Origin of the sequence: Alcanivorax sp. IL2 (genome assembly GCF_047495475.1) — a bacterium.
In the GTDB taxonomy this organism is placed as follows: Bacteria; Pseudomonadota; Gammaproteobacteria; order Pseudomonadales; family Alcanivoracaceae; genus Alcanivorax.
Genome location: NZ_CP179932.1, coordinates 7,501 through 461,567, shown reverse-complemented (window position 1 = coordinate 461,567; position 454,067 = coordinate 7,501). Strand labels below are relative to the sequence as shown.

Annotated in this window: 412 protein-coding genes, 2 tRNA genes, 2 other RNA genes and 1 riboswitch (2 of these 417 only partly in view); of the genes, 220 read left to right on the top strand and 196 right to left on the bottom strand. The window is 59.5% G+C overall.

Annotated features, from left to right (window positions below):
• The 3 genes from ACMG4N_RS02110 to mmsB all read left to right on the top strand — a co-directional run.
• A protein-coding gene (locus tag ACMG4N_RS02110; protein WP_349380101.1) for a CoA-acylating methylmalonate-semialdehyde dehydrogenase crosses the window boundary here: on the top strand, window positions 1-84 show its 3' end. Its footprint begins 1,416 nt before the window's first position; the window shows 84 of its 1,500 coding nt (coding positions 1,417-1,500); its start codon lies off the left edge, out of view; it ends in the stop codon at window positions 82-84.
• A gap of 215 nt (window positions 85-299) precedes the next feature.
• Window positions 300-1,451, top strand: coding sequence for an acyl-CoA dehydrogenase family protein (locus ACMG4N_RS02105; RefSeq protein ID WP_414432770.1), 1,152 nt, complete (start codon window positions 300-302; stop codon window positions 1,449-1,451).
• A 173-nt stretch (window positions 1,452-1,624) separates the two neighbouring features.
• Complete coding sequence (gene mmsB / locus ACMG4N_RS02100) at window positions 1,625-2,512, top strand: 3-hydroxyisobutyrate dehydrogenase (RefSeq protein WP_414432768.1); 888 nt, start codon at window positions 1,625-1,627, stop codon at window positions 2,510-2,512.
• A gap of 128 nt (window positions 2,513-2,640) precedes the next feature.
• Here mmsB and thpD read toward each other — a convergent pair whose 3' ends face one another.
• The 3 genes from thpD to ACMG4N_RS02085 all read right to left on the bottom strand — a co-directional run bounded on the left by thpD (window position 2,641) and on the right by ACMG4N_RS02085 (window position 6,129).
• Entirely contained in the window at window positions 2,641-3,573 is a 933-nt protein-coding gene (thpD, locus tag ACMG4N_RS02095) for an ectoine hydroxylase (protein ID WP_414432766.1), read from the bottom strand.
• Window positions 3,574-3,888: 315 nt separating this feature from the next.
• On the bottom strand, window positions 3,889-5,037 hold the full coding sequence (locus tag ACMG4N_RS02090; RefSeq protein ID WP_414432764.1) for an alkane 1-monooxygenase: 1,149 nt from the start codon (window positions 5,035-5,037) through the stop codon (window positions 3,889-3,891).
• A 66-nt stretch (window positions 5,038-5,103) separates the two neighbouring features.
• Entirely contained in the window at window positions 5,104-6,129 is a 1,026-nt protein-coding gene (locus tag ACMG4N_RS02085) for a putative solute-binding protein (RefSeq protein WP_414432762.1), read from the bottom strand.
• A 192-nt stretch (window positions 6,130-6,321) separates the two neighbouring features.
• Here ACMG4N_RS02085 and ACMG4N_RS02080 point away from each other — a divergent pair, with 192 nt between their 5' ends.
• Entirely contained in the window at window positions 6,322-7,338 is a 1,017-nt protein-coding gene (locus ACMG4N_RS02080) for an AraC family transcriptional regulator (protein ID WP_414432760.1), read from the top strand.
• A 182-nt stretch (window positions 7,339-7,520) separates the two neighbouring features.
• Here the strand turns inward: ACMG4N_RS02080 and ACMG4N_RS02075 are convergent, their stop codons facing one another.
• Together ACMG4N_RS02075 and ACMG4N_RS02070 are read right to left on the bottom strand one after the other, a co-directional pair.
• Window positions 7,521-7,829 (bottom strand): putative quinol monooxygenase, encoded by a 309-nt coding sequence (locus tag ACMG4N_RS02075; RefSeq protein ID WP_414432758.1) that lies wholly within the window; start codon window positions 7,827-7,829, stop codon window positions 7,521-7,523.
• A gap of 29 nt (window positions 7,830-7,858) precedes the next feature.
• Window positions 7,859-8,560, bottom strand: a complete 702-nt coding sequence (locus tag ACMG4N_RS02070; RefSeq protein ID WP_414432756.1) for a lysophospholipid acyltransferase family protein — start codon at window positions 8,558-8,560, stop codon at window positions 7,859-7,861.
• A 177-nt stretch (window positions 8,561-8,737) separates the two neighbouring features.
• Here ACMG4N_RS02070 and rlmF point away from each other — a divergent pair, with 177 nt between their 5' ends.
• Window positions 8,738-9,676 (top strand): 23S rRNA (adenine(1618)-N(6))-methyltransferase RlmF, encoded by a 939-nt coding sequence (rlmF, locus tag ACMG4N_RS02065; protein WP_414432754.1) that lies wholly within the window; start codon window positions 8,738-8,740, stop codon window positions 9,674-9,676.
• Window positions 9,677-9,822: 146 nt separating this feature from the next.
• On the opposite strand, the gene ACMG4N_RS02060 is transcribed toward rlmF, so the two are convergent.
• The 3 genes from ACMG4N_RS02060 to ACMG4N_RS02050 form a co-directional block, all read right to left on the bottom strand.
• Entirely contained in the window at window positions 9,823-10,962 is a 1,140-nt protein-coding gene (locus tag ACMG4N_RS02060) for a DUF3800 domain-containing protein (RefSeq protein WP_297766130.1), read from the bottom strand.
• 106 nt (window positions 10,963-11,068) lie between these two features.
• Window positions 11,069-11,584 carry a hypothetical protein gene (locus ACMG4N_RS02055; RefSeq protein ID WP_297765308.1) on the bottom strand — a complete coding sequence of 172 codons (516 nt, stop codon included), beginning with the start codon at window positions 11,582-11,584 and terminating at the stop codon, window positions 11,069-11,071.
• A 335-nt stretch (window positions 11,585-11,919) separates the two neighbouring features.
• A complete protein-coding gene (locus tag ACMG4N_RS02050; RefSeq protein ID WP_297765310.1) occupies window positions 11,920-12,990 on the bottom strand; it encodes a fatty acid desaturase in 1,071 nt (356 codons plus the stop codon).
• Between the two features lie 92 nt (window positions 12,991-13,082).
• Here ACMG4N_RS02050 and ACMG4N_RS02045 point away from each other — a divergent pair, with 92 nt between their 5' ends.
• Complete coding sequence (locus ACMG4N_RS02045; protein WP_297765313.1) at window positions 13,083-14,075, top strand: AraC family transcriptional regulator; 993 nt, start codon at window positions 13,083-13,085, stop codon at window positions 14,073-14,075.
• A gap of 86 nt (window positions 14,076-14,161) precedes the next feature.
• On the opposite strand, the gene ACMG4N_RS02040 is transcribed toward ACMG4N_RS02045, so the two are convergent.
• The 4 genes from ACMG4N_RS02040 to ACMG4N_RS02025 all read right to left on the bottom strand — a co-directional run bounded on the left by ACMG4N_RS02040 (window position 14,162) and on the right by ACMG4N_RS02025 (window position 18,086).
• Entirely contained in the window at window positions 14,162-14,431 is a 270-nt protein-coding gene (locus tag ACMG4N_RS02040) for a YdeI/OmpD-associated family protein (protein ID WP_297765316.1), read from the bottom strand.
• Between the two features lie 66 nt (window positions 14,432-14,497).
• The gene (locus ACMG4N_RS02035; protein ID WP_297765319.1) at window positions 14,498-15,346 is read right to left on the bottom strand and encodes an SDR family oxidoreductase; all 849 of its coding nucleotides are present in this window, start codon (window positions 15,344-15,346) and stop codon (window positions 14,498-14,500) included.
• A 115-nt stretch (window positions 15,347-15,461) separates the two neighbouring features.
• Window positions 15,462-16,877, bottom strand: a complete 1,416-nt coding sequence (locus ACMG4N_RS02030) for an amidase (protein WP_414432750.1) — start codon at window positions 16,875-16,877, stop codon at window positions 15,462-15,464.
• Between the two features lie 381 nt (window positions 16,878-17,258).
• On the bottom strand, window positions 17,259-18,086 hold the full coding sequence (locus tag ACMG4N_RS02025) for an HAD family hydrolase (protein WP_297765326.1): 828 nt from the start codon (window positions 18,084-18,086) through the stop codon (window positions 17,259-17,261).
• A gap of 413 nt (window positions 18,087-18,499) precedes the next feature.
• Here ACMG4N_RS02025 and glsA point away from each other — a divergent pair, with 413 nt between their 5' ends.
• Window positions 18,500-19,534: a glutaminase A gene (gene glsA, locus ACMG4N_RS02020; protein WP_297765328.1), complete on the top strand. Its 1,035-nt coding sequence runs from the start codon at window positions 18,500-18,502 to the stop codon at window positions 19,532-19,534.
• Window positions 19,535-19,667: 133 nt separating this feature from the next.
• On the opposite strand, the gene ACMG4N_RS02015 is transcribed toward glsA, so the two are convergent.
• Together ACMG4N_RS02015 and ACMG4N_RS02010 are read right to left on the bottom strand one after the other, a co-directional pair.
• Entirely contained in the window at window positions 19,668-20,141 is a 474-nt protein-coding gene (locus ACMG4N_RS02015) for a peroxiredoxin (protein ID WP_414432748.1), read from the bottom strand.
• Between the two features lie 125 nt (window positions 20,142-20,266).
• Window positions 20,267-22,144 carry a hypothetical protein gene (locus tag ACMG4N_RS02010; RefSeq protein ID WP_414432746.1) on the bottom strand — a complete coding sequence of 626 codons (1,878 nt, stop codon included), beginning with the start codon at window positions 22,142-22,144 and terminating at the stop codon, window positions 20,267-20,269.
• Between the two features lie 218 nt (window positions 22,145-22,362).
• On the opposite strand from ACMG4N_RS02010, the gene ACMG4N_RS02005 reads away from it, so the two are divergent.
• Window positions 22,363-23,028: an SDR family oxidoreductase gene (locus tag ACMG4N_RS02005; protein WP_297765337.1), complete on the top strand. Its 666-nt coding sequence runs from the start codon at window positions 22,363-22,365 to the stop codon at window positions 23,026-23,028.
• A 201-nt stretch (window positions 23,029-23,229) separates the two neighbouring features.
• Here ACMG4N_RS02005 and tmpT read toward each other — a convergent pair whose 3' ends face one another.
• On the bottom strand, window positions 23,230-23,877 hold the full coding sequence (tmpT, locus tag ACMG4N_RS02000; RefSeq protein WP_297765340.1) for a thiopurine S-methyltransferase: 648 nt from the start codon (window positions 23,875-23,877) through the stop codon (window positions 23,230-23,232).
• Window positions 23,878-23,977: 100 nt separating this feature from the next.
• Between tmpT and ACMG4N_RS01995 the strand changes: the two genes are divergently transcribed.
• Complete coding sequence (locus ACMG4N_RS01995; RefSeq protein ID WP_297765343.1) at window positions 23,978-24,574, top strand: hypothetical protein; 597 nt, start codon at window positions 23,978-23,980, stop codon at window positions 24,572-24,574.
• Between the two features lie 213 nt (window positions 24,575-24,787).
• Here ACMG4N_RS01995 and ACMG4N_RS01990 read toward each other — a convergent pair whose 3' ends face one another.
• Window positions 24,788-26,872 (bottom strand): VIT and vWA domain-containing protein, encoded by a 2,085-nt coding sequence (locus ACMG4N_RS01990; RefSeq protein ID WP_414432743.1) that lies wholly within the window; start codon window positions 26,870-26,872, stop codon window positions 24,788-24,790.
• 374 nt (window positions 26,873-27,246) lie between these two features.
• On the opposite strand from ACMG4N_RS01990, the gene ACMG4N_RS01985 reads away from it, so the two are divergent.
• Window positions 27,247-28,389, top strand: a complete 1,143-nt coding sequence (locus ACMG4N_RS01985; protein WP_297765347.1) for a choice-of-anchor P family protein — start codon at window positions 27,247-27,249, stop codon at window positions 28,387-28,389.
• Window positions 28,390-28,424: 35 nt separating this feature from the next.
• On the opposite strand, the gene ACMG4N_RS01980 is transcribed toward ACMG4N_RS01985, so the two are convergent.
• The 3 genes from ACMG4N_RS01980 to ACMG4N_RS01970 form a co-directional block, all read right to left on the bottom strand.
• A complete protein-coding gene (locus ACMG4N_RS01980; RefSeq protein WP_297765350.1) occupies window positions 28,425-28,808 on the bottom strand; it encodes a hypothetical protein in 384 nt (127 codons plus the stop codon).
• Between the two features lie 742 nt (window positions 28,809-29,550).
• The gene (locus ACMG4N_RS01975; RefSeq protein ID WP_297765353.1) at window positions 29,551-30,039 is read right to left on the bottom strand and encodes a hypothetical protein; all 489 of its coding nucleotides are present in this window, start codon (window positions 30,037-30,039) and stop codon (window positions 29,551-29,553) included.
• 131 nt (window positions 30,040-30,170) lie between these two features.
• Complete coding sequence (locus ACMG4N_RS01970; protein WP_272961937.1) at window positions 30,171-30,656, bottom strand: YajQ family cyclic di-GMP-binding protein; 486 nt, start codon at window positions 30,654-30,656, stop codon at window positions 30,171-30,173.
• Between the two features lie 141 nt (window positions 30,657-30,797).
• Here ACMG4N_RS01970 and ACMG4N_RS01965 point away from each other — a divergent pair, with 141 nt between their 5' ends.
• The 5 genes from ACMG4N_RS01965 (at window position 30,798) to ACMG4N_RS01945 (ending at window position 35,919) form a co-directional block, all read left to right on the top strand.
• Window positions 30,798-31,466 (top strand): hypothetical protein, encoded by a 669-nt coding sequence (locus ACMG4N_RS01965; protein ID WP_297765362.1) that lies wholly within the window; start codon window positions 30,798-30,800, stop codon window positions 31,464-31,466.
• Window positions 31,467-31,583: 117 nt separating this feature from the next.
• Window positions 31,584-32,543, top strand: a complete 960-nt coding sequence (locus ACMG4N_RS01960; protein ID WP_297765365.1) for a hypothetical protein — start codon at window positions 31,584-31,586, stop codon at window positions 32,541-32,543.
• Window positions 32,544-32,557: 14 nt separating this feature from the next.
• Complete coding sequence (locus ACMG4N_RS01955; protein ID WP_035245957.1) at window positions 32,558-32,824, top strand: hypothetical protein; 267 nt, start codon at window positions 32,558-32,560, stop codon at window positions 32,822-32,824.
• A 115-nt stretch (window positions 32,825-32,939) separates the two neighbouring features.
• Window positions 32,940-34,223, top strand: coding sequence for a pyridoxal phosphate-dependent aminotransferase (locus ACMG4N_RS01950; RefSeq protein ID WP_297765370.1), 1,284 nt, complete (start codon window positions 32,940-32,942; stop codon window positions 34,221-34,223).
• 286 nt (window positions 34,224-34,509) lie between these two features.
• Complete coding sequence (locus tag ACMG4N_RS01945) at window positions 34,510-35,919, top strand: aldehyde dehydrogenase (protein WP_297765373.1); 1,410 nt, start codon at window positions 34,510-34,512, stop codon at window positions 35,917-35,919.
• Between the two features lie 53 nt (window positions 35,920-35,972).
• Here the strand turns inward: ACMG4N_RS01945 and ACMG4N_RS01940 are convergent, their stop codons facing one another.
• A complete protein-coding gene (locus ACMG4N_RS01940) occupies window positions 35,973-37,244 on the bottom strand; it encodes an ABC1 kinase family protein (RefSeq protein ID WP_297765376.1) in 1,272 nt (423 codons plus the stop codon).
• A gap of 142 nt (window positions 37,245-37,386) precedes the next feature.
• A complete protein-coding gene (locus tag ACMG4N_RS01935) occupies window positions 37,387-38,154 on the bottom strand; it encodes an outer membrane protein (RefSeq protein WP_414432739.1) in 768 nt (255 codons plus the stop codon).
• 246 nt (window positions 38,155-38,400) lie between these two features.
• Between ACMG4N_RS01935 and katG (ACMG4N_RS01930) the strand changes: the two genes are divergently transcribed.
• Both katG (ACMG4N_RS01930) and ACMG4N_RS01925 read left to right on the top strand, forming a co-directional pair.
• Window positions 38,401-40,569, top strand: coding sequence for a catalase/peroxidase HPI (gene katG, locus ACMG4N_RS01930; RefSeq protein WP_414432738.1), 2,169 nt, complete (start codon window positions 38,401-38,403; stop codon window positions 40,567-40,569).
• Between the two features lie 370 nt (window positions 40,570-40,939).
• Window positions 40,940-41,515, top strand: a complete 576-nt coding sequence (locus ACMG4N_RS01925) for an NUDIX hydrolase (protein WP_414432736.1) — start codon at window positions 40,940-40,942, stop codon at window positions 41,513-41,515.
• Between the two features lie 85 nt (window positions 41,516-41,600).
• Here the strand turns inward: ACMG4N_RS01925 and katG (ACMG4N_RS01920) are convergent, their stop codons facing one another.
• The gene (katG, locus tag ACMG4N_RS01920; protein ID WP_414432734.1) at window positions 41,601-43,847 is read right to left on the bottom strand and encodes a catalase/peroxidase HPI; all 2,247 of its coding nucleotides are present in this window, start codon (window positions 43,845-43,847) and stop codon (window positions 41,601-41,603) included.
• A gap of 269 nt (window positions 43,848-44,116) precedes the next feature.
• A complete protein-coding gene (locus ACMG4N_RS01915; RefSeq protein WP_035245969.1) occupies window positions 44,117-44,323 on the bottom strand; it encodes a cold-shock protein in 207 nt (68 codons plus the stop codon).
• Window positions 44,324-44,604: 281 nt separating this feature from the next.
• Between ACMG4N_RS01915 and ACMG4N_RS01910 the strand changes: the two genes are divergently transcribed.
• Complete coding sequence (locus ACMG4N_RS01910) at window positions 44,605-45,207, top strand: lysophospholipid acyltransferase family protein (RefSeq protein WP_414432733.1); 603 nt, start codon at window positions 44,605-44,607, stop codon at window positions 45,205-45,207.
• A 140-nt stretch (window positions 45,208-45,347) separates the two neighbouring features.
• Here the strand turns inward: ACMG4N_RS01910 and ACMG4N_RS01905 are convergent, their stop codons facing one another.
• Together ACMG4N_RS01905 and ACMG4N_RS01900 are read right to left on the bottom strand one after the other, a co-directional pair.
• Entirely contained in the window at window positions 45,348-45,779 is a 432-nt protein-coding gene (locus ACMG4N_RS01905) for a pilus assembly protein PilP (protein ID WP_414432731.1), read from the bottom strand.
• Window positions 45,776-47,329 (bottom strand): leucine-rich repeat domain-containing protein, encoded by a 1,554-nt coding sequence (locus ACMG4N_RS01900; protein WP_414432729.1) that lies wholly within the window; start codon window positions 47,327-47,329, stop codon window positions 45,776-45,778. The genes ACMG4N_RS01905 and ACMG4N_RS01900 overlap by 4 nt, the downstream gene beginning before the upstream one ends.
• A gap of 261 nt (window positions 47,330-47,590) precedes the next feature.
• On the opposite strand from ACMG4N_RS01900, the gene ACMG4N_RS01895 reads away from it, so the two are divergent.
• Window positions 47,591-48,025 (top strand): tetratricopeptide repeat protein, encoded by a 435-nt coding sequence (locus ACMG4N_RS01895; protein ID WP_414432727.1) that lies wholly within the window; start codon window positions 47,591-47,593, stop codon window positions 48,023-48,025.
• A 42-nt stretch (window positions 48,026-48,067) separates the two neighbouring features.
• On the opposite strand, the gene ACMG4N_RS01890 is transcribed toward ACMG4N_RS01895, so the two are convergent.
• The 12 genes from ACMG4N_RS01890 to ACMG4N_RS01835 form a co-directional block, all read right to left on the bottom strand.
• Window positions 48,068-48,559, bottom strand: a complete 492-nt coding sequence (locus ACMG4N_RS01890) for a hypothetical protein (protein ID WP_414432725.1) — start codon at window positions 48,557-48,559, stop codon at window positions 48,068-48,070.
• A gap of 151 nt (window positions 48,560-48,710) precedes the next feature.
• The gene (locus tag ACMG4N_RS01885) at window positions 48,711-49,340 is read right to left on the bottom strand and encodes a hypothetical protein (protein ID WP_414432723.1); all 630 of its coding nucleotides are present in this window, start codon (window positions 49,338-49,340) and stop codon (window positions 48,711-48,713) included.
• A 3-nt stretch (window positions 49,341-49,343) separates the two neighbouring features.
• Window positions 49,344-49,664 (bottom strand): hypothetical protein, encoded by a 321-nt coding sequence (locus tag ACMG4N_RS01880; protein WP_414432721.1) that lies wholly within the window; start codon window positions 49,662-49,664, stop codon window positions 49,344-49,346.
• Window positions 49,665-49,970: 306 nt separating this feature from the next.
• Window positions 49,971-50,996: a hypothetical protein gene (locus ACMG4N_RS01875; RefSeq protein ID WP_414432719.1), complete on the bottom strand. Its 1,026-nt coding sequence runs from the start codon at window positions 50,994-50,996 to the stop codon at window positions 49,971-49,973.
• 10 nt (window positions 50,997-51,006) lie between these two features.
• The gene (gene polA, locus ACMG4N_RS01870; protein WP_414432717.1) at window positions 51,007-53,775 is read right to left on the bottom strand and encodes a DNA polymerase I; all 2,769 of its coding nucleotides are present in this window, start codon (window positions 53,773-53,775) and stop codon (window positions 51,007-51,009) included.
• Between the two features lie 334 nt (window positions 53,776-54,109).
• Window positions 54,110-54,484, bottom strand: a complete 375-nt coding sequence (mnhG, locus tag ACMG4N_RS01865) for a monovalent cation/H(+) antiporter subunit G (protein WP_414432715.1) — start codon at window positions 54,482-54,484, stop codon at window positions 54,110-54,112.
• Entirely contained in the window at window positions 54,474-54,749 is a 276-nt protein-coding gene (locus ACMG4N_RS01860) for a cation:proton antiporter (RefSeq protein WP_035245977.1), read from the bottom strand. The genes mnhG and ACMG4N_RS01860 overlap by 11 nt, the downstream gene beginning before the upstream one ends.
• 144 nt (window positions 54,750-54,893) lie before the next feature.
• Window positions 54,894-55,367, bottom strand: a complete 474-nt coding sequence (locus ACMG4N_RS01855; RefSeq protein ID WP_414432714.1) for a Na+/H+ antiporter subunit E — start codon at window positions 55,365-55,367, stop codon at window positions 54,894-54,896.
• On the bottom strand, window positions 55,364-56,857 hold the full coding sequence (locus ACMG4N_RS01850) for a Na+/H+ antiporter subunit D (protein ID WP_414432712.1): 1,494 nt from the start codon (window positions 56,855-56,857) through the stop codon (window positions 55,364-55,366). The genes ACMG4N_RS01855 and ACMG4N_RS01850 overlap by 4 nt, the downstream gene beginning before the upstream one ends.
• Entirely contained in the window at window positions 56,854-57,201 is a 348-nt protein-coding gene (locus ACMG4N_RS01845) for a Na+/H+ antiporter subunit C (RefSeq protein ID WP_062815256.1), read from the bottom strand. Before ACMG4N_RS01845 ends, ACMG4N_RS01850 begins: the two co-directional genes overlap by 4 nt.
• Complete coding sequence (locus ACMG4N_RS01840; RefSeq protein ID WP_414432710.1) at window positions 57,198-57,665, bottom strand: Na+/H+ antiporter subunit B; 468 nt, start codon at window positions 57,663-57,665, stop codon at window positions 57,198-57,200. Before ACMG4N_RS01840 ends, ACMG4N_RS01845 begins: the two co-directional genes overlap by 4 nt.
• A complete protein-coding gene (locus ACMG4N_RS01835; protein ID WP_414432708.1) occupies window positions 57,658-59,985 on the bottom strand; it encodes a putative monovalent cation/H+ antiporter subunit A in 2,328 nt (775 codons plus the stop codon). The genes ACMG4N_RS01840 and ACMG4N_RS01835 overlap by 8 nt, the downstream gene beginning before the upstream one ends.
• Before the next feature lie 375 nt (window positions 59,986-60,360).
• Between ACMG4N_RS01835 and ACMG4N_RS01830 the strand changes: the two genes are divergently transcribed.
• From ACMG4N_RS01830 to ACMG4N_RS01805, 6 genes are read left to right on the top strand one after another with little or no spacing between them, the layout of a single operon-like run.
• Complete coding sequence (locus ACMG4N_RS01830) at window positions 60,361-63,153, top strand: monovalent cation/H+ antiporter subunit A (RefSeq protein WP_414432706.1); 2,793 nt, start codon at window positions 60,361-60,363, stop codon at window positions 63,151-63,153.
• Entirely contained in the window at window positions 63,153-63,488 is a 336-nt protein-coding gene (locus ACMG4N_RS01825; RefSeq protein ID WP_035245987.1) for a Na+/H+ antiporter subunit C, read from the top strand. Before ACMG4N_RS01830 ends, ACMG4N_RS01825 begins: the two co-directional genes overlap by 1 nt.
• On the top strand, window positions 63,485-64,966 hold the full coding sequence (locus ACMG4N_RS01820; protein WP_414432705.1) for a monovalent cation/H+ antiporter subunit D: 1,482 nt from the start codon (window positions 63,485-63,487) through the stop codon (window positions 64,964-64,966). The genes ACMG4N_RS01825 and ACMG4N_RS01820 overlap by 4 nt, the downstream gene beginning before the upstream one ends.
• Entirely contained in the window at window positions 64,963-65,448 is a 486-nt protein-coding gene (locus tag ACMG4N_RS01815) for a Na+/H+ antiporter subunit E (protein ID WP_035245989.1), read from the top strand. The genes ACMG4N_RS01820 and ACMG4N_RS01815 overlap by 4 nt, the downstream gene beginning before the upstream one ends.
• The gene (locus tag ACMG4N_RS01810; protein ID WP_035245990.1) at window positions 65,442-65,711 is read left to right on the top strand and encodes a K+/H+ antiporter subunit F; all 270 of its coding nucleotides are present in this window, start codon (window positions 65,442-65,444) and stop codon (window positions 65,709-65,711) included. The genes ACMG4N_RS01815 and ACMG4N_RS01810 overlap by 7 nt, the downstream gene beginning before the upstream one ends.
• Window positions 65,712-65,746: 35 nt before the next feature.
• Window positions 65,747-66,079 (top strand): Na+/H+ antiporter subunit G, encoded by a 333-nt coding sequence (locus tag ACMG4N_RS01805; RefSeq protein WP_297765455.1) that lies wholly within the window; start codon window positions 65,747-65,749, stop codon window positions 66,077-66,079.
• An 877-nt stretch (window positions 66,080-66,956) separates the two neighbouring features.
• Here the strand turns inward: ACMG4N_RS01805 and yihA are convergent.
• A complete protein-coding gene (gene yihA / locus ACMG4N_RS01800; protein ID WP_297765457.1) occupies window positions 66,957-67,601 on the bottom strand; it encodes a ribosome biogenesis GTP-binding protein YihA/YsxC in 645 nt (214 codons plus the stop codon).
• Window positions 67,602-67,770: 169 nt separating this feature from the next.
• Here yihA and ACMG4N_RS01795 point away from each other — a divergent pair, with 169 nt between their 5' ends.
• From ACMG4N_RS01795 to ACMG4N_RS01770, 6 genes are all read left to right on the top strand, one after another.
• Window positions 67,771-68,064 carry a c-type cytochrome gene (locus ACMG4N_RS01795; RefSeq protein ID WP_297765459.1) on the top strand — a complete coding sequence of 98 codons (294 nt, stop codon included), beginning with the start codon at window positions 67,771-67,773 and terminating at the stop codon, window positions 68,062-68,064.
• A 23-nt stretch (window positions 68,065-68,087) separates the two neighbouring features.
• On the top strand, window positions 68,088-68,729 hold the full coding sequence (locus tag ACMG4N_RS01790) for a c-type cytochrome (RefSeq protein ID WP_297765462.1): 642 nt from the start codon (window positions 68,088-68,090) through the stop codon (window positions 68,727-68,729).
• A gap of 173 nt (window positions 68,730-68,902) precedes the next feature.
• The gene (locus tag ACMG4N_RS01785) at window positions 68,903-69,538 is read left to right on the top strand and encodes a thiol:disulfide interchange protein DsbA/DsbL (protein WP_297765465.1); all 636 of its coding nucleotides are present in this window, start codon (window positions 68,903-68,905) and stop codon (window positions 69,536-69,538) included.
• Between the two features lie 10 nt (window positions 69,539-69,548).
• Window positions 69,549-70,451 carry an endonuclease/exonuclease/phosphatase family protein gene (locus ACMG4N_RS01780; RefSeq protein ID WP_414432703.1) on the top strand — a complete coding sequence of 301 codons (903 nt, stop codon included), beginning with the start codon at window positions 69,549-69,551 and terminating at the stop codon, window positions 70,449-70,451.
• Between the two features lie 172 nt (window positions 70,452-70,623).
• On the top strand, window positions 70,624-71,121 hold the full coding sequence (locus tag ACMG4N_RS01775) for an NUDIX hydrolase (RefSeq protein ID WP_414432702.1): 498 nt from the start codon (window positions 70,624-70,626) through the stop codon (window positions 71,119-71,121).
• 157 nt (window positions 71,122-71,278) lie between these two features.
• Window positions 71,279-72,973, top strand: a complete 1,695-nt coding sequence (locus ACMG4N_RS01770) for an alpha/beta fold hydrolase (protein ID WP_414432701.1) — start codon at window positions 71,279-71,281, stop codon at window positions 72,971-72,973.
• Window positions 72,974-72,984: 11 nt separating this feature from the next.
• Here ACMG4N_RS01770 and ACMG4N_RS01765 read toward each other — a convergent pair whose 3' ends face one another.
• The 7 genes from ACMG4N_RS01765 to ACMG4N_RS01735 all read right to left on the bottom strand — a co-directional run bounded on the left by ACMG4N_RS01765 (window position 72,985) and on the right by ACMG4N_RS01735 (window position 80,794).
• Window positions 72,985-74,667, bottom strand: a complete 1,683-nt coding sequence (locus ACMG4N_RS01765) for an alpha/beta fold hydrolase (protein ID WP_414432699.1) — start codon at window positions 74,665-74,667, stop codon at window positions 72,985-72,987.
• Between the two features lie 192 nt (window positions 74,668-74,859).
• Window positions 74,860-76,323 carry a hypothetical protein gene (locus ACMG4N_RS01760; RefSeq protein ID WP_414432697.1) on the bottom strand — a complete coding sequence of 488 codons (1,464 nt, stop codon included), beginning with the start codon at window positions 76,321-76,323 and terminating at the stop codon, window positions 74,860-74,862.
• Between the two features lie 18 nt (window positions 76,324-76,341).
• Window positions 76,342-77,502: a PDZ domain-containing protein gene (locus ACMG4N_RS01755; protein WP_414432696.1), complete on the bottom strand. Its 1,161-nt coding sequence runs from the start codon at window positions 77,500-77,502 to the stop codon at window positions 76,342-76,344.
• Between the two features lie 70 nt (window positions 77,503-77,572).
• Window positions 77,573-78,205: a CsgG/HfaB family protein gene (locus ACMG4N_RS01750; protein ID WP_297765484.1), complete on the bottom strand. Its 633-nt coding sequence runs from the start codon at window positions 78,203-78,205 to the stop codon at window positions 77,573-77,575.
• A gap of 38 nt (window positions 78,206-78,243) precedes the next feature.
• Window positions 78,244-79,077, bottom strand: a complete 834-nt coding sequence (locus tag ACMG4N_RS01745; protein ID WP_414432694.1) for a hypothetical protein — start codon at window positions 79,075-79,077, stop codon at window positions 78,244-78,246.
• Window positions 79,074-79,520, bottom strand: a complete 447-nt coding sequence (locus tag ACMG4N_RS01740; protein WP_303761905.1) for a hypothetical protein — start codon at window positions 79,518-79,520, stop codon at window positions 79,074-79,076. The genes ACMG4N_RS01745 and ACMG4N_RS01740 overlap by 4 nt, the downstream gene beginning before the upstream one ends.
• Before the next feature lie 20 nt (window positions 79,521-79,540).
• Window positions 79,541-80,794, bottom strand: coding sequence for a hypothetical protein (locus ACMG4N_RS01735; RefSeq protein WP_297765492.1), 1,254 nt, complete (start codon window positions 80,792-80,794; stop codon window positions 79,541-79,543).
• A 278-nt stretch (window positions 80,795-81,072) separates the two neighbouring features.
• Here ACMG4N_RS01735 and ACMG4N_RS01730 point away from each other — a divergent pair, with 278 nt between their 5' ends.
• Complete coding sequence (locus tag ACMG4N_RS01730; protein ID WP_414432692.1) at window positions 81,073-83,058, top strand: thrombospondin type 3 repeat-containing protein; 1,986 nt, start codon at window positions 81,073-81,075, stop codon at window positions 83,056-83,058.
• A gap of 41 nt (window positions 83,059-83,099) precedes the next feature.
• Window positions 83,100-83,750 (top strand): hypothetical protein, encoded by a 651-nt coding sequence (locus tag ACMG4N_RS01725; RefSeq protein ID WP_297765498.1) that lies wholly within the window; start codon window positions 83,100-83,102, stop codon window positions 83,748-83,750.
• A gap of 40 nt (window positions 83,751-83,790) precedes the next feature.
• On the opposite strand, the gene ACMG4N_RS01720 is transcribed toward ACMG4N_RS01725, so the two are convergent.
• Window positions 83,791-85,152 carry a deoxyguanosinetriphosphate triphosphohydrolase gene (locus tag ACMG4N_RS01720; RefSeq protein ID WP_414432690.1) on the bottom strand — a complete coding sequence of 454 codons (1,362 nt, stop codon included), beginning with the start codon at window positions 85,150-85,152 and terminating at the stop codon, window positions 83,791-83,793.
• 136 nt (window positions 85,153-85,288) lie between these two features.
• Here ACMG4N_RS01720 and ACMG4N_RS01715 point away from each other — a divergent pair, with 136 nt between their 5' ends.
• Both ACMG4N_RS01715 and ACMG4N_RS01710 read left to right on the top strand, forming a co-directional pair.
• On the top strand, window positions 85,289-85,963 hold the full coding sequence (locus ACMG4N_RS01715) for a type 1 glutamine amidotransferase domain-containing protein (RefSeq protein ID WP_297765501.1): 675 nt from the start codon (window positions 85,289-85,291) through the stop codon (window positions 85,961-85,963).
• Between the two features lie 248 nt (window positions 85,964-86,211).
• Window positions 86,212-86,688 (top strand): glutathione peroxidase, encoded by a 477-nt coding sequence (locus tag ACMG4N_RS01710; RefSeq protein ID WP_414432689.1) that lies wholly within the window; start codon window positions 86,212-86,214, stop codon window positions 86,686-86,688.
• Window positions 86,689-86,854: 166 nt separating this feature from the next.
• Here ACMG4N_RS01710 and ACMG4N_RS01705 read toward each other — a convergent pair whose 3' ends face one another.
• The 4 genes from ACMG4N_RS01705 to trhA all read right to left on the bottom strand — a co-directional run bounded on the left by ACMG4N_RS01705 (window position 86,855) and on the right by trhA (window position 88,775).
• Entirely contained in the window at window positions 86,855-87,280 is a 426-nt protein-coding gene (locus tag ACMG4N_RS01705; RefSeq protein WP_414432687.1) for a DUF6691 family protein, read from the bottom strand.
• Entirely contained in the window at window positions 87,277-87,717 is a 441-nt protein-coding gene (locus tag ACMG4N_RS01700) for a YeeE/YedE family protein (protein WP_297765510.1), read from the bottom strand. Before ACMG4N_RS01700 ends, ACMG4N_RS01705 begins: the two co-directional genes overlap by 4 nt.
• Window positions 87,714-88,025: an ArsR/SmtB family transcription factor gene (locus ACMG4N_RS01695; protein WP_414432685.1), complete on the bottom strand. Its 312-nt coding sequence runs from the start codon at window positions 88,023-88,025 to the stop codon at window positions 87,714-87,716. The genes ACMG4N_RS01700 and ACMG4N_RS01695 overlap by 4 nt, the downstream gene beginning before the upstream one ends.
• A 90-nt stretch (window positions 88,026-88,115) precedes the next feature.
• Window positions 88,116-88,775: a PAQR family membrane homeostasis protein TrhA gene (gene trhA / locus ACMG4N_RS01690; protein WP_414432683.1), complete on the bottom strand. Its 660-nt coding sequence runs from the start codon at window positions 88,773-88,775 to the stop codon at window positions 88,116-88,118.
• A 259-nt stretch (window positions 88,776-89,034) separates the two neighbouring features.
• On the opposite strand from trhA, the gene ACMG4N_RS01685 reads away from it, so the two are divergent.
• From ACMG4N_RS01685 to ACMG4N_RS01650, 8 genes are all read left to right on the top strand, one after another.
• A complete protein-coding gene (locus ACMG4N_RS01685; RefSeq protein WP_035246021.1) occupies window positions 89,035-89,481 on the top strand; it encodes a Dps family protein in 447 nt (148 codons plus the stop codon).
• Window positions 89,482-89,596: 115 nt separating this feature from the next.
• Complete coding sequence (locus ACMG4N_RS01680; protein WP_414432681.1) at window positions 89,597-90,331, top strand: glutathione peroxidase; 735 nt, start codon at window positions 89,597-89,599, stop codon at window positions 90,329-90,331.
• Window positions 90,332-90,804: 473 nt separating this feature from the next.
• Window positions 90,805-91,875: an efflux RND transporter periplasmic adaptor subunit gene (locus ACMG4N_RS01675; protein ID WP_414432680.1), complete on the top strand. Its 1,071-nt coding sequence runs from the start codon at window positions 90,805-90,807 to the stop codon at window positions 91,873-91,875.
• Window positions 91,875-94,943, top strand: a complete 3,069-nt coding sequence (locus tag ACMG4N_RS01670; RefSeq protein ID WP_414432678.1) for an efflux RND transporter permease subunit — start codon at window positions 91,875-91,877, stop codon at window positions 94,941-94,943. Before ACMG4N_RS01675 ends, ACMG4N_RS01670 begins: the two co-directional genes overlap by 1 nt.
• A gap of 206 nt (window positions 94,944-95,149) precedes the next feature.
• Window positions 95,150-96,130 carry a calcium/sodium antiporter gene (locus tag ACMG4N_RS01665; protein WP_414432676.1) on the top strand — a complete coding sequence of 327 codons (981 nt, stop codon included), beginning with the start codon at window positions 95,150-95,152 and terminating at the stop codon, window positions 96,128-96,130.
• Window positions 96,131-96,167: 37 nt separating this feature from the next.
• Entirely contained in the window at window positions 96,168-97,292 is a 1,125-nt protein-coding gene (locus tag ACMG4N_RS01660; protein WP_414433295.1) for an AI-2E family transporter, read from the top strand.
• Window positions 97,289-98,035, top strand: a complete 747-nt coding sequence (locus ACMG4N_RS01655) for a hypothetical protein (RefSeq protein ID WP_414432675.1) — start codon at window positions 97,289-97,291, stop codon at window positions 98,033-98,035. Before ACMG4N_RS01660 ends, ACMG4N_RS01655 begins: the two co-directional genes overlap by 4 nt.
• A gap of 108 nt (window positions 98,036-98,143) precedes the next feature.
• Window positions 98,144-98,857: a DUF4397 domain-containing protein gene (locus ACMG4N_RS01650; protein ID WP_414432674.1), complete on the top strand. Its 714-nt coding sequence runs from the start codon at window positions 98,144-98,146 to the stop codon at window positions 98,855-98,857.
• A 91-nt stretch (window positions 98,858-98,948) separates the two neighbouring features.
• Here ACMG4N_RS01650 and ACMG4N_RS01645 read toward each other — a convergent pair whose 3' ends face one another.
• The gene (locus ACMG4N_RS01645) at window positions 98,949-99,896 is read right to left on the bottom strand and encodes a pirin family protein (protein WP_414432673.1); all 948 of its coding nucleotides are present in this window, start codon (window positions 99,894-99,896) and stop codon (window positions 98,949-98,951) included.
• A 77-nt stretch (window positions 99,897-99,973) separates the two neighbouring features.
• Here ACMG4N_RS01645 and ACMG4N_RS01640 point away from each other — a divergent pair, with 77 nt between their 5' ends.
• From ACMG4N_RS01640 to ACMG4N_RS01620, 5 genes are all read left to right on the top strand, one after another.
• Window positions 99,974-100,360 carry an OsmC family protein gene (locus ACMG4N_RS01640; RefSeq protein WP_414432672.1) on the top strand — a complete coding sequence of 129 codons (387 nt, stop codon included), beginning with the start codon at window positions 99,974-99,976 and terminating at the stop codon, window positions 100,358-100,360.
• 62 nt (window positions 100,361-100,422) lie between these two features.
• Window positions 100,423-100,707: a pyrimidine/purine nucleoside phosphorylase gene (locus ACMG4N_RS01635; protein WP_063510004.1), complete on the top strand. Its 285-nt coding sequence runs from the start codon at window positions 100,423-100,425 to the stop codon at window positions 100,705-100,707.
• Between the two features lie 25 nt (window positions 100,708-100,732).
• Window positions 100,733-101,635, top strand: a complete 903-nt coding sequence (locus ACMG4N_RS01630) for an alpha/beta fold hydrolase (protein WP_414432671.1) — start codon at window positions 100,733-100,735, stop codon at window positions 101,633-101,635.
• A 173-nt stretch (window positions 101,636-101,808) separates the two neighbouring features.
• Entirely contained in the window at window positions 101,809-102,891 is a 1,083-nt protein-coding gene (locus ACMG4N_RS01625; RefSeq protein WP_297765554.1) for a patatin-like phospholipase family protein, read from the top strand.
• A gap of 280 nt (window positions 102,892-103,171) precedes the next feature.
• Window positions 103,172-104,446 (top strand): MATE family efflux transporter, encoded by a 1,275-nt coding sequence (locus ACMG4N_RS01620; protein WP_414433294.1) that lies wholly within the window; start codon window positions 103,172-103,174, stop codon window positions 104,444-104,446.
• A gap of 136 nt (window positions 104,447-104,582) precedes the next feature.
• On the opposite strand, the gene ACMG4N_RS01615 is transcribed toward ACMG4N_RS01620, so the two are convergent.
• Window positions 104,583-105,509, bottom strand: coding sequence for a sterol desaturase family protein (locus ACMG4N_RS01615; RefSeq protein ID WP_414432669.1), 927 nt, complete (start codon window positions 105,507-105,509; stop codon window positions 104,583-104,585).
• Window positions 105,510-105,631: 122 nt separating this feature from the next.
• Here ACMG4N_RS01615 and ACMG4N_RS01610 point away from each other — a divergent pair, with 122 nt between their 5' ends.
• The 4 genes from ACMG4N_RS01610 to ACMG4N_RS01595 all read left to right on the top strand — a co-directional run bounded on the left by ACMG4N_RS01610 (window position 105,632) and on the right by ACMG4N_RS01595 (window position 109,181).
• Entirely contained in the window at window positions 105,632-106,654 is a 1,023-nt protein-coding gene (locus tag ACMG4N_RS01610; RefSeq protein ID WP_297765560.1) for a helix-turn-helix domain-containing protein, read from the top strand.
• A gap of 217 nt (window positions 106,655-106,871) precedes the next feature.
• Window positions 106,872-107,852, top strand: coding sequence for an NAD(P)H-dependent flavin oxidoreductase (locus ACMG4N_RS01605; protein ID WP_297765563.1), 981 nt, complete (start codon window positions 106,872-106,874; stop codon window positions 107,850-107,852).
• A 247-nt stretch (window positions 107,853-108,099) separates the two neighbouring features.
• Window positions 108,100-108,549 carry a glutaredoxin family protein gene (locus tag ACMG4N_RS01600; protein ID WP_297765566.1) on the top strand — a complete coding sequence of 150 codons (450 nt, stop codon included), beginning with the start codon at window positions 108,100-108,102 and terminating at the stop codon, window positions 108,547-108,549.
• A gap of 29 nt (window positions 108,550-108,578) precedes the next feature.
• Entirely contained in the window at window positions 108,579-109,181 is a 603-nt protein-coding gene (locus tag ACMG4N_RS01595) for a glutathione S-transferase family protein (protein WP_297765570.1), read from the top strand.
• Window positions 109,182-109,338: 157 nt separating this feature from the next.
• Here ACMG4N_RS01595 and fghA read toward each other — a convergent pair whose 3' ends face one another.
• Together fghA and ACMG4N_RS01585 are read right to left on the bottom strand one after the other, a co-directional pair.
• Window positions 109,339-110,184: an S-formylglutathione hydrolase gene (gene fghA, locus ACMG4N_RS01590; protein ID WP_414432666.1), complete on the bottom strand. Its 846-nt coding sequence runs from the start codon at window positions 110,182-110,184 to the stop codon at window positions 109,339-109,341.
• A 125-nt stretch (window positions 110,185-110,309) separates the two neighbouring features.
• Window positions 110,310-111,419: an S-(hydroxymethyl)glutathione dehydrogenase/class III alcohol dehydrogenase gene (locus ACMG4N_RS01585; protein WP_297765577.1), complete on the bottom strand. Its 1,110-nt coding sequence runs from the start codon at window positions 111,417-111,419 to the stop codon at window positions 110,310-110,312.
• 137 nt (window positions 111,420-111,556) lie between these two features.
• Here ACMG4N_RS01585 and ACMG4N_RS01580 point away from each other — a divergent pair, with 137 nt between their 5' ends.
• Both ACMG4N_RS01580 and ACMG4N_RS01575 read left to right on the top strand, forming a co-directional pair.
• Window positions 111,557-112,429 (top strand): LysR family transcriptional regulator, encoded by an 873-nt coding sequence (locus ACMG4N_RS01580; protein ID WP_414432664.1) that lies wholly within the window; start codon window positions 111,557-111,559, stop codon window positions 112,427-112,429.
• A 54-nt stretch (window positions 112,430-112,483) separates the two neighbouring features.
• Entirely contained in the window at window positions 112,484-112,882 is a 399-nt protein-coding gene (locus ACMG4N_RS01575) for a GFA family protein (RefSeq protein ID WP_297765583.1), read from the top strand.
• A 32-nt stretch (window positions 112,883-112,914) separates the two neighbouring features.
• On the opposite strand, the gene ACMG4N_RS01570 is transcribed toward ACMG4N_RS01575, so the two are convergent.
• From ACMG4N_RS01570 to ACMG4N_RS01530, 9 genes are all read right to left on the bottom strand, one after another.
• Window positions 112,915-114,069, bottom strand: a complete 1,155-nt coding sequence (locus ACMG4N_RS01570) for a hypothetical protein (protein WP_297765586.1) — start codon at window positions 114,067-114,069, stop codon at window positions 112,915-112,917.
• Window positions 114,070-114,079: 10 nt separating this feature from the next.
• Window positions 114,080-114,298, bottom strand: coding sequence for a hypothetical protein (locus tag ACMG4N_RS01565; protein ID WP_297765589.1), 219 nt, complete (start codon window positions 114,296-114,298; stop codon window positions 114,080-114,082).
• A gap of 228 nt (window positions 114,299-114,526) precedes the next feature.
• Window positions 114,527-115,468, bottom strand: a complete 942-nt coding sequence (locus tag ACMG4N_RS01560; RefSeq protein ID WP_297765592.1) for a DegV family protein — start codon at window positions 115,466-115,468, stop codon at window positions 114,527-114,529.
• A gap of 119 nt (window positions 115,469-115,587) precedes the next feature.
• Entirely contained in the window at window positions 115,588-117,057 is a 1,470-nt protein-coding gene (gene pyk, locus ACMG4N_RS01555) for a pyruvate kinase (protein ID WP_414433293.1), read from the bottom strand.
• A gap of 130 nt (window positions 117,058-117,187) precedes the next feature.
• Entirely contained in the window at window positions 117,188-117,655 is a 468-nt protein-coding gene (locus ACMG4N_RS01550; protein WP_335626186.1) for a YbaK/EbsC family protein, read from the bottom strand.
• 278 nt (window positions 117,656-117,933) lie between these two features.
• Complete coding sequence (gene metF / locus ACMG4N_RS01545; RefSeq protein ID WP_297765601.1) at window positions 117,934-118,764, bottom strand: methylenetetrahydrofolate reductase [NAD(P)H]; 831 nt, start codon at window positions 118,762-118,764, stop codon at window positions 117,934-117,936.
• 134 nt (window positions 118,765-118,898) lie between these two features.
• The gene (gene ahcY / locus ACMG4N_RS01540) at window positions 118,899-120,287 is read right to left on the bottom strand and encodes an adenosylhomocysteinase (protein WP_297765604.1); all 1,389 of its coding nucleotides are present in this window, start codon (window positions 120,285-120,287) and stop codon (window positions 118,899-118,901) included.
• Between the two features lie 20 nt (window positions 120,288-120,307).
• Window positions 120,308-120,385, bottom strand: a riboswitch (S-adenosyl-L-homocysteine riboswitch).
• A 61-nt stretch (window positions 120,386-120,446) separates the two neighbouring features.
• Window positions 120,447-121,595 (bottom strand): methionine adenosyltransferase, encoded by a 1,149-nt coding sequence (gene metK / locus ACMG4N_RS01535; RefSeq protein WP_272962534.1) that lies wholly within the window; start codon window positions 121,593-121,595, stop codon window positions 120,447-120,449.
• Between the two features lie 62 nt (window positions 121,596-121,657).
• Window positions 121,658-122,638, bottom strand: a complete 981-nt coding sequence (locus tag ACMG4N_RS01530; RefSeq protein ID WP_297765609.1) for an ArsR/SmtB family transcription factor — start codon at window positions 122,636-122,638, stop codon at window positions 121,658-121,660.
• A 234-nt stretch (window positions 122,639-122,872) separates the two neighbouring features.
• Between ACMG4N_RS01530 and tkt the strand changes: the two genes are divergently transcribed.
• From tkt to fba, 4 genes are all read left to right on the top strand, one after another.
• A complete protein-coding gene (tkt, locus tag ACMG4N_RS01525; protein ID WP_414432661.1) occupies window positions 122,873-124,873 on the top strand; it encodes a transketolase in 2,001 nt (666 codons plus the stop codon).
• Window positions 124,874-125,890 carry a type I glyceraldehyde-3-phosphate dehydrogenase gene (locus ACMG4N_RS01520; RefSeq protein ID WP_414432660.1) on the top strand — a complete coding sequence of 339 codons (1,017 nt, stop codon included), beginning with the start codon at window positions 124,874-124,876 and terminating at the stop codon, window positions 125,888-125,890.
• Window positions 125,891-125,938: 48 nt separating this feature from the next.
• The gene (locus ACMG4N_RS01515; RefSeq protein WP_335626192.1) at window positions 125,939-127,102 is read left to right on the top strand and encodes a phosphoglycerate kinase; all 1,164 of its coding nucleotides are present in this window, start codon (window positions 125,939-125,941) and stop codon (window positions 127,100-127,102) included.
• Between the two features lie 83 nt (window positions 127,103-127,185).
• A complete protein-coding gene (fba, locus tag ACMG4N_RS01510) occupies window positions 127,186-128,250 on the top strand; it encodes a class II fructose-bisphosphate aldolase (RefSeq protein WP_277672658.1) in 1,065 nt (354 codons plus the stop codon).
• Window positions 128,251-128,322: 72 nt separating this feature from the next.
• Here the strand turns inward: fba and ACMG4N_RS01505 are convergent, their stop codons facing one another.
• Together ACMG4N_RS01505 and ACMG4N_RS01500 are read right to left on the bottom strand one after the other, a co-directional pair.
• Window positions 128,323-128,751, bottom strand: coding sequence for an META domain-containing protein (locus ACMG4N_RS01505; RefSeq protein ID WP_414432659.1), 429 nt, complete (start codon window positions 128,749-128,751; stop codon window positions 128,323-128,325).
• 76 nt (window positions 128,752-128,827) lie between these two features.
• On the bottom strand, window positions 128,828-129,487 hold the full coding sequence (locus ACMG4N_RS01500) for a flavin reductase family protein (RefSeq protein ID WP_335626195.1): 660 nt from the start codon (window positions 129,485-129,487) through the stop codon (window positions 128,828-128,830).
• 70 nt (window positions 129,488-129,557) lie between these two features.
• Between ACMG4N_RS01500 and ACMG4N_RS01495 the strand changes: the two genes are divergently transcribed.
• On the top strand, window positions 129,558-130,508 hold the full coding sequence (locus ACMG4N_RS01495) for an alpha/beta hydrolase (protein WP_414432657.1): 951 nt from the start codon (window positions 129,558-129,560) through the stop codon (window positions 130,506-130,508).
• Between the two features lie 105 nt (window positions 130,509-130,613).
• On the top strand, window positions 130,614-131,129 hold the full coding sequence (locus tag ACMG4N_RS01490; RefSeq protein ID WP_335626197.1) for a hypothetical protein: 516 nt from the start codon (window positions 130,614-130,616) through the stop codon (window positions 131,127-131,129).
• A gap of 66 nt (window positions 131,130-131,195) precedes the next feature.
• Here the strand turns inward: ACMG4N_RS01490 and rpiA are convergent, their stop codons facing one another.
• On the bottom strand, window positions 131,196-131,849 hold the full coding sequence (rpiA, locus tag ACMG4N_RS01485; RefSeq protein ID WP_414432656.1) for a ribose-5-phosphate isomerase RpiA: 654 nt from the start codon (window positions 131,847-131,849) through the stop codon (window positions 131,196-131,198).
• 157 nt (window positions 131,850-132,006) lie between these two features.
• Between rpiA and ilvA the strand changes: the two genes are divergently transcribed.
• Together ilvA and ACMG4N_RS01475 are read left to right on the top strand one after the other, a co-directional pair.
• Window positions 132,007-133,524: a threonine ammonia-lyase, biosynthetic gene (gene ilvA, locus ACMG4N_RS01480; RefSeq protein WP_335626199.1), complete on the top strand. Its 1,518-nt coding sequence runs from the start codon at window positions 132,007-132,009 to the stop codon at window positions 133,522-133,524.
• A gap of 297 nt (window positions 133,525-133,821) precedes the next feature.
• Window positions 133,822-133,968: a hypothetical protein gene (locus ACMG4N_RS01475; protein ID WP_156964847.1), complete on the top strand. Its 147-nt coding sequence runs from the start codon at window positions 133,822-133,824 to the stop codon at window positions 133,966-133,968.
• Here the strand turns inward: ACMG4N_RS01475 and ACMG4N_RS01470 are convergent.
• The 4 genes from ACMG4N_RS01470 to ACMG4N_RS01455 all read right to left on the bottom strand — a co-directional run bounded on the left by ACMG4N_RS01470 (window position 133,952) and on the right by ACMG4N_RS01455 (window position 135,686).
• Window positions 133,952-134,533: a 5-formyltetrahydrofolate cyclo-ligase gene (locus tag ACMG4N_RS01470; protein ID WP_414432655.1), complete on the bottom strand. Its 582-nt coding sequence runs from the start codon at window positions 134,531-134,533 to the stop codon at window positions 133,952-133,954. The genes ACMG4N_RS01475 and ACMG4N_RS01470 overlap by 17 nt on opposite strands.
• Before the next feature lie 65 nt (window positions 134,534-134,598).
• A non-coding RNA gene (gene ssrS / locus ACMG4N_RS01465) (6S RNA) lies at window positions 134,599-134,782 on the bottom strand.
• Between the two features lie 328 nt (window positions 134,783-135,110).
• On the bottom strand, window positions 135,111-135,422 hold the full coding sequence (locus ACMG4N_RS01460) for a cell division protein ZapA (protein WP_035246081.1): 312 nt from the start codon (window positions 135,420-135,422) through the stop codon (window positions 135,111-135,113).
• A 51-nt stretch (window positions 135,423-135,473) separates the two neighbouring features.
• The gene (locus ACMG4N_RS01455) at window positions 135,474-135,686 is read right to left on the bottom strand and encodes a TIGR02449 family protein (RefSeq protein WP_335626201.1); all 213 of its coding nucleotides are present in this window, start codon (window positions 135,684-135,686) and stop codon (window positions 135,474-135,476) included.
• Window positions 135,687-135,964: 278 nt separating this feature from the next.
• On the opposite strand from ACMG4N_RS01455, the gene ACMG4N_RS01450 reads away from it, so the two are divergent.
• From ACMG4N_RS01450 to gcvPB, 16 genes are all read left to right on the top strand, one after another.
• Window positions 135,965-136,549: a UPF0149 family protein gene (locus tag ACMG4N_RS01450; RefSeq protein WP_335626202.1), complete on the top strand. Its 585-nt coding sequence runs from the start codon at window positions 135,965-135,967 to the stop codon at window positions 136,547-136,549.
• A 35-nt stretch (window positions 136,550-136,584) separates the two neighbouring features.
• Window positions 136,585-137,910 (top strand): Xaa-Pro aminopeptidase, encoded by a 1,326-nt coding sequence (gene pepP, locus ACMG4N_RS01445; protein ID WP_335626203.1) that lies wholly within the window; start codon window positions 136,585-136,587, stop codon window positions 137,908-137,910.
• Between the two features lie 68 nt (window positions 137,911-137,978).
• On the top strand, window positions 137,979-139,160 hold the full coding sequence (locus tag ACMG4N_RS01440; RefSeq protein ID WP_414432654.1) for an FAD-dependent monooxygenase: 1,182 nt from the start codon (window positions 137,979-137,981) through the stop codon (window positions 139,158-139,160).
• 126 nt (window positions 139,161-139,286) lie between these two features.
• A complete protein-coding gene (locus ACMG4N_RS01435) occupies window positions 139,287-140,534 on the top strand; it encodes an FAD-dependent monooxygenase (RefSeq protein ID WP_414432653.1) in 1,248 nt (415 codons plus the stop codon).
• 102 nt (window positions 140,535-140,636) lie between these two features.
• The gene (locus tag ACMG4N_RS01430; RefSeq protein WP_277672665.1) at window positions 140,637-141,647 is read left to right on the top strand and encodes an extracellular solute-binding protein; all 1,011 of its coding nucleotides are present in this window, start codon (window positions 140,637-140,639) and stop codon (window positions 141,645-141,647) included.
• A gap of 3 nt (window positions 141,648-141,650) precedes the next feature.
• Window positions 141,651-143,249, top strand: a complete 1,599-nt coding sequence (locus ACMG4N_RS01425) for an ABC transporter permease (protein ID WP_297765656.1) — start codon at window positions 141,651-141,653, stop codon at window positions 143,247-143,249.
• Between the two features lie 258 nt (window positions 143,250-143,507).
• On the top strand, window positions 143,508-144,872 hold the full coding sequence (locus ACMG4N_RS01420) for an OmpP1/FadL family transporter (protein ID WP_297765659.1): 1,365 nt from the start codon (window positions 143,508-143,510) through the stop codon (window positions 144,870-144,872).
• A gap of 10 nt (window positions 144,873-144,882) precedes the next feature.
• Entirely contained in the window at window positions 144,883-148,059 is a 3,177-nt protein-coding gene (locus ACMG4N_RS01415) for an Ig-like domain-containing protein (protein ID WP_335626206.1), read from the top strand.
• Window positions 148,060-148,377: 318 nt separating this feature from the next.
• On the top strand, window positions 148,378-149,733 hold the full coding sequence (locus tag ACMG4N_RS01410; RefSeq protein WP_335626207.1) for an outer membrane protein transport protein: 1,356 nt from the start codon (window positions 148,378-148,380) through the stop codon (window positions 149,731-149,733).
• 12 nt (window positions 149,734-149,745) lie between these two features.
• Window positions 149,746-152,964, top strand: a complete 3,219-nt coding sequence (locus tag ACMG4N_RS01405) for an Ig-like domain-containing protein (RefSeq protein ID WP_414432652.1) — start codon at window positions 149,746-149,748, stop codon at window positions 152,962-152,964.
• Between the two features lie 353 nt (window positions 152,965-153,317).
• Entirely contained in the window at window positions 153,318-154,676 is a 1,359-nt protein-coding gene (locus ACMG4N_RS01400; protein WP_414432651.1) for an OmpP1/FadL family transporter, read from the top strand.
• A 14-nt stretch (window positions 154,677-154,690) separates the two neighbouring features.
• On the top strand, window positions 154,691-157,639 hold the full coding sequence (locus tag ACMG4N_RS01395; RefSeq protein WP_414432649.1) for an Ig-like domain-containing protein: 2,949 nt from the start codon (window positions 154,691-154,693) through the stop codon (window positions 157,637-157,639).
• Between the two features lie 183 nt (window positions 157,640-157,822).
• The gene (gene gcvT, locus ACMG4N_RS01390) at window positions 157,823-158,902 is read left to right on the top strand and encodes a glycine cleavage system aminomethyltransferase GcvT (protein ID WP_297765677.1); all 1,080 of its coding nucleotides are present in this window, start codon (window positions 157,823-157,825) and stop codon (window positions 158,900-158,902) included.
• 184 nt (window positions 158,903-159,086) lie between these two features.
• Window positions 159,087-159,473, top strand: coding sequence for a glycine cleavage system protein GcvH (gene gcvH, locus ACMG4N_RS01385; protein WP_290537221.1), 387 nt, complete (start codon window positions 159,087-159,089; stop codon window positions 159,471-159,473).
• A 151-nt stretch (window positions 159,474-159,624) separates the two neighbouring features.
• Window positions 159,625-160,983, top strand: coding sequence for an aminomethyl-transferring glycine dehydrogenase subunit GcvPA (gene gcvPA, locus ACMG4N_RS01380; protein WP_414432648.1), 1,359 nt, complete (start codon window positions 159,625-159,627; stop codon window positions 160,981-160,983).
• The gene (gcvPB, locus tag ACMG4N_RS01375) at window positions 160,980-162,446 is read left to right on the top strand and encodes an aminomethyl-transferring glycine dehydrogenase subunit GcvPB (RefSeq protein WP_414432647.1); all 1,467 of its coding nucleotides are present in this window, start codon (window positions 160,980-160,982) and stop codon (window positions 162,444-162,446) included. Before gcvPA ends, gcvPB begins: the two co-directional genes overlap by 4 nt.
• A gap of 137 nt (window positions 162,447-162,583) precedes the next feature.
• On the opposite strand, the gene ACMG4N_RS01370 is transcribed toward gcvPB, so the two are convergent.
• Window positions 162,584-163,558, bottom strand: a complete 975-nt coding sequence (locus ACMG4N_RS01370) for an integron integrase (RefSeq protein WP_414432646.1) — start codon at window positions 163,556-163,558, stop codon at window positions 162,584-162,586.
• Between the two features lie 529 nt (window positions 163,559-164,087).
• Here ACMG4N_RS01370 and ACMG4N_RS01365 point away from each other — a divergent pair.
• From ACMG4N_RS01365 to ACMG4N_RS01305, 13 genes are all read left to right on the top strand, one after another.
• Window positions 164,088-164,618, top strand: coding sequence for a hypothetical protein (locus ACMG4N_RS01365; RefSeq protein ID WP_414432644.1), 531 nt, complete (start codon window positions 164,088-164,090; stop codon window positions 164,616-164,618).
• Between the two features lie 495 nt (window positions 164,619-165,113).
• The gene (locus tag ACMG4N_RS01360; RefSeq protein ID WP_297764827.1) at window positions 165,114-165,353 is read left to right on the top strand and encodes a hypothetical protein; all 240 of its coding nucleotides are present in this window, start codon (window positions 165,114-165,116) and stop codon (window positions 165,351-165,353) included.
• 59 nt (window positions 165,354-165,412) lie between these two features.
• The gene (locus ACMG4N_RS01355; RefSeq protein WP_414432642.1) at window positions 165,413-165,802 is read left to right on the top strand and encodes a hypothetical protein; all 390 of its coding nucleotides are present in this window, start codon (window positions 165,413-165,415) and stop codon (window positions 165,800-165,802) included.
• 91 nt (window positions 165,803-165,893) lie between these two features.
• On the top strand, window positions 165,894-166,199 hold the full coding sequence (locus ACMG4N_RS01350) for a hypothetical protein (RefSeq protein ID WP_289132829.1): 306 nt from the start codon (window positions 165,894-165,896) through the stop codon (window positions 166,197-166,199).
• A 68-nt stretch (window positions 166,200-166,267) separates the two neighbouring features.
• A complete protein-coding gene (locus ACMG4N_RS01345) occupies window positions 166,268-166,588 on the top strand; it encodes a hypothetical protein (protein WP_414432640.1) in 321 nt (106 codons plus the stop codon).
• A gap of 124 nt (window positions 166,589-166,712) precedes the next feature.
• Complete coding sequence (locus ACMG4N_RS01340) at window positions 166,713-167,024, top strand: hypothetical protein (RefSeq protein WP_414432639.1); 312 nt, start codon at window positions 166,713-166,715, stop codon at window positions 167,022-167,024.
• 64 nt (window positions 167,025-167,088) lie between these two features.
• Window positions 167,089-167,499, top strand: coding sequence for a DUF6896 domain-containing protein (locus tag ACMG4N_RS01335; protein WP_414432637.1), 411 nt, complete (start codon window positions 167,089-167,091; stop codon window positions 167,497-167,499).
• 65 nt (window positions 167,500-167,564) lie between these two features.
• Window positions 167,565-167,915, top strand: a complete 351-nt coding sequence (locus tag ACMG4N_RS01330; RefSeq protein ID WP_414432635.1) for a hypothetical protein — start codon at window positions 167,565-167,567, stop codon at window positions 167,913-167,915.
• A 125-nt stretch (window positions 167,916-168,040) separates the two neighbouring features.
• Window positions 168,041-168,505 carry a DUF3592 domain-containing protein gene (locus tag ACMG4N_RS01325; protein WP_414432633.1) on the top strand — a complete coding sequence of 155 codons (465 nt, stop codon included), beginning with the start codon at window positions 168,041-168,043 and terminating at the stop codon, window positions 168,503-168,505.
• A 328-nt stretch (window positions 168,506-168,833) separates the two neighbouring features.
• Window positions 168,834-170,060 (top strand): carboxylate--amine ligase, encoded by a 1,227-nt coding sequence (locus ACMG4N_RS01320; protein WP_035246113.1) that lies wholly within the window; start codon window positions 168,834-168,836, stop codon window positions 170,058-170,060.
• A 57-nt stretch (window positions 170,061-170,117) separates the two neighbouring features.
• Complete coding sequence (locus ACMG4N_RS01315; RefSeq protein WP_414432632.1) at window positions 170,118-172,148, top strand: hypothetical protein; 2,031 nt, start codon at window positions 170,118-170,120, stop codon at window positions 172,146-172,148.
• A 71-nt stretch (window positions 172,149-172,219) separates the two neighbouring features.
• Window positions 172,220-172,693, top strand: coding sequence for a hypothetical protein (locus ACMG4N_RS01310; protein WP_414432631.1), 474 nt, complete (start codon window positions 172,220-172,222; stop codon window positions 172,691-172,693).
• A 238-nt stretch (window positions 172,694-172,931) separates the two neighbouring features.
• A complete protein-coding gene (locus ACMG4N_RS01305; RefSeq protein ID WP_297765693.1) occupies window positions 172,932-174,983 on the top strand; it encodes a BCCT family transporter in 2,052 nt (683 codons plus the stop codon).
• Between the two features lie 125 nt (window positions 174,984-175,108).
• On the opposite strand, the gene ACMG4N_RS01300 is transcribed toward ACMG4N_RS01305, so the two are convergent.
• Genes ACMG4N_RS01300 through ACMG4N_RS01285 form a run of 4 tightly spaced genes read right to left on the bottom strand, consistent with a single transcriptional unit; the run spans window position 175,109 to window position 179,559 of the window.
• Complete coding sequence (locus ACMG4N_RS01300; protein ID WP_414432629.1) at window positions 175,109-175,858, bottom strand: DUF2894 domain-containing protein; 750 nt, start codon at window positions 175,856-175,858, stop codon at window positions 175,109-175,111.
• Entirely contained in the window at window positions 175,851-176,522 is a 672-nt protein-coding gene (locus ACMG4N_RS01295) for an OmpA family protein (protein WP_272997207.1), read from the bottom strand. Before ACMG4N_RS01295 ends, ACMG4N_RS01300 begins: the two co-directional genes overlap by 8 nt.
• The gene (locus ACMG4N_RS01290) at window positions 176,522-178,786 is read right to left on the bottom strand and encodes a DUF802 domain-containing protein (RefSeq protein WP_414432628.1); all 2,265 of its coding nucleotides are present in this window, start codon (window positions 178,784-178,786) and stop codon (window positions 176,522-176,524) included. Before ACMG4N_RS01290 ends, ACMG4N_RS01295 begins: the two co-directional genes overlap by 1 nt.
• Window positions 178,783-179,559: a DUF3348 family protein gene (locus ACMG4N_RS01285; protein ID WP_414432626.1), complete on the bottom strand. Its 777-nt coding sequence runs from the start codon at window positions 179,557-179,559 to the stop codon at window positions 178,783-178,785. Before ACMG4N_RS01285 ends, ACMG4N_RS01290 begins: the two co-directional genes overlap by 4 nt.
• A 244-nt stretch (window positions 179,560-179,803) precedes the next feature.
• Here ACMG4N_RS01285 and ACMG4N_RS01280 point away from each other — a divergent pair, with 244 nt between their 5' ends.
• Entirely contained in the window at window positions 179,804-179,998 is a 195-nt protein-coding gene (locus ACMG4N_RS01280) for a hypothetical protein (protein ID WP_414433292.1), read from the top strand.
• Window positions 179,999-180,052: 54 nt separating this feature from the next.
• On the opposite strand, the gene ACMG4N_RS01275 is transcribed toward ACMG4N_RS01280, so the two are convergent.
• A complete protein-coding gene (locus tag ACMG4N_RS01275; RefSeq protein WP_414432624.1) occupies window positions 180,053-181,615 on the bottom strand; it encodes a phospholipase D family protein in 1,563 nt (520 codons plus the stop codon).
• Window positions 181,616-181,634: 19 nt separating this feature from the next.
• Entirely contained in the window at window positions 181,635-181,955 is a 321-nt protein-coding gene (locus tag ACMG4N_RS01270; RefSeq protein ID WP_414432623.1) for a hypothetical protein, read from the bottom strand.
• Between the two features lie 193 nt (window positions 181,956-182,148).
• Here ACMG4N_RS01270 and ACMG4N_RS01265 point away from each other — a divergent pair, with 193 nt between their 5' ends.
• Complete coding sequence (locus ACMG4N_RS01265) at window positions 182,149-182,430, top strand: hypothetical protein (protein WP_414432622.1); 282 nt, start codon at window positions 182,149-182,151, stop codon at window positions 182,428-182,430.
• Between the two features lie 313 nt (window positions 182,431-182,743).
• Here ACMG4N_RS01265 and nhaD read toward each other — a convergent pair whose 3' ends face one another.
• Window positions 182,744-183,979: a sodium:proton antiporter NhaD gene (nhaD, locus tag ACMG4N_RS01260; protein ID WP_297765742.1), complete on the bottom strand. Its 1,236-nt coding sequence runs from the start codon at window positions 183,977-183,979 to the stop codon at window positions 182,744-182,746.
• A 264-nt stretch (window positions 183,980-184,243) separates the two neighbouring features.
• Between nhaD and ACMG4N_RS01255 the strand changes: the two genes are divergently transcribed.
• The 4 genes from ACMG4N_RS01255 to ACMG4N_RS01240 all read left to right on the top strand — a co-directional run bounded on the left by ACMG4N_RS01255 (window position 184,244) and on the right by ACMG4N_RS01240 (window position 189,219).
• The gene (locus ACMG4N_RS01255; protein WP_414432621.1) at window positions 184,244-185,524 is read left to right on the top strand and encodes an imelysin family protein; all 1,281 of its coding nucleotides are present in this window, start codon (window positions 184,244-184,246) and stop codon (window positions 185,522-185,524) included.
• A gap of 105 nt (window positions 185,525-185,629) precedes the next feature.
• Complete coding sequence (locus tag ACMG4N_RS01250; protein WP_414432619.1) at window positions 185,630-187,024, top strand: di-heme oxidoredictase family protein; 1,395 nt, start codon at window positions 185,630-185,632, stop codon at window positions 187,022-187,024.
• A 21-nt stretch (window positions 187,025-187,045) separates the two neighbouring features.
• Window positions 187,046-188,068, top strand: a complete 1,023-nt coding sequence (locus ACMG4N_RS01245) for an imelysin family protein (RefSeq protein WP_414432617.1) — start codon at window positions 187,046-187,048, stop codon at window positions 188,066-188,068.
• Between the two features lie 41 nt (window positions 188,069-188,109).
• Window positions 188,110-189,219: a DUF1513 domain-containing protein gene (locus tag ACMG4N_RS01240; protein WP_414432615.1), complete on the top strand. Its 1,110-nt coding sequence runs from the start codon at window positions 188,110-188,112 to the stop codon at window positions 189,217-189,219.
• Between the two features lie 146 nt (window positions 189,220-189,365).
• Here ACMG4N_RS01240 and ACMG4N_RS01235 read toward each other — a convergent pair whose 3' ends face one another.
• Complete coding sequence (locus ACMG4N_RS01235) at window positions 189,366-189,758, bottom strand: hypothetical protein (RefSeq protein ID WP_297765758.1); 393 nt, start codon at window positions 189,756-189,758, stop codon at window positions 189,366-189,368.
• Between the two features lie 126 nt (window positions 189,759-189,884).
• Entirely contained in the window at window positions 189,885-190,295 is a 411-nt protein-coding gene (locus ACMG4N_RS01230) for a MerR family transcriptional regulator (RefSeq protein ID WP_414432613.1), read from the bottom strand.
• A gap of 80 nt (window positions 190,296-190,375) precedes the next feature.
• Here ACMG4N_RS01230 and ACMG4N_RS01225 point away from each other — a divergent pair, with 80 nt between their 5' ends.
• The 7 genes from ACMG4N_RS01225 (at window position 190,376) to ACMG4N_RS01195 (ending at window position 194,300) form a co-directional block, all read left to right on the top strand.
• Window positions 190,376-190,717, top strand: coding sequence for a DUF3703 domain-containing protein (locus ACMG4N_RS01225; RefSeq protein WP_297765764.1), 342 nt, complete (start codon window positions 190,376-190,378; stop codon window positions 190,715-190,717).
• Window positions 190,717-191,349 carry a cation diffusion facilitator family transporter gene (locus tag ACMG4N_RS01220; protein WP_414432612.1) on the top strand — a complete coding sequence of 211 codons (633 nt, stop codon included), beginning with the start codon at window positions 190,717-190,719 and terminating at the stop codon, window positions 191,347-191,349. The genes ACMG4N_RS01225 and ACMG4N_RS01220 overlap by 1 nt, the downstream gene beginning before the upstream one ends.
• Entirely contained in the window at window positions 191,343-191,792 is a 450-nt protein-coding gene (locus ACMG4N_RS01215) for a hypothetical protein (protein WP_414432611.1), read from the top strand. Before ACMG4N_RS01220 ends, ACMG4N_RS01215 begins: the two co-directional genes overlap by 7 nt.
• Window positions 191,793-191,798: 6 nt before the next feature.
• Window positions 191,799-192,023, top strand: a complete 225-nt coding sequence (locus ACMG4N_RS01210; protein ID WP_035246140.1) for a DUF3820 family protein — start codon at window positions 191,799-191,801, stop codon at window positions 192,021-192,023.
• Between the two features lie 53 nt (window positions 192,024-192,076).
• Window positions 192,077-192,757, top strand: coding sequence for a DUF4336 domain-containing protein (locus ACMG4N_RS01205; RefSeq protein ID WP_414432610.1), 681 nt, complete (start codon window positions 192,077-192,079; stop codon window positions 192,755-192,757).
• Window positions 192,758-192,839: 82 nt separating this feature from the next.
• Window positions 192,840-193,748: a histone deacetylase gene (locus ACMG4N_RS01200; RefSeq protein WP_414432608.1), complete on the top strand. Its 909-nt coding sequence runs from the start codon at window positions 192,840-192,842 to the stop codon at window positions 193,746-193,748.
• A 171-nt stretch (window positions 193,749-193,919) separates the two neighbouring features.
• A complete protein-coding gene (locus ACMG4N_RS01195) occupies window positions 193,920-194,300 on the top strand; it encodes a sirohydrochlorin chelatase (RefSeq protein ID WP_297765782.1) in 381 nt (126 codons plus the stop codon).
• A 126-nt stretch (window positions 194,301-194,426) separates the two neighbouring features.
• Here the strand turns inward: ACMG4N_RS01195 and ACMG4N_RS01190 are convergent, their stop codons facing one another.
• A complete protein-coding gene (locus tag ACMG4N_RS01190) occupies window positions 194,427-195,539 on the bottom strand; it encodes a lipid A deacylase LpxR family protein (protein ID WP_414432607.1) in 1,113 nt (370 codons plus the stop codon).
• A gap of 471 nt (window positions 195,540-196,010) precedes the next feature.
• On the opposite strand from ACMG4N_RS01190, the gene ACMG4N_RS01185 reads away from it, so the two are divergent.
• Window positions 196,011-197,177: an acetyl-CoA C-acetyltransferase gene (locus tag ACMG4N_RS01185; RefSeq protein ID WP_414432606.1), complete on the top strand. Its 1,167-nt coding sequence runs from the start codon at window positions 196,011-196,013 to the stop codon at window positions 197,175-197,177.
• A gap of 282 nt (window positions 197,178-197,459) precedes the next feature.
• On the opposite strand, the gene ACMG4N_RS01180 is transcribed toward ACMG4N_RS01185, so the two are convergent.
• From ACMG4N_RS01180 to ACMG4N_RS01165, 4 genes are all read right to left on the bottom strand, one after another.
• A complete protein-coding gene (locus tag ACMG4N_RS01180; RefSeq protein WP_414432605.1) occupies window positions 197,460-198,584 on the bottom strand; it encodes a HupE/UreJ family protein in 1,125 nt (374 codons plus the stop codon).
• Complete coding sequence (locus tag ACMG4N_RS01175; RefSeq protein ID WP_414432603.1) at window positions 198,581-199,630, bottom strand: tetratricopeptide repeat protein; 1,050 nt, start codon at window positions 199,628-199,630, stop codon at window positions 198,581-198,583. The genes ACMG4N_RS01180 and ACMG4N_RS01175 overlap by 4 nt, the downstream gene beginning before the upstream one ends.
• 169 nt (window positions 199,631-199,799) lie before the next feature.
• The gene (locus ACMG4N_RS01170; RefSeq protein WP_297765799.1) at window positions 199,800-200,045 is read right to left on the bottom strand and encodes a hypothetical protein; all 246 of its coding nucleotides are present in this window, start codon (window positions 200,043-200,045) and stop codon (window positions 199,800-199,802) included.
• Window positions 200,046-200,056: 11 nt separating this feature from the next.
• Window positions 200,057-201,577 carry a DUF4331 domain-containing protein gene (locus ACMG4N_RS01165; protein WP_297765802.1) on the bottom strand — a complete coding sequence of 507 codons (1,521 nt, stop codon included), beginning with the start codon at window positions 201,575-201,577 and terminating at the stop codon, window positions 200,057-200,059.
• Between the two features lie 172 nt (window positions 201,578-201,749).
• Between ACMG4N_RS01165 and ACMG4N_RS01160 the strand changes: the two genes are divergently transcribed.
• Window positions 201,750-202,295: a sigma-70 family RNA polymerase sigma factor gene (locus ACMG4N_RS01160; RefSeq protein WP_414432601.1), complete on the top strand. Its 546-nt coding sequence runs from the start codon at window positions 201,750-201,752 to the stop codon at window positions 202,293-202,295.
• Window positions 202,292-202,981: an anti-sigma factor domain-containing protein gene (locus tag ACMG4N_RS01155; protein WP_297765808.1), complete on the top strand. Its 690-nt coding sequence runs from the start codon at window positions 202,292-202,294 to the stop codon at window positions 202,979-202,981. The genes ACMG4N_RS01160 and ACMG4N_RS01155 overlap by 4 nt, the downstream gene beginning before the upstream one ends.
• Window positions 202,982-203,003: 22 nt before the next feature.
• Here ACMG4N_RS01155 and ACMG4N_RS01150 read toward each other — a convergent pair whose 3' ends face one another.
• Window positions 203,004-204,908, bottom strand: a complete 1,905-nt coding sequence (locus ACMG4N_RS01150) for an ATP-binding cassette domain-containing protein (RefSeq protein ID WP_414432599.1) — start codon at window positions 204,906-204,908, stop codon at window positions 203,004-203,006.
• Between the two features lie 62 nt (window positions 204,909-204,970).
• Here ACMG4N_RS01150 and ACMG4N_RS01145 point away from each other — a divergent pair, with 62 nt between their 5' ends.
• Both ACMG4N_RS01145 and bioA read left to right on the top strand, forming a co-directional pair.
• On the top strand, window positions 204,971-205,435 hold the full coding sequence (locus ACMG4N_RS01145) for a TIGR02444 family protein (RefSeq protein WP_414432597.1): 465 nt from the start codon (window positions 204,971-204,973) through the stop codon (window positions 205,433-205,435).
• A 329-nt stretch (window positions 205,436-205,764) separates the two neighbouring features.
• Window positions 205,765-207,039 (top strand): adenosylmethionine--8-amino-7-oxononanoate transaminase, encoded by a 1,275-nt coding sequence (gene bioA, locus ACMG4N_RS01140; protein WP_414432596.1) that lies wholly within the window; start codon window positions 205,765-205,767, stop codon window positions 207,037-207,039.
• A 185-nt stretch (window positions 207,040-207,224) separates the two neighbouring features.
• Here the strand turns inward: bioA and ACMG4N_RS01135 are convergent, their stop codons facing one another.
• Window positions 207,225-207,965 carry a ParA family protein gene (locus ACMG4N_RS01135; protein WP_297765820.1) on the bottom strand — a complete coding sequence of 247 codons (741 nt, stop codon included), beginning with the start codon at window positions 207,963-207,965 and terminating at the stop codon, window positions 207,225-207,227.
• A gap of 203 nt (window positions 207,966-208,168) precedes the next feature.
• Here ACMG4N_RS01135 and ACMG4N_RS01130 point away from each other — a divergent pair, with 203 nt between their 5' ends.
• Together ACMG4N_RS01130 and ACMG4N_RS01125 are read left to right on the top strand one after the other, a co-directional pair.
• A complete protein-coding gene (locus ACMG4N_RS01130; protein WP_272975259.1) occupies window positions 208,169-208,510 on the top strand; it encodes a DUF4124 domain-containing protein in 342 nt (113 codons plus the stop codon).
• A gap of 16 nt (window positions 208,511-208,526) precedes the next feature.
• Complete coding sequence (locus ACMG4N_RS01125; protein ID WP_297765826.1) at window positions 208,527-209,249, top strand: FKBP-type peptidyl-prolyl cis-trans isomerase; 723 nt, start codon at window positions 208,527-208,529, stop codon at window positions 209,247-209,249.
• A gap of 352 nt (window positions 209,250-209,601) precedes the next feature.
• Here the strand turns inward: ACMG4N_RS01125 and rsd are convergent, their stop codons facing one another.
• The 10 genes from rsd to ACMG4N_RS01075 all read right to left on the bottom strand — a co-directional run bounded on the left by rsd (window position 209,602) and on the right by ACMG4N_RS01075 (window position 222,156).
• Window positions 209,602-210,087, bottom strand: coding sequence for a sigma D regulator (gene rsd, locus ACMG4N_RS01120; RefSeq protein WP_297765829.1), 486 nt, complete (start codon window positions 210,085-210,087; stop codon window positions 209,602-209,604).
• 217 nt (window positions 210,088-210,304) lie between these two features.
• Complete coding sequence (locus ACMG4N_RS01115; protein WP_297765833.1) at window positions 210,305-211,030, bottom strand: LrgB family protein; 726 nt, start codon at window positions 211,028-211,030, stop codon at window positions 210,305-210,307.
• On the bottom strand, window positions 211,020-211,391 hold the full coding sequence (locus tag ACMG4N_RS01110; RefSeq protein ID WP_297765836.1) for a CidA/LrgA family protein: 372 nt from the start codon (window positions 211,389-211,391) through the stop codon (window positions 211,020-211,022). Before ACMG4N_RS01110 ends, ACMG4N_RS01115 begins: the two co-directional genes overlap by 11 nt.
• Window positions 211,392-211,398: 7 nt before the next feature.
• Complete coding sequence (locus ACMG4N_RS01105) at window positions 211,399-211,905, bottom strand: disulfide bond formation protein B (protein ID WP_414432593.1); 507 nt, start codon at window positions 211,903-211,905, stop codon at window positions 211,399-211,401.
• 179 nt (window positions 211,906-212,084) lie between these two features.
• Window positions 212,085-212,276 (bottom strand): ribosome modulation factor, encoded by a 192-nt coding sequence (gene rmf, locus ACMG4N_RS01100; RefSeq protein WP_035246175.1) that lies wholly within the window; start codon window positions 212,274-212,276, stop codon window positions 212,085-212,087.
• A gap of 247 nt (window positions 212,277-212,523) precedes the next feature.
• Window positions 212,524-214,083 carry a glutamate--cysteine ligase gene (gene gshA / locus ACMG4N_RS01095; protein ID WP_414432592.1) on the bottom strand — a complete coding sequence of 520 codons (1,560 nt, stop codon included), beginning with the start codon at window positions 214,081-214,083 and terminating at the stop codon, window positions 212,524-212,526.
• Window positions 214,084-214,244: 161 nt separating this feature from the next.
• Window positions 214,245-216,587, bottom strand: a complete 2,343-nt coding sequence (locus ACMG4N_RS01090) for a Tex family protein (protein ID WP_414432590.1) — start codon at window positions 216,585-216,587, stop codon at window positions 214,245-214,247.
• 131 nt (window positions 216,588-216,718) lie between these two features.
• Complete coding sequence (locus tag ACMG4N_RS01085; protein ID WP_035246181.1) at window positions 216,719-217,081, bottom strand: response regulator; 363 nt, start codon at window positions 217,079-217,081, stop codon at window positions 216,719-216,721.
• Window positions 217,082-217,217: 136 nt separating this feature from the next.
• Window positions 217,218-220,829: an efflux RND transporter permease subunit gene (locus tag ACMG4N_RS01080; RefSeq protein ID WP_414432589.1), complete on the bottom strand. Its 3,612-nt coding sequence runs from the start codon at window positions 220,827-220,829 to the stop codon at window positions 217,218-217,220.
• A complete protein-coding gene (locus tag ACMG4N_RS01075) occupies window positions 220,822-222,156 on the bottom strand; it encodes an efflux RND transporter periplasmic adaptor subunit (RefSeq protein ID WP_414432588.1) in 1,335 nt (444 codons plus the stop codon). Before ACMG4N_RS01075 ends, ACMG4N_RS01080 begins: the two co-directional genes overlap by 8 nt.
• A 207-nt stretch (window positions 222,157-222,363) precedes the next feature.
• Here ACMG4N_RS01075 and ompR point away from each other — a divergent pair, with 207 nt between their 5' ends.
• The 3 genes from ompR (at window position 222,364) to ACMG4N_RS01060 (ending at window position 225,481) form a co-directional block, all read left to right on the top strand.
• Window positions 222,364-223,074, top strand: a complete 711-nt coding sequence (gene ompR, locus ACMG4N_RS01070) for a two-component system response regulator OmpR (protein WP_272962591.1) — start codon at window positions 222,364-222,366, stop codon at window positions 223,072-223,074.
• 73 nt (window positions 223,075-223,147) lie between these two features.
• Window positions 223,148-224,464 carry an ATP-binding protein gene (locus ACMG4N_RS01065; RefSeq protein ID WP_272962592.1) on the top strand — a complete coding sequence of 439 codons (1,317 nt, stop codon included), beginning with the start codon at window positions 223,148-223,150 and terminating at the stop codon, window positions 224,462-224,464.
• A 462-nt stretch (window positions 224,465-224,926) separates the two neighbouring features.
• Window positions 224,927-225,481, top strand: coding sequence for an outer membrane beta-barrel protein (locus ACMG4N_RS01060; RefSeq protein WP_272962593.1), 555 nt, complete (start codon window positions 224,927-224,929; stop codon window positions 225,479-225,481).
• On the opposite strand, the gene ACMG4N_RS01055 is transcribed toward ACMG4N_RS01060, so the two are convergent.
• Entirely contained in the window at window positions 225,478-226,674 is a 1,197-nt protein-coding gene (locus ACMG4N_RS01055; protein WP_414432585.1) for an MFS transporter, read from the bottom strand. The genes ACMG4N_RS01060 and ACMG4N_RS01055 overlap by 4 nt on opposite strands.
• Window positions 226,675-226,843: 169 nt before the next feature.
• Here ACMG4N_RS01055 and ACMG4N_RS01050 point away from each other — a divergent pair, with 169 nt between their 5' ends.
• Window positions 226,844-227,194 carry a VOC family protein gene (locus ACMG4N_RS01050; protein ID WP_414432583.1) on the top strand — a complete coding sequence of 117 codons (351 nt, stop codon included), beginning with the start codon at window positions 226,844-226,846 and terminating at the stop codon, window positions 227,192-227,194.
• A 38-nt stretch (window positions 227,195-227,232) separates the two neighbouring features.
• On the opposite strand, the gene ACMG4N_RS01045 is transcribed toward ACMG4N_RS01050, so the two are convergent.
• From ACMG4N_RS01045 to ACMG4N_RS01030, 4 genes are all read right to left on the bottom strand, one after another.
• On the bottom strand, window positions 227,233-229,209 hold the full coding sequence (locus tag ACMG4N_RS01045; protein ID WP_414432581.1) for a CocE/NonD family hydrolase: 1,977 nt from the start codon (window positions 229,207-229,209) through the stop codon (window positions 227,233-227,235).
• Window positions 229,210-229,360: 151 nt separating this feature from the next.
• Entirely contained in the window at window positions 229,361-230,482 is a 1,122-nt protein-coding gene (locus ACMG4N_RS01040) for a PQQ-dependent sugar dehydrogenase (RefSeq protein ID WP_414432579.1), read from the bottom strand.
• A 66-nt stretch (window positions 230,483-230,548) separates the two neighbouring features.
• Window positions 230,549-230,806 carry a hypothetical protein gene (locus ACMG4N_RS01035; protein WP_272962598.1) on the bottom strand — a complete coding sequence of 86 codons (258 nt, stop codon included), beginning with the start codon at window positions 230,804-230,806 and terminating at the stop codon, window positions 230,549-230,551.
• A gap of 54 nt (window positions 230,807-230,860) precedes the next feature.
• The gene (locus ACMG4N_RS01030; RefSeq protein WP_272962599.1) at window positions 230,861-231,616 is read right to left on the bottom strand and encodes an SDR family oxidoreductase; all 756 of its coding nucleotides are present in this window, start codon (window positions 231,614-231,616) and stop codon (window positions 230,861-230,863) included.
• Between the two features lie 110 nt (window positions 231,617-231,726).
• Between ACMG4N_RS01030 and ACMG4N_RS01025 the strand changes: the two genes are divergently transcribed.
• Window positions 231,727-232,638, top strand: a complete 912-nt coding sequence (locus ACMG4N_RS01025) for a LysR family transcriptional regulator (protein ID WP_272962600.1) — start codon at window positions 231,727-231,729, stop codon at window positions 232,636-232,638.
• A 44-nt stretch (window positions 232,639-232,682) separates the two neighbouring features.
• Here ACMG4N_RS01025 and ACMG4N_RS01020 read toward each other — a convergent pair whose 3' ends face one another.
• The 8 genes from ACMG4N_RS01020 to yrfG form a co-directional block, all read right to left on the bottom strand.
• Complete coding sequence (locus ACMG4N_RS01020) at window positions 232,683-233,873, bottom strand: lytic murein transglycosylase (protein WP_272962601.1); 1,191 nt, start codon at window positions 233,871-233,873, stop codon at window positions 232,683-232,685.
• A gap of 96 nt (window positions 233,874-233,969) precedes the next feature.
• The gene (locus ACMG4N_RS01015) at window positions 233,970-234,374 is read right to left on the bottom strand and encodes a 3D domain-containing protein (protein ID WP_414432577.1); all 405 of its coding nucleotides are present in this window, start codon (window positions 234,372-234,374) and stop codon (window positions 233,970-233,972) included.
• Between the two features lie 77 nt (window positions 234,375-234,451).
• Window positions 234,452-235,360, bottom strand: a complete 909-nt coding sequence (locus ACMG4N_RS01010; RefSeq protein ID WP_414432576.1) for a YihY/virulence factor BrkB family protein — start codon at window positions 235,358-235,360, stop codon at window positions 234,452-234,454.
• A 245-nt stretch (window positions 235,361-235,605) separates the two neighbouring features.
• Window positions 235,606-236,898 carry an NAD(P)/FAD-dependent oxidoreductase gene (locus ACMG4N_RS01005; RefSeq protein WP_414432574.1) on the bottom strand — a complete coding sequence of 431 codons (1,293 nt, stop codon included), beginning with the start codon at window positions 236,896-236,898 and terminating at the stop codon, window positions 235,606-235,608.
• A gap of 308 nt (window positions 236,899-237,206) precedes the next feature.
• Window positions 237,207-238,751, bottom strand: coding sequence for a phosphoenolpyruvate carboxykinase (locus tag ACMG4N_RS01000; RefSeq protein WP_297765900.1), 1,545 nt, complete (start codon window positions 238,749-238,751; stop codon window positions 237,207-237,209).
• 393 nt (window positions 238,752-239,144) lie between these two features.
• A complete protein-coding gene (gene hslO, locus ACMG4N_RS00995; RefSeq protein WP_414432573.1) occupies window positions 239,145-239,999 on the bottom strand; it encodes an Hsp33 family molecular chaperone HslO in 855 nt (284 codons plus the stop codon).
• Between the two features lie 72 nt (window positions 240,000-240,071).
• Window positions 240,072-240,461: an RNA-binding S4 domain-containing protein gene (locus ACMG4N_RS00990; protein ID WP_297765906.1), complete on the bottom strand. Its 390-nt coding sequence runs from the start codon at window positions 240,459-240,461 to the stop codon at window positions 240,072-240,074.
• A 10-nt stretch (window positions 240,462-240,471) separates the two neighbouring features.
• A complete protein-coding gene (gene yrfG, locus ACMG4N_RS00985; RefSeq protein ID WP_414432571.1) occupies window positions 240,472-241,125 on the bottom strand; it encodes a GMP/IMP nucleotidase in 654 nt (217 codons plus the stop codon).
• A gap of 65 nt (window positions 241,126-241,190) precedes the next feature.
• Here yrfG and nudE point away from each other — a divergent pair, with 65 nt between their 5' ends.
• From nudE to ACMG4N_RS00970, 3 genes are all read left to right on the top strand, one after another.
• Window positions 241,191-241,736, top strand: coding sequence for an ADP compounds hydrolase NudE (gene nudE, locus ACMG4N_RS00980; protein ID WP_297765912.1), 546 nt, complete (start codon window positions 241,191-241,193; stop codon window positions 241,734-241,736).
• A 62-nt stretch (window positions 241,737-241,798) separates the two neighbouring features.
• Window positions 241,799-242,614, top strand: a complete 816-nt coding sequence (gene cysQ / locus ACMG4N_RS00975) for a 3'(2'),5'-bisphosphate nucleotidase CysQ (protein WP_414432570.1) — start codon at window positions 241,799-241,801, stop codon at window positions 242,612-242,614.
• A gap of 94 nt (window positions 242,615-242,708) precedes the next feature.
• On the top strand, window positions 242,709-243,593 hold the full coding sequence (locus ACMG4N_RS00970) for an alpha/beta hydrolase (RefSeq protein WP_414432569.1): 885 nt from the start codon (window positions 242,709-242,711) through the stop codon (window positions 243,591-243,593).
• Window positions 243,594-243,745: 152 nt separating this feature from the next.
• Here ACMG4N_RS00970 and ACMG4N_RS00965 read toward each other — a convergent pair whose 3' ends face one another.
• Entirely contained in the window at window positions 243,746-243,988 is a 243-nt protein-coding gene (locus ACMG4N_RS00965; RefSeq protein ID WP_297765920.1) for a hypothetical protein, read from the bottom strand.
• A 437-nt stretch (window positions 243,989-244,425) separates the two neighbouring features.
• On the opposite strand from ACMG4N_RS00965, the gene ACMG4N_RS00960 reads away from it, so the two are divergent.
• Entirely contained in the window at window positions 244,426-245,934 is a 1,509-nt protein-coding gene (locus tag ACMG4N_RS00960; RefSeq protein ID WP_297765923.1) for a flavin-containing monooxygenase, read from the top strand.
• A 126-nt stretch (window positions 245,935-246,060) separates the two neighbouring features.
• Here the strand turns inward: ACMG4N_RS00960 and ACMG4N_RS00955 are convergent, their stop codons facing one another.
• Both ACMG4N_RS00955 and ACMG4N_RS00950 read right to left on the bottom strand, forming a co-directional pair.
• Complete coding sequence (locus tag ACMG4N_RS00955; RefSeq protein WP_035246212.1) at window positions 246,061-247,026, bottom strand: NAD(P)H-dependent flavin oxidoreductase; 966 nt, start codon at window positions 247,024-247,026, stop codon at window positions 246,061-246,063.
• A 115-nt stretch (window positions 247,027-247,141) separates the two neighbouring features.
• Window positions 247,142-247,633, bottom strand: a complete 492-nt coding sequence (locus ACMG4N_RS00950) for a DUF4282 domain-containing protein (RefSeq protein ID WP_414432567.1) — start codon at window positions 247,631-247,633, stop codon at window positions 247,142-247,144.
• A 494-nt stretch (window positions 247,634-248,127) separates the two neighbouring features.
• On the opposite strand from ACMG4N_RS00950, the gene ACMG4N_RS00945 reads away from it, so the two are divergent.
• The 3 genes from ACMG4N_RS00945 to ACMG4N_RS00935 are packed head-to-tail and all read left to right on the top strand — an operon-like array spanning window position 248,128 to window position 251,462.
• Window positions 248,128-249,057, top strand: coding sequence for a metal-dependent hydrolase (locus ACMG4N_RS00945; RefSeq protein WP_035246213.1), 930 nt, complete (start codon window positions 248,128-248,130; stop codon window positions 249,055-249,057).
• A gap of 38 nt (window positions 249,058-249,095) precedes the next feature.
• On the top strand, window positions 249,096-249,935 hold the full coding sequence (locus tag ACMG4N_RS00940; RefSeq protein ID WP_414432566.1) for an SDR family NAD(P)-dependent oxidoreductase: 840 nt from the start codon (window positions 249,096-249,098) through the stop codon (window positions 249,933-249,935).
• Between the two features lie 15 nt (window positions 249,936-249,950).
• On the top strand, window positions 249,951-251,462 hold the full coding sequence (locus tag ACMG4N_RS00935) for a flavin-containing monooxygenase (RefSeq protein WP_297765933.1): 1,512 nt from the start codon (window positions 249,951-249,953) through the stop codon (window positions 251,460-251,462).
• A 94-nt stretch (window positions 251,463-251,556) separates the two neighbouring features.
• On the opposite strand, the gene ACMG4N_RS00930 is transcribed toward ACMG4N_RS00935, so the two are convergent.
• The gene (locus ACMG4N_RS00930; protein WP_035246220.1) at window positions 251,557-252,168 is read right to left on the bottom strand and encodes a TetR/AcrR family transcriptional regulator; all 612 of its coding nucleotides are present in this window, start codon (window positions 252,166-252,168) and stop codon (window positions 251,557-251,559) included.
• A gap of 146 nt (window positions 252,169-252,314) precedes the next feature.
• On the opposite strand from ACMG4N_RS00930, the gene ACMG4N_RS00925 reads away from it, so the two are divergent.
• The 3 genes from ACMG4N_RS00925 (at window position 252,315) to ACMG4N_RS00915 (ending at window position 256,980) form a co-directional block, all read left to right on the top strand.
• Entirely contained in the window at window positions 252,315-253,241 is a 927-nt protein-coding gene (locus ACMG4N_RS00925; RefSeq protein ID WP_297765941.1) for a ferritin-like domain-containing protein, read from the top strand.
• Between the two features lie 70 nt (window positions 253,242-253,311).
• On the top strand, window positions 253,312-254,865 hold the full coding sequence (locus ACMG4N_RS00920) for a flavin-containing monooxygenase (RefSeq protein ID WP_297765944.1): 1,554 nt from the start codon (window positions 253,312-253,314) through the stop codon (window positions 254,863-254,865).
• A gap of 186 nt (window positions 254,866-255,051) precedes the next feature.
• Window positions 255,052-256,980, top strand: a complete 1,929-nt coding sequence (locus ACMG4N_RS00915; protein WP_297765947.1) for a choice-of-anchor I family protein — start codon at window positions 255,052-255,054, stop codon at window positions 256,978-256,980.
• Window positions 256,981-257,158: 178 nt separating this feature from the next.
• Here the strand turns inward: ACMG4N_RS00915 and ACMG4N_RS00910 are convergent, their stop codons facing one another.
• Window positions 257,159-257,461, bottom strand: a complete 303-nt coding sequence (locus tag ACMG4N_RS00910; RefSeq protein ID WP_297765950.1) for a DUF1244 domain-containing protein — start codon at window positions 257,459-257,461, stop codon at window positions 257,159-257,161.
• A 130-nt stretch (window positions 257,462-257,591) separates the two neighbouring features.
• Here ACMG4N_RS00910 and ACMG4N_RS00905 point away from each other — a divergent pair, with 130 nt between their 5' ends.
• The 3 genes from ACMG4N_RS00905 to hemH all read left to right on the top strand — a co-directional run bounded on the left by ACMG4N_RS00905 (window position 257,592) and on the right by hemH (window position 260,068).
• On the top strand, window positions 257,592-258,362 hold the full coding sequence (locus ACMG4N_RS00905) for a hypothetical protein (RefSeq protein ID WP_414432564.1): 771 nt from the start codon (window positions 257,592-257,594) through the stop codon (window positions 258,360-258,362).
• 98 nt (window positions 258,363-258,460) lie between these two features.
• Complete coding sequence (locus tag ACMG4N_RS00900; RefSeq protein WP_297765956.1) at window positions 258,461-258,868, top strand: acyl-CoA thioesterase; 408 nt, start codon at window positions 258,461-258,463, stop codon at window positions 258,866-258,868.
• Between the two features lie 108 nt (window positions 258,869-258,976).
• A complete protein-coding gene (gene hemH / locus ACMG4N_RS00895; RefSeq protein ID WP_297765960.1) occupies window positions 258,977-260,068 on the top strand; it encodes a ferrochelatase in 1,092 nt (363 codons plus the stop codon).
• Between the two features lie 100 nt (window positions 260,069-260,168).
• Here the strand turns inward: hemH and ACMG4N_RS00890 are convergent, their stop codons facing one another.
• Together ACMG4N_RS00890 and soxR are read right to left on the bottom strand one after the other, a co-directional pair.
• The gene (locus ACMG4N_RS00890) at window positions 260,169-261,188 is read right to left on the bottom strand and encodes an isocitrate dehydrogenase (RefSeq protein WP_297765962.1); all 1,020 of its coding nucleotides are present in this window, start codon (window positions 261,186-261,188) and stop codon (window positions 260,169-260,171) included.
• Between the two features lie 123 nt (window positions 261,189-261,311).
• Complete coding sequence (gene soxR, locus ACMG4N_RS00885; RefSeq protein ID WP_297765964.1) at window positions 261,312-261,761, bottom strand: redox-sensitive transcriptional activator SoxR; 450 nt, start codon at window positions 261,759-261,761, stop codon at window positions 261,312-261,314.
• Window positions 261,762-261,903: 142 nt separating this feature from the next.
• Between soxR and ACMG4N_RS00880 the strand changes: the two genes are divergently transcribed.
• Both ACMG4N_RS00880 and ACMG4N_RS00875 read left to right on the top strand, forming a co-directional pair.
• Complete coding sequence (locus tag ACMG4N_RS00880; protein WP_297765969.1) at window positions 261,904-262,866, top strand: ABC transporter ATP-binding protein; 963 nt, start codon at window positions 261,904-261,906, stop codon at window positions 262,864-262,866.
• 5 nt (window positions 262,867-262,871) lie between these two features.
• Window positions 262,872-263,633, top strand: coding sequence for an ABC transporter permease (locus ACMG4N_RS00875; protein WP_297766145.1), 762 nt, complete (start codon window positions 262,872-262,874; stop codon window positions 263,631-263,633).
• Between the two features lie 193 nt (window positions 263,634-263,826).
• On the opposite strand, the gene ACMG4N_RS00870 is transcribed toward ACMG4N_RS00875, so the two are convergent.
• The gene (locus ACMG4N_RS00870; protein ID WP_297765972.1) at window positions 263,827-265,056 is read right to left on the bottom strand and encodes a saccharopine dehydrogenase family protein; all 1,230 of its coding nucleotides are present in this window, start codon (window positions 265,054-265,056) and stop codon (window positions 263,827-263,829) included.
• Between the two features lie 315 nt (window positions 265,057-265,371).
• The gene (locus ACMG4N_RS00865) at window positions 265,372-266,553 is read right to left on the bottom strand and encodes an alkane 1-monooxygenase (RefSeq protein ID WP_297765974.1); all 1,182 of its coding nucleotides are present in this window, start codon (window positions 266,551-266,553) and stop codon (window positions 265,372-265,374) included.
• A 165-nt stretch (window positions 266,554-266,718) separates the two neighbouring features.
• Between ACMG4N_RS00865 and ACMG4N_RS00860 the strand changes: the two genes are divergently transcribed.
• Window positions 266,719-267,747: an AraC family transcriptional regulator gene (locus ACMG4N_RS00860; protein WP_297765977.1), complete on the top strand. Its 1,029-nt coding sequence runs from the start codon at window positions 266,719-266,721 to the stop codon at window positions 267,745-267,747.
• A gap of 50 nt (window positions 267,748-267,797) precedes the next feature.
• Here the strand turns inward: ACMG4N_RS00860 and ACMG4N_RS00855 are convergent, their stop codons facing one another.
• Window positions 267,798-269,219, bottom strand: a complete 1,422-nt coding sequence (locus ACMG4N_RS00855; protein WP_366516908.1) for a fatty acid desaturase — start codon at window positions 269,217-269,219, stop codon at window positions 267,798-267,800.
• Between the two features lie 325 nt (window positions 269,220-269,544).
• On the opposite strand from ACMG4N_RS00855, the gene ACMG4N_RS00850 reads away from it, so the two are divergent.
• On the top strand, window positions 269,545-271,011 hold the full coding sequence (locus tag ACMG4N_RS00850) for a flavin-containing monooxygenase (RefSeq protein ID WP_297765980.1): 1,467 nt from the start codon (window positions 269,545-269,547) through the stop codon (window positions 271,009-271,011).
• Window positions 271,012-271,186: 175 nt separating this feature from the next.
• Here the strand turns inward: ACMG4N_RS00850 and ACMG4N_RS00845 are convergent, their stop codons facing one another.
• Together ACMG4N_RS00845 and ACMG4N_RS00840 are read right to left on the bottom strand one after the other, a co-directional pair.
• Entirely contained in the window at window positions 271,187-271,627 is a 441-nt protein-coding gene (locus ACMG4N_RS00845) for a YchJ family protein (RefSeq protein WP_297765982.1), read from the bottom strand.
• Window positions 271,624-272,208 (bottom strand): TetR/AcrR family transcriptional regulator, encoded by a 585-nt coding sequence (locus ACMG4N_RS00840; RefSeq protein ID WP_297765984.1) that lies wholly within the window; start codon window positions 272,206-272,208, stop codon window positions 271,624-271,626. Before ACMG4N_RS00840 ends, ACMG4N_RS00845 begins: the two co-directional genes overlap by 4 nt.
• 93 nt (window positions 272,209-272,301) lie before the next feature.
• Here ACMG4N_RS00840 and ACMG4N_RS00835 point away from each other — a divergent pair, with 93 nt between their 5' ends.
• Entirely contained in the window at window positions 272,302-272,718 is a 417-nt protein-coding gene (locus ACMG4N_RS00835; protein WP_272961611.1) for a VOC family protein, read from the top strand.
• Between the two features lie 99 nt (window positions 272,719-272,817).
• Here ACMG4N_RS00835 and ACMG4N_RS00830 read toward each other — a convergent pair whose 3' ends face one another.
• Window positions 272,818-273,375 carry a gamma-glutamylcyclotransferase gene (locus ACMG4N_RS00830; RefSeq protein ID WP_297765993.1) on the bottom strand — a complete coding sequence of 186 codons (558 nt, stop codon included), beginning with the start codon at window positions 273,373-273,375 and terminating at the stop codon, window positions 272,818-272,820.
• Between the two features lie 77 nt (window positions 273,376-273,452).
• Here ACMG4N_RS00830 and pdxH point away from each other — a divergent pair, with 77 nt between their 5' ends.
• Both pdxH and ACMG4N_RS00820 read left to right on the top strand, forming a co-directional pair.
• On the top strand, window positions 273,453-274,082 hold the full coding sequence (gene pdxH / locus ACMG4N_RS00825; RefSeq protein ID WP_035250448.1) for a pyridoxamine 5'-phosphate oxidase: 630 nt from the start codon (window positions 273,453-273,455) through the stop codon (window positions 274,080-274,082).
• Window positions 274,083-274,220: 138 nt separating this feature from the next.
• The gene (locus ACMG4N_RS00820) at window positions 274,221-274,832 is read left to right on the top strand and encodes a response regulator transcription factor (RefSeq protein WP_297765998.1); all 612 of its coding nucleotides are present in this window, start codon (window positions 274,221-274,223) and stop codon (window positions 274,830-274,832) included.
• Here ACMG4N_RS00820 and ACMG4N_RS00815 read toward each other — a convergent pair.
• Window positions 274,829-276,568, bottom strand: a complete 1,740-nt coding sequence (locus tag ACMG4N_RS00815; protein WP_297766001.1) for a hybrid sensor histidine kinase/response regulator — start codon at window positions 276,566-276,568, stop codon at window positions 274,829-274,831. The two genes, ACMG4N_RS00820 and ACMG4N_RS00815, sit on opposite strands and share 4 nt — an antisense overlap.
• A 161-nt stretch (window positions 276,569-276,729) precedes the next feature.
• Between ACMG4N_RS00815 and ACMG4N_RS00810 the strand changes: the two genes are divergently transcribed.
• The gene (locus ACMG4N_RS00810; protein WP_297766005.1) at window positions 276,730-278,274 is read left to right on the top strand and encodes a hyalin; all 1,545 of its coding nucleotides are present in this window, start codon (window positions 276,730-276,732) and stop codon (window positions 278,272-278,274) included.
• A gap of 87 nt (window positions 278,275-278,361) precedes the next feature.
• Here ACMG4N_RS00810 and ACMG4N_RS00805 read toward each other — a convergent pair whose 3' ends face one another.
• The 3 genes from ACMG4N_RS00805 to atzF form a co-directional block, all read right to left on the bottom strand.
• Window positions 278,362-279,297 (bottom strand): bile acid:sodium symporter family protein, encoded by a 936-nt coding sequence (locus tag ACMG4N_RS00805; RefSeq protein WP_297766008.1) that lies wholly within the window; start codon window positions 279,295-279,297, stop codon window positions 278,362-278,364.
• Window positions 279,298-279,381: 84 nt separating this feature from the next.
• Window positions 279,382-280,230 (bottom strand): GntR family transcriptional regulator, encoded by an 849-nt coding sequence (locus ACMG4N_RS00800; protein ID WP_297766011.1) that lies wholly within the window; start codon window positions 280,228-280,230, stop codon window positions 279,382-279,384.
• Window positions 280,199-281,989 carry an allophanate hydrolase gene (atzF, locus tag ACMG4N_RS00795; RefSeq protein ID WP_297766014.1) on the bottom strand — a complete coding sequence of 597 codons (1,791 nt, stop codon included), beginning with the start codon at window positions 281,987-281,989 and terminating at the stop codon, window positions 280,199-280,201. Before atzF ends, ACMG4N_RS00800 begins: the two co-directional genes overlap by 32 nt.
• Window positions 281,990-282,298: 309 nt before the next feature.
• On the opposite strand from atzF, the gene ACMG4N_RS00790 reads away from it, so the two are divergent.
• Entirely contained in the window at window positions 282,299-283,147 is an 849-nt protein-coding gene (locus tag ACMG4N_RS00790; protein ID WP_414432561.1) for a patatin-like phospholipase family protein, read from the top strand.
• A 117-nt stretch (window positions 283,148-283,264) separates the two neighbouring features.
• Here ACMG4N_RS00790 and ACMG4N_RS00785 read toward each other — a convergent pair whose 3' ends face one another.
• The 3 genes from ACMG4N_RS00785 to ACMG4N_RS00775 all read right to left on the bottom strand — a co-directional run bounded on the left by ACMG4N_RS00785 (window position 283,265) and on the right by ACMG4N_RS00775 (window position 285,716).
• On the bottom strand, window positions 283,265-283,606 hold the full coding sequence (locus ACMG4N_RS00785; RefSeq protein ID WP_414432560.1) for a hypothetical protein: 342 nt from the start codon (window positions 283,604-283,606) through the stop codon (window positions 283,265-283,267).
• Window positions 283,607-283,623: 17 nt separating this feature from the next.
• Window positions 283,624-284,412, bottom strand: coding sequence for an aldo/keto reductase (locus tag ACMG4N_RS00780; RefSeq protein ID WP_272961596.1), 789 nt, complete (start codon window positions 284,410-284,412; stop codon window positions 283,624-283,626).
• A 110-nt stretch (window positions 284,413-284,522) separates the two neighbouring features.
• Window positions 284,523-285,716, bottom strand: a complete 1,194-nt coding sequence (locus ACMG4N_RS00775) for an FAD-dependent oxidoreductase (RefSeq protein ID WP_414432558.1) — start codon at window positions 285,714-285,716, stop codon at window positions 284,523-284,525.
• Between the two features lie 136 nt (window positions 285,717-285,852).
• Between ACMG4N_RS00775 and waaA the strand changes: the two genes are divergently transcribed.
• Complete coding sequence (gene waaA / locus ACMG4N_RS00770; RefSeq protein WP_414432556.1) at window positions 285,853-287,124, top strand: lipid IV(A) 3-deoxy-D-manno-octulosonic acid transferase; 1,272 nt, start codon at window positions 285,853-285,855, stop codon at window positions 287,122-287,124.
• Between the two features lie 139 nt (window positions 287,125-287,263).
• Here the strand turns inward: waaA and ACMG4N_RS00765 are convergent, their stop codons facing one another.
• Entirely contained in the window at window positions 287,264-288,670 is a 1,407-nt protein-coding gene (locus ACMG4N_RS00765) for a TolC family outer membrane protein (RefSeq protein ID WP_414432554.1), read from the bottom strand.
• A gap of 162 nt (window positions 288,671-288,832) precedes the next feature.
• Here ACMG4N_RS00765 and thiC point away from each other — a divergent pair, with 162 nt between their 5' ends.
• From thiC to ACMG4N_RS00725, 8 genes are all read left to right on the top strand, one after another.
• Window positions 288,833-290,716: a phosphomethylpyrimidine synthase ThiC gene (thiC, locus tag ACMG4N_RS00760; protein ID WP_297766031.1), complete on the top strand. Its 1,884-nt coding sequence runs from the start codon at window positions 288,833-288,835 to the stop codon at window positions 290,714-290,716.
• The gene (locus ACMG4N_RS00755) at window positions 290,709-291,338 is read left to right on the top strand and encodes an NUDIX domain-containing protein (protein ID WP_414432553.1); all 630 of its coding nucleotides are present in this window, start codon (window positions 290,709-290,711) and stop codon (window positions 291,336-291,338) included. The genes thiC and ACMG4N_RS00755 overlap by 8 nt, the downstream gene beginning before the upstream one ends.
• Window positions 291,335-291,802, top strand: a complete 468-nt coding sequence (locus ACMG4N_RS00750) for a DUF1249 domain-containing protein (RefSeq protein ID WP_272961445.1) — start codon at window positions 291,335-291,337, stop codon at window positions 291,800-291,802. Before ACMG4N_RS00755 ends, ACMG4N_RS00750 begins: the two co-directional genes overlap by 4 nt.
• Window positions 291,803-291,961: 159 nt before the next feature.
• Window positions 291,962-292,768 carry a 3',5'-cyclic-AMP phosphodiesterase gene (cpdA, locus tag ACMG4N_RS00745; RefSeq protein WP_272975323.1) on the top strand — a complete coding sequence of 269 codons (807 nt, stop codon included), beginning with the start codon at window positions 291,962-291,964 and terminating at the stop codon, window positions 292,766-292,768.
• 181 nt (window positions 292,769-292,949) lie between these two features.
• The gene (locus ACMG4N_RS00740) at window positions 292,950-293,537 is read left to right on the top strand and encodes a YqiA/YcfP family alpha/beta fold hydrolase (protein WP_297766042.1); all 588 of its coding nucleotides are present in this window, start codon (window positions 292,950-292,952) and stop codon (window positions 293,535-293,537) included.
• A gap of 82 nt (window positions 293,538-293,619) precedes the next feature.
• Window positions 293,620-295,506, top strand: coding sequence for a DNA topoisomerase IV subunit B (gene parE, locus ACMG4N_RS00735; RefSeq protein ID WP_335626299.1), 1,887 nt, complete (start codon window positions 293,620-293,622; stop codon window positions 295,504-295,506).
• A 234-nt stretch (window positions 295,507-295,740) separates the two neighbouring features.
• Window positions 295,741-297,981: a DNA topoisomerase IV subunit A gene (parC, locus tag ACMG4N_RS00730; RefSeq protein ID WP_414432551.1), complete on the top strand. Its 2,241-nt coding sequence runs from the start codon at window positions 295,741-295,743 to the stop codon at window positions 297,979-297,981.
• Window positions 297,982-298,159: 178 nt separating this feature from the next.
• Window positions 298,160-299,089: an acyltransferase gene (locus tag ACMG4N_RS00725; RefSeq protein WP_414432549.1), complete on the top strand. Its 930-nt coding sequence runs from the start codon at window positions 298,160-298,162 to the stop codon at window positions 299,087-299,089.
• 74 nt (window positions 299,090-299,163) lie between these two features.
• Here the strand turns inward: ACMG4N_RS00725 and ACMG4N_RS00720 are convergent, their stop codons facing one another.
• Entirely contained in the window at window positions 299,164-299,904 is a 741-nt protein-coding gene (locus ACMG4N_RS00720; RefSeq protein WP_272963156.1) for a TIGR04219 family outer membrane beta-barrel protein, read from the bottom strand.
• A gap of 150 nt (window positions 299,905-300,054) precedes the next feature.
• Here ACMG4N_RS00720 and ACMG4N_RS00715 point away from each other — a divergent pair, with 150 nt between their 5' ends.
• The 3 genes from ACMG4N_RS00715 to ACMG4N_RS00705 all read left to right on the top strand — a co-directional run bounded on the left by ACMG4N_RS00715 (window position 300,055) and on the right by ACMG4N_RS00705 (window position 302,206).
• Window positions 300,055-300,585: a DUF4262 domain-containing protein gene (locus ACMG4N_RS00715; protein ID WP_297766053.1), complete on the top strand. Its 531-nt coding sequence runs from the start codon at window positions 300,055-300,057 to the stop codon at window positions 300,583-300,585.
• A gap of 14 nt (window positions 300,586-300,599) precedes the next feature.
• Window positions 300,600-301,139, top strand: a complete 540-nt coding sequence (locus tag ACMG4N_RS00710) for a DUF2058 domain-containing protein (RefSeq protein WP_297766057.1) — start codon at window positions 300,600-300,602, stop codon at window positions 301,137-301,139.
• Window positions 301,140-301,360: 221 nt separating this feature from the next.
• The gene (locus tag ACMG4N_RS00705) at window positions 301,361-302,206 is read left to right on the top strand and encodes a S1 RNA-binding domain-containing protein (protein WP_414432547.1); all 846 of its coding nucleotides are present in this window, start codon (window positions 301,361-301,363) and stop codon (window positions 302,204-302,206) included.
• 214 nt (window positions 302,207-302,420) lie between these two features.
• Here the strand turns inward: ACMG4N_RS00705 and ACMG4N_RS00700 are convergent, their stop codons facing one another.
• Window positions 302,421-304,625 (bottom strand): TonB-dependent siderophore receptor, encoded by a 2,205-nt coding sequence (locus ACMG4N_RS00700; protein ID WP_414432546.1) that lies wholly within the window; start codon window positions 304,623-304,625, stop codon window positions 302,421-302,423.
• A 159-nt stretch (window positions 304,626-304,784) separates the two neighbouring features.
• Between ACMG4N_RS00700 and ACMG4N_RS00695 the strand changes: the two genes are divergently transcribed.
• Window positions 304,785-305,399, top strand: a complete 615-nt coding sequence (locus ACMG4N_RS00695) for a trimeric intracellular cation channel family protein (RefSeq protein WP_297766067.1) — start codon at window positions 304,785-304,787, stop codon at window positions 305,397-305,399.
• Window positions 305,400-305,404: 5 nt separating this feature from the next.
• Here the strand turns inward: ACMG4N_RS00695 and ACMG4N_RS00690 are convergent, their stop codons facing one another.
• Window positions 305,405-305,680 (bottom strand): DUF2218 domain-containing protein, encoded by a 276-nt coding sequence (locus tag ACMG4N_RS00690; protein WP_297766072.1) that lies wholly within the window; start codon window positions 305,678-305,680, stop codon window positions 305,405-305,407.
• Window positions 305,681-305,762: 82 nt separating this feature from the next.
• Here ACMG4N_RS00690 and ACMG4N_RS00685 point away from each other — a divergent pair, with 82 nt between their 5' ends.
• From ACMG4N_RS00685 to ACMG4N_RS00675, 3 genes are all read left to right on the top strand, one after another.
• The gene (locus ACMG4N_RS00685) at window positions 305,763-306,194 is read left to right on the top strand and encodes a MarR family winged helix-turn-helix transcriptional regulator (RefSeq protein WP_297766075.1); all 432 of its coding nucleotides are present in this window, start codon (window positions 305,763-305,765) and stop codon (window positions 306,192-306,194) included.
• Window positions 306,195-306,287: 93 nt separating this feature from the next.
• A complete protein-coding gene (locus ACMG4N_RS00680) occupies window positions 306,288-306,893 on the top strand; it encodes a DUF2780 domain-containing protein (RefSeq protein WP_414432543.1) in 606 nt (201 codons plus the stop codon).
• Between the two features lie 71 nt (window positions 306,894-306,964).
• Entirely contained in the window at window positions 306,965-308,008 is a 1,044-nt protein-coding gene (locus ACMG4N_RS00675; protein WP_414432541.1) for a metal-dependent hydrolase, read from the top strand.
• 195 nt (window positions 308,009-308,203) lie between these two features.
• On the opposite strand, the gene ACMG4N_RS00670 is transcribed toward ACMG4N_RS00675, so the two are convergent.
• Window positions 308,204-309,220 carry a zinc-binding alcohol dehydrogenase family protein gene (locus ACMG4N_RS00670; RefSeq protein ID WP_414432539.1) on the bottom strand — a complete coding sequence of 339 codons (1,017 nt, stop codon included), beginning with the start codon at window positions 309,218-309,220 and terminating at the stop codon, window positions 308,204-308,206.
• Window positions 309,221-309,345: 125 nt separating this feature from the next.
• Between ACMG4N_RS00670 and ACMG4N_RS00665 the strand changes: the two genes are divergently transcribed.
• Entirely contained in the window at window positions 309,346-310,827 is a 1,482-nt protein-coding gene (locus tag ACMG4N_RS00665) for an amidase (protein ID WP_414432537.1), read from the top strand.
• 124 nt (window positions 310,828-310,951) lie between these two features.
• On the opposite strand, the gene ACMG4N_RS00660 is transcribed toward ACMG4N_RS00665, so the two are convergent.
• Both ACMG4N_RS00660 and ACMG4N_RS00655 read right to left on the bottom strand, forming a co-directional pair.
• Window positions 310,952-311,869 carry a metal-dependent hydrolase gene (locus tag ACMG4N_RS00660; RefSeq protein ID WP_297766090.1) on the bottom strand — a complete coding sequence of 306 codons (918 nt, stop codon included), beginning with the start codon at window positions 311,867-311,869 and terminating at the stop codon, window positions 310,952-310,954.
• Between the two features lie 41 nt (window positions 311,870-311,910).
• Window positions 311,911-313,662, bottom strand: a complete 1,752-nt coding sequence (locus tag ACMG4N_RS00655; protein WP_297766093.1) for an SDR family oxidoreductase — start codon at window positions 313,660-313,662, stop codon at window positions 311,911-311,913.
• A gap of 304 nt (window positions 313,663-313,966) precedes the next feature.
• Between ACMG4N_RS00655 and ACMG4N_RS00650 the strand changes: the two genes are divergently transcribed.
• Window positions 313,967-316,240, top strand: a complete 2,274-nt coding sequence (locus ACMG4N_RS00650; RefSeq protein WP_414432536.1) for a TonB-dependent receptor domain-containing protein — start codon at window positions 313,967-313,969, stop codon at window positions 316,238-316,240.
• Window positions 316,241-316,512: 272 nt separating this feature from the next.
• Here ACMG4N_RS00650 and ACMG4N_RS00645 read toward each other — a convergent pair whose 3' ends face one another.
• From ACMG4N_RS00645 to trxA, 5 genes are all read right to left on the bottom strand, one after another.
• The gene (locus tag ACMG4N_RS00645) at window positions 316,513-317,787 is read right to left on the bottom strand and encodes an alanine racemase (protein ID WP_414432534.1); all 1,275 of its coding nucleotides are present in this window, start codon (window positions 317,785-317,787) and stop codon (window positions 316,513-316,515) included.
• Window positions 317,784-319,151, bottom strand: a complete 1,368-nt coding sequence (locus ACMG4N_RS00640) for a D-arabinono-1,4-lactone oxidase (RefSeq protein ID WP_414432533.1) — start codon at window positions 319,149-319,151, stop codon at window positions 317,784-317,786. The genes ACMG4N_RS00645 and ACMG4N_RS00640 overlap by 4 nt, the downstream gene beginning before the upstream one ends.
• A gap of 232 nt (window positions 319,152-319,383) precedes the next feature.
• Window positions 319,384-320,856, bottom strand: a complete 1,473-nt coding sequence (gene ubiD / locus ACMG4N_RS00635) for a 4-hydroxy-3-polyprenylbenzoate decarboxylase (protein ID WP_414432532.1) — start codon at window positions 320,854-320,856, stop codon at window positions 319,384-319,386.
• 223 nt (window positions 320,857-321,079) lie between these two features.
• Window positions 321,080-322,339, bottom strand: a complete 1,260-nt coding sequence (gene rho, locus ACMG4N_RS00630; RefSeq protein ID WP_035248298.1) for a transcription termination factor Rho — start codon at window positions 322,337-322,339, stop codon at window positions 321,080-321,082.
• A 287-nt stretch (window positions 322,340-322,626) separates the two neighbouring features.
• Window positions 322,627-322,953 (bottom strand): thioredoxin TrxA, encoded by a 327-nt coding sequence (gene trxA / locus ACMG4N_RS00625; protein WP_035248300.1) that lies wholly within the window; start codon window positions 322,951-322,953, stop codon window positions 322,627-322,629.
• 234 nt (window positions 322,954-323,187) lie between these two features.
• Between trxA and ppx the strand changes: the two genes are divergently transcribed.
• Complete coding sequence (gene ppx / locus ACMG4N_RS00620) at window positions 323,188-324,687, top strand: exopolyphosphatase (protein WP_297766111.1); 1,500 nt, start codon at window positions 323,188-323,190, stop codon at window positions 324,685-324,687.
• 110 nt (window positions 324,688-324,797) lie between these two features.
• Here ppx and ppk1 read toward each other — a convergent pair whose 3' ends face one another.
• From ppk1 to hemB, 3 genes are all read right to left on the bottom strand, one after another.
• Window positions 324,798-326,885, bottom strand: coding sequence for a polyphosphate kinase 1 (ppk1, locus tag ACMG4N_RS00615; protein WP_297766114.1), 2,088 nt, complete (start codon window positions 326,883-326,885; stop codon window positions 324,798-324,800).
• A gap of 193 nt (window positions 326,886-327,078) precedes the next feature.
• Window positions 327,079-327,207, bottom strand: a complete 129-nt coding sequence (locus ACMG4N_RS00610; protein ID WP_297766117.1) for a hypothetical protein — start codon at window positions 327,205-327,207, stop codon at window positions 327,079-327,081.
• A gap of 141 nt (window positions 327,208-327,348) precedes the next feature.
• The gene (hemB, locus tag ACMG4N_RS00605) at window positions 327,349-328,359 is read right to left on the bottom strand and encodes a porphobilinogen synthase (RefSeq protein WP_297766120.1); all 1,011 of its coding nucleotides are present in this window, start codon (window positions 328,357-328,359) and stop codon (window positions 327,349-327,351) included.
• Between the two features lie 85 nt (window positions 328,360-328,444).
• On the opposite strand from hemB, the gene ACMG4N_RS00600 reads away from it, so the two are divergent.
• From ACMG4N_RS00600 to ACMG4N_RS00590, 3 genes are all read left to right on the top strand, one after another.
• Entirely contained in the window at window positions 328,445-328,867 is a 423-nt protein-coding gene (locus ACMG4N_RS00600) for a VOC family protein (protein WP_035248308.1), read from the top strand.
• 5 nt (window positions 328,868-328,872) lie between these two features.
• Window positions 328,873-329,385 (top strand): transcription elongation factor GreB, encoded by a 513-nt coding sequence (gene greB / locus ACMG4N_RS00595; protein WP_297766124.1) that lies wholly within the window; start codon window positions 328,873-328,875, stop codon window positions 329,383-329,385.
• 106 nt (window positions 329,386-329,491) lie between these two features.
• Window positions 329,492-330,118, top strand: coding sequence for a DUF502 domain-containing protein (locus ACMG4N_RS00590; RefSeq protein ID WP_297766127.1), 627 nt, complete (start codon window positions 329,492-329,494; stop codon window positions 330,116-330,118).
• Between the two features lie 159 nt (window positions 330,119-330,277).
• On the opposite strand, the gene ACMG4N_RS00585 is transcribed toward ACMG4N_RS00590, so the two are convergent.
• The 6 genes from ACMG4N_RS00585 to fadI all read right to left on the bottom strand — a co-directional run bounded on the left by ACMG4N_RS00585 (window position 330,278) and on the right by fadI (window position 339,753).
• Window positions 330,278-331,507 carry an alpha/beta hydrolase family protein gene (locus ACMG4N_RS00585; RefSeq protein WP_414432529.1) on the bottom strand — a complete coding sequence of 410 codons (1,230 nt, stop codon included), beginning with the start codon at window positions 331,505-331,507 and terminating at the stop codon, window positions 330,278-330,280.
• Between the two features lie 70 nt (window positions 331,508-331,577).
• Complete coding sequence (locus tag ACMG4N_RS00580) at window positions 331,578-332,468, bottom strand: alpha/beta hydrolase (RefSeq protein ID WP_297767007.1); 891 nt, start codon at window positions 332,466-332,468, stop codon at window positions 331,578-331,580.
• Window positions 332,469-332,559: 91 nt separating this feature from the next.
• Window positions 332,560-333,762: a CaiB/BaiF CoA transferase family protein gene (locus ACMG4N_RS00575; RefSeq protein ID WP_035248317.1), complete on the bottom strand. Its 1,203-nt coding sequence runs from the start codon at window positions 333,760-333,762 to the stop codon at window positions 332,560-332,562.
• A 121-nt stretch (window positions 333,763-333,883) separates the two neighbouring features.
• Window positions 333,884-336,187, bottom strand: coding sequence for an acyl-CoA dehydrogenase (locus ACMG4N_RS00570; protein ID WP_297767006.1), 2,304 nt, complete (start codon window positions 336,185-336,187; stop codon window positions 333,884-333,886).
• A 79-nt stretch (window positions 336,188-336,266) separates the two neighbouring features.
• Window positions 336,267-338,426, bottom strand: a complete 2,160-nt coding sequence (fadJ, locus tag ACMG4N_RS00565; RefSeq protein WP_414432528.1) for a fatty acid oxidation complex subunit alpha FadJ — start codon at window positions 338,424-338,426, stop codon at window positions 336,267-336,269.
• A 22-nt stretch (window positions 338,427-338,448) separates the two neighbouring features.
• Entirely contained in the window at window positions 338,449-339,753 is a 1,305-nt protein-coding gene (fadI, locus tag ACMG4N_RS00560; RefSeq protein WP_414432526.1) for an acetyl-CoA C-acyltransferase FadI, read from the bottom strand.
• A gap of 174 nt (window positions 339,754-339,927) precedes the next feature.
• On the opposite strand from fadI, the gene ACMG4N_RS00555 reads away from it, so the two are divergent.
• The gene (locus ACMG4N_RS00555; RefSeq protein WP_297767001.1) at window positions 339,928-340,533 is read left to right on the top strand and encodes a TetR/AcrR family transcriptional regulator; all 606 of its coding nucleotides are present in this window, start codon (window positions 339,928-339,930) and stop codon (window positions 340,531-340,533) included.
• Window positions 340,534-340,629: 96 nt separating this feature from the next.
• Window positions 340,630-341,547, top strand: a complete 918-nt coding sequence (locus tag ACMG4N_RS00550; protein ID WP_297767000.1) for an alpha/beta fold hydrolase — start codon at window positions 340,630-340,632, stop codon at window positions 341,545-341,547.
• Between the two features lie 149 nt (window positions 341,548-341,696).
• Here ACMG4N_RS00550 and ACMG4N_RS00545 read toward each other — a convergent pair whose 3' ends face one another.
• The 3 genes from ACMG4N_RS00545 to efp all read right to left on the bottom strand — a co-directional run bounded on the left by ACMG4N_RS00545 (window position 341,697) and on the right by efp (window position 345,215).
• Entirely contained in the window at window positions 341,697-343,400 is a 1,704-nt protein-coding gene (locus ACMG4N_RS00545; protein WP_414432525.1) for a BCCT family transporter, read from the bottom strand.
• Between the two features lie 307 nt (window positions 343,401-343,707).
• On the bottom strand, window positions 343,708-344,643 hold the full coding sequence (gene epmA / locus ACMG4N_RS00540; protein ID WP_414432523.1) for an EF-P lysine aminoacylase EpmA: 936 nt from the start codon (window positions 344,641-344,643) through the stop codon (window positions 343,708-343,710).
• A gap of 2 nt (window positions 344,644-344,645) precedes the next feature.
• Window positions 344,646-345,215, bottom strand: a complete 570-nt coding sequence (efp, locus tag ACMG4N_RS00535) for an elongation factor P (protein WP_297766995.1) — start codon at window positions 345,213-345,215, stop codon at window positions 344,646-344,648.
• A 45-nt stretch (window positions 345,216-345,260) separates the two neighbouring features.
• Between efp and epmB the strand changes: the two genes are divergently transcribed.
• The 3 genes from epmB to ACMG4N_RS00520 all read left to right on the top strand — a co-directional run bounded on the left by epmB (window position 345,261) and on the right by ACMG4N_RS00520 (window position 350,567).
• Window positions 345,261-346,268: an EF-P beta-lysylation protein EpmB gene (gene epmB / locus ACMG4N_RS00530; protein WP_414432521.1), complete on the top strand. Its 1,008-nt coding sequence runs from the start codon at window positions 345,261-345,263 to the stop codon at window positions 346,266-346,268.
• Window positions 346,269-346,490: 222 nt separating this feature from the next.
• Window positions 346,491-348,257, top strand: coding sequence for a hypothetical protein (locus ACMG4N_RS00525; protein ID WP_414432519.1), 1,767 nt, complete (start codon window positions 346,491-346,493; stop codon window positions 348,255-348,257).
• A gap of 222 nt (window positions 348,258-348,479) precedes the next feature.
• Window positions 348,480-350,567: an EAL domain-containing protein gene (locus ACMG4N_RS00520; RefSeq protein ID WP_297766993.1), complete on the top strand. Its 2,088-nt coding sequence runs from the start codon at window positions 348,480-348,482 to the stop codon at window positions 350,565-350,567.
• 149 nt (window positions 350,568-350,716) lie between these two features.
• Here the strand turns inward: ACMG4N_RS00520 and serB are convergent, their stop codons facing one another.
• A complete protein-coding gene (gene serB, locus ACMG4N_RS00515) occupies window positions 350,717-351,952 on the bottom strand; it encodes a phosphoserine phosphatase SerB (RefSeq protein ID WP_414432518.1) in 1,236 nt (411 codons plus the stop codon).
• 240 nt (window positions 351,953-352,192) lie between these two features.
• On the opposite strand from serB, the gene ACMG4N_RS00510 reads away from it, so the two are divergent.
• Window positions 352,193-353,386, top strand: a complete 1,194-nt coding sequence (locus tag ACMG4N_RS00510) for a hypothetical protein (protein WP_414432516.1) — start codon at window positions 352,193-352,195, stop codon at window positions 353,384-353,386.
• Here ACMG4N_RS00510 and ACMG4N_RS00505 read toward each other — a convergent pair.
• Window positions 353,329-354,126, bottom strand: a complete 798-nt coding sequence (locus ACMG4N_RS00505) for an ATP-grasp domain-containing protein (protein ID WP_297766991.1) — start codon at window positions 354,124-354,126, stop codon at window positions 353,329-353,331. The two genes, ACMG4N_RS00510 and ACMG4N_RS00505, sit on opposite strands and share 58 nt — an antisense overlap.
• 137 nt (window positions 354,127-354,263) lie before the next feature.
• Here ACMG4N_RS00505 and ACMG4N_RS00500 point away from each other — a divergent pair, with 137 nt between their 5' ends.
• Entirely contained in the window at window positions 354,264-355,031 is a 768-nt protein-coding gene (locus ACMG4N_RS00500; RefSeq protein WP_297766990.1) for an enoyl-CoA hydratase-related protein, read from the top strand.
• Window positions 355,032-355,186: 155 nt separating this feature from the next.
• On the opposite strand, the gene ACMG4N_RS00495 is transcribed toward ACMG4N_RS00500, so the two are convergent.
• Together ACMG4N_RS00495 and ACMG4N_RS00490 are read right to left on the bottom strand one after the other, a co-directional pair.
• Complete coding sequence (locus ACMG4N_RS00495; protein ID WP_300470601.1) at window positions 355,187-355,648, bottom strand: flavodoxin family protein; 462 nt, start codon at window positions 355,646-355,648, stop codon at window positions 355,187-355,189.
• Between the two features lie 135 nt (window positions 355,649-355,783).
• Window positions 355,784-356,278 (bottom strand): Lrp/AsnC family transcriptional regulator, encoded by a 495-nt coding sequence (locus tag ACMG4N_RS00490; RefSeq protein ID WP_300470604.1) that lies wholly within the window; start codon window positions 356,276-356,278, stop codon window positions 355,784-355,786.
• Between the two features lie 302 nt (window positions 356,279-356,580).
• On the opposite strand from ACMG4N_RS00490, the gene ACMG4N_RS00485 reads away from it, so the two are divergent.
• Window positions 356,581-358,260 carry a 2-isopropylmalate synthase gene (locus ACMG4N_RS00485; protein ID WP_297766984.1) on the top strand — a complete coding sequence of 560 codons (1,680 nt, stop codon included), beginning with the start codon at window positions 356,581-356,583 and terminating at the stop codon, window positions 358,258-358,260.
• Between the two features lie 101 nt (window positions 358,261-358,361).
• Here the strand turns inward: ACMG4N_RS00485 and ACMG4N_RS00480 are convergent, their stop codons facing one another.
• Genes ACMG4N_RS00480 through mtgA form a run of 3 tightly spaced genes read right to left on the bottom strand, consistent with a single transcriptional unit; the run spans window position 358,362 to window position 361,143 of the window.
• A complete protein-coding gene (locus ACMG4N_RS00480) occupies window positions 358,362-359,051 on the bottom strand; it encodes a type 1 glutamine amidotransferase (protein WP_297766982.1) in 690 nt (229 codons plus the stop codon).
• 29 nt (window positions 359,052-359,080) lie between these two features.
• The gene (locus tag ACMG4N_RS00475) at window positions 359,081-360,412 is read right to left on the bottom strand and encodes an META domain-containing protein (RefSeq protein WP_297766981.1); all 1,332 of its coding nucleotides are present in this window, start codon (window positions 360,410-360,412) and stop codon (window positions 359,081-359,083) included.
• The gene (gene mtgA, locus ACMG4N_RS00470) at window positions 360,409-361,143 is read right to left on the bottom strand and encodes a monofunctional biosynthetic peptidoglycan transglycosylase (RefSeq protein ID WP_414432513.1); all 735 of its coding nucleotides are present in this window, start codon (window positions 361,141-361,143) and stop codon (window positions 360,409-360,411) included. The genes ACMG4N_RS00475 and mtgA overlap by 4 nt, the downstream gene beginning before the upstream one ends.
• Before the next feature lie 208 nt (window positions 361,144-361,351).
• On the opposite strand from mtgA, the gene ACMG4N_RS00465 reads away from it, so the two are divergent.
• The 7 genes from ACMG4N_RS00465 (at window position 361,352) to ahpF (ending at window position 371,115) form a co-directional block, all read left to right on the top strand.
• The gene (locus ACMG4N_RS00465; RefSeq protein WP_414432510.1) at window positions 361,352-363,934 is read left to right on the top strand and encodes an EAL domain-containing protein; all 2,583 of its coding nucleotides are present in this window, start codon (window positions 361,352-361,354) and stop codon (window positions 363,932-363,934) included.
• Window positions 363,935-364,071: 137 nt separating this feature from the next.
• Window positions 364,072-365,592, top strand: coding sequence for a cryptochrome/photolyase family protein (locus tag ACMG4N_RS00460; RefSeq protein WP_414432508.1), 1,521 nt, complete (start codon window positions 364,072-364,074; stop codon window positions 365,590-365,592).
• Window positions 365,589-365,744, top strand: coding sequence for a DUF2256 domain-containing protein (locus ACMG4N_RS00455; RefSeq protein ID WP_335627413.1), 156 nt, complete (start codon window positions 365,589-365,591; stop codon window positions 365,742-365,744). The genes ACMG4N_RS00460 and ACMG4N_RS00455 overlap by 4 nt, the downstream gene beginning before the upstream one ends.
• Window positions 365,741-367,165: a DASH family cryptochrome gene (locus tag ACMG4N_RS00450; protein WP_414432507.1), complete on the top strand. Its 1,425-nt coding sequence runs from the start codon at window positions 365,741-365,743 to the stop codon at window positions 367,163-367,165. The genes ACMG4N_RS00455 and ACMG4N_RS00450 overlap by 4 nt, the downstream gene beginning before the upstream one ends.
• On the top strand, window positions 367,162-368,667 hold the full coding sequence (locus ACMG4N_RS00445; RefSeq protein WP_414432505.1) for an FAD-binding domain-containing protein: 1,506 nt from the start codon (window positions 367,162-367,164) through the stop codon (window positions 368,665-368,667). Before ACMG4N_RS00450 ends, ACMG4N_RS00445 begins: the two co-directional genes overlap by 4 nt.
• Window positions 368,668-368,798: 131 nt before the next feature.
• The gene (gene ahpC / locus ACMG4N_RS00440) at window positions 368,799-369,362 is read left to right on the top strand and encodes an alkyl hydroperoxide reductase subunit C (protein WP_335627410.1); all 564 of its coding nucleotides are present in this window, start codon (window positions 368,799-368,801) and stop codon (window positions 369,360-369,362) included.
• Between the two features lie 130 nt (window positions 369,363-369,492).
• The gene (gene ahpF, locus ACMG4N_RS00435) at window positions 369,493-371,115 is read left to right on the top strand and encodes an alkyl hydroperoxide reductase subunit F (protein WP_414432504.1); all 1,623 of its coding nucleotides are present in this window, start codon (window positions 369,493-369,495) and stop codon (window positions 371,113-371,115) included.
• 74 nt (window positions 371,116-371,189) lie between these two features.
• Here the strand turns inward: ahpF and ACMG4N_RS00430 are convergent, their stop codons facing one another.
• From ACMG4N_RS00430 to ssrA, 5 genes are all read right to left on the bottom strand, one after another.
• Window positions 371,190-373,010: a S8 family serine peptidase gene (locus ACMG4N_RS00430; RefSeq protein ID WP_414432502.1), complete on the bottom strand. Its 1,821-nt coding sequence runs from the start codon at window positions 373,008-373,010 to the stop codon at window positions 371,190-371,192.
• A gap of 171 nt (window positions 373,011-373,181) precedes the next feature.
• Window positions 373,182-373,538, bottom strand: a complete 357-nt coding sequence (locus tag ACMG4N_RS00425; RefSeq protein WP_414432500.1) for a roadblock/LC7 domain-containing protein — start codon at window positions 373,536-373,538, stop codon at window positions 373,182-373,184.
• A gap of 161 nt (window positions 373,539-373,699) precedes the next feature.
• A complete protein-coding gene (locus ACMG4N_RS00420) occupies window positions 373,700-374,674 on the bottom strand; it encodes a calcium/sodium antiporter (RefSeq protein WP_335627407.1) in 975 nt (324 codons plus the stop codon).
• A 253-nt stretch (window positions 374,675-374,927) separates the two neighbouring features.
• Window positions 374,928-375,860 (bottom strand): HNH endonuclease, encoded by a 933-nt coding sequence (locus ACMG4N_RS00415; RefSeq protein WP_414432498.1) that lies wholly within the window; start codon window positions 375,858-375,860, stop codon window positions 374,928-374,930.
• 143 nt (window positions 375,861-376,003) lie between these two features.
• Window positions 376,004-376,360, bottom strand: a transfer-messenger RNA (tmRNA) gene (gene ssrA / locus ACMG4N_RS00410).
• Window positions 376,361-376,761: 401 nt separating this feature from the next.
• Here ssrA and ACMG4N_RS00405 point away from each other — a divergent pair.
• Complete coding sequence (locus ACMG4N_RS00405; RefSeq protein WP_035248390.1) at window positions 376,762-377,043, top strand: hypothetical protein; 282 nt, start codon at window positions 376,762-376,764, stop codon at window positions 377,041-377,043.
• A 61-nt stretch (window positions 377,044-377,104) separates the two neighbouring features.
• Here ACMG4N_RS00405 and smpB read toward each other — a convergent pair whose 3' ends face one another.
• On the bottom strand, window positions 377,105-377,587 hold the full coding sequence (smpB, locus tag ACMG4N_RS00400) for an SsrA-binding protein SmpB (protein WP_297767015.1): 483 nt from the start codon (window positions 377,585-377,587) through the stop codon (window positions 377,105-377,107).
• A gap of 141 nt (window positions 377,588-377,728) precedes the next feature.
• Here smpB and ACMG4N_RS00395 point away from each other — a divergent pair, with 141 nt between their 5' ends.
• Complete coding sequence (locus ACMG4N_RS00395; RefSeq protein ID WP_414432497.1) at window positions 377,729-379,267, top strand: sodium-dependent transporter; 1,539 nt, start codon at window positions 377,729-377,731, stop codon at window positions 379,265-379,267.
• The gene (locus tag ACMG4N_RS00390; protein ID WP_297766962.1) at window positions 379,267-379,566 is read left to right on the top strand and encodes an RnfH family protein; all 300 of its coding nucleotides are present in this window, start codon (window positions 379,267-379,269) and stop codon (window positions 379,564-379,566) included. Before ACMG4N_RS00395 ends, ACMG4N_RS00390 begins: the two co-directional genes overlap by 1 nt.
• A gap of 9 nt (window positions 379,567-379,575) precedes the next feature.
• On the opposite strand, the gene bamE is transcribed toward ACMG4N_RS00390, so the two are convergent.
• Window positions 379,576-380,073, bottom strand: a complete 498-nt coding sequence (bamE, locus tag ACMG4N_RS00385; protein ID WP_297766960.1) for an outer membrane protein assembly factor BamE — start codon at window positions 380,071-380,073, stop codon at window positions 379,576-379,578.
• 276 nt (window positions 380,074-380,349) lie between these two features.
• On the opposite strand from bamE, the gene fur reads away from it, so the two are divergent.
• Window positions 380,350-380,751 carry a ferric iron uptake transcriptional regulator gene (gene fur, locus ACMG4N_RS00380; RefSeq protein WP_035248394.1) on the top strand — a complete coding sequence of 134 codons (402 nt, stop codon included), beginning with the start codon at window positions 380,350-380,352 and terminating at the stop codon, window positions 380,749-380,751.
• A 229-nt stretch (window positions 380,752-380,980) separates the two neighbouring features.
• On the opposite strand, the gene recN is transcribed toward fur, so the two are convergent.
• A complete protein-coding gene (gene recN, locus ACMG4N_RS00375) occupies window positions 380,981-382,648 on the bottom strand; it encodes a DNA repair protein RecN (RefSeq protein WP_297766956.1) in 1,668 nt (555 codons plus the stop codon).
• A 35-nt stretch (window positions 382,649-382,683) separates the two neighbouring features.
• Window positions 382,684-383,202, bottom strand: a complete 519-nt coding sequence (locus tag ACMG4N_RS00370; protein WP_297766954.1) for an RDD family protein — start codon at window positions 383,200-383,202, stop codon at window positions 382,684-382,686.
• 142 nt (window positions 383,203-383,344) lie between these two features.
• On the opposite strand from ACMG4N_RS00370, the gene hrcA reads away from it, so the two are divergent.
• The 12 genes from hrcA (at window position 383,345) to greA (ending at window position 398,745) form a co-directional block, all read left to right on the top strand.
• A complete protein-coding gene (hrcA, locus tag ACMG4N_RS00365; RefSeq protein ID WP_035248397.1) occupies window positions 383,345-384,394 on the top strand; it encodes a heat-inducible transcriptional repressor HrcA in 1,050 nt (349 codons plus the stop codon).
• Window positions 384,395-384,634: 240 nt separating this feature from the next.
• A complete protein-coding gene (grpE, locus tag ACMG4N_RS00360) occupies window positions 384,635-385,234 on the top strand; it encodes a nucleotide exchange factor GrpE (protein ID WP_297766952.1) in 600 nt (199 codons plus the stop codon).
• A gap of 121 nt (window positions 385,235-385,355) precedes the next feature.
• The gene (dnaK, locus tag ACMG4N_RS00355) at window positions 385,356-387,287 is read left to right on the top strand and encodes a molecular chaperone DnaK (RefSeq protein ID WP_035248399.1); all 1,932 of its coding nucleotides are present in this window, start codon (window positions 385,356-385,358) and stop codon (window positions 387,285-387,287) included.
• A gap of 119 nt (window positions 387,288-387,406) precedes the next feature.
• A complete protein-coding gene (gene dnaJ, locus ACMG4N_RS00350) occupies window positions 387,407-388,534 on the top strand; it encodes a molecular chaperone DnaJ (protein WP_297766949.1) in 1,128 nt (375 codons plus the stop codon).
• A gap of 202 nt (window positions 388,535-388,736) precedes the next feature.
• A complete protein-coding gene (locus ACMG4N_RS00345; RefSeq protein ID WP_297766947.1) occupies window positions 388,737-389,165 on the top strand; it encodes a hypothetical protein in 429 nt (142 codons plus the stop codon).
• A 5-nt stretch (window positions 389,166-389,170) separates the two neighbouring features.
• Window positions 389,171-390,232: a hypothetical protein gene (locus ACMG4N_RS00340; RefSeq protein WP_414432495.1), complete on the top strand. Its 1,062-nt coding sequence runs from the start codon at window positions 389,171-389,173 to the stop codon at window positions 390,230-390,232.
• Window positions 390,225-391,262 (top strand): DUF2169 domain-containing protein, encoded by a 1,038-nt coding sequence (locus ACMG4N_RS00335; RefSeq protein WP_297766943.1) that lies wholly within the window; start codon window positions 390,225-390,227, stop codon window positions 391,260-391,262. The genes ACMG4N_RS00340 and ACMG4N_RS00335 overlap by 8 nt, the downstream gene beginning before the upstream one ends.
• Window positions 391,263-391,588: 326 nt before the next feature.
• On the top strand, window positions 391,589-392,674 hold the full coding sequence (locus tag ACMG4N_RS00330) for a hypothetical protein (protein ID WP_297766942.1): 1,086 nt from the start codon (window positions 391,589-391,591) through the stop codon (window positions 392,672-392,674).
• A 71-nt stretch (window positions 392,675-392,745) separates the two neighbouring features.
• Window positions 392,746-393,573: a 4-hydroxy-tetrahydrodipicolinate reductase gene (dapB, locus tag ACMG4N_RS00325; protein ID WP_272974757.1), complete on the top strand. Its 828-nt coding sequence runs from the start codon at window positions 392,746-392,748 to the stop codon at window positions 393,571-393,573.
• A gap of 210 nt (window positions 393,574-393,783) precedes the next feature.
• Window positions 393,784-394,917: a glutamine-hydrolyzing carbamoyl-phosphate synthase small subunit gene (gene carA / locus ACMG4N_RS00320; protein ID WP_272974758.1), complete on the top strand. Its 1,134-nt coding sequence runs from the start codon at window positions 393,784-393,786 to the stop codon at window positions 394,915-394,917.
• 66 nt (window positions 394,918-394,983) lie between these two features.
• Window positions 394,984-398,202: a carbamoyl-phosphate synthase large subunit gene (gene carB, locus ACMG4N_RS00315; protein WP_414432494.1), complete on the top strand. Its 3,219-nt coding sequence runs from the start codon at window positions 394,984-394,986 to the stop codon at window positions 398,200-398,202.
• Between the two features lie 66 nt (window positions 398,203-398,268).
• Complete coding sequence (greA, locus tag ACMG4N_RS00310; RefSeq protein WP_297766936.1) at window positions 398,269-398,745, top strand: transcription elongation factor GreA; 477 nt, start codon at window positions 398,269-398,271, stop codon at window positions 398,743-398,745.
• Between the two features lie 76 nt (window positions 398,746-398,821).
• Here greA and ACMG4N_RS00305 read toward each other — a convergent pair whose 3' ends face one another.
• Window positions 398,822-399,136 carry a YhbY family RNA-binding protein gene (locus ACMG4N_RS00305; protein ID WP_290539492.1) on the bottom strand — a complete coding sequence of 105 codons (315 nt, stop codon included), beginning with the start codon at window positions 399,134-399,136 and terminating at the stop codon, window positions 398,822-398,824.
• A 157-nt stretch (window positions 399,137-399,293) separates the two neighbouring features.
• Here ACMG4N_RS00305 and rlmE point away from each other — a divergent pair, with 157 nt between their 5' ends.
• From rlmE to ACMG4N_RS00225, 16 genes are all read left to right on the top strand, one after another.
• Window positions 399,294-399,920 carry a 23S rRNA (uridine(2552)-2'-O)-methyltransferase RlmE gene (rlmE, locus tag ACMG4N_RS00300; RefSeq protein ID WP_414432492.1) on the top strand — a complete coding sequence of 209 codons (627 nt, stop codon included), beginning with the start codon at window positions 399,294-399,296 and terminating at the stop codon, window positions 399,918-399,920.
• A gap of 136 nt (window positions 399,921-400,056) precedes the next feature.
• Complete coding sequence (gene ftsH, locus ACMG4N_RS00295; RefSeq protein ID WP_297766930.1) at window positions 400,057-401,964, top strand: ATP-dependent zinc metalloprotease FtsH; 1,908 nt, start codon at window positions 400,057-400,059, stop codon at window positions 401,962-401,964.
• Window positions 401,965-401,976: 12 nt separating this feature from the next.
• Window positions 401,977-402,831: a dihydropteroate synthase gene (gene folP / locus ACMG4N_RS00290; RefSeq protein ID WP_414432491.1), complete on the top strand. Its 855-nt coding sequence runs from the start codon at window positions 401,977-401,979 to the stop codon at window positions 402,829-402,831.
• Between the two features lie 17 nt (window positions 402,832-402,848).
• Window positions 402,849-404,183, top strand: coding sequence for a phosphoglucosamine mutase (gene glmM / locus ACMG4N_RS00285; RefSeq protein WP_414432490.1), 1,335 nt, complete (start codon window positions 402,849-402,851; stop codon window positions 404,181-404,183).
• Window positions 404,184-404,270: 87 nt separating this feature from the next.
• Complete coding sequence (tpiA, locus tag ACMG4N_RS00280) at window positions 404,271-405,017, top strand: triose-phosphate isomerase (RefSeq protein WP_414432489.1); 747 nt, start codon at window positions 404,271-404,273, stop codon at window positions 405,015-405,017.
• Window positions 405,018-405,027: 10 nt separating this feature from the next.
• On the top strand, window positions 405,028-405,474 hold the full coding sequence (gene secG / locus ACMG4N_RS00275; RefSeq protein WP_297766923.1) for a preprotein translocase subunit SecG: 447 nt from the start codon (window positions 405,028-405,030) through the stop codon (window positions 405,472-405,474).
• Between the two features lie 14 nt (window positions 405,475-405,488).
• Window positions 405,489-405,574: transfer RNA gene (locus ACMG4N_RS00270), tRNA-Leu, on the top strand.
• A 426-nt stretch (window positions 405,575-406,000) separates the two neighbouring features.
• Window positions 406,001-406,077 (top strand) — tRNA-Met (locus tag ACMG4N_RS00265).
• 173 nt (window positions 406,078-406,250) lie between these two features.
• Window positions 406,251-406,706, top strand: a complete 456-nt coding sequence (gene rimP / locus ACMG4N_RS00260; RefSeq protein WP_297766921.1) for a ribosome maturation factor RimP — start codon at window positions 406,251-406,253, stop codon at window positions 406,704-406,706.
• 39 nt (window positions 406,707-406,745) lie between these two features.
• Window positions 406,746-408,254, top strand: coding sequence for a transcription termination factor NusA (nusA, locus tag ACMG4N_RS00255; RefSeq protein ID WP_335627389.1), 1,509 nt, complete (start codon window positions 406,746-406,748; stop codon window positions 408,252-408,254).
• A gap of 218 nt (window positions 408,255-408,472) precedes the next feature.
• Window positions 408,473-411,163: a translation initiation factor IF-2 gene (gene infB, locus ACMG4N_RS00250; RefSeq protein ID WP_335627388.1), complete on the top strand. Its 2,691-nt coding sequence runs from the start codon at window positions 408,473-408,475 to the stop codon at window positions 411,161-411,163.
• Between the two features lie 19 nt (window positions 411,164-411,182).
• Window positions 411,183-411,593, top strand: a complete 411-nt coding sequence (gene rbfA, locus ACMG4N_RS00245; RefSeq protein WP_290509610.1) for a 30S ribosome-binding factor RbfA — start codon at window positions 411,183-411,185, stop codon at window positions 411,591-411,593.
• 17 nt (window positions 411,594-411,610) lie between these two features.
• Entirely contained in the window at window positions 411,611-412,528 is a 918-nt protein-coding gene (gene truB, locus ACMG4N_RS00240) for a tRNA pseudouridine(55) synthase TruB (protein WP_297766914.1), read from the top strand.
• Window positions 412,529-412,603: 75 nt separating this feature from the next.
• Window positions 412,604-412,873 (top strand): 30S ribosomal protein S15, encoded by a 270-nt coding sequence (gene rpsO, locus ACMG4N_RS00235; protein ID WP_035248417.1) that lies wholly within the window; start codon window positions 412,604-412,606, stop codon window positions 412,871-412,873.
• Window positions 412,874-413,118: 245 nt separating this feature from the next.
• Window positions 413,119-415,212: a polyribonucleotide nucleotidyltransferase gene (pnp, locus tag ACMG4N_RS00230; protein ID WP_414432486.1), complete on the top strand. Its 2,094-nt coding sequence runs from the start codon at window positions 413,119-413,121 to the stop codon at window positions 415,210-415,212.
• Window positions 415,213-415,305: 93 nt separating this feature from the next.
• Window positions 415,306-415,869, top strand: a complete 564-nt coding sequence (locus ACMG4N_RS00225) for a hypothetical protein (protein ID WP_297766911.1) — start codon at window positions 415,306-415,308, stop codon at window positions 415,867-415,869.
• A 78-nt stretch (window positions 415,870-415,947) separates the two neighbouring features.
• Here ACMG4N_RS00225 and ACMG4N_RS00220 read toward each other — a convergent pair whose 3' ends face one another.
• The 14 genes from ACMG4N_RS00220 to dksA all read right to left on the bottom strand — a co-directional run bounded on the left by ACMG4N_RS00220 (window position 415,948) and on the right by dksA (window position 430,539).
• On the bottom strand, window positions 415,948-416,259 hold the full coding sequence (locus tag ACMG4N_RS00220; RefSeq protein ID WP_414432484.1) for a TRL-like family protein: 312 nt from the start codon (window positions 416,257-416,259) through the stop codon (window positions 415,948-415,950).
• A gap of 231 nt (window positions 416,260-416,490) precedes the next feature.
• Entirely contained in the window at window positions 416,491-418,428 is a 1,938-nt protein-coding gene (gene acs, locus ACMG4N_RS00215; protein WP_414432483.1) for an acetate--CoA ligase, read from the bottom strand.
• A gap of 343 nt (window positions 418,429-418,771) precedes the next feature.
• A complete protein-coding gene (panD, locus tag ACMG4N_RS00210) occupies window positions 418,772-419,152 on the bottom strand; it encodes an aspartate 1-decarboxylase (RefSeq protein WP_035248421.1) in 381 nt (126 codons plus the stop codon).
• Between the two features lie 88 nt (window positions 419,153-419,240).
• Window positions 419,241-420,098: a pantoate--beta-alanine ligase gene (panC, locus tag ACMG4N_RS00205; protein WP_414432481.1), complete on the bottom strand. Its 858-nt coding sequence runs from the start codon at window positions 420,096-420,098 to the stop codon at window positions 419,241-419,243.
• Window positions 420,099-420,268: 170 nt separating this feature from the next.
• Window positions 420,269-421,057: a 3-methyl-2-oxobutanoate hydroxymethyltransferase gene (panB, locus tag ACMG4N_RS00200; RefSeq protein WP_414432479.1), complete on the bottom strand. Its 789-nt coding sequence runs from the start codon at window positions 421,055-421,057 to the stop codon at window positions 420,269-420,271.
• 66 nt (window positions 421,058-421,123) lie between these two features.
• Window positions 421,124-421,825 carry a deoxynucleoside kinase gene (locus ACMG4N_RS00195; RefSeq protein WP_156964889.1) on the bottom strand — a complete coding sequence of 234 codons (702 nt, stop codon included), beginning with the start codon at window positions 421,823-421,825 and terminating at the stop codon, window positions 421,124-421,126.
• Window positions 421,809-422,312, bottom strand: a complete 504-nt coding sequence (gene folK / locus ACMG4N_RS00190; protein ID WP_414432477.1) for a 2-amino-4-hydroxy-6-hydroxymethyldihydropteridine diphosphokinase — start codon at window positions 422,310-422,312, stop codon at window positions 421,809-421,811. Before folK ends, ACMG4N_RS00195 begins: the two co-directional genes overlap by 17 nt.
• A 110-nt stretch (window positions 422,313-422,422) precedes the next feature.
• On the bottom strand, window positions 422,423-423,778 hold the full coding sequence (gene pcnB / locus ACMG4N_RS00185) for a polynucleotide adenylyltransferase PcnB (RefSeq protein WP_297766899.1): 1,356 nt from the start codon (window positions 423,776-423,778) through the stop codon (window positions 422,423-422,425).
• On the bottom strand, window positions 423,762-424,013 hold the full coding sequence (locus ACMG4N_RS00180) for a hypothetical protein (RefSeq protein WP_156964890.1): 252 nt from the start codon (window positions 424,011-424,013) through the stop codon (window positions 423,762-423,764). Before ACMG4N_RS00180 ends, pcnB begins: the two co-directional genes overlap by 17 nt.
• Window positions 424,014-424,375: 362 nt before the next feature.
• On the bottom strand, window positions 424,376-425,704 hold the full coding sequence (locus ACMG4N_RS00175; RefSeq protein WP_414432474.1) for a sigma-54-dependent transcriptional regulator: 1,329 nt from the start codon (window positions 425,702-425,704) through the stop codon (window positions 424,376-424,378).
• A gap of 44 nt (window positions 425,705-425,748) precedes the next feature.
• Window positions 425,749-428,700, bottom strand: a complete 2,952-nt coding sequence (locus ACMG4N_RS00170; protein ID WP_414433291.1) for a sensor histidine kinase — start codon at window positions 428,698-428,700, stop codon at window positions 425,749-425,751.
• Window positions 428,690-428,866 carry a hypothetical protein gene (locus ACMG4N_RS00165; RefSeq protein ID WP_007149317.1) on the bottom strand — a complete coding sequence of 59 codons (177 nt, stop codon included), beginning with the start codon at window positions 428,864-428,866 and terminating at the stop codon, window positions 428,690-428,692. The genes ACMG4N_RS00170 and ACMG4N_RS00165 overlap by 11 nt, the downstream gene beginning before the upstream one ends.
• A 206-nt stretch (window positions 428,867-429,072) precedes the next feature.
• On the bottom strand, window positions 429,073-429,960 hold the full coding sequence (gene gluQRS / locus ACMG4N_RS00160; RefSeq protein ID WP_297766895.1) for a tRNA glutamyl-Q(34) synthetase GluQRS: 888 nt from the start codon (window positions 429,958-429,960) through the stop codon (window positions 429,073-429,075).
• A 171-nt stretch (window positions 429,961-430,131) separates the two neighbouring features.
• Window positions 430,132-430,539: an RNA polymerase-binding protein DksA gene (gene dksA, locus ACMG4N_RS00155; RefSeq protein ID WP_052042879.1), complete on the bottom strand. Its 408-nt coding sequence runs from the start codon at window positions 430,537-430,539 to the stop codon at window positions 430,132-430,134.
• 64 nt (window positions 430,540-430,603) lie between these two features.
• Between dksA and ACMG4N_RS00150 the strand changes: the two genes are divergently transcribed.
• The 4 genes from ACMG4N_RS00150 (at window position 430,604) to sfsA (ending at window position 433,385) form a co-directional block, all read left to right on the top strand.
• On the top strand, window positions 430,604-430,819 hold the full coding sequence (locus ACMG4N_RS00150) for a hypothetical protein (protein WP_297766893.1): 216 nt from the start codon (window positions 430,604-430,606) through the stop codon (window positions 430,817-430,819).
• 3 nt (window positions 430,820-430,822) lie between these two features.
• Window positions 430,823-431,380: a hypothetical protein gene (locus ACMG4N_RS00145; protein WP_297766891.1), complete on the top strand. Its 558-nt coding sequence runs from the start codon at window positions 430,823-430,825 to the stop codon at window positions 431,378-431,380.
• Between the two features lie 122 nt (window positions 431,381-431,502).
• Window positions 431,503-432,669 carry an aminotransferase class I/II-fold pyridoxal phosphate-dependent enzyme gene (locus ACMG4N_RS00140; protein WP_297766889.1) on the top strand — a complete coding sequence of 389 codons (1,167 nt, stop codon included), beginning with the start codon at window positions 431,503-431,505 and terminating at the stop codon, window positions 432,667-432,669.
• Window positions 432,666-433,385, top strand: coding sequence for a DNA/RNA nuclease SfsA (sfsA, locus tag ACMG4N_RS00135; RefSeq protein WP_297766887.1), 720 nt, complete (start codon window positions 432,666-432,668; stop codon window positions 433,383-433,385). Before ACMG4N_RS00140 ends, sfsA begins: the two co-directional genes overlap by 4 nt.
• Before the next feature lie 288 nt (window positions 433,386-433,673).
• Here the strand turns inward: sfsA and ACMG4N_RS00130 are convergent, their stop codons facing one another.
• The 3 genes from ACMG4N_RS00130 to ACMG4N_RS00120 all read right to left on the bottom strand — a co-directional run bounded on the left by ACMG4N_RS00130 (window position 433,674) and on the right by ACMG4N_RS00120 (window position 436,072).
• Complete coding sequence (locus tag ACMG4N_RS00130; RefSeq protein ID WP_297766885.1) at window positions 433,674-434,633, bottom strand: serine/threonine protein kinase; 960 nt, start codon at window positions 434,631-434,633, stop codon at window positions 433,674-433,676.
• The gene (locus tag ACMG4N_RS00125) at window positions 434,630-434,962 is read right to left on the bottom strand and encodes a Rieske (2Fe-2S) protein (protein ID WP_297766883.1); all 333 of its coding nucleotides are present in this window, start codon (window positions 434,960-434,962) and stop codon (window positions 434,630-434,632) included. Before ACMG4N_RS00125 ends, ACMG4N_RS00130 begins: the two co-directional genes overlap by 4 nt.
• Before the next feature lie 105 nt (window positions 434,963-435,067).
• Complete coding sequence (locus ACMG4N_RS00120; protein ID WP_297766882.1) at window positions 435,068-436,072, bottom strand: adenosine kinase; 1,005 nt, start codon at window positions 436,070-436,072, stop codon at window positions 435,068-435,070.
• A gap of 252 nt (window positions 436,073-436,324) precedes the next feature.
• On the opposite strand from ACMG4N_RS00120, the gene mrcB reads away from it, so the two are divergent.
• From mrcB to ybaK, 3 genes are all read left to right on the top strand, one after another.
• Window positions 436,325-438,562: a penicillin-binding protein 1B gene (gene mrcB / locus ACMG4N_RS00115; RefSeq protein WP_232222087.1), complete on the top strand. Its 2,238-nt coding sequence runs from the start codon at window positions 436,325-436,327 to the stop codon at window positions 438,560-438,562.
• 121 nt (window positions 438,563-438,683) lie between these two features.
• Window positions 438,684-439,145: a tetratricopeptide repeat protein gene (locus ACMG4N_RS00110; RefSeq protein ID WP_297766879.1), complete on the top strand. Its 462-nt coding sequence runs from the start codon at window positions 438,684-438,686 to the stop codon at window positions 439,143-439,145.
• Window positions 439,142-439,609, top strand: coding sequence for a Cys-tRNA(Pro) deacylase (ybaK, locus tag ACMG4N_RS00105; RefSeq protein ID WP_297766877.1), 468 nt, complete (start codon window positions 439,142-439,144; stop codon window positions 439,607-439,609). Before ACMG4N_RS00110 ends, ybaK begins: the two co-directional genes overlap by 4 nt.
• A 166-nt stretch (window positions 439,610-439,775) precedes the next feature.
• Here ybaK and hemL read toward each other — a convergent pair whose 3' ends face one another.
• From hemL to hemJ, 6 genes are all read right to left on the bottom strand, one after another.
• Window positions 439,776-441,056, bottom strand: a complete 1,281-nt coding sequence (gene hemL, locus ACMG4N_RS00100; protein ID WP_297766875.1) for a glutamate-1-semialdehyde 2,1-aminomutase — start codon at window positions 441,054-441,056, stop codon at window positions 439,776-439,778.
• A gap of 369 nt (window positions 441,057-441,425) precedes the next feature.
• On the bottom strand, window positions 441,426-441,875 hold the full coding sequence (locus ACMG4N_RS00095) for a DUF6174 domain-containing protein (RefSeq protein ID WP_297766873.1): 450 nt from the start codon (window positions 441,873-441,875) through the stop codon (window positions 441,426-441,428).
• Entirely contained in the window at window positions 441,869-444,667 is a 2,799-nt protein-coding gene (locus ACMG4N_RS00090) for a fibronectin type III domain-containing protein (protein WP_414432470.1), read from the bottom strand. Before ACMG4N_RS00090 ends, ACMG4N_RS00095 begins: the two co-directional genes overlap by 7 nt.
• Window positions 444,668-444,830: 163 nt before the next feature.
• Window positions 444,831-445,463, bottom strand: a complete 633-nt coding sequence (thiE, locus tag ACMG4N_RS00085; RefSeq protein ID WP_414432469.1) for a thiamine phosphate synthase — start codon at window positions 445,461-445,463, stop codon at window positions 444,831-444,833.
• On the bottom strand, window positions 445,460-446,218 hold the full coding sequence (gene thiD / locus ACMG4N_RS00080; RefSeq protein ID WP_414432468.1) for a bifunctional hydroxymethylpyrimidine kinase/phosphomethylpyrimidine kinase: 759 nt from the start codon (window positions 446,216-446,218) through the stop codon (window positions 445,460-445,462). Before thiD ends, thiE begins: the two co-directional genes overlap by 4 nt.
• A 72-nt stretch (window positions 446,219-446,290) precedes the next feature.
• The gene (hemJ, locus tag ACMG4N_RS00075; RefSeq protein ID WP_414433290.1) at window positions 446,291-446,734 is read right to left on the bottom strand and encodes a protoporphyrinogen oxidase HemJ; all 444 of its coding nucleotides are present in this window, start codon (window positions 446,732-446,734) and stop codon (window positions 446,291-446,293) included.
• 115 nt (window positions 446,735-446,849) lie between these two features.
• Here hemJ and ACMG4N_RS00070 point away from each other — a divergent pair, with 115 nt between their 5' ends.
• The 6 genes from ACMG4N_RS00070 to ACMG4N_RS00045 all read left to right on the top strand — a co-directional run bounded on the left by ACMG4N_RS00070 (window position 446,850) and on the right by ACMG4N_RS00045 (window position 451,765).
• On the top strand, window positions 446,850-448,268 hold the full coding sequence (locus ACMG4N_RS00070) for a chloride channel protein (RefSeq protein WP_297766866.1): 1,419 nt from the start codon (window positions 446,850-446,852) through the stop codon (window positions 448,266-448,268).
• An 81-nt stretch (window positions 448,269-448,349) separates the two neighbouring features.
• A complete protein-coding gene (gene argC, locus ACMG4N_RS00065) occupies window positions 448,350-449,399 on the top strand; it encodes an N-acetyl-gamma-glutamyl-phosphate reductase (RefSeq protein WP_414432467.1) in 1,050 nt (349 codons plus the stop codon).
• Window position 449,400: 1 nt separating this feature from the next.
• The gene (locus ACMG4N_RS00060) at window positions 449,401-450,126 is read left to right on the top strand and encodes a DUF6776 family protein (RefSeq protein ID WP_297766862.1); all 726 of its coding nucleotides are present in this window, start codon (window positions 449,401-449,403) and stop codon (window positions 450,124-450,126) included.
• 9 nt (window positions 450,127-450,135) lie between these two features.
• Window positions 450,136-450,600, top strand: coding sequence for a bactofilin family protein (locus ACMG4N_RS00055; RefSeq protein ID WP_297766860.1), 465 nt, complete (start codon window positions 450,136-450,138; stop codon window positions 450,598-450,600).
• Between the two features lie 91 nt (window positions 450,601-450,691).
• A complete protein-coding gene (gene erpA, locus ACMG4N_RS00050; protein ID WP_035248468.1) occupies window positions 450,692-451,030 on the top strand; it encodes an iron-sulfur cluster insertion protein ErpA in 339 nt (112 codons plus the stop codon).
• Between the two features lie 201 nt (window positions 451,031-451,231).
• On the top strand, window positions 451,232-451,765 hold the full coding sequence (locus tag ACMG4N_RS00045) for a phosphatase PAP2 family protein (protein WP_414432466.1): 534 nt from the start codon (window positions 451,232-451,234) through the stop codon (window positions 451,763-451,765).
• Window positions 451,766-451,958: 193 nt separating this feature from the next.
• Here the strand turns inward: ACMG4N_RS00045 and ACMG4N_RS00040 are convergent, their stop codons facing one another.
• Both ACMG4N_RS00040 and ACMG4N_RS00035 read right to left on the bottom strand, forming a co-directional pair.
• On the bottom strand, window positions 451,959-453,059 hold the full coding sequence (locus ACMG4N_RS00040) for an anhydro-N-acetylmuramic acid kinase (protein WP_414432464.1): 1,101 nt from the start codon (window positions 453,057-453,059) through the stop codon (window positions 451,959-451,961).
• Window positions 453,049-454,067 carry the 3' portion of an OapA family protein gene (locus ACMG4N_RS00035; RefSeq protein ID WP_297766852.1) on the bottom strand. The gene runs 301 nt beyond the window's last position, so the window shows 1,019 of its 1,320 coding nt (coding positions 302-1,320); its start codon lies beyond the right edge, outside the window; it ends in the stop codon at window positions 453,049-453,051. The genes ACMG4N_RS00040 and ACMG4N_RS00035 overlap by 11 nt, the downstream gene beginning before the upstream one ends.

Here is a 454,067-nt window from a genome sequence, read left to right as displayed (position 1 = left end):
GAAACCAAAACCGTCACCAGCCGTTGGTTCGATTCGGATATCCCGGTTGCCGCTGGGCCGAACATGAGCATTAATTTGAAATAAATTTTCACCACAGAGGGCACTGAGGCACAGAGGGTTTTTGGATTCATGTTTCTTCAGGCGTAGAAGATAACGGTAAACGTTTCCGATTTTCTGAAAGCTATAAAGAAAACATGAAATTATTTTTCTCGGTGAACTCTGTGCCCTCTGTGGTAAAAAAATACTGTAGGAGCCATGCTCGCATGGCGAAGAAATCACGATAAAGGTGACAAAGCGTCGTGGACTTTTCTTTCACAGAAGAACAAATCGCTTTCCGCGAAACGGCTAGACAGTTTTCTGAAAAAGCACTGGCGCCGTTTGCCGCAGAATGGGATGCCAAAAGCCTCTTCCCCAAAGACGCCATTCGTGAAGCCGGCGCGTTGGGGTTCTGTTCCCTGTACTGCGATGAAGAGCACGGGGGCATGGGATTGAGCCGGCTGGATGCGGCGTTGATCTTTGAACAACTCTCCCAGGGTTGCACCTCTACCACCGCCTTCATCACCATCCACAATATGGCCACCTGGATGCTCACCCGTTTCGGCAACGATGCGATACGGGCACGCTGGGCCGCCGACCTGATGAGTGGGGAAAAGCTGGCCTCCTACTGCCTCACCGAACCGGGCGCCGGTTCCGATGCGGCATCGTTAAGTACCACCGCCAAAAAAGACGGCGATGACTATGTGCTGAACGGTGCCAAAGCGTTTATCTCCGGGGCCGGTGATACCGATGTGTTGGTGTTGATGGCGCGTACCGGCGGGCCCGGTGCCGGCGGCATTTCCTGCTTTGCTGTGCCGGCGGATGCTCCTGGCGTCAGCTATGGCCGTAACGAAGCCAAGATGGGCTGGAAGAGCCAGCCCACCCGGGCAGTGATTCTGGAAGACGCCCGCATTCCCGCTGATTGCCTGATCGGTGAAGAAGGGCAGGGCTTTCGCATCGCCATGGCCGGCCTGGATGGCGGGCGTATCAATATTGCCAGCTGCTCTCTGGGCGCCGCCCAAGCGGCCCTGCGCCAGGCTCAGCAATACGTGCAGGAACGCAAACAATTCGGCCAGGCCATCGGTGATTTCCAGACCGTGCAATTCACCCTGGCGGACATGGCCACAGAGCTGGTGGCAGCGCAGCAGATGGTGCGCCTGGCCGCGTGGAAACTGGATCAGAATCACAGCGACAAAAGCATGGTGTGCGCCATGGCAAAACGCCTGGCCACGGACCTGTGTTTCAACGTCTGCAACCAGGCACTGCAACTCCATGGCGGCTATGGCTATATCAGTGAGTATCCACTGGAGCGTTACGTGCGTGATGCGCGGGTGCACCAGATTCTGGAAGGCACCAACGAAATCATGCGCGTGATTATCGCGCGAAATGTGCTGAAAGATTTATCGTTTCTTTAAAACATTTTCACCACAGAGGACACAGAGACACAGAGGGTTAACGGTTTTTTTGTTTTTATGCTGATCAGAAATCGATTCACTTTTTTTCTTCCTGTTATGCTTGAAGGCGAAAAGGAAAAAGCATCCTCAGTACCTCTGTGCTCTCTGTGGTAAAAACAAAAAGGGAGTGCGCTATGAAAATCGGATTCTTCGGTGTCGGTCATATGGGTGGGCCTATGGCGGCCAATCTGGTCAAGGCCGGCCATGAGGTGGTGGCCTTTGATCTGGTGCCGGAACTACTGCAGGCCGCCGTGAAAGACGGCGCCAAGGAAGCTGCCAGTGCCAGCGAAGCGGTGCAGGGCGCCGAAGTGGTTGTCAGCATGCTGCCCTCCGCCGGCGCGGTGCGCGGCCTTTATCTCGGCGAAAACGGTGTCTTGCCACACATTGATAAAAGCGCCCTGATTATCGACTGCTCCACCATCGATGCGGACACCGCCCGCGATGTGGCCGGCACTGCCAAGGAGCAGGGCAGGGTAATGATTGATGCGCCGGTGTCCGGCGGCGTTGGCGGGGCGAAGGCCGGCACGCTCACCTTTATCTGTGGCGGCCACAGCGACGCCATTGATCGGGCCCGACCGGTGCTGGAATGCATGGGCGCCCAGGTGTTCCGTGCCGGGGACAACGGTGCCGGCCAACTGGCAAAAATCTGCAACAACATGCTGCTGGCCATCCACATGATCGGCACCGCCGAAGCCCTGCAGATGGGCGCCGACCACGGCCTGGACCCGGCGGTACTTTCCGAGATCATGAAAGCCAGCTCCGGCGACAACTGGTCCCTGGACAAGTACAACCCCTGGCCCGGCGTCATGGAAAACGTACCGTCATCCAAAGACTACGAAGGTGGCTTTGCGGTGAAGCTGATGAACAAGGATCTGGGGTTGGCGCTACAAGCAGGACTAAGCACCCAATCCGCCACCCCCATGGGTAACCTGGCCAAGTCCTTGTATGCCGCCCATGGTAATCACGGCTATGCGGACAAGGATTTCTCCAGTATCCAGCGCTTCTTTCGTCACAAGGAGTAGGGCAGTTAACAGTTAACAGTGAATAGTTAACAGCGCGCGCGAGAGCGTCACTCAGGCTGAAATGATAAAGGCCGCACCCAAATCGGGGTGCGGCCTTTTTTTCGCTGTTAACTGTTCACTATTCACTGTTAACTATCGTCCGTTTGCCAAAGCCGATCCCGCTCATGGCCAAGAAAACGCGGCCGACGTTTTTTCGCCGCAAAGGGTTCCACGCAGGCGTTGTCGCGCCGGTTGAACACGAAGAACACATTGCTGCGTGGGTCCGGTGACATATTGGCGTTGGAGCCGTGCAGGGTGTTGCAGTCAAACAGCAGCAGGCTGCCCGACGGGCCGGTGGGGGCCTCGATGCCATAGCGGTCTATCATTTGCGTCAGCGCGTGTTCGGAAGGCACACCGATCTGTTGGGTCTTCAGTGACTCTTTGTGATGTTCCTCCGGTGTCGGGCCCACACAAGGGATGAAGTGTTTGTGTGAGCCGGGGATCAGCATCAGGGGGCCGTTGAACAGGTGATTGTCCGTCAGAATGATGGAGGCGCTTACCGCATGCATCTCTGGCATACCGTCTTCTGCATGCCAGGTTTCAAAATCAGAATGCCAGTTGAATCCCTTTCCCTTGAAGCCCGGTTTGTAGTTGATGCGGGACTGATGCACATAGTGGCCACCACCGAGGATCTGCTCCACACGTTGGGTCAATCGCGGATCGCGGGCCAGGTGCTGGAATGCCCGGTGCAGAAAGTGCACGGCAAACACGGAGCGGATCTCCTGGCTACCCGGTTCGGTGATCGTGAAAGGTTTGTCCCGGTAGTCATCCCGGTTGAGCAGATCGTTCATTGCCTCGGTCAGCGTGGCCACCTCGTCAGCCGGCAGAAAACCCGGCTCGAAAAGAAAGCCGTTTTCCTCAAAATGATCAAGCTGATGTTCCGTTAATGGGCCGGGCAGATGGCGGCCTTTGACTGTGTGCTCCCGGCGCTCGAGCCAGGGCTGTTCCGGGTGCTGCTGCAGTCGGGTGGGGTAGGGGTCGGCCTGAATCGGGGCCGGGCAAGTCAGATTCTGCGCTGACATCAAATCACCTCCGCGATCTAATCCACAGTTCAGAAACAGCCTGCAATAAGCCGTCTACGTTACACATCTCCAGTTATGGACCAGACAGACACAAAGCCGCCTTCAGCCCAAGGGGCAGAGCCACTGGCAGTCGGCGTGTCGGGGCGGGTCCGTTATTCAAGTGACCGGCGGAATCGCCGGCGACGGTGAAGATAAGGATTAGGCGTGAATTTTCAAGAGCGGGCGGTGATCTGGTCGGACAGTATCGCGCTATCTATGCCGCACGCCTGCAAAGGCCACCGGTGAGCAGCACATGGCCGCTCACCGGTGTCATGGTCAGGCAATATTGTTGATGCGCGGACCTTCGCGGAACAGCTGGTCCAGCTCGCCCTGATAGTAGGCTTCCACCCGCGGGTTCATCACGCTTTTCCACAGTGGCGGCACCATGGCCAGCAGCATCATGGCGGAATAACCGGCGGGTAGTTGCGGGCTCTCGTCATAGTGGCGCAGCACCTGGTAACGACGTTTGGCGTAGGCGTGATGGTCGCTGTGGCGTTGCAGCTGGAACAGCACCAGATTGGTGATCAGGAAATTCGAGTTCCAGCTATGCGCGGGGGTGACCCGCTCATAGCGACCGGTTTGCAGCTGGCGACGATGCAGGCCGTAGTGCTCGATATAGTTGACGATCTCCAGCGCCAGCGCCGCAAAGAAACTCTGGCCGACAAAGAACAGCACACCCTGCCAACCCCACAGCACACCGAAGGCCACGGCGAACAGCAAGGAGATGCCATACCACCAGATCAGCTCGTTATGGATGCTGATGTTGTTCTTGCCCTTGCGTTCCAGATACTGCTTTTCCAGTTTCCACGCATTCTTGAAATTGCGCACGAACGCCTTGGGCAGAAAATCATACAGGCTCTGGTTGTAGCGGCTGGAAGAGGCATCATCCGGGGTGGATACATGCACATGGTGGCCACGCACATGTTCCACCTTGAAGCCACCATAGGTCACCGACGACAAAAGCAGGCCGCCCATCCAGTTTTCCACCTTCGGGTCCTTGTGAATCAGCTCGTGGCCCAGGTTGATGGCGATCATGCCACCCAGCAGACCGATGGACATGATCCAGCCGAGCATGCCAGCCAAGGAATAGTCATTGCTGACGAACACATGGCCGGCATAGAACAGCAGGCCCAGCCAGGCCACGGCCAGCAGCAGGGGCAGGGCGCGGTAGCTCTTGTCCTGGGACAGTTCGGGGACCTGTTTTTCTTCATCCGGGTTCACCGGGTCCTTGCCGACCAGGTAATCCACCACCGGCACCAGAATGAAAAACACTGCCAGGATCATCCAGGCCCAGAGATTCTGGGTGCCCTGCTCACGTCCCACCAGCGCGGAAAACGGCACCATGGGAAGAAAGAGCATCCAGCAGGCCAGGTAGCCCCACTTTTTCAAACGCAACAAGGTATCGGGATTGAGTTTTTCCAACATGATAATGCCTCTCATAATGCTGTGCAGATCACTGCAAGATGACGTTGAAAGAAAAGAAATAATCGATCAGATCACTCGAACGGGATTGACGCATTCCGCGCGGGACGGATTGCTCTTGCAGCGCACCTTGCGCAGCAGGCTCATCATGTCCTTGTTGTAAACGCCCTGGTTGGCCAGATCGATACGGGCCTGACGAAACATTTCGTCGTAACGGGTGGTTTCTGCATCAGAAATATTGATCCACCACTTTTCATTCACTTCTCCGTCGGCGTTGTTGATGATGCGCATGGCGCGATCAAACTGGCCGGCCAGATACTTGCGGGATTGATCGGCAAAATCTGTGGGGAAAAGATCCTTGCGAAGAATCAGCTGTGCGCTCAACTGGCCGAGCACCAGGTCAATGATGCCGCCGTCCGGCTGCATGCCCTTGTACAGTTCCAGGGCGGAATAACCGAAGATGGGGGCGAAGCAGGTGTCCACGGAACCGTTGTTGAAACGGGTGGAGAAGTTGGTGATATCCGACATCACCGGCGACATGCCCACACGCTTGGCCATGTTCGCCTCGGCCACATCGTATTCCAGCACCGCAATGGATTTGCCCGCCAGTTCTTCCACCGTATCGATGCTGTTGTCCTTCACGAACAGATAGGCTGCGCCCATGGGCACCAGGCCGCCGAACTCATAGGGGCCGGACACCAGGTGTGGATTCACCTTGGGGTTACCGCTGGCCAGGATCGACACCACCATGCGCATGGCATCGTAATCGGGGATGGCACCGATGGAATCCATGCTGCCGGTATAGCTGATGAACTGGCGGCCACGGATGCCGGTAAGCAGGGCACCATCGCATTGCTTCGCCTTCAGATCCTCGGCGGCGATCTTCTCGTCGGTATAGGGCTTCAGCTCAATGTCCACGCCCCAGCCGAGCGCGGCGGTCTTGAAGTCCTTCATGATGCCGTAGAAATCGCCGTTGGCACCGACAAGGTCGAAAACACAAAGCGTGCGTTTGTTGCTGATGCTGGCATGAGCGCTGTTGGCAAGCAGTGCCATGGAAACCACGAGAAAAATAATTAATTTTTTTGCATATCGCATGACGTTCTCCCTGGTGAAAGGCAACCCATCAGTAAGGTTTTTTTGTGCTTTGTTGCCTTCCTGTTCGTTTGTAGTGCTCGGGGTTCGAACCGTGGAGATCGATGCTAGATATGCGTCCGGTGCTGGGGTAGGTTGTCTGTAGACAGATGGGGGTCATTTTTTGACAATGCGAATTTTCGGGTTTTGCCGATCATGAACCAGCCGATGGAATGGGCTCTCTCCATCAACTATCTCCGCCAGGTGGCAGACCAGCTGACCGAGATGGGGATCGATGTTGCCCCCTGGCTGGCGGCCCATGACCTGTCGCTGGCCGATCTTGAACAGGCCGATGCCAGTGTTCCCTGGGAGGTAGTCCGTTCCCTGTTTCTGGAAGCGGAAGCGATCACCGGGGAGCCGGCCCTGGGCCTGATGGTGGGTGAGCGGCTACGCATCAACAATCACGGCATGGTCGGCTATGCGGCCATGAACAGCGGTTCTGTCCGCCAGGTGGTGGAATTGCTGGAGCGTTTTATCCCCCTGCGCATCAACCTGGTCATGGTCAGCCATCAAGTGGATGGGAAATACCTGAACCTGCAGATCCGGGAATTGCTGCCGCTGGGTGAGGTGGGGCCCTTCCTGCTGGGCGCCGTGGTGGTGGCGGTAAAGAACGTGCTCGACTTCATTACCCTGGGCAACTGCCAGGTGGCCCAGGCCAGCTTTACCTTTGCCGAAGCCTTCGACCGGGAACTGGTTCGGTCCCTGTTCCGCTGCCCGGTACGCTACAGCCAGGGCTGGACCGGCCTGTCCCTGCCGCTGGAGGTGGTAGACCAGCCCCTGCGAACCGCGGACCCGGCCGCCTTCGAACATGCGGAAAAACTCTGCGAGCGGGAATTGCAGAACCTGGTATCGGATGCCTCCGTATCAGCACGGGTACGCCGACTGATGCTGGCCAAACAGGTGAACTTCCCCTCACTCACCGTCACCGCCCGCATATTGCACATGACTCCGCGAACCCTGCATCGCCGCTTGCTGGATGAAGGCACCTCGTTCCAGGAAATCCTCGACGAAGTTCGCCACGCCCTGGCCATGGAATACCTGAAAAGCCAGCACATGACCATTCAGGAACTGGCCTACACCCTTGGCTACGGCGACACCGCCAACTTCCGCCGGGCCTTCAAACGCTGGACCGGCGTGGCGCCGTCATTTTTTCGGGAAAACAGTGAGGAATGATGTAAGAGAAAACCTTTCGTGCTGCTGCAATAAAGGCTGCTGTTAGATTTTGTGGGAACGGAGCGCAGCGGAGTAACGCCTGCAAGGCGGGCCGCAGGCTGAGCGAAGCGAATAACCGATGCTCGCATCGCGAATAACGGCGGAGCTACAGCCGCGCAGGCGATCAAGTCCAGGTAACCCGCCTATACCGACCTGGCACCCTGAATATCGTAAGCCGTGAACACCCGCTCCATCAGCCCCAGCTTCTTTGCGGCTTCCCGCCACGGCGCAATATGCGGTGCCACCAGATGCGCATCCAGGGCGCTATTGTCTGGCAATAGCTCGGAAAAGCGAATCAGGCCGGGATCAAACAGATCTTCCGCCACATCATAGGCAATGCAGCCATCCTGGTTGCGCGTGGCATCGACAAAGATCTTGAGGTGCGGCCTGACGGCGTCCATGGATTCGGGAGGGAAGCGGAGAAAGTCGAAAACGGCGACGGTTTCTTTCATGGTTATCCCGGGTTCTGACGTTTAGTCTTTCAGGTGCTCGCATTTTCCGTGAGCATTTGCTGCAGGCGACTTTCCAGCCTGGCATGGAAGGCATCGACGGCTTCCGGATCATCGTCTGTGCCATTGTCAGGCGGTGACATGGGCGCATTCAGGTAGTGAACCAGTTTGGCCGGCTTGGGAATGGGGGTGCCGTATTTGCCAAAAATAACCGGGGCGGCCAGTTTGTAGCGGTTGTACACCCAATCGGTCACCGGGTTCGATACCACGTGATAAATATCATCCGCTGCCGGGCAGGCGGAGAGGATGACTGGGGCGCCGGTACGCATGGCCAGCTTTGCAAACCCCTTTCTGTCGCTGATATCCAGCTGGTATTTCTGACTGCTGGGCCGCAGTGCTTCACGCATGCCGCCCGGTGCTACCAACACCAGCTCGCCATCGCGCAGCAGACTCTCCGCGTTGTGCTGTGAGCCCTCAACGAAACCGTAGGCGGTCGCCATATCGCGTAATACCGGAACCTTGAAGATATAGCGATCACCCAGCAGCCATACATCCCGCCCCAGTTTGGCCTTGATCGCAGCAGCAAGCAGACCGCTGTCATAGGTGGCAAGGGAATGATTCACCACAATCAGGGCCGCTCCGCTGGCCGGGATGTGCTCCAGGCCCTCAACGCGGTGGTCGTGATAGCGGGCAGCGCGGTTCATGACGGTGTCTGCGATATTGATGATGTTCATAGTGATAGGTTGATCCGAGTCTGTTCGTTATTGCACAGAGAACGAGTGGTGCATTGTTTTAATCGCTTCGGGCTTGCCGCAACACCCTGACAGTCGATTATGCCCGAGACACATAAAAACATTATAATCACGGGATAATGCTTATCTACTATAATGCTGATCCCACGCCTCAAGCCTATGACTGTAAAGACCCGCCATCGAAGTCAGAAAAGCCCGTCCAGGCCGGTTAAGGGCCTGCACCCGCGGAATTTACACAATCAGGGCTATGATTTTCCTGCATTGGTAGCAAGTTATCCGGCGTTGGCCCCCCATGTGAAGCCGAACCCTTACGGCGATCTTTCCATCGATTTCGCAAACCCGTTGGCAGTCAAGGCACTCAACGCCGCGTTACTAAACCGATACTACAACATTGCCGATTGGGATATTCCGGACGGTGCACTTTGCCCTCCCATTCCTGGCAGGGCTGACTATATCCATTACATTGCGGATCTGGTTGGGCCTGAAAACCCCGACATTAGGCTGCTTGATATCGGCACTGGCGCAAACGCCATCTACCCGCTGCTGGCCTGCCGGATGTACGGCTGGCTGTGCGTCGGCAGTGATATAAACCCCCAGTCGCTTGCGAATGTGGGCACGATTATCGACAGCAATGTCGATCTCAAAGAACGTTTTACCCTGCGCACCCAAACCGACAAGAACCATATTTTTGAAGGCATCATCCAGCCGGATGAGTATTTCGATGTCAGTGTATGCAACCCGCCTTTCCATGCCTCGCAGGATGAGGCACTGAAAAGTAGCCAACGTAAAGTTTCTAACCTGGCGCGCAATCGCGGCGAGGCAAAGGCGAAAACAAAGGCGTCGAATCTAAACTTTGGTGGGCAGGGCGCTGAGCTTTGGTGCAAGGGCGGCGAACTGTTGTTTCTCAAGAAAATGATAAGAGAAAGTCAGGTGTGTTCATCGCAATGCCGCTGGTTTACCAGCCTGGTATCAAAAGCCGGCAATGTCAGGCCGTTGAAGAAATTGATGCTGAAGGTCGGCGCCGTTGAGGTGCGGGAAATTGAGATGAAGCAGGGGAACAAGGTTGCCCGGGTGCTGGCCTGGACATTTTTCGAGTAGATGACTCGGAAATAGGGGCATTGGGGGTCAGGTTTTGCCTGTTGCTACTTGGGGCACGGGGGAAGACCTGATCCTCGTTACTCAGCGCCAGCGAATAACGCAAAAGGCGCGTAGCATCCGCCGTTAGACTGAAGCGGTTTGTTAAATTATTTGTTGAGTGCATGTAAGAATTCAGCCAACTCAGGATACTCTGGCCCCTTCAGCAAATCGACTTCGCCTTTACTAGCAACTAAATAACTATTCCTGGCCTTGTTAAAGCGCTCTAATAAGGGAAGAACTAGACTATTTACTCGCTCCACAAAGTCATAGAGATCTGAGTAGCTACTGGGTATTTTATACCCATGATTACAGCTAGCTATTAGCACATCTTTATCTCTCAGTTTTGATACAATTTGGGATCTGATGGCTTGCTCTGTAACACTACTAAAGCCACAGCTTTGTAAATGCTCAAGCAATCTTTTGGTCGCTATATATCCATCTTCGGATGAGAGTCGGCTATTGAACACTAGATGACTTAAAACACACACCTGAAGTCTTGTCTCTTCGTCATTATATTCACGGTGCTTTTCAATGTATATTTCAGCCTTGGAAAGCGCATGATAATGAATGAAACGATCATACTCTTTGCTAGTCCTGTCGGGCTCGAAATACGCCTGATGTTTAGTTGGCCATTCTTTTACATCTAATGCCTTTGACTTAATTAATGACCTATAGCTTTCAAGTAGCGCCTGATTGGACTTGTCCTCGTACACCTTCGCAAGCGTACCAACAAGAAAGTCAGCTAGCTGGACAAGTACATTGTCATGACTTGAAACCAAATTTAACTCAGAGTCCCAGAAAAGATCTGGTTTATGATTCTTTTCGATATATCTTTGAAAGCTTAGCTTGAACTCGTCACCACCATGCTCATCGGCAAAAACCGTAATACTTGGGAAGTTTTCAAATAGCTGTTTGTATAGAAGACCATTAATAAACTTTAAAAATGATCTTTTATACTTGAAACCTCCATCACGGCCTAAAGCATCTTTCTCTACAGCTACTGCGTAAAACTTGAAATCTAGTTCTAATATACTGCCAAGTATTTTTATTCTGCGCGCATGACCATCCCTGTCCCTAACACTGCTCGACTTTATCTCCCCTTTTTGGAAGTACTTTGCACGAATAGTTTCAACTTCATGTCTTAATGAGTCAAATTTATCATTATCTATGACTACTGCGCACACGATGAAATACTTAGACACATCCCGCTTGGAAGTATCTAAGTCTGTATTTCCCGATTCATCAATGAACGCTAGTGTTTTGATAATGCTCTGACTCCATGAGGTAATTTAACGCCCGCGTATTAGCCGCGAGATTGCGAGCGTGCCAATTGACACGTTTGTTATGTGATGGCTACAGCACAACTTGACCGTCATCATATGAATTCTTTGACTGATACCTATGAACTGGTCCATAAGCTATTTCTCTAAGATCACCCAAATACAAATTATCGATTGGTCCGTGAACATCAGGCTTGTCTATGGCCACTCTGAACTCTTCTTGGTGGGAGAATATATTTCTTTTTCTAAAAGCACCGACTTCGCCTTCATGTGTTTTTTGGCAAAAATACTGCACATAATCTGCTTTATATCTAATATTAGATTCTTTTAGCTTAATATCTAGACGCTCCATAAAGGCATTAGCATTATGTATGAGTACAAAGTACTCCCCAAACTCATCCCATAGTCGTTCGTCAAACACTTTCCCTTCCATAGATCGTGATATTGACTCTTCGCTAAGTACATAAAAACAGAAAATATGTGAATATTCAGGGGTTCCCTCTCGCATACAAAAAGGTGCTTCTATTTTAAATTTTCTTCCACCAATTTTTACGGATGCGCCCTCGTGTTGATGGTAGCTGCTAGCCATCTCAAATTTATCAAACTGTCCAACGTCCTCATTTTCACAATCTGAAAAAATCCTGTTGTATTGATATACACTCGGCCATTATTAACAAAGTCAATTAAGTGTGATTTTGTTTTTGCGAATTTTATCAAGCAATCACGCATAGGCTTGCCTCATCACATAACAGCGTATTAATTAGAATGCCCCTTTGAATCCCCGAACGGGTATTCCAGACACGATAGAAACAAAATGCTTGATAATCATGAGCTTGTAAAGCCAATCAGGTCCTTGCGCCAGCCTTTCCCCTGAAAACAAAAAAGCCCGCACGCGGCGGGCTTTGTGTTGGTGAGTCGTCATTATCAGGCAGCTTGCGGTTTCTCGTGCATCCGGTTGGCCCGACGGAACGTGCCCAGATCATTGAATCTCACCCCGTTCTCCTTCAACACCACATGGGCCCGCTTGGCGGTCATCTGCCGTACGTAGAAGGGGTCGCGGACCACGAAGTGGTGGATGGCGTGGGTGCTGCCGAAGTTGAAGCAGAAGGCCTGCAGGGGCCACAGCCACCAGACGTTGAGCACCTGGCATTGTTCGGTGATCTTGCCCGGTTCGTTGTCGCCGTAGTAATGCATGTTGGACGAGATGAAGTGCAGGCAGAAGGTGCGCAGCATATTGGGGGCGATCAGCACCACTACCAGCGGGGTGATCCAGCTGAACTGGGCGGTGACCACTTCCGGCCACGGGATGCTGCTGCCGGCCAGCCAGGCGGCGCCGTTGAGCAGGTGGTAGAGCACGAAGAAGTGCCAGACGGCATGGACGATAACGCCCAGCGGGTTGTAGCTGACCAGGCCGATGAGGCGGAAGTTCTTCAGGTCTTTGCGGTCGATCACGCCACGGCGGTACAGCCTTACCGGCTCGGTCAGGTATTTCACCGCACGCAGGTACACGGCCAGCATGTTGTCGCCCACCATGATCAGGCGCTTGAGGCCCCATTTTTCCCCATTGGTGATGCCGCGCTCTTCCAGGTCGGTTTCGCTGCCGGAGTGCTTGTGGTGATGGAAATGCAGGTGGCGGCGTACCCAGGGGTTGATGGTGGTGGGGCGCCACAGGTAGACGCCGAGCATCATCAAGTGATGCACGACCTTGTTCTTCTTGAAGTACATCCAGTGGATCAGGTCGTGCTCCAGTTCGTGGAGCAGGGAGGTCCAGAAGGCGGTGAGGACAATGACCAGCCAGGCCGGCATGATACCTTGCAGGTACAGCACCGCATTGAGGGTGCAGCCGGCAATGGCCACGGCGAAGATGGTGAAGCCGATGGCGTTCTGGTGCTTGAGCCAGCCGTGCCGTTGCCGTATATCATCACTGATCGCGATGATGGCCTGTTGCACTTTTTTGTCGGTGGAGGATTTTCCACGTGGGGGTGTTGTTGCCATGAGAGTGCTCCTTTTCTCGATGGGGACCACTCTAGGGGGCGCTGGCCAGTAAAACTCGCCCTTGCCCGCCAATCGTTTGACCGGGGACGCCAATGAAAGAAGAAAAACAGGCGGTGGCCTTGCTGATGTCGCCATTGCTGCACCTGCTCCACGAGCGGGGCCTGGACGGCGAGGCCATCCTGCGCCGCCACGGGCTGGACCCGCAGATGGTGCGGGATCCGGAGGCCCGGCTGGGGGCGGCGGTGTCCACGGCGCTGCTGGATGACTGCCTGGCCCAGCTGGGTGATCCGGCCATGGGCATCGAGATTGCCCGCCACGCCCAGTACAACACCTTCGGGGCCCTGGGGCTGGCAGTGGCAGCGGGGGGCGACCTGTACAGTGTGCTCAACCGCATTACCCGCTTTCATGGCCTGATCAGCGACCTGGTGCGCACCGAGCTGACCGTGGATGACGCCACTGTGGCCCTGCAGTTTTTCTCCAACACGGATCACCAGCCCCATCCCCAGGCCATCGTGTTTGTCATGGCCACTATCGTGCGCTTGCTACGTATCCGTATTCACCGGGACCACAACCCAGTGGCGGTGTCCGCCCCGGACTGGATAGAGCCGGGCCTGCGCCAGGCCATGGGGCGCTATTTCCGTTGCCCGGTGACGGAGTCGGACCACTATGCACTGGCATTCGACAAGGCCAACGCCCAACACATGCTGGCCGCCAGCGATACCCAGCTCGCCGCCATGCTCGATGCCACCCTGGCCCAGCGCCTGGCGGACTCGGAGCGGGCCTCGCTGGCCAGCAAGCTGACCCTGTGGATCGAGCAACGTTTGCCTGATGGCGAGCCGTCCCTGACGGAGGCGGCGGCGGAATGCTGCATGAGCTCACGCAGCCTGCAGCGGCGGCTGGCCGATGAGGGGTTGAGCTGGAAGCAACTGGTGGAAGACACCCGCAAGATGCTGGTGGAGCGCCACCTGCGCACCCCGGGGATGACGGTGACGCAGATGGCCTTTCTGCTGGGGTTTTCGGAAGTGAGCGCGTTTTCCCGGGCGTTCAAGAAATGGTTCGGGGTGTCGCCGAGTCAGTTTCGGTAGGGCGGATCGTTATCGCCGATTTGCAGGCGCTTGCCGGCAAGCGATAGGCGCCGGATTCGCCATGCAAGCATAGCTCCAACAGACAGTCAGGCCTTGCCGGTGCGTTCACGGTGCGGGCAGCCCGGCCAGCAACAGGGGCGGCGTTTGCCGGCGGTGAGATTTTCCTGGGCACGGGTAATGCGACCCCGTCGGGTGTCGGCTTTTTGGGCGTCTTCTATCCAGCAGATCCATTCGTTGCGCGCCAGTGGGGTGATGTCCTCCCACTGGGTGAGCATGGCTGGATCGGCTTGCAGGGTTTGCCGCAAGTCGTCGGGCAAGGCGTGGACGACGCCACCGCTGATGGTGCTGTTTTTCATGATGGCATCCTCCCTGTTGCCGCCACGGTTACCCGGTTTTCTGGTTTGTTCTACGTCTGCATGTTTTCAGACGTTGGCATAATTGTGTAGATGATGCTCTGAAAAATCCCACAGTTTTTTTGCGACGTCTTTATTGCCTGCTTCGGCCGAGCATCGTGCGGTGCGGCAATGGGAAAAATAGCCGCCAGCGATGTCCTCGGCATTGTCATGGGTGGCAAACAGGACGCTGGTGGCGGCGCCTTGATGCGGTGTTTTGGTAAGGGGGCTGGCCAGTGTGAAGAGCGCCTGGGTCAGCCAGGATTCCCGACCGAATCCGGTGGTGACCAGCGCGCCCGGGTGTACGGCGCAGGCGGTGAGGCCCTGGCTGCCATAGCGCTGCTGGAGTTCCAGTGCCATCAGGGCATTGCACAGCTTGGCCTGGCCATAGGCATTAAAGGCGGTTATGCGGTTTTGTTTTTTGGCCACAAGCAGGTTGTCGAAGTTCAGCCGCAACGGGTACCGGTGCGATTCGCTGGAGACCATGACGATACGCGGGGCTGGCGCTTTGAGGATGGTGTCGAGCAAGCCTTTGGTGAGTATGAAATGACCCAGGTGGCAGACGGCCACGGTTCGCTCTATTCCCTGATCGGTGAGCAGGTATTTGGTCGACATGGACCCGGCATTGCAGATGAGTATGTCCAGTTGGGGGATGTCGTTACGCGTTGACAGGCTTTCCACGCAGGCTGCAATGCTGGCTGGATCGGCAAGGTCCAGAGAGACCAGTTCAACCTGGGCGTTGGGGTGGGCAAGGCGAATCTTCGCCAAGGCCTCCTCGCCCAGTCTGGAATTGCGGCAGCCAAGAATGACATGGGCGCCAGCAGCGGCGAGCGATCTGGCGGTTTCATAGCCAATGCCGCCATTGGCGCCGGTCACCATGGCGATTTTCCCTGACAGGTTCTTTCCTTCCAGCACTTGGTCGGCAGTGCTGTTGCGATTGAATGTGGATGGCAGCGTCATGATGATCCTTTTGTGTATTGGGTTGGCTTGTGTATCAGCGTTGGTCGAGTCGGATGAAGGGCTGCGCGTCTTCCAGTTCGAAGGCCAGGGCCAGTAGTAGCGCCTCTTCGCCGTTAGCGGCGGAGAGTTGCACGCCGATGGGCAAGCCATCGTCTGTCTGGCCCAGGGGCAGGGAGATGCCGGGGCCGCCGGAGGCGTTGTTGGCCGGGGTGAAGGTGGTGTAGCGCAGTAGCCGTTCCAGTTGGGTGTCGAAGGGCAGGTCGGCGCCCAGGTAGCCGATTTGCGGGGTGGTGTGGGCCAGCACCGGGCTGAGGATGACATCGTATTGGTTGAAGGTGTCGGCGTAGCGCTGCCGGGCCAGGCGTAGCTGGCGGAGCATGCCCGGGGTTTTCAGGAAGCGTTGTTTGTAATAGTCAGCCAGGCCATGGGTGAGCGGGTCCAGTTGGTTGGCATCGAACCCTTGTGGAAACAGGGCCTTGCCGCCCTTGCGGACCAGAAAGCCGAGCATGGCCCAGTAGAGCAGAAAGTCTTCCACGAACCGGGCCGGCAGGTCGATGCGGGCCTCTTCCACGGTGTGGCCCAGGCTTTCCAACAGGCGGGCGGTGTCCTGCACGGCGCGGCGGGTCTGTGGGCAGGTGGCGTCGCCGGTGACGGAGTCGATCATCATGCCCACGCGCAGCCGCTGCTTGCCCGGACCGGTGACCTGGCCGATGGGTTTGAGCTTGCGGTTGCGGTAGTAGCGCTCCGCTTCCATGAAGAAGTGGGCGGTGTCGCGGACGCTGCGGGTGAGTACGCCATCGTTGACGATATTCACTGGCAGTACCTTGGCGGCGTCCTGGTCGATCAGGCGCCCGCGGGTGCCTTTCAGGCCCACCAGGCCGCAGCAGGCGGCGGGAATACGGATGGAGCCACCGCCGTCGTTGCCATGGGCGATGGGCACGGCGCCAGCGGCCACCAGGGCGGCGCTGCCCCCGGAGGAGCCGCCGGCGGAGTAGTCGCTGTGCCAGGGGTTGCGGGTAGCGGGCACGCCGGCCTGTTCGGTACTGGCGGTGAAACCAAAGGCGGGCAGGGTGCTTTTGCCCAGCAGGTTGAAGCCCTGGGCCAGGTACTGTTTGGCGATGCCGCTGGTTTTCTTTAGCGGCGCCTGACCCAGGGCGCGGCTGCCGTGGCCGGTGGGCAGGCCGCGCAGGTCCAGGTTGTCCTTTATCAGGCTGGGGACGCCGGCGAAGAAGCCGGTGAAGCGTTTGCTTTCGGCGCGCTGGCGGGCGGCGTCGAAGGTGTCCAGAGTGAGGCCCTGCAGGGTGGGCTCCACCCGCTGCAGTCGGGCAATGGCCGCTTCGGTGACTTCCCGGGTGCTGACCTGGCCCTGGCGCAGCCGCTCGGCCAATGCGGTGGCATCGTCGTGGCTGAGGGCATCATCGCAGTAGGCGTGGAGGTGTTTGCTGGCCATGGGGATCTCCCGGTTAAAAGATGCACGATCGTACCAGTTTGATTGGGTGCGAGTGGGCCAATTGTTGTTTTACGGCGTTTAGCAGAGCCCGTGTTGTACCACGGCAGGCAGGGCAGGCGGAATGGTTCGTGTCGGCGCCTTGCGACCAAGCTTCCAACGGGAACGGGGTTTTTCCCGGTGAGCGGTTTGTCTGTATCTGCCGGGGTGTGGAATCGTGCCGCCAGCGACGTTATTCGCTGCGCTCACCCCTTCGGGGCCGCCCTGCGGGCGTTGCTTCGCTTCGCTGCGCTCCTACGGGAGGGGAGTGTCGCGGGTTAAGATTCTGGTTTTATCCTCAGTGGACTCTTTGCCCTCTGTGGTAAAGCCGCTTTTGAATCCAGGTTAGCGGGCGCGTTCGACGCGCTTGTGCTGGGCCAGCAGGTGGCGGGCCAGGCTGGTGAGTTCGGCGATGCTGCCGACCACCGCATCCGGGCGGTGGGGGTGCTTGACGGTGTTGGGGAAGATCTTGTCGAGCCAGGCCTGATTCCAGCCCGCGCCGTTGTAGAAGATGGAGGTGATGCCCGCTTCCTTGGCGGCGATCACGTCGGTGGTGCTGTCGCCCACGTACCAGCAACTTTCCGATGGCGGGATACCCAGATTTTCCATGGCGAGCAGCAGCATTTCCGGTGACGGTTTTCGTTTGCTCACGTCGCTGCCGCACACCACCACGTCAAACAGATCTTCCCAGCCGGTGCCGTCCACCAGTGCAAGTTCGTGTTCGAGAAAGTCCCGTTTGCGGTTTGAGATCAGACCGACCTTTACGCCAATGGCACGGATGCGTTCCAGTTGTTCGCGGATGTCGTCTTCCAGCGGGAACACTTCGTCCACGTATTTTTTATAGGCCTCATCAAAGGCCTGGTGAGCGCGGCCCTTGGCGTCCTGGTCGCTGCCGAACAGCACTTCGAAGATATCGGTGCGGGAAATCTTGCGTTGCGCAACGATCTTGGGGTGCAAGCGCTTGTTGTCTTTTACATAGATGAGCAGCTTGGCATCTTCGATGGTCTTGGAGTCATCCGGGTCCAGCAGGCGGTCCCACAGGTCGAGCTCTTGCAGGTGGGGCAATACATCATCCACGGCGTGGTACATGGCATCGTGGGTGTCCACCAGGGTGGCGTGCCAATCGATGAGGATGGCCTCGGGTTTCGCATGGGGCAGTTGCAGGATGCTCATGGTGCTCTGTCCTTGCCGTCGACAATTTTATTTAGGGCCTGTTGCCACTGCCGAAATGGCGCCTGCTGAATGCATTTTTTCGCCCAGTAGTGTCAGCCGATGTGCCGTGTAGTTATTCTACATAAACAGCGGATGGCGCTGCTGGGCGGAAAAAGGGGTCAGCCCTGCGGGTTGAGCCCCAAAACCCGCCACTCGTCGTTATTCGTCACTCATTTGGAGCAACCAAACATCACTCCTCATGCCTAGATTGGCGGGTTTTGGGGCTCAACAGGCGCCATTTCGGTAGTGGTAACAGGCCCCAGCACAAAACCTGTGGCGCCGTTGTGAATCCACCGGCAATGGGTGCTGGTCAGATTGCTGTCCGCCCGTATAGCATCTCTATTCAGGGTGCCATTATGCAAGGGAGTAAGAGCATGGGATGTGTGGCAGGGAAGAGAGCGCTGAGCTGGATGGTGTTGGTCGGCGGCCTGTTGTTGTCGGGGCTGTCGCTGGCCAGTGAGTTGCCGTCGGCGGAGGCGATTCGCGCGGCACTGAAGCAGGCCCATGAGCGTTATCAAGGCCTGGATGAAGGGGCCAACGCGGATTACATCCCGGCCCTGGCGGAAGTGGACTCGAACATTTTCGGCATTGTGCTGGTGACGGTGGATGGCCGGGTGTTCAGTGTCGGCGATGTGAAGTCCGAGGTGTCGATCCAGTCCATCTCCAAAGTCTTCACCATGGCGCTGGTGATGGAAGAGAAGGGCGTGGCAGCGTTTCCAGAATCCATGGGGGTGGATGCCACCGGGCAACCGTTCAATTCCATCAACGCCATTGAGCAGTACCGGGGGGCGGAAATGAATCCGCTGGTCAACGCCGGGGCGATTACTGCCACCAGCATGGTGCAGGGGCGCAATGCCGATGCGGTATGGAAAAAAATCCTGGGGTTTTATAACGATTTTGCCGGTCGGGAACTCACCGTGCAGGACGACATCTATGCCTCGGAGGCGGCCACCAATCAGCGTAACCAGGCCATCGCCCATCTGATGTATGCCTACGGCCATCTGCAGGGCGATCCGGTGCAAGCCACGGATATTTATACCCGGCAATGTTCGGTGGGGGTCAATGCCCGGGACCTGGCGGTGATGGCGGCGGGCCTGGCTAACGGCGGGGTGAATCCGGTGACCGGCAAGGCAGTGATGACGGCGGCGAATGTGCCCGAGGTGCTGGCGGTCATGGCCACCGCCGGCTTGTATGACGATGCGGGAAAGTGGCTGTATGCCACCGGCTTGCCCGCCAAGAGTGGGGTGGGCGGCGGCATTATTGCGGTGTCGCCGGGCAAGTTCGGTATCGCGGCCATTTCGCCGCCGCTGGATGCGGCGGGCAACAGTGTGCGCGGGCAGAAAGCCATTGCCGATATTTCCGCGGCGCTGGGTGGTAATCCGTATGAGGTGGTGCCGTATCAGCGGTAGCCGGGTGATGTCGGGAAAGACCGGGCCTGAACGTAGGGTGCACTGAGCCTAAGCGAACTGCACCAGCCCAACGTTTGATGGTGCAGTTCGCTTAGGCTCAGTGCACCCTACGCATTGTCTTGCGTTGTTCGACTCAGAGTTGGCCGAGTACGGTGTCAGCGCTGCTCTTGTCCACGCCTTTTTCATCCACGCCGATGTATTCCACCACGCCATCGTTAGCGATCAGGGCGAAGCGTTTGCTGCGCATACCCATGCCGCCGCCGGTGGCATCCAGCTCCAGGCCCAGGGCTTTGGCGAATTCCGCGTTGCCGTCGGCCAGCATGGTGATGTGCTCGGCGTTCTGGTCTTTCTGCCAGGCATCAATGACGAAGGCGTCGTTGACGGCCATGCAGGCGATAGCGTCAGCCTTTTCCAGAATGGCATCGGCGTTGATCACGAAGCCGGGCATGTGAGTGTTGGAACAACCCGGGGTAAAGGCGCCGGGTACCGCGAACAGGACCACTTTGCGGCCCTTGAAAAAGTCACCGGTGTTCAGGTCTTCGGGGCCTTTGGCGCCGTTGGTCTTGATCGTCAGTGCGGGAAGGGTGTCGCCGACTGCAATGGTCATGATTCGCATCCTTTCTGAAGTGGATGTCCACTGTAACAAAGACGCGGTGACAGGAAAGGGGGAGGCGGGGCAGAAACAAAAAACGCCCCATTAAAGGGGCGTTTTTTGTGGTGCTTGATAACGTATTAGCCGAGCAGACCCAGCAGGCCGCCCAGTACCGGACCGAGTACCGGGATGGTGGTCAGGGCATCGTTGAGCGGAGCCAGCAGGTTGCCAGCTTCGCCTTCACCCAGCAGGGACACCAGCAGGTTGCCGACCAGGTCGCCGACCAGCGGCAGTTCTTCCACCAGCGCGGATACGGTATCCAGCAGGTTGCCGTCCTGATCCATGATGCCGTCGAGCAGACCGGAAGGATCACCGCTCAGCAGGCCGCCCAGCAGGCTGCTCAGCAGGTCGCCAAGAACCGGGATCTGTTCCAGCATGGCCAGGTCCGGGGTGAGGATGTCGCCACCGGCGCCGCCCTGCAGGGTGGTGAGGATCTGGTTGAGCAGATCACCCAGTACCGGGATCTCGTTGAGCATCTCGGTGCCTGGCAGCAGCTCGCCGCCGGTGCCAGCGCCGGTCAGGGCGGCCAGCAGGCCGTTCAGAACGTCACCCAGCACCGGGATCTGTTCCAGCAGGCCGGTGAACTGTTCCAGCTGACCGGCGGAGTCGGTCAGGCAGTCCAGCGGGTTGGCAGCGTCGCAAGACACAGCGCCCAGCAGCTGATTGACCACGTCACCCAGTACCGGCACGTTGGCCAGCAGGTCGGTGACCATTGCCAGTTGCTCGCCTTCCAGGGCACCCATCAGGGTTTCCAGGCTCAGGGCATCGGTGGGCAGGCCACCGCTGTCGCCACCGGCAGCACCGTTGAGGATGTCGCCCAGCACCGGAATTTGTGTCAGCAGGTCAGGGAGGGATTGCAGGTCGCCGAGGGTGCCGAACAGGTCGCCACCGTTACCCAGCAGACCGGCCAGCTGTTCGCCCAGTACCGGAATCTGTTCCAGCATGGCTGGCAGTTCGCTCAGCAGTTCCATGTTGCCGGGCTCGGCAAGACCGGCCAGCAGGTCTTCCAGAATGCTCGGATCCAGCGGGCTTTCACCCAGCAGTTCGCCGATGGGGCCCAGGTTTTCGCCAGCTGCGAGCAGGCAGGTGAACGGGTCAGCGCCTTCCGGGCACAGCTCGCCCAGGCCGCCGGTCAGGTTGAGGATGGAACCCACGCCGCCCAGTACTTCGGTGAAACACTGATCCGGGGCAAATTCATCCGCCTTGGTGGCAATAGGGCACAGAGCCAGAGACAGGCTGTTCACGGTGCCGATCAGGGGCTCGCCCATGGCCAGGTTGTCAGCGACTTGAGTCAGGCACACTTGCGGGTTGAGGGCATCGTCGCAACCCAGGTAACCCAGTACGCCGGCCAGGGTGCTGTCCGGTACGGTGTTGAGGGTTTCCAGCAGGCACTGCACCGGGTTTTCAGAGCTGGGGCACAGCTGCTGGCCGATGGCGCCGCTGTTATCCAGGATGCCGCCCAGCGTGTCCACCAGGTAGGGGACGCTTTCTTCCAGGCAGGTCGGCAGGAAGGTGGGCTCGGTGACGCTGCCAAGCAGGTCGGTATCGGTGGCGGCAACGGTATCGGCGCAGAGCAGGCCGAGGACGTTGTCGTTACCCAGGGAGATGTTGGTCAGCGCTTCGTTCTCGCAGGCCAGTACATCGATCACGCCGCCCAGCTGGGTGCCCAGCAGTGCCTGCGGGCAGACGGAGGCGGTGAAGTGGTTGTTGGTGTCGATCAGAGTCAGAAGCTGTTGCTTCTCTTCATCGGTGAGCGGCGGAGTCTCATCGTCGCCGCCGTCTTCGCCGCCGGTGTCTCCACCGTCAGTATCGCCACCGTCTTCATCACCGGTGTTACCGGTTTCTTCATTGGTGTTGCCGCTATCGTTGGTCGGGTTACTGCCACTGCCGCCGCCACCGCAGGCGGCCAGGGTGACGAGCAGAGAGCTCATCAGCAGGATTCTCAAAAGATGCAACATGGGTACTTCCCCCTTTCTTCCATGAACACAAAAGTGTGTATGACAGGCGTATCAGCGCGATCCACCCATGCGCGCAACTATATAAAATTCATTGCGCTACCAATGTTGGCTAAAAATATCGTTTTGTATCTGATATTGCAGTGTTTTGTAATGCACAGCATAAGTGCTTGAATGGGAGCGCAGCTAAGTCACTGGGATACCAATAGAAAGGAGGCAAAATGGCGCAGACGATTGTAATTACAGGTGCAAACCGGGGCATCGGCCTTGCACTGGCACAGCACTGGAAAGCCCGGGGTGACCGGGTGCTGGCGGTGTGCCGGCAGGCATCCACCGCACTGGTAGACAGTGGCGTGGAGGTTATTGATGGCGTGGACGTAAGCACCGCTGACGGGGTCAGCAACCTGACCAGCGCGCTGGGTGATACGCCCGTGGATATTCTCTACAACAATGCCGGGATCATGCTCAGCGAGACCGTGGGCGACATGGATTTCGAGCAGATTCTGCACCAGTTCAAGGTCAATACCCTGGGCCCGCTGCGTGTCACCATGGCGCTGCTGAACAATCTGCACCCAGGCAGCAAGGTGGGCCTGATGACGTCGCGGATGGGGTCTATTGCCGATAACACCTCAGGGAAGAAGTACGGTTATCGCATCAGCAAGGCCGGCTTGAACGCAGCGGGTAAATCCCTGGCGCTGGACCTGCATGATCGCGGCATTGCCGTGGCCATCTTGCACCCGGGTTGGGTACAGACTGAGATGACCGGTAACAGCGGCAATCTGACAGTGGACGAAGCGGCGTCAAATCTGATTGCGCGGATGGATGCACTCAGTCTGGAAAACAGCGGCACCTTCTGGCATTCCGATGGCAGTGAGCTGCCCTGGTAAATCGCGAATAGGTTGTTAGTGGCCCGATCAGGAAAAGCGTTTCACCACAGAGGGCGCCGAGATTTTGGTTTTCGTTGGAGCTACGCTTGCATGGCGAAGGGTTGCGGATGGTTCGCCATGCGAGCATAGCTCCTACAAGGCGAATTGGTTTGATGGTCTCGGAAATGAATTTTTCTGTGGCCTTTTTCTCTACGGGAAAAATCAGCCCAGAAGAAAAGCATTTTCATAAAGCGCCGTCAGTCCCCGCTGCCGAAAGACCGGCTCGTGGTGGAGAATCATTTTTCTGGAAAGCGACGCTATGGCGTAGTCGGCGCCATACAGGGTTTTTACCTGCGGTTCAGCAACAGAAAATGGCGGGCCATCCATTTCCTGTTGATCATATTCCAATGTGATAAGTAACTGCGGTGCCTTGTTGGTTAGCGTCAGCAGGTGGCGAGCATAACGTGCACGCATGGCCTCGGGCAGGGCGATCAGGGCGGCACGATCGTAGATGGCATCCGGTGCCTCAATATCGATGGCTTGCAGCAGGAAGATGTCACCCTGAAAGACGGTGAGGTCGCCATGCTGGTAACGCTTGCCGCCTTGCCAGTCGGTGATGATCGGCTGGCGATGCAATGAGGCGAACAGGTCGCTGACGGCTTTATCCGACAGCTCGGCACCGATCACCCGATAGCCTTGTTCCAAAAGATAGCCGATATCCAGGGTCTTTCCGCACAGGGGAAGAAAGACGATCTGGCCGGCTTTCAAGGACAGCTCGCCCAGGTAACGTTGCAGCAGAGGATGGACCTGGGGGAGATGAAAGCCCAGTTCCGAGTTGTGCCATTTCTGATGCCAGAATTCCGGGTTCATGGGGCCGCCTGTTGATGAACTTGCGCCTTCCATGATGGGAAGGCTTGTGATCGTTTCCTGCGCTGGTAGGGTAGCGTCTTTTGCTCAGGGAAGGCAGACCATGACTCACGCAACGCGTTTTCAACACCCTCGTTATACCATTCGCCGAAAATTCTTCCGGCTTTTCGGTGATGCCTTTCATCTTTATACGGACACCGGGGAGCTGGCGCTATATTCCAACATGAAGCGCTTCCGCCTCCACGAGGATATCCGCCTGTACGCGGATGATAGCCAGGAGCAGGAATTGCTGCGTATCTCCACCCGCAGCATTTTCGATTTTGCCGGTGCCTATGACGTGCATGATTCACAGAATAATGAGCATGTGGGCACCTTGCGCAGAGCGGGTTTCAAGTCGTCTTTCCTGCGCGACCACTGGACCTTCCTCAATAACGAAGGACAGGAAATCGGCACCCTGGAGGAAGACTCCATGCTCAAGGCGCTGGTGCGTCGTTATGTGGAATTCCTGGCGTTTTTCTTCCCGCAGCACTACCACGCCACTGTGGGCGACAAGCCCGTGGCGGATTATCGCCAGCGATTCAATCCCTTTATTCTGAAACTGGATGTGGATTTCAGTGCCGACGGTGACGGCCGTTTGGACAAGCGCCTGGGGATTGCTGCCGGGGTTCTGTTATCTGCCATCGAAGGGCGCCAGGAGTAAAAAGGTTCATCGCGGCTTAGAGGGAACGGAAGCGCTCAACAACCGCGTAGGGTGCACTGAGCCTAAGGCGAACTGCACCATCTAACGACGAATCGGTGCAGTTCGCCTTAGGCTCAGTGCACCCTACGTTTTAAAAGCCGTGGGGATTTTCGGCCATAAAAAAATCCCGGACAGAGGAGGCTTGCCCGGGATGATTTGTTGTCATCGGTTGAGTCAGTGGCGGCGTCGCAGCCCGCCGCCGACCAGCAGGATCAGGAAGGGCAGCAGTGCGCCGATACCAAAGGCGCCGCCACTACCGCTGCCGCCGCTATAAGACGGCCGGTTGCTGGTGTACATGGGCTGGGCAGTGTCCACGCGGTTGCTGGTGGGCGCGTTGGCTTGGCGTTGTTCCTTGGCCAGTTTTTCGATTTCCCGGCGTTTGGCATTGCGACGTTCGATACCGTATTCCTCGAACACTTCATCGCGCAGTACCACCATGGAGGTGTAGTTGGTGACCAGGCCGTATTCCAGGCCCAGGTCGATAATGCCCTGCTGCAGGTCCTTCTCTTCGCCGAAATAATTTATCTCCCGCTGCATGTCCTGAATGGTGGCGTAGGCCCACAGTCGTTGCAGCTCCGGGTTGTCACCGCCGCTGGCGGGGAAGTCGAAACGGGTCTTGTATTGCTTGTCCTGGCCGGCCACATTGGCGCGCAGGGTGACGTTCGCCGGGCCGTCGCCCCAGTAGTGGCCGAGCAGTACGATCTGGCGACCGTGGTAGATGCTGCCGATGCGCTGCGGTTGCAGGTCGGCGGTGCGTACCCCGTCGATATCGATCTCCACGTCATTCATGGCCTGGTGGGTGAGCTTGGCGGTGGCGTTGAGAATCTGCCCGGCGATGTCATCACTGTTGGACACGCTGATGGCAAAGCCGTTGCTGGCATCGGTCATGGCGGTAAGCATGGGTCGGTTGCTGCTGTTGCCCATGACAAAGGTGAATAAACGAATGTCGTGGCTTTCCAGCAAGTCGATGAAATCTTTCTGCTGGGTCTTGCCCACGTTGGCGACGCCATCGGTGACCAGCACGATGCCGGTGGGACGGTCTGCGTCCAGCGGTTTCAAGGCCAGGCTCAGGCCGCCGAACAAGTTGGTGCCACCGCGGGATTGCAGCTGCATGACTTTCTGCGTGTAGCGGCGAATGCTGTCCGGGGTGGCATCCACAAAGCCATTGGTAAGTTCTTCGGCGCGATCATCAAACAGCACAATACGAAAACGGTCGCCGCCGCGCAGTTTGCCCAGGGCCTGGCTGACGCCGTCGGCCAGCGTGGCCAGCTTGGCATTCATGGAACCGGAAATATCCAGCACGAACACCCAGTCACTGCCGGTGTTGATGGTTGGCAAGTCGTCACCGGGGGTGATGCTAAGCATAAAGGTGCCGCGGTCTTTCCCCGGCGCCTTGTAGGCCACCAGGTCCACGCTGCCGGGCAGGTCCTGCTGGTGGCGCCAGTAGACGACGATGTCCTGATCCAGGGTGAACGCATTGGCCGGATGGCCATTGGCGGCCGGGGGGGCGAAGCTTTCGCTTTCGCTATTTGCTGCTTTTTTGCTGCTGGCGGTTGCCGTGCGGTTATCCAGTGTTACCTGCCATTGCTGCGGGCCCAGTTGCTGGATCTGTGCCTGGGGATGCTTGGGCACACGCAGGGCATCCACCGGGTAGCCGCTGCGCAGGTTCAGGGTAAAACTGAAGTGGTCTTCCACGCTGTCGTTGGCGGTCCAGAACGCCAGCTTCTTCTCGTCCACGCCGCCTTCTTCCAGCGGGTACACATAACGGCCAATGCCGGTGTCGACAGAGGCGGGCTGCATATAGACCAGCCGTACCCGGGTGTCCTGGCCGGCGCGCACCGGGTGCACCAGTACATCAAAGGCCTTGTAGCTGTCCTTCTCGGTGAGCCCGGCCTCGCGGCCGGCGGCTTTTTCCTGTTCGTAGACCTGGCGGGCATGCTGTTTTTCCAGCACTTCGCCAATAACCGGCTTGCCGTCGATCCACACGGTAAATTCGGCCACGGTGCCGCGCTCGGGGACCGGGAAGCGGTAGTAGGCTTCCAGGTCCTGATCATTGGGATTGTGGAAGACCTGCTCCACCTCAGTGATGGCGTAGCCGTCTTCCACATCCACGGTGACATGCTGTTCGCGGATCTGTAGCGGTGGCAGGCTGCTGTTGGCCGGGGTCATCAACCCGGCGGCCAGGGCCGGGGTGATCATGCTGCCCAGCAGCAGGACCAGGCCGGCAAATAAACGGGTGAATCCGTTCCTGAAACCCATGATGGTTCTCCTTGTTATCGATCTCGGGAACACTTGTAGAGCATGGGACATGAATTGTTAAACGCTGTTCATTAACAATTCATGTCCCGGGGTGTTCAATAGGAAATACTGGCCTGTGCCCCGGTATGCCCAGCAACAAGGTGCGGGTTCACAGGCCTGTTTTTCATAGGGTTTTATCGCTTTAAGGGTGTGATTTGCTGCATCGGGTACGAATTTGTTGTGGTTGTGAAAAACCGGGATGCAGGTGGCAGATTTTGCGCGCCTAATAGAGATCTTCAGGACCGCTGGTGCCCTTATCCCTGTGCTCACTCTGGTCCGCTTTGTTCGCGCGTTGCGATCGTCTTGGGAAACTGTCCTGTCCCTGGAGGTGCAACATGCGACGCTTACTATTGCTCTATTACTCCCGACTGTTTCTTCCTGTTATCACGGCCTGCCTGCTATTGGCTCCGCTAGCTGAAGCCAAGGGGCCGCCACCGGGCAAAGGTGGTGGTGGCGATGCGGTCACTACCACCTACAGCGGTGAAGCCACGGCCGTGGATATCACCCTGCAAACGTTTCTGCTCGGGGAGACCCGGGTTGTTCTCAACAATACTGGCATGCTGGATGCCAGTGGCGGTATGCGTGAGAAAGGTATCAGTGCGGTGGCGGAGACTGGCCTGGTCAATGTGGGGGCCGACATCCTTTCCGCGTCAGTGGTCGGTAGTGGTGACATGACACACGCACAATCCACCGTAGTGGGGCTGGATGTGTCAGTGCTTGGGTTGTTGACGGTATCGGCAGCGGTGCTGGAAGCTCAGGCGCAAACGCATTGTACCGATGAGGGCGTGGCGACGTCCGGGTCGTCGCGGCTGGTGGGGTTACGCATCAATGGCTACGACATTCAGGTGTCCGGGCACCCCAATCAGACCGTCGATATTCCCGGGCTGGCCAGGGTGGTGATTAATGAACAGATCATTGATCAGAACACCGTTGTGACCAATGCCCTGCATGTCTCCTTGCTGGATAACCATCTGCTTTACGGTGCCATCAGTGCGGATGTGGTGATCAGCCACGCCCGCGCCGGTATTACTTGCGGCGATACCTTTGTCTGCCCGGTGAAGGATTTTGTCACCGGTGGTGGTCAGCTGGATGTGGCCGGCGGCAGATTGTCGTTCGGTATGGTGGGTGGTTTGAAAGCCAACGGCCTGAGCGGTCATTTCAATGATGTGGACCATCGCAGCGGCGGCCCGCATATTCGTGCTCACGAGTTGAGTGATTATGTGCTGGTGGATGCCCTTACCCGGCGTCTGGATTATGTGTGCGATGGCACGGGTAACAGCCTGTGCCGGGTGACCGTTACCGACGCGGGTGAGCCGGGCAGAGCGGATCACTTTGCCATCATGTCCGGCGGTTATGCGGAGTCGGGGTTGCTGTCACGGGGCAATCTGCAACTGCACAAGCCGGGTCAGTGCACGGCCCAGGATGATGGCGGTGGCAAGGGCGGCGGAAAGGGTGGAGGTAAAGGCAAGAAGAAATGACGGCTGGCACGGTTCCGGCAATCGCCGCAACCGTGCTATTCCGCAATGATCATCAAGGTCACTTCGTCGGCTTTCTGAAGAGCCTGCTTGCCATTGTGTAGCAACAGGGAAGCAGATTCACCGTGACAATCCGGCGTGGCATTGGCGGGGATAAAATCAGCCTGTGCCTGGCTGAGCTGACCATCGCCATCGCGGACTTGCAACGAATAATCCATGCTGCGCGGCCCCCGCAGGCAAAGCTGATCTGCCCGGTATTGTCGTGATTCCGTGGCCTGCATCTGTGACAGGCCCTCTACCTTGAACGACGGCGGAATAATCAGCGTGATTCTGGCCCTGGCCGAGTCACTGACCGAGGCTGCCTGGCTGCTACTCCAGACCACCATCATGGCAGCGATCCATGCTGCCTTTGCCTTAAACATGATTCCTCCCGGAAGGAACTGCGTCACACCTTCCTGTCTATATGGTGGCGCTTTTTTAGCCGCCCGAGCCAGTGAAAAATGGTTTGGCGGCTTCGGAAGAACTTTTATAGAACGGCGTTCAGTCTGTTTTTATAGTGATTTTCAACAATGAAAACAGGCATCTGCGATATCGGTATGAAAGAGCGGCACCGCTTATCGTCCGATTAGTGGTTATAAAAACAGCTCTTCACTAAGGCAGCGATTGTGATTTTGATGGCAATTGCAGTGTTGTCTGTAACTTGCGGGAAGCACTGTGATGCTTGTGTAAAGTCTATGGTGTAATCCATGTCTTACTTTTTCTGGTGTGATTGTCTTACTCGGCTTTGCCGGTATCCTTACGGCATGTTTTTACCAACCTGTTAGATTCCACTTCGCTGATAAATGGACTGACAGGGGAATCAAGGATGGATTGCAGCAGCACGGCAGGGAAGTTTCCATGCGGAAACGAATCAGGGCTTGTACGTACAGCGGGTTGTGGAAGGCGAAGGGTTACTGGGTAGGGAAGACGAGGGTACCGGCGGGCCGTTAATAATGACGGACGATGCGGGCAACCGTCAGTGATGACGCCGGAGCGCAAACGCTGACGATGACACTGAATGACAATGCCCCGAAAGCGTTTACCTACCAGAAAATTGAAAGCCTTATGACACAGCGTTGTGGCGGTTTTTGAAAGCGACGGAACCCGCGCGTTTCCCTGGTCAGCTTAGCGCTGCAATTGCTTTCGGGTTTGCTCAATCAGTGCGGAAAAATTCGGCTTGGCGATGATCGCCAGTATCAAGCTGAAGATGCCGTTCAAAATGGCAAGGTGCGCATCCGCTTGCATCAGGCAGAAGGCAATCACGATCATGGCAACCGCATCGAGAAGCCCCAGCAGTATGAACATGCTGGTCTGAACCTTGATGACGGCCTCCTCATCAGCGTTGGCCGGTGTGGTGCCTTGCAAGGGGCGCTGCACGATGGCTGTCGGTGCCATCAGCAGATTGCGCAGCGGTCTTGCCACCACCAGCATCAGTGCCATGGCACCAAGCGCGCCCATGCGCAGGGTGTCCTCGGGTAGCAAATCCATGGGTGCCTGATATTGGCCGAACCAGATCATCAGAGCGATGGCGATACCGATCATCATGGGAGCGGCGAGCACGGTGAACCAGAGCAGGTTGAGGCGTGGCACCGCCTGATGCGAAGTAGCGGACATGATGTCTCCTTATTGTTGTTATTAATCCTTGGGCTTCCGAGCCTTTTTCCGGCCCTGTAGGAGCTATGCTCGCATGGCGAATTCGGCCCTGGGGATGTTCGCCATGCGAGCATAGCTCCTACAATTGGGTCTCAATCCCGGAAGTTATTGAACTGCAGCGGTGTTTCAATGCTTGATTCGCGCAGCAGTGCCATCACGGCTTGCAGGTCATCACGCTTCTTGCCGTTCACGCGTACCTGGTCGCCTTGAATGGAAGCCTGCACCTTGAGTTTGCTGTCCTTGATCATCTTGACGATCTGCTTGCCGAGGGGCTGCTCAATGCCCTGACGGAAGGTCAGCGTCAGCGAGAAGGTTTTTCCACTGTGTTCAGGCTTTTCCGGGCGGTCGGCGCCGGCGACGCTGATGCCCTGTTTCACTGCCGCCTTGGCAAACAACTCTTCCAGTTGCTGTACCTGAAAGTCCGACTGGGTCTTCAAGGTCACATCCAGACCATTCTGCTCAATGCTGGCCTCGACGCCGCGAAAGTCAAAACGGTTGGCGAGTTCGCGGTTGGCGTTATCCACCGCGTGGCGCAGGGCCACTTCATCAATTTCAGAGACGATATCGAAAGAGGGCATGGTAAGTCCGCAAGCATATTCCGTTGTAAGAAGGTTGCGATTATAGTCTTTTTGGTCTGTGGGTGCCCGTCAGGGTATCGACGGGCTTCATCGTTCAGGAAGAACGGCAAAAAAACACCATAAAGATCGCGAGGGAACGCAATGAGTCAAGCCAATGCAATCGTCGTACTGTGCCCGAAACGCCCGGATTTGGCCGGCCAGCCTTTGCTGGGGCATGTGGGGTGGGGGTTTGAGCTGCCGGATGGGCAGTGGATGGTGGGAGCCGTTGAAGGTGACGGCTGGGCCAACGGCAATGGAATGAACGGCTTCTGGTCACGCAAGGTGCCAGGAGAAAAGCAGGCCACCCAGGTGTTTGCCAATATGGTGCATTACGGGGCTGAGTATAATTATTTCAAATATCTGACCATGACCAGTCAGGTATGGCCCGATCCTGATGCAGCATTGCGTGTCATGGCCTGGGTCAGCGCCCAGCCGTACCAGTTGTTCGGTCGCAACTGCATGAATTCCACCTACGATATTCTGCGTGCCTTCTCCCGTGGTGGGCATTTCAACGGCAAGATCCTGCCCAGCCCCGATTTCAACTGGATTCCCAATGGCTGGTTCAATGCCATTCAGGTGCCGCAGAGTGATTATCACCATCTCCCGCCCGCTTCGCAGCCGGTACAGGCGTTTGCGGCAGCCGAGGCCGATCTGCAGGAAGCGGCGCAATGCCCCGACTGGCGCAAGCCGGAGTCAGAGGACTATTTGCCGCTAGGAGAGGCGCCAGAGGAGCCCGTACCGGCGGTAGAGGTAGTTCCGCCGACGGATTAATCGGGAGTGAGGCGTCCGGCAAATTGGTACGCTTGCTTTATATGCAATAAATGCCTCACTGGTTAGAGTGTGAGCGCACACCGGAGTGTGCGAACTCAACCCTGCCAGGAGGCAAACATGTCACTAAAGGAACGGTTGTCTGCGGACAACCTGCTGGATTCTCTCCCGGTTTCCCGGGATCTTCTCACTCGCCTGGGCGTGCTCGGCGCCCAGGTTTCCCGCAAAATCGCCATCGATCAGGTCAGCGTGCAAGACGGCACGCTCAACAATCTGCGCGTGGAAAAGGTCACCCTGGGCAGTGCCAGCATCGGCAATCTGCACGTGGAAAATACCCAGGCTTCCGTGGATAGCGCCAAAGCGGTGCTCAATCAGGTGCGTACCATCGTCGAGCTGGGCTTTCGGCTGAACTGGAAAATTGACCTGGGCTGGCTCGGCAGCTGGGATGGCAGCGAGGATATGGGCAGCCTGGATATCCCGGTGGATCTGGGCACCATCACGGTGCCGGATCTGGGCAATATCGACCTGCAGATTCCGGCCATTGATATTCCCGGCCTGGTGGCGCAGATGAAGCCCATCGATCAGCTCAACCTGGGAAACCTGGATCTGTCCGGCATTCGCCTGGATAAGCTGGGCCTGCCCAGCGCCGGCTTGTCCGTGTCCGGTATGGGCATCGGTGAGCTGTCGCTCAGTTCCCTGTCGGTGCCGGGTGCCAACGGCGAAGCCCTGCGTGTGAATCGGGCGGCGCCTACCGAACAGCTGGTCCTGCCCGGTGCCAGCCTGGAAAACATCAGCATCCCGTCTGTGACGATGCCGGCGGCTACCAGCCAGGCGTTCAATGTGGACGCCACTGCTTCGGATAAATCCCTGGGCGTGGATCTGGGCATCCTCAAGGTGAGCATTGCGGTCACCCCCACGGTACACCTGAACGTGGGCAGCATGACGCTCAGTGATGCCAAGCTCGGTGCCACCTTGGGCAAGGTGTCGCTCAACGATATCAGCCTGCCGGTGGCCCTGGAAGGCATCAGCGGCGGCGAACTGGGGCTGAATAGCATCAGCGTCAATAAACTCACATTCTGAACAGGGAGGTTGTCATGACATTGAGCCACAAGGAATTCGAGAAACGTTGGGAACAGGCCCACCGCAAACAGCACATCACCCAGAAGAAGTCGTCCATTGCGCCGCTGGTGCATCTGTCGGTACTGACGATACTGGATAACTACATGCACCAGCTGCACAAGGCGGTGGATGGCCATGCGCTCAGCAAGGAAGAGTGCGACGCGGTCTGTGAAAAAATCGCCGAGCTGAAACCGCTGGCGAAAAAGGCGGATGCCAAGGCGGCGAAATACCTGAAGGTCTGACCCGCGGTTTATTTGTTACCGTTGTTCCTGCCGTCACCGGGCCTGCGTACTTTGCAGCCCGGTGACAACCCGGTAGGGTCGAAAGAACGCTGTCTTGTTCAGGGGGATTTCGATCATGCCGTTCCAGCCCGATGTACACCTCAACCTGAATGTCCGAGGCATGGGGGTGTCTGCCACCCTGGCCATCAACGAGCGCAGCAATGCCCTGCGTCAGCAGGGGCGGCAGGTCTACAAGCTGGGGCTGGGTCAGTCACCGTTTCCAGTGCCGCCCTCGGTGGTGGAGGCGTTGCGTGAGTTTGCCGGCGAGAAGGATTATCTGCCGGTCAAAGGATTGCCGGCACTACAGGACGCCATTGCCAGCCATCTGGATCGCGAGCACGATGTAGCCTTCCGGGGCGAAGACATCATGATCGGGCCGGGCTCCAAGGAGCTCATGTTCATCCTGCAGCTGGTCTACTACGGCGACCTGGTGATTCCCACACCGAGCTGGGTGTCCTATGCACCCCAGGCCAGCATCATTGGTCGTCGAGTGCACTGGCTGCCCACCCATCGACACAATAACTGGAAGCTCAGTGCCAAGAGCCTGGATGCCCTGTGTCAGCGTGATCCGGGTCGGCCCCGGCTGGTGATCCTCAACTACCCAGCCAATCCCCATGGTTATACCTTTACCGACGACGAGTTGCGTGACATCGCCGAGGTGGCGCGCTACCACCGGTTGATTCTGCTCAGTGACGAAATCTATGGCCGCACCCGCTACGACGGGCAACACCGCTCCATTGCCCGCTATTATCCGGAAGGCACTATCATTAGCGATGGCCTGAGCAAGTGGTGTGGTGCTGGCGGTTGGCGGTTGGGTGCCTTTGCCTTTCCACCCAATCTCTCCTGGCTGCGCGATGCCATGGCCACCGTGGCCAGTGAAACTTATACCTCGGTGGCGGCGCCGATTCAGCATGCGGCAGTGCGAGCCTTTCAGGGTGGCGCGGACATTGACGACTATCTGTTTCAGTCCCGGCGTATTCTCAAAGGGCTGGCACGTTATCAGGTGGAGGCCTATCAGCAGGCCGGGCTGGATCTTGCCATGCCAGATGGTGCTTTTTACCTGTTTCCGGATTTCAGTCCCCTGGCAGAACGATTGCACCAGCGGGAGATTCATGACAGCACGGCCCTGTGTGAAACCCTGCTGGAAGATACCGGCGTTGCTACCCTGCCCGGGGAGGCCTTCGGGCGCCCGGCCGGGGAGCTGACCTTGCGTCAGGCGTTTGTGGATTTTGAAGGCCAGGCGGCGTTGGCGGGGGCGGCAACGGTGCCGGCGGAGCAATCACTCGGTGATGAGTTCCTGCGGCAGTATTGCGGCAACTGCACCACCGCCATGGACCGCATCGTGGACTGGCTGGCATAGCGTTTTTTCTTTCCGTTGGAGCTATGCTTGCATGGCGAACTCGTTTGCGCTGATCGCCTTCGGCGGTTCGCCATGCATGCATGGCTCCTACAAAAACCATCCGGTATATACGGCAGCGGGACATGTATGTCGCGTTTTTTTAAGTGACAGAAAAAATAGCGGTTTTCGCCACTTTCTGATTGTTTTGGTCAGGCTGATTGCCTGCTTTGTGTAGAGCCTTGGCGCTCCCCATGGAACACTCGTTTTCCCAACCCTTGCGGTTAAGCGAATAACGAGGAGGCGAGTCATGGGTGCGGTATTGGATAGTGAAAACCTGAAGCAGTCACAAAGCTGGGCCGGAGAGGCGGTGGAGCTGCAGCGGCGGTTTTTCGAAACCGGCGCCACCCGCAGCTATGACTTCCGGCTACGGCAGCTCACGAAACTGAAAGACGCCATCGTCCAGTATCAGGAAGAGATTCAGGATGCGCTCAAGGCAGATATTGGCCGCCCGCCATTCGAGGCCTATATCGAGATCAGCACGGCCATCGAGGATCTCAAGCACACCCTGAAACATCTAAAAAGCTGGATGAAGCCGAAAAAAGTCGGTACCTCAATGTGGGCCCAGCCCGGCCGTAGTCGCATCGAGTCCACACCGCAGGGTGTGACCTTTTTGCTCGGCCCGTACAACTATCCTTTCCTGCTGCTGGTTCAGCCTTTGATCGGTTCCATCGCCGCCGGTAACACGGCCATTCTCAAGCCGTCTTCACTGAACCCCACCGTGGCGAATGTGATCGAGAAAATGATGAAGGAATGTTTCAGCGATGAATACGTGGCGGTATTCAAGGGCAGCACGGAAGTGACCAATGCGCTGCTTGAAGAACGCTTCGATCATATCTTCTTTACCGGCAGCCCCCGTGTCGGTCGTATCGTGATGGCGGCCGCTGCGAAACATCTTACCAAGGTGACCCTGGAACTGGGCGGCAAGAGCCCCACCATCGTACACAGGGACGCCAACCTGAAAGTGGCGGCCCGGCGGATTCTGTCCGGCAAGATGCTCAACGTGGGGCAGACCTGTATCGCACCGGATCACGTTCATGTGCATGCAGATATCAGCGATGCTTTTGCAAAGGAAATGGTGGAGACACTGCGCGAGTTTTACGGTGATGAGCCGAGCCAGAACCCGGATCTGGGGCGCATGATCAACGATCGGCATTTCGAACGGGTGGCGGCACTGATCGACAAGACCAAGGTGCTGGTGGGTGGCCAGACCGATGCGGGCCAGCGTTACATCGCGCCGACCCTTCTGAAAAATATCTCCATGGATGATGCGATCATGCAGGAGGAGATCTTCGGCCCGGTGTTACCCATGCTGACCTACTCTACCCTGGAAGAGCTGATCGTCAACCTGAAGAAACTGCCAGAACATCCCCTGGCGTTGTATTTGTTTACCGCCAGCGATCAGGTGGAGCGCCAGGTGCTCGATAACACCCAGTTCGGTGGCGGCTGTATCAACAACACGGTCATGCATGTGGCCAACCCCAACCTCCCTTTCGGCGGCGTGGGTGAAAGCGGCATGGGGGCCTATCACGGCAAGAATTCGTTCGATGCCTTCTCCCACAAGCGCAGCATCCTCAAGGCCACCACCTTGTTCGATATCAAGTTCCGCTACGCCCCTTACAAGGACAAGGTGAACATGCTCAAGAAGATGATCAAGTAACGGCTAGCCTTTACAGCACTGAGCCTTGGGCGGACGGCACCATGGCGCTCGGCTTAGCGAGCGCCAAAACCACCCCAGGAAAACGGAATCTGGTAGCGGGTCATCAGCCCGCCCACGGTGATCAGCACCCGCACCATGGCCACGAAGGAATCCGGCATCACCAGCCGCAGGCGGCGGAATTCATCCAGCAGGGTGCGCAGGTTATCCGCCAGGGTGGCATCGGTATCCTGGCGGGCGGAGACCAGTGCTGCCGACAGTTTTTCCAGTCGCTCCTCTGTGAGCCCGCCAAAACCGGCGGCTTCGAACAGGGGTAGCAGCGGCCCGTCGCCCATGCCGAGCAAGCGCATCAACAATGCGGTGTAGTGTTGGCGGTCCTCGGCGGCCACATATTCCACGGCACCAAAATCCAGTACCGCCAGATCGCCGTCCGGGGTAACGATAAAGTTGCCCGGGTGTGGGTCCGCATGGAACAGACCGAACTCCAGTACCTGCTGCATCATGCTGGCCTGTAAACGCTCCAGCAGCGGTCTGGCCTGCTCTTCGTCCTCGCGTAACAGTGTGGAAAGACTCTTCCCCTCGATCCACTCCGTCACCAGCATCTGCGCACTGCTGAGGGTCGGATAGACTCGCGGTACCTTGATGCCCGGCAGATGTGGAAGTTCGCTGAAATCCCGCATGTGGGTCATTTCCAGGCGGAAATCCAGCTCCCGTTCGGTGGTGGTGATTAGCTGGTTGATGATCTGCTCAACATCCACTTCGCGCAGCAGCGGTTTCAGCGCCTTGGCCAACAACCGAAGCGCGGCAGCATCTTCGGAGAACTCCTGGCTGACCCGGGGTTGCTGCAGTTTGACGGCCACTTCAGCGCCGGATTTCAGGGTGGCGTTATGCACCTGCGCGATGGAGGCAGCGGCCATGGGGATGATATTGAAGGCGCTGAAGGAGTCCGCCCAGTCATGGCCAAGCTGGGCTTTCAGCCAGGGCTGAATGTCATCGAAATGAGCTTTCGGCGCATTCTCCCGGAGGTGAGCAAAGGCGTCGATATAGGGCGCCGGCAACAGGTCCGGGCGGCAACTGAGGAACTGGGCAAACTTGATCCAGGCGCCGCCGTTGTCGCGAAACAGGGTAGCCAGGCTGGTCGCGACATCTTCATGAAGGGGCTGCAGCGCCTGCTCGTCGCCACTGCCGAGCACCTTACGGTGTTTCCACACCACTTTCTGCAGGCTGGCGGCAGTGGCCAGTACCCGCTTGTAGCGGCCACGGGCGTTCCACAGCATGCGCGTGGTTTCACCAAGGGTCTGTGGCTGGTCGGGCGTGCTCGATTCCATGGGGATCCCTGTGCCAATACGATATTGGCAGCATAGCAAAGGTGCTCTGACTATGTGCGAAATCAGGGAAGGCAGAAAAGATGGGCCCCGTCCTGATTGCTGGAGGGGCCCATACCGCTGCTAGAAAGCAGCGAGGAGAGGTTTAGAACTTGTAAGCGGCACCAAGCTCAAGAGTTTGCCGGACGACTTCAATTGACGCGTCAGCCCCGAAACTTGAACCGCTCTGGGCGGGAATAGCAGTGAAGTCGAAATCACCATAATCGGCATAGCGGTACTCTGCTCTAAGCACCAGGTTATCTGACAGGAAATGTTCCGCCCCGATACCCAGCGCCCAGCCGCTCATGCGCTCGTCATCACTGAAACGCTGGAGCCCGTCAGCCGGGTTGCAGACGTTGGTGTCGGCGGGGCAGGTGCTTGTCGTTTCGACTTCAAGCTGGGATACGCCAAGGCTGCTGTACACCATGGTGTTGTCATGCAGCATGTACCCGCCGCGAACGCTAAGGCCCAGCGCCAGGTCGTCAGTCTCGACTTCAGAAAAACTGGTCGGGTTGGAGTTGGGATCGCCCAGCCCGGGGATACGATTGCGGATCTCGTCGCTGGCATCACTCTTCACTGCTGAGAATTCAGCGCCCAGCACCCACTTTCCCTGTCCAACGACCCAGTTATAACCGGTAAAAAGGCCATAGCTGGCATCAGAGTCATCCAGGGATTCGGTGGTATCGGAAAACGGCGCGATGGGATTGCCGTTGGGCTCGAGGGTTCGATCGGTTTTCCAGTCCATATCCGTGGTCTGGTAACCGAGTGTTGCGCCAGCGTAAAAACCGCCAGGGCCGGTCTCAGCCAGGGCAGGTGTTGACAGGGCGGCAATTGAAAGCGCACCGGTCATGGCATGCAGGTGTTGTTTTTTCATTGGTTCCTTTCCCCTTTTTTTGTAGTCCAGCTGTCATTTTAATCTATATGTCACTCTTTGTATAAGTTTTGAATGGCGCATCTAATGCGGGGCGTTAGTCAGGGAAAGCCTGTATTGACGCACTTACGGCCGTTTTTAATAAAAACTATCACCCCATTTGGCAAACTAAACTGGCCAATCCGGCATCAAAAGGACTACAACAGAGTAACAAATACGCCGAACCCACCTACGAGGAAGGAGAGCGCTATGACAGAGAGTAAATGTCCGATTAATCACGCAGCAGGTGGGGGGACGACCAACCAGGATTGGTGGCCCAACCAGCTGCGTCTGGACCTTCTCAATCAGCATTCTTCCAAGTCCAACCCCATGGATGAGGATTTCGATTACGCCAACGCCTTCAGCAGCCTGGATCTTGGTGCAGTGAAAAAAGATCTGGATGCGCTCATGACAGATTCCCAAGACTGGTGGCCGGCAGATTTCGGTCATTATGGTGGCCTGTTTATCCGCATGGCCTGGCACAGTGCCGGTACCTACCGCATCGGCGATGGCCGGGGCGGCGGCGGCCGGGGTCAGCAGCGTTTTGCACCGCTGAACAGCTGGCCGGATAACGTGAACCTGGACAAGGCTCGCCGGCTGCTGTGGCCGATCAAGCAGAAGTACGGCAGCAAAATTTCCTGGGCGGACCTGATGATTCTTGCCGGTAACGTGGCCCTGGAATCCATGGGCTTCAAGACCTTTGGTTTTGCCGGCGGCAGGGAAGATACCTGGGAGCCGGACAACGACGTCTACTGGGGGGCCGAGCAGGGCTGGCTGGATGGCGATAAGCGCTATTCCGGCAAGCGCGACCTGGAAAACCCGCTGGCCGCGGTACAGATGGGCCTGATTTACGTGAACCCGGAAGGCCCGGATGGCAACCCGGACCCGAAGGCCGCGGCGCATGACATCCGCGAAACCTTTGCCCGCATGGCCATGGATGACGAAGAAACCGTGGCGCTGATCGCCGGTGGCCACACCTTTGGTAAGGCTCATGGTGCCGGCGACCCGGAAAAAATCGGCCCCGACCCGGAAGCCGCGAGCCTGGCGGAACAGGGCATGGGCTGGCACAACCCGGTGGGTACCGGCAAGGGCGACGACACCATGGGCGGTGGCCCGGAAGTGACCTGGAGCCAGACGCCTACCCAGTGGAGCAACTACTTCTTCGAAAACCTGTTTGGCTATGAGTGGGAGCTGACCACCAGCCCGGCGGGTGCCAAGCAGTGGGTAGCCAAGGACGCAGATGAGGTTATTCCTTACGCCCAGGACAAGAGCAAAAAGCACAAGCCGATGATGCTGACTACGGACTTGTCGCTGCGTTTTGATCCGGACTACGAAAAGATTTCCCGGCGCTTTTATGAGAACCCGGAGGAATTCGCCGACGTGTTTGCCCGTGCCTGGTTCAAACTGACCCACCGTGACATGGGCCCCCGTGATCGCTACCTGGGTCCGGAAGTGCCCAAGGAAGAGTTGATCTGGCAGGACCCGGTGCCGCCAGTGGATCATGAGCTGGTCAACGACCAGGACATTGCTGCTCTCAAAAGCAAGATCCTGGATTCCGGCCTGTCCGTGGCTGAGCTGGTTTCCACCGCCTGGGCGTCTGCCTCCACCTTCCGGGGTGGCGACAAGCGTGGCGGCGCCAACGGTGCCCGTCTTCGTCTGGCCCCGCAGAAGGACTGGGAGGTAAACCAGCCACAGCAGCTGGCCAAGGTGCTGAAGACCCTGGAAGGCATCCAGAGCGACTTTAATAGCGGCGCCAAGAAAGTGTCGCTGGCGGACCTGATCGTGCTGGCCGGCGGTGTCGGTATCGAAAAGGCGGCCAAGGATGCCGGGCATAGCATCACCGTGCCGTTCTCGCCGGGTCGTACCGATGCCACCGAAGCGCAGACCGACGTGGCCTCCTTCGAGCCCATGGAGCCTGCGGCAGATGGTTTCCGCAACTACCAGAAGGGCAAGTTCAGCATCGGTGCGGAGCATCTGCTGGTGGACCGGGCGCAACTGCTCACCCTCACCGCGCCGGAAATGACGGCACTGGTGGGCGGCCTGCGCGTACTGGGCGCCAACCAGGGCGGCAGCCAGCACGGTGTGTTCACCGACAAGCCGGGCACCCTGAGCAACGACTTCTTCGTCAACCTGTTGGACATGGGCACGGAATGGAAAGCCACTTCCAGTGATGAAGAGGCGTTCGAAGGCCGTGATCGTGACAGTGGCCAGGTGAAGTGGACCGGTACCCGGGTGGACCTGGTGTTTGGTTCCAACTCGGTGCTGCGCGCCCTGGCGGAGGTTTATGCCTGTGCCGATGGTCAGGAGAAACTGGTTAACGATTTCGTGGCCGCCTGGACCAAGGTGATGGAGCTGGATCGGTTCGATCTGAAAAAGTAATCCGTCGCTGTCAGTAAAAACGGTGCGCTGGAAACGGCGCACCGTTTTTTTATGTCTGCTTGTCAGGAGGGTCGGGCCCTCCGTCCAGCGGTTGCATAAAAATCGTCCCAGACTCCCTTGTGCGCCTCGGACAGGAACAACAGGATATAATCTAGAACGTGCTGTTTCGGCTGTGTCTGCGTACGGGGTTTGTGGGAGCGAAGCGCAGCGTAGTAACGCCCGCAGGGCGGCCCCGAAGGGGTGAGCGGAGCGAATAACCGATGCTTGCATCGCGAAGATGTTGGCAGTGCAGTGCCTATTCACGATGCAAGCATCGTTTCCCACAAGACCAGGATCTGCCCATTCACAATCACTGTCGTTGGGAGTCGCCATGCCATCCCTGAGCTGGCTACAGAAATATCGCCCCCACAAGTTACCTTTCCGGCGCCATGTCACCCGGGCGTCGGTGGCGCTGATTTATCGTGGGCCCCGTGAGCGGGATGGTGAACTGTTGTTTATTCAGCGGGCCCGCCGCGATGGCGACCCCTGGTCCGGGGACATGGCCTTTCCTGGCGGGCGTCTGGAAACCAGCGATACCTCCAGTCGTCACACTGCCATGCGCGAAACCCTGGAAGAAACCGGGCTGGATCTGTTTCGTCAGGGGGAGTACCAGGCGCGGCTATCAGATCTGCTCACCCGCCATCACAGTCGCTGGAGCCCCATGGTGGTGACGCCCCACGTGTTCGCCTGGCGGGGTGATAACGCCATGTCGCTGAATCACGAAGCACAAAGAGGCATCTGGATTCCGCTGGACTATCTGGGTAACCCGGCACACCGTTCCACGCTGCAGATCCGCACGCCTGTGGGCAAAATGACCTTTCCCTGTTGCCGTTATCAGGGCTACTGCATCTGGGGGTTGAGCTACAGCATGCTGCAGGAGTTTCTGAGAAAACGCGGGGCGGGATAACAAAAAAACGGCGGCGCTGCTGCGCCGCCGTTTTGTTCAGGTTGCCGGCCCGGCCTTGTGGGCCTGCCGGCGTTGCCGGGCAGGATCAGAAGCGTACGCGGTCCAGGTTCATGACCTTGGTCCAGGCGTCGACAAAGTCTTCCGCGAACACTTCATCGTTGTCGCTGAGCGCGTAGAACTCGGCCACCGCACGCAGTTCCGCATTGGATCCGAAGATCAGATCCACCGGGGTGGCGGTCCACTTCTGTTCACCGCTCTGGCGGTCCAGGCCTTGATACAAGCCTTCGTTCTCCTTGGAAGGCTGCCATTTCGTGGACATGTCCAGCAGGTTGACGAAGAAGTCGTTGCTCAGGGTGCCGGGGTTGTCGGTGAACACACCGTGGTCACTGCCGTCGGCGTTGGCATCCAGGGTGCGCATACCACCCACCAGCACGGCCATCTCCGGCACGCTCAGGGTCAGCAGGTCCGCCTTGTCCACCAGGGCATCGGTGGGAGCCAGGTGGCTGTCCTTGCTGAAGTAGTTGCGGAAGCCATCGGCTTTCGGTTCCAGCACTGCAAAGGAATCCACATCGGTGAGTTCTTGGGTGGTGTCGGCGCGACCCGGAGTGAACGGTACTTCGATGTCGTAACCGGCATCGGCAGCGGCCTTCTCGATGGCGGCGGCGCCGCCCAGCACGATCATGTCCGCCATGGATACCTTGCTGCTGCGGAACAGGCCGCCTTCATTGAAGTCGGCACGGATTTCCTCAAGGGTATCCAGCACCTTGTCCAGCTCGTCCGGGTTGTTCACCGGCCAGTCTTTCTGCGGTGCCAGGGCAATGCGGGCACCGTTGGCGCCTCCACGCATGTCGGAGCCCCGGAAGGTGGACGCGGACGCCCAGGCGGTACGTACCAGCTCCGGTACGGTCAGTCCGGAATCCAGGATCTGCTCTTTCAGGTCCTCGGCCTGGCCGTCGGAGATCAGCTTGTAGTCCACCTCGGGGATCGGGTCCTGCCAGCTGAGGGCTTCAGACGGAACGTCCGGGCCCAGGTAACCCTCGCGGGGGCCCATGTCACGGTGAGTGAGCTTGAACCAGGCGCGGGCGAAGGCGTCCTCGAAGGCTTCCGGGTTTTCATGGAAGCGCTTGGCGATCTTGCGGTAGGCCGGGTCTTCCTTCAGAGCCAGGTCGGTGGTGAACATGATCGGCGCGTGGCGCTTGCCCTCGATGTGCGCGTCAGGCACCAGGTTGCTGGCCTGGCCATCGGCGGGAATCCACTGAACGGCGCCAGCCGGGCTCTTTGTCTGTACCCACTCGAAACCGAACAGGTTGTCCAGGTACTGGTGGGTCCAGGCCACCGGATCCACTGACCAGGCACCCTCAAGGCCGCTGGTAATGGTGTCGGCGCCCTTGCCGGTGCCGCAGTTGTTTTTCCAGCCAAAGCCCTGTTCTTCAATGGCCGCGGCGGCAGGTTCGGCTTCCAGACATTTTTCCGGCTTGTGGGCGCCGTGGGCCTTGCCGAAGGTGTGGCCACCGGCGATCAGTGCCACCACTTCTTCGTCATTCATGGCCATGCGACCGAAGCTCTGGCGAATGTCCTCGGCGGCCAGCAGCGGGTCCGGCTTGCCATTGGGGCCTTCCGGGTTCACATAGATCAGGCCCATCTGAACGGCTGCCAGGGGTTTTTCCAGCTCCCGGTCACCGCTGTGGCGCTCGTCGCCCAGCCACTCGGTTTCCGAGCCCCAGTAGGTGATGTCCGCTTCCCAGTCATCCACGCGGCCACCGGCAAAGCCATAGGTTTCGAAGCCCATGTCTTCCATGGCAATAGTGCCGGCCAGCACCATCAGGTCGGCCCAGGAGATATTGTTGCCGTACTTCTGTTTGATCGGCCACAGCAGGCGGCGGGCCTTGTCCAGGCTCACGTTGTCCGGCCAGCTGTTGAGCGGCTCGAAGCGCTGTTGGGCGCCGCGGGCGCCGCCGCGACCATCATGAATCCGGTAGGTGCCGGCGCTGTGCCAGGCCATGCGGATGAAGAGCGGGCCATAGTGGCCGTAGTCTGCCGGCCACCAGTCCTGGGAATCGGTCATCATCTTGCGCAGATCGGCTTTTACCGCTTCCAGATCCAGCTCGGCAAAGGCGTCGGCGTAGTTGAAGTCGGGGTTCAGCGGGCTGGATTTTTCAGCGTGCTGACGTAGTGGGCGAAGGTCCAGGGTTTCCGGCCACCAATACGGGCTGGCCATGGGGGAGCGGGCGGGACTTTTCTGATATTGGGGATGGCCAATGGGGCTGGCCGTTAGGGTGGATGAGGCGGCAAAGGCAATGGCGGCCGCCAGCGTTGCAGTCCTTATTTTCATGGTGTGCTCTCCTCTTGGTCGTTTTTCGCAAGGCACCAGAAAAATATAGACGTTACTAATTTATGACAGCAATGCTGGTTTCCTATGGCTGAGATAATGAAAGCTGATAGCCGTAGGAGCCATGCTCGCATGGCGAAGCGGTTTCGGCCCATTCACCATGCAGGCATGGCACCGACAGGGTGTCGGCTTGGGGCGGATTAGCGTGAAGAGTACATAAAAAAAGGGCGCTTCCCGAAGGAGGCGCCCTTTTTTGTTACCGGAACGATCGCTTACAGAGCGACGATGTTCTCAGCCTGAGGACCTTTCTGACCTTGAGTCATGGTGAACTCAACTTGCTGGCCTTCGGCCAGGGTCTTGAAGCCAGAGCCGGTGATGGCGCTGAAATGTGCGAACACATCCGGACCACCTTCCTGCTCGATAAAACCAAAACCTTTAGCTTCGTTGAACCACTTAACGGTACCTTTCACTGTAGACATAATACTAATCCTGAAAATAATGATGTAAATCGCCGGTTAGGGCGTGTGTAGCTGAAAAACGGAACTTGGACTTGTGGACTGCAGGACGAGTTATACGAATAAAACAGCGAAATGTAGTACTTGATTCAAGCGTGATTTTTTAGCTATGGGTAACGTTACAGAGGTTGCCAGCCTCTGTCCAGCTAAATATTGCTACCGACAGTCGGCTCGGCCTGGATCACGGCCACCGGAGCAGGGCGGCAATCCGATATACTCCCGCTTTGTCATAGCGGAGCACAGTAATGAGTGAGCAAACGGAAGGCGGTAAACGCCGGGCACCACTGGGCCAACTGATTGCCCGGGCCATGCTGCGCCTCACCGGCTGGCAGGCGGGGCCTTTTCCGGATATCCAGCGGGCAGTGATCGCCGGCGGCCCGCATACCTCCAACTGGGATGGGGTGCTGGCCCTGGTCAGCCGCTCGGCGTTGCAGCAAGACGTGAACGTGATGATCAAGCACAGCTTGTTCAAGGGCCCGCTGGGCTGGCTGCTGCGCAAGCTGGGCGCCATGCCCATCGAACGGGGCAAGGCCGGCGGCATGGTGGAGCAGACCGTGGCGCAATTCCGCCAGCGGGACAAACTGCTGATCGCCGTCACCCCGGAAGGCACCCGCAGCAATGCGGAGCAATGGAAGCTGGGCTTCTACCACATCGCCAAACAGGCCGACGTGCCGATCATCCTGGCCTTGGCGGACTACAAGGCGAAAACCTTCTCCTTCCCGGTGGTGATTTATCCCAGCGACGATATGGAAGCCGACCTGCAGCAGATCTATAGCCACTTCGCCAGCGCCACCCCGAAGCATCCGGGCAAGCTGTCCGGGCCGGTGCGGGAGCGTTACGGGCAGTAGGGGCAGGGGGCGTCCCGGTAGGAGCCAGCCTGCTGGCGATAAGACTTCGCCATATAAGCATCGCTTTCAGGCACGCTCCTACAGTGGGTTTAGGTGTGCCCCCGGGTTATTGGCTTTTAAAGCCTGACGTCAGGCCAGGTTTACTCTGAGGGCATGCGAAACAAGTAGCGTTCAACCGCTTTCCAGTCGCCGATCTCCGGGCCAGGGACCAGCTGGCGCACCACAATGCGCTCGGGCTCGATGGCGATTACCCGGCCCGCATTTTCTCCCACGAAGTCGCCGACGCTAATGGAAAACAGCCGGTCGTGATTGTCCTGCACCTGTGCTACCGGGCTGCCCTCTTTCTTCTGGATCAGGTCCACATAGCGAAGGCATTCCAGCGTCAACGTGTCATGCAGTGCTCCGAAAGCGCCGGGACCATCCGTGTCCGGGGCGGTGCTGGCATCAGCAGCAGGAAAGGGGTCGAGCCGCATGCAGGCGGCCGTCGCGGCGGGCGTGGCGCTGAGCAGGCAGAGGCCAAGTGTCGTTGCCGGGAAGGAGGTGATGAAATGAATGAAAGCCTTCATGTTCATCCCTCGAATCTCCTGGCGCCGAGGCTGATTAACTCTTCGTGGAACGCATCGATTGCACGCGAGACGTGCGGTTCGGTGTCGTGTTGCTGCCAGGCCTCCACGCGATCCAGCAGGGTTTCCGGTACCTTGCGGCCAAGTGGCATCCGCCAGTGGTTTTTCTCGTTGAGCAGGGCCAGCCTCAGACCCTCATCAAGTTCGGCAATCTCTTCGATCATTGTCTTCAGGTCCTGCGAGAGCGTGTGCTCGCTGGCCAGAACGTACAAAGGGGAGTTGCGCATGTCGCCACACTTGACGCGGCTGAGTACCCGGTAGTACGAGGTCAGGCCACCCATTTCGCCTGCCAGATACTTGCGTACCTGGGTGGCTCGGCCTGCCCGAGCCCGATGAGCGGCGCAGATTAACTTCTTTTTGGGGTGTTCGCTGACGGCAGGCACTTCCGCACCCTTAACAGTTAATCCGATCACATTCTGCAGCGGTGACAGATCGGTGACCCTGGTGTTGTTCATCTCGAGTCGGGACAGCCGGGGTAGTGTGGCCAGTGGAGAGATATCTTTCACCGCCGTATCATTAATGGACACGCTAGCGAGCTTTCTGTTCTGGCCAAGGGGTGACAGGTCCACCACTGGCGTGTCGTCCAGAATAAGGCCGTAGAGGATTTCCATATGCGACAGCTGGCTCAGGTCGTCAACGCCGGTGCCGCTGACATCAAGCGACCTCAGTGAATGCCCCTTGAGAAAGCCCAGATCCTCGACATCGTCGTTATCGTTGATCCAGAGAAACGCAATCTGTTGCATTCTTTCCAGTGAATCCACATCCAGTGATGGCAAGGCGCCGGCCCGCAAGGTTTTCAGGTTCTCAAGGCTGAGCAATGGGGTCAGGTCCGTGACCCTGGTGCCGCTGATTGACAGGTCTCTGATGTCGAGCCCGGCGAGAGGAGACAGATCCCTGACCGGAGTGTTGCGCAGAAATAGCAGTTCAAGCGCTGCCATGTTCCTGAGCGGCGACAGGTCGCGTACCCGGGTATGGCTGATGTCCAGCATGCGGATCTGCCGTGACTCTTCCAGCGGGCGAATGCTGGATATGTTGGTCTTCGCCACGTCCACGGTTTCCAGGTGCTGTTTGCCGCGCAGCGGGGCCAGGCTGGAAATGCGCGTTCCGCTGGCATCCAGCTTCTGTAATACCTCCATGTCTTCAAGCGCTGCCAGGCTGGAGACCGGTGTGTCCGTGAGGTTGAGCACCTGGAGCGTGCGCATGCCGCGCAGCAGCGAGATATCTTCTACCTGTGTACCCAGGTCCCCCAGATGCTCGTTGGTCTTGCCCAGATACAGCGCGACAAGCTCCATATCCGCAATCTCCGGCGGCAGGCGGTCCAGGGCTGGCAGGTCACTGAACCCCAGCTTCCCCGAGCCTCTTTCCTGCTTAATCCGCTGCTTGGCGATGCGATAGGCTTCATCCCGTTCTGCCTGTGTGAATGAAGCGGAAAGCGTCGTCGTGGGGATCGACAGGGCAAGAAGGTAGAGGGAGGTAATCAAGAAGGTGGTTGTGCGCATAATGGATACACCGTGCAAGCCTGTTTCTGCCGATCACACCTGAACAAAATGCCGTTGCCTGCTCTTAGGGCTGAGCGGCTGGGTGTCGGTTTGTGGTGTTATTCAAGCTAGGTGACGGGCGCGGGAATTACAATGGGTGAGGGGGCGGTGGCGAATTCGGGTTGCACTGCACAAGTTTGAGCAGGATAGTGCGAGGGGCTTAGGGCGCGCCAGTTCCGGCTCCCATATGTGTCCACTTCCTCGTTGTTTGGTAGAGAGAGAATGATTAACACCAAAATATACAAAGCTGTTTATAGCTTGGCTGAAAAGCTGATGGAAGCCGCCAGAAAAGACGATCAAGCGGAGTTTGATTCCTTTTATGCGCAACTGAAGGCCATTTGTACCGATAACGAAAACACAGATAAAGATCACCCCGAGCAGTGGGAAACGCTGGCGGACTTCACCGAAGACCTGGAGGCCGCGCTGGAGGTCTACGAAAAAGCTATGGGGAAGGCGCTTGCTATCAACGCCAAAGATCATCTCTCATCAATCGGCCTTTCCATGGCCAAGTTGCAGGTAGACCTGGGGCAGAAAGAGGCTGCGATCAAGAGTCTTGAGAGTGCGCAAGTGAGTGCGAACAAGATTGAGGATAAACAGCTTAAAGCGGAAATTGATGGGTTGCTTGAACAGTTGCAGGAAGGGCAGGAAGAGAAATAAGGGGCGCACCGAGAGCTGAACTCGGTTTCCTTTCGGGGTCGCCTAATTACTGCGCGGCCTGTCTTCCCGCCGGGTCTTGGCTCGCGGTCGCCATATCTGTACGCCGCCCGGGACCAGGTATTCAGAAACGGTTCTGAACCAGAGTAGCCCCTTGATATTGCCGTTAAGCCTGATCTTTCCCTGGCGCATGCCGACAAAAAACAGCCGCTGATCGTCCAGTAGCTGGATCAGGGTGGTTGCCCCATAGTCGGCATCCTTGAAGCTCACTGAAATATGGCAACGCTCGCGCAGGCCGGAGCCGCTGCGAACGCGATTGGGACTGAAATGAAACCAGCGAGCGATGCGCCCGTCATGGGTGCGCCACACCATCATGATGTTGCGTCGTTGCAGTTCCTTGCGAAAAGCCGGGTCGCGCCATGCCAGCCAGCGCAAACGCAGGGCGACATATAGCAGGATCAGGCGAAAGGCCAGGCGATGTTTTCTCCTGGCCAGCCATGCACGGGTACGGATGGTGAGTCGCGGGGCTGGTGGCATTCTTGTTCTGTGGGCTTGTTGTGGTGAGCGAACCTTAGCAGCTGGAGTTGGCTGGGAATACGTATGAATTGGGAGTGCTAGCTGGGGGCCGCAAGAGGTTGGTTCCTGCTGAGCTCCACTCTGGTAAGTTATGCGCATCCCCTTTTTTTGGTTAAGACGCTGCTTTCCGGTGATGGCGGGCAATTGTTTCTATCACATGTTTTTGGAATCGGTCAGTAGCGATGATCGCTTCATCTATATGTAGAGTTAAGGCTTCATGGGGAGAAGACTCAGAGCTATGCCTGTCAATGGAGTGAAGTATTTCTATAAGGATGCCGCTGAATTCATCTGCTATTCCAACAACAGTATTAATCATCGGCCCGATTGAAGATTTTCTTTCTATATCAGCGTAGCGAGATAACTTGCTAATTAATGTATCCGTGAGGTCGTTAAGTTTATCTGCCGTAGAGCTATAATCTTTGATGCAGCCTGCCGCCTTTACTTTTCGCCATAACTTTTTGCATTTAATGCAGTAATCATCAATTTCTTTAAGTGCTTCTGGAACGATGATCTTTCTTAACCAGAAATCATCGATATGAGAGTTCCGAAGATCTTTTCTCCTGTTGCGAAGAGAGAGAATAAGCGCGAAGCTATTTAGAATAAGTGTTGAAACTAGGAAAAAATCCCTGAGTGAGAACTCTTGTTGTTCTATATATATCTTGGTGGGAAGGGGGGCGGTGGACGCTATAGTGAAAGTAGATATAGTGACCATAATTATGGCTAGCGCTATTCGTATTTCCATGTATCAAATTATTCCTTTGCGCTCTCTCAAAGCTCTGTCGATGCTTTTATTGATTATGGAATATTCTCTTCCGTGAGTTTCAAAATTAAATTTAGACAAAAACGCAGATTTGCTGCCGCAGCTTCTTATGCTATCTCCAAATAGTCCAAGAAAAAAAGAACTATTAATGTTGAACGTATCTTCGGGTATTTCTATAGTGAAAGACACTTCATTATTCTTGTCCATTTTATCTAGGCCGAGCTTTTTTCGAACAGCCTCGCCGTTGTCTCGTCCAATATATGTCGGCCCGCCAAAGTCAGCTAAGTTTATGCTTTTAGTTTCCATTGTCTTGCTCTGCTGGGGGGTTGTCGACGCTATCTTCGAGAGATTCCTTATTCGATTCTAGCGGGAATCTTATCGCAATTAAAGCCCCTGGGAATGTGGATTGTTTTAATCTTTTTATGTAGTTCCTGTCGGGTTGTTGTTTTAGGTCGTTGTCATTGTTGAATGCGATTACTTCCATTCCGTCTTTCTCTTCAATTCTATATTTTCCATCAAAAAATATTGTGGTCTTTCCACTAATAATCGACATTCTCGAAAGGTTTTCTCCGTTTTTTTCACATTCAATGGCTACGTTTTGAAAGAATTCAATTAAATCAACAGTTCCTCTTCCTCTGTCACTGTTTTGGTCTTTGAGTTTGCTGCTGATGTTTCCTTGCAAGGCGACCAGTGTAAAGAGGTCTTCAACTGTCCATCGACTATTAAAAAACCTTTTTTCTCATGCGCTTTTACATAGGGGTGTGCAACCTTGAAAGAAAAAGACTCTTCATCTAGCTCTGTGAAGGTGTCAGAGAAGGTTTTCCCGAAGTTAAAAATTACAATTTCACAAAAATGAACTTCGGATGTGTCTTCGTCATTATGGTTTCCTTCGTCAAGATATCCATAAACGTACCATCTTGATTCTCCTGAATGGTCTTCGGCATTACCTATCACTTCACCCATATACGTTGTAAGGGATTCCACTGCAGCAGTGGTAAGCTTCTTTCCCATATGTGAGACACAAGCATTGATGTGCTCTACAAATTTTCTTACACACCTGTTTTTCCTATCCTCCGATCCAGATCGATAGACAGTTTCTGGGGCTCCTTCAAAATCAAAAACCTCTAAGCTTTCTTCGCCTGTATCAATTCGGTGGCCATCCAGATCAAGCCGTTTGACGACGCCAAGTGCTTTAATAAGTTGTTTCTTTCTCTCTGATGAGGGGTAGTGGCCAACAATTCTGATTTCCCTATTTCTGTTTGCGGCGGCTAATTTTACTTCGCTTGCGGCAAAACCAAGAAGAAGCTCTGCTCCAAGATCATGGTTTATTACATCTCGATGGTCGAAGTAAATTGTTTTCAGATGGGGAAGAGTTATGGTTTTCGCTACTTGGTTTATGAAAGATAATGTTTCATCTGGATTCTCAATGAGGCTGAAGTTTCTGGGAACTGTAAAGTCTGCTTTTTCCGAATACTTGTCGTTAGCATGACGGTTTGATATAGAGCAGAGATATTTTATCTTTCTATTCTGAAAAGGTAGTTTTTTTTCGGTGTCAGATTTTGCTCTAATTTTTTTTCTTTTTTGGTGCCTTTCGGTTCTTTTCTCAAGAAGAAATATCGGATCTTTTGTTTTTTTCATTGCCTTTATCTCAATGCGCCTCGTCCCAATTCTCCCCAACCCCCGCATCCACAATCAACGGCACCTTCAATTCCGCCGCTGACTCCATGCGCGCCTTTACTTCTGTCACCAGATCATCCACCTGATCCTCAGCCACTTCAAACACCAGTTCATCGTGCACCTGCATGATCATCTTGGCGTCGAAGTCGGTGGTTTCCAGCCAGTCATGCACTTTGATCATGGCCTTTTTGATGATGTCTGCGGCGGTGCCCTGCATGGGGGCGTTGATGGCGGTGCGTTCGGCGGCCTGGCGGCGTTGGCCGTTGCTGCTGTGGATTTCCGGCAGGTAGAGGCGGCGGCCGTAGAGGGTTTCCACGTAGCCCTTGTCCGCCGCCAGTGCGCGGGTGTCTTCCATGTATTTTTTCACGCCCGGGTAGCGCTCGAAGTAGAGCTCGATGTAGTCCTGGGCTTCCTTGCGCGGCAGGCCGAGCTGTTTGGCCAGGCCGAAGGCGCTCATGCCGTAGATCAGGCCGAAGTTGATGGCCTTGGCGTTGCGGCGGTCGTTGTCGCTGACCTCCTCCAGGCTTTTGCCCCACACTTCGGCGGCGGTGGCGCGGTGGATATCCAGGCCTTTTTCGAAGGCGTCGGTGAGGCCCTTGTCGCCGCTCAGATGCGCCATGATGCGCAGTTCGATCTGGGAGTAGTCACAGGCGACGATTTTTCTACCTTTGGGGGCCAGGAAGGCCTGGCGAATCTTGCGGCCTTCCTCAGAACGTACCGGGATGTTCTGCAGGTTCGGGTCGCTGGAGGACAGGCGCCCGGTGGCGGCCACCGCCTGGTGGTAGGAGGTGTGCACGCGGCCGGTACGCTGGTTGATCAGCTCGGGCAGCTTGTCGGTGTAGGTGTTCTTCAGTTTGGCGACGCCACGGTAATCCATGATCACCTGGGGCAGGGGGTATTCCAGGGCCAGTTCCTGCAGTACCGGCTCGGCGGTGGACGGCGCCCCCTTGGGGGTCTTCTTGATCACCGGGATTTCCAGCTTCTGGTAGAGGATTTCACCGAGCTGCTTGGGGCTGCTCAGGTTGAATTCCTGGCCGGCGATCTCGTAGGCCTTTTCCTGCAGCTCCGCCATGCGTTTGGCCAGGAACTGGCTCTGGTGCTTGAGCAGGGTGGCGTCCACGTAGGTGCCGTTGCGTTCGATGCGGCTGAGTACAGTGACCAGGGGCAGTTCGATATCGCGGAACACCTCTGTCAGGCGGCCTTCTTTTTCCAGTTTGGGCCACAGGGTCTGGTGCAGGCGCAGGGTCACGTCCGCATCTTCGGCGGCGTAGCGGCTGGCTTCGTGCAGGCCCACCTGGTTGAAGGTGAGCTGCTTGGCGCCCTTGCCGGCGATTTCTTCAAAGCTGATGGTCTTGCGGCCCAGGTACTTGAGCGACAGGGAATCCATGTCGTGGCGGGTGGCCACGGAATCGAGCACGTAGGATTCCAGCATGGTGTCGTAGGCCACGCCGCGCAGGGTGATGCCCACGTCTTCGGCGAGCACGCTCATGTCGTACTTCAGGTTCTGGCCGATTTTCTTTATCTGCTCGTCTTCGAGCAGGGGTCTGAAGGCGTCCATGACCACCTGCTTGCCGAGCTGGTCCGGGGCGCCGGGATAGTTGTGGCCGAAGGGGATGTAGGCTGCCTTGTCATCCACGGCCACGCAGAAGCCCACCAGTTCGGCGTTCATGTAGTTGAGGTTGGTGGTTTCGGTGTCGAAAGAAAACTCGCCGGCGCTTTTCAGTTTGTCGATCCACTTGTCCAGCTGTGCCTGGGTGTAGACGATGTCGTAGGCGTCTCGGCTGAACGTGGGGGCTGCAGGCGCATCGTCATCCGCGTCCATCTCCACGTTTTTGCCGGCGTCGTCGGCCACCGGGTCCTTGCCGCCCAGCAGTTCCTTGAGCCAGCCCTTGAATTCCAGGGTGCGGTAATACTCGGCCAGTTTCTCCGCGTCCGGGGTTTGCAGTTGCAGGTCGTCCAGGTCTTCGCTGAGTTCACAGTCCAGCTTGATGGTGGCGAGCTGGTAGGAGAGGAAGGCCTGTTCCTTGTGTTCTTCCAGTTTCTTGCCCAGGGTCTTGGCGCCGCGGAAGCTGAGTTCGGCCACCTTGTCCAGATTGGCGTAGATGTTTTCCAGGGAGCCCAGGCCCTGGATCAGGCCCAGGGCGGTCTTCTCGCCCACGCCGGGGACGCCGGGGATGTTGTCCACCTTGTCGCCCATGAGGGCGAGGAAGTCGATGATCAGCTCCGGGCCCACGCCGAATTTCTTGTTCACGCCTTCAATGTCGTAGAGGGCGTCGTTCATGGTGTTGATCAGGGTGACCTGGTCGGTGACCAGCTGGGCCATGTCCTTGTCGCCGGTGGAGATCAGCACGTGCTTGCCCTGTTCGCCGAAGATGCGCGCGAAGGTGCCGATCACGTCGTCCGCTTCCACGCCTTCTTCAATGATCAGCGGCAGGCCCATGGCGCGGATCAGGTCGTGCAGGGGTTGTACCTGTTCGCGCAGGTCGTCGGGCATGGGTGGGCGGTTGGATTTGTATTGTTCGAACAGCTCGTCGCGGAAGGTCTTGCCTTTGGCATCGAAGATCACTGCCATGTATTGCGGGTCGTAGTCCTTGAGCAGTTTGCGCAGCATGGACGCGACCCCGCGTACCGCCCCGGTGGGCTGGCCGCTGGAGGTGGTGAGCGGCGGCAGGGCGTGAAAGGCGCGGTACAGGTAGGAGGAACCATCGACCAGGATGATGGGTTTTTCGGCTGCGGACATGAGGCTCGACTTCTGCTGACTAAAAGATGCAGAGAGTGTAGCGGAAAAGGGCGCTTTCGGCAGGGCAGGCGCGCTCGGGGAGGAAACGCTTTTTTACCACAGAGGACACAGAGGGCACTGAGTTGGAACAGGGTTGGGCTGTAGGGTTGTCGGGGGCAAGGGTCTGGGCGCCGGGTCGTCCTGCGAGCGATGCCGTTCGCTAAGGCTCCGGTTCGCGCCTCAAGCGGCGCTCCTACAGGTGGCGTTGTCGCGAGCAAAATCCCGGGCGCTGACAATGCTGGGAAGTTGATTGGGTTTTTCCCTCAGTGAACTCTGTGTCCTCTGTGGTAAACCATCATGTGTCTTTGTCGTCGTCCGGGTTGCCCAGGATGTGGGTGTCCGGGTCGTAGCGGTCTTTCAGGTCGTCCTTGAGCATTTTGTCCCACAGGGGCACGCCCACGAAGTAGGCGGCGCGGCCGATGGCGTGGGCGGCCACCGGGGCGGTAAGCAGGATGAACAGGATGATGGCCAGGGTGCGGGCGGTGACGCCGGCATCCAGGAAGTGGGTGGCCACGGCCAGCATCACCAGCCCGGCGCCCAGGGTGCCGGCCTTGGTGGTGGCGTGCATGCGCATCAGCAGGTCGGGCATGCGCAGCACGCCGATGCCGGCCAGGAACATGAAGAAGGTACCGGCGACCAGCATCACCGATACCAGCAGGTCATTGATCACCTCGGTGGCCTCCTTTTTCTAGGTAACGGGCAAAGCCCACGGCGGTGAGGAAGGCGGTGAGCGCCAGCACCATGGCCACATCCAGGAAGGCGGTGCGGTCGTTGCTCAGGGCATAGACGCCGATAAAGGCTACAGTGAGCGAGGCCATCAGCTCCAGCGCCACCACCCGGTCGGGCAGGGTGGGGCCGCGCACCAGCCGCACCAGGGCGCAAAGCAGCGCCAGGCTGAGCAGCAGATAGCTGATAAAGAGTGCGCCTTCCAGCATGCCTTTCTCCGTTTTTAATCGCCTGTGTTTCTTTCGTAGGAGCTATGCTTGCATGGCGAACCCGCTGCCTTAGCAATGAAATTCGCCATGCAAGCATAGCTCCTACGGCGGGTTCGTCGTGTTGCCCGCCACCTGCCGCGCGTCCTATTCCAGTAACGCCAGCACCCGGTCTTCCAGTGCGTGGATCTGCCGGCGCAGATCTTCCTCATCGTCCAGGTACATGACGTGCAGATAGAGCACGCTGCGGTCGCTGGACACGTCCAGGCTCAGGGTGCCCGGGGTCAGGGAAATCATGTTGGCCAGGATGGTGATGGCGCCGTCGGTTTTGGCCCGCAGGGGCACGGCTACCACCGCCGGGCGCATGTAGTGGGTGGGGGTGAGTACGTCGTAGGCCACCCGTAAGTTGGATGCCACCAGGTCACGGAGGAAGTGGCCCAGCAGCAGAAACAGCCGGGGCACTTTTTTGCGATAGCGGGCGAAGTCCGGCACGTCGCGCAGGGCGAAGCCGAGAATCAGGTAGCCCAGTACAAAGCCCACCAGCAAGTTGGCGCCGCTGAAGTTGCCGGTGACGGCGGCCCAGATCAGGGCCAGGATCAGGTTCCAGCTCAACGGGCTCATGGCGCCTCCCCGAGTACCGCAGTGATATAGAGGCTCGGGTCCAGCAACTGTTCGGCGGCGGCCTGGGACAGTACCAGCACCGGCTGGGCGCCCAGGCCGATGGCCACGGTGATCAGCGCCAGGCCGGTCACCGTGGCATAGAGCAGGGTGTTGCTGCCGCTGGCGGCGGGGGGCGTGTTTTCCGGGGCGGCTTTCCAGAATACCTCAGCCCAGATCTTGGTCATGGAGTAGAGCGTCAGCAAGCCCACCACCAGGGCGGCGGCGACCAGGGCCCAGGCGCCGGCCTCCACGCCACCGCGAATGACGATGAACTTGCCGAAGAACCCGGACAGCGGCGGCATGCCCGCCAGGGACAAGGCCGGAATCAGGAACAGCAGGGCCAGCCAGGGCTTGTCCCGGTACAGGCCACCCAGCTGCTTGAGTTCGTAGCTGCCGCGCAGGCGGTAGACCAGGCCGCTGACAAAGAACAGGTTCGCCTTCACGATGATGTGGTGAATGATGTAGAAGATGCCGCCGGCCAGGGCCAGCACGCTCACCGAAGCCAGTGCCAGGCCCATCATCATGTAGCCGATCTGGCTGACGATATGGAACGACAGGATGCGGCGGAATTCGAACTGGGCGGCGGCGCCCAGTACCCCAGTGACCATGGTCAGCCCGGCGCCCCACAGCAGCACCTGATGGATCAGCGGGTCATCCATGCCGAAGATCAGGGTGAACACCCGGAACAGGGCATACACGCCCACCTTGGTCAGCAAACCGGCGAACAAGGCGGACACCGCCACCTGGGGGGTGTGGTAGGAGGCGGGCAGCCAGAAGAAGAAGGGGAACGCGGCGGCCTTGATGCCGAAGGCCACCATGAACAGCATGGCGATCACGGTGGTCATGCCGGTATCCACTTCGCCCAGCTTCACGGCAATGTCGGCCATGTTGAGCGTGCCCACCAAACCATAGAGCAGCCCGATGGCGGACAGGAACAGGGCGGAGGACACCAGGTTGAGGGTCACGTACTTGATGGCCCCTTCCATTTGTGCGCGCTCGCCGCCCAGGATCAGCAGGGAGAAGGACGCCACCAGCATCACCTCGAACCATACATACAGGTTGAAGATATCACCGGTGAGGAAGGCGCCGTTGACCCCGGCCAGCAGCAGGTGCATGAGCGGGAAATAACCGGCCTTGCGATGGGCGATGCTGATGCTGCCCAGGGAGTAAAACGCGGTGGCGGCACCGGTGACGGCGCTGAGCAACACCATGATGGCGGCCAGCAGGTCACTGACCAGCACGATGCCGAAGGGGGCGGGCCAGCTGCCCAGCTCGGACACGATATGGCCCTGCTCCCAGGTGGCCAGTAACAGCGCCACGGCACTGATCACCAGGGCGATGCCGCCGATGACCGCCAGGGCGCCCTGCACGCGCTGGGAGTGGCGCCCCAGCAGGGACAGGGCGCCCGCCGCCAGCGGGATCAGAATGGGCAGGATCACCAGAAGATTCATGTGTCGGTATCCCGCATCTGGTTCATGTCGTCCGCTTCCACGACTTCGTAGGCGCGGCGAATCAGTACCACCGCAAAGGCCAGTACCCCGAAGCCAATGACGATGGCGGTGAGAATCAGCGCCTGGGCCAGCGGGTCGGCCACCAGGCCGGCGGGCACCTGGGCGTCATCCGGCACCAGCGGCGGGGCATCCCGGTGCAGGCCGGCGGCGGTGAAGATCAGCAGGTTGGCGGCGTTGGACAGCAGCACCAAGCCGATCACCAGTTTGACGATGGAGCGGCGCAGCATCATGTAAATGGCGGCGGCGTAGAGCACGCCCACCACCAGGGCCATCAGGCTGGTCATGTGTCCTGCTCCGCCAGGTTGATGATGATGGTGCTGGCGGTGCCCAGCACCACCAGAAACACCCCCAGATCGAACAGCAAGGGCGAACCCAGCTTCAGTTCACCGAACACCGGCAGGCTGACGGTGAGCCAGTGGGCAGTGAGAAACGGCTGGCCACTGAACAGGCCGATGACCCCGGCGGCCAGCGCCAGGATCAGCCCCCAGGCGATCAGGTCGCGGGGGTCTACCCGCAGGACTCGGCGGGCGCCGGCTTCGCTCATGGCAAACAGGTGCACGGCGATGGCCGCCGACGCTACCAGCCCGGCGATAAAGCCCCCGCCCGGGGCATTGTGGCCGCGCAGCAGCAGGAACAGGGAGAACAGCAGCAGCAGCGGCAGCAGGAAAAAGCCGGTGGTGCGCAGGATCAGCGACTGGGTGCGCAGGGCGTTGCGGTCCGGCGGCGGAATGCGTCGCTCTCTAGTCATGGGTTTCCTCCGGTTCCGTGGTGTCGCCCTTGCTGCGCAGTTTCAGCATGGCGTAGACCCCGGTGGCGGCCAGCGCCAGCACGAAGATTTCGCCCAGGGTATCCAGGGCGCGGAAGTCCACCAGAATCACGTTGACGATGTTGCGGCCGTAGCCGGCGGGCACGCTCTCGGAAATGAAGTAGTGGGCAATGCTGCCGTGGTAACGACTGCCCAGCACGCTGAGCAACAGCACCGTGACCATGCCGCCCACGGTGATGCCCACCAGGGCGTCCGCCAGCCGGGTGCGGGTACGGGTGAGGCGCAGGAAGCCGGGCAGGCGGAACAGCACCAGCACCAGCATGATCACGGTTAGGGTTTCCACCAGTACCTGGGTGATGCTCAGGTCCGGGGCGCTGAACAGCACATAGAGCAGGGCAATGGAAAAGCCCACCGCGCCCAGGCTGGCCACCGCGCCCAGCCGCGATTGCAGGGTTACTGCTGCCAGGGTGGCGATGACCAGCACGGCGGCGATCACCGCTTCATGGAGCTGGATGTCGGTGAAGTCCGGGCGCAATTTGAGCGCATCCGGGTTCAGCCACAGGGCAGCGACGACCAGGGCCACCAGGGTCAGCAGGGTGCTGATCAGGTAATAGCGCAGGTAGCCGCTTTGCAGCAGGCGGGTCTGGCCATTGGACAGGGCGACCAGGCCATCCATGAGGCGGTGATAGGCCTGTTCCGGGCCGAAGCGGGCAAGGCTGTCCGCCCAGCGGGTGTGATGGCGAAAGCCCTGCCAGTAGCGGAACAACACCAGCCCCACCAGCACCGCGCCGATGCTGATCAGCAGGGCGGTGTTGATGCCGTGCCACAGGGCCAGGGGTTGCGTCACTGTCTCACCCAGACTGGCGCTGGCGGCGGCACTGAGCAGGCTGCGGTCAATCAGCCCGGGAATCAGCCCCAGCAGCAGGCCCAGGCCGGCCAGCAGGGCCGGGCCCAACAGCATGGCCGGCGGCGCTTCGCTGGGGGTGTGGGTGAGTGCGGCGGGCTTGCCGAACCAGGGGCGAATACCGATCACGGCGGCCACGGCCACCCCCAGGGCGGCGGCGACCACGATGGCTGCGCTGAACAGGGGCGCCAGGGCATGGCCGTGGTTGAGGCCGGCTTCCAGTAATTGCTCCTTGGCGATAAAGCCGAACAGGGGCATCACCCCGGCCAGGGACAGAGCGGCCAGGCCGGCGCAGGCACTGGTTACCGGCAGGTAGCGGGCCCAGCCGCCGGTGTCGAGAAAATCCTTGCGGCCGGTCTGATGATCGATGATGCCGGCCACCATGAACAGGGCGCCCTTGTAGAGCGAGTGTGCCAGCAGGTAACTCATGGCGGCGAGCAGGGCGGTGCGGGTGCCCAGGCCGATCAGCATGGTGAGGGTGCCCAGGGCCATCACGGTGGAATAGGCCAGCATGCGCTTGATACCGGTGGCGCGCAGGGCCAGGAACACCCCCAACACCATGGTGATGGCGCCGGCGCCGCCCAGCAGAAGCAGCCATAACTCGGTGCCGCCCATGGCCGGGTGCAGTCTCGCCAGCAGGTAGATGCCGGCTTTCACCATAGTGGCCGAGTGCAGGTAGGCGCTCACTGGGGTGGGCGCGGCCATGGCGTTGGGCAGCCAGAAGTGGAACGGGAACTGGGCGCTCTTGGTAAAGGCGCCGAGCACGATCAGCACCAGTGTCAGCCCGTAAAGCGGGTGGGCGGTGATGGTGTCGCCCCGGGTGATCAGTACCGACAACTCATAGCTGCCGCCGATCTGGCCCAGCAGGATAAAGCCGGTCATCAACGCCAGGCCGCCGCCCACGGTGACGATCAGCCCCTGCAGGGCCTTGGCCCGGGCGTTGGCGTCTTCGTGGTTGAAGCCGATCAGCAGATAGGAGGTGATGCTGGTGAGTTCCCAGAACACGAACAGCACGATCAGGTTGTCGCTGAGCACCACGCCGAGCATGGAGGCCATGAAGCATAGCAGCAGCACATACAACCGGGGCAGGTCCCGGTGGTCTTCCAGGTAGCGACCGGCATAGATGAAGATCAGCGCGCCGATGGCGCAGATCATCAGGGCAAACAATAGCGACAGGCCGTCGAGCATGAAGCTTAGCGGCATGGCCAGCGCAGGAACCCAGTCGATGTGGGTAAGCAGCGGGCCTTGCTGGGTGACGGGTAGCCATTGCAGAAAAAAATACAGCGTCAGCCCGGCGGGGAGCAGGGCGAGAAGCCAGCCGCTGTAACGGGGGAAAAGCCGATGCAGGGCAGGGGCCAGGGGTGCGAGCAAGAATCCAGACAAGATGCCTGTCAGCATGGCGCTCCGTTATCAGTAGCCCGCTTTCGCGGAATATGGTGTCACCGTAAAACGATGATTAGCATGGAATTATGCTACGCATTATGTGAAATCTCAGGCAAGGTAAAGTTCCGTTTTGAGGCGAAAAAAGCGGTCTGTTGCTACTTATTTAAGAGCGTTGATCGGGGCAAAAAAATGCCTATTTTTTTGGTTTTCGCCTGGCGTGTGTAACAAGAAGAAAACAAACGGGGGTGTGTGCCTGTTTCCTGTTGCCCGGTTTGCGCACTGTAATAGCCGCTGCTGTCGGAGGGATTCTTGCAAGGGAAGGGGGGCATGGCATACTTGCCGAGTTTTGCTGCCTGTGGGTAGCACAAGGATTGTTATTCAAGAGAGCACATGATGTTGCCTGCAATTGTTCTGCTTCCTCTTCTGGCGGCGCTACTCCCCATGTTCACCCGCCATCTGGGGCGCCGTTGGTGTGCCCTGCTGGTGGCGCTGCCGGTGGTGGCCGCCCTGGGCTTGTTGGCCCAGGCGTCCCTGCCGATTTGGGAAGGGGGGATGCAGCAGTGGTCCATGGCCTGGCTGCCGTCTCTGGGGTTGAATCTGGCCCTGCGCCTGGATGGCCTGGCGTTGCTGTTCTGCGTATTGATTCTGGGTATCGGGTTGCTGGTGGTGGTGTATGCCCACTATTACCTGCCGGCCAAGGATGACGGCGGTCGCTTCTACACCCTGCTGCTGCTGTTCATGTTCAGCATGCTGGGGGTGGTGACCAGCGACAACCTGCTGTTTCTGGTGTTTTTCTGGGAGCTGACCAGCCTTAGCTCCTTCTTGCTGATCAGCTACAAGCAATACGACAGTGCCGCCCGCAAGGGCGCACGGATGGCGCTGACGGTCACCGGCATGGGCGGCCTGGCGCTGCTGGCCGGGGTGCTGCTGATTGGTCATGTGGTGGGCAGCTTCTCGTTGAGCACGGTGCTGGAGAACGGCGCCCTGGTGCAGCAGCATGCCCTGTACCCGGTGATTCTCTGCCTGGTGTTGCTGGGGGCGTTCACCAAGAGTGCCCAGTTCCCGTTCCATTTCTGGCTGCCCCATGCAATGGCGGCGCCCACGCCGGTGAGTGCCTACCTGCATTCGGCCACCATGGTGAAGGCAGGCATCTTCCTGCTGGCGCGTTTCTATCCGGTGCTGGCGGGGACCGACCTGTGGTTCTATCTGGTCACTACCGCCGGTATGGCCACCCTGCTGTGGGGGGCGGTCTGGGCCCTGTTCCAGCATGACCTGAAAGGCCTGCTGGCGTTTTCCACCATCAGTCACCTGGGCCTGATCACCTTGCTGTTCGGCCTTAATTCGCCGCTGGCGGCGGTGGCCGGGGTGTTCCATATCATCAACCACGCGACCTTCAAGGCAGGCCTGTTCATGGCCGCCGGCATCATCGATCAGCAGACCGGTACCCGCGACATGCGCCGCATCAACGGCCTGTGGAAGTACATGCCCTATACGGCGGTGTTGGCCATGGTGGCGTCGGCGGCCATGGCCGGGGTGCCGCTGCTGAACGGCTTCCTGTCCAAGGAAATGTTCTTTACCGAGACCCTGCAGTCCGACCAGCTGGGCGCCATGAGCTGGCTGCTGCCGCTGGGGGCCACCCTGGGCGGGGTGTTCTCGGTGGCCTACTCGGCGCGCTTTATTCACGATGTGTTCTTCAATGGCGAGCCGGTGAATCTGCCTAAGTTCCCGCCCCAGGAACCGCCCCGTTATATGAAGATTCCGGTGGAAATCCTGGTGGCCCTGTGTGTGGCGGTGGGGGTGTTCCCGGCGATTACTGTGGCGGCACTGCTTGCGGTGGCGGCCACTGCCACCCTGGGCGGTACCCTGCCCGAGTATCATCTGGCGGTATGGCACGGGCTCAACATTCCGCTGTTGATGAGTGTCATCGCCCTGGTCGGGGGGATCGCAGTGTACGCCTGCCGTCGGCGGCTGTTTGCCTGGTATGCGCGCTTGCCGGAGATTGATGCCAAGCGGGTGTTCGAAGGCCGTATCCAGGCGGTGGTGCGACTGGCCGCCGGCGTTACCCGGCGATTGCAGACCGGCTCCCTGCAGGGCTACGTGGCCTGGGTGCTGGCGCTGGTGGCGGCGGTGCTGGTATGGCAGTTGCCCAACCTGGCCAGTGTCACCGGCGAGCGCGCCATGCTGCCGGTGGATGGGGTATCGGTTCTCTGTGCCTTGATGCTGATTGCTGCCGCCCTGCTGACCACGGTGCTGCATCGCCAGCGGATGATGGCGATTATCTGCCTGAGCGTGGTGGGGCTGATCGTGTCGCTGATTTTCGTGCGTTTTTCAGCGCCGGATCTGGCCCTGACCCAGCTTTCTGTGGAAGTGGTCAGCGTGCTGCTGCTGATGCTGGCCATGTACTTTTTGCCGTCGCGGGCCAAGGCCGATTCCAACCCCCTGCGGGTGAGCCGTGATGCGGTGCTGGCGGTGCTGATCGGCACCGGCGTGGCCGTGGTCGCCCTGCTGGTGATGACCACCGACACCGCCACCATCAGCCCGTTCTTCCTGGAGAACAGTGTGCCCGGTGGTGGCGGCACCAATGTAGTTAACGTGATCCTGGTGGACTTCCGTGGCTTTGATACCTTTGGCGAAATTACCGTGCTGGGTATTGCGGCTCTGGGCATCTATGCCCTGCTCAGTGATCTGAAGCTGGCGTCGGCCAAGTACGATCCCTTCGGCCGTCCCTGGGCCCATGACGCCCACCCGCTGGTGCTGGTGACCCTGTCGCGGCCGCTGTTGCCGCTGGCGCTGATGATCGCGGTGTATATCTTCCTGCGCGGCCATAACCTGCCTGGCGGTGGCTTTGTGGCGGGGCTGATCACCTCGGTGGCCTTACTGCTGCAGTACGTGGCATCCGGGGTGACCTGGGTGCACAAGCGCATCCCCGGCGATTACCACCCGCTGGTGGCGCTGGGTGTGTTGCTGGCCGGCCTTACCGGGGTGGGCAGCTGGGTCTTCGGTGCGCCTTTCCTGACCAGCACCTTTACCCATGTGCACCTGCCTCTGATCGGCGACTTCGAGCTGGCCAGTGCCATGCTGTTTGATACCGGCGTGTTCCTCACCGTGGTGGGCGCCACCCTGCTGATACTCGCCAACCTGGGCAAGCTGTCGCTGCTGGATGACAAGAAGGAGACCACCTGATGGAATTGTTAGTGGCGCTGATTATCGGCGTGCTGGTGGCCACCGGCGTATACCTGTGCCTGCGTGCGCGCACCTTTTCGGTGGTGCTGGGGCTGACTCTGCTGGGTTACGGGGTGAATGTGTTCCTGTTCTCCATGGGCGGCCTGAAGATCAACCAGGTGGCAGTAGTGGGCGCCAGTGCCGACCCCACCGACCCGTTGACCCAGGCCCTGGTGCTCACCGCCATCGTGATCGGTTTCGCCATGACCGCCTTCCTGGTGGTGCTGGCCCTGCGTAGCCAGGGGGAGCAGCACAGTGACCATGTGGATGGTCAGGACGGGGAGCAACGTTCATGACGCACTGGATTATTGCGCCCATCCTGATTCCGGCCCTGGCCGGCTTGCTGCTGTTGCTGGAGGTCCGCGAGCGGCAACGGCTGCGGCGAGTGACCGGTCTGCTTTCCTGTATCGCCCTGATACCGGTGGCGCTGGTGTTGTGGCAGCAGGCGGCCCAGGGTGACGTGGGGGTCTACCAGCTGGGTAACTGGCAGGCGCCGTTCGGCATCGTGCTGGTGCTGGACAAGCTCAGTGCCCTGATGCTGCTGCTGACCGCCGTGCTGGCGTTGCCGGCGCTGTTGTATGGCTGCGCCGGTGATGATCGCCGGGGGCCCAACTTCCATTCCCTGTTTCAGTTTCAGTTGATGGGCATCAACGGCGCGTTCCTCACCGGTGACCTGTTCAACCTGTTCGTGTTCTTCGAGGTGTTGTTGATCGCCTCCTACGGCCTGGCGCTGCATGGCCGTGGCCCGGAGCGGGTCAAAGCCGGCCTGCATTATGTGGTGCTGAACCTGGCGGGTTCGGCCCTGTTCCTGATCGCCCTGGGGCTGATCTACGGCACTACCGGCACCCTCAACATGGCCGATTTCGCGGTCAAGGCCCAGGCGCTGGAGGGCAGCGATCAGATCCTGCTGACCGTGGCGGTGCTGTTGCTGTGGGTGGTGTTCGGCCTGAAGGCGGCGCTGTTTCCGCTGTACTTCTGGCTGCCGGCCACCTATGCCAATGCCACCGCGCCGGTGGCGGCGTTGTTTGCCATCATGACCAAGGTGGGCATCTACGCCATCCTGCGCATGCAGGCACTGGCCTTCAGTGACGGGCCGCTGGCCGGGCTGGGGTCCGACCTGCTCTGGTGGCTGGCGCTGGTGACCCTGGCGCTGGCGGCTATCGGTGCTCTGGCGGCGAAACGGTTGGGCGGGCTGGTGGCCTACCTGGTGGTCATGTCCGTGGGCACGCTGGTGGCGGCACTGAGTCTGGGCGACCCGGAGACTGTCGGTCCGGCACTCTATTACCTGATCCATTCCACCCTGATCTGTGGCGCCCTGTTCCTGCTCTGTGATCTGCTGCGCCGCTCCCGGGGCGATAGCGATGACCGGCTGGAGTCCGGCCCGCCACTGGCACATGGCAACTGGCTGGGTGCGGCGTTCTTTGCTGCTGCGGTGGCGGTGGTGGGGTTGCCGCCCCTGTCCGGTTTTGTCGGCAAGGTGGCGCTGTTGCAGGCGGTGCCTAGTGCGCCTTACTGGGCGCTGCTGTTGCTGGGCGGGCTGGCTGGCCTGATGGGCCTGAGCCGCGCCGGTTCCACGCTGTTCTGGCGGGTGCACGGAGAGGTTGTCGGCAAGACACTCGGTAAGCGGCGTGTCTTTGCCATGCTGGCCCTGTTGCTGATGAGCCCGGCGTTGACCCTGGCCGCGGAGCCTCTGCTGCAGCTATGCGCTGGCGTGGCCGATCAGCTGGCGGACCAGACGATTTATATTCGCGCGGTGTTGGGAGGTGCCTCATGAAGCGCTTGCTTCCCTATCCCAGTCTGACCCTGGTGCTGTGGCTGACCTGGCTGCTGCTCAATGGCTTCAGTGTGGGCCATGCCCTGTTGGGGTTGATTCTGGCGGTGGTGTTGCCGCTGGGCACCCGACCCTTCTGGCCACAGGTGCCGCTGGTTCGTGATCGCATGGGCCTGCTGCGTTTCGTGCTGCGGGTAGCCAAGGATATTTTGCTGGCCAACCTGGCGGTGGCCCTGAAGGTGCTGGGGCCGGTGAAGGATTTGCAGCCCGGTTTTGTGGAGGTGCCACTGGACCTGCGCGACAGCTTTGCCATTACCGTGCTTACCAGCACGGTGTCGCTGACCCCGGGGACAGTGTCCGCCGATGTCAGCGAGGATCGCACCCGGTTGCTGGTGCATGCCCTGCACGTGGAAGATCCGCAGGCCCTGGTGGCGGAAATCAAGCAGCGCTACGAAGGGCCTATCAAGGAGATTTTCGAATGCTAGAAAGTGCCATCTCGTTGACGTTTGGCCTGCTTACGGTGGCCTGGGTGTTGAACCTGTATCGGCTGGTGATCGGCCCCTCCCTGCCGGACCGGGTGCTGGCGCTGGATACCATGTATATCAACAGCATCGCCCTGATCGTGGTGTACGGCATCCAGGTGGATAGCAAGCTGTACTTCGAGGCCGCCATGCTGATTGCCCTGATCGGCTTTGTCAGCACCGTGGCGGTGGCCAAGTACATTACCCGCGGCGACATCATTGAATAATGCCTGGCACCCGGTGCCAGGCAAGTGGAGCTTTTATGAACGTCTTGATCGAATGGCTGGTGGCAATTTTTGTGGTGGTGGGCGGCATTTTTGCGCTGATCGGCTCCATCGGCCTGGCGCGGTTGCCGGATTTCTACACCCGCCTGCACGGCCCCACCAAGGCCACGACCCTGGGGGTGGGCGGCACCATCATTGCGTCACTGCTGTTTTTTTCCTGGCAGGAGCGCGGGCTGCAACTCCATGAGGTGCTGATCACCCTGTTCCTGTTTATCACCGCCCCGGTGTCTGCGCACATGCTGGCCAAGGCGGCTATGCATCGGGATCTGAAACGGATGAAGGGTACGCGGGGCGAGCCGTGGAAGCAGTAAGGCAGCGGCGAGCTTCTAGCTGCTAGCTTTGAGTCGCGACATGACGGTGGGGAGGCCTTGAGGCTGTACCCGCGTTTCGGGATGTTTTGGAGTTGGGGTGAATCGCGGTGGAGAGTTTGGAAGTGTGGCGCTTGCCGACAACCGCGTCGAAGCTAGTAGCTCGCAGCTTATCTTGTAAAAAATGTAAAAGGTGAAGCCGGCAGGAACTTTCGGAAAAACGCTACGGTCCTAAAGAATAGCTACGGATTGGCACCCCCCGATCCCCCAGTACCCTCGCTGATCCGTAGCATTTTGGACTCCCCAATCTCTCCCCAGAGGTTGGGGCGGCAAGCCTCCCTGGCAGCACAGTCGTTCCCTTCCCCCAAGATTGCTGCCAGGGATTTTTTTTGCCTGCCGATTGGTGCTGGCAGGCCTCAGCAAACCGTAAAATCTTCTCGTTTTGTCTCAGCGTGCTGATTGCCGTCTAAATATCAAGCAATCGCTGTGCCAGATTTTTCTATGTGGTCATTAGTGCTTTCTGATCAGCAAGATAGGAATTTTTTCCCACGTGAAGCCAGAGGTTTTTGTTGCCCGGAGGTGAGACTGGAGTGCCCTTTAGCGCCAGTTTTGTGACGCACATCGACAGTCGGGCAAAAAAGAAGATGAAGGGCTGGAACTTTTTGCAAAAAACGGCAGTCTCTATAAGTGCGACGGGCCGGCCCCCCGATCCCCCAGTACCCTCACCGGTCCGTCGTGTTTTGCCCCGGCCCTCTTCCCCCAAAGAGACCGGGGTGGCAAGCCTCCCCGGCAGCAAGTCGTTCCCTTCCCCCAAGAATTGCTGCCGGGGATTTTTTTGTCTGTAGAAAAGTCGCCCGGCTGACGCTAACTAAAAGATGGCCTAGTCGCCCGACGTCTCACGGTCTGCGTCTGACCCTATTTCCAGCCATTCCCCCAGTTTTTCCCAGGCGTCGTCGCAGCCGGTACCGTTGGTGGCGGAGAATAATTGCAGTGACAGTGGGGCGGGGTGCCCCTTGAGCTGGCTTTGCACCTTCAGCAGGGTGGATTTGGCGGCACCGAACTTCAGCTTGTCGGCCTTGGTCATCAGGATATGGATGGGCATGTTGGCCTGGGCGGCCCATTCCAGCATCATCAGATCGAAATCCTTGAGCGGATGGCGGATGTCCATCATCAGCACCAGCCCCACCAGCACCTGGCGTTCAGCCAGATAGTGGTCCAGGTGCTCCTGCCACTCGTTGCGTTTGCTTTTGGCGACTTTGGCGTAGCCGTAGCCGGGCAGGTCCACCAGCCGGCGCTCGTCGTCCAGGGAAAAGAAGTTGATCAGCTGGGTGCGGCCGGGGGTTTTGGAGGTCCTTGCCAGGGATCTCTGGCCGGTGAGGCGGTTGATGGCACTGGATTTGCCGGCGTTGGAGCGGCCGGCGAAGGCCACTTCCCGGCCCTCGTCAGGCGGGCACTGGTCCAGGCGCTGGGCGCTTTGCAGGAAGCTGGCCTGGTGGAGCAGGATTTCAGCGGGATGTTGTGGCATAACCTTACCCTTCACATGGAATATGACGGCGCGTGCCAGACTGGTATATAATCCCGTCCGCCTGACCCTCCTGGCGGTTGCCAGGGCGGTCGACGTTCTACAAGGGTTTGACGGGAAAGGCAAATCCACACTTCGCCAGCGGTTGACGCCAGCATAGCAGAGGTAGGATATGAAGGGTTTGGTAGCAGGTATTGCATTGATGATGATGGCAGGAGCGGCCAGCGCCGCCACCGTGGAAGAGCGCTATAACAGTAGCTGCACCTTCTGCCATACTTCCGGCGCCGCCGGTGCCCCCAAGGCCCACGATGAGGCCGCCTGGAAGCCGCTGTTGGCCAAAGGCATGGATACCCTGGTGAAGCACGTGAAGGAAGGGTACAACGCCATGCCGCCTAAAGGCATGTGTAACGACTGTAGCGACGACGAATACCGTGCTCTGATTGAGTACATGTCCAAAAGCAAATAAGACGCTGTACGAAAGGATAGGCCATGAAGTTTTTCAAACTGTTCGTGCTGATGGCGGCTGCCGTAGTAGCCAACCCGACTCTGGCTGCAGGTGATGCTGAAGCCGGTGAAGCAAAAGCCGCTCCCTGTGCCGCTTGTCACGGCCCTGGTGGTAGCAAGCCGATTGCTGGTAACTACCCGAAACTGGCGGGTCAGGGTGAAGCCTACCTGGTCAAGCAGCTTCAGGATTACAAGTCCGGTGCGCGAGACAACGCCATTATGGCTGGCCAGGCTGCGAACCTGAGCGAGCAGGACATGGCGGATCTGGGTGCGTATTACGCTTCCCAGGAAGCGCAAGCCGGCCAAGCCGATCCGGACTGGGTCGAGCAAGGCGCCAAGCTGTACCGCGGCGGTGATATGGCCAACGGCCTGCCGTCCTGCTCCGGTTGTCACGGCCCGGCGGGTCAGGGTGTCGATGGCGCCAAATACCCGCACCTGGCTGGCCAGAACGCCCAGTATGTGGAAGAGCAGCTGAAGGCTTTCCGGGCTGCTGGCCGTAATGACCTGGGTGATAACCTGGTCAAGCGTGCCAATGATCCTGCCGGCATGATGCAGACCGTTGCTGCCAAGATGAGTGACTCCCAGATCAAGGCGGTGGCCAGCTACATTGCTGGTTTGTCCAAATAGAGCTGATTGGTTACGGTTTGTAGAAAAGGCAGCCTGCGGGCTGCCTTTTTCGTTGTTATCATGAAAAGATAAATGGTCCTCCGTGCGCTGATGGTTTTTTTGCCTGGCGACGGGAGAAAATAATGATTCCGGCGGTCCTACCGTGCGGAGACCAACAATAAGGAGAGGAACCAATGCTTCGCTTTGTGACGGCTTTGCTGATGAGTCTGGGCCTGGCAACCGCTGCGGTTGCGGCCGAAGAACATGCCCGTTTTGCTGTGGATACCCACTACAAGATTCTTGATGTGCCCGGCAATGTGAGTGACCCCAGCAAGGTGGAAGTGCGGGAGTTCTTCTCCTATGCCTGCCCCCATTGTTACTCCCTTGAGCCTGCGGTAGATACATGGCTGGAGTCCAAGCCGGACTTCATCGACTACGTACGTACGCCGGTACTGTTCCTGCGTAACGCCGAGCCGCTGGCCCGCGCCTACTATGTGGAAGAAACCCTGGGTCTGACAGAGGAAATCCATGCTCCCCTGTTTGATGCCATTCACAAGCACCGTGAGCCGCTGTTCAATGAGCCGGCACTGGCCAACTTCTTCCGTAAATACGGCGTGGAGCCGGACAAGTTCAACCGTCTGTACAGCTCCTTCGGTGTGTCTACCAAGGTCCGTCAGGCAGAAGCGCTGACCAAGGAATACAGAATTCCCGGGGTGCCCAACTTTGTCGTCAACGGCAAGTACCTGGTGTTGCGCGAGAACCTGAAGACCACCGACGAGCTGTTCGAGGTCATCGAGTATCTGGCCAACAAGGAAAAGACGGGCGGTTAATGTAGACCCTATGCTGCTGGATCGTGCCCGCACCGCCTATCGAGACTGGAAAGCCCGCCCTGCGGGCTTTTCCTTCGCACGGCAAGGGGTGCGGCGCACCCGGCAAACCCGTGAGATCTTCCTTCCGGACACGAGCATCAAGCTGCTCAGCTTCAATATCCAGGCCGGTATCGGCAGCCAGAAGTTTGGCGATTACATCACCGGTAGCTGGAAGCATCTGGTCGCGCACCCGCGCAGCGTAGAAACCATTGAACAGATTGCCGAGGTACTCAGCCACTTCGATGTGGTGGGTCTGCAGGAAGTGGACGGTGGCAGCCTGCGCTCACGTAACATGAATCAGCTGATGCACCTGGCATCGTTGGGCGACTTTGCCTTCTGGCACCAACAGCTCAACCGCAATCTTGGCCGTCTCGGCCAGTTCAGCAACGGCTTTCTCAGCCGCCATCAGCCCTTTGAAGTGAAGGATCATCGGTTGCCCGGCCTGCCGGGGCGTGGCGCCATCATTATCAAGTATGGTCACCCCATCCAGCCTCTGGTGGTGGTGGTTGCCCACCTTGCCCTTGGCGAGAAGGTGCGCAATACCCAGCTCGCCTATCTGACCCGGCTGCTTGAAGGTTACAAGTATGTGGTGATGATGGGGGACTTCAATTGCCGCCTGGAGCACCTGGAGGCGTCGCCGTTGGCAAGCCTGGGCCTGCGGACCGTGGAGGCAGACAGCCTCAACACCTACCCGAGCTGGGCCCCGGACCGGCACATCGACCACATTCTGCTTTCGCCGGCGTTACAAAGCCGCCATACCCGCGTATTGGAAGATTGCCTGCTGTCTGACCACCTGCCCCTGGCCACGGAAATCCTGATACCGGACGAGGTGATCGCGGCGACGCGAGAACATCGGCTGCCGCTGATTAGTTAATAGTGAACAGTTAATAGTTCGCGATTGAGTTGATGGGTTGCTCCAGCTTTTGAGGCCGCGCCAGGTTATGGGTCGCGGCCTCTTGCGTTGGGTAGTAGAAAACGTTGTTCGCGCCGCTGTTCACTCTTTACTGTTAACTATTGAGTCCCATCACCGGCCCATGGGGAAAAACATGAAGCCAATGCTCTGGCTGCTTTGCTTGCTGCTGCCCGGCGTGGCCCTTGCCGATTGTCCCCGGGTGCCCGGCCAGGAAGACGATCGACGCGCCAATGCGGGTTGTCTGATTCTGCATGACGACAAGGTATTGCTGATCACCCATCGCTGGGGCGGCAAATTGGGGGTGCCTGGCGGTACCCGTGAAGCGGATGAGCTGGCGCAGTGTACGGCGCACCGGGAGACCTATGAGGAAACCGGGCTGGATGTGACCGTGGGCCGGCGCCTCAGAGTGATGAAAAACGGGTTCCATCTCTACGACTGCAGGCTGGCGTGCTCACCGGAAAAGCTGGATGTGCCCACTGCCGGCCGCCTGGAAGTGAAGGCGCTCGGCTGGTATCGAGTGGATGAACTGGATCAGGAGAACTGGCGTTTCCCTTATCAGTTCGAGGACTTCAAGGAATTGCTGCGAGAGCAGGTTGGCTCCAGCGTTTCGTCCCAACAGAGCGGATGCTGAGCTGACCGTTTCATCACGGTAGCCGCAATAAACTGTTCCGGGTTGGTTGGCGGTGTTGATCTGGGTGCCAGGTCGGTTTCATTCAAGCAGTGACATCTCGCCTGGTCTTCTGTCATGGTGCAGTTGATTGTAAATTTCGGGGGCGACAGGAGGGGGAATGACGGGGTTTTCCACATCGGATCTGGCCTTGCTGTTGTATCAGGCTGCTCAGGATAAAAATCGTTGGCCGGCGCTGGTGTCGGCATTGCAGGAAACCGCCAACCCCTTTGATGACGATGCCATCTATCAGAACCCTGTGGCCAGACGGGAACTGCTTGATCAACTGCTGCCCCATATCCGCCAGGCGTTGGACATGGCTGACCGGTTCGAGTCCCAGGCGGTGTCGCAGAATTTACTGGATCGCACACTGGAAATGCTGCCAATGGGGGTGGCGTTGCTCGATGACCGGCTCAATATCATCATGCTGAACCAGCAGGCTGATCGCACCTTGGCAGAGCATGAAATGCTGGCCAATCATGATGGCCATTTCAGGATCAATAATCGTGAGCAACATAAACTGCTCCATCACTATATAGCCCAGTCTCTCAACGAAGGCAGCAGCCATGCCTTGATGTTGTCCCCGGGCGATCCTCGCTCCGTCTCCCTGCTGGTTTGCCCGGCTGACCTGGTAAAAGACAGGGACGACAATGACCCCCCGGCGGTCACCCTGTTTTTATCTAACCCTGATTCCCAGTCCTTGATTGATGAGCAAACCCTGATCGACCTGTATCAGTTGTCGGCGGCGGAGGCAGATCTCACCCGGGACCTGATTCATGGCTATGATCTGCGCAGTATTGCCCTGCGCCGTCAGGTCTCGGAGCAGACGGTACGTACCCAGTTGAAATCCGTTTTCCGGAAAACGGAAACGGCCCGGCAGGCAGAGTTGGTGTCGTTGGTATTGTCCGGTCTGGCACCTCTCCGGGGTAGAGAATCGGTAACCGAAAGTGTAGCTGATGAGATCAGTGAAGCGACGGGGTTACGTTATTGCCAAGGCGCCCATGGGCAGCGGCTCTGTTTTGCGGAGTACGGTGATCCGCAGGGGGTGGCGGTGATGTTCTGTCACAGTGTGCGAGGCTCCCGTCTGGAGGTGCCTGGTGGTGACAGTGTGTTGCGGGACATGCACATACGCCTGATTATCGCCGAGCGTCCAGGTTATGGTGAGTCGGAGACGCTGACCGAGCGGACGATGGATGATCTGGCAGAGGACATGCGATGCCTGGCCGATCATCTGAAGCTGTCGCAATTCCATCTGTTGGGTTACTCGCTGGGCGGATTCCTGGCCTTGCATTGCGCAGCCCGGTTGGGAGAACGAGTCAGCCGTCTGGGGTTGGTGTCCAGTCTGGCTCCTCCGGGTGGCGAGGCGGGTAAACCGTTGAAGGGCATGATGCGATTGGCTGTTGCCCTGGCTGACAAGGCGCCGGGATTGGCTGAGACCGTGCTGGACCATATGGCACGCACGATTCTGAAAAACCCTCGGCGCCATTTGGGGTCGTCAGTGGACCGCAAACTGCTTGCCGAACCGGATCATCAGGAACGTTATTTGCTGGCGCTGAGAGAGTCGTGCCGGCAGGGCTCCATGGGATTCGTTCAGGATTTGCAGGCAGTGGCTCGCACGCCACTCCCGGAACCATCATCACTGACGCTGCCGGTGTATCTCTGGCATGGCGAACAGGATGGGCAGGTACCCGTTGATCAGGCAATACAACTTGACCGTTGGTTAACCAACAGCGAATTAACATTGTTGCCGGATGGCGGTCACTTTTTTATCTATTCCCGGTGGCCGCAGATTCTGGCCAGCTTTGTGGCTGAGTAAGGCCGTCGTTATCAGGCGCGCTGCGTGATGGTCTGGGACACTGAGCCCGCCAGGGCCTCGATAAACTGTTGCCAGCACTCAATGACCGGGTAGCGGCCCTGATCTTCCAGCACATAAAACTCGGCGCCGGGGATCGCCTGGGCCATCAGCCTGGCTGGTTCCAGCTGCACGCTGCGATCCAGGGCACCATGCCAGACCGTGGTGGGGATGGTGATGTCCGCCAGCTCGAACCCCCAGGGCCGCAGTACCCGCAGATAGTCATCGATGATCACTCTGGCGCCCTGAAACCAGCGCTGCCGTAATTGCGGCAGGGTGATTGCTTGCACGGCCGGGTCGTTGATCAGGCTGGCGTCCTTGTCATCCAGCACCCGAGAGAAAAAGGAAAAGAATTTTTCCGGTGAGCGGTTCACGCCGCGCAGGGCCAGCTTGCCCAGGGAAATAAAGAGACGGGGGTCCCGGTCCACCATTTTCAGCAGCCGGTTATGCATTGGGTCCAGTTGTCCCGCCTGCATGTATTGCCAGGGTACGATGCTGCCAATGACGCCGACCCGCTCGAACAGTGACGGATACCTGGCCGCGGCGGCCAGGGCGTAGGGGCCGCCAAAACAATAGCCGGCCAGAATGGGTTTTTGCAGATTCAGTCGTTCGCAGAAGTAGCGCAGGTCCTCGGCGAAATCCACGAAATTGCCGTCCGGACAGGGGGTGGAGATGCCAAAGCCGGGGCGTACCACCACCAGCACTCGCAACCCCTGCGAGACATACCATTCATGATGAGGTTCATGACAGGGCAGGTTGCCCGCCTGGTTTTCCATTACCAGCAGGGGCTTGCCTTCCGGGCAGCCATACTCGAACCAGCTCAGTACCCGATTGTCGGGCAGCACCATAAAGCGCTCTTCGCGACCATCATGGGTGGCGAGGGTCGGGGTCGCCAGCAACGCATGGCTCATGGCCCGGCTGACCAGGGCGACCTGACTGCTGATGCCGGTTTTTCCCATGATCGATTTGAGTTGGGTGCGAGCGGTATGCACGCTGACGGAAAGTAGTTCGGCGCTCTGACTGAGGTTTCCCACCTTGCAAAGCAGATGCAGCAAACGGGCTTCTGCCGGTGAGATACCGAACAGGTCCGCCAGTGACCGGACCGAGGGCGCGGCGACGCTGCGGTCGGCAAAGACCCAGACCACGGTGGTAATGCGTGACACGTCATCGGGCGCGTCCGAGCGGAATACCGGCATGCACAGCAGCACCAGTTTCTCCTGCTCGGAGTGCAACAGTTGGCTGTCACGGCCCCGTTGCAGGCGCACTACCTGCTGCAGTTGCTGTTTGAGCTTGGGGTCGCTGAGCATCAGTGCGCCGCCATCGGCCATGCGGAGTGGGCCAGAGGCCATGATGCGGTCTGCTGCCGAGTTGTGTTTTACCACATGCAGCTGGTCATCCAGCATCAGCATGGGCCAGGGCAGACGATTGGTCATGTCATTGAGCAGGTGGTTCTGGTCTTCCTGGGAGTGCATGTGATTGCTGCTGCGCACGGCACGATCAAGATGCCCAAGCAGGGATTCCATGGTGGCCATATCCTGCTGTTGCTGCTGACACCAGTCGACCATGGGTTCCAGCAATTCGCCCCAGTCCCCGGGTGACAGAGCGGTTTCGTAGATGCGGCCGATCAACGCATCCCATTGTTTTTGTTCGATATCCATGTGGGTGTCCCAGTCATCCCTGTTTATTACCTTAGCAAATTTTCACAGCCGGGCTGTAATCGTTACGTTAAGCGGCACTGGCGCGGGATAAAGAGGGCATGGCGGTGCCCGGGAAGCGCTGGGGGGAGGGGGCTGAGAGGGGAGTGCGCCGCACCCCCGGCCGCTGTGCCGGGGCGGGCGCGATGGAGCCTGTTACTCTGAGGACGCGAGGGACTGCATCAACCCGGGGTAGATGGCATCGGCGGCCTTGACGGCATCCTGAAAGTTGCCGTTGTTTGCATGGACGGCTTTCAGGTAGCGGGCCATGTCATCCAGGTTGCGAAAGGACTGATCGGACGTCTCGCGGATGTATTCCATGCCGCCGGAAGCGCTGATGGCGGCTGAGTGGCCGACTTTCTTGCCAACCTTGGAGCCCAGGAAGCCACCAACGAAAGGCACGTTATCCAGCGCTTTCTGCGCCGCATAGGCGCCGGCGGCAGAACCGATGGCGCTACCCATTTTGGCATTGATGGCCTTGTCGACCCACTCTGCCAGCACGCCATCGCTGGTCCAGGGGTTCATGTATTCACCGCTGTTGTCCGGAATAAGCAGGGCGGCCACGTTATCCTGAGGGGAGACAGGGGCCGTGCTGGCAACGCTGGAGACCGGTGCGGACTGCTGTCCGTTGCTGCGGATCATGGCGGCAATCAGGTCGCTGGACAGCCCGCTCTTGCGCAGGCGACGAATCTCCTCGTCACTGAACACTTTATAGGGGCCCTGTGTTTCCACCTGGGCAGCCAGGATTGACTGGCTGGTGCCACCCTTGGCAGCGTCCACCAGATCAATCACCCGCTGGCCATCAGGCCCAACAAACCACAGTGCATCCTCTTCAGACAGGAAGGCCAGGTAGCCCGGGAACAGGGACACGTTTTCCTGGTGCCAGCCCAGGGTGTCACGACGCGGCGTGTGGCTGGCCAGATTGCCGAGAATCTCACCGGCAAACAGGCTGCGAGGATTATCGATCAGCCACTGGCGCTGCTCGAGTATGTCTTTACCTGCGACTTCCTGATCATACTGTTGCTTTTCCGCAGCAACCCATTGTTCCAGCGCTTGTCGATGGCGCCCCATCATGTCGTTGGTCAGTGCCTGGGAAGCAATGGCCGGATCTTTTTTCCCAACGAAAAGAGCGGACGGAGAATAGACTGAGATATAGCTGCGTATGCTGCCGTTGGCCTGGGAAGCGAAGAGCGTTTCGCCCCCTGCTTCCACGGTGAGCTCGCTGTCAAATTGCAGATCAGAACTGCTCGGCAGTGTGAACAGCGAAGCGATATACATCAGGAAATGGCCCCAGTTCATTTTGACGTTGGAATTCTCCATGTGCACAGACAAGTACGGAGACTGACTTGCCGGTGCGTCGGCGGACAACCCTTGTGCCTGCGACGTCATTGAGCTTTCGATGGCAGTGGCTATTTTCTTCCATTCCGGATTATTTTTAGCCATCCGTGGGTTGCCAGTCACAGTGGGAGGCTCAACCTGAAAAGCCACTGGCAATGGGGTGCTATCCATTTCGGCAGGGGTTGCTCCCTCTGTCGGCACATATCGATAGGACATGCAGCCACTAACAAGGAGCAGGCTGGCCATGATCAGGGTGAAGCGGTAAATGCATCGTATGGACATGAATGACAAGCTCCTTGGTTAGCGTGCCGAATTGGCCACGGCGGTTTGCAGACCGGGGTAGATTTTGTCTGCGGCCTTGATCACGTCCACAAAGTTGCTCTTGTTGCGGTGGGTGGTGGCAAGCCAGCGGGCCATGTCATTCATGGAGTTGAAAGACAGGTCCGAGCTGCTGCGAATGAAGTCCCAGCCACCGGAGGCTTCCAGCGCCGTGTTGCCGCCTACAGCCTTGCCGGCCTTGGAGCCGAGAAAGCCGCCCAGCATGCCGCCGAAGGGGACGTTTTCCAGTACCTTGTTGGCCGCGTAGGCGCCGGCAACGCCGCCCACGGCCGACCCGGTGGCCTTGCCCATGGACACGTTGATGGTCTTGTTGACCCATTCGGCGGTAACGCCATCACTGGTATAGGGCGACAGGAATTTGCCGCTGTTGTCTTTGAGCGCCAGGGCATCGATCTGTTGTTGCTGGATGGCGGCCTGCTGTTCGGCTGTCTGTTCGCGGCGTTCCAGAATCACATCGCGGGTGCCTGCGCTGCTGGGTGACATGATGCTCAGGCGTGCAAAAGTGCCGGGCTCGCCACGCATGCGTGCAACCAGCTGTTGCAGGGTCTGGCCACTGGTCGGGATCATTTCCCCGTCCTTGCCTTCACCGATGGCCACGATCAGGTCGCCGCTCTGTAGCTGGCCACTTTCTTCTGCTGCGCTCAACGGCACCAGGCTGTCCACTTTCAGGAAGTGCTTGTCTTCGGTCTGGTGTATGCGAATACCAAGCAGGCCCTTGCCAAGGGGCTCCGCGTTGACGACGGCATCGGACGTGCCGGTGGCGTTCGTATCAAGCAGGGCCCAGACATGTTGGCCACCATTGCTGTAATCCACACAGCGCCAGGCATCGGTACCGTGCTGGGGCTGCACCTGGAAGCTGCCTGCAGGGGCGATAGTGGAGTGGTAGACCATCTTGCCGGACTGTACCTCAGCCTTGACGCAGGCGGTCTGACCGTTTTGGCTCGCCTGAAGTACCTGTGCCTGGTAGGCGCTGGTGTCCGTAGAGGTGGTTACCCGGCCGTTGACGGTGGTCACGGCGGGGCTGCTTGTACTGCCTTGTTGATAATTGGAGGCGCAGGCGCCCAGTAGTGCAGAACCCAGCACGACCGCCCCCAAGCGGATGCAGGTAAAAATACGTTCCATGATGGTGTCTCCTGATAATACCTGTCCCTGCGGGCGGTCGTTCCCGTGGCGCCCGAGGACAGTAAAAGGGTTAGCGGTAAAGAATGTTGTCTTGGGTGGCCTTGCTCATTTCAAAGCCGTCGCCCCACACCAAGGTGCCCAGCTCCATGTCTACCATTTCGAAAGAAATGTAGTGGTAGCGCTGGCGCATCTGGCTTTGCCGATCAATGGCGTCTTGGGAGGTGATGGTGGCGAACATCTGGTAGTCGACCCCGGCGGTGGCCTGGGTCTTGCGGATGGTGCCACCATCCACCAGGCCTTCGCGTTTGATTTCGCGCTCTTTCTGAATTGCCGCCAGGTTCTGGCGATTCACGAACACCATGCGGCCGTTGGCGGCACGGGTGAGCTCGATTTGCAGCCGTTTGGCAAGCATGTTGAGGTTGATCACCGAGGTGCTTTCGTTCTTGAAACCTTCCATATCAATCAATACCCGGGGCGGGGTAGGGCGGTTGGAGACCATGGGATTGGATAGCAGGCTGCGCATCATTTTGTCGGTCATGGCGACCACGTCCTGGGATTCGATACCGACCCCCTGAACCCGTCCGGCACTGCCTACGTCCTGGTATACGGAAGGCTGTCCGGCGGCGTTATCGACCCGCGACGGCGCACAGGCGCTGACCAGCACAGCGGCACCGAGGATGGCGATGGGTTTGAAAGCTTTCATGGTGTTCCCCTCATGGAATTCGTGGATAAATAAGGTGCTTACTGGCTCATCTGGGCCATGGTGTGCAGAGCAATTTCCTTGCCGGTGGCGCTCATGGGCTGCGGGCGATCGCGCTTTTCGAAGCCGCTTTCAGCCACCACCCAGGCATGTTGGTCTTCACTGCCTGGCGGTTTGCCATCGGTGTTGAAAACCGCGAGCACGCTGGCATCTTTCACGGACAGCACGCGCACCTGGTAGAGGCCATCGCGGTCAAATTCGCTGCCTACCACCAGTTCCAGTACATAATCCGCTTGCTGGGACAGAGCGCGCATCTGCAGGCGCAACTGATCCGGCGAGGCGCGTTCGAAGGTGCCGTCTTCCAGGGCGTTATCGGTGATGCGCTGGGCCATGGCTTGATCAATGACGGTGGCGCCGCCTTGCTTGAAGGCGCTGATAAGCCCGCCCTGCAAACCCATGGCAATGGCGTTGCGATCGCTGGTACGTAGCCCGCCGCGGCTTTCCTGTTCCATGGTCAGGGTAGCGCGGCCTTTTTCTTCGCGGGCCTCCTTGCCGGTGACGCTGAGCTGGCCCTTGGCATTGAGACTGCCGCGGTAGTGGCTGTACCAGTCGCTGACGCGGCTGGGGAATTCACGATTCCAGAATACGGCAATACGCGGTTTCCCCTGGTCGGGAAAGGCCTGACGAAAACGGCTGATGACGTCTTGTTCAGGCGGGCGCTGGGACTGATCACGCAGGCTTTCCGCGTAGGCTTCCTCGCTCATGGGGACCTGAGCCGGCGCCATCATCTCGGTGGCGGGGTGATCCTGCTGAGCGAGAACCTGACTGCTTGCCAGCCAGGCAAGGGGTAGGGCGAGAGCAACGAAAGTTTTCATTTTGCCTGCCTCACTTCCACCCGGTATTTCAGTTGCGCGGTGGTGGTGGATTTTTCCAGATAGACACTGGTGGAGTTGGCCGGTACCACCACTCGCTGCCAGCGCGGTTCCACATCGGTGGGAATCTCGGACTGGTCAAAGAACTGGGTGCGCGCTTCGAGGATGCCGTTGTAATCGGTGTGGTTACGCAGGACGACAAAGACTTCCGAGGTGTTGGCCGGTGTGCGGCGAATGCCATGCTTTTCGGCGGTAAAGCGGAACACCTTGTGCGGGCCGGGAATGCCGCCACTGAAATTACGATTCAGGTCGTAATCGGTGAATGTGACGCTGTTGTAGGTAGTCGGCGCGGTGCGTTGTTCATGCTCCAGCTTGCTGCTGCTCTGGCAGCCGACCAGCAAGGAGCCGGCCAGCAGACCGGCGACAAGGGCGAATTTCGCGTGCATGGTGTTCTCCTTAACGTGAGTTAGCGGGCACTGGCGAAAATGACGCCGTTGCCATTCTTGTCGAAGAAAATGCGGGCGGGTTTGCTGCCCGGCGGCTGGGTGATACCGGCCTTGTTGGTGAAGGTGACACTGGCGTTCTGGGTGTCCGGGGAAAGCCGGGCGCTGCCCAAGTGCAGGGTGTCGGGCAGGCTGCTCCAGTAGCGAGTGTCAGCCCGTGTCTTGGCGCGAGCAGACATGCCCTGGGCGGCGACACCAATGGCGGTAATGGTGTTGAAGCCGGCGGCAAGGCCGCCACCGGCGCCGGCGGCGATGCCGGTAATCAGGCTGTTGTCGCTGAGGCTGGTCATGGCGTCGCCCACGTTGCCGGTGGTCTGCTTGAATTGCACCTTGCCTTCGATGATGCGATCCACCGCCCGGCCGCCACGCGTGGAAGCCTGGAAGAACACATCTTCCGCCGGGTAGAGGTTCTGATCGAGGTCATCACCGGAAATCGTTGCGCGGTTCTCGGTAAAGCCCTTGCCGCGACGGTAGACCAGCTCATAGTGACCGACGCCGTCGGCCAGTTTGCGTGGGGAGGTGCCGGTTTCGGCCACGATCAGGGTGTTGTCGCTGTCATCGGGGACCGGGCCGTCGGGGCGGAACTGGCGGTATTCCTCGAAATGCTCGCCGGCGAGACGCTCGTTGCCATCCAGTCGCGCCGCCCAGCCGGCCAGATAGACCAGTGAGGCAAAGTCGGTGGTGTGCTGCTCTTCTTCGGCGAAGGCATCCTGCAGCAGGCCATTGAGGAAGGTGGCGCGGGCATTACCGTAATCGCCATCGATCAGGTAAATCAGGCCGCGATAGTAATAGACCATGGAGCGTTCATAGGGCTCGCCCTTGAATTCCTTTTCCCCTTCTTCGTACCAGAGGCTGCGTGCCTTTCGCGCGGCATCGTTGTCCGCGTAGACGCTTTCGATATTGGCGATGGCCTCATCCAGGATGCGTCGGGCGGTATCCAGATCCCCGGTCTTGAACGCGGTGGCACCGATTTCCATCAGGTTCAGCACTTCATTGCGGCGCCCTTCCTGAAACAGCTTGCGCCAGGCGGGCTGCAGGGCAGCGGGCTGGCTGGCCACGTACTCCTGTTTGGCCGGGTCCAGCGGTGTCACGGCATATTGCTTGGGCCCGGTGGCGCAGGCGCTCAACAGGCCGGCTCCGATCAGTGGTAGCAGGAATTTCTTGCAGGCATGAAGGGGGTGTTCCCCTGAAACAGCAGGCGTAAACGTGTTGACCATCAACTTCCCCGTTGGATGGATGCTTTTTGGTGTCGTGCGGGGCGTCCCCTGACCCTCACCCGCGCGAAGTCGTTAGCTACAAGTATTGAGCAGGCCAAGACAGGCGCGCATCCCCCATATGGGGGATAAAGCCATATTTCCGATAAATATTACCTCAGCTTTCGGTTCTGCCGGGTTAATGCCGATGATTATTTTGATACCCAATTTGGGGGATGCGCGGCTTTCGGTCGACCGCTAGCCTGATATTTCCGTTCTCGGGGAATAAGGGAGAAAAGGCTATGAGGGCATTATTACGGGGCGCCAGCCTGGCGGTAGCGGTTGCTATTACCGGGTGTGGCGGTAGCGACAGCAGCAGTGGTGGGGGAGGAGGCTCATCGGGGCCGCCTGGTGGCGGTACTGCCATGAAGGGCAGCGCTGTCAAAGGGCCGCTGGCCAATGCCGCGGTCACGCTGTACCAGCTGGATGTCAATGCACAGGACGGGGCAGGACCTCAACTTGATACCGGTGCTACCGATGCCAGTGCAGCCTTTACCGGTGTCAGTATTCCTGAGGGAGCCACCGGCGAGGTTCTGGTTGAGGTGCGGGCCGACGGCGACACCGTTGACCTGACCACTGGCCAGGCACCGGTGATTACCCGTTTGTTGTCAGTGACCTCTGCCGAGGCGGTAGCCGCCGGGGAAACCAACTATCCGACGCCGTTGAGTACCCTGGTGGTGAACATGGCGCTGGCCAACGCAGACAGCTCTGCTAATGGTTTTGCCGGTGACGATGATGGCACGGTGACCGCAGATGAATGGGCGGCAGCATTGAAGCTGGCCAAAAGCAAGGTACGCAGCCAGTTCGGCTTTGGCCTGCTGGATGACAGCGTAGATCTGTTGTCTTCCCCGCCTCTGATCACCAGCGATCAGGATGATCAGGAGCAGGTGGTCAAGTTGCGGACTGCGGTGGAAGCGGTGGCGGCACTGATGGCAGATATGGCAGAAACCGCCAGGACAGCGGATCCCAACAGCACCGAAACCGCAGACTCCATGTTTGCGGCCCTGTCGGAGGATCTCAACGACGGCCAGGTAGATGGACAGAGTGGCGGTGAAGCCATCTCGACCTTCTCCAACATCGCCGATGTGGCTGCCGAAGTCACCCAGGATCCTTCCTCGCTGACCATTCCGGGTTCCACTACAACCGTCTCGCAGGTTGCAACGGTGGTTGCCACTGAAACCGAAGATACCGGTGTGGACGCGGATACCACCACGGCACAAAACACCACCACAGTGGTGGAGCCGGCGGAAGTGGAAAGTGATATTGACCAGGACGGTACGCCGGACAGCAGCGATGCGGATATTGATGGCGACGGCTTGATCAACGAGCAGGATGCTGCGCCCTTTGATCCGGACCGCGACGAAGATGGCGTTGTCGATGGTGCGGATGCTTTCCCGGATGATCCTGCGGAAACCACTGATACCGATGAGGACGGCGTCGGTGATAATGCCGATGTGTTCCCTGAAGACCCCACCGAGACTGTCGATACTGATGGTGATGGTGTGGGGGACAACGGTGACGCCTTCCCGGAAGATCCCACCGAGACTGTCGATACTGATGAAGATGGCGTGGGTGATAACGCGGATGCCTTCCCGGAAGATCCCACCGAAACCGTGGACACGGATGAGGATGGCGTAGGGGATAATGCTGATGCCTTCCCGAACGATCCTTCTGAGACCACAGATACGGATGAAGATGGCGTCGGGGACAATGCAGATGATTTCCCTGAAGACCCGGCAGAAACCACGGACTCTGACAGTGACGGTGTGGGGGATAATGGCGACGCCTTCCCCAATGATGCTGGCGAAACCACTGACACCGATAACGATGGTGTGGGGGACAACGCAGATGCTTTCCCCAATGATCCGAATGAAACCACAGACACGGATAACGACGGTGTGGGTGACATTGCGGATGCCTTCCCGGATGACCCCAACGAAACCCAGGACAGCGATTCCGATGGTGTGGGCGACAACGCGGACGCCTTCCCCAATGACTCCACCGAAACCACTGATTCGGACGGTGATGGCGTGGGCGACAACACCGATGCTTTTCCGGAAGACTCTACCGAAAGTGTGGATGCGGATAGTGATGGCTTTGGCGCCAACGTGGCAGATCCGGACGATGCAGACCCCTGTGTTCCGGATGCCAATGCCGCTGCCTGTAACGGTGGCATACCAGATGCAGTCTGGGATCAATTCAATTGGGATCAAGCCAACTGGCAGTGAGGCCGTTGGTTAAAGCACGAAATCTATAGAGGATAATAGAGATGAAAAAATTTATTCTGACTGGCCTCACCGCTGCACTGATGAGTGCGAATGTAATGGCATCGGAAGTGGTTGAGGGTACGGATACAACGGTTTTTACTGCTGATTCACCGGCGGTTGCCAGCGAAGTGAATGGCAATTTCGCTGCGCTTATCGCTGCAATCAATGACAACTCTCAGCGTCTCGATGCGTTGGAATCGGCTGTGGATGATGGCAGTGTTGAGGGTTCCTATACCTTTGTCGAGTTGGCAATTGAATTGGCGGCCAACAGTGGAACGGGGCTGACCGAAGCTTACTCGGAAATTTCCAGTTTCAGCTCCACGGGTAGCTTTACGCTGTCTGCGAACGGTGATTTTTCCGGTACGATCAATGAAAATCGGTCTACCCTGTTTTCGACCGTGAATGGCGATTGTGGTGTGGAGGGATGCCGAGATGCATTTGATCCGGATTTCGGCAACACAGGTTCGGAGCCGCTCAACGGCACCTGGAGCGATGACGGTTCCACCGTCACCCTGACGCTTGGCCCGGACGATACCGTGGTGCTGCAAAAGGCCGGCCCGAAGATGCTGATCTTGAGTCAGAAAGATACGGTGACAACCGATGGTGAGCCAATTTATGACTTCACCAACATTGCCTTTTTGATCAAGCAGTAACTTTCAGAAACCGGGGCTGCATCCGCAGCCCCGGTTTTTTTCAATACCGCGTTTCCGCCATTCCTGAAAACTGCTTGGCCAGATAGGTCGCGTAGTTGTCTGTCATGCCGGCAAGAAAATCCAGTGCCCGCATGATGCACTGATAAATCCTTTCCTGTTCCGGCAGTGTCGCCAGATTCTCCGGAAAACTGTGTCGGCCGATTAGGTCGATGATACGTTCATGGCGATAGTTCCGGGCGCTATCACAGGCATGGGACACCGCCGCTTCAATCAGGCCGTCCAGTAGCGCGCCCATCACTTCGAAGGCGCCGATTTCCAATTCGATTTTTCGTGGATGCTCGAACACTTTCGAGCGTGCCAGTTGCTTGGCGTTTTCCACCACATCGCGCACCGCCGGTTCGCAGTGGCTGATCAGATCACCTTCCATTTTTCCGCTTAGCAGGTTGTCGTGGTTGGCGACAAAAGCTTCCACGCCGGCTTCAATAAAACGCTCGATGATCTTGCCCCGTAACAAGGCGGCCTTGCGGCCGTCGCGCAGGTCGGAATGGATCAGGTCTCGCACCTCGGGGGTATCCGGCAAAGCCGGTTGCAGCAGGGCATAGACTTCGTCCCAGTGCAGCAGGTCCATTTCCAGGCCATCTTCCAGATCGATAATGGCGTAGCAGAAGTCGTCGGCGGCCTCCATCAAATAGGCCAGTGGGTGACGGCAGAAGCGGCCAGAGGAAATTTCCCGCAGGCCGGTGGCAACGGCCACTTCCCGAAAGGCATCGGCCTCCGACACAAAGGCGCTGTACTTACCGGGCTTGCTGCTGGCTCCGTTGCTGTCGGTGGCATCGACGGACAGCCAGGGGTACTTGAGAAAGGTGGCCAGTGTGGCATAGGTCAGGCGCATACCGCCGTCGTACTGGTGATATTCACTCTTGGTGATGATGCGAAAGCCCTGGGCATTGCCTTCAAAAAAGGTCAGATCGCTTTGTTGCTCCGGCGCCAGCATGGCGAGGAAGCGTTGGCCCCGTTCCTGAAACCAGGCGCGGATGGCGCGCTCACCGGTGTGCCCGAACGGCGGGTTGCCAATATCGTGGGCCAGGCAGGCGGATTGAACGATGTCGCCAAAGTCGGTAGCGCTGACCGTGTCCGGCAGCAGCTTCCTTTGTTGCAGCCGTTCGCCCACACGGATGCCCAGGGTGCGGCCCACGCAGGAGACTTCCAGAGAGTGAGTAAGCCTGTTGTGGACATGGTCGTTGGTGGCCAGCGGGTGTACCTGGGTTTTGCGTGCCAGCCGCCGGAAGGCGCCAGAGAAGATGATCTTGTCGTGGTCGCGCAGGAAGGCGGTGCGGCCGCTTTCATCCTTGGCGCTGCGTCCGCCCAGTCGGGCCTTGTTGAGTAACTGGTGCCAGTCCATACAAAAAAATCCGCCTGCGGGCTTGATGAAAAACGCCGTCGCACCCAACGTGAGAAGAATCAATCACAGCATGTTGCCATGGGCCGTGCTGGGATGAACAGAACAGGAACGCAGTTGAACACGAACAGGAGGCGTAATGAATCTGGATAAACCCCTGCTGATGCTGGTTACCAGTGCGGCGCAAATGGGCCAGGGGCAGCAGACCGGCCTGTGGCTGGAAGAGTTCGCGGTGCCCTGGTTGCTGTTCCGGGAGAAGAATATTCCGGTGGTAGTGGCCAGCCCCCGGGGCGGGAAGATCCCGGTGGACCCCAATTCCGTGCCGGATGATGAGCAGAAGGCCGAATGGACCGAAGCCATTGCTGCCCTGCAGGACACCCGGCCCCTGGAAGAGATCTGGGAAGACGGTTTTGCCGGTGTCTTTGTGCCCGGTGGTCACGGCGCCATGTTCGATATGCCCGATCACCCGCTGGTGGCGGCGGTGATGGAGCGTACCTGGGCTCAGGGCGGCTTGCTTGGCGCGGTCTGCCATGGTCCGGCGGCGCTGGTGGGGCTGCGCAATGAAGATGGCACCCCGCTGGTGCAGAACTGCACACTGACCTGCTTTACCAATGAAGAAGAGCGGGAAGTGGGTCTGGATGAGGTGATGCCCTTCCTGCTCGCCACGCGCCTGGAAGAGCTGGGTGCCAAACTGGATCTGGCAGACAAGTTTGTCAGCCATGCGGTGGCGGACGGGCGACTGATCACCGGGCAGAACCCGCAATCGAGCCAGGCCGTGGCTGACGCCCTGGTTGATGCCCTGTACCGGGAATAGGCCGCCCCGGGCATTGCGGCTCGCGGCAAGCGCTTTCGGGAATCCCACACGCCGCCGCGTTGCCGCTGAAAATGACCCCTGGCTCGCAGCGCACCGGCGACAGGGTTCTGATGGGAATGGCTGCACGGTACAGTCGCAAGCACCACCTGGAGACAAAATGCACTCCGGCACGGTTGCGTATAGACTCCGAACAGGCTCTAAGTTACGACATCGCGCCGCTGGGCGTTTGTTTTGTTATGGGAGACACAATGGGGATTTACGATTACACCGCCACTACTCTGAGTGGCGAAGACAAGGCGCTGGCCGACTTTAAAGGCAAGGTGCTGCTGGTTGTGAACACGGCCAGCAAGTGCGGCTTCACGCCCCAGTACAAGGGCCTGGAAGCCCTGTATGACGACCTGCAGGAAAAAGGCCTGGAGATTCTCGGCTTTCCCTGCAACCAGTTCGGTAAGCAGGAGCCCGGCGCGGCGGACGAGATCGGCGCCTTCTGCGAGAAGAACTACGGGGTCAGTTTCACCATGTTCGACAAGATCGACGTGAACGGTGACAACACCCACCCGCTGTACGCCTACCTGAAAAACGAAGCTACCGGTGTGCTGGGTAGCAAGGCGATCAAATGGAACTTCACCAAGTTCCTGATCAACCGCGATGGCAAGGTGATCAAGCGCTACGCACCCACCGACAAGCCGGAAGCGATCCGCAAGGATATTGAAGCCCTGCTGTAGAAAGCCGAGCTACAAGCTACAAGCTTCAAGCTGCAACGAGGTCAAGGTCGGGATATGCGGCAAGTTCGCAGCCCGCGATTTTAGGATCGGGCGCGGGCATGGCCTTTCAGAACCTGAAAGCCATTGCCGCGCCTTGTAGCTTGAGGCTTGTAGCTTGCAGCTGCCTTTACGCGCTCTTGCGCTTTTCCAGCCATTCAAAGGCAGCCATGCCTGCCACCATGGCGGCGACGAAAATCACCGCCTTGAGGCTGCCGGTGCCCAGTGCCACCAGCGCCGGTCCCGGACAAAAGCCCGCCAACCCCCAGCCCACCCCGAAACCCAGTGAGCCGAGTACCAGGCGCCGGTCCAGTTTGCGGTTACCGGGAATCTGGATGGGGTCACCACTCCAGGCCAGGCTGCGGCCCCGGGTCAGGGCAAAGCCTGCCGACGCCACCGCGATGGCGCCCACCATCACCAGCGCCAGGGATGGGTCCCAGTCGCCGGCCAGATCGAGAAAGGCCAGTACCTTGGCCGGGTTGGCCATGCCGGCCAGCAACAAACCGACTCCGAAAATCAGGCCGACGACGAAGGCACTCAGTTGCGAACGGTTCATACCGCACCTCCCAGCAAATGGCGCACCACAAAAACGGTGACAAAGCCGCTGCCCATGAATGCCAGGGTGGCGACCAGGGAGCGTGGAGACAGCCGCGATATGCCGCAGACCCCATGCCCGCTGGTGCAACCGGCGCCATAGCGGGTGCTGATGCCGACGATCAGGCCGGCCGCAATCAGCAGGGGCCAGTCTGCGGCGATGATCAGCGGCGGCAAGGTGGCCACCAGGCTCCACAGCAGCGGAGCGGCAACCATGCCCAATACAAAGGCCAGCCGCCAGGCGCGGTCACCGGCAGCGGGCCGCAACAGCCCGCCGACGATGCCGCTGATGCCGGCAATGCGGCCGTTGGCGTGAATAAAGAGGGCGGCGGCCAGCCCGATCAGGGCGCCACCGGCCAGGGCTGACCAGGGGGTAAAGGCCGTCCAGTCGATCGTCATTGGAGCTCTCCACAAAAAAGGGCGTACAAGGTTTCCAGCACGGCCAGGGCCTTGGGGTCGGCAATGGAATAGTGCATCTGCTTGCCGTCCCGGCGACTGGCTACCAGCCCCTCCCGGCGCAAGACGCCCAGCTGCTGGGACAGGGAGGGTTGGTAAACGCCAACCAACTCTTCCAGCTCGCTGACGCTGCGCTCGCCGTCGGTGAGCTGGCAGAGCAGCAGTAGCCGGTCCGGGTGCGACAGCGCCTTGAGCAGCTGACTGGCTTCTGTGGCGTTATCGCGCAGGGCATCCATATCCAGAGTTCGCATGACACTTCCATAAAATATATTTAAATAAAATATATAATGAATGATCAGAGTCATGCAAGTGATCTGATGTTTTTTCGCAAAGGTCCGGCCCTAGACCGGCAGCACTCCGTAGTAGACGGCGAAGAAATGACAGACACTGCCGCCCATTACGAACAGGTGCCAGATGGCGTGGTTGAAGGGAATGAAGCGGTCGGCCAGGTAGAAAATCACCCCGGCAGTGTAGGTGATACCGCCGGCCAAGATCAGCCAGAAGCCGACCTCGTTCAATTTAGTGGTCAGTTCCCCGGAGGCGAACAGGATCAGCCAGCCCATGGCCAGGTAAATGCCCACCCGCATCAGTTTGAAACGGTGCCCGTACATGGCCTTCAGGCCGATGCCGATGAGCGCCAGTGTCCAGATCACGGCGAACAGGATCCAGCCGGTCTGGCCGCGCAGATTCACCAGCAGGAAGGGCGTGTAGGTGCCGGCGATCAACCCATAGATGGCGCAGTGATCGAGCATCTTGAACACCGCACGCCACTTCGGGTTGCGCAGGCTGTGGTACAGGGCGCTGGCGCTGTAGAGCAGAATCAGGCTGGCACCGAAAATACTGAAACCGACAATTTTCCAGGGATCGCCCTGCAGGCTGGCGGCAACGATCAGTATCACGGTGCCGGCGACACTCAGGGCGGCGCCGATGCCGTGCGTCAAGCCGTTCAACCATTCTTCCAGAAGTGAGTAATCCGTTTCCGGTTGCGGGGTTGCGGTCATTGACGAGGTCTTCTTGCGGTTAGAGGAGACTGCATCATGCCGAGCGCTAAAGGCGCCTGTAAAGCGTGAATTTTGGACAGTCGCGCAGATCAGCGTTTTCTATCGATGTGATGAAAGCAATTTTCTGTTGGTCACGTGGGTGTGGCGTTACAGTAATTCCGACTCGTGGCGGAGCAGGGTTGAAGTTCCTGTTCTGAAAGCCATGTAGAGAAGAGTGGAAACAATCCCTCGTCACATTTGCACAGCAAGGAGCCACGCAATGATTGAACACAACAAGCAGGTTGCCGAGCAGTTGAGCAAGTTACTGGCCGAGAGCTACACGCTTTACCTGAAAACCCACAAGTACCACTGGAACGTGACTGGCCCCATGTTCCACAGCCTGCATCTGTTATTCGAGCAACAGTACACCGAGCTGGCCCTGGCGGTAGACACTATTGCCGAACGCATTCGGGCACTGGGCTGGAAGGCGCCGGGCAGCTATGCAGAGTTTGCCAAGTTGTCCACGGTGAAGGATGCGGTGGGCGACCCGTCTGCCAGTGACATGATTCGTGAGCTGACGGAAGACCACCGTACCGTTGCCGAGCAGGCCAACCGGGTGCTGAAGCTGGCTGGCGAGCACGAGGATGAAGGTTCCTCCACCGTAGCCAGCGACCGTATCGAGATTCACGAGAAGGCGGCCTGGATGCTGTCCGCCCATCTGGACTGATAGATAAAGGCAATCGTAAAGATAGAAGTAATTCGTTTTTCGGATGAATAGAGGGTGACTATTATTGATCGCATATCAAACGAGTCACCCTCTAATTGGCACAAGGAGTGCAAGCATGCTGGAAAATCGCGAAGGGCAACGTGTCCCCCAAGTCACCTTCCGTACCCGTGAAGGGAATGAATGGCAGGACGTGACCACCGATGACCTGTTCCAGGGAAAAACGGTGGTGGTGTTCGCCCTGCCGGGCGCCTTTACCCCGACGTGCTCTTCCACGCACCTGCCCCGCTATAACGAACTGGCGCCGGTGCTGAAAGCCAACGGTGTGGACGACATTGTCTGCCTGTCCGTCAACGACGGCTTTGTGATGAACGCCTGGGCCGGTGACCAGTCTGCCGGCAATATCCGCTTCATTCCGGATGGCAACGGCGAGTTCACCGACAAGATGGGCATGCTGGTGGACAAGCAGGATCTCGGTTTTGGGCCGCGTAGCTGGCGCTATTCCATGCTGGTTAAAGACGGGGTGATCGATCGTATGTTCATCGAGCCGGAAAAGCCCGGCGACCCGTTCGAGGTCTCCGATGCGGACACCATGCTCAATTACATCAATGGCGAAGCGGCCCTGCCCAAGCGGGTAACCGTTTTCACCAAGCCGGGCTGCCCGCACTGCACCCGCGCGAAGAAGGCGCTGGCAGAAAACGGCTACGCGTTTGAAGAAATCGAACTGGGCAGCCGGGGCCTGAGCTACAGCTCCCTGGCCGCGGTAACCGGTGCCGGCACTACGCCGCAGGTGTATATCGAAGGCGAACGCATTGGCGGCGCCGACGAGCTGGACGCCTGGCTCAAGGCCTGATCAGGCCGCAGGCATCACAAAGAGCAACCCCGTGACGCGCTCACCGTCACCGCACGGCGGGCTGGGTGGACCCACCCGCCATGCACCTTCTTCCCCCCCTTGGGCCGACTCCTGTCGGCCCTTTTTTTATGGTAAATCTCCGCCGCTTTGCAAGACGTAGGGTGCACTGAGCCTAAGGCGAACTGCACCGATCCGGCGCTTGATGGTGCAGTTCGCCTTAGGCTCAGTGCACCCTACGCAATCGGCGTTGGTGGTCAGGGATTCAGGGTTATGGTCCCATCATTCGGAAGAAGATCCCCCGGCAACATTGCGGCTGCGTTAAAAGGCTAAAGGTGGCTCGCCGGGGTCCTACACAAAGACACCACAGTTATTTCAGGTCAGAATTCGTTAAGGTCATGAATTGGGTCCACCAACATTCGGCAAGGTATGTGATAATTGGTACTGATAAGTACCATGACACTGGGAGAGCACGCATGGCACGTTTCTGGGCACTGGTTGGCCTGTCTCTGGTGATGGCGGGATGTGGCGATGAGCCGCCGGCGCAGGCGCCTTTACCGCAGCCGGTGAAGCTGTACACGGTGAACGGTGACGGTGCCGGCCAACTGCGCCACTACCCGGGGCGGGTGGTCGCCACGGAAGGCTCGCAGCTGGCGTTCCGGGTGTCCGGGCAGCTGGTCAAGCTGCCGGTGCGTGCCGGTGAACAGGTGAAGAAAGGGCAGTTGCTGGCGGCCCTGGATCCGGCGGATTTCAATAACCAGCTGGCCGATCGCCAGGCCCAGTACGATCTTGCCGAGAGCCAGTATCAGCGGGCGATCAGCTTGCGTGAGCGCGGGGTGATTTCCGAAGCCCAGTTCGACGAGTTGCAGGCCAAACGTCGTCAGGCCCGGGCCGCCCTGAGCATGGCCCGTGACAATGTGGAATACACCCGGCTGAAGGCGCCCTACGCGGGCACCGTGGCGCGCACCGAAGTGGAGAATTACCAGTTTGTGCAGGCCAAGGAGCCGATTCTCTATTTGCAAGGTGATGACAACATCGACATCGAGTTCGCCGTCTCCGAACGCTTCTTTACCAACCTGCGCAAGGGGGAGGACTACCAGCCTACGGTGCGCTTTGAAGGAGCGCCCAACCGCACCTTCAAGGCCAGCTACAAGGAACACGAAGCCAGCGCCGATGCGCGCACCCAGACCTACAACATCACCCTGACCATGGCCAACCCGGAAGGGCAGGTGGTGCTGCCGGGAATGAGCGTGGACGTGGCCATTGATCTTAGCCAGATTCGCAAGGCGGCTGACGAGCGCCTGCAGGTGCCGGTGGAAGCCGTGTTCAAGCAGGATGGCAAAGAGGGCGCCTTTGTCTGGCGTTATCAGCCGCAGGACGATATCGGCACGGTGTCGGCCGTGTCGGTCACCCTGGGGCAGGTCGTCGGTGAAGGCGTGGAAATTCTTGATGGCCTGAGCAGCGGAGACCGGGTGGTGAGTGCCGGCGTCCATCATCTGGAAGAGGGGCAGACGGTACGTGAGCTGGTGAAAGAGCGGGGGCTGTAATGAATATCGCCGCATACAGCATTCGCCACCGGGTGGTGAGCTGGTTATTCACCCTGATTCTGCTGGTGGGCGGGATCGTCAGCTTTTCCCGCCTTGGCCAGCTGGAAGACCCGGAGTTCACCATCAAGACCGCCATGGTGATTACCAGCTACCCGGGCGCGTCGCCGCGTCAGGTGGAAGAAGAAGTCACCTTGCCGGTGGAAATGGCCATCCAGAACTTGCCCTACGTGGATTACGTCACCTCCATTTCCAGCAATGGCTTGTCCCAGGTGCAGGTGGAAATGAAGCCCACCTACCGGGCCAGCCAGCTCAAGCAGATCTGGGACGAGCTGCGACACAAGCTCACTGACCTGCAGCCGGAGCTGCCTCCGGGCGTCGGTACCATTCAGGTGCTGGATGACTTCGGTGATGTCTACGGCATTTTGATGGCGATCACCGGAGACGGTTATCGCTACCAGGAAATGCAGGATTACGCCGACTACCTGACCCGTGAGCTGGTGTTGGTGAAAGGCGTGGGCAAAGTCGTGGTGGGAGGCCAGCGTCAGGAGCAGGTGCTGGTGGAAATTTCCCGCACCCGGCTGGCGTCCCTGGGCATCAGCCCGGAGCGGATCTTTTCCCTGTTGCAGACCCAGAACACGGTGAATCCGGCCGGCAAGGTCAGAGTCGGTGACGAGTACATCCGCATCTACCCCACCGGGGAATTTCCTACCGTACAGGACATGGGCGATCTGTTGATTTCCGATCCGGGCGCCGATGAGCTGGTCTACTTGCGTGATGTGGCCACCATTGAACGGGGCTATGCGGAAGTGCCGGACCACCTTTATCGCTTCAACGGTGACGCCGCCCTGACCCTGGGGATTTCCTTCTCCACGGGGGTCAATGTGGTGGACGTCGGCGCGCGGGTGGAGCAACGCCTGGCGGAGCTGGAATACCAGCGGCCGGCGGGCATGGCACTGGCCACGGTGTACAACCAGCCCGAGGAAGTGGATAGCTCGGTGGGCGCGTTTCTGCTCAATCTGGGCGAAGCCATTGCCATCGTCATTGCCGTGTTGCTGGTGTTCATGGGGGTACGTTCCGGTCTGTTGATGGGCGGGGTGCTGCTGCTGACCATCCTTGGCACCTTTATCGTCATGAAGGTGCTGGCCATTGATCTGCAACGGATTTCCCTGGGGGCACTGATTATCGCCCTGGGGATGCTGGTGGATAATGCCATTGTGGTCACCGAGGGCATCCTGGTGGGCATGAAGCGGGGTATGTCAAAACTGGAGGCGGCGGTGGATATCGTCCGCCAGACCATCTGGCCGCTGCTGGGCGCCACGGTGATCGCCATCATGGCGTTCGCGCCCATCGGCCTGTCCGAGGATGCCACCGGTGAATACACCAATACCCTTTTCTGGGTGCTGCTGATTTCATTGCTGCTCAGCTGGATCACCGCGGTGACCCTGGTGCCGTTCTTCGCGGACCTGTTTTTCTCCGACAAGGATGTAGGTGGCGCGGGTGGGGAGGCCGAAGATCCCTACAAGGGCAAACTGTTCGTGATCTATCGACGCCTGCTGGACCGGGCCATTCATCACCGGGTGCTGACCCTGTCCGGCATGGGCATTCTGCTGGTGGTGGCAGTGGTGGGCTTCGGGGCGGTGAAACAGGCCTTTTTCCCGCCTTCCAATACGCCCATGTTCCTGGTGGACTACTGGCTGCCCCAGGGCAGTGATATCCGCGCCACCCGCGAAGCAGTGGAGCGCCTGGAATCATCGCTACTGGACATGGACGAGGTCACCGGGGTGACCAGCACCATCGGCCGTGGGGCCGAGCGCTTCATGCTGCCCTACAACCCGGAGAAAAGTTACCCCAGCTATGCCCAGCTGATTGTTCAGGTGAGCGAGCGCGAGCAGATTGATGCGGCCCTGTCCGCCACCCGGCAGCTAATCGGTGAGGAGCATTTGCAGGCCTTTGCCAAAGTGAAACGGCTGATGATCGGCCCCAGCCCGCCGGCGTCCATCGAGGCCCGCTTCAGCGGCCCGGACCCACAGACCCTTCGCGAGCTGGGCCTGAAGGCCCAGGCAATCATGCGCGAGGATGGTGGCCTGGAAAGCATTCGCCATGACTGGCGCCAGCAGGAAAAAGTGATTCGTCCCCAGTTCCAGGAGGCACAGGCGCGCCGTGCCGGGATCAGCCGGGAAGATCTGGATAATACCCTGGCGTTGAACTTCAGTGGCCGCAATGTGGGCCTCTATCGTGACGGCAGTCAGTTGCTGCCGATTGTCGCCCGCCCGCCGGAGAAAGAACGACTCAGCGCCGATAATCTTAATGATGTGCAGGTGTGGTCGCCGGTGTACACCACCTATATTCCCATTACCCAGGTCGTGTCCGACTTCCGCACCGAGTGGGAGAATGCGCTGATCCTGCGGCGCGATCGCAAGCGCACCCTGACCGTGCAGGCGGAGCCGGATGTGCTTGGCGATGAAACCGCCGATCAGGTGCTGCGCCGGATTCGCCCGGCCATTGCCGAGCTGGCATTGCCGCCGGGGTATTCACTGGAATGGGGCGGCGAGTACAAGGCATCGAAGGATGCGCAGACGGCAGTATTCGGTAGTTTGCCCATGGGCTATCTGTTCATGTTCATTATCACCATGCTGTTGTTCGACTCCCTGCGTCAGCCGCTGGTGATCTGGGCCACGGTACCGCTGGCCATCATCGGTGTGACCCTGGGCTTGCTGCTGCTTAATGCTCCCTTCGGCTTTATGGCGTTACTGGGCTTTCTCAGCCTGTCCGGCATGCTGGTGAAGAACGGCATCGTGCTGGTGGAACAGATAAAGCTGGAGATGGAAACCCTGGAGCCCTTCGAGGCGGTGATGACGGCTTCCATTTCCCGGGTACGACCCGTGTGCATGGCGGCAGTAACCACCATCCTCGGCATGATCCCGCTGTTGTTCGATGCCTTCTTTGAATCCATGGCGGTGGTGATCATGTTCGGGTTGGGCTTCGCCACGATTCTGACCCTGATTGTGGTGCCGGTTCTCTATACCCTGGCCTATGGCATCAAGCCGGGGAGGGAGAAGCATGGTTAGCTACGAGCTACGAGCTACGAGAGCTAGAAGCTAGAAAAGCCAAGTCCTGTCGTTAATGCGCGGCGTTCATCCTTTACAGGTGGCGCCGTGCAATTTCGCGTCTAGCAGCTAGTAGCTCGAAGCTAGCCGCTCAATGACAGGTGCCAGCCTTCCCGCTCTCTGCCACAATGCCCGCCTGACACGATTCACTACCCCAAGGAGTCCCCATGTTGCTGGCTATTGCCGCCGTGATCGCTGGCCTGATTGTGCTGGTGTGGAGTGCTGACAAGTTCGTGGAAGGCGCGGCCGGTACGGCGGCTCATGCGGGTATGCCGCCGCTGCTGATCGGCATGTTGATCGTCGGTTTCGGCACCTCGGCACCGGAGATGGTGGTGTCGGCCATGGCCGCCCTGGATGGCAACCCCTCGCTGGCACTGGGTAATGCCTATGGCTCCAATATTTCCAACATTGCGCTGATTCTCGGGGTGGTCGCAGTCATGAGCCCCATCGCGCTGAATTCTGCGGTTCTCAAAAAAGAGCTGCCGGTGCTGACGCTGGTGACGTTGCTGGCGGGATATCAGTTGCTGGATGGCAGCATTTCCCGGGTGGATGCCTGGGTGTTGCTTGCCGTGCTGGGGCTGCTGATGGGCTGGTCTATTTATGCTGCCATGAGCGGCAAGGGCGATGTGTTGGCCGGGGAAGTGGAAACCGATCTGGCCGAGCATCCCCTGCCATTGAAAACCGCCCTGTTCTGGTTGGTGGTGGGCCTGGCCCTGCTGGTGGCCAGTTCCCGGCTGCTGGTGTGGGGGGCAGTGGATATTGCCCAGTCGCTGGGGGTCAGTGACCTGGTCATTGGTTTGACCATTGTGGCGATTGGTACCTCGCTGCCAGAGCTGGCCTCAAGCATCGCCGCAGTGCGCAAGGGCGAGCACGATATTGCCTTTGGGAACGTGCTAGGCTCGAACCTGTTCAATACCCTGGCGGTCGTCGGTATCGCCGGTGCCATCCAGCCCATGAGTGTAGAGACGGTGGTGCTGCAGCGTGACTGGAGCCTGATGATGGTGCTGACCCTGGCCCTGTTTGTGATGGGGTTTGGTCTGTGGGGTCGCAAGGGGCAGATTACCCGCGGCAATGGTATCGGTCTGCTGCTGGTGTATGTGGCTTACATGGGCTATCTCGGTAGTGGCGTGCTGATGGCTGCCAGCTAAACCAGCCAGTGAATTTGCAGAAAGGGAAAGGATGGCGATGCAGGATACGGATATATCGGTAAAGCTGGAGCGGGGCACGTTTCTGTTTACGCTGGTGGCGGTCAGCGTGGCGTTCGCGTTGCTGCTGAAACCCTTCTTTGCCCCCATTTTCTGGGCCTGCGCCATTGGCGTGATTTTCTACCCGTTCCAGAAACGCCTGCTCGCCAAGTGGCCCCACCGCCGTAATCTGGTGTCCCTGTGCACCCTGTTTTTGTGTGTGGTGCTGGTGGTGATTCCGGTGCTGGTGGTGGCGTCCTCCTTTGTGACCGAAGGGGTGTCCCTGTTCCAGAAAGTGCAGAGCGGCGAGCTCAATCTGGCCGACTATGTGGATCGCATCAAGCAGGCATTCCCCTGGCTGCAATCCGCTGCCGAGCGTTTCGATATCGATCTGGAGCGGATCAAGTCGCAGACTGTGGAAGCCTTCACCGGCGCCGGCCAGTTCCTGGCCAAGCGCGCCCTGGCGGTGGGCCAGAACACCTTCCAGTTTTTTCTCAATCTGGGCTTGATGCTGTATCTGGCGTTCTTCCTGATTCGCGATGGCGATGCCATGGTCAGTATGCTGATCCGCGCTCTGCCTCTGGGCGACGAACGTGAGAAACTGTTGTTCGCCAAGTTTGCCGAAGTGACCCGCGCCACCATCAAGGGCAACCTGCTGGTCGCGGCTACCCAGGGTGCCCTGGGGGGGCTGATCTTCTGGTGGCTGGGCATCCCCGGTGCCTTGCTGTGGGGGGTGGTGATGGCGGTGCTGTCATTGATTCCCGCGGTGGGGGCGGGTCTGATCTGGCTGCCGGTTTCACTCTACCTCTATGCGGTGGGTGATATATTGAATGCTACCATCCTGGTGCTGTTTGGTATTTTTGTCATCGGGCTGGTGGACAATATCCTGCGTCCGATCCTGGTGGGACGAGACACCAAATTGCCGGACTATGTGGTGCTGTTTTCTACCCTGGGCGGTCTGGCCATGTTCGGCATCACCGGTTTCGCCCTGGGGCCTCTGCTGGCTGCCCTGTTTGTGGCCTTCTGGGGCATTTTCATACGCGAATTCAATGAGGGTGAAAGCCCCGCCGCCCTGCTGGAACAGCAGGGCGGCAGCGAGGAGTCACCCGGGAGTGAGGCATCATGATTTTCCTGCGTCTGGTATTGGCGGCGTCCGTGGCGGGCCTCTCCACCTTTGGCTGTGATGAGGAAGACGACGACGGCCTGTTTTCCGACAACGCCAGAATCTATTTCCATAACCAGCTGACCCAGATGGGTGGCGGCAGCGAAGATGACGTCACCGTGGACCTGTTCGTGGACAACCAGAACAGTCCGGTGCAGGACGATGTGGGCTACACCATTACCGGCAATGTCAGCGCCGAATCCATCGAGCTGGATGACGACAGCGAGTCGCTGTCGTTCGATGCCCGTGGCAGCAGTTCCGGTAGTACCCTGGTCAACGGTCCCCTGAATCGCACCCTGACAGCGGGTGATCGTTATACCGTGGTGCTGATGGGCGACACCACCCTGGACAACCGTCAACTGCGTACCTACCGGCACCAGCAAATGACGGTAACCAGCGGCCAGATCCGGGTGCGCTTCATCAATACCCTGTCGCGCCTTTCCGGCGATGAGCTCAGCGTTGTTACGCCGGGCGCTGCCGGCCAGTCGCTGGTATCCGGTCTGGAGTATGCCGAAGGCAGCAACTATGTGTCGGTCAATGCCAGTGGCACCCTGGAGGTGACGGTCAATAACGAAACCCAGGGCCTGGAGATCGACCAGGTAAGCTGTAGCGTCAGCAGTGGCCGTAGCTACGATGCCATCATTGCCTACCGTCGTTTCGACAGCGACGATGATCAGATCGCCCTGTTCTGCCAGCCGTTCAACTGAACGGCTGGAACTTCCCCCTTTCGAACCCCTCCAAACTGCCAACTGTTACCAAAAAAACACCGCACGCCGTGGTAATTCTGGCGGCGGTAATCTATTCGGGAGAAAACAATGAAAAAGCTGGGTTTGCTGGCTATGGCCGGGGTTGTGGTGTTGTCCGGTTGCGGGGGTGACGATGATGACGTGGAAGATCTGCTGCGTCCCCCTGCCAGCCTGTATTTCCATAACCAGTTGACGGACTTCACTACCCCGGATGCGTCCAGCATTCGTGTGGATGTGGTCACCAACAAATCCTCCGATCCTCTGTTTGAAGATGTGGGCTATTCCACTGACGAGCAAGATGGCATGAATCTGAAGCTGGATGCCGGCACGGAGACTGTCGAGTTTTCCGTGCGTAGAAATGGCAGCGATTTTCATGCCGATAGTGCGAGTTTGAAATCCGGCGACAATTACACCCTGGTTTTCATGGGAGATGTGGTCGGTGGCGAATTGCAGCTGGCATCCTTCCGTCAACAGCTTCCAACGATAACTTCCTCTCAGGTCGGTGTGCGCTTTATACACGCCATGTATGGCGAGGCGGGCACCAGCTTTTCCATTGGCAGCGCTGCGGATCTGGATTACGGCAAAGCCACAGGTTATTTCTCGGATGTGCCTGACGGCAGCAGCCGAATGGAAATTGAAGTCAGGGATGCCGCTGATGACAGCCTCCTGGCTACAGTCTCCTGTGCGGTTCAGGCGGGCAAGACCTATGACGCCATCATTACCCACAAGGGATTTGCCGACCCGGACATGGCCATGTTCTGCCAGCAGGTAGAAGGGTCCTGATCCGGGCTGTGTTTGTGTAGGAGCTATGCTCGCATGGCGAACATGTTGAGCGGTTCGCCATGCGAGCATGGCTCCTACGGGCCAATCTGCATCATTTAAGCCGTACCGACGGGTCCAGGCTGGGTGCCTTCAGGGGCTTGCCCTGATAGGCCTCTACATCGCCGAACCGTTTGTTGGGCCAGTCATTCCAGTCCGCAATGGCTGTTTCCAGGCGCGCCTGATCCCTGCCCACGAAATTCCACCACAGCAGTACCGGCTGCCCCAGGGGCTCGCCGCCCAGCAGCATCACCCGGCTGCCGGCGCTCAGGGTAAGCGTCAGGTGGTCCCGCCCGCACCCCAGGTAATACAGCTCGCCGACCTGCAGGGTTTCCCCATCCACCTCGGCGCTGCCTTCGTTGATACACAGCCCCAGCTCGAAGTCCGCAGACAGCGGCAAGGTAAGGGAGCAGGCGTCTTTCGCCACGATATCGGCCCCGACCAGGGGGGAGAACACCTGGGCGGGGGAGCGGCGGCCATCCAGTTCGCCCACCACCAGGGTGATATCCGCACCATCCTGATGCCATTGCGGCAGATCGGTGTGATGGCTGAAGGCCGGGTCGGTGTCTTCGTGTTCGGCGGGCAGGGCGATCCAGAATTGCAGGCCGTGCATGGCGCCGCTGAAACCGTCAGGGCTCTCCTCGGAGTGACAGATGCCATGCCCGGCGGTCATCAGGTTGAGCTGGCCGGGGCGGATTTCCTGTTCATAGCCCAGGTTGTCTTTATGCAGCAAAGCGCCCTCGAACAGCCAGGTGACGGTCTGCAAGCCGATATGGGGATGTGTTCCCACATCGACGCCATTGTCGGCGGCCAGTGAGGTGGGACCGATATGATCGAGAAAACACCAGGGGCCAATCAAACGTTGATCGCGACTGGGCAGGTGACGAATGATCGGCAGGCCGCTGCCGAGAATGCTTTTGCGTGAAGCTACTGCCTTGAGAGTGGGTTTGCCGGCAAGGTTGGGGCATTCCACCATCTCGCCGCTGGCATTGGTGTTGCTCATGGCCGCCTCCATGGCATAGTCATTGAACAAGGGTTTTCAGTATGAAAGCGGTGGACGATAAAGAAAAGGAGAGCGCAATGGCGCGAGTACAGGTACATAGCGTTGAGAAGTATGTGCAGCAGATTGATGCCCGGCAGCATCGGCTCAGTGCTGATGAAGGGGAAAGCCTGGGCGGCAGTGACAGCGGCCCCAATCCCTATGAATTATTGCTGTCCGGCCTGGGCGCCTGCACCTCCATCACCTTGCGCATGTATGCCGAACGCAAGGGCTGGGAGCTGGGCGAGATCCAGGTGGGGCTACACTTTTATCGGGATGATGCGGGCAAGGAATATATCGAGCGTACCCTGACCTGCAGCGGTGAGCTGAGTGAGGAGCAGCGCCAGCGCTTGCTGGAGATTGCCGGCAAAACCCCGGTCACCAATACCGTTCGCCAGGGCACCCCGATCGCCACGGATTGGAAATAAGCGGCACGGCACCGCGGGTTTTGGCATACTCGCGCCTCCATTGACTCAGCGGAGGCCCTTGCATGTTCAAGGTCAACGAATACTTCGATGCCAAGGTGGCATCCATTGCCTTTCAAGCCGAAACGAAACCAGCCACCGTCGGCGTTATGGCGCCGGGCGATTACGAGTTCGGCACCAGCGAGCACGAGACCATGACGGTGGTAAGCGGCGCGCTGACCGTGAAGCTTCCCGGCGCTGCCGACTGGCAGACATTTGCTGCCGGTGACACCTTTGAAGTGGTGGCAGACAGCCGTTTTCAGGTAAAGGTGGAAGTGGATACCGCCTACCTGTGTCTGTACGGCGAATAACAATACGGAAGAACGGGGGAGCGGGATGCCTTTATTTCCTGCCAGGGACGGCCAGTCGCTGCATGTGAGAATTCTGGGGCGTGGCCAGCCGGTGCTGATGCTGCACGGGCTGGGTATGCAGGGGCGCGACTGGCTTCCCTTTGTGCTGCCATTCCTGCGTCGTTACCAGTTCTACATGCCGGATCTGCGCGGGGCGGGACATTCTGCCTCTGCCCGTTTCAATCAGCCGGATGTCTTCCATAACCACATGCAGGACATGGAAGATCTGGTGGCGCATTTCGGCCTGCAGGATTTCCATCTGGTGGGCTATTCCCTGGGCGCCACCACCAGCCTGCACTGGCATGCCCACGGGGATTTCTCTGCGGTGGGCCGTTATCTGCATATTGATCAGACGCCCTGCATCGCCAATCAGCCGGACTGGGCCCATGGCCTGTTCGGTGACCGTCAGGAACACTTCTTCTCGCAACTGCGGGACTTGTTGGCATTGCTCGAAGGCGCGCCGGATCACGGGCGAATCGCCAATCTGGCCGCCGGGGTCCGCGAGGCAGTGCTGCGTCAGCTGACCCATATTCTCGCCCAGGTGGCCGGTCGCCCCGAGTTGCATTCTGCCTTTCGAGCCACGTCCCGCTGGTCCGGGCTGTGGGCTCGCCTGCTGCCGGTGGCGGAGCTGGCGGATATCCGTGCCTATCTGCAGGCCTACCTGTCTGGCAGCCATGATTATCGGCCCACGGCGGCGGATTTTCCGGTGCCGGCCACGGTGATTACCGGCGCCCGCTCCCCCCTCTATCCCGCCGAAGGTCAGGCGGCCTTTGCCGAATTGATCGGTGCCCACCATGTGGTGCTGCCGCGTTCCGGTCATGTGCCGTTGATGAGCCAGCCGTTGGCGTTTACCCGGGCGTTTGGCGAGTTTCTGGCCGGCAAAGAGTGAGGGTGAGAATGGATGCGGCACAAGCCTTCCTGTTGCCGAGGGGCATTGAGCCCAGGCCAGGCAGCAATCCGTCTGCTTGCGGCCGCGTTCACTAATAGCGGAATGCAATTTCGGAAATCTGCCAATAGCGGGTAGGATGCATAGCTTTCCTGAGCAGGTTTCGGAGAGAACAGGTGGTCGCCATTCACAGCAAAGCCCCGGCCTTGACGTTACGCGCGGGCACCGACGCTATTGCCCATTTGCGCGAATATGGCCTGCGTGCCGAGGATGTGGACATTGTTCCCGGTGCGGCCGGTGGGCCCAAGGCGTTGGGCATCAACGGGCTGGACCGGGCGGTTTTCGGTGACTTTCTGCCCCGGGCGCCTCGCCGTCGTACCCTGATTGGTGCCTCTATCGGTAGCTGGCGCTTTGCCGCCATCGCCATGGGCCAGGATCCGGCCCAGGGGCTGGCGCGGTTGGCGGAGCTCTACACCCGCCAACGTTTTCCCAAAGGCATTACCGCAAAAGAAGTCAGCCATCGCTGTGCGGCCATGCTCTCCGAGCTGCTGCAGGACCGCGACCAGCACATTCTGCATAACCAGGACTACCGGCTGGTGATCGTGGTGATTCGCAGCCGCGGGTTGATGGCTCGCAACGGCGGTCTGGGGCTGGGTCTGGGCCTGGCCGGGCTGATTGGCACCAACTTTTTCAGCCGCCAGGCCACCGGCCTGTTCATGGAGCGCGGGCTGGTCTACCCGGATGGCAGTGACTTGCCGGTGGGGCCGCTCAATGATTTCACCACCCACCATATTTCCCTGCGGGCGGAGAACCTGCGCGCGGCCCTGCTGGCCAGTGCTGCCATTCCCATGGTGCTCGATGGGGTCAGCGAGTTGCCCGGGGCCCCGGACGGGGTCTATCGGGACGGCGGCATGCTCGACTACCACCTGGACCTGCCTTACCAGAGCGCCGGGATTGTCCTCTACCCGCACTTCACCGACCGGGTGATCCCCGGCTGGTTCGACAAGCCCCTGCGCTGGCGCAACGGCGACCCCAAGCGCCTGCGTCGGCTGTTGCTGGTGTCGCCCTCCCGGGAGTACCTGGCCAGCCTGCCCCACGGCAAGCTGCCCGACCGCACCGACTTCAAGCATTACCTGGGTGATGATGCTGGCCGTGAGGCCTACTGGCGCAAGGCGGTGGGTGAGAGCCAGCGGCTGGGCGATGAATTCCTGGAGCTGGTGGAAAGCGGCAAGCTGATGGATCGTATCCAGCCGCTTTGACAGCCAGTGAACAGTTAACAGTGAATAGTGAACAGCGACACAAGGCAGTGTTGCTTCCTTCAACGTATCAGATCGTGCTGAACATCAGGACGCGGCCGCATACGTTTAAATTCAAAGCAGGCCCTGATCGCGCAGCTGTTAACTATTCACTGTTAACTGTTAACCAAACCCCTGCTAGTCTCACCTGACCTGGAATCATCACCAAGGTTGCCCATTGTCCCAGACCGCTCCTCCCTCCACCCTCTCCCTCGTCCGCCAGCTCTGGCAGCAGACCTGGCCCATGGCGCTGGGGGTCATGTCGTTACTCGGGTTCTACCTGGTGGACAGCATCTTTGTGGCGCGGTTGGGGACAGCGCCGCTGGCAGCGCAATCGTTTACCTTTCCACTGGCGTTTCTGGTGATCGGCGTGCAGGTGGGGATCGGCATTGCCATCGCCGCGCTGATCTCCCGGGCCATCGGCGCCGGCCAGCAGGACCAGGCCAACCGGCTCGGTGCCCTGGTGCTTACCGGTGGTGGCCTGATGCTGGGAGCCCTGGTGTTGTTCCTGTGGTTGATTCAGACCCCGGCGTTCACCCTGATCGGTGCCAGTGAGGCCATTCGCGAACTGATTCGCCCCTACTGGGCGATCCAGGTGCTGGCCATGTGGGTGGGCGGAGTACTCTACTTCGGTTACAGCCTGTTCCGGGCCCACGGCAATACCCGCTTTCCGGGCCTGATGATGGTGCTCACCAGCCTGCTCAACCTGATGCTGGACCCGCTGCTGATCTTTGGCGTGGGTGACTGGGACGGCTTCGGCCTGCCGGGTGCGGCGCTGGCCTCCCTGCTGGCCTTTGCCATCGGCCTGGGTATTCTGGTGCTGGCCCTGCGCGGCAAAGGCTGGGTGCAGCGCCATGGCATGCTGGTACAGATGCGGGTGTCTGCCTGGCCGTTCGCGCAGATTGCCGGGCCGGCCATGATCAGCCAGTTGATGCCGCCACTGGCGGCCATGCTGGCCACCGCCCTGGTGGCCCGGGCCGGTGACCAGGCGGTGGCCGCCTGGGGGATGGCCAGCCGCCTGGAAAGTTTTTCCATCGTGCTGGTGCTCGGCATGACCATGGCCCTGCCGCCCTGGCTGGGCCGTTGCTACGGCGGCAACGACTGGGAGACAGTGCGCCGCCTGATGCGCGTGGCGGCGGCCATGGTGATTGGCTGGCAGGTATTGTTGGGACTGGTGATGGCCTTGCTGGCGGCGCCGCTGGCCAGCCTGCTGGTGGAGACGGCGCCGGTGCAGGCCTACCTGGCAGTACTGATCCGCTGGCTGCCACCCAGCTATGGCCTGCTCGGCATCTGCATGCTGGTGGTCTCCGCCAGTAATGCCCTGGGCTGGCCCATGCGCGCCATGCTGATTTCCTTCCTGCGCCTGTTCCTGTGCTACCTGCCCCTGCTGTGGCTGGGCTACCAGCTGGGCGATTTCGGCGGCCTGGCGTTGGGGGCGGCGTTTGGCAATCTGTTGGCGGGGGTGATGGCGTGGGGGTTTTATCAGCAGGCGCTAGCGACGGCAGTTAACAGTGAATAGTTAACAGTGAACAGCGACGCGAGTGGGCGTTGTTTTTTCTGGAACGCATGAGGCCGCGCCCAATGGTTGGGCGCGGCCTCATGCGTTCAAATCCCTGTTGGCGCTATTCGCGCAACTATTAACTGTTCACTATTAACTATTCACTGCTTTCCCTCTCCCACTCCGGCGGCTTCCAAAGATGTTTCAACCGCTGCCCGATAGAGCCGCTTTTTTTCATGTCGCGGAACATGTCCACGTATTCATGACACCAGGCTACCAGCAGGTTATTGCTGTACACCGGGCGGGTGATGCCGTATTCCACCGGCTCTTCGTCCCGTTCCGGGGTGAAGGTGCCGAACAGGCGGTCGAAGACGATGAAGACGCCGCCGTAGTTGGTGTCGATATAGTCCGGGTTGCGGCCGTGGTGGACCCGGTGGTGGCTCGGCGTGTTAAAGACGTACTCGATGGCCGGGTGCAGCCGTTTCACCAGGGTGGTGTGGATAAAGAACTGGTAGACCAGTGACAGGGCGTAGCAGACCCCGATCCACACCGGGTTGAAGCCGACAAAGGCCAGCGGTACATAGAACAGCCAACCGCCATTGAAAATGTTGGTGGCGTTCTGGCGCATGGCGGTGGAAAAGTTCATCCGCTCGGAGGAGTGGTGAGTCACATGGGCGGCCCAGAACCAGCGCACCCGGTGTGAGGTGCGGTGCATCCAGTAGAAGCAGAAATCGGTCAGCACCCACAACAGAGCCCCGGTGAACCAGGTCAGCTCGATATCCAGCAGCCGGTGGTGGTAGGCAAAGGCATACACCGGGAAGGCGATCAGGCCGGCGAACAGCAACTCGGTAGTCTGGTAACCGGCACCCAGCATGAAATTACGAATGGATTCCCGGGTATCCACCAGCTCGGCATTGTGACGGATCTTGAGGAACTCCCACAGGAACACGCCAATAAAAAAGGGCGTGGCCACCATGAAGATCAGTTGCCGTTCGTCCAGGGCCAGCCAGGGAGCCACCGTTTCCCACAGCGGGGCCAGGCCGCTGTTCTGCCACACGCTGTTGAACCAGTCCATCAGAGCCATGGGCACCGTTCCCGTTGTGATTGATGAGGGAATCATTGTGCGATGGAGGGGCGGGTTTGTATTGACGTTCCATGTCGTATTTTTGACAATCTATGCCATCGGACAAACGGCGGGAGAGGATCATGGCCACAGCCATGCGTGTGACCGGAGCCTGGGTGCAGCTGCTCACGGACTGGCTGGACCGGGAAAACCTGCCGGCACCGGCTCTACGCACCGTGCTGGACAGTCGCAGCCCGGCGGACCTGGTGCCCCTGCCGCTGTGGCGTGACCTGTTACAGCAGGCGGTGTCGCTGCGACCGGACCAGGTGGCGCCGGGCCTGGCCATCGGCGCCATGGTGCAGCCCCGCCATGTGGGCATGCTCGGCTACCTGATTCTCACCTGCCGCACCCTGGGCGAGGCCATGCAGGCGTATCAGCGATACGAGACGCTGTTTTACGGCCGGGACATGGTGGAAGTGTTGGGGGCGGGGGAGCAGATCCAGGTGCGCTGGCCCGCGGAAGACTCCGTGGGGCAGCTGGCGGATACCGTGGCCATCGCAGCGCTGATTACCTTTCTGCGCCGGCTGGTCGATGACCCACCCTCACCGACATCGGTGTCCTTCGTGTTTTCATCGCCATCGGAGGAAGCCTGCCAGGCCTATGAGGCGTTCTTTGGTTGCCCGGTGATGTTTTCCCAGTCCCACACCTGCGTCAGTTTCCCGATTCACTTTCTTGCCATGCCGCTGCCGCACAGTGATCCCAGCATGCGTAATCTGCTGGATCGACAGGCCCGCGCCATGTTGTTGGCGCTGCCGGACTCCGACAGTTTCGACCGGGCCCTGCAGCAGGCCATGGTGAGACTGATGCCGGAGGCGACGGTAACCCTGCCGCGCCTGGCTGCAGAGCTGCACATGTCTGTGCGTACCTTGCAACGGCGCCTTGCCGAGCGACAACTGACCTGGCGGGAGCTACTTGATCGCACCCGTGAGCAACTGGCCCGTCATTATCTGGCGGAACCCTCTCTGACCCTGGGTGACATCGCGCTGTTGTTGGGATTTTCCGAGCACAGCGCCTTCAGTCGCGCCTGGCGGCGCTGGACCGGCAGCTCGCCGGGCAAGGCCAGAAAAGCCCTGGCGAGTGCATACAAAAGCGATATTGCTGTCTAATCCATGCGCATTGATGGTTTTCCTTTATGAAAATGGAAAGCGTTATAAAACAGCAGCTTGGTGGCTGATCCAGGGCCAGTGCTATCCAAAATTCCCGAGGGGGTGAACATTCCTGTCATTGCTGCAAAATAGTGGCCTTGAGTACGTTGGCGCCATCCAAACGCCCCGTGGAGCAGGTTCTGTGGGGCAGGTCTGAATTCAGTAAGGAACCCCATCCATGAAGACACGTATCACCGAATTACTGGGCATCCAGTATCCGATTGTGCAGGGCGGCATGCAGAATGTGGGCTATGCCGAACTGGCGGCGGCGGTATCCAACGCTGGCGGCCTGGGTATCATCACTGCCCTGACCCAGCCCACTCCGGAAGATCTGGACAAGGAAATCAAACGCTGCAAGGAAATGACAGACAAGCCCTTCGGCGTCAACCTGACCATCCTGCCCACTATCAAGCCGGTGCCCTACGAGGAATACGCCCGGGTGATCTGTGAAAACAATATCTCCGTGGTGGAAACCGCTGGCCGCAACCCGGAACCCTTCATGCCCCTGTTCGAAGGCGCCGGTGTGAAGGTGGTGCACAAATGCACCTCCGTACGTCACGCGCTGAAGGCAGAAAAAGTGGGTGTGGCGGCGGTCTCCGTGGACGGCTTCGAGTGTGCCGGTCACCCGGGGGAAGACGACATTCCCAATCTGGTGTTGCTGCCGGCGGCGGCCAAAGTGATCAAGATTCCCATGCTGGCATCCGGCGGTATCGGTACCGGTGCACAGATGGCGGCCTGCCTGGCGCTGGGTGCGGACGGCATCAACATGGGCACCCGTTTCCTGGCGTCGAAAGAATCGCCAGTGCATGAAAACATGAAGCGTGCCATTGCCGAAGCGTCCGAGCTGGATACCGCCCTGATCTTCCGTCCGTTGAAAAATACCGCTCGCGTTTTCAAGAATGCGGTTGCCACCCAGGTCAACGAGATTGAGCGGGAAAAGGGGCAGGGCATGAAGTTCGATTACATCCAGGACCTGGTCGCGGGCGTGAAAGGCAAGGCGGCACTGACCTCCGGTGAAATCGATGGCGGCATCTGGACCTCCGGCATGGTTCAGGGGCTGATCGACAGTTATCCCAGCTGTGCGGAAATTATTGATGACATCATCAGCGAGTGCGTGGGCACCATCAATCAGCGCCTTGCGGGTTTTATCAACGACTGATTCTTCCCGGTTTTAGTCTCGCTCTCCCGAGCCATAGCCAGGGCAATGCCCTGGCTTTTTTTTGATGCTCGTGGCCGTAGGGTGGATTAGCCGAAGGCGTAATCCACCAGCCAGCCGCCTCCAATCACCCCACCGCTCAATGGTGGATTACGCCTTCGGCTAATCCACCCTGTGCTATGCCTGTCGCCTGTGCGGGTTTCTCGGTGTGAGATTTGACGGTAAGCTGACCACGCAAAAGGAGGGGGTCATGAAGGGATGCATAGCGTTACTGCTGTTTGCCAGTGCCATGCTGTTGGCAGGACAGGCCTGCGCAGAGATCTATACCTGGACCGATGCGCAGGGGCGTGTCCATTTTGGTGACAAGCCTGCCGACAATGACCGGGCACAGGCCGTCAACGTCCGCATCAATACATTCGAGAGCGTGACCTACGAAAGCCTCGGCAAGGGCGTGCCGGAGCCGGCAGCGCGTGGTGCCAGGGTCATCATGTATGCCACTCAGTGGTGCGGGGTGTGCAAGAAAGCCCGTCGTTACTTCAATGACAATAATATCCCCTTTACCGAATACGATATTGATAACGATCCGAAAGCCCAGGCACGATTTGACGCACTGGAAGGCAAGGGGGTCCCCGTTATTCTGGTGGGCAAGCGACGGATGAACGGTTTCAGTGCCGAAGGGTTTGAAAGGATATACCGGTAATACGTCTCTCTCTATCACAAGGAAAAGTGATGTTTACGCTTTATGAATTTGCCTCGTCCGGCAACTGCTACAAGCTGCGGCTGGCCATGGCCCAGTTGGGAATACCCTTTCGGCGTATCGAAAAGGATATCACCCGCGGTGAAACCCGCACCGCAGAATTTCTCGCCATCAATCCCAATGGTCGTATACCTGTATTGGTGACACCTGATAACAGGGTGCTGCCCGAATCCAGTGCGGCGCTCTGGTATCTGGCCAGAGACAGTAAACTGATGCCCGTGGATGCGTTTCAGCAAGCCCAGATATTGCAATGGATGTTTTTCGAGCAATACAACCACGAGCCCAATATCGCCACCTCGCGCTACTGGATTCATGTGCTGGGAGAAAAGCAAAAATACGCTGAGGCACTGACGGAAAAACAGCAGAAAGGCCATGACGCCCTGAGTGTTATGGAAACCCATTTGTCAGAGCGGGACTTCTTTGTCGGCAGTGATTATTCCATTGCCGATATTGCCTTGTATGCCTACACCCATGTGGCCGGGCAGGGCGGTTTTTCTCTGGCGAATTATCCGGCGATTCGTGCCTGGCTGAAACGGGTTGAACAGCAACCGGGTTACGTTGCCATGGAAGCGTGAGAATCCACAACAGCGGATGACCAAGCGGTAGAACGGTAGGGTGGATTAGCCGAAGGCGTAATCCACCATCGACCTGCGCCGTGGTTTGGCGGTGTCTGGCTGGTGGGTTACGCCTTCGGCTAACCCACCCTACGTGATGGCGCTCTGCTCGAAAGATTTATTGCGTCAGGTGGTGGAAGTGATATTTCAGATGATCGTCAATAAAGCTGGCGATAAAGAAATAGGAATGGTCATAACCGGGCTGCATGCGCAGGGTGATTGGCACGCCGGCTTCCTCGCAGGCGGCGCTGAGAGCTTCTGGTTGTAGTTGACCGTCGGTGTAGAAGTTATCCGCATCGCCCTGGTCCACCATCAAGGCCAGGTCGCTGCCATAGGCCTTGACCAGCTCGCAGGCATCCCAGGCTTTCCAGCTTTCCTGATCATCACCCAGGAAACCGTTTAGGGCTTTTTCACCCCAGGGGCATTGCATTGGGTGGCTGATCGGCGCGAAGGCGGAGACCGAGGTGTAGCGCCCCGGGTTTTTCAGGGCGCAGATCAGGGCGCCATGGCCACCCATGGAATGGCCGCTGATGGCCTCGCGACCATTAAGGGGGAAATGGTCACGCAGCAGTGCCGGCAACTCATCGATCACGTAGTCGTACATGCGGTAGTGCTGGCTCCAGGGGGCGCGGGTGGCGTTCACATAGAAACCGGCACCAGAGCCGAAATCATAGCTGTCGTGCTCACCGGGCAGATCGGTGCCGCGCGGACTGGTGTCCGGGCAGACCATGGCCAGGCCAAGCTCGGCGGCGGTGCGTTGAGCGCCGGCTTTTTGCATGAAGTTTTCATCGGTACAGGTAAGGCCGGACAGCCACCACAGCAGAGGAACGTCGTTTTCATCGGCGGCCGGTGGCAGATAAATGGCGAAGATCATCTCGCAGTTGAGTACCTGACTGCGGTGCTTGTAGCGTTTCAGCCAGCCACCAAAGGATTTGGTGGCAGAAACCAGTTCGATATCAGACATGATTTATCCTTTCTGACGAAGCCGCTGTAGGAGCACCTCTCGAGGTGCGAACCTGGTCTGGCAAGGGCCCTCTCAAGCAGATTCGCACCTCGAGAGGTGCTCCTACAGTCGGAATTCATTGCCTCTTAAAAAAGAATCACCGAACGAATGCTTTTGCCTTCGTGCAGCAGATCAAAGGCGGTATTGATCTCGTCCAGGCCCATGGTGTGAGTGACGAATTCGTCGATCTTGATCTCGCCGTTCATGTAACGATCCACATAACCGGGCAGTTCGGTGCGGCCTTTGACGCCGCCGAAGGCGGAGCCTTTCCAGACCCGACCGGTGACCAGCTGGAACGGGCGTGTGGCAATTTCCTCGCCGGCGCCGGCCACGCCGATAATGATGGATTCGCCCCAGCCCTTGTGGCAGCACTCCAGCGCCGAACGCATCACGTTCACATTGCCGATGCACTCGAAGGAATAATCCACACCGCCGTCGGTGAGTTCGACAATCACTTCCTGGATGGAATTGTTGTAATCCTTCGGGTTGATGAAATCGGTAGCGCCGAACTGTCGGGCCAGGGTTTCCTTGGCCGGGTTGGTATCGATGGCGATGATGCGTTCTGCCTTGGCCATCACCGCGCCCTGAATCACCGACAGACCGATGCCGCCGAGTCCGAACACGGCCACCGTGGACCCGGGCTCCACCTTGGCGGTATTGAGCACCGCGCCGATGCCGGTGGTGACGCCACAGCCAAGCAGGCAGATCTTGTCCAGGGGGGCTTCTTTGCTGACCTTGGCCAGGGAAATTTCCGGCACCACGGTGTATTCAGAAAAGGTGCTGGTGCCCATGTAGTGGTGCAGCAGTTTGCCGTTCAGGGAAAAGCGGCTGGTGCTGTCCGGCATCAGGCCCTGACCCTGGGTGGCGCGCACCGCCTGGCACAGATTGGTTTTGCCGCTCAGGCAGAATTTGCACTGGCGGCACTCGGCGGTATAGAGCGGAATCACGTGGTCACCGGGTTTCAGGCTGGTCACACCTTCGCCCACTTCCTGCACGATACCGGCGCCTTCATGGCCAAGAATGGAAGGAAAGATACCTTCCGGGTCCTTGCCGGACAGGGTGTAGGCATCGGTGTGGCAAACGCCGGTGGCGACGATCTGCACCAGCACTTCCCCGGCCTTGGGGCCGGCCACATCCACTTCTTCGATCTGTAGGGGTTTGCCTGCTTCCCAGGCGATAGCGGCACGGGATTTCATGGTGATTCCTTCTTGACGAGTAAAGGGCGTTAACGCGATTCGCGCTGCAAGCATTGCGAATGATTGATTCACTATACGCAGACACGAATAAGGCTATAAGGCACAATCTGGCAAGAGATTATTGTCAGGTAGCAACAATGCAGCACTGGGATCGTATTGAAGCCTTTGTAGAAGTAGTACGCCGGGGTTCCTTCGCCGATGCCGCCCGGTACTTGGGGGTGTCCAGCTCCCACGTGAGCCGGCTGGTGTCGCGACTGGAGACCCAGTTGGGCACCCAGTTGCTTTACCGCACCACCCGGCGCTTGAAGCTCACCGATGCGGGGGCGGTCTACTTCGACCACTGTGGCCAGTTGTTTGACGGTTTCCAGGAGGCGTTGTCAGCCATCAGTGATTATCAGCAACGGCCCACCGGGGTGCTGAAGCTGACCTGCGCCACCACCTTTGGCGAGCGTTACATCGCGCCGTTGGTGAACGACTTTCTGGCCCGCCATCCGCAACTGTCCATGCAACTGGATTTCACCAACCGGCGGGTGGATATCATTGACGAGGGCTTTGATGTGGCCATCCGCACCGGGGCCCTGCCGGACTCGTCGCTGATCGCCCGCAAGCTTTGCCCGCGTCGCGAATACATTGTCGGTTCCGCCGACTATTTCCAGCGCCATGCCCGCCCCCACACGTTAGGGGAGCTGAGCCAGCACAATTGCCTGCTTGGTTCCGCGGACCAGTGGGCGGTGGATGTGGAGGGCCAGCACCGGCAATGGAAAGTGCAGGGAAGCTGGAAGGGCAACTCCGGCACGGCACTGCTGGATGCAGCCCGCAAGGGCCTGGGATTGGCGCAGCTACCGGATTATTACGTGGAGGATGATCTGGCCGACGGTCGCCTTGTCTCGGTGCTGGATCAGTACGCTTGCACGCACACGGCGGTGTGGGTGGTCTATCCACGCCACCGGCATCTGTCGCCCAAGGTGCGCCAGTTTGTGGATTTTCTGGTGGAGGGTATGGTGCGTTGAAAGACGCTGAAGCCTTTTTGTAGGAGCTCCTACAGCAACTAAAACGGAGTGGATATGTATACGGGAAGCTGTCTTTGCGGCGGCATCACCTTTGAAATCGCCGGTGAGCTGGCGCCGATTCAGGTCTGCCATTGTCAGCAATGTCGCAAGGCCCAGGGCACGGCACTGGTGACCAATATTCCCGTGGCCAGAGGAAAGCTGCATTGGGTCAGGGGTGAAGCGTTATTGAAACGCTATGAATCTTCGCCGGGCAAGCAGCGGGTGTTTTGCCGGGAGTGTGGTTCGCCGATTTACAGCTGCCATGAGAGCAAGCCGGGCGTGGTACGGATTCGGGCGGGGCTGCTGAATGAGCCGCTGGCCACGCGGCCCGCGTTTCATATCTATACGGATTCGGCGTGTAACTGGTGGGCCATCGATGATGGCTTGCCGCAGTATCCCGAAGGCGCGGGATAAAAAAATGCCGGGCGATGGCCCGGCATTTCTTGTTACGCCATTTGCGCTTTCAGTGCCTCGATTTCGTGGGCATCACCGTTGCGTGCCGCGAAGGCTTGCCAGTTATCGGCGGCATGGCTTTTGAGCACCTTGGCCACACGGGGCAGCTCCGCCTCAGGCAGGTGGCCGAACAGGCCCAGCAGCTTGCTGTCGTGGGCCTGCCCCAGCGCCTGGCCCAGTGCCTGCGGCTGGCTACTGGTGAGCACATCCACCGCCGGCGTCAGGTGTTCCTGATCCAGTAGCGGCAACAGGGTGAGCAGCTCATCCCAGCTGTTTTCACTGGCCACGGTGGCAATCAGGCTTTCCATGATGTCTGCTTCGCGCAGCTTGGGCACATTTACCACCATCTGCTGATGCTGGTTGTCCATGGCATTCACGGCTTGTAGCAGGTTGGTCCAGAGGCGCTGTTCACTGGCCACTTCGATGATGTGGCTGATGACGGTTTCGCCCTGTTCGGCCACCAGGTTGCCCATCTGGCCGCGCAGTTCGGTATTCAGGTGCCCGTTCAGGGACAGCACTGCCGGCCACAGTTCATGGTCGGTGGCGGCTTTCAGGGTGGCCCGTTGCTGCGCTTCGCTGAGCAAGGCCAGCACGGTGTCCAGTTTGCTCTTGTCTTCCAGGTAAAGGGCAATCTTCACCATGGCTTCGCCATCATCGATGTTGCTGGTGACGGCTTTCAGGGCAGAGGGCTGAATCACCGCCACAAAGCGGGCCAGGGTGATGTGCTCGCCCATGGTCAGCAGAGTCTTGGCAACGGAGGCGACAATCTTGTCGGGCATGGCGGCCAGCAGTTCCCGGGAGTACCTGGGCTCCAGGTGGATGCATAGCTTGGCCAGGAAGTCTTCGGGCAGCTTGTCAGCCAGCTTGATGGCGCGCTCCGGGGGCAGCTCGGAGGCAATCCCGGCGGCCAGTACCGAGCCGAGCACGGTGGTTGCCAGTTTGGCGCTGGCACCGGTGGGCACCAGTTTGCTGATGCCGGCCAGGCGCTGATAGCTGTCCTGGTGCTGCTCGTAGAAAAAACCGGAGATGGCACTGCGGAACGACGCCAGAGTGTCCAGATTCTGGCCGTCCAGGAAAGCCAGATCGCTTTCCTGGTTTTCCAGCAAGCGGCTGAGTTTGAGCAGTTCGGCCTGAGTTTCAATATGCATGTCTGTCTCCTTAACCGAACAGCATTTTTTTCACCGGGCGGCGGAAGGGCCCGGGCACGACGTTAAGTGCGTTGTTCATCGCTTTTTCGACTCTGGCGTCTTTGGTTTCCAGAGCCGCAAGGACGGCATCGGCCAGTTTGCCGGCCTGATCGGCGGGCAGGGACTCGATAAAGGCCAGCGCGTCAGCTGGCAGCCCCTTGTTCTTCAAGGTACTGATGGAATCAGACATGGTTCCTCCTTCTATGCAGCGCCCCGAAGCAGAATCCGGGGCGCCCTGAATACAGGCTGTCTGGCGCAGCCTGCCTATGGCTGGCGCTACTATGCCAGCAATAGAGGAGGATGGGTGTTGCCGAAAAGCCGTTGCCGGGCGGCGCTCAAGAAAGCACAGCCATCCCTTTTCGGCGGTTTGGCGGGCTGATAGCGCTGCCGACTCCTGAATTCATCCCGCAGGACAGGGTCAGGCGAAATCCATCTGGTCGGTGATGAAGCCCACACTGATGGCGCCGGGGCCGATATTGACGCCCCCGGTAAGCCCCATGTGACTGATCAGCAGGTCCACCTCGTGTTTCTCTGTGGTGGCTTTCAGTTGGCTGAAGCCAGGCATCTGGTAGACCGCATCCGGGTCGCCGGCATAACTGACGCAGACAATGGGGGTTAATAGCCCCTGTTCCACGCAGGCGCAGGCGTGGGTAAACATCTTTGCCACGGCGGTTTCAAAGCCGCGCACCTTGGCCACCGGGAAGGTTTGGTCCTGGCGGGCACAGAGGATGGGTTTGATGTCCAGTGCCGAGCCCATCAGGGCCCCGACGAAACCCACGCTCTTGTCACCTTTCTTGCGGGCGCGCTTGTGGACGTAATAGAGATCCGGCACCACGGCATAGCCTACGGTTTTCGGGGTCAGGTCACTGACGCGCTGGCGGATATCGCCGACTTTCATGCCGTCATTGATCAGCCGCATGGTTTCCGCAGCCAGCACACCCTGGCCGGCAAACAGCGTCTGGCTGTCACTGACGCGGATACGGAACGGTCCTTCCCGGCCAGCCGCTTCCCGGTATTTCTTGTAGTCGGCGAGGATGGCATGGGCGGCGTCGGTGGCGTTCTCGAAAATCGGACTACGGCTTTTCGGCACCGTCTGCACCAGAGCGTAGTCGAATTCCCCTACTGCCTGTTCCAGGAACAGGGTGCGGATCTGATCCACCGTTGGCGGTGCGGTTTCCGCGTCGTGGTTCTTGTCCACTTCGTGGCGGGCGTAAAACTCCCGGGCCCGTTGCGGGTCGCGGTCATCCACGAAAATTTCCTTGCCGATGCGGATGGGCACCGGCATTACCAGGATGTTGTTAGCGTCAATAAAGTCCTTGGGCAGATCACAACCCGAGTCCACAACCAGACCGATTCTCATTGTTATGCTTCCTGTGGGAAGGGTAACAATGAGTCTAGTACCGCCGTTCCGTTACTGACGTCTTTTTGCGTATGGGATTGGTTAGGGGCTGTTACAAGGCGCAAGGTGGCGACGATGCGCTACTGAATATTGCCGCCCACCTGGATCACCTTCAGGGTGTTGGTGCCGCCGTGGGCATCGTTGTAGTTGCCCTTGGTGATCAGTACCCGGTCGCCCTCCTGTACCACCCCCATTTCTTCCAGGATCGCCACTGCACGGCGGTTTACTTCATCGCTGGCAATGGCATGGCTATCAAAGGGGATAGCGCGCACGCCACGCAGGATCGCCACCCGGCGCTGGCTGCTGGGGTAGGGAGTAAAGGCATAGATGGGAATGCCGGAGCGCAGTCTCGACATCAGCCGCGGAGTGTTGCCGCTTTCGGTCATGGCGATGATGGCGGTGACGTTGCTGAGACGGTTGGCAGCCTGCATGGCGGCCATGGCAATGACTTCATCGATGTTGTCGGTATTGTCGTTGATGGGACGGTCCGTGCGCCTTTCCTGCCAGGTACGCTCTGCGCCAAGAATGATGCGGTCCATGGCCTGTACGGTTTCTACCGGATATTCACCTACTGCGGTTTCCGCTGACAGCATTACCGCATCGGTGCCATCCAGTACTGCATTGGCCACATCGGAGACTTCCGCACGGGTGGGTTGTGGGCTATGAATCATGGATTCCATCATCTGTGTGGCGGTGATGACGAAACGGTTCAGTGCTCGTGCCCGGCGAATAATATGTTTCTGCACTCCCACCAGTTCGGCGTCGCCAATCTCCACCGCCAGATCACCGCGCGCCACCATGACGCCGTCGGAGGCCTCGATGATGGCATCCAGAGTGGCGTCGTCTGCCACTGCTTCGGCTCGTTCAATCTTGGCAATAATGCCGCCCTGGCCGCCGGCCTGCTGATAGCGCAGGCGGGCTTCTTCCACATCGTCAGCATCGCGAGGAAAGGAGAGAGCAAGAAAATCCACGTCCATATCGGCGGCGGTGATGATGTCAGCCAGATCCTTGTCGGTCAGCGCCCGGGCGCTGAGCCCGCCCCCCTTGCGGTTCACCCCCTTGTGATCCGACAGCTCGCCGCCCACCAGCACCGTACAGTCCACCCGGGTGCCGTTGATGGCGGTGACTTTCAGCTCCAGCAGGCCGTCGTTAAGCAGCAACACATCGCCGGGTTGGCAATCGTCCGGGAGTGGTGGATAACTCACGCCGACCTGTTGGTCGTTGCCGGCATCGTCTGCCAGGGCGGTATCCAGGGCAAAGGGTTGGCCGGCCTTCAGCAGGATGGGGCCACCGGGAAAGCTGCCGATACGGATTTTCGGACCTTGCAGGTCTGCCAGAATCGCCACGTGCTCGCCACATTGCTCGGCGCAGTGGCGAATGGTTTGCGCGGTTTGCCGGTGAGTGTCGGCGTTGCCGTGGGAAAAGTTCAGGCGGAACACATTGACGCCAGCCCGGATCAGGGCATCGAGTCGAGACTCGGAGGACGATGCAGGGCCAACGGTGGCGACAATCTTGGTACGGCGCAGGGGGGAGCGGGACATTCGAAGCATTTCCATCAGCTGATTTTTGCTCAGCATACCATGGTGATCTGGCGGAGGGATGACAGTGTGTCGGCAGTGAGCAGACAAAAAATACCCCCGCGAAGGCGGGGGTAAGAGGGGATCGTGATGCTGGTGAAAATCAATGCAGCATGGCGAAGGAGCAGGACTGGGCTTCGCTCAGACGGAGAAAATCGCCCATGCCCATCTTGATCACTTCCGTGTGGGTGCCGGCATTAAAGGCCAGCCAGTCTTCGCTGATCATGGTGTCATCCACATACACCTTCATGTTGTAGAGATTGCCGAACGGTGGTTCGCCACCGGGTTCGCAAAGCGGGAAGCGATCCTTGAAATCCTCCTCCTGAGCCAGCCGGACGCTGTTGGCATTCAGCGCCTGGCGCAACCGGTCCGGGTCCAGGTATTGATCCGATGGCAGCACCGCCATGGCCAGTTCGCCATCCACATCCACGATAACCGTTTTGGCCATGTGTCGTCCGGGAATATGGCTGGACTGGGCCACCTCGGAAGCGGTAATGGCTGGCGGGTGGTTATAGCAGTGATAGTTCACATTGTTGTTGTCGAGAAAATCAGCCAGTGCGCGGGCAGGCATGATAGACCTCCTCCCGGAGATGGTAGGCCGGGAATAGCGAGCCGCCGCAGGGACAGTTTGTGACCGGCCCTGGGCCAGCTCTGTGAATGTTCATATTCAAGCTTAGGGAGGAGGGTGCAGGTGGGGAAATACGGTTATACGCTAAGGGAAATAGCGGAATGGCATAATAGTTAACAGTTAATAGCGAAAATCAAGAGCCAAAAAATTGACAAGATAGGCAGCTACACCAGCCTATCTTGTTCACTGTTCACTGTTCACTGTTCACTGTTCACTGCCTGTCACATCCCCAGATTATCCAGAATCCGCAGATTCGGACCGGCCTGGTTCATGGTGTAGAAATGCAGGCCCGGTGCGCCCATGGCCAATAGGCGTTCACACAGCCGGGTGACCACTTCCTCGCCGAAGGCTTTCACTGCCGCGTCATCATCCTTGATGTCGTTGAGCTTGCTGTGCAGCCAGCGGGGGATGTCGGCGCCGCAGGTGCTGGAGAAGCGTACCAGGTTGGCGACGTTGAGGATCGGCATGATGCCCGGATAAACCGGCGCGTCGCAGCCGATTTTCTGCAGCGCATCCAGGTAGTAGCCGTAGGCATCCGCGTTGTAGAAATACTGGGTCAGGCCGCTGTTGGCGCCGGCGTCGATCTTGCGCTTGAAGTGGGCAATATCGTCTTCGAAGCTGCGCGCCTGGGGATGCATTTCCGGGTAGCCGGCCACTTCCAGGGTGAAGTGATCGCCGGTTTCCTCGCGGATCAGTTGCACCAGCTCGTCGGCGTACTTGATTTCGCTCTGGGCATAACCCATGCCGGAGGGCAGGTCGCCGCGCAGGGCGACGATGCGGGTCACGCCGGCATCCTTGTAACCGTTCACCAGTTCAAGGATTTCGTCGCGACTCTGGCCAATGCAGCTCAGGTGCGGAGCCGTATCGCCATGTTGATTGCGCAACTGGTTGACCATGTCGCGGGTGTTGTCACGGGTGGAGCCCCCGGCACCAAAGGTGCAGGAAAAAAACGCAGGGTTCTTGGCCAAGAGTTTCTGCTGGGTAGCCAGCAGCTTTTCTTTTCCCGCATCGGTTTTCGGCGGGAAAAATTCAAAACTGATTCTTTTGCTCATTTGGCTAGTGCCTTTTCGATCAAAAGCCGTTTCACCACAGAGGTCACAGAGCACACAGAGTTAAAACCATCGCCATCAATATACGCATTGTTTTTCCTCGGTGAACTCTGTGCCCGCTGTGGTAAAAACAGCCTTTAGTACTTGTAGTGCTCAGGCTTGTACGGGCCGTTCACGTCCACGCCGATGTAGTCTGCCTGCTCTTTGGTCAGCTTGGTGATCACGCCACCGAAGCCCTGCACCATATAGCGAGCCACTTCTTCGTCCAGGTGCTTGGGCAGCACTTCCACCTTGAGCATTTTTTCCTTCACGGTGTCAGAATGCTTGGCGTAGCCCTGGTCGAACAGGTACATCTGCGCCAGTACCTGGTTGGCGAAGGAGCCATCCATGATGCGGCTGGGGTGGCCGGTGGCGTTGCCCAGGTTCACCAGGCGACCCTCGGAGAGCAGCAGCAGGAAGTCACCGGCGGCCTTGTCGCGCCATACCTTGTGCACCTGCGGCTTCACTTCTTCCCATTCCCAGGTCTTGCGCATGAAGGCGGTGTCCACTTCGTTGTCGAAGTGGCCGATGTTGCAGACCACGGCGCCTTTCTTCAGAGCCTTGAGCATGTTGGCGTCACAGACATTGAAGTTGCCGGTGGTGGTAACCAGAAGGTCGGTGGTGCCCAGCAGTTCGGTGTTGATGGACGCTTCGGTGCCGTCGTTGATGCCATCCTTGAACTGGCTGACCACTTCGTAACCATCCATGCATGCCTGCATGGCACAGATCGGATCCGCTTCGGTGACCTTCACGATCATGCCTTCCTGACGCAGGGACTGGGCAGAGCCCTTGCCCACATCACCATAGCCGATGACCAGCGCTTTCTTGCCGGACAGCAGGTGATCGGTGCCGCGTTTGATGGCGTCATTGAGAGAGTGGCGGCAACCGTACTTGTTGTCGTTCTTGCTCTTGGTGACGGAGTCATTCACGTTCACCGCCGGCACTTTCAGGGTGCCCTTGTTGAGCATCTCGTAAAGACGGTGCACACCGGTGGTGGTCTCTTCGGTGATGCCGTGGATGTTGTCCAGCATCTGCGGATAAGTGTCGTGGATGTAGCCGGTCAGATCGCCGCCGTCATCCAGGATCATGTTGGCGTCCCACAGCTCGCCGTTGCCGTCGCGGCAGGTCTGCTCGATGCACCACATGTACTCTTCTTCGGTTTCTCCTTTCCAGGCGAATACCGGTACGCCGGCGGCAGCGATGGCGGCAGCGGCGTGGTCCTGGGTGGAGAAGATATTGCAGCTTGACCAGCGCACTTCCGCGCCCAGGGCGACCAGGGTTTCGATCAGCACCGCAGTCTGAATGGTCATGTGGATACAGCCGATGATCTTGGCGCCTTTCAGCGGCTGTTCGGCCCGGTACTTTTCGCGGATGGTGATCAGTGCCGGCATTTCGGTTTCGGCAATATGAATCTCGGAGCGACCGTAGGCGGCCTGGGAAATATCTGCCACTTTAAAGTCGGTAAAAGTGTCCGCTTTTGCGTTCATGGTGTTCTCCATTCGTTTTTGACGAATGGGCGCCGTTGCTCTTTCTGTGTCAGCCCTGCGAGCCTCGCGGTCATGCCGCTGCAGCGCCCCTCACTGGGCTGACGTTATCGGGATGTTGCCGGCGCCGTCGCAGAGACGACGCCGGCAGTGATGTCGTTGTTAAAGCGCCTTGGCCAGGTCTGCAGCCTTGTCGGTTTTCTCCCAGCTGAAACCTTCGCGGCCGAAGTGGCCGTAGCTGGCAGTGGGCCGGTAGATCGGCTTGCGCAGGTCGAGCATTTCGATGATGCCCCGCGGGCGAAGATCGAAATGTTCGCGGACCAGATCGACAATCGCGTTGTCGCTGATTTTGCCGGTGCCGAAAGTGTTGACGGAGATGGAAGTGGGCTCGGCCACGCCAATGGCATAGCTCACCTGGATCTCGCACTTGCTGGCCAGGCCAGCGGCAACGATGTTCTTGGCGACATAGCGACCGGCGTAGGCCGCTGAGCGGTCTACCTTGGACGGGTCCTTGCCGGAGAAGGCGCCACCACCATGGCGGGCCATGCCGCCATAGGTATCCACGATGATTTTACGACCGGTCAGGCCGCAGTCACCCATGGGACCGCCGATCACGAAAATCCCGGTGGGGTTCACGTGGTACAGGGTGTCCTTGTGCAGCCACTCCTCTGGCAGCACCGGCTTGATGATTTCTTCCATCACCGCTTCACGCAGGTCCGCCAGCTTGATTTCCGGCGCGTGCTGGGTGGACAGCACCACCGCATCCACGGCCACCGGTTTGCCGTTGTCGTAGCGCAGGGTGACCTGGCTTTTCGCATCCGGGCGTAGCCACGGCAGGGTGCCGTTCTTGCGCAGTTCAGCCTGACGCTCCACCAGACGGTGGGAGTAATAAATCGGCGCCGGCATCAGGGTGTCGGTTTCGTCGGTGGCAAAACCGAACATCAGGCCCTGGTCGCCGGCGCCCATTTCCTTGTCTTCGGCCTCGTCGACACCGATGGCGATATCCGCGGACTGTTTGCCGATGCCGTTGAGTACTGCACAGCTGGCGCCGTCGAAACCCTTGTCGGAGCTGTCATAGCCGATGTCCAGAATGACCTGGCGAACGATGTCCTCCAGTTCCACATAGGTGCTGGTGCGGACTTCACCGGCGACGATGGCCATACCGGTTTTCACCATGGTTTCCACCGCCACCCGTGCATGGGGGTCATCCTTGATGATGGCATCCAGAACGGCGTCCGAGATCTGATCGGCCATTTTATCCGGGTGGCCTTCGGATACAGATTCGGAGGTAAAGATGGAATATTCACTCATTACTGGAGTGCTCCCGTTATTCAAGTGTGCGTTACGTTGCCTTCAACAGGCGCCAAAAACTTTCAACTCTTCCTGAAGGTGCGTACCTGCACCTGAAAACCATTGCGCAGGGCCAGAAATTGGCTTTCCTGCAACTCAAGACCGGCACGGCCGGCCCAGTCCACCAGATCGGCTTCTTCGAAGCCAAGCCAGAAATCACCACAGGCCTCATGGGCCCAGTGCTGATCGTGCCGACACAGGTCGGTGATCAGCAGGGTGCCGCCAGCATTCAATTGCCGGGCCGCCGCACCAATGGCGCTGGCGGGGGCGGGCAAATGATGCAGCACCATGTTCAGCACCACAGCATCGACTGTGGGCAGGGTGGTGGCGCTGGCCGGCCATTCCCCCAGTATCAGTTCCACATTTTGCCGTTTGGCGACAGCCAGGCTCTGGCGGGCCCGTTCCAGCATGGCCTCGGCATTGTCCAGGCCCTGCACGGTATCGAAACGGGCGGCCAGCTCGAGCAGGAACTGGCCATCTCCGGGGCCGATTTCCAGGGCGCTCTTGTTCTCTGGGCCCTCCGGGCAGGCCCGGGTGAGAAGCTCCAGGGCCTGCTCGGCGTACTGGCCGTAGTCGGCAATCAGCTCCTGCTGGTCGTCCAGTTCCGCATGGCGGGCAAAAAAGGCCCGGCTTTGCGCCGCCCGCTGGCTTTGTACCTGCTCCAGTCGCTCGGCAACACCGGCATCCAGGTGGCCATCATCCAGCTCATCCAGCAAGGCGCCGTGAAGTGCACCCTCCACGCTGTCCGCCTGGGGCAGGCGCCGGCGGTAGAAGATCGAGTTGCCTTCCCGCCGTTTCTCTACCAGTCCGCCCTGGGCCAGTACCTTCAGGTGGTGGCTCATGCCGGACTGTTTCATGGCCATGATGTCGCACAGCTCCAGCACCCCGAAGCTGTTCTGGCCCAGCACCTGCAGCACCTGCAAACGTAACGGGTCGCCAGCGGCCTTGAGGAAGCCCGCCAGATGATCGGTGATCTCCGGTGCGTCGGGTGCTTGTGCATTCATAGGGACGGATTCTAGCGTAATGAACAGCTAAATCAAAATAAATTGATATAGGTTTTTGCGGGCACCGGCAAGGCATCGGGCTGGCGGGGGGAGGGATATGTCGCCGATGCCGTCATGGCCGCCTTTCAGTGGTTTGCGGACTGCCTTCTGGCTTGCAGCTTGCGGCTTGTAGCGATTACCCCCATGAGGGACAATAGCGCCCCTTTTCAGCCACCAGCCAGTTTGGAGCCCTGCATGTCCAGTGCCCCCGCCCGCCGTGAACTCGCCAACGCTATCCGTGCCCTGAGTATGGATGCGGTACAGAAAGCCAATTCCGGGCACCCCGGTGCGCCCATGGGAATGGCCGATATCGCCGAGGTACTCTGGCGCGGCTTCCTCAAGCACAACCCGCAGGATCCCACCTGGCCCGACCGGGATCGCTTCGTGCTGTCCAATGGTCACGGCTCCATGCTGCTTTACAGCCTGCTGCATCTGAGCGGCTACGGCGTCAGCCTGGACGACATCAAGAACTTCCGTCAGCTGGGCAGCCCCACTGCCGGCCACCCGGAATACGGCGACGCCCCGGGCATCGAAACCACCACCGGTCCGCTGGGCCAGGGTATTGCCAATGCGGTGGGCATGGCGCTGGCGGAAAAGATGCTGGCGGGTCAGTTCAATCGTGAAGGGCACGCCATCGTCGATCATTACACCTACTGCTTCCTGGGTGATGGCTGCATGATGGAAGGTATCTCCCACGAAGCCTGCTCCCTGGCCGGCACCCTGGGCCTGGGCAAGCTGGTAGCCTTCTATGACGACAACGGCATTTCCATTGATGGTGAGGTGGAAGGCTGGTTCACCGATGACACCGTGGAACGTTTCCGTGCCTACGGCTGGCAGGTGATCCCCAATGTGGATGGCCACAATGCCGAAGAGGTGCAGGTGGCCATCGAGAATGCCCGCGCCAATACCGATCAACCCACCCTGGTCTGCTGCAAGACCGTTATCGGTTTCGGCAGCCCCAACAAGCAGGGCAAGGAAGAATCCCACGGTGCCGCCCTGGGTGAAGATGAAATTGCCCTGACCCGGGAATCGCTGGGCTGGAAGCACGGTCCCTTCGAGATTCCCGCCGAGATCAAGCAGGCCTGGGATGGTAGCGAAAAGGGTGCCTCCGCCCAGAGTGACTGGCAGCAGCGTTTCGATGCCTATAAAGCGGCCTACCCGGAACTGGCGGCGGACTTCCTGCGTCGCCAGGCCGGTGAACTGCCCGCCAACTTCCTGGAGCAGGCGGATGCCTACATCCGCGAGTGCCAGGAGAAAGGTGACAAGGTTGCCACTCGCAAGGCCAGCCAGAACACCCTGGATGCCTTCGGCCCGTTGCTGCCGGAACTGGCCGGCGGCTCCGCCGACCTGGCCGGCTCCAACAACACCATCTGGAAAGGCTGCAAGTCGGTCACCGCCGATGATGCCAGCGGCAACTACATCCATTACGGGGTGCGTGAATTCGCCATGACCGCGATCCAGAATGGTCTGTGTCTGCACGGTGGTCTGCGTCCCTACGGCGGCACCTTCCTGGTGTTCATGGAATACGCCCGCAACGCGGTGCGCATGGCGGCGCTGATGCACCAGCCCAACATTCTGGTCTACACCCATGACTCCATCGGTCTGGGTGAAGACGGCCCGACCCACCAGCCCATCGAACAAATGGCCAACCTGCGCCTGACGCCGAACATGCGTACCTGGCGCCCCTGTGACACGGTGGAATCCGCCGTGGCCTGGAAGAAAGCCATTGTCCGTCAGGACGGTCCCTCCGCGCTGATCTTCTCCCGTCAGGGGCTGCCCTGCATGGAGCGTGGCGACGCGCAGCTGGTCGATGCCGAGAAAGGTGGCTACACCCTGCTGCAGACCGGTGAAGGCACACCGGACGCCATCATTATCGCCACCGGCTCTGAAGTGGAGCTGGCGGTGACGGCGGCCAAAGCACTCACCAGCAAGAATGTGCGCGTGGTGTCCATGCCCTGCGTGGAAGAGTTCCTGGCCCAGGACCGTGAGTACCAGGAAAGCGTGCTGCCCTCCGGTGTGCGTGCCCGGGTAGCGGTGGAAGCGGCCATCGCCGATTACTGGTACCGCTTCGTGGGCCTGGACGGCAAGATCGTGGGCATGAACAGTTTCGGCGCCTCCGCCCCGGCTGGCGATCTGTTCAAGCACTTCAATATCACTGCCGAGGCAGTGCAGCAGGCCGTGGAGAGCCTGCTCTAAGTGAAAGTCGCGATTAACGGCTATGGCCGTATCGGGCGTTCCTTTGTCCGTGCCCTGGCCGAGCGCGAAGGCGCCGGCTGGCAGGCACCGTTTACCCTGGCGGCGATCAATGACAAGGGTCGCCCGGAAGACCTGCTTTACCTGACCCGCTATGACACCACCCATGGTCGTCTGGCGGAGCCGGCGGAGCTGATTGAAGGCATGCTGCGTATCGGTAACCAGGCGCCCCGGCTACTGGAACAGCCGAAGCCGGAGCAGTTGCCCTGGGCCGAGATGGGTGTGGATCTGGTGCTGGAATGCTCTGGCCATTTTCGTAGCCACGCGGGCGCCTCACGGCATCTGACTGCCGGTGCCAAACGGGTCATCATCGGGGCGGTGCCATTTGATCAGGCCGACCAGATCGTGGTGTATGGCGTGAACCATGAGGGTGTGCGCGACGACAGTAAGGTATTGTCGGCGGCCTCCTGTACCACCCATTGCATTGCGCCGCTGCTGACCCGGCTGGATCAGGCCTACGGCATCCGCCAGGTGCTGATGAAGGAGATCCACTCCTACACCTCGGACCAGACCCTGCTGGACCATGTCCATCGGGATCCGCGCCGGGGCCGGGCCGGGGCACAGAACATCGTGCCGACCACCAGTAGTGCGATTGGGGCGGTACAACAGGTGTTGCCGCAACTGGCGGGCAAGATAAGCGGTCATTCCATCCGTGTGCCCACCCTGAATGTGGCCATGGTGGAGCTGACCCTGCTGCTGGAGCGTACCCCGGATAGTGACAGCCTGAACCAGTGGCTGCAGCAGCAATCGAAAGAAGCCGGCGCGCTGATTGGGTACAATGATGCGCCGCTGGTGAGCGTGGATTTCAACCACCGGCCGGAATCTGCCATCGTCGATGCCACCCAGACCCGGGTGCAGGGCGAGATGGTGCAGGTGGTGGCCTGGTACGACAACGAATGGGGCTATGCGAACCGACTGCTCGACTGGGTGGCGACGCTGGCTGAATCACATAAAGCTTGAATGAATGGATGCACCCGAGCGGGTGGCCGTGAATGAGGTAAGTACGACATGAACTTCAAACGCATGACCGACCTGGATCTGGCAGGCAAGCGTGTTCTTATCCGTGAAGACCTGAACGTGCCGGTGAAAGACGGCAAGGTCACCAGCGATGCGCGTATCCGCGCCTCCCTGCCCACCATCGAGCACGCTCTCAAGGCTGGTGCCAGGGTAATGCTCATGTCCCACCTGGGCCGCCCCACCGAAGGCGAGTATGCCGAGGAATTTTCTCTGCAGCCGGTGGCCGATCATCTGGGCAAGCTGCTGGATCGCGACGTGCCGCTGGTAAAAGAGTGGCTGGACGGTGTGGATGTGGCAGAAGGCCAGGTGGTGTTGTGCGAGAACGTGCGCTTTAACAAGGGCGAGAAAAAAGACGACGAGGCACTGTCACAAAAGATGGCTGCCCTGTGTGATATCTATGTCATGGATGCCTTCGGTACGGCGCATCGGGCCCAGGCGTCGACCCATGGTGTGGGCAAGTTTGCTCCGGTAGCCTGTGCCGGGCCGCTGCTGGCCAATGAGCTGGATGCCCTGGGCAAGGCGCTGAATGCACCGGAAAAACCGCTGGTGGCGATTGTTGGCGGCTCCAAGGTATCCACCAAGCTGGAAGTGCTGGAGTCCCTGTCCGATGTGGTCGATCAGTTGGTAGTAGGTGGTGGCATCGCCAATACTTTCCTGGCGGCGGCCGGCCACCCGGTGGGCAAGTCTCTTTATGAGAAAGACCTGATTCCGGCGGCGCAGAAAATTGCCGAGAAGGTGCATATCCCGATCCCGGTGGATGTGGTTACCGCCAAGGAATTTGCCGAATCCGCTGAAGCGACTGCCAAGAAAGTGGCCGATGTGGCCGACGACGACCTGATTCTGGATATCGGCCCGCAGACCGCCCACATCGTCGCGGCGCTGATGAAGGAAGCCAAAACCATTATCTGGAATGGCCCGTTGGGTGTGTTTGAGTTCGACCAGTTCGGCGAAGGCACCAAGGAAATGGCGGAAGCCATTGCCGATTCCGATGCCTTCTCCATTGCCGGCGGCGGTGACACCCTGGCAGCGGTGGACAAGTACGGTATTACCGATCGCATCAGCTATATCTCAACCGGTGGCGGTGCCTTCCTGGAATTTGTGGAAGGCAAGGTGTTGCCGGCGGTAGCCATGCTGGAAGCGCGGGCGAAAGACTGAAGAGAGGTTGCTACGGCGGCCTTTGCAATGACTGAACAGGAAACGGGCAGCATCGCTGCCCACGGAACCGAAGGGGAAACACAATGGCACTCGTAAGCATGCGACAGTTGCTGGATCACGCCGCCGAATATGGCTATGGCGTACCGGCCTTTAACGTCAATAACGTGGAACAGATGCGCGCCATCATGGAAGCCGCGGACCAGACCAATTCCCCGGTGATTGTGCAGGCTTCCGCCGGCGCCCGGAAATATGCCGGCGCCCCTTTCCTGCGTCACCTGATTCTGGCGGCCACCGAAGAGTTTCCGCATATCCCGGTGGTAATGCACCAGGATCACGGCACCAGCCCCTCCGTGTGCCAGCGTTCCATCCAGCTGGGGTTCTCCTCGGTGATGATGGATGGCTCCCTGGGCGAAGATGGCAAGACGCCGATGGATTATGACTACAACGTGCGCGTGACCCAGGACGCGGTGGCCATGGCTCACGCCTGCGGTGTCTCCGTGGAAGGCGAGCTGGGTTGCCTGGGTTCCCTGGAAACCGGCCAGGCCGGTGAAGAAGACGGTATCGGTGCCGAAGGGACCCTGAGCCACGATCAGATGTTGACCGACCCGGAAGAAGCGGCGGACTTCGTCAAGCAAACCAAGGTGGATGCCCTGGCGATCGCCATCGGTACCAGCCATGGTGCGTACAAGTTCACCCGTCCGCCCACCGGCGACATTCTGGCCATCGAACAGATCAAGGCCATTCACAAGCGTATCCCGGATACCCACCTGGTAATGCACGGCTCCTCCTCCGTGCCGCAGGACTGGCTGGCCATCATCAACGAGTATGGCGGCGAGATTGCGGAGACCTACGGGGTGCCGGTGGAAGAGATTCAGGAAGGCATCAAGCACGGCGTGCGCAAGGTGAACATCGATACCGATCTGCGCCTGGCGTCTACCGGTGCGATTCGTCGTTTCCTGGCCCATAACCCGGCTGAATTCGACCCGCGCAAATACCTGAAAGAATCCATCACCGCCATGCGTGATATCTGTATTGACCGTTACGAAGCCTTTGGCACCGCCGGCAATGCGGACAAGATCAAACCGATCAGCCTGGAAAGCATGTTCATGCGCTACGAAGCCGGCGAGCTGGATCCGCGCGTCAAGTAATCCAGTGCGGCAAAACAGCACCGGTATAACAACAAGGCCCCGCAATGCGGGGCCTTGTTGTGTCTGGCGCGGTTATTTCTGACGGGAGGCTTGGATCCTGACATCGTCAGCGCCGCTGAGGATCAGTTGCCCGTCCTCACTGAGATCGGCCTGGTTCACTGCGTCCAGGGCATCCAGAAACTGCTGCTCCAGTTTCATCAGCGGTTGTGGGCAGGCCATCATGGTGACGCCACCGGTCTTCACCGTGAAATTGTCATCCTCCAGCGTATAGCTGGCCATGTAGTTGTTGCAGGCGGCTTTGCCAGCCAGGCGGCCGGGTTCGTGGAAGTTCAGGGTGACCAGTGCGTCGCCCACCTCGGAACCATTGACGGTGTTGACTTGCCAGGCGCTGCCCTGAAGTTGCTCGGTGGTTACCATGGCAGTGGTTCCTGCGGGATGGTTGCTACAGGCGGCCAGAGCCATGGCGGCGCCTGCCAGCAGGGAAAGTTTTAGTGGTTGCATATCGGGTCCTTCTTGATGACGCGGTATTGGGTGCGTAATTAGTCCCCGATAGGGTGCAATAGTTTCCCTTGGTAGGCTAACCCTGATCGTTGACCGGGTTAACCGGCTCAAGGTGAGTCAGGGGCTGGTCCGGTTTAGGGTAGCTCCAGCGTGCCTGACGGTGGGTCAGGTGATAGCTGTCCAGGCCGGAAAGGGCCACAGTCCCTGCCTTCTCGATATCCACATAACCGTCACTGCCCAGGGCATAGCCGGGTAACTGGATATGCTCGATGGCGCCAATCACCATCACGGTGTCGTTGATCTGCAGGGTGTGGGTTTCCAGCAGCACCATGCCCAGGCGGATGCGTGCCTGCTCCACAAACGGCGCCGGGAAATCAGGCAGGTAAGCCGGGGTCAGGCCGGTGGCCGTGAACTCGGACACCTCACGCGGGTAGCGGGCGGCGGTCTGGTGGGCGGCAGGGACCATATCGCCATGCACCTGGTTGAGTGTATAGAAGCCGGTTTCCATCAGGTATTCCAGGCTGTGCCGGTCCACGGAGTGGGGGCGAATGATCATGCCGACCAGGGCCGGGTCGGCGCCCAGATGGAAACAGGAGCTGACCATGGACAGGTTCTCCTGGCCATTGCTGGCACGGGTGCCCAGCAGGTTGGCGCTCTTGAAGCCGGACAGGCTGTTGATCAGGTTGACCCGTTGTTGGCGTGGCAGGTCCTTGAGAGTATCGGCGGTCAGGTGCATGGTGTGCGTCCTCCTGGCGCCGTATTATCAGAAGCTGCCGTGAGTAAACCGTGGAGACCCGTTACCGGCTATGGCAAATCCTTTCGACCGTGAACATATTGTTCAGCAGTGGCAGCCGCTCAACTGGGAAGCCTTTGACCCGCTCAGTGAATCCACCCGGCGCTACGTCGCCTACTATGGCCTGAATTTCGCAGAGCATCTGCCGAACCTGGAGCATGGGTTCGGCTATTTCGAGGCGGCCGGTCACCAGTTGTCGGTGCATGCCTGGCGTCCCAAGGAGCCGCGCGGCACCGTGCTGGTTTGCCACGGTTACTTCGACCATGTGGGGCTGTATCGCCATATCATTGGTCATGTGCTGGAACTGGGCTATGCGGTGCTGGCCTACGATCTGCCCGGCCACGGTCTCAGTTCCGGGCCCCAGGCGGTGATCGATGATTTTCGTACCTACCGGGATGTGCTCGAGCAATGCCTGTCGCTGGCGGATAACCACTTTCCCGGGCCCTGGCATGTGATTGCCCAGAGTACCGGCGGCGCTATCGTGATGGACTATCTGTTAAGCCGCGGTGACGGCGATGCCAACCCCTTTGAGCATGTGATCCTGCTGGCACCACTGGTACGACCGTTCAAATGGTCGTCAGCGCGCTGGTTACATACGTTTATCCGTCCCTTTGCGCGCAGCATCAAACGGGTTTTCACCATCAACTCCAATGACCCGGACTTTCTGGATTTTCTTGAAAATCAGGATCCGCTCCAGGCGCGCCGGATGTCCGCAGTCTGGGTATCCGCATTGAAAAAATGGCTGCCGGGTTTTGAGAAAGCATCACGAATTAAGGTGTCGCCGGTGGTGATACAGGGCGACATGGATGAAACCGTCGACTGGCGTTATAACTTGAAGGTGATTCAGGAAAAATTCCAGGATCCGCATATCCATATGCTGCCAGGAGCGCGCCATCAGCTGGTGAACGAGGATGAGGGGTTTCGCCGGAAAATTTTCGCGATTATCGATCAATATCTCGACTGATTATCGATTTTACGCTTTGTTACTTGAGCTGCGGGGCAAATTTCCCGATGGTAGCGTCACATATTGGCAATATGCCTTTTGAATGTTGTTTCAAGGAGACAAAGCATGGATAAGAAATGGATGCTGGCAATGACCGCCGGTGCTGCAATGATGAGCCAGGTAGCGGTAGCCGACCTGAACGCGGGTATCAACGCTGCTGTTAACGCCGAAGCGGATGCCAAAGCCACTGAGCAGTCTGTCCGTGATCAGCGTGATGCTGGTAAAGCCAAGGCCGAACAAATGAAGGAAGAGGCCAAGGCTCGCAAAGAGGCCATGAAAGAGAAGGCTGAAGCGAAGAAAGAAGAAGCCAAGGCCAAGAAAGAAGCCATGAAGGAAGAGGCTGAAGCGAAGAAAGAAGCGGCCAAAGAGCGTGCAGAAGCAGAGCGCGAAGCCGCAGAAGATCGCATGGAAGCAGAGCGTGAAGCTGCTGAAGATATGAAGGAATCCGCCAAGGCTAACGCTGAAGCTGACGTTAATGCCAGTGCCGAAGTCAATGCCAATGGTGCCAAGGCTGACGCCAATGTGAATGCCAATGCCAAAGAGAACGCCAGCGAAAAAGCCTGGTTCAACTTCTGGGATTAAGTCATTCGCTTTGCGAAAAAAAGGGCCGCAATTTGCGGCCCTTTTTTATTGCGTGAATTACAGCATTTAATACTGATTGACGCTGCCGTTCTCGCCTACCAGAACCACATCCGCAGGGCGTTTGGCAAACAGCCCATTGGTCACTACGCCGACAATATTATTGATCTTCTCTTCCATCTCGATGGGATTGAGAATATCCAGATTGTGCACGTCCAGAATGATGTTGCCGTTGTCGGTAACAAAGTCTTCCCGGTATTCCGGCTGGCCGCCCAGAGCGACCAGCTTGCGCGCCACATGAGAGCGCGCCATGGGAATCACTTCCACCGGTAGCGGGAATTTCCCCAACCGTTTTACCTGTTTGGACCCATCAACAATACAGACGAACTGTCGGGCCACGGCGGCGACAATTTTTTCGCGAGTCAATGCGCCGCCACCGCCCTTGATCATTTCCCGGTGGCCGTTTACTTCATCAGCGCCGTCCACATACACCGGCAGGCTGTCCACGTCATTCAGTGACAGCACCGCAATGCCATGACTCTTGAGTCGGTCTGCGGTGGCATCGGAGCTGGCTACGGCACCCTTGATGCGGTCTTTCAGGGTGGCCAGGCCGTCAATGAAGAAGTTGGCGGTGGAGCCGGTCCCCACGCCGATGACTTCGCCTTCCTGTACAAAGCGGAGCGCCGCCTCGGCGACCTGTTTTTTCAGCGCATCCTGGTCCATGAAATTGTCCTGTCGTGCGGGTGAAAGAAATGTGCGGGAATTATAGGGCAGGCGTGGCAATGACTCGACCCTGGAGAGTCCCTGACCTATCGCATTTATCCCGGCCAGCCCCTAGACTAGTCCCTTCTGCGCACCAAACACCAACCCGGAACTCCCCATGCTGGATAAATACGTCAAACGGATACTGCAATCCCGCGTCTACGACGTGGCGGTGGAAACCCCCATCCATGCGGCGCCGTTGATTTCCAAGCGTATTGGCAACCGGGTGCTGCTCAAGCGGGAAGACCTGCAGCCGGTGTTTTCCTTCAAGCTGCGCGGCGCCTATAACAAGCTTTGTCAGCTCAACGATGAGCAGCTTCAGCGCGGGGTCATCTGTGCCTCCGCCGGCAACCATGCTCAGGGTCTGGCGCTGGCGGCCAGTTCCATGGGTATCAAGGCCACCATTGTGATGCCGCGAACCACACCGGACATCAAGGTGAACTCGGTGCGCAATCATGGTGGCAAGGCGGTGCTCTACGGCGACAGTTTTGATGAGGCGCTCGCTCATGCCCGCAAGCTGGAAGCGCGCGACAACCTGACCTTTGTACACCCCTATGACGACCCGGACGTGATTGCCGGGCAGGGCACGATTGGCATGGAAATCCTCCGTCAGCAAAGCCGTGACCTGGATGCCATTTTTATTCCCGTGGGTGGCGGGGGGCTGGCCGCTGGCGTGGCGGCTTATGTGAAATATGTGCGCCCGGATGTGAAAATCATCGCGGTAGAGCCGGAAGATGCCGCCTGCCTGAAGGTGGCGCTGGAGAAAAATCGCCGTGTCATCCTGCCTGAGGTGGGATTGTTTGCCGATGGCGTGGCGGTGAAACAGATTGGCAAGGAAACCTTCAAGATCCTTCGTCATCACGTGGACGAGGTGATTACCGCCACCACCGACGAAATCTGCGCGGCCATCAAGGATGCCTTTGAGGATACCCGGGCCATCTGTGAGCCGGCCGGCGCCCTGGCGCTGGCCGGCCTGAAGAACTGGGTGGCCAAGCATCAGGTGGAGAACCAGACCCTGGTGGCGATCCAGAGTGGCGCCAATGTGAACTTCGACCGCCTGCGCCATGTGTCCGAGCGGGCGGAGCTGGGTGAACAGCGCGAGGCGATCCTGGCGGTGACCATTCCCGAGCGCCCCGGTGCGTTTCGTGCCTTCTGCCAGGCCCTGGGTCGGCGTGGCATTACCGAGTTCAATTACCGTTACAGCGATGACCGGGATGCCAATATCTTTGTGGGCATCCAGTTGCGACCGGGCGGTGAGGCGCTTCAAGCCTTGATGGCCGAACTGGAAGAGCGTGGTTATCCGGTGGTGGATATGAGCGGCAACGAAATGGCCAAGCTGCATATCCGCCATATGGTTGGGGGGCACGCGCCACGCCAGGACATGCAGGAAAGGCTGTTCCGGGTGGAGTTTCCCGAACGCCCCGGCGCCCTGATGAAGTTTCTCCAGTCCCTGGGGGAGAAGTGGAATATCAGCCTGTTCCACTACCGTAACCATGGCGCCGCCTATGGCCGGGTACTGGTGGGCTTTCAGGTGGAGGCCGGAAAACATTCCCGGTTGCTGGCGGATCTGAAAAAGGTGCCTTATCCCATGGTGGAGGAAAGCGACAACCCGGCCTATCGCCTGTTTCTGGACTAACACTGAACTAAATAGCGGTGGCTCGGTCACTCCATGGCGACTTTACTGAAAGGCTAGAGGTGAAATAGTTGGCACAATCACTATTTGCGGTTAAAGCGGGTGTTTTTAGCCAGTTAATGGGCCTTTTTGTTAAGAAACGTCAGCAAAGCCAGCTAAGTGCTTGACTTTACATTGCGAAATGATCAAATTTTGACCCGGTTGGCATTTTACATTTTGTAATAGGTTTAAGGTGACACTCTTGTTACGACTTCCGGGTCACTTTGAATATTGCTGTACCGCTTTTTGGGGATAGAGAAAATGAAGAAGAAGCCGGACGCCCTGGTGCTACTGGCTGTGATATTCGGGTTGGGCGTGCTGATCAGCAGCCTGACCTACGGCGGCAACGAAAACGATTACCAACGCTACGCAGATAGCGCCGGCGTTGTTGTCAGTCACATCCAGTAGTAACAGTCAGATCTACCGGCTGGTCCCATGGGGCCGCCGGTAGCGTTCCCTCGCCTACCCTCTGAAAATCATAACCCACGGCCACCAGCCTGGGACGCCTTGGTCTGCGCGCCAGCTCGGCCAGCGTGCGGTCGTAATACCCTCCCCCCATACCCAGCCGATAGCCGCGGGCGTCAAACGCCACCGCCGGCAGCAGAATCACATCCAGTGCCCAGAGTGCCCGGCCCCGGTAGTAGTGTGCCGGCTCGGCGATGCCGTAATTGTTGGGGCGCATGGGGTGGTGGCGTTGCCAGAGGCGAAACTGCAGATGGCCACGGCGGATCGGGTCCAGGCGGGGCAGGTAGGTAGTGGCAAGCTGGAAGCGGTTGTGCTCGAGTCCGGGTAGCAGATCGAGCTCGCCGTCGTTAGCCAGATACAGAGCCAGGTGGCGGGCAGGGCGATGGCCCAGTGCCTGGTCCAGCCGACGGCCGAAACGATGGCTGGCCCGGCGGCGTTGCCCGGGCGTCAGTGAACGGCGTTGCTGTCGGAACTGGCGGCGCAGTTGCCGCCGCAAGGCTGCGGTCATGAGCGGGCCAGAATAAGCTTGAGTCGTCCATTCTGAAATCAACGACTCAAGAGAAATAAGAAAGGGTGCTTCCCGGTCCGCCGCTGCGGGTTTGACCCTTGAACCGTAGGTTCAAGGTGGAGGCAGCAGCCCCACCCTCAGGCTTTCCGCTCAATAGGCGGACATGCACACAGGCAGGGCAATGTTTGCCCCCGGGTATTACATTATCGGCTCGGGGACATGACCCTCTGGCGAACGGGCCAGGAAGCACTCGGGTGCAGTATAACAGTGGTGCCGGGGACAGGTCAGGACTTGACAGGAAAGTGATTTCGTTGGCCTTTACTCGGAGTCGCTGTAGGAGTTCCCTTCCAGGGGACGAACCACGCGTCAGCGTGGAAATCGCCCGCAGGGCGATCAGGGATTATCCCGCTCGACAGGTCTTTCAAGAAAGCAATGCGAGCGACCCAGCCCTTACCTTCGCTTGGGCTCGGATTCGCACCTCGAGAGGTGTTATTCGCTTCGCTCACCCTTCGGGCCAGCCTGCGGCTGTTACCTTCGCTACGCTCGGTTCCTACGGCGGCGTTGTAGAGACGGAGAATTAAAGCTTCCGGCGGGCGTCTTCGAAGGCCTGGATTTCGTCTTCCAGGCGAGTGAGCAGGGCCTGGACGCGGGCTTCGCTTTCGGAGTCTTCGGACACCGCCTTGCGGGCGTTGAGCAGTTCGTGGCTCATGTTCAGGGCGGTCATGATGGCGATACGCTCCAGACCGATCACGTTGGCATCGCGAACTTCACGCAATTGCTTGTCCAGATAGCGAGCGGCGGCCAGCAGGTTGTCCTGTTCACCGGCCGGGCAGGCGACGCGATACTCCTTGTCCAGTAGATGAATTACCAGGGAGTTTTCGTTAGACATGGCCGAGGGCACCGCATTGGCTGTGGATCAGTGTCAGGCAGGATGTCACGCTCAGGACTCCTGCTCCAGGGATTTCAGACGCGAAATAATGGCTTCGACTTTGCTACGAGCCACATCGTTTTTTTTCAGCAGTTGGGCCCGTTCTTCCACCAGCTTTGCCTCGCGTTCATGCAAGGACTGGTTTTCCTGACGCAGGCGCGCACTGATGCGCAGCAGGTCATCGACGCGGGCTTCCAGTTGCCGTAGTTGTTGTTCCGTCGTCATGGCAAAATGTACGCTGTTCGCCTAAGGTGTGGACCTTTCTCGGCCCGGCGTTCCCGTAGAGCCTGTTTAATGGCCCTCACCCTGCCGGTATTTTCCGGCAATGGCATTCCCACCCGGATTACAGGTTGTTTCAACTATAGGTGTGGGGTTTGCAAGGGTCAACGAAATTCAATACTGGTAGCCACTTAGCGCACATTATTCACGGGCTGCCTGAGAACCTTTACGGCGTCCGGAAAAGGCCGAGATAACCTTCCAATTCCCGCAAAACGGATCGAGTCATGTCCAACCCGATTGATTTTGAAGTCCTGGCCCAGGGCCTGGCTGCCGCCGGTGTGGCCCATTCCCCCAGTGAACTGCAGGGCCTGATGGCGGGGCTGCTTGCCACTGGCCATGGTGGTCACGATGAAGAAGTGATGGGTGTACTGGCGGCCCATACGGATATTGATGGTGGCTTTGACGGCGCCCTCTCGGAGGCGCTGCTTTCATTGCGTGACCAGCTCCATGAAGGGTTCCAGGGTACCGGTCTCGAGCTGGCGCTGCTGCTGCCCGGCGATGAAGAGGAGCTGGGCCTGCGCGTGGCGGCAGTGGCCCAGTGGTGCGAAGGCTTTCTGGTCGGGTTCGGTACCGGATCGGCCAATACCCATGACAAGGACCTGTCGCCGGGCATCCAGGAAGCCCTGTCCGACCTGGCAGCGATCAGCCAGGTGGCTACGCCGGACGATGACGGGGACGAACAGGAAGACATGTTCGAGCAGGTGGCCGAGCACTGCCGGATGGCGGCCCTGATGATTTACACTGAGCTGGTCATGCGCCATCAGGACAAACCGGCACCCGCGCCGCAGACGCCGCCGACCCGCCACTGATTTCGCTGCGATCGCTTCAGCATTAAGGAGAGCACTTGAGTATCAATCGCCAGGAATTCGCCCGTCGTCGCCAGGAGTTGATGGGCATCATGGGGCCCAACAGCATTGCCATCCTGCCGGCTGCCCCGGAACGCACCCGTAATCGGGATGTGGAATACCCCTACCGGCAGAACAGCGATTTCTGGTACCTCACCGGCTTTGCCGAACCGGAAGCGATTATGGTGCTGTTGCCCGGCCGCGAGCATGGCGAGTATGTGCTGTTCTGCCGCGAGCGCGATCGTGCCATGGAAATCTGGAACGGCTACCGGGCCGGGCCGGATGGTGCCGTGGCAGACTTTGATGCGGACGACGCCTTCCCCATTGGTGATATCGACGAGATCCTGCCGGGTCTGATCGAAGGGCGCGAGCGGGTCTATTACGACCTGGGCCACGATGCGGAATTCGACCGCCGCCTGATGGGCTGGGTCAACAGTATCCGTGAGCGGGTCCGTTCCGGGGCCCAGCCGCCGGGAGAGTTCGTTGCCCTGGCGCATCACCTGCACGATATGCGCCTGTTCAAGAGCGCCGCCGAAATCAAATTGATGCGCCGCGCCGCCAGCATTTCTGCCGGCGCCCATGTGCGCGCCATGCAGTCGGTCAAGCCGGGCATGATGGAATATCAGCTGGAAGCGGAATACATCCACGAATTCATGCGCAACGGCTCACGCAGCCCCGCCTACCCGAGTATCGTCGGCGGCGGTGCCAACAGCTGCATCCTCCACTACATCGAAAACAGCCAGAAACTGAAGGATGGCGACCTGGTGCTGGTGGATGCCGGTTGCGAGCTGGAGCACTACGCTTCGGATATCACTCGCACTTTCCCGGTGAACGGCACATTCAGCAAAGCCCAGCAGGCCCTCTACGAACTGGTGCTGGCCAGTCAGCACGCTGCCATCGACGCCACCCATCCGGACAACCACTGGAACGTGCCCCACGAAAAAGTGGTGCACATCCTCACCCAGGGGCTGCTGGACCTGGGCCTGCTCAAGGGTGAGTTCAACGAGCTGGTGGAAACCGAAGGCTATCGGCGTTTCTTCATGCACCGCACCGGCCACTGGCTGGGGCTGGATGTGCATGATGTGGGCGACTACCGGGTACAGGATCAGTGGCGGCAGCTGGAGCCCGGCATGGCGCTGACCGTGGAGCCGGGGCTCTATGTGGCACCGGACGATGACAGCGTGGACGAGCAGTGGCGCGGCATCGGTATCCGTATCGAGGATGATGTGGTGGTGACCAAAGACGGCTGTGATGTGCTTAGCCATGAGGTGCCCAAGGAAGTGGCGGACATCGAAGCGGTGATGAAAAAAGCAGTTAACAGTTAATAGTGAATAGTTAACAGCGAAAACCGGTACTACAGCTCACCCTCTATAATGGTTTCGGGAAAACCTGGATGACGGAACAGAGGCAAGATTCCATTCTTATTGTCGGCGGTGGCATGGCCGGGGCGCTGCTGGCGTTGTTGTTGCGGCATCACGGTGCCGCTGGGGTGACGCTGGTGGAAAGCCACCCGCTGACCCTGCCCGATGAACCGCCGCTGACGCCCAGTTTTGATGCGCGCAGCACCGCCCTGTCCGCCGGTACCCTGTCGGTACTGGATGAGCTGGGGCTGGGTGACGCCATTCGCGAGCACGCCGCCCATATTGATACCGTGCATGTGTCCCGTCGCTCACGGCTGGGCATTACCCGCCTGCGCGCCAGCGAAGAAGGGGTGCCGGCCCTGGGGGCGGTGGTGGAAAACCGCTGGCTGGGTTTTGTGTTGTTGCGGGCCCTGTACGCGGATGCCGCCATTGAGGTGCTGGCCCCGGAACGGCTCAGCGCCATCCGCCGTCTCGAAGACGGTTATCAGGCCACCCTGGAATCCGGTCGCACCCTGACCACGCCGTTACTGATTGCCGCCGATGGTGCCGGGTCACGCACCCGGGGATGGATGGGAGTGAGCGCCCGGGACAGTGATACCGGCCACGATGCCATGATCGCCAATCTGTCACTGGCCAGTGACCACCAGGGCATTGCCTACGAGCGTTTTCTCAACGATGGGCCGTTGGCGTTGTTGCCACTGCCGGACCGTCGTTTTGCCCTGGTCTGGACTGGCCCCCGTGAGCAGGTGGATGCCTGGATGGCCATGGAAACCGGTGCTTTGCTGGCGCAGTTGCAGCAGCAATGCCCGGCAGAGGCGCCGCGGATTACCGGTATCGGCGAACGCCAGCGTTACCCGCTGGTGCTCACCCATGCCTGTGCCCAGGCGGTGCCCTACGGTGTGGTGGTGGGCAATGCTGCCCACACCCTGCACCCGGTGGCGGGGCAGGGCTTCAACCTGACCGTCCGCGATCTGCTTCAGCTGGCACGCACCGTGGGTGAGGCGTCGGCACCTGGGGCATTATCCCTGTTGCAGCAATACGTGCAGCGCCGGGAGCAGGACCAGGCCCTGATCAGCCAGGCGTCTCGCTGGGTGCCCGAAGTGTTCCGGGTCCAGCAACCGTTGTTTGCTCACAGCCGGCAGCTGGGGCTGGTCGCCATGGATATTCTGCCCGGCCTGCGGCAGGGGTTTGCCCGGCGGGCTATGGGGCTTTGAAAGGGCAGTTAACAGTTAATAGTGAATAGTTAACAGCGAAACCATGCTACGAAGCTGCTGTAGGCACGGAGCGTAGCGGCGTTCCTACATATCAACAGCGAGCATCGACCTTTGAAGAATGCGGCCATGACAGAACAGCCTGATTGCCAACACATCGTCATCGTCGGCGGTGGTATGACCGGGGGTTTGCTGGCGGTGTTGCTGGCGGAGCAGGGGCTGGATGTGACGGTGCTGGACGGGGCGCCCGCACCGGTGATGCCGTCGGGCCCGGCGCAGTTGCGGGTATCCACGCTCACCGAGGCCAGCTACTGGCTGCTGCAGAACAGCGGTGTCTGGGAGCATCTGGACATGAGTCGGGTGCAGCCCTACGACGCCATGCAGGTGTGGGATCAGGATGGCACCGGCGAAGTGCTGTTCCGCGCTGAAGAGGTGGGCGCGCCGTCCCTGGGCTGGCTATTGGAAAACGGTCACCTGGCGGCGGCGCTGTACCGGCGGGCGGCGGACTTTGCCAATCTGGACTGGCGCTGCAATGCAGCGGTGGATAGCGCCCGCCGTGAGCAGGGTGGCTGGCAGGTGCGCGCCGGAGACCAGTGCTGGCAGGCGGATCTGTTGGTGGGGGCCGATGGCGCCCGCTCCCGGGTGCGGGACTGGGCCGGCATCAGTGGCGGAGCCCGTGACAGTGGTCATCATGCCCTGGTGGCCACCATCGCCACGGCCTTGCCCCATGGTGCCTGCGCCCGTCAGGTGTTCATGGAATCCGGGCCGCTGGCGTTGCTGCCGCTTTACAGTGACCCGCAGCAGGGTGAGCAGCGGCAGTGTTCCATTGTCTGGTCCGGCTGGCCGCAGCGAATTGCGGGGCTGCGTGATCAGCCGCCGGCGGAGTTTGCCGCCGAACTGCAAGCGGCCGTTGGCGATGCGCTCGGCGACGTCACCTTGCTCAGCGAGCGGGCGGTCTTTCCCATTCAGGAGCGCCACGCCAGCAGTTATGTGGCGGCGGGCCTGGCGCTGGTGGGCGATGCTGCCCACGTGATTCATCCGTTGGCGGGGCAGGGGGTCAATCTGGGCCTGCTGGACGCGGCGGTGCTGGCGGAAGAGGTGGAGCGAGCTGTTGGCTGCGGGCGTTCCTGTGCGGACAGTACCGCCCTGGCCCGATACCAGCGTCGGCGCCGCGGTGAGAACCTGCTCATGCAGAATGCCATGCGCGGCTTTCAGCACTTGTTTGGCCAGCGCGCCCTGCCGGTGCGCTGGCTGCGCAACACTGGCATGCGCTGGGTCAATCAGGGCGGGCCGCTCAAGCGCCTGTTTGCCAGCCAGGCCATGGGCCGTGGTGCGGATTTGCCGGCGCGCGCACGGCCGCAATCTCAGGGTCTGTAAGGCACGCAAATCAGGCTAGAGCTTGGCATGAAATCCTGCCATACTTGTGCCTCAATTAAGAATCATTCTTGTTTCCTTATGCATTTGATGGAGTCCTCTACTATGCGAGCCGTTGCGTTCCTGGCCGCCGCCGCTGTCATGCTTACCGGGCTGTGGGCTTGTTCCGAACCCGCCGCTGAAGAAGAACTGGTGGTCTATACCTCGCGGAATGACCATCTGATCAAGCCGGTATTCGATGCCTATACCGAATCCACCGGCGTGAAAATCCGCTATATCACCGACAACGCCGCCGCCCTGACCGCCCGTTTGCAGGCGGAAGGTGAGCGCTCTCCGGCGGATATGCTGATCACCGTGGACGCCGGCAACCTGTGGAATGCGGCGGACAAGGATCTGCTGCAACCGCTGGAATCCCCGGTGCTGGCGGCCAATGTGCCGGCGGAACTGACCGACCCGGAGAACCGCTGGTTCGGCCTGACCGTGCGGGCCCGCACCCTGGTCTATTCCACGGACCGGGTGGACCCGGCGGCGCTGTCCAGCTACGAAGCCCTGGCCGAGCCCGAGTGGAAAGGGCGCCTGTGCCTGCGCACCTCCAAGAAGGTCTACAACCAGTCCCTGGTGGCGACCATGATCCAGCGTCTGGGCGAAGAAAAAACCGAGGAAATCGTGCGTGGCTGGGTGGCGAATCTGGCCACCGACGTATTCTCCAACGACACTGCCCTGATGGAAGCCATCGTCGCCGGGCAATGTGATGTGGGCATAGTGAATACCTACTACTTCGGCCGCATGAAGCAGGATAATCCGCAGCTGCCCCTGTCCCTGTTCTGGGCCAACCAGCAAAGCAGCGGTGTGCACGTGAACATCTCCGGTGCCGGCATCACCCGCCATGCGCCGCACCCGCAAAAGGCCCGCGACCTGCTGGAATGGATGAGCCAACCGCAGGCCCAGAAATTGCTGGCCGACCGTAATATGGAATACCCGGTGAATGCCGCCGTGGAGCCCGCCGAAGAGGTGGCTTCCTGGGGTGAATTCACATCGGATGATCTGAACGTCAGTGTGGCCGGCGCCCTGCAGGTGGATGCCGTCAAACTGATGGATCGCGCCGGGTACCGCTAACCGGTGCGAACACGGGGAGCCCTTTCCGCCAGCGGTGCCAGCGTTCTGCTGCTGGCCTTGCTGGTGCTGGTGCCCATTGTGGTACTGCTGGCCGCCTGGCAGCAGGAACAGTGGGCCACCTGGCAGCACCTGCTCGACACGGTGCTGTGGCGGCTGGTGGGCAACACCCTGTTCCTGATGGTGGGGGTGACCGCCGGGGTGCTGCTGCTCGGGGTCTCCCTGGCTTGGTGTGTGGCTACCCTGGAATTCCCCGGGCGGCGCTGGCTGCAATGGGCGCTGTTGTTGCCCATGGCGATGCCCGCCTATGTGCTGGCCTTCGTGATGGTGGACCTGCTGGATTACGCCGGCCCCGTCCAGACCTTCCTGCGCCAGTGGCTGCCGGCCCTGGATTTCAGCGCCCGTCATCCCCTGTGGGTGGTGATCACCCTGTCCCTGGTGCTCTATCCCTATGTCTACATGCTTGCCCGGCTGGCCTTCGAGGCCCAGGGGCGGGCGGTGCTGGAACAGGCCCGTATCCTCGGCGACACGGCCTCTTCCGCCTTCTTCCGGGTGGCCTTGCCGATGGCACGCCCCGGCATCGCGGCGGGTCTGGCGCTGGCACTGATGGAAACCCTGGCCGACTTCGGCGCGGTGAGTATCTTCAACTTCGATACCTTTACCACGGCGATCTATAAGAGCTGGTACGGCCTGTTCAACCTGCAGGCCGCCGCCCAGCTCGCCTCCCTGTTATTGCTATTCGTGGTGGTGGCCCTGTGGCTGGAGCGGCGTGGCCGCAGCCGCGCCCGCTACAGTGAGATCGGCGGCCGCCAGACCTTGCGCAGCCGCCCGCGGCTGGCCTGGGGCGTCACCCTGTTTGCCTTTGCGGTACTGTTTCTGGCCTTCCTGCTGCCGGTCAGTCGCCTGCTGTACTGGGTTATCGACAATGGCTTGATGCAGGTGGATGCCCGTTTCCTCAACCTGATCTGGCGCACCTTCCTGCTCGGCACCATGGCTGCCGTGCTGGTGCTGACACTGGCCGGCTGGTTGGCCTGGGTGAAGCGGCATCAGCCGTCACCCTCGGTCTCCGTGGCCGTGCGATTGGCGACCCTGGGATACGCCTTGCCGGGTTCGGTGCTGGCAGTGGGTATCATGATCAGCTTCAGCGCGGTGGAGGGCTGGCTGGCGGATCTGGGGCTGGGCATCGTACTGGTCAGCACCCTGGCCGCGTTGCTGCTGGCCTACGTGGTGCGCTTTATGGCGGTGGGTTTCGGGCCGGTGGAAAATGCCCTGCAGCAGGTGCGCCCCAGCCTGGTGGAGGCGGCTCGTACCCTGGGGGCATCCTCGGCGGAAGTGGGGCGCCGGGTCTATGTGCCGATGATGCTGCCGGGTCTGCTCACGGCGCTGTTACTGGTGGGCATCGATGTAATGAAGGAAATGCCCGCTACCCTGCTGCTGCGCCCCTTCGGCTGGGACACCCTGGCAGTGCGCATTTACGAGCTGACCGCCGAGGGGGAGTGGCAACGAGCCGCTGCCCCGGCGTTGACCCTGGTACTGCTGGGGCTGATTCCGGTGATGGTACTGACCCGCCGACGTGCCGAACGACTGAACTCGCCCCGGAACTGATTCTCCTCCCCGTCCGCGCTCCCCCTGCAAAAAGCCTAACTCCCCCGAAAAAGCTACGAACATCCTCCTACCTGCTTCGATATCGAAGCGTTTATTTTTGTATATATATGTAAATTTGGTGACGGTTTGGGCATTTGCCGTGATGTATTCGTGAAGGAAAGTTGGTACGTTTATGCCAACTTATTGCGCACATAACTGTGTATGCAATTTGAAAATAAAAACAGCCCCGTTACGGGCGCGTCTTTTTTGGAGAGCTTCATGACAATACGGAAACTGCTGCCAGCCATGTTGGCGGGTGTTGGGGTTGTGTGCATGTCGCCGGCACTGGCCAGCATGGGCAATATCGGTACCACTTACGGGGTGCTGCCCTCTGATCTGGCTTCTGCTCAGGCCCTGTCGTTGTTCAACAGCCAGGTCTCCGCCACCTACTACAACCCGGCCTACCTGGCCCATGACGATCGCGGCGAGCTGACCACCGGCCTGTTGCATGCGGACCATGAGTTGCGTGGGAGCAGCCTGGGTGGTGCTGCGCCGTTACCTCGCAGCAGCGATACGCTGCAGGACTCACCCTCCCAACACACCCTGCTGGGCATGAAGACCGACCTGTCCTCACTGACCCGCTATAACCACCCCATGTACCTGGGGTTCATGCTGGGGGTGGAGAAGTACGGCGAGGAAATGATGGCGTTCAATTCCCAGACTTCCGTTGAAGGTCAGTACTTTGAATTCGGCCGCCAGCCTCTGTTTCTCAACCTGGGCGGTGGCACGAAGATCTGGCGTGGCCTGGATATGGGCTTGTCTGCCCGCATTACCCTGCACTCCGAGGCAGAACTGGTGGCCACCTCGACCCTGGGTGGGGAGACCAGCTACGAGACGCTCAACGTGTCTGCCAAGCCCTCCATTCGTCCGATCTTCGGCATGAACATGGATTGGGGTGAGAGCTTCTGTGGCGAGGGCGATAACTGCTGGTACAACGGTCTGGAAACCGCCTTCAGCTTTCGCGGTTACTCCAACACCAACACCACGGTGGACTCCACCATCACCATCCCCGGCACGGTGCTGGACCCGGGCATCAACCTGGCCATCAGCACCGTGGATTCCTACCAGCCGAACATTTATGCCGCGGGTCTGGCCTACGGTCGTGATCGTTGGCGGGTGGGCCTGACCGTGGAAATGCAGGAATGGTCACGGCTGGAAGAAGAGCTGGAACGCGACACCATCAAGGACCAGGCGGTGAATGCCGCACAGGATGACTATCGCCTTGAGTTCAAGGACATCGTGGTGCCCCGTCTGGGCGGCGAATTCCATCTGGATGACACCTACATGGTCACCGGCGGGGTAGCGTTCAGCGAATCGCCGCTGGATTCCGACGGTTCCCTGGAAGTGAACTATCTGGATACCGACAAATGGATTGTGGGCCTGGGGCTGACGGCCCGCTACAAGTCGGTGCCGGTGCTTGCCTACCCTGTGCGCCTGGATCTGGCCTACCAGTATCAGAAACTGGAGGCGCGCACCTTTGATCTCTACGACCGTCGCTCGCCGTCGTTCCCGCAGCCCTACGAAAGCGTGGAAGCGGACGGGGATGTCCATGTCTTTTCCGGCTCTATCACCCTGAAATTCTAGGAGATCGGCGATGAGAACAAGAAATCTATGGCTGGTCACAGCCGCCGTGACCCTGGCCGCCTGTGGCGGCGATGCCGGAGACACCCCGTCCATTGCCGGTTGGCAGCAGGCCGAGGTCTATTACAGTTACCCCTATGACGGGCAGCAGAATCTGTCCCCGAAAACGCCGCTGGTACTGCGCTTTTCCCACGCCATGGAGGTGGATGCCAGTCACTTCACCCTGCTGCGCTGTGGGCAAGTGGATGATAGCTGCGCGGATACCGGCGACAATCGGCTGGCCTTGAGCGCCCCCCAGGCGCTGGACAGCGGCAAGGGGGTCAGCCTGCAGCCGCTTTCCCCATTGCAGGCGCATACGCACTATCGGCTGGTCATCGATGGCATCGAAACCAGCCAGGGTAGTCCGGTGTTCCCGGACGGCGGCCTGGATTTTGTCACCCGTCTCAGCGAAGACGGCCCCATGTCCAGCCAGATGGCTACACCGGATCTGGCCATCAGTCAGATCATTCCCGATGGTGATGCCCTGCCGTTCATGGATTTTTCCACCCTGCGGCTACGTTTCAACCAGATGCTCGACCCGGCCACGCTGGTGTACGGCGACACTGGCGCGGGTGCCTCCGTGGAGCTGGAGCACCAGGGTGACACCGTGCCTGCGGCGCTGCTGGTCAAGGGCAATGCGGTTACCGTGGACCCGCTGGATGACCTTACCCCGGGCCAGCAGTACACCCTGAAGTTCACCTCGTCGGTACGCGGTGTGGATCAGGCCCAGCTGACCGGTGGCTTCGAGAAGAGTTGGGTCGCCGGTAATTCCATGCCCCGCGCTACCCTGGTACAGGATGTTCTGAGTGCCAGTGATGACCAGGACGACCCCTGCAACGCCTCCGGTGCCCTGGTAGCCAAGCTCACCGGCGCCACCATGAACTGCGTGCCGATTCAGTCCACCCTGCTGGGTGACAAGGACGCCACCATGCAGACCGGTAATGTGTTTGCGGAGCTGGCCCACCTGCCCAACTACCCGAATGTGTCGCCACTGCGCATTCCCCGCAACAGCCTGCTCACCGGCACCAACGTGACCGTCAAGGTGGCCGGGGAAGTGGCCGCCGGCATTGAGACCGGCGCCATCTCGGTGACCTTCCTGTCCGATGCGTCCGGTTACCTGTTGCCCAATCCCTACAGCGATGCCCATCAGGCGCCCAAACAGGTGAAGCTGTACATGGATGTGTCCATGACTGCGGAGAACCCGGAGGCCAATGGCGCTCTCAGCCAGACCCTCATGCATGTGGAGCTCAACGGCATGGCACTGGTGAAAGAGGGCCGCATGGAAATTGATGCGGTGGGTATCGTGGAGCCGAAAGTACTCGGCCAGGAAACCGCCTTTGGCTTGCTCAGCTTCCACATGAAGTCCTACGAGGACCAGGAAAATGCCCCGCAACCGGTGCCGGACATGACCGCACCGGTACGGCAATCCATGGTGCCAGCGGTGGATGCGGAGGGTATGGCGATGAATGCACGCCCCGGCGATGCGGTGATCCTGAATTTCAGTGAGCCACTGGACACCGCCACCCTGCGAGCCGGTGATACCTTCGGCCTGCAACACAATGGCAGCCATGTGACGGTGGACTGGTACCTGGATGGCGCATCGCTGGTCATGCGTCCGGTCACGCCGCTGGCATTTGGTGAAAGCTACACCGCCATGGTCAGCGATCAGGTCACCGACCTGGCCGGTAACCCGGTTATCCCCGTGAGCGACGCATTCAGCTTGCCGGAACGTATCGGTGGCAATGCCGCGCCCATGGTGCTTACCAGTTACCCGGGTTTCCCCTGTGCTGCTGACAAGGAGCACTGGGAAATCGAAGCCGGTAATCATGGCTTCTGTCAGGGTGGTAGCACCGATGACGACCGTAACCCGGTGCCGCATCTACCGGCGGATCGCGCTATCCGGGTGAATTTCTCCCAGGATATCGCGGCAGAGTCCGTGGTGTTCGAAAACACCGATGCCTGCAACGTGGGCAGTTTCCGGGTGGAAAAAGTGGCGTTGGACCCGAGCACCGGTCGCCCGTTGCGCTACGACGAAGGTGGCAAGCGCAAATACAGCTGTGAAACCGGGGTAACGGGGCAACTGAAAGTGGGCACCCGCAGCCTGGTATTCACGCCGGACCAGCCCTGGGAAGCCGGCGCTTATTATCGCTATATCCTGATGAGCGTGAACCAGACCTCTGCCCAGCAGCCCGATGATTGCAGCAGCGGCGAGGCTATCTGCTCCAGCGATGGCAAGCGTCTGCAGACAGCCATGCTGCGAGCGCCGGCGGGCGACATGGGCGGGCCGGACATGCATCTGCATTTCATTGCCAGTGCTCCAGTTGCCAGTGTCTTCCAGCCACTCAAGAATCTGCCCACTGCAGATCTCAATGGTAATGGCCGCTTTGATGTGGGCGAACCGGGGTACCAGGGAGGCGAACCCGGTGCCAACACCACGGCGTTGATCATTGATCAGAGCAAGGGAAACAATGGCAGCGAAGGAGGGGTGACCGACCCTGCGTTGATCTGTGATCAGCCGGAGCAGTGCGGTATCCATGTGGTCGGCGGTCTCAACTCCGAGGTGATCGGCGCTACCGAGCCCTACGATGACCCCTCGACAGCGGACGTGGAAGCCTGGCCGGCGGTAAGGGTAGGGTTGTACCCGACCCTGATCCAGGCGTCGTCGGTCACCCTGAAAGTGAAAATTCTCGGTATTGCAGAAAGTGATACACCCACGGAAACCCAGTTCATGCGCATGCGTTACAGCTGTGTCGCCTGGCCGGAGGATGCCGAGAACTTCTGCGGCAAGCAGAACCCGGATGGCAGTTTTGTCTTCGATGAGTGGGAGCGTCAGGGCCTGATTCCAGGCTGGATCGTGCAAACCCCTGACGGCCCGGAGTTCCGTGCCGATGTGAACCTGTATCTGGATGCCCCTTACATGCACATCCTGCTGGACGGTTCCCACAACCAGCACAGCTACCCGTTGACCATGAACCTGGCCGGGCCGGTGACGTTCCTGCCGGATGGTCGCATGGTGATCGAACAGCTCAACAGCAACGATATCGCTGTGGATGTGAATTTGTCAGTGCTGATCCTGAGCCCGAAGATCTACCTGAAAATCCCGGCTGGCGGAGTCAAACTCCAATACCTGGGTGAGCCCATCAAGCAGTAATCTCTGGATGATGAAACCCTTGCCGGCCTTCGGGCCGGTTTTTTTATGGCCATCTACCCTCCCGTCACATACCCGCCTTTGTGAAGGCAAACCGAAACCGCCCGGTTACATCAGTTAACAATACCGGTGCTCCCACCTACTTTTCTCAACTATTCCCAACTTTTTGCCAACGGCGCTGGCACCGTCGTTTTGTTTGACTTATTGCATATACACAGGGGGGAATAGGCGAGAGGCTGCATAGCTTCACGTGTTGTTCTCCTGTCGCCTGGGAGCTTAACCTGAGGCGAAAACCCTAATAACAAACGCCGGAGAAGCGCTATGACTACCAAGACCCTTACCCGCTGGGGAGCTGCTGTCATTGTCAGCACTGCCCTGTCGAGCCCTGTTTTTGCTGCCATGGGCAACACGGCCAGCACCTATGGCCTGCTTCCCGCTGATGTGGGGACAGCCATGGGCCTTTCCATGTTCAACCCCCAGGCATCGGCGCTTTACTACAATCCGGCCTACTTGACCCGGGATCCCCGCGGTGAGCTGACCGTGGGCCTGTTGCACGGCGATCAGGAACTACGTGCCGTCAGCCAGGGCAACCCCAACGGTGGCGCGCCGTCAGTGATTCGTGATGGTGACGTACTGAATGACACCATGTCTCAGCAGCAGGTCATTGCGCTGAAAACCGATCTCACCGACATGACCAAGTTTGAGCACCCGATCTACTTCGCCATTATCGCCGGGGTGGAGAAATTCGGTGAGGAAATGCTGGCGTTTGATTCCAGAACCAGCCGGGAAGGCCAGTTTTTCAACTACGGCCGACAGCCATTGTTCCTGAATCTCGGTGGCGGCCTCGAACTGGCCAACGGTATTACCACCGGTGCCTCCGCGCACATTTCCCTGCGTTCTGAGGCTACCTTGATCGCCAGCGCCAACCTGGCGGGTGAAACCCAGCGCGAAGAGCTGACCGTTTCTGCCAAGCCGGTGATCCGTCCCGTGCTGTCCATGAACCTGGAATGGGACAAGGTCTTCTGCGGCAAGGAAGATTGCGGCATCTGGACCGGTCTGGAAACCGCGTTTGCATTCCGGGGGCACACCGAGGCCCGCACCGCCGTGGAATCAAAACTGACCATTCCCGGTACCGTGATCGATCCGGGTATTACCGTGCTGATCGATACCATCGATTCCTACCAGCCGGATATCTTCAGCGCCGGCCTGCTCTATCACTTCACAGACAACTTCCGTGCCGCTGTTACCGTAGAGCAGCAGAACTGGAGTGACCTGGAAGACGAACTGGCCCGGGATACGGTCAAGGACCAGGCCTTTGCCGAGTTCAAGGATATTGTGGTGCCGCGTATCGGTGCGGAATGGACCGTGAACGACCATCTGATCCTGTCCGGTGGGGTGGCCTACCAGGAAAGCCCGCTGGAAAGCATCCAGACCCCGGACGTGAACTACCTGGACAGTGATAAATTGATTGTCGGTGTAGGCTCTTCCCTGGTCATCAAGAACCCGCCGATCCTCGCTTATCCGTTGCGCCTTGATTTCGGTTACCAGTTCCAGAAACTGGAAGAGCGGGATTTCGAGTTGACCACCAACCGCCCCGGTGTAGCCAACCCCTATGAAGTAGTGACCGCTGATGGCGATGTCCATGTGTTTTCCGGTGCAGTCACGGTGAAGTTCTAACGGAGGTGTTCCATGAAAAAGAACAATATTGCCCTGACAGCGCTGACCGCCTTGATGGTGGCAGGCTGTGGCGGGGACAAGGACCGGGTGAGCTTCGATACACCCACCTTCAATGCGCGCAACCTGCACTATACCTACCCGCTGGATGACCAGAAACAGGTGGCACCGCGAGCGATTGTGGCATTGCAGTTCAGCCATGCGGTGTCAGCCACGGCCGACAATTTCGTGTTCAAGGACGCCAATGGTGCGGATGTGGCCTTTACCCTGGAATCCGTGGCAGACGGCCGTGGTGTTGTACTGACCCCGGTAGACGCGTTGGCGCCGGCGACGGATTACAAGGTAGTCATGAATGGCGTCACCGTGCTCGGTGAAACCACTACCTTCAAGGATGGCGAACTGAACTTCACTACTCGCGCCGCCCTGGAAGGGCCGCTGGATACTCAGCAGACCGCCGCCAGCTTCGAAGTGGAATCCATCTTCCCGGATGACGACCAGTTCGAAAGCATGGATTTCTCCAGTTTCCGGCTGCGTACCACCAAATCCATTGATGCCTCCACGGCGGTCTATGGTGAAACGGTCAGCCTGATGAGCAATGGCGAGCTGGTACCCGCGCAATTGCTGGTAGGGCGCACCGCCATTACCGTGGACCCCCAGGAAGACATGACCCCCGGTCAGACCTATGAGCTGGGCGTCAGTGGTGTGATGAGCCAGTCCGGTGAAACCATTGCGGCCTTTACCCATTCCACCGTGCCCCAGGACACCACCTCGCCGACTACCGGTGAGCGGGCAGTACTGGTCACCAATGCGCCCCCGGCGGATGATTCCCTGGGGTGTCTGGATGAAGGGGTGATCACCTCTGACCTGACCGGCCAGCCGATCAACTGCGTACCGGTGATCGGCACCCTGCTGCAGGACAAGACCGTGTCCAAGCAGTCCGGTGACGTGTATGCCGAGCTTGCCTTTGCACCCAATTTCCCGGAAGTGACCCCGCTGCGAGTGAAGAAGGGAGGCATTCTTACCGGTGATGCGCTGGAAGTGTTTATCGGTGGTGAAGTGCCGGTGGGCTTTGATTCCGGTGAAGTAACCGTACAGATCATTTCCGATGCTACCGGTTACCTGTTTCCCAATCCCAATGCGGAAAGCGATGACGCACCCAAGCAGCTGCGGCTGATGATGGATGTGGCTACCTCCACCTCCGACGCCCGCGCCAATGGGGCGTTTACCCAGAACCTGATGCATCTGGAGCTGGTGGGCACCGGCCTGATTGAAGATGGCCAGCTCAATACCGATGCCATCACCGTGGTAGAGCCGCGCGTGTTGGGTGTGGAAAACAGCTACGGCGTGCTCAGCTTCCGTATGGAGTCTTATCTGGATCAGGAAAATGCGCCGGTCCAGCCGATCGATTCCGTGAATCCCATCGTTCCCGTTCTGAATGGGGATAACGGCCCGGAATTGTCCTGGCAGCCGGGTAATGTGGCAGACCGCATGGAACCGGGTGAGCCCATTGTTATTCACTTCAGCGAAGCTCTGGAGCCGCAAAGCATCAACGCGGGCACTTCGCTGATGCTCAGCAAAGGTGGCGTTGCCGAGCCCTTCAGTTGGGAACTCAGCGGTAATGCGCTGGTGATTACCCCGGATAGCCCGGTGGAATACGGCGTGGAATATGTGGTGACCACCACACCGGAAATCACCGACCTGGCCGGTAACCCGCTACAGATGCTCGACTCTCTGGAAGGCGACAACTCCCTGGACTTCACCCTGCCGGAATACGTGGTGGATGACGGTGGCGACGATGTTCGCCGTGGGCCGTTCGCGTCCACCGTTTACCCGGGCTTCCCTTGCGCCAGCAGCACTGCCAGCCAGGGCGAAATTGACGCCGGCACTCAAGGCGTGTGTGTGTCTTCCAGTCCGGAAGCGGATCAGGTTGTGATTGACCAGCTGCCCATCGTTGGGTTGCCGGCCAACCGCCCGGTCAAGGTGCGTTTCTCCCAGAACATGGACCCGAGCACCCTGGTGCTTGGCGATACCGTGTTGGTACAAGCGGACGACAACGGCACCTGGGTTGATGTGGAGGGTGAGCTCACAGTAGAAACCCGTGGCTTCACCTTTACACCCAATCAGCCCTGGGATGACACCGGTGACACCCTGTACCGTTATGTGATGGCCGGAAATGGTGGCGGTACCGGTTGTGCCGGCATCTGCTCCGCCGACGGGCTTCCCCTGCAAACGGCTCCGTTGCTCGGTGGCGGTTTGAAAGACGGTGGCCCTGACATGGAGATTCTGTTCCGGGGTGAAACCGCTGTAGATACCATCTTCCAGGAGCTGGGTAACCTGCCCAGTGCTGATGTGAACAACAACTTCCAGATCGACAGCAACGAACCGGTGTTGACCGGGGATACCATTGATCCGGCCAATACACCGGCCAATGCCACCATGATTGTGCCTCGCGGTACCGGTGGGGAAGGGTTGGTGGCTTACGCCAATACCGGTTGCGGTTTTGACAACGTAGCCAGTGGTGAGCCCACCCAGTGTGACGGTGACAAGATCATTTACATCACCGGGTTGCTGAATACGGAAATTCTGGATTTCGATGCCGAAAACCAGGGTGTCCCCGTGGTGATCTATCCTACTGCCGTGGCCTTGACCAACCTGGATGCGACGGCGGTTATTGGTCTGCGACTGACCTCGGATGATGAAACCGGTGGATTGCTCGGTATTATCCCGGTGGTCGGTGACCTGCTTCAGGGTGTTGTGGATGGGCTGCTGGGTGCCACTGGCATCGATAACCTCATTGAGGCGGTCGGGCTGGACAACATCGGCCTGGCACCTGTGCCCACCGCCACCGGCCCCAACATCTTGCGGGTGCGCTACGAGCCGGAAGATCCCAATGATCCGAACAGCCCGCGCACCGTGCCGCCGGTAGGCCTTATCGTGGATACCCCGGATGGCCTGGTGTTCCGTATCCAGTTCGACCTGCTGTTCGATGCCCCGGCACTGAGCCTGCCGCTGGGTCTGGAGCACAATGTGAAGAGCCTGCCCATCGACAATGTACAACTGGAAGGGCCGCTGGACTTCCTGCCCGATGGGCGCCTGTTCATCGGTCTGCAAAACCAGGAAGCCCTGGATGTGGACCTGGAGATCACCCTGGCCGGTTTCGATGGTGGCAAGGTGTTGCTGCAGATTCCGCCGGGCGGCATCAACCTCAGCTACCAGAGCGCATCCATTCAGTGATTTCTCTCCAGTAGTTCCTTGAAATATGCCCCGGCTTGTCCGGGGCTTTTTTTGTTTTCCCTGAAGCAGATATCCTCGACCCGTTGGCGCCTTGCTGGCAAGGCGAAGCCCGGACGACCCCGATATCCTGATCTGTGCCCTGGCCGCTGCCGACTTTTTGGCACATTCGTGCCGGACGTGGCGCCCCTTTCTCCTGCCAAGTGCATCACTGTTTTCAACAATTTTACGTATATCTGTCGCGGATTACGCCGATTACCGCTTTCTTCCTATGTGAATGCCTGTGTACTCCTGACTAGGGTGTCATCCCCCTGTCGCCACCCCCGCGACACAGAAAAAGAAATCAGGAGTGCACAATGTCTGTTTCATTCAAGGGACGCGCTGCCGTCGTTGCCGGCGGTTTGCTGATGCAGTCTGTTGCCATGGGCAGCATGGGTAACATCGGTACCACCTACGGCGTGTTGCCTTTCGATCTGGCCACCGCCCAAGCCCTGAGCCTGTTCAACAGCCAGACCTCAGCCACCTATTACAACCCGGCCTACCTGGCCAAGGACCCGCGCGGCGAACTTACTGCCGGCTTCATGCACGCCGAGCACGAGCTGCGGGCCAACAGCCTGGGCGGTGCCGATGCACCGGTACGCAAGGGCGATGTGATCCAGGACTCCCCCTCCCAGCACGTGCTGATCGGCATGAAAACCGACCTCACCTCGCTGACCAAATACGATCACCCCCTCTACCTGGGCCTGATGCTGGGCGTGGAAAAATACGGTGAGGAAATGCTCGCGTTCGAATCCCAGACCTCGCAACAAGGGCAGTACTTTGAATACGGCCGTGAGCCCCTGTTTCTGAACCTGGGTGGTGCCACCCAGCTGTGGCGTGGTATCGACGTGGGTGCCACGGCCCGTATCACCCTGCACGCGGAAGCGGATCTGGCCGCCACCACTGACCTGGCTGGCAACACCCGCTACGAAAGGCTAGAAGTCTCCGCCAAGCCCGCCATTCGCCCGATCTTCGGCATCAACATGGATTGGGGCGAAACCTTTTGTGCCAAGGGAGATGACTGCTGGTTCAACGGCCTGGAAACGGCCCTGGCCTATCGCGGCTATTCCAATACCAAGACCGAGGTGAACGCCAATGCAGTGATTCCCGGTGTGATTTCCAGCCCGGGCCTGATGCTGGCCATCAACACCCTGGATTCTTACCAGCCCAACATCCTCAGCGGTGGCCTGCATTACCAGTCCGGACGCTGGCGCACCGGGGTGAGCGTAGAATGGCAGGAGTGGTCGGCGCTGGAAGAGGAATTCGAGCGTGACACCATCAAGGATCAGACCGTCAATGGCGATGTGGGCCAGCTGCGTTTCAAGGATGTGGTGATCCCGCGGCTGGGCGCCCAGTACCGCCTCAACGACACCTTTACCTTCAATGGTGGCCTGGCCTTCAGCGAATCACCGCTGGATTCCGACGCCTCCGTGGACGTGAACTATCTGGATAGCGACAAGTGGATCGTTGGCCTGGGAGTGGCCGCCGAGTTCAAGGAACCCTGGCTGCTGGCTTACCCGGTGCGTCTGGATTTCGGTTACCAGTACCAGAAGCTGGAAGCCCGGGAGTTCGATATCTATGACACCCAGTCCGCCGCTTACCCGCAGCCCAGCGAACGGGTGGAAGCGGAAGGTGACGTCCACGTCTTCAGCGGTTCCCTGACCCTGAAATTCTGATTGCGGAGGCAAGCATGATGTTGCGAATACTTTCCCTGATTGCCGCCGCGTCGCTGCTGGTCGCCTGTGGCGGCGGTAGCGAGCAGACGGTGGATTACAGCGCCCGTAAAAAAGGGCAGGTCTATTACAGCTATCCGGCGGATGAACAGACCGGCGTGTCCGTGCATGCGCCGGTGGTGGTGCAGTTTTCCGAGCCGCCAACACTGGCCGATCAGGACGTGAGCCTGGTGGGGCCGGATGGCCCGGTGGATGTGGTGCTATCCCGCGCCGACCAGGACCGGTCCCTGGTGGTGACTCCCCAAGCGCCGCTGGCTTTCCAGAGCGATTACCGGCTGCAGCTGGACGGCATGACGCTGGTCGGTTTCAGTGGGGGCGAGCTGGCCTTCACCACCGGCAGCGCCGGCAAGGGCCCGGCCAGTGAGCAGCAGCAGGCAGATGGCTTCACCGTCAGCCGCTTTTCACCGTCCGCTGACGACACTCGCCCGTTGATGGATTTCTCCACCCTGCACCTGCAGTTCAGCCAGCCGCTGGACCCGGGCACCGTGGAGTACGGCACCACCGTCAGCCTGGAAGATGGCAGCGGCAACCTGGTGGAGGCCAGCGTGCTGGCAGGCAGCAACCGCCTCACGGTAGACCCGGCTGGCGACCTGCAACCGGGGCAGAGCTATACCCTGATGCTCGATAGCGCCCTGAGCAGCCGTTTCGGCACGGCCCTGACCGGCGACAGTGAGTTTGCGGTAAACCCGCAGGACTCTCAGCCCCGTGAAACCCTGGCTCTGGAAGCCATGGCCGCCGACCCGGTGAAAGGCTGTAATGAGGAGGGCGTGACACTGTCTCCGCTGACCGGCGCGCCGATCAACTGTGTGCCGCTGATTGCCCGTTTGCTGGGCAACACCACGGTGTCGAAACTGTCCGGGGATTTGTTTGCCGACCTGGCCTTTATTCCCAACTACCCGGACGCCTCGCCGCTGCGGATTCGCAAGGGTGCGCTGCTGAAAGGTGCGCCGCTGGAAGTCTTGATCGGTGGCCAGTTGCCCGCCGGCTTTGATTCCGGCGAGGTGACGGTGAGCTTTCTCTCCGATGCCACCGGCTACCTGTTGCCGGCCCCCTACAGTGCCCGCCCGGAAGCGCCGCGCCGCATCATGCTGACCCTGGATCTGGCGTTTTCCACTGCCGACTCCCGTGCCAACGGCGCCTTCACCCAGACCCTGTTGCAAGTTGAGCTGGTGGGCCGTGCCATCGTCGAAGAGGGGCGCATGGAGATCGATGCCCTGGGTGTGGTCGAGCCGGAAGTGCTCGGTATCGAAACCGCCTTTGGCGTACTCAGCTTCCATATGGAATCCTACCTGGATCAGGAGAATGCCCCGGCGCCGCCGGTGGATATCACCGGGCCCACCCTGCAAAGCTGGCAGCCCGGTGATTACGCAGATCGTTTCCGCCCGGGGGATCCCATTGTCCTCAATCTCAGTGAAACCCCGGATCAGGACAGCATTGAAGCCGGCGTCAGTGTCACTCTCACCGACCAGGGGGCGGCGGTGCCGTTCAACTGGACCCTGGATGGGGCCTCGCTGATCCTCACCCCGGAGCAGCCGCTGGCATTCGGCACCGAGTATCAGGTCACGCTCACCGACGGTGTGGAAGACCTGCACGGTAACCCGGCTAGCCCGGAAACCCTGCTGTTCAGCATGCCTGCTTACAGCCCGGATGCGCCGCGCACGCCTTACACCACCACTGTGTACCCGGGCTTTCCCTGCGCCGTGGATCCGTCCAGCCGTGACCTTGCCAATGGCATTCAGGGCCAGTGCGCCAGCGCCTTCCAGAATCAGGCCGGTGATCTGCTGCCGGTGGATGCGATGCCAGCCAACCGGCCCATCGAGGTGCAATTCTCCCAGGACATGGATGCCAGCAGCATGGTGCTCGGCCAGGCCTGCGGTGAAGGCAGTGTGCGAGTGGAAAAAATCGACAGTGCGGGTAACTGTCTGGAGGCGGTGCCCGGCTACCTGTCCCGCAACACCCGCTCACTGACGGTGATTCCCGCACAGCCCTGGGAAGAGGGCACCTTGTACCAGTATGTGCTCGGGTCCCATGAAAACACCGGCTGCGGCCAGGACGTGATCTGCTCGGTGGCGGGTATGCCCCTGCAGACCGCCCAGTTGCTGGCGCCGGCTGCGGATGAAGGTGGCCCGGATATGGCCATTGCCTTTACCGGTGCCCCGGCCACCAGCAATGTGTTTCTGCCGCTGCGCAACCTGCCGAAGGCGGATGTGAACGCCAACTTCGAGATGGATGCCGGTGAGCAAAAAGCGGTGGAAGACCCGCCGGGCAGCGGCGACTACCCCACGCCCACCAATGCCGCCTCCCTGTTTGTCACCGGCACCGGCGGTCTGGCCACTGGCGCCAACGTGGGCTGCCCACTGAACCAGGATTGCCCCGGCGAGAAGTTCACCTACCTGAACGGTGGCATCAATGCGGACATCATCGGCTGGAACGAGGACGAGCAGGCGGTGGAAGTGCTGATTTATCCACCGGTGCTGATGACCACCAACAGCAGCGTCTATGCGCAGATTCTCGGCCTGGTGGAGCCGGAAGTGCCCACCGAGCCGCTGGTGATGCGTGCCCGCTATGCGGATGACGGTAACGGCAATCGTACCGAGCCGGTGCGCGGCTTTATCCGTCACGACGGCAATTCGCTGACCTTCGACACCACCCTGGATCTGTTTCTGGATGCCCCGGAAATGGAAGCGCCGCTGGGGCTGCCACACAACCTGCACAGTCTGGAGCTCAATGACCTGCAGTTGAACGGCCCGGTGGAGTTCCTGGCCGATGGTCGCCTGGTGATCGGCCTGCTCAGTCTCAATGAGCAGGCTGTCGATGTCAGTATCGGTGGCGGCGCGGCCACCATCGACCTGCAGATCCCTGCCGGCGGCGTCAACCTGACCTTCCAGAGCGGTTCCATCAAGTAACCGCCAAACGCGAGGCCGCTCCCGTAACCAGCCCTGCGCTGCTTTGTGGGAGCGGTCGTTAGGCCGCGATCTCCACCAACCCCTGCTAAATACCCGGCCAATCCGGCCCTGTCCATGCCGCCAGCCTATGCCCCCCGGCCTCGTCCCGATATAATTGCCGCTCATTTGAATAGTGGTGTTTATATGGGTCATCGCACAGCTCTGTACGACGCGCACCTGGCGGCCGGCGGCAAGATGGTCGACTTTGGCGGCTGGGACATGCCGATCAACTATGGCTCCCAGATCGAGGAGCACCATGCGGTGCGCCAGCACGCCGGCGTATTTGATGTGTCCCACATGACGGTGGTGGATATCGCCGGGGCCGGCGCGCGGGACTTCCTGCGCCACCTGCTGGCCAACGACGTGGATCGCGTCACCCCTGGCCGAGCCCTGTACAGCGGCATGCTCAACGACAGCGGCGGCGTCATCGATGACCTGATCGCCTACAAGCGGGACAATGACTACCGTCTGGTGGTAAATTGCGCCACCCGCGAGACCGACCTGGATTGGATGGAAAAGCACGCCGGCGGTTTCGCCGTGGATATCCGCGAGCGTGCCGACCTGGCCATGCTCGCCATCCAGGGCCCGCAGGCACGCAGCCTGGTGGCCGGCCTGCTCAGCGGGGCCCGCGCCGAGGCGGTGAACACCCTGAAAGTCTTCGGCTTCGCCGAAGAGGGCGACTGGATGATCGCCCGTACCGGCTACACCGGGGAAGATGGCGTGGAAATCATGCTCCCCGGTGCCGATGCGGTGAAGCTGTGGGAGCAATTGCTGGACGCTGGCGTGGCGCCCATCGGTCTGGGTGCCCGCGATACCCTGCGTCTGGAAGCCGGCATGAATCTGTACGGCAACGACATGGACGAAAGCATCACCCCCTGGGAAGCCAACATGGGCTGGACCCTGGTACTCAACGACCGGGATTTTGTCGGTCGCCAGCCGCTGCTCAACCAGCAACAAAATGGCCACGGAGAACTCGTTGGCCTGGTGCTGGAAGGCAAGGGCGTACTGCGCGCCCACCAGCAAGTGTTGTTGCCCAATGGCGAGCAAGGCGAAATTACCAGCGGCACGTTTTCGCCGACGCTGGGCAAGTCCATCGCCCTGGCCCGGCTGCCCGCCGGCGCCACCGGCAAGGTGGACGTGGAAATCCGCAACAAGCGCCAACCCGCCCAGGTGGTCAAGCCGCCTTTCGTGCGTAACGGCAAGGCAGTGTACAAAGAGTTGTAGCATTCGCGATGCAAGCATCGCTTCCCACGGCATCTGAACTGGACCGGGGTTTGTAGGAAGTCATGCTTGCATGACGAAGAAATTGGCACCCAGGCATGGCTTCAACGACAAGCCTGCAGAACATACAGATTTCGGCGTCATGCGTGCAGCATGCCGCGTGAAGCGTTAAACCAAGGAGACAACAATGAGCGAGATTCCAGCCGAGCTGCGTTATGCCGCCAGCCACGAATGGGCCAAGAACGACGACGGTGTGGTGACCGTGGGCATCACCGAACACGCCCAGGATGCCATGGGCGATCTGGTGTATGTGGAGCTGCCGGAAGTGGGCCAGGTGCTGGCCGCCGGTGATGAAGCCGGCGTAGTGGAATCCGTAAAGGCCGCCTCCGATATCTATGCGCCGGTCTCCGGTGAAGTGATCGAGATCAACGAGTCTCTGGAAGATGAGCCGGAACTGGTCAACAACGTTCCCTATGAAGGCGGCTGGCTGTTCAAGATCCAGATGAGCGAAGCCGGTGATCTGGACAACCTGCTCACCGCCGATCAGTACCAGGCGCAGATCGAAAGCGAATAACGCTAGCGATAACACTCCGTAGGAGCGGCGCTCGAGCCGCGAACGTGCTTGCGATGTCTTTCCTCGCACGGATTCGCGGCTCGAGCGCCGCTCCTGCGGTGCTGATGTAGCGCGCTGTATTAGCCAACACCCAACCTATCCAGGTACCCCAATGCCGTATATCCCCCATACCCCCGATGACGTGCGCGCCATGCTCGACGCCATCGGCGCCGACAGCATCGAAGACCTGTTCGATGAAATCCCCGCGCACCTGAAAGCCGCCGGCAAACTCGACGCCCTGCCCGACGGGCTGAGCGAAATGGATGTGACCCGGCTGATGAACGAGCGCGCGGCCATGGACGCCGGGGCGGTGAGCTTTATCGGTGCCGGTGCCTACCAGCACCACATCCCGGCGGCGGTATGGGAGATTGCCACCCGCGGTGAGTTCTACACCGCCTACACGCCTTACCAGGCGGAAGCGAGCCAGGGCACCCTGCAGGTGATCTACGAATTCCAGACCCTGATGACCCGGCTCACCGCCATGGACGTGAGCAACGCCTCGGTCTACGACGGCGCCTCCGGCCTGGCCGAAGCGGTGCTGATGAGCCTGCGCGCCAACCGCAAGAGCAAATCCCGCAAGGTGCTGGTGCCGGCGGCCCTGAACCCGCGTTACGCCAGCGCCACCCAGGCCATCGTGGAAAACCAGGACGTGGCCCTGGAAACCGTGCCCTTCTGTCAGGAAAAAGGGCAGACCCTGATCGATGCCCTCAAGCACCACGAAGGCGAAGACTATGCGGCCCTGGTGATCAGCCAGCCCAACTACTTCGGCAGCCTGGAAGAAGTGGATGCGCTCACCGACTGGGCCCACGCCAACGGCATGCTGGTGATCGCCGTGGTGAACCCCACCGCCATGGCGCTGATTACCCCGCCTGGTGAATGGGGCGAAGACGGTGCCGATATCGTGGTTGGCGAAGGCCAGCCGCTGGGCGTGCCGCTGTCCTCCGGTGGTCCCTACTTCGGCTTCATGTGCTGCAAACAGAAATACGTACGCCAGATGCCGGGCCGTATCATCGGCCGCACCGTGGACATGGAAGGCAAGCAGGGCTTCACCCTCACCCTGCAGGCCCGCGAACAGCACATCCGTCGTTCCAAGGCCACCAGTAACATCTGCACCAACCAGGGCCTGGCCATGACCGCCGCCACCATCTACACCTCCCTGCTGGGGCCGGACGGCCTCACCAACGTGGCCGCCCATAGTCATGCCAATACCCAGGCGCTGGCCGACAAGCTCACCGCAATCGGCGGTGTGGAACGTGCCTTTACTGCACCCACCTTCCACGAAGTGGTACTCATCCTGCCGAAACCGGCCGGTGAGGTGCTGGCGGCCCTGGCCGAGAAAGACGTGCTGGGCGGCGTCAGCCTGGCGAACGATTACGACATGGACAACGCGATCCTGGTGAACGCCACCGAAGTCCATTCCGAGCAGGATTTGCAGCTCTTCGAACAAGCCCTGAAGGAGGTGCTGGCATGAGCGAGACACAACTGATCTTCCAACTGTCTCACCCGGGCCGCAGCGCCACCTCCCAGGCGCCGAAAGCACTGGGCGACGACAAGTTAGGCGCCATTCCCGCGCACCTGCGCCGCAAGCAGAAGCCGGGCCTGCCGGAAGTGTCCGAAATGCAGGTGGTGCGTCACTACACCAACCTGTCCAGCAAGAACTTCGCCATCGACAAGCAGTTCTACCCGCTGGGCTCCTGCACCATGAAGTACAATCCCCGTGGCGCCAACCGTGCCGCCATGCTGCCGGGCTTTCTCAACCGCCACCCGCTGGCGCCGGAAAGCCACAGTCAGGGTTTCCTCAGCTGCATGTTCGAGCTGCAGAACTTCCTCAAGGAAGTCACCGGCATGAAAGGCGTTTCTCTCGCCCCCATGGCCGGCGCCCAGGGCGAATTCGCCGGCGTGGCCATGATCCGCGCCTACCACGACGCCCGTGGTGACGAAGGCCGCACCGAGATCCTCATTCCGGAAGCCGCCCACGGCACCAACCCGGCCACCGCCGTCATGTGTGGCTACAAGGTGCGCGAAGTGCCCGTCGGTAAAGATGGCGACGTGGACCTGGAAGCCCTGAAAGAAGCCTGCGGCCCACAGACCGCTGGCCTGATGATGACCAACCCGAGTACCTGCGGCGTGTTCGAACGGCAGATCGAAGCCATCTCCAAAGCCGTCCACGAAGCCGGCGGCCTGCTCTACTATGATGGCGCCAACCTGAACGCCATCCTCGGCAAGGTGCGCCCCGGTGACATGGGCTTCGACGTGATCCACATGAACCTGCACAAGACCTTTGCTACCCCACACGGTGGTGGCGGGCCTGGTGCCGGCCCGGTGGGTGTGTCCGAGCGCCTGCTGCCCTACCTGCCCACCCCCATGGCGGGCCAGCGTGACGACGGCAGCTACCACTGGGTCGACAGCGATACCCTGGATACCAGCATCGGCCATCTCAGTGCCTTCATGGGCAATGCCGGTGTGCTGCTGCGCGCTTACTTCTACGCCCGTTCCCTGGGCCGTGAAGGCATGATCCGCGTGGGTGAGTTTTCCACCCTGGCGGCCAACTACCTGCTCAAGCGACTGGAAGCCGTGGGCTGCACCGCCGCCTACCCGGATCGCCGCGCCAGCCACGAGTTCATTCTTACCTTCGCCAAAGAAGCGAAAGAGCTGGGTGTCACCGCCATGGATATCGCCAAGCGCCTGCTGGACTACAACCAGCACGCGCCCACCACCTACTTCCCGCTGCTGGTGCCGGAGTGCTTCCTCATCGAGCCCACCGAAACCGAAAGCAAGGAAGCCCTGGACGAGTTCGTGGACGCCATGGCCGCCATCCTGGAAGAAGCGCGCACCGAACCGGATATGGTGAAGGAAGCACCGTTCACCCAGCCGGTGCGTCGCCTGGACGACGTGAAAGCGGCTCGCGAGCTGGACCTTACCTGGACAGATTGATTCCAGACCAGGAAACAACTGTAGGAGTCATGCTCGCATGGCGAACAAAACCCGGCGCAAGCCGGGTTTTTTATGGTTAATCGAGGACAGTCTAGTCAGAGCTTAGACGCTAAACAGACCCCGGCGTTGCCCGCCTCTCATCCCCGTCCCAGCGGACTCACTACCCCCGCGAAACCTTGCCCGAGTACGTGGGTATAGATCTGGGTGGTATTCAGGTCACTATGGCCAAGTAACTCCTGAACCGTGCGAATATCAGTGCCGCTGAGCAGCAACTGTGTGGCAAAGGAATGGCGGAAGGTATGGGAGGTCGCAGGCTTGTTGATCCCCGTATCACGAACGGCCTGGCGAACCGCCTTTTGAACAGCGGATACGTGGATGTGATGCCGTACCCAATTCCCATCTCTGTCCTGGCAAACGTTTGAGGATGGGAATATCCAGTGCCACTGAGAGGAAATATTGGCAAACGGATATTTGCGCGATAGTGCCGAAGGCAGGGAAACCGGTGTTCTCTTATCGGCTGGTGTCTTATTAATTCTGCTTGTTGTTGCTTTGATAATCCTGGTCAGAGCAGGAGCTAGAGGTTCAGGCAGCAGCGTTGTGCGATCCTTTCCTCCCTTGCCGTCGCGGACAGTGATTGTCTTGTTGTTGAAATCAATATCCTTAATGCGCAGCCGGGCAACTTCTGTCACGCGCATACCGGAGCCGTAGATCAGAGAAATAATCAATCGATGGGGTTCCGGCAAGAGTTCAATTACGGATAAAGCCTCAGAATGGGATAACACCACCGGGAGTTTGGCAGGCCGTTTAGCGCGACTGATGTTTTCCACCTCCCCCAGAGGCTGATGAATCACATGTCGATACAAGAAAACCAGGGCATTTAGCGCCTGGTTTTGAGTGGCAGCAGCCACATTTCGGCTTGTTGCCAGCCAGGTCAGGAAGAGAGATACCTCGCGTTCGGCCATCTCGGCAGGATGGCGTAACTTGTGAAAGCGTATGAAATAGCGAATCCAGTACCAGTAGGTTTTCTCGGTACGGTGACTGTAATGGCGCACCCTGATCGCCTCGCGAAATTGATCACGAAGCCTGGGGCGGCCTGCACACTCCTTGTGCATGGGCGGGCTCCTTATTCTGCAAATACTGTCTTTATGATCAGTATTATTGGTTCAGGAAAAAGAAGAAGTCAACATATTGAATAATGCGTAAGTAGCCCGGTTTGTAACTGACTGACTTTTCTGCTTTTATCTTTCAATATGCAAATTTGCAATCTGTGATATGAAGCCGGCACGTTCATTGGATATTCGAGCCGGCTTCCTAATACCTGTTAAGTGAGAAAGATGAAGGCTAAGGAATCGATTAAGAAATGGTGGGAAGGAGAATATGTGCCTGAGCCACCTGGTAGCCCAATGCTCATGGGAACTTATGATCGACACTGGACTTCAAGTGCTCTCCATTCCTTTGTGCAATTCTATTTAAAGCACTGGAAATGGATATGGCCGTTTCTGGTGAGCGTTGTCGGATTGATAATTGTAATAACAAAAGGGTGAGGTTGGTGAAATCACTTAACAAGTGGCGGCAGCAGGACCAAATTTCCGTTCGTTCCTCACTCCAATTTGCCCGCTGCGCCGGGCGTTATGCATCACTATGACTAAGGAAGAATATTTGAGCCTCGTTAGTGGCTTAGAGGGTGAGACATTAGTATCCGTTGAGTACTTCGAAATCGACTACGAAGGCTATCAGACGGAATTCGCTCAAGATTCAGATTTTGACTGTTTGGATTACGGCATCAATTTAAAAATGCGGTCTGGAAAGGTATTTGGCTTTATCTGGGGTAGCGAGTTTGCGCAGTATGGCGTGTCCGTCTTGGAGGAATCATTACAATCTGAAGTGGCAGAGTGTAGAAAGGTTGATGTCACCCACTCATCCAATTGGCGTCAATTGGTCGGTGACGAGATTCAAGTCACTGAGGTAGTTTGGCACTGGGTGAAAGAGGTTGGCATATTTAAAAAGAAAATTTACTACCCTCAAAGCATCGTGATCAAATTTACATCTGGTGGGTTAGTGGTCATTTCAGCACTAGAAATATCTGACAATTCCAATTGGGGTATGGCTGACAACATTGTTGTGTTCTTTGATCAGGCATCGGCGCAGAGCTACGGAGCCTTGAATGCATAACAAGTCGCTGTTGTCGGACAATTTTTCCACCGCTATGCGGCTTCAAAATTGCCGCAAAGCTCTGCGTTATATCGGGTGAGATGAAAAAACTTAGCGAATGGAATGATGTTGGTGGCAAGAAAATTGAGGAAGGCCTTAGGGCTATTTCCGTTTTGCTGGGATATTGGTTCATTGCCAGAGCAATAATTAGGCTTCTGGATAAAGCAGAGCCAGAATGGTGGGCGGAGGTCGTTCTTTCTCTCGTGTACAGAGATTGGGGGTTCGGCGTATATGTAATTTACCGGCTTGTGCCGTCTTTACTGGCGATCGCCGCCTTTTGTATTTGGCGCCCCAATGCGAACTTGCTTCGATGGTTGGCCGCTCCAATTGGGTGGGTTGTATTAGTGGCAGTGAGCTAGAGATATAACAAGCCGCGGCAGACGGATCAAATTTCCGCTCCTTCGTCGCTACAATTTTCCCGCTGCGCGGGGCGTTATAAATTCTAGGGGGAAGTTGATGGATGAAACACAAATTTTTGCTGCTTTAAGCTATTTGGGATTTTCTTTCTTTATTGGCTTGGTTCTGGCTCCTTTGATATATAAGGATGCCAAGTCTCTTCCAAAACTGTTTCTAGGGACGAAACCATGGTTTTGGTCGCTTTGCTGCCTTTTTCAAGGGCCGTTGATTGTGGTTTTCATCTATTGGGCAATTCATCACTCTAGTTTTAGTAATCGGGTAAATGGTGAGAATTTATAACAATGCCATGCATGCGACAAGCGCATGATGGCGGGCGTTATGCGTGAAGGAATCCTTAGGTGAGAATAGATTACGAGTACATAGAGAAAATACTAGAGGTGTTTCTGGATAGCGAAATACCCACCGTTAACTGGCGGGATTTCGACAATTTGCGGGGCGGTAACGATCACAAGTTCGTCTTTCATATTGAGATCATGGTAGATAAGGGGCTTATTGCAAGCACTCTAGAAAACGGCTCCATCGGCATCCGAAGAACGGCCCATGATTACACTATTTCTATAGTGAATTGGCGTTTGACAGCGGAAGGGCACGATTTTGCTAGCGCAATAACAAAGCCAAGTGTGCTGGCACAAATAAAGGAGAGATTCCAGAGAGAAGGTTTGTCGGTAGTCATCGAGCTCTCAAAGAAAATAGTAGAGAAACAAGCAGAGAAAGTGCTTGAGTTGTAGTGCGCATAACAAGCCGCGGCAGGCGGATAAAATTTCCGCTCCTTCGTCGCTACAATTTTCCCGCTGCGCGGGGCGTTATGCGTGAAGAGATATGAGTCAATTTAAAGAGTTGTTTTCTGTTTCTGACCCTTGGTATGTAAAGAGCATCATGCTTGCCAGGGATTTTTGCGGTGGCCAGTTGTCACTAGAGCTTTCATTAAGCGACGATTCATCTGCTCAGGGTGTGCGACTCGAGCGCTTGCGAGATGAGGATGTTGTTCCTGCCTTGCTGTCTGCTGACCAGATTACAATATCGGAAGAGATTGGGTCTCAGTGTGAATATGGGAAGGTTCGGGTTGAATGCTTTGGTGAAAGTTATTTGGAGTTTTGGTGTGACTCGTATGCTCGAATGGCATAACAATGCCATGCATGCGACGAGCGCATGATGGCGGGCGTTATGCCCTTAGTGAGTAGGTGCCCCGAACAATGAAGCCAAGTGCTCCAGTAGAATTGCCGTTTACGCGAGAGTCCGCATTAAAGATGCTTACTTGGGGTGCAAATCCAGAGGTATCGCCATACTCGCACAAGCAGATTGCAGAATGGTGTGATCGGTTCTGGTGTCAGTATCTAGATGTTGATGCTGAACCCGAAATAGAGGGTTTGCTCCCTATCCTCACGGATGTGGAAACACAGTGGGATCTCTTTTTAGCAAATACATATACTCTTGAAGAGCTACGGGATAATGACTTTGAGGCAGAGCAAATGCCCAAGGATTGGTTTAATGACTGGCTCCGACAACTGGCATAACAAGCACAAGCAAGGGACCAAACTACGTTTCGTCAATTTGCGGTTCGCTGCGCTCACTTTACCGCAAATTATCTCCACTACGTTTGGCCCCTGTTGTGGGCGTTATGAGCTCATGGGGTGGTGAGTGGAAAAAATTGAGCCTTTTCTAATGTATTCAGGCCAGGCAGCGATTCTTGTTAGCGCTGTGTGGGTTATGGTGCGTGGCAGAACAATGGCGGGGGCGTTTCTGCTGCTTGGTTTCTTGCTTATCTTTCAATACGGGCATGTGGCACCAAATCTTCCTGAAAGTACGGGGTCTTGTTGGGCCGCAGGAAAGTCATACTATGAGTGCCTGCCGATATGGTATCGCACTTCTGCGCACCTTGGTCAGCTTGGGTTGTTCATTGTTGCATTTGGTGTTTTTCAATTTGGTCGGTCAAGTGCTCATAACAATTAGCTGCACAGGAAAATTTACTCGCAAGCTCGCAATTTTCCTGTGAGCTAGGCGTTATGTGTAAACTATGAAAACTGAGCTTCAAAAAATAATTTCCGAATTTCAAGAAAAGGTCGCGGAGGCTAATGAGATTCTGAAGAAGTATCTTGATACGGATGAGCCCCATAAATGGGGGCCGCCTATTGAACAGGCTGGTATTCTTGGCGGCAAGCACAAATACTTTTTTCATGGAGTGGGTTGTACGGTTCATATCAGTAAAAATGACATAGTCGATTTTGATTATGGTGCTGATGGGCGTATTGATGGTTTCGATGCGTGGAGGTTGTATGGTTTCATCAGTGCTCGAAGGGGGAAGTATCCTCACGTACATGAAAGCGACATTGATGAATGGCTTAAGGATGCAATTCAAGCCAATGAAGTAAAGAAATCAGAATCGCGAGAATATGGCAATTTATACTATCTCGTGAAAAACACATAATAAGGGTCTCCAAGCCGACCTTCGGCGGCGGAGGTAGGAGTTATGCGCAATAGGAAATCAGCATTGTGATAGCTGACATGCTTAAATTATTTCTAGCAGCTACATGCCTTAGTATGTTTTTCTACAGCGGATCGGTTTTTGGTTTTTCTCTTGGCCTTTTTTTGCTGCCTATTGTTTCCTCGTTAATAGTTGCCTCTATTTTCTATAAGCCACTATCTCTTCCTATAAAAAATCTATGCAAAGGTGTAGGTATTCTGTCATTGCTTGGTTTTTTGCTGCTTATGCTTGCCGCCACAATGGGTGGTTCATTTCATCTTTCCCCATCTAACCAAATAATTGCTTTTTTATTAGTGGGTATGGCGCTATTTGGTTTGACAGCATTCTTTTGGTCAGTAAAAAAGGATGTCGGCACATAACAAGCCCCAGCATTCGCAGTCTACGGCTGCCGAACTCGCTACGCTCGCCGTTGTGGGCGGCGTTGAACTCACCCCTCACATCGCTTTTCACAAAACAACCTGACTCTACTCATTGAGCGAAACCAATGAACATACCTCTCCTTGCAGGATCCCTGTTCGCTATCTTCGGCATCTACCTGCTTGGCCGTGCGCTGAGCGACTATAAAAAAGCTGTGGCAAGCCTTGAGTGGCCAGGTGTTGAGGGTCAGTTAACGGACCTGCGCCTTTGGGGTAAGCGAAATATCGATGGGGAAATGCAGGACACGGAAAAACTCATCGTCGCGTATGAGTATGAATTCAAGGGTAGCCAGCACAGTGGCTCCTCTGCGGCATTCTATACACTGGTGTATCCGGAAACGGTTGAATTTGCCAGAAGCCATTCTGTCAACGGTGAGGTGACGGTCTACTGCAATCCGAAGGCGCCGGGTGAGTCTGTGTTGATGCCTGGCCCGAGAAAAGACAAGCCATACAGTGATTGTATTCTGGGTGTGTTAGGGGTGGTTGCCGGCGTGGTGATTGCCGTGTTGGGTTTTCTGGGCGTGATTGGCTGAATAATCACCGCAGGCCAACAACATGAATGCAACCATATCGGCATGTTTTTCCATTTTGTGAATTCTTTGATCAAATTTAACCGGGCTGATTCTTTTTTCTTTTTTGTGCGGTTTCGCTGCTGTCAAGTTTTCCCCGTACCCACCATCGTGCCTGTATCTCCGGTTTTTTATTCGCGGGTGAGTTCATTGTTTGCCTCCCACATTGGCTTCTCTCTAGATGGCTGGTTGCGCAATATTGTCTGACAAAATCAGCTGTTTGGCGGTTGTGAAAGAGGGCGATAAGTGTACGGTAAAGGGCCAATGCCAAATTTTCGACAGGAGGCGCTCAATGAAAAAAGATCCCAACAAAGGCTATATTGCTTTATTAGGATGGAGTTTGAACGCGGTCGAGGCGGCTGAGAAGTTTGATCGTCGGTATGTGGTTGTGGCCCCGGACTGGGCAGAGGCGTATTGCCAGGAGCATGATATTCCCTACGTGCCCTGGAATTTCGAACGCCTGAATGATCGCTCCATGGAGATTGCCCAGACCCTGAAAGACATGGGTGTGGATGTGTCGGTACCGTTGTATGAGGAAACCGTGGAGTGGGCCGGTGCGATTAATTCGGTGCTGCTGGATAATCCTCGTTTGCTGGGCCAGGCCATGCTGATGCGGGATAAGTCCTTGATGAAGCGGCGCGCACAGCTTGGCGGTATCCGGGTGGGTATTTTTGAGGAAGCCCATGACCGGGAGGACGTGATCCGGTTCCTGAAGCGGGTGAACCAGACCCTGCTCAAACTGGATGGTGATCCCAATGACCCGATCCACCTGAAGGCCTTTGACAAGGCCGGTTGTCTGGGTCACCGGGTGATCCGTACTCCGGATGAGGTGGATGCTATTCCTGATGAGGAATTTCCGTCGTTGATGGAGTCGCATCTGGATGGCTGGGAATTTGCGGTGGAGGCCTGGATCCATGATGGCAAGATCTGTTTTCTCAACCTGTCCGAGTATGTGACGCTGGGGTATTCAGTGTATGTCCCTGCTTCGCCGGATCTTGAGCAATACCGGCCGCAAATTACCCAGCAGATCGAGAAGCTGATCAAGACCTTTGATATCGAGTTCGGCATGATTCATCCGGAGTACTTTGTCACCAGCGATGGTGAGATGTACTTTGGTGAAGTGGCTTATCGCCCGCCGGGCTTCAAGGTGTTCGAGTTGCTGGAACGGGTCTATGAGGGTTTCAATGCCTATCAGGCCACCATGCTGGTGTTCGACCCCAAGGCCACCACAGAGGAAGTGAAGGCTTACTTCCCGAAAGAGGTGGTGGATGCCAAGGGCCATGCCGGTTGTTTCGGGGTGTACCCGCGTCGGCGTGTGGTCAGTCAGCTGGAGATCCCGGAGGAGACCGAAGACCATCCCTACTTCGAGTCCCATGAACTGACGGCGCCCATGGAAGAGGTTGTCACCAAGCGCACCGCCTTTGGTACCCATTGGGGGCTGATTTACTTCATGGGTGACGACCCGAAAGAGATGCACCGGTTGCTCAAGCGGCAGGAAGAGCTGGATTTCTATGTGTGAATACGCTGTCACCATGGGGCCCGCCGGGCCCCCACGGATTCGTTAAGGAACTGCCCTGTGTCTACGACCCATTCAGAGACGTCCGCGTCCAGCAATCTGTCTCTGCTACTTGTTCGGCTGGATGATGCCATCACCCAGTTGGCAGAGGCGCCCTCCTTTACCCGGCCGGCCAAGGTGCCACGGGTACTGGATACGGCCCGGCGGGTAATGATGCAGGAGGGCGGTTGTGCGGCCCTGGGCGAACGCATCGAGACGCTGGAAGCGGCCGGGATTTTTGCCGGGACAGATTGGGCGGAGCCGCAGATTCTGGTTCCCGGTTTCACTACCCAGTCCCTGCAAAGTGCCCAGGCTGAGCTGGTGGTGATCGAGGCCCTGAGCGAGCTGCGCATGCTGGCGGTGGCCTGTGGCGATTACCGCCACACCCTGATTTCCGCCGAGCAGGCCCACCATTTTCTCACCCAGGTGCTGGCGCTCAATCTGGCCATGCTGTTTTCGCCGCCTTCCGAGGCGCAGCGTGAAACCCAGGGCCGCCTGGCGGTGCTGCCACAGAATCTGTTGCAGCATCTGGCCGAGCGCATCGGTTATGAGCATATCGTCGACAAGCTGATTGAAGAGATCTGGCGAATTCTCAATCAGCGCCCCATTCAGACCGAGCCGGTCAAGCAGATGGTCACGCAGATCGCCATCTGCCAGGTCAATCCGGATATCGATCTGGGCAGCAGCGGGCAGGGGGCGGACCGCTTGGTGAGCAGCCTGTTCGGCCCGACCCGGGCCTGCCGGGAAGACCCGGGCGTGGCGATCTACCTTGAGCGGCTCGCCAGCATGGATGCCACGGCCTTGCAGGGCGAAGCCACCGGGTTTGCCCGGGCCATGCATGACACCGGGTTGGTGTCGCCGTATCACCCGGTGTTGCTGCGCCATTTGCTGGAGGAGGGTGACCACCTGGTGGCGGAGGCCATGGGCCTGTCGTCAACCGGTCGTGATTGCCTGCTGTGTTACCGGCAGCTGGTGCAGGCGTTGATTGAAGCGGCGGTGCATCCGCAAACTGCCCAGGCCATTTATGGCCTGGCGTTGGTGCTGGAGCGGGGTATTCTCTATCAACCGCCAGTGGCGCCGGCCCTGTGGCGGCAGCTGGGTCTGGTTCTGTCTGACTGGTCGTGCCAGCGCCTGGCACTGGCTTTCGGGGATCAGGTGCCGCCACAGGCGCATCTGATCGAAGGTGTGCTGTGCATGCTGGGGCAGCCACTGGGCGTGGGGCAGGGCAATAATCCCACCTGTCAGTCCGCTCGTGCGCTGTCCATGTGGTCGTACAACGATCCGGATTACCTGCTGCAAATGGTCACCTGGGCGGCCCGTGACGATGAAATCATCATGCATTTCGAGGGCCAGCCAATTTCCTCCAGCAAAAGCGTTGGCGGTGTGGCCAGCAGCCTGCCCATGGACCTGGACCCGGTGTCTCTGCTGGTGGTGCCCCATCTGGACCGGATCTATGCGGAAATGGGCCGTCGCTGTATCGGGCGTGAGGGGGATCCCCACCGTTGGGTGAACCCGGAGTTTCATGGCTGGTGGTCCGGCCGCGGTTTTCGTATCAATGTGGATGTGGAAACCGGCAAGCTGTGGGAGCTGGATGATTTCCTGCGTCATTTCTATGCGGCCTATCATCCCTACTACAACGGCAATCAGCCGCTGATACACCCCCAGCCTGCGGGGGTCGCTGTCACCGACAGTGCTGCCCGTTTTATCGGCTGGCATGCCATCAGTATCTTGCGGGTGGCGCTGGATCCCCAGGATGTCATGCGGGTGTATTTCTATAACCCCAACAACGACAGCGGTCAGGACTGGGGCGATGGCGTGGTGGTCAGCACCGCAGGCCATGGCGAACGTTTTGGCGAGGCGTCACTGCCGTTCGAGCAGTTTGCGTCACGGCTTTATATCTTTCACTTTGATCCCCTGGAGCGGGGTGAGCTGGCGCAGGTTGAGCAGCAGCAACTGGATCAAGTCAGCGGCTATCTGCAGCGCAGCTGGGGCGCGGACAGGCTGCCCGAGGGTGGCCTGCAGGCCAGTGAAGGGGCGACCGGGCCGGGTTGATCAAGGCCTGATCCCGTCGCGCAAGGCCCGGCAACACGATGACGCCCCATGACGCTGCGAAGAACACGCGGATGATGGATGTCCTGTTGTTCCGGCTGGCAATAGTCGCCTGGCTGGTGTGCGCCATTGCTCCCATCGATGGCACCTGGTTTGCCGGTGTCGGGGTGTTCGTTGTGTCGATGATGGGCAGCGTGGTGATGCTCGCCAACCTGACGCCGGATTATGTGGATAGTCTTGGTGAGATGCTGGGTCTTCTTGCTCTTCTGATGCCCGCCTATAACCTGATTTTTTTATGGGGGTTGTGGCGCTTCTCTTCGCTGGGGCCGCATCCCTGGTCAGGATGGAATCTGCTGCTTTACGCCTGCACCCTGCATGCGTGTTTTTATGCCTTCGCGTTTTTTGTTACCCCTTCTGATGTGTCGCTGACTGTTACTGCTACAGGGATTCGCTGGGTGTTTGCGATCTGGTCCGGCTCGCTACTGTTGTTGGCGTTGGCTTTTCTGGTACGTTGTTATCGGTTACGTCGGTTATTGCGTGAAGGATAAATGAACGTTTCCTGCTCCGGTTTAGTATCAAACCTGTGATTCATCATATCGGATCATGGTTCATGCTTGCCGCAGGAGCGCCGCTCCTGCAGTAAAGGCAATGTCATTCCGGATTAATAAATAACAGGATTTAAAAAACCGTTGGGCCCATCTTTGCTAGCATGAGGCCGTTGTCAGTTACGGAGAGTTGCTACCGGCATTCTCCAGTCGCCAACCCTGTCATCATGGATGAAATGCTATGACGGAAAAACGCACCCTCCCCACCTCGACGATTCTGCTACCGGTTTTTATTCCGGCTGTGGTGGTATCGCTTCTGCTGATTATCGGCACCATCAGCGACCCGGAACGGGCTGGCGAAGCCTTTAACACGGCGCAAGCCTGGATCACCTCGAATTTCGGCTGGTTTTACATGCTGTCGGTAGCGCTGTTCCTGATCTTTATTGTCGGTGTGGCGATGACTCGCTGGGGCAATATCAAGTTGGGGCCGGATCATTGCGAGGCGGAATATTCATTCCCGGAATGGTTCGCCATGCTGTTTTCCGCCGGTTATGGCATCGCCTTGCTGTTCTTCGGGGTGGCGGAGCCCGTGCTGCATTATGCGGAGCCCCCGGCCGGGGCGGCAGAAACGGTGGATGCGGCCAAGCAGGCCATGCAGATTGCCTTTTTCCACTGGGGTTTTCATATCTGGGCGATTTACGGCCTGGTGGGTCTGGTGATGGCCTATTTTGCCTTTCGCCATGGTTTGCCGTTGTCCATGCGGTCGGCGTTTTACCCGCTGATTGGTGAACGAATTTACGGGCCGATCGGTCATGCCATCGATGTGTTCGCGATTCTTGGCACCATGTTCGGTATTGCCACCACCCTGGGTTTGTCCGCCGCACAGATCAACGCGGGGCTGAATTATCTGTGGGGTGTGCCGGTGGCCACCTGGGTGCAGATTACCGCCATTGCCATTGTTACCGCTCTGGCCACCGTGTCGGTGGTGGCCGGGATGGACAAGGGTGTGAAGCGCCTGTCGATTCTTAACATGGTGCTGGCCGTGGCGCTGATGGCGTTTGTGTTTGTGGTCGGGCCGACCATTCATATCCTGGAAAGTTTTCTGCAGAACACGGGTAGCTATTTAAGCGGCATTGTCGAACGCACCTTCAATCTGCAGGCCTATACCCACAGCGACTGGATCGGTAACTGGACCCTGTTTATCTTCGGCTGGACCATCGCCTGGGCGCCCTTTGTCGGGCTGTTTATTGCCAAGATCAGCCGTGGCCGTACCATCCGCGAGTTTGTGGTGGGGGTGATGCTGGTGCCGTCCCTGTTCACCTTCCTGTGGTTCTCCGTATTTGGCGATACCGCGCTGAACATGATCATGAATGAGGGGGTGACCACCCTGGTCGGAGATGTGCAGACCGACAAGGCAGTGGCCCTGTTCAAGTTGTTTGATGAACTGCCATTGTCGTCGTTTATTTCCTTTCTGGCGGTGCTGTTGATTATCACCTTCTTTGTGACGTCTTCGGATTCCGGCTCCCTGGTGGTGGACTCGCTGGCTTCCGGCGGGGTGCTGAATACCCCGGCCTGGCAGCGGATTTTCTGGGCGGTGCTGGAGGGGACCATTGCGTCGGTGTTGTTGCTGGCTGGTGGCTTGCAGGCGCTGCAGACCATGACCATTGCCAGCGCCTTGCCCTTTGCCATCATTATTATTCTGGCTGCCGTGGGCATGTGGCGGGCGTTGGTGATTGAGGGGCATCGCGAAACCAGCTTGCAAATGCATATGGCGACGCGCCGTCACCTGACCGGTTCCCAGTGGCGCCATCGTCTGAAAGGCATGATGGACTTCCCTGGCCGCGACAATGTGGAAAGCTTCATTCGCGGTAAAGCCATGCAGAGCATGGAAAAGGTGGTCAAAGAGATGAAGGAGTCCGGCTGGGATGCCAGGGTGGTGTTCGATGAGAGCCTGATCCGTGCTGAACTGCAGGTGGAACGTGAAGGGCATGTGGGCTTTGTCTATGACATCCGCCTGGTCAGCCAGCCGGTGCCCGGCTTCGTAACGGCCGGGGGCGCTTCCACGGTGATGAAAGAGGAAAACTATTACCGGGCGGAAGTGTTCCTGCGTCGCGGTGGCCGTTCCTATGATGTGTTCGGTTATGACGAGGATGACATCATTCGCGATATTCTCGACCAGTTCGAAAACTACCTGCATTTCCTGGATCTCACTCCGGGCAAACTGCCCTGGGAAATGGGTGAGCACGATGACCTGCTGCATCCGCCGGAGGATGAAGGGAAAGAAGATCGGTAAGTCTGATACTGTCGGTAAAGAAGGCCGGCAGTTTTGTAGGGGCTATGCTTGCATGGCGAAAGGTGTTCGGGTTCGCCATGCGAGCATGGCTCCTACGGTGGTTTGAATAGACGCGTGAGCGGCGGTCAGGAGGGACGCCGCTGCTTGGCCAGTTTCTCCAGCCACATCAGGGTATCCACCTGGGTGACCAGGTGATCCAGGTAGGCGGGGGAAAGATCGCGCAGGGTTTCCAGGGCGCTTGTGACCAGACGGTGGGAATTGAGCGGGCCGGCGTCGCTGGGGGTCTGATGGATAGCCTGAGCGATGCGTTGGCGTTTGCGCTGACTTTGCTGTGTGGCGCGGACCTGACGCAGGGCTTTCAGCTCCCGTGGGCCGCTATTGTCTGTCGGCGTTGCCGGAGTAGTGATGCCGTGCCGGGCCAGTACGCTTTGTTCCTGCTGGCGTAGCAGGGCGGTCATCGGGTCTCTGTGGTCGTCGTCTTCCTGGGGTGTCTGGTTGGCATACCAGGCGTGCAGGGCGGCAAACGCAGAAGGGTCTTGCTGCCGTTGACGGGCGCGCAGATGGCGCAGCAGTGCTTTCAGATCCCCTTTCTCCCGCATGGCGGCCACGGGCTCACTCAGCGCCTCCTCGGCCAGTTGCGCATCCACCCGGGCACTCTCGGCCTGAAACGCTTGCTGAAACTCTTCCAGCGCTGTGGCCAGCCGTGTCAGCGGCGTGGGGCTGACACGTGTCAGGGTGCCAAGACGCTCGGCCTGGGCTTCCAGGTAGCGAAAGCGAACCGGGGCAAAGCGGGCTGCGCCCTGATCGCGCAGGCTCGCCAGCTGTTCGGTCATGGCACTGAGCGAGGGAGTGTTGAGGCTAGGAACATCAGCCATTGCCGTCGGCCCCTTCTGCCTGGCTGGCATGCTGGGCGGTACTGACCTTGGCGCCCTGGCGGGGCACGGTGGTCAGTTCTACCCGGCGGTTCTGGGCCCGGGTGGTATCGCTGTCGTTGGGCACCACCGGCTGGTGGGGGCCGAAGGCGGCGGCGAACACCTGGTCGGCGGGCATGCCCTGGTTGATCAGGGTGCGCGTTACGGTGAGCGCCCGCTGGGCAGACAGGCCCCAGTTGTCCTGGTAGCGGCGGTTGCCGCGCTGGATCGGCAGATCATCGGTGAAGCCGCTGACCATCAACAGTTCGTCATGCTGATCCAGAAACACCTGCAGCGGCTTGGCCAGATCGCGCAGCAGTTCCTCGCCCTCCGGCTGTAGCTGGTCCGAGTTGAGCTGGAATAACACGCTGCCGCTGATGCCGATGCGGCCATCGCGGAAGGTGACCCGGCCACTGGCCAGGGGATCGGCCAGCGCCTCTTCCAGGGCCTGGCGGCGCTGCTCTTCGGCCACCCGCCGGGCCTTTTCCTCTTCCAGTGACTGGCTCAGCTCCAGCTGAATGCCGATGACCCACACCAGCACCAGCACCAGAATGCCCACCAGGGCGGCCATCAGATCGGAGAAGATGGCCCAGACGGATGAGCTGTCGCTGTCGTGAAGATCGTCCATCAGTTGACCTCGCTGGCCGGGCGTTCTTCGCTGTGGGCGTCGTTGCCGTTGGCGCCGCTGTTGGCGTTATTGAGCGTACCGAGGGCGTCGATCACTTCCTTCTGCGAGGCCATGCTCAGTTCGATTACCTCGCGGGCCTGTTCCACGTAGTAGTTGAGCTGTTCGTCGGCCCGGGCGGAGGACTGTTCCAGACGACTTTCCACCTGCTGCAGGTTGTCCAGCAGCTTGTCGTTGGCGTCGCTGAACACCTGCACGGCGGTGGCGAAGGCATCGCTGAGGCTGGCCACTTCAGCGGCGCTACCGGACACATCGCCGGCCACCTGGTCGAGCTGCTCGCTCTGGGCGCTGACCTGTTGGGCGAAGGTATCGCTGACCTGGGTCAGGGTGTCGCTGGCGGTGGTGATCAGGGTTTCGATGGCATCCCGTTGGGCGCCAGCCGCATCGCGCTGGCCGCTGAGCAGGGTGTCCAGCTCGGCCATGATGCGGCGGCGTTCTTCCAGCAGTTCGTTGTCCCGTTCGCTGCTGCGGGTCATTTCCTCACGCAGGCGGCTAATCACTTCCGCCGCCGCTTTCGGGGTTTCCGAAGCAGTCTCGATCAGGCGGGTCATGGGCGCTTCCAGGGCGGTGCCCAGTCGGCCCAGGTGCTCGCTGACGGTGCCTTCCAGCTGTGCCAGGCGCTCGCTGGCGGCCTCGCTGCGGCCGGCTTCCGCGTCACGCAGGGCAATCAGTTCCTCGCGCACGGTGGCCACCAGGGTCTCCAGGCCGGTTTTCTGGCCGTCCAGCAGGCCGGTGGCGCTGTCCTGGAACTGGCTGTTGTGCTCGCTCAGGGCGCTGCGCAGTTCGCTGATCAGGGTGGTGCCGGAGGCCTGTTGTGCGTCGATACCGTCGCGCCACTGGGCGGCGGCCTGGTCGCTGACCTCACGGAACTGGCCGGTGACAGCGCTGAGCTGCTCTTCGCTGGTGCGGGCCAGCTGCTGCTGGGTATCGCGCACTTCCTGCAGCAGGCTGTGGCCGGTGTCTTTCTGCTCGGCCAGGCCCTGTTGCCACTGTTGCAGAGCCTGCTCGCTGGCGCTGCGGAATTGCTCGGCGATGGCGGCTAGTTGCTGTTCGCTGGCGTTGCCCAGCTCTGCCTGGGTGCTGCGCATCTGTTCGAGCAGCTGGCTGCTGTTGTCGCGGAACTGATCGTGATGAGCGGCCAGGGAGGTGCTGATATCGCTGACCAGGCGGGCGCTGGTCTGCTGATGCTGCTCAAGCCCCTGCTGCCAGTGTTGGGCAGCGGATTCCGTGGTCTCGCGGAACCGTTCGGTGAGGGTGGCAAGCTGCTTTTCGGTGATGGCGTTGAGCGTTTCGTGGGTGCCCTGCACCTGCTGGCTCAGGTCGGCCAGGGATTGCTTCATGATCGGCTGGATGTTTTCCACCGCCAGGCGGCTGCTGTCCGCCAGGGTTTCCTTCAGCGACTGGCTGACGGAATCCGCCAGGGTGCGGTACTGGTCGGTGAGGGTGTGGTGGAAATCCTGCTGGTTGCGGGTCAGGGACTCGCTGAGCTGTTCGCCCATCTGTTCCATGCGCCCGGTGAGCCCCTGCAGGGCGCTGACCAGCTCCGGGAAGATGCGGGATTGATCCTGCAGGGCGGTGTAGGCGGACTGGCGCTGGTGATCCAGGGAGAAGGCATGCAGTTCCAGGTCCACCCGGTCGTCCAGCTTGCGCGATAGGGTCATGCGGTCGCGGCGGCACAGGGCGGCGCTGAGGCCCAGCATGGCAGAGGCGGCCACACCGGCAATGGAGGTGCCGAAGGCCAGGCTGAGCCCGGCGATGGGGGCGGCCAGGGCGCTGCGGATGGCGGTGAGTTCGCTGCTGCCATCCAGGGCGGTGGCGGCCCCTTGCAGGGTGACGATCATGCCCACGAAGGTGCCCAGCAGGCCCAGCATCACCAGCAGGCCGGTGAGGTAGGGGGTCAGCTGGGGGCCGGGCAGGGGCGCCGGGTGGCCATCGATGCGGCGGTGTACCGCGTGGCGCAGGCTGCCGGGCAGGGCCTTGAGCCAGTGAGTCAGGCCATCGCGGCTTTCCGGCAGGTCATCGAGCTGCCGGTCCAGGGTGGCGGTGGTGCGGCGAAAGCGCAGCAACTCGGCAAAGCCCAGGGTATAGGCGGCGGCGATGATCAGGGTCACGGTCAGGGCCACCGGGTTGCTCAGAAAGGTGGCGGCGATCCAGACCACGGCAATGGCGCCGAGGAGAAAGGGGACAGCAAAAAGAAAGCGTCTCATACGGTCTTGCTTACCTCGTTATGGGTGGACTGGTTGCCCGTCGCATCGGCGACAAGGGCGTCCAGCAGGCCGAGTATGGGTTCCTGGCGGGCGTCCAGCTCGGCAAGTAACAGCAGTTGCAGTTCACGCCGGAACTGGCTCAGCCACCCCTGTGGGGCGAGCCAGTCCTCGACGGTATGAAAGGGATCACGGGTGTCCCAGAGTGTGCGATAGCGTTTTTCCAGAAAACCGGGCAGGGCGCCGAAGCAGTGGCGCACGTAGCCGCTCAGGCTTTGTTCAAATACCGCATCCAGTTCCGCCAGCCGGGCCATGGCCTGGCTGTGGCCGCTGAGGATACGGCGGGCCCGCTGGCGCAGGTTGCTGAGCCCGGCAATCATCTGCCGTTGATGGGCTTGATAGAAGCGTTCGTAGGCACCAAAGGTGGGGCGTTTGTCGGCCTGGGCGTCGTCCTTGAGCGGCGGCAGGGGAATCACCGAGGCGGCTTTTTCCCCGGCGAAGCTGCGGCTCAGGTGGGCCAGCAAGGCGTCGCGGCTTTTCAACAGGTCCGCCTGCAGGCGCTCGGCGGCGTCCGGGGTGGCCTCGAAGGGACCTTTGGGGCGGTATTGATTGGCACCGTCCAGAGCGATGGCATCGGACAGATCAAACAGCCGCCCCAGACGCTCGGCAAAATCACCGTGGCTGGCCCGGGCCGCCTTGCGATCCAGCTGTGTCAGCAGCGCCACCAGGCGGCTGCCGGCGGGGCCGGATTGTGAAGGTGCGTGCGTCCTATGCATTCTCTTGGTTATCCATACTGCAGGGTGTTCTGGAGCGAGCCGGCCATTCTAATCGGGAAAGGGCGGGGATGATAATGCGTCTGTCGGTTGCGCGCTGCTGGCGATGGCAAGGTTGGGGTGGTGAAATGGGTTCAGCTTGGGTGGCGAGCTGCGCCGCTATCGTTGGTGTGCGGGGCGAGTCGCTATCGGAGCCTGTCGGCTGGAGGAGAAACCGGTAATGGAGACAACACGGATAATAACGGTGATGCTGCTTCTCGCGGGCTGCCAGCCCATGCCGGGTAGCGATCGTGACCAATATGGCTGCCTGGGTTCGGCGGGGTATCAGTGGTGTCCGGCCAGCGATTCCTGTGAGCGGCCCTGGGAATTGGCGCAAGAGAAAGGCTTTGAGCGCAGCCTGGCGGCCTTTGATGAATACTGCATTGGCCAGACGCAGCCATGAAAGGTAAGCCGCTCTTTTTTGGCAGCGCGCCAGCCTGTTTTCGGAGCGTACGGTTTAAATCTGCGACTCAATCGGTACCCAGGACAATAGCCAGACCCGAAACCGTTGCCAGCGAGAGGTTTCCGGATCGTTTTCACGGATAACGGCGTCGCCGTTATCCGTTGCCTGCCATTGCAGTTTTTGTTCTTCATTGAGAGAAAGTTGCCAGGCGGAATCGGCGGCGACCCAGCGATCAAACAACTGGCTGAGTTGCTGGTTGAGCGCTTCGCTTTCAATCAGCAGACCGACTTCTGTGTTCTGTATCAACGAACGGCCATCCAGGTTGACCGAGCCGATAAAGCTGCGGTCGTGGTCAATGACAAAGGTCTTGGCGTGCAAGCTGGCGCGGGACTCCCCCTGGAACCAGCGCATGCGTTGACGCTGCCCGGCTTCGGCGCGAAGTTCCCACAGGTCCACGCCACTTTCCAGCAGCGGTTTGCGGTAACGCGAGTAGCCACTATGCACGATGGCCACATCGGTGGTACTCAGGGAATTGGTGAGAATGCTGATGTCCACGCCGGCGGCTTCCTTATCGCGAAACAGGGCGACACCGCGTTTGCCAGGCACAAAATACGCGGAACTGATCTGCAGCCGTTCTTCGGTGCTGTCCAGCATTCTCTTGAGGTCTTCCACCAGGAAGGTGTCCCGCGGTGTGTCGGTATGTGAGAGAGCCTTGCCCGGAGGGTCGGCATAAAGGATTGCCGTACCCCATTCCAGGGGGACTTCCCCGGCCACCAGTTTGCGAGCCAGGCTGGAGCCACGCAGGGCATCGACAAACTCGCTGTCACGCTGTTCGACCAGGAAGGCGCGTAGCGCCTCGCGCGTTTGCGCCAGGGACATGTCCGAATCCTCTGCATCCAGTACCCGATCCACCGGCAGAGAGGCCTCGCTGTTCCAGTAGTCGTCGAAACTTTGCATGCCGGCCTGAACCACCGGCCCAGTGGTCAGCACATCCACATCCTGGAAATCCAGATGCGTATTGGAAAAGTATTCGTCACCCAGGTTGCGACCGCCGGCAATCATCACCAGGGAATCAGCCAGCATCAACTTGTTGTGCATGCGGTGGTTGGTGCGCCCGAAGGTGACGGCCATTTCCATCAGGCGCAGGGGGCCGCCCCGGGCCTTGACCGGATTGAACAGGCGGATCTGGATGTTGGGATGGTCGTGGAGGGTGGCCACCAGAGGGTTGTCCACGCGGGTGCCCAGATCATCCACCAGCACGCGCACTCGTACGCCCCGGTCTGCCGCTTCCAATAGCCGGCTGATAATGATTTGCCCGGTGGTGTCGTTACTGAAGATGTAGTACTGCAGGTCCAGGGATGCGCGGGCGGTTTCAATCAGTGATACCCGGGCAATAAACGCGGAAAGGCCATCATGCAGTAAATAGAAACCGGACTGATTATCTTGCCGGCGATCGCCAAGAGCGGCTTGCGTGGCATCGACCAAGGGCCCCTGTGTCGGGGGAGGGAGGGCGTCGCTGTATAGCCGCTCACCGGGGTGGAAACTGTTGCAGCCGTGGAGAAAGGCGGCAACAACAATCAGCGTCAGACGAACAGAGAGAGTGAGGGTGGGGTTCATTCCTGATCAGCAGGACGAACTAGTCGTCGTCCTGCTCGTCCTTGTTGTCCATATTACGCGAGGCGGTGCGGGCGTCTTCCAGAGCAGCAAACTGTTCCGAAATCAGTGAGCCCACTTCCTGATTGACCTTGCGAATGGTGTCGTACACCAGGCCGATGGTCTTGCGCTGTTTTTCTTTCAGATTGCTGGCCCGTTCTTCAAACAATCCCAGTTTTTCCAGTGCGTCGAAGGGCAGGCTGGCGATATGCTGGTGTACATCTTCCACGGTGGTGGCACCATCGTCGATGGCTTCCTGAATCATGTCCTTGAGCAGTTCTGCCCGTTCAGCGGTTTTTTTCATTACCTGCGTGGCCTGTCAGTGAAATCATTTCCAGCAATGTAACGGAATCCCCGGGATGCAGCCACAATTGTGGTGTCTGCGCTGACCGATTGTCCTACGTAATACACCGTTACAGGGTGCTGTCTTGACCCTGAGGGAGAAATCGGGCCAATCTGGAACCGCATTCATGCAGCGACTTCAAGGAGTCATAATCATGGAAAATGCCAAGCAGATGCTTGCCGACATCAAGGGCAAGCTGGATGAACTGGAAGCGGAACTGGAGCAGCTGGAAGCCCGGGGTGTCGGTGCCAATGGGGATTCCGGCATAGAAGCGGAGCGCCACCAGTTGGCACTGCAGGATGTGCTCACCGATTTGCAGCAGCGTATTGATGAATACCATGAGCTGGCCGACATGGATGCGGATGGCCAGGGCAACTGGCAGCAACTGGATAGCGACCTGAAAGATCTCAATAGTGACCTTTATGGCGCCAACTGATTGTTCGCTATGCAGACCGGGCAGTGTCGCCTTGCCATGAAGAGAACAAGCCCTCCGGTCTCCATTGTCCGGCTCCTGTCATGATGGGGCGGGTTATCCGTGCGCAAACGCCGCCGTCGTGTTTCACCACAGAGTGCACGGAGTAAAAATCATCACTTTTGTCTGTGTGTAGGGTGGATTAGCCGTAGGCGTAATCCACAAGCAACTCGCAATCGGTGGGTTACGCCTACGGCTAACCCACCCTACATTTACCTCGAAGAAACGGGGTTTCCCTCAGTGAACTCTGTGCCCTCTGTGGTAAAAACAGATTCCCCTACATCACCAGCAATTGCCCCAGCCCCAACACGGCCACAAAGCCCACGCTGTAGGCCACCAGCAGATAAAGAAAATAGCGCAGGTAGCTGACGAAGGTCAGGGCTTCCACCTTGCTCATGGCGATCACCCCGGCGGCGGAGCCGATCACCAGCAGGGAGCCCCCCACGCCCACCGAATAAGTCAGTGACAGCCATTCTGGCAAGGTCATGTCGATACCGGAATTGAGCAGGGCTGCGGTCAGGGGCACGTTGTCGAACAGGGCCGAGGCGATTCCCACCAGGAAGTTGGCGGCCACCGGCGGCATCAGATCATACAGCGCCGGGAAGTAGGCCAGCATCCCCAGTTCCTTGAGCATCCCCACCAACAGCAAAACGCCCAGGAAAAACAGCAAGGTGTCGAACTCGATCTTGCGAATATATTCCAGTACCGGTTCGTCCTTGTTGAGGAACTGCACCACCAGGAACATCAGCGACAGGCCGAACAGGAAGCACAGCACCGGCGGAATGCCGAACGCCACGTTGGCGCCAATGGTGCCCACAATGGTGGCGAAGAACAGCACCGCAATGACCTTGTCGCCTCGATCAATGACAGTCTCCTGTTTCTTGATCACTACCTCGCCGCTGAGCCCCAGCGACAGCATGCCGGCCAGTACGGCAACCGCACCGGCGGCAGGCAGGCTGAGCAGAAGCAGGTCGGGAATTTCCACCTTGTCCGCCAGAAAGATCATCAGCGTGGTCACGTCACCGGTGATCAGTGCAGTACCGCCCGCATTCACCGAGAACACCACCAGGACCACATAGCGCAGCAGCTTTTCCGCCGGTAGTTTCAGATTCATCAGCACGGCAATACACACCAGGGTGGCGGTGATGTTGTCTGCCAGGGAGGAGAACAGGAAGGCGAACAGGCCGGTGAGCAGCATCAGCTTGCGTTCGCTGATGCGGGTAGGTAGCAGGCGGTTGACGATGCTGTCGATAATGCCCTTGCCGGACAGGTAGGCGACAAAGGTCATGGCGGCCATCAGGAACAGCCACAGGGTGGCGATATCCAGCAGGTTTTCGTCCAGCCGTTCCATCAGGACGTGGTGGCTCAGGTGGGCCGGCGGGGCAATGAAATACAGCAGCCAGGCCAGGGAGCCGAAGAACAGAGTGGTCTTGGCCTTGTCGATGTGGACCATGTCTTCGACGACGATGGACAGAAAACCCAGTGCGACCAGGATCAGTAAAACGGTGCTCATGACGGGCCTCTCTCACGGCAGGGAGGTGTTGAGGGTGAGGGCGGCGGTATTCTAGGCCCTTTGTGAACCCGGTTCACCACTAATCCCGCTTTTATTTACTGTGAACGCCCCGGGCATGAAAAAAAATCCCCATGAAAGAGCAAATTTGCTGCCTTGCCCCTTTAAATTAATGAGAATAATTCGCATTATTGTGTCCTGACGTTTTTGGGTGCCCCTGTGACTGGCGCCTGTTCACTTGCCGTTACACGATATTCGAGGAATTCCATGCTGTCCCGCGTCTCTACCGGGGGCCTGTTGCTGGCCTCTCTGCTGCTCTCTGCCTGCAGTGATGAACCCGCTGCCACCCCGGCTCCGTCCTACGACGAGGCCCGTGCCCGGCTGGTGATCAACCACTATGCCGATCTGGCGCTGGCTGCCTACAGCGATGCCCTGAGCGAGGCTCGCGAGCTGCGTGGGCAGATTGACGCCTTGCTGGCGCAGCCCAATGAGCAGACCCTGGCGGCGGCTCGTCAGGCCTGGCGCGATGCCCGGGTGCCCTACATGCAGACGGAAGTCTTCCGGTTCGGCAATGCCGTGGTGGATGAATGGGAAGGGCAGGTGAATGCCTGGCCGCTGGATGAAGGCCTGATTGATTACGTGGCCGACGATTATCAGGCGGTGATGGGTAACCCGGGCGCCCGCGCCAATATCATTGCCAGCCAGTCATTGAAGATTGGCGAACAGCAGCTGGATCTGAGTGAGCTGGATGCCGATCTGCTGGCCAGCCTGAACGAGCTGGGCGGGTCCGAGGTGAATGTGGCCACCGGCTATCACGCCATCGAATTTCTGCTCTGGGGGCAGGACCTGAATGGCACCGATGCTGGTGCCGGCGAACGCCCGGCCACGGACTTTGCCACCGGCGACAATGCCACCGGGGGCCACAACGACCGTCGCCGCGACTACCTGACCGTGGTGACCGATCTGTTGATCAGTGATCTGGAAGCCATGGTGGCTGAATGGCAGCCGGACCAGGACAACTATCGCGCCGACCTGGCGGCCGACAGTGTGGAAAACGGCCTGCGCAAGATGCTGTTCGGCATGGGCAGCCTGTCTCTGGGCGAGCTGGCCGGTGAGCGCATGAAGGTGGCCCTGGCCGCCCATTCGCCGGAAGACGAGCATGATTGCTTCAGTGACAACACTCACTTTTCCCATTTCTATAACGGCAAGGGCATCGAGAATGTCTATCTGGGGGAGTACCAGCGGGTAAACGGTGACACCCTCAGCGGCCCGTCCCTCAGTGATCTGGTGGCTGCCAGCGAACCGCAGCTGGACGAGGCGCTGAAAGCCGACCTGAATGCCAGCGAGGCGGCCTTGCAGGCATTGGTCGATAGTGCCGCCAGCGGTGTGCATTTCGATCAACTGATCGCGCCGGGCAATGCCGAGGGTGCTGCTACGGTGAACGGGGCCATTGACGCCCTGGTGGAGCAGACCACCCGCATCGAAAAGGCGGCCCTGGTACTGGATATCCAGGCCCTGAATCCGGATACCGCCAACCATAGTTTCTGAAGCATCGTGTTTCGCAGCGACAGGGCAGAGAAGGGCTGCTGCCCTTCCTGACCCTGGAAGCGTGGCGCCTGCGGCTGCGCATCAAGACAGAAGGATATTCATACCTTGCGTTATCTCCTGCTGACTCTGGCCACCCTGCTCGCCGCCTGCGACCCGGGCCCGAGTTTTACCGAAGCGGAACCCGGCGAGCACCTGTCAGCCGGCGAGGGCACGGTTACCAAGACCGACCAGAACGCCTTTTCCCTGCCGCTGGCCAACCTGTCGCCATCGCGCCGGCTGGACTTCAGTGTCGGTAACAGTTTCTTTCGTAACCCTTGGGTGATTGCCCCGGCATCCACCGATGCCCGGGACGGCCTGGGCCCACTGTTCAACACCAACGCCTGCCAGAACTGTCATATCAAGGATGGTCGTGGCCATCCGCCGGCCCCGGATGCCAAGCAGGCGGTGTCCATGCTGGTACGCCTGTCGGTGCCTGCCAGTGCCACCGACGACCTGAGCCGCAGCGGTCTGGTGCCAGAGCCCAACTACGGCGGCCAATTCCAGGATGCGGCCATCCCCGGGCTATCGCCGGAAGGTCGGGTGCGGGTCAGCTATGAGCCGCAGACGATGACCTTTGCCGATGGCCACCAGGTGGAACTGCGCAAACCGCGTCTGGTGTTTTCCGATCTGGCCTATGGAGACATGCACCCCGCTACCCTGTATTCCGCCCGCGTTGCGCCGCCGATGATCGGCCTGGGCTTTCTGGAAGCGATTCCCGACGCCGATCTGCTGGCCCACGCCGATCCCCATGACGAGGACGGTGATGGTATCAGCGGCCGCGCCAACCGGGTCTGGGATCGTGCCACAGGCACCACGGCTATGGGCCGGTTCGGCTGGAAGGCCGGTCAGCCCAGCCTGCGACAGCAGAATGCGGAAGCCTTTGCCAACGACATGGGGCTCAATAGTCATCTGGTACCCACGGATTCCTGCGCGCCCAGCCAGGCCGATTGCCTGGCCATGCCCAATGGCGGTGAGGTGGAAGTCAGCGACAGCATCATGGACAGCGTGCTGTTCTATACCCGCAATCTGGCGGTCCCGGCCCGCCGCAATGTGGATGACCCGCAGGTACTCAAAGGCAAGTCGTTATTCCACCAGGCCAATTGCCAGGGCTGCCATGTGCCCAGCTTTACCACCGGCGCCGATGCCGCAGAACCGGAGCTGGCCGGCCAGACCATCCGCCCCTATACCGACCTGTTACTGCATGATGTCGGCCCGGGTCTGGCCGACGGCCGTCCGGAGTTTCTGGCTAACGGGCAGGAATGGCGAACGCCGCCGCTGTGGGGCATTGGCCTCACCGAGGCGGTGAACGGGCACACCCAGTTCCTCCACGACGGCCGGGCCCGTAACCTGATGGAAGCCATTCTCTGGCACGGTGGCGAAGCCGCCCGCTCCCGGGACGCGGTGCTTAATTTCGATGCCGAACAGCGCGCCGCCCTGTTGGCTTTCCTGAATTCGCTGTAAGGCTTTCACCCTGAGGTTCCCATGCAACGCCTGATAGTGCTGATTACCACCTTGATGCTGGCCGCTTGCAGCAATCCTCGCCAGGAGGTCACCGTGCAACTGGCCAATCAGGTGCTGCTGCCCGCCCATCAGCAATGGCAAAGCCGCAATGCCGCCTTGCTCGATAGCACCCGGGCCTGGTGCAGCGGCGATCAGGAACTGGCCAGCCTGAAGCAGGCATTCCACCAGAACCAGTCTGCCTGGTCCCGCCTGCAGCCTTTGATGGTTGGGCCGTTGTCCGAGGGTAATCGTAGCTGGCAGGTTCAGTTCTGGCCGGACAAACGCAACATGGTGGCGCGCCAGACCGAGGACTTGCTGAATGAATTTGCCGATCTGACTCAGCCGCAACTGGAGGGTGCCAGTGTGGTGGTGCAGGGGCTTACCGCGTTTGAATATGTGCTCTTCGATGAGCAGGCGGCCCTCACTGACAATCGGGGCCGATATTGCCCCTTGCTGACGGGCATCGCTCGTCACCAGCTGACCTTGTCCAATGAGATTGTTGACCTGTGGCAGCAGCCCGACGGGATGCTGGAGACACTCACGAGCTTCCCCAATGGGCGTTATGCCAATGCGGGTGAGGCGCTGGGTGGCATCCTGCGTGTTCAGGTCACCGGCGTTGATACCCTGAAGAAAAAGCTGGGCACGCCCATGGGTCGGCTCAATAGCGGTGTGCCCCAGCCCTATCAGGCGGAAGCCTGGCGCAGCCGTCATTCCACGGAAAACCTGCTGGCCTCCCTGACGGGCGCCCAGGCGGTGTGGGAGCGGGTCCGTTCCCTGGTGGGGGATGCCAAGCTGGTGGGGGATATCGATGCGGCCTACAAAAGTGTGCGCGACAAGCTGGCTGCCCTGCCTGCCCCGTTGATGAACATGGTGCAGGACAAGGCCAACCAACCACAGCTGCAGTCGCTGTATGCGGATCTGGATGCACTGGAAAACCTGCAACAGACTGACCTGGCCCGGCATCTGGGAATCCAGATCGGCTTCAACGCCAACGATGGGGATTAGATTTCTACAGCGGGATTTAGCTAGGCTTGTGGAGAGACGAGATGTCACTGACACGACGACAATTGCTGGGTGTTGGTGCGGCGGTAGCTGGCGCTGCCACTCTTGGCGGATGGGCTCTCTGGTCCGGGCGCGGCCAGTCCCCGTTGCTGCTTTCCGCCCGTAACGATGACGCCGGCCAGCATTATGCCGTCGGTTATTTTCTCAATGGTCGGCGCGCCTTTGCCACCCCGGTGGCAGAGCGCTGCCACGACGTCTGTCGGCATCCTTTTTTGCCTCTGGCGCTTTTTGTCGGCCGCCGCCCTTCCCGGGAAAGCTATCTGGTTGATCTGCGTGACGGCACCCTGGTGCAGACCCTGCACAGTCAGTCGCAACGGCATTTCTACGGTCACGCTGTCTTCCACCGCAGCGGCCAGTGGCTTTACGCCACGGAAAACGACACCGGTGAGCCGGGGCGTGGGGTGGTGGGTCGATATCGGCTGGACAGTCAACGCCTGCAGCTGATTCATGACGGCGAAGTGTCCAGCCATGGTGTTGGCCCCCATCAGCTTGCCTGGCTGCCGGATGGCGAATCCCTGGTGATCGGCAATGGTGGTATTCGCACCGAAGGCGGGAGCCGTGAGGAAGTGAACCTGGATGCCATGGCACCGAGTCTGGTGGTCATGGATCGCCACGGTGAACGGATCAGCAAGGAAACCCTGCCGCAATCACAGAGCAGCATCCGCCATCTGGCCGTGGCCGCGGATGGCACCGTGATTACCGGGCAGCAATACCACGGCGCCCCCTGGGACAGTGTGCCGCTGTTGGCCATCAAACGCCCTGGCGAAGCGTATCAGCCTTTCCCGGTGGCAACATCTCAGCTGGCGATGATGAAGCAGTACACCGCCAGTATCGCCATTCACAATGAAAAGCGCCTGGTGGCGATGACCGCCCCGCGCGGCAATCGTTTCTTTATCTGGGATCTGGATAGCGCCGCGACCCTGGTGGATGCTGCCATGCCAGACTGTGCCGGTGTCGGCGCTGTGCCTGCCGGCTTCGCGGTGACGTCAGGGCAAGGAAAATGTCGTTACTTCGACTGCACCGGCGGTGCAGTGCAAAGTCACTGGCTGACACTGCCTGATGGCTGGTGGGATAACCATCTCTGGCTAGGGTGATCGGTTTCTTCAGCAAGCCAGAGAGATTGATGGCGGGAGGGGAGTAAAACTCTTCGCTTTGCGAGCAAAGCTCCAACAGCGGGTTTCTGACCAGCATCCGTGGCCCGTTGGATCCTTGCTCACAAGGCGAAGTTCTATCGTCTGTTTCAATCGTGCCAGTTGGATACCTTGCCGGAACAGACCCAGTCTTTAGAGCCTTTTTCTACCCCGATCCAGTTATAGGTATAGCGGCCATTGGCGTTACTGGTGGACCAGCTCTTGGTATTACCCGCTGAAATTCCGGAGGCCCCGCAATCCTCGGAGCCGTTATTGCGCTCATTGCAGAAGCGGGCATAAATACGGTTGTTGCAGGTGTTGCGGAAGGTGACGGTGAAGCGTCCCTCGGTGTACTGGCTCCATTTGGTGTCGTGCACTTCCATGCAGGGGCCGCCGCGGCTGTTACGGCCATCCCAGCAGGTGTCGTCATCAAGGCTGGAATAATAGTCCGCAACAACAAACTGTGAGGCGAGCAGTGTGGCAAGGCCAAAGGTCCATTTCATGATTTTCCCCTTTTCTGTCCATCGGTTTGACCCGGCGAGTCTTCAACCGGGAATCGTCGTTCCAGGTTAATTGTAGAAACTGGACAGAAAAGAGCTTCCCCCATATGGGGTAAACCGAAAAAAACGTCAGTGGTCACCACTGCATTCCTGGTGATCGCTGAGCACCTCAATGACCCGGCATTCCCCCTCGTGTCCCTGTTCGCACTCTTCGATCATCCGGTCCAGCTCATCACGTAATGCCGTCAGCGAGCGGATGCGACTTTGTACGGCGGCCCGGTGGCGGCGGGCAATGCTGTCGGCGTGGCCATGCTGCTCGCTCATGGCGAGCAGTTCGCGAATATCATCCTGCGTAAAACCCAGCTCGCGGCTGTGGCGAATAAACCGCAACCGTTCGCGGTGCTTGCGGTGATAGCGGCGCTGGCCGCCTTCGCTGCGGGCGGGTTCGGGCATCAGGCCGATCTTTTCATAGTAGCGGATGGTTTCCACCTTGCAGCCGGCGGCTTTGCTCAGGGTGCCGATGGAAAAAAGGGTGCTCATGGCGCCTCCGGGGGCTTGAACCTGTAGTCACTATAGCTTTTTTAATGGTGCCATAACGGTAAGGGTTCAAGGAGGCTTTCATGAATGACCGACAGCGACAGGCTTTTACGGCAGCCATGGGAGAGGCGCGGCTGGCTTACCGGCAACGACGCTGGGAGCAGGCGTTTGCGCTGCTGGAGCGGGCCCATGTGCTGGGCCAGAAGCGGGTCGTCCCCCATGTGCAGAGCCACTGGTGGATGCTTAAGGTGGGGCTGCAGCGCCGGGATGCTGGCGAAGTGCGGGGGCAGCTGTTACGTCTGCCGGCGGCCATTTTGATGTCGCGGCTGTGGGTGCCCCTGGGCAATACCGGCGGCGCCAACGTCAGCCCGCTACAACCCATGCCGATTGCCGATGACCTGCGTGAACTGATGGAGATTGACTGATGGGCTGTTGTGATACCGATATCCAGGCCAGTCCGGCACCGGCATATCGCCGGGTGCTGTGGGCGGTGCTGCTAATCAATGCGGTGATGTTTGTGGTGGAGGCGGCCTCCGGGGTGCTGGCGGATTCCCGTGCCCTGCAGGCGGATGCGCTGGATTTCCTCGGCGATACCGCCACCTATGGCTTGACCTTGTGGGCGCTGGGGCAGTCTATGGCCTGGCGGTTGCGTGCCGCCCGGATCAAGGGGTTTTCCCTGCTGATCATGGGCGTGGTGGTGCTGGCCAACAGTATCTGGGCCCTGTGGCAGGGCAGCGCTCCCCAGGGAGAGATGATGATGGGGGTGGCCGGGCTGGCGCTGGTTGCCAATGTGGTCAGTGCCCTGTTGCTGCTGCGTCATCGGCAAGGGGACGCCAATATCCGCTCCGCCTGGTTATGTTCGCGCAATGACGCGCTGGCCAATCTGGCTGTGCTGGTGTCCGGCGGCCTGGTGCTGTGGCTGGGCAGCCGATGGCCGGACCTGCTGGTAGCGCTGGCGATTGCCGGCCTGTTTACCCACAGCGCCCTGTCAATTTTGCGTCAGGTACGAGATGAACAGGGCGGCCAGCAATGCGCGGAGGAAAAGGAGTCATGTTGATCAGACTGGAATTTTCCAGTGCGTTGCCGGTGAGCCGGGCTGCCCTGTGGCAGGACATTACGGCCATGGAAAGGATCAACCACGAAATGCGTCCCTGGCTGACCATGGGGACGCCGTCGGGTATCCGGGTATTGCAGGACATGCCACTGACGCCCGGCAGGCCGTTGTTTCGCAGCCCCATCAAACTGTTTGGCTGGCTGCCGGTAGGGCATTCAGACCTGACGGTGCTGTCCCTCACTCCCGGCGAGGGTTTCGTGGAGGCCTCACCCATGACCGGCATGCGAGAGTGGCGTCATCAAAGACGCTTGGAGGATAGCGACACTGGCTGTAGGCTTCTCGACACCCTGGTGTTCGAGCCGCGGGTATTGCCGACAGTCACGTCGGTGATTATTCGCGCCTTTTTCGGCCATCGTCACCGCCGTCTGCGTCGCCGTTACCGCTGAGTTTCTATGGATTTCAAACAGGAAGATCTGAAAGCCCTGATCGAACGTACTATGCCGTTCGGCAAGTATCAGGGGCGGGTGTTGATCGACCTGCCCGAACCCTATCTGCTGTGGTTTGCCAGCAAGGGCTTCCCCAACGGCGAGCTGGGCCGGCTGATGGCGCTGGCGCTGATGTTGAAAATGGACGGCACTGAAAAGCTGCTGGAGCCGTTACGACAAAGCCATGGATAGCACGGCCTTTCGTCTTTAGTCTTGGTGGTTCAGAGACACGCAAGGATCACACCATGAGCCAGCTTCAATCGCTTACCGACACCATCTGGCACGTCGCCGTCCCTCACGCCTTCATGGGCCTGCATGTGGGGTCCCGCATGACGGTAGTGAAGCTGTCCAGCGGCGGTCTGCTTCTGCATTCGCCAGTACCGGTGAATGAGGACCTGGCGGCGGAGTTGGCGGCACTGGGTGAGGTGAAACATATTGTCTGCCCGAACCTGTTCCACCATGTGTTTGCCGCCGAGGTAAAACAGCGTTACCCGCAGGCGCTTCTGCATGGCCCGGCCAAACTGGCGGGCAAGCGCAAGGATCTGACTCTGGATGCGACCCTGTCGGAAACCCCGCACCCGGATTGGGGGGGCGATTTCGAGCTGGTCTTTATCGAAGGCTCCATGTTGCAAGAGACAGTGTTCTATCATTCCGCCAGCCGTACCCTGATCGCCGCCGACCTGATCGAAAATTTCCGCCAATGTGACCATGGCTTTACCCGCTGGTACCTGAAACTGGGCGGCCTGTGGCAAAAGCCTGGCTGGCATCCGATCCTGCGGCTGGTGTATCTGAACCGCAGAAAGGCGCGCGCCAGCATTACCCGCATCCTGGAATGGCCCTTCGAAAAACTCAGCCTGGCCCACGGCGAAGTGATTACCGAAAACGCCCGCAACCAGGCCCGTCACGGGTTGGAGTGGTTGTTTTAAGGTGCCACAAAGGGCGGAATCATTGCTCCAGGAGCCGGCGCCCGCCACAATGCGGTAACCGTTTTTCAGTTAATGGTCTGCTGTGCTGCCCCTGGTCTATCACCCCGATTACAGCTTTCCCTTTCCCGGCGAACACCGTTTCCCCATGGAAAAGTTCGCTCGTTTGCATGGGTATTTGCGGGGGCTGGGGATAGCCCATGGCGACAACGAATTTCGTCCGGGCCGGGCCAAGGCGGCCCTGTTGGGCCAGGCCCATTGTCCGCAGTATGTCTCGGACATCGTTACCGGCACTCTGAATCAGAAGGCCCAGCGGCGCCTGGGGTTGCCGTGGAGCGAGGGCCTGGTGAAACGCACCTGTATTGCCCCCATGGGAACCCTGCTTACGGCGCAGCTTGCCCTGAAACAGGGCCTGGCCTGCCATCTGGCCGGTGGGACCCATCATGCCCATTACGATTTCGGTTCCGGCTTCTGTATCTTCAATGATCTGGCGTTCGCCGCCAAACAACTGCTGGCCAGCGGCGCCGTGGAGCGGCTGCTGATTTTTGATTGCGATGTGCATCAGGGCGATGGCACCGCTGCCATGCTCGCGGATGAACCGCGGGCTTTTACCTGTTCCATCCATTGCGAAAAAAACTTTCCGGTGCGCAAGCAGAAAAGCGATCTGGATGTGGGCTTGCCATTGGGTATGACTGACCGGGATTATCTGGATACGGTGTTCGAAACCCTGGAAGCCCTGCTTGATACCGTGCGTCCGCAACTGGTGCTATATGATGCCGGTGTGGATATTTTCGAGCATGACCCGCTGGGCCGGCTGTGTATTACCGAGCAGGGCATTGCCGACCGTGACCGGGGCGTGATCGAACGCTGCCGCCGGCGGGGGATAGCGGTGGCCACGGTGATTGGTGGCGGCTACGATGATGACCGGGAAGCGCTGGCGAGGCGGCACGGCATCGTTATAGAGCAGGCATTTGAGTTGCAAGTTGAAAGTTAAAAGTTGAAACGCGGTCTGGGGCGGTAGTGAGTGGAGCCTCTACAGTTCGCGCTGCAAGATCGAAAGTACCAGTGACTTAGGCAATGGCGAATGGCAACCCGGTATGACGCCACGCTTTGTATCCCTTGCAACTTTTAACTTTCAACTTTCAACTGCTCCGAAGGAGCTACAATGTCCAAAGCCCTATTGATCATGGCTCACGGCAGCCGCAGCGACACTGCCAACGACGAGTTTCGCGCGCTGGTGGAAACCGTGGCGCAATCCGCCCATGAGGCGGGTGAAGAATATGTGGCCGTACTGCCCTGTTTCCTTGAGCTGGCGCAGCCCTCACTGGTTGAAGCGATTCAGCAACTGGAGCACCAGCCGGTTAACCGCGTGCAGCTGTATCCGTTGTTTTTCAACAAGGGAAAGCACGTGGGCAAGGATATCCCTGCCCAGGTGGAAGATGCCCGACAACGTTTTCCCGATCTCACCATTGAGTTGCTGGATTATTTTGGTAATGCCAACGGTCTGGCGGGCCTGGTACTCAAACATATCGGGGAACAGGACTAGCGGGAATGGCCATGGACGGCACGACATTCGCCAGAGAGATTGATGCCCTGTTTGCCCGGGAGGGTCTTCTGCGCGGAAGCGTTGAAATCGTAGGCCGCCTTTGGAGCGCGATGCTCTGAATCGGCCCTAAAATGTCTTGGCAAATACCAGTCCGCCCCACAGTACATTGCGATCGCCCACACCGTCTTTCAGTTCGGACGTGTGGCCACGCAGCACATAGCTGAGGCGGTAGCCGTCGTTGAAGGCCCAGGTGTAACCCAGCCAGGCTTCGGCCACGCCATGGTGTAGCTCGTCACTGTCGTAGCTCACTTCACTGCCACGGAACTGGCCTTGCAGAAAGGCGTTGTAGGCCCGGCCGACCAATGCAATGCCGCCCCACAGATAGTGCTCATGGTCCTGGCTCATGGCGGTGGCGTTGTTGCGTTCACCGTAGTGGGCCAGTTCCGGGCTGGTCTGCCACCAGGGACTATGCAAACGTCCGGCACGAAAGCTCAGGCTCCAGCGTGCTTCGGTGAGGTAGCCCAGGGAGCCTTCCACGGTGCTCTTCACTTCCAGATTGTCGGAGGATACGGGCAGGATTTTCTGCCGGGCCACGGCATAGCGAAAGGTGGGTTCGCCGCCGTCGCTGACCTGATGCTCCCAGCCCTCCGCCCGGTCACTGCCAATCACCTTGTGGACCCCGTTCTGTATATCACCAGCCAGATCCAGGCCCAGGGCGCCCACTGTCAGGGAGGTATGCCAGGCTACCTGCCTGGCCGGGTCCACTTGTACCCGGCTGCTGGAGAGATACAGCAGGCTGGCGTAGGGGCGATCGTCGTACAGTGGCGCTTTTGCCTCCTTGTCTTCGGGTGTGAAGCCGAAGATGCCGGCCTCGAAGCTATGGCCTTGGACATTGCTGTTGGTGATGCCTTCTACGCCCGTCAACCTGTCGATCCAGGTCAGCGGCGTATTCAGTGACAGGGCAAAGTCCCGGGCGCGGGTGCCGGTGGCGGCGACACTGATGCCATAGGTGTAGTCCTGGTCCCGGCTGCCGGGAACCAGCAGGTCGTTATCCAGGGTCAGGGACCAGCTGCCGGTTTCCCGTTCCTGTTCCGGGTTGATGCGGGGGCGTCGTGGACGCTGCTCTTCGAATGCCGTGCCGTCGGCCCGGGCCAGCTGCATGGTATCGATGCTGGTGGCCCCGCGGCTGAGGCTGGGTACCGCCAGGTTGGCCAGCAGGGCCACAAGCAGCACGGTCATGGCCTGCCTGCTCGTGGGATGCCTCTGTGAATTGGCTGCACCTGTCTGTCTCTGTGTGTGTGTCATGGCTCCGTGTCCAACTGCGGGGGAGCAGTGCGCCCCCTGTTACGTTTGCTGCGCGTACAGTCGTGCCGGCACGTGCAGTAGCGGTATTGGGTTGCTGGACGGTTATTGCCTGTTTCTGCAGAGAGTTGTCGTTATGCCAGCGTTGACGGTTCAGCGAATGTGAGCGTCAGAATGGTGATGACAAGGATGAGCCGGAACAGTTTGATGAAACAGCGGAACTGGCTGGGCGATTTAATCGATTTTTTCGAACTTTACTTTCTGAATGGCGGCCCCGCTTTGTCGTAGCGGTGACCGAATGGCTGCTTCCTGCGTTGTTTTCTGTCATTGAGCCGTTCCCTGCCTCAAGCGTAGCCTCAAGGTCATTATCGAGTTTTCACCAGTCAACGACGTGTGAGGAGAGGCAAGGTGGCAGAGGCATATATCGTAGCGGCGGTGCGTACCGCCGGAGGCAAGAAGAATGGTCGGCTGAGCAAGGTACATCCGGCGGATATGGGTGGCCGGGTGATTGATGCGGTGGTAGGCCGTATCGGTGTGGCGCCGGAGAAGGTGGACGACGTGATTTTTGGTTGCGTGAGCCAGATCGGGCCGCAGACCTTCAATGTGGCACGTACCTCCATTCTCAGCTCCTGTCTGCCGGAATCCGTACCCGGCGTCACCATCGACCGCCAGTGTGGCTCCTCCCAGCAGGCTATTCATTTCGCTGCCCAGGCGGTGATGAGTGGCACCCAGGATCTGGTCATCGCCGGCGGCGTGGAGTCCATGAGCCAGGTGCCCATCGGTGCGCCGGTAACGGCCGTCAAGGAAATGGGCAACCCGTTCACCGGTGAAATCAGCAAGCGTTATCCCGGTGAAAATTTCAGCCAGTTCATCGGCGCCGAGCGCATGGCGGAGAAGTACGGGGTGAGCAAGGCCGAGCTGGACCAGTTCGCCTACGATTCCCACAAGCGCGGTGCCGCGGCCACGGAAGCGGGCCGCTTCAATGAGGAAATCATCCCGGTGCCGATTACCCTGGAAGATGGTAGCAGCGACGAGCACATCGTCGATGAGGGTATCCGCTGGGAAGCGGAGCTGGATGCCATCAAGGCCCTGCAGCCGTTGCAGGAAGGGGGCCATATCAGCGCCGCCAACGCCAGCCAGATTACCGATGGCGCTTCTGGAGTGATGATTGCCAGCGAAAAGGCGGTGAAGGAATACGGCCTGACGCCTCTCGCGCGTATTCATGCCATGGCGGTGGTGGGATCCGATCCGACCATGGTGCTGGAAGGGCCGATTCCGGCCACCGAGAAAGTCCTCAAGCAGGCGGGTATGACCATTGGTGATATCGATCTGTATGAAGTGAACGAAGCCTTTGGCTCCGTGCCGCTGGCGTGGATGAAGGCGGTGGGTGCCGACTACGAAAAACTCAACGTCAACGGCGGCGCCCAGGCGCTGGGGCATCCGCTGGGTGCCACCGGCACCAAGCTGATGGGAACCCTCGTTTACGAGCTCAAGCGTCGCGGTGGCAAGTACGGTCTGCTGGCCATCTGCGAGGGCCTGGGCACCGCTAACGCGACCATCATCGAAGTGCTGTAAGGCGTAGTTGAAAGTTCAAAGTTGAAAGTTGCAACGCGGGGTTGGCGTGTCGCCAGCGATTAAAAGTCGGGTGCCGTACCGCCGCGTTGTTCGACCCGAAAAAAAGCCGCCCCGGTTTCCCGGGGCGGCTTTTTTATGGTCGAGAGCACTCACAGCTTCCCAGGACGTAGGGTGCACTGAGCCTAGGGCGAACTGCACCATCAAACGCCGGATCGGTGCAGTTCGCCTTAGGCTCAGTGCACCCTACGCAATCCGTGGCAACGGCCCGGCATGTCTGCCTTGTCAGGCGCCGCTGAGCCTTTCTGCCAGCCATACGCCGGCCAGGATCATGATGGCTACCGAGCCGACCGGTACAAAGATCCGTCGATAGGCCACGGTATCGCGGACCAGATAGGCCGCCGGCACAAACAGCAGCACGATGGCCACCTGCCCCAGTTCCACGCCCAGATTGAAGCCCAGCAACGGCAGGAAGATCCCGCTGTCGGTGAGCCCCAGATCGGCCAGTACCGAGGCAAAGCCCAGGCCATGAATCAGCCCGAATACAAAAGCCATCACCCAGCGTTTGGGAAACAGCCGGGGTACCAGGTTGGCCGCTGCACCCAGCGCCACGGTGATGGCGATGGCAGACTCCACCAGCCAGGTGGGTAGCGTGATGATCCCCAGTGTTGCCAGCGCCAGGGTCAGCGAATGGGTGACCGTAAAGGCGGTGACAATCGCCAGGGTCTGAGTGAGCGCGCCAGTGATGGTGGGTGCCGGCTGCCAGCCGCCCCGCTGCCATACCAGCACCGCCGGGAACAACAGCGTCAGCAGGAACAGGATATGGTCATAGCCGATCAGGATGTGGTGCACCCCCTGGCGGATGAACCCCTGGAACGCCTGCCATTGTGACCCGGCATCCGTGGACATCAGCTGGTTGCGGTGCTGGTTGCTGAACACGGCGGTGAGCGTGGTATCCCCCTGTTCCAGCCGTAACAGGCCATGGTGGCTGGGGTCGCGGTCAAACAGGAAGCGGTAGCCCACCGCCAGTTGCTCCGGCGGCCGCTGGCAATCGCCGCGCCAGTGCAGGGCGGCGTAGGTGCCATCCACGTGGTCGATGGCCTGCAGCCGGGTCAGGTTGAGGGCACAGGCGTGTCGCTGCTCGCCATGCAGTGCCTCGATGGTGAGGGCGGGGAGCACGGTGGCGTCCAGGTTGCGCTGCTGGCGGCGCAGTTCACCCCAGGTGATGGTGCCATCACCGTTTTGATCCAGGGGCAGCACCAGCTGCAGGTCGCGCAGGGCGATATCCCAGCGCCCCTCGATCAGGGCGTTGCCGGCATTGCTGTTGATCACCAGATAGCTGTCACTGGGTTTGTGGGCGAACGCCTGCCCGGCCAGCAAGAGCAGGAAAAGCAAACACAGGGATTTCATTCACTGGCTCCCTTGGCAGGTTGAGTGAGTTGGGCATCGTCAACCTGGTATCGGTCTACAAAGGCCTGTAGCTGGTCCAGGGTTGCCTGGTCGTCGGCGGCCACGGCGCTGGCGTGCAGCAGTCGCAGGTCAGCCAGTTCCCGTTGTTGCTGCCAGTTTTCCCGGGCCAGCGTGAGGGCGCCTTGTGGATCGGATTCCACTTCAAGCAGGAAGCGGGCGTGCTCGCGCAGGTGGCGTTGGCGACCGGTGTCCTGGTCGGCGGCCATGCGGGCCCGGTAGTCCTGCCGCCAGGCCTGGGCTTGAGGGTGCTCCAGGCGCTGCCCGGCAATGGCCAGCCTCAGCAAGGCGCCTTCCCTGTCCTGCCAGGTAGAAAGATCGCGGATGACCGCCTCTGCCTGGTCGTTGGCAAGCCACAGGTCACTTTGCAGGTAGCGTAGATAGGGATCATCCGGGGCTTGCTGCAGGGCATCACGCAGGTGTTCGGAGGCCAACTCGAGACGGCCCTGTTGCAGCGCCATTTCGGCGCTCAGGGTGTCCAGCCACTGGGCGGATTTTCCCTGTGGCGGGGCCGGGCTGGATGCCAGGGCCTGCAGGGTGCGATAGGCCTGCTCCCGCTGGCCGGTGATGGCCTGTGCGCTGGCCTGACAGAGCAATACGGTGGTGGGCGGCAGCGTGCTGGCGGCTTCCCGGCAGGCCTGGCGGGCCTCATCAAGACGACCTTGTACCCGATCGATATTGGCCAGCATTAGCCACGCCTGCCCCTGGTTGGGGGACTGTTCCAGCAGTCGCGTCAGGCGATGACGGGCGCGGGCAAATTGATGACGTTGCTGTTCGATGCGCGCCATCAGCAGGTTGGCTGCCGGGGACGACATGTCCTGACTGAACGGCGCCAGCGTGGCCTCGGCGTAACCGAGAAAGCGGGGGTCGCCCTGGGCGCTGGCATAGTCAATCTGAGAGCGAGCCAGCGCCAGGGCCGCCGACAGGTCGAGGGGAGCTGCCGGTGGCGCCAGGGCGCGCTGCGCCTGGGGTAGACGGGCGAGAACCACATGGTCCCCGGCCGGAGTATAGGGAGCGGCATGAAGCAGCGCGCTCGACAGATAAAGAGAGAGGGCCGCCAGGGTACGGACAAACCGCCATTCACTGGCGTGTTGTCGTTTCCCGGGGGCCCTCTCGGAGCGGATAACTCCCGCCGTCGCTAGACGGCGGGAGCGGGTCTCAATTATCCGGTGCCAATACATTGTTATACGCATCCGGATTGGTTTGATCGCGAAAAATGAAGCGGATGTCATTAATCGCAACCGGTTCCCGGGTATCCCCGGTAGTGGCAAGCTGAGCTTTCACAAAGGCGGTGTAGTTGATCGCCACTGGTGCCTGTTGGCGAGGGCGATCATTGTCGTCACCAAAGCACCCGCTCAACACCAGGGCGCCGAGACTGACGGTGGTAGCCAGTAAGTATCGCATGGTGTCCTCCTTCACTCTGCCACGGCGACATTATCGGCGCCAGGCAGCGGGGTGTTCAGGTAGGGGAAACGGGTCAGGTAGTCCGCCGCGTTCGGCAGGGCACCGTCGTTGACGATAGCGCCACCGTTGACCTGCATGTCCTGAGTCCCGCAGGAGCCGATTTCGCCACCAGCGGCTTCACCGTTCACATCAGCGCCACACAGAAAGCCTTCGGCTGCGGTGAGGGCGATGTCTACCACATCATCAATCGGGCGTCGGCCATTGGGGAAGCCGGCAAAGTCGCCACCTGCAACACCCAGATCATTCTGGCCACCTGCCGCCGTGGCCGGGATGCCAGTGTTCAGGCGCAGCATTTCGCTGGCAGTGACGCTGGGCAATTGAGTGACGCCGGGCACACCGGTAAGGAAGACGGTGACCAGGTCATTACGGGGAGTTTCCGGTGCCGGTACACCGAACAGGATTTCTACCAGCGCAGGCAGGCTGGGGTTGGTCACATAGGTGGCGAACTGGCCATCATCTTTCGGTTCGCTGCTGTTGAAACGGTCCTTGTCGGGCAGGCCGATAACCACTTCGTTAACCAGCGGAGAGCCGAGCCGAGATACCTGGGTAAAGGCGCCGCCTTTCACTGCCGGGCCTTTGGCGTTACTGCTGCCGGTGGTCTCGGAACCCTGCGGTGCCGGGTTGATGACCGTGGCCTGGCGGACGCTGGCGGTGGTCCAGCCGCCGATGACGGTGTTCTCACCGGTGAGGCAGTCAGCCGGAACTTCCAGTGCCAGGCTGGTGATGTTCTTGTCGGCAATGATGTTGCTGCGCGAGTCACGTGCACCCAGCGGATTCAGCGCCACCAGGTCGAAGACCTCACCCAGGTTGACGACAAAACCTTCCTGGCGCTGTCCGGCAAATACCCGGCCGGGCATGGGGCAGTCAGGGATGGTCACGTCGTAGATGAAGTTGTCCGCGTAGGTTTCATAGTCAGCAATGGACTTGGTGCCGATGTTGTCCAGCGGTTTGGCAAAGCTGCTGTCACCACTGCCGGCCTTGGTCAGGTTCTGTACGTTGCCGGTACGACGGTCGCCGGTCACCATTTCTACGGTGAAGCTTTCCAGTACATTCTGGGCATCGTTGTTCTGGCCGGTTACCGCGCCGATATTAATCAGTGGTACGGGGACAGAGGTGCCGCCTACATCGACCGCCAGGTCGCGGCGTTCGGTATTGAACTGGAAACGGAAGGTAATGTTTTCTTGCGCGTTGCCATCGTTATCAATGTGGATCTCATAGATGGCGTCGTCATCCAGTGAGAAATAATTGGGACCACCATAAGAATCCTGCAGGGGCAGGTAGTTGGCGATCAGAGTGACATAACCCTCTCGGCCGGATTCATAACTGTTGAACATGTAGAAATCCGTACCGTCGACTTTGGGCATACCGGTAATAAATGGCGCTTCTCGGTGGCTGGATGCCATCGTGCCGGCACTGGCCAGCAGAGTGGCGGCAGCACAGGCCGCGGGAAGCAGGGTAAGGCGGGATAGCATGACGAATCTCCTTTCTTGTCGGTGTGTAGGTAGTACGCGTCAGGAGAGGAACTGGATGCAGAATTTCTTTTTCTTTTTTTTGTGCATCCAAATCGGTTTTTTTCACGTATTAACGACAACGCATCTGTCATTAGTGAGGAACGACTTATGGTAATACAGGGGGTGCCTCGTCATGGCGGAAGCAGACGACGGACTGGTACGCGCGCTGGCTCGAACCGCTCAGGGCGACCGTCAGGCTTTTTCTGGTTTTTATCAGAAAACCCATCGCGCCGTATTTGGCATGTGTGTGCACTTGCTGCGTGATCGTGATGAGGCCTGTGACGTGCTTCAGGAAATCTATATTCAGGTCTGGCACCACGCCGGCGAATACCATTGTGATCGCGGCAGCGTGCAGACCTGGATAATGTCCATAGGCCGTTATCGCTGTCTTGATGCCTTGCGCCGCCGCCGCCACGAAGCGGATTACGATAGCGTCAGTGACCGCCAGGAAAGCAACACACCGGGCCCAATGGATAACGTTGGCAATCAGCTTGATCGTCAACGACTCAATCACTGCCTGAAAGATCTGGATGAACGGTATCGTTCCAGTATCGAGATGGCCTACTTTCGTGGTTTCACTCATCAGGAGCTGGCGGTCGCCATGGGCGAGCCGTTAGGAACCACAAAAAGCTGGATTCGTCGCGGGCTGGATGTATTGCGCCGGTGTCTTGACACATGAAGCCGGATAATTACGAACGTAATCATGCGCTGGCCGCAGAATATGTGGTTGGCACGCTGCAGGGCGCCGCCAGGCGACGTTTCGAGCGCTGGATGATGGTCTCTGCCCGGGTGCGTCGTCAGGTATGGTACTGGGAGCGACGGCTGCAACCTTTCAATGAATCCTTGCCGGAAGAGGCCGCCCCGAAGGCCGTGTGGAATAGCATCGAGCAACGGCTCTTTCCAGGCACGGCACCGGTGGCGTCGCGGTGGTGGCAAACCCTGACCGCCTGGCGTTGGAGTACGGGTATCGCCGTGCTGGCGGTTTTTGCCTTGCTGCTGTGGACGCCATCGCCGCCAGTGGTGACGCATTATGTGGGGGTGGTGCAGAGTCAGCAGGCCGAGCCCCTGTGGCTGGTGAATGCCTCTGCGGATCAGCGCTTGAGCGTGAAGGCCATGCCGCCGGTTCAGCCGGCGGACGGTGGCAGGGATTACCAGTTGTGGTTGCTGCCGGAATCCGGTGCGCCGATATCTCTGGCGTTGCTGCCCACGGGGGGTGCCCGGTTGCAGATGAATCTCAGCGATCAGCAGGTGCGCCAGTTGTTACAATCTCGCTCTCTGGCGATCAGCCTGGAACCGGCGGGTGGTTCACCGACCGGCCAGCCCACCGGTCCGGTGGTGTATCAGACTCGTCTGGTGCAGATGTAACGCGCAAACGGAAGTGGACGCCTCAGTCGGTGAGTTCACTTTCGGCTTGTTCCAGCGACTCCATCGCTTCCAGTAACTGTTCTTCCAGCTCGTCGTGCTGTTTCTTCAGGCGTGCCTGATCGCCGAGTAACCCGTTCATTTCGTTCTTGCGGCTATCGTCCGTATACAGGGCTTCGTTGCCCAGGGCCGTTTCGATATCGGCCAGCATCTGGTCGCACTGACTGAGCTGCTTTTCCAGTTTTTCTACCTGTTTTTTCAGCGGGCGCAGCTGGTGGCGTTGCTGGGCAGCCTGTTGACGGCGGGCCTTGGCATCGAGACCGTCGCCGGGCTTGTCTTCCTTGACGGGTTTACCGTCGCGGCGGTTCTGTTGCAGCCAGCGACCGTAGTCATCCAGGTCGCCATCGAAACGGCTCACCGACCCGTTGGCCACCAGATAGAACTCGTCCACGGTGGTTTCCAGTAAGTGGCGATCGTGAGACACCAGCACCACGGCACCCTCGAAGGATTGCAGTGCCATGGTCAGCGCTTCGCGCATGTCCAGATCCAGATGGTTGGCCGGCTCATCGAGTAGCAGTAGTGCCGGTTTTTCCTGCACGATCATGGCCAGCGCCAGGCGGGCTTTTTCGCCACCGGAGAAACGGCCCACCGGTGCAAACACATCATCGCCGTGGAAACCGAAACGGCCCAGCTCGCTGCGCAGCTGCGATTCACTCCACTTGGGGTAAAAGCGGGACAGCATCTGGTAGGGGGCATCGTCGGCGGCCAACCGGTCCACCTGTTGCTGGTGGAAGTAGCCGATCACCAGGTCGCCGTCTTTTTCGAAGCGTCCGCCCAGAGGCGCCAGTTCACCCACCAGGGTGCGCATCAGGGTGGACTTGCCGGCGCCGTTGGGGCCGAGCAGTCCGATGCGCGATTCCGGGCGCAGGCTCAGGCTGACCTGGTCGAGAATCGGCGCGCCCGGGTAGCCGCACTGCACCGCATCCAGGTTTTCCATGGGGTTGGGCAGTTTGTTCGGGCTGTGAAAATCAAAGCTGAAACCGGAATCCACGTGGGCCGGGCCAATCAGTTGCAGCCGTTCCAGCGCTTTCACTCGACTCTGCGCCTGTTTGGCCTTGGAGGCCTTGGCCTTGAAGCGGGCGATGAACTTCTGCATGTGGGCCACCTGGGCCTGCTGCTTCTCGTGCATCTTCTGTTGCAGGGACAGTTGCTCGGCGCGCTGGCGTTCGAAATCCGAGTAGCCGCCGCTGTAGTGTTTCAGCTGTTTGTGTTCGATATGCAGGATCTGGTTGACGGTGGCATCCAGGAAGGCGCGGTCGTGGGAGATCACCAGCAGGGCTCCCGGTTGCTGTATCAGGTAACTCTGCAACCAGAGGATGGCATCCAGATCCAGGTGGTTGGTGGGCTCATCGAGCAGCAGCAAATCCGCATCACTCATTAATACCTGGGCCAGGTTCAGACGCATGCGCCAGCCACCGGAGAAGCTGGCTACCGGCTGTTGTTGCTGGGTTTCGCTGAAGCCAAGGCCGGCCAGCAAGGTGGCGGCGCGGGCGGGTTGTTGCCAGGCGTGCAGCGCCTCCAGCTCGCCGTGGGCATGGGCGATGGCGTGGTTATCACCGGCGGTTTCCGCGTCGGCCAGGGTTTTCTCTGCCCGGCGCAGGGCACGGTGGCCATCTAGCACATAATCGATGGCTGGCTGTTCCAGTGCCGGTACTTCCTGGGCCATCATGGCCAGGCGCCAGTCCGAGGGCAGGTTCAGGTTGCCGCCGTCGCTCTCCAGTTCGCCCATGATAAGCTTGAACAGCGAGCTCTTGCCGGTGCCGTTGCGGCCCACCAGCCCCACACGCCAGCCCTTGTGCAGGACCACGCTGGCGTCTTCCAGCAACAGGTCGGGGCCGCGGCGAAGGTTGATGTGTTCCAGAGAGAGCATGGGGTAATCCGGGGTTGATGAGAACCGGCGCAGTGTAAGCCAGCAAACGTAGCGGGGGAACCGTGGACAACTCCATAAAGCAGGATCTGTGGCGCTATGCCCTGGGGCGATGGCAGGACAAGGATTTTGAGCGGGCTTGCCTGCACCTGCAGGACGATTACCAGGTGCCGGTGGCCCTGTTGCTGTCTGGCCTGTGGCTGGCAGAGTCAGGCAAGCAACCGGATGCCGGAGTAGGGCGCCGAATGGCGGAGCTGGCCGGGCAATTCGAAGCCGATTACCTGCGCCCGCTGCGGGCCGTGCGCCGCAAGGCCGGCGCCGATGCGCGGCTGCCGGAATTCAAGCGGCAGCTGCAACAGGTGGAGCTGGAAGGGGAACGCTGGTTACTGGCCACCCTGCCGACCCTGTGCGACAACCTGCTGCCTGCCGGCAAGCCGGTGGATGCCATGGGATGGTTGTTGGTGCTGGTGCCGGATGTGGCGCAGTGTGAGGGGTTGCAGGGAGCTCTCAACGAGTTGGTGGCGTTGTAGGCATTGCGACGAAGCCGCTGTAGGAGTACCTCTTGAGGTGCGAATCCGAGCCTTGGCGAGGAAAAGGTATAGCAGCTACTCCCATCCCTTTCTCAGAAAAAACTGTCGAGCCCTGACATTCCTGATCGGCCTTCGGCCGATTCCGCGTTGACACGCGGTTCGCCCCTCAAGAGGTGTATTCGCTACGCTCACCCTGCGGGCCGCACGGAACTACGTGCGTTACTCCGCTACGCTACGTTCCTACGGTGCCACCACCTCGCGCGCTCGCACTTTGAATTTTCAACGCCCCCCTGCCATCCTTTCTCTCCCATGTTCATCTGGATTTCTCCATGACCACCGACCTGGCCTTTGACCGCGACCACCTCTGGCACCCTTACACATCCACCTCAAAACCGCTGCCCACCTTCGCGGTGGCCAGTGCCAAAGGGGTGCGGTTGACGCTGGAAGATGGCCGCGAGCTGGTGGATGGCATGTCGTCCTGGTGGGCGGCGGTGCATGGCTATAACCACCCGGTGCTGAACCAGGCCGCCAAGGACCAGATCGACCGCATGGCCCATGTGATGTTCGGTGGGCTCACCCATGAACCGGCGGTGGAGCTGGGAAAAAAGCTGGTGGCATTGACGCCGGACCCGCTGGAGAAGGTGTTTCTCGCTGACAGCGGCTCAGTGTCGGTGGAAGTGGCGATCAAGATGGCCTTGCAGTACTGGCTCAGCCAGGGGCATACCGGCAAGGATAAATTGCTGGCCCTGCGCAACGGCTATCACGGCGATACGTTCGGGGCCATGGCTGCCTGCGACCCGGTCAATGGTATGCATTCGCTGTTCAGCGGGGTGCTGGCCAAACATTATTTCGCCGAGGCGCCGCAATGCGCGTATGACAGTGATTTTGATACCGATGATCTCAATTCCATCCAGCAGATGCTGGCGGATCATCATCAGGAGATTGCCGCCGTGATTCTGGAGCCGGTGGTACAGGGCGCCGGCGGCATGCGGATGTATCACCCCACCTACCTGAAGGCGGTGCGTGCCCTGTGTGACCAGTACGGGGTGTTGTTGATCTTTGATGAAATCGCCACCGGCTTTGGCCGTACCGGCAAACTGTTCGCGCTGGAGCATGCGAATGTGTGCCCGGATATTCTTTGTCTGGGCAAGGCGATTACCGGCGGCTACATGACCCTGGCAGCCACCCTTTGTACCGACCTGGTAGCCGCGGGTATTTGTGACGGTGAGGCCGGCGTATTGATGCACGGCCCGACTTTCATGGGCAATCCACTGGCCTGTGCGGTCGCCAATGCCAGCATCCAGTTGCTGCTGGATTCCGACTGGCAGGAAAAAGTCGCGGCCATCGAAGCGCAGCTCAAGGCGGAGCTGCTGCCACTGAAGGAACTTTCCCCCGTGGCTGATGCCCGGGTGCTGGGCGCCATTGGTGTCATGGAAATGAAGGAGCCGGTGGCCATGGAGCAGGTGCAGGCACGCTTTGTGGAACAGGGCGTATGGATTCGCCCGTTCGGCAAACTGGTCTACATCATGCCGCCCTTCGTGATTGAGCCGGAGGACCTGAGCAAGCTGACCGGGGCAATGCGGGATCTGGCGGAGGGCAGTTGACGTCAAGCCCCAACTTTAAAGCCGTTGTAGGAGTTCCCTTCCAGGGGACGAACCTCGCGAAGTGGGGCGACAAGAGCTTTCACCTGCCGCACTGCCATGAGTCGACCTGTAGAGCCTGATCGCCCTGCGGGCAATTCCGCGTTTACACGCGGTTCGTCCCCTGGAAGGGAACTCCTACAGGTGGTTTACCGAAACCCCGGCATGGTCTGAATCAGATGCCGCTGCACCTCCAGCCACTCACCAATGCGACGCCAGTGTTGCTGGTCGTCCAGATGGCGGGAGACGGCGGCGTCGAGGACGCCTTCGCCATTACTCATGGCCTGCACATAAAGCTGGGTATCGCGCAGGGTGACCAGGTAGGGAATCTTCAGGCTGGCGAGAAACTGGCGCAGGGATTCGTACATGCGGGTGCGGGTGCGGGAACGATTGGCGATCACTGCCAGCCGCCGTGGACGGCGACGGTAGCTGGGCGCCAGCATGACGGTTTGCAGGAAACGGGTGGTGGCACGAATATCAATAGGGCTGGGCAGTACCGGGACCAGCACTACCTGTGACAGGCGCAGCAGGTGATCCAGATGATGGGTGTCCAGGCCGGCGGGTGAATCGATAATGGTAATCGGGCCGGCCTGATCCAGCTTCTGTTGCAGTCTGCCCAGGGAGACCGGCTCGCCCGCCGGCCAGGCCAGGCCGTGGATCGTGGTATCACGGCGTAGTTTCAGCCATTGCAGCGACGACTGCTGTGGATCCATATCCAGCAGGGATACCTGTCGCCCCATGGCCTCATAGTAGCAGGCCAGGTTAGTGGCAATGGTGGTCTTGCCGCAGCCCCCTTTACTGTTCGCGATCAGAATTACCATGCGGGACGGGCTGGACGAACGCGATTGGGAGCCGATCCCCTTTGCATGGCTGTTCTGTGCGCTATTCATGCCGTGTCTTATTCGTTTTTTTGCGAGGGATTGTACCCGGCGGTTTGGGTGGCGTGATCACTATCAGAAGAAAAGGTGATGCTGCTCACAAAACCAACAGTACCGCAAAATAAGGCGCATTGATGTAATTTGTGATGTTATTTTGCTCTCGCGGGGAACTGAATCCTGTGAAGACGGCTCAGTAAAGGGGGAGAGGAAACATCATGCGTTACCTGTTGATTATCATCGTGTTGCTGGCGGTTGTGCTGGCAGCGCTGTTTACCGTGCCGCTCGGTGGCGGTAAGCCGCTACTGGACTGGCAGCATGTGGAACAGAACTGGCAGCAGCCGGAACGGTTGTTGGACCGGAAGATTTCTCCCTGGATGGAGGAAAACGGGGAAAGCGCAGAGATGTATCGCTGGCGTGACCCCCAGGGAAACTGGCAGTATGGCCAGATTCCGCCGCCCGGTGTGCAGGCGGAACCCTTTACCGTAAAAGCGCCCAATACCATCACTGCCGAAGAAATGCGCGGTGGTAAGGTGCCGGAACAGCAACAACAACAGTAGGCCAATTGGAGGCAGAATGAAGAAATTGGGAATCGTGCTGGCGGGAACTGTCCTGTTGGCAGCGTGTGGTCAGGAAACGGCTGAACTGAAAAGTGATGACCAGAAAGCGTCCTACGCACTGGGCTTCCGCAGTGCGGAGCAGATGCGCAGCCTGGAAAACCTGGATCTGGATGCCATGGTGGCAGGCCTGCGTGATGGCTTTGCCGAAGACGGCAAATCCCAGCTGGGTGACGAGGATCTGGATCAGCTGATTCGTGACTTCCAGGGCCGTATGATTGAAGCCCAGCAGAAGAAGATGGAAGAAGCGGCCGGCAATAACCTGGAAGCCAGCGAAAAATTCCTGGCCGAGAATGCCGAGCGTGATGGCGTTACTGTCACCGACAGCGGCCTGCAGTACGAAGTGCTGGAGTCCGGTGAAGAAGGTGGCGCATCTCCGACCCTGGAAGACACCGTGGAAGTTCACTACCACGGCACCCTGCCGGATGGCACCGTCTTTGACAGCTCCGTAGAGCGCGGCCAGCCAGCCAGCTTCGGTCTGCAGCACATCATTCCTGCCTGGCAGGAAGCGCTGCCGATGATGGCGGAAGGTGACAAGTGGAAAATTGTTGTGCCGCCGTCTCTGGGCTATGGCGAGCAAGGTGCTGGTGGCGATATCGGCCCCAACCAGGCGCTGATTTTCGAGATCGAACTGCTGGACGTGAAAGGCAGCGGTAATGAAGGCGGTGCCGACGAGGAATAAATCCCGTCGTCACACGCTTCAACAAAAAGGGCGCCTTCGGGCGCCCTTTTTGGTTGCTACAAACCCTGCGGTGCGGACTGTGACATCACTACGAAGCCGCTGTAGGAGCACATCTTGAGGTGCGAACCGTGCGTAGCGCGGAAATCGCCCTTAGGGCGATCAGGAATATCCGCACTCGACAGGTTTCATGTAACCGGTTAGGTGGTCGCCACCTCCATTCGCGCCTCATGCTCGCGGAGCACAGAGAGCGGCGCTCCTACAATTAACCTTGAAGCGCGGAACACGGCGGGTGCTGTTGCACGCCATGCATTTCTTCGTGTTGCAGCTTGAAGCTTGTAGCTTGCCGCTGTTTTCAATGCGTCGCCTGCTGCCGTGGCGGTTCTTGCTGGTGAATGCTGAGAATCAGCTGGTCTTCCAGCGCAAACCGTTCTTCCAGCGTCTGCATCAGCAGGGTAATACGTTCCGGTAACTGGTCCCGCTGTGCCAGCCACTGTTCCGGGCGCTCGAAATCCTCGTTGAAGGCCAGGGCTTCGTCGGTGGAGTTGTCCAGTTGCTGGAGAATCTGTCGGGTAAGCGTGGGGTTGTCGCGGTGAAAATGGCGAGCCTCATTGACCAGCTCCCGGTACACCTCGAAGTAGCCGGCGCTGATGTAGTCCATCAATAGCTGGCAGAAATTCTGTACCTGTTTCTGCAATGGCTGGCGGTGATCGGATAAGCCTTTCAGGCCCTGCAGGGTGCAGAGCAGCACAATCAGTTGCTGACGCTCATCCAGCCAGGCCTGCACCAGCGCCTCGATGCGCTGCCATTGGGCCAGAGCTGCAGAATGGGAGCTCGCCATGGTTCCTCCTTGGAGTACCCGTTGACTATTGTCTTGTTGGGCTATCGAGCCTAGGACTGGTGGGGCTGTGCTGGCAATGGGACAAAATCGGCCTGAAGCCGGATCAGGAGGAAAAACCACGCTATCTCAGCGACTTGTCGTTAAAGACAAATTTCTTCTAAAAAGCGGTTTTTTAGCGCCATCCGTGTTGCGTGATGCGTGCCGCCCGCTGCAGCGGTTATAGATACTGCGCTACCCAGGGCCACAGCCAGGGCAGTGCCAGCGCCGTTACCAGCCCGCACAAGCCCAGCGCCAACCCGGCAAAAGCCCCCGCTTTTTCGCCGTATTCGAAGGCTCGGGCGGTGCCGATGGCGTGGGCTACCAGGCCCAGTGCAAAGCCCTTGATGCGGTCGTCGGTGACGCGTAGCAGGCGGAAGATGGGGCCTGCGGCCAGGGCGCCGACAATGCCGGTGATAGCGACGGCGCCGGCAGCCAGGGATACATAGCCGCCGGTGGATTGCACTACCTCTACGGCAATCGGGGTGGTGATGGATTTGGGTGCCAGTGAGCCCACAACTTCGGCGGGAGCGCCCAGCCACCAGGCCAGCCCCACGGCAATGGCGGCAGAAATAAAGGCGCCCAGCACGGTGGCGATCAGTATCGGCGTTAGCACGCTGCGTACCGTATGCAGCTGGCGATAGAGGGGCCAAGCCAGGGCTACCGTTGCCGGGCCCAGCAGAAAGGAGATCAGGGTGGTCTGGTCGCGGTATTCCTCGTAGTCCACGCCCACCAGTGGCAGCACGACAATCACCGGAATCGACGCCACCAGAAAGGGGTGGAACAGGGGCAGGCTGTTACTGCGGCCATAGACCCACAGGGCAAAGCGATAGCTGACCAGTGTCAGCAGGATACCGAACAACGGGGTGTGCACCAGGCCGGCCAGGCTGTCGAGTTTATCGATCATGGCTACCTCCCCGGGATTCGCCATGCTTGCCGCCCAGTAGCTTCTTCAGCATCACGGTGACCAGCACCAGGCTGAGCAGGGTGCCCAGCACCACGGCCACACCCAGGGCCAGGGCATAGTCTTCGTAGCGGTGCCACTGCAGCACGATGCCCACCCCCAGCGGGAAGATCAGCAGGCTGATGTGCTTGATCAGGGCGCCGGCGGCGGGGGCCACGCGCTGGCTGAAGGGCGCATTGAGTAACAGTGCCAGCAACAGCAGCACCATGCCGACCACGGAGGCGGGCAGGGGGATGCCGGTGAGGCGGATCAGCACCTCACCAAGAAACTGGAAAAACAGCAGAATCAGCAGGCCGTCGATCATGGTGCGATCAGCGTGTGGGGAGCGGGCGGAACAGTTGCACCAGCGCCACCAGCAGCAGACCGGAAAACACCACCAGGGACCAGGCTGGCAGGCTCAGCCCCAGGAAGGACCAGTCCATTTCTGCGCATTCCCCGGAGCCCGCCAGCACTTCCTGGATGACGCTTTGCAGGGGGAATACATCCAGCATGTAGTTGAGGCCGGGGCCACAGGCGGGCACCTGATCCGGCGGCAGGTTTTGCAGCCAGATGTGACGGATGGAGACGGCGCCGCCGGCAATCGCGGCCAGCCCGGTGAGTGCACCGTAAATACGTATGCCGGTACGCTGCGGACCATGCAGGGTGGCAATCAGCAGAATCAGGGCGGCGGCTATCACGCCGATGCGTTGAAAGATGCACAACGGGCAGGGTTCCAGGCCATCAACGTGCTGCAGATAAAGGGCACCGGCCATGGCGGCAATACAAGCCAACAGGGCAAGCAGGTTAAGCTGACGGGGTGCTGGGATAAGGGACGACATGGGCCACTCTTTTCGTCGGGGACCGGCGAAGGGTAGGCAAAAGCGGGGTTGGCGGCAAGGGTGGGATTGAACCGTGGGAGCGGTCGTTCGACCGCGATCTTCATGGGGCAGGGCATACGCGGTCGAACGACGGCTCCCACAGGATCGAGGTAGAGGGTGGGGCTGCTGTTCGAATGGTGTCAGGCCTGCCTGGCATCCTGTTCCTGCAGGTTGCGATCATGCCAGGCCTGGATGCCCGCTTCCCATCCCTGAAACCACCATTCTGCCAGGGCATCATCGGCGGAATAAGGACAGCGATTGTTGTCGCCTCCACCCATGCCCCACATACATCCTTGATTGTAGGCTTTTTCGCACTGATCACGATCTGGCATCGCGACGCTCCCTTGCCGGTTTGTCCGAGACTACCACCGCAAGACAGACTGAACAGGGAAGAAGCGCGTCTTTTTGTTGTGAAATTGCACAAAACCCGGATTGGGCCGTGGTGTTGAGACGCGGCGCACAGCGGCTTTGTGACAGCATCAAGACGGAGCGGCCCAATGTAGGCGCTTGCCTGCAAGCGATGCACGCTGTCAGTGCTGGCTTTGCAGCTTGCGGGCAAGCCTCTGCGTGGGAGGGGCTTCAGTCGCGGAAGTAATCCGCCAGGTAATCCTCGAAGCTCTGGGTCTCCGCGTCTTCCCAGTGGCGTTGCTCGGTGAGGCTGTGTTCGGCCAGTTGTTCCAGGCGCTGGTTGGTCTCGTCGCAACGCTGGCGTGACAGGAAGTGATCCCGGTGGGCCAGAGCCTGATCCATGGCGAACTGGAAGAAACTTTGCTGACGGCTTTCCAGCTTGTCGAGAATGCGCGCGGACGGAGTAGTGTCCGGGTTGTCCACTTTTTCCTGTTGGCGGGCGAGGGCATCGCTGTAGTTGCTGCCGCCGTGAGTGCGGTCGAACAGCTCGGCGATGGGCTGCATCTGGGTGAGCTTTTCGCTGGCCCAGTCTTTCAGGGAGACGGACTTGCCCCAGTTGCACAGTTCGATGGCTGTGTTGCGCCCCTCGTAGACCACCTTGCGCAGGTTCTCCTTGCTGGCATGGAGATCGCACTTTTCCAGTTGTGGCGATTCGCGCAACAGGCAGTAGGTGGCGAATAGATCCAGGAAGCGGATTTCCTGCTGGTTAATGCCTACCGGCTCGAAGGGGTTCAGGTCCAGGGCGCGAATTTCGATATATTCCACGCCACGTTTCTGCAGGGCGGTGGTGGGGCGCTCCCCCTTGTTGATGGTGCGCTTGGGGCGGATCGAGGAGTAGTACTCATTCTCGATCTGCAGGATGTTGGCATTGAGCTGACGATAGTCATCGCCCACCTTCACACCGATCTCGTCGTAGGCCGGTTCCGGCGTCTTGATGGCGTGGGTGAGGGTCGCCACGTACTCGTCCAGATTGTTGTAGCTGATGGCCAGGGACGACTGGGCATTGTTCTGGTAGCCCAGGTCACTCATGCGCAGGCTGGTGGCGCTGGGCTTGAACAGGGTGTGGTCAAAGGTGTCCAGCTGGTGTTCGCGGCCTGCCAGGAAGGATTTGCACAGCGCCGGGGAGGCACCGAAAAGATAGACCAACAGCCAGGAATAACGCTGGAAATTACGGGTCAGATCGAAGTAGCGCTTGGAAATGTAGTCCTGCAGCGGACCGCTTTCTCCTTCCAGGACCTGGTTCAGCTTCCAGAACTCTTCCGGATAGGAAAAGTTGTAGTGGATGCCGGCGATGGTCTGCATCTTGCGGCCATAACGGTGACCCAACCCTTCCCGGTAGACGCTCTTCATGCGTCCCACGTTGGAGCTGCCGTATTGTGCCACCGGTACGTCGTCATCGTTGGCGATCATGCAGGGCATGGAATTGACCCACAGCACTTCATCACCGATATGGCTATACACATAACGGTGCAGCTGTTCGAGAAATTCCAGCGGTTTGTGCAGCTCGGTGCTGGGTGGCGTGATGAATTCCAGCAGGGCCTCGGAATAGTCCGTGGTGATATAGGGGTGCGTCAACGCGGAGCCCAGTGCCGCCGGATGTGGCGTCTGCGCCAGGGTGCCATCGGTGGTAATGCGCAGGCTTTCTTTCTCGATGCCGCGGCGAATGCCGGCCAGGGTGGCGGCGGCGTCTGAATCCAGCAGGGCATGGATGCGTTGTTCGAGCTGTGCCATAGCAGGCGGTTCCGTTATCGAACTCCGGGTGACGGAGATGCCATCGGCATTTCCGCCCTACATTGCACGGGGGCGGCATCCTGATTCCCCGGTCCCGCTACCACTGGCGAGAGAGGGGCAGAGGAAGAGGGTGCCGCTGTTTCCGTAAGCCTGAGCCATGACTACAGGCGTTTCTTGCCTTTCTTCTGCTCGTCCTTGGCCTTGGCGAACAGATCCGCAAAGGTGCCGCCGCTGTTCTGGGGCTGGCCGCCGCCACGCTTGTTGCCGCCCTGGCGCTGGCCGCCGCCATTGCCCTTGCGGGCGCTGGCGGGGCGTTGCCCGTCGGCTTTCTCGGCGGGCTTGTCGTCCATGCGCATGGTCAGGCTGATGCGTTTTCGATCCAGGTCCACTTCCAGCACTTTCACCTTGACGATATCGCCGGGTTTGACCACATCGTGGGGATCTTCCACGAATTTGTCGGCCAGGGCCGAGACATGCACCAGGCCATCCTGGTGAACGCCGATATCCACGAAGGCGCCGAAGTTGGTCACGTTGGTGACGGTGCCTTCCAGCATCATGCTTGGCTTGAGATCCTTGAGCGTTTCCACCCCTTCCTTGTACACCGCGGCCTTGAATTCCGGGCGCGGGTCACGGCCGGGTTTTTCCAGCTCGCTGAGGATGTCGGTGACCGTGGGCAGGCCGAAGGTATCATCGGTGAAGTCGGCGGCGTTGACCTTCTTCAGGAAGGGTACGTCAGCGATCAGGTCCTTGAGCGGGCGACCGTGTTTCTCAGCGATCTTTTCCACCAGCGGGTAGGCTTCCGGGTGGACCGAGGAACTGTCCAGCGGGTTGGCGGCGTCCATGATGCGCAGGAAGCCGGCGGCCTGTTCGAAGGTCTTGTCGCCCAGGCGTGGCACCAGCTTCAGGTCGGCCCGGGAGCTAAAGGCACCGTGACTTTCCCGATAAGTGACAATGTTGCCGGCGATAGTGGTGTTGAGGCCGGCGATGCGCGCCAGCAGCGGGGCGCTGGCGGTGTTCACGTCCACGCCCACGGAGTTCACGCAGTCTTCCACCACCGCGTCCAGAGAGCGGGACAGCTTCAGCTGGCTCACATCATGCTGGTACTGGCCCACGCCGATGGCTTTCGGATCGATCTTCACCAGTTCCGCCAGCGGATCCTGCAGGCGGCGGGCGATGGAAACGGCACCCCGGAATGAGACGTCCAGATCCGGGAATTCCCGGGCGGCGGTTTCCGAGGCGGAGTACACCGAGGCGCCGGCCTCGGAGACCATGATCTTCTGGATGTTGCCCTTGCTGGCCTTGACCACTTCCCCGGCCAGCTTGTCGGTCTCGCGGCTGGCGGTGCCGTTGCCGATGGCGATCAATTCCACCTTGTGCTTGAGGCACAGGGCGGCCAGAGCGGACAGGGACTGGTCCCATTGATTTTTCGGCTGGTGGGGGAAGATAGTGCTGTGCTCCAGCAGCTTGCCGGTGGCATCTACCACCACCACCTTCACCCCGGTACGCAGACCCGGATCGAGACCCATGGTGCATTTTGGGCCGGCCGGGGAGGCCATCAGCAGACTCTTCAGGTTACGGGCGAATACCTGAATGGCTTCTTCCTCGCCCAGCTCGCGGACCCGGCCCAGCAGCTCGGTTTCCAGGTGGGTATTGAGCTTGATCTTCCAGGTCCAGCGCATCACTTCCTTGAGCCAGTCATCGGCGGCGCGGCCCTGATGCTGCCAGCCGGTTTCGGCGGTGACCATGGCTTCGCAGGGGTGTGGCTGGGCACTTTCCAGTTCTTCCGGCAGCACCATGGAGACATGCAGGATACCTTCGTTGCGGCCACGGAACAGGGCCAGGGCGCGGTGGCTGGGGATGCCCTTGATGGTTTCGCTGTGGTCGAAGTAGTCGCTGAACTTGGCGCCTTCCTTCTCCTTGCCGTCGACTACCTTGGCCTGGATCTGCGCCTTGTCCCACAGGAAGGTGCGCAGACGGGTGAGCAGATCGGCGTTTTCGGCAAAGCGCTCCATGAGAATCTGCTTGGCACCGTCCAGGGCATCCTTGGCGCTGGCAACCTTGTGTTCTTCGTTCAGGTAGCCAGCGGCCAGTTCTTCCGGGTTCTGACTCGGATCGTCCAGCAGGCCGTCGGCCAGCGGTTCCAGGCCGGCTTCCCGGGCGATCTGGGCGCGGGTGCGGCGCTTGGGCTTGTAGGGCAGGTAGAGATCTTCCAGCCGGGTTTTGGTATCGGCGGCCTTGATCGCCTTTTCCAGTTCCGGGGTCAGTTTTTCCTGCTCGGCAATGCTCTTCAGGATCGCCTCGCGGCGTTCTTCCATTTCGCGCAGGTAGCGCAGCCGTTCTTCCAGGTTACGCAGCTGGGTGTCGTCCAGACCGTCGGTTACCTCCTTGCGGTAACGGGCGATAAAGGGGACGGTGGCACCGTCGTCGAGCAGGCCTACGGCAGCGTGGACCTGGCGTTCCTGACAGCCGATTTCCTCGGCGATAATCTGTTCAATACTGCGCATGACATTTCCTGGCTGCGTGCGGCCTGCAGACGTATTGCGTGCAGGCGTAAAACAAAACGACCGAAATCATAGGCAATGATCCCGGTCGTTAACAGATTGACTTGTCGAAGCGGCTATGTTGCGGGGCTGGACTAGCCCAGCACTTCGTTGATCTTGGCGATCAGCTCGGCTTCCTTGGGCGGCTTGATGATGTAGCCGGCTGCCCCCTGGCGCTGGCCCCAGACCTTGTCGGTCTCCTGATCCTTGGTGGTGACCAGGATCACCGGAATCTGTTCGGTGGCCGGGTCACGGGTGATTTTGCGGGTGGCCTGGAAGCCATTCAGTTCCGGCATCACCACATCCATGAGAATCAGGTCAGGCTTTTCCTCACGGGCTTTTTCGATACCTTCCATACCATTGGTGGCGGTAATGACCTCATGGCCTTCGCCCTGAACGATCTTGACCAGATTGGTCAGTTGAGTCGGCGAGTCGTCCACCACAAGAATTTTGGCCATGTTGCTCTCCTCGCGCCGATCCTGCTGTGCTTCGGCGGTACTTTGTTTTTGTCTGTTTTACTTTCAGACGCGAATAATACCAGTCACTGGTCAAAAGGTAAGCTGTCGAATTATGGCACTGTGATGCCGTTTTCGGTCAGCGTGTCAGGGTATGGGCGCTGCGCCGACTCCATAACAGCAATGGCAGTACGATCACGGCAGTGAAAAGGCTCCAGCCTGCCTGTGACCAGAACGCGCCAGCCAGCAACTCTCCCTGCAGGCCTGCCAGTGGCGCCAGTGCTGCTATCAGCAGACTGCCGAAACCTGTCACCAGCAACCAGTGTACAGCCAGCCTGGTGGCCCGCTGACGGCGGCGGAACAGGTGCCACAGGAAGGCGGCACCCAGCCCCATCATCACCAGCCACAGCAGCGCGGAAGGCGCTATCAGCAGCGGCCCGGCATCGGCTTTCAGTGCCTGCAGCAGCAGCGGTAGTTTGCCCAGTATTGTCAGTAACAGCCAGGGACCGAGAATCATCACCCACCACAGGTGCCCACCCAGCCCCTGGGGACCGGCTTGCTGGCGGTAATGGATCGGGTCGAAACGCCAGGCGCGGCGGGCCAGTTCGCCCCAGTTGGCCGGCGCCAGGTGCGGCCCCAGGCCGCGGAAACGGTCGCGCTGCTCCTCGATCAGCATCAGCATGGCCGGCACCACCAGCAGGATCAGTACGGTGCCGAACAGCAACCCGAAGACAATGCTCACCGCCATGGGCTTGAGAAACTGGGCCTGCAGGGAGCTTTCGAACAGGATCGGAGTAAGGCCGGCGATGGTGGTGATGGAGGTCAGCAGCACCGCCCGCAGTCGCCGCACACAGGCCTCCACGATGGCCTCGAACCGTTCCATGCCTTCGGCCACCAGTTGCTGGTAGAAACTCACCAACACGATGGAATCGTTGACGATAATGCCGGACAGGCCGAACAGCCCCATGGCCGAGAACATGGAGAACTTGATGCCGAACGGTGCGGTGAGGATATGCCCGATCACGGCGCCGGTGAGGCCGAAGAAAATGGCGGTCATGATGGCCAGGGGCCAGGAGTAGGAGCTGAATACCCAGGCCAGTACCACGTAGATCAGCGCCAGGCCGAGCAGGGCGCCGGTGGCCATGTCCTTGAGGTTGTCGGCCTGTTCCTGCAGCTTGCCCTCGTAGCCGACGCCGATGCCGTATTTGGCTTTCAGGTCGGGCAGGGTGCTGTCGTTGAGGCTGGCGATGATTTCGTTGGCGTTGCCCTGCTCCGGGTCCAGATCGGCGTAGACAGTGACGGCCAGTTCGCCATTCACCCGGCGTAGCAAATCCACGCCCTTGCGGGCGTCGAAGTTCACCACGTCACGCAGGGCGATGGCTTCACCCTGGGGGGTAATCACGGGCAGACGCTCCAGAGCGCTGAATTGCCGCCGCTCGTTGTCCGGCAGCATCACCCGCACTTCGATTTCCTCGTCTTCCTCGTTGTAGAGCTGGGCCAGGTTGCCGTCGAAGGCAGCGCGCAACTGGCTGGCCACCTCATTGAGGGTGAGCCCCAGGGCCCGGCCCCGGGCGGTCAGTTCAAAGGTCAGCTGTTCCTTGCCGTAGGGCAGGTCGTCGTCCACGTTGCTGACCCCGGAGAAATCGTTGAGCCGTTCCTGCAAGGCCAGGGAGGCCTGTTTCAGGGTTGGCGCATCGCTGCCGGTGAGCTTCACCTCGATGGGTTTGCCGGGGGGGCCAGCTTCCGGCTGGGAAATGGTGAGCTGGTCCAGGCCGGCGGGCAGGGTCAGTTTGTCCCGCCAACTCTGGATCAGTTCGTCATTGCTGATCTGTCTGTCGGAGCCCACATAGACTTCCACCACCAGGGTGCCGTATTCGTCGCCGTATTTTTCCATCCGCCCGCCGGGGTTGGGGAAGCCGGCGGCGGCGCCATGGTGGCTGATCACGGTTTTGACCAGATGGCCGCCCAGTTCCTCATTGGTCTCGTTCAGGGCGGTTTCCAGTTGCGCCAGGAAGCGGTCCACCTGGTTGCGGTCGGTGCCGGAGGAAAATTCCACCACCGCGCGCAGCTGGTCGCCATCCACCGGCGGGAAGAAGGTGAACTTGAGCCAGCCGGTGGCGATCAGGCTCAGCGCCAGAATGAAAGCGGCCACGGCGGAGACGCTGACCAGATGGCGGTGGCGGATGGCCCAGGCCACCAATGGCCGGAAGCGTTCTTCGCGCAGTCGGTTGAAACCCGCGTCGATGCGTTCGCGTAGCCCAGAGGCCTTGACCTGAATGCCCCGGAAGCTGTGATGCAGATGGCCGGGCAGCACCAGAAAACATTCCAGTAGCGATGCCAGGATCACGCAGATCATCACGAAAGGAATATCAAAGGCGATCTTGCCCATGGCGCCGCTCATCATGCCCAGTGGCAGGAAGGCGGCAATGGTGGTGGTGCTGGAGGCCACCACCGGCCAGAACATGCGTCGGGCACCGCCCAGGGCAGCGCGCTGGGCGGATTCCCCCTGCTGTAAATGGGTGAGGGTGTCCTCGCCCACCACAATGGCATCGTCGACGATGATCCCCAGGGCCAGAATCAGACCGAACAGGCTGATCATGTTGATGGTGCCGCCGAACAGCCACACCAGCCCCAGAGTGGCCATGAAGGACACCGGGATGCCCACGGTGACCCACCAGGCGACCCGGGCATTGAGGAAGAAGTAGAGCGTGGCGATGACCAGCAGCAGACCGGTGATGCCGTTCCACAGCAGGGTGGAAATACGCTCTTGCACCAGCTTCCAGGCCTCGAAATAGAAGGTCATCTGTACGCCTTCCGGGAGGGTGGCGCGGTAGTCGGCCCCCCAGCTGCGCACCTTGTCGGCCAGCTCCAGCATGTCGCCGTCTTCGCCGCGCATCACCTGCAGCTCGATGGCCGGGTTGCCCTGGTAGGTGAGGGTGGGTTGGTCATCCCGGGGGCGCCGTTCGATGATGGCCACGTCGCCCAGGCTCAGCTGCTGGCCGTCGGCGGTGGTGATCAGCGGCAGGTCGGCGAAGGCCCGTTCGTCACGGCGCTGACCGAGGGCGCGCAATTGTTTGGCGGCGTCATCCCGGCCCACGGTGCCGGCGGGAATGTCCTGGCTGAAATTGCGCACCCGATTACCGATCTCGCCAAGGCTCATGCGCAGATCATGGAGGGCAGCGGCGGGCACCTGGATGGCCATTTCCTCTTCCGGCAGGCCGAGGAAGTCCACCTTGCCGGCACCCAGGGCAAGGATCTCGTCCTCCATGTTGCGCACCAACGGGCGCAGCTCCTCCAGGGAGCCGTTTTCCGTGGACACCATGATGGAGGTGACCAGCGAATAGTTGGTGATCTTCTGGATAACCGGTCGTTCTGCGTCCTGGGGCAGGTTGCGGATGGAGTCGATACGCTGGCGCACTTCATCCAGGGCCAGGCCCAGGTCGGTGCCGTCCTCCAGTTCGATAAAGATGGCCGAGGCACCCTGCTGGGAGCGGGCGATCAGTTTCTTGGTGTTGGGCAGGGTCTTGATGGCCTGCTCCACCGGAATGGTGATGGAGCGCTGCACATCCTCGGGGCTGGCGCCGCGCCAGGGGATAGTGACGGTGATGTAGTCAAAATCGAAATTCGGGAACAACTGGGTGTTGAGCCGGTTGAGGCCGAGAAACCCGAGCATCACCATCAGCAGCATCAGCAGGTTGGAAGCAACCTTGTGCTGGGTGAAGCTGGCGATCAGACCCCGTGGCTCACTCACCCTGATCACCCTCTTTTTTACTATTGATAGCAGGCGTAGCCGGCGCGTCTTTCACATCCGCCTTGTCGGTGTCGGCGTTGCTTCCCGGTACCGGTTGCGGGTCCACCGGCAGGCCGACGATAGCCTGGGGGAGCTGGGTGGTCATGATGCGCTCGCCGCCCTGCAGGTCGGGGACCTGCAGCAACAGTTGCGACTGCGTCTGCGTCATGGCTTCGCCGACGATGTCCGCTGCGGTTCTCTGCAGACGGTTGTCGTCATCAATGAGGTAGAGCCGGTTGAGTCCGTGCAGGGCGGTGGCGGGCACGGCGATCAGGTTGTCCCGGGCCGGCAATGTCAGGGTAATGGTCAGCGGGCGGCCCAGGGCCGCCGCGGGCACGCCGTCGACAAATTCGAATAACCCATCAATGCCGCCACGGGCATCGCTGGCTTCGCCGGCCAGCCGTTTCAGATTCAACGCCAGGGTGCGGCCTTCCAGGTCGGTGCTGGCGGCCAGCTCACCCTGGTCGAGACCATCGCGCACGGCGGCCAGGTAACGCTCGGGAATCTGCGCGCGCACTTCCAGCTCGGCGTCGGCGAACAGACTGAGCAAGGGGTCGCCGGGGCGCACCCGTTCCCCGGGCGCCACCGGGATTTGCGTCACGGTGCCATCGAAGGGGGCTTCAACGCGAGTGCGGGTCAGGTCCAGTTCGGCCTGCTGCAGCTGGGCTTCAGCGCTGGCCAGGCGGGCTTCCATGCGGGCCAGCTCATTCTTGAAATCGCTGACACTGAGTTGGCGCTGACCCAGCGACAACTCGGCGCGTGCCTTGGCTTCTTCTGCCTGATCCAGTTGGGTCTGGGACACCAGTTGCTTGCCACGCAGGGATTGCAGCCGTTGCAGATTATCTTCACTCAGTTGCGCCAGCTTTTTTTCCAGCGCCAGGTTTTTCTTGTCGCTCTGGTAGCGCAAGCGGGTGGTCTGCAACTGGGCGGCGGCTTCATCGCGGGTGGCCCTGGCCCTGACTCTGGCCAGGGCGGCTTCGGTGTCGTCCAGCTGGATCAGCAACTGGCCGGCGCTGACCTTGCTGCCGGCCCGCACCGGGATCGTTGCCACGTTAGCGGTGACCACGGCGGTCAGACTGGCGGCACGGGGTGACTGCACCCGACCAAAAAGCTGGATCTGGGGCGAATGGGCGCCGGGGTCGGCCAGTATAAAACGTACCCGGTCGTGACGTTCACTGACATCGCGGGTGGGGGCCGAGGGTTTGAATACGGCCAGCAGCACAATGGCCAGAATCGTCCCCAGGATGACCAGGGCCACGGGCGGAAGCTGTTTCAGGCGGTCTCGCAAGGGAGGAATCCTTTATTGATAGCCATTCTCATTTGTCGCGTACTCTAGCGATTTCTTTTTCTCGTGCCTACTTTGGCGGTGCTTCTGCACCGACCACAATGACCCAGATTCGCAGACTGCAATGTTTTTATACAATCTGCTCAGACCATTATCTTGCACGTTCGGTCCACAACGCGTAAATCAGAGTCTGCGATAAGTGGAGGCACCGTGACAGAACAACAGGACAAGATTCTCGTCGTCGATGATGACGCCCGCCTGCGCAGTCTGCTGCAGCGTTTTCTTGAAGAGGCAGGCTATGCCGTGAAGGCAGTAGGTGATGCGGAACAGATGGATCGGGCCCTGTCCCGGGAGCTCTATTCGTTGATGGTGTTGGACCTGATGCTGCCCGGTGAGGACGGCTTGTCCATCTGCCGCCGGCTCCGGGAGGCAGAAAACCGTATGCCGATCATTATGCTCACCGCCAAGGGCGATGACGCGGAGCGTATTGAAGGGCTGGATGCCGGTGCGGATGACTACCTGCCCAAGCCGTTCAACCCCCGTGAGCTGGATGCGCGCATCCGGGCGGTGTTGCGTCGCCATGTGCGTGAACTGCCGGGGGCGCCGAGCAAGGAAGAAGGCGAGGTGAGCTTCGGGCCGTGGGAGCTGGATCTGGGTAACCGCACCCTGCTCCGCGACGGTGACCCGCAGAACCTGACCACCGGCGAATTCGCCGTGCTCAAGGCGCTGATACAGAATCCCCGTGAGCCGCTGACGCGCGACAAGCTGATGAGCCTGGCCCGGGGTCGCGAATGGTCTGCCATGGAACGCTCCATCGACGTGCAGGTGTCGCGCCTGCGCCGCCTGCTGGAAGACGATCCCTCCAAGCCCCGCTATATCCAGACCGTGTGGGGCGTGGGCTATGTGTTTGTGCCTGATTAAGAGACGCTTCAGGCCGCACGCAGCAGGCATCATGCGCGTGTTGCGTGCGGCGTGGAGCGTGTAAGCTTTGCCGATGAAAATCTATCCTCGCACTGCCTTTGTCCGTTCCGCCATCGTGGTGGGGCTGGTCATCGGTATCAGCCAGGCGCTGACCCTGTGGTTCTTCGCCCGCAATGCCTACCTGCCCGGTATTCGTGAATACGCTCGCCTGACGGTGCTGCAAGCGGAGCTGGCGTTTTCTTCTTCCGGTGAGGAAGACGCCCGCCTGGCCCAGCGACTGGCCGGCGCCACCGGTATTGAAGTGGCCACCCCGGACAACCTGCATCAGGGTACCGTGCTGTTATCCCAGCCGGTGGTCAGTCGGTTTCGGGAAGAGGTGCAGGAACGCCTGCGCGAACCGGTCACGGTAAGGCTGGAGGACAGTCGCCAGCCAGTGCTGTGGGTCAGTGCGCCTTCTTTTCAGAAGCAGTGGTTGCGGGTGCCGATGGAATTCTTCCGCGACTATGACCGCTACTTGCTGCTCGGCTGGGGGGTGACGGTGCCGCTGCTGGCCATTATCGGTGGCTTGCTGATTGCCCGGGGGCTTAACCTGCCGTTGCGGCGGTTGGCCCGGGTCGCCTTGAAAGTGGGGAGAGGTGAAGCGGTGCCGGTATTGAATACCAGTATCGGACCGGAGGAAATTCAGGCGGTGAATGCGGCCTTCAATCGCATGACCAGTGACCTGCAACAGGCCCAGCGGGATCGGGCGCTGTTACTGGCGGGGGTATCCCATGACCTGCGTACGCCGCTGACCCGATTGCGTCTGTCGGCGGAATTCATGCAGGACGAGGAACTGGCCCACGGCATTATCGAAGATATTGAGGACATGGATGCCATTCTTGATCAGTTCATTTCCTTTATCCGCGATGGCGCCGATGAGCAGCCCGACCTGGAAAATCTCAACGAGCTGATACAGGAAGTGGCCGGCAAGTACCCCACGGAGCAGACCCGTTTTGAGCTACAGGATCTGCCGCGCCTGATGCTCAAGCGGCTAACGGTAAAACGGATGCTCGCCAACCTGATCGGCAATGCACTCAAGTACGGCGCGCCACCGGTGGAGGTGCGTACTGCTGTGATGGAAAACGTGGTGTGCCTGACCGTCCGTGATCATGGCAAGGGCGTTCGCGAAGAGGATATTCCCCTGTTGCTGCAGCCGTTCTCGCGGGGTGAGAAAGCCCGCACCCTCAGTGGCAGCGGCCTGGGGCTGGCCATCGTCAAGCGCATCGTCGATATGCACCACGGCGAGATTCGCCTGGCGAACCATGAGCATGGCGGCCTGCTGGTAGAAGTCCGATTCCCAGTGACCGGTAAGTTTGTGCAGCCGGAATCGCTCTCCGCCGGCGTACGTTAAGGAACCTGCTGATAACAAAAAAGCCACATTTTCGGGCCGGGAATGTGCGCTGGCGCAAAGTCTGTTTTTCCCGAGCAGCGCATTCTATTGAGCACGTCACCGAGAGTACTGCTAAAACAAAAAAACGGCAGGAAAAATGAAAGAGATACGCTGTGGTGAAACAATAATACTGCTCCGAAAATATTGCCAAATGGACTTGGGAGAGCCCGCCATGATTTATCCCCCGCACCAGCCTCATGCCGATGTGCTGATAACGTTTTCTACTACCTGATCGCTGATTCCTGACCGGGAAAACCCGTGTTATGAATGCCGATAGCCTGTCGCTGCAGTAGCAGAAACAGGTCGTTGGGCCGCACTGTTGTGCGGCCTTTTTTTGTGTCGGAATAATGTCATAGGACCTATGAAAATAGGGTTTCATAACGATACTCTTGATGTGCGAGAAAAACTGACCAAGGAGAGATCATGAAAAAAACGTTGCTGTTGCCTTTGCTTGTTATTGCTGTCCCTGGCTTTGCCTCTGATGTGTATCAACAGGATGGATATTTCGGCGTGCAGTACAACATGCTGAATCAGGAAACAGGGGGTGATGATCTTGAGCCGTCGGCTCTGCAGGCCCGTTTTGGTTTGCAGTTCAATCCCTTTGTGGGGCTGGAAGGGCGTCTCGGTTATGGCTTTGATGATGATGACATCAGTGATGGTGCTGCCTCGATATCACTGGACCCTGAATGGCTGGTAGGCGCTTATCTAAAGGTGGGTCTGGACCGGAGTCTGCCGGTGGTGCCCTATGTTTTGCTGGGCCACTCCACGGCCACCGCTGAAGTCACCACGGAATTCAGCACCTTGCTCGGAACGGCGCGTAACACAGAAGAGCGTACCGCCAGTGATCCATCTTACGGTGCCGGGGTGGAAGTGAATCTCAGCGAGGAAACGGCGATTACCGCCGAATGGGTGCAGCTTGACGATGATGATGATTTTGATCTGACCACCATCAACATCGGTTTTCTGCAGCGTTTTTAGTCTCTGTCGGAGAGGGCGGGCGCAGCGTGCGAGCTGCGTTTCTCCAGCGCCCGCCCGGACAGAAAGATCAGTAATCCGCCAATAGCCAGTGCTGCGCCTACCAGGCCGGTGCTGGACCAGGCCAGTCCCTGTTTGACGGTGATGCCTGCCAGCCAGGCGCCCAATGCATTGGCCAGGTTGAAGGCGGCATGGTTCATGGAGGCGGCCATGGTCTGGGCGTCTTCAGCCACATCCATCAGGCGGGTCTGCAGAGCCGGCCCAAGGGCCATGCTGGTGCCCACCAGCCCCACGAAAAGGATGCCTGCCACCGTCCAGTTCGCGGCAAAATAGAAGCCCGCCTGGATCAACGCACACCAGATCAGAATCAACGGAATGGCCCGCAGCAGATTGCCGTCGGCAGCGCGGGCACCGGCAAAGTTGCCAATAATGGTGCCAATGCCGAACACCATCAGCACCAACGGCCCCCAGCGCTCCGCCATGCCGGCCTGTTCGGTGAGAGTGGGCATCACATAACTGAATACCGCAAACATGCCGCCGAAACCGATACTGGCCACGCCCAGGGTGAACAGCACTCGTTGCTTGACCAGGGCAGACAGTTCCCGGCGTGGGCTGGCGTTCGGGTCCGGGGCTTGGGCGGGCACCCACAGGCGTATCAGCAGGGCGGTACACAGGGCAATGACGCCGACGCCGATAAAGGCCACCTCCCAGCCGAACAGGTTGCCGGCCCAGGTGGCCAGCGGTGCGCCCACCACGATGGCAATGGTCAGCCCGCTCATCACCCGGGCCACGGCCCGGGCACGCATGTGGTAGGGCACTGCCGATGCCGCCACCAGAGCGGCTACGCCGAAGTAGGCACCATGGGGCAGCCCGGCCAGAAAGCGCAGCCCAACAAAGGTCGAGAAGTCGGTGGCCAGGGCGCTGGCCATGTTGCCCACGGCAAAGACCAGCATCAGCGTAATCAGCAGACCCCGGCGTGGCACCCGGGCTGCCAGGGAAGAAATCAGCGGCGCGCCCACCACCACGCCCAGTGCATAGCTGCTGATGGCGTAGCCCACATCTGGCACCGGCACCTGCAGGTCGGTGGCCACCCGTTGCATCAAACCCATGATGACGAACTCGCCGCTGCCGATACCGAAGCCACCCAGAGCGAGGGCCAGGGAAAGACGAAGCAGACGAGCAAAGTCGGTGGTCATAGGGGCTCCTGCGCAGGGGGGGGGCGGGTTGCGTTGGGGGTGGCAAGGGGGAATGGGATTGCCGAAGTTGAAGAGAGTTCATTTTAGCACGGAAAAAAATGCCCTAGGGTGGCCGATGAGTGGGGCTGGGCGTGTTTGAAGCTCCCCTGAAAGCACAGAAGGAGAAAGCATGAAGGTGAAACGCATCATGGCCAACCTGGCCACCCCGGATCCGCAAAAGGCAGAGGCCTTTTATGGTGACATCCTGGGGCTGGAACGGATCATGGATCACGGCTGGTTTCGCACCTATGGCTCGCCAGAAACCATGCGGGTCCAGGTGAGTGTGGGGTCAGAAGGCGGCTCAGGAACGGCGGTGCCCGACCTGTCCATCGAGGTGGACGATCTGGAGGCGGCGCTGGAACGAATCCATCAGGCCGGCGTGGCCGTGGAATATGGTCCGGTGAGTGAGCCCTGGGGCGTTCGACGGTTCTTCGTGCGCGATCCCTTTGGTCGGCTGCTGAATATTCTCCAGCACCAGTGACGGGTGCTGGCCCTGCCCGCTCAGGCAGGGCCACCGGGTTAGAGTGCGCTGGCCGGCACCAACGGAATATTCACCCGTGACGGCATGGCCGGGGTGCTGTAGACGGTCATGGCGCCCAGCAGGCTGGTGAGCAGATCCGGGATCGGGCTCAGGCCGTGGGGCAGGTCGCTGGTGCCCACGCTGATACGCAGTTTTTCCCCGGCCTTGATCCGGGCGCTGGTGGGGAACACTTCCACATCGGCCCGGAACGGTTGCAGGGGCGTGATGGTCTTTTGCGATGCTTCGGTGAACGGGTGCCAGGGTTGAACCAGTTTGCCGTTCATAAAGCGCGATTTGCTGGCATCGAAGGCACTCATGGACGCCATCTGAATGCCGTGAGTGAGCGGCCGGGCAATGCCGTTGTCGCCCACCACACTGACACGCACGGTGACGTTGGTATCCAGGGCGGTGGTGGACGCCCAGATCTGCCCGGTGATGGGGCCGTTGATGGCCATGTCCTTTTCCAGCGGCTCGCTGGTGTACACCGCCTCCAGCAAATTCACCACATTGTCCTGGGCCGAGCAGGGCGGCAGGATCAGGCCGAGCACGCCGGCGGTCCACTGGCTGGCACTGGCGGAGCACAGGCCATTCACCGGGGTCTGCAGCAGGCTGGTCTGCTTGTTGGTGACGGGGGCGCTCGGTGAAATACTGCCGAACAGCGGGGCGCCGGGCTGGCCGTGGAGGAAAAAGGTTTCTGCTTTGGCCTCAGGGTGCGGCCAGTCGGCGGCAGTGACGTAGCGTTCCTCGCCGGTGTAGTACTGGGTGACAGGCGGGTAATCGCCGGCACCGCTGTCCATGCCTTTCAGGTACTGATCAAACCAGGCGAGACGAATAGTCGACAGCGCCGGCACCCCGTCGGCCGGCAGTCCGGCGCCGGAAGAGCCGTCCAGATGTTCCCAGGGGCCAATCAGCAGCTTGGCGGTGGTGTGATCTTTCAGGCCCTCGTAGATCAAGGGCTCGCCGCGCTGAAAAATATCGTTGAGCCCGCCCACCACAAAGGTCGGTGCGGTGATCTTGTCGATTTGCTCCAGCGGTGAGCGGACACGCCAGAATTCAGTGTCGTATTTGTTTTCATCGCCGATCAGGGCGCCAGCCACTACCGGCACCTGGAATTCTGTCAGGGCGCCCTGCAGGTGTTGCAGTGTGGTGTTGAGGTAATACCCCGGTTCATTGTTATCCAGCCCGGCGGGGGTGGGAATGATGCCGAGGCCGGTGACCAGGGTGACCCACAGGGGGATAAAGCCGGCATTGATCTGGCCACCGGTGAAAACGATATCCCGGTAGGCATCGCCCATGGGCACAATGGCAAAAATGGCTTTCACTGCCGGGTCTTCCCGGGCACCGGCGAGCAGCCCGGTAATGCCCATATAGGAAGCGCCGTTCATGCCGATGCTGCCGTTGCTCCAGGGTTGGGTCTTGATGTAGTTCAGCAGTTCGCCGATGTCATCCTGATCTATCTGGCTGAACGCCTGCCAGCTGCCTTCGGAGGCACCGGTGCCACGCAGATCGACGATGATGTAGGCGTAGCCCCGTTTCACCAGCGCCGGGTCGGCGGCACCGATGGCGCCGATGGCGCCGAGCGCCTGGTTATAGCCGGTAAAGGTGGCGATCACCGGAAACTGGCCGTCGATGGCATTGCCATTGTCATCCGCAGGCAGGGTCACGGTGGCTGCCAGGCGAATGCCGTCGCGCATGGTAATCAGCTGTTGGGGCAGGTCGACGGTGTTCGGGTACTGCTCGTCGCGTTGATAGGGTTCACCCCAGCTCAGGTTCCGCGGCGCTGGATCTTCCGCCGACCCGCTGCCGTCCCCGTTGCTGCCATTGGTATCGTTACCGGCGTTGGCTTCCGGGGTGTTGCTGTTGTTGGAGACGGTGGCCGCACTGCCTCCACCACCGCCACAACCGGTCAAGGGCAGTGCGATGCAAAGCAGGGAGGCCAGGAGCCATGGCCCGGGCCGCAGAAAGGATGAAGGCATGGTGCTATCCCCGAATTGTTATACATGTTTTAGCCTATGAGGATAGAAGCGGAACCGGGATGGGTCTGTTGGCACACTGGTACAAGAAAGTGAACGAGCCGGCGGGTTTTGTGTCGGACTGTAAGGCCCCGGCAGGCGCCGGGGCGGTGGATTAGCGAGAGGGTTCGACGCGCAGCAAGGCGCCATTGCTGCTGTCGGTGAGCAGGTAAAGATAGCCATCCGGGCCCTGGCGAACATCACGGATGCGATCGCCCCTTTCTTCCAGCAGGCGGACTTCCGACAGCGGTTTGTGGCCATCAAAGGCCACCTTGTTCAGATGGGTCAGCTTCAGGGCGCCATGGACGGTATCGCCCTGCCAGTCCGGGTAGCGATCGCTGGTCACGAAGGCCATACCGGAGGGAGCGATGGACGGGGTCCAGTGGAGCAGCGGCTGGGCCAGGCCTTCCTGCTTGGTGTCACCGATGCCGGGGCCATAATACTCCCGGCCATAGGTAATCTCCGGCCAGCCATAATTCACGCCGGCTTCCACAGCATTGATTTCGTCTCCGCCGCGGGGGCCGTGCTCATTGAGCCAGGGTTTGCCGGTGTCGGGATGCAAGGCCAGCCCCTGTGGGTTGCGGTGGCCCCAACTCCAGATGGCCGCGGCCTTGCCAGACTGACCGGCCAGCGGATTGTCATCGGGAGTGCGGCCATCGTCGTGCAGACGCAGCACGCTGCCGGCCGGGTCTGCGGTGTCTTGGGCGCGCTCGCGCTCACCCCGGTCGCCCACGGTGACAAACAGGTAGCCGTCGTTATCAAAGAGGATGCGCCCGCCGAAGTGTTTGGCGGTGTTGGTGCAGGCTTTTTCCGCCACGTAGATATCGCGAAAGTCTTTCAGGGCGCCATCCCGGTAAGTGCCGTAGCCCACCGCCGTGGTGCCGCCATCGTCACCACAGGGTTTGGCATAGCTCAGATAAAGGCGCTGGTTGTCGGCGAAATCCGGGTGTGGCATTACATCGAATAGCCCGCCCTGGCCACTGGCCACCACCTCTGGTACCCCGCTGACCGGATCTTCCTGCAGGCTGCCATTCACCAGTCGGCGCAGGGTGCCGCGCCGTTCAGTGATCAACCATTCGTTGCCGGGCAGAAATGCCAGGGACCAGGGGTGGTCCAGGCCATCGGTGATTTGCTCGGTCTTAACCCTGTCATTGCTTTGCGGGGTCAGGGTGGCGGCGTTGTCGGCACAGGCGCACAGGCTCAGGGCCGTGAGGGTGACGGTGATCAGTGATCGCATGACGGACTCCCTTGTTGAGACTGCGTTGAGCATGCCATGCCCGGCGTGAAGGGTGAACCATCGTCACTAACGCTGGCGTTTTCGATTCACCGCCCAGGCCAGGGCAACAGGAACCAGAAATACCACAAAGAAAATAGGCAGTTCGGCCATAAAGGAATAACCGGCATGGACAATGCCCACGGTCATATTGATGGCCGAGGCGATAAACCAGAACAGGGTGAAGACGGCGAGCAGATGGTGTCGCAGCCAGGGGATGGAGCGGCCGATTAGCGCCAGTATGGCGAACAGCAAAAGACCACCGAGAATGACGATAAGCGTATGCATGTGCGGCTCCCAGTGAGATGGGCGGCAGGCACGGTACGTGCCTGCCTGTTGGCGCTAACGGGTAGTGTAACCGCCGTTGGCAAAGATTGTCTGGCCGGTGATCCACCAACCCTCGGTGGCCAGGAATTTGATGATGGGGGAGATGTCCTCGATTTTGGTCAGGTCCCCGTTCATGGCCTGGGACTTGTGGAAGGCCACCCGTTCCGGGGTTTCCTGGCCGTAGAAGAAGGGCGTGTCCATGGGGCCGGGGGCCACGGCGGAAACCGAGATGCCGCGACCTCCGAATTCCTTGGCGGCTGCACGGGTGAAGTGCTCTACCGGTGATTTGCCGCCGGCATAGGTGGAATAGCCATCGGTAAAGGCAGCCAGCAGAGAGGTGAGCACGGTGACGATCTTGCCGTTGTCGTTCAGGTGTTTGCCCGCTTCCTTGATGAAGAAGTAGGCGGATTTGGCGTTGATATCGAACATGGAGTCGTATTCATCTTCACTGGTCTCCATGATCGGTTTGCGCAACACCTTGCCCACGGTATTGATGGCGATATCGATGCCGCCGAATTTGTCCTTGGCTTCCTGGAAAAGCGCTTCCACATTGGCAGGCCGGGTCAGGTCGCCCTGAGTCATGTAGGCCTCGCCGCCCAGGTCTTGCACTGCCTTGACCGTGTCTTGCGCATCGGCGCGGCTGGCATCGCTGTTGTAGTGCACCACCACTTTGGCGCCTTCGCGGCCGACTTCCCGGCTCAACAGGCCGCCCAGGTTCTTGGCGCCGCCGGCAATCAGTACCACCTTGTCCTTGAATCCGTAGTCCGTCATCAGTCTTGCTCCAGGTTGTTTGTGGTGGAGCTATTGTCGGCAGGCTTGGCAGGGGCATAAACCGGTGTAAGCTGACAGCACTTGTCGAAAATAACGAACAATGAGAAGCCATGGATCGTCTTGAAAGAATGCATATCTTCGTCCGGGTGGTGGATTGCCTGAGCTTTACCAGGGCCGCTGAAAGCCTGGAGATACCCCGTTCCACGGTGTCCACAGCGATCAAGGAACTGGAGTCCGAGATGGGCGCGCGTCTGCTGAATCGCACCACCCGGGCTATCAAGGTCACCGAAGAGGGCCGCTTCCTCTACCGGAAAAGCCAGTCACTGTTGCAGGATTATGAACAGTTGGCAGGGGCGTTTGCCGTCAACGATAGCCGCCCTCAAGGCAAGCTGCGCATCAATGTGCCCGGGCGCCTGGGACGGCGTGTGCTGGCACCGGCGTTGCCGGATTTCCTGGATCGTTACCCGGATATCGATATTCAGATGGGTGTCACCGATCGGGCAGTGGATCTGGTGAGCGAAGGCGTGGATTGTGTGATTCGGGTGGGCGAGCTGGCAGACAGCAACCTGATCGCTCGGTCGCTGGGAAGCTTGCCGTTGTGTAATTGTGCCAGCCCAGGCTATCTGACCCGTTATGGTCGACCTGACACGGTAAAGGACCTGTCATCCCATCGCATCGTGGCGTTTGCGTCGTCCATGACGGGCAGGGTGGAAAGCTGGGAATACCGGCAGGGAGACAAGCTGGACAGCCTGGCGCTCCCCGCCCGTGTCACTGTGAATACGGCGGAGGGGATGATCGCCTGTGCCCTGGCGGGGCTGGGGATGATCCAGGTGCCGCACTACGATGTGCGCCACCATCTGGATTCCGGTCGGCTGGTCAGCGTGCTACCTGACACCGTGCCGCCCCCCATGCCCATCACCCTGCTGTATCCGCATCGCGAACATATGACCCGGCGTCTGGAGGCCTTTATCGACTGGGTCATCCCTGTGCTGGAAGACAAGGTGCTGGGCATGGCGCAGTGAGTCTCGGCGCCGCCTGGGATTTCTGCTGTTTGTTGTCTTGCCGGTTACGGCAGGATGCCGATACGAGTAAGCACGTCCTTGCCCGGAAATCCGTCGGCGACCAGCTCGTTGGCCTGCTGGTAGCGGGCGATGGCCTTGCGGGTGCCGGGGCCCATCAGGCCATCTTCTTCGCCGGCATCAAAGCCCTGTTCATTGAGGATCTTTTGCAGACGGGTCACCTGATCCCGGTTGAGGCGCGGTGCCTGCGGTGGCGTTTTGGAGAGGGGGCCGGCGCCGGCAATGCGGTCGGCCAGGCGGCCCACAGTAATAGCGTAGGATTCGGAGCGGTTCCAGCCCATGATCACCCGGAAGTTGTGATAGGCCAGAAAGGCGGGGCCTTCATGGCCAGACGGCACGATCACGGCCGCCTCCATGTCTGCGGATGGCAGGGGCTGGCCATTGGGCAATGTCAGCCCCAGTTCGGCCCAGTCGGCGAGCGGGCGTTTGTTGCCGAAGCCGGTGAGCTGGTAGTCGAAATCCGTTGGCAGACTGACTTCCCGGCCCCAGCGAGCTTCCCGTTCCCAGCCCAGAGCTTGCAGAAAGTGCGCGCCGGAGGCCAGAGCGTCGGCGCTGCTGCCCCACAGGTCGCGGCGACCGTCGCCGTCGTGATCCTGGGCGTGTTTGAGAAACACGGCGGGCATGAACTGGGTCTGCCCCATGGCGCCGGCCCAGGAGCCTTTCATCTGTGACGCGCTGACATCGCCGGCCTGCAGAATACGCAGGGCATTGAACAGTTCACCCTGGAAATACTCACCGCGCCGGCCTTCGCAGGTCAGCGTGGCCAGGGCGTCGAGGGTAGGGATGTTGCCCAGGTAACCGCCATAGTTTGTTTCCAGTCCCCAGAAGGCCACCAGGTAATGGCCGGGGATGCCGTATTCCCGGGTCAGGGTGTCGAGCAATTGACGATGGCTGCGGTATTTTTCGCGACCTTTTTCAATACGTTGCTCGCTGACGCGCCGGTTGAAGTAGTCGGCAAAGCTGCTGGTGAACTCCGGCTGACTGCGATCCAGTTCCACCACCTTGTCATTCAGTGTTGCATCATCCAGGTGCTGGCTGATCACCTGGGCAGGCAAGCCGGCTTCCAGGCCCGCCTGGCGCAGTTTGCTGATGCACATGGCAAAGCTTTCCTGGTCCAGAGCGAGGGCCGGGTGGCTGAAAAACAGGAACAGGGAAATCAATAAAAAGCGGGTGGCCATGGGGACTCCGAAACCGTGGCAGGGGCATCAATGACAGGGAGTTTACGACGGCCCCGCCAGGGTTTCATCGGGAGAATTGCAAAATTGCCGGCTCGTTCAGGGGGTTTCCTGTGGCGCTTCCCAGTGAATGGTGACGGTTTGCTTGCCCCACTCACGAGCCTCGGCCCTATCCGCCATCAAGATGTCGATTTTGTCGGTCCAGCGTTTGTTCATCTTGTCGAGCACTACATAGGTACCCATGCCTTCCACTTCCACTTCGGTGCGATGGGTGAGCCCTTTGGGAATCAGGTCGCGGGACACAGCGATGGCTTTCATGCCGGGTTCCAGCTGGTCGCCCCAGGCGGCAAGACCCACATTGCCTTTCTTGGTTTCCGCTTCGGACAGGGTGTATGCCGTAGCGGTGACTTCCTGGCTGATGGTGTTGCCGCTGTCGCTACAGGCAGACAAAAACAGGGCTGCCAGGGTGAGGCTGATTATGGAAAACGGTATTTTTAGTGTCATGGGATCCCCTTCTTTGAATGACACCTTACCGTGGCAATCTGACCGTGAAGGGGGCATGAACCCGGTGGGCTGCTGATTCAGCCAGGCGTTTCGTGAATTTCCCGACGAACCCTTACCGCGGAGGAGCGGGCACGGATAACCCGCCCCCGGGCTTCACTGTGAGCGCGGCTGAAGGCGGCGCCGAGTAGCAGGATCATGGAGGAGTAGTACACCCACATGAGCAGAATTACCAACGAGCCGGCGGCCCCGTAAGTGGAAGCGGTGGCCGTGTGTGACAGGTAAAAGCCAATCAGGGCACGGCCAATGGCAAACAGTATAGCGGTGATCAGAGCGGCGGGGGCCACGTCTTTCCAACTCAGCACCACGTCCGGAAGCAGGCGAAAAATCATGCCGAACAAGAGCGCGATGACAATGATGGAGACCAGCACTTCCAGTGCCAGGGCGATGCCACCATGGAAGGGGATCCAATTTTCCGCGTAGACCAGCAGGGTTTGTACTGCCACGTTCAGCAGCAGGGAGACCAGTAGCACAAAGCCCAGTGATACCACCACGGTCAGCGACAACAGGCGGCTTTTGATGAGTGCGACCACTGTATTGCGTGACGGACGTGGCACCACTTCCCAGATGGCATTCATGGAGCGCTGCATCTGGGCGAAGACCGTGGTGGCGCCGATAATCATGACCGCCAGGCTAAGCAGTCCGGCCAGAATTCCTTGACTGGGAGCGCGGGTATTCATGATGGCATTGCGAATTTCTTCGGTGGCGGCGGGCCCCACCGTCGCTTCCAGCTGGCCAAGAATTTCCGCCATGGCGGCTTCGCTGCTCATCACCAGTGAGATTACCTTCACGGCGAGGATGATGACCGGGGCAATGGAGAAAAGCGTAAAGAACGCCAACGACCCGGCGTAGCTGGCGGCATTACCTTCCAGCCACAGGCGTATGGTGTTCTTGAGAATGCCGAACCAGTAGAGAAAGGTTTCTTTCATCGTTGCCACCGTCGTCCATGGGGTAGCAGGGAGTGTATCGGTTGCGGTGGTCGCTAACTACCAGTTGTCTCTACATGGTAGCTGTAGGAGCGCCTCTTGAGGCGCGAATCCGAGCATAAGCGAAGGAGCACTTCCAGAAAGCAACAATCACTTCTGGAGCGATTGGCCGTTATGCTGACTCTTCCGCGTTGACACGCGGGTTCGCGGCTCAAGCGCCGCTCCTACAGGTGTTGCGTCGTGTTGCCTTAATGCAGTTTTAGTCTCGGCCGCACCAGCTTGTTGAAGCGGCCGGCGATCAGCAGCATGATCGTGCGCGGCCAGCCGTACAGGGCGGCCTGGTGCATGCGGTACAGGCTGATGTACATCATCCGTGCCAGCCAGCCTTCCACGAAGAAGTTGCCGCCCTTCAGGTTGCCCATCAGCATGCCCACCGAGCTGTAGTTGGACAGTGACACCAGCGAGCCGTGGTCCTTGTACTGGAACGGCCGCGGTTCACGTTGCATGATCAGCTGCTGCAGGCTGCGAGCGGTGTGCTGGGCCATCTGCTGGGCAGACTGGGCCCGCGGCGGGATGGGCCGCTCTTCGCCTTCCGGGATCAGGAAAGCGGCATCGCCGATGATGAAGATGTTTTTGTGGCCCTTGGCCTGCAGGGTCGGCTCCACTTCCACCTGGTTGATGCGGTTGGTGGTCAGGCCGTCGATCTGACCCAGCCAGTCCGGGCACTTCACCCCGGCCGCCCACACCAGCAGGTCGGCATTGATGGGATCGCCTTCCTTGGGTACCAGGGCTTGCGGGGTGGCTTCGGCCACCATGACACTGGTGCGCACCTTCACGCCCAGATCCTCCAGCCGCTTGGTGGCGGTAGCGGAAACCCGTTCGCTGAGTACCGGGAGGATGCGCGGGGCGGCTTCGATCACGTCCACCTGCAGGTGTTTGCGATCCAGCTTTTCGTGGCCGTAGAAGTTGAGCATGGATACCGCATGGTGCAGTTCCGCTGCCAGCTCCACGCCGGTGGCGCCGCCGCCGACGATGGCCACGGAGACCGGCTTGCCTTCGTAGTTGGCGTGCAGGCAGGCGTTCAGGAAGCGCTCGCGAAAGCGTTCCGCCTGGGCGCGGCTGTCCATGAACAGGCAGTTTTCACGAACCCCGGGGGTGCCGAAATCGTTGCTCTGGCTGCCGGTGGCCAGCACCAGGTAATCGTAGGGCAGTTGCCGTTCCGGCAACACTTCCGAGCCGTGGTTGTCATGGAGCGGCGCCAGCGTCAGGGTCTGGTCCTCCACGTTCACCTGGGTCATGGTGCCCGGCTCAAAGCGGTAATGGTTCAGCTGGGCGTGAGCGCGGTAGTCCACCGCATCCAGGTCCGCGTCGATGGCGCCGGTGGCCACTTCATGAAAGCGCGGTTTCCACACATGGATGCTGGAGGAATCCACCAGGGTCACGTCTGCGTGGCCGTATTTGCCGAGCTTGCGGCCCAGGCGGGTGACCAGAGGCAGACCGCCGGCGCCACCACCGACAACAACAATTCTGGGTTTGCTCATTGGGGCTCCTGTCGGGCTAACCCTCATGGGTTGCCAGTCAATCATATCCACCTTGGCGGTGAACAGGTCCGGGTTAAAGGAGCCTCTGAATAACGCCTGGCGTACTCAGTGGCTCATCAATGAGGCAGAGCCCTTGTGGGGCAGGGAGCGATGACGGCTGTCATCATTCCGGAGGTGCAGTCTAGCGTGTGTGGTAAACAAGTCCAGACCAGGTGTTTCCTTTTTGCCTTCCCGGGCGGGCGGGTCTGCCCGCCGGGCGGCAATGAAAAAGCCCGCCGGTGGCGGGCTTTTTCAGTGATCCGTGCGGATCAGGCCTTGGGGCCGGCGGCGCGGATCTCTTCAGACACGTCCGCATACTTCTCGGCAAAGTTCTTTTCGAACTGCTCTGCCAGATCGCGGGCGCGGGCTTCGTAGTTTTCCGGGTTGGCCCAGGTGTTCTTGGGCTGCAGCAGCTGGCTGTCCACACCGGGAACGGCTTTGGGCACGTCCAGGTTGATGATGTCCAGGTGCTCGGTTTCCGCGTTGTCCAGGTCGCCGGAGAGGATGGCGTTCACCACACCACGGGTGGTGGGGATGCTGAAACGCTCGCCTTCGCCGAAGGGGCCACCGGTCCAGCCGGTGTTCACCAGGAACACGGTGGAGCCGAAATCTTCCATCCGTTTGATCAGCAGCTCGGCGTATTCGCCGGCGCGACGGGGGAAGAACGGGGCGCCGAAGCAGGTGGAGAAGGTGCTCTTGATGCCGCCACCGGAACCCATTTCGGTGGAGCCGACCAGCGCGGTGTAGCCGCTCAGGAAGTGGTAGGCCGCCGCTTCCTTGGACAGCTTGGATACCGGCGGAAGAACACCGGTCAGGTCGCAGGTCAGGAAGATGATGTGCTTGGGCTCACCGGCACGGTTGGCGTCGACTTTCTTGTCGATGTTTTCCAGCGGGTAGGCGGCACGGGTGTTCTGGGTCAGGGACACGTCGGTGTAGTCGGCGGTGCGGCTTTCGTCATTGATGATGACGTTTTCCAGCACTGCGCCGAATTTGATGGCGTCCCAGATAACCGGCTCGTTCTTCTGGCTCAGGTCGATGCACTTGGCGTAGCAGCCGCCTTCGATGTTGAACACCACATCCTTGCCCCAGCCGTGCTCGTCGTCACCGATCAGGTAACGGTTCGGGTCGGCGGACAGGGTGGTTTTACCGGTGCCGGACAGGCCGAAGAACAGGGCCACGTCGCCGTCTTCGCCCACGTTGGCGGAGCAGTGCATGGGCAGCACGTCTTTTTCCGGCAGCAGGAAGTTCTGCACGGAGAACATGGCTTTCTTCATTTCACCGGCGTAACGCATGCCGGCGATCAGTACTTTGCGCTGGGCAAAGTTGAGGATCACACAGCCATCGGAATTGGTGCCGTCACGCTCCGGCTCACACTGGAAGTGCGGGGCGTGGAGGATCTGCCATTCTTCCTTGCTGCGCGGATTGTATTTTTCCGGACGGATGAACATGGTGTTGGCGAACAGGTTGTGCCACGCGGTCTGCGCGGTCACTTTTACTGCCAGGTAATGATCCGCATCGGCACCTACGTGCAGGTGGGAAACAAAGGCATCAGCGTCGGCAACGGCAACGCTGACACGATCCCACAGGGCATCGAACTTGTCGGCGGGGAAGGCACGGTTAATAGCACCCCAGTGGATGTGCTCGCTGGTGCTGGGCTCTTCAACGATGTAGCGGTCCATGGGGGAACGGCCGGTGCGGTGACCGGTTTCCACTACCAGGGCGCCGGTATCGGACAGGCGGCCTTCGTTGCGTTGAACAGCCAGTTCTACCAGCTGGGCCGGGCTGAGGTCGTTATAAACAATCGGGTCGGTCATGGTCATTCCTGGGCTTGTGGCCGTGCCGTTTCAGCGTGTATGGGCGCCGAAACTCTGGTTCGCATTGCGGATAACAGTGCCGGTCTCGTGCCCGTTACTGCCACCGGGCAAGACCAAAGGGGACCGGGGGACAAAGCCTCCAGTCAGCACAGGCGCGCGATTATGCCAGAAAAGGAAATCAGTGGCGATTCCCCCTTGGACCGGGTGGTCACGGCGCGGCAGTCAGTGAACAGTGAATAGTTAACAGTGAATAGTTGCGCGATCCGGCCCGGGGTCGCCTGAAACGCAAGAGGCCGCGTCCATGGCTCGGGCGCGGCCTCTTGCGTTTCAGCCCCTGAGGGCCTGTTTCGCGTCGCTGTTAACTGTTCACTATTAACTATTAACTATTAACTATTAACTGCTTTCCCTGATCATCGCCGCCAGATCCACCGCATCAAAGCGTTCCTGGTTGCGGCAGAAGTCGCAGGTCAGGGTCACTTCGCCGTCTTCGTCCAGCAGGGTCTGCAATTCATTGCTGCCCAGGGACAGCAGGGCATTGCGGTTGCGGTCCCGGGAGCAGGTGCAGCCGAACTGCAGGGCCTGGGCGTCGGGCAGCTGTGGCGGGGTGTCGTGGAACAAGCGGTGGAGGATGGTCTGGTCGTCCAGGTTGAGCAGCTCTTCCATTTTCAGGGTGCCGGCGAGGGCTTCCAGGTGCTCCCACATCTGTGTGTTGGCGTCGCTGCTGGCCAGCTGGTTGGGCAACCGCTGCAGCAGCAGGCCGGCGGCCCGGTTGTTGCCGCTGGCCAGCCACAGGCGGGTAGGGAGTTGTTCGGACTGGCGGAAGTAGGCTTCCAGGCACTGGGCCAGGGAGTCGCCGGCCAGGGGCACGATGCCCTGATATTGCTTGCCCTGGTCCGGGGTGATGGTGATTACCATGTTGCCGTCGCCAATGAGGGTCTGGATGTCGCCGTGGCTCCAGTCCTGGCCGTCGCTGTGGCGGGCCAGGGCACGCAACTCGCCCTCGTTGGTGCACTCGGCCAGCAGCAGGGATACCGGGCCCTTGCCCTGGGCCTGCAGTGCCAGGCGGCCCTTGAATTTCAGGGTGCTGGCCAGTAATGCCACAGCGGCCACCGCCTCGCCGATCAATCCCTGTACTGCCAGTGGGTAGTTATGCCCTTCAATAATACGGGTGACGCTGCTTTCCACCTGCACCAGTTCGCCGCGGATATCGGAGTCGGGGAACAGGAAGCGTTGTTTGTGATCTTGCATGGTTGTGTCCTGAGGGCTGTCACTGTGGTTCGCTATGTCTTTCAGCTGCCTTTAATGGGGGCACGATAGCGGTTATTCCAGGTTGTCTCTCTTGAAGCGCTGGATATCCCGGCGTTCCTTCTTGCTGGGCTTGTGGTCCGGTGCTGCGGCGGCGGCCCGTGCCAGCTTGCGTTGCTCGCTGCTCTGTTCCCGGCGGCTGCGGCTTTGTTCGGTTTCCTGGTAGAGAGTCTGGGCCACGCTGGCGGGGCCGCGCTTGCTGCTCAGGCCTTCTACTATTACCTCGAAATGTTCGGTGCCCTTGGTAATGGCAATGGTCTGCCCGGGCTGCACATTCTTGCTGGGTTTGGCCTTGCTGCCATCAATCTGCACCTTGCCGCCTTCGATGGCGGCCTTGGCCAGGCTGCGGGTCTTGAAGAAACGCGCCGCCCACAGCCAGGAGTCGATACGAACGGTCTCGCTCACGGCATTTCTCTCATGGTAAGACCTGCAGAAAATCGTCGATGGCCGGGAACGGATCGGTATGGTCCCGCTTGGGCAGGCTGGAATCCGGGTGCAGGATACTCACCGGCTGGCCGATGCCGTAAAGCTGGGCGCTGTGAAGTACCGGCAGGGAGTCATCCACCAGCAGAGCGCGGGCCGGGTCGAAGGGCAGGTGGCGTTGCAGGTGCTGCCAGAAGGACTGGGCTTCCTTGGCGTGGCCATAATCGTGGCTGGAGACGATTTCATCGAAATAGCGGTCGATGCCGGTACGCTCTACCTTCAAGTCCAGGGCATCACGATGGGCGTTGGTGACCATGATGACCTGTTTGTCGGACTCCTTCAGTGCCTGCAGAAACGTGTCCGCCCCGGGGCGCACAGCGATGCGATCGCCGGCTTCGCGTTTCAGGCGGGCGATTTCCAGGCCCAGCTCCGTGGTCCAGAAATCCAGGCAGTACCAGTTCAGGGTGCCCAGATGACTGGTGATCCAGTCGTGGATGATGCGGTCGGCCTCGGCCCGGTCCAGCCCCTGCTGGCGGGCGTAGCACTCGGGGACATGTTTCTGCCAGAACCAGTTATCGAACTCCAGGTCGAGCAGGGTGCCGTCCATATCCAGTAGCACGGTGTCGACGGATTGCCAGTCAATCATGAATTTCCTGCGTATTCGGGTTAGTCTTCGGCCTTAAATGATTGCCGCGAGATCTGACGCTGATTATGGATGAGAAACCGGAGATTCTCGACACCCGACTGGTCGCAAAAAGCCGCCTGTTCGGAATCGAAGAGCTGCACCTGCGTTTCCGTAACGGGGTGGAACGTACCTATGAGCGCCTGCGCACCCCGCCCATCGCGGCGGTAATGATGGTGCCGCTGCTGGATGACGACACCGTGGTAATGATCCGCGAGTATGGCGCCGGTACCGAAAGTTACGAGCTGACCCTGCCCAAAGGGGCCTACGAACACGGCGAGGACTGGCGCGATGCGGCCAACCGGGAATTGAAGGAAGAAGCCGGTTATGGTGCCCGCCGCCTCACCCTGATGAAGGACATGACCCTGTCGCCGGGTTATATGGGCCACCGCATCAAGGTGGTGCTGGCCGAAGACCTGTATGAAGAATCCCTGCCCGGGGACGAACCGGAAGAGCTGGAAGTACTCACCTGGAAACTGTCCGATCTGGATCGCCTGATCGAGCGGGATGACGTGACGGAAGCCCGGGTGATCGCGGCGCTGCTGATGGCCAAGCGGTTGCTGGAACAACGCTGATAATTACGCCGTAGGAGTGGCGCTCCTACAGGTGCCAAAATCTGAATCACAGGAAAACAGAAATGACCGACTTTAATACCTTGCTGGAACCGCTCGCCGAGATTGCCCGTGAAGCGGGTGATGCCATTCTGACGGTGTACGAACGTGACGACCTGGGGGTGGAAACCAAGGACGACAAATCGCCGATCACCGAAGCGGATATGGCAGCACACAAGATTATCGAAGCGCGGCTGCAGGCGCTGACGCCGGATATCCCGGTGTTTTCCGAAGAGTCCGGCGGTATTGCCTACGCGGATCGCAAGGACTGGCCCCGTTTCTGGCTGGTGGATCCGCTGGATGGCACCAAGGAGTTCATCAAGCGCAATGGCGAGTTCACCGTGAACATCGCTCTGGTGGAAGGCGATACCCCGGTGTTGGGCGTCGTGCATGTACCGGTAACGGCAGTGACCTACCTGGGTGGCCATGGTGTGGGTGCCTATAAAGAGGAAGGCGGTGAGCGCAAGCCGATCCAGTGCCGCGCCCGCACCACCCCGGTGGTGATGGTAGCCAGTCGCAGCCACGGCGGCGAAGCGGTGGAAAAGCTGGAAGCCTTTATCCGCGAGGAAGTGGGTGACGTGGAGCGGGCCTCCATGGGCTCGTCCCTGAAGTTGTGTCTGGTTGCTGAAGGCAGCGCGGACATTTATCCGCGCCTGGCGCCCACCAGCGAATGGGATACGGCTGCGGCCCACGCGGTGGTCACCGCCGCCGGCGGGGTCGTGGTGAATACCGCCTTTGAACCGCTGCAGTACAACAAGGAAGACATCCTCAATCCGCACTTCCTGGTGCTGGGGCAGAGCATCGAAGAGTGGCGCTTTATCGCTCCGGCGATTGCCGGTTAAAGGCAGGCCTCATAAATAGAAGCCGCCGCAGGAGTGACGCTCCTGCGGTGAGAGTAAGCACGTTGGCCGTACGGCATACCAACAAGGAGTTTCCATGAGCAAAATGCATGAACTGCGATTTGTCAGTGATGGCCAGTCCTGCCGGGGGGATCTGTATCTCCCCGAGGGTGACGGCTCTTTCCTGACCGTGGTCATGGGCCACGGTTTTGGTCTGACCAAGGCCTGTGGGCTGGAGCCGTTTCGTGATGCTTTTTTAAAGGCCGGCTATGCGGTATTCCTGTTCGACTACCGGCACTTCGGTGAAAGCGAAGGCATGCCCCGTCAGGTGTTGTTGCCCAACCGGGAGGTGGCAGACTGGCAGGCGGCGCTGGCTTGTGTGCGCAAGCAAGAGCAAGTGGACAACCAGCGCATTGTGCTGTGGGGAACGTCCTTTGGTGGCGGCCTGGTGACTGCAGTGGCAGCCCGTGAGCCGGATGTGGCCGGCATCATTGCCCAGTGCCCGATGATGGATGGGCTGTCGTCAGTGCTGGAAGTGGTGCGCTATGCAGGCATTGGCCAGGCCATCAAGATGACCGGGCTGGGCCTCTGGGATGTGATCAGCAGCCTGCTGGGGCTGGGGCCGCGCATGCTGCCCTCTGCAGGCAAGCCCGGGGAGCTGGCGGCCATGTCCAGCCATGATGCCTACGACGGTTATACCGCCCTGATGCCTGAAGGGGTGCCAAATGAAGTCGCCGCCCGTATTGGTCTGGTGCTGCCAATGTTCCGGCCCGTGACGCAGGCGGCCAAGGTGACTTGCCCGGCGCTGGTGCTGATCTGTGAAACCGATACCGTGGCGCCCGCGTCCGCCGCAGAAAAAGCCGCCGCGATGATGGCGAAGCCCACCGTGAAACGCTACCCCATTGGGCATTTTGATATCTATCAGGGTGAGGCCCGGGATATCAGTGTGGCGGATCAGCTGGAATTTCTTCAGGGTTTGTAGCGGGGGCAAGTTTCAAGTTGCAACGCGCCATACGTTTGCCCTTGATTTCAAACGCATGAGGCCGCGCTCCAGTCATTGGGCGCGGCCTCATGCGTAGCGGCTGACAGCAGCGCTGATCCGCGTTGAAACTTTCAACTTGTAACTTGCGACTCTCAGAACGGCAGCAAGGCCATCAGATCCAGAGTCAGTTGATCTGCAGCCACCAGTGCGCCGGTGGCGATCATGCTCAGGTTGATGCAGGGCAGGATCAGGCCAACGGCGAACAGGTTGACCATGCCGGGCTGGCGGATGCGACCGCTCCATAACAGCAGGCTGATAATGACGGCGCAGGACATCGGTATCCATAGCCAGGAGTGAGAGGCGAACGTATCCCCGAAGGCAGTCAGATCGAACATGCCGGTACCCTTATAATTATAGTGTGTTATCTATCCCCGTACGCGCCTTTCCCCTGTGGCGCGCAGGCAGTATGCAGAAGTGGGCAGGGCAGCAATGTGTATGAGGTCACAAATCGGTGATGGCACGATGATATTGGATCTCCCGTACCACTTTATTATGAAAATCAGCGAGTAATAGTCGGCCGCGGATCCTGTGGCCGCCATGCGGGTAGACAGGCGGTCAGGGAAAGTAGACCCAGTGTTTATGCCGGCTGCGCCACACCTGCCGTCCCTAGCGGCACTTTTTCCCGTCTCCAGGGCCAATTAACGGCCTGTTTTGGCCTTTTCTCATACCCGCCAGTACGGCTATTCTGTCTGCCAGTTAACGGTGCCATTGAATGATGTCAATGTTTTGCACTGCCGAGACCAGGCGGCCCAAGGGCTGGAGGTAAAAGAGAATGTCTAATAACCACGTTGATGTATTGATTATTGGTGCCGGCCTTTCCGGTATCGGGGCAGCTTGCCACCTGACCCGCAAGAGCCCGAATCGTAGCTATGCCATTATCGAGCGTCGCGAACGCATTGGCGGCACCTGGGACCTGTTCAAGTATCCGGGCATCCGCTCCGACTCCGACATGTTCACCCTGGGCTACAGCTTCCGTCCCTGGACCGAGCCCAAGGTATTGGCCGATGGCAACTCCATCCGTCAGTACGTGGAAGACACCGCAGACGAATATAACGTCAAGAAGCACATCCGCTTCGGGCGTAAGGTGATCAAGGCAAACTGGTCCAGTGAGGACAATCAGTGGGCAGTGGAAACCACCAATGAGAAGACCGGCGAGCAGGAAACCTTTACCGCCAACTTCCTGTTCTCCTGCAGTGGTTACTACAACTACGACGAAGGCTACAAACCGGATTTCCCCGGTGAAAAAGACTTCAAGGGCCAGGTGGTTCATCCCCAGCATTGGCCGGAAAACCTGCAATATGAAGGCAAGAAAGTCGTGGTGATCGGCTCCGGTGCTACCGCCGTCACTCTGGTGCCTGCCATGGCTCGCGAAGGGGCCAAGGTCACCATGCTGCAGCGTTCCCCGACCTATATTGCCACCGTGCCGGAAGTGGATCCGATCTCCGTGGGCATGCGCCGCTTCATGCCCGAGATGATGGTCTACCGTTTGGCCCGCGCCCGTAACATTGGTATCCAGCGCCTGGTGTACAAGCTGTCCAAGCAGCGCCCGAAACTGGTACGTCGTGCCCTTTTGGCGGCGGCGAAGCGTCAGCTTGGTGATGATGTGGACATGACCCATTTCCGTCCCAGCTATAACCCCTGGGATCAGCGTCTGTGTGCGGTGCCCAACGGTGACCTGTTCAAGACCGTTCGCCGGGGTGAGGCCGATATCGTTACCGACCATATCGAGCGTTTCACCGAGAACGGTATTCTGCTCAAGTCAGGTCAGGAGCTGGAGGCAGATATTATTATCACTGCCACCGGTCTCAATGTTCAGATGCTTGGCGGTGTGGAAGGCACTATCGACGGCAAGGCCGTAGAGCCCCGCGAGTCGCTGGTCTACAAAGGCATGATGCTGCGTGATGTGCCAAACATGGCGCTGGTTTTCGGCTACACCAATTCCTCCTGGACCCTGAAAGCGGATCTGGTCTGCGAGTATGTGTGTCGCCTGCTTAATCACATGGAAAAAACCGGTGCCCAGACCGTGATCCCCCGTGACAAGGAAGACTGCATTACCGATGAGAACTTCCTGGGTCTGCAGTCCGGCTATGTCATGCGTGCGGATGATCGTCTACCTCGCCAGGGTTCCAAGCAGCCATGGATGGTGGTGCAGAATTACCTGGTGGATCTGCCGAAGCTGCGTTTCGGCGCCATCGATGATGGTGTACTGGAGTTCAGCAATTACCAGCCGGTGAAGAAGAAAGGGTTGGTGGCGTCGGTGCTTGGTTCCGTGACAGGCTGAAGCGCAAGCCGCAAGCCGCAAGCGGTTTGTTCCGGTTATGAAGTGCAAGAGGCCGTGCCCGATCCCCGGGCGCGGCCTCTTGCCTTGTGACTCACTGCTGTTTCTGACGCGTTGCAGTTGGCCGCTTTATTTCCAGGGCAGTTGATCCATCCGCTGGCGCGCGCTGCTGTATTCCTGCTTGAGTCGCTCGATCAACTCGCTGGCCGGGCCGATTTTCTTGATGGCGCCGATGCCCTGGCCGCTACCCCAGATATCTTTCCAGGCTTTGGAGCTGCCATCGCCGAAATCCATCTTCGACGGGTCGCTTTCTGGCAGGTCGTTAGGATCCAGCCCGGCCGCTTCGATGGAGCTGCGCAGGTAGTTGCCGTGGACGCCGGTGAACAGGTTGGAATAGATGATGTCGCTGGCACTGCTGTCGACGATGGACTGCTTGTAGCGTTCGTCCGCGTTGGCTTCGTCGGTGGCAATAAAGGCGGAGCCGATATAGGCCAGGTCTGCACCCATGGCCTGAGCGCCGAGAATGGCATCGCCTTTGGCGATGGAGCCGGACAGCAGCACCGGGCCGTCAAACCATTCGCGAATTTCCTGGACCAACGCAAACGGCGACTGGGTGCCAGCGTGGCCACCGGCACCGGCCGCCACAGCGATCAGGCCGTCGGCGCCTTTTTCGATGGCCTTCTTGGCGAAGAAATTGTTGATGATGTCGTGAAATACCAGGCCGCCATAGCTGTGAATCGCCTCGTTCACGTCCACCCGGGCGCCCAGCGACGTGATCACGATGGGCACCTTGTACTTCACGCACATTTCCAGATCGTGTTCCAGCCGGTTGTTGGACTTGTGCACGATCTGGTTGACCGCAAAGGGCGCTGCCGGCTGGTCCGGATTGGCCTGGTTCCAGGCGTCCAGTTCTTCGGTGATCCGCTTGAGCCATACTTCCAGCTCTTCCGCCGGCCGGGCGTTCAGCGCCGGAAAAGAGCCGACGATGCCGGCCTTGCACTGGGCGATGACCAGATCCGGGTTGGAGACAATAAACATGGGGGACGCGACGGCGGGCAGGCGCAGCCGGTCTTGCAGGGACGCGGGTAACGACATGGTGACTCCTTGCGAAAACAGGGTGTGGACGCCCAGGCGGGTGTCCGCAGGAGAGAAATTACACCTTAAAAAGCCGGTAATTGCGATGGCTGAAAGCGTCGCGTGTCAGGCGGCGCTATTTATCGCCGCCGTTTTCCTTGCTGTCCCCCTTGCGCAGTGATTCGATAAAACGTCCGGGCAGGCCTGCAGAACGCAGCAGTGGACGCAGTTGCATCAGCATTTCATGCAGGTCGATAACGTGCTCGTTGAGGGCATCCACTTTGTTATCCAGGCTTTCCACGCGCTCGGGCAAGGTGCGCATGCTTTCCACGATGCTCATGGTGCGATGTGCCATCACCAGGTACTCCAGGGCGGCCCGGACGATGGCAACCATCACCAGCAAGATCAGCGGCGACAGGGTGGCGGTGGCCAAGCCAAACCACAGCGAACTGGAAAAGCTGGCAGCCACAAAAAAGCCCACCAACAATACCGCGCCAATGATCATTAGCAGGTAGAGCAACGGCAGCAACTGCATGGACAGGTAGCGATTGAACTGCCAGTCCACCAGCTGCAGGACTTTTGACTGATTCAGTTTTTCCTTGTTGAGCATGGGCTCCCCGATGGCCATTGATTTGCTTCATTGTTGCCGGGTGTCCGGGCTTTTCCTACCCATAGATTGTAATGCTCTGTTATATGCCCAGGGACCACTTGCTGCATGCGATGGGTGGAAACGCTAGGCAAATAGTGCCCTATGAGGCTGAAAAAATCCGAACGCTGTGTTCGTTTTTGGTGATTAACACTAACCGGGCTGCCCATGATGCAGAAAAGTGACTATGGCATGGAAGCAGGGTGTCAGGCCTTTCAGACAAAGCGGAAATTAATATTTCCTTTTATTTCAGTAAGTTAATGTTTTCATGGCGTTTGTTTTTGGCATACCGAGGCGCCGTTCTATCGGCATTCTGAGCTGTGGAGGCCGGGCTGAATAAGCCATGTTGAACCGAATTGAATCCGAACAAGCATTCGCTTTATTGTGTCACTCGTCAATGTAACAGTAGTGCGCGCCCAACTAACGTCCATGGCGCGCAACATTATCGGCTTTGCCCTCATTGGACAGGTGACCTAATGACGACTGCAACGATTCATCAATACGTGTCGAAAACCGCCCAGAAACGGCCTGAGATGCCGATTCGCCATATGGATTTTCAGTTCGATGCCGAGCAACTGGACGATACCTTCTTCAGAAACACGGAGCTGGCGTCGGCGTATTTCGAGGCCCTGTCCATCTTTCTGACCTTCGGCGAAGATCTGGTGATCGACACCGCCCGTTACCACCGTCAGTTTGTGAAAGATCCGGAGCTCAAGCGTCTGGTAACTGCCCTGATTGGTCAGGAAGCCATCCACTCCAAGATGCACAACGAGTTCAACGATGTGCTGGCACAGCACCGTTACCCTGTCGGTCTGTATCGTTTCCTTGCCGACAAGGTGTTCGAGCACGGCTTCAAGAAACTGTCCAACCGCATGCAGCTGTCATTGATGGCGGGCATTGAGCATTTCACCGCGGTGCTGGCGGAATACATGATGAAGAACGAAGACATCTTCTACGAGTCCCTGGACGAGAAGCAGCGAGCCCTGTGGATGTGGCACATGCTGGAAGAGTCTGAGCATAAGGATGTTGCCTACGACGTGTTCCAGGAATTGTCCGGTGACTATTACCTGCGCATGCGTGGTTTTGCTCTGGCGGCCTTCACTCTTACTTTCCTGATTCCGGTTGCGGCGTCGTTGATCCCGGTAATGCGCAAACCGCGTAACTTGCTGAGCCCCAGTTACTGGAAGGATGTGAAGCGTAGCCTGGCGGTGCTGGCCGGGCCTGAAGAGGGTGTCTTCGGCAGCACCATCAAGCATATTCTGGATTACACCCGTCGTGATTTTCACCCCAGCGACCACGATACCAGCGCCTATCTGGAGTACTACAAGGAAAAGCTGCTGCACCCGAAGACCGGGTTGTTGACGCCGTATCTGACCAAGGAATTCGTGCCGGGCAAGCGTGCCTGAACGAACACTGAATACTCAACCTGAAAAGGTAGAAGGTAATGCTGAATATTCTCAAGTTTCGTTCCAGCAAGCCGAGCTATAACGGCTACGCTGTCGTCACCGGTGCCGGCAGTGGTATTGGTCGCAGTTTTGCCCTGGAGTTGGCCAGACGAAACAGTGCGGTCGTCTGCGCGGATCTGAAGCTGGAAAGTGCCGAGGAAACCGTGGCGCTGATCAAGAAGGCCGGCGGCAAGGCTTTTGCGGTGGCTTGTGATGTGGGTAAGGCAGCTCAGGTAAAGAAGCTGTCCGAGCAGTCTGAAAAACTGTTGGGCCATCCGGTCACCATGGTCATCAACAATGCCGGTGTGGGTATTGGTGGCAAGTTCGAAGAGCTGAGCCTGGAAGACTGGAAATGGGCGATGGATGTGAACCTGTGGGGCGTAGTGCACGGTTGCCACTACTTCGTGCCCGGGTTCAAGAAGCAAGGTCGTGGTGCCATCATCAACGTGGCGTCTGCCGCGTCCTATACGGCTGCGCCGGAAATGAGTGCCTATAACGTTACCAAGGCCGGGGTGCGGGCGTTGTCCGAAACCCTGTACGCGGAACTCAAGCGCGACAATATTAACGTCAACGTGCTGTGTCCGACTCTGGTTCCCACCAACATCATCAAGGATGGCCGCATTCCTGCGCGTTATTCCAAACTGGCCGATCATGCGTTGATGAACTACGCCATGACCACCAGTGATTCCGTGGCCAAACTGACCCTGAATCGTCTTGATAAGGGAGAGCTGTACACCACGCCACAGGTGGACGCCAAGCTGTTCTGGATGATGAAGCGGGCCACTCCCAATTTGTACGCGAACCTGCTTGGGTTCTCTTACCGCTTTGTTAAGAATTGATCGAGGAATTTCATCATGGCTGCAGCAAAGAAACGCAAAACCCCTGAGGCCAGGATTTACGACACCTTTATCGTTGGCGCCGGTATTTCCGGTTTGTGCGCTGCGATCAAGATGAAGAAAGAGGGCTATCACGATTTCAAGATCATCGAGAAAGCCACCCGCGTCGGCGGCACCTGGCGGGAAAATACCTACCCTGGCTGTGGCTGTGATGTGCCTTCTTCCCTGTACTCTTTTTCCTTTGCGCTTAGCAGCAAATGGAGCCACCTGTTTGCTCGTCAGCCGGAAATTCTCAGCTACCTGGAAGAGGTTAGCGAAGACTTTGGCATTAATGAGCTGATCGAATTCGGTACAGAACTGGAGCATGCCGAGTGGGACGAAAGTCGCCACCTTTGGGTGCTGGATACCAATAAAGGCCAGACCCTGGCGCGTACGGTTGTCTTTGCCACCGGGCCGATCACCGAAGCCCAGATTCCGTCGTTGCCGGGCCTGGATAGCTTCAAGGGTGAGATGTTCCACTCCGCCAAGTGGAACCATGACTATGATCTGACTGGCAAGCGGGTGGCGGTGATCGGTACTGGCGCCTCGGCCATCCAGTTTGTGCCGCAGATTCAGCCCAAGGTGAAAGAGCTGCACGTCTTCCAGCGTACTGCCCCCTGGGTGCTGCCCAAGCCGGACATGGATCTGGGTGACACCAGCAAGCAGCTGATCAACAAGCTGCCTATCATCCAGAAAAGCTGGCGTAAGGCCGTGGCCACCTCCCTGAATGTGATCAACTTCGGGCTGCGTAACCCGGCAGCCCTGAAGCCGGTGAGCACGGCGGCCAAACAGCTGCTGCGCGTGCAGGTGAAAGACAAGACCCTGCGCAAGGCGGTGACCCCGGACTTTACCCTGGGCTGCAAGCGTATCCTGTTTGCCAACAACTATTACCCGGCCCTGCAGGCAGACAATGCTAACCTGATTCCCCATGGTCTGGTGGAAGTGGAAGGCAATACCGTGATTGCCGCCAACGGTGAACGCCACGAGGTAGACGTGATTATCTGGGGGACCGGCTTTGAAGTGTCTCACCCGCCGATTGGCAGAAAGGTGATTGATGCCAACGGTGATCGCCTCTCTGACCTGTGGAAAGACACCTCACCGGAAGCTTATCTTGGCGCCACCATGAAGGATGTGCCCAATGCCTTCCTGGTGCTGGGTCCCAACGTGCTGGTGTACGATTCCTTTATCGGTCTGGCCGAAGCCCAACTGGACTACATCATTGATGGTCTGAAGAAGGTTAAGCAGAAGGGGATTACCCGCTTTGCCATCAAGCCCCCGGTGCTGAAAGCCCACAATGACAAAGTCCAGAAGCACCTGAAAACCACGGTGTTCAACAGTGGTGGCTGCAAGAGCTACTACCTGGATCAGAACGGCCGCAACTTCGCCGCCTGGCCCTGGTCGCTGAAAGAGCTTAAGAGACGCCTGAGCGATTTCAAGGTAGGAGACTACGAAGTGGTCTACCAGAGCGCGGAGAAAAAGAAGGCCGCCTGACGATCATCAGACGCTAGGTCTGTTGACTGAGGGGGAAGCGAAAGGCTTCCCCCTCATGCGTTGTGCGCTTGGCAGACGAGCACCGAGCGGGCTGTCAGCCCGCCAATTCCACTTTCTTGTCCACATAGCTGGCGAGAATGTCCCCGAACACAGTCGCCAGCTCCTCGAAGCTTTGTATCGGGTTGTCCTCGGACAGATGCCTGACCACGGTGAAAATGCCGCCGTTGATATAGAAATAGGCCACGGTGGGAATATTCGGCAGTTTCAGAAGCTCCGGGTGATGCATCAGATACTGGGTGAATAGCTCCATGAGGGCGCTGTTGATCGGTGACTGGTAGATCACCATGTCCATGCTGAAGGCGTGGCGAGCGCAACGCAGGTAGAGCTGGTTGTTCTCTTCCAGAAAGTCGCGAAAACTGAACAACAATTTCTCAATCGCCTGGCGAATGTCCAGACGCACCAGTTCCGGGATCAGTGGTTTGATCAGATCCACGGTGTCACTGACAAAGCGTTTGCTGGCCGCATCAATGATGGCGTCCTTGTCTTCAAAATACTCATACAGTGAACCCACGCCGATACCGGCTTTTTCCGCGATCTGTCTGGCGGTAATAGCGCTTGGGCCGTAGTTGGCGATGGATATCAGGGCAGCCTGGACAATGGCGTCTACGGTGGCCCTGGAGCGTTGTTGTTTGGGTTTGCGTGCCATCAGGTTATCCGAGTTGAATCCGAACGAGCATTCGCTTTATTGTTACATCAACCAATGTGACAGTAAACGTTTTTGTCACCTGTACGGAGCGTCGGACCCTCGGGTCTTCCGCCACAACTCGCAGAATAATCCGTAAGGAGTGCATCATGGCTTCCATCGATCTGGACAAAATGCTGACCAAAATCAAAAGCACCCAGTGGGCCCTGTCGGATATCGACTGGGACGCTCCGGGTGCCGAGCTGATTACCGAAGAGCAGTGGCCCAAGCTGAAAGATTTCATGGCCGACCTGATGTGGATTGAGCACGTGGGCGCCCGCGCATTTGCTGCCATGGCCAAGAAAGCCCCCACCGATACCCTGCGCCAGATTTATACCTACTTCCATGCCGAAGAGCAGCGCCATGCCAATGCCGAAATGGCACTGATGAAGCGCTGGGGCATGCTTGAGGGAGATGAGATTCCCGAGCCCAACATCAACCTGCGGCTGGTGATTGAATGGCTGGATCGTTACAGCGATGACATGCCGGTGTATGTGCTGGGCACAGTGGTGCCGATGCTGGAAATTGCCCTGGACGGTGCCTTGTGTACCTTCCTGCTGGAGACGGTGAAAGATCCGGTTTGCCACCAGGCGTTCGAAAAGATCAACGACGATGAGTCCCGTCATCTGGGCGTCGGCTTTAGCGTAATGGAAATGCAGGGCCGCGGGAAAACCTTCATTGGTGCTACAAAAATGCTGGCACCGTTGCTGGACCCGCGCCTGATGCTGGGCATTGCCTCCTATGTGCCGCTGCTCAATAAAATGCGCGATAACATTATTACCATGGGTCTGCCGGAAGAGCGCCTGTATGCCGCCATGGCCAAATTCGAAAAAATTGGCGGCCGCACGGAAGATGGCCGTCGCAACCCCTGGTTCCAGGTGATTCGTCAGCACGCCAAGCTTGTGGTGAATCGGCGCAATCATGTCTATCACGTGCCCGTGGATGGCATGGTCAAACTGACCGGTCTGATCCCGCGCCGGGCACTGCCTGCAGTGCCTTCCTGGGTGAGAGAGCTGACCTACCAGCCCACTGCCTGAGAGACCCCATGACGGCGCGCCATGTGCCTGTTGCATGGCGCGGCCACCTGATTGCTGAAGAGATCCTGTTATGACTACATCCTCTGCCTCCCCGAAAAAGGCCCCAGGAAAGGCGGCGACCCGGAAGCGGCCCACCACGGGCAAGCGCGCGACGGTAAAGAAAACCCCCGCCGTAAAACCGGCAGCCGTGTTGATCGTGGGTGCGGGCTTTGCCGGCCTGGGGATGGCCATTCGCCTCAAGCAGGCCGGCATTAAGGATATCGTGATTCTGGAGCGAGCCAGTGCGGTGGGCGGCACCTGGCGAGACAATCAATATCCTGGTGCCGCCTGCGATATTCCCTCCAATCTGTATTCGTATTCGTTTGCTCCCAACCCGAACTGGTCACGAAGCTTCTCGGGCAGCGAGGAAATTCTCGGCTATATCCACCATCTGGTGGCCGAGTTTGAGCTGGAACCCTACATTCGTTTCGAGAAGAACGTGGAAGACCTGTCCTTCGATGAAAAGAAAGGGATCTGGACCGCCACGACCGACAAGGGGGAACAGTTTGCCGGGCGGGCTGCGGTGATGGCTCAGGGGCCGTTGTCCAACTGCAGCTTCCCGGCCATTACCGGTATCGAGGATTTCACGGGCCACAAGATCCACAGTGCCCGCTGGGATCATGAGTACGATTTCACTGGCAAGAAAGTGGCCGTGATTGGTACCGGCGCAAGCGGCATCCAGATTATTCCCGAACTGGTCAAACAGGCGGGTCACGTGAAAGTGTTCCAGCGCACGCCGGGCTGGGTGATGCCGCGCCCGGATTTTGCCACGCCGGCCTGGAACAAGAAGTTGTTTGAAAAACTGCCAGCCAGTCAGCAGGCCATGCGCAATCTGCTCTACTGGAGCCATGAGAGCATGGCGCTGGCGGTTATCTGGAAGTCGCCGCTGACGCGTATTGCCGAACGGGTGGCGCGGCTGCACCTGCGCCGTCAGGTGAAAGATCGCTGGCTGCGCCGTCAGCTGACACCGGACTTCACCATCGGCTGCAAGCGGGTGCTGGTCTCCAATGATTACTACCCGGCACTGCAGAAAGACAATGCCAAGCTGATTACCTGGCCCATTGCCCGCCTCAGCGAAAAGGGGGTTCGCACCGTGGAAGGTATCGAGCATCAGGTGGACTGTATCGTCTTTGCCACCGGTTTCGACGTCAGTCATTCCGGCACGCCATTCCCGGTGAAAGGCCGTGACGGTCGGGTGCTGGGGGAGGAATGGCAGGGCGGCGCCCAGGCCTACAAGAGCATCAATGTGTCCGGCTACCCGAACCTGTTCATGACCTTCGGGCCCAACTCCGGGCCCGGCCACAACTCGGCGCTGGTGTACATGGAATCCCAGCTCGACTATGCGGTGAAAGGGATCGAAAAGATTCTCAAGGACGATCTGAAAATGCTGGACGTGAAAGAAGACGTGCAGCGTCGGCATAACAAGGCAATACAAAAGCGCCTGGCCCGGACCAACTGGAATTCCGGCTGCAAAAGCTGGTATCTGACCGATGATGGCTTCAACGCCACCATGTACCCGGGTTTCGCCACCCAGTACGCGGCCCAGATGGCAGAGTTTGAAGAGCGCGATTACGAAACCGTTTGACCTCCTCGGTCTGGTTTCTTCCGGTGAACGCGGCTCCTGGCCGCGTTTTTTTTGCGGCAAGGCTCATGTTCTCACGCAGCTTCCTGCGTTTGCCATAAAAGCATCACGCCTTTGTCGCAGTGGCTTCATCCCGCACGGCTATAACCTCAGGATCATGAAATAACACGAACCGTTGGGGAGTTCACAATGACATCCTGGTATAGCCTGGGGGCCGGCGTACTGCTGGCCGCTGCCTTGACCGCCTGTGGCGGAGACAGCAGCGACGACAATCCTGCTGCCGGTGGCGAGCAAGTAAAAACGCCGGATAGCCTGCGTCTGTCTTTTCTGAGTCGCTACGAGTCTGGCAGTTTTGATACGTCTGCCGCTGAAATTCCTGCCTATGACGCTGCCAGTCAGCGCCTGTTTGTGGTCAACGCAGAGCAGGGCGTGCTTGATGTGCTGGATATGAGCGACCCCGCCAAGCCCTTATTGATCGGGTCGATGGGTGTTGAAGAGATCGCTGCCGGGGCCGTCGTGAACAGTGTGGCGGTGAAAAATGGGTTGGTCGCGATTGCGGTTCAAGCCGCCACGAAGACCGACAACGGCTTTGCGGCCCTCTACCGTGCTGATGACCTCAGCCTGCTGGGTAGTGTAGAAGTGGGCGCCCAGCCGGACATGATCATCTTTACCCCGGATAGCAGCAAGGTGCTCACTGCTAACGAGGGTGAGCCCAGTGACGATTATCAGATTGACCCGCCGGGCTCTATCAGCATTATCGATATCAGCAATCCGCAAGACCCTCAGGTCAGCACGGCGGGTTTCAGTGCCTTTGATGCCGATACGCTACGCAGCATGGGTGTGCGCATCTATGGGCCGGGCGCGGACGTGGCCATGGATCTGGAGCCGGAATATATCGCGCTGTCTGCCGATGGAAAAACCGCCTGGGTGACCCTGCAGGAAAATAATGCCCTGGCCAAGGTCAATATCGATACCGCCACCGTTACCGATATCCTGCCGCTGGGAGAAATCGATCGCAGCGTGGAAGGTTTCGGCATTGATGCCAGTGATGACGATGAAGAGATCAACATCCAGACCTGGGACGGGGTAGTGGGCCTGTACCTGCCTGACGCCATTCATGCTTATAGCGCTGGCGGCAGTACCTATCTGGTTACCGCCAACGAAGGCGACGCCCGTGCCTGGGGTGAGGACAACGATGCCTACTGGGGCAGCGAAGGTGAGGGTTGTGTTGGCGATGCCAGCCAGGGGTTCGTGGAAGAATTCCGCGTCAAGCATCTGGTGCATGCCAGCGGCTTCGATCGGCGCTGCGGCGACGATCTGCCCCCGCAGCTGCGTGAACTGGCTGCCGGTGCGCTGCTGGACCCCGCGGTGTTCGATTACTGCGGTGCCAGCGCCGGTGATCCCGGTGATTGCCGCGAAGACGATGTGCTGGGCCGTCTCAACATTACCTGGACCATGGGCTACAAGACCGACGCCGCCGGCGCCCCGGTAATGTACAACGATGCGGGGCAGCTGGATCCGGCTGGCACTCGCATCATGTATGACACCCTGTACAGCTATGGGGGTCGCTCCTTCTCCATCCGGGACGAAAACGGCAACCTGGTATTCGACAGCGGCGATGCCATCGAACAGTTCCTGGCCAGCGACGAATGCCGGCTGGGTACCAACCGCAGCATTGCCTGCCAGGATTACTTCAACAGTGGCCATGATGAAATAAACGCCATGGACAGCCGCAGTGATGCCAAGGGCCCGGAGCCGGAAGGCCTGACCATCGGCGCCATTGGCGACAAGACTTTCCTGTTCCTGGCCCTGGAGCGCATGGGCGGCATTCTGGTCTATGACATTACCGATCCGCAGCAGCCCCAGCGGCTGGATTACCTGAACAGCCGCAACTTCTGGGGCGGCGGCGGTGATGGCGAGGACATCGAAGACCTGATCGATGATGGCCTGCTGGCAGAAAGCGATGTGGGTGCCGTGGTGGGGGATCTGGGACCGGAAGGGCTGGTGTTCATCGCCGCCGCCGATTCACCCAATGGCATGCCGTTGCTGGTGGTGGGTAACGAAGTCAGTGGTACCACCGCTATCTACCGGGTGGAAACGCTATTCGACGAGGAGTAATTCTCGTAAGCCATATCGAGGCGGCCTGTGGGCCGCCTTTTTTATGGTGCACCGTAGACTGGCGGGAAATCAGTATCAGGGTGTTGAGCCATTGTGCTGACAGCCGGGCTTCCAGGACAAATGCAGCACCGCGTTAGAGCCTTTCTTCCAGGGCGACGCCTGTAAACGCCAGAACAAGCTATTTGTTCTGTTTCGCTTCGAACGCGGCCAGCTGTTGCGGGGTTGCCGGAGTCTGGTATTGCGCTTTCCAGTCGGCGAAGGGCATGCCGTACACCCATTCCCTGGCGGCGTCATAATCCAGTGCCACCTGGCGCTCATCCGCAGCGGCCACCAGCCATTTGGACAGACAGTTACGGCAGAAGTCCGCCAGAATCATCAGGTCAATATTTTGCACTTCCTTGTGTTCGTCAAGATGCTGCAGCAAGCGGCGAAAGGCGGCAGCTTCCAGTTCGGTGCGTGTCGCGGTATCCAGTGTGGTCATGGGCTTCTCCTGCAAATGGGTGCAATCATGATACGGGCTGTCAATGGCGGGCGTCGACGCCGGGCTCTTACCGTGCATACTATAGGGCAGATTGGGACTCCCATATTGAAACGCGCAAGGAGGAAGGGCGATGTCATTGAAACGAGGCGTAGCGGTTATCGGTCTGTTTTTGGCGGCGGCATGGCTGGTCAGCTGCGGTATGAACAGTGAAGAAAAGCGTCTGGCGGCAGCCATCAATCAGGCCTTGCAGACTCGCGATCTGGGCTATTGGCAGGTAGACGATCTGGATATCCAGGATCAGCGTCAGGACAGCACCGGCCCGGAAGAAATTACGACCTACAAGGTGGAGGCAGTGCTGGCCTTGGAGAAACCACTGCGTGAGGTACGTTATGTAGATGACATCGGCAAGCGCGTGGTGACTCGTACGGCACTGGCGCAAGGAGAGGAGCGCGATCTGAGTGCGTCGGTGCAGATCATTCGTGGCAATGATCAAGAGAACGTGGTGACCACCCTGGATGAACAGGCCTTGCCCCGCGGCATGGTGGCGGAAGACTTTGAGCAACGCTTTGAAGGCTGGCAGGTGATTGCTGAAGACAGCGATGAATTTGCTGATCTGGAAGAGGAACTGCAGGGCAAACTGGATGACAGCCTGTCCGCCATGGCCGAGGCAGATCACACCCTGCGCCAGATACAGGTGCAGTTGATGGCAGCGCGCGCTGAATTGGCAGTGCTGGAAGAAAACGCCGAAGCCGTCGGTGGGCTTGGTGAGCCCATGGAGAAGGCCAGCCAGGAGGTAGAAGCCCTGATCGAGCGGGTGCAAGAGCAGGAAGCAACCCGCGACAGTCTCGGCGAACAAGTGGAGCGACGCAAAAAGGCCCTGGCCAGTTTGCGCGGGGAATAAGAGGGCGGCTTGCCGGCCTGGATGCTGCTGAAAGATTCAGGCCGGGGGGCGTCTCGGGTATCATGTTGTCCCCGCACAGTCCCCATGAGAGCGTCTCCATGTTTGAACTCACCGTCACGCCCCGCTTTTACGAAACCGATGCCTTTGGTCATGTGAACAACACCGTGGTCACCGGCTGGTTTGAAACCGGGCGGGCGCCCCTGTTCCAGTTGTTCGGAGGCGGCAGTGATCCGTCAGCGCTGCCACTGATTCTGGCCCGGGTGGAGGTGGATTTCGTCGGCCAGATTTATTACGGCAGTGATGTGCAGCTGCGTACTGGCATCGAGAAAATCGGCAACAGCTCCTTCGTGGTAGCCCAACAGGCCTGGCAAAACGGCAAGCTGGTGGCCCGGGGCAAGGCCGTGCAGGTCTACTTCGAGCACGACAAGCAGGCCTCAGCGCCGATCCCCGATACATTCCGTCAGGTGCTCGCCGAGCATCAGGGCTCCCTGCCGGAAGACCAGTAACTCCCCTATTCGATCAGACCGATAGTCATGGTCGGCATGTCACCTTGACGTCGTGACGCTACACTATCGGCCACACTGATCGCTCAACGTAATGGCAGCGAGGAACGGATGGCTTATCAGGGGCAACAGAATTTTGATCACCGCCAGGCGCAGAAACTGGGGGTGTTGGTCACCAACCTGGGGACTCCGGATGCACCGGAGACCGGCGCCCTGCGCCGCTATCTGCGCGAATTTCTGTCCGACCCGCGAGTGGTGGAAGTGCCCCGGCTGATCTGGTTTTTCATCCTGCACATGGTGATTCTGGTGATCCGCCCGCCGCGTTCTGCCCATGCCTATAAAAGTGTCTGGACGGATGCGGGCTCACCGCTGCTGGTTCACACCGAGGCGCAGTGCGCCGGCATTCGCGAGCGTCTGCAGAATAAATTTGGTGATGATATCGATGTGCGCTTTGCCATGCGCTACGGCAATCCCTCCATCGCCAGCCAGTTGCAGGCCATGGAAGAGGCAGGCGTGCGCAAGCTGCTGGTGCTGCCCCTGTATCCGCAGTATTCCGCGTCCACCAATGCCTCTACCTTCGACGCCATTGCCAAGGACTTCATGCAACGCCGCTGGCTACCGGACCTGCGCTTTATCAGCCACTATCCGGATTACCCGCCCTACATCGAGGCCATGGCCAACCACATTGAAGCCTTTCGCGCGGAACATGGTACGGCGGACAAGCTGATCTTCAGCTACCACGGGGTGCCGAAAAAATACCTGCTCAATGGCGACCCCTACTTCTGTGAATGCCACAAGACCTCGCGCCTGCTGGCTGAGCGGCTGGGCCTGGGCGACGACGACTGGCTCACCACCTTCCAGTCCCGCTTCGGCCGTGAGGAATGGCTCAAGCCCTACACAGACCACACCCTGATGGCGCTGCCGGAGCAGGGCGTGAAATCCGTGCAGGTATTCTGTCCGGGCTTCTCCTCCGACTGCCTGGAAACCCTGGAAGAAATCGACGTGGAAAACCGCGGCTATTTCGAGGAAGCCGGCGGCCAGGCCTTCGGCTACATCCCGGCACTGAATGCCGAGCCCGGCCACCTGGACGCCCTCACCCAGCTCATCGAAGAGAACCTGCAGGGCTGGGAGTTACCGGAAAATGATGCCGTGGGCCTGAACGAACGCCACCAACGAGCCCGCCAACAAGGTGCTGATCGCTAGTTCATGATCCATAACGTAAGAGGCCGCTCCCTCACATGGGCGCGGCCTCTTGCATTTCAGGACAGGAAAGCCCGCTCCGCGAACTGTTCACTATTCACAGTTAACTGTTTTGTTCCAGCCTGCGAACCAGCTCATCGGTAAACTCACTGGTGCTGGCGCGCCCGCCCAGGTCCGGGGTGACGATCTCGCCTTCGCCCACTACCTGACGCACGGTTCGGCGCAGTTGTTTGGCCTTGTCGTGCAGTTCGATGTAATCGAGCATCAATGCCCCGGCCAGCATGATGGCGGTGGGGTTGGCGATGCCCTGGCCGGCAATATCCGGGGCGCTGCCGTGGACCGCTTCGAACAGGCCGCCGTGCTCGCCGATGTTGGCGCCGGGAGCCACGCCCAGGCCACCGATCAGGCCGGCACACAGGTCGGAGAGGATGTCGCCGAACAGGTTGGTGGTGACGATTACATCGAAGCGGTGCGGGTTCATGGCCAGCTGCATGGCGCAGGCGTCCACGATCATTTCTTCATGCTCCAGCTGCGGATAGTCTTCACGCACCTTACGGGCCACGTCGAGAAACAGCCCCGAGGTGGACTTCATGATATTGGCCTTGTGCACCACCGTGACCTTCTTGCGGCCCTGCTTCACCGCCGTTTCGTAGGCAAAGCGCAGCAGGCGCTCGGATTCCGTGCGGGTAATACGGCTGCGCAGCTCGGCGGTTTCGCCGTCCTCACTGACGGTCTGCCCCAGGCCGGAATAGATGCCTTCGATATTTTCCCGCACGGTCATGATGTCCACGTTGTCGTAGCGGGATTTGACCCCGGGAATGGACAGGGCCGGGCGCACGTTGGCGAACAGGTCGAAGGTCTTGCGCAGGGTCACGTTTACCGAGGTGAAGCCACCCCCCACTGGCGTGGTGATGGGGCCTTTAAGGGCCAGGCGATTGCGCCGGAGCACCGCCAGGGTCTCTTCCGGTACCAGATCCAGTCCTTTGTCCAGCGCTGCCTGGCCGGCAATGGCATATTCGAATTCGAGTCCGCAATCCAGAGCTTTCAGTACCCGTACCGTGGCATCCACGATGTCCGGTCCGATTCCATCGCCGGGGATAACGGTTACGGTGTTCTTGTTCATACTGCCTCCTGATTGCGGAAAGGGTGTTGCAGGAATCTCATTGTGCCCGCTGCAGATGGCAAAATGAATGCCGACCAAGGTCGGAAGGGTTGGCGGCAGCGGCTATGAAAACGCGAAAAGCCTCTAGAAATGTGGCCCCGGGCCTTCCTCGGACAGGGAGTCAAAGGGGTTGCGCAGCCGGCAGGCCTTGATGGACAGGCAGCCACAGCCGATACACTCATTGAGCTGGTCGCGCAGCACGGTCAGGTCATTGATGCGCTCGTCCAGGTGGCCGCGCCATTTGGCCGACATGCGCTTCCAGTCCCGGGCGGTGGGGGTGCGGCCATCGGGCAGTTCGCCCAGGGCTTCGGCAATTTCCGCCAGCGGAATGCCGATGCGCTGGGCGACCTTGATAACGGCGACCCGGCGCAGGACATCACGGTGATAGCGGCGCTGATTGCCAGCGCTGCGCGAGCTCTGGATCAGGCCTTTTTTTTCATAGAAGTGGAGGGCGGAAACGGCCACCCCGCTGCGTTCGGCCACCTCGCCAACGGTAAGCGCCTTGTGAATATCGTCTGTAGAGGACAGGGTCATGGTGAAATCCTTTGTTTATGCGCTTTTACCTTAACTAAGGTTTAGGTTTTATGCTGCCAAATCGTGATCAGCGTTGCCAGCGGATGGGCGTTATTTCGGGCATAATGAGGCGGCCGTAACAGGTCCAACGAAGGAGAAAGTGGTGAGTGCTGTCATTTCCGTGAAAGACCTGAACAAGATCTATCAGGGTGGCTTTCAGGCCTTGAAGAACATCAATCTGGATATTCACGCCGGAGAGATCTTTGCTCTGCTGGGCCCCAACGGTGCCGGCAAGACCACCCTGATCAGCATTATCTGCGGCATCGTCAATCCTTCCAGCGGCACCGTGCTGGCGGACGGTTACGACATTGTTCGCGATTACCGCGAAGCACGCAGCGCCATCGGGTTGGTGCCCCAGGAACTGTCCACTGATGCCTTCGAGACGGTCTGGGATACGGTGAGCTTCAGCCGTGGTCTGTTCGGCAAACCCCGCAACGATGCCCATATCGAGAAAGTGCTGAAGGTGCTGTCCCTGTGGGACAAGAAGGACAACAAAATCATGATGTTGTCCGGCGGCATGAAGCGGCGGGTGATGATTGCCAAGGCGCTCTCTCACGAGCCCAAGATCCTGTTTCTGGATGAACCCACCGCCGGCGTGGATGTGGAATTGCGCCGGGAAATGTGGGAGATGGTGCGCCAGCTCCGCGAGCAGGGGGTAACCGTTATCCTGACTACCCACTACATCGAGGAAGCCGAGGAGATGGCAGACCGGGTGGGTATTATTCGTCAAGGGGAAATTATCCTGGTGGATGACAAGGCCCGTCTGATGCAGAAGCTGGGTCGCAAGCAGCTCACGGTCCACCTGGCCGAGCCACTACAAAGCCTGCCGGCCACGCTGGATGACGACGCTCTGGCGCTGTCGGAAGATGGCTACGGGCTGGTTTATACCTACGACGCCAACCAGGAAACCACCGGGATTGCCGAGTTGCTGCGAGCGCTGAATGCTGCCGGTATCGAGTTCAAGGATCTGCATTCCCGGCAGAGCTCACTGGAGGATATTTTTGTGGATCTGGTCCACAACGGCCAGCCTGCCGCTGCAAACGCTAGCTCAGCCGGAGAGGTCTGATGAAATTGAACATGTACTCCATTCGTGCCATCTACAAATTTGAAATGGCGCGAACCTGGCGCACCTTGATGCAGAGCGTGGCGTCGCCGGTGATTTCCACCTCCCTGTATTTTGTGGTGTTCGGGTCTGCCATCGGTTCGCGCATGGTGGAAATTGGTGGCGTCAGTTACGGGGCCTTTATTATTCCCGGCCTGATCATGCTTACCCTGATGACACAGAGCATTTCCAATGCCTCGTTCGGTATCTATATGCCCACGTTTTCGGGAACCATCTATGAAGTGCTGTCGGCGCCGGTCTCCTATGTGGAGATCGTCATCGGTTATGTGGGAGCTGCTGCGACCAAGTCATCGATACTGGGCGTTTTGATATTGATCACGGCGCGCTTCTTTGTGGACTATGAGGTTCAGCATCCCTTCATGATGTTCGGCTTCCTGCTGCTTACCGCGATTACCTTCAGCCTGTTCGGGTTCATTATCGGCATCTGGGCGGATACCTTCGAGAAATTGCAGATCATTCCCCTGATGATCATTACCCCGCTGACCTTTCTGGGCGGCAGCTTCTATTCCATCGACATGCTGCCACCGTTCTGGCAAACCGTGACCCTGTTCAATCCGGTGGTTTACCTGATCAGTGGCTTCCGCTACAGCTTCTTCGGCACCGCGGACGTCCATATCGCCATCAGCATCGGCATGACCTTGTTTTTCCTGGCCATCTGCATCGCTCTGGTGTGGTGGATCTTTCGGACGGGGTACCGGTTGAAGAGTTAACAGCTAACAGTGAATAGTTGACAGCTCGCGAAAATCTCCTTTTTAGATCCAGACGACAGAGGCCGCGCCCAATTTGTGGTCGCGGCCTCTGTGCTTTCTTATTTATCCTTTTTTCTTGATAGCCACGTAATGCCATCAGTGCTTGGGCGTTACGGGGGTGCCCAGTGGCTCCGAAGCATTTGCCGGGCCGATATCAATCGATCACGGTGAAGGTCATGCCGGCTTTTTCCTGCAGGCGTTTCAGCAGTGAATCGCCGAGCAGTGACGCGGTGGTCCAGAAGCCGCCGGGGGCATCCGCAGGCAGATCCTGCGCCAGACAGGCTGCAGCCTGGCCCAGCAGTTTGGCGGTGGAGCCGTAGCCCGGGTCCGCATCGCCGGTGACTTTCACGCGGATGCTGTCGTTGTTGTCGGTAACGCCGAAAAAGCGGATGTCATAGAAGCCGGCTTTCTGGGCTTCCGGGCTGGGGCCTTCGCCTGGTTGTGGCACCACGAACTTGTTCAGCAACCAGCGGGTCGGTTTGAGGGCGGCGGCGGCGAAGAACAGGCCGGTACCGGTGCCGATACCCAGGGCCTTCATGCGCCCGCCCATGCCAGGGCCGGCCAGCATGGCTTCGTTGTAGGTGAAGTTGTTGCCGTAGGCCTTGCCGTTAAGGGCGTTGGAGCGATGCACGATGCGGCTGTTAATGGCATCCATCACGAACGGTGCTGCCCATGCATCGAAGTCCTCATCCTTGCGCGGCATGCTGATGCTGTCCTGGCGGGCGCTGAAGCCATGGTCCGGCGGACATATCAGATAGGGGTTGGCCAGTTTCTTGCGCAGGGCGGGATCTTTGCCGGCTTCTTCGGCGATGTTCATCATGCTCGCTACGGTGCCGCCGGACACGCCGCCCTTGGCCACTTTTACGCGCATTTTCACGCGGGTGGCGGGGGCCTTGAAGCGGGCCTGGGCCTGCTGCTGGAGGAAGTAGGTGCCCATGTCGGAGGGAATGGAATCGAAGCCGCAGCAATGCACGATGCGCGCGCCACTCTGTTTGGCCTGGTCTTCGTATTTTTCCAGCATGGCGGCAATCCACTGCACTTCTCCGGTCAGGTCGCAGTAATCGGTGCCGCTGGTTACACAGGCACGAATCATGGGTTCACCATAGAGCGCGTAAGGGCCCACGGTGGACACCACCACTCGGGTCTGGGCGCAGAGGGTATCCAGGCTGGCAGCGTCGTTGGCATCGGCGCTGAGCAATGGCAGCGCGCTGCCGGCCTGGCCCAGTTGCGCTTTTACCTGTTCCAGTTTGTCTTTGGAGCGGCCGGCTGCCGCCCATTTCAGGTCGCCATCCACCCCATAAGTGTCAGTGAGGTATTGGCAGAGAATCTGGCCGACAAAACTGGTGGCGCCGAACACCACCACGTCAAACTGTGCATCACTCATGGGAGCTCCTTGGAAATGAACGCAAAGCGAAATCGGAACGATTGTCCAATGATGGACCTATCCTAAGGGATTGAGAGGGGTAAGCGTAACCGGCAAAAGGCTCATCGCGGATTCGCGAGGCCTTGCTTCTGAATGCCTGACCGCGGCCAATGATTGCGTTGGGTGCACTGAGCTAGGGCGAACTGCACCATCAAACGCTGGATTGGTGCAGTTCGCCTTAGGCTCAGTGCACCCTACACTTTGTAATTGAGAGGGGGTTTGCGAATAAAAAAGCCCCACCAAGGAGGATGGGGCAAATGCCATACCTGGTGCTGACTAAGAGGCTTGTTTGATCTGGTATTTACGAATCAGTGCATCGCGCCGTGCCGGATCAAAATTGATGTTGGCGGCGTCATAACCGGCGTGTTCCAGCATCCGTCGGTCCATAACCTTGAACCACAGAGGCGGTACATAGCTGATCAGGAACATGCCGAAATAGCCGTTGGGCAGCGTCGGCAGGCCGTCGAAATGGCGCAGGCTCTGGTAGCGGCGTGCGGGATGAGCGTGATGATCAGAGTGACGCTGCAGGTGGAAGGACGCCCAGTTGGAGAACATGTGATTACTGTTCCAGCTGTGGTGCGGCTGGGTACGCTCGTAGCGACCATTGGCATCCTTGTGGCGGAGCAGACCGTAGTGTTCCACGTAGTTGGCGGACGTCAGCTGCAGATAGGACCACAGGGTAACGGCGGCAATGAAGGGCAGCATTTTCCAGCCAAACAGGGCGATGATGCTGCCCCAGATAATCACACTGAGCAGCCCCGGTTGCAGGATCTCATTGTGCAGGGACCAGACTGCTTTGCCTTCTTTCTGCAGTCGCGCTTTTTCCAGCTGCCAGGCTCGTTTCATGGTGCCGGGAATTTCCCGCAGGGCGAACTTCCAGATGGTTTCACCCAGCCGGGAGGAGGCCGGATCTTCCGGTGTGGCCACATCACGATGGTGGCCCTTGTTGTGCTCGATAGGGAAGTGGCCGTAACCCAGCGGTGCCAGTACCAGTTTGGCCAGCCAGCGCTCGGTGCGCGTTTTCTTGTGGCCCAGTTCATGGCCCAGGTTGATACCGGCTGCGCCGCAGATGGTGCCGGTGAGCAGTACCATGGCAATGATGCCGTGCAGTGGCAGTGAGTAGGTGCCAACAAACCACATGCCGAACAGATAGGCGCTCAGCAGAATCGGCACCAGGGCATAGGTCATGCGCCGATAGAACATATCTGCTTCGAGCTGTGGCACCACCTCTTCCGGCGGGTTGCTGCGATCCTGGCCAATCAGCATATCAAGCAGCGGGATGGCCAGATAATAAAATGCCAGTGGCAACCACAGCAGCAAGGGCTCGCCGGTTGCCATCACCAATAGCGGGCCGAGGAAAACGGTGCCCGGAACAAAAAGAGACACAATCCAGAGGTGCCGCTTGCGATCGCGGTACTCAACGCCGGAGGGGCCGACAAATACGCCAGCTTGACTCATGGTATGACCTCATTGGTTATTGGTGGTATCTGAGTTCCTTCATAGTGTTCTCGAAAGGCGTGGCCGAGCACCCCTTGAGGTGGCAAAAAATCGTCATAAAGTGACAGATTAAACAGGGCGTTTAGGGGTAGGCTAGGGGCTCACTCACTGACGGGAGAGGATCTGATGGCGCTTGGGGAAATGGACCGGTTGAAACCGGCCATTCATCCGACCTATAGCCGTGTGCTCTGTGCGCACCTGAAACAGGAAGGTTTCAGTGACGGGGATATCTTTTCCGGTACCCGGCTGGCCTGGCAGGAATTGTTGAGCGAGCACCGCTACCTCAGCCTGGAGCAGCTGTCACGGTTGATCCGTCGGGCCTTGCGGTTGACCCGGGAACCCTGGATCGGAGTGAAGATTGGCGGTAATACGCCGGTATCATCCCACGGCGCTCTGGGTTATGCGGTGGTGTCGGCTCCGGATATACGCACCCTGTTGTCAGTGGTGGCCCGCTATGTGGGAGTGCGCCTGCAGCTGATCCAGCTAACGTTTGAAGAGCAGGATGGCTGGGGCCGTCTACAGTTGAAGGAGCAAACGGATCTGGGGGATTGCCGGGAATTTTTGCTCGGCGCTCTACTGGGCAGTTACTTCCAGATGACGGATGCGGTGTCCGCCGGGCGCTCCCGCGACGCGCGGGTTCACCTGCCTTTTGAGCGCCCCTCCTGGGCGGAGCACTATGAGCGTTTGCTCGGTTGTCCAGTGGCGTTTGATGCGGAGTGCTTTCTGATTGAGGTGCCACCAGAGCAACTGGCATCCCCTTGCCTGACCGCAGACCCGGCCATGCACCGCAATGCCATCCGTGATTGTGAGCACCAGCTCAAACAGCTGGAAAAGGGCGGGCCGTTCAGTCAGCAGGTCAGCCTGGTGCTACTGGATTGTCAGGGAGAGTTCCCTTCTCTGGAAGTCATGGCGGAAAAGTTTGCCATGTCGCCACGCACGCTGATCCGCAAGTTGAAAGCGGAAGACACCCGTTATCAGCAATTGCTGGATGATGTGCGTAGCGAGTTGGCAGCCTGGTGGCTGACAGAAACCCAGTTGCCCATAGAACGTATCGCCGAGAAGCTTGGCTACCAGGATACATCCAACTTCAGCCGAACCTTTCGACGCTGGTTTGGAATGCCCCCTCTCGCCATGCGCAAGGAGGGGGCGCTGTAAAAGACCCCGGCGTACACGGGGGGGGATATAGGTTCGCCGGGGTTGTCCTCTCAGTGTTTCCTGAGGACAAAATCCACTTTTTCGCGCACCGCGCAATCCGGGCACGGCCAGTCGTTGGGAATCTGCAGCCAGCGGGTGCCCGGCGGGAACCCTTCTTTTTCTTCGCCGCGACTCTCGTCATACACATAGCCGCAATTGGGGCACTGGAACTGGTGCGGAGTATCGATTTCCTGTTCCGCCTGGCGGGCTTCGGCCACGGCGCCTTCGGCCACATCCGGTTCCGAGTCGGCGCTGTGATAGGTAACCGCCGGCTGTTGCCATTTTTTTAGCAGCTTTTCCCGCTTGTCCGGCTGCAGGTTGGCCAGGGTCAGGTCACCCTTGTAGTGCTGGTACACCAGCGGGTCCATCTTCTGGAACCAGACGAAGGGAAAGTAGGCCGGCATCAGCATGGAGGCGTAACCGGAGGGCAGCTGTGGGCTGTCATCGAAATGGCGCAGGGCCTGGAAACGCCGGGTAGGGTTGGCGTGGTGATCAGAGTGACGCTGCAGCTGATAGAGGAACAGGTTGGTGACGATGTGGTTGCTGTTCCAGGAGTGTTTCGGTTCGCAGCGTTCATAACGGCCGTCGGCTTTCTTCTGGCGCAGCAGACCGTAGTGTTCCATGTAGTTGATCACTTCCAGCAGAGATGCCCCGTAGAACGCCTGCAGCAGCAGGAAAGGCAGCACGATCCAGCCCAGCCACAGGGTCAGCAGCCCGAACAGCACCACTGTCATCAACCAGGCCTGCAGGTTTTCGTTTTTCAGGGACCATAGCGGGTCTTCACAACGCTCCAGCCGTTGGGCTTCGATGCTCCATGCCGATTTGACGCTGCCGATCATGGTGCGCGGCAGGAACCGCCAGAAGGATTCGCCCATGCGGGCACTGGCCGGGTCTTCCGGGGTGGCCACGTTTTTGTGGTGGCCCTTGTTGTGTTCCACAAAGAAATGGCCGTAAGCCACCGGCGCCAGGGTGATCTTGGCCAGCCAGCGCTCCGTTTTGCCCTTCTTGTGGCCGAGTTCATGGGCGGTGTTGATAGCAATGCCGTTAACTGCGCCGACACTGAAGACAAGACCCACCAATCCCCATAACGGCGTTTGCCCCTGGGCGACCAGCCAGGCCCCCATGATGGTGGCAAGATATTGCGTGGGAATATAGGCATAGACGATCAAGCGATAATACTTGTCGTCTTCCAGTTGCGGGACGGCGGATTCAGGCGGGTTGTTGGTGTCGGTGCCGATGACCCAATCGGCGAGGGGAATGAGACCGTACACCAGCAAGGGGCCACCCCAGAGCAGGCCGGGCCAGTCCCAAATAAACATGTAGATGAGTAGAAACGACACAGCCAGCACTGGAATGGCGGGGCTGAGTAACCAGAGGTAACGTTTACCATCATGCCAGTCTGTAAACGCGGTGGTTTGTTCTGCTGATTTCATGTCTCCACCCTGCATGCAAAGTTATCACTTTGAACCTGAATCGCTGATTTCAGCGTGGCGGCAAAGGCTCACGTCATGCGCCGCGATGAAATCGCGGTTTCAGTTTCAAGCTATACCCAATGTTGCGAGTGGCCAAGCGATGGTTTGTATTAACTTGGCAACCTTGCGGATCTTTTCGCGGAAAGAATTTGCAGTGCGGTGGTGTGAATAAAAAGGATTGTTAACAGCGATAAATTACGTTGGGATAGGGAGGAAGCGTAAGCGTTACTGTTGCCCCTGCAGAAGCCGCAGGGCCGGGTTTTGCGAATTTTTCGGGAGACAGCGGATGAATAAAAAAAGCAGCCAGCAGGAATTTGATGTGCTGATCATTGGTGCCGGGCTTTCCGGAATCGGAGCCGCCTGTCACCTGCAGAAAGAATGCGCCGGCAAGACGTTTGCCATTCTGGAGCGGCGTCAGGCCATGGGTGGCACCTGGGACCTGTTTCGTTATCCCGGCATACGCTCCGACTCGGACATGTTCAGCTTCGGCTACGGTTTTCGCCCCTGGAATGAACTGCAGGTGCTGGCGGATGGGCCATCTATTCGCAACTATATTCACGAGACCGCCGATGAATATCGCGTCAGCCAACATATTCATTATGGTCTCAAAGTCACCGGGGCGGCATGGTCCTCTACAGAGAAACACTGGACCGTGACGGCGGAGCGCGAAGACAGCGGAGAAACGGAAACCTTTGTGTCCCGCTTTCTGATCGGCTGCACCGGTTACTATAATTATGATCAGGGTTATCTGCCTGATTTTCCCGGCATGGAGCGGTTTCAGGGAACCTGCGTGCATCCACAGCAATGGCCGCAAGACCTGGATTACCGAGACAAGAAAGTGGTGGTGATTGGCAGCGGTGCCACTGCAGTGACACTGGTGCCGGCCATGGCGGAGGACACATCCCACATCACCATGCTGCAGCGATCACCGTCCTATATCTTTTCTGTTCCCGCCTACGACAAATTTTCTGAATTGCTGGATCGTGTGCTGCCGTCCGGCTGGGTCTACCGCATGGCCCGCTGGCGCAATATCAAGTTGCAGCGGCTGATCTATGTGATCGCGAAAAAGTACCCCGACTTTACCCGCAAGATGCTGTTATCCAACGTGAAACGTCATGTGGGGAAGGATTTCGACATGACGCATTTCCAGCCCGTTTATCAGCCCTGGGATGAACGACTCTGCGCAGTGCCGGATGCGGATCTGTTCAAGGACTTGCGCGAAGGCAAAGCCGATATTGTGACCGACCATATCGATACCTTTACGGAAAAGGGGATTCGTCTCAAATCCGGCCGGGAGCTGGATGCGGATATCATCATTGCCGCCACTGGTCTGAACCTGCAGGTGCTGGGGGGAATGAGCCTGTCCCTGGATGGCGAGCCTCTGGATGTGAGTGAGCGGATGACGTACAAGGGCGTACTGATGGAAGGTGTGCCGAACATGGCCTGGATATTCGGGTATACCAATGCATCCTGGACCCTGAAAGCGGACATCGCCTCGGCCTATATTTGCCGCTTGCTCAATTACATGGACGCGGAAGGGCTGACGGTCGTCACCCCGGAAGGGGACAGCGATCTGACCCTGGCAGACAGATCCATCATGGATGCCCTGGCCTCCGGGTACGTGAAACGTTCAAGCCATAAACTGCCGCGCCAGGGGCGACATCACCCGTGGAAGGTGGTGAACCATTACGGCAAGGACAAGCACATCCTGCTGGAAGAGCCGGTGGAAGATGGGCTGCTGTCGTTTCAGTAACTGGGGAGGTAAGTTAAAAGTTGAAAGTTCAAAGTTAAAAAGCGCGAATTGGTCGGGGCTAGCCGGAAAGGCCTTGCCCGAGCTTTGAGGATGAATCGCGGGCACGCCCTGCCCGTTTCCCGACCATTCAGTCCGCGCTTTTTAACTTTACACTTTGAACTTTCAACTACTTCCTTCACCCACAACACTTTTTGAATTTCTTGCCGCTTCCACAGGGGCAGGGATCGTTTCTGCCCAGCTTTATCGTGCTCACCGAGGGTGTGCCGTCCAGGTAATACCAGTGGCCGTTTTCGCGCACGAAGCGCGAGCGCTCTTCGAGTACGCTCAAGCCCTGGCGGTCCTTGCTGGTGGCGCGAAAGTGTACCCAGCCAGTATCTCCCTCTTCGCCACTGGCAATGATCTCCAGAGCCAGCCACTGCTGGTGGTTATCCAGGTCCAGCCCGACAGGGCGCTGGCTCAGGTGCCAACTCCGGGCGATGTAGTCGGTATTTTTCAACGCAAAGGCGCAAAACCGCGAGCGCATCAGCGCTTCCGGCGAGCCCGCCGGTTTGCCCTGGTGCAGGGGCTGGCAACAGTGTGCGTAGTCCAGTCCGGACTGGCAGGGGCAGGCGCTCATGGGGTCTCTCCACTAAAGCAATCGAACAGCGCCAGCAGATCCCGGCGCAAGCGGGGCAGATTCTCGGCCCAGGGGTCATTCAGTACCAGTGCATTCATGGCGCCGTTGAGCAACACGGCCAGTCCTTCGGCGCTGCCGGAAAAGTGCAGGGCGCCTTCTTCCATGGCTTCACGGATGCCCTCACGCAACAGCGGGAAGCTGTAACGCTCGTCCAGGGCCCGCCAACGCTCCTGACCCAGCACCGAGGGCGCCTCGACGACCAGGATGCGTCGCACATCATCCCGGGCCATGAAATCCACCCAGGCCAGGCTGCCGGCCTTCAGGGTGGCCAGGCTGCCGCGCTGCCCGGCCACGGCTTTCTCGATGGCGGCCATGGCTTCCCGGCTGAGCAGATCGCAAACCGCTTCGAACAGCTCCGCCTTGTTGCGAAAGTGGTGATACATGGCGCCCCGGGTCACCCCGGCACCGGACAGAATCGTCTCCGTGCTGGTGTCTGCGTAGCCCTGCTCGGCAAACAGGTGGCGGGCGGCATTGATCAGACAGCCGCGGGTCTGGGCGCGACGTTGGGCATTGGTGGCCATGATGTCCTCTTCTGGTTGACAAACAGACTACCAGTTTGTTTTTATTTACTCAAAACAGACTGATTGTCTGTTTTATTCACAAGGAGGTATCAGATGAAGATCAGCGACCGTTACCCCATCGTGGTCACCGAGCATAAAGTGGCCTGCCGGGATTTCTGGCAACAGCATTTCGGCCTGGATGTGCTGTTCGACAGCGACTGGTTTGTGCTGCTGGGTGACGAGCAGCAGGGCAGCGTGGTGGCGTTCATGAGCCCGGATCATCCCTCAGCCCCACCGGGCCCGGAGACCTTTGGCGGGCAGGGACTGTGCCTGGAGATCGAAGTGGAGGATGCCCGTCAGGCGCTGGCGGATTTCCAGGCCAGTGACGGCCAGGTGGATTACCCGCTCAGCGACGAGCCTTTCGGTCAGCGCCGCTTCGGCCTGCGTGACCCGTCCGGGTTATGGGTGGATGTGGTGGAGCAGATTGAGCCGCAGCATGGCTATTGGGATCGGTATATGCAGGCGGTGTGAATGCCGCTGTTGGAGCTTTGCATGCAAAGCGAATCTCAGACCCCGGACCGGCAGAAGCCTTCGCTTTGCGAGCAAAGCGCCAACGGGAGACGGCAAAGCCTACAGGCTGAGCAGGTGCCGTTCGATGGTAAAGACATGGTCGTCGTCAGCGTCCATGTCCCGCAACGCCTCGGCCAGCTGCAGCAGATAATCCCGGTTGCTGCCGCTGGGGCCCTGGCTGGTGGCGATGTGACGGGCAATCAGCAGTTCGTCGGTCTGGCCGAGAAAAGCGGCATTGTCCTCGGTGGCAATATAGACCAGACCGTCCGCCTGATCCCCGTCGGCAAAAGTCAGTGGAGTGCGAAAGCGCAGGTAACCATTTTTCTCCCGATGGTCGAGATGCTCGAACACATCCGGGGTAATCCGGTACGCCATACCGGTGCAGAGGGCGCCCGGTGTCTGAATCAGGGTGACCACCCGGACGGGGCGGTCCGGGGTGCCACGATGGTCATGGGATCCCTGCCAGAAACGACGTGCCCAGTCGTGGATGGTCGCGGGCCGTCGTTCCAGAAAGGGGAAGTCCGCCTTGTAGATCAGAGAACCATAGCCAAACAGCCACACCGGCTGATGTGGGTCCAGAGAATGGCGACGGCGGTTTTCGGCGGAGGTATCCAGCATGGTTTTCTTGATCCCGGTTCGGTGTCTTCACGGTAGCGGCGCTATACTGCTTGCTCAGTCTAAACGCCGGGGAGACCATGAAAGACGTACGCGAAGAATATCATGCCGAGGGCCTTAGCGAAGGACACCTCCACGACAATCCCGTAGAGCAGGCCCGGCGCTGGGTGGATGAAGCCATTGAAGCCGGGTTCCCGCTGCCCAACGCCATGACCCTGGCCACGGTCAGTGCTGACGGCCAACCCTCTACCCGGGTGGTATTACTGAAAGGGATCGAAGGCGGCGGCTTTACCTTTTTTACCCATTACGACAGCCGCAAGGGTGAAGAGATTGCGGCCAATGCCAAGGTATCGTTCACCATGTTCTGGCAGCCCTTTGACCGGCAGATGATTGTGATCGGTGAAGCCAGCAAGGTGGATGAAGAGGAATCGGAAAGCTACTTTGCGTCGCGACCCTACGCCAGCCAGATCAGCGCGGCCATTTCCCCGCAAAGCCAGCCGACCAGCCGGGAATGGCTGGAAGCGGAAGTGGAAGCCTTGCAACAGCAGCACCCGGAAGCGCCAGTGCCCCGACCTGCCAACTGGGGTGGCTATCGCATCACGCCCACGGAAATCCAGTTCTGGCACGGTCGGCCAAGCCGACTGCATGACCGTTTCCGTTACCGCAAACAGGCGGACGGGAGTTGGGTGAGGGAGCGGCTTGCGCCGTAAAATGCGCTCGAAAGGCCTTGTCGATCTATCGTTGTGCCGTCGCGGCGCGGTTGTGCTCGTTGAATGCAAGGACTTGCCGTGGAAATAATCTTCACTGTCTAATAAGCTTATAACCAGGATCGGGATAAGGCAGTACCGTTGAAGATTTTGATTGTGGACGATCATCAGCTGTTTGCTGATGCGTTAAGCATTACGCTCAAGCATGCCTATGCAGAGGCGAGTATTACCACTTGCGAGCAGCCAAAGTGGTTGCTGGATAATCGCCAATTATTACCAGAGTATAATCTCGTGATTCTTGATCAGGCCATGCCTGATCTGGATGGGCTTACCCTGTGGAGCTTGATTGGCCGCCTGATGGGCGAGGCTAAAGTGCTGGTGTGTTCTGGCTCTGCCACAGAAACCACCGTGCGCCGGGCCGTGCAGTTGAAGGTCAATGGCTTCGTGGACAAAAGTGAATCGGTAGAACAGATCCTGTTTGCCATTCGTGAAGTCATGACTGGCCGTAGCTATTTTTCTGAATCCTTCCGGCTGATGGCTGGCTCTGGCCCGGAAGAAGCGCTCACCCTCACTCGTCAGCAACTTGCCATTCTGGCCATGCTTCAGGAAGGCCATGGCAACAAGGAAATCGCCCGCCAGCTGTTTGTCAGCGTGAACACCATCAAGACTCACCTGCGCCTGCTTTACGAAAAAATGGATGTGGCCAACCGCACTGCCTGTATCGAAAAAGCCCGCCAGATGGGGCTGCTTTAGGCTGCGCTGCTGGGCGCCAGCATCTCTTCCAGTTTTGCGGTCAGCGCATCTGCTGCCACCGGCTTGAAAAGCACATCGATGTCATCCGGCAGAGTCTGGATAAAATCCGGATTGGTGTTGCCGGTAATGATGAGTGTTGGCACGGGCTGACGAAATAAGGCGGTGACAGCTTCGATCACCGAGCCAGCATTGGTATGCGGCCCAATCTGATCATCGGTGATCACCACTGATGGCGGTGAGCCGCGCTCTTTCAATGCCTGCATGGCCGGTTCCAGTGAATGGTGAGCAGATACCGTTGCGCCCAAACTGCCCAGCAGGCCGCTCAGGGCTTCCGTGACGCGTTTGTCATCATCTATCAACAGCACTGTCAGTGTTTCAAACAGCGGCAGCGCATTGACCACGTTGTCAGCGGGCGGCGGCAGGCAGGTGGCCGCCGCCGGTAACGTCAAGGTGAAGGTGGTGCCTTCCCCCTTCCGAGACCGCATTTGCACCGGGATCTCGCACAGGGCACCCAGCCGGCTGACAATGGCCAAGCCCAACCCCAGTCCGTTCTGGATCGAACGTTGGTCATTGTCTATCTGCATGAATTCCTCAAACACGTCAGACTGGTAAATGTCGTCAATGCCGATGCCGGTATCCTCGATGTCCAGCAACAATTGTTTGTCTTGCTGCCGGGCGACGATACGAATGTGCCCCTGTTCGGTGTACTTGAGGGCATTACTGATCAGGTTGCGAACAATACGGGCGAACATGATGCCATCGGTGAAAATGTGCTGGCCGGCCAGGTTTTCGGTGACCACCGTCAGTTGCTTGGCGCTTGCCTGGGGGCGTACCTCATCAAGGATCGGCTGCAGGGTATCGAGCAGATTGATAATACGCTTACGCGGTTTCAGTCGCTGTGACTGCAAGCGTGACAGCATGAGCAAGTGCCCCAGCAGTTCATTGCAGGAGGCAATGGCGGTATCCAGTTTGGCGACGATCTCGGGTTGTGGGGCGGCATTGTTCTTCAGCATGGCGGCATACAAGGTGGCCGCCTGCAGCGGTTGCCTCAGATCGTGGCTAGCCGCAGCGAGAAAGCGGGTCTTGCTTTCGCTGGCCTTGCTGGCCCGTTCACTGGCCTGCTCGGCTTCAATGCGCAGGGCAATGGTGCTGATTTGTGAGCGGTGGATGTAAAGGCTGAACAGCGCCATGAAAATAAGATTGATTAGCGGGATCATTTTGATGATCCCGGGTGCTTCCGGTACGTAAACCAGAATAAAGGCCAGCCAGGCCAGATAGACCGGAGTAATGAAGCCGATAAAAATATCTGGATAGACCCCCATGGACACGGACGGAATCGAGGTGGCCACCGACAGGATAACCAGACAGGTCAGCAGGGTTACCGGCGTGGCCCCTTGCAGAAAGAGATAAGGGAAACTTGACCAGAGCATCGCCCAGATCACGGCCAGGTAGAGGTTTAGTCGATGCCATTTTCGGGTTTTAGGCGCTTCGTGTTCCCGATGGGCGCTGTAAAACCGGATCAGGAAAAGCGATTGTGCTGCGACACAAAGCAGCACGGTATACCAGCCGATAAAGGGCGGTTCGGTACGCATCTCCAGAAAAAATAATGGCAGTGCCGCCGCAATAAAAAACGACAGCACCATGCGTGACCCCACCTCTTCCATGAACAGGTTGTGGCGCTCCTGAAGGATGCGTTCGCGGTTTTCCGTCACCGCACGACGAAGGGTTTCTGGCATGGCTGGCAGGTTTGTAAAATGACGACTACCAGTCTAGCCCGATTATGACGGCGTGTAAGTGTCCCCCGGTGAAATTCACCCATCAGGGTGAAGAAGCGGCGTTCCCCCCGATGCTCTAATGAGCCTCTCTCTGGGATGAGTCACTAATCGGGGTAAACGTAATGATCAACAAGCAACTCACTCAACTGGCTGCCGCCATCGGCGTGGCCACCATGATGACCGCCTGTGGTGGCGGTTCTTCCAGCTCTGGCGGCGGTGGCACCACCGTGGCAGAAGGGGGCAATGGCTTTGTGGTATTTCCTGCGGCTGAAAGCGCCGGCGCCATTGCGGTGCTCCGTGCCACGGCAAGGGCGGCGCTTCCCACGGAATACCTTTACAAAACGGACGGTACCCCTGCCGGCACCAGCAAGATTGTTGATGACAATAACAACGGTTTTGAAGTGGGTCGTTTCGGCGGTGGTTACATGGCGGAGCTAGACGGCACGTTCTACTTTGCAGGCAAGGACAGCAACGGCGATGTGGAGCTGTGGGCCACCGACGGCACCGGCGCGGGCACCGAGCGTGTGGCGGACATCTATCCCAATGGCAACGGTCAGCCGCACAATATGGTGCCGGCGGCTGGAAAATTGTTTATGAATGCTGTGGTGGATCAGTTTGGCCGCGAGCTGGTGGTTTTCGACCCCGTTACTAATGACTCAGTAGTGTTGTCGTCAAATATTAACGGCAACCCGACCAGCAATACGGCGCCTGAGTCCCTGACCCCGGTGGATGGCGGCCTGTTCTTCTTTGATCAGCCTGCCGGCGATGTCTACTTCACCGATGGTACCACGGCAGGAACCGCGAAGATCGCCACCAATAACGACACCATCATCGGCGGCTCTCTGACGAAATACCCGCAACTGATTGGCGATGATGATTGGTTGGGTTATAACGGCAAGCTGCTGTTTACCGGGCGTTTTAACGCCACCGATGCAGAAACTCGTCTGTACGAGCTGGATCAAGATGGCAATATCGAGGAAGTAGCCTTTGATGATGGTGGCAGCACGGTACGGCTCGATATTACTGAGAATGTGGTAATCAGCAACGGCAAGGTGTATTTCGTTGCGGATAAGGGAACCAACACCACAGACCTGAATATCTTCGAGTATGACGGCAGCACGGTAACCAACCTGACCGCCAGCGAAGCGAATAAGCCTTATGAAGATCGGCTGGTAGGCACCTCACTGGGTGTGTTTATGTACGTGGAGCAAGCCGGGGTAACCCCGTATCTGCTGCGCATCGATAACACCAGTGGCACTGCAGAAATTGATCCGGCAGTGCGTAGCACGGGAGATTATTCCTTCTCTGATGTTGAAGCCTGGACCATGGTGGAGGCTAACGGTACCGTGTTCTTTGCGGCGGATACCGAGGGCGCCGGTGGCAGTGATTTCGGTACCGAACTGTGGAAGACCGATGGCACCTCGCAGGGGACGGAGCTGGTCAAGGATATCAATGATACTGCGGCGGGTGCAGGTTCGGAGCCTTTCCCGCTGGCGTTTATGTATCAGGTGCCTCCCACCGTGAATGGTGAGCTGGGCAACAAGTACCTGTTCATTGCGAATGATGGCAGTTCAGGCTTGGAGCCTTGGGTGTCCGATGGTTCGGCCACGGGCACGGTTATCCTCAAGGATATCAGCGCTGGAGCGGGTAGCAGCGTGATCGACTGATTCAGGTTGTGAGCAATATCAAAGCGGGCCTCTGGTCCGCTTTTTTTATGGGCAGGGCCTTGCTCCCAAGTGATTTTGCTAATGATGTTATTCGTTGTCGCTACAAATGTTTGAACCAGAAGTATCATGTTGCCAGATTGTGGCCAGGAAGGATCCGGACAAATTGTGCCAGATACTGAATAGCGCACCGGGTAGCGCGGCCATGGCACTGAAGTGCTTCACCGCCAGAGCCACTCCCAGCCCGGAATTCTGCATGCCCACTTCAATGGCGAGGGTGCGGGCGCGCTTTTTATCCAGGCGCAACAGCCGTGCGATGCCGTAGCCGCTGGCCAGGCCGAGACCGTTGTGGGCCACCACCGCAATAAAGATGGCAATGCCTGCCTGGGCAATGCGTCCCTGGTTCAGTGCCACGATAATCCCGATCACCACCACAATGGCCGCCACGGAAACCAGCGGAAAGACATCCCGCAGCGGTGCCAGCTGGCGGGCAAAGCGGGTGTTGAGAAAGCAGCCCACGGTCACCGGCAGCAGCACGATTTGCAGCAATGAAATCAGCATGCCATCGATGGGCACCGGAATGCGCTCGCCTAGATACACCCAGGTCAGTAAAGGCGTGGCAACCACCGCCACGAGGGTAGAGGCAAAGGTAATGGCCACGGACAGGGCCACATCCGCCCGCGCCAGATAGGCGATCACATTGGACGCAGTGCCGCCGGGGCAGGCGCCCACCAGTACCAGCCCCACCAGTAATTCCTGGGGCAGCTGCAGGGCGATGCCGATGGCAAAGGCGAGCAATGGCATCAGGCTGTACTGCAGCAGCAGCCCCAGGGCGATAATTCCCGGCTGGCGCAGCACCCGCTGAAAATCCTCCCAGGTGAGCGACAGGCCCATGCCGAACATGATCAGCATGAGCAATGGCACAATAGCGTCCTTGCCGCCGACCAGCAGGGCAGGTTGCCAGTAGGCCAGCAGGGAAAACAACAGGGCCCATAGCGGGAACAATTGGGTCATCCGGTTGAGCATTGTGGTCGCCTGTCAGTGTGCAAGGCGGCCAGTGTAAGCTGACTAGGGTATCGACGCACAGGAGCAACCCGTGAAAGCGGTGATTCAGGAAGAGCTATCCGGCTGTGGTATTGCGGCGGTAGTGGCCCCTCCCCTATGAATATGGCTTCTGATTGCAGCAGTGTTCTGATTGTTAGCATGGGCTTCCTGCAGCATGTGCAGGGTAATGTTGCGGACGGCATGTCGGGAGGATTCGATGTGGCTCTGCAGATGATGCTTGGCATCTTCAGCCTGGCCATTCTCAACGGCCTTGAGGATGGCGGCGTGTTCGTCATAGGTGGCCGCAATGCGGTCTTGCTGGGTGAAATCCAGGCGCCGGATGATACGCAGTCGTTCGGTAAGATCCTGATGAATGCGTTCCATTTCCCGGTTGCCCGCGGCGGCGACAAGTTGGCCGTGGAAGTTCTCGTCCATGACGGCGACGGCAGGGCCGTCCGTCAGTCTTTCGATGGGTGAGAGGCTCCATTGTTGCATCAGTTGCTGCAGCGTTTGGTTTGCTGCAGCTCCCCTTGGGAGCTTGCAGAGGGTGTCCACTGCCGCGCATTCGAGAGCGGTGCGGACACCGTAGAGTTCTTCGAAATAGCGAAAATCAAACGGTTTCACCTGCCAGCCGCTGCGGAACAGGACATCCACATACGATTCACGCTGCAAGCGAAACAACGCTTCGCGAACGGGTGTGCGTGAGGAGCCCATTTTTTCGGCTATGTGGTTTTCGGTGAAACGGTCTCCGGGCAGCAGACGAAAATCAAAGATATCTTGCTTGAGCCGGGCATAGATCTGTTCTGACAGGCTAGGTTGTCTGTTACTGGGAGATAGAGTCATGACGTTGTTTCCATCGGTTTCACTCTGTAGCGGGCCGTCTTTATCGAGAAGCGGTCTGATGGAGTGAAGCACTGTAGTGTCTCCACCCGCCCAGTTCGGTAATGTCGGTGGCGTCATCGATGGCCCAGGGCTCGCAGATAAAGCCCTTCACCCAGCGGCCATCCACGGTTTCCAGGCTGCCGATGCCCAGCGGGGCGGGAATCAGGCCGACAAAGCTGCCGAAGTGTTCGATCGGCATTTGCCACAGTTCTATGGGAATGCTGGCGCCGCCGTCCTTTTCATTGCGGATCAGGCCGGGCTTGGGAGGTACCGTGTTGGCCAGGGCGTAGAGGCGGTAGCAGGGTGCGGTGTGAGTGGCTTCCAGCAGCACCGCGTCACGCTCGGTGAGCTGGCTGTTGAGTGGCATGCCGGTGAGGTGGGCGCCGACTACGGCCACGGTGATGGTGTTGTCATCGTCAATGGTGGTGGGTGTTTGCGGCGCGGGCAGATCCAGTCCGGTGGCGCCGGCCTGCCAGGGCTGGTGTTGTTGCCAGCGTTGTCCGAATTCGGCCAGGGCATGGTCGTTCCAGGCCGGGGCGATCAGGGTGACGCCCCCGGGCAGACCGTCATCCCGAAAGCCGCCGGGTAAGGCCAGCGCACACAGGTCCAGCAGATTGACGAAGTTGGTCCAGGTGCCCAGTTGGCTGTTCAGGGTGATGGGGTCGTCGCGCACTGCGTCGCGGGTGTAGATCCCCGGCGCCGTGGGCAGGAGTAACGCATCTACCTCCGCCAGCAGGGTGTCGGACTGGCGCTTGAGTTCGGCCAGCCGGTATTGGGCACGGAAACTGTCAACGGCGCTGAGTTGTGCGGCCGGTTCGAGGATGTCGCGAATGACCGGCAGTACTGCGTCCGGCTGCCTGTGCAGCAGGGCTTCGGTGACGGTGAAACGCTCGGCGACCCAGGGCCCCTGATAGAGCAGGGCGGCAGCATCCTGCAGCACCATGGTGTCCACGGTAACCAGTTCGGCAATGCGGCTGAGGCTTTCCAGTTGCTGTTCCCAGAGCGCTTTCGCCCGGGTATCACCGAACCAGGGCAGGTCCCTGGGGATGCCCAGTCGGGGGCGAGGCGGCAGCCTGGTGTTCTGGCGCGACGGTGCCTGGCGACAGTAGGCATCGGCGCTATCGAACTGGCCGATGATGCGGTAAACGCTCTGGGCGTCTTCTACGTTCAGCGCAAAGACGCTGACACAGTCCAGTGTTCGACAGGCTGGCACCACACCTTTGGTACTGGCGGCACCGCGGGTGGGTTTCAGGCCCACGGTATTGGTGAAGGCAGCGGGAATTCGCCCGGAGCCAGCGGTGTCGGTACCCAGGGAGAAAGGCACCAGCCCCAGGCTGACACTGACAGCGGAGCCGGAACTGGAGCCGCCGCTGAGGTAGTCGGGGTTGAAAGGGTTGGGTACCTCACCGTAAGGGGAGCGGGTGCCAACCAGGCCGGTGGCGAACTGATCCAGGTTGGTTTTGCCCACCACAATGGCGCCGGCCTCGCGCAGAAGTCTGACCACGGTGGCGTCTTCCTGCGGGATGTAGGCAAAGGCGGGGCAGGCGGCGGTGGTGGGAATGCCGGCCACATCGATATTGTCCTTCACCGCAAAAGGCACGCCGTATAAAGGCAGATCCGGGTCGGTCAGGGCATTGGCCTGGGCAAGCAGAGAGGACTCGTCCAGCAGGTGAATCCACAGGGCGCGCTCGCTGTCGTGCAGCAGTGTCGCCAGTTGTTTCATGGCCTGTACCGGGGTGAGGTCACCGCTGCGGTAGGCCGCCTGCCATTGTTGAAGAGTCCAGCCAATCATTCGTTAGCACACCTAGTTGTACACAAGTTGGTATGCGGACTTGTGCAAAGGCGGTGCCAAACGAATGGAAATAATTTAAGTGATTGTTTTTACAAAAATTAAATCTCTGAGGGCTGACGTTATCGGCGGGAGCCTTCAGGCTGGTATGCGCCACGCTGATGCAGCTGCGCTGTAAGAGTGCAAAAGGTTGCGTTGCGGTTTGGCACTGCTATTGCCGGCAACGATGGCGGGAAAAGGGCTGTGCTATTTCCGCTTTTGGCCGCGTTTTGACAGAGTTGATAAGGAAGTCGGATCCAACAGGAGGCGTGCATGTCTTCGCGAGCGCTGGTTGTGGAAGGAGGCGCCATGCGCGGTATTTTTGCCGCCGGGGTGCTGGATGCCTTTCTGGAAAATGAGTACCGGGAATTCGATTTTGCGGTGGGCGTGTCCGCCGGCTCTACCAATCTGATTGGTTACCTGGCCGGGGATCATGGGCGCAGTCGGCACATCATTACTGATCACGCCTGCCGGGCTGAGTTCATCAACTGGCAGCGTTTCATGAGCGGCGGTCATCTGTGTGACGTGCACTGGTTATGGCATCAATCCTTGCAGGATGTGCCGCTCAATCTGGGCCGGCACTGGCAGTCGCAGACGCCGTTATGGGTGGTCACCACCTCGGTGGAAGATGGAGCGCCTCGTTACCATCAGGCGACGCCGGATAACCTGAACGAGATCATGACGGCGTCCTGTTCCATTCCTTTTGCTTACCGGCAATTCCCCACGGTGAACGGGCATCCCATGACTGATGGCGGGCTGGGCGATTCCATTCCGGTGCGTTGGGCCTATGAGCAGGGCGCCAGGGATATCACCGTGGTGCTGTCGCGGCATCAGGGCTATCGCAAGAAACCCAGCGCGTTGACGCCGCTGCTGAAACCCTGGGTCAAGGATATGCCGGGTTTGTATGCGGGCATGCTCAAGCGCTCGCAAGCCTACAATGACGCGCTGGACTTTATTGATAATCCGCCGGCGGATTGTCGGGTAACCGTGATTGCGCCGGGCCGGGATTTTCCGGTGAGCCGGTTGACCACCAATGGGCAGAAGCTGGAGCAGGGCTATTGGCAAGGACATCAGGCGGCGTCGGTGGCATTGGGCCAGCAGCCATTGGAAGCGGTGGGTTAACTGGTGGGTTACGCCCTTCGGGCTAACCCACCCTACACCAGTCGGGTAAGGTCAGCGCAAGCGCGGCGCTTGCAACGCAGCCTGCGGTCTCGAACCCTGGCGGCTTTCCATTATCAATTATTCATTATCAATTTTTAATTGCCCTTCACAGCGCCAGGTCCAGGCTTCCAGCTCAATGCGTTGAATCCCGCGATGATGGTTATCCATCAGAAATACGCGCCGGTCTTTCAGGACTGCCCGGTTGCCGTCGGCTTTCCTGATGGCCTTGAACAGTTTCTTTTTGGCGTTGTTTTCGATCCAGGCGTCACTGAACAGCAGGCCCTGAAGTTTGCCGCCGGTTTCTATAGTAACGGTATCGCCGGCCCGGCAGTCGCTGGGTGCGTTTTCCAGAAGATAGACCTTGTCGGCCTGGCCGGCTGAGGCCAGTAATAACAGCGCGATACTGAGTAAGCTGCGCATAGTGTTTCCTTTTTTTGTTATTCGCCGCAGGCGCGGCGTGCTTTTTCCACGTTCTCCCGCAGGTGCTGCGGGTTGATGGTGCCGGCAATAATACTGCCGACGCCGGGGGTGCCAAGGATCTTGTTCATGCTTTCCTGCACCGGGTCCTTTCCCTGGTTGTGCAGGTGGCCGCTGGCAAAAGCTTTCTTGATCAGGATGCCCTTGTTCCGGGCGGCGGCGTGTTCGATCACCGGTAGCTCTTCATCATGGGCCAGGTTGTAGGTGACCATGGCCACGTCTGCCTGGTTGAGGGTGTCGATACCGCCGGCCACGGTCTTGCTGGACATGCCGGTGGCGCGGATCAGGCCGGCTTTTTTCAGATCGTTGAGGGCATCCAGGGTGCCCATGTTGAGGACGTCCAGATCGTTGCCGTCGGAATGCACCAGCACACAATCCAGGTAGTCGGTATTGAGTCGCTTGAGGCTGCGTTCCACCGAGGTGCGTACATGTTCCGGGGAGAAATCGAAGTGGCTGTCGCCGCTGTCGTTGTCGAACTCCTCGCCCACCTTGGTAACGATGACCCAGTGCTGGCGATCGCGGAGCAGTTGTCCCAGGCGCTCTTCGCTGCGGCCATAGGCCGGTGCGGTGTCGATCAGGTTCAGGCCCAGGTCCCGGGACCGGGCGATCAATTCCACCACCGACTTGTCATCGGGAATGGTGAAGGCGCTGGGATATTTCACGCCCTTGTCGCGGCCGATCTTTACCGTGCCAAGGCCGAGAGCGCTGACGGTTAACCCTGTGTTGCCCAGCGGGCGCATGAAGGACATGAAGTCTCCTGAAACATTCTCGCTGTAGGAGCGCCGCTTGAGGCGCGAATTGTACTTGGGAAAGCCGTCGCAAGCAGGTTCGCGCCTCAAGCGGCGCTCCTGCAGGGGGATCAAAAACAGCGGTGCCAGTACGGCACGCCCATGGGCGCCTGTTCCAGCGCTGCCGGTACCGTTAGCGGTGTCCCCGGTTCCAGCCCGCTTTCTTTGACCAACGCCATCACTCTGTCGCCCAGATCCGGGGCCAGGGTGAGTTTGGTGGGCCAGGCGACGATCAGGTTGTGATCGCGGTGGGCGTAGGCGTTGTCCGGTTTTACCAGCGCCTGTTGTTTCGGTTCGGCGCGGGTCACGTTGAGGACAGCGAATTCGGCCTGACTGAAATCGAGCCAGGGAAACAACAGCTTCATTTCGTCTCGGCCGGCGGCCAGTTGTTCCTGGTCACTGCGTTCCACGCCCCGCTCGGCCAGGTCGCCGCCCAGATACCAGACCACCTTGCCATCCGGGCAGTCATGGGTGGTCACGGTGAGCACCGGCTTGTTGCTGGTGCCGACGCAGTGGGCGTAAAGGCGGTGGCCCAGATCGTGCTTCACCAGCAACATTTTCAGCGGCCGTAACTGGCTGTGTTCCTCGGGCAACAGGCGGGCCTGATGGGCACCGTCCAGCAATGCCGGGTTGCCATTGCCGGCGGACAGGATGGTCAGGGCCGGTTCGATACGCTGGCCATTGACGGTTACCGCTTTCAGCCCTTGCTCTCCCCATTCCAGAGAATCGCGTTCCATATCGAAGGCCAGCAGGCGCTCACGCACCGGCGCGGCCAGGGTGTCGATCAATGATTCGGTGTTGATGACCAGATCATCCAGCTTGTAGACATTGCCCTTGAAGGCCTTGTCCGCCAGAGCGGAAGGGAAATGGTCCCGCTTCAGTTTTTCGATGCGCCCACGCAGCATCTTGCTGGCGAAGAAGTTGGTCATGCGCGAGGCCACGGAACCACTGGACCACATGTGCTGGGTATCGCTGAGCACTTGCAGCTGGCACAGGTCCACCGGATCGTCGCCGGCCATGGCCGCACGCCAGCGGTCCGGCATGGCGGCAATGGATTCCGATTCACTGGACAGGTTGCCGCCCAGGGCATACTTGAGGCCGCCGTGAATGATGCCCTGGCTGGCCAGGGTCTGGTCGCCGCCCAGGGTGTCGGTTTCAAGCAGCAGGCACTGGTATCCGGCCGCGTTGAGCCGGTTGATCAGCCACAGGCCGGCAATGCCGCCGCCGAAGATCAGAATGTCGGGTTTCAGAGGGGAGTGACTCATGGCTCACCATCAGAGAAAGTTGCCGCTATGCTAGCATAGGCTGCGCTGCGGGCACGCAAGCAGGCAACAGGCATTACCCTGCTTTTCCTGTAGCGTTATGCATGCAAGCAGTCCTCACACCGAGACAAGAGCGCCTATGCAAACCCTTTACTCCTTTCTTTGGTATTTACTGCTCCCGTTACTGTTTTTGCGCCTTTGGCTGCGCGGTCGGCAGGCGCCGGCCTATCGTCAGCGCTGGAAGGAACGCATGGCCTGGGGGTATCGCCCCGGCACCCTGAAAAACAGCATCTGGGTGCATGCGGTGTCGGTGGGGGAAACCCTGGCGGCAGTGCCGATGATCGAGCGGTTGCTGGCGGATTATCCGGATACGCCATTGCTGGTGACCACGACGACACCCACCGGTTCCGAGCGGGTGAAAGCCCTGTTCGGAGATCGGGTGACCCATGTCTATTGCCCCTGGGAGTTGCCCACTGCGCTGAACCGTTTTCTGCGAGCGTTTGATCCGAAAACGGTGATCGTGCTGGAAACCGAATTGTGGCCCAACCTGTGTGCGGCGGTGAAACGTCACGGCGCCAAGCTGATGCTGATGAACGGGCGTTTGTCGGAGAAAAGCTACCGGGGCTACAGCAAGCTTCCCCGCCTGGTGCGACCGATGATGGCGCGGTTCGATGCCCTGGCGGTGCAGACTCCGGTGGAACGGGAGCGTTATATCGCCCTGGGGGCCTGGCCGGAACGGGTGCATGCCATCGGCAGCGTGAAGTTCGACATGAGCCTGGACGATACGGTCCAGCAGGCGGCGGCGAGTTTGCGGGCGGAAATTGGCGAGCGCCCGGTGTGGATCGCTGCCAGTACGCACCCTGGCGAGGATGAGCCTGTACTGGTAGCCCACCATGCATTGCTGCAAGTGCTGCCCGATGCGCTGCTGGTGCTGGTGCCCCGCCATCCGGAACGGTTCGACAGCGTGGCGCAGTTGATTCGCCAGCAGGGGCTCGCGCTGGCCCGGCGCAGCAGGCAAGAGGCAATCTCGGCCGACACCGGGGTTTACCTGGCCGATACCATGGGCGAACTGCTGATGCTGTTCGGTGTGGCGGATGTGGCGTTTGTCGGTGGTTCGCTGGTGCCGGTGGGCGGGCACAATCTGCTGGAGCCGGCCGGCTGGGGCAAGCCGGTCGTTACCGGGCCGCACCTGCACAACTTTACCGCCATCGCCGGGCTGCTGGATGATGCCGATGCCCTGGCCCTGGTGGACAATGCGGATGCCCTGGCGATTGCCTTGCAGGCCCTGTTCCGATATCCGGATCAACGCCAGCGTCAGGGGCAGGCGGCCGCAGCGGTGGTGGAAGCCAATCGTGGGGCGCTGGAGAAAGGGCTTGAACTGATTAGTGAACAGTTAACAGTGAATAGTTAACAGCGACGCGAAAGGACTTTTACGGCATTAAACGCAAGAGGCCGCGCCCAGTGTATGGGCGCGGCCTCTTGGCTTTCAGAGAATGGTTGCGCTCACACGCGCAACTATTCACTGTTCACTGTTAACTATTCACTGCTCTTCAGTACCGCGCGTCAGGCACCAGCGCGTCGCTGCGGCCTTCCAGGTCCGGCTGGTAGATGTTCAGGGTGTTGGTGTCCGAGAGCCACTGGTTGATGCCTGCCAGGTCTCCCTGCTGAAGGTCACCGGTGGTGGATTTCAGGGTCAGGGAGTTGATGATGTAGTCGTAACGGGCGTTGGCGTAGTCGCGTTCGGCGGCGAACAGGGCCTGCTGGGCGTTGAGCACGTCCACCACATTACGGGTACCGACCTCGTAACCTGACTGGGTAGCTTCCAGGGCCGAGCGGGCGGAGCGGATGGCCTGCTTGCGGGCGCTCACGCGCAGGGCATCGGATTCCACTGTACGGTAGGCGCTGCGGGCTTGCTGGATGATATCGCGCAGGGCCTGCTGGTACTCATAGACGGCAGCATCTGCACGCAGGGCGGCTTCTTTGCGACGGCTGTTCAGACCACCGCCCTGAAACAGAGGCATGGTGACTTCCACGCCGATCTGTTTGGTGTCGCTGTCCGGGTTGACCCCGGTACCAAAGCCTGAGGCGCTATTATCTTCAGGGATGGAGTTGGCGTTCTGGTACTGGGCAACAAATTGAACCTGGGGAAGCTGGGCTCCCAACTGGCGTTTCGCCGTTTTTTCTGTCAGTTCGGAATTATACCGGGCGGCCAGAACCTGGGGGTTTTGGGACTGTGCCTTGTCAATCCAGTCATTCATGTCGGCCGGTTGCGGGCCTTTCATGGGCAGTTCGTCTTTGAGTTCAGAGAGTGTTTCCCAGCGTTGACCGCTCAGCGATTCCAGCTGATCGCGGGCGATGTCATATTGTTGCTGGGCGACAATCAGGTTCACCCGGGTCAGGTCATAGGTGGCCTGGGCTTCTTCCACATCGGTGGCGGGTACCAGTCCCACATCGAAACGTTCCTGGGTCTGTTCCAGTTGTCGACCGATGGCTTTTTCTTCGGCCTTGGCGGACACCAGGGTGTCCCAGGCGCGCAGTACACCGAAGTAGCCCTGGGCCACGCGCAGGACAAAATCCTGCCGGGCCTGTTGGAAATTGGCTTGGGCAATATCGGTGCTCGACTTGGCTTCTTTGTAGCCGTACCAGGCATCCATGCGGAACAACGGCTGCGTCAGTTGCACCGTGGTGGTCTCGGTGCCGAATTCCTGGGTGACGCCCAAGTCCTTCAAATCACGCTCTGTGTCATACCGGCCATAAGTGGCGGAGACAGTGGGGAACAATGCCGCGCGGCCCTGCACCAGCAGTTGCTGGTCCGCGTCCCAGCTCATGCGGGCGGCCCGCCAGGTGCCGTCATAGCTCCAGGCGGCGTTGGCGATCTCGACCAGATCGGCGGCGTGGACGGAACTGGCCAGTGAGGTCAGCATGAGAACGAGGATCTTGGTTGGGCTGCGCTTCATTCTGGTGCACTCTTTCCTGGGTGAGTTTGGTCATTATAGTACTGGGTGGTACAGAAAATTGATACGGCTTCTGTCACACCGGTGTCGCGGTTGTTTGGCCGATAGGCGCTGGCGTATAGTGTCCGCCATTCCTGTCTTTTCCCATGTTTTCCGGAGGCCGACGTGCCAGACGATCAGCGCCCCATCACCGCTAATACGATTGATGAATCCTGCCAGCCTATCGCCGGCTCGCAAAAAATTTATGTTACCGGCTCTCGCCCGGACATTCGTGTCCCCATGCGAGAAATACGCCAGAGTCCGACCCCGTTGGCGGACGGAAAGTTCGAGGATAACCCACCGGTTAGCGTCTACGATACGTCCGGCCCCTATACCGACCCGGACGTGACCATTGATGTGCGGCGGGGCTTGGCGCCAATCCGTATGAACTGGATTCAGGAAAGGGATGATACCGAGCAACTGGATGGTTTGACCAGTGAATACGGGCAAAAGCGCGCCAAGGACCTGAAAACGGCCGGGTTGCGTTTCCAGCACACCCGCGTTCCGCGCCGTGCCAAAGCCGGCAAGAACGTCAGCCAGATGCACTATGCCCGCCAGGGCATCATTACCCCGGAAATGGAATTTATTGCCATCCGCGAGAACCAGCGGTTGCGTGAGCACCGGGAAGCGGGGCTGCCCATGGATCAGCATCCGGGGCAGGATTTCGGCGCCAGCATCCCGGCGGAAATCACCCCGGAATTTGTCCGTGACGAAGTGGCCCGGGGGCGGGCGGTGATTCCGGTGAATATCAACCACCCGGAAATCGAGCCGATGATCATCGGCCGTAACTTCCTTACCAAGATCAATGCCAACATCGGTAACTCGGCGGTGACTTCTTCCATCGAGGAAGAAGTGTCCAAGATGACCTGGGCCACCCGCTGGGGCGGCGATACGGTGATGGATCTGTCCACCGGCGACAATATCCATGAAACCCGCGAGTGGATTCTGCGTAACTCGCCGGTGCCCATCGGCACGGTGCCGATCTATCAGGCACTGGAAAAGGTCAACGGCGTGGCCGAAGACCTGACCTGGGAAATCTTCCGCGACACCCTGATCGAGCAGGCCGAGCAGGGGGTGAGCTACTTCACCATTCACGCCGGCGTATTGCTGCGCTACGTGCCGATGACCGCCAACCGGGTCACCGGTATTGTCTCCCGCGGTGGCTCGATCATGGCCAAGTGGTGCCTGGCGCACCACAAAGAGAGCTTTCTCTACACCCATTTCGAAGACATCTGCGAGATCATGAAGGCCTACGACGTGACCTTCAGTCTGGGTGATGGCTTGCGCCCCGGCTCCATTGCTGATGCCAACGATGAAGCCCAGTTCAGCGAACTGCGCACCCTGGGTGAACTCACCAAGATCGCCTGGGAGCACGACGTGCAGGTGATGATCGAAGGCCCCGGCCACGTGCCCATGCACATGATCAAGGCCAACATGGACGAGCAGCTGAAGCACTGTGGTGAGGCGCCGTTCTACACCCTGGGTCCGCTGACTATCGATATCTCTCCGGGCTACGATCACATTTCCAGCGCCATTGGCGCCGCCATGATCGGTTGGTACGGCACCGCCATGCTCTGTTATGTGACGCCAAAAGAGCACCTGGGTCTGCCCAACCGGGAAGACGTGAAGGAAGGCATCATTACCTACAAGATTGCCGCCCATGCGGCGGATCTGGCCAAGGGGCATCCGGGCGCCCAGCTGCGCGACAATGCCCTGTCCAAGGCGCGCTTCGAATTCCGCTGGGAAGACCAGTTCAATCTGGGCCTGGACCCGGACCGTGCCCGGGAATTCCACGATGAAACCCTGCCCAAGCAGGCCCACAAGGTGGCGCATTTCTGCTCCATGTGCGGGCCCAAGTTCTGCTCCATGAAGATCAGCCAGGAAGTCCGTGAGATTTACGGCGATGGCAGAGAGCAGGTGGCGCAGGCGGACGCGGAAGCCGGCATGGAAGAGAAATCCAAGGAGTTCCGTGAAAAGGGCAGCGCCCTTTACCATGAAGCCAATGAGTGAACTGAAGCCGCTGTTCGGCCCCGATGACGTGGAAGTGCTGGAACGGGTTACCCCGTTTCAGGGCTTCTTTCGTGTCGACACCCTGACCCTGAGACACCGGCAGTACAACGGCGGCTGGGGCAAACCGGTACGCCGGGAGCTGTTTGTACGCCCGCAGGCGTCGGCGGTGTTGCCCTATGATCCCCGCCGGGGTGAAATCCTGCTGGTGGAGCAGTTCCGTGTGGGCGCGCTGGAATGGCGCCAGTCGCCCTGGTGTCTGGAGTTGATCGCCGGCATTGCCGACAAGGACGGCGAAAGTGCCGCTGACCTGATCCGCCGTGAAGCCATGGAGGAAGCAGGCATTACCCTGGGCGAGATGGAAACCATCGCCGCCTATATGCCCAGCCCCGGTGGCACCAATGAGCGTCTGCAGGTATTTGTCGGCCAGGCAGATCTGGCTGACGCCGGCGGTATCTTCGGGTGCCCGGACGAAGGTGAGGACATTCGTGCCCTGACCGTGCCGGTGGCAGAGATTCCCGAATTGCTGGCGTCCGGTCTGGTGGATAACGCGGCGTCCCTGATTGCTCTGCAGTGGCTGCTGCTGCACCGCGACCGGCTGGATGCAGCCTGGGACGGAGTATGAAACGCCGCGATCGCTACCGGCTGGATTTTCGGGCCCTGATGAGCCAGTGCGAGGAAAACTACGCCCGCATGCTGCCGTTGATGAACGCCATGGGCGAGCGCGACAGCATGGATGTGGAGCTGGGTCACACCCAGCATACTCATACCCTGCAATTGCGGGTGCTGGAACGCTCCCCCTATACCACCACCGTACGCCTGGAAGACCAGGAGTTGCTGGATGTGTTGCCGGCCTCACGCCTGACCGTGCGCCTGTATCACGATGCGCGCCTGGCTGAAGTCACCGAGGCGCGTCCTTTTCGGCGGGTCAATGCCCGCTATGCCTATCCCAATCGCCATATGCACCAGCGTGATGAAAAAGTGCAGTGGAACCGTTTCCTGGCCGAGTGGTTGCGCCATGTCCACGACCATGGTCGTGATGCAGGCAACGACTGGCGCCAGCAGGTGACCGGTAATTCCTCAAGGTAGCTGTAAAGAAATGCTAACCATGTCCTGATCTTGGACGTCTTTCCTAGAAAAGTGCCATCATCTTGGTTATAAGTGATTCATGAGCGTTGAGGGAATGCTCGGGAGAGCATTCGCTGCCTCCCAAACGGGAATAATAAATCGAGGACGGGAGCGGGGATCTTGACGCAGCAGTTGCAGCCCCTTCGAGTGGTGCAGTTATCAGACTGCCATCTGTTTGCCGATACACAAGGCAAGCTGTTGGGCCTGAATACCCAGTTCAGTCTGGATAAGGTATTGGAGCTGATCCGTGGTGAGCAGCCCAGTCCGGACCTGATTCTGGCCACCGGGGATCTGTCCCAGGATGCTTCCTTTGAGTCGTATCAGCGGCTGGAGCAGGCCCTTTCTGCCTTCCCGGCACCGGTATACTGGCTGGAAGGCAATCACGACAAGCCCGCCCCCATGCTCCAGGCCCTGGATTGCCATCGCGAGCGCATCAGTCCCTGTGTGCTGGAGATCGGCAACTGGACCATCATCATGCTCGACTCCACCATCCCCGGTGAAGTCCCTGGCGACCTGTTTGACGAAGATCTGAAATTTCTCGATGACGCCCTGGCCAACGCCCGTGGCGAACATCTGATGGTATGCCTGCATCACCATCCGGTGCCCATGGAGTGTGCCTGGCTGGACACCCAGGTGGTGGGTAGTGCCGAGCAGTTTTTCGCCGTCATCGACCGCCACCCCCGTGTGCGCGCCATTATCTGGGGCCATGTGCATCAGGAATATGATGACCTGCGCAACGGCGTACGCCTGCTGGCAGTGCCCAGCACCTGCGTGCAGTTCAAACCGAAAAGCGAAGACTTCGCCGTCGACGACAGCAACCCGGGCTACCGTTGGCTGGACCTGTACCCGGACGGCCGCATCGACACCGCCGTGAGTCGGGTGGAGGGGATTACCTTTGAGGTGGACTTCAGCGTCAAAGGATACTGATCAGTGAACAGTTAATAGTGAATAGTTAACAGCGAAACCGCTTGACTCCTCAACCGGGCCTGCCAGCATCATCACTGTTCACTGTTCACTGTTCACTGTTCACTGTTCACTGTTCACTGTTCACTGTTCACTGTTCACTGTTCACTGTTCACTGTTTGATCCTCCGACCTGTTGAATTCCTATGGCTCCAGAAACCTCTCTCATCTATATCCACGGCTTCAACAGTTCCCCGGCGTCCCACAAGGCGACCCGGTTGCGAGAGGTGTTTGAGCGTGCCGGTTGTCCGGAGCGGTTGCACGTGCCGGCGCTGCCGGTGGAGCCCAAGGCGGCCATGGCGGAGCTGGATGCGGTGATTGCCGGGGCCGGTCCGGTGGCGTTGCTGGGCTCATCTCTGGGTGGTTTCTATGCTACCTGGCTGGCCGAGCACCATGATTTGCAGGCGGTAATCGTAAATCCTGCCGTTCGACCCTGGCGACTACTGGACAAATACACAGGTATCCAGCATAACTATCACACTGGCGAGGCCTGGGAATTCAATCCGGCCTGGCTGGACGAGCTGAAGCGCTATGAAGTGCCGGCCATCAGCCAGCCGGAAAACCTGCTTCTGCTCACCCAGACCGGCGATGAAACCCTCGATTGGGAAGACGGCTGGGACTATTACGGGGACTGCCACCGCTATTGCGGCTTGGGTGGCAGCCACGGCTTTGATAACTTTGACGCCTTCATTCCGCTGATACTGCGGTTTTGTGGTATTGAAATACACGCCTGATGCCCGAGGCCAGACGCCAGACGCTTGATCCTGCCAAGCGTTCAGCGTCTGGCGTCATGCGTCTGGCGCTTCTGGAAAATCTATGGCCAATACGTATACGTCCGAAAATATTGAAGTGTTGTCGGGCCTCGACCCGGTGCGCAAGCGTCCGGGGATGTACACCGATACCTCCCGTCCCAACCACCTGGCCCAGGAAGTCATCGATAACTCGGTGGATGAAGCCCTGGCCGGCCATGCCAAATCCATCAAGGTCACCCTGCTGAAAGATGGCGGCGTGGAAGTGGAGGATGACGGTCGCGGCATGCCGGTGGACATGCACCCGGTTCAGAAGAAGCCCGGGGTGGAAGTGATCCTGTCCACGCTGCATTCCGGCGGCAAGTTCTCCAACAACAACTACCAGTTCAGCGGTGGTCTCCATGGTGTCGGCGTGTCCGTGGTTAACGCCCTCTCCACCAAGCTGGAAATCCTGGTGAAACGGGACGGCCAGCTGCACCGGATGGAATTCGGTGATGGCGAAAAACGCAGCGATCTGGAAGTGGTCGATACCGTCGGCAAACGCAACACCGGCACCATTCTGCGTTTCTGGCCCGACGCCAAGTATTTTGATTCACCGAAGATTTCCGTTTCCCGGCTCAAGCATCTGCTGCGCGCCAAGGCGGTGTTGTGCCCAGGGTTGCTGGTTACCCTGGACAACCAGGTCAGCGGTGAAACGGATGCCTGGCAATTCGCTGATGGCCTGATCGAATACCTGCTGGAATCCGGTCGTGGCTGGGAGCGGGTGCCGGATGAGCCCTTCAATGGTGCCATGAGCGCCGAAACCGAAGCGGCGGACTGGGCGGTGATGTGGCTGCCGGAAGGCGGCGAGCTGGTGCAGGAATCCTACGTTAACCTGATTCCCACCCCCCAGGGCGGCACCCATGTGAATGGCCTGCGCTCTGGTTTACTGGAAGCCATGCGCGAGTTCTGTGAATTCCGCAACCTGTTGCCCCGTGGCGTAAAGCTGACCCCGGAAGATATCTGGGACCGGGTTGCCTATGTGCTCAGCGTCAAGATGCAGGACCCGCAGTTCGCCGGCCAGACCAAGGAGCGGCTCAGTTCCCGGCAGACCGCCGCGTTCGTGTCCGGCGTGGTCAAGGATGCCTTTTCCCTGTGGCTGAATCAGCACACCGATGAAGCAGAGAAGCTGGCGGACCTGTGCATCAACAATGCCCAGAAGCGTCTGCGTGCCGCCAAGAAAGTCACCCGCAAGAAGATCACCAGTGGTCCGGCGCTGCCCGGCAAACTGGCCGACTGCACCAGCGATGATCCGTCCCAGAGCGAAATCTTTCTGGTGGAAGGGGACTCGGCGGGTGGCTCTGCCAAGCAGGCCCGGGACCGGGTCTACCAGGCCATCATGCCCCTGCGCGGCAAGATCATGAACACCTGGGAAGTGGACTCCGGCGAAGTGCTGGGCAGCCAGGAAATTCACGATATTGCCGTGGCACTGGGTATCGAGCCGGGCAGTGATGATCTGGGCGGTCTGCGTTACGGCAAGGTGTGCATCCTTGCCGATGCGGATTCCGACGGCCTGCATATCGCCACCCTGATCTGTGCCCTGTTCCTGCGTCACTTCCCGGCGCTAGTGAAGAACGGCCATGTGTTCGTGGCCATGCCACCGCTGTACCGCATTGATGTGGGCAAAGAGGTTTACTACGCCCTGGACAAGGAGGAGCGTGCAGGCGTGTTGGACCGTATCAAGGCCGAAAAGAAGCGCGGCAAGGTCAACGTCACCCGCTTCAAGGGCCTGGGCGAAATGAATCCGCTGCAACTGCGCGAAACGACCATGGCCCGGGACACCCGCCGGCTAGTGCGCCTGGAAGTGACCGGCGGAGACGATACCCACCAGCTCATGGACATGCTGCTGAGCAAGAAGCGCGCCTCCGATCGCAAGATCTGGCTGGAAGAGAAAGGCAATCTGGCTGAGATTTGAGTGGAAAGTTTCAAGTGGAAAGTTGCAACGCGAAGCCAGTTCTTTGTGTGTTGAAAGGCTATCGCTTCGCGCTGGCCGTTAACGGCGGCACGCGGGCAAGGCTGTTCAGGTTGGCAGGGCTTCTTCCGCGCTTTGCAACTTTGAACTTTCAACTTGCAACTCTTCGAGCATCGCAAAGACATATAGCCTCTCAGCATTTGAACATGCTGTGATCGAGAAGAAGGCATTGAAGAAATGGCTGATGAATTTGAAAGTCTTCCCTTAAGGGAATACACCGAAAAAGCGTACCTGGATTATTCCATGTACGTGATTCTGGATCGGGCCTTGCCCAATATTGGTGACGGCCTCAAGCCGGTGCAGCGGCGTATTGTGTACGCCATGAGTGAGCTGGGGCTGAAGGCCACCTCCAAGTACAAGAAATCCGCGCGTACCGTGGGTGATGTACTGGGTAAATATCACCCCCATGGTGACTCGGCCTGTTACGAGGCCATGGTGTTGATGGCGCAGCCATTCAGCTACCGTTATCCGCTGGTGGATGGTCAGGGTAACTGGGGTAGTGCAGATGACCCGAAGTCGTTTGCTGCCATGCGTTATACCGAATCCAAACTGGCGCCCTATGCGGAAGTGCTGCTTGCCGAGCTGGGCCAAGGCACGGTGGAATGGGTGCCCAACTTTGATGGCACCATGGACGAGCCCAAGCTGCTGCCGGCGCGTCTGCCCAATGTGTTGCTCAACGGCACTACCGGTATCGCGGTAGGCATGAGCACGGATATTCCGCCGCACAACCTACGTGAAGTGGCGAATGCCTGTATTCACCTGCTCAAGGATCCGGGGGCGTCACTGGATGACCTGATGCAGTACATCCAGGGCCCGGATTTCCCCACCGAGGGGGAGGTGATTACTTCCCAGAACGACATCATCCGCATGTATGCGGAAGGCAAGGGGTCGCTCAAGCAGCGTGCTGTCTATGAGCGCGAGGAAGGTGACATCGTCGTTACTGCCTTGCCCTATCAGGTATCCGGCGCCAAGGTGCTGGAACAGATTGCCGACCAGATGCAGAAGAAAAAGCTGCCCATGGTCAGTGATCTGCGCGATGAGTCGGATCATGAAAATCCCACGCGTCTGGTGATTACACCGCGTTCCAACCGGGTGGATATTCCCCAGTTGATGAGCCACCTGTTTGCCACCACGGATCTGGAAAAGAACTACCGGGTAAACCTGAACATGATCGGCATTGATGGCCGGCCACAGGTAAAAAGCCTGGATATGATCCTTAACGAGTGGCTGCAGTTCCGTATGGTCACCGTGCGTCGGCGTCTGCAGCACCGTCTCGACAAGGTGCTGGAGCGTCTGCACATCCTGGAAGGCCTGTTGGTGGCCTTCCTCAATATTGATGAAGTGATTCACATCATCCGCACCGAAGATGTGCCCAAGCCGGTGCTGATGGAGCGCTTCGGTATTTCCGAGCAGCAGGCGGAAGCCATCCTCGAGTTGAAATTGCGCCACCTGGCCAAGCTTGAGGAAATGAAGATTCGTGGCGAGCAGGATGAGCTGAACGAAGAGCGTGAGTATCTGGAAACCACCCTGGGCTCCATGGCGAAAATGAAAAAGCTGGTGGCCAAGGAACTGCAGGAAGACGCGGACAAATATGGCGACGATCGTCGCTCGCCGCTGGTAGAACGGGATGCGGCATCTGCCCTCGACGAAACGGATCTGGTCAGCGCTGACCCGGTGACCGTGGTGCTGTCCGAGAAAGGCTGGGTGCGTTCTGCCAAGGGCCATGAGGTGGATGTGGTTGGCCTGAGCTACAAGGCCGGCGACAAGTACAAGGCCTCGGCCCAGGGCAAGTCCAATCAGCCGGTATGCTTTATCGACAGCACCGGCCGCAGTTACTCCCTGCCGGCCCATACACTGCCCAGTGCCCGTGGCCAGGGCGAACCCCTGTCTGGCCGTGTCAGCCCACCGTCCGGGGCCAGCTTCATGGCCGCGGTGATGGGCAAGGAAAAGGACGCCTACCTGATGAGCACCGATGCCGGTTACGGCTTTGTGGTGCGCTACGGGGATCTGCTGGCCAACAAGAAGGCAGGCAAGACGGTGCTGTCGGTGCCCAAGGGCGCCAGGGTGCTGCCGCCGAAACCGATTGCCTCCACCGATGACGATCTGATTGCGCTGGTCTCCAACGAGGGCCGTCTGCTGGTGTTCCCGGTGAAGGAATTGCCGGAAATGGCGCGCGGCAAGGGCAACAAGATGATGTCCATCCCCGGGGCGCGGGTGGCGGACCGGATTGAGTTCGTGCAGGACATGCAGGTGCTGGGGCCGCAGGATGCGCTCACCATCCATGCCGGTAAACGTCATCTGACTCTCAAGGCCAGCGATCTGGAGCACTACTACGGGGAGCGGGGCCGCCGTGGCGCCAAGTTGCCACGTGGATTCCAGAACGTGGACCATATGGCCGTGGAGCGTAAAGGCGAGTAGCGCTTTTACCGGTGAGAAAAAACGGCACGCTCGACAGCGTGCCGTTTTTTTTGTGCGCCGGTTTTCGGCAGCTCAATCCATCACGCTGTTGCTTCCCGCGGCGGGTGGGCAGACTTGCGTGATGGCGAGAACCGGGTTTAATACCCTCTTTGACAGGGAAAAGAGTAGGAGTGTCACCATGGCTGCCACGATCACGGGCGTTATCACCGCACTGTTATTGCTGCTCAATACCCTGATACTGATTGGCCCCATGATGCTGGTGGCGCTACTCAAGGTGATCCTGCCAGGTTCGCGAGCCCGCCAGGTCTGCTCCTCTGTCGTCATGGCTATCGCTGAAACCTGGGCCGAGATCTGCAAGGCCATCTTTGCGTTGATGACACCCACCCAGTGGGAGATACGTGGCGTGGAGGATTTGCGCGGCGACACCTCCTATCTGGTGATCAGCAACCATCAGTCCTGGGTGGATATCCCCGCGCTGATTCAGGCGTTCAATCGCAAGACGCCTTACTTCAAGTTCTTCCTCAAGAAAGAACTGATCTGGGTGCCGTTTCTGGGGCTGGCATTCTGGGCGTTGGATTACCCTTTCATGAAGCGCTACAGCAAAGCGTTTCTGGAGAAGTACCCCCACCTCAAAGGCAAGGATCTGGAGATCACCCGGCAGGCCTGTGAGAAATTTCAGGGTATACCGGTGACAGTGGTGAACTTTCTCGAAGGTACCCGCTTTACTGCCGCCAAACATGATAACCAGCAGTCTCCCTACCGGCATCTTCTCAAGCCCAAGGCCGGTGGTGTGGCTTTTGTACTGGCGGCTCTGGGTGACAATCTGGATGCCATACTGGATGTGACCATCCTCTATCCGGAAGGGGCGCCGCCGGGCTTCTGGGATTTGTTGTGTGGCCAAGTGGATCGGGTCGTGGTGGATGTACAGACCCGCTCCCTGAAGCCGGCGCTATGGCGGAGCGATTACCAGGAAGACCCGGTTTTTCGGGCGGAAATGCAGCAGTGGGTCAGTGATCTGTGGGCGCAGAAGGACGCGCGACTGGTACAGATGGCCGAACAGGAAAACCAGGGCAGCGCACAGCCGGCAAAGCGCGCCGGCCGCGACTAATCAGGTTCAACAGGAAAAGGCATTGTCCCTGCCTCCGCCGAGGCCAGAGGCAATGCCTGGTCCGTGACAAGCCACTAGAAACTCAGTGACGCCGCCAGATAGGGGCCGCCCATATCCAGGTCCGCATCCAGATCGCTGACATCATCCAGCTCCAGGTCCATGTGCTTGTAGCCCAGCTCGACGCCAAGCAGGAAATCCGAGCGCCAGCCGATGCGAGCGGTCAGATCCCGCAAGGTGTTGCCGTCGTAGCTGATCGTATCGATCTCGCCGCCGACATAGACGCCAGGGACCGGCAGGTTGAGTCGGCCAGAGGCATGCAGCATGGGCAGGGTTTCATCGAAGTTCTTGGTGGTGCTGACCAGCAGGTTGTCCAGGCTGATGCTGCCCTCGATCTTGCGGACGGTCACCCCCAGGTTCACTTTCAGGGCATTATCCAGCGGCGTGTAGTAGAGCGTGCCGTCGAGGATGTCCAGATCGATATCGGTTGCGACCTCGGTGTTGGCCACAAACAGCTGGCCATTGAACACAAAGGTACGTTGCAGGCGGTTGCTGGCGTCATCAGAGAGATCCAGGCTGCGCACCCGCACATTGGGAATCAGCGGTACGGCATGTTCCACGCCCAGATAGAGTACCTGCTGATTGGCTTCATCAAAGCCCAGGTCATCCTGCATGCGGATATCTTCACCACCAGAGGCAACCGTGCCTTCAAACTCGGTGTCCCAGCTGTAGCCGCCGCCATAAACGGCAATGCCTGGTGCTGACCAGGCCAGGGGGGCGGCCAGTAAACCGGCTGCCAGCAGACTGATGCGTTTCATGGAAACTCCTGCTTGTGAGTGAACGTTCAGTATTGCAGGTCTACAAGGGTGTCACCAAGTCCACAGGGATTCTGGTACCATGCCCACAACAATCACGATTCATTTGCCGGGGTTCGGCAGGTTTGGCCCGGCTCCTGCTGACAGTTACCTATGTTTCTAGATGAAATGCCCGGACAGTTCCGCTATCCGGCACCGGAAGATGCACAAGACAAAGACTTGCTGGCAGATATCCAGCGCAAGGGCTGGCACCATTTTGCGGTGCCCGGTGGCGATGGTCAGCCTGGTTTCACCTTCAGCGTGGGGCATTTCCTCAATCTGAATCACCCGGAACTGATCGTGCTGGGGCTCAAGGATTCCCTGGCCAGCCGCCTGCTGGACAGTGCCGCCGTGCGCATTCGCGGTCTGAACAAGCCCTATCAGCCATACCGCCTGTACAACGATATTGCCGATGGCCTGGAAGTCATGTTCCTGCCGGTGGCCTTTGCGCATTACAAGGAATACCTGGGCTTCGCCAACTGGTTCTACCAGAGCCTGCCGGCGCCGTACCCGGCCCTGCAAATGGTGTGGCCCGATCCCAAGGGCGTGTTCCCCTGGCAGCCCGGTTACGATACCCGGTTCCACCGGGCCCAGCCGCTGCTGGGGGTGCCGCCTGCGTCCCCGTTAACCCAGAATCGCCGTTGAGTTCGGAGAGCAAGATGGCCAATTCCCTGCAAGAACAATTGATGAAAGCCGGCCTGGCGGACCAGAAGAAGGCCCGTCGTGCCAAACAACAAAAACGCCAGGAAGCCAACCAGGCCAAGCGTGGCGAAATCGAACTGGAAGACCCGGCCGAGCGGGCCCGTCGCCAGCGCGAGGAAAAGGCTGAAGCGGATCGTCAGCGTGAAGCTGCTCGCAAGGCGGAGCGTGAGAAGAAGGAAATCGCCGCCCAGATCAAGCAGATGATCGAACAGAGTCGTCTGGATCGCCAGCATGGCGATGTGGCCTATCAGTTCGTACAGGACAAGAAGATCAAGAAGGCCTGGGTCACCGCCAAGCAGCAGGCCCAGCTTGAGCGCGGCCAGATCGCCATTGTCGCCCTGGGCGACGGCTACGAGCTGGTGCCCACGGTCGTGGCAGAAAAGATTCGCCAGCGTGAGGAGTCTGCGGTGCTGCTGCTCAACGAGCGCGGCAGCAAGGCGGTGGACGAGGATGACCCCTACAAGGACTTCCCGATCCCAGACGATCTGATGTGGTAGCGCGCCGCGGCAACGAGCTACGAACCGCGTTTGCGCGGAAATCGCCTAACGGGTGACCAGGAATCGTAGGGTGGATTAGCCCTAGGCGTAATCCACCTTCGTTTCAGCGTAACGATAATTCGGAAGGTAAGGCTGGTGGATTACGCCTGCGGCTAATCCACCCTACGTTTCTATTCCGGTCAGGCACCAAACCCCACCCTTAAACCAACCAGGCCCGAACCATGACCGCATCCACTACACTTGGCACTCGCCATTCCCTGGAAGTCATCAAGCCGATCCATAACGGGTTGCTGCTGGACGGCGGTTCGCTGGGGGAGGTGCTGTTACCGTCCCGGGAGGTCGAAGGCCAGAATCTGGGCCCCGGTGATAGCGTGCTGGTCACTCTGTACAGCGATGGCCAGGGCCGCCCCATGGCCAGCCTGCGCACACCCCGCGCCCAGCACGGCCAGGTGGCGTCCCTGAAAGTGGTGTCCACCAGCAAGGTGGGCGCCTTTGTGGACTGGGGCATGCCCAAGGATCTGCTGTTGCCCTTCGCTGAACAGAAAGGGCCGATTCGCGAGGGCGATTGGGTGCTGGTGATGATCACTACTGACCGGGAAGGGCGCCTACTGGCCAGCGCCCAGCTGGACCGGTTTCTCGACGATACCAGCGACGATTACCAGCAGGGTGATGAAGTGTCCCTGGTTGCCGCCCACGGCACCGATCTGGGCTACAAGGTCGTAGTGGATAACCGCTGCTGGGGCATGATCGCCAGACAGGAGCTGCGCGCACCGCTGCGGCCGGGTCAGCGGGTCACCGGCTATGTGCAGCGTCTGCGCGACGACGGCAAGCTCAGCCTGTCATTGAACCCCCCGGGTGCGCTGAAGAGCGAAGGGCTCAGCGAGCAGATTCTGGCTGCCCTGGAAGCGGCAGGTGGCGAGCTGCCGTTGGGTGACAAGAGCAGCCCGGAAGATATCTTCGCCAGCTTCCGTTGCAGCAAGAATGCCTTCAAGCAGGCCATCGGTGGTCTCTATAAAGAGCGTCGTATCGTGATCGAGAAGGGCAAGATTTCGTTAGTGAGCAGTTAACAGTGAATAGTTAACAGCGACGCGAGAAAGCTCGGGGTTCATCTGCAATTAAAGAGGCCGCGCTCATGGTGAGAGTGCGGCCTCTTTGCTTTAGAAAAAGAGCGTAGGGTGGATTAGCCGCAGGCGTAATCCACCGCTTTTCACTTTCTTCCCGGCATCATGGTGGATTACGCCTGCGGCTAATCCACCCTACGTTCTGCCGGGGGATGGTGCGTTAGAAGCGGTAATTCAGCTTCAGGCTGGCTTTGCGACCGTCGCCATAATAACCGCCGTTATAGAATCCCAGGTTGTTGAAATATTTCTCGTCGGTCAGGTTGCTGACATTGGCGGTGACCGACAGTGCCGGGTTGAATTGATAACGGGCCATCAGGTCCACCAGGGTGTAGGCGTCCTGGACGAACTTGAAGTCGCCACTGTGGCCCGGGCGGGTCACGAAGGCGTAGGTCTTGTTCTGCCAGGCAATGCTGGTGCCCAGAGTCAGGCCGTCCAGGCTGCCATTGAAACGGTAACGTGTGGACAGCCGCAACATATCCTCCGGCGAGGTGGTGTTCAGCTCGTCGCCTTCCGGGTCTTCGGTGATCCGGTAGGTGTAGCCGGCCAGCAGTTGCCAGCGAGGCAGGATTTCGCCGGAGGCTTCCAGCTCGAAACCATTGGTCTGTGCGCCGTCCACGGCACGGTAGGCAACGGAATTGGCCGGGCCGCCGGGAATCGGCTGGCCGGTGGATTCCGCCAGGTTGTCCTGGTCGGTGCGGAATACCGCCACGGTGGTGTTTACCCGACCATTGCGGAACTCACTCTTCAGGCCGGCTTCATAGCTGTTGCCTTCCTCCGGATCCAGTACCCGGTTGTCCATGTCGCGGGCGGTTTGCGGCTGGAAAATGCTGGTGTAGCTGGCATAGACAGAGTGGTGCTGGTTCAGGTCATAAACCACGCCGGCAAAGGGCACCACTTCGCCGTTTTCTTCGAAATGTCTTTCATGGGTAGGGAAAGGGCCGGCCCAGTTGAAGCCGCTGCGTGAGCGTTCCCAGTCCACCACGCGACCGCCGGTAATCACCGCCAGGGAGTCGGTGGGCTTGAAGCGGGCGGTGGCATAGAAGCCGGTCTGCTCGATCAGCTCTTTCTCTTCGGCATTGTTGGCGCCCCAGGCCGGCTTGGCCCGGTTGCCGTCCCAGGTGAACAGGTTGTCCAGGGTGTTATCGAAGTTCAATGCGGGCTGGCCGGTGTAGTCCCGTTTGGCGCGGGAATGACTGGCGCCGACCACCAGCTCATGCTGACGACCAAACAACTCGAAGGGGCCGTTGGCGTACAGGTCGAAAGTGTCCTGATGCTTTTCTTCCTGGAAGCGCCCGGACCATAACGTCTTGCCGCTGCCGTCCCGGTTCAGGGTGCCGCCACCGGCGGAAGCCAGTTGGGCATCGTAGTTGTTTTCCTGGTAGGTATAAGCCAGCTTGCCGTACCAGCCGCTGTTGAACTGGTGTTCCAGGTGCATGAAAGCGGTGTGGGCATCCTGGGCCCAGCTGCTCCAGTCGGTGGCCGGGTTGGTATCCCGGTCCAGGTCGGCAATGCCGCCGTCGCTGTAGAACAGCGGAATGCCACCCCAGGTGGATCCCTGCGGATCGTAATCCATATAGTCCATGCCCAGGGTGATCATGGTGCTGTCGGAAATATCCCCTTCGATCACTCCGTAGAACACCTGCTTTTCATTCTCGTAATGATCCAGGAAGGACTCACCCTGCTCATAGGCGCTGACAAAGCGGGCCCGTACCTTGTCATTGCCGTCGATGGGGCCGCCCACATCCAGCTCGCCACGATAGCCGTTCCAGCTGTTGGCCTCGACGCCAACCTGGCCGGAAAAATCACGGGTGGGTTTCTTGCGGACCAGGTTGATGGTGGCGGACGGATTGCCGATGCCGTGTAGCAGGCCACTGGCGCCGCGCAGGACTTCCACCCGGTCATAGATGAAGGTGTCCGCCTGGGCGGCCTGTTTGCCCAGGGAGCTGTTGCGCATGGAGGGCATGCCGTCGTAGAGGAAATTGGTGATTTCAAAACCGCGGGCAAAAAACTGCAAGCGTTCCGTGTCCTGGGCATTCACGGTGACCCCGGGGGTGCGCTGCATCACTTCCGCCACACTGTTGAGGCCGAAGTCTTCCATTTGCTCGCGGGTGATCACGGTGACGGACTGCGGCGTTTCCCGCGGCGATAGCACCATACGGGTGGCGGTGTTGGTGGCGTCGGTGGTGTAGCTGTCCTTGCCTTCGGTGGTCATGCCTGCGTCATAGTCACCCCCGGATGGTGCGGCAGTGACATCAATGGTTTCCAGTGAGCGCGGTGGATTGCTCTGGCTGGTTTCTGCGTAAAGTGACGGGCTGGCAGCCAGTAGCAGGCAGGCGGAAAGTCGGGAAAGACGGAACGTGGACATGATTACCCCCAGTTGGTGCGCGTTCGCAAAGGTCGAATCGCCCGGTTACAGGCGCTGTGTGATGATGGCTGGGGGAAGCCTGGCTACATCTGCTGGGCGCAGATGATAACGATTCTTGTTTGAGAGTCAAAGAAATGTGAAGACCGGGAGGAACTCACGGTGCTACTGAGCTTGTATCTGATCGGCATTACCGCCGAAGCCATGACCGGTGCGCTGGCGGCGGGGCGGTTACGCATGGACCTGTTCGGGGTGGTGATGGTGGCCTGCGTCACCGCCATGGGCGGCGGCTCCATCCGAGATGTGTTGCTGGGGCATTATCCGCTGGTGTGGGTGGCCCACCCGGAGTATCTGGCACTGACCGCCATGGCGGCCCTGGTCACCACCTGGCTGGCGCCACTGATGAGCCGGTTACGGATGCTGTTTCTGATCCTGGATGCCATGGGGCTGATGGTGTTCACGGTGATCGGTGTGAAGGTGGCGCTGGATATGGGCCTGGCGGCGCCGGTGGCGATCCTGTCCGGGCTGATTACCGGCATCTTCGGCGGGGTGATCCGTGATCTGCTCTGCAACCGGGTGCCACTGGTGTTCCAGAAAGAACTCTATGCGGTGGTCTCGCTGGGGGCGGCCTGCCTGTATCTGCTGTTACTGCACTGGCAGTCGCCGGTCTGGCTGGCCACGGCGGTGACGCTGGCGACAGGCTTTATGGTGCGCCTGCTGGCGATTCGTTATCAGTGGCATCTGCCGCGTTTCCACTACAACGTACCGGAAGACTGAGAGCGTTACTGCCAGTTCACCGTCAAGGTATCGCGGGTGGCAAACCGCACCAGGTGGCGCTCGATCACGTCGCGCAGGGTGGCGATCTGGTCGCTGTCTGCCTGGCAATGCAGTTGCAGGGTAGTGGCGTCTGCGCTCAGCTCGCAGGTGCCGAAGGGAAACTGCATCCTGCCCTGGTGGTCGTCGAACTCGGTCTCTACCTTGTGACTGAAATGGCGGCAGAGTTTTTTCAGATAGAGGCTGGCGTGTTCGGTGCTGGCGGTACCGTAGTGATGCTCCATGGTGGGAATCTCCGGGCATATAGTTGACAATGTCAATTATATTGGGATTTAACGTTGATAAAGTCAACTATGTGGAGTGGCCATGCCCGGGAATATTTCCGACCCGCTCAGTGAAGCCTTCAGTGCCACGCTGAACCGGTTACGCCAGTTGCTGCGCGAACCGCTGGCCGCGCTGCCAGTGCCGCTGGGGCCGCCGGATGTGTCGTTGCTGTTGCAGCTGTCCTCTCGGCCCGGTAGCAGCCCCCAGTGTCTGGCGCGTCATCAGGGCCGCGACAAGGCCCAACTCACTCGCAAGATCAAGGTGCTGGAAGCGCAGGGCCTGCTGCGTCGCGAGTCGGACCCGGAAGACGGCCGGCGAGTGTGCTTGTTCCTCACCGAGCAGGGCGCCAAGGTGGCCAGCGACGGGCAGCGAATCCGCGAGCAGGCGTTTGCCTCGCTGCTGCAGAACCTGGATGGGGAGGAGCGCAAACAGCTGCTGCATCTGCTGAAGAAATGTTTGCCGGACGGGTCATAGGATTGCCATAAACTGTTGGTTCTGATGTCCCTGAGGCGGTAAGGTTTGTCGCCACATGAGCAAGGAAGTGCAATCAATCATCAAGGAGCAGGTATGAATATGTTTAGAGTTGGGGTTTTGGGTGCGTCCTTCTGTCTGGTGCTGGCATCCCCGGTGCAGGCTTTCGATCTGAAGAAAATGACGGACTCCGCCAATGAGGCGGTGAACAAGGCCTCCGAGAGCGCCGATGCGGGTATCAACAAGGCGTCCGAGACCGCCAACGATGGCATCAACAAGGCCGGTGACTCTGCCAATAACACGCTGGATAGCGTCAATGGCGGCATGGCCGTTTCCGGTGAGGCCAAGGCATTGGTCGATTCCCTGTCCACGGATCTGGGTGTGACCGGCCAACAGGCCGCTGGCGGTGCCGGTGCCTTGCTGGCCATGGCACAAAGCAACCTGTCCGGTGACCAGTTCAGCGGTGTTCTCAACAAGGTGCCGGGGCTGGAGTCCCTGCTTGGCGGGGGTGAAGGGGGCGGCATGATGTCATCCATGTTGGGCAATATTTCCAGCATGCAAGGTGTCACCAAGGCGTTCAGTGCCCTGGGCATGACTCCAGAGATGGTCAGCCAGTTCGCACCGAAAATTCTCGGCTTTCTCGGGGACAAAGGCGTCACCGGCCAGGTGCTGAATAGCCTCAAGGGGTTGTGGGGCGTCTGACCGTCGTATCAATCTTGACGGCCTGCTGGCGATGTCACCGATAGTATGCGGATTTTGCCAGGGGCGTTTTGATGGATTCCTTGTCGCAGGTTGTTCTGGGGGCCTCGGTGGGCGGTGCGGTCATGGGCCGCACGCTGGGGCGCTCGGCGTTACTGGGCGGTGCCTTGCTGGGGACCTTGCCCGATCTGGATGTACTGATCGATTACGGCGATGCGGTGGCCAACTTCACCGAGCATCGTGGTTTCAGCCATTCCCTGCTGGTATTGCTGCCCGTGTCCCTGCTACTGGCCTGGGTGCTGCAACGCTGGCGCCCGGCCATCACGCTGTGGCGCTGGTGGGCCTTCACCGGTTTGTGCCTGTTCACTCATCCGCTACTGGATGCCTTTACCACCTACGGCACGCGCCTGTTCTGGCCCTTTGGCGATCCGGTGGCGATCAGCAGTATCTTCATCATTGATCCGCTTTATACCCTCCCCCTGTTGGTTGCCGTGATAGTGGCTCTGGCACGACCGCCGGCAATGACGGCACTGGCCACCGGGCTGACGCTGTCCTCCCTGTATCTGTGCTGGAGCCTGGTCGCCCAGCAGTGGATGACACAGCGGGTGATGCCGACGCTGGCGCAACGGGGCTTGAGTGAGGCGCCACGTCTGGTGCAGCCCATGCCGTTTTCCACCCTGCTGTGGCGGGTGACGGTGCTGGGCGAGCAGCGGCGCCTGGAGATTGTCACCGGGGTGCTGGATAACGGCGATGCCCTGACAGTGGAAACCTTTCCCCGTTCGCCGCAGGACTATGCCGAGGCCATGCAGGTGCCAGCGGGTCGCAAGCTGGCCTGGTTTACCCGGGGTTTCATGGAGGTGGAAGCCGGCCCTGACCAGTTACTGGCCACGGATATTCGGTTGGGGGTGCCGGGTCTGCACCCCTTCCAGTTTGTGCTGGCCGAACGGGACGATGGCGCCTGGCAGGCCTTGCCCAGCTATAAGCTGCCGCGGCCCATGGCCAACCCGCAGGCCTGGCCGGCGCTGCTGGACCGGACCCTGGCCCGCCAACCGATCCTCTGCCTGACCACCCTGGAAGCCTTGCCGGCGGGTAGCCCCTGCCCATCGGTGATGCCCTGACGCCCGACCCCGCTCGGCAACAGTGGTGATTACCCGGGATGATGGGGGAGTGGTGGGGAGTTAACTGTTGCGCGTGAAAAGAGAGGTTTGATCTGTAACGCAAGAGGCCGCGCCCATAGTTTGAGCGCGGCCTCTTGCGTTGAAAAAAAACAGCCCACATAAACCGCGCCGCTGTTAACTATTCACTGTTAACTGTTAACTACTTTCCCACCCCGCCAACACCACCTTGCCAATCGTCTGCCCACTCTCCAGTTTGCGGTGAGCGGTCTTCAGGTTGTCGGCATTGATCGGGCCCAGGCCTTCGCTGAGGGTGGTCTGGATAGTGCCAGCGTCCACCAGGGTACGCAGCTGGTCGAGGATGTCGCCCTGGCGTTGCATGGTGGCGGCGAACATGGCGCGGGTGAACATGAACTCCCAGCAGAAGCGGGCGCTTTTCGGTTTCAGGGGGTTCAGGTCCAGGGGCGCACGGGCATCGACGATGGCGCAGATGCCACCGAACGGGGCCACCGCCTGGCAGGCGCTGTGCCAGTATTGGTCCAGACTCTGGGTGACCAGGATGCCGTCCACCTGGGGGTGGCCGAGCAACTCCAGTTGCGGCAGCAGTTCCTTGCGGTAGTCCACCACCTGATGGGCGCCCATGGCCTGGCACCAGTTGGCGGAGGTGTCGCGCCCGGCGGTGGCAATCACGGTCAGTCCGAAATGGTGGGCGGCTAGCTGGATGGCGATGGAGCCCACGCCACCGGCGCCGCCGATCACCAGCAGACTTTTCCCTTCACAGTCGCCGGGCCGGAAACCGAGCTGGTCTTCCAGCGCTTCCCAGGCGGTGATGGCCGTCAGGGGCAGGGCGGCCGCTTCCTGCATGCCCAGGCTGTCCGGTTTTTTTGCCACCAACCGCTCGTCCACACACTGGTACTGGGCATTGCTGCCCTGACGCTGCAGCGCGCCGGCATACCAGACCCGGTCACCGGCGCGGAAGTTTTCCACTTCCGCGCCCACGGCTTCCACCACCCCGGCGGCATCAAACCCCAGCACCCGGTAACCGGGCTGATCCAGAGGTCGCTGGCGCAGCTTGGTGTCGATGGGATTCACCGACACCGCCTGCACTGACACCAGCAGATCCCGGGGACCGGGAGACGGCAGGTCCAGCTGGATATCCTCCAGTGCGTGCACATCATCAATGGTTCTGGGTTGGTTGAAACCGATCGCTTTCATGCTTTGCCCCTACAACGTAAACACACAAGCTTTGGCCCACTTGGCAGGGCAGACTATGCCACAGTAACCGGATTGTCGCCTTGCGACCGTCGCAAAAACGATAACGTTTTCGGGAGAGCACACGCATGAAGTTCGAGGAATATCGCCAATTTGATGCCATGGGGCTGGCGGAGCTGGTGGGTAAGGGCGAGGTCGCTGCCAGCGAGCTGCTGGAGACAGCCATCGCCAGGGCGGAGCAGGTCAACCCCTCCCTGAATGCGCTGATCATTCCTCTCTATGAGCAGGCCCGGGAACGGGCGGCAGCACCGCTGACGGGTCCGCTGGCCGGGGTGCCCATGCTGGTGAAGGACCTGTTCCAGGAAATGGCTGGCGCGCCCAGCTATCAGGGCAACAAGGCGCGTAAGAAAAACGACATTCGCGCCGACCAGGATTCCACCCTGGTGTCCCGTTGGAAGGCCGCCGGTCTGGTGCCCTTCGGGCGCACCAATACCCCGGAGTTCGGCGCCAAGGGTATCACCGAGCCGGATTCCTATGGTCCGGCCCGCAACCCCTGGAATCCGGATCATACCCCCGGTGGTTCGTCCGGTGGCTCTGCCGCCATGGTGGCGTCCGGTGTGGTGCCCGTAGCGGGCGCCAATGACGGGGGTGGCAGTATTCGCATCCCGGCGGCCTGCTGTGGCCTGTTCGGTCTCAAGCCCGGTCGCGGACGCACGCCCTGGGGGCCAACCTTTACCGAAGCCATGCATGGCATTGCGGTGAACCATGTGCTGACCCGTTCGGTGCGTGACAGCGCGCTCCTGCTGGACCTCACTCACGGGGATGAGCGCGGCAGCCTGTTCCACATCGCGCCGCCGGCGCAGCCCTATCAGTTGGCTGCGGCATCCCGTCCCGGGACACTGCGGATCGGTTTTTCCACAGCGTCGCCGCTGGGCACCCCGGTGGATCCGGAAGCCGTAAAAGCCGTGGAGAAAACCGTGGCCCTGCTACGGGACCTGGGCCACCAGGTGGTCGAGGCCGAGCCGCAGATGGATGCCAAGCAGATGTGCATGGACTGGCTCTCCGTATGGTTCGGTCAGTGTGCCGCCGAGGTGGATGAAGTGAAGGCGTTGACCGGTTGTGGTGACGACGGGTTCGAGCTGGATACGCTGGCCATTGCCGCCTTTGGGCGCGCGACGCCTGCCCATGAATACGTGAAATGTCAGACGCGCTGGCAGCAGTACATGATCGCGCTGGATACCTTCCTGGAGCAGTACGATTTCTGGCTGACACCGACGCTGGCCATGCCCCCGGCACGCATTGGGGAAATGGCTACACCGGGCTGGCAGCAGAGTGCCCTGAAAATGCTGCTCAAGGTGGGCGGTGAAAAACTGCTGATGAAGACCGGCATGATCGAGCAGATGGCCATGGAAAATTTCAAGTACATGCCCTTCACCCAGTTCGCCAATGTCACCGGGGTGCCGGCCATGTCGGTGCCGTTGCACTGGTGCGACAGCGGTTTGCCGCTGGGGTCCCAGTTTGTCGGTGGCCATGGCGATGAAGGCAAGCTGCTGGCGCTGGCCGGGCAGCTGGAAGAGGCGGCACCCTGGTTCGACAAGGTGCCGATGTAAAGGCGATCGGCAGGCGCGTCGCGCCCTGTGCTCTACGGGCAGGCGGCGCGGGAAGGCATTTTCAGCACAGAGGACACAGAGCACACTGAGAGAAGACGGTTTTCCTCAGTGTGCTCTGCAAGCGTCAGTGCACCGCCGCCGCTTTTGCCGCCGGCGATCGAGCAAGGTATGCCAGCGCCTGTTCGGTGTCACCTTCGTGGATCGGATGGAAGCGGGGAGACAACCAGCGCAGGGTGGCGTTGACCAGGAAGGTGAAGGTGGGCACGTTCTCGGTGCGTTTGCCGGTCTGTTCCAGTTGCATCAGCAATTGCGGTATCAGGGTGCGACCCATTTTGCGCACGCTAGGGTCCGGGTCCTGACGGGCCAGGCTGCGACCCCCTTCGGAAATGAAGTAGATGAACAGCGGAAAGACAATGGCCATCAGCGCCTGGCGGCTCACGTAGAAGCCCAGCTGCGACTTGCACAGGTGCTCGAACAGATCGAAGGCCACGGTGCGGTGTTCCACTTCTTCGGCCAGGTGCCACTTGAACAGGTCCACCATGGCCGGGTCGCCGTTGTCTTCCCAGCTTTCATTGTCCATGGCCCACTGACCCAGCACGCCGGTGAAGTGTTCGATGGCAGCGATCAACCCCACCCGCAGTACCAGCCACTGCTTCTGAATCGCCTTGCGCTGCAGCACTTTCAGCCCGAAGGGCGCCTCCCCCAGGAAGGTGCCAAACAGCCATTCCACCCGTTGCACATAGTCATCCACGCTTAAACCATGGCGTTCCAGATAAAGCTGGGCCTTGCTGTGGGCGCGGGAATGCACCGCTTCCTGGCGAATAAAACCTTCCACGTCGGCGCGTAACTGATCGTCACTGACCAGCGGCAGTGCCTGGTTGTAGACCCGGCAGAACCACAGTTCCCCGGCGGGCAGCAGCAGGTGGATACCGTTGATGATATGGGTGGAAAACGGATCATCCTTGAGCCAGTGCAGTGGCGTATTGTCGAAATCAAACTGCACTCGGCGGGCTTTCAGTTGATGGCGCACAGGGCTGTTCATGGCTGTTGTTCTCCCGTTGTTATGGTCAACACGTCATCAATTCAGGCGGTAATGTCCAGGCGCGCTACCTGCCGGGACAATACCGGGGCAAAGCGGCTGAGCAGTCGGGTGGTCCAGGCTTCGGCGCCCACCAGGGACAGGGCCGGGTTGCTCTGCACCGCATCGAAGATGGCGGCGGCCACCTGGTCCGGGGAAAAATTGCGGCGCTTGTACAGGGCGTCGGCCTTGGCGCGTTTTTCCGCCTGTTGCTCGTCGCTGAGCCCGGCGTACACGGTGCTGTTGGCAATGCCGGTGGCGACAAAGCCGGGGCAAATCGAGGTGACGCCGATATGGTGTTCGGCCAGCTCTGCACGCAGGCATTCGCTGAGCATGTGCACAGCGGCCTTGCTGGTGGAGTAGGCGGCCAGCTTGCGGTTGGGGGCGAAGGCGGCGGCAGAGGCCACGTTGACGATGTGGCCCTTTCGGTGGCCATCAATCATCTGCCGGGCAAACAATCGCGAGCCATGGATCACTCCCCACAGATTGACCTTGAGAAGGCGATCCCAGTCCTTGGTGGAGGTTTCCAGCACGCCGCCGGCCATGCCGATGCCGGCGTTGTTGACCACAATGTCCGCACCGCCCAATTCTTTTTCCACCCAATTAGCCAGACGCTGCATGGCCTGGGCCGAGCCCACATCCACCTTGCGTGGCCAGGCGGCCGCGCCCCGTTCACGGGCCTGATCGGCGGTGGTATTGGCACTGTCCTCATTGATATCCACGCACACCAGGTCGGCGCCTTCAGCGGCAAAGCGCAGGGCGGTGGCCCGGCCAATGCCGGACCCTGCGCCGGTGATGACGACGGTCTTGCCGTACAGCGGCAGGCCCAGTCTTTCCGGGCGAACGCGGGCGTGCTGCAGGGCACCGGGCATCTTGCCGCTTTCCACCCCGGCCACGAAATCGCCAATCCAGGTGGCGATGGTGTCCGGGTGGCTCAGCGGTACCCAGTGGTTGGCGTTGATATCCCGGCGGTACAGCTCGTCCACCCACTCGTGCAAGTCTTCAAAAAGCTGGGTACCCACGTAGTTGTCACGGGTGGGTACGATCAGTTGCACCGGGCAGGCGGCGTGTCGGGCTTGCGGGTTGATCAGCTTGTTGCGGAAATTGGCGCGATACAGCTGCACGCCGTGCTTGCCGTCCTTGCCCTGGGTGGGGTTGGCTTCCGGCTCCTGCACATTCTCGCGGTGTTTCAGATAGCGGGGCCAGAGCTTGTCCAGGCCACCCTGCCAGGCTCCAGGGGCCAGTACCGGCAAGTGAAAGAAACCGATGTACCAGGAACTGAGTGCCTGTTTGAACACCTTGGTCTTGGCAGAAGGAGACAGATTCAGGGTGCGCCGGCGCATCCAGTGGCCCATGTGATCCAGGCAGGGGCCGGAGATGGTGGTGTAGGACTTGATCCGTGTCTTGAGCGGCCCGTCGGCGGTGACCGATTCCCAGCTCTGGATGGAGCCCCAGTCGTGTCCCACCAGATGAAAATCCCGCCCGGGAATGGTGGCGTCCACCACCGCCGCCAGATCCGCCGACAGCAGGCTCATGCGGTAATCCGCCTGCCTGCGCGGTGCCTCGGAGGCACCGGCACCGCGGACATCGTAGCTGATCACGAAGTACTTCTTCGCCAGCCGGTCAGCCACGGGTTGCCAGACACTGTGATTGTCAGGGTAACCATGAACCAGTACCACCGGCACCTTGTTGCTGTCGCCAAAGGTATAGACCTGCAGATTGACCCCCTGGCTGGTCACCGTGGTTGTGGTTGTCATAAGGCTCTCCTGAAAGGTGGTGACGCGAAATCTGGACGACGTCAAGTTCATCGAATGTATCAGTGCTCAATGTAACGGTCAACGAGCAGGGTATGACCATCGGGACCGGGAATCCGGCGCCAGCGGCCAAGGCGGAGTATCACGGCATAGGCCCGGCTGCCATGGGGCTCCCCGGAAGTTCCCGCAAATGCTGGAGCCTTACAATCTTTACCATTTTGAGATTTATTATTGTTTGATATTGATTCTCAACAACAGCAGAATGCCGCCGCTTCTATACCGATTAACGGAACGAACGGGGGATGTAATGACAATGATTGGGGTAGCACTACCACGGCGTGCCTTGCTGGCAACCTTGACCCTGGCTGTCACGGCAGCACCGGCGGTGGCTGAGCAAAACGGGCAAAGTCATGAGCTGAAAGCGATCAATGTGGTGTCCGCTGCCGGTTTCGAACAGAAGATCACTGAGGCCCCGGCCAGCATTTCCGTGATTGGTGAGCAGGAGCTGCACAGTCGCCCGTTTACCTCGGTGGTGGATGCGGTGCGTGAACTGGAAGGGGTGGATGTGGGAGAAACCCGCGACAAGACCGGCCAGGCCTCCGTATCCATGCGCGGTATGGGCTCGGATTACACCCTGATCCTGATCGACGGCCGTCGCCAGAATAATCATGGTGACATCTACCCGAACAACTTCGGCGGCAACCAGTTCAACCATATTCCGCCCATGGATGCCATTGAGCGCATCGAGGTGATCCGTGGTCCGGCGTCCACTCTCTATGGTGCCGATGCCATGGGTGGGGTGATCAATATCATTACCAAGAAGAACTTCGACCAGCCGGCGGCCAGTATTACCGTGGGCGGTACCTTTCAGGAACAGAGCGAGTTCGGTAATGACGTGACCACCGACCTGTACGTTTCCGGCCCGCTGGTGCCCGGCAAGCTGGGTCTGGCCCTGCGTGGCAGTATCTATGACCAGCAGGCATCCGATCCGCAGTTTGATCCCGCCATTGCGCCGGATGGAACGGTTGTCGATCGGGAGCTGGGTTTTGGCGGTGGTGGCCGTACTGTGCGCAACAAGGATATTGCCGGTGGCTTCACCCTGCGCTGGACGCCAGTGGACAACCAGCGAATCTCGCTGGATTACGACCAGTCCGAGCAGGTGTACAACAATGACAAGAGTCAGGTCGGTACCCAGGACAGCGTGGACCGCCTGCCCATGGCCGGCTATGCCAAGAATCAGGAATTCACCCGTGACCAGGTGGCGCTGACCCATGAAGGGGACTGGGATATCGGCTACAGCACCGTTTCCCTGACGCACCTGGCGACTAACAACAAGGGCCGCACCTTGCCGCTGACGGCGGCGGAGCGTGACCAGTATGACCAGATGGTTAGCAACGGGGCCACGGATCAGGAACTGGAAGCGGCCTTCCTGCCGCGCCCGGCGCGCACCCTGGAAAGCCGGGAGTGGCGTCTGGATGGCAAGCTGGAATTACCGGTGAATGATCAGCACTTTGCGGTGCTGGGTACCCAGGTGATTCGTGGCGAGCTGGAAGATGGCGTGTTTGGTCTGGAGGAGGGGCGTAGCGGCCGGATTTCCGACCACAACCTGTGGGCCCTGTTTGCCGAGGATAACTGGACCCCGGTGGACCCCTTTACGCTTACCGCCGGTGTCCGTTACGACAACCATGAAACCTTTGGCGATCAATTCAGCCCACGCCTTTATGGTGTTTATGAACTGACGCCCGCCTGGACCGTGAAGGGGGGCGTCAGTACCGGCTACAAGACGCCCAAGACTACCGATCTGTATTCAGGGATTACCGGGTTCGGCCGCCAGGGCACGCTGCCCTGGGTGGGCAATCCGGACCTGGAGCCGGAAACCAGCGTTAACTCCGAAATCGCCCTTTACTGGGAGAGCGTCAATCGTCATAACTTCAACGTGACCTATTTCCAGAACGATTTTAAAGACAAGATTGTGCGCCAGGACAGCGCGCTGTGTTCTGCTAACGGTGGGCAGAAACCCTGTGTGGATCTGGGCGCCTATGACTCCTTGGGCGGCATCGTCACTCAGCCGGTGAACGTGGACAAGGCGGAAATAAAGGGTGTGGAAGTGGCCGGTCGTTACCAGTTCCTGCCGCGCTGGGCGCTGAAAATGAACTACACCTATATCGACAGCGAGCAGAAGAGTGGAGACCAGAAAGGCTACCCGCTGACCGGCACCGCCAAGCACATGGTCAATGCCACCCTGGACTGGCAGACCACTCAGACTTTCGGCATGTACCTGACCATGGCAGGGCGTCACGACCGTTTCCGCGGCTTTGGGCGCAGCGGTCTCAACACCGATTCCAGCGGCGGCGAGTACTGGAAAGATTATGAAATCTTCCACCTGGGTGCACGTTGGGCCATGAATGACACACTCACCTTTACCGCCCGGGTTAACAACCTGCTGGACGAGGACTTCACTACCTATGACACCGCATTTGAAGACGACGGCATGGGTGGCTTCGAGCCGGTTTACTTTGACGACTACAACAACAAGGATGCCCGCCGCAGCTACTGGTTGAGCATGCAGGCACGGTTCTAGTGCAGTTGACAGTGAACAGTTGAAAGTGGATAGCGTCGCGGATTGACGCCTAGCAAAAGGAAGGCAAAGAGGCCGCGTCCAACCGTTGAGCGCGGCCTCTTGCGTTTAGAGACGCTTCCGTAGGGTGCACTGAGCCTAAGGCGAACTGCACCATCAAACACCGGATCGGTGCAGTTCGCCTTAGGCTCAGTGCACCCTACGGTGGTCATTGAAAGGCTGCACCGGAAAACCGGTGCGGCCTTTGAGTTTTCGAGCGGTTTGCGGAGGTGCTTTCAGGCGCCCTTGCCCTGTGTCAGTGGCGGCCACCAGTCCTGGATGGCACCGTCTTGCCACACCGCCAGATCACCGAATTGCAGCAACACGAATTCGCTTTGCGTGGGGCGCAGAAACAGTTGGTCATCCACCTGCAGGGCGGTGTCCGCGCTGCCGTTGAACATCATCTGGTTGGTGCTGTGGCCATAGACGCCATTCTCGCGAATGCCTGCCGGGGATACCGGCGTGGCCTTCCAGTAACCGCCGTAGATGAAATAGGTCTGGCGACGATTCGGGTCCCAGCGTTGCCATAGCTCACCCAGCGGCAGTGGCCCTGGCAGGTTCAGCCCATCCCACTGTTTGAGCACTGGCGCAGCGATAAACACGGCCGGTTCGAAATCCGCCAGCAGGGGCAGGTCAAAGTCGCTGGCCTTGACCAGGCAGGAGCCGGCGGCCAGTTCGTTGACCACGGTGCTGTCGTCGTAGAGGCCGATGGTGGGGCTGCCGCCGCCGTTGAAACACAGGGTTTCATCCCGGTAGGCAGGCACCAGTCGGTAGAGGCGTTCGATAAAGCCCTGATAGATGGCCTCGGTTTCCCGGTGGCCTTCCTCGGCGTTCTGGATAAAACCGGGCAGCTTGCCCACATGGGCGTCGTAGCCCATGAAACCGCTGAAACGCAGATGCGCCGGGTGGGCCTGAATCAGGCCGATCATTGCATCGAGCTGGTTCGGGTCGCCGAGGCCGCCCCGGTGCAGGCCCACGTCCAGTTCGATATTGATGTTCAGACGCCGGTTCAGGGTCTTGGCCAGTTGCAGGTACTGCTCCAGCCGCTGGCGGGAGTCGATCAGCCACTGCAGTTGCCGGTCCGCATCGAAGTCACCGCTCAGTTCGTTGTAGAACTGTCGGGCGGCCTGTACCGGCATGGGCTTGCCCAGCAGCATGTCCACGCCGGGCTCTGCGTCGGCCAGCGCATTCATGAATGGCTGGTGGAATACCATCACCCGGTCGCTGCCCGTCTCGCGCATCACCGTTTGTATCATCGGCACACTGGGCAGGGATTTGGCCACGATGCGCAATGCGCAGCGCGACGGCAGCATGGCCTTCAGGGTGTGGCAGTTGCGCACCAGGCGCTGCTGATCCACCAGCATCAGCGGCCGGCCGGGGCCGGCGTTACGCAGGTGGTCATTGATGGCCTGGAAGTAGGGTGTATGCGGCGCCCCCTGATTATCCGGGCGCAGCAGCCAGCCGCCTGCGGCCAGTGCCCCCAGCCCGACCAGAAATCCACGGCGTTTCATCCGGTTTCTCCAAACAGGGTTTTCAGGTGTTGGTTCAGCATCCGTCCCTGTGGGTCCAACTCCCGGCGCACGGCCTGAAAGCGATCAAAGGCGGGATACATCTCGCGCAGTTCCCGCTGGCCCAGGGTATGCAGCTTGCCCCAGTGCGGGCGGCCGGCGTAGCGGCGCAGGATCGGCTCTACGGCAGTAAACAGCGGCTGATAATCCTGTGCGAAGTATTGATGGATAGACAGGCTGGCGCCGGGGCGGTCGTGGTACATGGACAGCAAGCGATCATCGGCGGCCACGTAGCGGAATTCGATGGGGAAGAACACATTGATGTCCTGCTTGCGAATGGTCTCGCAGACTTCCTGCAGGCAGGCGATGCCGTCTTCCGCCGGCACCGTGTATTCCATTTCGTTGAAACGCACCGTGCGGCGGTTGGCGAAAACCTTGTGGGCAGGGCCGACATAGGTGCTGTCTTCCACGAACAGGGTGACCAGTTTCTGCAGATTAGGGGTCAGCCAGCCGGCGCGCATGGCCAGTTTGCAAACCAGCTCCAACAGATCGTTGCTGTCTTCCCGTTCGCTGCTGTCGTCGGGGTCGTCAGTGATTTCCATGGTCTTGACGATGGCCTGCTCGCCCAGCGGGAAGGCAAAAAATTCGATGTGGCGGACGTTGTCTTTTTCCTGCTCCACGAAATCCATGGCTTCCTGCAGGGGCAGGGTCCAGGTGCGTTCCTTGAGCCGGTAGGCGGGCTCGTGGCGGAAACCGACCTCGCTGACTACGCCCAGGGCGCCGACGCTGCAGCAGGCGGCCAGAAAGGCGTCGCCGTCGTCCCGGGTCAGGTTCAGGGCTTCGCCGTCAGCCAGGATCAGGCGCAGGCTTTCCACCTGGCCGGACAGGCTCTGCAGAGCGGTGCCGGTGCCATGGGTGCTGGTGGCAATGGCGCCGGCCAGGGATTGCAGGTTGATATCCGGTTCGTTGGCGAAGCTGTAGCCCATGCCATTGGCCTGGGCGCTGGCCATGGCCAGTCGGGTACCACCACCGTAGGTGAAGATATCGCCGTCCTGACCTCGCAGTCCGGCCAGGGCTTCCAGAGACACCAGGGTGTCATCGCTGGGTACCACGGCACTGAACGAATGGCTGCCGCCGAAGGGGCGAATGGTGCCGCTGCTGTCGCGCAGGGTCTGGCGCAGCTGTGCTTCGCTGGTGGCAAAGACCAGGTTGGCCGGGTTGGCGCTCTGGTTGCCGGACCAGTTCTGCCAGGCTGGCGCCTTTTCAGTTTCGGCCAGCAGGGCCTGGGGCGCCAATGCGCCAGTGGCCCCGGCACTGGCCAGGGCCTTCAGGAAACGGCGGCGGTCAATGGAATTCAACAAGGCCATGGTGCATCCTTTTGTTATTTGGCACCATCGTACAAGAAAGGCAGTGAATAGTTAATAGTGGATAGTTAACAGTTGCGCGGGCGGCGTGAGACGGTTCTGCCGGATCAGTCGCCGCGCTCAGATTTTGAACGCGGCCTCGCAGGTTAAAACGCGCAACAAATCTTGACAAGGTATGCGGGCCGGGCAGCCTTCACTGTTCACTGTTCACTGTTCACTGTTCACTGTTCACTGTTCACTGTTCACTGATCCCCAGGCTTTCCCACATCTCATCCACCCGCTGCTTCACTGCCGGGCTCATGCTGATGGCGCGGCCCCATTCGCGGTCGGTTTCGCCGGGCCATTTGCTGGTGGCGTCCATGCCCATCTTGGAGCCCAGGCCGGAGACCGGGGAGGCGAAGTCCAGGTAATCGATGGGGGTGTTTTCAATCAGCAGGGTGTCGCGGGCCGGGTCCATGCGGGTGGTCATGGCCCAGATCACATCCTTCCAGTCGCGGGCGTTCACGTCGTCGTCGCAGACGATCACGAACTTGGTGTACATGAACTGGCGCAGGAACGACCACACCCCCATCATTACCCGCTTGGCGTGGCCCGGGTACTGCTTCTTCATGGTCACCACCGCCATGCGGTAGGAGCAGCCTTCCGGGGGCAGGTAGAAATCCACGATCTCCGGGAATTGCTTTTTCAGGATCGGCACGAAGATTTCGTTCATGGCCACGCCCAGCACTGCCGGCTCATCCGGTGGACGCCCGGTGTAGGTACTGTGATAGATCGGGTCGCGGCGGTGGGTGATGCGCTCCACGGTGAATACCGGGAAGTGTTCCACCTCGTTGTAATAGCCGGTGTGATCGCCGAAGGGGCCTTCCTCGGCCATTTCGTCCGGGTAGATATGACCCTCCAGTACGAACTCGGCGCTGGCGGGTACCTGCAAGTCGTTACCGATACATTCCACCAGCTCGGTTTTCGAGCCGCGCAGCAGGCCGGCAAAGGCGTATTCGCTGAGGGTGTCCGGCACCGGGGTGACCGCGCCGAGGATGGTGGCCGGGTCGGCGCCCAGGGCCACCGCTACCGGGAAGGGCTCGCCGGGATGCTGCTGTTGCCACTCCTGGAAATCCAGGGCGCCGCCGCGGTGGCTGAGCCAGCGCATGATCAGCTTGTTACGGCCGATCAGTTGCTGGCGGTAGATGCCCAGGTTCTGGCGTTCCTTGTTGGGGCCACGGGTGATCACCAGCGGCCAGGTCACCAGCGGGCCGGCATCGCCGGGCCAGCAGGTCTGGATCGGTAACTGGTACAGGTCGACGTCATCGCCTTCCAGTACCTTTTCCTGGCAGGGCCCGGAGCCGCGCAGCTTGGGGCTCATGCTCAGTACCTTGCGGAACACCGGCAGTTTTTCCCAGGCGTCACGCATACCCTTGGGCGGTTCCGGTTCCTTGAGAAAGGCCAGCAGTTCACCCAGTTCGCGCAGCTCTTCCACGGACTCGCGACCCATGCCCAGTGCCACCCGCCGTTCCGTGCCGAACAGGTTGCCCAGCACCGGCGTGCCGAAGCCCACCGGGTTTTCAAACAGCAGGGCGGGGCCGCCGGCGCGCAGGGTTCGGTCGCAGATTTCGGTCATTTCCAGATTTGGGTTTACCGGTGCAGTGATGCGCTTGAGCTCGCCGAGCTGTTCGAGTTGTTGCAGGAAGTCACGCAGGTCGCGGTATTTCATGGCGTTCCTTGTTGTTTGGATAACCAGAAAGATTGTGTCGCGAGTATAGCAGGCTGGGGGTGAGCGGCGAGTCAGAGGTAGGCGAGTTCTACGAAGTCCCGGTAGGAGCTCCTCTTGAGGTGCGAACCCGAGCCTCAGCGAAGGGAAGACAGCGGTGGGCTTGTTCCGGTAAAAAAACAAAACCCCGCGTAAGCGGGGTTTTGTGTGTTGCGGGAAGCGTCTCTTATTTGCGCTTCATGGACTCGAAGAATTCCAGGTTGGTCTTGGTATGCTTCATGCGGTCGATGAGGAATTCCATGGCGCCGATTTCGTCCATGGGATGCAGAACCTTGCGCAGGATCCACATCTTCTGCAGTTCATCTTCGCTGACCAAGCGCTCTTCGCGGCGGGTGCCGGACTTGCGAATGTTCATGGCCGGGAAGACGCGCTTCTCTGCTACCTTGCGATCCAGGTGCAGTTCCATGTTGCCGGTGCCCTTGAATTCTTCGTAGATCACTTCATCCATTTTGGAGCCGGTGTCTACCAGGGCAGTGGCCAGGATGGTCAGGCTGCCGCCTTCCTCGATATTTCGTGCGGCACCGAAGAAACGCTTGGGCTTTTCCAGGGCATGGGCGTCCACACCACCGGTGAGCACCTTGCCGGAGCTGGGCTGCACGGTGTTATAGGCCCGTGCCAGACGAGTGATGGAGTCGAGCAGGATGACTACGTCCTGCTTGTGCTCTACCAGTCGCTTGGCTTTCTCGATCACCATCTCGGCAACCTGCACATGACGTGCGGGGGGCTCGTCGAAGGTCGATGCCACCACTTCGCCGCGTACGGTGCGTGACATCTCGGTCACTTCTTCCGGACGCTCGTCAATCAGCAGCACAATCATGTGCGATTCGGGGTTGTTGCGGGCAATGGACTGGGCCACGGTTTGCAGCAGCATGGTCTTGCCGGCTTTTGGCGGTGCCACGATCAGGCCGCGCTGCCCTTTGCCGATCGGCGCCACCAGATCGATCACCCGGCTGGTGATGTCTTCGGTGGAGCCATTACCTGCTTCCATGACGAAACGTTCGGTTGGGAACAGCGGCGTCAGGTTTTCGAACAGGATCTTGTTCTTGGCGTTTTCCGGCCGGTCAAAGTTGATCTCGTTGACCTTGAGCATGGCGAAATAGCGTTCGCCATCCTTGGGAGGCCGGATCTTGCCGGAAATGGTGTCGCCGGTGCGCAGGTTGAAACGGCGGATCTGGCTGGGAGAAACGTAAATATCGTCCGGTCCGGCCAGGTAAGAGCCCTCTGCGGAACGAAGGAAGCCGAAACCATCCTGCAGAATCTCCAGCACCCCGTCTCCGTAGATATCGGAGCCGTTCTTGGCGGCGCGTTTGAGGATGGAAAAGATTACGTCCTGTTTGCGGGTTCTTGCCAGGTTCTCGAGGCCGAGTTCCTTGGCAATGTCCAGAAGTTCTCCAATCGGCTTCTGCTTCAGTTCAGAAAGATTCATTGGCGTCTAGTTTGATGTCTTTGAATGAATTGAGAGGGTGCACCACAGGTGGTGCGGCGGTTGTTTTGATAATCTGGTTGATTCGGAATCTGGCCCGGCAAGCCTATAAAGGGGGCCATCAGGAAAAGGTAACCAGAGGTTCCGAAAGACTTGCTAAGGGGATGCTTGTTGTAAGCTGGTTCTGGAATCTACCACTGGAACAACAGACTGTCTAGTCTTTGCTGGTAGTAATGAAACGTAGCACCCCCGCCGGGTAGCGGGGGTGCTAGTGGGGGTTGCTGTCTGTCTTAGAGAGTGCTGTCCAGGAATGCGGCCAGCTGGCTCTTGGACAGGGCACCCACCTTGGTGGCTTCCACATTACCGTTCTTGAACACGGTCAGGGTGGGGATGCCGCGAACGCCGTATTTCTTGGGCGTTTCCGGGTTGTCGTCAATGTTGATCTTGGCAATGGTCAGCTTGTCACCGTACTCGCCGGCCAGTTGCTCCAGGATCGGCGCGACCATTTTGCAGGGGCCGCACCAGGGTGCCCAGTAGTCTACCAGCACCGGGCCGTCCGCATTGATGACCTGGGCTTCGAAGTCCGCGTCGGTCACATTGATAATCTCGCCGCTCATTGAATTCTCCTGAGATAGGGGGTTAGCTGGCCCGACGGGCGGGCTGTTGCGATGGTGGATAATATCAGGTCGTGGGTGCCGAATTTCAAGCGAGTGAGTGAATTATCGCGGTAGAGTTTGCCTATGACACCGTAACGCCATGATATTCGGTTAGAATTCGGGGCGTTTTTCAATGCTTTGTCTACCCGTAAGTTGGTGCGGAAAGGGCAATGGCCGTTCAGGAAAGGAGTGCATATGGAACATGGCGAGCATCTGGCGGCCATTGACCTGGGGTCGAACAGCTTTCACATGGTAGTGGCCCGGCAGGTCCACGGTGAGGTTCAGATTCTGGATGGTCTGTCCGAGAAGGTGCAGCTGGGAGCCGGGCTGGACCGGGATAACCGGCTGGACGGCGAGACCCAGGAACGGGCGCTGGATTGCCTGGGCCGGTTTGCCCAGCGCATTGCCGGTATTCCCCGCGGCAGCGTGCGGGTGGTGGGGACCAACACCCTGCGCCAGGCCCGCAATGCCCGGGAATTCATCGACCGGGCGGAAGCGGTGCTGGGCCACGACATCGAGATCGTGGCCGGGCGTGAAGAGGCCCGTCTGATTTACCTGGGGGTGGCGCACAGTCTGGCTGATGATGCCGGCCAGCGGCTGGTGGTGGATATCGGTGGCGGCTCCACGGAGCTGATCATCGGCGAGCGTTTCGAATCCACCGAGACGGAATCCCTGCACATGGGTTGCGTCAGTTTTGCCCAGCGCTTCTTTGCCGACGGCAGTATTACCGAAAAGGCCTTTGACCGGGCGGTGACCGCTGCCCGCCAGGAGGTGCTGTCCATCCATGCCAACTATCGACGCCTGGGCTGGCTGCAGGCGGTGGGTGCGTCCGGCACCATCAAGGCCATCAGCCAGGTGTGCGTTGACAACGGCTGGTCAGAAACCGGCATCACCATGGAGGGCCTGAAGAAGGCCCGCAAGAAAGTGATCAAGGCTGGCAAGGTAGAGCAGCTGGACCTGAAGGGGCTGCGCGAGGATCGTCGGGCCATCTTTCCCTCCGGGTTGGCGATTCTCTACGGCATCTTCGAGCAGTTGAGCATTGATCAGATGGAAGTGTCCGGTGGCGCCCTGCGCGAAGGGCTGCTGTATGACCTGCTGGGGCGTTTTGCCCACGAGGACGTGCGCGAGCGCAGTATCCAGTCGCTGATGAGTCGTCATCATGTGGAGCGCACTCAGGCGGAGCGTGTCTGTGACACGGCCACGGGTCTGTATGGTCAGGTGGCCAAAAGCTGGCAACTGGACGATGGGGAGTTGGCTGACACCCTGCGCTGGGGCGCGCTGCTCCACGAGGTGGGGCTGGCCGTTTCCCATAGCCAGTTCCACAAGCACGGCGCCTACCTGGTGACCAATTCGGACCTGCCCGGCTTTTCCCGCCAGGAGCAGCAGGCGGTGGCGGTGCTGGTGCGTGGCCACCGCCGCAAGCTTCCGCTGTCCGCGTTGTCAGAGCTGCCGGACGATGAGCAGCAGGGCCTGTTGCGGTTGTGCCTGGTGCTGCGATTGTCTGCTCGCCTGCACCATGCCCGTTGCGATGAAGTCATTCCCGAGATGGTGCTGAAAGCCGAAGATAATACCTTGTCCCTGCAGTTTCCGGCGCACTGGCTCGAAGAGCATCCGCTGACACTGGCTGATCTGGAACAGGAACAGGATTATTTTCGTGCTGGCGGCTATGAGCTGAAGCTAATGGATAATGGATAACGGTGCGGATTGCTGTTGTCGTTAAATGAAAGAGGCCGCGCCCAGGCGATTGGGCGCGGCCTCTTGCGTTTCCGGGCTTGGTGCCCTTTCCCGCGAGTTATCAATTAAAACTAACTTCCCCCCAGGGTTTCCAATAAGGTCTGCTGGGCGATAAAAGGTGCCTCCCCGTCCTGGGGCTGGGCACGTAGGTAGATGCCATCCGGCTGTAGTACCCAGGCGCGTCTGTTGTCGCGCAGGTAGTAATGCAGGCCCTGTTCAATCACTTGCGCCTTGAGCACCGGGTCGTTGACCGGGAAGCAGGTTTCCACCCGGTTGAACAGGTTGCGGTCCATCCAGTCGGCGCTGGAGCAGTACACCAGGTCCTCGCCGCCATGATGGAAGTGGTAAATGCGGGTATGTTCCAGGAAGCGGCCGATCACCGAGCGGACCCGGATATTGTCGGATAGCCCCGGTACCCCGGGTTTCAGGCAGCAGATCCCGCGTACGATCAGATCAATCTCCACGCCCGCCTGACTGGCCCGGTACAAGGCCTGGATGATCTTCTCTTCGGTGAGTGAATTGAATTTGGCAATGATTCGCGCCGGCTTGCCGGCGGTGGCTTGCTGCGTTTCAAAGTCGATCCATTCAATCAGCGACGGGTGCAGGGTAAAGGGCGAATGTTTCAGCTGTTTTAGCCGCGCCGCCTTGCCCATGCCGGTGAGCTCCTGAAAAATCTTGTGCACGTCCTGGCAGATGCCTTTCTCGCACGTCATCAGGCCGTAGTCGGTGTACAGCTTGGTGGTCTTGGTGTGGTAGTTGCCGGTGCCCAGATGCACGTAGCGCTTGATACCATCGCCTTCGCGGCGAACCACCAGCAGCATCTTGGCGTGGGTCTTGTAGCCCACCACCCCGTACACCACGATGGCGCCGGCTTCCTGCAGGCGCCGGGCCCCTTCGATATTGGATTCCTCGTCGAAGCGCGCACGCAGTTCCACGATGGCGGTGACTTCCTTGCCATTGCGGGCGGCGGTTTCCAGATGATCGAGAATTTCCGACTTGGTGCCGGTGCGGTACAGGGTCTGCTTGATAGCCAGCACCTTGGGGTCGCGGGCCGCTTCCGCCAGCAGGCTGACCACCGGTTGGAAGGATTCATAGGGGTGATGCAGCAGAATGTCGCCCTGATCCATGGCGTCGAAAATGGTTTCGGCTTTTTTTACTGCCGGCGCCAGCTTCGGGGTGTAAGGCGGGTAGTGCAGGCGCGGGCGGTTCACGCTGGTGAACATGCGCGCCAGGTTCACCGGGCCATTCACTTCGTACAGATCGATCTCGGTGAGTTCGAACTGCTCCAGCAAATAATCGGTCAGGTGACGCGGGCAGTTGTCCGCCACTTCCAGGCGCACCTCGTCACCATAACGCCGTGACAGCAGCTGGCCTTTCAGTGCGCTGGCCAGGTCTTCCACATCCTCATCCACTTCCATGTCCGCGTTACGGGTGACCCGGAACTGGTAGCAGCCGGTGGCTTTCATACCCGGGAACAGGTCCGATACATGGGCATGGATCATGGATGACAGGAACACGAAGTTGTCGTCGCCGCTTTCGCTGATCTCGTCAGGAATACGGATCAGCCGGGGCAGAGAGCGGGGTGCGGGCACAATGGCCAGACCGGTGGAACGGCCAAAGGCATCTTTGCCGTCCAGCGATACGATAAAGTTCAGGCTCTTGTTCACAAGCCGCGGGAAGGGGTGTGACGGGTCCAGGGCAATGGGGGTAAGCACCGGATAGATCTGTTCGCGAAAATATTTTTTCACCCATTCAATCTGTGCTTCGGTCCAGTCTTCGCGACGCAGAAAGTCCACGCCTTCCTCGCGCAGGGCCGGCAGAAGAATGTTGTTGAGAATGTGATACTGACGGTCCACCGCCTCGTGGGTCGTGCGGCTGATTTCCTTCAGGATTTCCTCGGCCAGCATGCCGTCGGGGCCCGGCTGGCCGGTGTGGGTTTCCAGCTTGTTTTTCAGGCCGGCCACACGGATCTCGAAAAATTCATCCATGTTGCTGGAAAAAATCAGCAGAAAATTCAGCCTTTCCATCAAGGGGTGGCTGTCGTCCATGGCCTGTTCCAGCACTCGCAGGTTGAACTGCAACAGGCTCAGCTCCCGGTTGAAATAGTAGTCCGGGTTATTGAGGTCGATGGCGCTGTGTTCGCTGGCAATGTCATTCATTGGCGTCGTCCTGACCGGGCCGTTTGGAAGACCCCTATTGCATGACATTAATGTGACACGGTAATGACAGGTGCAAAATGGTTTTGTGTTAACAGGCTGTTCAGCAGCCTGTTAAGCAGGATAGCGCGAGGGTCGGGGAGGCGGGAAGTGGAGATGAAATAATAAAGCCGCCCGCAGGCGGCTTTATGCATTTTCAGCCCTGGAAGATCCAGGATTGCTGGATGATGTCCAGTTCCTGCATCTCCTGGTCGGTAGGGGCGCGGCCTTGCGCAGCCGCCAGGCTCGACAGGCTCAGGGTGGCGATCAGGATCAGAGTACGCATAACAACTCCTAGGGTCAGGGACCCAACACTCAGATAAGAATCAGCAGAAAACAGGGCAGAGTGTATGCCAGGGCGGGAGAAAGGCATTGGCCGGGCTGGCTGGTGTGCCTGCCCGGCTGGTCAGTTTGTGAGCAAAAAAGCTCAGTTCAGACCTTTCAGTTTCTGCGCTGCCGCCTTGGCAAAGTAGGTAAGGATGCCGTCGGCGCCGGCACGCTTGAAGGCGAGCAGGGATTCCATCATCACCTTGTCCTGGTCCAGCCAGCCGTTCTGGAAGGCGGCCATGTGCATGGCGTATTCGCCACTCACCTGGTAGGCGTACACCGGCACCTTGAACTCGTCTTTCACCCGGCGCACCACATCCAGGTACGGCATGCCGGGTTTTACCATTACCATGTCGGCGCCTTCGGCCAGGTCCAGGGCGATTTCGTGCAGGGCCTCGTCGCTGTTGGCCGGGTCCATCTGGTAGGTGGTCTTGTCCGCCTTGCCCAGGTTGCCGGCGGAGCCCACCGCGTCGCGGAACGGCCCGTAATAGGCGCTGGCGTACTTGGCGGAGTAGGCCATGATGCGGGTGTGGATATGGCCATTGGCTTCCAGTGCCTCGCGGATGGCGCCGATGCGGCCGTCCATCATGTCCGAGGGGGCGATCACGTCGGCGCCGGCGTCCGCCTGGGACAGGGCCTGTTTGACCAGCGCGTCCACGGTGTCATCGTTGAGCACGTAGCCATTGTCGTCGATGATGCCGTCCTGGCCGTGGGTGGTGAACGGGTCCAGGGCGCCATCGGTGATCACACCCATTTCCGGCACCGCTGCCTTGATGGCGCGTACCGCCCGCTGGGCCAGGCCGTCCGGGTTCCAGGCTTCTTTGCCGTCCAGGGTTTTCACCTCGGCGGGTGTCACCGGGAAAAGGGCCATGGCAGGGACGCCCAGCCTGGCCAGTTCCTCGGCTTCCTTGACCAGCAGGTCCACGCTCATGCGTTCCACGCCGGGCATGGAGGCGACGGTTTCGGTCTGGTTATTCCCTTCAAGCACAAACACCGGGTAAATCAGATCGTCCACGGTGAGGGTGTTTTCGCGCATCAACCGGCGGGAGAAATCGTCGCGGCGCATGCGGCGCAGACGGGTGGCGGGCCAGGGGGCGCGGGTGACAGACATGGGGCGGAGTCCTCTAGTAACATGGGGCGCCCGATGCAGGCGTGTATCGGGCGCAATGACGAGAGTTTAGCAAGAGCGGTAGACGATGGAAAAACAGCCGGCCTTTCATTTGGCCTTTATGGTGAATGACCTGGAAGAAGCGGCAGACTTTTACTGCCGGGTGTTGGGTGGCCGCCGGGGGCGGGATGCCCCTAACTGGGTGGATATTGATCTGCATGGTCATCAGCTTTCCCTGCACAAAGGTGAGGATCTGACACCGATCCAGGGCTACAGTGAGGTGGATGGTCATCCGGTGCCCATGCCGCACTTTGGTGTGGTGCTGGATTTCGCCCGCTGGGAAACCCTGGTGGAACGCATTTACGACAATGACTGGCCGTTTCTGCTCAAGCCCCGTGAACGTTTTGTGGGGCAGCCCGCCGAGCAGGGCACGTTTTTCGTGCAGGACCCCACCGGTAACACGCTGGAGTTCAAGGGACTGCGCGAGATCGATCGTATCTTCGAGGTGTAATCATCATGGGCCGCTGGCGACCAAAAGGCATTCCTGCTTCCAAGTACATCACCGCCGAAGGCTACAAGAAACTCAACGATGAGCTGCAATACCTGTGGAAGGAAAAACGCCCGGCGGTGACCCAGGCGGTGCAGGAAGCCGCCGCCCAGGGGGACCGGTCCGAGAATGCCGAATACATATACGGCAAGAAACAGTTGCGTGAGATCGACGGGCGGGTACGTTTTCTGAGCAAGCGTCTGGATGACATGACTGTCGTGGATCGGGTGCCGGAAGACCAGAGTAAGGTGTTCTTTGGTGCCTGGGTGGAGCTGGAGAATGAGGACGGTGACACCGAAACCTACCGTCTGGTGGGGCCGGACGAAACCGACGCCAAGAGGCACTACATCAGCATCGATGCGCCACTGGCACGGGCCTTGCTGAAGAAACAGGTGGATGACGAGGTGGTGGTAGAAACGCCAGCCGGCGAGCGTTGCCTGTTCATCAGCCGTATCTGGTATGAGCAAGGCGAGAGGCGTTGAACGAGCCAGCTCCAGGGAAAGAAGCGATGGCGGCAAGCGAACCCTTGCCGAACGGCGTTGTCTCTCCATCACTGCTAATAACACGATAATCGAAGGCTTATAGCCCATGAGCGCCAACCGCCGTATCTGGTTCTTTATCCGCAAGTCCCTGCTGGGTGGCCTGACCATTCTGTTGCCCATTTCCATCATCGTGTTTTTCTTCCGCTGGATTTACCAGACGGTGACGGAAATGATCGCGCCGTTTACCACGGTATTTATCCGCGCCTTTGACCTGCCCAAATTCGTGGCCGACTGGTTGTCGGTGCTGGCGGTTCTGGTGCTGTGCTTTCTGGTGGGTACCCTGGTGGCCACAAGGGTGGGCAGTTGGCTGTGGCATCAGTGGGAAGAGAACGTCATGACCCGACTGCCGGGCTACAAGACGGTCAAGGAAGTGATCGGCCAACTGATGGGCAGCAACAGCGACAGCCCGTTCAGCCGTGGCGAGGTTGCGCGGGTGTGGCTGTATGGCAGAGACACGGATGTGTCGGTCACTGCACTGGTTACCTCACGCCATGCGGACGGCCATGTCACCGTCTTCGTGCCCACTGGCCCCAATCCCACCAGCGGGTTTATCTATCACGTGGATCAGAGCCTGGTGGAGCTACACCCGGAAATCGGCGTGGAGAGCATGATGAAAACCGTGGTGTCCTGCGGTGCAGGCACGGCGGCGTTGTTCAAGACCGACAAGGCGTAATAGCTACGCGCTACGAGCTACGCTGGTTGGATTGGGAAGGTCTGGAAAGTTCCTTGAGCTTTGTCATTTCTACGAAGCCGCTGTAGGAGCCTATGCTTGCATGGCGAACCGTGCGAAGCACGGCATCGTCCGCAGGACGATCAAAGCTAGAAGCTAAATTCAGCCTCTCACCGCCATCGACTTCTCCCCCAGCGCTGCCTTCATGAAATCGCGCATGGCTTTCAGATACAGCCCCTGATCCAGATGCAGCAAATGATTGCCCGGGAACCAGTGCAGATCGCAATCGCCCCAGTGCTGGTGCAACAGATGGCTGTGTTTTGGCGGCGCGAAGCGGTCGCCGGCACCGCCGATGATCATGCGCCCGGCTTGCGGTACCTTGCACGGCCAGGTCAGTGGTGAATGCAGTGCGGTGATTTCCCGCAGGCCCTGCAGGTCGGTGCCGTAGACCTTTTTCAGCAGGCTCACCTGCAGATTGATCGGGAACCAGCTCTGCATCAGGTCCATGATGCTGACCAGCGGCACATTGGGAATGGCGAAGGCCAGATCATCTTCCAGCGCAGCCAGTAACCCGGTGGTGTAACCGCCCAGGGAAATGCCGGTGGCGCCCATGGCCGGGGTGCCCTGTTCGCGTAAATAGTCCATGAACAGACGCAGGTCATGGATGGCGTGAGCAAAGGTTTCGTTAAGCAGCGCCATACCCTGGCTGAAAAATTCCGCACCACTGAAGGGCGCGAAGCGGCCTTTGCGCCGTCCGTGGAAGGGCAGGGTATAAAGCAGCACATCAAACCCCTGCTTGTAGAACCAGGGCAAGGCCAGCCAGCGCGTGTTGAGCCAGTAAGGGTCGGCGACAAAACCGTGGATCATGATCAGCGTCGGGCGCGGTTCGCCGTGGTGACGCCAGTGCTGGGCCCAGGCGGTGCGGTTGCGGCGATGGCCCAGGTAACGGTCACGCAGCGCCGGGTTCTTGGGCTCGAAGGGCGAACGAAAACGCAGGGTATGGGCGTCGCCATCCTCCGGTTGAAAGTGATAGGGGGCCACCGGAATACGTTCAATATTTGCCGTCTGTGTAGGCCGGGAGAAGAACGTATTGGGATCCTCTTCCTGAAGAAAGGGGCGATAAAAATCCACCAGTGCCCGTTCTTCCCTCTGCCGCGAGATATTCAGTGTGGCGGGCAGGGCCGCAGCGCCGGCCATGCTGGCCAGGCCGGTACGCGCCAGGGTGTCGATGCTGGCGGTGTAGTCGATTCGCCAGCGGGTATCATTATCCGCGAGAAAATGATCCGGCAGCGCATGAAAGTTACCCGGCAGAGTCTGCCACCAGGGCTGGGCAAGCCGGGGCAGATCCTCGTCACAATAGTCGTCAGGATGGATGCGGGGCAGTTCTGTCATTACCGTCTCACTATCACTGGAAATAATTCAGTTAACGCCGCTGCTGCGCTGGCAGCAATGACCAAAACAGTCAGGCGGTGCGGATAAACTCGACCACACGTTTGAGATCCCGATTTGCCTCCGGCAGGAAGGGCACCATGATCGGCCAGACATGGAACAGGCCGGGGCGCTCGATCCATTTCACCCGCACACCGGCACTTTCCGCAGCCTTGCGAACCTGTTTGCCATCCGCATACAGCACTTCGTCGGTGCTGGCGGTAATCAGCATTGGGCAGATGCCGTTGTAGTCTCCCAGACAGGGCGAGGCGTAGGGGTGTTTGCGGTCCTCTTTGTTCGGCAGGTAGACGTCAATCACGGTACGGATGATGTCCGCCGACAGCATGGCATCGCTGGGGTCCAGGGCGTCCAATACCTTGTCGTCCGGGAAGGCATTGCTGCCGGGGGAAAACAGTACCGCACAGCGTGGCTGGGGCAGGCCCTTGTCGCGAATATGCAGCAGGGTGGCCAGGCTCAGGCCGCCGCCGGCGGAGTCGCCAGCAATCACGATATCACTGGGATTCTTGCCTTTGGCCAATAAGTATTCGTAGGCTTCCATCACCCGGTTAACGGCTGCCGGAAAAGGGTGCTCGGGCGCGAACGGATAAACAGGCAGATAGACTTCACCATGTAGCTGCTTTGCCAGTCGTCCGGCAAGGTTGTGATAGGTCTTTGTGACCCCGCCAATATAGGCGCCGCCATGCAGATACAGCACCGTGGTGGATGGGTTGGAAACACTCAGGTGATCCCCTTGGAACTGTGATTCATGGATCTGGTTGAGTGTGACTTTTCGTGGCAGCAGGGTGAGAACCGGGGTGTCATTGAACACCTTGCGCAGGTGACGAACCAGTTGCTGCTCGTTGAGGCCGTGACGTTTGATCGTGCGGCGGGTCACCGCCTTGATGATTTTTGCCTGAATGCTCATGGGACGTTCCGTATTGATTATTCTTTTGCCCACTACCTTACTGTTTGAGCCCGTCCAGTAGCAGGGATGATCGGGTCAGAAAGCACGGGCGTCAGGCCCGACGCTTATCCTGGTCCGTAAATAACGGGTTGTGCTCGCCCAGTGATGGGCTCTCACCGTCGCGGGTCTGTGCGCCCACAAAGCGGATGGGGGAGCGCAGCACCGGTCCTTTCTGGCTGTCGGTTACCAGGCCTCTTGCTTGCACCTGTTCATTGGCCAGGGCTTCTTCCAGGGTGAGGATCCCGGAGACGCAGGTATCCTTGTGGGCCAGCCGGGCGTCCCATTGATCGCGGGTGCGGGTCAGCAGGATCAATTGGATGGCCCAGCGCACCGGTATCATCAGGCGTCGCAGTTTTTTCGGGTCTGCGGCCAGGCGGGTCAATGCATCGTTGCCGCTACCGGCGGGCTTGGGTTTGTCGGCGGTTGAGCTGGAAGCGTTGCCAGTTTTTTTCTTTTTCTTCTTCCACAGAAAGGCTGGCGTAATTTCCTTCAGGAATGCCATGAAGAACTTCGGTTCCAGGGAGCCCACCGCCAGGTACTTGCCATCGCGACAGCGGTACACGTTGTAGTTGGCCAGGGCGCCGGTGAGCATGTCCTTGCCGCGGGGCTGGCTGCTACCATGCTGGTGATGGGTGGCCAGCGCCATGCTCTGCAGGGCCAGGGCGCCATCCAGCATGGCCACGTCCACCCAGCACCCTTCGCCACTCTGCCGTGCCCCCATGACGGCGGCGAGAATACCAATGGTGCAATTCTGGGCGCCGCCAGCCAGGTCAGCGATCTGCACGTTGGACATGGCCGGGCGCTTGCCGGCCAGCCCGGTCTGATCCAGCACCCCGGCATAGCCCAGGTAGTTCAAATCATGGCCCGGGCGATCCGCATAAGGGCCGGTCTGTCCATAACCTGTGAGGGAGGCATACACCAGTCTGGGGTTAATGGCCTTGAGGGTGTCGTAGCCACAGCCCAGCTTGTCCATGACCCCGGGGCGAAACGATTCCAGCACCACATCGGCGGTTTCCACCAATTGTTTGAAGCGAGCCACGTCTTCTGCCTGGCGCAAGTCCAGGGTCAGGGACTGCTTGCCCCGGTTAACGATATCGAACAGCTCTGGGGATAGTTCGCGGGCATAATCGCCGCCATCCGGTTCCTCAATCTTGATCACGTCGGCGCCCAGTTGGGCCAGAGAGAGGGAGCAGAAAGGGCCGGGTAACAGACGGGAAAGGTCAAGGACCTTCAGGCCGTCGAGCAATGGGTTCATGGGGGATCCTGTCGCAGAGGCAGAGTATCAATTCCTTTGCACTGCGATATGGCAGAACAAAGGAATGGAAACTGAAAGAAAGAAAACCGAACGCCCGGAAGGGCGTTCGGTGTCAGGGGAGTTATTCGCCGACCGCCTTGGCCAGCTCATACTCCGGGGGCTGTTCCACACCACCGTCACCGGTGGCGCTCATGGCAGGAATGCCACCGGCGCCGTAGTACTCGTCCTTGGTGAACACGTCCACCTCGATGGCCAGCATGCAGGCTGCGGTAGCCTCATTCAGAAGTGCCAGTTCCGCATCGCTGATCACACCTTGCTGGGCCGCTTCGGCGGCGATTTCATCCACCTTGCCTCGGCCCAGTTTGCGGGCTTTCTGGGCGGCGCGGATCTTGGCGCGAACCGGCTCGGCTTCGGTGGTCAGGCGGAAGGCCTTGAGCAGACGCCCCAGACCCTGGTCGCTTTCTTCCGGCATGTAGTTGCCGCCCACCAGACGCTTGTACTGCTCGCCGTAGCTTTGCAGGGTCAGCGCGGCTTTGTGAGTCAGCTGGTCATCGGGCAGTTTGGCCAGCGGGTTCAGGCCCAGCCAGATACGGCCCACGGTTTTCAGGATCACACCCACCGGGCCGCCGAAGTTTTCATAGATGCCTTCGAAGGCTTTCTGGATCTGGGTCAGGCCGTATTCGCCAGAATATTGCACCAGCGCCAGGTCTTCTGCTTTGCGGCCTTCGGCTTCAAAACGACGCAGGGCAGAGGTGGTGATGTACAACCAGGCAACCGCATCCGCATAGCGACCGGTCAGATTACCGCGGGCTTTCAGTTTGCCGCCCACGAAGAACATGGCCAGGTTGGTTAGCAAGCCAAAGCGGGTGGCTGCCCAGCCCAGACGACGGTAGATGCTCTTGGTCTTCGGCTCCACATCCGGCACCTTCACGGTGAACCAGCCACGGGTAACGCCGCGTACCAGGGTCATCACCATGCCGAGCAGGAACTGCAGCATCCAGCCGGTGAGGTTTTTGCGGAAGCTGGCCACATCCTCGTTTTCCACCGCTTGTACCACCTTGTAGGCGTAGGGGTGGCAGCGGGTAGCACCTTGACCAAAGATCATCAGGGTGCGGGTCATGATGTTGGCGCCTTCCACGGTGACACTCACCGGCGCGGAGTTGTACAGGCGACCCATGGTGTTGTTGGGGCCCTGCATAACGCCGTAGCCGGCAGTCACGTCCATGGCATCGGTGCCGATCTCACGGCCCATTTCCGTGGAGTAGGCTTTCATTACCGCGGACATTACCGGCGGCTGAATGCCGTGATCCACGGCGGAGCAGCCGAACACGCGGGCAGCGTCAAAGGCGTAGGTCATGCCGGCGGCCTTGCCGATCTTGTGCTCAACACCTTCCATGCGACCAATGGGGATGCCGAACTGCTGGCGCACCATGGAGTAGGCGCCGGAAATCATGGCGCCGTGACGCACACCGCAGATGCCGGTAGCAGGCAGCGAGACCATGCGGCCGCCGGCCAGGGCTTCCATCAGCATCTTCCAGCCCATGCCGGTGTATTCCACGCCGCCCAGTACCTTGTCGGCGCCTACGATCACATCACGACCGACGATGGGGCCATTGGGGAAGTGTTCACCAATCGGCTGGTGGTGATCGCCGATATGCAGGCCTTCGGTACCCGGGGCGCCTTTTTCGATCAGTACCACGGTGATGCCCGGCTCTTCGCCTTTGCCCAGCAGATTTTCCGGATCGTGCAGGCGCACTGCCAGGGAAATCAGGTTGGCGACTGGTGCCAGAGTGATGTAACGCTTGCGGAAGTTGAGCTTGAACTTCACTTCGCCATCGTCGTCCTTGAATACCACGCCTTCCGCTTTCAGGGAGGCAGCGTCAGAACCGGCGGTGGGCTCGGTGAGGCCGAAGCAGGGAATGAACTCGCCCTTGGCCAGCTTGGGCAGGTAGTAGTTCTTCTGCTCGTCGGTGCCGTAGTGGCCAAGCAGTTCGGCGGCGCCCAGGGAATTGGGGATCACCACCATGGCGCTGAGCAGGCCGGAATAGGAGCTCACCTTGGCCATGATGCAGGACTTGGCCTGGGTGGACATGGGCATGCCACCGTATTCCTTGGCGATCTGCATGGCGAAGAAGCCATTGTCTGCCATGAACTTGAAGACATCGTCCGGCAGCTTGCGGGTGCGCGACAGCTCGTAGCCGTCGGCCATTTTCAGCAGCTCTTCCACCGGGCCGTCCAGGAAGGCCTGTTCGTGGGCGGGCAGCTGGTCATAGTTTTCGGCGAGGATGTTTTCAAAGTCCACCTTGCCGCCGAAGAATTGACCATCAATCCACACATCGCCAGCTTCCAGCGCTTGCCGTTCTGTGTCGGAGATCTGCGGGAGAATCTTGTTGTCCCGCATCCAGTTCATCACTTGTTGAAACATGCTGTGGTTCCTTTGAGGTTGTTAGGCCCTGCGGGGCAGGGCGAACGTTTACGGGCGCTAGTAAAAAGGCGCCGGACGCTTACGGGTAAAAGCGTTGTTTCTTTTTGGCCATCTCTATCAATAACGGAGCCGGTGTGAAGCGCTCGCCAAACTGTTCGGCCAGGCGCTCCAGGGTACGCACCGAATTGGTGAGGCCCAGGCTGTCCATGTAACGGAACGGGCCGCCGCGGAAGGGCGGAAAGCCCAGACCGAAGATGGCGCCGATATCGCCGTGCATGGGGTCGCTGATGATGCCGTCCTGCAAACAGTAGGCGGCTTCGTTGATCATCAGCCAGGCACAACGGCTGACGATTTCCTCGTCGTCCGCATCTTTTTCGCTGGTGACATTCATCAGCTCATAGAGAGCAGTGTTCACCGGCTTTTCGCTCTTGGCCACGCCTTCATAGATATAGAAACCGCGGCCACTCTTGCGGCCCAGATAATCGTTTTCGATCATCAGGCCGGCGGCATCCGGTGACGCCATGCGTTCACCAAAAGCCTTTTCCAGTACCGGCCCCACCTTGGTACCCACATCCACACCCACTTCGTCGAGCAGGGTGATGGGGCCCACCGGGAAGCCAAAGCGCACCAGCGCCTTGTCCACGGCTTTCACATCCACCCCTTCGGTGAGCAGGCGGGTCGCTTCGTTCAGGTAGGGCGCAAGGATGCGGGTGGTATAGAAGCCCGGGCCATCCTTCACCACGATCACGGTCTTGCCCTGGGCCTTGCCGAAGGCTACGCAACCGGCAGTCACCTCAGGGGCGGTTTTGTCCGTGGTGATGATTTCCAGCAGCGGCATTTTTTCCACCGGGGAAAAGTAATGCAGGCCGATCACGTTTTCCGGGCGTTCGGCGGCGCTGGCGATGTCGGTAATGGGGATGGACGAGGTGTTGGAGGCAAAGACGGTGTGCTTGTTGCCGTTGGCTTCCACGTCCTTGAGCATCTTGTGCTTGAGCCCCAGGTCCTCGAACACCGCTTCCACCACCAGATCCAGCCCCTTGAAACCGCTGTAATCGGCGGTGTAGGAAATGCGGCCCTGTTCGGCACTGGCATCGGCGGCGCTCATGGCGCCTTTCTTGGTGCGCTTGTTGTAGAACTCGCTGACGTACTTCACGCCATGGGCCAGACCATTATCGTCCCGGTCCTTGAGTCGCACCGGCAACCTGGCCTTGTTGATGGTGGTCAGCGCAATGCCGGCCCCCATCAGGCCGGCACCGAGGACGCCGACTTTTTCGATATCGCGGGCTTTCACGCCGTCGGCCACAAAGGTTTCTTTTTTCAGGGTGTTGGTGGCGTGGAAAATCCCGCGCAACTGTTTCGATTGCGGCGACATGGCCAGCTCACCGAACAGGCGGGCCTCGGTGGCGTAACCCTGTTCGATGCCTTCCTCGAAGCCGGCTTCCACCGCATCAATGATGGCCGGCGGTGCCGGGTACAGACCGTGGGTTTTCTTGGCGGTCTGCTTGCGGGCCTGCTCGAAAACCACCTTGCGGCCCAGGCTGTTCTGTTCCAGCGCTGCCTTGGTGAGTCCGTCCTTACTGAAATAGCTCGCCAGATCGAGGCCGCTTTCGTCCTTGGTGTCGGCCAGTTCCAGCGCACGGGCCACGGCACGGTCGTAGACCGCCACGGCTTCCACCACTTCGTCCACCAGGCCGATTTTCTTCGCCGGTTTGGCTTTCAGCTGACGGCCGGTGAGCATCAGGTCCAGAGCGGTGGCGATACCTACCTGGCGAGGCATGCGCTGGGTGCCGCCGCCGGCAGGCAGCAGGCCGAGCATCACTTCCGGCAGACCCAGTACGGTGTCGCTGCTGCTGGCAGCGATGCGGTAGGAGCAGGCCAGTGCCAGTTCCATGCCGCCGCCCAGGCAGGCGCCCTTGATAGCGGCCACCACCGGGATATCCAGGTCTTCTAGTTTCTGGAAAGTCTGCTGGCACTGGGTGGACAGATCGCTCACTTCTTTCGCTGTCTTTGCGCTTTCAAACAGCTTGATATCGGCGCCGGCCATGAATGAGCCTGCTTTGGTGGAGTACAGCACCAGCGCTTTGGGTTTGGCTTTCTCGATGGCAGCAAAGGCGCTGTTGAAGTCGTCGGCAAACTCCGCTTTCAGGGTGTTCTGGGCATCATTGGGGACATTGATTTCCAGGACGGCTACACCGTTATCCAGCGGTTTGAGAGTAAAAGCACGTTGCGTTTTGCTCATGGGGATCTCCTTATTCCGCTGCTTATTCCGCTTCTAGCACCATGGCGGCACCGATACCGCCGGCGGCGCAGGCGGTGGTCAGGGCCAGGCCGCCACCGCGACGCTGCAGTTCATACAGTGCCTGGCTGATGACACGGGCGCCGGTGGCACCGAAGGGGTGGCCGTAGGCGATGGAGCCGCCGTTCACGTTGAGAATGCTGCGATCTACCTCGCCCAGAGCGGCGAGGCCGGTCTGGCTGCGCACGTAGTCGTCATCGGCCAGGCCTTTCAGATTGCAGGCCACCTGACCGGCGAATGCCTCGTGCATATCCACCAGGGTCAGGTCGTTCAGGGTGAGTCCGGCACGGGCCATGGCCATGGGGGCGGCCAGCACCGGGCCCATCAGCAAATCATCCTGAGGGCTGCGGGCAGCAAAGGCGTAGGAGCGGATATAGCCCAGCGGCTGGTAACCCAGCGCCTTGGCTTTTTTCTCGCTCATCATCAGCAGGGCGCCGGCACCATCGGTGAGCGGGCTGCTGTTGGCGGCGGTGACGCTACCGGACACCTTGTCGAAGACTGGCTTGAGTTTGCTGTAGCCGGAGCGCTCGGAATTCTTGCGCACCAGATTGTCGTCTTTCAGCGGGGTGGCCTTGGGTGGCAGGAAGGCGGTCATCACCTGCTTGTCCAGGCGGCCCTCGGCCCAGGCGCGGGCGGCATTGCTATGGGAGGCATGCGCCAGGTCGTCTTGCTCCTGGCGGCTGATGTCCCATTTCTTCACCATCTTCTCGGTGCTTTCGCCCATGGTTTCGCCCACCGAGTATTCGGTGATAGACGGTGCCTGGGGCAGCAGATCTTTCGCCTTCAGCTGGCTGAGCAGTTTGATGCGGTCGGTCATGCTCTTGGCGAAGCTCACATCGCGCAGCACGGCGCTCAGCTCCGAAGACAGCGGCACCCGGGCAGAACTGGTGGAATCGGTGCCGCCGGCGATGGCGATATCGCTGTAACCGGCGACGATATTGTCGGCGACGCTGGCGGCGGTCTGGAAGCTGGTGGCGCAGGCACGGGTGATGGAGTAGGCATCTACCGTGTTCATGCCCAGCGCCAGGGCAATCTCCCGGGCGATAAAGGGCGCTTCCGGGATCATCACCGTCATGCCGAACACCAGTTGCTCGATGTCGCGCTGGTCCAGGTTGTTGCGGGCCATCAGTTCTTTTACGGCCATGGCGCCCAGGTCGATGGCGTTCATGTCTTTGTAGTGGGTGGCGATACGAGCGAACGGGGTACGCAGACCATCCACCACGGCCACGCGGCCGCTACGACCAGCCAGCTTCATTTTACGAACAGGCATTCCAGACTCCTTGCAGGGGTTGCCGGTCACGGTGTAATTTTAATTACACGAAATGTGACATTGAATGGTGACAAAGTGTGTCGAGACTAGAAGCCTCTTGGCAGTGAGTCAACGTCGCAGTGAGCTCTGTCCGACAGAGGTGTAATAAGAATTACAGTGAAAGGAAATGAGCGTGTGAGAAACGGTACGGTAGTGCTCCCCGAATCCCGCCAGGACCCGGCGGTGCGTCAGCGCATCGAATGGGCTGCAGTGCAGGTGTTTGCGGACTCGGAATTCCACCAGGTGACCCTGCAGCAAATTGCCAAAGCGGCGCAGTGCAGTCTGCAGACCCTGTATCGCTACTACGGCAGTAAAGAGGCGCTGCTCAGCGCCTGTCTGCATCACGGCCTGGAACAGCTGGCCGAGCGCATGCTCGATCACCTGGCCGGCATCGACACCTTCCGCGACCGGCTCAGCAAGGTGTTCTGGGTGGTGCTGGATTTTTTCGATCGCAACCCGCAGATGGGACGGATGATGATCAACTCGGTGTATCCGGGGCGCTGGGGTAGCGATACCACGCCCGGGCAGCAGCGGCTTACCGAACTGTTTATGAGCGTGCTGGGTGAGGGGCAGGAGCAGGGCATCCTCAATAGTCAGGTGGCCACGCCGATCCTGCTGGATTTCTTTTACGGCGTACTGCTGCGCATTTCCCAGATGCACCTGTTGCGCGGTCGGCCCGGCCGCATGGCGGATCAGCATGGGGTGCTGTTCGATATGTTGTGGCGGGCCATCACCGTTTAAGGCGCCCATCGGGCCAATCGTGGCAGCTTTGCTTGTGGTTTGCCCGGGGCTTTTCTATGTTGATCAGCTCGCAGTAGAACAATAAAGGGTACGCATATGCAGTCAGGCACGGTGAGCAGTAACGGTATCGAGCTTTTTTATGAGAGTCGTGGCCCGGAAAACGGGGAGCCCATTGTCTTTGTCATGGGGCTGTCGGCGCAGATGGTGTTCTGGCCGGAACCGTTGCTGGATGCACTGGTGGAGCGTGGCTACCGGGTAATCCGTTTCGACAATCGGGATGTGGGCAAATCCACCCGCATTCGCAAACCGTTCAAACAGGGGCCGCTGGTCGCCTTGCTGCGCTATACCCTGGGGTTGTCCGTGGACAGCGCCTATACCTTGCACGATATGGTAGCCGACACCGTTGGTCTACTGGATGCCCTGAACATAGAGCGGGCCCATTTTGTCGGCGCCTCCATGGGCGGCATGATCAGCCAGTTGATCGCTGCCACCCACCCGGGCCGGGTGCTGTCGCTCTCCTCCATCATGTCCAGCAACAACAGCCCCTACCTGCCATTGCCGAAACCGGCGGCCCTCAAGACCCTGGTGGCTCCGAGGGTGAAGGTGGAAACCGAAGACCAGTTCGTGGCTTTCGGCCTGGAAATGATGAGCAAACTGGCCGGTACTCTGCCCCAGGGCCGCGATGAACTGGAAGCCATGTATCGTGAGTGCTGGGCCCGCGGCATCAACCCGCGCGGCATTCGCAACCAGTTCCTGGCCGTCCTGGCCACTGGTGCCCTCAGCAAACACCTCAAACAGATTCGCTGCCCGACCACCGTGATCCACGGCGGTGCCGACCCGCTGATCCGTCCCGCCGGTGGCAAGGCCTCTGCCCGTCACATTCGCGGCGCCAAGCTGGTCATCATTCCCGGCATGGGCCATGACTTTCCGCCATCAGCGATTGATCGTATTGGCGATCTGATTGCCGAGACGGTGGCACGGGCCAATTCGGTGGCGCAGCCGGCGATGGCTTGAAGACAGTGAATAGTTAACAGTGAATAGTTAATAGCTCGCGTGATAGGGCTTTTCTGATTAAGAGGAAAGAGGCCGCGCCCAGAAGTTGTGTGCGGCCTTTTTGCTTGAGGGCAATGCTTTTTACCGGCTCGGCATGTCCCCTTGCGTGTTCAGCTGGGTTTATCGCCCACTGCAGCCTGCTTTGACTGCAATGCATCGGCCTCTTCAGACTCAGGGTGTGGCGTCTCCGGTGCGCTGGGGTGTATTTCTTCTGCCGCCAGTCGTTCCGCTTCCCGTTCTGATTCTCGAAGTAGCAGCCGTTCAATCCGTTCATTCAGCAGTTTGTCTCTCTCTTCTCGGCGGCGTGATTCCAGGGCCAGGTCCAGATAAAGGGAATAAGCCATCAGCACCATCAGCAACATAAACGGGAATGCGGCGACAATGGAGACGGTGCGAAGGCCGAGCAGGCCGCCGCTGAGTAGCAGTGCTGACGCCATCAACAGCTGCACCACGCCCCACAGGATGCGCACAAAGCGGGTAGGGTTGAGGATGCCTTTGGAGGTAAACATGCCCAACACGAAGGTGGCGGAGTCTGCCGAGGTGACCACAAACATGGCGACCAGAAGGATTGCGCCAATCGCGGCATAGAATCCGCCTGGCAGCTGCTCCAGCAGTACATAAAGCCCTGCCGGTACTTCCTGTGCAACGGCGTCAGCGATACCTGCCTGCCCGAATAACTCGAAGTGGATGGCTGATCCGCCAAAGGTGGAGAACCAGAGCATGCTCAGGATCACTGGCACGATCATGACACCAAGGACAAACTCGCGAATTGAGCGGCCTTTGGAAATACGGGCGATAAAGCTGCCCACGAAAGGGGCCCAGCTAAGGCCCCAGGCCCAGTAGAAAATGGTCCACTGCTGCACCCAGTGTTCACTGGAATAAGGGGTGGTCACCAGGCTCATTTGCACAATGTTGCCCAGATATTCGCCGACAGTTTGCGTGAATTCGCTGAAGATGAACGCGGTGGGGCCGAGTATCAGTACAAACAGTAACAGACCCGCCGCCAGTGCCATGTTGGCACTGCTCAGATAGCGGATCCCCCACTTCAGGGGTGTCATGGCAGAGAGAATAAACAGCAGACCGAGCCCGGCCATGATCACAAGCTGCGGTGTTGCCCCGTAGGACACACTGGTGAGCTTGGCGAGCCCGCTGTTGATCTGCAGCGCACCCAGCCCGAGCGTGGTGGCGACACCAAAAAGAGTGGAGACGACAGCCAGAATGTCGATTGCTTTGCCCCAGCCGTGATCCACTCTTCCACCGAGCAAGGGCCTGAAGGTCTCACTGATCAACCCGTGGCTGTTATGCCGGAAACGCACGTAGGCAATGGCCAGCCCCACCACCGTAAAATTAGCCCACTGATGCAGCCCCCAATGGAAAAAAGCATAGCGCATACCTGTCTGTGCCGCTTCTGCGGTTCTTGGTGTGCCGATCCCCAGGGGAGGGGAGTTAAAATGCATCATGGGTTCGGCTACCCCCCAGAACACCAGGCCAACGCCCATGCCACCCGAAAAGATCATGGCCAGCCAGCTTTTGAAACTGAACTCCGGCGGCTCGTCATCCGGCCCAAGACGAATACTGCCGAAACGGGAAAAGGCCAGGCCCAGGGCGAACAGAACAAAGCCGCTGGTCGTCATCAGGTACAGCCAGCCAAAATTATTGGCCGTTGCATCGAGGATTTTCTGCGCTTGCCTCTGCACCGCCTGGGGGTCGACCATCGCTGCCGCCAGAAAGACGGCAATCAACAGCAGCGATAGATAGAAGACGGTGCCTACATCGCCGAGTAGCTGGTTTCTCCACCGTCTTAGCCTCTCCATAGCGCTCCTCATAGGATCAGTGTCTGTGTATCTGGCTTGGGGTTGGCATAAACCGCCAGGTAAGGAGCGGAGTCTGCCTCGTCGCCACAAAATTCAGCAATCCACATCTCTCTGCGCAGCGTGAGCGCGCTCGCGGTGACATACAAGCGGCAGCAAACTATACAGAAGGCGGAATGTCAGGCGTTGTGATAGATCATTTTAAATGCATTGGCTGTCGGAGAATGAGCGCTTGATGGCGCCCTTTTCCTGTGAATACAGGCGTGATTCGCCGACAAAATAGGGAAGAGCGTTGGCGTTTTTGGGGGAGTCAGGCTCTGCTATAGGGGAACATCAAGGCCTGGTTGATATTGCTGAAACGCTGACGGGCCATGAGAAGTCGCTCAACCCCGACGGCGACGCCACTGCATTCGGGTAAAGATGAGGCCATTGCTGCGAGTAGATAGGGGTCTGCCTCCATGGTATTCAGTCCCAGTTTCCGCCGCAGCGCATTATCCCTCTTGAATCGTCGCCTCTGTTCCTCCCCATCGGTCAGCTCCTGATAGCCGTTAGCTAGTTCAAGCCCCCGATAATAGATCTCAAAGCGGCGTGCGACGGTGACGCCGTCTTTGTCTTCATGGGTCTGCGCCAGGGCGGCGGCCCAGCCGGGGAAGTCGGTGACCACGGACAGTTGCTCGGCGGGCAGAGCGGCTTCTACCCGGGTGGCCATGAGGTAGTCCACGGCGGCGGTTTTGTTCAGGCCTTCCGGGGCGCCGTGGGATTCGGCGTGGGCGATCAGGTCTGCGTCATTGGCGGTGAGTGGGTCCAGGCCGGTGATGTCACTGAACAGGTCCCGGAAGCGGAAGCACTCTGACGGGGCGCCGGGGAATAGTTCGGCGAACAGGATTAGGCATTCTTGAATCAGATCATCCAGTACAAACCCGGGCCGGTACCATTCCAGCATGGTGAATTCAGGATTGTGGCGGCCGCCGGCTTCGCCATCCCGGTAGGCTTTGCAGATCTGGTAGATGGGGCCGCTGCCAGCGGCTAGCAGCCGCTTCATGTGGTATTCCGGTGAGCTCTGCAAATAGCCGTAGCCTGACACAGCGATACACTGGATGTGCGGATCGCTGACGCCGAAGTGGGCCAGTTGCGGGGTGTCCACTTCCAGTACCTGGCGGGCAGCAAAAAAAGCGCGCACCGTGCTCAGCAGCTCGGCGCGCGCCTTGATGGCCTCCAGCGAGGCGGTGGGTTGCCAGTCGGTCACGACTAGCTCTTGATGCGACCCACGTAATCGCCGGTGCGGGTGTCCACCTTGACGATTTCGCCTTCCTGCACGAACAGTGGCACACGGACAACCGCGCCGGTGCTCAGGGTGGCGGGCTTGCCGCCGGTGCCGGCGGTGTCGCCTTTCAGGCCCGGGTCGGTTTCCACGATCTGCAGTTCCACGAAGTTCGGCGGGCTGACAGACAAGGGCTCACCGTTGTAGAGAGTGACTTCGCAGATGTCTTCTTCTTTCAGCCACTTTTTGGCATCGCCCACGGCAGCTTCATCGGCTTGCTTCTGCTCGAAGCTGGTCTGGTCCATGAAGTGCCAGAATTCGCCGTCGTTGAAGATGTACTGCATGGACACATCCATCACGTCGGCACCTTCCAGGGAGTCGCCGGACTTGAAGGTGCGGTCCCAGACCTTGCCGCTGCGCAGGTTGCGCAGACGGACACGGCTGAACGCCTGGCCCTTGCCGGGCTTGACGAATTCGTTCTCGATGATGGCGCAGGGGTCGCCATCGAGCATCACTTTCAAGCCGGACTTGAATTCACTGGTAGAATAGTTGGCCATAAATGTTGTTCCAAAGGTTGATGTATGGCGTCGCGAAGGCTGGCAATGATAACGCAGGAAAGGGACGGTTGGGAGTTGCCGGGCTGGCAGCGCCAGCAGGCGGACCTGATTACCGATCCGGCGGAGCTGCTGAGCCTGCTGCAACTGGAGGCGGAATCGCTGCCCGGCAGCCTGGCCGCAGCGCAGGATTTTCCCCTGCGCGTGCCCCGTGGCTATGTGCGGCTGATGGAGCCTGGAAATCCGCATGACCCGTTGTTGCGGCAGGTGCTCAGTGTGCCGGCTGAGCTGCGCGAGGAGGACGGCTACAGCAGTGATCCGCTGGAGGAAGCCACCCACACCCCGGTGCCCGGGCTGCTGCACAAGTACCATGGCCGCGCACTGCTGGTGGTCACTGGTGCCTGTGCGGTGCACTGCCGTTACTGTTTTCGCCGCCATTTTCCCTACCAGAGTCACCTGAGTGGCAAGCGCTGGGATCAGGCGCTGGAGTGGCTGTCGTCACGCCCGGATATCCGCGAGGTGATCCTCAGCGGCGGTGACCCGCTGACCCTGAACAATCGCCGTTTGCAGGAATTACTGGCGGCGCTGGCGGAGATTCCCCATCTGCGCCGGCTGCGTATTCATAGCCGCACACCGGTGGTCATTCCCGAGCGGCTGGATGCGCCGCTGCTGGCCCTGCTCTCGGATGCACGCTGGCAGACCGCTCTGGTGCTGCACGCCAATCACCCCCGGGAAATCAGTGATGCGCTGGTGAACCGCTGCCGGCAGTGGCGACGGCAAGGTATCACTCTGCTGAATCAGAGTGTGTTGCTGGCCGGGGTGAACGATTCGGTGGATGCGCTGGAAGCGCTGTCGGACCGGCTCCATGAGGCCGGGGTGATGCCCTATTACCTGCACCAGCTGGATGCGGTGCAAGGGGCGGCGCACTTTGCGGTGTCGGATTCGGTTGCCATGCAATTGCATAAGGAGTTGCGCAGCCGCTTACCAGGTTTTCTGGTCCCCAGACTGTCCCGGGAAGAGCCCGGGGAGCCGGCAAAGACCGTATTGGCGGGCTAGGGCATCCGCTGGTCGGCGCGAACACAATATTTACAGGTCTGTAACGGTATCGTAAAGTCATGTGACGAAGGACACATAGAAAACAAGAACTACTACTTAATAACTAGAGGGCTCGCCTAACAATTTCTTGCATATTTTAGCCGTGCGAAGTCGTTGGCAGGCTTCCAGAAGAAATTGTTCAGGGTTCCCCATCTGGGTGCCACCGAGATAAGGATTATCTTCATGGAGCAACCAGCCCAAACGGTGCGCTTGAAACTGCCCGAGCAGGATTTGCCGCACCTGACACTTGGCGCTGATCAGCCAAAGAAGCTGCAACAATGGGTTGATGCTCTCCCGATTATGAACATGGGGGAAACGGCCCGTCAGCTCTATCAGTTCATTCAGGAGCTGAATCGGCTGCACATCGACTCCAAGCAGCGCTTCCAGTTGCTGGAAGTGGTGCGCCCTTCCATTCTGCATGTCAGCGATTCCCTGCAGAAACATTACCTGAATCAGTCTCTGGTTTTGCCGGACAAGGCGCGTCGCGTGGCCAGCCTGGCCCAGGCCCTGCAGGGGCACCTGGCCAATGGTTACAAACTGGTGGCCGTGAGAGGGATGCGCAAGCTCAAGGACAAAACGGTTCGGCGCGCAGTGACCACTTCGATCCATCGTGCTATCAGCGCCCTTGGCGATACGCTGTTGCGTTGCTACCAGTTGTACTTCCCCAGCCCTCGCCATCTCTGGCTGGAGTTGCATCAACTTTATCTGCTGGCGGAGCTGCACGGCATCGCGGCTTCGCCGGTGGAAGACGAGAAGGGCAATTCCAGTATCCAGTCTGCCTATGCCCGTTGTCTGTTACTGGCCACCGCCAAGCCCAATCAATTGCGCCAGCAGGAACTGGCAGCCCTGTTCAAGGCCGCGTTCACCTGGGGGGATCTGATCGAGATCAAAACCGCCAGTGATGATGAAGACCTGTTCGTGTTCGATCTGCAGGCGGATCGTCCGCCGATTTATCGCACCCACGCCTCCCAGGCCACGGATAGCTGGCGCTATATTGATTCTACCCGGTTGGTGCAGGCCATCAGTGCCTGGAAAGGCGATCCGCAGAGCAGCGAGCTGGTCGTGCCCAAAGGGCTCACTGACAGCATGATGAGCCATCTGCAGCAGGTGTGGGGCGCGCTTACTGAGCGGGCCTTCAAACGCATGGCGGAAAGCGGCGAGATCGAGCTGTGCTTCGGGCTGGTGGGCGTACATTATTTTCTGTCCGGCAAGGTGCCGTTTGAAACCCTGATCGAGCGCGGCAGCCTGACGGTGATGGGGGATGGAGAAGAGAACAATCCCTTCCTGCGCAATATCAAAGTGAGCACCCGGCAAAAGCAACAACATGAAGATCCCTGGGCCACGGCGTATCAGTCTGAATTCCCCAATGAAACGATTGATATCGGCAAACCCGACTCCTCGTTTCGCAGCGAGGCTGCGCTGCCGGAGAGCTATCATTGCCAGAAGGTCAATGCCAGCCCCGGTGGCTATTGCCTGTCCTGGCAAGGCAATACGCCAAGCCTGATGCGCACGGGGGAGTTGCTGGCCCTGCGTGATCACCCGGAAAGCCAGTGGATGCTGGCGGTGGTGCGCTGGGTCACCCAGTTACCCAATCACGGTGCTCGTTTCGGGGTGGAGTTGCTGGCTCCGGGGGGGCGACCGGTAGCGGCGCGCGCGCTGCGCAAGCAGGGAGAGGACAGTGATTTCATGCGGGCCATCCTGCTGCCGGAGTTGACCGGTGTTGGCCAGCCGGCCACCCTGTTGCTGCCTACCGTGGGTTTCAACGAAGGCGTTAAGGTGGAGCTGGTTGAGGCCGGCGAGCCCCGTCGCGTACAGTTGATGCGCCGCACTCAGGGGGCATCTGGATTCAGCCAGTACCCGTTCCGGGATATGGCGACCCCAGCGGCTCCTGTCAGGCCGGTGAGCGATGATGATGAAGGTGATCTGGATTCAATCTGGTCCAGTCTTTAATAATTCCAAGGCGCGCTGATGCGCGTCTGACCCGTTTGCTATGTTCACAGCGAGGATGCTGTGTGATGGTCTTCTGCCATTGGCCGGGTTGCTTTTCATAAACAGAAAACACGGAATCTGTGGCGATCTCTCCCGGGAAAGGTCGGTCGGTTCTCTCTTTTTCTGCTGGAAAGTTGCCAAGACAGGGTTGTCAGGCACAATGGTGGGCCGTACGAAAACAGTATGAGTCGTCACCCCATGAGCTATGCCCTGGATAATCTCCGCCTACTGATCGCCCACGATTCACAGGATGAGGCTGAGCAGCTGATGAATATGCTGCGCAATGCCGGCCGGGCGACCCGTGCGCAACTGGCGCTGGGCGAGGATGACTTGCTGCGTGCCCTCAAGGGCGGTGCCTGGGAGCTGATGCTATGCCGGCCTTCCTTTGGTGATGGCAGCTTCGAATCCGCCATGGCTCACCTCAAGCGTCTGGGTAAGGCGGTGCCGGTGATTCTGCTGGAAAACACCTTTTCTGCCGAGACCGTAAAAGCTGCATTGCTGCAAGGTGCCAGTGGCGTGGTCCCCAATGACGATCGGGACATGCTCACCCTGATGGTGGACCGGGTGGTGGAAAATCTGCGCCTGCGCAAGGAGCTGCAGCATTCCGAGATTGTTCGCCACGATGCGGAAAAACGTCTGGCGCTGTTGATGGATCAGAGCCGCGATGCCATCGCCTATGTGCTTGATGGCATGCATATTCACGCCAACGACAATTATGTGGAGCTGTTCGGCTATGAAAGCGCCGATGATCTCGCTGGCGTGCCAATCATGGACATGGTGTCGGCGGCGGATCACGACAAGCTCAAGCAGCTGCTGCGTAGCCGCGCCCAGGATGAAAGCCAGACCCAGGAGCTGGATTGCAAGGGGGTTCACACCGAGGGCAATGAATTCGATGCGTCCTTTACTTTCTCGTCCAGCACCTACGACGGCGAAGCCTGTACCCAGATCGTGATCCGCGCCGGCGGCGTGGACGAGAACGAAATGCAGGAACGGCTCCATGAGATGAGCCAGAAAGATCAGGTCACCGGCCTGTTCGCCCGCAAATGGTTTATGGATCAGCTTGATGATGCGGTGGCCGAAGCGGCCCGCGAAGGGCAGTTGGCTACCGTGCTGTATCTGCGTCTGGATGACTTCGAGCAACATCAATCCTCCCTGGGGATTGATGGCGCCGATGAAATTTTGCGGGCAGTAGCCGACTGGCTCGGAGGTCAGGTTGGCGATGCCAAGCTGGCCCGGGTGGATGGTGAGGATTTTGCCGTGCTGCTGCCGGTGGCTGACACCGACGAGGCCGAGGATTTGGCCGAGCGCCTGCGGGCCGGTATTGAAGGGCTGATGCCGGAAGTGGCGGCCAAGACCATCCAGGTAACCGCCAGTGTGGGTGTCGCCTTTGTCCGTGAGGATGCTCGCAGCGGTCAGGGCACCCTGACCACGGCCCTGAAATGTTGTAACCAGGCCCAACGGGAAAACAGTGGCAAGGGCAACAGCATCAAGGTGCACGACCCCATGGACGAGGTGGCCGCCGGTTCTTCCGAGGCCATTGTCATGCTGCTGCGTCAGGCGCTGGAGCAGGGCAGTTTCAATCTGCGCTACCAGCCGCTGATGAATCTGGAAGACGACAGTGAGCATGTTTTCGAGGTGTTTGTGAACCTGCCCCAGAAACAGGGCGAAGCCATGGAGGCCAGCGAGTTCATTCCGGTGGCGGCCGAGCAGGGGCTGGTGGGCAAGATTGATCGCTGGGTGGTACTTAACGCCATGCGCTCGGCGGCGACCATGAGCGAACCGGTGAAACTGGTGTTCAATATCAATGGTGGGTCGCTGGCCGATGCGTCCCTGGCTGACTGGCTGCTCAAGGCCATGCGAGCGGCCAAGATGGACGGCTCCCGCGTGACCTTCCAGCTTACCGAAGGCGATGCCACCACTTACCTGAAGCAGGCCGGCGTGTTTGCCGAGAAGATGAAGAGTGCCGGCTGCGGCATTTCCATCAGCCGTTTTGGCGGTGGCCTGGACCCGTTCAAACTGTTCCAGCACATTCCTGCCACCATGGTGAAATTCGAAGGCTCCTTCACCCAGGATGTGGCCAAGTCAGAAGGCCGCCAGCGTCTCACCGAGATCGTCAAACAGGTGAAGGAAGGCAACCGCAAGACGGTGGTAGGTTTCGTGGAATCCGCCGCTCAGATGCAGGCCCTGTGGACCCTCGGCGGGATCGATTACCTGCAGGGTTTCTATCTGCAGGCGCCGATGGATACGTTGCAGATTCCGGAGTCGGCGTAAAAAGGCAGTTGACAGTTGATAGTGGACAGTTGACAGCGTCGCGGGCGAGGTTGGCAGTTCATTGAAACGCAAGAGGCCGCGCCCAAACCTTTGGGCGCGGCCTCTTGCGTTTCAAGATAGAAGTGCGATTTACGCGTAGCTGTCAACTGTCAACTACTCTTAAGCAGCTCCGCCTGATCCTTGTCCCGTACCCCGATCAGATAAAGAATCCCGTCCAGCCCCAGGGTCGAGATGGCCTGTTCGGCGTTCTGTTTTACCAGGGGTTTGGCGCGGAAGGCGATGCCCAGGCCGGCTTCGCCGAGCATGGGCAGGTCGTTGGCGCCGTCGCCCACGGCGATCACCTGTTCCAGGCTGATACCTTCCTGGGTGGCGATCTGCTTGAGCAGATCGGCCTTGCGCTGGCCGTTGACGATCTGGCCCACTACCCGGCCGGTGACCTGGCCGTTCTCGATTTCCAGCTCGTTGGCGTACACATAATCGATGCCCAGCAATTGCTGCAGCCACTGGCCGAACCAGGTGAAGCCGCCGGACAGGATGGCAGTGCGGTAGCCCAGGGCGCGCAGTGTGCTGATCAGTCGTTGCGCCCCTTCGGTGAGCTGGATGCGTTCGCGCACCCGCTCCAGGGCGCCTTCATCCAGTCCCTTGAGCAGGGCCACCCGGGCCCGGAAACTTTCGTTGAAATCCAGCTCACCGCGCATGGCCCGCTCGGTGATTTCAGCCACCTCTTCGCCCACTCCGGCTTCCATGGCCAGCTCGTCGATGACTTCCGAGCGGATCAGGGTGGAATCCATATCGAACACCACCAGGCGACGGTTACGGCGGAAGGCGCTGTCGCGCTGGAAGGCGATGTCCAGATTGCGTTCGTTGGCGATGCTGAGGAACGCGGCGCGCATGGCTTCGCCGTCTTTCGGTTCACCGCGCACGGAAATCTCGATGCAGGCGCGACTGTCCTCGTTGAGCGCTTCCCCTTCCAGATGCACCCGGCCGGACAGGCGGGCGATGCTGTCAATGTTCAGGCCGTTGTCTGCCACCGTGGCGGTCACGTCGGAGAGTTGTTCAGCGGTGATCTTGCGCGCCAGCAGGGTGATGATGTGGCGGTCCTTGCCCTGGCCGGACACCCATTCCTCGTAGCGGTCTTCGTCGATGGGACGGAAGCGCACATTGATGTTCAGCTTGTGGGCCTCAAACAACAGATCCTTGAGCACCGCCGAGGATTCCGCGTCTGGCGGGGTTTCCACCAGGATACCCAGCGACAGGGTGTCGTGGATCACGGCCTGGCCGATATCCAGGATATTGAGCCGATAACGGGCCAGAATCCGGGTGAAAGCGGCGGTCAGACCGGGACGGTCACTGCCGGATACCTGAATCAGAATGATCTCGCGCACGCATGGGCTCCCGGGGGCAAGTCAGACAAGCGGAAAGCGGAAGCAGTGGCTCCCGCGAAAACCGCGTAAGGGTAGCAGAAATGGTACCGCAAGCGGCAGTGCCTTGGGGATTAGCGATGTTTTACATCGCCAACCGTCCGTTGATGCACCATCGCTGCTAAGGTGCGCCGATTCGGTCAACGCCCTGGTGGTTCGTCGCGGTATACTGCGCGCGAGCTCAATACTACGGAATGCAACTCTATGTCCCTGTGGGAACAATGGCGGCCATGGATTCGGCAACAGCGCAGCCTGCTGCGGGAGCTGATCCTGATGCTGCTGGCCATGCTGGTGGTCGGTGTCTATTTTCTCGAGCACTTCTCCGCGCGTCTGGAACAGGAGCGCAAGGTGCAGCTGCAGGCGCTGGCCGAACAGACCGCCCGCCGGGCGGCCGAGGCCCTGGCCAGCGATGATTCCATCAGCATTAACCTGATCGGTCGGGAAACCGTACAGCTGGCCCCGGTGGCCGGGGTGCGGTTTCAGGATGCCGCGGATATCCAGGTGGGCCTGACCGGGGTGTCTCGTTCCGATCTGGTTATCTCGGTGCCGGTGGCGCTGCCGGACGGTGAACTGGCGGGGACCCTGACCCTGCTGGGCGATACCAGTGCCTTGCCGCGCCAGCGCCTGGAAGCCGGCTTTGTGCTGGCGGTATTGTGCCTGTTGCTGCTGCGGGTCGCGGCAGCGCTGATCCAGCAACGCTTGTTGCCAGCGCCGCCGGAACCCGTAGAAGCGGTTCCGGTAGAGCCGCCGGCACCTTCCCCGCTGGCCACCCCGGCATCGACGCAGGCGCTGACCGAGCCCCTGCCGGAAGGGGCCGAGCCGCTGGCCCAGCTGCGCCTGAGTATCGTGAATTTCGAGCACATCCGTCAGCGTTATACCCAGGCGGCCATGGTCGAGGTGTTAGCGGATTATCAGCGGATCCTCGACAAGGTGGCGGGTATCTACGGAGGCCGGGTAGGTCAGAGAGTGGGGGATCAGGCCGGGTTGTTTTTTTACCAGGAGCCGGCGTCGCGCTGTGCCTTTTCCGCGCTGTGCGCCGGCCTGTTGTTCCTGCGAGTGGTGCGTCTGCTGGCGCCGTTACGCAAGCAACAGGGCAAACCGCCTCTGGAATTCAAGGCACTGGTCACCACCGATGGGGACCAGCAGGAAGCCTGGTCCCTGTGTGTGGCCGGGGTGCCGGGACGGCTGAATGTGCCGGAAGCACAATTGGCCGCCACCGAGCTGGATGTGAAAGCCTTGTACCAGCCGGAAAAGGCCCAGGTGGTGACCGCCGGCGATCACAAGGTGAGGCTACAGCCGGTTGAGCAGCTGGCTCACCGTTACCAGAACCTGCTGCGCACTCAGGCGGACACCTTGCTGTCTGAAGAGGGCGGTGACGATGGCTCGCCCAGCAGGTAACGACTCATGGCCCCCTGTACCCGCTGATTGAGGTCGGGCATGCCGGTGTTGCCGAACAGGCGATTGAATTCCAGGATGTAGGGGTGGCCATCCACCATGGCCACATCAAAGCCGGCATGGTTGATGCCCAGATAACGGGCCAGCCCCTCTACCAGGGAAATGGCATTGTCCGGTACCGACAGATCGGTGCGCACGCGCCCGCCCTGGCTTACGTTGTTCAGAAAGCCCACCCCTTCGCGCCAGTAACTGGCTACGACTTCCTCGCCCACCACCACCACCCGCAGGTCGCGGACAATGGGTAGCAGCTTCTGGATATAGAGCACGGCTTCGCGCTCCGCATAGTCGAGAAACTGTTGGCGGTTCTCGATCAGGTAGACACCCATGCCCTGGCTGGAGCGTACTGATTTGGCCACAAACGGAAACCGCCATTGATCCAGCACCTGGCCAATACCGTACTTGTCGGAGGCGACAATCAGCGTCTCCGGCACATGCTCCGGGCAGGCGGTCTGCAGGGCGCGGGTCATCTCCACCTTGTCATGACCCAGGTGGTAGCTGCTCAGGCTGGGGAAGATCGGCCGCTTGAGCACGTAATGCAGGCTGTTGATCTGCCAGTAGCCGGGGAACAGCAACCAGTCCGCTTCTGCCAACGCATCGCGGTGCTGGTTCATGTGTTCCGGCTTGATATAACGCACGCCGGGCAGGCCCAGGGTGCGGAAAGGATCGAAAGTGATCAGTTTCACGGTGACGATCTCAGGAGAGGTGCGCTTTTTTAAGGTGCTTTGACCGGCTGGTCAATACCCTTTGTCGGTATTCGTCCTTGGCATGGGCGGGGCGGACGGCTAGCCTTGCCCGACAAATAATGATTGGGAGAGCTGTCGTGACCTTGCCGACACTGGAAAGTGATCTGATTCTGGTGACACACACCGAATCAGTGTTGGAAATTACCCTGAACCGCCCGGATAAACTGAACGCCCTTACCGGCGCCATGTACCGGGATATGATTGCCCTGCTCAACGCCGCCGAACAGAGCGAGGAGATTCGCGTGGTGCTGTTTGCCGCTGAAGGCAAATCCTTCAGCGCCGGCAACGATCTGGTGGACTTTCTCAATGCCAAGCCCGGTGAAGTGGGTGAGGCGGCGAATTTCATCAAGGCGATTTATGCCTTCCCGAAAGTGGTGGTAGCCGCTGTTCAGGGCAATGCGGTGGGCGTGGGCACCACCATGCTGCTGCACATGGACATGGTGGTCGCGTCCGACGATGCCAAGTTCATCACCCCCTTCGCCGATCTCGGCGCGGTGCCGGAAGCCGGTTCCGCCAAGCTGCTGCCTGACTGGCTGGGTTATCAGCGTGCCGCCCGCATGTTGCTGCTGGGTGAGCCCATGCTGGCACAGGAAGCCTTCGAGGCCGGCCTGATCGCCAAGGTGGTGGGGCGTGACGAACTGCAATCCACCGCCCGCGGTTGGGCCGACGCCCTGGCAAAGAAACCGCCCAAGGCCCTGCGCGAGAGCAAACGATTGATGCGCCAGGCGATCAGCAAGCCGCTGCAGGATGTGCTGGAGGAAGACCTGGCCCTGTTCGGCGAGATGCTGCAAGGCGATGAGGCCAAGGCGGTGTTGGCGGCCATGGTGAACAAGAGCAAGGGGTGAGGCAGCTGTGAGCTTCTAGCGGCTAGCTTCGAGTCGCGATGGCGCTCTTTGGGGGCTTAATGTCTGTGCCCGCGGCCAACCATGGGCGCGGGCACAGACTCGCGATTACTGACAAGCCAACCCGCGTCTAGTCGCTAGCAGCTAGACGCTTGTACCTAAAGAATTCCCGCATCCAGCCCTGCCGCCAGATACATCCCCAGCTCTTCTACCTGCTGCTCGAAGGCATCTTGCCATTCTCCGCGCAGCACCAGTGGGTCCTGTACCCAGTTCCAGCGCAACCCCGTAGCAATGCTTTCCACGGCTCGACGGGTGCCGGTGCCGTCCTGGCCGGCGCGGATGTAGAGGGCGCAGGGCAGTCCCTGTTTTTCTTCCAGCACCGGGTAATAGCTGCGGTCGAAAAAATCCTTCAGAGCGCCACTCATGTAGCCCAGGTTTTCCGTGGTGCCGAGCAGAATGGCATCGCAGGCCATCACATCGTCGGGACCGGCGTCCAGCGGTGCCTTTACGATCACGGACACGTTCTCGATATCCTCATGCCCAGCGCCACGGGCGGCGGCGTCACGGAGTTTTAGCGTGTTCGGTGAGGGGGCATGGGCGACGATCAGCAGGTGTTTCATGGTCTCGCAATTCAACGTGGTCGATGACCTCAGCATATCAGCTACGAGCTACGAGCTACGAGCTACGAGCTACAAGAAGTGAAGGTTCCGACTTTGCTCTTTCTCTCGTAGCTAGCAGCTAGAAGCTCGTAGCTTTTAACTTTCCACATAATTCAACGGCAATGCCGCCGTATCCACCACCCGCCGCATGACAAAGCTGGAATGCACCCCGCTGACCCCTTCGATGCGGGTGATCTTGTTGAGCAGGAAATGCTGGTAGCCATCAATATCCGGCACCACCACTTTCAGGAGATAGTCGGCCTCCTGGCCGGTGACCAGGTAGCACTGCTGCACTTCCGGATAACTGGCGACCTTTTCCTCAAAGTTGGCGAAACGCTCAGGGGTATGGCGGTCCATGCTGATCTGGATGATCACGGTCAGGTCCAGTCCCAGTTTGCGGGCGTCCAGCACGGTTTCCCGTTTGAGAATGATGCCGGCGGCCTCCAGCTTCTGTACCCGCCGGGAACAGGGGGAGGGCGACAGGCCCACGGTTTCCGCCAGCTGTTGGTTAGTGAGCCCGCCATTATGTTGCAGGGCTTCCAGGATGCGCAGGTCAGTGCGGTCCAGTTTTGCTAGTTCCTGCTTGCTCATGATGATTTCAGCCTTTATTCGCTTTTTTGGCGCAATATTATTGCTAATAAGGCGGTTTTTCGATGAAAAAAGCAAGCACATTGCCGGTTTGCTGCCGTAAAGTATCTCTCGTGGGGCGATGATGCGAACCGTCACAAGCGGGCCGCCACTCTTCGTTGCCATCCGTGCCTATCGGCGCGCTGATTGAGACCCGAGATCACAGACAGCGAGTTGTTGGCCCCATCCGGCTCACCCCCCTGGATTCGGCCGGGAATTCTCCTTCGGGGGGCAGACGATGCCCCTTTTTGGTTTGAGGAAACGACATGAGCTTTGATCACCGTAAATACCAGCCTTTCCCCGTTATCGACAAACCCGACCGTCGCTGGCCCAGTCAGCGTATCGAAAAAGCCCCCCTGTGGGCGGCGGTGGATCTGCGTGATGGCAATCAGGCGCTGATCAAGCCCATGTCCGTGGCTCAGAAGCGTCGCTTCTTCCAGATGCTGGTGGAGCTGGGTTTCAAGGAAATCGAAGTGGGTTTTCCGTCTGCCAGCCAGATCGATTTCGATTTCTGCCGTGCCTTGATCGAAGAAGACCTGGTGCCGGATGACGTGCACATTCAGGTGCTCACCCAGGCTCGGGAAGAGTTGATCGCCCGTACCTTTGAATCCCTCAAGGGGGCGAAGAACGCCATCGTGCATATCTACAACGCCACCTCGCCCACCTTCCGTGAGCAGGTGTTCAGCGTGGACAAGGCTGGCTGCAAGGCGATTGCCGAACGCGCGGCCGGCTGGGTAAAAGCTTGTGCCGCGACGCAGCCGGAAACGAATTGGAGCTTTCAGTATTCCCCGGAAACCTTCAGTGCCACGGAAACCGATTTCGCCATCGAGGTGATTGATGCGGTGAACGCGGTGTGGCGCCCGGACCAGGGCCAGCGGGTGATCATCAACCTGCCGGCCACCGTGGAGGTGAGCACGCCCAATGTGTTTGCCGACCAGGTGGAGCTGGTGCATGACAATATTCAGTACCGCGAGCATGTGATTATCAGTGTGCATACCCACGATGACCGTGGTTGTGGCGTGGCGGCTGCAGAAATGGCGGTGATGGCGGGAGCGGATCGTGTGGAAGGCACCTTGCTGGGCAACGGCGAGCGTACCGGCAACATGGATCTGGTCACCGCTGGCATGAATCTGTACAGCCAGGGCATCGACCCGCAAATCGACTTCTCGCGCATGAAGGAGATCATTGCCCTGGTGGAGGAAATTACCGATATCCAGACCCACCCGCGCCACCCCTATGCCGGCGATCTGGTATTCAGCGCCTTCTCCGGTAGTCATCAGGATGCTATCCGCAAGTGCCTGGCCCGCTACCAGGAAGGCGATATCTGGCAAGTGGCCTACCTGCCCATCGATCCTGCCGATGTGGGGCGTCGCTACGAGGAAGTGGTGCGTATCAACTCCCAGTCCGGCAAGGGCGGGGTCGCCCACGTGCTGGAGCGGGATTTCGGTATCGACTTGCCGCGCTGGTTGCAGCAGGAGCTGGCCGGGGTGGTGCAGCGCGATGCGGAAGAGGATGGTGGCGAGATCACCAGCGAGCGCGTGCACCGTCGCTTCAACAGCGATTATCTCAATGTGCCGCTGGGCTGGATGTTGCGCTCCTACGACCTGAACCGCAGCAATGATCAGGTGCAGGCCCAGATCAGTATCGGCGATGCCAGCCAGCCGGTCACCCTGTTGTCCGGCCGCGGCGACGGCGCCATGTCGGCACTGGTGGATGCCCTCAACCGTCGTATCGGTGGCGAGGTGAAGGTGGTGTCCTTCGATGAGTATTCATTGGGTGACAACACCGAAGCCAACGCCATGGCCTGTGTGCGGGTTCAGGTGGGGGAAACGGTGCAGAGTGCGGTGGCCACTGCGGCTGATACGACGGCGGCTGCCTTGCAGGCGATTCTGTCGGCAGTGGGCAGGGTGCAGGAAGGCAGTGAACAGTTAATAGTGAATAGTTAACAGCGGCGCGAGGTCGCGTTGAGTGAGCTGAAAACGAAGAAGCCGCGCTCCTGGTAGGGGTGCGGCTTCTTGTTTTTGTAGGGGTACGGGGTTTGGCCGGCTTAGCGAAGAAAGGCGCTCAACACTCGGCCCAGTAACTGGCGGGCATCCTCAAAGCGCTGTTCGTCCGCCAGCATGCTGGCGCGGGGTTCCACCCAGGGGCCGTCTGCCAGGTCTTGCGGGCAGGCATCGCACAGGGCGGCGGCATTGTCGGCTTGCAGCTCCAGGTGAAACTGCAGGCCCAGCACATTATCGCCGTAACGAAATGCCTGATTGGGACAGCCTTTGCTTTCCAGCAGGTGTACGGCACCGTCAGGAATGGCAAAGGTGTCGCCGTGCCAGTGCAGCACCGGCGGGGCACTGGCAAACAGTTTGCCGATGCTGTCGGACTTGCCGGCGCTGGTGGGGTAGACCGCAAACCAGCCGATTTCCTTGTCCGGGTTGGCCGTTACCGGGGCGCCCAGCACCCGGGCAATCAGTTGCGCGCCCAGACAGATCCCCAGCACTTTCTTGCCGGCGGCGATACTGTCGCGTATCAGCGCCTTTTCCGGGGTCATCCAGACATGGTGACCATCATCATCCGCCCCCATGGGGCCACCCATGACCACCAGCACATCAAACTCGGCGGTGTCAGGGAGTGGGTCGCCCTGAAACAGCAGTGACTGGCTGATGGTGGCGTCGCGCTCCCGGAACCAGGCTTCCATGGCGCCCAGTTGTTCGAACGGCACATGGGACAGGTAATGGATGCGCATGGTCTTTCCCTCCAGGACTCAGCGGGCGGTTACAGCGCGATGGCCTGGAAACCGGCCAGCGGCTGATTATTGTCATCGAACAGGGTCAGTAACTCGCCGTCGATGCGCAAACCACTGGCCGCTTTCAGTGCCTGCAAAAAGGCCTGCTCTCTCGCCATGTCCGGGCAGGCCTTGCGGGTCGTCGCGATGGTGCCGAAAGACAGGGTGTCATCCTTGAGTTGGTAGCTGCCGTTGAGACCGTTGCACCCGGCATTGCCATGCACGTTGCCTTCACCGTCCAGGGTCAGATAGGGCTGTTGTTGGCTCGCATCAAGCGTCTTGTCACCGAGCGCACTGAGCTGCCAGCGGGTGTTGGTCAGCTCTGCGCCGGGCAGGCGGCAGTCGTCATAGCCGCTTTCCAGGGAAAAGCTTTCCACAATGACGCCACTCTGGGTGCTGCCTTCCTGTTCGCCGGGGACCTTGCGGAGCAGACCGCTGACGGTGGCGACGCGGGGCTGTAGCGGGTACTCGCGAGCGGCTTCATAGGCGTCGATCAGGTCGTCGCGCTGGGGGCCGGCCAGTTGCAGGCGGCGATCGCTGTTGCAAAGGATCAGGCTGGTGGTGCCGTACTGGTATACCAGGGCGCCGCGCAGGGTTTCGCTGGCCGTCATTACCGCACTGAGGGGCAGGGTGATATCGGCAAACTGGCCGCGGGTAAAGTCCAGCGGCGTGGGCTCGGACTGGAAGAACAGGCCGCCATCGGCAAGGATCTGGCTACGCACCTGATAGTCGCTATCCGCGTTCACGGCGCTGGCCGGGTAATAAAGCCGGAAGGGCTGGCTGAGTGCATCGCTGGTCAGGGGAATCAGACGGCGGATGACCGCCTCGTCGTTGCGGGTGAGCAGGGAGACGGTCAGCACCGCCTTGTCGGGCAGTTCGCTATCCTCGGGGAGCTCCACCTTGCCGCTGAGATGGCCAACGGCGCTGTTGGCCCGTTGATAGTCGCCGGTGAACAGGGGGCTATCGGTTTGCTCTTGTTCCCCGGTAGAGGGGGTGGCGGGGCTGAGGCTGAGTGTGTCCTGCTGTTGTTCGCCACGGGCACTCTGGGTTTCTACCGCCAGCCGGCTGTTATCCAGGTAGCGGAAGGTGAAGGTGCCATCGGTGTTTTCCCAGCTCAGGCCCTGGCGCTGGTTGTCGGCGGGCAGGTAGAAATCGCCGTTTTCTTCCAGTACCAGTGTCTGTTCGCCGTTTTGCCAGGCCCCTACCAGCGGGTTGCTGGTGTCGCTGGTGGCCGGTGACGAGATCGGCGGAGTACGGCTGTCATTGTCGCTGCAGCCCAGCAGGGCCAGGCCGGTCAGGCAAAGTACTACAAACTGCTTCATTGCGTGTTTCCTTGGCGGGGGTCGGGTTCAGACGGCTGTGGCAGCGGCAGGTTCCCGGGATCGGGGATGCGCACCAGCGCCATTTGCTCCTGAATCCAGTTGGCCCGTTGTTGTACATAATCGGTCGGGCCCTTGAAATCATAGTAATTGGGGCGCGGCAGCATGGCCGCCAGTTGCGCCGCCTGGACGATGCTCAGTTCGGCGGCGCTGACCTGGAAATAGTGTCGGGCGGCCGCCTCTGCGCCGTAAATCTGGTGGCCCCACTGGGCCACATTCAGATACAGCTCCAGAATGCGGCGTTTGCTCAGGCCGATTTCCAGCATCAACGCAATCATGGCTTCCTGAACCTTGCGGGTATAACTGCGTGCGCCGGAAAGATACAGGTTCTTGGCCAGTTGCTGGGTGATGGTGGAGCCACCGGCCACCGGCTTGCCGGCTTCCAGGTTGCGGCGCAGGGCGTAACGGATGCCCTGCCAGTCAAAACCGCTGTGATTGGTGAACTGGGCGTCCTCGGAAATCAGTACCGAGCGCTTCAGGTAATCGCTGATCTGATCGTAGTCCCGCCAGTGCTGCTGCACCTGTCCCTGCGCCTTGGCCCGCTGCATATAGGCGCTGCCTTCCGGATTGTGGTGCTGCAGGCGCAGCACCTGACCCAGATACCAGAGCTGGGACAGGGCGAAGGCCACAAACAGCAGGGCGAGGCATTGTAGAGCACGGTATCGGAGCGTCATGGTCTGCACAGCCGGGTAGGCGATACTCCTTTTGCGGGAAGCGATGGGCAAGCCGCAGGCGAATGTTCGGGCAGGAGGCCCTCTGATAGTCACCCAATTGTCGGTGAAAGTTCCGGTTTTGTCAGGTGACGCTGGCAAGTAAGAGGCAGGCAGTTCAAAAAGTGAACAGGTGGTCAGGAATTACAATAATCAACAATGGACGTGAACCATGCAGGCTTTGCTAATTGGGGCAGCCGTGGGGGTAGTGGCCCTGGCGGTCATTTTTTTCCGCCGTGAACGAGCCGGGCGAGCGGCCCTGGAGGAGCGGGAAAAGCGTTTCAGGCTGACCATGGAGTGTTCGGCGATAGCCATGGCGCTGATGGGCCCCGATGGGCGCTGGCTGGCGGTCAATCGTGCCCTGTGCCGTCTGAGCGGCTACCGGGAGGAAGAGCTACTGGCGAGTTCCTTCCAGCAGATGATTTACCCGGATGACCTGCAGGAGGATCTTCAGCAGCTGGGAGCGATACTGGCAGGCCGGGTGGAGAGCCTTCGCCTGGAAAAACGCTATGTCACCAAGGCCGGCGAGCTGGTCTGGGTGCGCCTGTCCATTGCTGCCGTGAGTGAAGACGGCAGCGTTCGCTATCTTATCGTGCAGTGCGAGGATATCCAGGCCGCCAAGGAGGCCGAACATGCCCTGGCGGAAAGCCGCCACCAACTGCAACTGGCCCTGTCTGCCGGTGGCGTGGGGATCTGGCAGTACAACACCGTCACCGGCCAGCTGGACTGGGATGAGCGTATCTATGAGATGTACGGGGTCAAGCCCGGGCAGCAGGGCGATGGTACCCTGAAAATCTGGTACGACCGCATTCACCCTGACGACCTGGCCCAGCTGCAGCCCCGACTGCAACAGGTGATGGATGCCCCTGGCGAGCTGGACGGGGAATTCCGCATCCTCACCCCGGATGGCGAAGAGCGCTATATCCGCGCCCGTGCCGAGACCACGCTGGTTGGCCCGGACAAGGTGCCACTGATGGTGGGAACCAACTGGGATGTGACTGCCGAACGGACCATGCAGCACTCACTAGCCCATGAGAAAGAAAGCCTGAGGGTGACGCTTAACTCCATTGCCGACGGGGTGATCGCCACGGATCAAGGCGGGCGGATTACCTTCATGAATCCGGTGGCAGAATCATTAACGGGCTGGCGGGAACGGGATGCCGAGGGTGAGCCCGTGGATACGGTGCTGCAGCTCAGTGATGAAGAGGGTCGGCCAGCGCCCACCAATCCCATTGCGGTAGCCTTGCGCGGCGGAGACATGTGTTTTTTGCGCGAGGATTGTTTTCTGCTGAGCCGCGATGGCAGCCGCTATGAAATCCAGGATTCCGCCGCCCCGGTGAAGACCGCCGAGGGTGAAGTGAAAGGGGCGGTGATGGTGTTTCGTGATGTGAGCGCCCGTCGCGCCATGCAGAAGAAGCTGCGCTATCATGCTACCCATGATGCCCTGACCGGCCTGACCAACCGGCGCGAATTTGAAAACACCTTGCAGCAGACCCTGGATGAAGGCATCGCCGAGCATAGCGTGTTGTGCTTTATCGATCTGGATCGTTTCAAGGTAGTCAACGATACCGCCGGCCATGTGGCCGGCGATGCCCTGTTGCGCGAATGCGCCCGGGTCATAGGCCGTCAGATTCGCGACGGGGATGTGGTAGCCCGGTTGGGCGGCGACGAATTCGGCCTGTTGCTACGTAGCTGCCCGTCGGACAAGGCCGTGCAGATTGCCGAACGACTGATCGCGGCCCTGGGAGACATCCGTTTTGCCTGGAAGGATTCCCTCTACGATATCGGTGCCAGCGTCGGTCTGGTGCAGCTGGATGGCAATCTGATCAGCGTGGAAGAGGCCATGAGTCGGGCAGACGTGGCCTGCTACGCCGCCAAACATCGGGGGCGTAACCGGGTTTCGGTGTACACCCCGGATGACAGCGAAGCCTCTCGCCGGCACCTGGAGCTGCAGATGGCCGCGGGTCTGCGCGAGTCTCTGGAGTCGAATCGCTTTCTGCTCTATGCCCAGGAAATCCGCCCTATCGGCGGGGAAACGGAGGCCTCCCATTACGAAATCCTGTTGCGCCTGCGTGACCGCAACGGTGACATTCTCAACCCCGGTGCCTTTATCCCCGCGGCGGAACGCTACCAGATGATGCCGCACATCGATCGCTGGGTGCTCACTCAGGTGCTGGTTACGCTCAGCGAAGAATTGGCCGCCCTGCCCAGCCTGCATCTGGCGATCAATCTGTCAGCCACCTCCCTGGATGATCCCACCTTTATTCCGTTTCTGGAGGAACTGCTTGATCACACTACCGTAGCGCCCGAGCGGCTTACCTTCGAGATCACCGAAACCACCGTGGTCAATCAGCTGTCCAGTGCCAGCGAATTGCTGGCGCGGATTCGCCAGAAGGGCAGCAAGGTGGCGCTGGATGACTTTGGCAGTGGCTTCAGCTCGTTCAATTATCTCAAGCATTTCCAGGTGGACTTCATCAAGATCGATGGCAGCTTCGTGCGCAACCTGCTCTATTCCAGCGTGGACCGCACCATTGTCGAATCCATCAGCGGAGTGGCCCACCGGCTGGGTGTGAAAACCGTGGCGGAGTATGTGGAGGACATTGCCATGATTCCGATACTGGAGCAGGCTGGTGTGGACTTTGTGCAAGGCTATGCCATTGGTCGGCCCCAACCGTTGACCATGTTGTTCGAGCAACTGGCGGCACCCTCGGTACTCCAGGGGCGGCAACTGCGGCTGGTGAATCGGGACGCTTGAATCCGGCAGGACTTGTTGGCGCCTTGTGGACAAGGCGCCAACTGACATCTATTACTCCTTGCCCGGACAGGGTTCCTTCACCCGGCGGCCACTCCCCTGACGGCATTCTTGAGTTTTGAGATGTTGTGGGAGAGGTCGTGAAAGTCGGAATTATTCTGGGTGACCAGCTCAGCCTGTCTCTGCCCACGCTGCAGGCGCTGGACAAAAAACGCGACCGGCTGGTGATGGCGGAGGTGCCCGCCGAGGCGACCTATGTGGGCCACCACAAGCAGAAGATTGCCTTTATCTTCAGCGCCATGCGCCACTTTGCTGCAGACCTGCGCGAGGCGGGTTGGCAACTGGATTACTTTGCCTACGGCGAGCATGACCACGTCAGCCTCCCTGAGGTGCTGGGCCCGCTCTGTGAGCAGGCCGAGGAGCTGGTGGTTACCCATTGCGGCGAATACCGTCTGCAGCAGCAGATCAATGAGCAGTGGCCGGAGCAATTGTCCTGTCCCGTCACCTGTCTGGAAGACAGTCGGTTCCTCTGTTCCCCGGCCTTCTTCCAGCGCTGGGCCAGCGGCAAGAAACAGCTGCGCATGGAATTCTTCTACCGGGAAATGCGTCGCCACACCGGCCTGCTCATGGAAGGGGATGCGCCGGTGGGCGGTCAGTGGAATTTTGATGCCAGCAACCGCAAGGCCTACAAGGGTGACGTGCCCTTGCCCGTGGACCTTTCTTTCCCTCGCGATGCCATCGACGAGCAGGTGCTGGCGCTGGTGGAGCAGCACTTCCCCGATCACATCGGCAACCTGACAGATTTTCGCTGGGGCACCACCGCCGCCCAGGCACAGCAGGCACTGGCACATTTTATCGAACAGCGGTTGCCGCACTTCGGTGATTTCCAGGATGCCATGGTCACCGGGGAAGACACCCTGTTCCACAGCCTGCTGTCGCCCTATCTGAATATTGGTTTGCTGGATCCGCTGGTGGTCTGTCAGGCCGCCGAGCAGGCTTACTGGGAGGGTCAGGCGCCGCTCAATGCGGTGGAGGGCTTCATTCGCCAGATCCTGGGCTGGCGGGAATATGTGCGGGGCATCTATTGGCTGCTGATGCCGGATTACGCCGGCGAAAACCGGCTTAACAATCAGCGTCCGCTGCCCGGTTATTACTGGAGCGGCCACACCCGCATGCACTGCATGTCCGAGGCCTTGCGCAATACCCTGGACCACGCCTATGCCCATCACATCCAGCGGTTGATGGTCACCGGCAATTTTGCCCTGCTGCTGGGCGTGCTGCCGGAAGCCATCTGCCAGTGGTACCTGGAGGTCTATGCGGATGCCTACGACTGGGTGGAGCTGCCCAACACCCTGGGCATGGTGATGCATGCCGATGGCGGCTACCTGGGCAGCAAGCCCTATGCGGCGTCCGGCAGTTATATCAATCGCATGTCGGACTACTGCAAGCACTGCCAGTACAACGTCAAAACCGCCAGTGACGATGACAGCTGTCCGTTCAACAGCCTCTACTGGCATTTCATTCATCGGCATCGCGGCCAGTTCCAGAACAACCACCGCATGCGCATGATCTATCGCAACCTGGATCGCATGGACCCGGCCAAGGTCAACGCCATGCTGACTCGGGCGGAACAATTGCTGGCGGACCCGGAGGCCCTGTGAGCAGCGGCTGGAAAGGCAACAAGGCGGCGCTGCCGCAGAAGACCTGCCCGGTGTGTCAGCGGCCCTTCAGCTGGCGCCGCAAATGGGCGCGGCACTGGGAGCAGGTGGTGTACTGCAGTGAACGCTGTCGCCGCCAGGGGAGACCGCAATGATTACCGTGGTCTGGTTCCGGCAAGACCTGCGCGTGGCGGACCAGCCGCTGCTGCAGCGGGCGGCCAGTCTGTCGCAGCCGGTGCTGGGGCTGTATCTGTTGCCCGACCACTGGCTGCAAGCGGATGTGGATGGCATGGACCGGCTGGGCCCGGCCAAGTCAGCTTTTTTACTGGAAAGTCTCAGCGACTTGCAGGCGCAGTTGGCACAACGTGGTCTGACCCTGCAGTGCCTGCGGGCGGAGCCGGTAACGCTGCTGAGCCACTGGCACGCCCGGCAGCCGTTGCAGGTGATAACAGCGGCGGCCCAGGCTCCGGAAGAGGCCGCCATGATCGCCGCGTTGCGACAGGCCGGTATCCGGGTTATCGAAGAAGAGACCCAGACCCTGCTTGCCGCTGACGCCTTGCCCTGGGAGGGATCTTTCCCGGCCACTTTCAGCCGTTTTCGGCGCAAGGTGGATAGTCGCGATGGCGTGCCGGTGTCCCAGCCGGACGGTCCGCCGCCGTCCCTTACCGCCGCCCAGTCATTGCCCACGCCTCCCTTCGCCGAGCTTGCCCGTGAGCTTTTGGCGAAACGCAGCCAGCACTGGCAGCGCAATTCCCAGGACTACTTTTCTCTGCACGGTGGAGAGCAGGCGGGCCTGCAATGGCTGGAGCATTACCTGTTTGAGACCCGCAGCGCGGACCACTACAAGCAGACCCGGAACCGGCTGATCGGGGAGCATTATTCCAGCCGTTTGAGCGCCTTCCTGGCCTGGGGGAATCTCTCTGTAAGGCGGGTCTGGCAGCGCATTCTCGACTACGAAGCCGGTCATGGCGCCAACCCGGGCAGTGAATGGCTGCGGGTGGAATTGCTGTGGAGGGAGTTTTACCACTGGTCGCTGCGAGAACACGGTGCCCGGGTGTTTCACTATGCCGGGCTCAATGACCAGGCGCCGCGGCGACCGGAACCGGCAACGTCACTGGCCCGTGAATACTGGCAGCGTTGGTGTCAGGCCAACACCGGTCTGCCCTTTATCGACGCCAACCTGCGCGAGCTGATGGCCACCGGCTATGCCTCCAACCGGGGGCGGCAGAACCTGGCCAGCTTCTGGGTGCACGACATGGGGCTGGACTGGCGCCGGGGTGCCCGCTGGTTTCAGCACTACCTGGTGGACGATGATGTGGCCTCCAACTGGGGCAACTGGGCCTACATCGCCGGCGTGGGGCACGATGCCCGCGGCGGCCGTCGCTTCAGCCCTACTCGCCAGTGCCAGCAGTACGATCCCGAGGGCGAGCACCTGCACTATTGGTTGCCCGCCTTGCGCGCACTGTCTGCCCGCCAGTGTCTGTCGCTGCATTTCACCTTCGGGCAGGATGATCCGCTGCCGGATTACCCGGCGGCCATGCTGCCGCTTCCTGCTGCGGATCTGAAACTGGCATGACGCTGCAAGTGGTCTGGTTCAAGCGTGACCTGCGGGCACATGATCACGGCCCGCTGGCCCGCGCCTGCCGGGAGGGCCCGGTGCTGCCCCTGTATATCCTGGAGCCTGTTTACTGGCAGCAGCCGGACACCAGCCTGCGCCAGTGGCGTTTCGTGGCGGAAAGCCTGCGCGATCTGCGCGGCCAACTGGCCCGGCTGGGGTTGCCGCTGTGGGTGGTGGAAGGGGAGGCCGTGACCGTGCTGGCGAACCTGCAACAGCGCTTTGGTGACATGGTGCTGCACAGTCATGAGGAATACGGCGGCGCCTGGACCTATGCCCGCGACCGGGCCGTGAAGCAGTGGTGCCGGGAGCAGAGGGTGCCCTGGCATGAGGAAGCCCCCTTCGGCGTCCAGCGTCCCTGCCTGGACCGGGATCACTGGGGGACACACTGGCAGGATTTTATGACCCGGCCCCTGGCCACGCTGCCGTCCACTATTCAGGCGGCGGCCCCCGCCGATCCCTGGCCGGACCTGCGCACCGCCCGTGGTGCCGACCGGTCCGACTGCCCGGGGCGTCAGCATGGTGGTACCGATACGGCGGAGCCGGTCTGGCAGAGTTTTCTGGAGCGGCGGGCACGAGGCTATCGCGGTGGCATCAGTGCGCCGCAGAAAGCCGAACACTGCGGGGCGCGCATTAGTCCCTATCTGGCCTGGGGCTGTCTGAGCCTGCGCCGGGTGGTGCAGGAGACTTGGGAGGCGTTAGAGCAAGAGGATGACCCGGCCCTGCGGGCCGGCTTGTCCGCCTTCGAATCGCGACTCTGGTGGCACTGCCACTTTATCCAGAAACTGGAAGACCAGGTCTCTATGGAGACCTGCAGTGTGCACCCGTTGTTGCGCAACCTGCGCGACGGGCCTGATAACCCGCAGTGGTTGTCGGCCTGGCAAAGCGGTCACACCGGCTGGCCGCTGGTGGACGCGGCCATGCGTTATCTGCATCACCATGGCTGGATCAACTTCCGCATGCGCGCCATGTTGGTGTCCATGGCCTGTTACCCGCTCTGGCTGCATTGGCGCGAACCGGCGCTGCATCTGGCGCGCCTGTTTGTGGATTACGAGCCGGGCATTCATTTCCCCCAGGTGCAGATGCAGGCCGGTGTCACCGGTATCAATGCCCTGCGCATGTACAACCCCACCTTGCAGGCCCGCAAGCTGGACCCGGATGGCAGCTTTATCCGCCGCTGGGTGCCCGAGCTTAAGCGGGTATCAGCCACCTGGATCCACCAGCCCTGGCAGATGGGCCCGCGCCAGCAACGGGATGCCGGGGTGGTGATAGGGCAGGATTATCCGGCGCCGCTGGTGTGTTTCGACACAGCGGTGCGCGAGGCCCGTCAGCGCCTGGCCCAGGCACGCCAGCAAGCCGGCTTCCGGGATGAAAGCCTGGCCGTTAATCAGCGCCACGGTAGCCGTCGGCGTCGCTCCCGCCGTAGTCGCAAGCCGGACGATTCCCAGTTGTCGCTGTTCTGAACCGCGGTTGCAGTCCGTTAGAAATTTTCTATCGCCATGATAAGAAGTTTCAAATTTAACTATTAGTGTGGATTCCCCATTCTATCCCTCGCCGAAACGAATCAACGACCAATCGAGGGAGTCTTAACCACATGGCACTGATCAACAGCGAGATCCAACCGTTTAACGCCACCGCCTTCAAACAGGGCGAATTCGTCGACATCTCCGAAGCCGACGTGAAAGGCAAGTGGGCCATTTTCTTCTTCTATCCGGCCGACTTTACTTTCGTCTGCCCCACCGAGCTGGGCGACGTGGCTGACAAGTATGAAGAGCTGCAGAAGCTGGGCGTGGAAGTGTTTTCCGTATCCACCGATACCCACTTCACTCACAAGGCCTGGCACGACACCTCCGACACCATCGGCAAGATCAACTACTACATGGTTGGCGACCAGACCGGCACCATCACCAACAACTTTGGTGTGATGCGTGAAGGTCAGGGCCTGGCAGATCGCGCTACCTTCCTGATCGATCCGGATGGCGTTATCCAGGCCATGGAAATCACCGCCGAAGGCATCGGCCGCGACGCCGACGACCTGATGCGCAAGGTCAAAGCGGCCCAGTACGTCCGCAACAATCCCGGCGAAGTGTGCCCGGCCAAGTGGAAAGAAGGCGAAGAAACCCTGGCGCCTTCCCTGGACCTGGTCGGCAAGATCTAAACCGGCCTATCCCGCTCCCCGTTAACACCTGCCTTCAATGGAAGGTCCCCTCTCCCGCTTGCGGGAGAGGGGCAGGGAGAGAGTATTTTTTTAAGTCACTGATTGCTGAACTCACGTTAAGGGAAGACTCATGCTCACGAATGACATCCTGCAGGCCCTGAAAGGCTATGCAGCCAACATGCAGAAAAAGATCACCTTCGTGCTGCAGACCGGTGCGCACGAAAAGCGCGATGAACTGGTGACGTTTCTCTCCGATATCGCTGGTGTCAGTGACAATCTGGCCTTCGAGGAACGGGACCTGGGTGATGCTCTGCGCAGCCCCATTTCCTTCCTGCTGGAGGCGGACGGCGAGGACACCGGTATCCGTTTTTCCGGTATCCCGGCCGGCCACGAATTCAATTCCCTGGTGCTGGCGTTTCTGCATGCATCAGGGACCGACATCAAGCTGGATGACAGCCTGCAACGTATGGTCGCCAATGTGAAAGACGACCTGCATTTCGAGGTGTTCATCAGCCTGAGTTGTCACAACTGCCCGGACGTGGTGCAGGCGCTCAACCAGTTTGCCCTGCTCAATCCGCGCATCAAGAGTGAAATGATCGATGGCGGTCTGTTTCAGGACACGGTGAACGAGCGCGACATTCAGGGCGTGCCCAGCGTGTACCTGAACGGTGAGCTGTTCGCCAACGGCAAGGTCACCGCCGCCGAGCTGATCGACAAGTTGCTGGCTTTCGACCCGGCCATCGCCCAGGCAGGCGGCGGAGAAAAACTGCCGTTGCAGGACGTGACCGTGATCGGTGGTGGCCCCGCCGGCGTGGCGTCGGCCATCTACAGCGCCCGCAAGGGCCTGAAGGTCACCCTGATTGCCGATCGTATCGGTGGCCAGGTGAAAGACACCATGGATATCGAGAACCTGATTTCGGTGAAGAAAACCACCGGGCCGGAATTGTCCGGCGCTCTGCACGCCCACATGAATGACTACGATGTGACCGTGAAGGAGCACCTGAAAGTGGCCGAGGTACGCAACGGCGAGATCAAGACCGTGGTGCTGTCCTCCGGTGAGGAAATCGATACCAAGACCCTGATCGTGGCCACCGGTGCCAAATGGCGAGAGTTGGGTGTGCTCGGCGAGAAAGAGAACATCGGTAACGGTGTGGCCTACTGTCCGCACTGCGATGGTCCCTTCTTCAAGGGCAAGGACGTGGCGGTGATCGGTGGCGGTAACTCCGGCATCGAAGCGGCACTGGACCTGTCCGGCATCGTCAAATCTGTCACCGTGTTTGAATTCATGCCCGAGCTGAAGGCGGATAAGGTGCTGGTGGACAAGGCAGAACAGAAGGCCAACGTCACCATTCACCGCAACGCGGCCACCCGTGAGATCAAGGCCAGCAATGGCAAGGTGAGCGCCATCGAGTACCAGGACAGGGCCACCGAAGCCGTACACGAGCTGCCGCTGGAAGGGGTGTTCGTGCAGATCGGTCTGGTGCCTAACAGCGACTTTATGGATGGCGTGGTGGAGCGCTCCCGCTTCGGCGAGATCGTCATCAACGAGAAGTGCCAGACGTCACAAGAAGGTATCTATGCCTGTGGCGATGTCACCACTGTGCCCTACAAGCAGATCGTCATTGCCATGGGTGAAGGGTCCAAGGCATCGCTGGCTGCCTTCGAATACCTGATGACTCAGGGTGACCGTCTGGAAGACCTGTATGAGGGTGAGCAGAATCATGATGAGCAACAGGATGCTGCCGTGGCCTGATCCTGCTGACGCTTACCGGTAGAACGAAAAAACCACCGCACGCGGTGGTTTTTTCGTTTAAGGGCAAGGCGTGTTTAGCGCGGGTTCGCCAACAGCGTATAAGCGCCGGAGCCGCTTTGCGCTGTGACGCGCCAGCGGTAGGTGCCGCTGCCCACCGAGCCGTTCAGGGTCGCCACGCCGTTCTGCGGCTGGGCGCTGCCCACCTGGGACCAGCTACAGCCGAAAAAGAGGAAGCAGCTACGTTGCTCCAGGGCCAGTGAGAAGGCGCCACCGGCAGGGCTGTACAGGTAGGCCTCCACATTACCACCACCGTAGCTGAAGCCACCGGAAGGCAAGGTTACGGAGCTGCCATTCCCCAGATTGCCTTCATAGCGTGTGCAGCTTGGGCAAGGGTTGCTGGTGTCTTCGCTGGTCACGCTCTTGTCGATGCTGGCGGTTTGGTTGGCAGTGTCGGTGACGGTCAAGGTCACGGTAAAGCTGCCGGCGCTGCCGTAGTCATGGCTGATCTGTTCGCCGCTGGCCACATTGCCGTCGCCCAGGGTCCAGTCCCATGCAGCCACGCCAATATCATCGCTGCTGCCGCTGGCATCGAACTGGCAGACGGTGCCGCTGCACTGGGCCGTAAAGGCGGCCGTGGGCAAACGATCTATCACTGTGCCGCCATCGTCTTCACCTACCTGCAACAGGCGGTTGGGTGACTGGCTGCCGGCATTGCTGATCATGCCGGTGGCGCTGCCATCGACCAGTGCCGCGAACACCTGCTCAGGGCTGGCGCTGGGATTCGTTCCCAGATACACGGCCGCTGCACCGGCAGCATGAGGGGCTGCCATGGAGGTGCCGTTCAGGCGTGCGGTCTGGGTGTCGGATTGAAACCAGGCAGAGGTAATGTCGCTACCCGGGGCGAACAGGTCCACACAGGCGCCGAAATTGGAGAACGAAGAGCGCTGGTCTGTTCGGGTGGTTGCCCCGACAGTCAGGGCTTCTGCGACCCGGTTGGGGGAGCCGTTACAGGCATTGGAATTGTCGTTGCCGGCGGCCACCACCATGCTCACCCCTGCGGAGACCGCATTGCGCACGGCGGTATCCAGGGCGCTGGAGCTGCCGCCCCCGAGAGACATATTCGCCACGGCGGGCTTGCGGTGATTGCCGGCTACCCAGTCCACCCCGGCAATGACGCCGGAATTGCTGCCGCTACCGTTACAGTCGAGGACTCTTACGGGGGCAATCTGTGCCTGCTTGGCCACCCCATAAATGGTGCCAGTGGCCGTGCCGGCCACATGGGTGCCGTGGCCATTACAGTCGTTGGTATTGGCCGGGTCGACGCTGCCGCCGCCAAACAGGAAACCGCCGCCACTGCTGACGAAGTTACGGCCAGGACTGACCCGCCCGCTGAATTCGTTATGGCTGGCGCGCAGACCGGTGTCGATCACATAGACGGTGACATCGTTACCGGCGCTGTTGGGGTACTGGTAGCTGCCATCCAGTGGCAGTGCCGGCTGATCCACCCGGTCCAGGCCCCAGGTGGCGTTTGCCTGGGTAGCGATGGCCTGCACCCGACGGTCCTGTTCCAGACCGATCACACCGGGCAGCTGGCCTAGCAGAGTGGCCTGCAGATCCGTTAGCCGCACTGTCATGCCGGTGAGCGCATGCTGGTAGGTATAAAGCACGTCGCCGCCACCCACCGTGGCCAGCAGGGTGCGAATCGCCGTGGTCAGATCCGTAACACCAAGGCGCTGAATAATGTCCGGGGCCAGTGTCACGATGTACTGATTGTCGATGACCTCATTCTGCGTTTGCGTCGCAAAAGACGGTGAATCATCCGCCCACACCGGGCTGAGCATACTGCCACCCAGTAGCGCCGCCAGCAGGGCGCCAATACCTGTTTTTCTCTGCATGAAGATCCCTCCAAAAGTCGTGCTCTGACCCTAATTAGTACGGGTGTATCTCTCTATGCAATGGCTGTGTTTTTTTGTTGCGCTGAAGAGAATTCAGGAGGTTGGAGGCCGCGTACCTGCTGGGCAGGATGCATTTTGTGATCTGGGTGTGAAGACAGGGTGAGTGAAGGACTAAACCAGTGCTCCCAGTGCCGATACGGTTTTCCAGGCGAGCATCTGCATGCGTTGAGAGTTCACCGATGGCCGTGCCATACAGGCAAACACCATATCGCCCACGGGCCAGATACAGATGCATCCTTCCCGGCAGCGGATGAAGATTTCTTCGCTATGACCCAGCCGTAACCCGTCGAGTACCCGGTCACAGGCTTTTTTCATCTCGAAAAACAGCGCACTCTGCTCGTCATAATCCAGCCCCTCACCAATATGCACCACCGGCATACCGTCACTACTGATCAGCGATACCAGCAGGATATCATCAGAGGAATCGTGGAGAGTCTGCAGGGGCGGAGTAAGGGTGGTGAGCTTCATTATTGTTATCCCTGCATGGTGGCTTTCAGGTCAGCTTAAGGGCAGGGGTAACTGGAATCAAAGCCAATAACGGTGTGGCCCGTTATTGGCAGGTGAAAGTCGCCGTGTGTCCGATTTACGGTAGCTGGTTCGGCTCGCCATCGGCAGGCCGTATGTGGCTATTACGCTTGCCCGAATACCGTACTGAGCAAGTAAAGGGTATAGCCAACGTAAGCAGCCAGCAGCAGGGTGCCCTCAATGCGGTTGATGCGCCCTTGCCCCCGGAACCCGTAACCGATCACGAATAGCGACAGGGTCAGCGCCGCCATGACCAGCATGTCCCGATTGAACACCTCGGGTCCCACCGCCAATGGATGGATCGTGCCGGCGATACCTACTACGGCAAGGGTATTGAACAGGTTGGACCCCAGGATGTTGCCCAGAGCGATATCGTGTTCGCCCTTTCTGGCAGCAATGATTGACGATGCCAGCTCCGGTAGCGACGTGCCCACCGCGATGATGGTCAGGCCGATAATCAGGTCGCTGACGCCAAACCCCTGGGCAATCTCTACCGCGCCCCATACCAGCACGCGGGAGCTGACAATCAGCAGCAACAGCCCGGCCACCAGCCAGAAGATGGCCCGCCGCAGAGGCATGGCGCGCACGTCCAGTTCCTGCTCGATCTCGCTTGCCAGCGCATCCTCTTTCTTTCGCATGCCCTGCCAGATCGTCCAGGCCATCAGCGTGCCGAATACACCGAGCAGCACCAGCGCATCAAGCCGTGTGATTTCGCCGTCCAGCAGCTGCCACGCGGCCAGGCCGGTGACCAGTGCAAGGATGGGCAGCTCCTTGCGTAGCACCTGCGAATGCACGGCGATAGGGCTGATCAGGGCGGTAATCCCCAGGATCAGGGCAATGTTGGTGATGTTCGAGCCATAGGCGTTACCCAGTGCGATGCCCGGATTACCCTGCGATGCTGCCAGCGCCGACACCACCATCTCCGGTGCGGAGGTACCGAAACCGACGACCACCATGCCGATCAACAACGGCGGCATACCGAAATGGGAGGCGGTGGAGGCGGAGCCTTCCACAAACCGGTTGGCACTCCATACCAGCAGCAACAAACCAAATGCGATAGCAGCAGTGGCCAGAATCATAGGGATCAGGCGCTCCTTAGCGTCGATGAACCGACAGGTTGTTTGTCAGTGATAGGGTGGGCAAGCGTTCACCGCTTGATGCGCACATGGCAGAAGCCGAAGCGCTCTACAGAGCTGCCAGTCTACCCGCTAGCTTAAGGCTGAGAGGAGCCGGAATTAAAGTGATTAATGTGTTTTCGTCAGAGGCGGATGCGTTCTCTACGGTAGGCAGTCTGGTCTGCTCCAGTGCGAAGGCGGGTTCCTGATCAGGGGTTTAGTTTTCCCTTAGGAAAGCTTCAAAGCGGGCAGCGAGAAAGTCCCTGTTTGGCTGCAGTTTTTCCTGCTCGGGAATGCTGAGGCATTTTCCGTGAAGGTCTTTAATGCCGAGTTCCAGCAAAGGACCATCGCTGGAAGCCATGACCTCTTCACTAATATGAATCGTAAGGTCCCCATCAATACCGATGAGATATTTGTCGAAAGCGCTGTGGTGCAGTTTGCTCAGTGCAATCCCGTTTTGAATGCTAGCTTCACCGCGTTCATCAGCATCTGGGATTATGTGAGCGGCATCAAGAAGGTGCGTTGTTGGTAGTCCAGTCATTGCGCATTTGTTGTTATAAGCGGTCAGAACGGCTTGTCGAAATGATGACTGATGCAACCGTGTTCGGGTTTCTCTCACCGCATAGCGACGTTCAAAAGTAGTTGGTATGGAATAGTGCCCATCAACCAGGGGAGGGAGGTGGTTCTGAGGATCATTCAGGCCCACATAGATGTTGCAGTAAGAGTGTTGGCTTCCCAAGTCTTTAATTTCGGAAATAAAGCAGGGCCATAGTGCGGTATAGAATCCGGGGGAAATCCCGTGGAAATAGATGAATGGCTGCCCCAGCTCTTTTGATTGCCAGAGGTACCGATTAGGCCCTCGGTGAACATCGCCAGCTTGCAGGGCGTAGCGGTAGTAGTCATCTGAAGACTGGTAGTCGTTGTATATATTGATTCGTCCCGTTCTAGGTACCACTGTTTTGATGCTTAGTGCCCCATGCTTCATCTGTGAAGGTTTGAAGATACCGTTCGCACGGCTGGCAAAGTGGATTCTCTGGCCCTGATACATAAAGCCAGCTTCGATGGCAGCCCACGGAATGGCGTCATCATAAAGCGCTTTCAGCAGTCCGACTCTAGTAAACGCTGCATTGAGGATGTCTGGATCCGACATGTGAATCCTGGCTGAGATGGTGAGTTGCCAGGTTGGTGGATGTTGGGGGAGGAGGCAAGGTTTTGTGTTTGGAGAGGGAGGCCGCCGTAGCGCGGCACAAAAAAAGGGCCACCCCAATGGGGCGGCCCTTTCTTTTTGCTGTTTGGTGGAGCCGGCGGGAATCGAACCCGCGTCCGTCAGCAATCCATCTGCAGATCTACATGCTTAGCCAAGTTTATTGATTTAAGCCTTCACAACCCAACTGGCAGGACGTGAAAGCCGGGCCCCTAAGAGTTTTAACAGCGCCATCCGGGGCGGACTTTGCTGCGAGCCTGTGTTGCGATGCTCGCCGCTCTTCCCCACAGGCAGGGTCGATTGGCGATAAGCAGGGTTTAAGCTGCTAGTGCGTAAGAATCGTCGTTAGCGATTGCTTTAATGTGCCACAAATGATTTACGAGACTCGTGACCTTCTCGGCATGCACCACAGAATTCAATACCGGCGTCGAATCCAGGTCGGCCCCTGTGATGGGTTCATTGTAGGTGATGGGGGCAGGGAAGTCGATTCACAAGTGGGGTCCGGGATGTTCCGGATCGGCCATATTGTGGGGGTAAACGCCATGAATAATGTTCGGAATGTAATCAGATTGTGAAAAGTGTTACCCGAATACACATGTCTTGTCTGACAATCAGACCCCGAATGCTTGTTTTGTCATTTTTCAGGCGCACTATACAGGTGTCACCACGGCACTGTGTCATTGGCCGATGGTGAGGTTGAGCGAGTGATGCTCAGGTAGCCACAAGCCACCATGAAACATCCTGCTCGAAATTGTGTATCACACAATGGCTTTACAGCGAGCCTTGAAATAGACGTTATATGAAGGCCGCTGATCAAAGCATTGTCGTTCATTAAAGGAGAAAGCCGATGAACACGATCTTTCGGTCAGCAGGGCAAGTTTCCGAGAAGGCACTGTCGCCTTTGAAGGCTCAGCCGCTGCTCTACAGAGCGTTGCAACTGGTATTCGCGCTGGCTGCGTATGCAGGTGGTGTGTACCTGGTGGATATGGCGACCCCGGAGGCACGTCTTCCGGTGATTCTGTTCGCTGTTTACTTCCTGCCTGCGGTGCTACGCGCCTGGCTGCAGTTTTACTGGCAGCTGCGCGGCGACAGCCGGGCTCAGGACGTGAACACCCACCAGTCGGTGTAACGCCAACCGGTACAGTCTGAAGACAGTGTCACGCGTGCAGGGGGCGGCCCGTTAACCCGGGTCAGCTGCCCTGCCGCATCAGACGCTGCTTCTGACGGTTCCAGTCGCGCTCCTTCTCGGTGGCGCGCTTATCAAACTTCTGCTTACCTTTGGCCAGGGCGATATTGCACTTGGCAAACCCTTTCTTCCAGAACAGGCTCACCGGTACGCAGGTGTAGCCCTCTTTCTGTACGCCACCAAAAATGCGCCCCAGTTCGCTGCGATGCAGCAGCAGCTTGCGTGTGCGCACCGGATCCGGGTTGACGTGGGTACTGGCGGCGATCAGGGGCTCGAAGCGAGCACCGAACAGAAAGGCTTCCCCGTCCTTGAGCAGGACGTAGGCCTCGGTCAGGTTGCCTTTACCGGCACGCAGTGACTTCGCCTCCCAGCCTTCCAGGACCAGGCCGGCTTCGAAGTGCTCTTCCAGATGATATTCGTGGCGTGCCTTGCGGTTTTGCGCAATGGTGGCCGACGGCGCTTTGGCTTTTTTCTTGGCGTTTCCCATAGGCGGACGATTATAGAGCATGCGTTTGGCGGCTGACAGGGCTTTGTCTGTCAGGATGGAGGTGAGTTGTGACTTACCCTTACTTGAGCCGCCCAGTTAAAAAAAAGACAATAGCGCCACGCTAACGAGGGTAGTCCTGTTATGAAGCAAGAGAGCAAGCCGGTCCATGGCATGTGGGCCAGCCGTTGGGTGTTTATTCTGGCGGCGACCGGGTCGGCCGTGGGGCTGGGGAATATCTGGCGTTTCCCGTATATCACCGGCGAGAACGGTGGTGGCGCCTTTGTGTTGCTGTACCTGCTGTGTATCGCCGTGGTGGGCATTCCCATCATGGCGGCAGAGGTGATGCTGGGCCGCAAGGGCGGGCTGAGCCCGATCAATTCCATGCGCAAGGTGGCGACGGACAGCAAGGTCACCCAGCGCTGGGCGGGTATCGGTTACCTGGGCGCACTGTCGGCGTTTCTGATTTTGTCGTTCTACTCTGCGGTGGCCAGCTGGGCGTTGTATTACGCCTGGGAGGCAGTGCGCGGTGTCTTTGAGGGCATTACCGCGACCCAGTCGGAAGCCCATTTCAACGATATGCTGGCCAACCCCGGGTTGCTGCTGGGTTACCACACGCTCTTTATGGTGCTGACCATGGCGGTGGTAGCCAGGGGCGTGAAGGGTGGCCTGGAAAAGGCGGTGCAGATTCTGATGCCGCTGCTGTTCGTGCTGTTGCTGGTATTGGTGGGCTACGCGGCGACTACACCGGGTTTCAAGGAGGGGGTTGGCTTCCTGTTTGCCTTTGATTTCTCCAAGTTGACCGGCAAGGCAGTCATCGTGGCTGTGGGGCAGGCCTTCTTTACCCTGAGCCTGGGTATGGGTGCGATCATGGCCTATGGGGCGTATATGCCCAAAACGGTGAAGGACAAGAAGACCGGGCGCAGCCGGCCGGTGTCGATCATGTCCACCGTGGCCATCATTGCGCTGCTCGATACCCTGGTGGCACTGGGTGCCGGTGTGGCCATGTTCCCGCTGTTGTTCTCCAATGGGCTGGAAGTGAGCCAGGGGCCGGGGATGATGTTTGTGACCCTGCCGCTGGCCTTCGGTCAGATGCCGGGTGGCCTGTTGTTCGGTTCCTTGTTCTTTGTGCTGGTGGTGTGTGCCGCCTGGAGCTCTTCCATCAGTCTTGGCGAGCCGGTGGTGGCCTGGCTGGTAGAGCGAGGGCTCAAGCGGCCGATGGCGGCACTGGTGGTGGGCCTGGGGGCCTGGCTACTGGGTGTGGGCTCGGTGTTGTCCTTTAACGTATGGAAGGATCACACCTTCCTGGTGGGCACCTTCTTCGACAATATGGAATTCCTGTCCACCACGGTGATGTTGCCGCTGGGCGGGCTGCTGATCGCCATCTTTGCTGGCTGGGTGATGAAGGAGACCCAGGCGCGCAAGGAGCTGGCCATGCAGAACTTCAAGCTCTATCTGGTATGGCGGGCACTGGTGCGGATTTTCTCGCCGGTGGCGGTGATTGTGCTGTTTGTCTATTCCATCTGGGCCACGTTCGCGCCAGAAGAAGAGGCGCAGTCTGCTGAGGCGCCTGCTCAGGAGCAGGCGGATGCGGTTACCAATGAGGCGCCGGCGCAGCAGGATGCTGCGCCACTGCCGCAAGAGGATGCCGCTGAGGTGCCCGTGGAGCAGGAGTCGCCCTGATGGCCGATGATGCGCGTATTCATGTGGAAGTGACCTATGCGCTGCCGGACAAGCAGCGCCTGATCGGCCTGGATGTACCGGAAGGTACTACCATGCTGGAGGCGGCAAAGCTGTCCGGTATCGAAGAGCAGTTCGAAGGGCTGGTGCTGGACAAGGCGCCCATGGGGATTTTCGGCAAGGTGGTGGCCAATCCGGCCGGCCAGGTGCTCAAGCCTGGCGAGCGGGTGGAGATCTACCGCCCGCTGCAGGCGGACCCGAAGCTCAATCGCAAGAAGCGGGCGGCGGAAAAAGCCCGCTGATGGTGCGGATCAGGCTGCCGGCTGGCCCGGGTCGCTCGGTTCCTGAGGCAGTGTTTCCGGATCTGGCGCCGATTGCTCGGTAGCAGGGGCGGGCTCGGGGCTGGTTTCTTCCTGCTTGCGCTCATCCAGTTTGCGCTGCAATTCGCGGTCCTGTTGTGAGCTGGTTTTCTTGCGGAAATCCTCGATCACTTCGCCTTCATGGCGGCTATAGCTGCCGTTTTCGAAGTGCAGCACAATCTGCTGGCTGACGTTATCGCCCTTGCCGGGGCGGTAGGTCATCAGATAAAACCATTTGTCAGGCGTGAACGGGTCCACCAGGGTGGGGGCACCAAGCACATAGCGCACCTGCTCCGGGCTCATGCCGGGCTCGAGTTCGCCGAGCATCTCCTCGGTGACGAAGTTGCCCTGCGGAATATCGATCCGGTAGACGCCGGGAAAGCGCAAGGAGCTGCAGCCAGTGGTGGCCAGCAGGGCTGTCAGACTAAGGACGGCTAGAATTCGTGGCATGGTTTTTCGACTTCACTAAGTGTTCGGGCGATAATACAGACTTGCAGTAGCGGTACAAGTTTCCCGCTTTTTTCATATCGCCCTGAATCTGTGGCTTCAGCGTGGATGCATGGCGTGAGAATTTGTTGTCACAGTGGGTTTTCTGAGGGAGGGTCGTATCAGGGAATACGATCGACTGAAAAAATCCTCTGTGGCGGCAAAGACTTGCGTCAGGCGCCGCGATGAAATCACGGGTTCAGGGGCATCGCCACCTTTTGGCAAATTGGAGCATACGCATTGGATAATCAGGATCTCAGAAAAGCGGGCCTTAAAGTGACCCTGCCGCGGGTGAAAATCCTGCAGCAACTGGAGAAATCTGAAGAGCGCCACCTGAGCGCCGAAGATATCTACAAGTCGCTGATGGACGCCGGCGAGGATGTGGGGTTGGCCACCGTCTACCGTGTGCTGACCCAGTTCGAGCAGGCGGGCATGGTGCTGCGCCACAACTTCGAGGGTGGCTCTGCCGTTTTCGAGCTGGCGGACGAGGACCATCATGACCATATGGTGTGCATGGAAACCGGGCAGGTGATCGAGTTCATGGATGACGTGATCGAGAAACGCCAGCACGCCATTGCCGAGGAGCACGGCTACGAAATCATGGATCACTCGCTGGTGCTGTACGTAAAGCCGAAGAAGTGATCCAGCACCCCGGCCCAGGTGGCCTGGGTAGGGTGGATTAGCCGCAGGCGTAATCCACCTTTTACCGGTTGCGTTATGGCGAGGCAGGCATGGTGGATTACGCCTGCGGCTAATCCACCCTACGTCCTGCGTGGTGCGCCGGCGTTTGTGCGCGGGCTGGGCGCTGTCGGTTCTTTGGGGCCTGCCCGCGCCGCTGTTAACTCTTCACTATTAACTGTTCACTGCCTTTCTACGCTGCCTGAGCCTTACTCAGCATCTCCCTGGCATGGTTGCGGGTGGATTCGGTGATTTCCACGCCGCCCAGCATCCGCGCCAACTCTTCAATTCTTGCGTTGTCATCCAGCCCCTGGATACGGGTATGGGTAGTGTCGTCCCCCTGAATCTTGTGGACCTGCCAGTGCTGGTGACCCTGGCTGGCCACCTGGGGCTGGTGGGTAATGCACAGCACCTGGGCGTGGCTGCCCAGTTCACGCAGCAGCCGGCCGACGATCTCGGCCACGCCACCACCGACACCCACGTCCACTTCATCGAATACCAGGCTCGGTACTGTCAGGTTGCGGGCGCAGATCACCTGGATCGCCAGGCTTACCCGTGACAATTCGCCGCCGGAAGCCACTTTGCCAAGCGGCTTGAGGGGCTGGCCCGGGTTGGCAGAGAACAGGAATTCCACGTCTTCCAGGCCGTCGGCGCCAGGGGCGCATTCGCCCAGCTGGGCTTCCAGCTTGGCGGCTTTCATACTCAGGGCGGTGAGCTGTTTCTGTACCTGCTGGGTGAGGTTCTTGGCGGCGCTGCGGCGGGCTTTGCTGAGCTGGCGGGCGCTGTCCATGTATTGTTGCTGGGCCGCGGCTTCCTGCTCGGAGAGGGCGTGCAGATGGGCATCCACATTGCCCAGGGCGTCGGACTCCGCCAGCAGTTGCCGGTGGTGTTCAACCAGTTCTTCCGGGCGAATGCGGTGCTTGCGGGCCAGGGTGTAGCTCTGGCTGAGCCGCTCTTCCACCTGGGCCAGGCGCTCCGGGTCCAGGTCCAGCCGTTCCAGGTAATGGCGCAGGTCATCGGCGGCGGCTTCCACTTGCAGGCGGGCGGATTCCACGGTGTCGGCGATGGTTGTCAGGCCTTCATCCTGGTTGCGAGCCTCGTCCAGCCAGTGGCTGACCTGGCTGAGGTGGTCGTTGCAGGTGCCGTCATCGCCTTCGTAAAGGGCGTTGAGAGACTGCTGGCAGGTACGAATCAGGCTTTCCGCGTTGCCCAGACGCTGCTGTTCCTGCTCCAGCTGTTCCAGTTCGCCGTCCTGCAGGGCGAGGGCGTCCAGCTCTTCCAGCTGGAAGCGCAGCAACTCTTCCTTTTCGTTTTGCTCGCGGGCCTGATTCAGGGCATCGTCGTGTGCCCGGCGCGCTTTTTGCCAGTGGCGCCAGTGTTCGCGAACGGTGTTGGCTAGATCGCGGGCGTCGGCAAAGTTGTCCAGCAGCTGCCGATGGGCTTCTTTCTTCATCAGGGCCTGGTGTTCGTGCTGGCTGTGGATGCTGATCAGCCGCTCGCCCAGTTCCCGCACTTCCGCCAGCGGAGTGGGGGTGCCGTTCACATAGGCCCGGGAGCGACCATCGGCGCGTACGGTGCGGCGCAGCAGGCACTGGTCGTCATCATCCAGCTCCCGGTCGGCCAGCCACTGGCGGGCGGTCGCGTTGTCGCTGACATCAAAGGTGGCGAGTACCTCAGCCCGGTCGTGGCCGTGGCGGACGATGCTGGAGTCGGCTCGATCGCCCAGGGTCAGGCCCAGGGCATCGATGATCACGGACTTGCCCGCCCCGGTTTCCCCGCTGATTGCGGTGAGGCCGTTCTCCGGCTCCAGTTCCAACTGGTCCACGGTGGCAAAGTGACGAACGCTCAGATGGGTCAGCATGGTATCTCTCCGAAACGGGCGAGTCAGGGTGACGATTAGCGGCTGGCAGGGACCTGTATCACCTGGGTGCTGGCCAGCAGATCGTGCAGGCAGCGGCGATCACCGCGGAATATCAGCAGCGGGTCGACAAGCATGACCAGGTTGATGCCGGGCACCTGTGCCAGCACATGGAACAGTAGATAGCGCAGACCGTAGAGTTTGCCGGGGGGCACGTCCAGCTGCTCCATGCCGATAATTTTCATGCCCAGCAGCCACTTGCCGATGGTCTGCTGGCGGTTGAACAGCAGCCAGCCCTGCAGGGCCAGGAAGATTACTTCGCCGACAATGAACCAGACCAGGGTGGCGGTCAGGTCGAGAGCGCCATTGTTAGCCATCATGTCAGCCCAGGTGCCGGAAAAGAACACGATAGGGCCGATAATGGCGAGCTGGACCAGGCCGTCGATCAGGGCACCGAAAAAGCGATACCAGCGGCTGGCAAGCGCCGGGTTGTCCAGAGTCGGGCGGTTCTGTGTGTCGGCGGCGGGGCTCTGGTAGGGGTTGCTGTTGTCGGTCATGGTGACGTCCTTGTTACGATAACTGTTCTTTTGGGCAGTGGTTGTAATCTTAGGGGATTCCGGTCGCCAGTGTAAGCCCCCGATAAACTCCGAACGAGAAGGCTATATAATGTCGTACTGATTTTCTGGTACATATACCGCTATGACGAAGCTGGATCTGAACGAACGCAAACAACGATTGCTGATGGCGCTGGTGGAGCGCCATATCCGCGACGGTCAGCCGGTGGGGTCCAAGACCCTGGCTTCCGGCAGTGGGCTCACCGTGAGCCCGGCCACCATCCGCAATATCATGGCGGAGCTGGAAGATCTTGGTGTGCTGACCAGCCCTCATACGTCTGCCGGGCGCGTGCCCACGGAGCTGGGTTACCGGTTGTATGTGGACTCCCTGCTGGCATCCAGTGTCATGGATCGTCCGGGCCACCGCTCACTGAAAAAGGAGCTGGGTCAGTTACTGGCGCCGGAGCAGTCGCCCCAGGAGTTGATTGCCCAGGCATCGCGAACCCTGGCGGAGCTGACCCGCATGGCCGGGCTGGTGGCGGTGCCGCGCCGGGAGGTGACGACCCTGCGCCAGGTGGAATTCTTGCCGTTATCGGGCAAGCGGGTGTTGGTGGTACTGGTGGTCAACCGCTCCGAGGTGCAGAACCGCATTATCCATACCGACCGGGATTACGATGAGGTGGAGCTGCGCCAAGCTGCCAACTACATCAATCACACCTATGCCGGCTGTGACCTGAACAGCATCTGCGATGGGTTGCTTAACACCATGAATGCAGATCGGGCACAGATGGATGTATTGATGGAGACGGCGGTCGCTGTCGCGGGCAAGGCATTACGCACTGAGCAGGAGGATTCCGATTATGTGGTGTCCGGTGAGTCCAACCTGCTGAAGTCCGCAGAAGCCGACAATATCGGTCAGTTGCGCAACCTGTTCGATGCGTTCAGCCACAAGCGCGACATCTTGCACCTGCTGGAGCGCTCCATGAAAGCGGACGGGGTGCAGATCTTCATCGGCCGGGAATCCGGCTTCCAGCCATTCGAGGACTACTCGCTGATCTCGGCTCCTTACCGGGCAGACAATGGTCCGGTGGGCGTCCTCGCCGTGGTCGGCCCCACCCGCATGGACTACGAAAAGGTCATCCCCACCGTGGATATCACCGCCAAAATCCTCTCGGCGGCCCTGACGCAGCTTTAGGGCAGTTAACAGTTAACAGTTACGCGAGATCGCTCCGGAGGGGTGCAAATGCAGGCACCCGCGAGCAGGCTTCGGGCGCGGCCGCCGGGGTCTCTGTAATCACGAAGCTCTATCGCGAGCTGTGAACTATTCACTATTAACTGTTAACTGCCTTTCCTTCCCCCCTTGAATCCTCGCCATCCGCTCCCATATATTTGCCCGCTTTCCTGGAAAAGCCCGGATTGGGATGTGGAGTAGAGAATGAGTGATCAGGAAAAAGACCCTAAAAACGCCGAGGCGCAGGTAGAGACTGCCGAAGAGCAGCAGGCGGCAAAGGAGGCTGAAGCGGCCCAGGCAGAGCCTTCCGCGCCAGAAGAGCCCTCAGCGGAAGAAAAGCTGGCAGAGGCGGAAGTCGAGCTGGCCAAGGTCAAGAAAGCCCTGAGTGAGGCGGATATCCGCGCTCAGGCGGAAATCCAGAATGTGCGCAAGCGCGCCGAGCGGGACGTGCAGCACGCCCGCAAGTTTGCCCTGGAGAAGTTTGCCGGCGATCTGTTGAGCGTGGCGGACAACCTGGAGCGCGGCCTGGCCGCCCTGGATGCCGACGACGACGCCCTGCAAGGTGCCCGCGAAGGTATCGAGCTGACCCTCAAGTCGCTGCTCGATGCGTTTGCCAAGTACAACCTGGAGCAGATCAGTCCGTCTGATGAGCCGTTCAACCCGGAACTGCACGAGGCCATGACCATGGTGCCGGTGCCCAATGTGGAGCCCAACACCGTGATTGATGTGTTGGAAAAGGGCTACCAGCTCAATGGTCGCCTGATCCGCCCGGCCCGCGTCATCGTCAGCAAGGCGGCTGAGTAAAAAGCGGTGCTGGCCCCTTGAAACGGCGCGCGACAGCGCCATATAGATGCCAGACGAATTAACAATTCAACTGCCTGGGTCGCCGAAAGGGGCCCGGCTGGTGTGAAGGAGAACGAGAGATATGGGTAAGATTATCGGTATCGACCTGGGTACGACCAACAGCTGTGTGGCCGTGCTGGAAGGTGATAAAGCCAAGGTTATTGAAAACGCTGAAGGCGCGCGTACCACGCCGTCCATCATCGCCTACACCGACGACAAGGAAACCCTGGTCGGTCAGTCCGCCAAGCGTCAGGCGGTGACCAACCCGGAAAACACCCTGTACGCGGTGAAGCGTCTGATCGGCCGTCGTTTTGACGACAGCGTCGTTCAGAAAGACATCAAGATGGTCCCCTACAAGATCACCAAGGCCGACAATGGCGATGCCTGGGTAGAAGTGAAGGGCGAAAAAATGGCGCCGCCGCAGATCTCTGCGCAGGTGCTCAAGAAAATGAAGAAGACCGCGGAAGATTACCTGGGTGAGGCCGTTACCGAGGCCGTCATCACCGTGCCCGCGTACTTCAACGATTCCCAGCGTCAGGCCACCAAGGATGCCGGTCGCATCGCCGGTCTGGACGTGAAGCGCATCATCAACGAGCCCACCGCGGCGGCCCTGGCCTATGGCCTGGACAAGAAAGGCGGCGACCGCACCATCGCGGTCTACGATCTGGGCGGCGGTACCTTCGATATCTCCATCATCGAGATTGCCGAAGTGGACGGTGAGCACCAGTTTGAAGTGCTGGCCACCAACGGTGACACCTTCCTGGGTGGTGAAGATTTCGACCTGGCGCTGATCAACTTCCTGGCAGACCAGTTCAAGGCAGATTCCGGCATAGACCTGGGCGGCGACCCGCTGGCCATGCAGCGTCTGAAAGAAGCGGCCGAGAAAGCCAAGATCGAGCTGTCCTCCGCCGAGCAGACCGAAGTGAACCTGCCGTACATCACCGCCGACAGCACCGGTCCCAAGCACCTGGTGGTGAAAGTGACCCGTGCCAAGCTGGAATCCCTGGTGGGTGATCTGGTTAGCCGCTCCCTGGAGCCATGCAAGACTGCGCTGACTGATGCGGGCGTGAAAACTGCCGATATCACCGACGTGATTCTGGTGGGTGGTCAGACCCGTATGCCGATGGTGCAGAAGAAAGTCACCGAGTTCTTCGGCAAAGAGCCGCGCAAGGACGTGAACCCGGATGAAGCGGTTGCCATGGGCGCAGCCATTCAGGGTGCGGTACTGAGCGGTGACGTCACCGACGTGCTGCTGCTGGATGTGACGCCGCTGACCCTGGGTATCGAAACCATGGGTGGCGTGATGACGCCGCTGATCGAGAAGAACACCACCATCCCGACCAACGCGTCCCAGGTGTTCTCCACGGCGGATGACAACCAGACCGCAGTGACCGTGCATGTACTGCAGGGTGAGCGTAAGCAGGCGGCACAGAACAAGTCGCTGGGCCAGTTCAACCTGGAAGACATTCCGCCGGCACCGCGCGGTATGCCGCAGATCGAAGTGACCTTCGACATCGATGCCAACGGTATTCTGCACGTGGGCGCGAAAGACAAGGCCACCGGTAAAGAGCAGACCATCCAGATCAAGGCCTCCTCCGGTCTGTCCGACGAGGAAGTGGAAAAGATGGTGCAGGACGCCGAAGCTCACGCGGACGAAGACAAAAAGTTCGAAGAGCTGGTGCAGACCCGCAACCAGGCTGACCACTTGGTGCACGCCACCAAGAAGACTCTGGAAGAAGCCGGTGACAAGGCGACTGACGAAGAGAAAGAAGCTATCACCAAGGCGGCTGACGAGCTGGAAGAAGCCGCCAAAGGCAGCGACAAGGACGACATCGACGCCAAGATCAAGGCGCTGTCGGAAGTCTCTGCGCCGCTGGCCGAGAAGCTGTATGCCGAGCAGGCTCAGCAGGCGGAAGGCGCAGCCGCGGACGCCGCTGGCGAGCAGCAGAAAGCTTCTGGTGATGACGTAGTCGACGCCGAGTTTGAAGAAGTGGACGACGACAAGAAGAAGTAAGTCGTCGGACATCCCGGTGCCGCGCTCAGGCGCGGTAGCCGGGAGATCCGCGCAACTTCTTTATTGCCGGCGCCTTGCCGGCGTTTTTGTGTGACGGGACTGATTCAAAAAGGCCCACTATGTCCAAACGTGATTATTACGAAGTGCTGGGCGCATCAAAAGATGCCAGCCAGCAGGATCTGAAAAAGGCCTATCGACGGCTTGCCATGAAATACCATCCGGATCGCAACCCGGATGACCAGGAAGCCCTGGCCAAGTTCAAGGAAGCCAAGGAAGCCTACGAAGTGCTCTCCGATGAGCAGAAGCGCGCTGCCTACGACCAGTTCGGCCATGCCGGCGTGGATGGCCAAGCGGGCGGCGGCGGAGCCGGTGGCTTCGGCGGTGGCGGTTTTGGTGACATTTTCGGCGACATTTTCGGCGATATCTTTGGCGGCGGCGGTGGTGGTCGTCGTGGGCCGGCCCGTGGCGCCGACCTGCGTTATACCCTGGAGCTGTCTCTTGAGCAGGCCGTGCGTGGCTGCGATGAAAAAATCCGCGTGCCGACCTGGGATAGCTGTGAAGTCTGCCATGGCAGTGGTGCCAAGGAAGGCTCACAGCCAGTGGCCTGTAACACCTGTGGCGGCATGGGCCAAGTGCGCATGCAGCAGGGTTTCTTCACCGTGCAGCAGGCCTGTCCTACCTGTAAGGGCGAAGGGCGTGTCATCAAGGATCCCTGCACCAGTTGTGGTGGTCAGGGCCGGGTACAAAACACCAAGACCCTGTCGGTGAAAATTCCGGCGGGCGTTGATACCGGTGACCGTATCCGTCTGGCTGGCGAAGGCGAAGCGGGCATGCATGGCGCCCCCGCCGGCGACCTGTACGTGCAGGTGGCGGTGCGCGAGCACGACATCTTCCAGCGCGACGGTGCCAATCTGTTCTGCGAAGTGCCGATCAGTTTTGTCGATGCCACCTTGGGCGGCGAGCTCGATGTGCCGACCCTGAATGGCAAGGTCAAACTGAAGGTCCCTGCGGAAACCCAGAGCGGCAAGCTGTTCCGCTTGCGTGGCAAGGGGGTGACCCCGGTACGCGGTGGTGGCCCGGGTGACCTGCTCTGCAAGGTGGTGATCGAAACGCCGGTGAAACTGTCCAGCGAACAGAAAGATCTGCTGCGCAAATTCCAGGAATCCCTGGAAAGCGGTGGCAACCGCCACAACCCGCGCAAGAGCAGCTGGTTTGAAGGGGTGAAGCGTTTCTTCGACGCCAAATAATCCCTGAGCCCAGCGCCATCAAAAAAGCCCGGTGCATCTTGCCCGGGCTTTTTTGTGGCCGGTTTTTGCTGCGACCCACCCCGCAAAAATCCCGATGTAAGCATCCTCGCACAGCAGAATCCTCCTCAGCGCAATGACAATCCCGCGCTAACCCTCGACCATCCCTGCTTTTGAATGGGCCAGTCAGGGGATGACAGCAGCCATGAAACAGCAGCAAGCCACCAGGGCAGTCCGGGCTCCAGACAATGAGGCAATGGCGCAACTGGCCACGGTTGAGGCCGGCGCAGTAGGGGAGCTTACACTCAGATTGCAGGATTCCGGTGAACGGGTGACGCCAGTGGATGCGATACGAAATCTGCCTCCGCTACAGGCCGGCGATACCGTGCTGGTGCAGCCCACCCTCCAGGGATGGGTGATCACCGCCCAGCTGAGCGGTCTCGACGCCTCGCCGTTTCAGTTCATCGACAGTGGTGCCTTGTGTCTGCGCTGTGACAAGGGCCTGCAATTGCAGGTCGGCGACGCCTTCATCGCGATCACCCCGGAAGGCTGCATCACCGTGGACGGCAAGGAAATCCACACCCTGGCCAGCGGTTTGCAGCGCATCATGGGCGGTTTGGTGCAGATCAACTAGTGGTTATGCTGCCTCAGATCGACACCCACTATCGCGAAGCCACGGCGTTGTTTCAGCGCCGCTGTGGTTTGTTGAAGGCGACCGCCTCGCCGCTGGAAGCGTTGCGGCAGCTGGACTGGCGACTGGCGGCCAATCTGGATGCGGTGGCGATTCATCAGGAGGGGCGTCCGGAGGTGTCACTGCGCCCTCCGGCGTTGTTCGTGGAAACCTGGGTGGGGTTGCAGCGAGATAGCGTCGGCTGCCTGGAGAGCCTTGACGGGATTTTTCCGGAGCTGAAGCCGGAGCAGCAGGGCGCCGTCATTGAGGCCATGACGCTGTCGTCTTGCAGCGGCGAGGTGAGGCATCCTGAACTGCGTGCCGCGCTGATGTCAGAGCAGACGGCCATGGCCATGAGCGAGGAAGAGGCTGCCGAGCATGATGCGCTGTTGGCACGCTGGCTTTTTTTTCAGGATGCCGCCGGTGCGGATCTTTCCTGTTTCCAGTCCTGGTATCAGCGTCATGATTTTCCCCGCTCCCGTCATCATGCCTTGCAGGCCGGGCTGGTACGCAGGGATTCGCTGGCCGTTCAGGCTGCCCGGGATTACCAGGATGATCCTCTCTTTACGTTGTTGTTGGCGCAGAGTGGTCACCCGCCGGAAAACCTCCTCGGAATCGCGTTTGATGGTTCGGTATCAGCGGCGCGTCAGCTGCTGGATGCCATGGAGCAAGTGGCCTGCTGCGAAGACGCGGCGCAGGCCTGGTTCTGGCTCACTGGTGAAATGGTGCCCCGCAAGCCGCGCTTGCAAGCGGTGGGGGTGAGTGATGAGTCATCGCGAGAGTCGAAAGAGACTTTGCCCGATGCACCGGCGGCGGCCATCAGTTGGCAAGCGAAACAGTGGCCGAGCGAGGCGCGTTATTTCTTTGGTGAACCCGTGACGGTCTCGTCTCTGGAGTTACTTGACCAACAATGGGCAGGACAGATCGCCCCGTTGATTGCCGCGCAACAAAGCTGGCTGGCCGAGCGTCGCGTACTGCCCGTCTCAGGATGGCAGTTTCACTCCCTGAGTGAGGGGGGCGCCCATGCTTGAGTTAGTCAATGAGACCGACGCCGGGGCGGTGGTGGTTCCCGGCTGGGATCTGGTTGGCAATTACCGGTCTGTTCTGGTTGCCCGTTTGACGCTGCATTTTGATCTGAACGGGCAGATTGTGGTGGCGGACGAGCAGCCTTCGCCGTTGCTGGCGGATAGCCATTACGGCAAGCCCATGGAAACCAGTTTGCTGGCAGCGAATGAAATCGGCGCGTTCAAGCAGGGCGCCGAGTACTACCTGCACGGCAAGGCTTACACCCGTACCGGCGCGGAGAATCGAGCCCATGTCAGTGTGGAAATTCGTCAACGAGATAGCGCCAGCCGAAAGCGATTGATTGCACTGGGGGAGCATGGCTGGGAAAAAAGCCTGGTCGGTGCCCGTCGTGGAGAGCCGGCAGCTTTTACCTCGTTGCCGTTGTGCTATGAAAACGCCTATGGCGGCAGCCATGAGAAAAGCGGCCAGCGGGAGAAGCGCAACCCGGTGGGGCGTGGCTTCAATCCGTCGGGGTGGAAGATTCTCGATCCCCGCGCGCCACAGATTGAATATGAGGGGCGCTCAGCCCTGTCTCCTTCGCGGCCCTGTGCGGTGGCCAGCTTTGCACCCTTGCCAGTGTTCTGGGCTCCCCGCCAGGCGCGTTTCGGTTCACCCTCGCAGATGCCGCTGGATGAGCAAGGTTGCCCCTGGGGTCAGGATGCCGAACCGTCACTCCATCATTGCGCTCCGCAGGATCAATGGCTGTCCCACCCCTTTGCGGGAGGCGAGCAGTTGACGTTGCAGGGCTTCTTCCCGGAGCACCCGGAGCCGGTATCACTGACGCTGCCACGCTGGCAGCCCCCCGCGCTGCTGGTTCGTCGTGGCCATCCGTCGCAACGTCTGACCACTGTGTGCGACACGCTGGTAATCGACACGGAGCAACGTCGCCTGTCTCTGATTGCCAGAACGCTTGTCGATCCGTCCGTCCTTGGCGGTCATCCCGCCTGGTTGCGACTGCTGGCATCTTCGTCGTTGGCACAGGAGGTGGAGGCATGACGTCAGCGGCCCGTGCTCGGCATTCTTGCCTCAGTAGTTGATGGTGCTGCCGGAAAGTTTGATTAGACGCTGGAGGCATTGTTTGGCATTGAGAAGTGGTGACGCGATCAACTTGATGAGCTGTCATTGTACGGCGTCTGCAATCGCCCTTTCGCACGCGTAAGCCAATAGTCTGAAATTTGACCACTGTCGTTGCCGCTTTAACCCCGCCTGCGATATTGTGCATAAAAACAACAATAACAGAGGTAATCATGGCTGCGCGGCGACTGGCAGGGATGCTGGGGGGTATGTTGTGTTGTCTTCCCCTTTCTTTATATGCGGCGCCTGTGGATCAGGCTCACGAGCGGGCACGTGCCACCTTTGCCCAGAAGGCGCCGCTGACGCTGGATGCGCAGGTGCTGGACACGCCCTGGGTGCCGGCGCCGTTTGAGGCGTCTTCCTTTACCTACACCTATGATGAAATTCGCCAGTCTTGGCCCGACTTTATGCGGGGCCTGCGGATACCGTTTCCGTCGCCGGACTATCTGAAGGCGCGCTATCAGCGTTTCCCTGCGCTGTATCGGGATCTGCATTACCAGGATGACAACTGGGAGCAGCATAGCCGCAATGTGCTGGAGGTCTGGCAGGCGTTTTTCCGTGGGGATTTCCGCCATGCCCGTGAACTTGGCAAGCGCTATGGAGGCTATGCCCGGGTGCCGGGGCTGGTAGCGCAGATTATTTATGCCACTTATCTGGCGCCGAGCCACACTCAAAAGCAGCAGCTGCTGCAGGAGGCCATTAACGAGATGGCCTGGTTTGGTGAACAGGTGGCAATTCTGCCGAGCGAGCAGGGCCTGACGGCGGATTACTGCATGTTGCGGCTCGGTTTTGGTTATGCGGTGGCGCGCCTGGCGGAGGATGAGTCGGTGCCGGCCACGTTGCAGCGCAACTATGCGGCCATGGTGATCAATGCGGCCACCGAGATTCTGGCGGTGGAGCCGGAACATCCGTTGGCGTTGTCGCTCAGTGCGGCCTTTGAGGCCAATGTACTGCGCCGGGTGGGCAAGGCAGCGGGCAGGCTGACCCTGGCGGCAGACAGTGAGGATGCCACGCAACCTTTTGAGACATCGCTGGTGGCGGTGCCGGATCTGGCGATTGTTCGCTATGAGTATGCCAACAGTCTGCTTTATACCTATCAGGAGGCATCGGCGGAGCAGGCGCTGGCGCAATTGCAGGCGGCGGCCGACATGCCGGCGCGCTTTGCCATGGAGTGGCTGGATCGGGCCTATGCCCGCAAGCGGCTGCAGGAAGTGCAGGCCTGGCGTGACAGTGGCATGAGCTTCAAGCGGTTTGACCGCAAGCGGCGCAAGTTCATGCGCAAGGAGAACATCAATCTCTACGCGGTGACCCGGCCGCCCTTTCTGGTAGACTAGCGGCCTTCAATCGTTTTGCTGTGGTGGGGCTCAAAGGGCGCCTGCCACGGTGCCATTTCCAAGGAAGTAGCATGAAAGTAGGCATTATCGGTGCGGCCGGTCGCATGGGCCGGATTCTGATCGAGGCCACTCTGGCCAACCCGGATACCACTCTGGCAGCGGCGGTGGACGTGCCCGGTTCCAGCCTGATCGGTGCCGATGCCGGTGAGCTGGTGGGGCAGGGTGCCAGTGGTGTGATGCTGGCGGATGACCTGGGCAAGGTGGTCAACGATGCCGATGTGTTTATCGATTTCACCGTGCCGGAGGCCACTGCCCGCAATGTGGAAGTGTGCCGTGCTGCGGGTACCAAGCTGGTGATCGGTACCACCGGGCTGGATGACGACCAGAAGGCCGCCCTGCGCACCGCCAGTGAAGACATCGCGATCTGTTTTGCGCCCAACTACTCCATCGGCGTGAATCTGTGCTTCAAGCTGCTGGAAACCGCCGCTCGGGTGATGGCGGAAGAGGCCGATATCGAGGTGATTGAGGCCCATCACCGTCACAAGATCGATGCACCCTCCGGCACCGCCCTGCGTATGGGGGAGGTGGTGGCGCAGACCCTGGGGCGCGACCTGAACGAATGCGCCGTCTATGGGCGTGAGGGCCGTACCGGTGAGCGCGATCGCCAGACCATCGGTTTCGAGACCATTCGTGCCGGGGATATTGTCGGCGATCACACCGTCATGTTCGCCGCAGACGGCGAGCGGGTGGAAATCACCCACAAGGCTTCCAGCCGTATGGCCTTTGGCCGCGGGGCGGTAAGGGCTGCGGCCTGGCTGGCAACCCACGATAAGGGATTGTTCGACATGCAGGATGTGCTTGGCCTGGCGGGTGAAAGCGCCGGCTGGGGCAAGGCCTGAAAAAGCCGGCGGGCTGCCAGCGGTCGGTTGCACCGAGCAAAGGGTGACATTTGCCCGCTGAGGCCCTAAAATAGCGCGCAGCCCGTGATGGGCGTGCGGGGCACTGATGACGAATTTCATGAAAAAGCGAGGTGGAGCAATCCATCTCGCTTTTTTGCGAATGTGCCCTGCCGCATATCTCCCTATATTCTTACCAGCCTGGAGGTTGCGTTGACGGTTCCCGCCATTCTCGCTCTTGAAGACGGAAGCATCTTTCGGGGTGTTGCTATCGGTGCCACGGGTCAGACCGTGGGTGAAGTGGTGTTCAACACTGCTATGACCGGCTACCAGGAGATCCTGACGGATCCCTCCTACGCCAAACAGATTGTGACCCTGACCTATCCGCATATCGGTAACACCGGTGTGACGCCCGAGGACGAAGAGTCCGCCCAGATCTGGGCGTCCGGCCTGGTGATTCGCGATCTGGCCATGACGGTCAGCAACTGGCGTAGCCAGCAGTCCCTGCCGGACTACCTGCGCGATAACAATATCGTGGCCATTGCGGAGATCGATACCCGCCGCCTGACCCGCATCCTGCGCGACAAGGGTGCCCAGAACGGCTGCATCATTGCCGGCGATAACCTGGATGAGGCCAAGGCACTGGAAGCGGCCAAGGGCTTCCCGGGTCTGAAGGGCATGGATCTGGCGAAGGAAGTCACCGTCAGTGAAGCCTATAGCTGGACCGAGTCCACCTGGGATCTGGAGAAGGGTCACACTGAGGGCGTCGACAGCCGCTTCCATGTGGTGGCCTACGATTACGGCGTCAAGCGCAACATTCTGCGCATGCTGGTCGAGCGTGGCTGCAAGCTCACGGTGGTGCCGGCGCAAACCCCGGCCGCTGACGTGCTGGCCATAAATCCCGATGGCATCTTCCTGTCCAACGGCCCGGGTGACCCGGAGCCCTGTGACTACGCCATCGAGGCCATCAAGGAGATCGTTGCCACCGGCAAGCCGGTGTTCGGTATCTGCCTGGGCCATCAGTTGCTGGCGCTGGCCAGCGGGGCGAAAACCATGAAGATGGGCACCGGCCACCACGGTGCCAACCACCCGGTGAAAACCCTGGCCGACGACACGGTGATGATTACCAGTCAGAACCATGGTTTTGCCGTGGATATGGACTCCCTGCCGGAGACTCTTAAGGTCACCCATGTGTCCCTCTTCGATGGCACTTTGCAGGGCATTCATCGCACCGATGTGCCGGCGTTCAGCTTCCAGGGTCACCCGGAAGCCAGCCCGGGCCCGCGAGATTGCGCGCCGCTGTTCGATCATTTCATCGAACTGATGGAAGCGAAGAGCCAAAAGTAAGCCAGAGCCAGACCCGGCATCGCCGGGTCCCTGATGCAGCCATTTACGTCTGACGGTTAGTGAACTATGCCGAAAAGAACTGACATACAAAGCATTCTCATCATTGGCGCTGGCCCGATTGTCATCGGCCAGGCCTGTGAGTTTGACTACTCCGGTGCCCAGGCCTGCAAGGCCCTGCGTGAAGAGGGTTTCCGGGTCATCCTGGTGAACTCTAATCCGGCCACCATCATGACCGACCCGGCCATGGCCGATGCGACCTACATCGAGCCGATTACCTGGCAAACCGTGGCCAAGATCATCGAGAAGGAGCGTCCGGACGCCCTGCTGCCCACCATGGGCGGACAGACCGCCCTGAATTGCGCGCTGGATCTGGACAAGCACGGCGTGCTGGCCGAGTTCGGTGTGGAAATGATCGGCGCCACCCAGGATGCCATCGACAAGGCGGAAGATCGGCACCGTTTCGACCAGGCCATGAAGGCCATTGGTCTGGAGTGCCCGCGCTCTGCCATCGCCCACAACATGGAAGAGGCCAATGCGGCCCTGGAAGATCTGGGCTTTCCCTGCATTATCCGGCCCAGTTTCACCATGGGCGGTTCCGGTGGCGGTGTTGCCTATAATCGGGAAGAGTTTGAAGAGATCTGCCAGCGCGGTCTGGACCTGTCGCCCACCAACGAGCTGTTGATCGACGAGTCCCTGCTGGGCTGGAAAGAGTACGAGATGGAAGTGGTCCGCGACAAAAAGGACAACTGCATCATCGTCTGCTCCATCGAGAACTTCGATCCCATGGGTGTGCACACCGGTGACTCCATTACCGTGGCCCCGGCGCAGACGCTCACCGATAAAGAGTTCCAGATCATGCGTGACGCCTCTCTGGCGGTACTGCGCGAGATCGGTGTGGAAACCGGCGGGTCCAACGTGCAGTTCGGGGTCAACCCGGACAACGGCCGCATGGTGGTGATCGAAATGAACCCGCGGGTAAGCCGCTCCTCGGCGCTGGCCTCCAAGGCCACCGGTTTCCCGATTGCCAAGGTGGCCGCCAAGCTGGCGGTGGGTTACACCCTGGACGAGCTGCAGAACGAGATTACCGGTGGCAAGACCCCGGCCTCTTTCGAGCCGTCCATCGATTACGTGGTTACCAAGATTCCGCGCTTCAACTTCGAGAAATTTGCCGAAGCGGACGCGGTGTTGACCACCCAGATGAAGTCCGTGGGCGAAGTGATGGCCATTGGCCGTAACTTCCAGGAATCCGTGCAGAAAGCCCTGCGTGGTTTGGAAACCGATTCCGTCGGCTTTGATCCCAGTGTGGATCCGGCTTCACCGGATGCCCGCGAGCAGGTGGCCCAGTTGCTGGCCACTCCGGGTCCGGAGCGGATCTGGATTGTCGGTGATGCTTTCCGTGTCGGCATGACCGTGGACGATATCTTCAACATCACCAAGATCGACCGCTGGTACCTGGTACAGATCGAGGACCTGGTGCGCACCGAGCAGCAGCTGGCGGCCACCACGTTCAGTGACCTGAACCGCGACAGCCTGTATGCACTCAAGCGCAAGGGCTTTTCCGATGCCCGCTTGGCACAGCTGCTGGGTGTGAAGGAATCCGACGTGCGCGGCAAGCGTGACGAGTTCGGCGTACAACCGATCTACAAGCGGGTGGACACCTGTGCGGCGGAATTTTCCACCGACACCGCTTACATGTACTCCAGCTATGACGAAGAGTGCGAGTCCAACCCGTCCGACCGTGACAAGATCATGGTTATCGGTGGTGGGCCCAACCGTATCGGTCAAGGCATCGAGTTCGATTACTGCTGTGTACACGCCGCCTTCGCCATGAAGGACGACGGTTACGAGACCATCATGGTCAACTGTAACCCGGAAACCGTGTCCACCGATTACGATACCTCCGATCGCCTGTATTTCGAGCCGGTGACCCTGGAAGACGTGCTGGCCATCGTTGCCAAGGAAAAACCCAAGGGTGTGATCGTGCAGTACGGTGGCCAGACGCCGCTGAAACTGGCTCGTGCCCTGCAGGCCGCCGGCGTACCGATTATCGGTACCCCGCCGGACGCCATCGACGAGGCGGAAGATCGCGAGCGCTTCCAGTTGATGGTCAACAAGCTTGGCCTCAAGCAGCCGCCCAACCGGACTGCCCGCTCCATGGAAGATGGTGTGCGTCTGGCGGAAGAAATCGGTTACCCGCTGGTGGTGCGCCCCTCCTATGTACTGGGTGGTCGCGCCATGGAAATCGTTTACAGCGAGGCCGAGCTGCGTAACTACATGATGAACGCGGTGTCCGTGTCCAACGACTCGCCAGTATTGCTGGACCGCTTCCTGGATGACGCCATCGAAGTGGATGTGGATGCGGTCTGTGACGGCACCGATGTGGTTATCGGCGGCATCATGCAGCATATCGAACAGGCCGGCGTGCACTCCGGTGACTCCGCTTGTTCCCTGCCGCCGTATTCCCTTGGGGAAGAGGTGCAGAATGTGATGCGCCAGCAGGCGGCAGACATGGCGCTGGAGCTGGGCGTGATCGGCCTGATGAATGTGCAGTTCGCGGTCAAGAGCGGCGAGGTGTATGTTCTGGAAGTGAATCCCCGTGCATCACGGACCGTGCCTTACGTGTCCAAGTGCATCGGTGTGTCCCTGGCCAAGGTGGCGGCTCGCTGCATGGCGGGCACCAGCCTCAAGGAACAGGGCTTCACTCAGGAAATCAAACCGCAGCATTACTTCGTGAAGGAAGCGGTGTTCCCGTTCGCCAAATTCCCGAAGGTAGATCCGATTCTCGGTCCGGAAATGAAGTCCACCGGTGAAGTGATGGGTATCGGCGCCACCTTTGCCGAAGCGTTTGGCAAGGCGTCTCTGGGTGCGGGTGAAGCCCTGCCCGAGAAGGGGACGGCCTTTATTTCCGTGCGGGAAGTGGACAAGCCGGCAGCCATCGAAGTGGCGCGCATGCTGATCGAGCGTGGTTTCAATCTGGTTGCCACCCGCGGTACCGCCAAGGTAATTGCTGACGCCGGTCTGGATGTGAAGGTGGTCAACAAGGTGCTGGAAGGGCGTCCGCACATTGTGGACATGATCAAGAATGACGAAGTTGCCCTGATCGTGAACACCACCGAGGGCAAGCAGGCGATCCGCGATTCCTTTGCGATTCGTCGCTCTGCTCTGCAGCACCGGGTGTTTTATACCACCACGATCACCGCCGCCCATGCGGTGTGTCAGGCGCTGGGAATCAGCGGCGAGCCCACGGTTCGGCGCCTGCAGGATTTGCACGCACAAATGCAGTAAATCGTCCCATGGGGCGCTCGGAGCCGAGTGCTCCGGGCGGTTTTCATGGATTAGACGAGGATGACTATGCAACGCATACCGATGACCGCCAAGGGTGCAAAGGCCCTGCGCGAAGAGCTGGAAAAGCTGAAAAGAGAAGATCGTCCGCGCATTACCGCAGCCATTGCCGAGGCCCGCGAGCACGGTGATCTGAAGGAAAATGCGGAATACCACGCGGCTCGTGAACAGCAGGGGTTCTGCGAGGGGCGCATCAACGAGATCGAGTCCAAGCTCGGCGCGGCCCAGATCATTGATATCACTGAGCTGACAAATACCGGCAAGGTGATTTTTGGCGTTACCGTGACCATCATCGATGTGGATACCGATGAAGAGAAGGTGTACCAGATCGTGGGTGACGATGAAGCCAATATCAAGCAGGGCAAGCTGAGCGTCAATTCTCCTATCGCCCGTGGTCTGATCGGCCGTGAAGAAGGGGATGTGGTGCAGATCGATACTCCGGGTGGTACTCGGGAGTATGAGGTCGACAAGGTCGAGCACATCTGAGTTGCAAGGCAAAAGAAAAGGCGACGTTAAACGTCGCCTTTTTTATGTGTTCTGCGCGAAATCAGCCGGACAGCACTCACGCGTCCTGATAGCGCAGGATGTTGGATAATTTCGGGTTCGGCTTCTGTGCGGGCCGGTAAAGCAGTGCGATATTGCCGATGCGCTGAATCAGCTCGGCGCTGCCTTTTTCGCTCAGGGCCTGAACGATAGCGGCCCGGTCATCGCGGGTTTCCGCATTGACCTTCACCTTGATCAGTTCGTGATCTTCCAGGCGCAGGTTGAGCTCCTCGACGAAGGTCTCGGTGAGGCCCTTGCCGCCGAAGATCAGTACGGGTTTGAGGTGGTGGCCAATACGGCGCAGCCGTTTGATGTCCTGTTGAGATAGCGGCACGGTGTGGCTCCAGAGCTGCAGGGTGTCGCCAGCAGGGCAACACAAAATGAGGGAATGTCCGGGCTGTCCCGGCGATGGGCGTATTCTACGGGTTAGCAGGGTGAAAAGCAGCCGTTAAGCAAGGCAGCGGCAAAGCGGATTGACGAGGTGATCTCTGATGGCGAAATCGAGCCGTTCCAAAACCAGCAAGGCCTGGCTCAAGGAGCATTTCAGCGACCAGTGGGTGGCAAAGGCCCAGGCAGAGGGCTATCGCTCCCGTGCCAGTTTTAAACTGCTGGAAATGAACGAAAAGGATCGCTTGTTCCGGCCCGGCATGACGGTGCTGGATCTGGGGGCCGCGCCGGGAGGGTGGTCCCAAGTGGCAGGCCGGCTGATGGGTTCACACGGCACTGTCATTGCCAGCGATATCTTGGCGATGGATGCACTGCCGGATGTGACCTTCATTGAGGGAGATTTCCGCGAAGACGCCATTTATGAGCAAATCCTTGCGGCGCTCGGGGATCGCAAGGCAGACCTTGTAATGTCCGACATGGCCCCCAATATGAGTGGTAACAAAGGGGTGGATCAGCCGCGGGCCATGTATCTTGCCGAACTGGCGCTGGATATGGCCGAGCGGGTGCTGGAACCGGATGGCCAGTTTCTGGTCAAGGTATTCCAGGGTGAGGGGTTTGATGAGTACCGGCAGCTGCTGTTGCAGCGTTTTCACCGGGTCGTCAGCCGCAAGCCGGCCGCCAGCCGTGCCCGTTCCACCGAGGTGTATCAACTGGCCAGTGGTCTGAAATGAGCTGTAAAAAAGCCGTGAAATGGCGCTTTTGCTGTCCGAACCGGCATTACGCAGGGTTCGGCAAATGGTGTAAGGTGTAAGTTCGTTAGTGTGCGCGTGAAGCGCCCGGAATTGATCGAGGTCTCCTTTGAACGACATGACCAAGAATATTGTGCTGTGGCTGGTTATTGCCGGCGTACTTTACGTGGTGGCATCCAGCATCAGCACTCAGCCTGCTTCAACCAGTATCCCCTACTCGGATTTTATTTCTCGGGTAGAGAGTGGTGACGTGCAGGAAGCCAAGATCGGCGAAAGCGCGATCACGGGCACCTACAAGGATGGCAGCCAGTTCAAGACGGTGAAACCGCCGACACTGGATACCAACCTGATGCCTACGCTGATCCAGAACAAGGTGAATGTGGTAGGTGTGGAGCCCGAGCGTCAGGGCTTCCTGATGCAGTTGTTCCTGTCGGTACTGCCGATCCTGATTATTCTGGCCATCTTTATCTTCTTCATGCGCCAGATGCAGGGTGGTGGTAAAGGCGGCGGCGGGCCGATGACCTTCGGCAAGTCCAAGGCCAAGCTGCTCGGCGAAGACCAGATCAAGACCACCTTTGCCGATGTGGCAGGGGTGGAAGAAGCCAAGGAAGAAGTGCAGGAGCTGGTCGAGTTCCTGCGTGACCCGGCAAAATTTCAGCGCCTGGGCGGCAAGATTCCCCGTGGCGTGCTGATGGTTGGTTCACCGGGTACCGGTAAGACCCTGCTGGCCAAGGCCATTGCGGGGGAGGCCAAGGTGCCTTTCTTCAGCATTTCCGGCTCAGACTTTGTGGAAATGTTTGTGGGTGTCGGCGCCAGCCGTGTCCGTGACATGTTCGAGCAGGCCAAGAAGCATTCTCCCTGCATCATCTTTATCGATGAGATTGATGCGGTGGGCCGTTCCCGTGGTGCCGGTGTCGGTGGCGGGCACGATGAGCGTGAACAAACCTTGAACCAGCTGCTGGTGGAAATGGACGGGTTTGATGGCAATGAAGGCATCATCGTCATCGCTGCCACCAACCGCCCCGACGTGCTGGATCCGGCGCTGCTGCGCCCGGGCCGTTTCGATCGCCAGGTAACGGTGCCATTGCCGGATATCCGTGGTCGCGAGCACGTACTCAAGGTTCACATGCGCCAGGTGCCAATCTCTGAAGACGTGGATCCCAGCGTGATTGCCCGCGGCACCCCCGGTTTCTCCGGTGCCGATCTTGCCAATCTGGTCAACGAAGCGGCGCTGTTTGCTGCCCGTGCCAACAAGCGCATGGTGTCCATGGAAGAGTTCGAGAAAGCCAAGGACAAGATCCTCATGGGTGCCGAACGTCGCTCCATGGTGATGAGCGAGAAAGAGAAGCTGAACACGGCTTATCACGAGGCCGGTCACGCCATTGTTGGCCGTCTGGTGCCTGAGCATGACCCGGTCTACAAGGTGAGCATTATTCCGCGCGGTCGTGCGCTGGGTGTGACCATGTATTTGCCGGAAGAAGATCGATATTCCCAGTCCAAGCGCGGCCTGGAATCCTCCATTTGTTCGCTCTATGGCGGGCGTTTGGCGGAGGAAATGACGTTGGGCTTTGATGGTGTCACTACCGGTGCCTCCAATGATATCGAGCGTGCCACCAAGCTGGCTCGTGCCATGGTGACCAAGTGGGGCCTGAGCGAGAAGCTGGGGCCGCTGGCCTACGAGGAAGAAGAGGGTGAGGTCTTCCTCGGCAAGCAGATGTCCCAGCGCAAGAGCATGTCCGAGCAGACTGCAGAAGAGATTGACCGTGAAGTGCGGGCGATCATCGACAGCTGTTATGGCCGCGCCAAGCAAATTCTCGAAGATAACCGCGACAAGCTGGATCTGATGGCTGAAGCATTAATGCAGTACGAAACCATTGATGCTAACCAGATCGAGGACATTATGACCGGCCACAAGCCGCGTCCGCCGAAAGACTGGCGTGACCAGGGGCCGGGTAATGGTGCTGCAGCCGGCGGTGACAAGGAGCCGGGCGACGATGCCATCGGCGGGCCTGCCAATACCCATTGATCCCTCTGATCCATGATTGAAACGCTGACCTGTGGGGCGCGGACACTAAACCTGTCCGCGCCTGTCGTTATGGGGATACTCAACGTAACCCCGGACTCCTTCTCCGATGGTGGCCGCTTTACCGAGCGGGATGCCGCCCTGCGCCAGGCTGAACAGATGCTGGTGGACGGCGCGGCGATCATTGATGTGGGTGGCGAGTCCACGCGCCCCGGTGCAGCACCGGTCTCCGAGCAGCAGGAGTTGGACCGGGTGGTGCCGGTGGTGGAGGCCCTGACTGGTGAGCTTGGCGCCCTGGTGTCGGTGGATACCAGCACAGCGGCAGTGATTCGTGATGCTGCTGTTGCCGGTGCCGGCATGATCAATGATGTGCGCGCCCTGCGGCGCCCCGGTGCGCTGGGGGCCGCCGCCGCCAGTGAATTGCCGGTGTGTCTGATGCATATGCTGGGTGAGCCCGGCAACATGCAGGACGATCCCCGTTACGCGGATGTGACCGCTGAAGTGATCGATTTTCTGCGTCAGCGTATCGCTGCCTGCGAGCAGGAGGGCATTCCCCGTGAGCGACTGCTGGTAGACCCGGGCTTTGGCTTTGCCAAGACCGTGGCGCACAATCTTACCTTGATGAATGAAATGGCCGCGTTGCAGGAACTCGCGCTGCCAGTCCTGATTGGTATTTCGCGCAAGTCCCTGTTCGGCAAGCTGCTGGGCCGGGAAGTGAACGAACGATTGCCGGCCAGCCTGGCGGCGGCGGTCATGTGTATTGAGCGCGGAGCGAAGATTGTCCGTGCCCATGATGTAAAGGAAACCGTGGATGTGGTGCGTTTCGCCCACGCCGTGAGGCAGTCAGGCGATAGTCATCGCATAAAATAACCGCACAAGGAGTAGTCATGGCGCGTAAGTATTTCGGGACGGATGGCGTGCGAGGCACGGTGGGGGAATTCCCCATTACCCCGGATTTCGTGCTCAAGCTGGGCTGGGCCGCCGGCAAGGTACTTGCCGCCCATGGTGGCAGCAAGATTCTGATCGGCAAAGATACCCGTATCTCCGGGTACATGTTTGAATCGGCACTTGAGGCCGGTATTTCTGCCGCCGGTGTCGATGTTCGTCTGCTCGGCCCGCTGCCAACACCGGGCATCGCCTACCTGACTCGCACCCTGTCGGCCCAGGCGGGGATCGTTATTTCCGCTTCCCATAATGCCTATACCGATAATGGCATCAAATTCTTCGGGGCCGATGGCCGCAAGCTCAATGATGAGATTGAGCTGGAAATCGAGCGTCTGCTCGACGAAGAGATGTCGGTGGTTGCCACTGACCAGATCGGCAAGGTGCGCCGGATCGATGATGCCCGTGGCCGTTATATCGAATTCTGCAAGAGCACCGTTCCCGGCCTGAACCTGAGTGGCATGAAGATCGTGGTCGATACCGCCAATGGTGCGGCGTATCACATTGCCCCGGATGTGTTCGAGGAGCTGGGTGCCGAGGTGGTGGCCATGGCCAATACCCCGGACGGTTTCAATATCAACCGCGATTGCGGTTCGACTCACCCGGAAAAGCTGCAGCAGCGCGTGCTGGATGAAAAGGCGGATCTGGGGGTTGCGCTGGACGGTGATGCGGACCGGCTGATCATGGTCGATCATACCGGCAAGCTGGTGGATGGGGATCAGCTGCTGTTCGTGGTGGCCCGGGATCGCAAGGAAAGTGGGGCAGACATGCCCGGGGTTGTCGGCACCTTGATGTCCAACTTCGGTCTTGAGCTGGCACTGCAGGCGCAGGGTATCGAGTTCGTCCGTGCCAAGGTGGGCGACCGCTACGTGATGGAGCAGCTCGATCAACGAGGCTGGCTGATCGGCGGCGAATCCTCCGGTCATCTGGTTTGTCTCGATTGCACCTCCACCGGCGATGGCACAGTGTCTGCCCTGCAGGTACTGGCGGCGCTATCCCGCCGTGACCAGAGTCTGGCGGATGCAGTGGCGGATGTGGCGTTGTTGCCGCAGACCATGATCAATGTGCGCGGCTCCAGCCGTGATGGTTTCATGGACAAGGCAGAAGTGAAGGCCGCCATGGCGGACGTGGAAGAGAAGCTGGGCGGCAATGGCCGGATTCTGCTGCGCCCCTCCGGAACCGAGCCACTGGTGCGGGTGATGATCGAGGGCAAGGATGCGGATCAGGTAGCCAGCTTGTGTCGGGAACTGGCCGACGTGGTGGAAAAGGCGATTGCCTAGTAACGCTGGCTGCCTGGCAACGGACGCGGCAATGGCAGGCGTCACGCTTTGTCAGGCGGCAGGCTTTTTATATCCAAGGAATAACAGATGAAATCAAGAACACCTCTGGTTGCCGGTAACTGGAAAATGAACGGGCGGCAGGATCTGCTGGCCGAGATGGCGCAGGCTCTGGCTGGCTATGAAGGTGCGGCGGAGGTGGTGATCTGTCCGCCTTATCCTTACCTGGCTGCGGCCAGATCCGTGCTACCGTCGACCATTGGTGTAGGCGGGCAGAATCTGAGCGATCAGGATGATGGCGCTTTCACCGGAGAAGTCTCCGCGCCGATGCTGGCCGAGGTGGGCTGTGGTCACGTGATTATTGGTCATTCCGAGCGCCGCGCATTGTACGCAGAAACTGATGCGTTGATCGCCGCCAAGTTTTCCCGGGCTCAGGCTGCCGGCCTTGTGCCGATCCTCTGTGTGGGTGAAACCCTTGAAGAGCGTGAGGCCGGTGACACGCAAGCCGTGGTGTGCGGGCAGCTGCAGGCAGTGGTGGATGCGGTAGGTATTGCCGCTTTCGCCAGGGCTGTAGTGGCCTATGAACCGGTATGGGCTATCGGTACCGGCCGAACCGCGAGCCCGGAGCAGGCCCAAGAAGTGCATGCCTCTCTGCGGGAGTCGCTGGCTCAAAACGATAAGGATATCGCTGAATCGCTGTGCTTGCTTTACGGCGGCAGTGTAAAGGCGGATAATGCCGCCCTTCTGTTTGCCCAGTCAGACATCGATGGGGGTCTGATAGGTGGGGCATCGTTAACAGCCGACAGTTTTATTGCTATCTGTCAGGCGGCGGAATAATAGAGTCATTATGGATATTGTTGTTCATGTAGTGCATGTGCTGGCGGCCCTTGGCCTGATTGGGCTGGTGCTGATTCAGCACGGGAAAGGTGCTGATGCCGGTGCCTCTTTCGGTGGCGGCGGCTCCCAGACTGTATTTGGCAGTGCCGGGTCGGCCAACTTTCTGACTCGCGCCACGGCGATGCTGGCGGTGGTGTTCTTCATCACCAGCATGGGGTTGGCCTGGATGGCTCGCCAGGAAGCTGAAGGTGTGCGCAGCTACCTGCCGGAACTGGAAACCCTCGAGCAGCAGGAAGATGATGTGCCGGCTGCTCCAGCGGATTCCGACGTGCCGGCGACCATGTCTGAAGTGCCGGTGGCATCTGATGATGCTCAGGCACAAAAAGAGGTTTCAGATGTGCCTCAAGCTGGGGTAGAATCCCCGGCCCCGGCTGAAGTGCCTCAGTCGGAGCAGTAACGAAAGCGTTCTTTGCCGAAGTGGTGGAATTGGTAGACACGCTATCTTGAGGGGGTAGTGAGCTTCGCTCGTGCCGGTTCAAGTCCGGCCTTCGGCACCAATTTGGAAATGAGATCCGCTGGCGGATCTCGCTGTAACCCGGTCTGGTGGTGCTAGCTTTCCGACCGGGCGCGATGAAGGTGGTTTGTCATCGCTCCATGGCATGGCGCAACGTGTTTTTTTGTGCCGGCCCCGGTTGATTTCTGCTGCGACCAGCCCGTAGAAATCAGTCCCGGCAGTGCAGATGCCATGGCGTTTGCGGGCACAGTCTGGAGTTTGCTCCCGGTGGTGCTAAGGCAGCGAAAAGTAAATGTTTTTTTCGTGATTGCCTTGACAGAGTGAGCGCCTCTAAGTACTATTTGCGCTCGATATTTGAGGCGGGTTGAACGCTTGAATCAGTAAGATTCAACCAGCTGGAACCGAAAAGATTTACACTCACCAGAATGTAAATCGAGTGCCGAGGGGCGCTAATGGTTCAACGGTTTATTGCGGGGTGGAGCAGTCTGGTAGCTCGTCGGGCTCATAACCCGAAGGTCGTAGGTTCAAATCCTGCCCCCGCTACCACTTAGAGGAATCAGCCAAGGCTGGTTCAAAGCGGACAAAAGGCCCCTCTAGCAGGGGCCTTTTGTTATCCGCAGCAGTGGAATGGGCGGTGGATGTGCGGTCGATTGCATGGCTTCCTTGCAGTCACTGTAATGTCCCCAGGCCCATTTTTTGTTTGTACTGTCGGAAAGGACATGTCGAAACGCGTAGAACAATTAACGGAGCTACTGGCTCCGGTCGTTGAAGACTTGGGCTTCGTGCTTTGGGGTATTGAACATATCCAGGGGCGCGGGGCTGTTTTGCGTGTGTATATCGACCATGAAGACGGTATTTCGGTAGATAATTGCGCGGCGGTGAGTCATGAAGTCAGCGGCGTGCTGGATGTGGAAGATCCAATTCCCGGCGAATACAACCTTGAAGTGTCCTCGCCGGGCATGGATCGACCCATGTTTTATATTGCGCAATATGCCGACTACATCGGTGAAGACGTTCAGCTGAAGTTGCTGGCGCCGGTGTCTGGCAAGCGTAAAATGACGGCGGCCATTGTGGCCGTGGATGGCGAAACGCTGGTGGTGGAGCTTGATGGCGACACCCTGCGTATTCCTTACAGTCAGGTAGATCGTGCCCGGTTGCAGCCTCGCTTCGACTGAGCACGCCCTGAAGAACTTTGTCTTTGTAAAGGCCTGGCCATGAACAAAGAGATCCTGCTGGTAGCGGAAACCGTATCAAACGAAAAAGGCGTCAGCCGTGACGTGATTTTCGAGGCCATCGAGCTTGCTCTGGCGGCCGCTACCAAAAAACGCTTTAAGGAAGAAGACGTGGAAATCCGCGTGGATATCGACCGGGTGTCCGGCGATTCTCGCACTTTCCGCGTTTGGCACGTGGTGCCCGATGAAGAGCTCTACGAATTCGGTAAGCAACTTACCCTCGATGAAGCCCATGAGCAGGATACGTCGCTGCAGATCGGCGACACCTGGGAAGAGGAAATCGAATCCGAAGCCTTTGGTCGTATCGGTGCCCAGACAGCCAAGCAGGTCATCGTGCAGAAAGTGCGCGAAGCCGAGCGTCGCCAGATCATCGAAGAGTATCGTGATCGCATTGGTGAGCTGATCAGCGGCATCGTCAAGAAAGCCAGCCGGGATTCCATCGTGCTGGATCTGGGCGGTAACGCGGAAGCGCTGATCACCCGTGAGCACATGATTCCCCGCGAAGCGGTACGTCAGAATGACCGGATTCGGGCTTACTTGCTGGGCGTGAACGAAGAAAATCGTGGCCCGCAGCTGTTTGCCAGCCGTGCCTGCCCGGACATGCTGGTTGAGCTGTTCAAGATTGAAGTGCCGGAAATCGGTGAAGAGCTGATCGAAATCAAGGGTGCCGCCCGTGATCCCGGCTCACGCGCCAAGATTGCCGTGAAAAGCAACGATCAGCGTATTGATCCGGTGGGCGCTTGTGTCGGTATGCGCGGTGCTCGCGTTCAGGCCGTCTCCAACGAGCTGGCCGGTGAACGTATTGATATCGTCCTGTGGGACGACAACCCGGCGCAACTGGTGATCAATGCCATGCAGCCGGCGGAAGTGGCCTCCATCGTAATGGATGAAGAAAGTCACTCCATGGATATTGCGGTGGAAGACGAATCCGCCCTGGCCCAGGCCATTGGCCGCAGTGGTCAGAATATCCGTCTGGCCTCTGAGCTGACTGGCTGGGAACTCAACGTCATGACCCTTGACGATGCCCAGAACAAGCAGGAAGAGGAAGCCGCCCAGGCCCTGGAAACGTTCATGAAAGAGCTGGACGTGGATGAGGATGTGGCCGGCATTCTGGTGGACGAAGGCTTTACCACCCTGGAAGAAGTGGCCTATGTGCCGGAAGAAGAGATGCTCGCTATCGACGGTTTCGATGAAGATATTGTCGATGCCCTGCGTCAGCGCGCCAAGGATGTCCTGCTGACCAAAGCACTGGTATCCGAAGAAAGGTTTGAACTGGCCGAGCCTGCGGAAGATCTTCTCAACATGGACGGCATGGATCGTGACCTGGCGGTTGAGCTGGCGTCCCGTGGTATCGCCACCATGGAAGACCTGGCCGAACAGGCGGTGGATGATCTGATGGAAATCAGTGGCATGAGCGAAGAGCGTGCCGCCGAGTTGATTATGACAGCCCGGGCTCCCTGGTTCGCCGATGAAGGTGAAGCCGGGGCCTGACAGCCTTTAGTTCTGGCGGATTAGACGCGGGCACCAACAGCAGGGTGTTGAAAAGGCCACAAGGTGCTTTTCAAGCTATCTTCGCGGTACGGTCCGCAAAGATAAGCACACAATGCGCTGACCGGAATGTGCCGGGCAGTGCGGTCATTCGCCCCAAGGGGAATGGCCCAGGCTATTTTCAATAGCCTGCTAGAGACGGACAGGAGAGTGTTGCTGACATGGCAGAAACGACCGTAAAGAAACTGGCCGACATCGTAGGGACCCCCGTCGAGAAACTGCTTACGCAGATGAAAGACGCCGGGCTACCCCATGGCGATGCCAGCGAAGTGGTCTCCGATGAGCAGAAGCAGCAGCTGCTGGCTCATCTGCGCAAGTCCCATGGTGCCGCGGATACCGAAGCCAAGAAGATTACCCTCAAGCGTAAGTCCACCAGCACTATCAAGACGACCGGTGCGGCTGGCAAATCAAAGACCGTGAACGTGGAAGTGCGCAAGAAGCGTACCTACGTGAAGCGCGAGACGCTTGAAGAGCAGGAACGCGAAGAAGCCGAACGTAAGGCGGCCGAAGAGGCTGCGCGTCTGGCGGAAGAAGAGAAGCGCCAGGCCGAAGAAGTTGCCAAGCGTCAGGCGGAAGAAGCGGCCAGCAAGAAAGAAGAAGACGCCAAGGCTCGTGCGGAAGCCGAGCGCAAGGCTGCCGGCGAAAAGGCGGCAGAAGAGAAGACCAAGCGTGTCTCCGTGCCGAAGACCGCGGCCGCCAAGAAGCCTGCCAAGGCAGAAACGGCGGAAGAAAAAGCCAAGCGCGAAGAAGCCGAACGCAAGCAGCGTGAAGCCGATGAAGCCAAGCGCAAACAGGAAGCCGAAACCCGCAAGAAAGCGGAAGAGGAAGCTGCTCGCCGTACCGCTGAAGAAGCGGCTCGTATCGCGGCGGAGCTGGAAAAGCGTGGCGATCAGGAAGAGAAAAAGCCTGAGGAAGAGGAAGACAAAGGGTCTTCCATTGTTGTTGCCGCTCAGGAAGCCAGCTATCAGCGTGAAGAGCGTCAATCTCGCCGTCGTCGTCGCAAGCCGAAATCAGCCGGCGTTGCTCACGGCCAGATGAAGAGCTCCATGAACAAGCAGCACGGCTTTAAAACCCCGACGGAGAAGAAAATCTACGAAGTCGAAGTACCGGAAACCATTACCGTGGGCGATCTGGCCCAGCGCATGAACATCAAGGCCAAGCAATTGATCAAGGCCATGATGAAGATGGGTGAAATGGCGACGGTCAATCAGTTTATTGATCAAGAGACCGCATTCCTTCTGGTAGAAGAAATGGGCCACAAGCCCGTTGCCAGCAAAGGGCAGGAAGAAGTGCTTGAAGATCACCTGGCGGGCATGGTTGTTAACCGTGATGAGGGGGATCTCAATGATCGCGCTCCAGTGGTGACCATCATGGGCCACGTGGATCACGGCAAGACCTCCCTGCTGGATTACATCCGCAAGGCCAAGGTTGCCGACGGCGAAGCCGGTGGTATCACCCAGCATATCGGTGCCTACCATGTAGAGCACGAGAAGGGCATGATCACCTTCCTGGATACTCCGGGCCACGCCGCCTTTACGGCCATGCGTGCCCGTGGTGCCAAGGCTACCGATATCGTGGTGATCGTGGTTGCTGCTGACGATGGTGTGATGCCGCAAACCGCCGAGGCGATCGACCACGCCAAGGCGTCCGGCGCACCGATCATTATCGCCGTGAACAAAATTGATAAAGAGCAGGCGGACCCGGATCGGGTGCGCAACGAGCTGGCCACCAAAGATGTGATCCCGGAAGAGTGGGGCGGTGAATACCAGTTCATCAACGTCTCTGCGCACTCTGGTCAGGGTGTGGACGACCTGCTTGATGCCATCCTGCTGCAGTCCGAACTGCTGGAATTGAAAGCACCGTCCACGGGCTCTGCCACCGGTGTGGTGATTGAATCGCGCATTGAAAAAGGTCGCGGTACCGTTGCGTCCATTCTGATCCAGGCAGGTGAGCTGAATATCGGTGACATGCTGCTGGCTGGCGCTCACTTCGGCCGCGTACGAGCGATGGTCGACGAGAACGGCAAGCCCATCAAAACCGCCGGTCCTTCCATCCCGGTGGAAGTGCTGGGTCTGGATGGTGCGCCGGAAGCCGGTGAACAGGTGCAGGTGGTGCCCGACGAGAAGAAAGCCCGTGAAGTGGCTGAATTCCGTCAGGAACGTGATCGCGATCTGAAGCTCAAGCGTCAGCAGGCCTCCAAACTGGAGAACCTGTTTGAGAACATGGGCAGCGCAGAAACCAAGACCGTCAACATCGTCCTCAAGACCGATGTACGCGGTTCCCTGGAAGCGCTCACTGGCGCCCTGCATGATCTGGGCACCGACGAAGTGAAGGTCAACCTGGTGTCTGCCGGCGTGGGTGCGATCAACGAATCCGACGTCAACCTGGCCATGACCAGTGAAGGCGTGCTTCTGGGCTTCAACGTCCGTGCCGATTCCAAGGCCAAGAAACTGTGCGAGCAGGAAGGCCTGGATCTGCGCTACTACAGCGTGATCTACGAACTGATTGACGACGTCAAGTCGGCCATGAGTGGTCTGCTGGCGCCGGAGAAGCGCGAAGAGATTCTTGGTACCGCACAGGTTCGCGACGTGTTCCGTTCTTCCAAGTTCGGTGCCGTGGCCGGTTGTATGGTTATCGAGGGTACCCTGTACCGCAATCGTCCGATCCGCGTGTTGCGCGACGATGTGGTGGTCTTCGAAGGCGAGCTCGAATCGCTGCGTCGCTTCAAGGACGATGTCCAGGAAGTGCGTAACGGCATGGAGTGTGGTATCGCCGTGAAGAGCTACAACGACGTGAAAGCCGGCGACAAGATCGAAGTCTTTGAAGTGAAGGAGGTGGCGCGCTTCCTGTAAGGAGCGTGCCCCGTTAGCCATGAGCCGTCATCGTCGCCCGCAGGGCTTTAACCGTACCGACCGGATTGCCGATCAGATACAGCGCGAGCTGTCGCGGTTACTGCAGTTTGAAATGAAAGACCCGCGGGTGAACCTGGCCACCATTCAGGATGTAACGGTGTCCCGGGATCTGTCCTTTGCCGATGTGTACTTCACACTGCTGGGCAAGGGCGAGGAAGAAGGCGCCGAGGCGGAGGAAGTGCTGGTAAAAGCCAGTGGCTTCCTGCGCAGCAGCCTGGCTCAGAGCCTCAACACCCGCACCACCCCCAAATTGCGTTTCCATTACGACATGACCCCGGAACGGGCGGCGCATCTGTCACAGCTGATTGATGACGCCCGCGCGGAAGACCGGGAATTGCGTCCGGACAACGACGAAACCGAAAACGATTAGTGTAGCGGAGCTGTCAGGTGGCAAAACGTCGTCCCCGTGGCCGTAACGTCAACGGCATCCTGCTGTTGGATAAAGTCGGTGGTGTCAGTAGTAATGGCGCCCTGCAAATGGTCAAGAAAATGTTTGCGGCGGCCAAGGCCGGCCACACCGGTAGTCTGGATCCGTTGGCTACCGGCATGTTGCCGATCTGCTTTGGCGAAGCCACCAAGTTCAGCCAGTTCCTGCTGGAATCGGACAAGAGCTACCGGGTTACTGCCAAGCTGGGCGTGATCACCGAAACCGGCGATGCGGACGGTGATGTGGTCAGTACCACTGAAGTGACCGCCAGTGCAGCCCAAATCGAAGATGCCCTGATGTCCTTTATGGGCGATATCGAGCAGGTGCCGAGCATGTATTCGGCGATCAAGCACCAGGGTGTGCCGCTCTACAAGCTGGCTCGTGAAGGCAAGACCGTGGAGCGTAAACCGCGCCCGGTAACGATTTATGATCTTCGCATTCTGCGCATCGAAGGCGATGAGCTGGAATTCGAAGTGGATTGTTCCAAAGGCACCTATGTGCGCTCGCTGGTAGAAGATACTGGTGAGAAGCTGGGTTGTGGCGGCCATGTAACCGCCCTGCGCCGCCTGTCTGCCGGGCCCTATCCGGCAGAGCGCATGCTGACTCTGGAGCAACTGGGCAAGATCAAGGAAACCGGCGGCTTCGAGGCAATCGACGAGCTGCTCTTGCCTTTATCCACCAGCGTGGCAGACTGGCCGCGCATTGAGCTGGGTGACAACGCTGCCTACTACCTGCAGCAGGGTCAGCCAGTGATGAGCTCAGACCGTCCCGCGGACGGTTGGGTAAGTATTTACCAGGCATCCAGTGAGGAATTTCTGGGTGTCGGTGAAGTGCTGGAAGACGGGCGGATAGCCCCCCGTCGGCTGGTATCGGGTTAAGACCCGAATAAACGACGGCAGCTATAAATATGCATGGCTGACCGTGACACTCACTGAGCATATTGGAGAAGCACCATGGCGTTAACCACTGAACAGAAAGCGGAAATCCTGAAAGAGCACGGCCAGAAAGAAGGCGATACCGGGTCCCCGGAAGTACAGGTTGCTCTGCTGAGTGCCAATATCAATGGCCTGCAGGACCACTTCAAGGGTCACAAGAAGGATCACCATAGCCGTCGCGGCCTGATCCGCATGGTAAACCAGCGTCGTAAGCTGCTGGACTACCTGGCCAAGAAAGACCGCACCCGTTACCTGCAGCTGATCGAAAAGCTGGGTCTGCGTCGTTAATAGACCGCAGATTGGGTAACCACACCAGAAGCTCGGCAGCCGCCGGGCTTCTGTTGTTTCTGGCCTGTGGAAAGTGGCTGCAGATCACGTTCGGCGTGCCGCTGACTTAAGGGCTCCAGGCGTGCTCCTCGGCCAATTTACGGTTGGGCCAGGCGCCCTGGCGGGCTATGATGCCCGGGCAAAAGATGAATTGTTATCAGAGGCATGGGCCTCGAAGATTGTCGTGAAGAGAGAAGAGACGAGATATGTTCAATAAAATCACTAAACAGATTCAGTTCGGCCGTGACACGGTAACCCTGGAAACCGGGCAGATCGCCCGCCAGGCCACCGCTGCTGTCATGGTGCGTATCGGTAACACCGAAGTGCTGGTTACCGTGGTAGGCAAGAAAGAAGCGGACCCCAACAAACCCTTTTTCCCCCTGACCGTTAACTATCAGGAAAAGACCTACGCAGCCGGCCGTATCCCCGGTGGCTTTTTCAAGCGTGAAGGTCGCCCCAGCGAGAAAGAAACCCTTACCTGTCGTCTGATTGATCGCCCGATCCGCCCGCTGTTTCCCAAAGGCTTCATGAATGAAGTGCAGGTGGTTGCCACGGTCATGTCCGCCGACAAGAACCAGGATCCGGATATCGCTGCCCTGATCGGCACCTCCGCCGCCCTGTCTATCTCCGGTATTCCTTTCGGTGGCCCCATCGGTGCTGCCCGGGTTGGTTTCAAGGATGGCATGTACATCCTCAACCCCAGCCGCAGCGAACTGGAAGAATCCGCCCTGGATCTGGTGGTTGCCGGTACCGAGCCTGCGGTACTGATGGTGGAGTCTGAAGCCAAAGAGCTGTCCGAAGACCAGATGCTGGGCGCTGTCCTGTTCGGTCACATGGAAATGCAGCCGGTTATTCAGGGCATCAAGGAATTTGCTGCCGAAGTGGGCACCCCCACCTGGGACTGGCAGGCACCTGCCGAGAACACCGAACTGAAAAACGCCATCAAGGAAAAATTTGAAGGCGCCCTCGGTGAGGCCTACACCATTACCGAAAAAATGGCGCGTTACGCCAAAGTCGGTGAGCTGCGTGATGCCTGTGTGGAAGCGTTTGCCACCGGCGAAGAAGGCGCTCCGGAAGCCGGCGAAGTGAAAGAGCTGTTCGGCAAGGTCGAGAAATCCGTGGTCCGTGAAGCGGTAGTGTCCGGCAAGCCGCGTATCGACGGCCGTGCTCTTGATGCGGTACGTGCCATCGAGTGTGAAGTCGGCGTGCTGGCCAAGACCCATGGTTCTTCCCTGTTCACCCGTGGTGAAACCCAGGCCATCGTTACCGCCACCCTGGGCGGCATGCGCGATGCCCAGTTCATCGATGCACTGGAAGGGTCCCGCCAGGATCACTTCATGCTGCAGTACAACTTCCCTCCCTACTGTGTGGGCGAAACCGGCATGATCGGCTCTCCCAAGCGTCGCGAGATCGGTCACGGCCGCCTTGCCCGTCGTGGTGTGGAAGCGGTAGTGCCTGACGAGAAAGCCTTCCCGTACTCCATTCGTGTGGTGTCCGAGATTACCGAATCCAACGGTTCCTCCTCCATGGCGTCCGTATGTGGTACCTCCATGGCGCTGATGGATGCCGGTGTTCCGCTGACCGCGCCGGTGGCGGGTATTGCCATGGGTCTTGTGAAGGAAGAAGACGGCCGCTTCGCGGTACTGTCCGATATCCTCGGTGATGAAGATCACCTGGGCGACATGGACTTCAAGGTGGCCGGTACTGCCCGTGGCGTAACCGCCCTGCAGATGGACATCAAGATCGAAGGCATTACCGAAGAGATCATGGAGAAGGCGCTGGAACAGGCGAATGCCGGCCGAATCCATATTCTCGGTGAAATGGCCAAGGCGATTGCTGAATCCCGCACCCAGGTATCTGACAATGCGCCCACCCTGCTGACCCTGAAGATCAACCCGGACAAGATCCGTGACGTGATTGGTAAAGGCGGCGCCACCATCCGTGCGCTGACCGACGAAACCGGCTGCACCATCGATCTGGAAGACGATGGCAGCGTGAAGATCTACGGTGAAACCCGCGAGAAAGCAGAAGAAGCCGTGCGTCGTGTGGAAGAAATCACTGCCGAAGCGGAAGTGGGTGCCATCTACGAAGGCAAGGTCACCAAGGTGGTGGATTTCGGTGCTTTCGTGGCGATCATGCCCGGTACCGAAGGCCTGCTGCACATCTCCCAGATCGCTGAAGAGCGAGTGGAGAAGGTGTCTGACTACGTCAATGAGGGCGACCTGATCAAGGTGAAGGTGCTCGACGTGGATCAGCGTGGCCGTATCAAGCTGTCCATGAAGGAAGCCAAGGAAGACTGATTGGCTTTCAATCTGTAACAATATAGTTACAATTCAGGCCCGCCTTTTAGGCGGGCTTTTTTTTGGACGAAGTTTGATAATAAGGGACGACAAATGAAAAAAATTCTGGGGGCGATGGTCCTTGCCAGTGGCGTGGGCGTATCTGGTTGTGCATCGATTGTGTCTGACTCTTCCTATCCGGTGACGTTGACGACAACGCCATCAGGGGTCAGTTATACGATCACCAATACCAAAAAAGGCTATGACATGATGTCTGGCGAGACGCCGGCAACTGTCACGCTACCGGCATCCAATGGGTTCTTTTCTAAAGCGCATTACGCGGTGACTTTCGAAAAAACGGGTTATGACCCGGTAAGTGTCCCGCTCAGAGCAGGAATGGACGGCTGGTATGTGGGCAATATTTTGTTTGGAGGATTGCTGGGGATATTGATTATTGACCCTGCAACAGGCTCTATGTGGAAACTGGACGAAAGCGTCCGGGTAGCACTCAAGCAACAACCCAAAGAAGACATTGCCGAGCCCGTTGCGGATGAGGTTGGGGGTGAGAAATCCCAGGAACAGGTAGAAAAAACAGAGAATCTGGCAGATCAGCTAACATTGCTGACCATTGATCAGATTCCCGCTCATTACCGTAATAGTTTGGTGCAGATTCATTAACTGCAGCAGGCACAAAAAAGGCCGGCAAATGCCGGCCTTTTTTGTGCCTGAATACCGGGCTGGCCGGTAATCTCAGACTCAGTCACCACATACGGTGGTGGTGGTTTCGCCGTACAGGCCGAGGATGTTGGTGAAATGCACATCCACAGTGCCGACACGAGCAATACCGGCATTCTGCTTGGCCTTGGCGGTGGAGGCATCGCCGGTGGCCAGGAAGCCCAGATAGTTCTTCATGGTGGCTGTGCCTTCCTTGGTGCAGGCAACGGCGTTGTCGCGTACGTCCACAGGGGCGGCCATGTCGCTGTAGATCAGGCCGGGGGAGTAGGGGGTCTGACAGCCGGTCAGGAACAGGCTGCCGGAAACGGCGGCAAGCGCAATCATCTTCTTCATATTTTCTCCTTGGTTTTCAACATGTTGTTTCCGTGCGCAAGGATGCCTTATGACAGAAATATGTCTGTCGGTCAGGTGAGTTGATGTATGTAAGAAATTGACTATTGCGACTGTGAGAGAAATGCGGAGGGTAGCTGTGACAGGGACAGGTAGCGTGCCTGCCGATCAGCAACAAAAAGGCAGCCATGTGGCTGCCTTTTTGTTTCTGCTTACGATGGCGCTGGGTTGTGCTTACTGATTCAGCCGGGTGTCGATCAGCTGATCCACCACCGCCGGGTCGGCCAGGGTGGAGGTGTCGCCCAGGCTGTCCAGCTCGTTGGCGGCGATCTTGCGCAGGATGCGTCGCATGATCTTGCCGGAGCGGGTCTTGGGCAGGCCGGGGGCGAAATGGATCAGGTCCGGTTTGGCGATGGGGCCGATTTCCTGTGTCACCATGTCGCGCAGTTCCTGCACCAGCTCGTCACTGCCCTCCTTGCCAGCCATGAGGGACACATAGGCATAGATACCCTGGCCCTTCACGTCGTGCTGGTAGCCGACCACGGCCGCTTCGGAAATGCTGGTGTGCAGCACCAGGGCGGACTCGATCTCGGCGGTACCCAGGCGGTGGCCGGACACGTTGAGCACGTCGTCCACCCGGCCGGTGATCCAGTAATAGCCGTCTTCATCACGACGGGCGCCGTCACCGGTGAAGTAGTAGCCCTTGTAGGCGCTGAAATAGGTATCGATCAGCCGTTGGTGGTCGCCATAGACGGTACGGATCTGGCTGGGCCAGCTGGCCTTGATAGCCAGATTGCCGGAGGTGGCGCCCTCCAGTTCGTTGCCGTCCGGGTCCATCAGTACCGGCTGTACACCGAACATGGGCAGGGTGGCAGAGCCGGCTTTCAAATCCACAGCACCCGGCAGCGGCGCGATCATGATGGCGCCGGTTTCGGTCTGCCACCAGGTATCGACGATAGGGCAGCGGGAGTCGCCCACCACCTTGTAGTACCACTCCCAGGCTTCCGGGTTGATCGGCTCGCCCACGGTGCCCAGCAGCTTCAGGCTGGCCCGTGAGGTCCGGGTTACCGGCTCGTCGCCCAGGCCCATCAGGGCACGGATGGCGGTGGGGGCGGTGTAGAAGATGTTGACCTTGTGCTTGTCGACCACCTGCCAGCAGCGAGAGGCATCCGGGTAGGTGGGCACGCCCTCGAACATCAGGGTGGTGGCGCCGTTGGCCAGTGGCCCATAGACAATGTAGCTGTGCCCGGTGATCCAGCCCACGTCGGCGGTGCACCAGTAGATGTCACCTTCGTGGTAATCGAATACATATTTATGGGTCAGCGCGGTGTTGAGCAGATAGCCGGCGGTGGTGTGTACCACGCCCTTGGGCTTGCCGGTGGAGCCGGAGGTGTAAAGGGTGAATAGCGGGTCTTCCGCGTCGACCCATTCCGGTTCACAGTCGCTGGACGCTTGCGCCATGGCCTCGTGGTACCAGACATCCCGATCGGCCTGCCAGTCCACATTACCGCCGGTGCGTTTGACCGTCAGGCAGGTATGCACGCTCTCGATATCGGCCATGGCCTTGTCGGCGTTCACTTTCAGCGGCACGGTCTTGCCGCCGCGTACCCCCTCGTCGGCGGTGATCACGGCACAGGCGCCGGCATCTTGAATACGGTCTTTCAGGGCTTCCGGGGAGAAACCGCCGAACACCACGGAGTGAATGGCGCCGATGCGAGCACAGGCCAGCATGGCGTAGGCGGCTTCCGGGATCATCGGCATGTAGATAACCACGCGATCCCCTTTCTTGACACCGCGGCCTTTCAGTACGTTACCGAACTTGCTCACTTCTTCGAACAGTTGCTGGTAGGAAATGTGCTTGTCCTGATCCGGTTCGTCGCCTTCCCAGATGATCGCAGTCTGGTTGGCACGCTCGGGGAGGTGCCGATCCACGCAGTTGTAGCAGACATTGAGGGTGGCCCCCTGAAACCAGGTGGCGCGACCTTCGTTGAAGTCCCAGTCGCTGACGGTGTCCCAGGGGGTTTTCCAGTCCAGAAATTCCCGGGCCCGGTCGGCCCAGAAGGTATCCGGGTCATTGATGGACTGCGCGTACCAGGTTTCGTAGGTGTCGCGGTTCATCAGGGTCTGGGCTTTGAAGTCTGCGGGAACAGGATGAATGTGGGTCTTGGACATCGGGGCCTCCTTGGGATACTGCCAGTAGGGAGCGCCCGTGGGGCTCCCGGCTTTCCCTAGATTATTGTGTGACGCTCCCTGGCTGGCTATTCAACCATGGTCGAAGGGGGAGCGGTTTTGTTGGCATCAAGAGTAAACAATGTGTTGGTGAATGGCCAAGGAGAGAAGGCAGTTAACAGTGAATAGTTAACAGTTAATAGTGGCGCGGGAGGGCTTGGGTGGGCGGTGAGGTGAAGGTGGGCGCGAATGGGCGCGGGTGGTGCCGCTGTGGTGGCTTACCTGAGCGGCAAAAAAAACGCCGGCAAAAGCCGGCGTTTCAGGAATTCCTTTTCGGATTTCGGTATCAGGCAACCTGTACCGGAATCGCGTTGCTGGTGCCCTTTACTTCGTTGCCTTCTGCCATATAAATCAGGCTGGGCTTGAAGTTGACCAGTTCGGCGCTGGAATAGCTGGCGTAGGCGCAGATAATCACCCGGTGGCCGGGCTGGGCTTTATGCGCAGCGGCACCGTTGACGGAGATGATCTTGGAACCGGCTTCGCCACGAATGGCGTAGGTTTCAAAGCGCTCACCGTTATCGATGTTATAGATCTGGATCTGTTCGTATTCCAGGATACCCGCCATGTCCATCAGGTCACCATCAATGGCACAGGAGCCTTCGTACTCAAGCTCTGCGTGGGTTACCCGAGCCTGATGGAGTTTTGCTTTCAGCATGGTGCACTGCATCTTGGTTACCTCTTGCGCTACCCGAAGCCTGCGGATACACGGTGTTACGACCAAGCAGGCGCTTCAAGGGGCCGGAAGTATGCATGAATCACCGGTCACGCACAACGGCCAGACTGACATTGTCTATCAATCGTGTATTGCCCAGTTTGGCGGCCACAGCGACCACCAGATCGGTGTCGTCGGCGCTGGCGGGGGCCAGGCTGCGGGCGTTGGCCACGGTCAGGTAGTCCACTTGAAAACCGGCCTGTTCGAGGCTGTCACGGTAGCGGCTTTGCAGGCCCTGATAGTCCTGCTCACCGGCTTCGATATCCGCTTTCAGCTGTTGCAGTGCCTGATAGAGTTGCGGCGCAAGTGTGCGCTCACTTTCGTCGAGAAAACCATTGCGCGAACTGCGTGCCAGACCGTCACTCTCCCGGCTGGTGGAGGCGCCGACGATCTTGATCGGGGACAGCAGTTCTTCGCTCATGCGACGAAGAATGGCCAGTTGCTGGAAGTCCTTTTCGCCGAACACGGCCACATCCGGTTGCACGATATTGAACAGCTTTGATACCACCGTGGTCACGCCACGGAAGTGACCTTCCCGGCTGGCGCCGCACAGATGGTCGCCAAGGCCATCAACATCCACCCAGGTCTGGTTCTGGCCCAACGGATACATCTCGTCCACGGAGGGGGCGAATAACAGATCGGTGCCCGCATCCACCAGGGCGGCGGCATCCGCGTCCAGGGTGCGCGGGTAGCGATCAAAATCCTCGTTGGGGCCAAACTGGGTCGGGTTGACGAAAATGGACACCACCACCACGTCGCAGCGGGCACGCGCCTCCTTGATCAGGCTGATATGACCGTCATGAAGATTGCCCATGGTGGGCACGAAACCGACGGACTGACCTTTCTGGTGCCAGCCGCGCACATATTCACGAACCTGGGAGACGGTATGGACGGTTTGCATCGGGAATCCTCGGGTAAAGAAAGCGACGAGCTGCTAGGCGCGGGCGAAATCGTTGCCACCGAATAAACATTGTTGCTCGCGATTATTGATCAAGCGCGGCCTCAATGCTTTCTGTCTCGCCATGTTTTGGATCGTGTCTCGCAGCTAGTCACTAGCAGCTCGAAGCTGTTTTAGAAGCAGTGTTCGTCAGCAGGAAAACTGCCGTCTTTCACCGCCTGGTCATAGGCCTTGAAGGCAGCACGGATGTCGCCGGTTTCTGCCATGAAGTCCTTTACGAAGCGGGCCGGCTTGCCGGGGCTGATGCCGAGCATGTCATGCATCACCAGTACCTGAGCGTCGCATTCCGGGGCCGCGCCGATGCCGATGACCGGCACGCTCACTTGCCGGGTTATGCGAGCGCTGAGTTCCCGGGGTACGCACTCCAGCAGCAGCATGGCGGCGCCGGCCTGATCCAGGGTTTTGGCCGCTTCCAGCAACTCGCTGGCGCCGGCATCATCTTTGCCCTGCACGCGGTAGCCGCCGAGGGCATTGACTGCCTGGGGGGTGAGGCCCAGATGGGCGCAGACCGGGATGCCATTGCGGTTGAGAATCTCGATGCTGTCTGCCAGCCAGGCGCTGCCTTCCAGTTTGACCATGTTTGCCCCTGCCTGCATCAACGCGGTGGCGGTCTCCAGTGCACGCTCAACGGTGGCGGCGCCCATGAAGGGGACGTCGGCAATAATCAGACTGCCCTGATTGCCCCTGGCCACGCATTCGGTGTGGTAGGCCATCTGCTCCAGGGTCACCGGCACGGTGCTGGTCTGCCCCTGGATTACGTTCCCCAGGGAGTCGCCCACCAGGATGGCGTCCACGCCGGCATCGGAGATCAGCCGGGAAAAACAGGCATCGTAGGCAGTGAGCACGGAAAACTTCTCACCGTCCTGTTTGCGTTTATGCAGGGTGCGGATGGTGACTGACATGGGAAACCTCCCGGGGACATTCAGGGGCGAGCTTGAAGCGTACAGCTAGAAGCCCATAGCGAGTTTTCAGCCGACCAGCGGCCGGGGGTTAAAATAGTGGCGCCCGGAACGGATGTCCAGCAACTCGCTGACCAGTTGCTGGTAGTCCTGGTCGTGATTGACCAGATCGATTTCTGCGGCATTGACGATCAGCAGTGGTGCGCGGTCGTAGAAATGGAAGAATTCCGTGTAGGCATTGCTGAGCCGGTCCAGGTAATCGCTCTGGATGCCTTGCTCGAAATCGTTGCCGCGGCGGCTGATACGCTGACGTAGCACCTGGGCAGGAGCCTGTAGGTAGATCACCAGATCAGGCTGTGGGGCGTCCAGCGTCAGGTGGTCATCCACATTGCGGTATAACTCGAATTCATCTTCGTCCAGGGTGACCTGGGCAAACAGGCGGTTCTTGTCGATCAGAAAGTCGGCAATGCGCGGCCCGGCGAACAGGTCCTGCTGCTGAATCTGGCGTAGCTGGTCGGCGCGCTGAAACAGGAAAAACAGCTCGGTCTGCAGGGCATAACGGGCCGGGTCCTGGTAGAAGCGGGTGAGGAAAGGATTGTCATCAGCCTTCTCCAGCAGCAGATCGTAGCCGAAGGTCATGGCGAGACGTTTCGCCAGGCTGGTCTTGCCAGCACCAATGGGGCCCTCAACAGCAATAAAGCGCGGCAGGGTGCGCGCCTGTCGGCGTTGCTCAATGCGTTCGGTTATTGTCTTGTCATTCGATGAGTGCATTTCGATCCAGCTCTACCAGCGGTGAAATCGGTTGATCAGCTACCTGCCCCAGAAAGCTACCCAGTGCGGTGCCATCCGGCAAGAGGGCGTGGGGGCAAATTTCCAGTAGTGGCAGCAGCACAAAGGCCCGCCGGGTCATTTGCGGGTGAGGAACCTGCAAGTCATCGCTATCGATGGCGCGGTTACCAACCAGCAGGATATCCAGATCGAGGGTGCGTTCGCCCCAATGGCGCAGGCGCAGGCGGCCTGCTGCCAGTTCCAGGGCCTGCAGGGTGTGGAGCAGGGAGTGGGGCGCGAGGGCGGTGTCGATTTCGGCAACCGCATTAACATAGTCAGGCTGATCCTGAGGGCCCACCGGAGCACTGGTGTAGAGCCGGGAGTGTTGGCGCAGGGTGATGCCAGGCAGATGTTGCAGCGCCCGCAACGCGGAGATAAGCCGTTGCGAGGGGTGGTCCAGATTGCTGCCAAGGCCGATCAATGCCTGCATGGGGCTCTCTGTTCTGATCAGGGGAATGACACGTTACAAGTTTCGAGAAGCGAAAATCAAAAACCGGGTTTGCCCTTCGAGACTCGCTCCTTGTCACTCGGCGCTTCTTGTCAGCCTTCCGCTGCCGGTTTCTTGCGCCGGCGCCGGCGTCGCTTGTTGCCGCCACCGCCGGGCTGGTTGCCCAGCTCGCTGATCATCTGGCGGCGGCCCTGCTCATCCTGTTCCTGATAGCGAGTCCACCAGTCGCCGAGCCCGGGTTTGATCTCTTCTGCCTGTTCACGCAGTAACAGGAAATCGTAGGCGGCGCGGAAGCGAGGGTGCTCCATCATGGCGTCAGCACGCTTGCCGGCACGCTTGTCCAGGCGAAGCTGCAGCTCCCACATTTCACGCATCACGGTGGAGAAGCGGCGGGGAATCGCGGTGTGTTTGATCTGGGTGTTGAGGGCGCGAGTGGCGCTCTTGTGCAGGGCCTGGGCCGGCGGCAGGCCGCTGGACAGGTAATGGCCCATGCGTTCCTGAATGATCGGCCACAGCAGTACCGCGTAGATAAAGGCGGGAGTGACCGGTTTGCCATCGGCCAGTCGCTTGTCGGTGTTGTCCATGGCGGCCAGCAGCATGGCTTCCCATATCTGGCCTTTTTCTCCCTCCAGGGCCTGCTGGGTTTCCGGGAACAGGAAGCGGAACAGGCCAAGGCTCTGCAACTGTTCATAGGAATCCCGAGCATGGCCACTGAGGAACAGCTTGAGTACTTCATCAAACAGGCGGGCGGAGGGGACCTGCAACAGCAGCTCCGCCAGGTCGGGAATCGGGTCGCCGGTGGCGGGATCGATATGGAACCCCAACTTGGCGGCGAAGCGGGCAGCGCGCAGCATGCGCACCGGGTCTTCGCGGAAGCGGGTTTCCGGGTCGCCGATCAGGTGAATGACCTGCTCGTCGATGTCATCCAGACTGCCGACGAAATCATGCAGGGTGAAATCGGCAATGTTGTAGTACAGCGCGTTAATGGTGAAATCCCGGCGCAGGGCATCTTCCTCGATACTGCCCCAGGTGTTGTCGCGCAGTACCAGGCCGGTTTCTTCGTGGGCGTGGTGCTGGTCGCGGTCCGGGTTGTCCTCCCGATTCATGGCGCGGAAGGTAGAGACTTCAATGACTTCGCGGCCAAAGCGCACATGCACGATCTGGAAGCGGCGACCAATGATGCGGCTACGCTTGAACAGGCGATTGACCTGTTCCGGCGTGGCATTGGTGCTCACATCGAAATCCTTGGGCTCGCGACCACAGAGAATATCCCGCAGGCAGCCGCCAACCAGGTAGGCTTCAAAGCCCGCCTTGTGCAGGCCATAAAGGACATCCAGCGCAGCGCGGGACACCTGTTTGCGGGAAATGGGATGTTGGTCGCGGGGAATGACTCGCGGTTCGAACGTTCTGCGGTTTTTTAGGGAACCCTTCTTAAACCAGCCAGTCATACGTTCCAGGAACTTGCAGGGCATGCGTCAGTATTAGCCTCAAAGGTGTGCAATAAAGCGGCGATAGTAGCACTTTTTCTGGTTCATTGAGATACTGGCCGACGTTGGCCTGGCCCAGAAAGTAAAAAGGAGCCACAACCGAAGTTGTGACTCCCATATTTTGCGCTGATTCTGTTGTTATTATTGTTTGTGTTGTTTTCTGCCTTGTCGCTGCAATCATCAGTTGCAGCAGCATTGCATCGGCTCGTGAAATTATTCTTCTTCTTTCTTGTTGTTATTGTTGAGCCTGTTACGCCGCTGTTTTTATTGTTTGCTGGCGTGGGATTCATAGTGCCCGTCCCACCGGGGCAATGCAACAAAGAGTGAATTTCTTTTAAAACAATGAGTTAAGAGAGAAACCTAAAACGAACGTAAATAGTTTCCAGGAATGTGTAACCCTGGTGTTACCTGTCTGTGTAGCGCGGTAACACTTGTTGCTGCCTGCGGTCTTTTGCAGGGGAATAGGGGGTGTTTCTCTCCTGCCAAGGTCAGAAGTTTTTTACATAGTCTGGAGCAAAAACCCGTCTCGCCGGTCGTGCAGCAATGACAGGCGGGGTGTTAGCGGCGACTACCGGCTTTTTTGCGGGGAATTCCCAGTCGCTGGCGGCGCTCCCACAGGCTCTTGCGGCTGATGCCCAGTTTCTGGGCCAGTTCGGTCTCGGTCATGCTGTCCTGGTTTTCCATCACGAAGCGGGTGAAGTAATCCTCCAGGGACAGATCTTCGCTGGGATCCAGGCTGGCGCGGCTTACCCGCTGGGGCGTTCGGTTGGGATTCAGGCCCAGCTGTGACGGGCCGATGCCATATTCCTCGGTGAGAATAATGGCCCGCTCAATCACGTTTTCCAGTTCGCGCACATTGCCGGGCCAGCTATAGCCGACCATGGCCTGCCAGGCGGCGTCGGTGAAATAGAGGTCGTGTCGGTTGAGCTTCTCGCAGCCGCGGGCAAGCAGGGCGTTGGCCAGACTTTGCAGATCGTCCTGACGGTCGCGCAGGGGGGGCAGGGTCAGCTCCATGACATTGAGCCGGTAGTACAGATCCTGACGGAAATGACCTTCTGCCACTCGCCCGGGTAAATCCAGCTGGCTGCTGGCAAGAATACGCACGTCAACCTTGCGCGGCGACAGGGAACCCTGGCGGTGGATTTCGTGGTGGGTGAGCAGGGTCAGCAGGCGGCTCTGCACGTCGCTATTCAGCTCGCCCACTTCGTCGAGAAACAGGGTGCCACCATCGGCTTCCTCGATACGCCCGGCGCTGTCTTCATCGCCGAACAGTTCTGTCAGCTGCAGGTTTTTCGGCAGGGCGGCGCACTGCACCGAGATCAGCGGGCCGCCGGCACGCTCACTTTGTTCGTGCAGGGCGCGGGCGGTGAGTTCCTTGCCGGTACCGGATTCGCCCATGATCAAGACCGGTGTATTAGTGGGGCCCACCCGGTGGATGCGATGCTTGAGCTCCTGCATGGCATCACTGTCGCCGATCATGTTGTGTACCGGGTAGCTGCGCTCCATATCCCGTCGCAGGGCGCGATTGCCTCTGTTCAGTCGACCTTCCTTGAGCACACGCTCAACGGCCAGCAGCATTTCATCGTGATCGAACGGTTTGGGGATATAGTCCACCGCACCCTGGCGCATGGCGTCCACCGCAGAACGCAGGCTGGCATAGCTGGTCATGATCAGTACCGGGGTGGTGCCGGCGCTGTCTATCAGGGCGGTGCCGGGCTCGCCGGGCAGACGCAGGTCGCTGATGATGAGATCAAACTGATTGAGGTGCTGTTCCCGGGCCTGCTCCACGGAGTCGGCTTCTGCCACGGAGTGTTCGTGGCGTACCAGCAGTTTGCGCAGGGCGCCGCGAATCACCGGTTCATCTTCAACAATCAGGATGTGGCTCATGTATCGCTGGGTCCTTACTTATCTGGTTGAGCAGGATACTACGTTTACGGCTGCCCGGGGGCAGCGGCTTGTTGCCTGTGCACCGGCAGACTGACCACAAAGCGGGTGCCACCGTTTTCGCTGAGCGGGCTTTCTACCCGGATGGTGCCCTGATGTTCTTCGATAATACTGTACACCAGCGCCAGGCCCAGGCCGGTACCGCGGCCCGGTGGCTTGCTGGTGACGAAGGGTTCGAACAGGGCATCGCGCAATGTATCCGGAATGCCGTGGCCCTGATCCTCCAGCAGAATATCGAGGAAGTCACCGCGTGGCTCACAGTGCACGGTGACTGGCTGCTGGTCTTCGCTGGCATCGGCGGCATTGCCAAGCAGGTTGATGAACACTTGCAGCAAGCGTTGCGGGTCGCCCTTGACCCAGTAGCTTGCCGGGCAGTGATTCTCGAACGGTTGCTGGCGGTGATCCGGGTCCAGCAGCAGCAATGAGATGGCTTCGTCCACGGTATCGCACAGGTTTACCGGTACCTGCTCACTGAGCTTGATACCACCGGAATGACTGAAGGTTACCAGGGATTCCACGATACGCGTGATACGCCGGGTCTGTTCGAGAATCTGGTCGCAGGCCTCCTGCTGTTCCTCCAGGTCGCTGTCTTCATCCAGATTCTGGGTCAGACAGGCAATGGCGGTGACCGGGTTGCCGATTTCGTGGGCCACCCCGGCGGCCAGGCGGCCGATGGAGGCCAGGCGTTCGTTATGAGCCAGGTGCGCTTCCATGTGGCGCAGTTCAGTAATGTCCTCGATTACCAGTACCTGGCCGCCGGCCTGCTCGGCGGTGCCAGCGCCCATCACCTCGGACTTGTGCAGACTCAGCCAGCGTGTCTGGTTTTCCACTTCCAGTGACTGCTGGGGCTGATGGGCATTGTCGTCGTGGCTGAAGCGAGTAAAGAAGTCGCCCCAGGGCGGGTCCAGGTCTGCCAGCCGCGAGCCGATGGTGTCTTCGGCGGTAATGCCGGTGAGGCTTTCCATGGCCCGGTTCCAGCCGATGATTTCCCGGTCGGCGCCCAGGGAAATGACTCCCATGGGCAGCTCCAGCAGGGTCTGACGATGGAAGCGGCGCAGGCCATCCAGTTCCGCCGCCAGCCCGGACAGGCGATCCCGGTACTGTTCGAGACGCGATTCAATGAACTGGATGTCTTCGCTGGAGTGTTGTTCCTCCTCCGGCAGGTAGGGCAGGTGATCGTCGATCAGTTGGTGGGACACCGAGGGGCCGAGCAGGCCGGACAGATTGGTTTCCAGCTGGTCGCGCAGTCGCCGCAGGGCATAGGGGCGGGTTTCCGTGCGTGGCAGGTGCAGATCGCGCAGCGACATTTCCACTTCCCGGGTGGCGGTGATCGGCCCCAGCGGCTGGCTCATGGCATCAATGAAATCGTCCACGCTTTTTGCTTCCAGCTCCCAGCGATAGGGGCGGCGCAGGCTGTCCACGGCACAGGCTTCGGCGGCGTTCTTTTCCGACCGGGACATGGGCGTGACGATGGATACGATGGCGTAGATCAGGGCATTGGCGGTTACCGAGGCGATGGCCACGTGGTGCCACTGGCTGGCGCCGGTCTGGAAACGCATGCCCAGCAGTTCCATCAGTGGCTGGAATTGCCAGTTCGGGTAGGCGATGGGTACCAGTAGCAGCATGACCCATAAGATAAAGCCGACCAGTAGCCCGGCGAAGAGGCCGTTGCGATTGCCGGAGGGCCAGAACAGGGCGCCGATCAGCCCGGGAACGAACTGCAGGGTCGCCACAAAGGTGAGCACGCCCAGTTCCACCAGGGTGTGATCCGTGCCGGTGAAGCGGTAGAACAGATAAGCCAGAGCGAGAATTGCGGCGATCAGAATGCGCCGGGTCCAGAGCAGATTGCGATACAGGTTCTGGCCCTGCAGCGGGCTGGCGGGCAGTACCAGATGATTCAGACACATGCCGGACAGGGCCAGGGTGGCCACGATGAGCATGCCACTGGCGCCGGCAAGCCCGGCGATATAGCCGAGCACCGCGCCGTGACCACCGGTAATCATGCCGATGCCGAGGGCGTAATAATCGGGCGGGGTGGGGGCATTGCCGGCCGCCGCGGCCCACAGGATGACCGGCACGCACAGTGCCATCAGCAGGAACATCAACGGCAGCGCCCAGCTGGCAGTGACCAGCGCGCGCGGGTTCATGTTCTCGGTAAAGGCCATATAGAACATGTGCGGCAGCACCACGGCGGAGACAAAGAACGCCATGATCATGGAATGCCAGGTGCCGTCCTGCAGGGGATAGTAGAGTCGCGCCAGCATTTCCGGGTGGTCATCCAGCCAGGCATTCAGGCTGGAAGGCCCATCGAACACACCGTAAAGGCCGAGCAACGCCACCGCACCGAAGGCCAGCAACTTGATCAGTGATTCCATGGCGATGGCCATCACCAGCCCTTCGTGTTTTTCCCGGGCAGTGGTATGGCGGGCGCCGAACAGGATGGCAAAAATCACCATCATCAGGCAGAACCCGGCGGCCAGATCGCGGGGGTCGGCGGTGCCACTGAGTATCTGGATCGACTCGGCTACGGCCTTGAGTTGCAGGGCCAGCAGGGGCAGTACCCCGATCAGCATGATGATGGTGGTCATGGCCCCGGCCAGCCGGCTGCGGTAGCGGAAGGCGAACAGGTCAGCCAGGGAGCTGAGCTGATAGGTGGTGGTCAGTCTGAGGATCGGTGCCAGCAGAATGGGGGCGAGCAGAAACACCCCGGAGATACCCAGAAAATAGGACAGGAAGTTGTAGCCGTACTGGTAGGCGTAGCCCACTGACCCGTATACCGCCCAGGCACTGGCATAGACCCCCAGTGACAGCACGTAGACCGCCGGGTGACGTACCCAGTGAGCGGGCAACCAGCCACGCTCGGTGATCCAGGCCACCGCAAACAGAAACAGCAGGTAGCAACCGGCAATCAGGATCAGATCGCTGACACTATAGACCATCGACATCCTTGCTCTTGGCAATCCAGTAGCTCAGGGCGATCAGGCCCAGCCAGATCAGATAGGGGCGATACCAGGCGCGCCCACCTTCACTCCACCAGTCGATGATGGCGGGGGAAAGCAGATAAGTGCCGAGAATAAAGATGATCAGCAGTCGGTCGGTATACATAGGTGGTTTAACCCCTCCGGGCCGATGAGCATACGCCAGGGGGTGGGGCGTGTAAAAGCGAGGACAGCGGCAAGTTACAAGCTACAAGTTTCAAGCTGCAAGGCGCGGGATGTGTATTTGTGTTCTGGTCGGCTGTCTCCGCGCTTATACCGTTAAAGGCGGGCACAGCATTTGCTGTGGGTTTTCCCCGGTTCGAGTTAGAACCTTCAGCTTGTAGCTTGCAACTCCTCTGGCAATGGTTGCTGGCGGCCGGCTGGCCACTGGTGATCGGGGTAGTGTGCTGTGCCCCATGCCAGAAGTGCTGCCGGGCTTGCGCCTTGCAAGTCTGAGGGTGGCTGAAGGCCCAGGCAGTGAAGGGCGGCGGTAAGTAACCGGCTGGCCCGAGCGGGGTCCAGGGCTTCACTACCCGCGGACTTGGACAACTTCAGGTTCCGGCCATCGGTGACTACCGGTAAATGCGCATACTCAGGTGCCGGCCTGCCCAGGCATTCCAGTAGCCAGCGCTGGCGCAGGGTGGAATCGAGCAGGTCGGCGCCCCGCAACACATGGGTAATGCCCTCATCCGCATCGTCCAGGGCGCAGGCCAGTTGATAACCGAACAGGCCGTCGCGACGACGAATGACGAAGGCGCCACCATCGTGTTGCAGATTGTTGATGATGGCTCCCTGAATACCATCCTGGTAGATCAGCTCTCGATCGGGAACCTGGAGGCGGATGGCGGTATCGGTGGCCGGTGGCACAGCGGCGCTGATGCCGGGATGGTTGTGATTCAGAGTGGCCAGTTGTTTGCGGGTCAGGCGACAGTGGAAGGCATGGCCGCTGTCGAGTAGGGTCTCCACTGCCTGCTGATAGCCGCTGTGCCGCTGGCTCTGGTAACGCACCGGGCCATCCCAAAACAGCCCGAAGCTTTCCAGCTGACGCAGGATGGCATCGGCGGCCCCAGGCATTTCCCGGGGCGGATCCAGATCATCCACCCGCACCAGCCATTCCCCACCCGCATGGCGCGCTTCCAGCCAACTGGCCAGCGCAGCCACCAGCGACCCGAAATGCAGGGGCCCGGAGGGGGTGGGGGCGAAACGTCCGCGATAGGTCATAAAGGCAGTTAATAGTGAATAGTTAACAGTTAATAGTTGCGCGAAATACGGTTAACAGTAGTTTAAAAACGAGGAAGCCGCGTCCAAACTTGTTCGCGGCTTCCAGCATTTCAAGAACAAAAGCCCGCTACCGCGAGCTATTAACTGTTCACTGTTAACTATTCACTGGTCTTACCCTGCCAGCTGCTTTTCCTTGATCTCCGCCAGTTCCTTGCAGTCGATGCACAGGTCGGCGGTGGGACGGGCTTCCAGGCGGCGGATGCCGATTTCGATGCCACAGGCTTCGCAGAAGCCGTAATCGTCCTTGTCGACCAGATCCAGAGTCTTCTCGATCTTCTTCAGCAGCTTGCGCTCGCGATCGCGGGTACGCAGTTCCAGGGCAAATTCTTCTTCCTGGGTGGCGCGGTCTGCCGGGTCGGGCAGGTTGGCCTGCTCGTCCTGCAGATGGTGCATGGTGCGATCGGCTTCTTCCATCAACTCCTGGCGCCAGGCCAGCAGAATCTGGCGGAAGTGTTCGCGTTGCTTCTCGTTCATGTACTCCTCGTTTTTGGCTGGCATGTAGGGCTTGAAGCCGTGCATTTGAGCCTGCGAGGCGGATGAGGCGGTTTTCTTTTTCACGTTTGCTTTTACCTGAGCAGAAGAGATGGATCGGCTCGGCGAAGTCCCTTTGCCGGCAGTCGCGCTCCGTGCGTTACCGGTATTCGATGCGTCTCTGGCAGCGGCCCGGGCCGCTGCCGATGCCTTCCCGGAGGTAGGCAATTTTGTTCTAGGTGCAGCGGGTGCTGCTTTTTTGGCTGCCGTTCTTTTGGCAGCGGGCTTGCTGGCCTTCGCTGACTTGGCGTTGGCAGCAGTGGATTGAGGCTTGCTGGTGGCCGGCTTCGCCGCAGGTTTGCTGGCCGCTTTTTTGGCGACGGGCTTACTGGCTGGCGCTTTCACTGCGGTTTTTTTGACCGGTGCTTTCTTCGCGACGGCTTTCTTTGCAGCGGGTTTCGCTGCAGGCTTTGCGGTGACGGCTTTCTTCGCCGGTGCCGTTTTTTTGGCGACCGCTTTTTTGGGAGTGGTTTTTTTCACAGAGGCCTTCTTGGCCGGCGCCTTTTTAGCGGCAGGCTTGGTGGCGGGTTTCTTTACGGCAGCTTTTTTGGCTGCGGTTTTGGCTGGGGCCTTTTTGGCCGCAGGCTTTGCTGTCACCTTTTTCGCCGCTGCTTTCTTGGCCGGAGCCTTCTTCACGGCAGCCTTCTTGGCTGGCGCCTTGCGGGCAGCGGTCGATGTAGTGGCTTTCTTGCTGCTGGAAGCAGACCCGGTAGTTTGTTTTTTAGCCGCCTTTTTCGGGGCTTTCTTTTTGCCGGTGGCCATTTTGAGTAACTCCCTTAGCATCTTCTCGACTCTCTATCCTGTCCCACTATCCCTGGGGCCCGCTTGATATAACCAGGCACGGGCGTAATGTAATCTTTTGACCTTACCCCGTCCGGGTAAGTCTTGTCACCAGTTGGTGAAAATCTGGCCGATTATAGCCATGCCACCCTTATAGGAAAGAGGAATCTTGTGATAACGCTGTCGCACTTTGCCGAGCAGATCCCGCCCTTCCATGTTATGGCGCTGCTGGAGCGAGCCCAGCAACTGGCTGCTCAGGGGCACGATGTGATTCATCTGGAAGTGGGGGAGCCGGATTTTGAAACGCCGGCACCGGTGTTGGAAGCCATAGCTGCCGCCACCCGTGATCGCGGGACTGGCTACACGCCGGCGGCAGGTCTCCCTGCTTTGCGCCAGGCTATTGCGGATGACTACCGGGAGCGGTTTTCCGCTACCGTCTCACCGGCGCAGATCGTGGTGACGCCAGGCGCTTCGGGGGCGTTGCAATTGGCACTGGCGGCCCTGATCAATCCCGGTGACGGCGTATTGCTGAGCGATCCGGGCTACCCCTGCAATCGCCAGTTCGTGAATCTGGTGGGAGGGAAACCCCAGCCGCTGGTATTAAAGGCAGAGGATGACTTCACCCTGACGGCCAGTGAGTTGCTGGCGGCCTGGCAACCGGATACCCGTTTGGCCATGGTGGCCAGCCCGGATAATCCCACCGGCAATATGCTGTCACTGGATACGCTGCAGGCCATGGCTGAGGGGGCGGTGCAGCAAGGTGGTCTGCTGCTGGTGGACGAAATCTATCAGGGCCTCTGTTATCGCGGGCCGGCGCAATCGGTGTTGTCGCGAACCGATCAGGTGCTGGTGATCAACAGCTTCAGTAAATATTTCTGCATGACCGGTTGGCGGCTGGGCTGGCTGGTGGCGCCGGAGCCGTTGGTGCCGGCCATTGAGCGGCTGGCACAGAATCTGTTTCTGGCGCCCTCCACCCCGGCGCAATACGGAGCGCTTGCCGCTCTGCAGGAGCCTTCCCTGACGATCCTGGAGCAGCGCCATCAGCTGTTTGCCCGCCGCCGCCAGTGTCTGCTCAATGGGCTTGCCCATCTGAAGTTGCCGGTGGTGTCCAAGGCTGACGGCGCTTTCTATGTCTATGTGGATGTGAGCGACTGGACCAACGACAGCTTTGCTTTCTGTGCAGACCTGCTGGAAAAGGAAAAGGTGGCCATGACGCCGGGTCTGGATTTCGGTGATGGCCATGATCACCATCGCTATGTTCGCCTGGCCTATACCTGTGCCGAGTCCCGTCTTGTTGATGCCCTGCACCGGTTGGGCCACTACCTGGAGTCCCTGTGAAGTTTTCTCCTCACCTGGAAACGGTCACGCTACTGCGACGCTACAAGCGGTTTATGGCTGATGTAGTGCGCGCCGATGGCACTGAAATGACCGTGCACTGCGCCAACACAGGCTCCATGAAAAACTGCGTACTCGGTGAGCCCCAGCAGGCGCTGATTTCCGACAGTGGTAATCCCAAGCGCAAATATCGACACACCCTGGAGGCGCTGCAGGTGGGCCATGGCCACTGGGCCGGGGTCAATACCAGCCGACCCAATGCGCTGGTGGAAGAGGCGGTCCGCGCCGGCCATGTTGACGCACTGAGCCCTGGCACCGGCGTGGAACGGGAAGTGAAATACGGTGACAGCCGCTTTGATCTGGCATTGGGGGAGCGCAGCGACCCCCACACCTTTATCGAGGTGAAAAACGTCACCCTGGGGCCGGGGCCCGATGACACCGATGATGGCATGATTGCCTTTCCGGATTCCGTCACCGTGCGCGGCCAGAAACATCTGCTGACGCTGATGGACGTGGTGGCATCCGGAAAGCGGGCGGTACTGTTTTTCTGTGTGCAGCACAGTGGCGCGACCGCTGCCCGGCCAGCGGATGAGATTGATGCCCGTTACGGGGAACTGCTGCGTGAAGCCGTGCAGAAGGGGGTAGAAGTGCTGGCATGGAAGGTGGCGATATCCGCCGATGGTTTCGAACTGGAAAAACCCTTGCCGATTCGGATGTAGGAGTTCCTCTCGAGGGACGAACCACGCGTTAGCGTGGGAAACGCCTCAGAGGCTCCCAAGCCATTAACGCCGTTGCTGTCGTGATCGGGTAGCCCCTGCCTCGCCTTTTCCCTCGCCTGGGCTCGGGTTCGTCCCTCGAGAGGAATTATTCGCTTCGCTCACCCTTCGGGCCGCACGGAACTACGTGCGTTACTCCGCTGCGCTACGTTCCTACAGCGGCGTTGTAGAAAACACGGTGCCAGCCCTATCGCGCCGCGAGCGACGCGCCTACAGAAAGTCGCTGTTCCTCTACAGCGGGGCCTGCAAGCTGCGCAGTTGCTGCTGCAATAACTCCACCTGTATCCGCCAGTAGTTCATCGATTCAAACCAGGGAAAGGCGGGCGGAAAGGCAGGGTCATCCCAGCGTTTGGCCAGCCAGGCGTCGTAGCAGATGATGCGGCGTGTGCGTAATGGCTCGATCAGGGAAACCTGCTGCCAGGGGAAGGGCAGAAAGGTGTCATAACCGCTGGCGAGGACGCGTAGCTGATGTTGTTGTTCGTCCTGTTCGCCGGACAGCAGCATCCAGAGATCCTGCATGGCTGGCGCGCGCAGGCTGTCGTCCAGATCCACAAAATGCGGTTTGTCATCGCGCCACAGGATGTTGCCGGTATGGCAGTCGCCATGCACATTGAGCAGCGGGAAATCCACATCGCGCAGGCGTTGTTCGATGGCTTCCAGCAGTTGGCCCGAGACATCCCGATACTGGCTGCGGTAATTCAGATCTACCACGTCATTGATCAGAAAGGTGCTGGCGGCACGAATATCGGCGACCGGGTCCATGGTGTGGCGGAGCTGATAGGGGCGGTCGCTGCCGCAGGCATGCCAGCGTGCCAGGGTGCGGCCGAGTTGTTCCAGATGGTTGTCGTTGTCCAGCTCTGGCGCGTGGCCGCCCGCTCTGCGGAACACCGCAAAGGCAAAGCCGTCGCAGTGGAACAGGGTGGTGCCATTCTTTTCGATGGGGGCAACCACGGGCAGGTCCCGCTCCACCAGGAACAGGCTGAAGGCGTGCTCTTCGAGAATCTGTTCGTCGCTCCAGCGCTGCGGGCGGTAGAACTTGACGATTACCGGCGGGCCCTCTTCCTGGCCCACCTGGTATACCCGGTTTTCGAAGCTGTTCAGTTGCAGCAGGCGTCCGTCGCTGAGGAAGCCGGCGGCGTCTACCGCATCCAGCATGTAATCCGGGGTAAGGTCATCAAAGGGGTGGCTCATGCCGGTTGTGTTACCTCGCCTAGCCAGACTTCATCGCCGCGAACTTCCAGGGGAACCGGGATCAGCTTGTCGCCGCTGCAGGGGCCGGACAGGCAATCACCTGTATCAATGTCGAACAGGGCGCCGTGGTTGGCGCACATGAGAAACTGGTTGTCGCCATCCATGAACTGGTCAGGCATGAAGTTCAGTTCGATGCCCAGGTGCGGGCACCAGTTGATGTAAGCGTGAATCTGTCCATCAAATTTGACCACGATGACGGGCTGGCCGTCTTTCTGAAATTCCCGCGCGCTCTCGTGTTCGATGTCGTTCACGTTGCAGATGTGTTCCATGGCGTACCTGTGTGCTGTTCATCGGGCGGGGTGCAGCACATCCCCGCCGTTGTTGGGTCAGGCAGAGATGGCTTGAGGCCATGTCTGCCCTTCGCTAAGTGGCGATTAGTCGCCAAGGACGGTCTGACGCATTTCCTGATGCACGTCCGCAGAAAGGCGTGGGCCGAATTCGGTCACCAGCCGGGCGGCGGCGGCAGAGGCCAGCTTGCCGGCAGCGGCAAAATCGTGGCCGTGGGTGATGGCGTACAGGAAGGCACCGGCAAACATGTCGCCGGCACCGTTACTGTCGATGGCCTTCACCGGCACCGGATCGATGTGATGCGTCTGTTCGCCATCCCACACCAGCGCGCCTTTGGCGCCCAGGGTGATGACGGCGGAACGGCATACGGTCTTGAGCTTTTCCAGCGCCGCTTCCGGGCTGTCGGTATCGGTATAGCTGGTGGCTTCGGCATCGTTGCAGAACAGCAGGTCCACGCCGTCGCCCAGCATGTCGGACAGGCCGTCCTTGAAGAACTGCACCATGGCCGGGTCAGAGAAAGTCAGTGAGGTTTTCACGCCATGCTTCTCGGCCAGCTGGCGCAGTTTGATGGCCGCCGCCCGGGAGCTGTCACCGCTGACCAGATAACCCTCCAGGTACACATAGTGGCTGGCGGCGATGGCGGCTTCGTCCAGCTCCGCCTCGGAAACCTGACTGGAAATACCCAGATAGGTATTCATGGTGCGTTCCGCATCCGGCGTCAGCATGACCAGACATTTGCCGGAAATGCCGCTGTCGCGGCTGCCGTTCATGTTGGTATCGACGCCGGCGGCGGTCAGATCGTTGACAAAGATGTCGCCGGTGGCGTCGTCCGCTACCTTGCAGGCGTAGTAGCTGTTGCCACCGAAGTAGCGGGTGGCGACCACGGTGTTGCAGGCAGAACCGCCGCTGGTTTGTTTATGAGGCTCGGCTTCGTCGGCCAGAGCAGCGATCAGCTCCGCCTGACGGGCTTCGTCCACCAGGGTCATCAGGCCCTTGCCTACCTCCATGCGCTCAAGGAAGGCGTCGCTGACCTCGATTTCTGTATCCACCAGGGCGTTGCCGAGGGCATAAACGTCGTATTTTTTCGTCATGGAGGCTCCGTCTTTCGGTTCGGATAAGCAAGGGCGGCTATTATGGGCGCCCCGGGTCAGGTTGCAAAATTTACTCAAATCACTGTGAAGGGAACGGATAAGGCAAGAGAGACTCATAAAACACTCACACTTTTCTCTATACTCCCTGCCATGGCGAAAAAAGCGAAAAAGTCCCCCGCGCGATCGCGGCGGCAACCGAATCGAAAAAAACGCAGCAGCGGACAACCACGTCGCTGGTTCAGCTGGTCCTTTGTGGGCAAGGCCGCGTTGGTGTGCCTGGTGCTGGGGGCTGCGGGACTGGCCTACCTGGATGCGCTGGTACGCGAGCGTTTTGATGCCCATGTCTGGCAGTTGCCGGCACGGGTGTATGCGCGCCCGGTAGAGCTTTATGAAGGCCGCGTACTGTCCCGCGAGGACATGCTCAAGTTGCTGGATCTGATGCGCTATCGGCGCGACTCCCGGGCGGCTACCCCTGGCAGCTATGCGGTGCAGGGCAACAGCTTGCTGCTGCATACCCGTGGTTTCAACGACAGTGATGGCGGCGAAAAGGCGGAGCGGATCCGGTTAAGTCTGTCTGGTGGTCAGGTTCGGTCCCTGGAGGCCGGCGGTGATCGGCTGGCACGCCTGGAGCCGTTGCAGATCGGCAGTATTCATCCCCAGCATGCGGAAGACCGGGTGCTGGTGCCGTTGGACAAGGTACCGCCGCTACTGGTGGAGATGCTGATTGCCACCGAGGACCAGGCCTTCTACGACCACCATGGCATTTCCCTGCGCGGTCTGGCCCGGGCCATGCTGGCGAATGTCAAAGCCGGGCGGCTGGTTCAGGGTGGCAGCACCCTGACACAGCAACTGGTGAAAAATTTCTGGCTTACCTCAGAGCGCACCCTGTCACGCAAGCTCCTGGAAATGCCCATGGCCATGCTGCTGGAGCTGCATTACAGCAAGGAGCAGATTCTCGAGGCATACCTCAACGAAGTGTACCTGGGGCAGGACGGAGCCCGGGCCATTCATGGCATGGGGCTGGGCGCCCAGTTCCTGTTCGGTCGACCTCTGGAAGAACTGGAACCCCATCATCTGGCCACTCTGGTGGCGCTGCTCAAGGGGCCCAGCTGGTATGACCCGCGCCGCCACCCGGAGCGCTCCCTGGAGCGTCGCAACACGGTATTGAAGGTGGCACTGAATGAGGGGGCGCTGTCGAAAGCGGATTACGACAAATACAGTAACCGCTCCCTGGAAGTGGTGCCGCGTGGTGCCTCCGCGCTTTATGCATTCCCCGCCTTCATTGATCTGGTAAGGCGGCAGCTGGCTCGGGATTACCCGCCGGAGGTGCTCAGTGATGAGGGGCTACGTATTCACTCCACCCTGGATGTGCTGGCCCAGCTCGCTGCCGAAGGGGCGCTGAGCGATCATCTCGACCGCCGCGATCCTGACGAAAGCAAAAAACTTAATGGTGCGGTGGTAGTGGTGGCGCCCGCCCAGGGCGATGTGCTGGCGCTGGTCAGCAATCGCAGCTCCCGGGAGGCCGGTTTCAACCGGGCCCTGGATGCCCAGCGCCCGATCGGCTCCCTGGCCAAGCCGGCGGTGGTGCTGTCGGCGGTGAGCCAGCCCAAGCAATGGTCCCTGGCTACCCTGGTGGAAGACGGGCCCGTGGAAGTCACGCTGCCCAATGGCACGACCTGGTCGCCGCAGAACTTCGACAATCAGTCCCGTGGCGCCATGCCGGTGGTGGATGTGCTGACCTATTCGCGCAATCAGGGCACCGCTCGCCTGGGGCTGGATGTGGGCCTGGACAAGGTGGCTGGCACCATGAATACCCTGGGGGTGACCCGCAATATTCCCCTTTACCCGAGTATTCTGCTGGGAAGCCTGGAATTGACCCCGTTCGAGGTGGCGATGATGTATCAGCCTCTTTCAACGGGTGGGTTCAGCACTCGCCTGCGCTCCATTACCGATGTGCTCGACAAGGAAGCCAAGCCGCTGGCCCGTTACCCGGTCAATACCGACGAGGTGGTGGATGCCGGCCCGGCCTTCCTGACCCAGTGGGCCATGCAGCAGGTAGTCGAGAAAGGGACCGGCCGTGCCGCCCGGGCGTCATTGCCGCAGGACCTCAAGGTGGCAGGCAAGACCGGCACCAGTAATGATTTCCGTGACGCCTGGTTTGCCGGTTTCTCTGCCAACCATCTGGCGGTAGTCTGGGTGGGCCGGGATGATAACCGCAATGCGGGTATTACCGGCTCCAGCGGTGCCTTGCCGGTATGGGCGCAGCTGATGGGTAAACTCCCCCAGCGCAGCCTGTCGCAGACGCCGCCTGCCGGCGTGGACTGGGTATGGATGAACCCGGATGGCAAGCGCGTTAGTGCTGAGGGGTGCGGCGATGCCCGTCGCTACCCGATGCTGGAAGCCTCGATTCCCCAGGACAGCGACGGCTGTGGCTCGGTAAAAGAAGCCGGGAAAGGCATCAAGGGCTGGTTCAAGGGGCTGTTTGACTAGCGTTGCAGCAAACTTTTACCACTGAGAACACAGCGTTCGATAAGGCCGGTCCCGGTTACAGCTGCAGATCGTCTGCATTCCCAGCCGGGTCTTGCCGTGGCGCTGTTCAAGGATAGTCAGGATGTTGAGTGTGCAAAGGCTTGTTCAGCTGATGCTGATCAGTATGGTGCTGGCGGGCTGTGCGGTCCGTGCTCCGGTGGAGGAACCCGCAGAGCCGATGACCGCCAGTCAGGAACTGGAAGGCTCGCCGGCACTGGGCCTGTTGAGTCGGGCGGAACAGGCCCGTCAGCAGGGGCAGACATCGGCTGCAGAGCGTTATCTGGAGCGAGCCCTGAATATCGCCCCGGATTCCTCCTGGCTGTACAAGGAGCTGGCGGGGTTGCGGCTTTCCGAGGGCGATCCCCGCGGCGCAGAAGGCTTCGCATTGAAGGCGTTACGACTGGCTCCTGAGCATGACGATTACCGGGCTGGCTTGTGGGATCTGGTGGCCACTGCCCGTGATCGCCAGGGTGACAAATCCGGCGCCCGTCAGGCCCGCAGCAAAGCGACGGCGTTGCGCAATCCCAAGGCCAGGCCGGTATGACACCGGCGGTGCAGGCTGCGAAAAAGGCCGGCGTTTCCTTTCAATTGCACAGTTATGACCATGATCCCAAGGCGCAAAGCTACGGGCTGGAAGCGGCGGACGCCTTGCAGCTGCCCCCGCAAACCGTCTTCAAGACGCTGCTGGCACTGGTGGATGAACAGCCGGTGGTGGCCATGGTGCCGGTGGCTCATCAACTGGATCTGAAATGTCTGGCCCGCGCCCACGGCGGCAAGAAAGCGGCCATGTGTCCGGGGGACAAGGCGCAGCGCCTGACAGGCTATGTACTCGGTGGTATCAGTCCGCTGGGGCAGAAAAAACAGTTGCCGCTGTATCTGGATTTTAGTGCCCAATCACACAATCCCATCTACATGAGCGCCGGTCGGCGCGGGCTGGAAATCGCCATGGCGCCGCAGGATCTGCTGGGGCTGACTGGTGGAAAGATGGTGGCGCTGGTTCGCGACTGACCTTGCTTATGAGGGCGCTGTAGGAGCGCCTCTTGAGGCGCGAACCCGAGCCTTGGCGAGGGAAAACGATACTGCTTTCACGCAAGCGTCGCTCACAAACCTCTGCTTGCGCGGCACGGTTCGCACCTCAAGAGGTGCTCCTACAGGTGAGATTCTTGTCAGGCCTTTACACCTTCGCAAACGCCTTGCGCGCTGCCGCAATGGTGGCCTCGATATCCTCATCGCTGTGCGCTGCTGACACGAAACCGGCTTCAAAAGCACTGGGGGCCAGGTACACGCCCTGGTCCAGCATGGCGTGGAAGAAGCGGTTGAAGCGCTCGCTGTCGCAGGCCATCACGTCGGCAAAGCTGCTGATGCGGCTCTGGTCGGTGAAGAACAAGCCGAACATGGCGCCCGCTTGCGCGGTGGTGAAGGCGACGCCTTCGGCGTGGGCGGCTGCCGTCATGCCATCCAGCAGGCGGGTGGTTTTTTCTGTCAGCGCCTCATGGAAGCCGGGTTCGCTGAGCAGGTTGAGGGTGGTCAGCCCTGCCGCCATGGCCACCGGGTTACCGGACAGGGTGCCTGCCTGATAGACCGGGCCCAGCGGTGCCAGGTGTTCCATGATGGATTTCTTGCCGCCAAAGGCGCCCACCGGCATACCGCCACCGATGATCTTGCCCAGGGTGGTCATGTCCGGGGTCACATCGTAGAGCGCCTGGGCGCCGCCCAGTGCCACCCGGAAGCCGGTCATGACTTCGTCGAAGATCAGCACGCTGCCGTGGTCATCACAGTATTGGCGCAGGGCCTGCAGGAACGCCTTGGTGGGCGGCACGCAGTTCATGTTGCCGGCCACCGGCTCGACGATGACGGCGGCAATCTGGTCGCCGTACTCCTTGAAGGCAGCTTCCACGCTGGCAGCGTCGTTGTAATCCAGCACCAGGGTATCGCCGGTCACGGCGGCGGGGACGCCCGGTGAGCCGGGGATGCCCATGGCGCCGGAGCCGGCCTTCACCAGCAGGCTGTCCACATGGCCGTGGTAGCACCCTTCGAATTTGATGATCTTGTCGCGGCCGGTATAGCCCCGGGCCAGGCGGATGGCACTCATGGTGGCTTCGGTGCCGGAGTTGACCATGCGCACCATGTCCATGGAGGGCACCAGTTCGCAGACCTTGTCCGCCATGGCCACTTCGGTGGCGGTGGGGGCGCCGAAGCTGAGGCCGTTCTGCACGGCTGCCTGCACGGCGGCAATTACCTGGGGATGGTTGTGGCCGAGGATCATCGGGCCCCAGGATCCCACATAGTCGATGTAGCGGTTGTCATCTTCATCGTGCAGATAGGCGCCGCTGGCGGAGTGGAAAAACACCGGGGTGCCGCCTACGCTTTTGAAGGCTCGCACGGGGGAATTCACCCCCCCGGGAATGTGTTTCTGGGCCTGACGGAAAAGCTGTTCGGAGTGCTTGCGGCTCATGGGGAGTCCTCTTTGTCTGGCTGTTGGCGATGCCTGGCATCGCAGGCCGCGCGGGCGGCGGGTGTGCGCCTGAGCACACACGGGAAATTACGGTTGATGGTGTCGTCGGGGCATGAAGACCCCGTGACACGGGCGAGCCTGTGATCCATGCGGAAAGTTATGTGACAACGGAGCAAAGCCAAAACATCCAGATCAAGGCGAGAAAGCGCAGGACTAGTGGGTCTAATTCAAGTTTTCTCAACACAGAGCTGGGTGTTTTGGCGCAGCGAACTGTTACAGAACTTTCCGCATAGATCACCAGGGCCCGCCACGGAAAGTGGCGGCATTATGAGGGGTGAGTGACGGCTTGGCCAGTAGGGCGTCCGGGGGTTAGGGGGTGGCCGCTGTCGGCGCCAGATCCTTGATCCAGTATTGCTGCTCGTCATCCGCCATGCGTGGATCGAAATCCAGGCGGATATGGCGGGGATAACCCTGCTCTGGGTGGTAGTCCACCTCTACCTGGTGCCACCCTTTGCGTTGTTTTTCCTCAATCAGGGCAAACCAGGCTTCCACGGTGCGGGCCAGGGGGCGCAGCTCCTGGTTAGCCGGGTCTTCAAGCCGGGCCTGTTGGTCGCTGACAAGGATGCTGGCAGGCTGCAGCGCTCCTGCGCCGCAGTAGCATTGCTGGCGGGCCTGGTAGCGGTAGTGCTCCAGGCCCTGGTCGGCCCAGCGCTGCCGGGCCTCGGCCAGGGGATCGTTTTCGCTGGCGTTGCTGCCCGCCTGACAGGCGGACAGCAGGGTGGCAAGCAGCAGTGTTATCAGCGGGTGCGAGTTCAGCATGGGGTATTGCCTCTACGACGCAGCAACACCAGCAGTGCCAGCAGGCCGGTCAGGAAGCCTGCGCTACCGCCGTCATCGCCGAAATCTTGTGGCACAGTGCCGTCGTTGAGGGTGTTGTCATCGCCGGTTGGAGTGATGTCGTTGTTCAGGGCGATGGTCGCCGCCGCCGAGGGCGTGGAGCTGCCTGCACTGTTGAGGCTGGCTACCCGGTAGCGATAACGGTTGCCGATGGTGACTCGGGTATCGTTGTAGCGGGTGCTGTCGGCATTCAGCTCAGCGATGGCCTGCCAAGCCAGCCAAGTATCGCCGTCCCGGCGCTGGCGTTCGATGCGGAAGCCGAATTCATTGTCGGCATTATCCTGCCATTGCAATACCACGGCGGTGTTTTGGCGCTGTGCCTGCAGGTTGTCAGGGGCAGCCGGTGCGCGCTCGAAGAGCCGCTCCGCGCTGTTACTGAGCGGTGAGGGGCCCACGGCATTGAAGGCCTGCACCTGATAGCGGTATAGCGTGCCTGCGAGGACTGAGCTGTCATCGTGGCGGGTCTGGTTGCTGCCCAGCTCGGCGATACTTTGCCACTCGCTCCAGGTCTGCCCGTTGAATTGCTGGCGCAGAATCCGCAAGCCGGTTTCGTTGTCCGCATTGTCCTGCCAGGTCAGGCGGACGGCGTCTTCCAGCAGGCGGCTGGTCAGGTTGGAGGGCGCTTCGGGCCGTGAACCAAACTGAATCTCGGCCAAATTGGATGGAGCGGAAGCCAGCGTGGCGTTATGGGCAATGACGCGGTACTGGTAGCGCTCGCCGAGCACAGCGGTGCTGTCCAGATATTGCTCACTGTTCGTGGCCAGGTCTTCGACAAGACGGGTCCAGGCTGTCCAGCTGCCATTGTCGTCCCGGCGGCGCTGGATTTCGTAGCGTTGTTCATTGTCCGCCTGGTCGCCCCAGGTCAACTGGATGCCGCCTTGCGCCAAGGCTGTGGCCAGGTTGACCGGGGCTGCCGGTGTGCCTTCGACCATGATGCTGACGATGTTTGAGCTGTCGCCGGTGATGTCGCTGCCTTCGGCAATGACGCGGTATTGATAGTTGAGATCAGTGTCGATGCCGGTGTCGATGTGGGTTTCGCTGTCAGCCGGAAGGCTGATCAGCGGCGCCCAGCTATTGTTGTTACTGGAGCGCTCGACCCGGTAGCCGGTTTCGGTAAACGCCCGGTCGGTCCAGGTCAGAGTCACCTGTGGTGGCTCCTGCTGGACCTGGGCCTGCAGGTCGTTCGGCTGGCTGGACACAATGTTATAGGCCAGAGGGGTGCTCAGTTGGTTGTTACCGGAAAGGATGTCTTTCACTTCGCTGCCACTGATCGTGGCTGTCTGTGTCAGGAGAGCGTCAGCCGGGGTACTGCTGATGATGCGTAGTGTCAGGCTGGCAGGGGCGAAGGGCGGTGTCAGAGAGCAGCTATAGCTGCGCTGATCCGGGGCAATGCTGCAGTCACCATCAGGCAGGGTCAGTTGGTCGATCCGGGCATTGCTGAGAGTCCCCTGCAGCTGGATTTGGTCCGGTGCTCGCGAGGCTTGCTGGTAGTCCACGGTAAAGGCCAGGGCCAGGGTGGTGCCGGTGCTGTTGTCGAAGCTCTCCGGGTTGGCGCTGTCGGCGCTGAATCCTGCATCCACCGGGTAGTTGAAGCAGGCATCGTGGTTGCCCAGGCTGTCGACCTTGGCTGTCATCTGGGTTACCGAGCAACTGGAAAAGCCGGTGGCGCTGGGGTCGGCATAGCTGGACATGATATAGCCGTTGCCGCAGTAACGCTCCGGGTTGTCGACCTGGTCGGCTTCCACATTGTCGTGGTTGGCGCCGAAGTTATGGCCGATCTCATGGGCCATGACGATGGCCGTCAGGGGAATGTTGACGTACTCCTGGGTGACGCCGGTGGCGTAGCCATTGGTATTACAGAGGGTGCCGACATAGGCAAGGCCCACCGTGGAGCCATCGAATTCACGGCCTGAGAGCAGTTCGATCAATGGGCTGGAACTGGAGGTGTCGGCAAACGGGAAGGTGTGGTACTTGTCGCGCAAATCCACAAGCAGTTCATTGGAACTGGTGGACTCCAGTAGCAGCTCCTCACTGGGAAATTCCACATGCAGGTTGTCGAACACCATGTTCAGATCGTTGCGGTAGAAACCGTCGATGATGTTGAGCAGTTCCACCACCTTGTCCTGATAGGTATCCGGGTGCTTCTGTTGAAACAGGTGGTCGACGATCAGGTACTTCTCCGGCAGCAGGCAGACACCGTCCACCTGCTCGGTGCACATCTCTTCCAGGGTGGCCGCGGCAATGTGGTACTCGCCTGAACGAGCGCTGGCCCCTTCCCGGGTCGGCAGTTCCAGGGAACTGTGGGTGCCATTGCCTACGCCGCAAGTCCCGGGTGCCTGCAGGCTTTGCAGGGAACGGGCAACGGGGAGGTTGTTGTGCTGGCTGAACGCGGCGCTGTCGATAATGTGCATTTCGCCATTCAGTGACACCACCCCGGACCAGTCATCTTCGAGCTGGGACAGGCGCACCCAGCTTCCCGGAACCTGTTCCAGAGAGCCGCTGTAGTGATTGCCCTGAAGGAGTTTGCGGTCCGCGTCGGACATGCCGATCCGGGCGCTGCTGGGTTCCAGTACCGCCCGGTAAAGGCTGCCATCAATAAACAGTTCGGTGCTGGTTTGAGGGTCTGCAGCGGCTGCATGGCTGCCCGGGAAAAGCAGGGTAGCCAACAGCAGGCCGAGCCAGGATGCCAGTGGCCGACGGAAGCGCATTGCCATGGGTGGTTCTCCCCCTTACTGGGTTTTTCGTATTTTCGGTGTGGTTATTTCGGTGTAGACGTTGTGGGGGATTTTGCTTACCTGCGGTCCGGTATGTTGTGCGGCGTATCCCATTCTTCGCTATCTGAACGGGCGTGCAGGGTTGTTTGGGGTTCAGACAGCGCTAAAACAGGGCACTTAGCTGCTGCGCTGCCTGCTCTACCTGATCGGGTGCTGGGTCGGAGAAAAGGGCGTGGATTACGGCCAGGGCGTCTGCGCCTAGCTTCAGTAGCTGGTCGCCGTTGCTAGGGTCAATGCCGCCGATGGCGACCAGCGGAATCGTCAGCCGCTGACGGGCCCGGTCGAGGATGGCCGGATCAGCGGGTGGTGCCTGCGGTTTGGTGCGAGAGGGGAAGAAGCGCCCGAAGGCCACGTAGTCAGCGCCTGCCGCGGCGGCCTGTTCTGCCAGGGCCAGATCGCTATGACAGGTAACGCCAATGATCTTGCCCGGACCCAGCAAGCGCCGGGCGCGGGCGATGCCGCCGTCGCTCTGACCGATGTGGACGCCGTCGGCATCAATGTCGGCGGCCAGGGCTGGGTCATCGTTGACCAGAAAGAGGGCGCCATGCTGTCGGCACAGGGCTTGCAGCTGGGCGGCGCGCTGGCGCCGTTGCTCCGGGGTGGCGGTCTTGTCCCGGTATTGCAGCAGGCGGGCGCCACCGCGCAGAGCCGCCTCTGCGGCTGGCAGTAATTGCCGATCGGGGATCAGGGCCGGGTCGGTGATGGCGTACAGACCGTGGATGGCGGGGTGCTTCATCGCCGGTCGGGGACGTGCTGGCCCTGGCCCGGGCGGAAGGCGTTGCGCAGGAAACGGTCCACATGGGCCTGGCCGTCTGCCACTGCGTTGGCCAGGGATTCCCCGTGGCCGCGCAGGCAGGCAATGGACGACGCCAGGGTGCAGCCGGAGCCATGATAGCTGTGTGGCAGACGCTCCCAGTTCCACTGTTGTTCACCGTCGGCGCTGAACAGATGGTTGGTGACCTGGTCGGTGTCGTCGTGGGTGCCGGTGATCAGGGCGGCGCTGCCGGTGCGTTTAACCAGTTCGTCGCCGCAGTCAGCCACGTATTGCCTGCCGGTGAGTGCCTGGGCTTCGGGCAGGTTCGGGGTCATCACGTCGCAGTGGGGGGCCAGCTTTTCCAGCATGGCGTCGGCCAGGGATTCGCTGGCCAGGCTGCCGCCGGCTTCGGCGGCCAGCACCGGGTCGAGCACCACGGGCACGCCGGGCAGTTGCGGCAACAGCTCGGCGATAAAATCGATAATGGCCACGGAACCGGTCATGCCGATTTTCACTGCCTGGAAGTCGTAGTCTTCCAGCAGGGCGGTGGCCTGCTGGCGCAGCAGCTCCACGTCGGTAAGGCGAAAACCGCGAACGTTCTGGCTGTTCTGCACGGTGAGCCCGGTGATCAGGGTGGAAGCAAAGCCGCCCAGGGCCCGAATGGCTTCAATGTCTGCATGGATACCGGCTCCCCCGGAAGGGTCATGGCCAGCGATGACGAGAATATTGGGTTTCATAAAAGCATGCCTGACGCTGGACGCCTGACGTGCGGGCGATCTTCTCGTCCGGTGTCAGGCGTTAAGCGTTTTTCAGAATGGTCGCACTACCGCCAATATAACAATGGCCACCAGGAGAAACACGGGGATCTCATTGAAGATTCGGTAAAACTTGTCGCTTTTGGTATTGGCGTCGGCGGCGAATTTTTTCAGGTAGGCCAGGCAGACGTGGTGATAGCCGATCAGCAGGAACACCAGGGTCAGTTTGGCGTGCATCCAGCCGAAGCCTTTGTAGGCGTCCCAGTTGGCCACCAGCATCCACAGGCCTAGCAGCACGGTGACGATCATGCTGGGGTTCATGATGCCCCGGTACAGTTTGCGTTCCATCACCTTGAAGCGTTCCCGGCTGACGGTGTCTTCCGCCATGGCGTGATAGACGAACAGTCGCGGCAGGTAAAAGATGGCGGCAAACCAGCAGATCACGGCGATCAGGTGGAACGCTTTGATCCAGAGCAGGTGGTCCAGGGCGAACTGCATCATGATGTGGCAAATCTCCGCAGTGTAGTGAGTGGAGGGATCGGAAGTCAGAGCGTAGACTATACCGACTTCCTGCCATTGTTTCGTCAACCTGCATTGATTGCCAAGGAGTCCCGTGAATAAGCGGCCACGCCATCGTCGTCTGATGCGTTACTACCTGTTTCGCACTCGCCGCGTGAGTCGTCGTCAGTTGGGGTCCTGGGAAGACTGGAAGCTGCGCGCGGTGTTCTGGATCGGTGCCGTGCTGGTGGGGTTGCTGGTGGTGGCGTTCGCCTGGGTGGCAGAACTGGCGTCACACACTTTTATCCAGATACACGAGCAATCGCCGCTGTTGCCGGTGCTGATTACGCCGCTGGGCATGCTGTTGATTGTCTGGTTGATGCGTCAGCTGGGCACCGAATCCCAGGGCAGTGGTATTCCCCAGGTGCTGGTGGTGCTCAAGCAGCGCTACCATTGGCTGCGCCCCACCTTTCTTTCTCTGCGTGTGATCTTCGGCAAGTTCATTCTGACCTGCCTGGGGTTGCTGTGCGGCGCCAGTATCGGTCGCGAGGGCCCCAGTGTGCATATGGGCGCCGCAATGATGTATTCGGTGGGTCGGCTGGGACGCCTGAATCAGAAATATGTGGATAATTCCCTGATCGTGGCCGGTGGGGCCGCCGGGGTGTCGGCGGCGTTCAATGCGCCGCTGGCCGGCATTGTATTCGCCATTGAGGAGCTGTCCGGCTCCTTCGAGCAGCGCACCAGCGGTACCCTGATTCTGGCCATTATCCTGTCCGGTGTGGTGGTGCTGATGATCATGGGGCACTACAGCTTTTTCGGGCATCCGCAGGGCGCCCTGGATATTACCCGGGACTGGGCGGCGATTGGCGTCACCGGACTGGTATGTGGTCTGTTCGGCGGCCTGTTCAGCCGGTTGCTGATCAAGGGCAGTCAGTTTCTTTCTCCCCATGCCAGGGCGCACCCCTATCGAGTGGTGCTGATGTGCGCGCTGGTGTTGGTGTTGCTGGGGCTGCTCACCGGTGGTGCCACCTATGGCAGTGGCTACGAGCAGGCCAGTACCCTGCTGGACGGGGAGCACCCGGGGAACTGGAGTTTTGCCCTGGCCAAAATGTCCGCCACTCTGGTGTCCTACTTCACCGGCATTCCCGGCGGACTGTTCTCGCCGAGCCTGGCTGCGGGGGCCGGGTTCGGCAATGTCATTGGCGGGTTCTTCCCGGAGTCTTCCCTGGTGGGGATTACCCTGGTAGCCATGGCCGCCTTTCTGGCTGGCGTGATCCAGCGTCCCATTACCTCTTTTGTGATCGTCATGGAGCTGACCGGTAACCGCCATGACATCCTGTTGCCGCTGATGGCCGGGGCGTTTCTGGCAACGGCGGTGGCCAAGATCGTCTGGGCCCGCCCGCTTTATGATTCCCTGGCAGAGCGGCTGTCGGATGGGCGCGGCATGGCGCTGGAAAAACCCCGGGAAAAAGGTGAGGACGGGGGCGCGGAACGGGCCGCGGGGAAGGAACCCGAACGGCAATTACCCGGATAAGTTGCCGGTCTCGGGTGGCGCCCCTATCATGCGGGGTCATTTGTTAAATGCAGTTCCCTGGTTAGCAGGGTGGAGAATGATATGGCAGAGCCCCTCAAGGTCGGCGTAGTTGGTGGTACCGGATACACTGGGGTGGAATTGTTGCGCCTGCTGGTCAACCACCCCCATGTGGCTCTGGATGTGATTACCTCCCGGGGGGAGGCAGGTACCGCGGTGGCGGATCTGTTCCCCTCCCTGCGCGGACGCACCGACCTGGTCTTTAGCGAGCCGGACGTGAAGCGGCTGGCCGCCTGTGACGTGGTGTTTTTCGCGACCCCCCACAATGTGGCCATGCGCATGATGCCCGAGCTGATGGATGCCGGCGTGCGGGTGGTGGATCTGTCCGCGGATTTCCGGCTGCGTGACCATGAATTGTGGAGCGACTGGTACGGTGAACCGCATGCGTGCCCTGAATTGCTGGCGGACGCGGTGTACGGCTTGCCGGAAGTGAACCGGGAAAAGTTGCGTGATGCGCGACTGGTGGCCTGTGCCGGTTGTTATCCCACCGCCATCCAGCTTGGCTACCTGCCATTGCTGGAAAACGGCTGGATCAAGCCGGACCAACTGATTGCCAATGCGGCCAGTGGTGCCAGTGGTGGCGGCAAGGGGGCCAAGGTGCCCATGCTGCTGGCGGAAGCTGGTGAGAGCTACAAGGCCTATGGCGCCAGTGGTCACCGTCACCTGCCGGAAATCGAACAAGGCCTGACGGATATCGCCGGTGGGCCGGTCAGGGCCACCTTCGTGCCGCACCTGATTCCCATGATCCGCGGTATTCATGCCACTCTCTATGGGCTGCTCACCGACCAATCGCCGTCGCTGGAAGAGATCCAGGCGGCCTATGAGGCCCGTTATGCCAATGAGCCCTTTGTGGATGTGATGCCCTTGGGTAGCCACCCGGAGACCCGTTTCGTGAAAGGCGCCAACACCTGCCGGATTGCCTTGCACCAGCCCCGGGGCGAGAACGTGATTGTGGTACTGTCGGTGATCGACAACCTGGTCAAGGGAGCCTCCGGGCAGGCGGTGCAAGCGATGAATATCATGTTCGGGCTGGATGAAGGGGCGGGACTGGCAGTCGTTCCGCTGATGCCCTGATATGGCACGCAAACCGAAAAGTCGGGCAGGCATTGATGATGTGATGCTGATGCCGGTGAGTCCGTCCCGGCAGAAAAAACGCCGCCGGTTGTGGACCGTAGCCCTGTTGATCCTCGCCGTAGTGCTGTTTGCCGGCGGTTTCTGGACCGGTAGCAGTGGCGCCCTGGATACTTCTGCGGCCAACCAGCGCCTGCGCAGCGATCTGAAGACCGCCAAGCGTGAGCTGGAAGCGGCTCGTAATGAGCTGGCTCTTTACCGCACCGATACCGAAGTCACCCGGGAGGCCCGGGAAACCCTGCGCCAGGAGATAAAATCCCTGCGCGATCAGGCCGCCGAGCTGGAAGAGGCGGTGGTGTTTTACAAGAGCGTCATGGCGCCGGGTGCCAGTGAAGGGCTGCAGATTGAAAAAATGGTGCTGCAGCCGGATGATGAAAACGGCTTTTACCGCTACCGCTTGGTGCTGGTGCAGGCAGGGGATAACCGCAATTATCTGTCTGGCGACATCAGTCTGACCCTGCGTGGCAGCCGTGATGGTGAGGCTTTTTCCCGAAAGGGAACCGACTGGCTGGAAGATGGCAGTGAGACGCGCTTCCGGTTTCGTTACTTTCAGGAGCTGAGTGGCCGCTTTCAGGTACCGGAAGGGGTGGAGCTGGACGCTGTGGACGTAGAAGCTGAGAGCGGTGGCAGAAACCGTTATCAGATACAAAAAACCGTAAAATGGCAGTAGGAGAGACCCGTGCTTGGCCGAGACAAGAAATCCGCAACAGGTAGTACATCCGGTTCGTCCCAGGACTATCGTAACCACACCCTGGTCGCGCCCAGCGCCACGGTTCGGGGTGATATCGAATTCACTGGTGGCCTGCACGTGCAAGGCACCGTGGAAGGCAATATCAGTGTGGGCAAGGACGGTGGCCGTCTGATTATTGGTGAGACAGGTGTGGTCAAAGGTGAGATTCAGGTGCCCAATGTCATCATTAACGGTCGTGTGGAAGGGGATGTGCACGCTACCGAGAATCTGGAGCTGGCAGAGAAAGCCGCTGTGGAAGGGAATGTCTATTACCTGATGATCGAAATGGTCATGGGGGCCCGGGTAAACGGCAAGCTGGTGCGGCTGGATGATGAGCGTCGCAACCTGCCGGCACCGGATGCCACGGGCAAGAATGCCGGCAAGACCGCGACCAAGTCTGCGGTAGCTGAATAATTCTTGACTGTTTTAGTCGGGTACTGGAACATAATCAGCCCGTTGGCCTTATCGGCCACGGGCCAATCCGCCATCCGTTGCTAGCGAGAGTATGACCGAAACCGCCCCGATCTCATTCACCGATGCCGCCGCCGCCAAGGTCAAGGAACTGCGTGACGACGAAGGCAATCCGCAACTCAAGCTGCGCGTGTATATCACGGGGGGAGGCTGTGCCGGTTTTTCCTATGGCTTCACTTTCGATGAGGCGGTCAACGACGACGACACCATCGTTGAAAAGGAAGGCGTTACCCTGCTGGTCGATGCCATGAGCATCCAGTATCTTGATGGTTCCCAGGTGGACTACGAGAAGGGGCTGATGGGCTCGCGCTTTGTGGTCAGCAACCCCAATGCGGCCACTACCTGCGGCTGCGGGTCTTCTTTCTCCGTCTAGGCTTTCCTGTCCCTCTGTGGGAGCGGTCGTTCGACCGCGATTCTCCCCGGTTTTTGAAATAACCGCCCTGCCAGCCACTTTCGCGGTCGAACGACCGCTCCCACAGGCGTGTGTTGCATGAAGCGTGCAGCTTTTCCTGCTGTCACAAAACCTTCACCGTTTGATCAACTTTCCGTCGTTTTCGTGGGAGACACTGTCCCCATGATGACTACTAAACCCACATTTCAAAGAATGACCGCCGCGGACACCCGCGCCATGTGCTGGTTGCTTCAGCAGCCCCAGGCTGCCCGTCGCGCTCGTATGGCCCGTCTGGTGTCGAGGCTCGGCGATGGGCCCTTCTATGTGGCCCTGACACTGCTGATCTGGTGGATGGATCGGCAGGGGGGCAGTGTATTTGCCCTTACCGCCATGGCCGCCTACGCCCTGGAGGTGCCGCTGTTCGTGTTGTTGAAGCGCCTGATCAAACGACCGCGTCCTGCGGATGCACTGGAAAGCCTGTCTGCGTTTATCCAGCCGGCAGATCGCTTCAGTTTCCCTTCCGGCCATACTGCGGCCGCCTTTGTGATGGCATCCCTGCTCTGCGTGTTCTACCCGCCGGTGATGCTGTTGGCGCTGGGTCTGGCGGTGATGGTAGGGCTGTCACGGGTGCTGCTGGGCGTGCATTACCCCAGCGATATCCTCGCTGGCGCCACCCTGGGCGTCAGCTGTGCCATGCTGGCGCTCTGGCTGGTTTAGTCCTTCCCCTCGACGATCCTCTCCCACTCTGGCCATACGGCCGCACAGTTTTCTAATCCTCCGTAGGAGCGGCGCTCGAGCCGCGAATTTGCTTGCGATAAAGGCCGGATGGCTCGCGGCTCATACCCGTGGGGCACAGAGAGCGCCGCTCCTAAGGGGGATGGCGAGGTTATGAGAGGCGGCTCTTCGCCTTTCAGGGCAAGGTGACCTGGCCCAGAATGGCTTCTCTGGACGCCCCGGTGACCACCGGCGCATTCCCGTTCCTTCTCTCCAAGCGTGCCCATGCCAGCCAGGCAAAGGCGGCGGCTTCTACCCAATCCGGGTGCAGGCCCTCGCTCTCGGTGCTGGTCACAGGAATACCCAGATGATGCTGTAGCCGTGCCAGCAGGTGGTGGTTGTGGGCGCCGCCGCCGCACACCAGCAGTTGCTGCGGGGAGAAATCCCTCAGTGCGTCACTGATGCTGCAGGCAGTCAGCTCGGCCAGGGTGGCCTGAACCTGTTGTGGTTCACTGTGGCCAGGAAGGTGCTGTGCCAGCCAGTCCCCATGGAAAAGCTCGCGACCGGTGCTCTTGGGGGGAGGCAGACGGAAGTAGGGATCATCCAGCAGCTGTGCCAGCAGCGTCGTGTCTGGCTCGCCGCCAGCGGCCCAGTCACCGTTGCGATCGAACGGTTGCTGGCGGTGCTGCTGGATCCAGTGATCCATCAGTACATTGCCCGGGCCGCTATCGAAGCCGCCCAGCAGGGTGTTGCCGTCCAGAAGGGTCACGTTGGCCATGCCACCGATGTTGGCAATGGCGCGGCGCTGGCCGGGGCGGGCAAACAGTTGCTGGTGGAAAGGCGGGACCAGGGGTGCCCCCTGGCCGCCCAGCGCCATGTCCTTATTGCGGAAGTTGCTCACCACGCTGATGCCGGTTTCCACCGCCAGGGTATCCGGGCAGCCCAGCTGCAGGCTGAAGCCACTTTCGCCGGGCCGGTGGCGTACGGTCTGGCCGTGGCAGCCAATGGCGCGTATCTGCTCGGGCTTCAGGCCGGTTTGTTCCAGCAGGGTCTGGCAGGCCTTTGCATAGCACAGGGAGAGTTGGCGGCTGACGGTGCCGGCCCGGTCAATTTCGTTGTCGCCAGGCTGGCAGAGGGCCAGTACCGCGTCTTGCAGGGCGTCGGGCAGAGGCTGGTTAAGGGTTCCCTGCAGGGAGAAATGTCCGTCACCGATCCGGGTCAGCACCGCGTCGATGCCATCCACGCTGGTGCCGGTCATCAGGCCAATCAGGTAATCGCCAGGGGTGTCAGAGGACATCGCTGCTTGCCAGGGTTGAGGCCTCGGCGAACAGGGTCATCTGGGCCTTGAGGCGATTGGCGGCAATCAGGAATTCCGAACGCTCATTGTCGTTGATGCCTCGCGCCTTGGGCAGGGGCACGGTGAGCGGATTGCGGTGAGAGCCGTTAATGCGGAATTCGTAGTGGAGGTGCGGACCGGTGGCGAGGCCGGAGGCGCCCACATAGCCAATGGTCTGGCTCTGTTTGACCCGTTTGCCGACGCGGATGCCCTTGGCAAAACTGCGCATGTGCGCGTAAAGGGTGGTATAGATCTGGCCGTGTTTGAGAATGATCACGTTGCCGTAGCCTCCCTTTACCCCGGCAAAGATCACCTTGCCATCGCCGGCGGCCTTGATCGGAGTGCCGGACGGGGCGGCATAGTCGATGCCTTTGTGGGCGCGAATCCGATTAAGTACCGGGTGTTTGCGGCTCAGGTTGAAGCGCGAACTGATTCGGGAGAAGGCCACCGGGGTGCGGATGAACTCCTTGCGCATGGAGTCCCCCTTGATATCCAGGTATTCCACATCGCCGGACCGGGTTTCGTAGCGGAAGGCGGTCAGATGGCGGTCCTGATTCCAGAACTCGGCCATCAGGATGTCGCCCTCGCCCACTTTCTCGCCGTCCAGGTACAGCTCTTCATAAATAATGCGGAACCGGTCGCCCCGGCGAATATCGAGGACGAAATCCACGTCCCAGGCAAACAGATTGGCCAGCTGCATGGTGAGCTTGTCACTGATGCCGGCAGCGGCGCCGGCCAGAAACAGGGAGTCGGTGATGTCCGCCTCGGCAAAGCGGGTCTGTTTCTGGTATTCGCGCTGGCTCAGACGGGTTTCCCAGCCGCCGCCCCTGAGGCGGGCAGTGAGGGTTTCCACTTTGGAGGGGTGGTACTGCACCTGAGTCAGTCGGTTGTCGTTATCCACGGTGACCTGAAGGGTTTCGCCTGGGCGGATCTTGGTCAGCCGCTGCAGCTTGTCGTCGCTGTTGATCA

Coding starts and splice junctions, on each gene's coding strand:
- ACMG4N_RS01905 (WP_414432731.1), bottom strand. CDS start 45,779: ATGAACATGAAGGCTTTCATTCATTTCATCACCTCCTTCCCGGCAACG.
- ACMG4N_RS00430 (WP_414432502.1), bottom strand. CDS start 373,010: ATGCAGAGAAAAACAGGTATTGGCGCCCTGCTGGCGGCGCTACTGGGT.
- ACMG4N_RS00465 (WP_414432510.1), top strand. CDS start 361,352: ATGCAGGCTTTGCTAATTGGGGCAGCCGTGGGGGTAGTGGCCCTGGCG.
- ACMG4N_RS00675 (WP_414432541.1), top strand. CDS start 306,965: ATGGATTCCTTGTCGCAGGTTGTTCTGGGGGCCTCGGTGGGCGGTGCG.
- panB (WP_414432479.1), bottom strand. CDS start 421,057: ATGTCAGTCACCATCCGCACCCTGCATAAACGCAAACAGGACGGTGAG.
- katG (WP_414432738.1), top strand. CDS start 38,401: ATGACAGAGAGTAAATGTCCGATTAATCACGCAGCAGGTGGGGGGACG.
- katG (WP_414432734.1), bottom strand. CDS start 43,847: ATGAAAATAAGGACTGCAACGCTGGCGGCCGCCATTGCCTTTGCCGCC.
- fadJ (WP_414432528.1), bottom strand. CDS start 338,426: ATGAGCAAAACGCAACGTGCTTTTACTCTCAAACCGCTGGATAACGGT.
- ACMG4N_RS01135 (WP_297765820.1), bottom strand. CDS start 207,965: ATGAATAGCGCACAGAACAGCCATGCAAAGGGGATCGGCTCCCAATCG.
- ACMG4N_RS01630 (WP_414432671.1), top strand. CDS start 100,733: ATGCCTTTATTTCCTGCCAGGGACGGCCAGTCGCTGCATGTGAGAATT.
- ACMG4N_RS01270 (WP_414432623.1), bottom strand. CDS start 181,955: ATGAAAAAAACCGCTGAACGGGCAGAACTGCTCAAGGACATGATTCAG.
- ACMG4N_RS01660 (WP_414433295.1), top strand. CDS start 96,168: ATGCAGGATACGGATATATCGGTAAAGCTGGAGCGGGGCACGTTTCTG.
- ACMG4N_RS01755 (WP_414432696.1), bottom strand. CDS start 77,502: ATGGAACGTATTTTTACCTGCATCCGCTTGGGGGCGGTCGTGCTGGGT.
- carB (WP_414432494.1), top strand. CDS start 394,984: ATGCCGAAAAGAACTGACATACAAAGCATTCTCATCATTGGCGCTGGC.
- ACMG4N_RS01115 (WP_297765833.1), bottom strand. CDS start 211,030: ATGATCGATAAACTCGACAGCCTGGCCGGCCTGGTGCACACCCCGTTG.
- ACMG4N_RS00370 (WP_297766954.1), bottom strand. CDS start 383,202: ATGACCGACAACAGCAACCCCTACCAGAGCCCCGCCGCCGACACACAG.
- hemB (WP_297766120.1), bottom strand. CDS start 328,359: ATGTCTGTCACCCGCGCCCCCTGGCCCGCCACCCGTCTGCGCCGCATG.
- atzF (WP_297766014.1), bottom strand. CDS start 281,989: ATGATTGGCTGGACTCTTCAACAATGGCAGGCGGCCTACCGCAGCGGT.
- ACMG4N_RS01900 (WP_414432729.1), bottom strand. CDS start 47,329: ATGCGCACAACCACCTTCTTGATTACCTCCCTCTACCTTCTTGCCCTG.
- ACMG4N_RS01020 (WP_272962601.1), bottom strand. CDS start 233,873: ATGGCCACCCGCTTTTTATTGATTTCCCTGTTCCTGTTTTTCAGCCAC.
- ACMG4N_RS00840 (WP_297765984.1), bottom strand. CDS start 272,208: ATGGCCACCAATGCCCAACGTCGCGCCCAGACCCGCGGCTGTCTGATC.
- ACMG4N_RS01405 (WP_414432652.1), top strand. CDS start 149,746: ATGAAAAAGAACAATATTGCCCTGACAGCGCTGACCGCCTTGATGGTG.
- ACMG4N_RS01935 (WP_414432739.1), bottom strand. CDS start 38,154: ATGAAAAAACAACACCTGCATGCCATGACCGGTGCGCTTTCAATTGCC.
- dnaK (WP_035248399.1), top strand. CDS start 385,356: ATGGGTAAGATTATCGGTATCGACCTGGGTACGACCAACAGCTGTGTG.
- ACMG4N_RS00610 (WP_297766117.1), bottom strand. CDS start 327,207: ATGCGTACTCTGATCCTGATCGCCACCCTGAGCCTGTCGAGCCTGGCG.
- gcvPA (WP_414432648.1), top strand. CDS start 159,625: ATGCCGTATATCCCCCATACCCCCGATGACGTGCGCGCCATGCTCGAC.
- polA (WP_414432717.1), bottom strand. CDS start 53,775: ATGTCCGCAGCCGAAAAACCCATCATCCTGGTCGATGGTTCCTCCTAC.
- ACMG4N_RS02085 (WP_414432762.1), bottom strand. CDS start 6,129: ATGCGATATGCAAAAAAATTAATTATTTTTCTCGTGGTTTCCATGGCA.
- ACMG4N_RS01795 (WP_297765459.1), top strand. CDS start 67,771: ATGAAGGGTTTGGTAGCAGGTATTGCATTGATGATGATGGCAGGAGCG.
- ACMG4N_RS01550 (WP_335626186.1), bottom strand. CDS start 117,655: ATGCCTGCCCGCGCACTGGCTGATTTTCTCGACAACAACAATGTGAAC.
- glmM (WP_414432490.1), top strand. CDS start 402,849: ATGGCGCGTAAGTATTTCGGGACGGATGGCGTGCGAGGCACGGTGGGG.
- ACMG4N_RS01110 (WP_297765836.1), bottom strand. CDS start 211,391: ATGATCGACGGCCTGCTGATTCTGCTGTTTTTCCAGTTTCTTGGTGAG.
- ACMG4N_RS01730 (WP_414432692.1), top strand. CDS start 81,073: ATGAGGGCATTATTACGGGGCGCCAGCCTGGCGGTAGCGGTTGCTATT.
- ACMG4N_RS00740 (WP_297766042.1), top strand. CDS start 292,950: ATGGCTCCAGAAACCTCTCTCATCTATATCCACGGCTTCAACAGTTCC.
- ACMG4N_RS00815 (WP_297766001.1), bottom strand. CDS start 276,568: ATGCCAGAAACCCTTCGTCGTGCGGTGACGGAAAACCGCGAACGCATC.
- fba (WP_277672658.1), top strand. CDS start 127,186: ATGGCACTCGTAAGCATGCGACAGTTGCTGGATCACGCCGCCGAATAT.
- ACMG4N_RS01170 (WP_297765799.1), bottom strand. CDS start 200,045: ATGCGATACTTACTGGCTACCACCGTCAGTCTCGGCGCCCTGGTGTTG.
- ACMG4N_RS01045 (WP_414432581.1), bottom strand. CDS start 229,209: ATGCCTTCATCCTTTCTGCGGCCCGGGCCATGGCTCCTGGCCTCCCTG.
- ACMG4N_RS01580 (WP_414432664.1), top strand. CDS start 111,557: ATGCAGCACTGGGATCGTATTGAAGCCTTTGTAGAAGTAGTACGCCGG.
- ACMG4N_RS01085 (WP_035246181.1), bottom strand. CDS start 217,081: ATGGCCAAAATTCTTGTGGTGGACGACTCGCCGACTCAACTGACCAAT.
- ACMG4N_RS00345 (WP_297766947.1), top strand. CDS start 388,737: ATGAAACAGCAGCAAGCCACCAGGGCAGTCCGGGCTCCAGACAATGAG.
- hemJ (WP_414433290.1), bottom strand. CDS start 446,734: ATGCAGTTCGCCCTGGACCACCTGCTCTGGATCAAAGCGTTCCACCTG.
- ACMG4N_RS01790 (WP_297765462.1), top strand. CDS start 68,088: ATGAAGTTTTTCAAACTGTTCGTGCTGATGGCGGCTGCCGTAGTAGCC.
- ACMG4N_RS02050 (WP_297765310.1), bottom strand. CDS start 12,990: ATGGCAACAACACCCCCACGTGGAAAATCCTCCACCGACAAAAAAGTG.
- rbfA (WP_290509610.1), top strand. CDS start 411,183: ATGAGCCGTCATCGTCGCCCGCAGGGCTTTAACCGTACCGACCGGATT.
- dapB (WP_272974757.1), top strand. CDS start 392,746: ATGAAAGTAGGCATTATCGGTGCGGCCGGTCGCATGGGCCGGATTCTG.
- infB (WP_335627388.1), top strand. CDS start 408,473: ATGGCAGAAACGACCGTAAAGAAACTGGCCGACATCGTAGGGACCCCC.
- ACMG4N_RS02075 (WP_414432758.1), bottom strand. CDS start 7,829: ATGAAAGAAACCGTCGCCGTTTTCGACTTTCTCCGCTTCCCTCCCGAA.
- ACMG4N_RS00900 (WP_297765956.1), top strand. CDS start 258,461: ATGTTTGAACTCACCGTCACGCCCCGCTTTTACGAAACCGATGCCTTT.
- ACMG4N_RS01360 (WP_297764827.1), top strand. CDS start 165,114: ATGGATGAAACACAAATTTTTGCTGCTTTAAGCTATTTGGGATTTTCT.
- greB (WP_297766124.1), top strand. CDS start 328,873: ATGGGCCGCTGGCGACCAAAAGGCATTCCTGCTTCCAAGTACATCACC.
- ACMG4N_RS00965 (WP_297765920.1), bottom strand. CDS start 243,988: ATGTTCGATCTGACTGCCTTCGGGGATACGTTCGCCTCTCACTCCTGG.
- ACMG4N_RS00570 (WP_297767006.1), bottom strand. CDS start 336,187: ATGTTTCAACAAGTGATGAACTGGATGCGGGACAACAAGATTCTCCCG.
- ACMG4N_RS01190 (WP_414432607.1), bottom strand. CDS start 195,539: ATGACCGTGCTGCTTGTGGCCCTGCTGGCCAACCTGGCGGTACCCAGC.
- ACMG4N_RS01125 (WP_297765826.1), top strand. CDS start 208,527: ATGAAGAAATTGGGAATCGTGCTGGCGGGAACTGTCCTGTTGGCAGCG.
- mtgA (WP_414432513.1), bottom strand. CDS start 361,143: ATGACGCTCCGATACCGTGCTCTACAATGCCTCGCCCTGCTGTTTGTG.
- ACMG4N_RS01320 (WP_035246113.1), top strand. CDS start 168,834: ATGAAAAAAGATCCCAACAAAGGCTATATTGCTTTATTAGGATGGAGT.
- ACMG4N_RS00950 (WP_414432567.1), bottom strand. CDS start 247,633: ATGGCCATCGGGGAGCCCATGCTCAACAAGGAAAAACTGAATCAGTCA.
- tmpT (WP_297765340.1), bottom strand. CDS start 23,877: ATGAACCCGGAATTCTGGCATCAGAAATGGCACAACTCGGAACTGGGC.
- acs (WP_414432483.1), bottom strand. CDS start 418,428: ATGTCCAAGACCCACATTCATCCTGTTCCCGCAGACTTCAAAGCCCAG.
- ACMG4N_RS00645 (WP_414432534.1), bottom strand. CDS start 317,787: ATGAAACGCCGTGGATTTCTGGTCGGGCTGGGGGCACTGGCCGCAGGC.
- ACMG4N_RS01775 (WP_414432702.1), top strand. CDS start 70,624: ATGAAGCCAATGCTCTGGCTGCTTTGCTTGCTGCTGCCCGGCGTGGCC.
- ACMG4N_RS00220 (WP_414432484.1), bottom strand. CDS start 416,259: ATGAAGAAGATGATTGCGCTTGCCGCCGTTTCCGGCAGCCTGTTCCTG.
- ACMG4N_RS01685 (WP_035246021.1), top strand. CDS start 89,035: ATGATTGAACACAACAAGCAGGTTGCCGAGCAGTTGAGCAAGTTACTG.
- ACMG4N_RS01350 (WP_289132829.1), top strand. CDS start 165,894: ATGAGTCAATTTAAAGAGTTGTTTTCTGTTTCTGACCCTTGGTATGTA.
- pyk (WP_414433293.1), bottom strand. CDS start 117,057: ATGCTTCGAATGTCCCGCTCCCCCCTGCGCCGTACCAAGATTGTCGCC.
- ACMG4N_RS01805 (WP_297765455.1), top strand. CDS start 65,747: ATGAACGTCTTGATCGAATGGCTGGTGGCAATTTTTGTGGTGGTGGGC.
- ACMG4N_RS01000 (WP_297765900.1), bottom strand. CDS start 238,751: ATGACCGACCCGATTGTTTATAACGACCTCAGCCCGGCCCAGCTGGTA.
- ahpC (WP_335627410.1), top strand. CDS start 368,799: ATGGCACTGATCAACAGCGAGATCCAACCGTTTAACGCCACCGCCTTC.
- ACMG4N_RS00585 (WP_414432529.1), bottom strand. CDS start 331,507: ATGACAGAACTGCCCCGCATCCATCCTGACGACTATTGTGACGAGGAT.
- ACMG4N_RS00110 (WP_297766879.1), top strand. CDS start 438,684: ATGTTGAGTGTGCAAAGGCTTGTTCAGCTGATGCTGATCAGTATGGTG.
- hslO (WP_414432573.1), bottom strand. CDS start 239,999: ATGCAAGATCACAAACAACGCTTCCTGTTCCCCGACTCCGATATCCGC.
- grpE (WP_297766952.1), top strand. CDS start 384,635: ATGAGTGATCAGGAAAAAGACCCTAAAAACGCCGAGGCGCAGGTAGAG.
- ACMG4N_RS01710 (WP_414432689.1), top strand. CDS start 86,212: ATGGGGATTTACGATTACACCGCCACTACTCTGAGTGGCGAAGACAAG.
- ACMG4N_RS01620 (WP_414433294.1), top strand. CDS start 103,172: ATGGCGCTGGGGGTCATGTCGTTACTCGGGTTCTACCTGGTGGACAGC.
- ACMG4N_RS01825 (WP_035245987.1), top strand. CDS start 63,153: ATGGAATTGTTAGTGGCGCTGATTATCGGCGTGCTGGTGGCCACCGGC.
- ACMG4N_RS01285 (WP_414432626.1), bottom strand. CDS start 179,559: ATGCATAGGACGCACGCACCTTCACAATCCGGCCCCGCCGGCAGCCGC.
- ACMG4N_RS01750 (WP_297765484.1), bottom strand. CDS start 78,205: ATGAAAGCTTTCAAACCCATCGCCATCCTCGGTGCCGCTGTGCTGGTC.
- ACMG4N_RS01305 (WP_297765693.1), top strand. CDS start 172,932: ATGACGGAAAAACGCACCCTCCCCACCTCGACGATTCTGCTACCGGTT.
- ACMG4N_RS00945 (WP_035246213.1), top strand. CDS start 248,128: ATGACGACTGCAACGATTCATCAATACGTGTCGAAAACCGCCCAGAAA.
- fghA (WP_414432666.1), bottom strand. CDS start 110,184: ATGTCTGATATCGAACTGGTTTCTGCCACCAAATCCTTTGGTGGCTGG.
- smpB (WP_297767015.1), bottom strand. CDS start 377,587: ATGGGAAACGCCAAGAAAAAAGCCAAAGCGCCGTCGGCCACCATTGCG.
- ACMG4N_RS02030 (WP_414432750.1), bottom strand. CDS start 16,877: ATGGCCAGCAAACACCTCCACGCCTACTGCGATGATGCCCTCAGCCAC.
- ACMG4N_RS00665 (WP_414432537.1), top strand. CDS start 309,346: ATGAAGTTCGAGGAATATCGCCAATTTGATGCCATGGGGCTGGCGGAG.
- ACMG4N_RS00680 (WP_414432543.1), top strand. CDS start 306,288: ATGAATATGTTTAGAGTTGGGGTTTTGGGTGCGTCCTTCTGTCTGGTG.
- ACMG4N_RS00835 (WP_272961611.1), top strand. CDS start 272,302: ATGAAGATCAGCGACCGTTACCCCATCGTGGTCACCGAGCATAAAGTG.
- rimP (WP_297766921.1), top strand. CDS start 406,251: ATGTCGAAACGCGTAGAACAATTAACGGAGCTACTGGCTCCGGTCGTT.
- ACMG4N_RS01840 (WP_414432710.1), bottom strand. CDS start 57,665: ATGACTAGAGAGCGACGCATTCCGCCGCCGGACCGCAACGCCCTGCGC.
- ACMG4N_RS00545 (WP_414432525.1), bottom strand. CDS start 343,400: ATGGAGAGGCTAAGACGGTGGAGAAACCAGCTACTCGGCGATGTAGGC.
- bamE (WP_297766960.1), bottom strand. CDS start 380,073: ATGCCACGAATTCTAGCCGTCCTTAGTCTGACAGCCCTGCTGGCCACC.
- ACMG4N_RS01560 (WP_297765592.1), bottom strand. CDS start 115,468: ATGAGAATCGGTCTGGTTGTGGACTCGGGTTGTGATCTGCCCAAGGAC.
- ACMG4N_RS01720 (WP_414432690.1), bottom strand. CDS start 85,152: ATGGACTGGCACCAGTTACTCAACAAGGCCCGACTGGGCGGACGCAGC.
- ACMG4N_RS02090 (WP_414432764.1), bottom strand. CDS start 5,037: ATGTTGGAAAAACTCAATCCCGATACCTTGTTGCGTTTGAAAAAGTGG.
- ACMG4N_RS01600 (WP_297765566.1), top strand. CDS start 108,100: ATGAAGGGATGCATAGCGTTACTGCTGTTTGCCAGTGCCATGCTGTTG.
- ACMG4N_RS01180 (WP_414432605.1), bottom strand. CDS start 198,584: ATGAAATCCCTGTGTTTGCTTTTCCTGCTCTTGCTGGCCGGGCAGGCG.
- ACMG4N_RS01395 (WP_414432649.1), top strand. CDS start 154,691: ATGATGTTGCGAATACTTTCCCTGATTGCCGCCGCGTCGCTGCTGGTC.
- ACMG4N_RS00420 (WP_335627407.1), bottom strand. CDS start 374,674: ATGATTCTGGCCACTGCTGCTATCGCATTTGGTTTGTTGCTGCTGGTA.
- ACMG4N_RS00130 (WP_297766885.1), bottom strand. CDS start 434,633: ATGAGCCACCCCTTTGATGACCTTACCCCGGATTACATGCTGGATGCG.
- ACMG4N_RS01495 (WP_414432657.1), top strand. CDS start 129,558: ATGGCAAATCCTTTCGACCGTGAACATATTGTTCAGCAGTGGCAGCCG.
- ubiD (WP_414432532.1), bottom strand. CDS start 320,856: ATGAAATACCGCGACCTGCGTGACTTCCTGCAACAACTCGAACAGCTC.
- ACMG4N_RS01810 (WP_035245990.1), top strand. CDS start 65,442: ATGCTAGAAAGTGCCATCTCGTTGACGTTTGGCCTGCTTACGGTGGCC.
- ACMG4N_RS02015 (WP_414432748.1), bottom strand. CDS start 20,141: ATGACCATTGCAGTCGGCGACACCCTTCCCGCACTGACGATCAAGACC.
- ACMG4N_RS01655 (WP_414432675.1), top strand. CDS start 97,289: ATGATTTTCCTGCGTCTGGTATTGGCGGCGTCCGTGGCGGGCCTCTCC.
- ACMG4N_RS00150 (WP_297766893.1), top strand. CDS start 430,604: ATGGATCGGCTCGGCGAAGTCCCTTTGCCGGCAGTCGCGCTCCGTGCG.
- ACMG4N_RS01715 (WP_297765501.1), top strand. CDS start 85,289: ATGAATCTGGATAAACCCCTGCTGATGCTGGTTACCAGTGCGGCGCAA.
- hemL (WP_297766875.1), bottom strand. CDS start 441,056: ATGAGCCGCAAGCACTCCGAACAGCTTTTCCGTCAGGCCCAGAAACAC.
- ACMG4N_RS01415 (WP_335626206.1), top strand. CDS start 144,883: ATGAGAACAAGAAATCTATGGCTGGTCACAGCCGCCGTGACCCTGGCC.
- ACMG4N_RS01295 (WP_272997207.1), bottom strand. CDS start 176,522: ATGGACGATCTTCACGACAGCGACAGCTCATCCGTCTGGGCCATCTTC.
- ACMG4N_RS01195 (WP_297765782.1), top strand. CDS start 193,920: ATGTCCAAAGCCCTATTGATCATGGCTCACGGCAGCCGCAGCGACACT.
- nusA (WP_335627389.1), top strand. CDS start 406,746: ATGAACAAAGAGATCCTGCTGGTAGCGGAAACCGTATCAAACGAAAAA.
- parC (WP_414432551.1), top strand. CDS start 295,741: ATGGCTGATGAATTTGAAAGTCTTCCCTTAAGGGAATACACCGAAAAA.
- hemH (WP_297765960.1), top strand. CDS start 258,977: ATGGCTTATCAGGGGCAACAGAATTTTGATCACCGCCAGGCGCAGAAA.
- ACMG4N_RS00845 (WP_297765982.1), bottom strand. CDS start 271,627: ATGAGCGCCTGCCCCTGCCAGTCCGGACTGGACTACGCACACTGTTGC.
- pnp (WP_414432486.1), top strand. CDS start 413,119: ATGTTCAATAAAATCACTAAACAGATTCAGTTCGGCCGTGACACGGTA.
- ACMG4N_RS00775 (WP_414432558.1), bottom strand. CDS start 285,716: ATGAGTCACTCCCCTCTGAAACCCGACATTCTGATCTTCGGCGGCGGC.
- greA (WP_297766936.1), top strand. CDS start 398,269: ATGCAACGCATACCGATGACCGCCAAGGGTGCAAAGGCCCTGCGCGAA.
- ACMG4N_RS00805 (WP_297766008.1), bottom strand. CDS start 279,297: ATGCTCAACCGGATGACCCAATTGTTCCCGCTATGGGCCCTGTTGTTT.
- ACMG4N_RS00225 (WP_297766911.1), top strand. CDS start 415,306: ATGAAAAAAATTCTGGGGGCGATGGTCCTTGCCAGTGGCGTGGGCGTA.
- ACMG4N_RS01090 (WP_414432590.1), bottom strand. CDS start 216,587: ATGCGCAGTATTGAACAGATTATCGCCGAGGAAATCGGCTGTCAGGAA.
- ACMG4N_RS00855 (WP_366516908.1), bottom strand. CDS start 269,219: ATGAAATCAGCAGAACAAACCACCGCGTTTACAGACTGGCATGATGGT.
- ACMG4N_RS01835 (WP_414432708.1), bottom strand. CDS start 59,985: ATGCTGACAGGCATCTTGTCTGGATTCTTGCTCGCACCCCTGGCCCCT.
- metF (WP_297765601.1), bottom strand. CDS start 118,764: ATGAGCAAAAGAATCAGTTTTGAATTTTTCCCGCCGAAAACCGATGCG.
- ACMG4N_RS01530 (WP_297765609.1), bottom strand. CDS start 122,638: ATGAATGCACAAGCACCCGACGCACCGGAGATCACCGATCATCTGGCG.
- ACMG4N_RS01725 (WP_297765498.1), top strand. CDS start 83,100: ATGAAAAAATTTATTCTGACTGGCCTCACCGCTGCACTGATGAGTGCG.
- ACMG4N_RS00865 (WP_297765974.1), bottom strand. CDS start 266,553: ATGAGTCAAGCTGGCGTATTTGTCGGCCCCTCCGGCGTTGAGTACCGC.
- ACMG4N_RS00655 (WP_297766093.1), bottom strand. CDS start 313,662: ATGACAACCACAACCACGGTGACCAGCCAGGGGGTCAATCTGCAGGTC.
- ACMG4N_RS02080 (WP_414432760.1), top strand. CDS start 6,322: ATGAACCAGCCGATGGAATGGGCTCTCTCCATCAACTATCTCCGCCAG.
- ACMG4N_RS01885 (WP_414432723.1), bottom strand. CDS start 49,340: ATGGAAATACGAATAGCGCTAGCCATAATTATGGTCACTATATCTACT.
- ACMG4N_RS00040 (WP_414432464.1), bottom strand. CDS start 453,059: ATGTCCTCTGACACCCCTGGCGATTACCTGATTGGCCTGATGACCGGC.
- ACMG4N_RS00045 (WP_414432466.1), top strand. CDS start 451,232: ATGATGACTACTAAACCCACATTTCAAAGAATGACCGCCGCGGACACC.
- panC (WP_414432481.1), bottom strand. CDS start 420,098: ATGCAAACCGTCCATACCGTCTCCCAGGTTCGTGAATATGTGCGCGGC.
- ACMG4N_RS01150 (WP_414432599.1), bottom strand. CDS start 204,908: ATGCTCTCTCTGGAACACATCAACCTTCGCCGCGGCCCCGACCTGTTG.
- ACMG4N_RS00780 (WP_272961596.1), bottom strand. CDS start 284,412: ATGTCCTTCATGCGCCCGCTGGGCAACACAGGGTTAACCGTCAGCGCT.
- ACMG4N_RS02025 (WP_297765326.1), bottom strand. CDS start 18,086: ATGAGCATCCTGCAACTGCCCCATGCGAAACCCGAGGCCATCCTCATC.
- ACMG4N_RS01275 (WP_414432624.1), bottom strand. CDS start 181,615: ATGAACCCCACCCTCACTCTCTCTGTTCGTCTGACGCTGATTGTTGTT.
- ACMG4N_RS02035 (WP_297765319.1), bottom strand. CDS start 15,346: ATGGTGACCGGCGCCAATGGCGGCATTGGCTATGAAACCGCCAGATCG.
- thiE (WP_414432469.1), bottom strand. CDS start 445,463: ATGAAGCACCCCGCCATCCACGGTCTGTACGCCATCACCGACCCGGCC.
- ACMG4N_RS01780 (WP_414432703.1), top strand. CDS start 69,549: ATGCTGCTGGATCGTGCCCGCACCGCCTATCGAGACTGGAAAGCCCGC.
- ACMG4N_RS01225 (WP_297765764.1), top strand. CDS start 190,376: ATGAATGACCGACAGCGACAGGCTTTTACGGCAGCCATGGGAGAGGCG.
- soxR (WP_297765964.1), bottom strand. CDS start 261,761: ATGACCCTGTCCTCTACAGACGATATTCACAAGGCGCTTACCGTTGGC.
- ACMG4N_RS01890 (WP_414432725.1), bottom strand. CDS start 48,559: ATGCCACCAGCCCCGCGACTCACCATCCGTACCCGTGCATGGCTGGCC.
- ACMG4N_RS01675 (WP_414432680.1), top strand. CDS start 90,805: ATGGCACGTTTCTGGGCACTGGTTGGCCTGTCTCTGGTGATGGCGGGA.
- ACMG4N_RS01165 (WP_297765802.1), bottom strand. CDS start 201,577: ATGCTATCCCGCCTTACCCTGCTTCCCGCGGCCTGTGCTGCCGCCACT.
- ACMG4N_RS01240 (WP_414432615.1), top strand. CDS start 188,110: ATGTCACTGACACGACGACAATTGCTGGGTGTTGGTGCGGCGGTAGCT.
- ACMG4N_RS01960 (WP_297765365.1), top strand. CDS start 31,584: ATGTCACTAAAGGAACGGTTGTCTGCGGACAACCTGCTGGATTCTCTC.
- waaA (WP_414432556.1), top strand. CDS start 285,853: ATGCAAACCCTTTACTCCTTTCTTTGGTATTTACTGCTCCCGTTACTG.
- ACMG4N_RS00790 (WP_414432561.1), top strand. CDS start 282,299: ATGTCTTCGCGAGCGCTGGTTGTGGAAGGAGGCGCCATGCGCGGTATT.
- ACMG4N_RS01245 (WP_414432617.1), top strand. CDS start 187,046: ATGCAACGCCTGATAGTGCTGATTACCACCTTGATGCTGGCCGCTTGC.
- ACMG4N_RS01105 (WP_414432593.1), bottom strand. CDS start 211,905: ATGTCGTCCCTTATCCCAGCACCCCGTCAGCTTAACCTGCTTGCCCTG.
- ACMG4N_RS00060 (WP_297766862.1), top strand. CDS start 449,401: ATGGCACGCAAACCGAAAAGTCGGGCAGGCATTGATGATGTGATGCTG.
- nhaD (WP_297765742.1), bottom strand. CDS start 183,979: ATGAGCACCGTTTTACTGATCCTGGTCGCACTGGGTTTTCTGTCCATC.
- rpiA (WP_414432656.1), bottom strand. CDS start 131,849: ATGGACCAGGATGCGCTGAAAAAACAGGTCGCCGAGGCGGCGCTCCGC.
- efp (WP_297766995.1), bottom strand. CDS start 345,215: ATGGCCAACTATTCTACCAGTGAATTCAAGTCCGGCTTGAAAGTGATG.
- ACMG4N_RS01325 (WP_414432633.1), top strand. CDS start 168,041: ATGAACATACCTCTCCTTGCAGGATCCCTGTTCGCTATCTTCGGCATC.
- ACMG4N_RS01400 (WP_414432651.1), top strand. CDS start 153,318: ATGTCTGTTTCATTCAAGGGACGCGCTGCCGTCGTTGCCGGCGGTTTG.
- ACMG4N_RS00960 (WP_297765923.1), top strand. CDS start 244,426: ATGTCTAATAACCACGTTGATGTATTGATTATTGGTGCCGGCCTTTCC.
- parE (WP_335626299.1), top strand. CDS start 293,620: ATGGCCAATACGTATACGTCCGAAAATATTGAAGTGTTGTCGGGCCTC.
- ACMG4N_RS01770 (WP_414432701.1), top strand. CDS start 71,279: ATGACGGGGTTTTCCACATCGGATCTGGCCTTGCTGTTGTATCAGGCT.
- ACMG4N_RS01060 (WP_272962593.1), top strand. CDS start 224,927: ATGAAAAAAACGTTGCTGTTGCCTTTGCTTGTTATTGCTGTCCCTGGC.
- trhA (WP_414432683.1), bottom strand. CDS start 88,775: ATGACCGCAACCCCGCAACCGGAAACGGATTACTCACTTCTGGAAGAA.
- glsA (WP_297765328.1), top strand. CDS start 18,500: ATGGGATGTGTGGCAGGGAAGAGAGCGCTGAGCTGGATGGTGTTGGTC.
- ACMG4N_RS02055 (WP_297765308.1), bottom strand. CDS start 11,584: ATGGCTAGCAGCTACCATCAACACGAGGGCGCATCCGTAAAAATTGGT.
- ACMG4N_RS01300 (WP_414432629.1), bottom strand. CDS start 175,858: ATGGCTGATGTTCCTAGCCTCAACACTCCCTCGCTCAGTGCCATGACC.
- tkt (WP_414432661.1), top strand. CDS start 122,873: ATGTCCAGTGCCCCCGCCCGCCGTGAACTCGCCAACGCTATCCGTGCC.
- ilvA (WP_335626199.1), top strand. CDS start 132,007: ATGCTGGATAAATACGTCAAACGGATACTGCAATCCCGCGTCTACGAC.
- ACMG4N_RS01940 (WP_297765376.1), bottom strand. CDS start 37,244: ATGGAATCGAGCACGCCCGACCAGCCACAGACCCTTGGTGAAACCACG.
- rsd (WP_297765829.1), bottom strand. CDS start 210,087: ATGGCGAGCTCCCATTCTGCAGCTCTGGCCCAATGGCAGCGCATCGAG.
- ybaK (WP_297766877.1), top strand. CDS start 439,142: ATGACACCGGCGGTGCAGGCTGCGAAAAAGGCCGGCGTTTCCTTTCAA.
- ACMG4N_RS01210 (WP_035246140.1), top strand. CDS start 191,799: ATGGATTTCAAACAGGAAGATCTGAAAGCCCTGATCGAACGTACTATG.
- ACMG4N_RS01645 (WP_414432673.1), bottom strand. CDS start 99,896: ATGAGCAACACCAATGCCAGCGGCGAGATGGTGGAATGCCCCAACCTT.
- ACMG4N_RS01065 (WP_272962592.1), top strand. CDS start 223,148: ATGAAAATCTATCCTCGCACTGCCTTTGTCCGTTCCGCCATCGTGGTG.
- fadI (WP_414432526.1), bottom strand. CDS start 339,753: ATGCCTGTTCGTAAAATGAAGCTGGCTGGTCGTAGCGGCCGCGTGGCC.
- ACMG4N_RS01640 (WP_414432672.1), top strand. CDS start 99,974: ATGGCGCGAGTACAGGTACATAGCGTTGAGAAGTATGTGCAGCAGATT.
- ACMG4N_RS01515 (WP_335626192.1), top strand. CDS start 125,939: ATGAACTTCAAACGCATGACCGACCTGGATCTGGCAGGCAAGCGTGTT.
- ACMG4N_RS00195 (WP_156964889.1), bottom strand. CDS start 421,825: ATGCACTCATCGAATGACAAGACAATAACCGAACGCATTGAGCAACGC.
- ACMG4N_RS00640 (WP_414432533.1), bottom strand. CDS start 319,151: ATGGCCTTGTTGAATTCCATTGACCGCCGCCGTTTCCTGAAGGCCCTG.
- ACMG4N_RS01990 (WP_414432743.1), bottom strand. CDS start 26,872: ATGGGTTTCAGGAACGGATTCACCCGTTTATTTGCCGGCCTGGTCCTG.
- ACMG4N_RS01410 (WP_335626207.1), top strand. CDS start 148,378: ATGACTACCAAGACCCTTACCCGCTGGGGAGCTGCTGTCATTGTCAGC.
- ACMG4N_RS00520 (WP_297766993.1), top strand. CDS start 348,480: ATGAGTCGTCACCCCATGAGCTATGCCCTGGATAATCTCCGCCTACTG.
- ACMG4N_RS00095 (WP_297766873.1), bottom strand. CDS start 441,875: ATGCTGAACTCGCACCCGCTGATAACACTGCTGCTTGCCACCCTGCTG.
- ACMG4N_RS01050 (WP_414432583.1), top strand. CDS start 226,844: ATGAAGGTGAAACGCATCATGGCCAACCTGGCCACCCCGGATCCGCAA.
- ACMG4N_RS00810 (WP_297766005.1), top strand. CDS start 276,730: ATGATCAACAAGCAACTCACTCAACTGGCTGCCGCCATCGGCGTGGCC.
- ACMG4N_RS01915 (WP_035245969.1), bottom strand. CDS start 44,323: ATGTCTACAGTGAAAGGTACCGTTAAGTGGTTCAACGAAGCTAAAGGT.
- ACMG4N_RS01615 (WP_414432669.1), bottom strand. CDS start 105,509: ATGGCTCTGATGGACTGGTTCAACAGCGTGTGGCAGAACAGCGGCCTG.
- ACMG4N_RS00925 (WP_297765941.1), top strand. CDS start 252,315: ATGGCTTCCATCGATCTGGACAAAATGCTGACCAAAATCAAAAGCACC.
- ACMG4N_RS00725 (WP_414432549.1), top strand. CDS start 298,160: ATGGCTGCCACGATCACGGGCGTTATCACCGCACTGTTATTGCTGCTC.
- ACMG4N_RS01280 (WP_414433292.1), top strand. CDS start 179,804: ATGCTGCTTCTCGCGGGCTGCCAGCCCATGCCGGGTAGCGATCGTGAC.
- pdxH (WP_035250448.1), top strand. CDS start 273,453: ATGAAAGACGTACGCGAAGAATATCATGCCGAGGGCCTTAGCGAAGGA.
- ACMG4N_RS01220 (WP_414432612.1), top strand. CDS start 190,717: ATGGGCTGTTGTGATACCGATATCCAGGCCAGTCCGGCACCGGCATAT.
- pcnB (WP_297766899.1), bottom strand. CDS start 423,778: ATGACTGGCTGGTTTAAGAAGGGTTCCCTAAAAAACCGCAGAACGTTC.
- ACMG4N_RS00165 (WP_007149317.1), bottom strand. CDS start 428,866: ATGTATACCGACCGACTGCTGATCATCTTTATTCTCGGCACTTATCTG.
- ACMG4N_RS00700 (WP_414432546.1), bottom strand. CDS start 304,625: ATGTCCACGTTCCGTCTTTCCCGACTTTCCGCCTGCCTGCTACTGGCT.
- ACMG4N_RS01215 (WP_414432611.1), top strand. CDS start 191,343: ATGTTGATCAGACTGGAATTTTCCAGTGCGTTGCCGGTGAGCCGGGCT.
- folP (WP_414432491.1), top strand. CDS start 401,977: ATGATTGAAACGCTGACCTGTGGGGCGCGGACACTAAACCTGTCCGCG.
- ACMG4N_RS01830 (WP_414432706.1), top strand. CDS start 60,361: ATGATGTTGCCTGCAATTGTTCTGCTTCCTCTTCTGGCGGCGCTACTC.
- ACMG4N_RS01235 (WP_297765758.1), bottom strand. CDS start 189,758: ATGAAATGGACCTTTGGCCTTGCCACACTGCTCGCCTCACAGTTTGTT.
- epmB (WP_414432521.1), top strand. CDS start 345,261: ATGATAACGCAGGAAAGGGACGGTTGGGAGTTGCCGGGCTGGCAGCGC.
- ACMG4N_RS01855 (WP_414432714.1), bottom strand. CDS start 55,367: ATGAGCCCGTTGAGCTGGAACCTGATCCTGGCCCTGATCTGGGCCGCC.
- ACMG4N_RS01310 (WP_414432631.1), top strand. CDS start 172,220: ATGATGGATGTCCTGTTGTTCCGGCTGGCAATAGTCGCCTGGCTGGTG.
- ACMG4N_RS01130 (WP_272975259.1), top strand. CDS start 208,169: ATGCGTTACCTGTTGATTATCATCGTGTTGCTGGCGGTTGTGCTGGCA.
- ACMG4N_RS01470 (WP_414432655.1), bottom strand. CDS start 134,533: ATGACCGCAGCCTTGCGGCGGCAACTGCGCCGCCAGTTCCGACAGCAA.
- gcvT (WP_297765677.1), top strand. CDS start 157,823: ATGGGTCATCGCACAGCTCTGTACGACGCGCACCTGGCGGCCGGCGGC.
- tpiA (WP_414432489.1), top strand. CDS start 404,271: ATGAAATCAAGAACACCTCTGGTTGCCGGTAACTGGAAAATGAACGGG.
- ACMG4N_RS01740 (WP_303761905.1), bottom strand. CDS start 79,520: ATGCACGCGAAATTCGCCCTTGTCGCCGGTCTGCTGGCCGGCTCCTTG.
- ACMG4N_RS00120 (WP_297766882.1), bottom strand. CDS start 436,072: ATGACGAAAAAATACGACGTTTATGCCCTCGGCAACGCCCTGGTGGAT.
- ACMG4N_RS00590 (WP_297766127.1), top strand. CDS start 329,492: ATGAGCGCCAACCGCCGTATCTGGTTCTTTATCCGCAAGTCCCTGCTG.
- argC (WP_414432467.1), top strand. CDS start 448,350: ATGGCAGAGCCCCTCAAGGTCGGCGTAGTTGGTGGTACCGGATACACT.
- rmf (WP_035246175.1), bottom strand. CDS start 212,276: ATGCCAGATCGTGATCAGTGCGAAAAAGCCTACAATCAAGGATGTATG.
- ACMG4N_RS01420 (WP_297765659.1), top strand. CDS start 143,508: ATGACAATACGGAAACTGCTGCCAGCCATGTTGGCGGGTGTTGGGGTT.
- ACMG4N_RS00935 (WP_297765933.1), top strand. CDS start 249,951: ATGGCTGCAGCAAAGAAACGCAAAACCCCTGAGGCCAGGATTTACGAC.
- ACMG4N_RS01910 (WP_414432733.1), top strand. CDS start 44,605: ATGAGTGAGCAAACGGAAGGCGGTAAACGCCGGGCACCACTGGGCCAA.
- ACMG4N_RS00870 (WP_297765972.1), bottom strand. CDS start 265,056: ATGAGTGATGCACAGTTTGACGTGGTGGTGTTCGGCGCCACCAGTTTT.
- ACMG4N_RS01845 (WP_062815256.1), bottom strand. CDS start 57,201: ATGACCAGCCTGATGGCCCTGGTGGTGGGCGTGCTCTACGCCGCCGCC.
- ftsH (WP_297766930.1), top strand. CDS start 400,057: ATGACCAAGAATATTGTGCTGTGGCTGGTTATTGCCGGCGTACTTTAC.
- ACMG4N_RS01820 (WP_414432705.1), top strand. CDS start 63,485: ATGACGCACTGGATTATTGCGCCCATCCTGATTCCGGCCCTGGCCGGC.
- yrfG (WP_414432571.1), bottom strand. CDS start 241,125: ATGATTGACTGGCAATCCGTCGACACCGTGCTACTGGATATGGACGGC.
- ACMG4N_RS01895 (WP_414432727.1), top strand. CDS start 47,591: ATGATTAACACCAAAATATACAAAGCTGTTTATAGCTTGGCTGAAAAG.
- gshA (WP_414432592.1), bottom strand. CDS start 214,083: ATGGCACAGCTCGAACAACGCATCCATGCCCTGCTGGATTCAGACGCC.
- yihA (WP_297765457.1), bottom strand. CDS start 67,601: ATGCCACAACATCCCGCTGAAATCCTGCTCCACCAGGCCAGCTTCCTG.
- ACMG4N_RS00955 (WP_035246212.1), bottom strand. CDS start 247,026: ATGTCGTTACCCGCGTCCCTGCAAGACCGGCTGCGCCTGCCCGCCGTC.
- ACMG4N_RS01745 (WP_414432694.1), bottom strand. CDS start 79,077: ATGAAAACTTTCGTTGCTCTCGCCCTACCCCTTGCCTGGCTGGCAAGC.
- ACMG4N_RS00970 (WP_414432569.1), top strand. CDS start 242,709: ATGAGCAAAATGCATGAACTGCGATTTGTCAGTGATGGCCAGTCCTGC.
- ACMG4N_RS00175 (WP_414432474.1), bottom strand. CDS start 425,704: ATGAGCCACATCCTGATTGTTGAAGATGAACCGGTGATTCGCGGCGCC.
- ACMG4N_RS00340 (WP_414432495.1), top strand. CDS start 389,171: ATGCTGCCTCAGATCGACACCCACTATCGCGAAGCCACGGCGTTGTTT.
- trxA (WP_035248300.1), bottom strand. CDS start 322,953: ATGAGCGGCGAGATTATCAATGTGACCGACGCGGACTTCGAAGCCCAG.
- ACMG4N_RS01475 (WP_156964847.1), top strand. CDS start 133,822: ATGAAGAAGAAGCCGGACGCCCTGGTGCTACTGGCTGTGATATTCGGG.
- ACMG4N_RS00445 (WP_414432505.1), top strand. CDS start 367,162: ATGACGCTGCAAGTGGTCTGGTTCAAGCGTGACCTGCGGGCACATGAT.
- erpA (WP_035248468.1), top strand. CDS start 450,692: ATGACCGAAACCGCCCCGATCTCATTCACCGATGCCGCCGCCGCCAAG.
- ACMG4N_RS01650 (WP_414432674.1), top strand. CDS start 98,144: ATGAAAAAGCTGGGTTTGCTGGCTATGGCCGGGGTTGTGGTGTTGTCC.
- ACMG4N_RS01860 (WP_035245977.1), bottom strand. CDS start 54,749: ATGCTGGAAGGCGCACTCTTTATCAGCTATCTGCTGCTCAGCCTGGCG.
- ACMG4N_RS00890 (WP_297765962.1), bottom strand. CDS start 261,188: ATGAACAAGAACACCGTAACCGTTATCCCCGGCGATGGAATCGGACCG.
- ACMG4N_RS01255 (WP_414432621.1), top strand. CDS start 184,244: ATGCTGTCCCGCGTCTCTACCGGGGGCCTGTTGCTGGCCTCTCTGCTG.
- ACMG4N_RS00755 (WP_414432553.1), top strand. CDS start 290,709: ATGAGTGAACTGAAGCCGCTGTTCGGCCCCGATGACGTGGAAGTGCTG.
- ACMG4N_RS01735 (WP_297765492.1), bottom strand. CDS start 80,794: ATGGTCAACACGTTTACGCCTGCTGTTTCAGGGGAACACCCCCTTCAT.
- ACMG4N_RS00715 (WP_297766053.1), top strand. CDS start 300,055: ATGTTTCTAGATGAAATGCCCGGACAGTTCCGCTATCCGGCACCGGAA.
- ppx (WP_297766111.1), top strand. CDS start 323,188: ATGGAACATGGCGAGCATCTGGCGGCCATTGACCTGGGGTCGAACAGC.
- ACMG4N_RS01880 (WP_414432721.1), bottom strand. CDS start 49,664: ATGGAAACTAAAAGCATAAACTTAGCTGACTTTGGCGGGCCGACATAT.
- ACMG4N_RS00575 (WP_035248317.1), bottom strand. CDS start 333,762: ATGAACCCATTGCTCGACGGCCTGAAGGTCCTTGACCTTTCCCGTCTG.
- ACMG4N_RS01700 (WP_297765510.1), bottom strand. CDS start 87,717: ATGACGATCGACTGGACGGCCTTTACCCCCTGGTCAGCCCTGGCCGGT.
- ACMG4N_RS00830 (WP_297765993.1), bottom strand. CDS start 273,375: ATGCTGGATACCTCCGCCGAAAACCGCCGTCGCCATTCTCTGGACCCA.
- thiD (WP_414432468.1), bottom strand. CDS start 446,218: ATGAAACCCAATATTCTCGTCATCGCTGGCCATGACCCTTCCGGGGGA.
- ACMG4N_RS01365 (WP_414432644.1), top strand. CDS start 164,088: ATGACTAAGGAAGAATATTTGAGCCTCGTTAGTGGCTTAGAGGGTGAG.
- ACMG4N_RS01765 (WP_414432699.1), bottom strand. CDS start 74,667: ATGGATATCGAACAAAAACAATGGGATGCGTTGATCGGCCGCATCTAC.
- ACMG4N_RS01430 (WP_277672665.1), top strand. CDS start 140,637: ATGCGAGCCGTTGCGTTCCTGGCCGCCGCCGCTGTCATGCTTACCGGG.
- ACMG4N_RS01980 (WP_297765350.1), bottom strand. CDS start 28,808: ATGTTTAAGGCAAAGGCAGCATGGATCGCTGCCATGATGGTGGTCTGG.
- secG (WP_297766923.1), top strand. CDS start 405,028: ATGGATATTGTTGTTCATGTAGTGCATGTGCTGGCGGCCCTTGGCCTG.
- ACMG4N_RS00475 (WP_297766981.1), bottom strand. CDS start 360,412: ATGAAGCAGTTTGTAGTACTTTGCCTGACCGGCCTGGCCCTGCTGGGC.
- ACMG4N_RS01345 (WP_414432640.1), top strand. CDS start 166,268: ATGAAGCCAAGTGCTCCAGTAGAATTGCCGTTTACGCGAGAGTCCGCA.
- ACMG4N_RS02005 (WP_297765337.1), top strand. CDS start 22,363: ATGGCGCAGACGATTGTAATTACAGGTGCAAACCGGGGCATCGGCCTT.
- ACMG4N_RS01955 (WP_035245957.1), top strand. CDS start 32,558: ATGACATTGAGCCACAAGGAATTCGAGAAACGTTGGGAACAGGCCCAC.
- ACMG4N_RS01610 (WP_297765560.1), top strand. CDS start 105,632: ATGGCCACAGCCATGCGTGTGACCGGAGCCTGGGTGCAGCTGCTCACG.
- ACMG4N_RS00125 (WP_297766883.1), bottom strand. CDS start 434,962: ATGGAACACATCTGCAACGTGAACGACATCGAACACGAGAGCGCGCGG.
- ACMG4N_RS01500 (WP_335626195.1), bottom strand. CDS start 129,487: ATGCACCTGACCGCCGATACTCTCAAGGACCTGCCACGCCAACAACGG.
- ACMG4N_RS00180 (WP_156964890.1), bottom strand. CDS start 424,013: ATGCTGCTGCAACTGATGATTGCAGCGACAAGGCAGAAAACAACACAA.
- ACMG4N_RS01570 (WP_297765586.1), bottom strand. CDS start 114,069: ATGCATATTGAAACTCAGGCCGAACTGCTCAAACTCAGCCGCTTGCTG.
- ACMG4N_RS00705 (WP_414432547.1), top strand. CDS start 301,361: ATGACCGCATCCACTACACTTGGCACTCGCCATTCCCTGGAAGTCATC.
- ACMG4N_RS02010 (WP_414432746.1), bottom strand. CDS start 22,144: ATGTTGCATCTTTTGAGAATCCTGCTGATGAGCTCTCTGCTCGTCACC.
- nudE (WP_297765912.1), top strand. CDS start 241,191: ATGGATGAGAAACCGGAGATTCTCGACACCCGACTGGTCGCAAAAAGC.
- ACMG4N_RS01335 (WP_414432637.1), top strand. CDS start 167,089: ATGAAAACTGAGCTTCAAAAAATAATTTCCGAATTTCAAGAAAAGGTC.
- bioA (WP_414432596.1), top strand. CDS start 205,765: ATGACCACCGACCTGGCCTTTGACCGCGACCACCTCTGGCACCCTTAC.
- ACMG4N_RS00940 (WP_414432566.1), top strand. CDS start 249,096: ATGCTGAATATTCTCAAGTTTCGTTCCAGCAAGCCGAGCTATAACGGC.
- ACMG4N_RS00485 (WP_297766984.1), top strand. CDS start 356,581: ATGAGCTTTGATCACCGTAAATACCAGCCTTTCCCCGTTATCGACAAA.
- ppk1 (WP_297766114.1), bottom strand. CDS start 326,885: ATGAATGACATTGCCAGCGAACACAGCGCCATCGACCTCAATAACCCG.
- ACMG4N_RS01265 (WP_414432622.1), top strand. CDS start 182,149: ATGGAAAATGCCAAGCAGATGCTTGCCGACATCAAGGGCAAGCTGGAT.
- ACMG4N_RS00510 (WP_414432516.1), top strand. CDS start 352,193: ATGTCCCTGTGGGAACAATGGCGGCCATGGATTCGGCAACAGCGCAGC.
- ACMG4N_RS00450 (WP_414432507.1), top strand. CDS start 365,741: ATGATTACCGTGGTCTGGTTCCGGCAAGACCTGCGCGTGGCGGACCAG.
- ACMG4N_RS00910 (WP_297765950.1), bottom strand. CDS start 257,461: ATGACCACACTGGATACCGCGACACGCACCGAACTGGAAGCTGCCGCC.
- ACMG4N_RS01035 (WP_272962598.1), bottom strand. CDS start 230,806: ATGCATACGCTTATCGTCATTCTCGGTGGTCTTTTGCTGTTCGCCATA.
- ACMG4N_RS00670 (WP_414432539.1), bottom strand. CDS start 309,220: ATGAAAGCGATCGGTTTCAACCAACCCAGAACCATTGATGATGTGCAC.
- ACMG4N_RS00405 (WP_035248390.1), top strand. CDS start 376,762: ATGAACACGATCTTTCGGTCAGCAGGGCAAGTTTCCGAGAAGGCACTG.
- ACMG4N_RS00495 (WP_300470601.1), bottom strand. CDS start 355,648: ATGAAACACCTGCTGATCGTCGCCCATGCCCCCTCACCGAACACGCTA.
- ACMG4N_RS00335 (WP_297766943.1), top strand. CDS start 390,225: ATGCTTGAGTTAGTCAATGAGACCGACGCCGGGGCGGTGGTGGTTCCC.
- ACMG4N_RS00905 (WP_414432564.1), top strand. CDS start 257,592: ATGTCATTGAAACGAGGCGTAGCGGTTATCGGTCTGTTTTTGGCGGCG.
- ACMG4N_RS01995 (WP_297765343.1), top strand. CDS start 23,978: ATGACTCACGCAACGCGTTTTCAACACCCTCGTTATACCATTCGCCGA.
- ACMG4N_RS01670 (WP_414432678.1), top strand. CDS start 91,875: ATGAATATCGCCGCATACAGCATTCGCCACCGGGTGGTGAGCTGGTTA.
- ACMG4N_RS01680 (WP_414432681.1), top strand. CDS start 89,597: ATGCTGGAAAATCGCGAAGGGCAACGTGTCCCCCAAGTCACCTTCCGT.
- ACMG4N_RS01490 (WP_335626197.1), top strand. CDS start 130,614: ATGGATAAGAAATGGATGCTGGCAATGACCGCCGGTGCTGCAATGATG.
- ACMG4N_RS01040 (WP_414432579.1), bottom strand. CDS start 230,482: ATGCGATCACTGATCACCGTCACCCTCACGGCCCTGAGCCTGTGCGCC.
- ACMG4N_RS00525 (WP_414432519.1), top strand. CDS start 346,491: ATGGAGCAACCAGCCCAAACGGTGCGCTTGAAACTGCCCGAGCAGGAT.
- ACMG4N_RS00550 (WP_297767000.1), top strand. CDS start 340,630: ATGCAGTCAGGCACGGTGAGCAGTAACGGTATCGAGCTTTTTTATGAG.
- metK (WP_272962534.1), bottom strand. CDS start 121,595: ATGAGTGAATATTCCATCTTTACCTCCGAATCTGTATCCGAAGGCCAC.
- rlmE (WP_414432492.1), top strand. CDS start 399,294: ATGGCGAAATCGAGCCGTTCCAAAACCAGCAAGGCCTGGCTCAAGGAG.
- rpsO (WP_035248417.1), top strand. CDS start 412,604: ATGGCGTTAACCACTGAACAGAAAGCGGAAATCCTGAAAGAGCACGGC.
- ACMG4N_RS01010 (WP_414432576.1), bottom strand. CDS start 235,360: ATGAAAGAAACCTTTCTCTACTGGTTCGGCATTCTCAAGAACACCATA.
- ACMG4N_RS00170 (WP_414433291.1), bottom strand. CDS start 428,700: ATGGTCTATAGTGTCAGCGATCTGATCCTGATTGCCGGTTGCTACCTG.
- ACMG4N_RS01290 (WP_414432628.1), bottom strand. CDS start 178,786: ATGAGACGCTTTCTTTTTGCTGTCCCCTTTCTCCTCGGCGCCATTGCC.
- ACMG4N_RS01815 (WP_035245989.1), top strand. CDS start 64,963: ATGAAGCGCTTGCTTCCCTATCCCAGTCTGACCCTGGTGCTGTGGCTG.
- ACMG4N_RS01950 (WP_297765370.1), top strand. CDS start 32,940: ATGCCGTTCCAGCCCGATGTACACCTCAACCTGAATGTCCGAGGCATG.
- ACMG4N_RS01370 (WP_414432646.1), bottom strand. CDS start 163,558: ATGCACAAGGAGTGTGCAGGCCGCCCCAGGCTTCGTGATCAATTTCGC.
- ACMG4N_RS01585 (WP_297765577.1), bottom strand. CDS start 111,419: ATGAAATCCCGTGCCGCTATCGCCTGGGAAGCAGGCAAACCCCTACAG.
- ACMG4N_RS00480 (WP_297766982.1), bottom strand. CDS start 359,051: ATGCGCATCCATTACCTGTCCCATGTGCCGTTCGAACAACTGGGCGCC.
- ACMG4N_RS02040 (WP_297765316.1), bottom strand. CDS start 14,431: ATGAAAAACAGCACCATCAGCGGTGGCGTCGTCCACGCCTTGCCCGAC.
- ACMG4N_RS00090 (WP_414432470.1), bottom strand. CDS start 444,667: ATGGCAATGCGCTTCCGTCGGCCACTGGCATCCTGGCTCGGCCTGCTG.
- ACMG4N_RS02070 (WP_414432756.1), bottom strand. CDS start 8,560: ATGAACATCATCAATATCGCAGACACCGTCATGAACCGCGCTGCCCGC.
- hrcA (WP_035248397.1), top strand. CDS start 383,345: ATGACGAAGCTGGATCTGAACGAACGCAAACAACGATTGCTGATGGCG.
- dksA (WP_052042879.1), bottom strand. CDS start 430,539: ATGCACGGCTTCAAGCCCTACATGCCAGCCAAAAACGAGGAGTACATG.
- gcvH (WP_290537221.1), top strand. CDS start 159,087: ATGAGCGAGATTCCAGCCGAGCTGCGTTATGCCGCCAGCCACGAATGG.
- ACMG4N_RS00930 (WP_035246220.1), bottom strand. CDS start 252,168: ATGGCACGCAAACCCAAACAACAACGCTCCAGGGCCACCGTAGACGCC.
- panD (WP_035248421.1), bottom strand. CDS start 419,152: ATGCAGTGCACCATGCTGAAAGCAAAACTCCATCAGGCTCGGGTAACC.
- ACMG4N_RS01760 (WP_414432697.1), bottom strand. CDS start 76,323: ATGTCCATACGATGCATTTACCGCTTCACCCTGATCATGGCCAGCCTG.
- ACMG4N_RS01850 (WP_414432712.1), bottom strand. CDS start 56,857: ATGAATCTTCTGGTGATCCTGCCCATTCTGATCCCGCTGGCGGCGGGC.
- ahpF (WP_414432504.1), top strand. CDS start 369,493: ATGCTCACGAATGACATCCTGCAGGCCCTGAAAGGCTATGCAGCCAAC.
- ACMG4N_RS00390 (WP_297766962.1), top strand. CDS start 379,267: ATGGCCGATGATGCGCGTATTCATGTGGAAGTGACCTATGCGCTGCCG.
- ACMG4N_RS02045 (WP_297765313.1), top strand. CDS start 13,083: ATGAAAGAAGAAAAACAGGCGGTGGCCTTGCTGATGTCGCCATTGCTG.
- gcvPB (WP_414432647.1), top strand. CDS start 160,980: ATGAGCGAGACACAACTGATCTTCCAACTGTCTCACCCGGGCCGCAGC.
- ACMG4N_RS01575 (WP_297765583.1), top strand. CDS start 112,484: ATGTATACGGGAAGCTGTCTTTGCGGCGGCATCACCTTTGAAATCGCC.
- ACMG4N_RS00650 (WP_414432536.1), top strand. CDS start 313,967: ATGACAATGATTGGGGTAGCACTACCACGGCGTGCCTTGCTGGCAACC.
- ACMG4N_RS01030 (WP_272962599.1), bottom strand. CDS start 231,616: ATGACGGACTACGGATTCAAGGACAAGGTGGTACTGATTGCCGGCGGC.
- ACMG4N_RS01595 (WP_297765570.1), top strand. CDS start 108,579: ATGTTTACGCTTTATGAATTTGCCTCGTCCGGCAACTGCTACAAGCTG.
- ACMG4N_RS00415 (WP_414432498.1), bottom strand. CDS start 375,860: ATGTCGGATCCAGACATCCTCAATGCAGCGTTTACTAGAGTCGGACTG.
- ACMG4N_RS01970 (WP_272961937.1), bottom strand. CDS start 30,656: ATGCCCTCTTTCGATATCGTCTCTGAAATTGATGAAGTGGCCCTGCGC.
- ACMG4N_RS00710 (WP_297766057.1), top strand. CDS start 300,600: ATGGCCAATTCCCTGCAAGAACAATTGATGAAAGCCGGCCTGGCGGAC.
- thpD (WP_414432766.1), bottom strand. CDS start 3,573: ATGTCAGCGCAGAATCTGACTTGCCCGGCCCCGATTCAGGCCGACCCC.
- ACMG4N_RS01695 (WP_414432685.1), bottom strand. CDS start 88,025: ATGCGAACTCTGGATATGGATGCCCTGCGCGATAACGCCACAGAAGCC.
- ACMG4N_RS00915 (WP_297765947.1), top strand. CDS start 255,052: ATGACATCCTGGTATAGCCTGGGGGCCGGCGTACTGCTGGCCGCTGCC.
- ACMG4N_RS01160 (WP_414432601.1), top strand. CDS start 201,750: ATGGCGGAAGCAGACGACGGACTGGTACGCGCGCTGGCTCGAACCGCT.
- ACMG4N_RS00720 (WP_272963156.1), bottom strand. CDS start 299,904: ATGAAACGCATCAGTCTGCTGGCAGCCGGTTTACTGGCCGCCCCCCTG.
- ACMG4N_RS00580 (WP_297767007.1), bottom strand. CDS start 332,468: ATGAGCATTCAGGCAAAAATCATCAAGGCGGTGACCCGCCGCACGATC.
- ACMG4N_RS00395 (WP_414432497.1), top strand. CDS start 377,729: ATGAAGCAAGAGAGCAAGCCGGTCCATGGCATGTGGGCCAGCCGTTGG.
- dnaJ (WP_297766949.1), top strand. CDS start 387,407: ATGTCCAAACGTGATTATTACGAAGTGCTGGGCGCATCAAAAGATGCC.
- ACMG4N_RS01945 (WP_297765373.1), top strand. CDS start 34,510: ATGGGTGCGGTATTGGATAGTGAAAACCTGAAGCAGTCACAAAGCTGG.
- ACMG4N_RS00425 (WP_414432500.1), bottom strand. CDS start 373,538: ATGAAGCTCACCACCCTTACTCCGCCCCTGCAGACTCTCCACGATTCC.
- ACMG4N_RS00600 (WP_035248308.1), top strand. CDS start 328,445: ATGGAAAAACAGCCGGCCTTTCATTTGGCCTTTATGGTGAATGACCTG.
- gluQRS (WP_297766895.1), bottom strand. CDS start 429,960: ATGACCTATCGCGGACGTTTCGCCCCCACCCCCTCCGGGCCCCTGCAT.
- recN (WP_297766956.1), bottom strand. CDS start 382,648: ATGCTGACCCATCTGAGCGTTCGTCACTTTGCCACCGTGGACCAGTTG.
- ACMG4N_RS00490 (WP_300470604.1), bottom strand. CDS start 356,278: ATGAGCAAGCAGGAACTAGCAAAACTGGACCGCACTGACCTGCGCATC.
- ACMG4N_RS01460 (WP_035246081.1), bottom strand. CDS start 135,422: ATGTCTAACGAAAACTCCCTGGTAATTCATCTACTGGACAAGGAGTAT.
- folK (WP_414432477.1), bottom strand. CDS start 422,312: ATGCAGGCATTGATCGGCCTTGGCAGCAATCTGGACCACCCCTCGCAA.
- ACMG4N_RS00850 (WP_297765980.1), top strand. CDS start 269,545: ATGAATAAAAAAAGCAGCCAGCAGGAATTTGATGTGCTGATCATTGGT.
- ACMG4N_RS01925 (WP_414432736.1), top strand. CDS start 40,940: ATGCCATCCCTGAGCTGGCTACAGAAATATCGCCCCCACAAGTTACCT.
- ACMG4N_RS01965 (WP_297765362.1), top strand. CDS start 30,798: ATGAGTCAAGCCAATGCAATCGTCGTACTGTGCCCGAAACGCCCGGAT.
- mmsB (WP_414432768.1), top strand. CDS start 1,625: ATGAAAATCGGATTCTTCGGTGTCGGTCATATGGGTGGGCCTATGGCG.
- ahcY (WP_297765604.1), bottom strand. CDS start 120,287: ATGAACGCAAAAGCGGACACTTTTACCGACTTTAAAGTGGCAGATATT.
- ACMG4N_RS01455 (WP_335626201.1), bottom strand. CDS start 135,686: ATGACGACGGAACAACAACTACGGCAACTGGAAGCCCGCGTCGATGAC.
- ACMG4N_RS00685 (WP_297766075.1), top strand. CDS start 305,763: ATGCCCGGGAATATTTCCGACCCGCTCAGTGAAGCCTTCAGTGCCACG.
- ACMG4N_RS01565 (WP_297765589.1), bottom strand. CDS start 114,298: ATGTCTGATTCCATCAGTACCTTGAAGAACAAGGGGCTGCCAGCTGAC.
- ACMG4N_RS01205 (WP_414432610.1), top strand. CDS start 192,077: ATGAGCCAGCTTCAATCGCTTACCGACACCATCTGGCACGTCGCCGTC.
- ACMG4N_RS01785 (WP_297765465.1), top strand. CDS start 68,903: ATGCTTCGCTTTGTGACGGCTTTGCTGATGAGTCTGGGCCTGGCAACC.
- ACMG4N_RS00750 (WP_272961445.1), top strand. CDS start 291,335: ATGAAACGCCGCGATCGCTACCGGCTGGATTTTCGGGCCCTGATGAGC.
- ACMG4N_RS01055 (WP_414432585.1), bottom strand. CDS start 226,674: ATGACCACCGACTTTGCTCGTCTGCTTCGTCTTTCCCTGGCCCTCGCT.
- ACMG4N_RS00785 (WP_414432560.1), bottom strand. CDS start 283,606: ATGCGCAGCTTACTCAGTATCGCGCTGTTATTACTGGCCTCAGCCGGC.
- ACMG4N_RS01875 (WP_414432719.1), bottom strand. CDS start 50,996: ATGAAAAAAACAAAAGATCCGATATTTCTTCTTGAGAAAAGAACCGAA.
- ACMG4N_RS01025 (WP_272962600.1), top strand. CDS start 231,727: ATGGATCGTCTTGAAAGAATGCATATCTTCGTCCGGGTGGTGGATTGC.
- ACMG4N_RS00920 (WP_297765944.1), top strand. CDS start 253,312: ATGACTACATCCTCTGCCTCCCCGAAAAAGGCCCCAGGAAAGGCGGCG.
- ACMG4N_RS01985 (WP_297765347.1), top strand. CDS start 27,247: ATGCGACGCTTACTATTGCTCTATTACTCCCGACTGTTTCTTCCTGTT.
- ACMG4N_RS00660 (WP_297766090.1), bottom strand. CDS start 311,869: ATGAACAGCCCTGTGCGCCATCAACTGAAAGCCCGCCGAGTGCAGTTT.
- ACMG4N_RS00765 (WP_414432554.1), bottom strand. CDS start 288,670: ATGAAGCGCAGCCCAACCAAGATCCTCGTTCTCATGCTGACCTCACTG.
- ACMG4N_RS01665 (WP_414432676.1), top strand. CDS start 95,150: ATGTTGCTGGCTATTGCCGCCGTGATCGCTGGCCTGATTGTGCTGGTG.
- rho (WP_035248298.1), bottom strand. CDS start 322,339: ATGAATCTTTCTGAACTGAAGCAGAAGCCGATTGGAGAACTTCTGGAC.
- ACMG4N_RS01440 (WP_414432654.1), top strand. CDS start 137,979: ATGACGGAACAGAGGCAAGATTCCATTCTTATTGTCGGCGGTGGCATG.
- ACMG4N_RS01015 (WP_414432577.1), bottom strand. CDS start 234,374: ATGACACTAAAAATACCGTTTTCCATAATCAGCCTCACCCTGGCAGCC.
- ACMG4N_RS01435 (WP_414432653.1), top strand. CDS start 139,287: ATGACAGAACAGCCTGATTGCCAACACATCGTCATCGTCGGCGGTGGT.
- ACMG4N_RS01975 (WP_297765353.1), bottom strand. CDS start 30,039: ATGTCCGCTACTTCGCATCAGGCGGTGCCACGCCTCAACCTGCTCTGG.
- ACMG4N_RS01155 (WP_297765808.1), top strand. CDS start 202,292: ATGAAGCCGGATAATTACGAACGTAATCATGCGCTGGCCGCAGAATAT.
- ACMG4N_RS01005 (WP_414432574.1), bottom strand. CDS start 236,898: ATGAGCAAACCCAGAATTGTTGTTGTCGGTGGTGGCGCCGGCGGTCTG.
- rlmF (WP_414432754.1), top strand. CDS start 8,738: ATGACTGTAAAGACCCGCCATCGAAGTCAGAAAAGCCCGTCCAGGCCG.
- ACMG4N_RS00690 (WP_297766072.1), bottom strand. CDS start 305,680: ATGGAGCATCACTACGGTACCGCCAGCACCGAACACGCCAGCCTCTAT.
- ACMG4N_RS01705 (WP_414432687.1), bottom strand. CDS start 87,280: ATGAACCGTTCGCAACTGAGTGCCTTCGTCGTCGGCCTGATTTTCGGA.
- ACMG4N_RS01505 (WP_414432659.1), bottom strand. CDS start 128,751: ATGCAACCACTAAAACTTTCCCTGCTGGCAGGCGCCGCCATGGCTCTG.
- ACMG4N_RS00860 (WP_297765977.1), top strand. CDS start 266,719: ATGGCGCTTGGGGAAATGGACCGGTTGAAACCGGCCATTCATCCGACC.
- cysQ (WP_414432570.1), top strand. CDS start 241,799: ATGACCGACTTTAATACCTTGCTGGAACCGCTCGCCGAGATTGCCCGT.
- ACMG4N_RS01635 (WP_063510004.1), top strand. CDS start 100,423: ATGTTCAAGGTCAACGAATACTTCGATGCCAAGGTGGCATCCATTGCC.
- ACMG4N_RS01605 (WP_297765563.1), top strand. CDS start 106,872: ATGAAGACACGTATCACCGAATTACTGGGCATCCAGTATCCGATTGTG.
- ACMG4N_RS01450 (WP_335626202.1), top strand. CDS start 135,965: ATGTCCAACCCGATTGATTTTGAAGTCCTGGCCCAGGGCCTGGCTGCC.
- ACMG4N_RS01230 (WP_414432613.1), bottom strand. CDS start 190,295: ATGAGCACCCTTTTTTCCATCGGCACCCTGAGCAAAGCCGCCGGCTGC.